General features: G+C 55.4%; 426 protein-coding genes, 13 tRNA genes, 2 pseudogenes and 1 riboswitch (1 of these 442 only partly in view). Of the genes and pseudogenes, 205 read left to right on the top strand and 236 right to left on the bottom strand.

Annotated elements, in window-relative coordinates; translation table 11 throughout:
• Nucleotides 1-82: 82 nt before the first annotated feature.
• The 10 genes from BJF97_RS10710 (at nt 83) to BJF97_RS10665 (ending at nt 9159) form a co-directional block, all read left to right on the top strand.
• Nucleotides 83-814, top strand: a complete 732-nt coding sequence (locus BJF97_RS10710) for a GntR family transcriptional regulator (RefSeq protein WP_032693367.1) — start codon at nt 83-85, stop codon at nt 812-814.
• Nucleotides 811-1248 carry a PTS sugar transporter subunit IIA gene (locus BJF97_RS10705; protein WP_014228688.1) on the top strand — a complete coding sequence of 146 codons (438 nt, stop codon included), beginning with the start codon at nt 811-813 and terminating at the stop codon, nt 1246-1248. Before BJF97_RS10710 ends, BJF97_RS10705 begins: the two co-directional genes overlap by 4 nt.
• A gap of 3 nt (nt 1249-1251) precedes the next feature.
• Nucleotides 1252-2034, top strand: a complete 783-nt coding sequence (locus BJF97_RS10700; RefSeq protein ID WP_032693366.1) for a PTS mannose/fructose/sorbose/N-acetylgalactosamine transporter subunit IIC — start codon at nt 1252-1254, stop codon at nt 2032-2034.
• The gene (locus BJF97_RS10695; RefSeq protein WP_014228686.1) at nt 2027-2806 is read left to right on the top strand and encodes a PTS system mannose/fructose/sorbose family transporter subunit IID; all 780 of its coding nucleotides are present in this window, start codon (nt 2027-2029) and stop codon (nt 2804-2806) included. The genes BJF97_RS10700 and BJF97_RS10695 overlap by 8 nt, the downstream gene beginning before the upstream one ends.
• A 27-nt stretch (nt 2807-2833) precedes the next feature.
• Nucleotides 2834-3325 (top strand): PTS sugar transporter subunit IIB, encoded by a 492-nt coding sequence (locus BJF97_RS10690; RefSeq protein ID WP_014837995.1) that lies wholly within the window; start codon nt 2834-2836, stop codon nt 3323-3325.
• A 3-nt stretch (nt 3326-3328) separates the two neighbouring features.
• Nucleotides 3329-4033 (top strand): sugar isomerase domain-containing protein, encoded by a 705-nt coding sequence (locus BJF97_RS10685; RefSeq protein WP_032693365.1) that lies wholly within the window; start codon nt 3329-3331, stop codon nt 4031-4033.
• A gap of 9 nt (nt 4034-4042) precedes the next feature.
• The gene (locus BJF97_RS10680) at nt 4043-5209 is read left to right on the top strand and encodes a glycoside hydrolase family 88 protein (RefSeq protein ID WP_014837993.1); all 1167 of its coding nucleotides are present in this window, start codon (nt 4043-4045) and stop codon (nt 5207-5209) included.
• Between the two features lie 2 nt (nt 5210-5211).
• Nucleotides 5212-5964, top strand: coding sequence for an SIS domain-containing protein (locus BJF97_RS10675; protein WP_223239353.1), 753 nt, complete (start codon nt 5212-5214; stop codon nt 5962-5964).
• Between the two features lie 50 nt (nt 5965-6014).
• Nucleotides 6015-7427, top strand: a complete 1413-nt coding sequence (locus BJF97_RS10670) for an OprD family outer membrane porin (protein ID WP_032693364.1) — start codon at nt 6015-6017, stop codon at nt 7425-7427.
• Nucleotides 7428-7866: 439 nt separating this feature from the next.
• Nucleotides 7867-9159: a haloacid dehalogenase-like hydrolase gene (locus tag BJF97_RS10665; protein WP_032693363.1), complete on the top strand. Its 1293-nt coding sequence runs from the start codon at nt 7867-7869 to the stop codon at nt 9157-9159.
• A gap of 179 nt (nt 9160-9338) precedes the next feature.
• Here BJF97_RS10665 and BJF97_RS10660 read toward each other — a convergent pair.
• Nucleotides 9339-9426, bottom strand: a tRNA-Ser gene (locus tag BJF97_RS10660).
• Nucleotides 9427-9567: 141 nt separating this feature from the next.
• Nucleotides 9568-11196 carry an ABC transporter substrate-binding protein gene (locus BJF97_RS10655; RefSeq protein ID WP_032693362.1) on the bottom strand — a complete coding sequence of 543 codons (1629 nt, stop codon included), beginning with the start codon at nt 11194-11196 and terminating at the stop codon, nt 9568-9570.
• Nucleotides 11197-11463: 267 nt separating this feature from the next.
• Between BJF97_RS10655 and yccA the strand changes: the two genes are divergently transcribed.
• Entirely contained in the window at nt 11464-12123 is a 660-nt protein-coding gene (gene yccA / locus BJF97_RS10650; RefSeq protein ID WP_004100829.1) for an FtsH protease modulator YccA, read from the top strand.
• Nucleotides 12124-12211: 88 nt separating this feature from the next.
• Nucleotides 12212-12541: a sulfurtransferase TusE gene (gene tusE, locus BJF97_RS10645; RefSeq protein WP_004849563.1), complete on the top strand. Its 330-nt coding sequence runs from the start codon at nt 12212-12214 to the stop codon at nt 12539-12541.
• On the opposite strand, the gene yccX is transcribed toward tusE, so the two are convergent.
• The 3 genes from yccX to BJF97_RS10630 are packed head-to-tail and all read right to left on the bottom strand — an operon-like array spanning nt 12538 to nt 14228.
• Nucleotides 12538-12819: an acylphosphatase gene (yccX, locus tag BJF97_RS10640; protein WP_004849561.1), complete on the bottom strand. Its 282-nt coding sequence runs from the start codon at nt 12817-12819 to the stop codon at nt 12538-12540. The two genes, tusE and yccX, sit on opposite strands and share 4 nt — an antisense overlap.
• Nucleotides 12820-12868: 49 nt before the next feature.
• On the bottom strand, nt 12869-13657 hold the full coding sequence (locus BJF97_RS10635; RefSeq protein WP_014837988.1) for a helix-turn-helix transcriptional regulator: 789 nt from the start codon (nt 13655-13657) through the stop codon (nt 12869-12871).
• A 16-nt stretch (nt 13658-13673) separates the two neighbouring features.
• On the bottom strand, nt 13674-14228 hold the full coding sequence (locus BJF97_RS10630; protein WP_032693360.1) for a YbhB/YbcL family Raf kinase inhibitor-like protein: 555 nt from the start codon (nt 14226-14228) through the stop codon (nt 13674-13676).
• A gap of 191 nt (nt 14229-14419) precedes the next feature.
• Between BJF97_RS10630 and rlmI the strand changes: the two genes are divergently transcribed.
• The 3 genes from rlmI to BJF97_RS10615 all read left to right on the top strand — a co-directional run bounded on the left by rlmI (nt 14420) and on the right by BJF97_RS10615 (nt 17160).
• Nucleotides 14420-15622, top strand: coding sequence for a 23S rRNA (cytosine(1962)-C(5))-methyltransferase RlmI (rlmI, locus tag BJF97_RS10625; protein ID WP_032693359.1), 1203 nt, complete (start codon nt 14420-14422; stop codon nt 15620-15622).
• 60 nt (nt 15623-15682) lie between these two features.
• Nucleotides 15683-16000: a heat shock protein HspQ gene (gene hspQ / locus BJF97_RS10620; RefSeq protein WP_009651933.1), complete on the top strand. Its 318-nt coding sequence runs from the start codon at nt 15683-15685 to the stop codon at nt 15998-16000.
• A 458-nt stretch (nt 16001-16458) separates the two neighbouring features.
• On the top strand, nt 16459-17160 hold the full coding sequence (locus BJF97_RS10615; protein ID WP_014228675.1) for a helix-turn-helix domain-containing protein: 702 nt from the start codon (nt 16459-16461) through the stop codon (nt 17158-17160).
• A gap of 13 nt (nt 17161-17173) precedes the next feature.
• Here BJF97_RS10615 and BJF97_RS10610 read toward each other — a convergent pair whose 3' ends face one another.
• The 9 genes from BJF97_RS10610 to BJF97_RS10565 form a co-directional block, all read right to left on the bottom strand.
• Nucleotides 17174-18112 (bottom strand): peptidase, encoded by a 939-nt coding sequence (locus BJF97_RS10610; protein ID WP_032693358.1) that lies wholly within the window; start codon nt 18110-18112, stop codon nt 17174-17176.
• A gap of 42 nt (nt 18113-18154) precedes the next feature.
• The gene (locus BJF97_RS10605; protein WP_032693357.1) at nt 18155-21298 is read right to left on the bottom strand and encodes a glycosyltransferase; all 3144 of its coding nucleotides are present in this window, start codon (nt 21296-21298) and stop codon (nt 18155-18157) included.
• A gap of 197 nt (nt 21299-21495) precedes the next feature.
• Entirely contained in the window at nt 21496-22701 is a 1206-nt protein-coding gene (locus tag BJF97_RS10600) for an HlyD family efflux transporter periplasmic adaptor subunit (RefSeq protein WP_014228672.1), read from the bottom strand.
• Complete coding sequence (locus BJF97_RS10595) at nt 22698-24845, bottom strand: type I secretion system permease/ATPase (RefSeq protein WP_004849540.1); 2148 nt, start codon at nt 24843-24845, stop codon at nt 22698-22700. The genes BJF97_RS10600 and BJF97_RS10595 overlap by 4 nt, the downstream gene beginning before the upstream one ends.
• Nucleotides 24842-26278, bottom strand: a complete 1437-nt coding sequence (locus BJF97_RS10590; protein ID WP_032693356.1) for a TolC family outer membrane protein — start codon at nt 26276-26278, stop codon at nt 24842-24844. The genes BJF97_RS10595 and BJF97_RS10590 overlap by 4 nt, the downstream gene beginning before the upstream one ends.
• Before the next feature lie 167 nt (nt 26279-26445).
• Nucleotides 26446-30306: a VCBS domain-containing protein gene (locus BJF97_RS10585; protein ID WP_442910101.1), complete on the bottom strand. Its 3861-nt coding sequence runs from the start codon at nt 30304-30306 to the stop codon at nt 26446-26448.
• An 11-nt stretch (nt 30307-30317) separates the two neighbouring features.
• A protein-coding gene (locus tag BJF97_RS10580; protein ID WP_096913407.1) for an IS3 family transposase occupies nt 30318-31519 on the bottom strand; the annotation gives its coding sequence in 2 pieces (ribosomal slippage) (nt 30318-31204 and nt 31204-31519; 1203 coding nt in all).
• Nucleotides 31520-31593: 74 nt separating this feature from the next.
• Nucleotides 31594-34131: an Ig-like domain-containing protein gene (locus BJF97_RS34070; protein ID WP_070082902.1), complete on the bottom strand. Its 2538-nt coding sequence runs from the start codon at nt 34129-34131 to the stop codon at nt 31594-31596.
• A gap of 602 nt (nt 34132-34733) precedes the next feature.
• Nucleotides 34734-35147: a CoA-binding protein gene (locus BJF97_RS10565; protein WP_014228669.1), complete on the bottom strand. Its 414-nt coding sequence runs from the start codon at nt 35145-35147 to the stop codon at nt 34734-34736.
• A 154-nt stretch (nt 35148-35301) separates the two neighbouring features.
• Here BJF97_RS10565 and mgsA point away from each other — a divergent pair, with 154 nt between their 5' ends.
• Nucleotides 35302-35760, top strand: coding sequence for a methylglyoxal synthase (gene mgsA / locus BJF97_RS10560; protein WP_014228668.1), 459 nt, complete (start codon nt 35302-35304; stop codon nt 35758-35760).
• 28 nt (nt 35761-35788) lie between these two features.
• Here mgsA and helD read toward each other — a convergent pair whose 3' ends face one another.
• Nucleotides 35789-37843 carry a DNA helicase IV gene (gene helD / locus BJF97_RS10555; RefSeq protein WP_032695058.1) on the bottom strand — a complete coding sequence of 685 codons (2055 nt, stop codon included), beginning with the start codon at nt 37841-37843 and terminating at the stop codon, nt 35789-35791.
• Nucleotides 37844-37965: 122 nt separating this feature from the next.
• Here helD and BJF97_RS10550 point away from each other — a divergent pair, with 122 nt between their 5' ends.
• Together BJF97_RS10550 and yccS are read left to right on the top strand one after the other, a co-directional pair.
• Nucleotides 37966-38412, top strand: a complete 447-nt coding sequence (locus BJF97_RS10550) for a YccF domain-containing protein (protein ID WP_004849527.1) — start codon at nt 37966-37968, stop codon at nt 38410-38412.
• Nucleotides 38413-38429: 17 nt separating this feature from the next.
• A complete protein-coding gene (gene yccS, locus BJF97_RS10545; protein WP_032695057.1) occupies nt 38430-40565 on the top strand; it encodes a YccS family putative transporter in 2136 nt (711 codons plus the stop codon).
• Here the strand turns inward: yccS and BJF97_RS10540 are convergent.
• Nucleotides 40553-41176 carry a TfoX/Sxy family DNA transformation protein gene (locus BJF97_RS10540; protein WP_014228665.1) on the bottom strand — a complete coding sequence of 208 codons (624 nt, stop codon included), beginning with the start codon at nt 41174-41176 and terminating at the stop codon, nt 40553-40555. The genes yccS and BJF97_RS10540 overlap by 13 nt on opposite strands.
• Before the next feature lie 462 nt (nt 41177-41638).
• Between BJF97_RS10540 and sulA the strand changes: the two genes are divergently transcribed.
• A complete protein-coding gene (gene sulA / locus BJF97_RS10535) occupies nt 41639-42148 on the top strand; it encodes an SOS-induced cell division inhibitor SulA (protein WP_014228664.1) in 510 nt (169 codons plus the stop codon).
• A gap of 353 nt (nt 42149-42501) precedes the next feature.
• Entirely contained in the window at nt 42502-43572 is a 1071-nt protein-coding gene (gene ompA / locus BJF97_RS10530; RefSeq protein ID WP_004849520.1) for a porin OmpA, read from the top strand.
• A 102-nt stretch (nt 43573-43674) separates the two neighbouring features.
• Here the strand turns inward: ompA and matP are convergent, their stop codons facing one another.
• Entirely contained in the window at nt 43675-44127 is a 453-nt protein-coding gene (gene matP / locus BJF97_RS10525; RefSeq protein ID WP_014228663.1) for a macrodomain Ter protein MatP, read from the bottom strand.
• 185 nt (nt 44128-44312) lie between these two features.
• On the opposite strand from matP, the gene BJF97_RS10520 reads away from it, so the two are divergent.
• The gene (locus BJF97_RS10520) at nt 44313-46070 is read left to right on the top strand and encodes an AAA family ATPase (RefSeq protein WP_032695056.1); all 1758 of its coding nucleotides are present in this window, start codon (nt 44313-44315) and stop codon (nt 46068-46070) included.
• 69 nt (nt 46071-46139) lie between these two features.
• The gene (gene fabA / locus BJF97_RS10515) at nt 46140-46658 is read left to right on the top strand and encodes a bifunctional 3-hydroxydecanoyl-ACP dehydratase/trans-2-decenoyl-ACP isomerase (protein WP_004849514.1); all 519 of its coding nucleotides are present in this window, start codon (nt 46140-46142) and stop codon (nt 46656-46658) included.
• Nucleotides 46659-46722: 64 nt separating this feature from the next.
• Here fabA and rmf read toward each other — a convergent pair whose 3' ends face one another.
• The 6 genes from rmf to rlmKL all read right to left on the bottom strand — a co-directional run bounded on the left by rmf (nt 46723) and on the right by rlmKL (nt 54644).
• Entirely contained in the window at nt 46723-46890 is a 168-nt protein-coding gene (gene rmf / locus BJF97_RS32395) for a ribosome modulation factor (protein ID WP_004100764.1), read from the bottom strand.
• A gap of 255 nt (nt 46891-47145) precedes the next feature.
• Nucleotides 47146-47709, bottom strand: coding sequence for a membrane integrity-associated transporter subunit PqiC (pqiC, locus tag BJF97_RS10510; RefSeq protein WP_014228661.1), 564 nt, complete (start codon nt 47707-47709; stop codon nt 47146-47148).
• Complete coding sequence (pqiB, locus tag BJF97_RS10505) at nt 47709-49346, bottom strand: intermembrane transport protein PqiB (RefSeq protein WP_070082901.1); 1638 nt, start codon at nt 49344-49346, stop codon at nt 47709-47711. Before pqiB ends, pqiC begins: the two co-directional genes overlap by 1 nt.
• Nucleotides 49336-50604: a membrane integrity-associated transporter subunit PqiA gene (gene pqiA, locus BJF97_RS10500; protein WP_014228659.1), complete on the bottom strand. Its 1269-nt coding sequence runs from the start codon at nt 50602-50604 to the stop codon at nt 49336-49338. Before pqiA ends, pqiB begins: the two co-directional genes overlap by 11 nt.
• Nucleotides 50605-50618: 14 nt before the next feature.
• A complete protein-coding gene (locus BJF97_RS10495) occupies nt 50619-52526 on the bottom strand; it encodes an ABC transporter ATP-binding protein (protein WP_004849507.1) in 1908 nt (635 codons plus the stop codon).
• A 12-nt stretch (nt 52527-52538) separates the two neighbouring features.
• On the bottom strand, nt 52539-54644 hold the full coding sequence (gene rlmKL, locus BJF97_RS10490; protein WP_014228658.1) for a bifunctional 23S rRNA (guanine(2069)-N(7))-methyltransferase RlmK/23S rRNA (guanine(2445)-N(2))-methyltransferase RlmL: 2106 nt from the start codon (nt 54642-54644) through the stop codon (nt 52539-52541).
• A 98-nt stretch (nt 54645-54742) separates the two neighbouring features.
• On the opposite strand from rlmKL, the gene BJF97_RS10485 reads away from it, so the two are divergent.
• Nucleotides 54743-55852, top strand: coding sequence for a YcbX family protein (locus tag BJF97_RS10485; protein ID WP_032695055.1), 1110 nt, complete (start codon nt 54743-54745; stop codon nt 55850-55852).
• Here BJF97_RS10485 and zapC read toward each other — a convergent pair.
• Nucleotides 55849-56391, bottom strand: a complete 543-nt coding sequence (gene zapC, locus BJF97_RS10480; protein WP_004849504.1) for a cell division protein ZapC — start codon at nt 56389-56391, stop codon at nt 55849-55851. The genes BJF97_RS10485 and zapC overlap by 4 nt on opposite strands.
• A gap of 168 nt (nt 56392-56559) precedes the next feature.
• Nucleotides 56560-57570 (bottom strand): quinone-dependent dihydroorotate dehydrogenase, encoded by a 1011-nt coding sequence (pyrD, locus tag BJF97_RS10475; protein WP_004130996.1) that lies wholly within the window; start codon nt 57568-57570, stop codon nt 56560-56562.
• Between the two features lie 248 nt (nt 57571-57818).
• Between pyrD and ssuE the strand changes: the two genes are divergently transcribed.
• The 3 genes from ssuE to ssuB are packed head-to-tail and all read left to right on the top strand — an operon-like array spanning nt 57819 to nt 60012.
• Nucleotides 57819-58394, top strand: coding sequence for an NADPH-dependent FMN reductase (ssuE, locus tag BJF97_RS10470; RefSeq protein WP_009653287.1), 576 nt, complete (start codon nt 57819-57821; stop codon nt 58392-58394).
• A 56-nt stretch (nt 58395-58450) separates the two neighbouring features.
• Entirely contained in the window at nt 58451-59242 is a 792-nt protein-coding gene (ssuC, locus tag BJF97_RS10465) for an aliphatic sulfonate ABC transporter permease SsuC (protein WP_004849501.1), read from the top strand.
• Nucleotides 59239-60012 (top strand): aliphatic sulfonates ABC transporter ATP-binding protein, encoded by a 774-nt coding sequence (ssuB, locus tag BJF97_RS10460; RefSeq protein WP_032695054.1) that lies wholly within the window; start codon nt 59239-59241, stop codon nt 60010-60012. The genes ssuC and ssuB overlap by 4 nt, the downstream gene beginning before the upstream one ends.
• Before the next feature lie 65 nt (nt 60013-60077).
• Here ssuB and pepN read toward each other — a convergent pair whose 3' ends face one another.
• Nucleotides 60078-62693, bottom strand: a complete 2616-nt coding sequence (pepN, locus tag BJF97_RS10455; RefSeq protein ID WP_014228655.1) for an aminopeptidase N — start codon at nt 62691-62693, stop codon at nt 60078-60080.
• 327 nt (nt 62694-63020) lie between these two features.
• Between pepN and pncB the strand changes: the two genes are divergently transcribed.
• The 4 genes from pncB (at nt 63021) to BJF97_RS10435 (ending at nt 68982) form a co-directional block, all read left to right on the top strand.
• On the top strand, nt 63021-64223 hold the full coding sequence (gene pncB, locus BJF97_RS10450; protein ID WP_025107499.1) for a nicotinate phosphoribosyltransferase: 1203 nt from the start codon (nt 63021-63023) through the stop codon (nt 64221-64223).
• A 303-nt stretch (nt 64224-64526) separates the two neighbouring features.
• The gene (gene asnS, locus BJF97_RS10445; protein ID WP_004849497.1) at nt 64527-65927 is read left to right on the top strand and encodes an asparagine--tRNA ligase; all 1401 of its coding nucleotides are present in this window, start codon (nt 64527-64529) and stop codon (nt 65925-65927) included.
• A 591-nt stretch (nt 65928-66518) separates the two neighbouring features.
• The gene (locus tag BJF97_RS10440; protein ID WP_014228653.1) at nt 66519-67604 is read left to right on the top strand and encodes a porin; all 1086 of its coding nucleotides are present in this window, start codon (nt 66519-66521) and stop codon (nt 67602-67604) included.
• A 187-nt stretch (nt 67605-67791) separates the two neighbouring features.
• Entirely contained in the window at nt 67792-68982 is a 1191-nt protein-coding gene (locus BJF97_RS10435; protein WP_009653304.1) for an amino acid aminotransferase, read from the top strand.
• Nucleotides 68983-69073: 91 nt separating this feature from the next.
• On the opposite strand, the gene tnpA is transcribed toward BJF97_RS10435, so the two are convergent.
• The 8 genes from tnpA to cmoM form a co-directional block, all read right to left on the bottom strand.
• Nucleotides 69074-69508 carry an IS200/IS605 family transposase gene (gene tnpA, locus BJF97_RS10430; protein ID WP_014228411.1) on the bottom strand — a complete coding sequence of 145 codons (435 nt, stop codon included), beginning with the start codon at nt 69506-69508 and terminating at the stop codon, nt 69074-69076.
• Nucleotides 69509-69671: 163 nt separating this feature from the next.
• Nucleotides 69672-70319, bottom strand: a complete 648-nt coding sequence (locus tag BJF97_RS10425; RefSeq protein ID WP_014837967.1) for an MBL fold metallo-hydrolase — start codon at nt 70317-70319, stop codon at nt 69672-69674.
• A gap of 13 nt (nt 70320-70332) precedes the next feature.
• On the bottom strand, nt 70333-70884 hold the full coding sequence (locus BJF97_RS10420; protein ID WP_004130967.1) for a YcbK family protein: 552 nt from the start codon (nt 70882-70884) through the stop codon (nt 70333-70335).
• Between the two features lie 300 nt (nt 70885-71184).
• Nucleotides 71185-72978, bottom strand: a complete 1794-nt coding sequence (gene ldtD / locus BJF97_RS10410; protein WP_032694241.1) for a L,D-transpeptidase — start codon at nt 72976-72978, stop codon at nt 71185-71187.
• Between the two features lie 183 nt (nt 72979-73161).
• Nucleotides 73162-77610, bottom strand: coding sequence for a chromosome partition protein MukB (gene mukB, locus BJF97_RS10405; protein ID WP_014228649.1), 4449 nt, complete (start codon nt 77608-77610; stop codon nt 73162-73164).
• Nucleotides 77610-78314, bottom strand: coding sequence for a chromosome partition protein MukE (mukE, locus tag BJF97_RS10400; RefSeq protein WP_004100725.1), 705 nt, complete (start codon nt 78312-78314; stop codon nt 77610-77612). The genes mukB and mukE overlap by 1 nt, the downstream gene beginning before the upstream one ends.
• Nucleotides 78295-79617, bottom strand: coding sequence for a chromosome partition protein MukF (mukF, locus tag BJF97_RS10395; RefSeq protein ID WP_004849491.1), 1323 nt, complete (start codon nt 79615-79617; stop codon nt 78295-78297). Before mukF ends, mukE begins: the two co-directional genes overlap by 20 nt.
• Nucleotides 79618-79620: 3 nt before the next feature.
• Nucleotides 79621-80400 (bottom strand): tRNA uridine 5-oxyacetic acid(34) methyltransferase CmoM, encoded by a 780-nt coding sequence (gene cmoM, locus BJF97_RS10390; RefSeq protein ID WP_004849490.1) that lies wholly within the window; start codon nt 80398-80400, stop codon nt 79621-79623.
• A 121-nt stretch (nt 80401-80521) separates the two neighbouring features.
• Here cmoM and elyC point away from each other — a divergent pair, with 121 nt between their 5' ends.
• A complete protein-coding gene (gene elyC / locus BJF97_RS10385; RefSeq protein ID WP_014228647.1) occupies nt 80522-81301 on the top strand; it encodes an envelope biogenesis factor ElyC in 780 nt (259 codons plus the stop codon).
• Here the strand turns inward: elyC and BJF97_RS10380 are convergent.
• From BJF97_RS10380 to BJF97_RS10320, 13 genes are all read right to left on the bottom strand, one after another.
• Nucleotides 81278-82171: a YcbJ family phosphotransferase gene (locus BJF97_RS10380; protein ID WP_032694242.1), complete on the bottom strand. Its 894-nt coding sequence runs from the start codon at nt 82169-82171 to the stop codon at nt 81278-81280. The genes elyC and BJF97_RS10380 overlap by 24 nt on opposite strands.
• A 141-nt stretch (nt 82172-82312) precedes the next feature.
• On the bottom strand, nt 82313-83059 hold the full coding sequence (gene kdsB / locus BJF97_RS10375) for a 3-deoxy-manno-octulosonate cytidylyltransferase (protein ID WP_014228645.1): 747 nt from the start codon (nt 83057-83059) through the stop codon (nt 82313-82315).
• A complete protein-coding gene (gene ycaR, locus BJF97_RS10370) occupies nt 83056-83238 on the bottom strand; it encodes a protein YcaR (RefSeq protein ID WP_004130952.1) in 183 nt (60 codons plus the stop codon). The genes kdsB and ycaR overlap by 4 nt, the downstream gene beginning before the upstream one ends.
• A 52-nt stretch (nt 83239-83290) precedes the next feature.
• The gene (locus BJF97_RS10365; RefSeq protein ID WP_014228644.1) at nt 83291-84520 is read right to left on the bottom strand and encodes a winged helix-turn-helix domain-containing protein; all 1230 of its coding nucleotides are present in this window, start codon (nt 84518-84520) and stop codon (nt 83291-83293) included.
• A gap of 45 nt (nt 84521-84565) precedes the next feature.
• Nucleotides 84566-85546: a tetraacyldisaccharide 4'-kinase gene (gene lpxK, locus BJF97_RS10360; protein WP_032694243.1), complete on the bottom strand. Its 981-nt coding sequence runs from the start codon at nt 85544-85546 to the stop codon at nt 84566-84568.
• Nucleotides 85543-87291 carry a lipid A ABC transporter ATP-binding protein/permease MsbA gene (msbA, locus tag BJF97_RS10355; protein ID WP_004849478.1) on the bottom strand — a complete coding sequence of 583 codons (1749 nt, stop codon included), beginning with the start codon at nt 87289-87291 and terminating at the stop codon, nt 85543-85545. The genes lpxK and msbA overlap by 4 nt, the downstream gene beginning before the upstream one ends.
• Before the next feature lie 45 nt (nt 87292-87336).
• Nucleotides 87337-89592, bottom strand: a complete 2256-nt coding sequence (locus BJF97_RS10350) for a ComEC family protein (protein WP_032694244.1) — start codon at nt 89590-89592, stop codon at nt 87337-87339.
• 215 nt (nt 89593-89807) lie between these two features.
• Complete coding sequence (gene ihfB, locus BJF97_RS10345) at nt 89808-90095, bottom strand: integration host factor subunit beta (protein ID WP_004100704.1); 288 nt, start codon at nt 90093-90095, stop codon at nt 89808-89810.
• Between the two features lie 150 nt (nt 90096-90245).
• The gene (gene rpsA / locus BJF97_RS10340; RefSeq protein WP_004100702.1) at nt 90246-91919 is read right to left on the bottom strand and encodes a 30S ribosomal protein S1; all 1674 of its coding nucleotides are present in this window, start codon (nt 91917-91919) and stop codon (nt 90246-90248) included.
• Nucleotides 91920-92056: 137 nt separating this feature from the next.
• Nucleotides 92057-92740 carry a (d)CMP kinase gene (gene cmk, locus BJF97_RS10335; protein ID WP_004849475.1) on the bottom strand — a complete coding sequence of 228 codons (684 nt, stop codon included), beginning with the start codon at nt 92738-92740 and terminating at the stop codon, nt 92057-92059.
• Nucleotides 92741-93032: 292 nt separating this feature from the next.
• Nucleotides 93033-94316: a 3-phosphoshikimate 1-carboxyvinyltransferase gene (gene aroA, locus BJF97_RS10330; protein ID WP_032694245.1), complete on the bottom strand. Its 1284-nt coding sequence runs from the start codon at nt 94314-94316 to the stop codon at nt 93033-93035.
• Nucleotides 94317-94388: 72 nt separating this feature from the next.
• On the bottom strand, nt 94389-95477 hold the full coding sequence (gene serC, locus BJF97_RS10325; protein ID WP_032694246.1) for a 3-phosphoserine/phosphohydroxythreonine transaminase: 1089 nt from the start codon (nt 95475-95477) through the stop codon (nt 94389-94391).
• Between the two features lie 186 nt (nt 95478-95663).
• Nucleotides 95664-96356 (bottom strand): DUF421 domain-containing protein, encoded by a 693-nt coding sequence (locus BJF97_RS10320; RefSeq protein ID WP_014228639.1) that lies wholly within the window; start codon nt 96354-96356, stop codon nt 95664-95666.
• A 114-nt stretch (nt 96357-96470) separates the two neighbouring features.
• Here BJF97_RS10320 and ycaO point away from each other — a divergent pair, with 114 nt between their 5' ends.
• From ycaO to pflA, 4 genes are all read left to right on the top strand, one after another.
• Nucleotides 96471-98231 carry a 30S ribosomal protein S12 methylthiotransferase accessory factor YcaO gene (gene ycaO, locus BJF97_RS10315; protein ID WP_014228638.1) on the top strand — a complete coding sequence of 587 codons (1761 nt, stop codon included), beginning with the start codon at nt 96471-96473 and terminating at the stop codon, nt 98229-98231.
• A gap of 385 nt (nt 98232-98616) precedes the next feature.
• Complete coding sequence (gene focA / locus BJF97_RS10310; protein WP_004849465.1) at nt 98617-99474, top strand: formate transporter FocA; 858 nt, start codon at nt 98617-98619, stop codon at nt 99472-99474.
• A gap of 51 nt (nt 99475-99525) precedes the next feature.
• Entirely contained in the window at nt 99526-101808 is a 2283-nt protein-coding gene (gene pflB / locus BJF97_RS10305; RefSeq protein ID WP_014228637.1) for a formate C-acetyltransferase, read from the top strand.
• A gap of 203 nt (nt 101809-102011) precedes the next feature.
• Nucleotides 102012-102752, top strand: a complete 741-nt coding sequence (pflA, locus tag BJF97_RS10300; protein ID WP_004871674.1) for a pyruvate formate lyase 1-activating protein — start codon at nt 102012-102014, stop codon at nt 102750-102752.
• 53 nt (nt 102753-102805) lie between these two features.
• Here the strand turns inward: pflA and BJF97_RS10295 are convergent, their stop codons facing one another.
• A complete protein-coding gene (locus tag BJF97_RS10295; RefSeq protein WP_032694247.1) occupies nt 102806-103663 on the bottom strand; it encodes a MurR/RpiR family transcriptional regulator in 858 nt (285 codons plus the stop codon).
• 122 nt (nt 103664-103785) lie between these two features.
• Here BJF97_RS10295 and BJF97_RS10290 point away from each other — a divergent pair, with 122 nt between their 5' ends.
• Genes BJF97_RS10290 through BJF97_RS10270 form a run of 5 tightly spaced genes read left to right on the top strand, consistent with a single transcriptional unit; the run spans nt 103786 to nt 107529 of the window.
• Complete coding sequence (locus BJF97_RS10290) at nt 103786-104061, top strand: PTS sugar transporter subunit IIB (RefSeq protein WP_014228635.1); 276 nt, start codon at nt 103786-103788, stop codon at nt 104059-104061.
• A gap of 17 nt (nt 104062-104078) precedes the next feature.
• Nucleotides 104079-105344 (top strand): PTS ascorbate transporter subunit IIC, encoded by a 1266-nt coding sequence (locus BJF97_RS10285; protein WP_014228634.1) that lies wholly within the window; start codon nt 104079-104081, stop codon nt 105342-105344.
• Nucleotides 105345-105356: 12 nt separating this feature from the next.
• Nucleotides 105357-106154: a transketolase gene (locus BJF97_RS10280; RefSeq protein ID WP_014228633.1), complete on the top strand. Its 798-nt coding sequence runs from the start codon at nt 105357-105359 to the stop codon at nt 106152-106154.
• A complete protein-coding gene (locus BJF97_RS10275; RefSeq protein ID WP_014837954.1) occupies nt 106154-107065 on the top strand; it encodes a transketolase family protein in 912 nt (303 codons plus the stop codon). The genes BJF97_RS10280 and BJF97_RS10275 overlap by 1 nt, the downstream gene beginning before the upstream one ends.
• 53 nt (nt 107066-107118) lie before the next feature.
• The gene (locus BJF97_RS10270) at nt 107119-107529 is read left to right on the top strand and encodes a PTS sugar transporter subunit IIA (RefSeq protein ID WP_070082900.1); all 411 of its coding nucleotides are present in this window, start codon (nt 107119-107121) and stop codon (nt 107527-107529) included.
• Between the two features lie 66 nt (nt 107530-107595).
• Here BJF97_RS10270 and BJF97_RS10265 read toward each other — a convergent pair whose 3' ends face one another.
• The 9 genes from BJF97_RS10265 to lrp all read right to left on the bottom strand — a co-directional run bounded on the left by BJF97_RS10265 (nt 107596) and on the right by lrp (nt 121368).
• A complete protein-coding gene (locus BJF97_RS10265; protein ID WP_009653261.1) occupies nt 107596-108744 on the bottom strand; it encodes an MFS transporter in 1149 nt (382 codons plus the stop codon).
• Between the two features lie 274 nt (nt 108745-109018).
• Nucleotides 109019-109882 carry a dimethyl sulfoxide reductase anchor subunit family protein gene (locus tag BJF97_RS10260; protein ID WP_025107512.1) on the bottom strand — a complete coding sequence of 288 codons (864 nt, stop codon included), beginning with the start codon at nt 109880-109882 and terminating at the stop codon, nt 109019-109021.
• Between the two features lies 1 nt (nt 109883).
• On the bottom strand, nt 109884-110501 hold the full coding sequence (locus BJF97_RS10255; RefSeq protein ID WP_032694248.1) for a DMSO/selenate family reductase complex B subunit: 618 nt from the start codon (nt 110499-110501) through the stop codon (nt 109884-109886).
• Between the two features lie 10 nt (nt 110502-110511).
• Nucleotides 110512-112950: a dimethylsulfoxide reductase subunit A gene (dmsA, locus tag BJF97_RS10250; RefSeq protein WP_032694249.1), complete on the bottom strand. Its 2439-nt coding sequence runs from the start codon at nt 112948-112950 to the stop codon at nt 110512-110514.
• 200 nt (nt 112951-113150) lie between these two features.
• Nucleotides 113151-114443 carry a serine--tRNA ligase gene (serS, locus tag BJF97_RS10245; RefSeq protein ID WP_009653254.1) on the bottom strand — a complete coding sequence of 431 codons (1293 nt, stop codon included), beginning with the start codon at nt 114441-114443 and terminating at the stop codon, nt 113151-113153.
• Between the two features lie 91 nt (nt 114444-114534).
• On the bottom strand, nt 114535-115878 hold the full coding sequence (rarA, locus tag BJF97_RS10240; RefSeq protein ID WP_004849446.1) for a replication-associated recombination protein RarA: 1344 nt from the start codon (nt 115876-115878) through the stop codon (nt 114535-114537).
• A gap of 8 nt (nt 115879-115886) precedes the next feature.
• Nucleotides 115887-116498: an outer membrane lipoprotein chaperone LolA gene (lolA, locus tag BJF97_RS10235; protein ID WP_004130911.1), complete on the bottom strand. Its 612-nt coding sequence runs from the start codon at nt 116496-116498 to the stop codon at nt 115887-115889.
• A gap of 121 nt (nt 116499-116619) precedes the next feature.
• Nucleotides 116620-120738, bottom strand: coding sequence for a DNA translocase FtsK (ftsK, locus tag BJF97_RS10230; protein WP_032694250.1), 4119 nt, complete (start codon nt 120736-120738; stop codon nt 116620-116622).
• Nucleotides 120739-120873: 135 nt separating this feature from the next.
• The gene (gene lrp / locus BJF97_RS10225) at nt 120874-121368 is read right to left on the bottom strand and encodes a leucine-responsive transcriptional regulator Lrp (RefSeq protein WP_002439523.1); all 495 of its coding nucleotides are present in this window, start codon (nt 121366-121368) and stop codon (nt 120874-120876) included.
• A 531-nt stretch (nt 121369-121899) separates the two neighbouring features.
• Here lrp and trxB point away from each other — a divergent pair.
• From trxB to infA, 5 genes are all read left to right on the top strand, one after another.
• Nucleotides 121900-122868: a thioredoxin-disulfide reductase gene (gene trxB / locus BJF97_RS10220; protein WP_004849433.1), complete on the top strand. Its 969-nt coding sequence runs from the start codon at nt 121900-121902 to the stop codon at nt 122866-122868.
• Nucleotides 122869-122982: 114 nt separating this feature from the next.
• Complete coding sequence (gene cydD / locus BJF97_RS10215; RefSeq protein WP_032694251.1) at nt 122983-124749, top strand: heme ABC transporter permease/ATP-binding protein CydD; 1767 nt, start codon at nt 122983-122985, stop codon at nt 124747-124749.
• Nucleotides 124750-126471: a heme ABC transporter ATP-binding protein/permease CydC gene (cydC, locus tag BJF97_RS10210; protein WP_070082899.1), complete on the top strand. Its 1722-nt coding sequence runs from the start codon at nt 124750-124752 to the stop codon at nt 126469-126471. It abuts the gene before it with no gap.
• A gap of 38 nt (nt 126472-126509) precedes the next feature.
• The gene (gene aat, locus BJF97_RS10205) at nt 126510-127214 is read left to right on the top strand and encodes a leucyl/phenylalanyl-tRNA--protein transferase (protein ID WP_032694253.1); all 705 of its coding nucleotides are present in this window, start codon (nt 126510-126512) and stop codon (nt 127212-127214) included.
• A 279-nt stretch (nt 127215-127493) separates the two neighbouring features.
• Nucleotides 127494-127712, top strand: a complete 219-nt coding sequence (gene infA, locus BJF97_RS10200) for a translation initiation factor IF-1 (protein ID WP_002211347.1) — start codon at nt 127494-127496, stop codon at nt 127710-127712.
• 137 nt (nt 127713-127849) lie between these two features.
• On the opposite strand, the gene clpA is transcribed toward infA, so the two are convergent.
• Both clpA and clpS read right to left on the bottom strand, forming a co-directional pair.
• Nucleotides 127850-130132 carry an ATP-dependent Clp protease ATP-binding subunit ClpA gene (gene clpA, locus BJF97_RS10195; RefSeq protein WP_032694254.1) on the bottom strand — a complete coding sequence of 761 codons (2283 nt, stop codon included), beginning with the start codon at nt 130130-130132 and terminating at the stop codon, nt 127850-127852.
• A gap of 30 nt (nt 130133-130162) precedes the next feature.
• A complete protein-coding gene (clpS, locus tag BJF97_RS10190; RefSeq protein WP_004100628.1) occupies nt 130163-130480 on the bottom strand; it encodes an ATP-dependent Clp protease adapter ClpS in 318 nt (105 codons plus the stop codon).
• A gap of 324 nt (nt 130481-130804) precedes the next feature.
• Between clpS and cspD the strand changes: the two genes are divergently transcribed.
• Nucleotides 130805-131035, top strand: coding sequence for a cold shock-like protein CspD (gene cspD / locus BJF97_RS10185; RefSeq protein WP_004100627.1), 231 nt, complete (start codon nt 130805-130807; stop codon nt 131033-131035).
• Between the two features lie 67 nt (nt 131036-131102).
• On the opposite strand, the gene macB is transcribed toward cspD, so the two are convergent.
• From macB to BJF97_RS10170, 3 genes are all read right to left on the bottom strand, one after another.
• Nucleotides 131103-133049: a macrolide ABC transporter ATP-binding protein/permease MacB gene (gene macB, locus BJF97_RS10180; RefSeq protein ID WP_025108294.1), complete on the bottom strand. Its 1947-nt coding sequence runs from the start codon at nt 133047-133049 to the stop codon at nt 131103-131105.
• Nucleotides 133046-134161 (bottom strand): macrolide transporter subunit MacA, encoded by a 1116-nt coding sequence (gene macA / locus BJF97_RS10175; protein WP_014228619.1) that lies wholly within the window; start codon nt 134159-134161, stop codon nt 133046-133048. Before macA ends, macB begins: the two co-directional genes overlap by 4 nt.
• Nucleotides 134162-134336: 175 nt before the next feature.
• Nucleotides 134337-135995, bottom strand: a complete 1659-nt coding sequence (locus tag BJF97_RS10170; RefSeq protein ID WP_014228618.1) for an ATP-dependent endonuclease — start codon at nt 135993-135995, stop codon at nt 134337-134339.
• 382 nt (nt 135996-136377) lie between these two features.
• On the opposite strand from BJF97_RS10170, the gene aqpZ reads away from it, so the two are divergent.
• The 4 genes from aqpZ (at nt 136378) to hcr (ending at nt 140874) form a co-directional block, all read left to right on the top strand.
• A complete protein-coding gene (aqpZ, locus tag BJF97_RS10165) occupies nt 136378-137073 on the top strand; it encodes an aquaporin Z (RefSeq protein ID WP_014228617.1) in 696 nt (231 codons plus the stop codon).
• Between the two features lie 125 nt (nt 137074-137198).
• Entirely contained in the window at nt 137199-138098 is a 900-nt protein-coding gene (locus tag BJF97_RS10160; RefSeq protein WP_014837946.1) for a lysine exporter LysO family protein, read from the top strand.
• 144 nt (nt 138099-138242) lie between these two features.
• Nucleotides 138243-139895: a hydroxylamine reductase gene (hcp, locus tag BJF97_RS10155; RefSeq protein ID WP_014228615.1), complete on the top strand. Its 1653-nt coding sequence runs from the start codon at nt 138243-138245 to the stop codon at nt 139893-139895.
• 10 nt (nt 139896-139905) lie between these two features.
• Entirely contained in the window at nt 139906-140874 is a 969-nt protein-coding gene (hcr, locus tag BJF97_RS10150; RefSeq protein ID WP_032694255.1) for an NADH oxidoreductase, read from the top strand.
• A 39-nt stretch (nt 140875-140913) separates the two neighbouring features.
• On the opposite strand, the gene BJF97_RS10145 is transcribed toward hcr, so the two are convergent.
• A complete protein-coding gene (locus tag BJF97_RS10145; RefSeq protein ID WP_014228613.1) occupies nt 140914-141348 on the bottom strand; it encodes a DoxX family protein in 435 nt (144 codons plus the stop codon).
• Nucleotides 141349-141500: 152 nt separating this feature from the next.
• Between BJF97_RS10145 and poxB the strand changes: the two genes are divergently transcribed.
• The 4 genes from poxB to BJF97_RS10125 all read left to right on the top strand — a co-directional run bounded on the left by poxB (nt 141501) and on the right by BJF97_RS10125 (nt 146929).
• On the top strand, nt 141501-143219 hold the full coding sequence (gene poxB, locus BJF97_RS10140; protein WP_014228612.1) for a ubiquinone-dependent pyruvate dehydrogenase: 1719 nt from the start codon (nt 141501-141503) through the stop codon (nt 143217-143219).
• A 154-nt stretch (nt 143220-143373) separates the two neighbouring features.
• A complete protein-coding gene (gene ltaE / locus BJF97_RS10135) occupies nt 143374-144375 on the top strand; it encodes a low-specificity L-threonine aldolase (RefSeq protein WP_032694256.1) in 1002 nt (333 codons plus the stop codon).
• A 10-nt stretch (nt 144376-144385) separates the two neighbouring features.
• A complete protein-coding gene (locus BJF97_RS10130) occupies nt 144386-145819 on the top strand; it encodes a DUF2867 domain-containing protein (protein WP_032694257.1) in 1434 nt (477 codons plus the stop codon).
• A gap of 96 nt (nt 145820-145915) precedes the next feature.
• The gene (locus BJF97_RS10125) at nt 145916-146929 is read left to right on the top strand and encodes an NAD-dependent epimerase/dehydratase family protein (RefSeq protein ID WP_009653274.1); all 1014 of its coding nucleotides are present in this window, start codon (nt 145916-145918) and stop codon (nt 146927-146929) included.
• Here BJF97_RS10125 and BJF97_RS10120 read toward each other — a convergent pair.
• Together BJF97_RS10120 and BJF97_RS10115 are read right to left on the bottom strand one after the other, a co-directional pair.
• Nucleotides 146926-147756, bottom strand: coding sequence for an N-acetylmuramoyl-L-alanine amidase (locus BJF97_RS10120; RefSeq protein WP_014228608.1), 831 nt, complete (start codon nt 147754-147756; stop codon nt 146926-146928). The two genes, BJF97_RS10125 and BJF97_RS10120, sit on opposite strands and share 4 nt — an antisense overlap.
• Entirely contained in the window at nt 147753-148076 is a 324-nt protein-coding gene (locus BJF97_RS10115; protein ID WP_004100606.1) for a heavy metal-binding domain-containing protein, read from the bottom strand. The genes BJF97_RS10120 and BJF97_RS10115 overlap by 4 nt, the downstream gene beginning before the upstream one ends.
• A gap of 117 nt (nt 148077-148193) precedes the next feature.
• On the opposite strand from BJF97_RS10115, the gene BJF97_RS10110 reads away from it, so the two are divergent.
• The 6 genes from BJF97_RS10110 (at nt 148194) to artJ (ending at nt 152712) form a co-directional block, all read left to right on the top strand.
• Nucleotides 148194-148709 (top strand): lipoprotein, encoded by a 516-nt coding sequence (locus BJF97_RS10110; protein WP_004849391.1) that lies wholly within the window; start codon nt 148194-148196, stop codon nt 148707-148709.
• A gap of 227 nt (nt 148710-148936) precedes the next feature.
• Entirely contained in the window at nt 148937-149665 is a 729-nt protein-coding gene (artP, locus tag BJF97_RS10105; RefSeq protein ID WP_004111834.1) for an arginine ABC transporter ATP-binding protein ArtP, read from the top strand.
• Between the two features lie 19 nt (nt 149666-149684).
• A complete protein-coding gene (artI, locus tag BJF97_RS10100) occupies nt 149685-150416 on the top strand; it encodes an arginine ABC transporter substrate-binding protein ArtI (RefSeq protein WP_004130868.1) in 732 nt (243 codons plus the stop codon).
• Between the two features lie 6 nt (nt 150417-150422).
• Entirely contained in the window at nt 150423-151139 is a 717-nt protein-coding gene (gene artQ, locus BJF97_RS10095; RefSeq protein WP_004100599.1) for an arginine ABC transporter permease ArtQ, read from the top strand.
• Complete coding sequence (gene artM / locus BJF97_RS10090; RefSeq protein WP_014228606.1) at nt 151139-151807, top strand: arginine ABC transporter permease ArtM; 669 nt, start codon at nt 151139-151141, stop codon at nt 151805-151807. The genes artQ and artM overlap by 1 nt, the downstream gene beginning before the upstream one ends.
• Nucleotides 151808-151980: 173 nt before the next feature.
• On the top strand, nt 151981-152712 hold the full coding sequence (gene artJ / locus BJF97_RS10085) for an arginine ABC transporter substrate-binding protein ArtJ (RefSeq protein WP_014228605.1): 732 nt from the start codon (nt 151981-151983) through the stop codon (nt 152710-152712).
• 582 nt (nt 152713-153294) lie between these two features.
• Here artJ and BJF97_RS10080 read toward each other — a convergent pair.
• From BJF97_RS10080 to BJF97_RS10025, 12 genes are all read right to left on the bottom strand, one after another.
• Entirely contained in the window at nt 153295-154767 is a 1473-nt protein-coding gene (locus BJF97_RS10080) for a sensor histidine kinase (protein WP_014228604.1), read from the bottom strand.
• Nucleotides 154764-155480 (bottom strand): response regulator transcription factor, encoded by a 717-nt coding sequence (locus BJF97_RS10075; RefSeq protein ID WP_004849381.1) that lies wholly within the window; start codon nt 155478-155480, stop codon nt 154764-154766. Before BJF97_RS10075 ends, BJF97_RS10080 begins: the two co-directional genes overlap by 4 nt.
• Before the next feature lie 78 nt (nt 155481-155558).
• Nucleotides 155559-156689, bottom strand: coding sequence for a 23S rRNA (uracil(747)-C(5))-methyltransferase RlmC (gene rlmC / locus BJF97_RS10070; RefSeq protein WP_032694258.1), 1131 nt, complete (start codon nt 156687-156689; stop codon nt 155559-155561).
• Between the two features lie 42 nt (nt 156690-156731).
• Nucleotides 156732-157220 carry a YbjO family protein gene (locus tag BJF97_RS10065; protein ID WP_004100588.1) on the bottom strand — a complete coding sequence of 163 codons (489 nt, stop codon included), beginning with the start codon at nt 157218-157220 and terminating at the stop codon, nt 156732-156734.
• 57 nt (nt 157221-157277) lie between these two features.
• Nucleotides 157278-158123, bottom strand: coding sequence for a putrescine ABC transporter permease PotI (gene potI / locus BJF97_RS10060; RefSeq protein WP_004130847.1), 846 nt, complete (start codon nt 158121-158123; stop codon nt 157278-157280).
• Nucleotides 158120-159073, bottom strand: a complete 954-nt coding sequence (gene potH, locus BJF97_RS10055) for a putrescine ABC transporter permease PotH (protein WP_014228601.1) — start codon at nt 159071-159073, stop codon at nt 158120-158122. The genes potI and potH overlap by 4 nt, the downstream gene beginning before the upstream one ends.
• A gap of 10 nt (nt 159074-159083) precedes the next feature.
• A complete protein-coding gene (gene potG, locus BJF97_RS10050; RefSeq protein ID WP_004134592.1) occupies nt 159084-160217 on the bottom strand; it encodes a putrescine ABC transporter ATP-binding subunit PotG in 1134 nt (377 codons plus the stop codon).
• A 102-nt stretch (nt 160218-160319) separates the two neighbouring features.
• The gene (potF, locus tag BJF97_RS10045) at nt 160320-161432 is read right to left on the bottom strand and encodes a spermidine/putrescine ABC transporter substrate-binding protein PotF (protein ID WP_014228600.1); all 1113 of its coding nucleotides are present in this window, start codon (nt 161430-161432) and stop codon (nt 160320-160322) included.
• 348 nt (nt 161433-161780) lie between these two features.
• The gene (locus BJF97_RS10040) at nt 161781-162260 is read right to left on the bottom strand and encodes a YbjN domain-containing protein (protein WP_004849367.1); all 480 of its coding nucleotides are present in this window, start codon (nt 162258-162260) and stop codon (nt 161781-161783) included.
• A gap of 89 nt (nt 162261-162349) precedes the next feature.
• Nucleotides 162350-163252: a 30S ribosomal protein S6--L-glutamate ligase gene (rimK, locus tag BJF97_RS10035; protein ID WP_009653278.1), complete on the bottom strand. Its 903-nt coding sequence runs from the start codon at nt 163250-163252 to the stop codon at nt 162350-162352.
• A 103-nt stretch (nt 163253-163355) separates the two neighbouring features.
• Complete coding sequence (gene nfsA, locus BJF97_RS10030; RefSeq protein WP_025108025.1) at nt 163356-164078, bottom strand: nitroreductase NfsA; 723 nt, start codon at nt 164076-164078, stop codon at nt 163356-163358.
• Nucleotides 164062-164352, bottom strand: a complete 291-nt coding sequence (locus BJF97_RS10025) for a YbjC family protein (RefSeq protein ID WP_009653259.1) — start codon at nt 164350-164352, stop codon at nt 164062-164064. Before BJF97_RS10025 ends, nfsA begins: the two co-directional genes overlap by 17 nt.
• A gap of 204 nt (nt 164353-164556) precedes the next feature.
• Between BJF97_RS10025 and BJF97_RS10020 the strand changes: the two genes are divergently transcribed.
• The gene (locus BJF97_RS10020) at nt 164557-164820 is read left to right on the top strand and encodes a GrxA family glutaredoxin (RefSeq protein ID WP_004100567.1); all 264 of its coding nucleotides are present in this window, start codon (nt 164557-164559) and stop codon (nt 164818-164820) included.
• A 6-nt stretch (nt 164821-164826) separates the two neighbouring features.
• Here the strand turns inward: BJF97_RS10020 and ybjM are convergent, their stop codons facing one another.
• Nucleotides 164827-165210, bottom strand: coding sequence for an inner membrane protein YbjM (gene ybjM, locus BJF97_RS10015; protein ID WP_004849358.1), 384 nt, complete (start codon nt 165208-165210; stop codon nt 164827-164829).
• A 267-nt stretch (nt 165211-165477) separates the two neighbouring features.
• Here ybjM and BJF97_RS10010 point away from each other — a divergent pair, with 267 nt between their 5' ends.
• Nucleotides 165478-167163, top strand: a complete 1686-nt coding sequence (locus tag BJF97_RS10010) for an aspartate:alanine antiporter (RefSeq protein WP_004849356.1) — start codon at nt 165478-165480, stop codon at nt 167161-167163.
• Between the two features lie 158 nt (nt 167164-167321).
• Here BJF97_RS10010 and BJF97_RS10005 read toward each other — a convergent pair whose 3' ends face one another.
• A complete protein-coding gene (locus BJF97_RS10005) occupies nt 167322-167864 on the bottom strand; it encodes a TetR/AcrR family transcriptional regulator (protein ID WP_014228592.1) in 543 nt (180 codons plus the stop codon).
• 182 nt (nt 167865-168046) lie between these two features.
• Here BJF97_RS10005 and BJF97_RS10000 point away from each other — a divergent pair, with 182 nt between their 5' ends.
• Together BJF97_RS10000 and BJF97_RS09995 are read left to right on the top strand one after the other, a co-directional pair.
• Nucleotides 168047-169249 carry an MFS transporter gene (locus BJF97_RS10000; protein ID WP_014228591.1) on the top strand — a complete coding sequence of 401 codons (1203 nt, stop codon included), beginning with the start codon at nt 168047-168049 and terminating at the stop codon, nt 169247-169249.
• A complete protein-coding gene (locus tag BJF97_RS09995; protein WP_032694259.1) occupies nt 169249-170064 on the top strand; it encodes a Cof-type HAD-IIB family hydrolase in 816 nt (271 codons plus the stop codon). Before BJF97_RS10000 ends, BJF97_RS09995 begins: the two co-directional genes overlap by 1 nt.
• A 47-nt stretch (nt 170065-170111) precedes the next feature.
• Here BJF97_RS09995 and BJF97_RS09990 read toward each other — a convergent pair whose 3' ends face one another.
• The gene (locus BJF97_RS09990) at nt 170112-171347 is read right to left on the bottom strand and encodes an MFS transporter (RefSeq protein ID WP_032694260.1); all 1236 of its coding nucleotides are present in this window, start codon (nt 171345-171347) and stop codon (nt 170112-170114) included.
• 318 nt (nt 171348-171665) lie between these two features.
• Here BJF97_RS09990 and ybjG point away from each other — a divergent pair, with 318 nt between their 5' ends.
• Both ybjG and deoR read left to right on the top strand, forming a co-directional pair.
• Nucleotides 171666-172259: an undecaprenyl-diphosphate phosphatase gene (ybjG, locus tag BJF97_RS09985; RefSeq protein WP_004849347.1), complete on the top strand. Its 594-nt coding sequence runs from the start codon at nt 171666-171668 to the stop codon at nt 172257-172259.
• Between the two features lie 125 nt (nt 172260-172384).
• Nucleotides 172385-173143, top strand: coding sequence for a DNA-binding transcriptional repressor DeoR (deoR, locus tag BJF97_RS09980; protein WP_004849345.1), 759 nt, complete (start codon nt 172385-172387; stop codon nt 173141-173143).
• A 28-nt stretch (nt 173144-173171) separates the two neighbouring features.
• Here deoR and dacC read toward each other — a convergent pair whose 3' ends face one another.
• Entirely contained in the window at nt 173172-174374 is a 1203-nt protein-coding gene (dacC, locus tag BJF97_RS09975; protein ID WP_029946969.1) for a serine-type D-Ala-D-Ala carboxypeptidase, read from the bottom strand.
• A 971-nt stretch (nt 174375-175345) separates the two neighbouring features.
• Nucleotides 175346-175663, bottom strand: a complete 318-nt coding sequence (locus tag BJF97_RS09970; protein ID WP_070083028.1) for a hypothetical protein — start codon at nt 175661-175663, stop codon at nt 175346-175348.
• Nucleotides 175664-175893: 230 nt separating this feature from the next.
• Between BJF97_RS09970 and BJF97_RS09965 the strand changes: the two genes are divergently transcribed.
• Entirely contained in the window at nt 175894-176958 is a 1065-nt protein-coding gene (locus tag BJF97_RS09965; protein WP_070082898.1) for an acyltransferase family protein, read from the top strand.
• A 47-nt stretch (nt 176959-177005) separates the two neighbouring features.
• On the opposite strand, the gene BJF97_RS35635 is transcribed toward BJF97_RS09965, so the two are convergent.
• The 24 genes from BJF97_RS35635 to BJF97_RS09845 all read right to left on the bottom strand — a co-directional run bounded on the left by BJF97_RS35635 (nt 177006) and on the right by BJF97_RS09845 (nt 200753).
• Nucleotides 177006-181121 (bottom strand): hypothetical protein, encoded by a 4116-nt coding sequence (locus BJF97_RS35635; protein WP_442910100.1) that lies wholly within the window; start codon nt 181119-181121, stop codon nt 177006-177008.
• Between the two features lie 207 nt (nt 181122-181328).
• Complete coding sequence (locus tag BJF97_RS34060) at nt 181329-182189, bottom strand: glycine-rich domain-containing protein (protein ID WP_148722755.1); 861 nt, start codon at nt 182187-182189, stop codon at nt 181329-181331.
• A gap of 15 nt (nt 182190-182204) precedes the next feature.
• Nucleotides 182205-182888, bottom strand: coding sequence for a YmfQ family protein (locus BJF97_RS09950; RefSeq protein ID WP_070082895.1), 684 nt, complete (start codon nt 182886-182888; stop codon nt 182205-182207).
• The gene (locus BJF97_RS09945) at nt 182885-184033 is read right to left on the bottom strand and encodes a baseplate J/gp47 family protein (RefSeq protein WP_070082894.1); all 1149 of its coding nucleotides are present in this window, start codon (nt 184031-184033) and stop codon (nt 182885-182887) included. Before BJF97_RS09945 ends, BJF97_RS09950 begins: the two co-directional genes overlap by 4 nt.
• The gene (locus tag BJF97_RS09940) at nt 184023-184472 is read right to left on the bottom strand and encodes a phage GP46 family protein (RefSeq protein WP_048294792.1); all 450 of its coding nucleotides are present in this window, start codon (nt 184470-184472) and stop codon (nt 184023-184025) included. The genes BJF97_RS09945 and BJF97_RS09940 overlap by 11 nt, the downstream gene beginning before the upstream one ends.
• Nucleotides 184465-185052 carry a phage baseplate assembly protein domain-containing protein gene (locus tag BJF97_RS09935; protein ID WP_070082893.1) on the bottom strand — a complete coding sequence of 196 codons (588 nt, stop codon included), beginning with the start codon at nt 185050-185052 and terminating at the stop codon, nt 184465-184467. Before BJF97_RS09935 ends, BJF97_RS09940 begins: the two co-directional genes overlap by 8 nt.
• Nucleotides 185049-186128: a phage baseplate assembly protein gene (locus BJF97_RS09930; protein WP_070082892.1), complete on the bottom strand. Its 1080-nt coding sequence runs from the start codon at nt 186126-186128 to the stop codon at nt 185049-185051. Before BJF97_RS09930 ends, BJF97_RS09935 begins: the two co-directional genes overlap by 4 nt.
• Nucleotides 186125-187525, bottom strand: coding sequence for a DNA circularization protein (locus BJF97_RS09925; RefSeq protein ID WP_070082891.1), 1401 nt, complete (start codon nt 187523-187525; stop codon nt 186125-186127). Before BJF97_RS09925 ends, BJF97_RS09930 begins: the two co-directional genes overlap by 4 nt.
• 44 nt (nt 187526-187569) lie before the next feature.
• Nucleotides 187570-189444, bottom strand: coding sequence for a hypothetical protein (locus tag BJF97_RS09920; protein ID WP_070082890.1), 1875 nt, complete (start codon nt 189442-189444; stop codon nt 187570-187572).
• A gap of 141 nt (nt 189445-189585) precedes the next feature.
• Complete coding sequence (locus tag BJF97_RS09915; protein ID WP_070082889.1) at nt 189586-189864, bottom strand: phage tail assembly protein; 279 nt, start codon at nt 189862-189864, stop codon at nt 189586-189588.
• Between the two features lies 1 nt (nt 189865).
• Nucleotides 189866-190234, bottom strand: a complete 369-nt coding sequence (locus BJF97_RS09910) for a phage tail tube protein (RefSeq protein WP_048294781.1) — start codon at nt 190232-190234, stop codon at nt 189866-189868.
• Between the two features lie 3 nt (nt 190235-190237).
• Complete coding sequence (locus BJF97_RS09905) at nt 190238-191749, bottom strand: phage tail sheath subtilisin-like domain-containing protein (RefSeq protein ID WP_070082888.1); 1512 nt, start codon at nt 191747-191749, stop codon at nt 190238-190240.
• The gene (locus BJF97_RS09900; RefSeq protein WP_070082887.1) at nt 191746-191931 is read right to left on the bottom strand and encodes a DUF2635 domain-containing protein; all 186 of its coding nucleotides are present in this window, start codon (nt 191929-191931) and stop codon (nt 191746-191748) included. The genes BJF97_RS09905 and BJF97_RS09900 overlap by 4 nt, the downstream gene beginning before the upstream one ends.
• A 3-nt stretch (nt 191932-191934) precedes the next feature.
• Complete coding sequence (locus tag BJF97_RS09895; RefSeq protein WP_070082886.1) at nt 191935-192480, bottom strand: ATP-binding protein; 546 nt, start codon at nt 192478-192480, stop codon at nt 191935-191937.
• On the bottom strand, nt 192477-192836 hold the full coding sequence (locus BJF97_RS09890; RefSeq protein WP_070082885.1) for a head-tail joining protein: 360 nt from the start codon (nt 192834-192836) through the stop codon (nt 192477-192479). The genes BJF97_RS09895 and BJF97_RS09890 overlap by 4 nt, the downstream gene beginning before the upstream one ends.
• A gap of 5 nt (nt 192837-192841) precedes the next feature.
• Nucleotides 192842-193210: a hypothetical protein gene (locus BJF97_RS09885; protein ID WP_070082884.1), complete on the bottom strand. Its 369-nt coding sequence runs from the start codon at nt 193208-193210 to the stop codon at nt 192842-192844.
• Nucleotide 193211: 1 nt separating this feature from the next.
• Nucleotides 193212-194261: a major capsid protein gene (locus tag BJF97_RS09880; protein WP_070082883.1), complete on the bottom strand. Its 1050-nt coding sequence runs from the start codon at nt 194259-194261 to the stop codon at nt 193212-193214.
• Nucleotides 194262-194358: 97 nt separating this feature from the next.
• A complete protein-coding gene (locus tag BJF97_RS09875; protein WP_047723969.1) occupies nt 194359-194763 on the bottom strand; it encodes a head decoration protein in 405 nt (134 codons plus the stop codon).
• Complete coding sequence (locus BJF97_RS09870; RefSeq protein WP_070082882.1) at nt 194763-195341, bottom strand: hypothetical protein; 579 nt, start codon at nt 195339-195341, stop codon at nt 194763-194765. The genes BJF97_RS09875 and BJF97_RS09870 overlap by 1 nt, the downstream gene beginning before the upstream one ends.
• A 1-nt stretch (nt 195342) precedes the next feature.
• Nucleotides 195343-196212 (bottom strand): S49 family peptidase, encoded by an 870-nt coding sequence (locus tag BJF97_RS09865; protein ID WP_070082881.1) that lies wholly within the window; start codon nt 196210-196212, stop codon nt 195343-195345.
• On the bottom strand, nt 196209-197861 hold the full coding sequence (locus tag BJF97_RS09860) for a phage portal protein (RefSeq protein WP_423202487.1): 1653 nt from the start codon (nt 197859-197861) through the stop codon (nt 196209-196211). Before BJF97_RS09860 ends, BJF97_RS09865 begins: the two co-directional genes overlap by 4 nt.
• Complete coding sequence (gene gpW / locus BJF97_RS09855; RefSeq protein ID WP_077270223.1) at nt 197861-198082, bottom strand: gpW family head-tail joining protein; 222 nt, start codon at nt 198080-198082, stop codon at nt 197861-197863. Before gpW ends, BJF97_RS09860 begins: the two co-directional genes overlap by 1 nt.
• 39 nt (nt 198083-198121) lie before the next feature.
• Nucleotides 198122-200248 (bottom strand): phage terminase large subunit family protein, encoded by a 2127-nt coding sequence (locus tag BJF97_RS09850; protein WP_070082879.1) that lies wholly within the window; start codon nt 200246-200248, stop codon nt 198122-198124.
• A complete protein-coding gene (locus BJF97_RS09845) occupies nt 200190-200753 on the bottom strand; it encodes a hypothetical protein (protein ID WP_070082878.1) in 564 nt (187 codons plus the stop codon). The genes BJF97_RS09850 and BJF97_RS09845 overlap by 59 nt, the downstream gene beginning before the upstream one ends.
• Before the next feature lie 314 nt (nt 200754-201067).
• Between BJF97_RS09845 and BJF97_RS09840 the strand changes: the two genes are divergently transcribed.
• Nucleotides 201068-201577: a hypothetical protein gene (locus BJF97_RS09840; protein WP_070082877.1), complete on the top strand. Its 510-nt coding sequence runs from the start codon at nt 201068-201070 to the stop codon at nt 201575-201577.
• Between the two features lie 31 nt (nt 201578-201608).
• Here BJF97_RS09840 and BJF97_RS09835 read toward each other — a convergent pair whose 3' ends face one another.
• From BJF97_RS09835 to BJF97_RS32360, 22 genes and pseudogenes are all read right to left on the bottom strand, one after another.
• Nucleotides 201609-202247, bottom strand: a complete 639-nt coding sequence (locus BJF97_RS09835; protein WP_070082876.1) for a hypothetical protein — start codon at nt 202245-202247, stop codon at nt 201609-201611.
• Nucleotides 202248-202321: 74 nt separating this feature from the next.
• On the bottom strand, nt 202322-202585 hold the full coding sequence (locus BJF97_RS09830) for a hypothetical protein (RefSeq protein ID WP_070082875.1): 264 nt from the start codon (nt 202583-202585) through the stop codon (nt 202322-202324).
• Between the two features lie 138 nt (nt 202586-202723).
• Nucleotides 202724-203044, bottom strand: a complete 321-nt coding sequence (locus tag BJF97_RS09825; RefSeq protein ID WP_070082874.1) for a GrlR family regulatory protein — start codon at nt 203042-203044, stop codon at nt 202724-202726.
• Nucleotides 203045-203134: 90 nt separating this feature from the next.
• Nucleotides 203135-203332: an Rz1-like lysis system protein LysC gene (gene lysC, locus BJF97_RS35060; protein WP_442910099.1), complete on the bottom strand. Its 198-nt coding sequence runs from the start codon at nt 203330-203332 to the stop codon at nt 203135-203137.
• A complete protein-coding gene (locus BJF97_RS09820; RefSeq protein WP_070082873.1) occupies nt 203280-203669 on the bottom strand; it encodes a DUF2570 domain-containing protein in 390 nt (129 codons plus the stop codon). The genes lysC and BJF97_RS09820 overlap by 53 nt, the downstream gene beginning before the upstream one ends.
• Before the next feature lie 88 nt (nt 203670-203757).
• Nucleotides 203758-204255, bottom strand: coding sequence for a lysozyme (locus tag BJF97_RS09815; protein WP_070082872.1), 498 nt, complete (start codon nt 204253-204255; stop codon nt 203758-203760).
• A complete protein-coding gene (locus BJF97_RS09810) occupies nt 204255-204470 on the bottom strand; it encodes a class II holin family protein (protein WP_024358952.1) in 216 nt (71 codons plus the stop codon). Before BJF97_RS09810 ends, BJF97_RS09815 begins: the two co-directional genes overlap by 1 nt.
• 699 nt (nt 204471-205169) lie before the next feature.
• Complete coding sequence (locus BJF97_RS09805) at nt 205170-205769, bottom strand: hypothetical protein (RefSeq protein ID WP_057173860.1); 600 nt, start codon at nt 205767-205769, stop codon at nt 205170-205172.
• A complete protein-coding gene (locus BJF97_RS34045; RefSeq protein WP_009653799.1) occupies nt 205766-205906 on the bottom strand; it encodes a YlcG family protein in 141 nt (46 codons plus the stop codon). The genes BJF97_RS09805 and BJF97_RS34045 overlap by 4 nt, the downstream gene beginning before the upstream one ends.
• Nucleotides 205906-206547, bottom strand: a pseudogene (locus BJF97_RS09800) (phage N-6-adenine-methyltransferase); the annotation flags it as partial. The pseudogene BJF97_RS09800 and the gene BJF97_RS34045, both read right to left, overlap by 1 nt.
• On the bottom strand, nt 206544-206849 hold the full coding sequence (locus tag BJF97_RS09795; protein ID WP_064362838.1) for a Ref family recombination enhancement nuclease: 306 nt from the start codon (nt 206847-206849) through the stop codon (nt 206544-206546). The pseudogene BJF97_RS09800 and the gene BJF97_RS09795, both read right to left, overlap by 4 nt.
• A gap of 145 nt (nt 206850-206994) precedes the next feature.
• A complete protein-coding gene (locus BJF97_RS34695; RefSeq protein ID WP_155774241.1) occupies nt 206995-207162 on the bottom strand; it encodes a hypothetical protein in 168 nt (55 codons plus the stop codon).
• A 738-nt stretch (nt 207163-207900) separates the two neighbouring features.
• Nucleotides 207901-208296 (bottom strand): hypothetical protein, encoded by a 396-nt coding sequence (locus BJF97_RS09785; protein ID WP_070082870.1) that lies wholly within the window; start codon nt 208294-208296, stop codon nt 207901-207903.
• Entirely contained in the window at nt 208286-208894 is a 609-nt protein-coding gene (locus BJF97_RS35055; RefSeq protein WP_227518186.1) for a hypothetical protein, read from the bottom strand. Before BJF97_RS35055 ends, BJF97_RS09785 begins: the two co-directional genes overlap by 11 nt.
• A complete protein-coding gene (locus tag BJF97_RS09775) occupies nt 208891-209433 on the bottom strand; it encodes a hypothetical protein (protein WP_187418272.1) in 543 nt (180 codons plus the stop codon). The genes BJF97_RS35055 and BJF97_RS09775 overlap by 4 nt, the downstream gene beginning before the upstream one ends.
• A complete protein-coding gene (locus BJF97_RS09770) occupies nt 209430-209846 on the bottom strand; it encodes a hypothetical protein (RefSeq protein WP_070082869.1) in 417 nt (138 codons plus the stop codon). Before BJF97_RS09770 ends, BJF97_RS09775 begins: the two co-directional genes overlap by 4 nt.
• Nucleotides 209843-210628 carry a ParB/RepB/Spo0J family partition protein gene (locus BJF97_RS09765; RefSeq protein ID WP_070082868.1) on the bottom strand — a complete coding sequence of 262 codons (786 nt, stop codon included), beginning with the start codon at nt 210626-210628 and terminating at the stop codon, nt 209843-209845. Before BJF97_RS09765 ends, BJF97_RS09770 begins: the two co-directional genes overlap by 4 nt.
• A complete protein-coding gene (locus BJF97_RS32365; protein ID WP_077270206.1) occupies nt 210621-210833 on the bottom strand; it encodes a hypothetical protein in 213 nt (70 codons plus the stop codon). Before BJF97_RS32365 ends, BJF97_RS09765 begins: the two co-directional genes overlap by 8 nt.
• A complete protein-coding gene (locus BJF97_RS09760; protein ID WP_049130028.1) occupies nt 210830-211123 on the bottom strand; it encodes a FaeA/PapI family transcriptional regulator in 294 nt (97 codons plus the stop codon). The genes BJF97_RS32365 and BJF97_RS09760 overlap by 4 nt, the downstream gene beginning before the upstream one ends.
• Nucleotides 211124-211135: 12 nt before the next feature.
• A complete protein-coding gene (locus tag BJF97_RS09755; protein ID WP_070082867.1) occupies nt 211136-212212 on the bottom strand; it encodes a hypothetical protein in 1077 nt (358 codons plus the stop codon).
• Between the two features lie 265 nt (nt 212213-212477).
• Nucleotides 212478-212891 (bottom strand): toxin YdaT family protein, encoded by a 414-nt coding sequence (locus tag BJF97_RS09745; protein ID WP_070082865.1) that lies wholly within the window; start codon nt 212889-212891, stop codon nt 212478-212480.
• A complete protein-coding gene (locus BJF97_RS32360) occupies nt 212891-213142 on the bottom strand; it encodes a transcriptional regulator (protein ID WP_032721337.1) in 252 nt (83 codons plus the stop codon). Before BJF97_RS32360 ends, BJF97_RS09745 begins: the two co-directional genes overlap by 1 nt.
• A 107-nt stretch (nt 213143-213249) precedes the next feature.
• Between BJF97_RS32360 and BJF97_RS09740 the strand changes: the two genes are divergently transcribed.
• From BJF97_RS09740 to BJF97_RS09700, 10 genes are all read left to right on the top strand, one after another.
• Nucleotides 213250-213651, top strand: a complete 402-nt coding sequence (locus BJF97_RS09740; RefSeq protein WP_032721334.1) for a helix-turn-helix domain-containing protein — start codon at nt 213250-213252, stop codon at nt 213649-213651.
• A gap of 456 nt (nt 213652-214107) precedes the next feature.
• A complete protein-coding gene (locus BJF97_RS35485; protein ID WP_032694892.1) occupies nt 214108-214218 on the top strand; it encodes a hypothetical protein in 111 nt (36 codons plus the stop codon).
• Nucleotides 214211-214504 carry a host cell division inhibitory peptide Kil gene (gene kil / locus BJF97_RS09730; protein ID WP_070082864.1) on the top strand — a complete coding sequence of 98 codons (294 nt, stop codon included), beginning with the start codon at nt 214211-214213 and terminating at the stop codon, nt 214502-214504. Before BJF97_RS35485 ends, kil begins: the two co-directional genes overlap by 8 nt.
• 65 nt (nt 214505-214569) lie before the next feature.
• Nucleotides 214570-214803, top strand: coding sequence for a hypothetical protein (locus tag BJF97_RS34040; RefSeq protein ID WP_148676387.1), 234 nt, complete (start codon nt 214570-214572; stop codon nt 214801-214803).
• Nucleotides 214804-214817: 14 nt separating this feature from the next.
• Nucleotides 214818-215123 (top strand): hypothetical protein, encoded by a 306-nt coding sequence (locus tag BJF97_RS09725; protein ID WP_049111948.1) that lies wholly within the window; start codon nt 214818-214820, stop codon nt 215121-215123.
• Nucleotides 215120-215476: a hypothetical protein gene (locus BJF97_RS09720; protein WP_070082863.1), complete on the top strand. Its 357-nt coding sequence runs from the start codon at nt 215120-215122 to the stop codon at nt 215474-215476. The genes BJF97_RS09725 and BJF97_RS09720 overlap by 4 nt, the downstream gene beginning before the upstream one ends.
• Nucleotides 215473-215817: a hypothetical protein gene (locus BJF97_RS09715; protein ID WP_049111946.1), complete on the top strand. Its 345-nt coding sequence runs from the start codon at nt 215473-215475 to the stop codon at nt 215815-215817. Before BJF97_RS09720 ends, BJF97_RS09715 begins: the two co-directional genes overlap by 4 nt.
• An 87-nt stretch (nt 215818-215904) precedes the next feature.
• Entirely contained in the window at nt 215905-216120 is a 216-nt protein-coding gene (gene xisR, locus BJF97_RS09710; RefSeq protein WP_070082862.1) for an excisionase family protein, read from the top strand.
• Nucleotides 216120-217406, top strand: a complete 1287-nt coding sequence (locus tag BJF97_RS09705) for a site-specific integrase (RefSeq protein WP_070082861.1) — start codon at nt 216120-216122, stop codon at nt 217404-217406. Before xisR ends, BJF97_RS09705 begins: the two co-directional genes overlap by 1 nt.
• 98 nt (nt 217407-217504) lie before the next feature.
• On the top strand, nt 217505-218131 hold the full coding sequence (locus tag BJF97_RS09700) for a glutathione S-transferase family protein (RefSeq protein WP_014837893.1): 627 nt from the start codon (nt 217505-217507) through the stop codon (nt 218129-218131).
• A 2-nt stretch (nt 218132-218133) separates the two neighbouring features.
• Here the strand turns inward: BJF97_RS09700 and BJF97_RS09695 are convergent, their stop codons facing one another.
• The gene (locus BJF97_RS09695; protein WP_014228535.1) at nt 218134-219249 is read right to left on the bottom strand and encodes a PQQ-dependent sugar dehydrogenase; all 1116 of its coding nucleotides are present in this window, start codon (nt 219247-219249) and stop codon (nt 218134-218136) included.
• A gap of 103 nt (nt 219250-219352) precedes the next feature.
• The gene (bssR, locus tag BJF97_RS09690) at nt 219353-219736 is read right to left on the bottom strand and encodes a biofilm formation regulator BssR (RefSeq protein ID WP_004849210.1); all 384 of its coding nucleotides are present in this window, start codon (nt 219734-219736) and stop codon (nt 219353-219355) included.
• 379 nt (nt 219737-220115) lie between these two features.
• On the opposite strand from bssR, the gene BJF97_RS09685 reads away from it, so the two are divergent.
• Complete coding sequence (locus BJF97_RS09685; protein ID WP_032694906.1) at nt 220116-221357, top strand: oligosaccharide MFS transporter; 1242 nt, start codon at nt 220116-220118, stop codon at nt 221355-221357.
• A gap of 33 nt (nt 221358-221390) precedes the next feature.
• On the opposite strand, the gene BJF97_RS09680 is transcribed toward BJF97_RS09685, so the two are convergent.
• Nucleotides 221391-221870: a hypothetical protein gene (locus BJF97_RS09680; protein ID WP_161506334.1), complete on the bottom strand. Its 480-nt coding sequence runs from the start codon at nt 221868-221870 to the stop codon at nt 221391-221393.
• Between the two features lie 296 nt (nt 221871-222166).
• On the opposite strand from BJF97_RS09680, the gene rimO reads away from it, so the two are divergent.
• Nucleotides 222167-223492, top strand: a complete 1326-nt coding sequence (gene rimO, locus BJF97_RS09675; RefSeq protein WP_009653812.1) for a 30S ribosomal protein S12 methylthiotransferase RimO — start codon at nt 222167-222169, stop codon at nt 223490-223492.
• A 126-nt stretch (nt 223493-223618) separates the two neighbouring features.
• On the opposite strand, the gene gsiD is transcribed toward rimO, so the two are convergent.
• The 5 genes from gsiD to iaaA are packed head-to-tail and all read right to left on the bottom strand — an operon-like array spanning nt 223619 to nt 229888.
• On the bottom strand, nt 223619-224530 hold the full coding sequence (gsiD, locus tag BJF97_RS09670) for a glutathione ABC transporter permease GsiD (RefSeq protein ID WP_009653837.1): 912 nt from the start codon (nt 224528-224530) through the stop codon (nt 223619-223621).
• Between the two features lies 1 nt (nt 224531).
• Nucleotides 224532-225452, bottom strand: a complete 921-nt coding sequence (gene gsiC / locus BJF97_RS09665) for a glutathione ABC transporter permease GsiC (protein WP_009653824.1) — start codon at nt 225450-225452, stop codon at nt 224532-224534.
• A 52-nt stretch (nt 225453-225504) separates the two neighbouring features.
• On the bottom strand, nt 225505-227043 hold the full coding sequence (gene gsiB, locus BJF97_RS09660) for a glutathione ABC transporter substrate-binding protein GsiB (RefSeq protein WP_004849160.1): 1539 nt from the start codon (nt 227041-227043) through the stop codon (nt 225505-225507).
• 37 nt (nt 227044-227080) lie between these two features.
• Nucleotides 227081-228934 carry a glutathione ABC transporter ATP-binding protein GsiA gene (gene gsiA / locus BJF97_RS09655; RefSeq protein ID WP_014228532.1) on the bottom strand — a complete coding sequence of 618 codons (1854 nt, stop codon included), beginning with the start codon at nt 228932-228934 and terminating at the stop codon, nt 227081-227083.
• 12 nt (nt 228935-228946) lie between these two features.
• Nucleotides 228947-229888: a beta-aspartyl-peptidase gene (iaaA, locus tag BJF97_RS09650; protein WP_032694895.1), complete on the bottom strand. Its 942-nt coding sequence runs from the start codon at nt 229886-229888 to the stop codon at nt 228947-228949.
• Nucleotides 229889-230065: 177 nt separating this feature from the next.
• Here iaaA and moeA point away from each other — a divergent pair, with 177 nt between their 5' ends.
• The 6 genes from moeA to BJF97_RS09620 all read left to right on the top strand — a co-directional run bounded on the left by moeA (nt 230066) and on the right by BJF97_RS09620 (nt 237973).
• Nucleotides 230066-231301: a molybdopterin molybdotransferase MoeA gene (moeA, locus tag BJF97_RS09645; RefSeq protein WP_032694896.1), complete on the top strand. Its 1236-nt coding sequence runs from the start codon at nt 230066-230068 to the stop codon at nt 231299-231301.
• Nucleotides 231301-232056: a molybdopterin-synthase adenylyltransferase MoeB gene (moeB, locus tag BJF97_RS09640; RefSeq protein ID WP_032694897.1), complete on the top strand. Its 756-nt coding sequence runs from the start codon at nt 231301-231303 to the stop codon at nt 232054-232056. Before moeA ends, moeB begins: the two co-directional genes overlap by 1 nt.
• A gap of 152 nt (nt 232057-232208) precedes the next feature.
• Nucleotides 232209-233108 carry a glycyl-radical enzyme activating protein gene (locus BJF97_RS09635; protein ID WP_032694898.1) on the top strand — a complete coding sequence of 300 codons (900 nt, stop codon included), beginning with the start codon at nt 232209-232211 and terminating at the stop codon, nt 233106-233108.
• A 4-nt stretch (nt 233109-233112) separates the two neighbouring features.
• On the top strand, nt 233113-235545 hold the full coding sequence (locus tag BJF97_RS09630) for a formate C-acetyltransferase/glycerol dehydratase family glycyl radical enzyme (protein WP_032694899.1): 2433 nt from the start codon (nt 233113-233115) through the stop codon (nt 235543-235545).
• A gap of 209 nt (nt 235546-235754) precedes the next feature.
• A complete protein-coding gene (locus BJF97_RS09625; RefSeq protein WP_032694900.1) occupies nt 235755-236570 on the top strand; it encodes a Cof-type HAD-IIB family hydrolase in 816 nt (271 codons plus the stop codon).
• A gap of 137 nt (nt 236571-236707) precedes the next feature.
• Nucleotides 236708-237973, top strand: coding sequence for a DUF1479 domain-containing protein (locus BJF97_RS09620; RefSeq protein ID WP_014228525.1), 1266 nt, complete (start codon nt 236708-236710; stop codon nt 237971-237973).
• On the opposite strand, the gene BJF97_RS09615 is transcribed toward BJF97_RS09620, so the two are convergent.
• Nucleotides 237970-239070, bottom strand: coding sequence for a LacI family DNA-binding transcriptional regulator (locus BJF97_RS09615; RefSeq protein WP_177341179.1), 1101 nt, complete (start codon nt 239068-239070; stop codon nt 237970-237972). The genes BJF97_RS09620 and BJF97_RS09615 overlap by 4 nt on opposite strands.
• 271 nt (nt 239071-239341) lie before the next feature.
• Here BJF97_RS09615 and BJF97_RS09610 point away from each other — a divergent pair, with 271 nt between their 5' ends.
• On the top strand, nt 239342-240643 hold the full coding sequence (locus BJF97_RS09610) for an MFS transporter (protein ID WP_032694901.1): 1302 nt from the start codon (nt 239342-239344) through the stop codon (nt 240641-240643).
• 14 nt (nt 240644-240657) lie between these two features.
• Nucleotides 240658-243021: a glycoside hydrolase family 31 protein gene (locus tag BJF97_RS09605; protein WP_032694902.1), complete on the top strand. Its 2364-nt coding sequence runs from the start codon at nt 240658-240660 to the stop codon at nt 243019-243021.
• Between the two features lie 243 nt (nt 243022-243264).
• On the opposite strand, the gene BJF97_RS09600 is transcribed toward BJF97_RS09605, so the two are convergent.
• Together BJF97_RS09600 and BJF97_RS09595 are read right to left on the bottom strand one after the other, a co-directional pair.
• Nucleotides 243265-244251: an IS110 family transposase gene (locus BJF97_RS09600; protein WP_032694515.1), complete on the bottom strand. Its 987-nt coding sequence runs from the start codon at nt 244249-244251 to the stop codon at nt 243265-243267.
• 740 nt (nt 244252-244991) lie between these two features.
• Nucleotides 244992-246584, bottom strand: a complete 1593-nt coding sequence (locus BJF97_RS09595; protein WP_004849135.1) for an ABC-F family ATPase — start codon at nt 246582-246584, stop codon at nt 244992-244994.
• Nucleotides 246585-246761: 177 nt separating this feature from the next.
• Here BJF97_RS09595 and BJF97_RS09590 point away from each other — a divergent pair, with 177 nt between their 5' ends.
• Together BJF97_RS09590 and ldtB are read left to right on the top strand one after the other, a co-directional pair.
• The gene (locus tag BJF97_RS09590; protein WP_032694516.1) at nt 246762-247544 is read left to right on the top strand and encodes a tyrosine-protein phosphatase; all 783 of its coding nucleotides are present in this window, start codon (nt 246762-246764) and stop codon (nt 247542-247544) included.
• A gap of 190 nt (nt 247545-247734) precedes the next feature.
• Nucleotides 247735-248649, top strand: a complete 915-nt coding sequence (gene ldtB, locus BJF97_RS09585) for a L,D-transpeptidase (RefSeq protein ID WP_004130773.1) — start codon at nt 247735-247737, stop codon at nt 248647-248649.
• 42 nt (nt 248650-248691) lie between these two features.
• Here ldtB and BJF97_RS09580 read toward each other — a convergent pair whose 3' ends face one another.
• The 5 genes from BJF97_RS09580 to mntR all read right to left on the bottom strand — a co-directional run bounded on the left by BJF97_RS09580 (nt 248692) and on the right by mntR (nt 253734).
• On the bottom strand, nt 248692-249408 hold the full coding sequence (locus BJF97_RS09580; protein ID WP_025108090.1) for a GntR family transcriptional regulator: 717 nt from the start codon (nt 249406-249408) through the stop codon (nt 248692-248694).
• 70 nt (nt 249409-249478) lie between these two features.
• Complete coding sequence (locus BJF97_RS09575) at nt 249479-250855, bottom strand: glycoside hydrolase family 1 protein (RefSeq protein ID WP_025108091.1); 1377 nt, start codon at nt 250853-250855, stop codon at nt 249479-249481.
• Nucleotides 250856-251006: 151 nt separating this feature from the next.
• Entirely contained in the window at nt 251007-252047 is a 1041-nt protein-coding gene (locus tag BJF97_RS09570; RefSeq protein WP_025108092.1) for an aldo/keto reductase, read from the bottom strand.
• Between the two features lie 110 nt (nt 252048-252157).
• Nucleotides 252158-253264 (bottom strand): anion transporter, encoded by a 1107-nt coding sequence (locus BJF97_RS09565; RefSeq protein WP_014837877.1) that lies wholly within the window; start codon nt 253262-253264, stop codon nt 252158-252160.
• Nucleotides 253261-253734 carry a manganese-binding transcriptional regulator MntR gene (mntR, locus tag BJF97_RS09560; RefSeq protein ID WP_014228517.1) on the bottom strand — a complete coding sequence of 158 codons (474 nt, stop codon included), beginning with the start codon at nt 253732-253734 and terminating at the stop codon, nt 253261-253263. The genes BJF97_RS09565 and mntR overlap by 4 nt, the downstream gene beginning before the upstream one ends.
• A 182-nt stretch (nt 253735-253916) precedes the next feature.
• Between mntR and mntS the strand changes: the two genes are divergently transcribed.
• Together mntS and BJF97_RS09550 are read left to right on the top strand one after the other, a co-directional pair.
• Nucleotides 253917-254042, top strand: a complete 126-nt coding sequence (mntS, locus tag BJF97_RS09555; RefSeq protein ID WP_004100500.1) for a manganase accumulation protein MntS — start codon at nt 253917-253919, stop codon at nt 254040-254042.
• Between the two features lie 267 nt (nt 254043-254309).
• Nucleotides 254310-255887 carry a phosphoethanolamine transferase gene (locus BJF97_RS09550; protein WP_032694517.1) on the top strand — a complete coding sequence of 526 codons (1578 nt, stop codon included), beginning with the start codon at nt 254310-254312 and terminating at the stop codon, nt 255885-255887.
• Nucleotides 255888-255956: 69 nt separating this feature from the next.
• Here BJF97_RS09550 and ompX read toward each other — a convergent pair whose 3' ends face one another.
• Complete coding sequence (gene ompX / locus BJF97_RS09545; protein WP_004130755.1) at nt 255957-256469, bottom strand: outer membrane protein OmpX; 513 nt, start codon at nt 256467-256469, stop codon at nt 255957-255959.
• 351 nt (nt 256470-256820) lie between these two features.
• Here ompX and rhtA point away from each other — a divergent pair, with 351 nt between their 5' ends.
• From rhtA to ybiO, 6 genes are all read left to right on the top strand, one after another.
• Nucleotides 256821-257708 (top strand): threonine/homoserine exporter RhtA, encoded by an 888-nt coding sequence (rhtA, locus tag BJF97_RS09540; RefSeq protein WP_004100495.1) that lies wholly within the window; start codon nt 256821-256823, stop codon nt 257706-257708.
• Nucleotides 257709-257926: 218 nt separating this feature from the next.
• Entirely contained in the window at nt 257927-258430 is a 504-nt protein-coding gene (dps, locus tag BJF97_RS09535; RefSeq protein ID WP_070082860.1) for a DNA starvation/stationary phase protection protein Dps, read from the top strand.
• A 371-nt stretch (nt 258431-258801) separates the two neighbouring features.
• Entirely contained in the window at nt 258802-259548 is a 747-nt protein-coding gene (glnH, locus tag BJF97_RS09530) for a glutamine ABC transporter substrate-binding protein GlnH (RefSeq protein ID WP_004849110.1), read from the top strand.
• Between the two features lie 133 nt (nt 259549-259681).
• On the top strand, nt 259682-260341 hold the full coding sequence (gene glnP, locus BJF97_RS09525; RefSeq protein WP_004100490.1) for a glutamine ABC transporter permease GlnP: 660 nt from the start codon (nt 259682-259684) through the stop codon (nt 260339-260341).
• On the top strand, nt 260338-261060 hold the full coding sequence (glnQ, locus tag BJF97_RS09520; RefSeq protein ID WP_004849106.1) for a glutamine ABC transporter ATP-binding protein GlnQ: 723 nt from the start codon (nt 260338-260340) through the stop codon (nt 261058-261060). Before glnP ends, glnQ begins: the two co-directional genes overlap by 4 nt.
• Nucleotides 261061-261170: 110 nt before the next feature.
• A complete protein-coding gene (gene ybiO / locus BJF97_RS09515; protein WP_032694518.1) occupies nt 261171-263381 on the top strand; it encodes a mechanosensitive channel protein in 2211 nt (736 codons plus the stop codon).
• Here ybiO and rlmF read toward each other — a convergent pair.
• A complete protein-coding gene (gene rlmF / locus BJF97_RS09510; RefSeq protein WP_032694519.1) occupies nt 263376-264290 on the bottom strand; it encodes a 23S rRNA (adenine(1618)-N(6))-methyltransferase RlmF in 915 nt (304 codons plus the stop codon). The genes ybiO and rlmF overlap by 6 nt on opposite strands.
• 95 nt (nt 264291-264385) lie before the next feature.
• Here rlmF and BJF97_RS09505 point away from each other — a divergent pair, with 95 nt between their 5' ends.
• From BJF97_RS09505 to ybiJ, 5 genes are all read left to right on the top strand, one after another.
• The gene (locus BJF97_RS09505) at nt 264386-265000 is read left to right on the top strand and encodes a flavin reductase family protein (RefSeq protein WP_025108097.1); all 615 of its coding nucleotides are present in this window, start codon (nt 264386-264388) and stop codon (nt 264998-265000) included.
• A 297-nt stretch (nt 265001-265297) separates the two neighbouring features.
• Nucleotides 265298-267586: a catecholate siderophore receptor Fiu gene (locus BJF97_RS09500; protein WP_032694520.1), complete on the top strand. Its 2289-nt coding sequence runs from the start codon at nt 265298-265300 to the stop codon at nt 267584-267586.
• Between the two features lie 45 nt (nt 267587-267631).
• On the top strand, nt 267632-268309 hold the full coding sequence (gene ybiX / locus BJF97_RS09495; protein WP_004849092.1) for a PKHD-type hydroxylase YbiX: 678 nt from the start codon (nt 267632-267634) through the stop codon (nt 268307-268309).
• A 68-nt stretch (nt 268310-268377) separates the two neighbouring features.
• Nucleotides 268378-268644 (top strand): DksA/TraR family C4-type zinc finger protein, encoded by a 267-nt coding sequence (locus BJF97_RS09490; RefSeq protein WP_004130731.1) that lies wholly within the window; start codon nt 268378-268380, stop codon nt 268642-268644.
• A 284-nt stretch (nt 268645-268928) separates the two neighbouring features.
• Nucleotides 268929-269189, top strand: coding sequence for a DUF1471 family protein YbiJ (gene ybiJ / locus BJF97_RS09485; protein ID WP_004130722.1), 261 nt, complete (start codon nt 268929-268931; stop codon nt 269187-269189).
• 135 nt (nt 269190-269324) lie between these two features.
• Here the strand turns inward: ybiJ and ybiB are convergent, their stop codons facing one another.
• The 9 genes from ybiB to BJF97_RS09445 form a co-directional block, all read right to left on the bottom strand.
• Nucleotides 269325-270293: a DNA-binding protein YbiB gene (ybiB, locus tag BJF97_RS09480; protein ID WP_014837874.1), complete on the bottom strand. Its 969-nt coding sequence runs from the start codon at nt 270291-270293 to the stop codon at nt 269325-269327.
• Between the two features lie 42 nt (nt 270294-270335).
• Nucleotides 270336-272480 carry an ATP-dependent DNA helicase DinG gene (gene dinG / locus BJF97_RS09475; RefSeq protein ID WP_014228509.1) on the bottom strand — a complete coding sequence of 715 codons (2145 nt, stop codon included), beginning with the start codon at nt 272478-272480 and terminating at the stop codon, nt 270336-270338.
• Between the two features lie 200 nt (nt 272481-272680).
• Nucleotides 272681-274030: an ATP-dependent RNA helicase RhlE gene (gene rhlE / locus BJF97_RS09470; RefSeq protein ID WP_032694521.1), complete on the bottom strand. Its 1350-nt coding sequence runs from the start codon at nt 274028-274030 to the stop codon at nt 272681-272683.
• Nucleotides 274031-274330: 300 nt separating this feature from the next.
• A complete protein-coding gene (locus BJF97_RS09465) occupies nt 274331-275323 on the bottom strand; it encodes a transketolase family protein (protein WP_032694522.1) in 993 nt (330 codons plus the stop codon).
• Nucleotides 275323-276168, bottom strand: a complete 846-nt coding sequence (locus BJF97_RS09460; protein ID WP_014228507.1) for a transketolase — start codon at nt 276166-276168, stop codon at nt 275323-275325. The genes BJF97_RS09465 and BJF97_RS09460 overlap by 1 nt, the downstream gene beginning before the upstream one ends.
• A gap of 13 nt (nt 276169-276181) precedes the next feature.
• The gene (locus BJF97_RS09455) at nt 276182-276931 is read right to left on the bottom strand and encodes an SDR family NAD(P)-dependent oxidoreductase (protein WP_014228506.1); all 750 of its coding nucleotides are present in this window, start codon (nt 276929-276931) and stop codon (nt 276182-276184) included.
• Between the two features lie 49 nt (nt 276932-276980).
• Entirely contained in the window at nt 276981-278312 is a 1332-nt protein-coding gene (locus BJF97_RS09450; RefSeq protein ID WP_014228505.1) for an MFS transporter, read from the bottom strand.
• Between the two features lie 164 nt (nt 278313-278476).
• Nucleotides 278477-278683: a hypothetical protein gene (locus BJF97_RS35480; RefSeq protein ID WP_335603708.1), complete on the bottom strand. Its 207-nt coding sequence runs from the start codon at nt 278681-278683 to the stop codon at nt 278477-278479.
• Nucleotides 278665-279645, bottom strand: a complete 981-nt coding sequence (locus BJF97_RS09445; protein ID WP_070082752.1) for an IS5-like element ISKpn26 family transposase — start codon at nt 279643-279645, stop codon at nt 278665-278667. Before BJF97_RS09445 ends, BJF97_RS35480 begins: the two co-directional genes overlap by 19 nt.
• A gap of 206 nt (nt 279646-279851) precedes the next feature.
• Between BJF97_RS09445 and BJF97_RS09440 the strand changes: the two genes are divergently transcribed.
• The 6 genes from BJF97_RS09440 to BJF97_RS09415 all read left to right on the top strand — a co-directional run bounded on the left by BJF97_RS09440 (nt 279852) and on the right by BJF97_RS09415 (nt 286570).
• On the top strand, nt 279852-280775 hold the full coding sequence (locus BJF97_RS09440) for a LysR substrate-binding domain-containing protein (RefSeq protein WP_014837871.1): 924 nt from the start codon (nt 279852-279854) through the stop codon (nt 280773-280775).
• 71 nt (nt 280776-280846) lie between these two features.
• The gene (gene cecR / locus BJF97_RS09435; protein WP_032694540.1) at nt 280847-281524 is read left to right on the top strand and encodes a transcriptional regulator CecR; all 678 of its coding nucleotides are present in this window, start codon (nt 280847-280849) and stop codon (nt 281522-281524) included.
• Nucleotides 281521-282513 carry a secretion protein HlyD gene (hlyD, locus tag BJF97_RS09430; protein ID WP_032694523.1) on the top strand — a complete coding sequence of 331 codons (993 nt, stop codon included), beginning with the start codon at nt 281521-281523 and terminating at the stop codon, nt 282511-282513. Before cecR ends, hlyD begins: the two co-directional genes overlap by 4 nt.
• On the top strand, nt 282510-284249 hold the full coding sequence (locus BJF97_RS09425) for an ATP-binding cassette domain-containing protein (RefSeq protein ID WP_032694524.1): 1740 nt from the start codon (nt 282510-282512) through the stop codon (nt 284247-284249). Before hlyD ends, BJF97_RS09425 begins: the two co-directional genes overlap by 4 nt.
• A complete protein-coding gene (locus BJF97_RS09420) occupies nt 284239-285372 on the top strand; it encodes an ABC transporter permease (RefSeq protein ID WP_032694525.1) in 1134 nt (377 codons plus the stop codon). Before BJF97_RS09425 ends, BJF97_RS09420 begins: the two co-directional genes overlap by 11 nt.
• 91 nt (nt 285373-285463) lie before the next feature.
• Nucleotides 285464-286570 carry an ABC transporter permease gene (locus tag BJF97_RS09415; RefSeq protein WP_032694526.1) on the top strand — a complete coding sequence of 369 codons (1107 nt, stop codon included), beginning with the start codon at nt 285464-285466 and terminating at the stop codon, nt 286568-286570.
• 60 nt (nt 286571-286630) lie between these two features.
• Here the strand turns inward: BJF97_RS09415 and BJF97_RS09410 are convergent, their stop codons facing one another.
• Entirely contained in the window at nt 286631-287068 is a 438-nt protein-coding gene (locus BJF97_RS09410) for a YbhQ family protein (protein WP_004130686.1), read from the bottom strand.
• Nucleotides 287069-287211: 143 nt separating this feature from the next.
• On the opposite strand from BJF97_RS09410, the gene BJF97_RS09405 reads away from it, so the two are divergent.
• Genes BJF97_RS09405 through BJF97_RS09395 form a run of 3 tightly spaced genes read left to right on the top strand, consistent with a single transcriptional unit; the run spans nt 287212 to nt 290167 of the window.
• Nucleotides 287212-287961 (top strand): endonuclease/exonuclease/phosphatase family protein, encoded by a 750-nt coding sequence (locus BJF97_RS09405; RefSeq protein ID WP_014228498.1) that lies wholly within the window; start codon nt 287212-287214, stop codon nt 287959-287961.
• Nucleotides 287958-289202: a cardiolipin synthase ClsB gene (gene clsB, locus BJF97_RS09400; RefSeq protein ID WP_014837867.1), complete on the top strand. Its 1245-nt coding sequence runs from the start codon at nt 287958-287960 to the stop codon at nt 289200-289202. The genes BJF97_RS09405 and clsB overlap by 4 nt, the downstream gene beginning before the upstream one ends.
• Nucleotides 289202-290167: a lysylphosphatidylglycerol synthase transmembrane domain-containing protein gene (locus BJF97_RS09395; protein WP_014228496.1), complete on the top strand. Its 966-nt coding sequence runs from the start codon at nt 289202-289204 to the stop codon at nt 290165-290167. The genes clsB and BJF97_RS09395 overlap by 1 nt, the downstream gene beginning before the upstream one ends.
• Nucleotides 290168-290237: 70 nt before the next feature.
• Here BJF97_RS09395 and BJF97_RS09390 read toward each other — a convergent pair whose 3' ends face one another.
• The 6 genes from BJF97_RS09390 to moaA all read right to left on the bottom strand — a co-directional run bounded on the left by BJF97_RS09390 (nt 290238) and on the right by moaA (nt 293697).
• Nucleotides 290238-290942: a Bax inhibitor-1/YccA family protein gene (locus BJF97_RS09390; protein WP_004849060.1), complete on the bottom strand. Its 705-nt coding sequence runs from the start codon at nt 290940-290942 to the stop codon at nt 290238-290240.
• Between the two features lie 44 nt (nt 290943-290986).
• Nucleotides 290987-291439: a molybdopterin synthase catalytic subunit MoaE gene (gene moaE / locus BJF97_RS09385; protein ID WP_004849058.1), complete on the bottom strand. Its 453-nt coding sequence runs from the start codon at nt 291437-291439 to the stop codon at nt 290987-290989.
• Between the two features lies 1 nt (nt 291440).
• Nucleotides 291441-291689, bottom strand: a complete 249-nt coding sequence (gene moaD / locus BJF97_RS09380; RefSeq protein ID WP_004849056.1) for a molybdopterin synthase sulfur carrier subunit — start codon at nt 291687-291689, stop codon at nt 291441-291443.
• On the bottom strand, nt 291682-292170 hold the full coding sequence (gene moaC, locus BJF97_RS09375) for a cyclic pyranopterin monophosphate synthase MoaC (RefSeq protein WP_014228494.1): 489 nt from the start codon (nt 292168-292170) through the stop codon (nt 291682-291684). Before moaC ends, moaD begins: the two co-directional genes overlap by 8 nt.
• Before the next feature lie 3 nt (nt 292171-292173).
• Complete coding sequence (gene moaB, locus BJF97_RS09370; protein ID WP_009653795.1) at nt 292174-292686, bottom strand: molybdenum cofactor biosynthesis protein B; 513 nt, start codon at nt 292684-292686, stop codon at nt 292174-292176.
• A gap of 21 nt (nt 292687-292707) precedes the next feature.
• Nucleotides 292708-293697 (bottom strand): GTP 3',8-cyclase MoaA, encoded by a 990-nt coding sequence (gene moaA, locus BJF97_RS09365; RefSeq protein ID WP_014837864.1) that lies wholly within the window; start codon nt 293695-293697, stop codon nt 292708-292710.
• Nucleotides 293685-293823, bottom strand: a riboswitch (molybdenum cofactor riboswitch). (Overlaps the previous gene by 13 nt.)
• 209 nt (nt 293824-294032) lie before the next feature.
• Here moaA and yvcK point away from each other — a divergent pair.
• The 4 genes from yvcK (at nt 294033) to pmrB (ending at nt 298462) form a co-directional block, all read left to right on the top strand.
• The gene (gene yvcK / locus BJF97_RS09360) at nt 294033-294938 is read left to right on the top strand and encodes a uridine diphosphate-N-acetylglucosamine-binding protein YvcK (RefSeq protein ID WP_014228492.1); all 906 of its coding nucleotides are present in this window, start codon (nt 294033-294035) and stop codon (nt 294936-294938) included.
• Between the two features lie 110 nt (nt 294939-295048).
• Nucleotides 295049-296692: a phosphoethanolamine transferase EptA gene (eptA, locus tag BJF97_RS09355; RefSeq protein ID WP_025108112.1), complete on the top strand. Its 1644-nt coding sequence runs from the start codon at nt 295049-295051 to the stop codon at nt 296690-296692.
• A complete protein-coding gene (gene pmrA / locus BJF97_RS09350; protein ID WP_004849045.1) occupies nt 296689-297360 on the top strand; it encodes a two-component system response regulator PmrA in 672 nt (223 codons plus the stop codon). The genes eptA and pmrA overlap by 4 nt, the downstream gene beginning before the upstream one ends.
• A 4-nt stretch (nt 297361-297364) precedes the next feature.
• Nucleotides 297365-298462 carry a two-component system sensor histidine kinase PmrB gene (pmrB, locus tag BJF97_RS09345; protein ID WP_014228490.1) on the top strand — a complete coding sequence of 366 codons (1098 nt, stop codon included), beginning with the start codon at nt 297365-297367 and terminating at the stop codon, nt 298460-298462.
• Nucleotides 298463-298776: 314 nt separating this feature from the next.
• On the opposite strand, the gene uvrB is transcribed toward pmrB, so the two are convergent.
• The gene (uvrB, locus tag BJF97_RS09340; RefSeq protein WP_014228489.1) at nt 298777-300792 is read right to left on the bottom strand and encodes an excinuclease ABC subunit UvrB; all 2016 of its coding nucleotides are present in this window, start codon (nt 300790-300792) and stop codon (nt 298777-298779) included.
• Nucleotides 300793-301503: 711 nt separating this feature from the next.
• Between uvrB and BJF97_RS09335 the strand changes: the two genes are divergently transcribed.
• Complete coding sequence (locus BJF97_RS09335) at nt 301504-302226, top strand: ABC transporter ATP-binding protein (protein WP_014228488.1); 723 nt, start codon at nt 301504-301506, stop codon at nt 302224-302226.
• On the opposite strand, the gene bioD is transcribed toward BJF97_RS09335, so the two are convergent.
• From bioD to bioB, 4 genes are read right to left on the bottom strand one after another with little or no spacing between them, the layout of a single operon-like run.
• The gene (gene bioD / locus BJF97_RS09330; protein ID WP_014837861.1) at nt 302168-302890 is read right to left on the bottom strand and encodes a dethiobiotin synthase; all 723 of its coding nucleotides are present in this window, start codon (nt 302888-302890) and stop codon (nt 302168-302170) included. The genes BJF97_RS09335 and bioD overlap by 59 nt on opposite strands.
• Nucleotides 302883-303638 carry a malonyl-ACP O-methyltransferase BioC gene (gene bioC / locus BJF97_RS09325; RefSeq protein WP_032694530.1) on the bottom strand — a complete coding sequence of 252 codons (756 nt, stop codon included), beginning with the start codon at nt 303636-303638 and terminating at the stop codon, nt 302883-302885. The genes bioD and bioC overlap by 8 nt, the downstream gene beginning before the upstream one ends.
• On the bottom strand, nt 303622-304779 hold the full coding sequence (gene bioF / locus BJF97_RS09320) for an 8-amino-7-oxononanoate synthase (protein WP_032694531.1): 1158 nt from the start codon (nt 304777-304779) through the stop codon (nt 303622-303624). The genes bioC and bioF overlap by 17 nt, the downstream gene beginning before the upstream one ends.
• The gene (gene bioB, locus BJF97_RS09315) at nt 304776-305816 is read right to left on the bottom strand and encodes a biotin synthase BioB (protein WP_014228484.1); all 1041 of its coding nucleotides are present in this window, start codon (nt 305814-305816) and stop codon (nt 304776-304778) included. The genes bioF and bioB overlap by 4 nt, the downstream gene beginning before the upstream one ends.
• An 85-nt stretch (nt 305817-305901) precedes the next feature.
• On the opposite strand from bioB, the gene bioA reads away from it, so the two are divergent.
• Together bioA and BJF97_RS09305 are read left to right on the top strand one after the other, a co-directional pair.
• Nucleotides 305902-307191, top strand: a complete 1290-nt coding sequence (gene bioA, locus BJF97_RS09310) for an adenosylmethionine--8-amino-7-oxononanoate transaminase (protein ID WP_032694541.1) — start codon at nt 305902-305904, stop codon at nt 307189-307191.
• 69 nt (nt 307192-307260) lie between these two features.
• On the top strand, nt 307261-307737 hold the full coding sequence (locus BJF97_RS09305; protein ID WP_032694532.1) for a kinase inhibitor: 477 nt from the start codon (nt 307261-307263) through the stop codon (nt 307735-307737).
• Between the two features lie 99 nt (nt 307738-307836).
• Here BJF97_RS09305 and BJF97_RS09300 read toward each other — a convergent pair whose 3' ends face one another.
• The 5 genes from BJF97_RS09300 to hutI form a co-directional block, all read right to left on the bottom strand.
• Nucleotides 307837-309219: an amino acid permease gene (locus BJF97_RS09300; protein ID WP_004849033.1), complete on the bottom strand. Its 1383-nt coding sequence runs from the start codon at nt 309217-309219 to the stop codon at nt 307837-307839.
• Nucleotides 309220-309331: 112 nt separating this feature from the next.
• A complete protein-coding gene (hutH, locus tag BJF97_RS09295) occupies nt 309332-310855 on the bottom strand; it encodes a histidine ammonia-lyase (protein ID WP_025108118.1) in 1524 nt (507 codons plus the stop codon).
• Nucleotides 310852-312540, bottom strand: coding sequence for a urocanate hydratase (gene hutU, locus BJF97_RS35050; RefSeq protein WP_032694533.1), 1689 nt, complete (start codon nt 312538-312540; stop codon nt 310852-310854). Before hutU ends, hutH begins: the two co-directional genes overlap by 4 nt.
• A 143-nt stretch (nt 312541-312683) precedes the next feature.
• On the bottom strand, nt 312684-313409 hold the full coding sequence (locus BJF97_RS09285; RefSeq protein ID WP_032694534.1) for a histidine utilization repressor: 726 nt from the start codon (nt 313407-313409) through the stop codon (nt 312684-312686).
• A 140-nt stretch (nt 313410-313549) separates the two neighbouring features.
• The gene (hutI, locus tag BJF97_RS09280) at nt 313550-314767 is read right to left on the bottom strand and encodes an imidazolonepropionase (RefSeq protein WP_014228479.1); all 1218 of its coding nucleotides are present in this window, start codon (nt 314765-314767) and stop codon (nt 313550-313552) included.
• A gap of 230 nt (nt 314768-314997) precedes the next feature.
• Between hutI and BJF97_RS09275 the strand changes: the two genes are divergently transcribed.
• The 3 genes from BJF97_RS09275 to BJF97_RS09265 all read left to right on the top strand — a co-directional run bounded on the left by BJF97_RS09275 (nt 314998) and on the right by BJF97_RS09265 (nt 317526).
• Entirely contained in the window at nt 314998-316281 is a 1284-nt protein-coding gene (locus tag BJF97_RS09275) for a putative acyl-CoA thioester hydrolase (protein ID WP_032694535.1), read from the top strand.
• A gap of 413 nt (nt 316282-316694) precedes the next feature.
• Nucleotides 316695-316913: a hypothetical protein gene (locus BJF97_RS09270; RefSeq protein WP_014228477.1), complete on the top strand. Its 219-nt coding sequence runs from the start codon at nt 316695-316697 to the stop codon at nt 316911-316913.
• Nucleotides 316914-316971: 58 nt separating this feature from the next.
• Nucleotides 316972-317526: a LuxR C-terminal-related transcriptional regulator gene (locus BJF97_RS09265; protein WP_004849021.1), complete on the top strand. Its 555-nt coding sequence runs from the start codon at nt 316972-316974 to the stop codon at nt 317524-317526.
• A 94-nt stretch (nt 317527-317620) separates the two neighbouring features.
• Here the strand turns inward: BJF97_RS09265 and BJF97_RS09260 are convergent, their stop codons facing one another.
• Both BJF97_RS09260 and BJF97_RS09255 read right to left on the bottom strand, forming a co-directional pair.
• Entirely contained in the window at nt 317621-318352 is a 732-nt protein-coding gene (locus tag BJF97_RS09260) for a MerR family transcriptional regulator (protein ID WP_014228475.1), read from the bottom strand.
• A gap of 188 nt (nt 318353-318540) precedes the next feature.
• A complete protein-coding gene (locus BJF97_RS09255; RefSeq protein WP_014228474.1) occupies nt 318541-319764 on the bottom strand; it encodes a diguanylate phosphodiesterase in 1224 nt (407 codons plus the stop codon).
• Between the two features lie 335 nt (nt 319765-320099).
• Between BJF97_RS09255 and ycgZ the strand changes: the two genes are divergently transcribed.
• The 3 genes from ycgZ (at nt 320100) to BJF97_RS09240 (ending at nt 321108) form a co-directional block, all read left to right on the top strand.
• Nucleotides 320100-320342 (top strand): regulatory protein YcgZ, encoded by a 243-nt coding sequence (gene ycgZ, locus BJF97_RS09250; protein WP_004849015.1) that lies wholly within the window; start codon nt 320100-320102, stop codon nt 320340-320342.
• A gap of 121 nt (nt 320343-320463) precedes the next feature.
• On the top strand, nt 320464-320787 hold the full coding sequence (locus BJF97_RS09245) for a hypothetical protein (protein WP_032694536.1): 324 nt from the start codon (nt 320464-320466) through the stop codon (nt 320785-320787).
• A gap of 54 nt (nt 320788-320841) precedes the next feature.
• Nucleotides 320842-321108, top strand: a complete 267-nt coding sequence (locus BJF97_RS09240; protein ID WP_004849010.1) for a biofilm development regulator YmgB/AriR family protein — start codon at nt 320842-320844, stop codon at nt 321106-321108.
• A gap of 243 nt (nt 321109-321351) precedes the next feature.
• Here BJF97_RS09240 and pdxR read toward each other — a convergent pair whose 3' ends face one another.
• On the bottom strand, nt 321352-322821 hold the full coding sequence (pdxR, locus tag BJF97_RS09235; protein WP_025108125.1) for a MocR-like pyridoxine biosynthesis transcription factor PdxR: 1470 nt from the start codon (nt 322819-322821) through the stop codon (nt 321352-321354).
• Between the two features lie 133 nt (nt 322822-322954).
• Between pdxR and BJF97_RS09230 the strand changes: the two genes are divergently transcribed.
• A complete protein-coding gene (locus BJF97_RS09230; RefSeq protein WP_014228471.1) occupies nt 322955-323431 on the top strand; it encodes a GNAT family N-acetyltransferase in 477 nt (158 codons plus the stop codon).
• 58 nt (nt 323432-323489) lie between these two features.
• Here BJF97_RS09230 and pgl read toward each other — a convergent pair whose 3' ends face one another.
• Nucleotides 323490-324485: a 6-phosphogluconolactonase gene (gene pgl / locus BJF97_RS09225; protein WP_014228470.1), complete on the bottom strand. Its 996-nt coding sequence runs from the start codon at nt 324483-324485 to the stop codon at nt 323490-323492.
• A 221-nt stretch (nt 324486-324706) separates the two neighbouring features.
• Between pgl and BJF97_RS09220 the strand changes: the two genes are divergently transcribed.
• Complete coding sequence (locus tag BJF97_RS09220; RefSeq protein WP_014228469.1) at nt 324707-325525, top strand: pyridoxal phosphatase; 819 nt, start codon at nt 324707-324709, stop codon at nt 325523-325525.
• Here BJF97_RS09220 and modC read toward each other — a convergent pair whose 3' ends face one another.
• The 4 genes from modC to BJF97_RS09200 all read right to left on the bottom strand — a co-directional run bounded on the left by modC (nt 325526) and on the right by BJF97_RS09200 (nt 328344).
• Complete coding sequence (gene modC, locus BJF97_RS09215; protein ID WP_014228468.1) at nt 325526-326584, bottom strand: molybdenum ABC transporter ATP-binding protein ModC; 1059 nt, start codon at nt 326582-326584, stop codon at nt 325526-325528. It lies immediately after the preceding gene.
• 2 nt (nt 326585-326586) lie between these two features.
• Nucleotides 326587-327276: a molybdate ABC transporter permease subunit gene (gene modB / locus BJF97_RS09210; protein WP_004848997.1), complete on the bottom strand. Its 690-nt coding sequence runs from the start codon at nt 327274-327276 to the stop codon at nt 326587-326589.
• On the bottom strand, nt 327276-328049 hold the full coding sequence (gene modA, locus BJF97_RS09205) for a molybdate ABC transporter substrate-binding protein (RefSeq protein ID WP_014228467.1): 774 nt from the start codon (nt 328047-328049) through the stop codon (nt 327276-327278). Before modA ends, modB begins: the two co-directional genes overlap by 1 nt.
• Nucleotides 328050-328194: 145 nt before the next feature.
• Nucleotides 328195-328344, bottom strand: a complete 150-nt coding sequence (locus BJF97_RS09200; protein WP_004848993.1) for an AcrZ family multidrug efflux pump-associated protein — start codon at nt 328342-328344, stop codon at nt 328195-328197.
• Nucleotides 328345-328497: 153 nt separating this feature from the next.
• Between BJF97_RS09200 and modE the strand changes: the two genes are divergently transcribed.
• The 7 genes from modE (at nt 328498) to gpmA (ending at nt 336304) form a co-directional block, all read left to right on the top strand.
• Nucleotides 328498-329286 (top strand): molybdenum-dependent transcriptional regulator, encoded by a 789-nt coding sequence (gene modE / locus BJF97_RS09195; RefSeq protein WP_004848991.1) that lies wholly within the window; start codon nt 328498-328500, stop codon nt 329284-329286.
• Between the two features lie 67 nt (nt 329287-329353).
• The gene (gene modF, locus BJF97_RS09190) at nt 329354-330823 is read left to right on the top strand and encodes a molybdate ABC transporter ATP-binding protein ModF (RefSeq protein ID WP_014228466.1); all 1470 of its coding nucleotides are present in this window, start codon (nt 329354-329356) and stop codon (nt 330821-330823) included.
• A 211-nt stretch (nt 330824-331034) separates the two neighbouring features.
• On the top strand, nt 331035-332051 hold the full coding sequence (gene galE, locus BJF97_RS09185) for a UDP-glucose 4-epimerase GalE (RefSeq protein WP_032694537.1): 1017 nt from the start codon (nt 331035-331037) through the stop codon (nt 332049-332051).
• A 9-nt stretch (nt 332052-332060) separates the two neighbouring features.
• Nucleotides 332061-333107, top strand: coding sequence for a galactose-1-phosphate uridylyltransferase (gene galT, locus BJF97_RS09180; RefSeq protein ID WP_014228465.1), 1047 nt, complete (start codon nt 332061-332063; stop codon nt 333105-333107).
• A 2-nt stretch (nt 333108-333109) separates the two neighbouring features.
• The gene (galK, locus tag BJF97_RS09175) at nt 333110-334258 is read left to right on the top strand and encodes a galactokinase (RefSeq protein WP_070082859.1); all 1149 of its coding nucleotides are present in this window, start codon (nt 333110-333112) and stop codon (nt 334256-334258) included.
• Complete coding sequence (gene galM, locus BJF97_RS09170) at nt 334252-335295, top strand: galactose-1-epimerase (protein ID WP_032694539.1); 1044 nt, start codon at nt 334252-334254, stop codon at nt 335293-335295. The genes galK and galM overlap by 7 nt, the downstream gene beginning before the upstream one ends.
• A gap of 256 nt (nt 335296-335551) precedes the next feature.
• Complete coding sequence (gene gpmA, locus BJF97_RS09165) at nt 335552-336304, top strand: 2,3-diphosphoglycerate-dependent phosphoglycerate mutase (RefSeq protein ID WP_004100351.1); 753 nt, start codon at nt 335552-335554, stop codon at nt 336302-336304.
• A 67-nt stretch (nt 336305-336371) separates the two neighbouring features.
• On the opposite strand, the gene aroG is transcribed toward gpmA, so the two are convergent.
• The gene (gene aroG / locus BJF97_RS09160) at nt 336372-337424 is read right to left on the bottom strand and encodes a 3-deoxy-7-phosphoheptulonate synthase AroG (RefSeq protein WP_014228462.1); all 1053 of its coding nucleotides are present in this window, start codon (nt 337422-337424) and stop codon (nt 336372-336374) included.
• A gap of 314 nt (nt 337425-337738) precedes the next feature.
• Here aroG and BJF97_RS09155 point away from each other — a divergent pair, with 314 nt between their 5' ends.
• Both BJF97_RS09155 and zitB read left to right on the top strand, forming a co-directional pair.
• Nucleotides 337739-338110 carry a YbgS-like family protein gene (locus tag BJF97_RS09155; RefSeq protein ID WP_014228461.1) on the top strand — a complete coding sequence of 124 codons (372 nt, stop codon included), beginning with the start codon at nt 337739-337741 and terminating at the stop codon, nt 338108-338110.
• A 117-nt stretch (nt 338111-338227) separates the two neighbouring features.
• On the top strand, nt 338228-339172 hold the full coding sequence (gene zitB, locus BJF97_RS09150; RefSeq protein ID WP_014228460.1) for a CDF family zinc transporter ZitB: 945 nt from the start codon (nt 338228-338230) through the stop codon (nt 339170-339172).
• Here the strand turns inward: zitB and pnuC are convergent.
• From pnuC to cydA, 18 genes are all read right to left on the bottom strand, one after another.
• Nucleotides 339169-339888, bottom strand: a complete 720-nt coding sequence (gene pnuC / locus BJF97_RS09145) for a nicotinamide riboside transporter PnuC (RefSeq protein ID WP_014228459.1) — start codon at nt 339886-339888, stop codon at nt 339169-339171. The two genes, zitB and pnuC, sit on opposite strands and share 4 nt — an antisense overlap.
• A gap of 35 nt (nt 339889-339923) precedes the next feature.
• The gene (nadA, locus tag BJF97_RS09140) at nt 339924-340967 is read right to left on the bottom strand and encodes a quinolinate synthase NadA (protein ID WP_004848967.1); all 1044 of its coding nucleotides are present in this window, start codon (nt 340965-340967) and stop codon (nt 339924-339926) included.
• 542 nt (nt 340968-341509) lie between these two features.
• Nucleotides 341510-341585, bottom strand: a tRNA-Lys gene (locus BJF97_RS09130).
• Between the two features lie 133 nt (nt 341586-341718).
• Nucleotides 341719-341794, bottom strand: a tRNA-Lys gene (locus tag BJF97_RS09120).
• Nucleotides 341795-341938: 144 nt separating this feature from the next.
• A tRNA-Lys gene (locus BJF97_RS09110) sits at nt 341939-342014 on the bottom strand.
• A 3-nt stretch (nt 342015-342017) separates the two neighbouring features.
• Nucleotides 342018-342093 (bottom strand) — tRNA-Val (locus BJF97_RS09105).
• A gap of 127 nt (nt 342094-342220) precedes the next feature.
• Nucleotides 342221-342296: transfer RNA gene (locus tag BJF97_RS09095), tRNA-Lys, on the bottom strand.
• Between the two features lie 162 nt (nt 342297-342458).
• Entirely contained in the window at nt 342459-343250 is a 792-nt protein-coding gene (gene cpoB / locus BJF97_RS09090) for a cell division protein CpoB (RefSeq protein ID WP_004848965.1), read from the bottom strand.
• A 9-nt stretch (nt 343251-343259) separates the two neighbouring features.
• Nucleotides 343260-343784, bottom strand: a complete 525-nt coding sequence (gene pal, locus BJF97_RS09085) for a peptidoglycan-associated lipoprotein Pal (RefSeq protein ID WP_004100337.1) — start codon at nt 343782-343784, stop codon at nt 343260-343262.
• Nucleotides 343785-343818: 34 nt separating this feature from the next.
• Nucleotides 343819-345111, bottom strand: coding sequence for a Tol-Pal system beta propeller repeat protein TolB (tolB, locus tag BJF97_RS09080; protein WP_004133400.1), 1293 nt, complete (start codon nt 345109-345111; stop codon nt 343819-343821).
• 128 nt (nt 345112-345239) lie between these two features.
• Entirely contained in the window at nt 345240-346562 is a 1323-nt protein-coding gene (gene tolA, locus BJF97_RS09075; protein ID WP_014837849.1) for a cell envelope integrity protein TolA, read from the bottom strand.
• Between the two features lie 105 nt (nt 346563-346667).
• Nucleotides 346668-347096: a colicin uptake protein TolR gene (gene tolR, locus BJF97_RS09070; RefSeq protein WP_032692895.1), complete on the bottom strand. Its 429-nt coding sequence runs from the start codon at nt 347094-347096 to the stop codon at nt 346668-346670.
• A 3-nt stretch (nt 347097-347099) separates the two neighbouring features.
• A complete protein-coding gene (tolQ, locus tag BJF97_RS09065) occupies nt 347100-347792 on the bottom strand; it encodes a Tol-Pal system protein TolQ (RefSeq protein ID WP_014228456.1) in 693 nt (230 codons plus the stop codon).
• Nucleotides 347789-348193, bottom strand: a complete 405-nt coding sequence (gene ybgC, locus BJF97_RS09060) for a tol-pal system-associated acyl-CoA thioesterase (protein ID WP_004100330.1) — start codon at nt 348191-348193, stop codon at nt 347789-347791. The genes tolQ and ybgC overlap by 4 nt, the downstream gene beginning before the upstream one ends.
• Nucleotides 348194-348342: 149 nt before the next feature.
• Nucleotides 348343-348627 carry a cyd operon protein YbgE gene (gene ybgE / locus BJF97_RS09055; protein WP_004130577.1) on the bottom strand — a complete coding sequence of 95 codons (285 nt, stop codon included), beginning with the start codon at nt 348625-348627 and terminating at the stop codon, nt 348343-348345.
• A 130-nt stretch (nt 348628-348757) separates the two neighbouring features.
• Complete coding sequence (gene cydX / locus BJF97_RS09050) at nt 348758-348871, bottom strand: cytochrome bd-I oxidase subunit CydX (RefSeq protein WP_004100325.1); 114 nt, start codon at nt 348869-348871, stop codon at nt 348758-348760.
• A gap of 15 nt (nt 348872-348886) precedes the next feature.
• Nucleotides 348887-350026, bottom strand: coding sequence for a cytochrome d ubiquinol oxidase subunit II (cydB, locus tag BJF97_RS09045; RefSeq protein WP_004848954.1), 1140 nt, complete (start codon nt 350024-350026; stop codon nt 348887-348889).
• Between the two features lie 15 nt (nt 350027-350041).
• Nucleotides 350042-351610, bottom strand: coding sequence for a cytochrome ubiquinol oxidase subunit I (gene cydA, locus BJF97_RS09040; RefSeq protein ID WP_004130574.1), 1569 nt, complete (start codon nt 351608-351610; stop codon nt 350042-350044).
• Between the two features lie 893 nt (nt 351611-352503).
• Here cydA and BJF97_RS09035 point away from each other — a divergent pair.
• The 13 genes and pseudogenes from BJF97_RS09035 (at nt 352504) to BJF97_RS34680 (ending at nt 366014) form a co-directional block, all read left to right on the top strand.
• On the top strand, nt 352504-353484 hold the full coding sequence (locus BJF97_RS09035; RefSeq protein WP_070082752.1) for an IS5-like element ISKpn26 family transposase: 981 nt from the start codon (nt 352504-352506) through the stop codon (nt 353482-353484).
• Nucleotides 353466-353672 carry a hypothetical protein gene (locus tag BJF97_RS35470; RefSeq protein ID WP_311104205.1) on the top strand — a complete coding sequence of 69 codons (207 nt, stop codon included), beginning with the start codon at nt 353466-353468 and terminating at the stop codon, nt 353670-353672. Before BJF97_RS09035 ends, BJF97_RS35470 begins: the two co-directional genes overlap by 19 nt.
• Before the next feature lie 353 nt (nt 353673-354025).
• Nucleotides 354026-354475 carry a methylaspartate mutase subunit S gene (gene glmS, locus BJF97_RS09025; protein ID WP_004848951.1) on the top strand — a complete coding sequence of 150 codons (450 nt, stop codon included), beginning with the start codon at nt 354026-354028 and terminating at the stop codon, nt 354473-354475.
• Complete coding sequence (glmL, locus tag BJF97_RS09020; RefSeq protein WP_014228454.1) at nt 354475-355863, top strand: methylaspartate mutase accessory protein GlmL; 1389 nt, start codon at nt 354475-354477, stop codon at nt 355861-355863. The genes glmS and glmL overlap by 1 nt, the downstream gene beginning before the upstream one ends.
• Nucleotides 355864-355879: 16 nt before the next feature.
• On the top strand, nt 355880-357325 hold the full coding sequence (locus tag BJF97_RS09015) for a methylaspartate mutase subunit E (RefSeq protein ID WP_032692894.1): 1446 nt from the start codon (nt 355880-355882) through the stop codon (nt 357323-357325).
• A complete protein-coding gene (locus BJF97_RS09010) occupies nt 357325-358566 on the top strand; it encodes a methylaspartate ammonia-lyase (protein ID WP_014228453.1) in 1242 nt (413 codons plus the stop codon). The genes BJF97_RS09015 and BJF97_RS09010 overlap by 1 nt, the downstream gene beginning before the upstream one ends.
• A 3-nt stretch (nt 358567-358569) precedes the next feature.
• Nucleotides 358570-359940, top strand: a complete 1371-nt coding sequence (locus BJF97_RS09005; protein WP_014228452.1) for an acyclic terpene utilization AtuA family protein — start codon at nt 358570-358572, stop codon at nt 359938-359940.
• A complete protein-coding gene (locus tag BJF97_RS09000; protein ID WP_004848939.1) occupies nt 359937-360254 on the top strand; it encodes a DUF4387 domain-containing protein in 318 nt (105 codons plus the stop codon). Before BJF97_RS09005 ends, BJF97_RS09000 begins: the two co-directional genes overlap by 4 nt.
• 363 nt (nt 360255-360617) lie before the next feature.
• Nucleotides 360618-361896, top strand: a pseudogene (locus BJF97_RS08995) (dicarboxylate/amino acid:cation symporter); the annotation flags it as partial.
• Nucleotides 361897-361999: 103 nt separating this feature from the next.
• Entirely contained in the window at nt 362000-363001 is a 1002-nt protein-coding gene (glsA, locus tag BJF97_RS08990) for a glutaminase A (protein ID WP_014228450.1), read from the top strand.
• Between the two features lie 11 nt (nt 363002-363012).
• The gene (locus BJF97_RS08985) at nt 363013-364665 is read left to right on the top strand and encodes a class I fumarate hydratase (RefSeq protein ID WP_070082858.1); all 1653 of its coding nucleotides are present in this window, start codon (nt 363013-363015) and stop codon (nt 364663-364665) included.
• A gap of 9 nt (nt 364666-364674) precedes the next feature.
• The gene (gene cobO / locus BJF97_RS08980) at nt 364675-365277 is read left to right on the top strand and encodes a cob(I)yrinic acid a,c-diamide adenosyltransferase (RefSeq protein ID WP_014228448.1); all 603 of its coding nucleotides are present in this window, start codon (nt 364675-364677) and stop codon (nt 365275-365277) included.
• A gap of 215 nt (nt 365278-365492) precedes the next feature.
• Nucleotides 365493-366014 (top strand): hypothetical protein, encoded by a 522-nt coding sequence (locus tag BJF97_RS34680; RefSeq protein WP_158657245.1) that lies wholly within the window; start codon nt 365493-365495, stop codon nt 366012-366014.
• Between the two features lie 10 nt (nt 366015-366024).
• Here the strand turns inward: BJF97_RS34680 and BJF97_RS08970 are convergent, their stop codons facing one another.
• On the bottom strand, nt 366025-366927 hold the full coding sequence (locus BJF97_RS08970; RefSeq protein WP_004848928.1) for a LysR family transcriptional regulator: 903 nt from the start codon (nt 366925-366927) through the stop codon (nt 366025-366027).
• Between the two features lie 395 nt (nt 366928-367322).
• Nucleotides 367323-368093: a helix-turn-helix transcriptional regulator gene (locus tag BJF97_RS08965; RefSeq protein ID WP_014228445.1), complete on the bottom strand. Its 771-nt coding sequence runs from the start codon at nt 368091-368093 to the stop codon at nt 367323-367325.
• A 14-nt stretch (nt 368094-368107) separates the two neighbouring features.
• Here BJF97_RS08965 and BJF97_RS34675 point away from each other — a divergent pair, with 14 nt between their 5' ends.
• Nucleotides 368108-368266 (top strand): hypothetical protein, encoded by a 159-nt coding sequence (locus BJF97_RS34675; RefSeq protein WP_014228444.1) that lies wholly within the window; start codon nt 368108-368110, stop codon nt 368264-368266.
• Here the strand turns inward: BJF97_RS34675 and sucD are convergent.
• The 8 genes from sucD to sdhC form a co-directional block, all read right to left on the bottom strand.
• Nucleotides 368259-369128, bottom strand: coding sequence for a succinate--CoA ligase subunit alpha (gene sucD / locus BJF97_RS08960; RefSeq protein WP_004100288.1), 870 nt, complete (start codon nt 369126-369128; stop codon nt 368259-368261). The two genes, BJF97_RS34675 and sucD, sit on opposite strands and share 8 nt — an antisense overlap.
• Nucleotides 369128-370294 carry an ADP-forming succinate--CoA ligase subunit beta gene (gene sucC, locus BJF97_RS08955; protein ID WP_004848923.1) on the bottom strand — a complete coding sequence of 389 codons (1167 nt, stop codon included), beginning with the start codon at nt 370292-370294 and terminating at the stop codon, nt 369128-369130. Before sucC ends, sucD begins: the two co-directional genes overlap by 1 nt.
• A 99-nt stretch (nt 370295-370393) precedes the next feature.
• Nucleotides 370394-371620 carry a 2-oxoglutarate dehydrogenase complex dihydrolipoyllysine-residue succinyltransferase gene (odhB, locus tag BJF97_RS08950; RefSeq protein ID WP_014228443.1) on the bottom strand — a complete coding sequence of 409 codons (1227 nt, stop codon included), beginning with the start codon at nt 371618-371620 and terminating at the stop codon, nt 370394-370396.
• Between the two features lie 14 nt (nt 371621-371634).
• Nucleotides 371635-374442, bottom strand: coding sequence for a 2-oxoglutarate dehydrogenase E1 component (sucA, locus tag BJF97_RS08945; protein WP_004130528.1), 2808 nt, complete (start codon nt 374440-374442; stop codon nt 371635-371637).
• Nucleotides 374443-375013: 571 nt separating this feature from the next.
• Nucleotides 375014-375730, bottom strand: a complete 717-nt coding sequence (gene sdhB / locus BJF97_RS08940; RefSeq protein ID WP_004130526.1) for a succinate dehydrogenase iron-sulfur subunit SdhB — start codon at nt 375728-375730, stop codon at nt 375014-375016.
• Nucleotides 375731-375745: 15 nt separating this feature from the next.
• Nucleotides 375746-377512, bottom strand: a complete 1767-nt coding sequence (gene sdhA, locus BJF97_RS08935; RefSeq protein ID WP_014228442.1) for a succinate dehydrogenase flavoprotein subunit — start codon at nt 377510-377512, stop codon at nt 375746-375748.
• Entirely contained in the window at nt 377512-377859 is a 348-nt protein-coding gene (sdhD, locus tag BJF97_RS08930) for a succinate dehydrogenase membrane anchor subunit (protein ID WP_004100278.1), read from the bottom strand. Before sdhD ends, sdhA begins: the two co-directional genes overlap by 1 nt.
• Nucleotides 377853-378257 carry a succinate dehydrogenase cytochrome b556 subunit gene (gene sdhC / locus BJF97_RS08925; RefSeq protein WP_014837839.1) on the bottom strand — a complete coding sequence of 135 codons (405 nt, stop codon included), beginning with the start codon at nt 378255-378257 and terminating at the stop codon, nt 377853-377855. The genes sdhD and sdhC overlap by 7 nt, the downstream gene beginning before the upstream one ends.
• 274 nt (nt 378258-378531) lie before the next feature.
• Here sdhC and BJF97_RS35630 point away from each other — a divergent pair, with 274 nt between their 5' ends.
• A complete protein-coding gene (locus BJF97_RS35630) occupies nt 378532-378684 on the top strand; it encodes a hypothetical protein (RefSeq protein WP_418268728.1) in 153 nt (50 codons plus the stop codon).
• A gap of 212 nt (nt 378685-378896) precedes the next feature.
• Nucleotides 378897-380180 (top strand): citrate synthase, encoded by a 1284-nt coding sequence (gltA, locus tag BJF97_RS08920; RefSeq protein WP_004100276.1) that lies wholly within the window; start codon nt 378897-378899, stop codon nt 380178-380180.
• A gap of 45 nt (nt 380181-380225) precedes the next feature.
• Here the strand turns inward: gltA and nei are convergent, their stop codons facing one another.
• The 8 genes from nei to BJF97_RS08880 all read right to left on the bottom strand — a co-directional run bounded on the left by nei (nt 380226) and on the right by BJF97_RS08880 (nt 386544).
• Nucleotides 380226-381017, bottom strand: coding sequence for an endonuclease VIII (nei, locus tag BJF97_RS08915; RefSeq protein ID WP_014837838.1), 792 nt, complete (start codon nt 381015-381017; stop codon nt 380226-380228).
• 15 nt (nt 381018-381032) lie between these two features.
• Nucleotides 381033-381677 (bottom strand): pyroglutamyl-peptidase I, encoded by a 645-nt coding sequence (gene pcp, locus BJF97_RS08910; protein WP_014228439.1) that lies wholly within the window; start codon nt 381675-381677, stop codon nt 381033-381035.
• 9 nt (nt 381678-381686) lie between these two features.
• Entirely contained in the window at nt 381687-382682 is a 996-nt protein-coding gene (locus BJF97_RS08905; RefSeq protein WP_014228438.1) for a DUF979 domain-containing protein, read from the bottom strand.
• Nucleotides 382679-383404: a DUF969 domain-containing protein gene (locus BJF97_RS08900; RefSeq protein ID WP_014228437.1), complete on the bottom strand. Its 726-nt coding sequence runs from the start codon at nt 383402-383404 to the stop codon at nt 382679-382681. The genes BJF97_RS08905 and BJF97_RS08900 overlap by 4 nt, the downstream gene beginning before the upstream one ends.
• A gap of 62 nt (nt 383405-383466) precedes the next feature.
• Nucleotides 383467-384213 (bottom strand): 5-oxoprolinase subunit PxpA, encoded by a 747-nt coding sequence (pxpA, locus tag BJF97_RS08895; RefSeq protein ID WP_032694305.1) that lies wholly within the window; start codon nt 384211-384213, stop codon nt 383467-383469.
• Nucleotides 384203-385135 carry a 5-oxoprolinase subunit PxpC gene (pxpC, locus tag BJF97_RS08890; protein WP_009651642.1) on the bottom strand — a complete coding sequence of 311 codons (933 nt, stop codon included), beginning with the start codon at nt 385133-385135 and terminating at the stop codon, nt 384203-384205. The genes pxpA and pxpC overlap by 11 nt, the downstream gene beginning before the upstream one ends.
• Nucleotides 385129-385785, bottom strand: coding sequence for a 5-oxoprolinase subunit PxpB (pxpB, locus tag BJF97_RS08885; protein WP_004848901.1), 657 nt, complete (start codon nt 385783-385785; stop codon nt 385129-385131). The genes pxpC and pxpB overlap by 7 nt, the downstream gene beginning before the upstream one ends.
• Nucleotides 385786-385800: 15 nt before the next feature.
• Complete coding sequence (locus BJF97_RS08880; protein ID WP_032694306.1) at nt 385801-386544, bottom strand: type 2 GTP cyclohydrolase I; 744 nt, start codon at nt 386542-386544, stop codon at nt 385801-385803.
• A 270-nt stretch (nt 386545-386814) separates the two neighbouring features.
• Between BJF97_RS08880 and dtpD the strand changes: the two genes are divergently transcribed.
• Nucleotides 386815-388296, top strand: coding sequence for a dipeptide permease DtpD (gene dtpD / locus BJF97_RS08875; protein ID WP_032694307.1), 1482 nt, complete (start codon nt 386815-386817; stop codon nt 388294-388296).
• Here the strand turns inward: dtpD and phrB are convergent.
• Both phrB and BJF97_RS08865 read right to left on the bottom strand, forming a co-directional pair.
• Nucleotides 388259-389707, bottom strand: a complete 1449-nt coding sequence (gene phrB / locus BJF97_RS08870) for a deoxyribodipyrimidine photo-lyase (RefSeq protein ID WP_032694308.1) — start codon at nt 389705-389707, stop codon at nt 388259-388261. The genes dtpD and phrB overlap by 38 nt on opposite strands.
• 244 nt (nt 389708-389951) lie before the next feature.
• Entirely contained in the window at nt 389952-390158 is a 207-nt protein-coding gene (locus tag BJF97_RS08865; RefSeq protein WP_004848892.1) for a DUF2517 family protein, read from the bottom strand.
• Between the two features lie 309 nt (nt 390159-390467).
• Here BJF97_RS08865 and kdpF point away from each other — a divergent pair, with 309 nt between their 5' ends.
• The 6 genes from kdpF to kdpE are packed head-to-tail and all read left to right on the top strand — an operon-like array spanning nt 390468 to nt 398256.
• On the top strand, nt 390468-390557 hold the full coding sequence (kdpF, locus tag BJF97_RS32325; protein WP_009651669.1) for a K(+)-transporting ATPase subunit F: 90 nt from the start codon (nt 390468-390470) through the stop codon (nt 390555-390557).
• Nucleotides 390557-392236, top strand: a complete 1680-nt coding sequence (kdpA, locus tag BJF97_RS08855; protein WP_032694310.1) for a potassium-transporting ATPase subunit KdpA — start codon at nt 390557-390559, stop codon at nt 392234-392236. The genes kdpF and kdpA overlap by 1 nt, the downstream gene beginning before the upstream one ends.
• 21 nt (nt 392237-392257) lie before the next feature.
• On the top strand, nt 392258-394306 hold the full coding sequence (gene kdpB, locus BJF97_RS08850) for a potassium-transporting ATPase subunit KdpB (protein WP_014837833.1): 2049 nt from the start codon (nt 392258-392260) through the stop codon (nt 394304-394306).
• Between the two features lie 10 nt (nt 394307-394316).
• A complete protein-coding gene (gene kdpC / locus BJF97_RS08845) occupies nt 394317-394892 on the top strand; it encodes a potassium-transporting ATPase subunit KdpC (protein WP_004848885.1) in 576 nt (191 codons plus the stop codon).
• Between the two features lie 2 nt (nt 394893-394894).
• Entirely contained in the window at nt 394895-397582 is a 2688-nt protein-coding gene (gene kdpD / locus BJF97_RS08840; protein WP_032694311.1) for a two-component system sensor histidine kinase KdpD, read from the top strand.
• Nucleotides 397579-398256: a two-component system response regulator KdpE gene (gene kdpE, locus BJF97_RS08835; RefSeq protein ID WP_025106379.1), complete on the top strand. Its 678-nt coding sequence runs from the start codon at nt 397579-397581 to the stop codon at nt 398254-398256. Before kdpD ends, kdpE begins: the two co-directional genes overlap by 4 nt.
• A gap of 233 nt (nt 398257-398489) precedes the next feature.
• Here kdpE and araD read toward each other — a convergent pair whose 3' ends face one another.
• From araD to seqA, 11 genes are all read right to left on the bottom strand, one after another.
• Nucleotides 398490-399185 (bottom strand): L-ribulose-5-phosphate 4-epimerase, encoded by a 696-nt coding sequence (araD, locus tag BJF97_RS08830; RefSeq protein ID WP_014228429.1) that lies wholly within the window; start codon nt 399183-399185, stop codon nt 398490-398492.
• Entirely contained in the window at nt 399175-400074 is a 900-nt protein-coding gene (locus tag BJF97_RS08825; RefSeq protein ID WP_032694312.1) for an L-ribulose-5-phosphate 3-epimerase, read from the bottom strand. The genes araD and BJF97_RS08825 overlap by 11 nt, the downstream gene beginning before the upstream one ends.
• Nucleotides 400071-401549: an FGGY-family carbohydrate kinase gene (locus tag BJF97_RS08820; RefSeq protein WP_004848873.1), complete on the bottom strand. Its 1479-nt coding sequence runs from the start codon at nt 401547-401549 to the stop codon at nt 400071-400073. Before BJF97_RS08820 ends, BJF97_RS08825 begins: the two co-directional genes overlap by 4 nt.
• 27 nt (nt 401550-401576) lie before the next feature.
• On the bottom strand, nt 401577-402506 hold the full coding sequence (locus tag BJF97_RS08815) for an ABC transporter permease (protein WP_046878552.1): 930 nt from the start codon (nt 402504-402506) through the stop codon (nt 401577-401579).
• A 67-nt stretch (nt 402507-402573) separates the two neighbouring features.
• Nucleotides 402574-404058, bottom strand: coding sequence for a sugar ABC transporter ATP-binding protein (locus tag BJF97_RS08810; protein ID WP_032694353.1), 1485 nt, complete (start codon nt 404056-404058; stop codon nt 402574-402576).
• Between the two features lie 105 nt (nt 404059-404163).
• Nucleotides 404164-405030: an ABC transporter substrate-binding protein gene (locus tag BJF97_RS08805; RefSeq protein ID WP_014228426.1), complete on the bottom strand. Its 867-nt coding sequence runs from the start codon at nt 405028-405030 to the stop codon at nt 404164-404166.
• Nucleotides 405031-405310: 280 nt separating this feature from the next.
• Nucleotides 405311-406384: an erythritol/L-threitol dehydrogenase gene (locus tag BJF97_RS08800; RefSeq protein ID WP_004848867.1), complete on the bottom strand. Its 1074-nt coding sequence runs from the start codon at nt 406382-406384 to the stop codon at nt 405311-405313.
• Nucleotides 406385-406500: 116 nt separating this feature from the next.
• A complete protein-coding gene (locus BJF97_RS08795) occupies nt 406501-407298 on the bottom strand; it encodes a DeoR/GlpR family DNA-binding transcription regulator (protein WP_004848865.1) in 798 nt (265 codons plus the stop codon).
• 322 nt (nt 407299-407620) lie between these two features.
• Complete coding sequence (locus BJF97_RS08790; RefSeq protein WP_014228423.1) at nt 407621-408040, bottom strand: hypothetical protein; 420 nt, start codon at nt 408038-408040, stop codon at nt 407621-407623.
• 57 nt (nt 408041-408097) lie between these two features.
• Nucleotides 408098-409738, bottom strand: a complete 1641-nt coding sequence (gene pgm / locus BJF97_RS08785) for a phosphoglucomutase (alpha-D-glucose-1,6-bisphosphate-dependent) (RefSeq protein ID WP_032694314.1) — start codon at nt 409736-409738, stop codon at nt 408098-408100.
• Nucleotides 409739-409769: 31 nt separating this feature from the next.
• On the bottom strand, nt 409770-410318 hold the full coding sequence (gene seqA, locus BJF97_RS08780; protein ID WP_014837822.1) for a replication initiation negative regulator SeqA: 549 nt from the start codon (nt 410316-410318) through the stop codon (nt 409770-409772).
• A 184-nt stretch (nt 410319-410502) separates the two neighbouring features.
• On the opposite strand from seqA, the gene ybfF reads away from it, so the two are divergent.
• The 8 genes from ybfF (at nt 410503) to BJF97_RS08740 (ending at nt 418160) form a co-directional block, all read left to right on the top strand.
• Entirely contained in the window at nt 410503-411276 is a 774-nt protein-coding gene (ybfF, locus tag BJF97_RS08775) for an esterase (protein WP_032694316.1), read from the top strand.
• Nucleotides 411277-411409: 133 nt separating this feature from the next.
• Nucleotides 411410-411703: a LexA regulated protein gene (gene ybfE, locus BJF97_RS08770; RefSeq protein WP_004848855.1), complete on the top strand. Its 294-nt coding sequence runs from the start codon at nt 411410-411412 to the stop codon at nt 411701-411703.
• Nucleotides 411704-411852: 149 nt separating this feature from the next.
• Nucleotides 411853-412383, top strand: a complete 531-nt coding sequence (fldA, locus tag BJF97_RS08765; RefSeq protein WP_004100234.1) for a flavodoxin FldA — start codon at nt 411853-411855, stop codon at nt 412381-412383.
• Nucleotides 412384-412674: 291 nt separating this feature from the next.
• Nucleotides 412675-413127, top strand: a complete 453-nt coding sequence (gene fur, locus BJF97_RS08760) for a ferric iron uptake transcriptional regulator (protein WP_004130476.1) — start codon at nt 412675-412677, stop codon at nt 413125-413127.
• 129 nt (nt 413128-413256) lie between these two features.
• On the top strand, nt 413257-414183 hold the full coding sequence (tcuR, locus tag BJF97_RS08755; protein WP_032694319.1) for a tricarballylate utilization LysR family transcriptional regulator TcuR: 927 nt from the start codon (nt 413257-413259) through the stop codon (nt 414181-414183).
• A 97-nt stretch (nt 414184-414280) separates the two neighbouring features.
• Entirely contained in the window at nt 414281-415684 is a 1404-nt protein-coding gene (gene tcuA / locus BJF97_RS08750; RefSeq protein ID WP_032694320.1) for an FAD-dependent tricarballylate dehydrogenase TcuA, read from the top strand.
• Nucleotides 415671-416810, top strand: coding sequence for a tricarballylate utilization 4Fe-4S protein TcuB (tcuB, locus tag BJF97_RS08745; RefSeq protein WP_014837817.1), 1140 nt, complete (start codon nt 415671-415673; stop codon nt 416808-416810). The genes tcuA and tcuB overlap by 14 nt, the downstream gene beginning before the upstream one ends.
• Nucleotides 416811-416864: 54 nt before the next feature.
• A complete protein-coding gene (locus BJF97_RS08740) occupies nt 416865-418160 on the top strand; it encodes an MFS transporter (RefSeq protein WP_032694321.1) in 1296 nt (431 codons plus the stop codon).
• Nucleotides 418161-418212: 52 nt separating this feature from the next.
• Here BJF97_RS08740 and chiQ read toward each other — a convergent pair whose 3' ends face one another.
• The 4 genes from chiQ to nagE form a co-directional block, all read right to left on the bottom strand.
• Nucleotides 418213-418545, bottom strand: coding sequence for a ChiQ/YbfN family lipoprotein (chiQ, locus tag BJF97_RS08735; RefSeq protein ID WP_004848843.1), 333 nt, complete (start codon nt 418543-418545; stop codon nt 418213-418215).
• A gap of 46 nt (nt 418546-418591) precedes the next feature.
• Nucleotides 418592-419995, bottom strand: a complete 1404-nt coding sequence (gene chiP, locus BJF97_RS08730; protein WP_004130464.1) for a chitoporin ChiP — start codon at nt 419993-419995, stop codon at nt 418592-418594.
• Nucleotides 419996-420433: 438 nt separating this feature from the next.
• Entirely contained in the window at nt 420434-422101 is a 1668-nt protein-coding gene (glnS, locus tag BJF97_RS08725; RefSeq protein ID WP_004848839.1) for a glutamine--tRNA ligase, read from the bottom strand.
• Between the two features lie 178 nt (nt 422102-422279).
• Nucleotides 422280-424232 carry a PTS N-acetyl glucosamine transporter subunit IIABC gene (gene nagE / locus BJF97_RS08720; protein ID WP_014228414.1) on the bottom strand — a complete coding sequence of 651 codons (1953 nt, stop codon included), beginning with the start codon at nt 424230-424232 and terminating at the stop codon, nt 422280-422282.
• A 312-nt stretch (nt 424233-424544) separates the two neighbouring features.
• Between nagE and nagB the strand changes: the two genes are divergently transcribed.
• The 13 genes from nagB to BJF97_RS08655 all read left to right on the top strand — a co-directional run bounded on the left by nagB (nt 424545) and on the right by BJF97_RS08655 (nt 432234).
• Complete coding sequence (nagB, locus tag BJF97_RS08715; RefSeq protein ID WP_004130458.1) at nt 424545-425345, top strand: glucosamine-6-phosphate deaminase; 801 nt, start codon at nt 424545-424547, stop codon at nt 425343-425345.
• Nucleotides 425346-425405: 60 nt separating this feature from the next.
• Nucleotides 425406-426554 (top strand): N-acetylglucosamine-6-phosphate deacetylase, encoded by a 1149-nt coding sequence (gene nagA / locus BJF97_RS08710; RefSeq protein WP_014228413.1) that lies wholly within the window; start codon nt 425406-425408, stop codon nt 426552-426554.
• A gap of 8 nt (nt 426555-426562) precedes the next feature.
• Nucleotides 426563-427783: a DNA-binding transcriptional regulator NagC gene (gene nagC, locus BJF97_RS08705; RefSeq protein WP_014228412.1), complete on the top strand. Its 1221-nt coding sequence runs from the start codon at nt 426563-426565 to the stop codon at nt 427781-427783.
• Nucleotides 427784-427828: 45 nt separating this feature from the next.
• Nucleotides 427829-428581: an HAD-IIA family hydrolase gene (locus BJF97_RS08700; protein ID WP_004100215.1), complete on the top strand. Its 753-nt coding sequence runs from the start codon at nt 427829-427831 to the stop codon at nt 428579-428581.
• A gap of 278 nt (nt 428582-428859) precedes the next feature.
• Nucleotides 428860-430521, top strand: coding sequence for an asparagine synthase B (gene asnB, locus BJF97_RS08695; protein ID WP_014228410.1), 1662 nt, complete (start codon nt 428860-428862; stop codon nt 430519-430521).
• A 229-nt stretch (nt 430522-430750) separates the two neighbouring features.
• A tRNA-Met gene (locus BJF97_RS08690) sits at nt 430751-430827 on the top strand.
• Nucleotides 430828-430835: 8 nt separating this feature from the next.
• Nucleotides 430836-430920: transfer RNA gene (locus tag BJF97_RS08685), tRNA-Leu, on the top strand.
• Between the two features lie 34 nt (nt 430921-430954).
• Nucleotides 430955-431029 (top strand) — tRNA-Gln (locus BJF97_RS08680).
• A gap of 34 nt (nt 431030-431063) precedes the next feature.
• Nucleotides 431064-431138 (top strand) — tRNA-Gln (locus BJF97_RS08675).
• A 21-nt stretch (nt 431139-431159) separates the two neighbouring features.
• Nucleotides 431160-431236, top strand: a tRNA-Met gene (locus BJF97_RS08670).
• Nucleotides 431237-431281: 45 nt separating this feature from the next.
• A tRNA-Gln gene (locus tag BJF97_RS08665) sits at nt 431282-431356 on the top strand.
• A gap of 97 nt (nt 431357-431453) precedes the next feature.
• Nucleotides 431454-431528 (top strand) — tRNA-Gln (locus tag BJF97_RS08660).
• Between the two features lie 124 nt (nt 431529-431652).
• Nucleotides 431653-432234 (top strand): hypothetical protein, encoded by a 582-nt coding sequence (locus BJF97_RS08655; protein WP_025106391.1) that lies wholly within the window; start codon nt 431653-431655, stop codon nt 432232-432234.
• A 7-nt stretch (nt 432235-432241) separates the two neighbouring features.
• Here the strand turns inward: BJF97_RS08655 and ubiF are convergent, their stop codons facing one another.
• Nucleotides 432242-433417, bottom strand: coding sequence for a 3-demethoxyubiquinol 3-hydroxylase (gene ubiF, locus BJF97_RS08650; protein ID WP_032694323.1), 1176 nt, complete (start codon nt 433415-433417; stop codon nt 432242-432244).
• A 208-nt stretch (nt 433418-433625) separates the two neighbouring features.
• Here ubiF and miaB point away from each other — a divergent pair, with 208 nt between their 5' ends.
• The 11 genes from miaB (at nt 433626) to BJF97_RS08595 (ending at nt 446697) form a co-directional block, all read left to right on the top strand.
• Entirely contained in the window at nt 433626-435050 is a 1425-nt protein-coding gene (gene miaB, locus BJF97_RS08645) for a tRNA (N6-isopentenyl adenosine(37)-C2)-methylthiotransferase MiaB (protein ID WP_004111391.1), read from the top strand.
• 144 nt (nt 435051-435194) lie between these two features.
• Entirely contained in the window at nt 435195-436241 is a 1047-nt protein-coding gene (locus BJF97_RS08640) for a PhoH family protein (RefSeq protein WP_004134159.1), read from the top strand.
• On the top strand, nt 436238-436705 hold the full coding sequence (gene ybeY, locus BJF97_RS08635; RefSeq protein ID WP_004130446.1) for an rRNA maturation RNase YbeY: 468 nt from the start codon (nt 436238-436240) through the stop codon (nt 436703-436705). The genes BJF97_RS08640 and ybeY overlap by 4 nt, the downstream gene beginning before the upstream one ends.
• A gap of 98 nt (nt 436706-436803) precedes the next feature.
• On the top strand, nt 436804-437682 hold the full coding sequence (gene corC, locus BJF97_RS08630; protein WP_004130445.1) for a CNNM family magnesium/cobalt transport protein CorC: 879 nt from the start codon (nt 436804-436806) through the stop codon (nt 437680-437682).
• 22 nt (nt 437683-437704) lie between these two features.
• Nucleotides 437705-439243 (top strand): apolipoprotein N-acyltransferase, encoded by a 1539-nt coding sequence (gene lnt / locus BJF97_RS08625; protein ID WP_014837813.1) that lies wholly within the window; start codon nt 437705-437707, stop codon nt 439241-439243.
• A gap of 357 nt (nt 439244-439600) precedes the next feature.
• On the top strand, nt 439601-440512 hold the full coding sequence (locus tag BJF97_RS08620; RefSeq protein ID WP_004848819.1) for an amino acid ABC transporter substrate-binding protein: 912 nt from the start codon (nt 439601-439603) through the stop codon (nt 440510-440512).
• A gap of 163 nt (nt 440513-440675) precedes the next feature.
• Nucleotides 440676-441416, top strand: coding sequence for an amino acid ABC transporter permease (locus BJF97_RS08615; protein ID WP_014837812.1), 741 nt, complete (start codon nt 440676-440678; stop codon nt 441414-441416).
• A complete protein-coding gene (gltK, locus tag BJF97_RS08610; protein WP_004848815.1) occupies nt 441416-442090 on the top strand; it encodes a glutamate/aspartate ABC transporter permease GltK in 675 nt (224 codons plus the stop codon). Before BJF97_RS08615 ends, gltK begins: the two co-directional genes overlap by 1 nt.
• Nucleotides 442090-442815 (top strand): amino acid ABC transporter ATP-binding protein, encoded by a 726-nt coding sequence (locus BJF97_RS08605; protein ID WP_004100186.1) that lies wholly within the window; start codon nt 442090-442092, stop codon nt 442813-442815. Before gltK ends, BJF97_RS08605 begins: the two co-directional genes overlap by 1 nt.
• Nucleotides 442816-443186: 371 nt before the next feature.
• On the top strand, nt 443187-444854 hold the full coding sequence (locus BJF97_RS08600; protein ID WP_032694324.1) for a ShlB/FhaC/HecB family hemolysin secretion/activation protein: 1668 nt from the start codon (nt 443187-443189) through the stop codon (nt 444852-444854).
• A gap of 55 nt (nt 444855-444909) precedes the next feature.
• The gene (locus BJF97_RS08595) at nt 444910-446697 is read left to right on the top strand and encodes a filamentous hemagglutinin N-terminal domain-containing protein (RefSeq protein WP_032694326.1); all 1788 of its coding nucleotides are present in this window, start codon (nt 444910-444912) and stop codon (nt 446695-446697) included.
• 199 nt (nt 446698-446896) lie between these two features.
• Here the strand turns inward: BJF97_RS08595 and BJF97_RS08590 are convergent, their stop codons facing one another.
• Nucleotides 446897-447379 carry a zinc ribbon-containing protein gene (locus tag BJF97_RS08590; RefSeq protein ID WP_014228404.1) on the bottom strand — a complete coding sequence of 161 codons (483 nt, stop codon included), beginning with the start codon at nt 447377-447379 and terminating at the stop codon, nt 446897-446899.
• Nucleotides 447380-447605: 226 nt separating this feature from the next.
• On the opposite strand from BJF97_RS08590, the gene leuS reads away from it, so the two are divergent.
• The 14 genes from leuS to BJF97_RS08520 all read left to right on the top strand — a co-directional run.
• Nucleotides 447606-450188 (top strand): leucine--tRNA ligase, encoded by a 2583-nt coding sequence (leuS, locus tag BJF97_RS08585; RefSeq protein ID WP_014228403.1) that lies wholly within the window; start codon nt 447606-447608, stop codon nt 450186-450188.
• A gap of 14 nt (nt 450189-450202) precedes the next feature.
• The gene (gene lptE, locus BJF97_RS08580) at nt 450203-450793 is read left to right on the top strand and encodes an LPS assembly lipoprotein LptE (protein ID WP_004130425.1); all 591 of its coding nucleotides are present in this window, start codon (nt 450203-450205) and stop codon (nt 450791-450793) included.
• On the top strand, nt 450793-451824 hold the full coding sequence (holA, locus tag BJF97_RS08575) for a DNA polymerase III subunit delta (RefSeq protein ID WP_032694328.1): 1032 nt from the start codon (nt 450793-450795) through the stop codon (nt 451822-451824). Before lptE ends, holA begins: the two co-directional genes overlap by 1 nt.
• Nucleotides 451817-452467 carry a nicotinate-nucleotide adenylyltransferase gene (gene nadD, locus BJF97_RS08570; RefSeq protein ID WP_032694329.1) on the top strand — a complete coding sequence of 217 codons (651 nt, stop codon included), beginning with the start codon at nt 451817-451819 and terminating at the stop codon, nt 452465-452467. The genes holA and nadD overlap by 8 nt, the downstream gene beginning before the upstream one ends.
• Before the next feature lie 46 nt (nt 452468-452513).
• Nucleotides 452514-453143 carry an adenosylcobalamin/alpha-ribazole phosphatase gene (locus BJF97_RS08565; protein WP_032694330.1) on the top strand — a complete coding sequence of 210 codons (630 nt, stop codon included), beginning with the start codon at nt 452514-452516 and terminating at the stop codon, nt 453141-453143.
• Nucleotides 453144-453364: 221 nt separating this feature from the next.
• Nucleotides 453365-453682: a ribosome silencing factor gene (gene rsfS / locus BJF97_RS08560; RefSeq protein ID WP_004100162.1), complete on the top strand. Its 318-nt coding sequence runs from the start codon at nt 453365-453367 to the stop codon at nt 453680-453682.
• A 3-nt stretch (nt 453683-453685) separates the two neighbouring features.
• Nucleotides 453686-454153: a 23S rRNA (pseudouridine(1915)-N(3))-methyltransferase RlmH gene (rlmH, locus tag BJF97_RS08555; protein WP_004100160.1), complete on the top strand. Its 468-nt coding sequence runs from the start codon at nt 453686-453688 to the stop codon at nt 454151-454153.
• 27 nt (nt 454154-454180) lie between these two features.
• Entirely contained in the window at nt 454181-456082 is a 1902-nt protein-coding gene (gene mrdA, locus BJF97_RS08550) for a peptidoglycan DD-transpeptidase MrdA (RefSeq protein ID WP_004130417.1), read from the top strand.
• Nucleotides 456082-457194 carry a peptidoglycan glycosyltransferase MrdB gene (mrdB, locus tag BJF97_RS08545; RefSeq protein WP_004100156.1) on the top strand — a complete coding sequence of 371 codons (1113 nt, stop codon included), beginning with the start codon at nt 456082-456084 and terminating at the stop codon, nt 457192-457194. The genes mrdA and mrdB overlap by 1 nt, the downstream gene beginning before the upstream one ends.
• Nucleotides 457195-457204: 10 nt before the next feature.
• Nucleotides 457205-458305 (top strand): endolytic peptidoglycan transglycosylase RlpA, encoded by a 1101-nt coding sequence (gene rlpA, locus BJF97_RS08540; protein WP_032694331.1) that lies wholly within the window; start codon nt 457205-457207, stop codon nt 458303-458305.
• Nucleotides 458306-458448: 143 nt separating this feature from the next.
• A complete protein-coding gene (dacA, locus tag BJF97_RS08535; protein ID WP_004848782.1) occupies nt 458449-459648 on the top strand; it encodes a D-alanyl-D-alanine carboxypeptidase DacA in 1200 nt (399 codons plus the stop codon).
• Between the two features lie 106 nt (nt 459649-459754).
• On the top strand, nt 459755-460018 hold the full coding sequence (gene ybeD, locus BJF97_RS08530) for a DUF493 family protein YbeD (protein WP_004100153.1): 264 nt from the start codon (nt 459755-459757) through the stop codon (nt 460016-460018).
• Nucleotides 460019-460118: 100 nt separating this feature from the next.
• Complete coding sequence (lipB, locus tag BJF97_RS08525) at nt 460119-460763, top strand: lipoyl(octanoyl) transferase LipB (protein WP_014228397.1); 645 nt, start codon at nt 460119-460121, stop codon at nt 460761-460763.
• A 137-nt stretch (nt 460764-460900) separates the two neighbouring features.
• Nucleotides 460901-461373: the beginning of a YbeF family transcriptional regulator gene (locus tag BJF97_RS08520; RefSeq protein ID WP_014837806.1), read on the top strand. 481 nt of this gene lie beyond the right edge of the window; the window shows 473 of its 954 coding nt (coding positions 1-473); the start codon lies at nt 460901-460903; its stop codon lies off the right edge, out of view.

Genomic DNA, 461373 nt, shown 5'->3' with positions numbered 1-461373 from the left:
GTTGAGAGGTTGATCGGACAATCGGGTACGGGTATCGTAAGCCTACGAAATAAAATAAATGTAAACAGAAACTGGCGAAACAATGAAAGCAACGGCACAGTCAACGAAATACCAGGTGATAAAGGCAGCACTGTTAGATGAAATAAGAAACGGCACTTTTAAACCCGGGGAAAAATTCTACAGTGAGTCGGAATTAAAAGAGCGCTACTCCGTCAGTTCCGCCACGGTTATTCGCGCTATTCACGAAATGGTGAATGAAGGCTACCTGATTCGCTATCAGGGTAAAGGCACTTTTGTTTCGAAAGCCAAACGAAATGAGAACATTATTTTCTCAGAATCAGATAACGATTTAAAAGGCATGCAGTCGGTTAAAGTTATCGCCTGTGAACAGGAAAACGATCCGTGTATTAAAGAAAAGCTCGGGTTAAATGATGATGAAAGATATTATCGTATTGCGCGCTTAAAGTTTGATAATAACAAACCTTATGCATTACAGATTTCGCATATTCCGGCCCGCTACTTCGCCAGTCAATTGACGATTAAGAATTCGGCACTCAGCTCTATTTATGAGGCTTTTAAGGTTAACAATGGTCTTGATATGTACACCATGCCCTATCGGCAGACCATCTGCGCCCTGACCGATGCTGCGCCAGAAGTCCTGCAGCACCTGGAGCTCACGGCTCACCAGCCCGTTATCATGATGAAACGCTATACCCACGACGAGCAAGGTCAGGTGATTGAATATATTGAGACCTGGAAACGGTTAGAATCATTTTATATTGAAATAAGAACGCCAGATAAGGGGGCAGGATGAACCAATTATTATTAATCTCTCATGGGGGTTTCGCCAGCGGTGCCAGACAGGCCACAGAATTAATACTCGGAGCGCAGCCAAACCTTCATGTAGTTGAACTGGATGGTGAGAAAGGGATAGCAGTATTTAAACAGGAACTTCTCGATAAAATCACCATCCTTAGCGCAGCAAAATCCAAAATTATTATCCTCTCTGATTTAAAAAGTGGTTCGCCGTATAACTCCGCAATGGAGATTATTGTCACTAACAACCTATGGAATAATATCACCCTGCTCTCTGGGATGAATTTAAATTTAATTCTGGAAATGGCCATGGCAATTGATGAAAGTCACTCGCCAGCCTCGCTGAATGAAATAATAACTACGGCGCGTGATGGTATTTACCATTTACAGCAGGCAGCGCTTGCCGCCCACACAGACGACGGAGACGAGTAAAAAATGGAGCACATTGCGGTCTGGCAGATAGCGTTACTGACGCTTTATTCAGGGCTGGCGATATACGACGGCAACAACACGACGCTTGGGTTAGTGAAACCGAGCATGGCGGGCTTCTTTGCCGGCCTCATTATGGGCGATATGACCACCGGGCTTATCGTCGGCGGCACCCTGAACCTGCTGGTACTGGGCGTGGGCAACTTCGGCGGCGCGTCGATCCCGGACTACATGACCGGTGCGGTGCTGGGTACCACTTTCGCGATCATCAGCGGCCAGGGCGCGGCGTTTGGCGCCACCATTGCGGTGCCGATTGGTCTCTTAATGGTACAGCTGGATATCCTCGCCCGCTTCAGCAACACCTTTATCCATCATAAGGCCGACAGGCTGATTGAACAGGGTCAGGTGAAGGCGGCGGCCAGGATGAACCTGCTGGGCCAGGTGCCTATTTCGCTCTCGCGTATGCTGCCGGTGCTGTTGGCGCTGATCCTCGGGGCAACCTTTGTTAATGACGTCGTGACCTGGATCCCCGCGTCCATCATGAACGGTCTTAAAGTCGCCGGTGGCCTACTGCCTGCGCTGGGTATCTCCATCCTGCTGCGCTATTTACCGATTAAGAAGAACATCTCGTTTCTGATTCTGGGCTTTTTCCTGGCGGCCTATCTGAAAGTGCCGGTGCTGGGCGCCGCGCTGCTGGGTCTGGCAATTGCGCTTTACGTCTTCAACTCAGAAAAACAGGTAACGCAAACTACCGAATCCCCGGCAAATGGAGCAATGGGCGATGAATAAAGTATTAAAACGCGTGTTCTGGCGCTGGTTCCTGTTCGGTCAGTCAGGCTGGAACTACGAAAAAATGCAGGGTCTGGGCTATCTGTACAGCATCTATCCGTTCCTTGAGAAAAAGTACGCAAAACCCGAAGAGCAGAAGGACGCGGCGAAGGTACACAGCCAGTTCTTTAACACCAACAACACCATGGCGCCGGGGATCCTCGGGGTGAACATCGCCCTGGAAGAGCAGACCGGGCTTGCGGGCAAAGATGCGGTTGCCGGGATCAAAACCGGTCTGATGGGGCCGCTGGCGGGCATCGGAGATACGCTGTTCTTTGTTATTCCGACCACCATTATCGGTTCTGTCGCTTCGTACCTCGCGCTGCAGGGCAACCCGGTGGGGCTTGTTCTCTGGCTACTGTTCGCCCTGGTTCGCATGCTGTTTATGCGCTTTAGCATCAGCAAAGGGTATCAGGAAGGGGTCAACCTGCTGGGGTCTTTGACCAATAGCCTCAACAAAATCACCCGCGCAGCCAATATTCTCGGGCTGACGGTTATCGGGGCGCTTATCCCCTCGGTGGTGAAGGCGAATCTTAATTTCGAATTCAGCTACGGCGAAGTGTCGCTCAAGCTGCAGAGCATTGCCGACCAGATTATGCCCGGGCTTATTCCGCTGCTGGTTGTGGGGTTCACCTGGTGGCTGCTGGGGCTCAAAAAGATGAACTCGACTCGGGTCATTTTTGTCCTGATTGCTTTAGGTATTATCGGCTACAACCTGAATATTCTCGGTTAAGTAACACATTGATTTAAGGAACTTATCATGAAAGGTATTGTGCATATTCGTGTCGATGACCGGCTGATCCACGGCCAGGTGGCCACCCGCTGGGTAAGCCACTTCAACGCCAACCGTATTATGGTGATTGACGACGCCGTAGCTGCAAACGACGTAGAGAAAATGCTGCTGCGCAGTGCAGCCCCGGAAGGCTGTAACACCTCTATTCTCTCTTTTGAGAAAGCCAGCGCCAATATCCTCGCCGGAAATTACGACGGTCAGCGCGTACTGATCCTGCTGAAGACCCCGGAGCTGGCGCTGAAGCTGATGAACGCCGGGATTGCCCTCCCCCAGCTCAATATCGGCAATATGTCCAACAAAGACGATCGCCGCCAGATCAAACGCTCGGTCAGCGTCAACGATGCTGAGATCGCGGCCATCAACGCGCTGCTGGAAAAAGGCGTGGCGGTGACGGCGCAGATGACGCCGGAAGAGCCGAACGCCTGTATCACCACGTTTTTAAAAGCCGATAAGGGATAAGGGATGTCACCACATCAGCAGCAGTATTATCAGCATGTTTTAGCGACGCTGAATCAGGTGTTTCTTACTCAGAGCGCTGAAGTTGAGCAGGCGGCGGCGCTGTTTGCCGAGTGCGTCAAAGCCAACGGCATTATTCACGGCTTTGGCTCCGGCCACTCGTTTGCCGCCGCGGTTGAGCTGGCCGGTCGTGCGGGCGGCCTGGTCAATACCAAAGCCATTGACCAGTTCTATGGGCCAACCGGCTGGTTTGATTCGCTGAAAGGGATTGGCGACATCTTCTCCGGGCTGCTCGATCTGCGCGAGTCAGACTGCTTTGTGATTATCTCCAACTCCGGCACTAAACCGCTGCACGTTGAGCTGGCACGCAAGGTCAAAGAGAGGGGGCTGAAGCTGGTGGTTATCACCCGCTACGCCGGTGAGTCGACGCCAACGAGCGAGAGCATTCGCGACTATGCCGATGTCATTCTCGATAACGGCTGCCCGTCCGGTGACTGCACGCTAAGTATGAATAACGGCAACATCATGACCGGTCCGGTGTCCTCGCTGTCTGCGGCCTTCATCATCAATAACGTGGTGATCCGCTGCATCGAGATGCTGCTGGAACAAGGTATCGCGCCGCCGGTGATGCGCAGCATCAATCTGCCCGGCGGTAAAGAATACAACGACATGCTGATGAGTCAGTACAAAGAGCGCGTATTCACGCTGTAGGGAAAAATCATGAAAGAGAGTCTGTCGAATCGCCTCACACCGCTGCCCTTTCCTGCCCTCACGCCCGACGCCTGTCGGGATGAGCTGACGGCGTGCGCGCGGCGTATCGCGCGTAACATGGGTCTGTACGGCGAGAAATTCCCCTCAGCCTGCACGATCCATAATCGCTACGTTCTGAAAGAGAATAACGACTGGACCAACGGATTCTGGACCGGGATGCAGGCAATGGCCTGGGAGTTCAGCGGCGATCGCGCCTACCTGGACGGCGTTGAACGCAACGTGGCGAGTTTTAAAGCCCGCCTGGCGGCGCACCACGTCCTCGATCACCACGATATCGGCTTCCTTTATAGCCTGTCGGCAGTCGCGTACTGGAAACTGACGGAGCGCGAAGCGCTAACCCCGCTTATTCTGGCGGCGGCCGATCTGCTCGTAAACCGTTTTCACCACAGCGCCGGTTTTATCCAGGCCTGGGGGACGCTTAACGACCCGCAGGAGTACCGGCTTATTATCGATTCATTGATTAACCTTCCCCTGCTCCACGTGGCGGCAAAGATCAGCGGTGAATCACGTTATCGGGAAGTGGCTGAACGCCACTATGCGGCGGTCATCAACAACATTTTTCGCGAAGACGGCTCCACTTTCCATACCTTCTATTTTGACCAGACAAGCGGTGCGCCTTCGCACGGGAAAACCTTTCAGGGCTACAGCGATAACTCCTGCTGGGCCCGCGGCCAGGCGTGGGCCATTCTCGGCATCCCGCTTCACTGGTCGGCCACCGGCGAAACCGACCACTACGAACGGTGGCAGCAGGCCTGCGAGTATTTCTTCCGCTACCTGCCGGAGGACGGCGTTCCCGCCTGGGATCTGCTGCTGGCTGCAGATCCGGACGCCCCGAAAGACAGCTCCGCGCTGGCGATTGCGATCTGCGGCCTGCTGGAAGCGCATAAGCACTTTCCGGATGCCGGTTACCAGAAACTGGCGCGTCAATGTCTGCTGGCATTAATGCGCGGCGCGTCTGCCCGCGATGATGATGTCTGCGAAGGCTTACTTAAACACGGTGTTTACGCCTATGCCCTCGGTAAAGGCATCGATGAATGTAATCTCTGGGGAGATTACTTCTATATGGAAGCGTTATACCGAGTCTACCAACCACAATGGTCAGGATACTGGTTATGACAATGATTCAGAGCTATTTAGATATCGTCCAGAAAAAACTTAACGACATTACTCAACAGCAAAGCCATAAAATCACTTCCACCGCCGTGGAACTGGCAAAAATCATTAACCAGGGAGGTGTAATTTATATTTTCGGCTGTGGCCACTCACATATTTTCGCTGAAGATGTATTTTATCGTGCCGGAGGTATCGCCCCGGTTCGGCCAATATTTATCGAACCATTAATGTTACATCAGGGGGCGGCGGCCTCATCATATTATGAAAAACAGAATGACTATATTGCTGAGCATCTGGCGAAATTCTCGATCACCAGTAAAGATGCGCTGATTGTTATCTCAACTTCCGGGATTAACCCCGCTCCGGTCGATGCAGCACTCTGGGCAAAACAGCACGGGGCATTTACCCTGGCGCTGACCAGCTTTCTGTATGCCAAGACCCAGCCGTCGAAGCACAAGGCCGGCCTTAAGCTGCGGGACTGCGTGGATGTCGCCATTGATAACCAGGTGCCAATCGGTGATGCGGTGCTTTCCCTTACGGAGCATGCAACGCCGTTCGCGCCGGTTTCCTCAATGACCGGGCTGTTTATTATGCACACCCTGTTCGCGGAAATCATAGCGAACCTGGGGAGTGAAAATAAATCTCTGCCGGTATTTTTGAGCGGTAACATTGCGAATTCCGCACAACATAATGAATATCTCCTCGAAAAATATGGTGCGCAAATCCCGGAGCTCATAAATAACACGAGTTTTAAATAAGCAGTACATCCCCTCGCCCTATAATACATGGTTTTATAAGGTATATAATAATGACAAGTCATAGACTCAGAGTTTCTCTGTGCACACCGCTGTTTCTTTTTATTGCCGCAGATGCCTTTGCGGAAGAAGAAACGGATTATGAAGCGCCTTCTCAGTTTGAGAAAGCGTTTTATGATGAAGGAAAATTAAATCTCAATACCTCACTATATATTCGTCATCGTGCTGTAAAAGACCCCGCGACCGGTAAATACGGACTGGGTCCAGCCGGGATCCAGAACCAGACCGGTAACGTGGCGATTAGCTATATTTCAGGCTATTACCAGGACGTTATTGGCTTTGATTTCTGGGGCAACGCCAACATTAAGCTCGGGCATACCGTCGGTCAGTCGGAAATCCTTTACTACGACTACGATTGCGGCGAGCCGGGCAAGTTCAGCCCGTGCGAGAAGTCCTACATGAGCGTGTCGGTTGCCGCACTCAAGCTCAACCTTGGCGATGCAGGCACCAACTTCAAGCTGGCCGCGGGCTATACCCCCATTAACTCCGGTACCGTAAAAAGCAGCTGGGGCCTCAACCCTCACGCTTTTCGCGGGTTTGACAGTGCCCTGACCCTCGACAAACTGAGGCTGACCTACGCCTGGGCCGACCGCTTCAAGAACGACTGGAGCCGTGATTTTAAACCGATGACCACGGCCTGGCACCAGAACAACGCCGCCGGACTCGATGACAACGGCAAAACCATTAAAGCCGGTGCAATCATCAATTACATTCACACGGTGGGCGCAGTCTATAACTTTGGCAGTACCGTGCTTGACGTGGGCTATGGCGAAGGTAAAGGTTACCGTCGCAACTGGCAGGCACAGGTAGAGCGTCACGATACGTTGACAAAGGATGTCTCCCTGCAGAGTAAGCTCTTCTACCAGGGTGCGCGCTACATTGAAGATCTGTCGAAAATTAAAGATCCTGCAACGGAATATTATGTGGGGGTTGGTTTTAACCTGAGCCACGACAACACCGTGTGGTCCCTTGGCTATAGTCAGAACTACGCCCCGAACACCGGAGATTACAACTTCCGCTTAACCCCGTGGGCGAACTCCGATAAGCGTGATTATCAGCCGACGCTGTCGCAGCTGGAAGACTTTAACGTTTCCGGCGCCCGCGCGGTTCGTTTTGGCGTGAGTTATAACTTCGCCGATCTTAATCTACCGGAGTTAACCCTGGGCGGTGCCGGAACCTACGGCTGGCACGTGGTTAGCGATGTCAGTAAAACCGGTTCGGCGAGAAAGTACGACGGGAACATGGTGTCGTTCGATCTTTCCGCTCGCTATCTGGTGGCGGACGGCATGGCGAAAGGCCTCTCCTTTACCCTGCTCCCGGCGCTCTTCCGGGCGACAGACAGCAACTATAAAACCGATCGTAACGACGTGAAGTTTATCGTCGGCTACAGCATCAATATCTTCTGAGCCCCCCCCTCAACTGCGCATGAGGGGGACTTTGCGAAGGGAACCGCACCTGTCAGCTTCAAACGGCCAGAGCGGGTTACTCAACCGAATGGCATACTGAATAGCGGCGCAAAAGAAAAAACCCCGAGCGATTAAATAGCTCGGGGTTTGTATGACAGGCTTGCACGATGCCGAAGAAAGCAAAAGAACCATCAGGACTAGCCGTAGATAGATAAGTGACATTAAAATAACACGTGGAGATAGTTCTAACTGTTTTGGGCCTGCTACCTTGGCATACTAAACATTTCTCTGTAGATAATTCTGGCTTACTCCCTCACCATTTTCATATATTCATAAAATATGATAACCATCACATTCATGATCGGGGTGCCAATTTTTGATATAGCTAGCTTTTACTTTTTGCTACAGATGGTAATGCACCCTAAAAAAGGAATTAATCATGAAAATGACAATAATATATGCACTACTATCCGTATTTTTTGGAGTATATGGAACAACGGCCAGTGCCAGTAACACAAATCAAGTGTCACAAAATTTAGAAGCTGCGATTCCCCAACAAAAGCAAATAGTTATCGGCAATTGGGACGAGTTCAACTCAAGAAAAATTGACAGACTCATTCAAGAAGCAAAGCAGAAGCCTGCGCATTCTTTATATGCTGTTTTTGATTTTGACAATACAACAGCTTTTCTGGATATCGAAGAGGCAACGCTTATCTATCAACTAGAAAACCTTAAATTTTCGATGAAACCTGAGATATTGAAAGAGATAATTTACAAAGATATACCGCCTTCAAACTTTAACTCGGATTATAATAATAAAAATCATCAACCGGTTAATATAAACCTCATTGGTCAAGACATTATTGATAGCTACACATGGCTATACAATAATTACAGCGGATTTGCGGGTAATAAAACGCTTGATGAAATTAAAAAAAATTCCAATTATATGAATTTTATAGTGAAAATGAGATATTTATATGATGCAATAGGTGGGTCATTCGACCATGAGGTATCTTATCCATGGGTGACGTATCTTTTTTCTGGCATGTCCAAAAAAGAAGTAGCTGATTTAGTGCACGATACTATTGAGTGGCAAAATAACCAGCCTATCGGAAAGGTGACATGGGTAAGCCCGGCTGATATGGCAGGCCGAGCTGGTATCGTATCAGTAACATGGAAAAACGGATTCAGGCTGATCCCAGAAATGCAGACATTATATAAAAACCTACAGCAGGCAGGTGTTGATGTTTATGTCATTTCCGCTTCAGCTTTAGATGTGATAAAAAGCATCGTTACTACAGGAAAATATGGTTTTTCTGTTCCTGAGTCTCATGTCTATGCAATGCATCCCTTATATGATAAAGAAGGTAGATTGACTCACAGCCTCGATCCATACTATCCCCAGACGCAAGGTAAAGGTAAAACCGAAACTATAAAGAAATTTATACAACAGCATTACAAAAATACAGGACCAATATTAGTTGCTGGCGATAGCGAAGGAGATCAAAACATGATGTCCGACTTTAATGACACAAACTGTGTTCTTATTATTAACCGGCTACGCTCATCTGACACCATTATCGGTGAGCTATCAGCTAAAGCCGTTCGTGACTATAATAAAGATGATGCAAAAATATTATTACAAGGAAGAGATGAAAATAAAGGGGAATTTTTACCATCACAAAGTAGCATACTGATGGGCACGAATAACAAAGTATCTTTGCCATAGGTATCGACTTACAGCAATGCCTCTTACCTGAAAAGGGGGCATTGCTAGTGAAAGGATATTTATTGAGCAAATGACGGACTTTAGATGTAAAAAAGCCCGTATAAACGGGCTTTTTTTACATCACTTTATGCACCATAAAATCAAAACCATTCTTCAAGCTATTGATTTTATTTAGAATTTGGCGGAAGCGTAGAGATTCGAACTCTAGAACCCTTTCGGGTCGCCGGTTTTCAAGACCGGTGCCTTCAACCGCTCGGCCACGCTTCCAATGAGGCGCACTATAAACACCTCTGTTCAGGCTGTAAAGCACCAATTTATTCAACTGCCTTAAAATTAAACAAAAACGCGTTATTCGTCTGAAATTCAGGCAGTTTGCGCAGATTTTCAGCGCAAGCCGCCCTCTTCGCGTTAATGTTTTTTGATGTACATATCTTTGGTGTAGTAATACCCCAGCTTATCCGACGTAAATCCCCCTACCCATGGCTTGACCAGATGGGTGCGCACGTAGTGATAGACCGGAATGGCCGGGACATCCTGACCTAACAGATCCTCCGCCTGCTGGTAGAACTTTCCCCGTGCCGTCGTGTCAGAGGCTTTTGCCGCATTGCGCAGCGCCTCATCGTAGGCCGGGTTGCTGTACTGGCTGGTATTTTCACTGTCGCCGGTGCGGAAGTTATTGAGAAACGTCGCGGCGTCGTCATAGTCGGCTATCCACGCGTAGCGCACGGCGTCAAAATTATGCGTATGCATGGCGTCGAGCATGGTCTTCCACTCCTGGTTTTGCAGCTTTGCCTCAACGCCAAGATTCTTTTTCCACATTGAGCTGGCGGCGATGGCAATTCGCTGGTGAGATTCGGACGTGTTATAGAGCAGATTAAAGACCAGCGGATGGGTCTCATTATACCCGGCTTCGCTCAATAGCTTTTTCGCCTCGGCGATACGCTTCTCGCGCGGCCAGCTGGCGTACTCGGGATTGTGCAGCTTCACCCCGCCGATGTCAGGCTGGCTGATAAGCCAGGCCGGACGCTGCCCCTGCCCCAGCACCTTCTCCGCGATAATGTCTTTATCGAGGGCCATATTCAGCGCCCGCCGTACGCGCGGGTCGTTAAACGGCGGCCGGGTGGTGTTGAATTCGTAATAATAGGTGGCCAACTGCGGCGAAACATCCAGCTGATCGCCCATGGTTTTTTTGAGCTGGGCAAACTGATTAATCGGTACCGTATACACAATATCGATCTCTCCCGCCTTATAGCGGTTGACGTCGGCGGTTTCAGAGCTTATCGGCAGGTACGTCACCTTATTGATGACCGTATGCGCGTTATCCCAGTAGCGAGGATTGCGCTCGGCCACAATGCGCTCATTCACCACCCACTGCGACAGCTTATAGGGCCCGCTGGTTACGATATGCTCCGGTTTGGTCCATTTGTCGCCGTAGCGCGATATCAGCACTTTATCGAGCGGAACCAAAGATGGGTGCGCCAGCATCGCCAAAAACGCCGCATTCGGCTGAGTTAAGGTGACCTCAAGGGTGACATCATCTATCGCTTTGACGCCCAGCGTCTCGGGCGCTTTTTGCCCCTGCGCGATCTCCGCCCCGTTGACGATATGCATATTGCCGGGATAGCTCGCGTAAGGCGACGCCGTTAGCGGCGACACCAGACGCTGCCAGCTCCAGACAATATCCTGCGCCGTGATCGCCGTACCGTCGGACCAGGTCACACCGGGACGCAGGTGGAACGTCCAGACGGTGTTGTCCTTATTCTCCCACTTCTCCGCCAGCCGGGGCTCAATCTCTCCTGCTGGCGATACGCTGACCAGCCCTTCAAAAAGATCGCTGATAATGTTGTTTTCAACGTCGCTTTCCACTTTATGCGGATCCAGCGACGACGGTTCGCTGCCGTTATTTCTGACCAGTTCTTGCTTTTCGGCCAACGCCGTTCCCGGCGGTACCTGAGCGGCCAGCGCCGGGATGACCATGGAGAACAGACCGACGGCCACCAGTACGCGTGTGATGTGATTATATTTTTGTGTTTTCATATCCCTTGCCTTTGTTACGCTTCGTGAGTACCCTCTCCAGAGTTAGTCGCAGAATGGCTATAACGCAATATTTTTCAGTGAGTTATCAGATTTCGATCTGACTCCGGAAGGCGAACAAATAAAAATGCCACTTATCCCGATTTTCCTGGAATAATGTGCTGCATTCAGCCCGCTGACTTTGAGTAAAGATGGGTAAAAGCATTAGGGCTTAGGCCCTGTTTTTTTTATGCTTCGTTATTAATTACATCTGTCATAAGAGAGTGACTCATGGATCGTATAATTACATCGTCGCGAGACCGTTCATCGCTACTTAGCACGCACAAAGTTCTGCGGAACACCTATTTCCTGCTTAGCCTGACGCTGGCATTTTCCGCTATTACGGCGACGGCCAGCACGGTGCTGATGCTGCCTTCTCCGGGTCTGATTCTGACGCTGGTCGGTATGTACGGCCTGATGTTCCTGACCTATAAAACCGCGAATAAGCCAACGGGTATCATTTCCGCGTTCGCCTTTACCGGTTTTCTGGGCTACATCCTGGGGCCAATGCTTAACGCCTACCTGTCTGCGGGTATGGGCGATCTGATTGGCCTGGCGCTGGGCGGTACCGCGCTGGTGTTCTTCTGCTGCTCGGCCTACGTGCTGACCACCCGTAAAGATATGTCCTTCCTCGGCGGAATGCTGATGGCGGGCGTGGTGGTCGTGCTTATCGGTATGGTTGCCAACATTTTCCTGCAGCTGCCGGCTCTGCATCTGGCGATTAGCGCGGTGTTTATCCTGATCTCTTCAGGCGCCATTCTGTTTGAGACCAGCAACATCATCCGCGGCGGTGAAACCAACTACATCCGCGCGACCGTTAGCCTGTACGTCTCGCTGTACAACATCTTCGTCAGCCTGCTGAGCATCCTTGGCTTCGCCAGCAGAGACTAATCCTCTCCCCGTCTGTACTCAGGCCCCGCTTATGCGGGGCCTTATTTTTTGCTACACTGCCGCCATTTTCAGCGGTATGTGAAGAATCATGTTTATCTTTGAAGGCAATGAAATAGAGACCGATAGCGAAGGCTATCTGAAGGACACAACCCTGTGGAACGAAGCGATGGCGGCCGTTATCGCTGAGCAGGAGGGCATCAGCCTGTCCGTTGAGCATTGGGAAGTGGTGCGCTTTGTGCGCGACTTTTATCTGGAATTTAACACCTCACCGGCGATTCGTATGCTGGTGAAGGCCATGGCGAACAAGTTTGGCGAAGAGAAAGGCAACAGCCGCTACCTCTACCGCCTGTTCCCGAAAGGCCCGGCTAAGCAGGCGACAAAAATCGCCGGACTGCCTAAACCGGTTAAATGCATCTAATACAAAATGGCGAATTTCTGCCACTCTCTGGTGGGCTGATGGGGCTCGGTCAGAACCCTGTCCACCCGCGCGCTGCGCGGCCCACCGGCCTTCAGCCAGGCAATAAGTTTCTCCACCTGGTCCGGTTCTCCGCAGGCCAGAACCTCCACGCCGCCGTCGTCGAGATTGCGCGCGTATCCCGTTAATCCCAGCTGCAGCGCCTCGCGCTGGGTCGAATAGCGAAACCCGACGCCCTGAACGGAGCCGTATACCCACGCCATCGTGCAAACCGTTGCCATGTTCCCCCCTTTTCGGCCAATGACTCAATACAGAGGATAGCAAATTCCGTCAGCGTACATGCTTAGGTAATAATCCATAGTGCTGACGAAAACGGGCGCTAAAGCGCGAGCCTGACAGGTAGCCGCTGCTTTGCGCGATGTCGCCAATGGGTCGCGACGTCGACTGTAATTGCCCCAGCGCGTAGGCCATACGGACCTCTTCCACGATCTGGCGGAAGCTCCGGGACTCCTGCTGCAAACGACGGCGCAGCGTCGATTCGCCAAGAAAGAGCATTTTAGCCACTTTCGCCACGCTCCACGCTTCAGCAGGCGACAGCATAATAATTTGCCTGACCTGACCGGTTATGTCCTCGCGCCGCTCGTTGAGCAGCGGCCCGGCGTAGCCAGCCTGATACAGCGCCAGCAGCAATCCCATCGCCTGATGGTGCTGCAGCTCGGCGCTGAGCCCCTCCCGTACCGCCCGCAGGACGCTTTGCCACATAAACGACATTTCCGGCGCCAGCGGCGCGCAAAGCGACGTCAGACGACCGGTCTGCGGCTCGCTCATATAGCGGTGCTTAAAATCCGCCAGCAGTTCCGGCGTGAGAGAGAGCAGGTCGGAGCAAAAAAGCCCGTTTTCCGGCTGATTAATCACCTCGAGCTCAACCTCGGCGGGCAAAATAATCAGCTGCTGCGGCGTTGCCAGCATCTCGCTGGCACCCTGCACAATGACCTTACTGCCGCGGTTTACCCGGCAGATCGCGGGCGAGAACAGCGTGACGCGGTGCAGTTTGCATAAACGACGGGTAGTGATTTCCGCCGCCGTTAACGCGTTATGGTGAAAATGGATGTTCCGCATCATGCCGCCCTTTTTATTATCTTCCGGCCAGCGCCGTTAACTGCGCGCTGGCGATAGCGTGGCTGTATAACATAAATCCGACTAACGCCCCGCTGGCCTCGCCATCAATGGGCAACGTCGGGGTATCAAGCGCCCATACCGTAAAGCGGTAGCGATGCGGTTTATCTCCGGCGGGCGGACACGCGCCGCCAAAACCCGCATAGCCAAAGTCATTGCGCCCCTGTATCGCCCCGGCGGGCAGTTTAGCGTTATTTTTGTCTCCGGCGCCAGCGGCTAAGCCAGTCACCTGTTGGGCAATATTCACCACCGTCCAGTGCCACCATCCGCTCCCGGTCGGCGCATCCGGATCGTAAGCGGTCACCGCGAAACTGCGGGTACCCGCCGGAGCATTTTTCCAGGCGATCTGCGGTGAAATATTGCCGCCGGTGCAGCCAAAACCGCCAAACCAGTGCGTCTGCGCCAGCGTCTGGCCGTCGCGCATATCCGCGCTGCTGACGCTAAACGGCGCGGCAATCACCGTCCCGCTCATTATAACCATCATCGCGGCTGCGACCTTCAATCCTGTTTTCATCGTATTTTCCTCCGTAAGGTGAGGAAATACTGTAAGATCCCGGCATGTTTTTTATTGTGCCAAAGCGCCTGCGTTTTGTGCCGAAACGCTCACTTGTCGATACCGGTGGAATGGTGCTTGCCTCAGCCACTTGTGCTAACCTACGCGCCATTTTTTCGGTGCCGACATTCCCGTTGCTTAAAGGTAGCCCCATGACAGACTCCATTTTCCCCCGCTTAGTGTTAACCAAAGGACGCGAGAAATCCCTGCTGCGTCGCCATCCTTGGATCTTCTCCGGCGCCGTCGCCCGGATGGAAGGTAAAGCCCGTTCAGGTGAGACCATCGATATCGTTGATTCTCAGGGAAAATGGCTGGCCCGCGGCGCCTATTCGCCGTCTTCACAGATCCGCGCCCGCGTCTGGAGCTTCGATCGCAATGAAGCCATTGATAACACCTTTTTCGAACGTCGCCTGCAGCAGGCGCAAACCTGGCGCGAGTGGCTGGCGGCCCGCGACGGGCTCGATAGCTATCGCCTGATAGCCGGTGAGTCCGACGGCCTGCCGGGCGTGACCATCGATCGTTTTGGCGACTTTTTTGTACTGCAGCTGCTGAGCGCCGGTGCCGAATACCAGCGGGCATCGATTGTCAGCGCGCTGCAAACCCTGTTTCCGAACTGCGCTATCTACGATCGTAGCGACGTCGCGGTGCGTAAAAAAGAGGGGCTGGAGCTGGCGCAGGGGCCGGTTGTCGGCGAACTGCCGCCTGCCCTGCTGCCGATTACCGAGCACGGTATGCAGCTGCTGGTAGACATTCAGGGCGGTCACAAAACCGGCTATTACCTTGACCAGCGCGACAGCCGCCTAGCGACCCGTCGATACGTCGCCGATAAGCGCGTGCTGAACTGCTTCTCCTATACCGGCGGTTTTGCCATCTCCGCGCTGATGGGCGGCTGCCGTCAGGTTGTCAGCGTTGACACCTCGCAGGAGGCGCTGGACGTCGCAAAGCAGAACGTTGAGCTGAACAAGCTGGATCTGTCTAAAGCGGAGTTCATCCGCGACGACGTCTTCAAGCTGCTGCGGAAATATCGCGACGCCGGCGAAAAGTTTGACGTGATTGTGATGGATCCACCGAAGTTTGTTGAAAACAAAAGCCAGCTGATGGGCGCCTGCCGCGGCTATAAGGACATCAACATGCTGGCGATTCAGCTCCTGAATCCCGGCGGCGTCCTGCTGACCTTCTCCTGCTCCGGCCTGATGACCACCGATTTATTTCAGAAAATCATTGCCGATGCCGCCCTGGATGCCGGACGTGATGTACAATTTATAGAACAGTTCCGCCAGGCTGCCGACCACCCGGTGATAGCAACCTACCCCGAAGGGCTGTATCTGAAAGGGTTTGCTTGCCGCATCATGTAACTTGAAAAGTGGAGAATCGGCCCGCATATAGCAGGTAATCATGTCTCCCAGGAGGTGCTTATGATAGCCAGCAAATTCGGTATCGGCCAACAAGTTCGCCACACGCTTTTGGGCTACCTGGGCGTGATCGTCGATGTCGATCCCGAGTACTCGCTCACGGAGCCGGAAGAGGATGAAATCGCCGCTAACGACGAACTGCGCCTTGCGCCCTGGTATCATGTGGTGATGGAAGACGATGATGGCCAGCCGATTCACACTTATCTCGCAGAAGCGCAGCTGAGCAGCGAGCCCAGCGACGAACATCCTGAACAGCCGTCGCTGGACGAACTGGCCAGAACCATTCGCCAGCAGCTGCAGGCCCCTCGATTGCGCAACTAGTCATTTGTGGGTTTTACGCCTGGATACCGCCAGGTTTAAAACCCCGTTGGCTATTTTCATCTCCTCCTTGCCGCCGCGCATGCGGCAAATAGGATAAAAAATAAACGCCGCGCTTTTTTATTTAATAAACACATATACCTACCTGACTCACTCCGCTTATCATCGCGTTAAAAAATCAAAAACGAAGCGAGAAATTCCTCAAGCGCAATAACGTGACTTTTTGCGCAAAAAGACCAGCCGCAAAAAAAGATCTACCTGGCTTAAAAAAACAATAAAAAAAATCAATTTATATTGACTAATATGAATTACAGGTTTTAGATTACAAATCGTAATTTATAGCAGGAAAATAATCCTGGCAATGTTCGATAAGTTGCCAACAGAAAGCATATTATTGATTATTAGACGCGTACAACATCCATTCAATAATATTTTCAACTCATTGTTTTAAAAGGGTAACAATGAAGAGGAATAATCACTCGCTGCTCCGCGATGAAATTTTAAGCAAAGTCGTGAAACCCACCGATCATATTGAAAAATTGATTGAGATAATCGCTAAAGAGCATACGCCCTGCACCATTAGCAAAAAACGCAACATCAGCCTGACGCGGAATGGTGAAAGACAGTGCCTCATTTTATTCGACGGGAGCGTGGCGTTAAACCGCATAAGCGATGGGATGATCCTTAATGCTGAAAGCGCACCGTTTATTTTTGGCGCCAGCTGCCAGCTGGCATATACCCGCCATCTGTATGTTAAAACGAAAGAAACATCGCGCTTACTTTTGATTCCACAACGTTTTTTTCATGAGCAGGTCGTCAAATATCATCTCTGGCAATCGCTGGCGATGCTGCAGGATTATAGTTCGGCCAAAGTCTATGCTCATTGCATGACGATATCACAACTCTCCGCATACGAAATTATACGTAGCCATCTTCTCGAACTTATTGATGAACCAAATGTAATTAAAAACAACATCACTGCCGTGAATTATATTATGGACCACTCTTTTTTGTCCCGCAGCGGCATCATGCGGGTATTATCGAAGCTGAAGAGTGACGGCTATATCCATTTATCGCGCGGCATCCTGACGGATATTATTGATCTGCCGGAAAAGATGAACAGGCTTTATTCAAAATCCGGGCCCGCGCAGCCAGCAGAATGAGTATGCATACCGCTTATTTTTTATTCTGCGCCGTCGCGGCTAACGCCTGGCAAATCAGGTGACTGTACCGCCCGTCGCGCTGCTGCTGTTCACTCCAGCGGATATTGGGCAGCTTCATTTCACCAGAAATGCGCCGGCTGCTGAGCGCAAGCTGCTGAAAAAAAGGCGCCAGCATCGCGCCGCCGGGCACCGTCCGGGTTTGAAACACCGGGCTGCCGTCGACATAGCGATACGCCAGCGCGTTATCCGGCACTAGCGTGGCGGCAAACGCCTGCTGCGCATAGCTGGCCCAAAAGGTGGCCGCGCTATAGCCGCGAGAAACGTTGCTCTCGCAGGTAACCTCCCCGGGTGAAGGCACGACTCTTTCCTGCGCGGGTCTGAAGGCATTTTCCATCCAGCGCGCCATACCTTCCAGGTACCATTTCTGTTTAAAAACCCCGTAGCCGTATTGATACAAATGGAATAATTCATGCGCTGGCGTAATGTTGCGCGCCGGCCGCAGCGCGGCGTTAAGGACAATTTTTAAGCCGCAGGGCAGCGCCGTTCCGTCACCCATGGTTTCTGCCGCCACCCGATCGAAGGCCAGGCCGTGACCTTTGGGGAGCGTCAGCAGGTAGATGTTGATCTGTCGGGCCTGGCGATAAATTTTCTGCTGCAGCGGCGAGCGCAGGCCCAGCAGCGAGGTGTAGAGATATTTCGCAGCCTGGAGCTGGCTCGCAATGTCTTTCACGACATCCGGCACGCCGTCGCCGGTACTATCCTGCGGATATTGCAGGGCGTCCCTACCCTGCAGGCTGTAGTAAATATGAAAGTCATCCACGACGTGCGCTTTTTCCAGGCGATGCGCATGAAGCAAAGAGCCGGGAACGCAGCGGGAAACCTGCACCACATCGCGCGCCAGCAGCGGCGAACAGCAGCAGGATGCCAGCAGGAGCGCGATGACTCGTCTCATCGCCACGCCTGAGGGCCGCGGGAATAAAAAAGGCGCTGACGGTTAGCCAACGTTAACCGCCCGAGGACGCTTTTTTTCCAGCCCGTTTCCGCGCTCCGCGCCGGCATCCAACTGACGCTCGCTTGTCTGCAGCCATGCCGCCCAGCGTCCGGCGATAGCGCTGCCGTAGTAGCGCTGGGCGTTGCGTTGCGCGGCCTGCTGCATACTTTGCTGCAGCGACTTGTCGGAGATAACGGCGATCAGCGCCGCCGCCAGGGCCTCCTCATCGCCGCAGGGCACCAGAATCCCCGCCTCCCTGTCCTGCAAGATGTCGCGCGGACCGTACTTAATGGCAAAGCTAATCAGCGGCGTACCGTAGGCCATCGCCTCCACGGCGGAGAGAGACTGCCCCTCCTGAGTCGAACAAAGTACCGTGCAGCAGGCCGTTTTATGCGCCTGCGCGATGTCGGAGGTGAAACCGTTGATATGGATCGCCTTCTCCAGCCCCCACTCCGCCACCCGCGCGCTTAAGCTGCGCCGCAGCGGCCCGACCCCGTAGGTGTGCAGCTGCGCATCGGGGATCGCCGTCAGCACTTTACGAAAGGCGTTCAGCAGCAAGGCATGCTGCTTCTCTTCCGAGTAGCGTGCCAGATAAATGACCGTCTGCGACGGCGCTTTCTGCGGGTTCGCCGGAATATTGCCGTTATCGAGATGATTGGGGATCACCGCCATCCGCGCGGCCGGGAAACCCTCCAGCTGCAGGTCCTGCCACTGCTCATCGGTGAGGACAATCAGCCGATCGACAAGCTCCGGCTGTTCGAGGATATGCCGGTAGGAGCTTTTCAGCGCGCCGTTAGACAGCTGATGATGGGAGTGAATAATCGCGCTCAGCGTACACGCCATGCGCTGTGCGGGCCGCGAGCAGACGAAGCTTTTCCACGTTTTATTTTTATCGACGATAAAATGCCAGCGCCCTTTTTCCGCCAGCCGGGTTTCCAGCATCCACGCATAAAACGCCTCTTCCTGAGCAAAGCGTTTGACTTCACCGCCCGCCAGGGCAATTTCAAGATGGCTTAGCTGCACGTTGCCCTTTTTCTCGTCAAAGCTTTTGCGCAGCAGAATATTGCCGGCGCTATCAATATAGTCTTCGATGATTCTCCCCTGCGGACGCAGCAGGAAGTTATGTTTACCCACCGCGACATCCGCGCCGGGATTGACGGCATGCCTGAGCTCGATATTGCCCACCAGCGGCGCCAGCGCAGCGATCGCGTTCATCTCAAAGCAATCGCTGAGCCACTCATAGAGGTTATAAACCGGCACCTCTTCGGGCAGCGCGCCGCGCGCTTTCAGCGCCCGCACCGCTCTGGACAATTCGGGATTCCACGTCGCGGTAACTATCCAGGGCACGGTGCGCAAATGTTCGGTAAAGAGCTTCGCCCGCCGCATGGCCGCCACCTCAATACCGTTGCCGACGTCGCGCAGCGTCTCCAGCAGAAAAACGGGGATCGCGTTATTCGACGGCGGCGCGTCGTCCTGCGGGAGCAGCGGCTTTTTTGCCGCTAAATGGTATTTCTGATAGGCGATAAAGCCGGAAAGGTAGTGCTCGACGTCATCGATACGCACGCGGTAGCTGTGGTGGCGAATAAAGAAGCTGTTGACGATCCGTGCGGGATTTTTAAAAAACATCGCCAGCTCAGGCCAGAAGAAGCCGTTCAGCAAATAGCGCGCCCGAACTTCCAGCGCCTGCCAGAACTTCTGCTGGTCAAAATCCGCCAGCAGATGGCGATGCTCGGGCGAGGCGTCCAGACGGGTCACCATCTCCGACGCCGCCATCATTAATTCCAGCAGCGTGGGATAGGTGGTGACGCGATGCAGCACAAAATCAAGATGATCGCGCACGTTGTTCAGGCCAAAGCGAAAGTACTTCTCTTCCGGGCGAAAGCGGGTTAACTCATTAACGCAGTAGCTCAGCCAGTGGTCATGGTGCTGCCAGTGCTTATTTTTAATGAAATAGGCGAAGGCTTTTTCCACCATCTCCAGCCACTGCGGCGCTTTGGTCAGGCTGTACAGGCGCATAAGAGCAAAAGCCGCTTCGCCATCGTAATAAATGATGCGGAATTTGGCTTTCAGCGACAGATCGTGGCTATTCAATACGTGAACAAACTGGCCGCTGAGCGGATCCTGCATAAAGGCGATGCCGGTCGCCAGCTGCGCCATCAGCGGCAGATATTGCCGGTCTCCGGTCGTTTCGGTGTATTTCACCAGCGCCAGGATACTTACCGCGTTACCGCCGAGCTTGATCTCATCGCCCACGTCGCAGAGAAACGCCGCCTCGCGTCCATCGTCCAGCGTCCGTACTTCAATCAGCGTGTTAACCAGGTACGCAATCGCGCGGTCTATCGCCTGACGAACCGACGGCTGACGGGTCGCTTCCCAGCCCTCAATCAGCGAATAGGTGGAGCTGGCGTGGCGCAGCGCGTTATAGGATCGGACCGGGCGGTCGAAACAGGGAAACCAGCCGTAATGGTAGAGGCCGTCTTGCTTTACCTGACGGGCCAGATAATCGGTGCCTTTTTTAATCACCTCGGCGAGGCACTCGTCCTGCCAGTTTTCCCCGATAACGCGATAGCCGGAACCTCGCCCGCTCTGTTCCATCACTTTTGTCCCAAAACGATCGCAGAAGATCCCCTGAGTTTTAAAGCGCCAGAGCGGCTGCTGCGGATCCTGCGGCCAGCTAAGCGTCTGTTTAAACCGCCGCCGGGCGTAGTTTTCCAGATTGACGCTATTCGGCGCCACGACGCCGTTATCGCCATCGTAGAGCAGCGCGTTGCCGGCAATTTCCTGCTCGAGCATTGCGCAATTAAACTGCGGGTCAAACGCGAGGCCAAAGCGAAAATAGTTACGCTTGGTGACCATGAATTTTTCATTGAGGGATTGCCAGCTGAGCTTTTCCACGCTGTCCACGACGTCAACCCGCAGCCACTGCGGTTCGCTGTCCTGTTTTTTACGCCACTCCTGCAGCGCCCTGGCCCCCGCCAGCCACGCGAGATCGAAGCTGGTACCGCGAGAAATATGCATATGCGCGCGTGATTGGCCATCGCTGACGCTAAAGAAGATTACCCATGCCGGATAGTCAGAGGGCAATACGGTGGATTTTAATTTTTTCGCCTGAAAGCAGGCTTGTTGCAGTAAATCACTTAGCGCCATCTTCCCCTCTCCGTTTATTCAAGAATGCGTTGAATGTTTAAAAATTATTATCAGAGACTGCAAACAAACCCATTTTAGATATTGCGCCGATGGCTCGGCCCGGCACACTCCCCGGAGGCGGCGCTCAACGCGCCTTATCCGGGCTAGCGGACCGCAAACGGCGATGACCCGTAGCCGATAAGAAGCTCGCCCGTTGATTAACGTTCCCTTAAGGCTTCTTTTGCCCGATTAAACGGTTTGACCAGATAATCCATGACCGTTTTTTCGCCGGTCTTAATATCAACGGTGGCAATCATTCCCGGGCCAATTAAAAAACGCTTGCCGCTTTTATTTTCCAGGTAATCATAGTCAGTGCGAATAAACACCCGATAGTAGTAAACATCCGGTTTAGCTTCATCCTGAGTGGTATCCGGCGATATGGTTTCCACCACGCCGTTCAGCGCGCCATAGATGGCATAATCATAGGCGGTAATTTTCACCAGCGCCTGCTGGTCAGGATGAATAAAAGCGATATCACGAGGTGAAATCCGCGCTTCGATTAATAACCGGCCATCGACCGGAACAATTTCCATCAGCTCGCCGTTGGGCGCAATAACCCCACCAATCGTATTGACCTTAATATTTTTAACGATCCCCTGCACCGGCGAACGAACGGTTAAGCGCGTGACCGAATCGGCGCGCCCCTTTATCACTTCCGCCAGACTGGCCACGTCAGCATTGGCTTTTGACAGCTGTTCACGCGCGTCAACAAAATAGCGGGTATTGAGATCGATTTTTTTAAAACTAATATCCGCGACCTGCTGGCGAAGACGCAGCACTTCGACATTGCTCGCCGCCCCGGTTTTCGCCAGCCTTTCGGTGATGGCCAGTTCGCTATTCACCAGTTTTAACGACTCGTCCAGCTGGCGCGTCGATTTGCTCAGCTGCTCTTTGCGGCTATGGTAAAGACGCGTCTCCTCCGCCAGCAGCGCGGGCCAGGCTTTCAGGGAGTCGGGAAACGCCAGCGGCTGATTGTTCACCTCGGCGGTTAAGCGAATGCTCGCCGCCAGCGAGGCGCGATATTTCGCCTGGCTTTCGCCGACGTTAGATTCGCTGCGGGTGGGATCGAGGCGCGCCACAACCTGTCCGGCTTGTACCTTGCTGCCTTCCCGTACGTTCAGCTCGGTTAAAATACCGCCGTCGAGGGTTTGTATCACCTGCTCCCGCGAACTGGGGATCACTTTTCCGGTACCGGTTGAGACTTCGTCCAGTACCGCGAACCATGCCCAGATGCCGCCCACCAGCAGCATAACGGCCAGCAGGAGAATCAGCCGCCGCGATTTAACAATTTTCGCCTCGTCTTCTTCGCTATCCGGCAGCAGCGCCACCGGGTCGTGATCGGCCATCAGGGGGATTTTACTCATATGTTCACCACCTGCCCGCGGGCTTTCTCTTGCTCAAAAACCGTTGCTTTGGGTTTATCCAGCGCCAGCTGCCCGTCCTGGATAACCAGGATCCGATCGACGATATTAAGCACCGCAGCTTTATGCGTGGCGATGATCATCGTTCGCTCGCCGGCCCACTGCGCCAGCTGTTCCACAAAGGCCTTTTCCGTTCGCTCGTCGAAAAACGAGGTCGGTTCATCGAGCAGGATAATGTTCGGATCGCGCAGCAGCGTCCTGGCCAGCAGCAGCGACTGCCGCTGGCCGCCTGAAAGCCCCAGCCCGCCTTCCATAATGACGTGTTCAAGACCGAGGGGCAGTTTGCGCACAAACTCCAGCGCGCCGCACAGGGTAAGCACCGAGAAGATTTCATCATCCGTCGCCGCCGGTCGCCCGAGGATCAGGTTCTCGCGCAGGGTGCCGTGGAACAGCCGCGCCTCCTGGGTCAGCAAGGTGGCGTTGCGGCGAATATCCGCGAGGTCGATCTGCGGCAGGCTTAAATCATCCAGCCGCAGCTCGCCCGAAACCAGCTCGACGTTGCCCATCATCGCCTGCAGCAGGGTCGATTTACCGGCGCCGATTCGCCCAAGGATGGCGATTCTCTCGCCGGCTTTTATGGATAACTGGTTGATACGCAGCGGGATCGCGGCATCGTTAAGGCCGTAGCGGAATTCCGCCTGCCGGAACTCGTAGTTGCCGTGCAGCACGGCGCGGTGAACCCGGGTTTCGTCCTGCCCCCCTTCGACCGGCAGCGCCATCAGGTTATCGAGGCTGGCCTTCGCCGTTTTCACCTGCTGCCAGCGAGCGAGTACGCCGCACAGCGCGGTCATCGGCGCCACCATGCGGGTCGAGAGCATTGATGCCGCCACCATCGCCCCGGTGGTGATGTCGCCATTAATCACCAGCGGCGCGCCGACCACCACCACCGTGGCATAGAGCAGGTTTTGCACCGACATTCCCCAGCTGACCAGGCCGTGGGTGAGCCTGCGCGTTTTGACCCCCGACTCGGCGGTAATGGCAATATAGCTATTCCACTGATGCAAAAAGCGGCTTTCCGCCTGCATCATTTTGATGTCCTGCAACCCCTGAATGCTTTCCACCAGAATGGCGTTACGCAAGGTATTTTCATGCTGGTTTTTATTGGCCAGCGCCGCGAGCTTGCGCTGCAGCAGCAGGCCGGGCAGGATCATCAGAATCGTCGCCACCGGCGCAATCCAGCTTAGCCACGGCGAGACGATAAACAGCACCACCTGAAACAGCAAAAAGAACGGTAAATCCGCTACGATGGTCATCATCGTTGAGGTCATCATTTCGCGCACCTGCTCCAGCTCGCGGATTTGCGAAATAAAGCTCCCCGTCGAGCGCGGTACCGCGCTGTTTTTCAGGCGCAGCGCGTGGCCGAAGACCCGGTCAGAAACGCGAATATCCCCGCGTTTGCCGAGCAGATCCGTGACGTGCCCGCGCATAATTTTCAGCACAAAAGCAAATACCGCCGCCAGCAATACGCCGCTGAACAGGACATACAGAGTGGGATAAGACTGCGCCGGGATCACCCGATCGTAAACCTGCATCGAAAACAGAATACCGCTCAGCGCAAGAACGTTTATGGCAAAAGACGCCAGCATCACGTGCAGGTAGGGGCGAATATCTTTCAGCACAATTTTACGCAGCCAGTCCGGCTGAAAGCGGGCCAGGTAGCTCTCGGTGCGAATATCCCTTTCCGGCGCTGACGGGCGAAACGCAATGGTCTTTTCAATTTCCGGCAGCAGGGTTTCCAGCGGGCAGTAGCTGAGCAGCGCGAGCTCCTTCACAAACCGCACCCCGACGGCGTTATTAACGTCAAAGCTTTCGAGCACGGCGACTTGCCCGTCGCGCAGCTGGACGACCAGCGGTAGCCGCCAGGCCGACATTTTCTCATCGCCCGGAGATAAAAACTGGCAGTTTAGCCCGGCGTGGCGCGCCAGGTGCCGGAGCGCCTCCGGCAGGGTTTTCTGCGTCGCCCACTCGGCGGCGGCATGCAGCGTGCCGGGAGAAAAGCTTTGTCGATAGTGGTTGGCAATAAAAGCAATCGCATTAGACCAATCGAGCAAATGCGGTATCCCGGCGCGTTCGTTTTGTGAGGTCATGGGCGGATCTCCACGCCCTGGATATTTTGTTTTTCCAGCGCGAACACCGAGCGCATCTTGCCGGTGCTGAACAGGCAGTCCAGCTCCAGCGAACGCAGTTGTGATTCCGTCAGGACCTGGCTAAATCTGGCCTGGTAAATTTCCTGATCGACGTTGAGCAGATCCAGCAGCGGCCGCGAGCCGAGCTGAAGATACTGATCCTGATACAGCGCCCGGGTTTGCTCACCCAGCTGCTGCTGACGTTTCTGAATCCCCAGCGACTGGGCAAGATTAACCGCTTCATCGCGAGAGGCGTTCAGCTTCTGGCTGGCGTCCAGCTGGGCGGTTTTTATCGCCGCATTCGCCGCCGCCAGACTTTGCTGGGCGGCGTCGCGTGAGGCGGTCATCGCACCGCCCTGATAGATGGGCATTTGCACTTTCACCCAGGCGGAGTATTGCGTTTTATTCAGTACCGCGCTGTTGGCATAGTTATCGTTGAGGTAATGGGTGACTTCCGGCTCAAGGGAAATCGTCGGCAGCATTTGCGCGTTGGCGTTATCCAGCTGAGCCTGAGCCTGGCCGGCCTGGGCCAGCGCCGCTAATACCGCCGGAACAGAGCGGTAATCGATTTTGGATACCGCGCAGGCGGCGTCCATCCCCTGCGGAAGGTCATCCGTCACCGTGGCAATGCCGCCGATGCCGATATAGGTCGCGAGCGTGGCTTTCCAGCGCTGAAGGGCCGCCTGATATTGCAGGAGCGTAGATTGCGCGCCCTCCACGCGGGTATCGGTCTGCACAACGTCCGATAACGATGACGCCCCCGCATCGTTGCGCTGGCGAATAAGATCGCCAATCTGTTTAAGCGAATCGACCTGCGCTTTAGCGATGTCGACCAGCTTTTGATAGCCCTGCACCTGCACTACCGCCGCGGCGGTGTCGTGAGCGACCTGGTCGATATTCAGCATGACGGTGGCCTGCTGCTGGGCCACGCCGGAGTCGGCGGCTCTGACCGAACTGGACACTTTGCCGAAGTCGTAAAGCATTTGCGATACCGAGACGACCAGCGATGGCGTATATCCGGCATCAGAATAAGTATTACTATAACCATTATTCATACCCGCACTAATTTGCGGGTAATATTTGGCTTTCGCCATGTCAACTTTCTGCGCCATTTCCTGGAGTTTGCTGACCTCCTGGGTAATCGCCGGATGCCAGTTGACCGCATTTTTTACCGCTTTTTTAATATCCAGCGGGCCGGATATTCGGGTCTGGCTATTAATAATCTCTTCATTGTACCCCGCGACCTGTTGGCTATCGGTTAAACGCTGGCTGCTAATATCATTCGGCATCAAGTATGAATTTTCCGCATGACCTGAAAACGGCGGATTCAAAGCAATAAAGAGAGCGGTATAGCCGCAGGTTATGACATTCCTTTTTTGTTTAAATAGACGCATCAAATTTACCCTTCAGAATTCACGCACTGAAAAAACGGATATAATAATTTCCGCATCATTATTTTTATTAAATAACGGTCTGCTATCTCCCGGATCGCTGCCCGATTCATTCCTCCGCAATAAATAATCTGGACGGCACTTCCGTGTGCCGTTCGCTATAACGCCGATTAGTTGGAGTTATTTGTATCAAGCAGCTCGTTGAGCGAATTGATATGCACCCCTTCCAGCGTAATTAAGGTTGTTGATTGATGGTCACCGGCCCCGCCGTCGCGGTCGATGGATACCACCGTGTTATTGCCAACGTAGCTCAGGGTCACATAGTTGCCCAGACTGCTGCTGTTCCCATCCCAGTCAACCAGCAGCGCCGACACATCGATATGATCCCCTTGCGCAACCGAGAAATCCTTCCAGGTATCGCTGCCGTTGCCGCCGGTATTGTCATCGGCCAGCAGGTTGTAAACCACCGTGTCGGCCCCGATACCCAGGGTGAAGGTATCGTCATAAGCGGTGCTGTGGATATCGTCGCCGTTCACGCTGCCGGTAATCTGCGGATGCAGATCGATGGTCAGCGTCGCCGCGGAAGAAACGCCATTGCTGTCGTTTACCGTGTAGGCGAAGACCTCCTTATGCGTGATTGTCGACACATCCATCCCTGCCTTCAGACTGTAGGTATAAGAACCATTATTCGCCATCGTCAGGGTGCCATAGTCACCGTAAATTGTGACGCTGCTTCCGGTTACTGCGCTACCGTTGCTGGTGGTGATACTGCCATTGCTGTTGAAGGTCCAGGATTCGGCAATGCCAGTGGAAGTATGTCCGGCGACGGTGTATGAGGCATACAGCACGCCATGGAAATCTTCCGTACCGCCCGAGTTGTTTCCGTTCTGGATATTCCCGCTGACGTTGGTTCCTGCCACCGTATAGTGCGTTGCGGTATCGAACGTCGTACCGGTGATAGAAGCTCCAACCGTATAATTCGGCGCTGGCGTTAAGAAAGAATCCAGAGTGGCGGTGGCTTTCGAAGCCAGGACCATCTCGTAATTTCCTTCGCTCAATGCCACACCCGTTAGCGTTAGCGTATCCGTAGCGCTGGCTGTTGCGCCGATAATCGTGGTCAGATTTTCTGTCGGTGCCCCCTGCCACACCAAAACCTTACTGCCGTCGCTGAGTACGTGATAAATGCTGACCGTGCTGTCAATCCTGACGGTATTGACCACCGAGCCACTTGCGGTGTAGTTCACATTCACCGAGAGGGTATCCATTTCGCGATCGGCCCCCACGCTAAAGCTAATCGACTTACTCGCTGATACTCCGCCCGTTGTCGACTTACCGCTTGTGTTCAGCCCCGCCGTGTCAATCGCCGGAACATTCACCGTTGCCAGCGCCGTTGCCACGTTCAGCGCAACGACATCATTCACCGCCAGCGAAGCCGGGCTGTCGATATCGATCGTCAGCGTCGTGCTCGCCGTGTGGCCCAGACTGTCGGTTATGGTGTAGGTAAAGACCTCCGATTGGCCGACGCTACTCACTCCGCCGTACGGCTGATAGGTATAGCTACCGTCGCTATGGATGGTCAGCGATCCCCAGGCACCGGCTATCGTCGTTCCGCTGCTAGTGACCGATACCGGATCGGCGTCGGTCACCGAGGTGGCGGTGACGCTCGTCACCTTAATATTTACCCCGGTGTCCGCCACATCGCCGTCGCCATCGCTTTGCAGGACGTTCCCCGTCAGGCTGTCGGTGTGATAGCCCTCAGAGTCGGTGACCGACACGTTGACAAAGGTGCCCAGGTTCAGGTCCAGCAGCGCGCCCAACAGACCGCCGGTATTCGGTGAAGAGACCACCGCCGTGTACGACCCTGAAGGTAACATTGAGGACCAGCCGCCGCCGCTATAGCCCAGGCTGAGACCCAGTCCATTAACATTAATGTTGACGGCGTTGGTCAGAACCTGCACCACTTCGCCGGTCGCCTTATCGACGATAGAGAGATCCGCCGTAAAGGACGATGCGCCACCCAGCAGGCTCAGCAATGTGCTCAGGGCCGCGCCCAGGCTCAGGCCGGTGGTCCCAGAGACAGCGAGCAGCACTTTTTCGTTTGCCCCCGCGGCGACGTCAAAGTCAAAACTATTGCCGTTGAGTAAGCCAACGTTGACGGAACCGAGTAACGAGACGCCGACAAGTTGGCCAACGGTACCGCTTTCACCGTTGAGGGTATCGAACGTCGCGGTCAGATCCGTTTCCTGAGCATCCGGATTGGCCTGCGCCGGTTCGATGTTGCCGCCGATATTAATCGTCAGGTTAGTCGTCGAGGTATTGCCCGCTTCATCGGTAATGGTATAGCTAAAGACATCCGATTGACCGATAGCGGCCCCGCCTTTGGTCAACTGGTAGCTATAGCTGCCATCAGAGTGAATCGTCAGTACCCCATAAGCCCCGGTGATATTGACGCCAGCGCTGGTCACGTTAACCGGGGTCGATCCGTCGACGGAGTCCGATACCGCGCTGGTGACCGAGATGCCCTGACCGCTATCCTGCATATCGCCGCTGGCGGTGGTATCCAGCACGTTACCTTCAATGGCGCCGACGCTGTAGCCAACCGAATCCGTCACGTCCACGTTGACGAAGCTTGCCACCTGGGCCGCCGCCAGCGCGTTGATCAACGATACCAGGGGGCCGTTACTTTCCGGCGCAGAGATAACCATGGTGTAGTCGCCCGCCGGCAGATTGGCGAAGGAGACCGTGCCGTTATAGGAGAGCCCGCCAAGCAGGCTCGCCGAGATAGAGACGCTGTTTTCCGCAATCGCCACGACTTCGCCGGTGACCGTATTCACCACCGACAGATCGGCCGTCAGGGTATTTCCTGCTCCCAGCAGGTTGACGATAGTGGTCAGCAATCCGCTCGCCGTCAGCAGCGAGTTGCCGTTCACCGATACCGTCATATCCTCAACGGTTCCGGAACCCACGCTAAAGCGCAGATTATTGCCCGACAGCAGCGAGACATCGACGGTGCTGAGTAACGTCAGGCCAACCAGTTGACCGCTGGTACCGCTGACGTTGTTCAGGTTACCTTCCAGCGCGACAACGTCCGGGCTGTTGCTATCGGGGATGGCCTCGATATCGCTGTCGGAATCCGAGTCGCTGTCGGAGTCCGAGTCGCTGTCAGAGTCCGAGTCGCTGTCGGAGTCCGAGTCGCTGTCGGAGTCCGAGTCGCTGTCAGAGTCCGAGTCGCTGTCGGAGTCCGAGTCGCTGTCGGAGTCTGAGTCGCTGTCCGAATCCGAGTCGCTGTCAGAGTCGGAGTCACTGTCGGAGTCCGAATCGCTGTCCGAATCCGAGTCACTATCCGAGTCCGAGTCCGAGTCGCTGTCGGAGTCCGAATCGCTATCCGAGTCCGAATCGCTATCCGAGTCCGAATCGCTGTCCGAATCCGAATCACTGTCGGAGTCAGAGTCGCTGTCAGAGTCCGAGTCGCTGTCAGAGTCCGAATCGCTGTCAGAGTCGGAATCACTATCAGAATCCGAGTCACTGTCAGAATCCGAGTCACTGTCAGAATCCGAGTCGCTGTCAGAATCCGAGTCGCTGTCAGAATCGGAGTCACTGTCAGAATCAGAATCGCTGTCGGAATCGGAGTCACTGTCAGAATCCGAATCGCTGTCAGAGTCGCTGTCAGAGTCCGAATCGCTGTCAGAATCCGAGTCGCTGTCTGAATCCGAGTCGCTGTCGGAATCCGAGTCGCTGTCAGAGTCGGAGTCACTGTCAGAGTCAGAGTCGCTGTCAGAGTCCGAATCGCTGTCTGAATCCGAGTCACTGTCAGAATCCGAGTCGCTGTCGGAGTCTGAGTCGCTGTCGGAGTCTGAGTCACTGTCAGAGTCCGAGTCACTGTCAGAGTCGGAGTCCGAATCGCTGTCGGAATCCGAATCGCTGTCAGAGTCGGAGTCGCTGTCAGAGTCCGAGTCGCTGTCCGAATCCGAGTCGCTGTCGGAGTCCGAGTCGCTGTCAGAATCTGGATTGGCCCCTATATTTCCAGACACTTTTTATCGCTTTACCCATTACTGGTTCGCCGCCGCAGATATTCCCGTGGCGAACGATATCCCAGTGCACTGTGCGGATGCCATTCGTTGTAATGTTCGAAGGCCTCCGCAAGGTTCTTTGCCGCTGTTAACCCGTCAGGTTTTGGCATGATGCTGATGTAGTCGCGCTTCATCGTTTTCACGAAGCTCTCCGCCATTCCGTTGCTTTCTGGACTACGTACCGCCGTATGTTTTGGCTCCAGTCCTACCATTCTGGCGAACTGACGCGTCTGATGAGAACGGTAGGCTGAACCGTTGTCTGTCAGCCACTCAACGGGGGATGTCGGCAGCCTGTTACCGAAGCGACGCTCTACTGCACCCAGCATGACGTCCTGCACGGTTTCACTGTCATATCCACCGGTACTTGCCGCCCAGTGAAGTGCCTCGCGATCGCAACAGTCCAGTGCGAACGTGACCCGCAGTTTTTCACCGTTATCACAGCTGAACTCGAAGCCGTCGGAGCACCACCGCTGGTTACTTTCTCCAACGGCCACTTTCCCTCTATGCGCCCGCTTCGAGGGCGGTATTGCCGGTTTACGCTCAAGCAGCAGCGCATTCTGACGCATGATGCGGTATACGCGTTTGGCATTGATCACCGCCATGTCGTCAGTTTCTGATTGTCTGCGCAGCAGTGCCCATACACGACGATAACCATAGGTGGGCAGATCGTCGATAACGGTATGGATACGAGCCAGCGCTTCAGTATCATCAGGCTTGCGCTTGCACCGACGATCCTGCCAGCCCTTCGACCGACGGGCCATGGCATGCAGTTGCGCACGTGAGACCCGGAGGCAACGACTGACAAGGCTTATTCGCCATCCTCCGGCAACAAGGGCACGTGCGCTATCCACTTTTTTTGTCGGCCATATTCAACGGCTTCTTTCAGCAGCTCGTTTTCCATGGTTTTTTTGCCCAGCAGGCGCTGTAACTCTTTAATTTGCTTCATTGCAGATGCCAGCTCCGACGCGGGTACAACCTGTTCACCCGCGGCAACCGCAGTGAGACTGCCTTCCTGATATTGCTTACGCCACAGGAACAGCTGACTGGCAGCAACGCCATGCTGACGGGCGACCAGCGACACGGTCATTCCGGGCTCAAAGCTCTGCTGAACAATGGCGATTTTTTCCTGAACGCTGCGCCGTCTGCGCTTCTCTGGACCTAGAACATCAATCATTCGGACTCCAACGACTAGTCTAAAACTAGTATTAAGACTATCACTAATTTAAGTGATACCAACTGTCTGGAGATTCATGGGGCCAGTCTACTGTCGGAGTCCGAGTCAGAATCACTGTCAGAGTCCGAGTCGCTGTCAGAATCCGAATCACTGTCTGAATCGGAGTCGCTGTCAGAATCGGAGTCGCTGTCGGAATCGGAGTCACTATCGGAATCCGAGTCGGAGTCACTATCGGAGTCCGAATCACTGTCAGAGTCGGAGTCACTGTCGGAGTCCGAATCGCTGTCCGAATCCGAGTCACTGTCAGCGTCAGAATCGCTGTCTGAATCCGAGTCGCTGTCAGAGTCGGAATCACTATCAGAATCCGAGTCACTGTCAGAATCCGAGTCGCTGTCAGAATCCGAGTCGCTGTCAGAGTCAGCATCGCTGTCCGAGTCGGAGTCACTGTCAGAGTCAGAATCGCTGTCTGAATCCGAATCGCTGTCAGAGTCCGAATCGCTGTCGGAGTCGGAATCACTGTCCGAGTCGGAGTCACTGTCGGAATCCGAGTCGCTGTCAGAATCCGAGTCGCTGTCAGAGTCAGCATCGCTGTCCGAGTCGGAGTCACTGTCAGAGTCAGAATCGCTGTCCGAATCCGAATCGCTGTCGGAGTCGGAATCACTGTCAGAATCCGAGTCACTGTCGGAGTCAGAGTCCGAGTCAGAGTCAGAGTCGCTGTCCGAATCCGAATCACTGTCAGAGTCCGAGTCGCTGTCGGAGTCCGAATCGCTGTCACTATCAGAATCGCTGTCCGAGTCGGAGTCGCTGTCAGAATCCGAGTCGCTGTCAGAGTCCGAATCGCTGTCACTATCAGAATCGCTGTCCGAGTCCGAATCGCTGTCAGAATCCGAGTCGGAGTCACTGTCCGAATCCGAATCACTGTCCGAATCCGAGTCGCTGTCAGAATCGGAATCACTGTCAGAGTCAGCATCGCTGTCCGAGTCGGAGTCACTGTCTGAATCCGAGTCGCTGTCGGAGTCGGTATCATCGCTAAGATCGACAGTTAATATAAATATCGGGGATCGTTCGCTGACGTTGCCGGCCAGATCGGTCACCGTGGTGCTCAGGCTATGGGATCCTTCAGCCAGTGCGTCAGTAGTAAAGCTCCAGCGTCCGTCCTCGTCCGCAATCGCGGTTCCCAGTACGGTATCACCGTCATAAATTGTGATCGTGGCACCTGCTTCCGCCGTACCGCTCAAGGTTGGTGTATCATCATCCGTCACGCTACCGCTGTTCAGTGTACCCGTGTCTTCTCCTGCATTATCAGTGACCTGCAGATCGCTAACCGGGTTCACTATAGTGTCTACCGTCAGTTCAAAGGCCGGCGAACGTTCGCTCACGTTCCCGGCTTTGTCCGTTACCGTAGTGCTCAGGCTGTGGGCGCCTTCCTCCAGACTAGCTGGCGTGAAGCTCCAGCGTCCATCCTCGCCGGCAACCACTGTGCCCAGCACGGTGTCGCCGTCATAGATCGTCACCGTGGATCCCGCTTCCGCCGTGCCGTTCAGGGTGGGCGTCGCATCGTTGGTCAGATCCCCGCTCTGCAGTTGGCCGGTGTGCTCTGCAACATTGTCGGTTACCTGCGGAATGCTGGCTGCCGGCGCAGTGGTATCGATGGTCAGTTCAAACGCCGGCGAACGCTCGCTGACGTTGCCGGCTTTGTCCGTCACCGTCGCGCTCAGGCTGTGGGAACCCTCGCTCAGCTCCGGTAACGTGAAGCTCCAGTTGCCATTTTCATCCGCGACGACAGAACCCAGTTTGGTATCGCCGTCATAAATCGTTATCGTGGCCCCAGCCTCTGCTGTCCCTTTAATCTCCGGGGTCGTATCGTCAGTGACATCTCCAGAATGGAGCACACCGGTGATGGGGCCCGCATTGTCAATGACCGCTATGTTCTGTGCCGCGGTAGGTAGCTCGGTATCAGTATCGGAGTCACTGTCAGCATCAGAATCACTATCCGCGTCGCTGTCAGCATCCGAATCACTATCTGAATCTGAATCCGAGTCGGAATCACTGTCAGAATCGGAATCACTATCTGAATCAGAATCACTGTCTGAATCAGAGTCGCTATCGCTGTCAGCATCCGTATCACTGTCGGAGTCTGAATCACTGTCAGCATCAGAATCGCTTTCAGAAACCGAAGAGTGGTGGTCTTTGTTTGAGGTGCCGGCGAACATTGCCGCAATACCCAGCAAAGCCGCGCCAGCCATGACCCAACCGGCAATACTTTGTCCCGCGCCACCGGTCGCGATGACTTCTGAAAGATCGCTAATCAGCGAATAGTGTGCCCCATCAGTACCCGCACCTTCTAGCCACCATAGCGCGCCGGTCTCATCATCCATAAGAACTAAATCACTGTGCTGTCCATGCTCATCCACAACGAAAAAGTTTTTAATTGTAACGGTGTCACCGTTTTGGAGTTTTAGAACAAGATCATTACCTTGTCGGGTATATGAACGAATATCCTCACGCTTGACGTGCAGGAGAACCACTGACTGCGTATTGAGATTAACTTGATTGCCATCGACGGTGTATTCAGCACCAGTTTCTTTCACTGTCACATTTATATTTTTCATCAGGTTGCACCCTTGAGATGAAGACGCAGTCAGAGGTATGAGATAATTCTTAATTATGCATCTTATTAGATATACCACTTAACGGAGTCCCGCAAGGTCAAAGCAAAATAATCCAATCACATTCTGTAATAAATTTAATTACTCAAATTACAATAACTTAAAATAATAAACTTACATTTTGAGATGTTAATAGAGACCATAAGAAAAATGATTGCTCACGGTTATTACAATGAAGATAAAATCATGGATAATACATTTCTTATATCACCAAACCTCCATTTTAACGCTACCCGAAAAATATCTGTGATATTAGTCATATAAATGACATGAGAAAAAACAATTATTTTTTTAAACTTTAAAATATTTTATAAGGATTCCCCATGTATTTTCTATGGTTTATTTATAAAAAATAAATTATCCTCGCGAGGAAATTTTAAGTAATAAGGGAGATAAAACCTGGACAATGTCTGTTAAATCCACAAAGACAATGGGTTTTATTTTAAAATAAAGAAACGTTTCGATGTAGTTTTAATTAAAATATTGACCATAAATAACTTAATCAATATTGATAATAAAAAACCCCGCCAGGCGGGGTTTTAGGTTTAACGGGCTAATCCTAACCGCGGGATCTCTATCGCCGGACAGCGATCCATCACCACGTTTAGACCGGCGTCTCGGGCGAGAACAGCCGCCTGTTCATTGATTACCCCCAACTGTAGCCATAGCGTTTTCGCACCGATAGCCACTGCCTCCTGGGCGACGCCCCAGGCCGCTTCTGAGTTACGGAAAACATCGACCATATCCACTTTTTCCGGCACGTCAGCAAGCGTGGCATACCCTTTTTGCCCCAGCAGCGTGGTACCCGCAACCTTAGGGGAAACGGGAATGACGTGATACCCCTGCTCCAGAAGATACTTCATCACCCGATAGCTTGGGCGGTCAGGTTTGTCACTTGCCCCCACGAGGGCGATAGTCCGTGTCGAGGTCAAAATACCTGCGATATCGTTTTCTTTCATCATCATCCTCCTGCTATTTAGCCCAAGTGTATGCTAATCCGGATGAACCCGCATGAGTCCTGACCTGCAGATGCGTCAAATTTTTTCATCCCGACGCTTGCAGCAACAGTCACTTCCAGTAATCTGTCTACAGGCCAAAATGTGGAATGAAATGATGGAACTAACAACACGTACCTTGCCAGCACGCAAGCATATTGCGCTGGTTGCTCACGATCACTGTAAAGATATGCTGATGAAGTGGGTCGAGCGCCACCAGCCATTGCTGGCGCAACACACGCTCTCGGCGACAGGAACGACCGGAAATCTGGTGTCACGCGCAACCGGGCTGGAGGTGCATGCGATGCTGAGTGGTCCCATGGGCGGCGACCAGCAGGTGGGTGCGCTGATTTCAGAAGGTAAAATCGATGTATTGATTTTTTTCTGGGATCCGCTAAATGCCGTGCCGCACGACCCGGATGTTAAAGCGTTATTACGTTTGGCGACGGTATGGAATATTCCCGTCGCCACCAATGTCTCAACCGCCGACTTTATTATCCAGTCCCCGCACTTCAGCGACCCCGTTGATATCCTGATCCCTGATTATCAGCGCTACCTTGCAGAGCGTCTGAAATAAGCCCCGCTGGCGGCCACGCCGCCAGCCATCATGGCTTTCTTGCTACCGGGACATCCAGCGCCTCTAGCATTTCAACAAACGGCGAAGGTTGCTCTTTATTAAACAACAGCCATACGCGCAGGCGGGCGCGGGTGATGGCGACATACAGCAAACGCCTCTCTTCGGCATCGGGAAAATCCTCCGGCTGCGGTAAGAGCGCCTGCTCCATAATCGACTCACGCGCCGGTGCAGGAAACGCATCATCCCCCTCCTGAAGGCCAAGAATTATGACGTAATCAGCTTGTTGTCCTTTGCTGGCATGAATAGTCATAAAATCGAGCTGCAGATGTGGCCAGCGCGTGGCGGCTTTCTCCAGCGCCGCCGGCTTCAAATGATGATAGCGCGCCAGCAATAAAATCCGCTGCTCTCGTTTGACATAGCCGCTCATTTTATCAAGCAGATCGTCGAGTTTGTCCTCCGCCAATAACGTCACCGCTTTTTTGTCCCCTGCGACCAGGCTATTTAGTGGTTTCGTTAACTGGTGCGGATTTTGCTGGATAAACCCGTTTGCGATCTCGCCTATCCGGCTATTAAATCGGTACGTCGTATCCAGCGCACAGCAATCCCCTTCGCCAAAATAGTGATTAAAGGCCGTTGTTAAAGAGAGCTGAGCACCGCTGAAACGGTAGATAGCCTGCCAGTCATCGCCAACGGCAAACAGCGTCGTCTGCGTGTTTTGCCGACGTAACGCGGCGAGTAGGGATGCCCGCTGCGGGGAGATATCCTGAAACTCATCCACCAGAATATGCTTCCACGGGCTGACGAACCGCCCTTTATCCAGAATATTGATCGCCTGATGAATCAGGCCGGAGAAATCGACGGCGTTTTCATCTTTTAACGCCGTTTTCCACGCTTTTAGCAGAGGGGCCATCAGCTTAACGCGCTTGCCAAAAAGGTCGCGTACCTCTTCAGGGGCCCCGGCAATCATCTCAGCCTGCGATCCGCCATGCATACGCATCAAGCTAACCCAGCGGTCAAGGCGGCTGGCAACACGACGCTGCAGCTTTTTGTCCTGCCAGAAATCCCCTTCAGGGATCTGCCAGCCCATTTCCTCCTCCAGCCACAATCGCCAGCCTTTCGCCTGCGCTTTTTTCTCCTGGCACTGCTGCTGCCAGCTCTGTACTAAAAGTTTTTGCCGTGCAGCGCTGTCGCTCTCCAGCTTGCTGATCGTCGGGGCTTTTTTACTGCCCTGCTGGATAATGTGCAGGGCAAGGGAGTGAAAAGTACGCGCCGAGATCTCTTCAGTGCCCAGGCGCTCGCGGATGCGCTCATCCATCTCCTGCGCGGCTTGCCGACCAAACGCCAGTAGCAGAATTTGCTCAGCCGCCGCTTCGCCACGGGTCAATAACCAGCCTGCGCGCGCCACTAACACGGAAGTTTTACCACTTCCGGCACCTGCCAGAACTAATAACGAACGCTCGCCGTTTACGACTGCGCGTGCCTGAGCCGGATTCAACGGCGATGATTCCACTGCGGCAAAAAATCCGCGGTATTGCTCCAGCATGGATTCCGTAAAAGTTTGGTTATGCTCGAGCCTGGCTTTTTCCGTATTACTCAACCAACTCTGGCATTGCCGCCATAGCTCGCGGCAGTTATCAAAAGCATCAAGACGGACTGTCGGCACTGGTAATCCGCTCAGCGCATGGCGTATTTTGCGCTGAATATCGCTTACCTGCTGACGCGTCAACCATTTACCTTCCGCGCTGGAACGCGCCACTTCCGCCAGCTGCTGGCGAAGTACATCAGCGGCAATATCGCTCATTTCCGCGCTCCACTGCTGCCAGAGCGTGTTCAGATGATGGTAAAAACGCTGGGTTTCACTCCATTCGGTACCGTGCAAACGCACAACTTTCTCGCCCGGTAGGGTAAACTCCAGCTCCCCCCAAACCAGCCCACGCTTGCAATGAATTGATAATAACTGATTGAAAGGTATAAGATATTCATGGCTATCACCGGAAACCTTTACTCCGGCATTAAGAAGTTGCACCCTGTCATAAGGATGCTGAGCCATACGCTTGCCCAATGTTGTCGCTCTAAGTTCCATATAATGTCGAATTTCAATCAGGTTGGATGTTTTTAAGTTTAACCGCCAGCGACCGGGTGCTCCAGCGTAAAAAACGCTACAATGGCCGTGCCTTATTATCCACCGTATTAAGCAGAGGGTTTATGCGTACCGTTCTGAATATTTTAAACTTTATCCTTGGCGGATTCGCCACCACGCTCGGCTGGCTTCTGGCGACGCTGGTCAGCATTGTGCTGATCTTTACCCTGCCTCTCACCCGCTCCTGCTGGGAGATAACAAAACTCTCTCTTTTTCCCTATGGGAATGAGGCCGTTCATGTCGACGAACTCGATCCTCAGGGAAAGAATAGCCTGCTAAACGCGGGTGGGACACTATTGAATATTTTATGGTTTATTTTCTTTGGCTGGTGGCTGTGTCTGATGCATATCTTTTGTGGTATCGCCCAATGCCTGACTATCATTGGCATCCCGGTTGGCATCGCCAATTTTAAAATCGCCGCTATTGCTTTATGGCCAGTAGGCCGACGAGTCGTCTCCGTCGAGACCGCTCGCGCCGCGCGTGAAGCCAATGCGCGTCGCCGCTTTCAGTAATTGAATGGAATAGAGAAATGCTCACCCCCCTGCTACGCCGCTATACATGGAACAGTGCCTGGTTATATAACATCAGGATATTTATCGCACTCTGCGGCACGACCGCATTTCCCTGGTGGCTTGGCGAAGTAAAACTCACGATTCCTCTAACACTCGGGGTGGTGGCAGCGGCGCTGACCGACCTTGATGACCGCCTGACAGGACGTCTGCGTAATCTGGCCATTACCCTCGTGTGCTTTTTTATTGCTTCAGCCTCAGTGGAACTCCTTTTTCCCTGGCCGTGGTTATTTGCGGCGGGATTAACCGTTTCAACTATCGGTTTTATTTTGCTCGGCGGCCTGGGCCAACGCTATGCCACCATCGCCTTTGGTGCTTTGTTAATCGCCATCTATACCATGCTGGGCGTTACGCTTTACAGCCACTGGTATCTCCAGCCGCTGTTTTTGCTGGCTGGCGCGGTGTGGTACAACTTACTTACCCTCTCCGGACATCTGATTTTCCCTATCCGCCCTCTTCAGGACAATCTGGCACGCAGCTACGAGCAGTTAGCTCGCTATCTGGAGCTTAAATCGCGCCTGTTCGATCCGGATATTGAAGATGAAAGCCAGGCTCCGCTGTATGACCTGGCGATAGCCAATGGCCAGCTTGTGGCCACGCTGAATCAGACCAAAGTTTCCCTGCTGACTCGCCTGCGCGGCGATCGCGGGCAGCGCGGAACGCGTCGCACTTTGCAGTATTACTTCGTGGCGCAGGACATCCACGAACGCGCAAGCTCATCGCATATTCAATACCAAACGCTGCGCGATCATTTTCGCTACAGTGACGTGATGTTCCGCTTCCAGCGTATGCTGTCAATGCAGGCGCAGGCCTGCCAGAAACTGTCTCGTTCTATCCTGCTACGCGAACCCTACCTTCATGATACTCACTTTGAGCGCGCTTTTATGCATCTTGACGCCGCGCTCGATCGCGTAAAAGCCAGCGGCGCGCCGGCAGAACAGATTAAGGCGTTGGGATTTTTGCTTAATAACTTACGCGCCATTGACGCCCAGCTGGCGACAATTGAATCCGTCCAGACGACTGTACAGTCCAGTCACAATACGGAAAATCTGTTAGCCGACGATCAACCTGGCAGTTTCAGCGATATCTGGCTGCGCCTGCGCAATAATATGACCCCAGAGTCAGCTCTGTTTCGCCATGCGGTCCGAATGTCATTAGTCCTGTGCGCAGGTTATGCATTTATCCAGTTAACCGGACTGAACCACGGTTACTGGATATTGCTGACCAGCCTGTTCGTATGCCAGCCAAACTATAACGCCACTCGTCACCGGCTGGCGCTAAGGATAATCGGTACGCTCATCGGCGTAGCGATTGGCCTGCCGGTACTGCTTCTCGTCCCTTCCGTCGAAGGCCAGCTGCTTTTAATTGTCCTGACCGGCGTGCTGTTCTTCGCATTCCGTAATGTGCAGTACGCCCATGCGACCATGTTCATTACCCTCCTGGTTTTGCTGTGCTTTAACCTCCTGGGGGAAGGTTTCGAAGTCGCCCTACCGCGTATATTTGATACGCTGATCGGCTGCGCTATCGCCTGGGCCGCAGTCAGCTTTATTTGGCCAGACTGGAAGTTCCGCAACCTGCCCCGAGTACTTGAACAAGCAATCAATGCCAACTGCCGATATTTAGATGCCATACTCGAGCAATATCATCAGGGGCGCGACAACCGTCTTGCCTATCGTATTGCGCGAAGAGCGGCGCACAGCAGGGACGGTGAGCTGGCATCCGTTGTATCAAACTTATCAACGGAACCCAGAGCGGGCTCGCAAATGCGGGAAACCGCTTTTCGGTTGTTATGCCTGAACCACACTTTTACCAGCTATATCTCCGCCCTGGGCGCGCACAGGGAAAAGCTGACAACGCCAGATATCCTGGCGCTGCTGGACGATGCCGTTTGTTATGTTGATGACGCGCTGCACCACTCACCGGCCGATGAACAGCGGGTACAGCAAGCGTTAACAAGCCTGCAAACCCGGATACAGCATCTTGACCCTCGTGCCGATAGCAAAGAGCCGTTAGTGCTTCAACAAATCGGGCTGCTACTGGCGCTGCTGCCAGAGATTTGCCGGCTACAGCGACAGGTTGAGATTCAACCTGAATAGCTCTCACTCTCCCGCATTTGTTCCGTTGCCCACGTCTCAAGCTCCTGACGCTGCTGCGTCGGGAGCGTGGCCGCATGGACGCCTTCAATAGCCCCCTGTAAGGAATAAAGAATATTCACCGTTAGCGCTTTATTTATTTTTCGTAACCTCAACCAGGCTTCTTTGGCCCCAATCTTACGCAGCATTAATTCATCCGTAATGCCTGAATTAATCAACTGTAGCTCCATATGAAAACTGATATTTGGCAAATTTTTTAATCTTCCGGAATGTCGCTGCCGATGTTTTTCATGACGCGCGCTCTGTAATGACAGCGCCGATAAATGAAAAAGCATTTTGCTATCGCGCCAAAGTTCCTCATCTATATGATAATACTTCAGCGCGACCAGACGACCATTCTTCTGCATCTTCAACAGCGGGTTTTTATGCGCCACGCGGTACTCCGCGCTCTGCTCGCAAACCCGAAGATAGATTTCCCCCTCAGCCATCATGGCAAACACGGTATTATCTATCGCCAGACTATAGCCACCAAATAAGGGCCGACAGCTTATTTTTCCTAATGGAGACAAACATGCCCGAAACTGATGGATCCTAAGACATATAACTTTCTTCATGATTATTCCTTTGTTAATCATGTAAATAAGACATAAATGTGCTAACGGATCCGTTAAAAGAGAAAATAAGTGACTTCCCTTCATGCGGCAACATGAATTATCTATTCATTTTAATCGGCGTGTTTTTTTGCGAGCAGCTTTCAGAAAATAGTCTTTTGATGAAGTTAAATCCGGGAAAGATAAAATGCTTAATTAATATTCATCACAGTAGCATACAGAGAGCAGGGCATCCCTGTTCGCTCATAGAGCGTTAATGCCATCATTTATGAGAAAAATTTACCCGGGAAGAAAGCGCGACAACCATGAATTCACATTGTGCGCGCGCGGACATCCGATGCGACCGGTTCGGGTTCACTCCCGGCGACGTACAAATTTCATCCAGCAACAGAGAAAATAGGGTTGATCTTTCACCCGGCCGCATATACTGTATATGCATACAGTAACCCACAGGCGGGATAGACTATGTTTACATCAGCTCACGCAAATCGTTCACCACTGACTTCTACTTCAGTACGTCGTCTCTCTCATGACGCTGCCGAACAGCCAGCTAATGGGCTGATCAGTGAAATAGTCTATCGAGAAGACCAGCCCATGATGACGCAGCTACTATTGCTTCCTTTATTACAACAGCTTGGCCAGCAATCGCGCTGGCAGCTCTGGCTGACGCCACAACAGAAGCTGAGCCGCGAATGGGTGCAGTCGTCCGGTTTGCCGCTGTCGAAGGTGATGCAGATCAGCCAGCTCTCCCCCGCTAACACCCTGGAATCCATGGTTCGCTCACTGCGCACCGGAAATTATAGCGTCGTTATTGGCTGGCTATCAGAAGAACTGAGCATTGAGGAACATGAACGCCTGGTTGCCGCTGCAGAAGAGGGTCACGCGATGGGCTTTATCATGCGTCCGGTAAGAAATACCGCTCAGCCAGGCAGACAACTTTCTGGGCTAAAAATTCACTCAAACCTGTATCATTAACCGAGTTTAGGATTAATCCTGGAATTTTTTTTGCCCTGGCGTGAGATGGGCTTTCTGGAACGGCATTTTTGTTAAAATGCTTGTCTGATGCGGCTTCGCGACTTTTTTTGCCTCGATTAAGTTCAACCGTATTTGTTAAACATAGCGTACACAACCCTTTTTTTTCATATGCCTGACGGAGTTCACACTTGTAAGTTTCGAACTAAGTTGTAGACTTTACATCGCCAGGGGTGATCGGCTTACGCTGCATGTATCAGCATAGTTAACAACAAGTCACGCCCCGGGTGAAGGATTTAACCGTGAGGTCTTCTGAACCTTCATGGCGAATTTTGGATGATAATGAGGCGCAAAAAATGAAAAAGACAGCTATCGCGATTGCAGTGGCACTGGCTGGCTTCGCTACCGTAGCGCAGGCCGCTCCGAAAGATAACACCTGGTACGCAGGTGCTAAACTGGGCTGGTCCCAGTATCACGACACCGGTTTCTACGGTAACGGTTTCCAGGGCAACAACGGCCCGACCCGTAACGATCAGCTGGGTGCTGGTGCGTTTGGTGGTTACCAGGTTAACCCGTACCTCGGTTTTGAAATGGGTTATGACTGGCTGGGCCGTATGGCTTACAAAGGCAGCGTTGACAACGGCGCTTTCAAAGCTCAGGGCGTTCAGCTGACTGCTAAACTGGGTTACCCGATCACTGACGATCTGGATATCTATACCCGTCTGGGTGGTATGGTTTGGCGCGCTGACTCCAAAGGTAACTACGCTTCTACTGGCGTTTCCCGTAGCGAACACGACACTGGCGTCTCCCCGGTATTCGCGGGCGGCTTAGAGTGGGCTGTTACTCGTGACATCGCAACCCGTCTGGAATACCAGTGGGTTAACAACATCGGCGACGCTGGCACCGTTGGTACCCGTCCTGATAACGGCATGCTGAGCTTGGGCGTATCCTACCGCTTCGGTCAGGACGACGTTGCTCCGGTTGTAGCTCCGGCGCCGGCTCCGGCTCCAGAAGTGACTACCAAGCACTTCACCCTGAAGTCTGACGTTCTGTTCAACTTCAACAAATCTACTCTGAAACCAGAAGGCCAGCAGGCTCTGGATCAGCTGTACACCCAGCTGAGCAACATGGATCCGAAAGACGGTTCCGCAGTTGTTCTGGGCTACACCGACCGTATCGGTTCTGATGCCTACAACCAGCAGCTGTCTGAGAAACGTGCTCAGTCCGTTGTTGATTACCTGGTATCCAAAGGTATCCCGGCTAGCAAAATCTCTGCTCGCGGTATGGGCGAATCCAACCCGGTTACTGGCAACACCTGTGACAACGTGAAAGCTCGCGCAGCTCTGATCGACTGCCTGGCGCCGGACCGTCGCGTAGAAATCGAAGTTAAAGGCTACAAAGACGTTGTAACTCAGCCGCAGGCTTAAGTTATCTCGTTAATAAAAAACCCCGCGATGCGGGGTTTTTTTTACCTTAAATTCCGCTATCAAAAAGCAGCAGCGCACCGATATATCCCGATGCTTGCATCGCTACTCTTTACCTAACAGTACCTGCAAATCATGCTTCAGGCTGGACATCTTGCTGGCATACTTCTCTTTATGCTCAGCATCCTCAATCAACTGCACAATGGTTTCAGACAGCGTTTTACCCCGTCTTTGCGCCAGACCTGCCAGACGCTGCCAGACCATGAACTCCAGGTCGATAGACTTTTTACGCGTATGCTGATGCTCCGCGTTAAAATGACGCTTACGTCGGGCGCGGATAGTCTGCTTCATGCGGTTCACCAGCGCCGGATTGATATGCTGCTCAATCCAGGTATTCACCAGCACGGGTTCATTTTCGAGCGTCAGTAATAAATCGACGGCGGCTTGCGCAGCGCTGGCTTCAATGTAGCGGGTAATAAGCTCACCTTCCCGGTGCTTTTTTACCAGATAAGTCCATTTCCAGCCGCTTTCAAGATTTTCCAGTTGTTGATATTTCATTGCGATCTCAATGTGACCGTGTAACTCATTTCAGGATATCAGTTTTTTCCTGATGTGCTGAGAATAAATGATCTTTCGTGATGTTGGTAGATTCGTTATCACCGCGACAACCGCAATCCCTCGTGTGCTCGGACGCCGCATAATGTATAATCGCGCGTTTTACATCTGACTAAAAAACAGCGACTTTGACCATTACGAAACTTACCCGAAACGACCTCGCTCCTGATACGGAAAGTTATCAGGCGCTGTTTGCACAAGCCGACTTAGCTCACGCAGAGGCATCCCTCTCAGGCGAACTGCAACCCCGACTCTTCTATGGCCTGGAGCAGCTCCTGGTCACTCCAGCCATTTCGCCGTTTATGCTGGTTAAAATTCCGGAAGAGCCGGAGTACCTGCAGTGGCTGGCTAACGAAACCCGTACTTTACACCAACCGGCACAAACGCTCTGTGGCGTTCGCTATCAGGTTGATGGCGGAAAAATCTCGCTCTCCCCTGCGCAAATGACTGAAGATAATTTCGCCAGCGTTGCGCCGGTTGAAGCCGCGGACTGGATCGAAGCAGAGCAGCTTTTTGGCTGCGTGCGCCAGTTTAATGGTGAAATCACGTTACAACCCGGTCTGGTCCATCGCGCTAACGGCGGGGTATTAATTCTCTCCCTCCGTGCATTACTGGCACAGCCCCTGCTGTGGATGCGGCTGAAAAATATGGTAACCCGCCAGCGTTTTGACTGGTTATCATTCGATGAGTCTCGCCCTCTTCCGGTCAGCATTCCCTCTATGCCCCTGAGTTTGAAAGTTATCCTGGTCGGCGAGCGGGAATCTCTTGCTGATTTTCAGGAGATGGAACCCGAGCTTTCTGCGCAGGCTATCTACAGCGAATATGAAGATAATCTGCAAATCGCTGATGCCGATACGCTGAAGCAGTGGTGCCAGTGGGTCTGGCAAAATGCTCAACTGCTCGAACTCCCGGGGCTGTCAGCTAACGCCTGGCCGCTGCTGATCCAGGAAGGTGCGCGTTATACAGGCGACCAGGAAACCTTGCCGCTGTGCGTGCTCTGGATTGCTCGCCAGCTTCGCGAAGCCGCCGCGTTCTGTGAAGGTGAAGAGATTAGCGCTGAAGAGATGCAAACCATGCTGGAGCGTCGTTTGTGGCGCGAAGGCTACCTTGCTGAACGCATCCAGGATGAAATACTGCAGGAGCAAATCCTGATCGAGACCGAAGGCGAATGCGTCGGACAAATCAACGCACTCTCCGTCATTGAGTTTCCGGGCCATCCGCGTGCGTTTGGCGAGCCTTCACGTATTAGCTGCGTCGTACATATCGGCGACGGCGAATTTATTGACGTTGAGCGTAAGGCCGAGCTCGGTGGCAACATTCATGCAAAAGGCATGATGATCATGCAGGCGTTTCTGATGTCCGAGCTGGAGCTCGAACAACAGCTCCCCTTCACCGCCTCTCTGACCTTCGAGCAGTCCTACAGCGAAGTGGATGGCGATAGCGCCTCCATGGCCGAGCTGTGCGCACTGATCAGCTCGCTGGCCAATGTGCCGATTAATCAGAGCATCGCCATTACCGGTTCTGTCGATCAGTTTGGTCGCGTACAGCCGGTTGGCGGGCTTAACGAGAAAATTGAGGGCTTCTTTGCTATTTGCCAGCAGCGTGGGCTGACCGGTAAACAGGGAGTCATCATTCCCTCCGCCAACGTTCGTCACCTGAGCCTGGCGCAGGAACTGCAACAGGCCGTTGCGGATGAGCAGTTCTTTATCTGGGCAGTCGATGACGTGACGGAAGCGCTGCCCATTCTGACCCAGCTACTCTGGGACGGAGAAGGACAAACGTTACGGCAAACTATTCAGGAACGAATTGCGCAGGCGACACAGCAAGAGAGTCGTCATCGCTTTCCGTGGCCGCTACGCTGGTTAGGCGGTTCAGGTTCGAACTGATCGGACTTGTTCAGCGTACACGTGTTAGCTATCCTGCGTCCCGAACTCAAAATAAGGCTTACTGAAAACATGGTAGATAAACGCGAATCCTATACAAAAGAAGACCTTCTTGCCTCTGGTCGTGGTGAACTCTTTGGTGCCAAAGGCCCACAGCTGCCGGCGCCAAGTATGCTGATGATGGACCGCGTCATCAAAATGACCGAAACCGGTGGTAACTATGACAAAGGTTATGTTGAGGCAGAACTCGATATTAACCCGGACCTGTGGTTCTTCGGTTGCCATTTCATTGGTGACCCGGTGATGCCGGGCTGTCTGGGCCTGGATGCCATGTGGCAGCTGGTTGGCTTCTACCTGGGCTGGTTAGGCGGCGAAGGTAAAGGACGTGCATTAGGCGTGGGCGAAGTGAAGCTCACCGGTCAGATACTGCCAACGGCGAAGAAAGTGACCTACCGTATTCATTTCAAACGCGTGATAAACCGTCGTTTGATTATGGGGCTGGCGGATGGAGAAGTGCTGGTTGACGGTCGTTTGATTTACACCGCAACCGATCTGAAAGTGGGCCTGTTCCAGGACACTTCCGCGTTCTGATAAACATCACGCGTTAGAAAAGGCGAAGCCCCCGCGCAGCGGAGGCTTCTTTTTAAAGAGACAGTCAGGCAATTTGTACCCTGTCCTCCATGGCCTCTCGCCAGCCTCCTAGCCAATAAGACCTTTGGTTTAAGGTCTGGTAAGGACACATTTCCTTCGACCTTCCGGTAATACCGGCCTGGTACCCACGCTGATGTGCCCGTTCCAGGCGATCTCGTTTTTGTCTCTTCATGCCTCGTTTCCCTCATACTTTGATCTGGTGGAAAAGAAAACAATGGTCACTAAATACGCAACCACGGTTAACGAATACCGCGAATCAGGGATAGCGTCAATGCGCAAAATTCACGCCATTGTCATATTTGTGAGCTACATGAAACTTCGTTTGTACAAAAACTGTGAACCAGCACAAGTAACAAACTGATGAGACAAATAAAAAAGCCGCTGCGATTTTCACTGTCGCAGCGGCTTTTATTCTTATTAATTTTACTTATGGCAAGCGGTTAATCTCGCTGGCAATCGCCGTCGCTTCCTGGGTCCAGGCCTGAGCGAGCGTTTTCACCATCGCGTCGTAGCCATCCTCTTGTTGCTTAAGCTCAATATGGAACGGCCGCTTAATCAACTGCCCCTGATGCTTCAGCAGCCACTCGCCGCTGACGATGACCCGGCCATCGTAACGGCCATGAAAACCGCTGACGGACACGTTCAGCGTATCCTGCTCGCTACCCAGCGGTTGAGAGGCAACCACCCAACCCGGAAGCTGGTTGCTAAGGTTCGCCACCAGCGTCGTTTTCAGCTGTTGATCGAGCGGGCTCGCCCACAGATTGTTATTCGCAATCACATACTGAACATCGGTGGTCTGATAGACCACCCCGTTACCGGCAAGATAATCCGGAATGCTCACCTGCTCGACCCAAAGCAAGTTTTTGCTTTGGTGGGTGGCGCTTTGCGCGCCACCCTGCGCCACGGGAAGCTGATAGTAAGTTTTACTCTCACCGCCGCTGCTGCATGCCGTCAGCGCGCATACCGCCGCCGCTATTAGCCATTTCTTCATTATTTCGCTCCCTTCGGCTGCGGATCTTTTTTATCCTTCGCCTCAAATACCAGCGCATTGCTCTTATCATTGAGCGTTTTCAGTACCGGCTGCAGTTCACGAAGAACCTGATCGAGACGCTGCATATCCGCAACCATCTTATTGTATGCCGCAGATCCCGGCTGGAAGCCCTGCATACTACGATTAAGCTCGCGCAACGTATTCTGCATATCGCCCGGTAGCTGCTGCATCGACTGACTTGACGTTATCTTGTTCAGACTGTCCAGCGTCGCCTGTACGTGCTGCATCGTTTTTTCACTTTGCGCCAGCGTACTGGTTGCCTGCTCCAGCAGCGGGTTAATTGGCAGATTGTTAATTTTATCCAGCGCGTCCATCAGGCGCTGCTGGATCTGCGCCAGACCACCGCTCACGGTTGGAATAATCGGATAACCGCCAAACTCCTGCATCTTGCCGCGCGGAGGGGCTTTCGGGTAGAAGTCGAGATCGATATACAGCGCACCGGTCACCAGGTTTCCGGTTTTAAGCGAACCGCGCAGCCCGCGATTCATTAGATCATCGATATGCTTACGAATGTCAGGATCGGCGCCTAACTGATTGATCAGACGTTCCGGCTCAATTCGCACTTCTACCGGGATACGGAAATCGTCGTTGATGTTCTGCTTCAGGCCTGGAATAAAGAACGGCACCTTGCCGACGGTCCCCAGACGGATACCGCGGAATTCAACCGGCGCGCCGGGCTGCAAACCGCGAATCGAATCTTTAAAGAACATCACGTAGTCAATATGCTGGGTAAACACCGAATCCTGGATGCTGCGTTGATCGTCAAACAGATGATATTCTGTTTTATTCGCCACCGGCTCACCTAACGGTAGCCCTTCGGGAATATCAAAGCTGACGCCGCCGCCAAACAGCGTCGACAGCGATCCCATCTCAACGCGCATACCCGCAGCAGTCAGATCCACCGCAATACCGCTATCTTTCCAGAAGCGCACGTTATTGGTGACCAGCCGATCGTTAGGCGCGCTAATAAACAGCTGATAGGTAATATTGCGTTTTTGCGCATCGAAGGTGCTGGTTTCAACTGAACCTACGCGGTAGCCGCGGAAAAGCACCGGATCGCCGGGTGAAAGCTGCCCCGCTTTGCTGCTTTCCAGCAGGATGCGAATACCTTTAGCATCAGGGGAGGCCAGCGGCGGTGAATCCAGCAGCGGATACTGCGCAGGAACAGAGCCTTTGCTACCCGGCTGCAGTTCGATATAGGCGCCGGATAACAGCGTTCCCAGACCGCTAATCCCTTCACGGCCGACCTGCGGTTTAACCACCCAAAAAACCGAATCCTGGTGCAGCAGTTTTTCCATACCTGAATTCAGCCGCGCTTTAATCTCCACGTGGGTCAGGTCGTCCGTGAGCGTCGCGCTTTCAATCACGCCGACGTCAACGCTGCGGCTTTTTATCCGGGTTTTGCCCCCTTCAATACCTTCTGCGTTAGTGGTTATCAGGGTCACTTCCGGCCCCTGGTGGCTATAGTGATAAAAGAGAATCCATGCGCCAATCAGCGCCGTGACTATCGGGAAGATCCACACCGGTGACCAGTTCTTCACCTTTTGCACTTTCGCTTCTCCGCTCTTATTTTCCATGCTGCAGTCTTTCCTCATGGCTTGAATCTGGCTCACGATCCCACAATAAACGCGGGTCAAAGGTCATGGCCGAAAACATTGTCATTACTACGACCAGCGCAAACATCACTGCTCCTATCGCCGGATAGATATTCATTAATCCACCGATGCGTACCAGAGCGGAGAGGACTGCGATAACAAACACATCAATCATTGACCAGCGGCCAACAAACTCGACGACTTCATAAATCAGATGCATGCGCTCCGAGTCGCGCGCTCCCTTGCCGCTGGCGTTCCAGCATAGCCAGCCAATGGCGATCATTTTTAACGTCGGCACCATAATACTGGCAATAAAGATCACCATCGCCACCGGATACGATCCTTCGCTCCATAGCAGGATCACCCCCGCCATAATCGTGGAAGGCATTTTATCGCCCAGCAGGTCGGTAATCATGATCGGCAGAATATTGGCGGGCATATAGAGGATCAGCGAAGTCACCAACAGCGCCAGCGTCCACTGCAGGCTGTTTTTACGCCGGGCGGTTCCCCTTGTCCGACAGCGCGGACAAACGGCCTCATCGACGGGCAAAACCGCCGTGCAGCATGAGCACGAGCGTAGCCCCTGACGCAGGCCGGAGACGCCGACTTTCAGCGGCTGTGTAATCGCCGGCATTGGCGCAATGTCATCCCATAACCAGCGGCGATCCACGCACTGGAACGTCCTCAGCTGTAACAGGCAGAACATACACCAGGGAACGAAGCTCAGGCCGATGCCGATATCGCCGTAGGCCATCAGCTTAACGAAGCTGACCAGCACCCCGGCGAGAAAGATTTCCGCCATCCCCCAGGTTTTAAGGTGAAACAGGATCCGCGCCAGAAACGCCTTTAGCCCGGAAGGCATGCTCACCCGATTGACCAGCAGCAGTATGGTGACCAGGCAGAAAGCCGGCACCAGCTGGACGAAAAGTAAAAAGAAGGTACCGAGGCTGGCGTAATCCTCGCTAAACAGCACGTTCGGAATTTCCAGCAGCTCGATTTCACTGCTGATCCCCCCAACCTTCATATAGATGAAGGGGAACAGATTGGCCAGCAGCAGCATGAACAACGCGACCAGCGCGTAGGCTGTGGGACGCTGCCGGGGCGCGTCCCATGACGTTGTCAATGTCGTTCCGCAACGCGGACACGTAGCTTTCTGGCGATGCTCCAGCTGCGGCAAAGCCACCAGCAGATCACATTGTCGACACAGGATATGCCGCGCAGCATGATGATGATCGCACATGAAAACTCCTCAGCTTATGCGCCGTTTTTTAAACCTTCGAGATATTCCCAGCGTTCGAAGGCGGTTTCCAGCGCCTGCTCCGCTTCACTCAGCTGTGCGAGCACCTGCTGCGTATGGTCATGCGACTGACCAAAGAAAGAAGGGTCGGCAACCTGCTCCTGCAAATTCTGCAGCTGGGCTTCCAGTTCTTCCAGTTTTTGCGGCAGCTGTTCCAGCTCGCGCTGCAGGTTATAGCTTAGTTTGCTGGCAGCGCGTTTGACACTTTCTGCTTTCGGTTGAGCAACTTCAACTGTCTTTTTAGAAACCGGCTGTTTTTTCGCCAGATACTGCGCCTGCTGACCGCGGGCGTCATGATAGCCGCCCACGTATTGGCCAATTTGCCCCGCGCCTTCGAAGATCCAACACTCCGTTACCGTGTTATCCACAAACTGACGGTCGTGGCTAACCAGCATCACGGTTCCCTGATAACCGTCGACAAGCTCTTCCAGCAGCTCCAGGGTTTCGACATCCAGATCGTTTGTCGGTTCATCGAGTATCAACAGGTTACTGGGCTTGAGGAACAGGCGCGCCAGCAGCAGGCGGTTACGCTCCCCGCCCGACAGTGCCCGCACCGGCGTCATCGCGCGTTTCGGATGGAACATAAAGTCCTGCAGATAGCCCAGGACGTGGCGCGGCTTGCCGTTCACCATCACTTCCTGTTTACCTTCCGCGAGGTTGTCCATCACCGTTTTATCCGGATCAAGTTCCGCGCGGTGCTGGTCGAAGTAAGCCACTTCCAGCTTGGTACCCACATGAATACGTCCACTATCCGCCTGCAGCTGACCGAGCATCAGCTTCAGCAGCGTAGTTTTGCCGCAGCCGTTCGGGCCAATCAGCGCAATTTTGTCGCCGCGCTGGATTTGAGCGGTGAAGTCTTTAACCAGCACCTTGCCATCAACCTGGTAGTTGACGTTCTCCATTTCGAACACAATCTTGCCCGAACGCGCGGCCTCTTCCACCTGCATCTTCGCGCTGCCCATCACTTCACGGCGCTCACCGCGCTCGCGGCGCATGGCTTTCAACGCCCGCACGCGCCCTTCGTTACGGGTGCGACGCGCTTTGATCCCCTGACGGATCCACACTTCTTCCTGCGCCAGCTTGCGATCGAACTCCGCGTTCTGTAACTCTTCCACGCGCAGCGCTTCTTCTTTATCCAGCAGATACTGATCGTAGTTCCCCGGATAGGTCACCAGCTTACCGCGATCGAGATCGACAATTCGCGTCGCCATGTTGCGAATAAAGGAACGGTCGTGCGAAATAAAAATAATGGTGCCTTTGAACATCTTCAGGAAACCTTCCAGCCAGTCGATAGTTTCAATATCGAGGTGGTTGGTCGGTTCATCGAGCAGCAGCACGCGCGGCCCGCTGACCAGCGCGCGGCCGAGGGCCGCTTTACGCAGCCAGCCGCCGGACAGCGAGGAAAGCTCGGCGTTAGGATCCAGATTCAGCTGTTCCAGCACTTCATTAATGCGGCTATCGAGCTGCCACAGCCCTAAATTATCCAGCTGTTCCTGAAGGCGTGCCAGTTCGTTCAGATTCTTGTCGCTCGGGTCGGTCATCACCAGCTGCGAAACATCGTGATAACCCTTAAGGTATGCCGCTTGTTCAGCAATACCTTCCGCCACAAAGTCATAGACGGTTCCGGTAACATTACGCGGCGGATCCTGCTGTAGACGCGCCACAACCAGATCCAGTTCATAGATAATGCGCCCGTCATCAAGACCCTGTTCACGATTGAGGATCTTCATCAGGGTCGATTTACCCGCACCGTTGCGCCCTACCAGGCAGACGCGTTCGTTATCTTCGATATGCAGTTCAGCATTATCCAGCAACGGCGCATCGCTGAAAGAGAGCCAGGCGCCGTGCATACTAATTAAAGACATTCTTTATTCCTTTCAGGCTGCGGTAATCAGCCAGCAGTTGTGAATCTGACGGTTGCGGGCAAAATCCTGAGACAGCGTTTTTTGCGTGATCTCCTGCGCCTTCAGGCCCAGCTGCGCCAGCCCGTCATGATCCATACGGAAACCGCGTTTGTTGTTCGAGAACATGATCGTGCCGCCTTTACGCAGCAGACGTTTTAAATCGGTCATCAGGCGCAAATGATCGCGCTGTACGTCAAACGCATCATCCATACGCTTGGAGTTGGAGAAGGTTGGCGGATCGATAAAGATCAGATCAAACTGTTCGGTGGTCTCCCGCAGCCAGCCCAGCACATCAGCCTGCATCAGGCGATGCGCGCGGCCGGTTAAGCCATTGAGGCGCAGGTTACGTTCAGCCCATTCGAGGTAGGTACGGGACATATCGACCGTCGTCGTGGAACGCGCGCCGCCAAGGCCGGCGTGGACGCTGGCGCTACCGGTGTAGGAGAAAAGATTGAGGAAATCTTTGCCTTTGCTCATCTGGCCCAGCATGCGGCGAGCAATACGGTGGTCGAGGAACAGCCCGGTATCCAGGTAGTCGGTCAGGTTTACCCACAGACGTGCGTTATACTCCTGCACCTCAATGAACTCACCTTTTTCACCCATTTTCTGATACTGGTTTTTCCCTTTCTGCCGTTCGCGGGTTTTCAGCACCAGCTTGTTCGGCGCAATCCCCAGTACGGCAATGGTGGCGGCGATAATATCAAACAGGCGCTGGCGGGCCTTGTGCGCGTCAACGGTTTTCGGCGGCGCATACTCCTGCACCACCACCCAGTCGGCGTAGCGGTCGATAGCGACGTTGTACTCCGGGAGGTCGGCATCATACAGGCGATAGCATTCAATGCCTTCCTGACGCGCCCACTTCTCATATTTTTTCAGGTTCTTACGCAGACGGTTGGCGAAATCTTCCGCCAGCATCGCGGTTTTGCCGCCTTCGTTTTCCGCAAGATGATAGTTCTTCTGGACGCAGTCGAGCGGTCCATTTTTCGCTTTGAACTGCTTATCAGCGCGCAGCTGCAGGCAGCTCAGCAGATCCGGCGAGGCGCTAAACAGCGACAGGTTCCAGCCGCCAAACTGATTTTTCATGATCCGCCCCAGCAGGCTATGCAGGGCAATCAGCGCCGGTTCACTCTCCAGACGCTCGCCGTACGGCGGGTTGCTTATCACCGTGCCGTAAGGGCCCTTCGGCAGTGGGTTGCTAAGCTGGGCAACGTCTTTCACTTCGAAGGTAATCAGTTCGCCAATACCGGCGCGGCGGGCGTTGCGCTGCGCGCGTTCGATGACGCGGGCGTCAACGTCGGAACCGTAAAAGCGCGACTCATACGCCGCCAGCCCCTGACGGGCGCGGGTTTGCGCTTCGGACTTCACCTCTTTCCAGATAGCATCGTCATGCTGCGCCCAGCCGCCGAAACCCCAATGGCCGCGGTGTAAACCCGGCGCACGATCGGTAGCGAGCATCGCCGCTTCAATCAGCAGCGTACCGGAACCGCACATGGGATCGAGCAGCGGCGTACCGGCAGCCCAGCCGGAACGCATCACTATCGCCGCAGCCAGGTTTTCTTTGATTGGCGCCATACCGGTACCGTCGCGGTAGCCGCGCAGGTGCAGCCCCTCGCCGCTGAGATCCAGGGAGATATGCGCGGTCTCTTTATTCAGCCAGACGTTAATACGCAGATCGGGATTTTCGCGATCGACGTTGGGACGCGGCAGATTCTTACGCGTAAAGCTGTCGACGATGGCGTCTTTCACCTTCAACGCCCCGTACTGGCTGTTGCGGATCTCTTCGTTCAGCCCGCTAAAGTGCACGGCAAAAGTGGCATCCTGAGTGAAAATCTCGGTCCATGGAATGGCCTGTACGCCAAGGTACAGATCCAGGTCGCTGTATACGCTGCACTGCCCCAGCGGCAGCATAATCCGCGAAGCCAGCCGGCTCCACATCAGGCTTTGATACAGCAGCCGCGTATCTCCCTGAAAATGGACCCCGCCCTGGACCAACTGGCAGTCCACCGCGCCCAGCCCTTCCAGTTCAGTTTTTAACAGCTCTTCCAGCCCACGAGCCGTACTGGCAAACAGAGAATTCATATCGTCACTTTTACTAAAAGAAAATTGGTGCGCATTATAGCCAATATGCGCCCCATGTCATAAAGTTAAAGGCTTATTTTTAAAGCCAGGGGCAGCGTATGGTAACCCTTTCGCGACTTTTTATTCATCCCGTCAAATCGATGCGGGGAATGGGGCTCAGCCACGCTTATGCAGACAGCAGCGGGCTGGCCTTCGATCGTATATTTATGGTGACGGAAACCGATGGCACCTTCATTACCGCCCGTCAGTTTCCGCAAATGGTCAAATTTATTCCCGCGCCGCTCCATGATGGTCTGCATCTGACCGCGCCGGACGGCAGCAGCGCGATGGTGCGCTTCAGCGATTTCTCCGTACAGCAGGAGCCGACCGAAGTCTGGGGCAACCATTTTACCGCCCTGATTGCCCCGGACCGGGTGAACCAGTGGCTAAGCGGGTTCTTCAACCGCAGCGTTCAGCTCCGCTGGCTGGGGCCAGCGCTTAGCCGCAGGGTAAAACGTCACGATGCCGTCCCCCTCTCTTTTGCCGACGGTTTTCCCTATCTGCTGGCCAATGAGGCCTCGCTGCGCGATCTGCAAAATCGCTGTCCGGCCAGCGTAAGCATAGAACAATTTCGCCCAAATCTGCTGGTGACCGGCGCAGCCGCCTGGGAAGAAGATACGTGGAAAGTGGTGCGCATTGGCGAGGTCATTTTTGATGTCGTCAAACCGTGCAGCCGCTGCGTATTGACCACCGTCAGCCCGGAGCGCGGGCAAAAGCATCCTTCCGGGGAGCCCTTAAGCACGCTGCAGCGTTTCCGCACGGCGCTGGACAACGGCGATGTCGATTTTGGCCAGAACCTGATCGCGCGAAATAGCGGCGTAATCCGCGTAGGCGATGCGTTAGAAGTGCTCGCCCGCGGCCCGGCGAAGGCCTACGGCGCAGGCGAGAGTGATACTACGCCGGCACCTGAAGCGCAGGAGAACGCGACGGTGGAAATAGCGTGGCAGGGTGTGAGTTTTACCGGTAATAATCAGCAAATCTTGCTGGAGCAGCTGGAACAACAGGGAATTCGTATTCCTTACTCCTGCCGGGCTGGGATTTGCGGCAGCTGCCGCATCCGGCTGGAAGAAGGAGAAGTCAGCGCGCTGAAGAAAAACGCGGTCGCCGCAGATGGCACCATTTTATGCTGTAGCTGCGTGCCGAAAACCGCGGTGAGGCTGGCGCCTTAAACCGCCTGACCCAGGCTGTAGCTGGCGACGCCTGGCGCCGGCTGCAGCCTGTCGTTCATAATTTTAATCACGTCGCCGAGCTGCATCACCCGCCCGGCAAGCGTCAGACCGGGCTGGGCTAACAGGCACAGCGCGGCGTTTTCTCCGGGCTCAACCACCAGCAGATTCACCTGCTGGCCGGTATCGCTGAGCCATGCGCTGGCGGCATCGCCAACGCCGGGCTGCCAGCTCTCTTCATGCGTGTTGAAATGCCAGCTTTTCGGCATTTGCGGCTTGAGAAAACGAATCGCAACCAGCGCATTGAGTACTAATTCAGCGCGCTGTTCTTTTGATAATTCGAGATCGCGGCACTTTTCTTCAAATGAAAAATAGAGCGCTGCGTCATCAACGCAAAATCCGGAAGGCGCGAAGGCGTCGGGCGTCAACATGCGGCGAGCAAAACGCGATCTGAATAACATACCATTAGCCAGATCGAGCATCATGCGGTCATGCTCTTCATCGTAATACCAGCGCCAGTTATCGTCAGGTTTGATCCGCATTTCTACCCCCGTCCTCTTCCACTTCCGTCTGTAATAAACAGGTAAACTGCTACAGAATATTTCAAAAATTAAGAAAAGACTAAAATGTCTAAATAAGCAACAATGAAGGAATATAAAACAACCAGGGCTATAAATAAAGCCCTGGAGGAGTATCAGAGGGGGAAAAGATTAGATATGGGTAACAATTTCTTTAATCAGCGGCGGGCCTTTAAAAATAAATCCGGAATAAATCTGCACCAGCGTCGCTCCGGCGGCTATCTTTTCCCGGGCGGCAATCACCGAGTCAATACCGCCGACTCCGATAATTGGCAGGCGGCCATTTAATTCCGCAGACAGCATGCGGATAATTTCCGTACTCTTCAGCTGCAATGGACGTCCGCTAAGGCCACCGGTTTCATCACAATGTTTCATCCCCTGCACCAGCGATCGATCCAGAGTGGTATTGGTGGCAATGACGCCATCTATATTATGCCGTACTAAACTGTCCGCTACCTGGATCAATTCTTCGACGGAAAGATCCGGAGCGATCTTTACGGCCACAGGAACATATTTTTGATGTTTCTCTTGTAGCTCGCGTTGCTTATTTTTAATACCAGAAAGCAAATCGTCCAGCGCATCTCCGTATTGTAAAGTACGCAAGCCTGGGGTATTCGGCGAGGAGATATTAATGGCGATATAGCCGGCATAAGCATAGATTTTTTCCATACAAATCAGATAATCATCTTTGCCTTGTTCTACCGGTGTATCTTTATTCTTGCCAATATTAATACCCAGAATGCCGTCAAAATGCGCCTTTTTTACGTTCTCCACGAGGTTATCAACACCGTGGTTATTAAAGCCCATGCGGTTGATCAAACCTTCGGCATCGACCAGGCGGAAGATCCTTGGCTTATCGTTGCCCGGCTGTGGACGTGGCGTCACGGTACCAATTTCAATGGAACCAAAACCCATCGCCCCGAGCGCATCAATGCACTCGCCGTTTTTATCCAGCCCGGCGGCCAGGCCCAGCGGGTTCTTAAATGTGAGCCCCATACAGGTTACCGGCTTTGTCGGCACCTTCTGGCGAACCAACATTTCCAGCGGGGTACCCGAAACACGGCGTAATTGTTGAAAAGTGACTTCATGAGCGCGCTCAGGATCGAGCTGAAAAAGGGCTTTACGAACGAAGGGGTAGTACATGAACTCTCCTGGATTCCCGGTGTGCAAACCGGGGGCGTATTATGTGCGATCCACCCCGGAAAGGGAATTGACCTACGACAAAAAATCTTACCTCCGACGCAAACGTTTACTTTTCTCCCGTTCGTTATGCACTTTCTGACAATCCAACGCCGGATAAATCATTTAGGGAAATAAAAGCGCTCTGTCACACTGCGGCTAAATGTTATCAATTATAGATAAATGCAAATATTTAGTTATAAGGAGAGAGTATGCGAGTCATCACACTTGCGGGCAGCCCGCGCTACCCTTCCCGCTCCAGCGCGCTTCTGGAATACGCCAGAGAGACGCTCTCGGCGGCGGATATCGAGGTCTGCCACTGGCATCTGCAGAATTTCGCTCCGGAAGACCTGCTCTACGCTCGCTTTGATAACCCAGCCCTCCATGCGTTAAATGAACAGCTTGCCGGCGCCGATGGGCTGATCATCGCGACGCCCGTGTATAAGGCCTCTTTTTCCGGCGCGTTAAAGACGCTTCTGGACCTGCTGCCGGAGCGCGCGCTGGAGGGCAAAATCGTTCTGCCGCTGGCTACCGGCGGAACCATCGCCCATATGCTGGCGGTGGATTACGCCTTAAAACCGGTACTCAACGCGCTGAAAGCCCAGGAGATCCTCCACGGCGTTTTCGCTGACGATAGCCAGGTCACGGATTATCAGCATAAACCGCAGTTTACCCCGAATCTGCAGGGCCGCCTCGACCAGGCGCTGGAAACCTTCTGGCAGGCGCTGCATCGCCCCAGCAGCCGCGCGCCGGCGCTGAAAACCTTACAGCGGGTTGAGCACGTTTAAAGTTCAGCGTTGATGCCCGTCACCAGGCAAAACGCTAAAGAATAAAGGAACACTGTATGGCGACGCTTTCGCAAAAACTCCTGATCCGCATAGCCCCCTGGCTTTTGCCGGTTGGCAGCGTGATTGTATGGCAATTCGCCTCTTCCGTTGGTTGGCTCTCTACCCGTATTTTGCCGTCACCGGAAGGGGTGCTCAAAGCCTTCTGGACGCTCTCCGCCAGCGGTGAGCTTTGGCAACATCTGGCCATCAGCTCATGGCGGGCGCTTATTGGTTTCAGCATCGGAGGTTCCATTGGCCTAGTTCTCGGGCTTATCAGCGGCCTGTCGCGCTGGGGCGAACGCCTGCTGGACACCTCCATTCAGATGCTGCGCAACGTACCGCACCTCGCGCTGATTCCGCTGGTGATTTTATGGTTCGGCATCGATGAAAGCGCCAAAATTTTCCTCGTGGCGCTGGGGACGATGTTCCCGATTTATATCAATACCTGGCACGGTATTCGAAACATTGACAGGGGTCTGGTGGAGATGGCCCGCAGCTATGGCTTATCGGGTTTTGCTCTGTTCCGTCACGTGATCCTGCCGGGCGCCCTGCCCTCCATTATGGTCGGCATCCGGTTTGCGCTCGGCCTGATGTGGTTAACGCTGATCGTGGCTGAAACCATCTCGGCTAACGCCGGTATCGGCTATCTGGCGATGAACGCCCGCGAATTTCTGCAGACCGATGTCGTGGTCGTCGCCATTATTCTTTACGCTATTCTCGGCAAACTGGCCGACTTCAGCGCACAGCTTCTTGAACGCGTCTGGCTGCGCTGGAATCCGGCTTACCACCTTCAGGAGGCCAACGCATGACAACCGCGCGTCTTAATCCGGGGATCCCGCTGCTGCTAAACGGCGTAAGCAAGCGTTACGGCAGCAAAACGATTCTGAATGAACTCGATCTGCATATTCCCACCGGGCAATTTGTCGCGGTGGTCGGACGCAGCGGCGGCGGTAAAAGCACCCTGCTGCGGCTGCTGGCCGGGCTGGAAAAACCCAACGCCGGGCAGCTGCTGGCGGGTTCGACGCCGCTGGCGCAAATCCAGGAGGATACCCGGATGATGTTCCAGGATTCCCGCCTGCTGCCGTGGAAAACGGTGATCGACAATGTCGGCCTCGGGCTGAAGGGGCAGTGGCGCGAGGCGGCGCTCAAGGCGCTGGCGAGCGTCGGCCTTGAAGACCGCGCCGGTGAGTGGCCCGCGGCGCTTTCCGGCGGGCAAAAGCAGCGCGTGGCGCTGGCTCGCGCGTTAATTCATCGCCCCGGATTATTACTGCTTGATGAGCCGCTGGGCGCGCTGGACGCCCTCACTCGCCTGGAGATGCAGGATCTGATTGTCTCGCTGTGGCAGGAGCACGGATTTACCGTTCTGCTGGTCACCCACGACGTCAGCGAGGCGGTGGCGATGGCCGATCGCGTTTTGCTGATTGAAGAGGGGAAGATAGGGCTGGATCTGCTGGTGGACATTCCCCGTCCGCGACGCACGGGTTCAGTGAAGCTGGCCGAACTGGAAGCGGAAGTACTGAATCGGGTGATGCAGCGCGGCAAGAACGAATCCTCGCCACGCTTAGTGAGCCACGGTTAACGACTGCGACGTTCCCCCGCTCGCGCTGCGCTTAGCGGGGCTACAGGTTTGGACTCGCGCTGGCGTTACGCCAGCGCTTTACTGATTTTCTCGAACAGATCCCCGGAAAGATTCTCCAGACCCTTCAGCTGCTCCAGCGCCCCGCGCATCAGCGCCTGACGTTTCTCGTCATAGCGTTTCAGACGAATCAGCGGCTCAATCAGACGCGAAGCCACCTGCGGGTTGCGGCTGTTCAGCTCAGTCAGCATCTCGACCAGGAACTGATAGCCGCTGCCGTCTTCTGCATGGAACGCCGCCGGGTTGCTGCCGGCAAAGGCGCCGATCAGAGAACGGACGCGGTTCGGGTTACCCATGCTAAACGAGCGATGATGCAACAGGCCGCGAACCGTCTCCAGGACGTTATCCGCCGGGCTGGTGGACTGCAGGATAAACCATTTATCCATGACCAGTCCGTCCTGGTGCCACTTGTCGTCATACTCCTGCATCAGCGCATCGCGGCACGGCAGCTGGGCCGCTACGGCCGCGGCCAGCGCCGCCAGCGCGTCGGTCATATTGTCCGCATGGTGATACTGCGCGCTAATCAGTTTATCCGCCAGCTCGGTATCGCCAAACGCCAGGTAGCGCAGGCAGGTATTACGCAGAGAACGCTTACCGATATCGGCATGCTCAACGCGGTAGCCGTCGAGCTTGTTGGCGTTGTAAACCGCCAGGAACTCGTCAGCCAGCTCTTTCGCCAGCGTGCGGGTCAGCGCTTCGCGCACCGCCGCGATGGCAAGCGGATCGATAATCGCAAACAGCTCCGCCATTTCATTCGCTGAAGGCAGCGTCAGGATCTCCGCCGCCAGCGCCGGATCGATCTTCTCATCCAGCAGAATCGCGCGGAACGCATCGGCGACGTGAATCGGCAGAGACAGCGGCTGCCCCTGCTGGTGACGGTTGACGTTGAGTTTGATATAGGTCGCCAGCAGGCTCTGCGCCGCGTCCCAGCGGGAGAAATCATTCCGCGCGTGGCGCATCAGGAAGGTCAGCTGCTGATCGCTCCATTTGTACTCCAACTTCACCGGCGCGGAAAACTCGCAAAGCAGCGCCGGGACCGGCTGGAAGTAAACGTTGTCGAAAACAAAAGTCTGCTCCGCCTGGGTGACGTTCAGCACGTGATGCACCGGGTGACCGCCCTTCTGCAGCGGGATTACCTTGCCTTCGTTATCGTACAGCTCGATGTCGAACGGAATATGCAGCGGCAGCTTCTCCGCCTGCTCAGCGGTCGGCGGCGTGCGCTGGCTGATGGTCAGCGTGTACTGCTCCGTTTCCGGGTTGTAGTCATCATGGACGGTGACAATTGGCGTACCGGACTGGCTATACCAGCGGCGGAAGTGGGACAGATCGACGTTGGAAGCGTCTTCCATCGCCTGGACAAAGTCGTCGCAGGTCGCGGCGCTGCCGTCGTGGCGCTCAAAATAGAGCTGCATGCCTTTCTGGAAATTTTCTTCGCCCAGCAGGGTATGCAGCATGCGGATCACTTCCGCTCCCTTCTCATACACCGTCAGGGTATAGAAGTTGTTCATCTCGATCACGCTATCCGGGCGAATCGGATGCGCCATCGGGCTGGCGTCTTCGGCAAACTGCAGGCCGCGCATGGTGCGTACGTTATTAATGCGGTTCACCGCGCGCGAGCCGAGGTCGGAGCTGAATTCCTGATCGCGGAAAACGGTCAGCCCCTCTTTCAGACTGAGCTGGAACCAGTCGCGGCAGGTCACGCGATTGCCGGTCCAGTTATGGAAATATTCATGACCAATCACGCGCTCGATATCCAGGTAATCTTTATCGGTCGCGGTATCGGTACGCGCCAGTACGTATTTGGAGTTAAAGACGTTAAGGCCTTTGTTCTCCATGGCGCCCATGTTGAAGAAGTCGACGGCGACAATCATATAGATGTCGAGGTCGTACTCGAGACCAAAGCGGGTTTCGTCCCACTTCATGGAATTTTGCAGCGAAGTCATCGCCCACGGCGCGCGGTCAAGGTTACCGCGGTCAACGTAGAGCTCCAGCGCCACTTCACGCCCCGAACGGGTTTTGAAGGTATCGCGCAGGACGTCAAAATCACCGGCCACCAGCGCAAACAGGTAGCACGGTTTTGGGAACGGGTCCTGCCACTGGATCCAGTGACGGCCATTTTCCAGCTCGCCCTGGGCCACGCGGTTACCGTTGGAGAGCAGAAACGGGTATTTTGCTTTATCGGCGATGATTTTGGTGGTGAAGCGCGCCAGAACGTCCGGGCGGTCCGGATACCAGGTAATGTGGCGGAAGCCTTCCGCCTCGCACTGGGTACACAGCGCTTCGCCGGACTGATATAGCCCTTCCAGCGCGGTATTCGCCGCCGGGCTGATTTCATTGACGATGGTCAGAGTGAAATGTTCCGGCAACCCGCTAATCACCAGCTGGTTATTTTCTTCCTTGTAGTCGCTCCACGGCTGACCATCAATCCGCAGAGAGACCAACGTCAGGTCTTCGCCATCCAGACGCAATGGCACATCAGACGTAGCCGCGTGGCGGGAGACCTTGCTCTCAGCCGTCACAACGGTTTTCGCGGCATCCAGGTCAAAGGTCAAATCGATATCGCTAATCAGATACTCCGGCTCACGGTAGTCGTGGCGGTATTTGGCTTGGGGCTGTTGTGTCATAAAAAACCTTTAGCGTGTCCTGTAAAGTGTCGACTCAGTCTATTCCTGTTGCGCAAATCTCGCTATGCAGAATCTTCATCTTTTCAATGCTAAACATGAAAATTGCTACATTTTGATAACACAAGAGGCACGAAATGCGCTCGACCAGGCGCAAAGCTTGTGGTGTGATGCGTGTTCAATATATTAAACTAGGCCTCGCAAATGACCGTCAGCGTCGCCATCAGCCGTCACCGCGGGACAGCGTCGGGTATTACAGGTATACTCCGCCTCCTTTTACCGCTTTGGTTTTGATGGAAACGCTCCAGTGAGAGGATGCTACTGCGCACCATGACCCAATTCACTTCTCCTGTACTGCACTCGTTGCTTGATACGGATGCCTACAAGCTGCACATGCAGCAGGCTGTCTTCCACCGCTACAATGATGTACAGGTTGCGGCGGAGTTCCGCTGCCGCGGGGACGATCTGCTCGGCATCTACGCCGATGCGATTCGCGAGCAGGTTGAGACGATGCGCGACCTGAGACTGCAGGACGATGAATATCACTGGTTGTCGAGCCTGCCCTTCTTTGCGCCAGACTATCTCGAGTGGCTACGCGGCTTCCGCTACGACCCGCGCCAGGTCACGGTCATCAATGACAACGGCAAGCTGAATATTCGCCTTTCCGGCCCCTGGCTTGAAGTTATTATGTGGGAAGTTCCGCTGCTGGCGGTGATAAGCGAGCTGGTACATCGCTATCGCTCGCCGGAAATCAGCGTCGATCTCGCGCTGGACACCCTTGAGCATAAGCTGACTGACTTTAACCGCCTCACTGCTGATATCGATATGTCGGGCTTCCGCCTGATGGATTTCGGTACCCGCCGCCGCTTCTCCCGCGAGGTGCAGCAGGCGATTGTTCAGCGTCTTCAGCAAGAATCCTGGTTCACCGGTACCAGCAATTACGATCTGGCGCGGCGTTTGAATTTGACCCCAATGGGGACCCAGGCTCACGAATGGTTCCAGGCGCATCAGCAGATCAGCCCGAACCTGGCGAGCAGCCAGCGCGCGGCTCTCGCGGCCTGGCTGGAAGAGTATCCCGATCGGCTGGGGATTGCGCTGACCGACTGCATTACGATGGACGCTTTTCTGCGCGATTTCGGGCCGGAGTTTGCGACCCGCTATCAGGGGCTGCGCCACGACTCCGGCGACCCGGTGGAATGGGGCGAGAAGGCTATCGCCCACTACAAAAAGCTGGGCATCGACCCGCTGAGCAAAGTGCTGGTATTTTCCGATAATCTCGACCTGACAAAAGCGGTTGATCTCTATCGCCACTTCTCATCGCGGGTGAATCTGAGCTTCGGTATCGGCACGCGTTTAACCTGCGATATTCCTCAGGTGAAGCCGCTCAATATTGTTATCAAGCTGGTGGAGTGCAACGGTAAACCGGTGGCGAAACTTTCGGATAGCCCGGGTAAAACGATTTGTCACGATAAAGCTTTCGTCCGCGCGCTGCGCAAAGCCTTCGATCTACCGCCGGTTAAAAAAGCCAGCTAGGTCATATAAAGACAAAATGCGTCCGCCAAAACGGGCGCATTTTTATTCGCCTCCGCTTATCACCCCGAGACGTTATCAGGCATTAAGAACCCCGTTCGCCCTGCATGGGATCATCGCGCTGAACGAATCTCTCTGAATATCAGGCTCTCACGCAGCAAAGTAGGCTATCTCCTTATTTATTTCCTAAAACCCCCCTTTCTTGTGCGAAATCTACTTGTCTGATGGAAGATGACAGGTAACATAGATATCCCCCTGTTGCAGGGGAATACAGATTTTTCTATTGGACTAACAAGAGAGACTATTATGAGCGTTGTGCCTGTAGCCGACGTACTCCAGGGCCGCGTTGCCGTTGACAGCGAAGTCACCGTGCGCGGATGGGTGCGTACCCGCCGAGATTCTAAAGCTGGCTTTTCTTTCCTCGCCGTCTATGACGGTTCCTGCTTTGATCCTGTACAGGCCGTTATTAGTAATTCTCTTCCCAATTACAATCAGGAAGTGCTGCGCCTGACCACCGGCTGCTCGGTCGTGGTGACCGGTAAAGTCGTGGCATCTCAGGGCCAGGGTCAGAGCTTTGAAATCCAGGCCAGCCACGTGGAAGTCAGCGGCTGGGTGGAAGATCCGGATACTTATCCGATGGCGGCTAAACGCCATAGCATCGAGTACCTGCGTGAAGTTGCCCACCTGCGCCCGCGCACCAACCTGATTGGCGCGGTGGCGCGCGTTCGCCATACCCTGGCGCAGGCGCTGCACCGTTTCTTCGACGAGCAGGGCTTCTTCTGGGTTTCGACTCCGCTGATTACCGCTTCCGACACTGAAGGCGCCGGCGAGATGTTCCGCGTGTCAACGCTGGATCTGGAAAACCTGCCGCGCAACGAACAGGGCAAAGTCGATTTCGATAAAGACTTCTTCGGCAAAGAGTCGTTCCTGACCGTTTCCGGCCAGCTGAACGGCGAAACCTACGCCTGCGCGCTGTCCAAAATCTACACCTTTGGCCCAACCTTCCGTGCGGAAAACTCCAACACCAGCCGCCACCTGGCAGAGTTCTGGATGCTGGAGCCGGAAGTCGCCTTTGCTAACCTGAACGATGTGGCAGGTCTGGCGGAAGCGATGCTGAAGTACGTCTTCAAAGCCGTTCTCGAAGAGCGCGCAGACGACATGCAGTTCTTTGCCGAACGCGTTGATAAAGACGCTATCGACCGCCTGCAGCGTTTCGTTTCCGCTGATTTTGCCCAGGTTGATTACACTGACGCGGTCACCATTCTGGAAAACTGCGGTAAGTCGTTCGAAAACCCGGTCTACTGGGGCGTGGATCTCTCCTCCGAGCACGAACGCTATCTGGCGGAAGAGCACTTTAAAGCCCCGGTGGTGGTGAAAAACTACCCGAAAGACATCAAGGCTTTCTATATGCGCCTTAACGAAGACGGTAAAACCGTCGCCGCAATGGACGTTCTGGCGCCGGGCATCGGTGAAATTATCGGTGGCTCCCAGCGTGAAGAGCGCCTGGACGTGCTTGACGCGCGTATGGCGGAAATGGGTCTTAATAAAGAAGACTACTGGTGGTATCGCGACCTGCGCCGTTACGGCACCGTACCGCACTCCGGTTTCGGTCTGGGCTTTGAGCGTCTTATCGCCTACGTGACCGGCGTGCAGAACGTTCGCGACGTCATTCCGTTCCCGCGGACCCCGCGTAACGCGACTTTCTGATTTTTTTCTGCAATTTTCATCCAGGGCCAGCGCAAGCTGGCCTTTTTTTATGTCAATTTACGTTAACGAATATCAGGAAACTTAAACATCAACCATCCTGATTCACAATTATGTTACGCACTATTTCATTAGCGACCGCTAATTAAAACCGCACCTTATGTTCATAAATTGGCAAACATGCTGATTATATTGCTCGTTTTTTAACCAGTCACAGCACAACTTGCAACGACAAGATTTGAATAAAAATAAAGCAAAATGCTGACGTAAAATGCACAAACCCTCTCTTATCTAAATTAATCATAATTAATTCATATAGATATATAAAGACAGGTGATTTAATCGGCGAACAGGTGCGGAATGTTGATTGAGTTCACAAAGTTCCCAAAAATACATATTTAGTTACATAGGATTTCCTTTTGTTACTCATATGCGATATTGGTAGCATTTTCAGGCTAGCGAAACGTTGTTCTGAATGGAAAGATGCCTCCAGACACCAAACTATCATCAATAGTTCTGTAAATTTTTATTGACGAAACTTATTGACGGCAGTGGCAAGTGTTCATAAAAAAATATAAATGAGGGTAATAAATAATGATGAAGCGCAAAATTCTGGCAGCGGTAATTCCTGCCCTGCTGGTAGCCGGTGCAGCTAACGCTGCAGAAATCTATAACAAAAACGGCAACAAACTGGACTTCTACGGAAAAATGGTTGGCGAGCACGTCTGGACCACCAACGGCGACACCAGCAGCGATGATACCACCTACGCCCGTATCGGCCTGAAAGGCGAAACCCAGATCAACGATCAGCTGGTCGGCTACGGTCAGTGGGAATACAACATGGATGCGTCCAATGTTGAAGGTAAACAGACCACCAAAACTCGTCTGGCTTTCGCAGGCTTAAAAGCCGGTGAATACGGTTCATTCGACTACGGTCGTAACTACGGCGCCATCTACGACGTTGAAGCGGCAACCGATATGCTGGTTGAATGGGGCGGCGACGGCTGGAGCTACACCGACAACTTCATGACCGCGCGTACCAACGGCGTAGCCACCTACCGTAACTCTGACTTCTTCGGTCTGGTTGACGGCCTGAGCTTCGCGCTGCAGTACCAGGGTAAAAACGACGCTTCCAGCCGTGATGTTAAGAAACAAAACGGCGACGGCTTCAGCACCGCGGCAACCTACGCGTTTGACAACGGCATTGCGCTGTCTGCAGGCTATGCGAACTCCAACCGTAGCGGCGATCAGAAAGCTGACCGTCAGGGCGAAAAAGCTGAAGCATGGGCAACCTCCGCTAAGTATGACGCGAACAACGTCTATGCTGCGGTCATGTACTCCCAGACTTACAACATGACGCCGGAAAACGAAGGCAACTACTTCGCTAACAAAACTCAGAACTTCGAAGCCGTTGTTCAGTATCAGTTCGACTTCGGCCTGCGTCCGTCCATCGGCTACGTACAGACTAAAGGTAAAGACCTGCGCTCCCGCGCTGGCTTCTCCGGCGGCGATGCTGACCTGGTTAAATACGTCGAAGTGGGTACCTGGTACTACTTCAACAAAAACATGAACGTCTACGCTGCGTATAAATTCAACCAGCTGAACGACAACGATTACACCAAAGCCGCTGGCGTTGCGACCGACGACCAGGCCGCAGTGGGTATCGTTTACCAGTTCTAATCTGCAGTACACCCCTTCGTGATATGCCTAAAAAGCAGGACTTCGGTCCTGCTTTTCTGCTTTCCTGAGAGGAAGATCGTAACTTTCAAAAACCTTCTCGCTTTTTGTCGCAAACGGTTGGCAATTAACATAACTCCCGTTAACCTGATAGCGGATTTCCCTTCAGTAATCACAATGGAACCTCGTCATGTTTGAGAACATTACCGCCGCCCCTGCCGACCCAATTCTGGGCCTGGCCGATCTGTTTCGTGCCGATGACCGCCCAACAAAAATTAATCTTGGAATTGGTGTTTATAAAGATGAAACGGGTAAAACACCGGTCCTGACTAGCGTGAAAAAAGCAGAGCAGTATCTGCTGGAAAATGAAACCACAAAAAATTATCTGGGTATCGATGGTATTCCGGAATTTGGCCGCTGCACCCAGGAGCTTCTGTTCGGGAAAGGAAGCGCAATTATCAATGATAAACGCGCCCGCACCGCGCAAACGCCCGGCGGTACAGGTGGCCTGCGCGTCGCCGCCGATTTTCTGGCGAAGAACACCGACGTTAAACGTATTTGGGTGAGCAACCCCAGCTGGCCGAACCATAAAAGCGTGTTCAATTCAGCCGGGTTGGAAGTGCGCGAATACACCTACTACGATGCCGCTAATCACAAACTCGACTTCGACGGGCTGCTGGCCAGCCTGAACGAAGCGCAGGCCGGCGACGTGGTTCTGTTCCACGGCTGCTGCCATAACCCAACCGGTATCGATCCGACGCTGGAACAGTGGCAACAGCTGGCGCAGCTCTCCGTAGAGAAAGGCTGGCTGCCGCTGTTTGACTTTGCCTACCAAGGCTTTGCCCGCGGCCTGGAAGAAGATGCTGAAGGCCTGCGCGCTTTCGCCGCTCTGCATAAAGAGCTGCTGGTTGCCAGCTCCTACTCGAAAAACTTCGGCCTGTACAACGAGCGCGTGGGCGCCTGTACGCTGGTCGCCGCTGACCAGGAAGCGGTAGACCGCGCTTTCAGCCAGATGAAGTCGGTTATCCGCGCGAACTACTCAAACCCGCCCGCTCACGGCGCCTCGGTAGTGGCGACCATTCTCAGCAATGACGCGCTGCGCGCCATCTGGGAGCAAGAGTTGACCGACATGCGTCAACGCATCCAGCGTATGCGTCTGCTGTTCGTTAATACCCTGCAGGAAAAAGGCGCCAGCCGCGATTTCTCTTTCATCATTCAGCAAAACGGGATGTTCTCGTTCAGCGGCCTGACCAAAGAGCAGGTACTGCGTCTGCGTGAAGAGTTCGGAATTTACGCGGTGGCGTCCGGACGTATAAACGTCGCCGGTATGACGCCCGACAACATGGCGCCGCTGTGCGAAGCGATTGTTGCCGTACTGTAATCTCAGCGCAGGGCAAGTAAAAGACCACCTTCTGAGAAGGTGGCTTTTGAGAATGCCCCCTGTAAGGGGGGCTATTGTCACCTTCCGCTGATTACTCTAGCAATTCCATCTGCTGTTCATACGTTTGTTCCGTTTTCTCCTGATGCCTCACATATCGTCTGATAATTTCTTCATTCACTCCCACCGTATCGACAAAGTAGCCTCGCGACCAAAAATGATTCCCCCATAGCTTCTTCCTGATATGTGGAAAACGGTTATAAAGCCTGATGGCACTGCGTCCTTTTAGATGGCCCATCAGAGTTGATATCGAGATCTTTGGTGGAATGATGACGACCAGATGTACATGATCGGGCTGAACATTTAGCTCCAGAACCTCACAATCCTTTATTCCACAGAGGATATAGATCGTCCTGTACAGCTCCTTACCCAGCTTATCTTTCAGGATCCTGAATCGGTACTTGGGTGTCCAGACTATGTGGTATTTGCAACGCCAATATACATGTGATGAACTCCTGTAAAGTCCCATGTCGGTTTGTCTCCTTTTACTTGTGGTGAGTAAGCAGAGATATTCCGACATGGGCATTCTTCAGGCTATAGCCTTACAGGAGCAATCACCACCTCCCTAGGAGGTGGTTTAGGGATGACAACAAAAGGCCGCATGTGCGGCCTTTTTTATATGCTGGCTTCGGTCACCAGACCGGCATTTCATCCTGCAGGAATGGGTTGTGCAGACGCTCATAGCCAAGGGTCGACATCGGTCCATGACCCGGAATAAACGACACGTCATCGCCCAGCGGCAACAGCTTGCGCTTAATCGCATCGATCAGTTGGCTATGGTCGCCGCGAGGGAAGTCGCTACGCCCTACTCCGCCTTTAAAAATCACATCGCCAGAAATCAACAGTCGGGAAGCAGGATCGAAGAAGACCACGTGCCCCGGCGTATGGCCTGGGCAGTGCAGCACCTGCAGGGAAATATTCCCCACGCTGACCGTATCGCCTTCGTTCAGCCAGCGATCTGGCTGCAGCGGCTGGCAATCTTCCAGACCGAACATCCGGCTCTGCGCCGGTAATCCTTCCAGCCAGAACTCATCTTCTTTTTCCGGCCCAATAATCGGCACGCCATAATGTTGTGCCAGCTCCGCCGCCGCACCAACGTGATCGAGATGACCGTGCGTGAGCAGAATCTGCATCAGGCTAACGCCTGCCGCCGCGACTTCCTGTTTGATTCGCTCAGCATCACCGCCGGGATCGACCAGCGCCGCCAGTTTGGTTTGTTCACACCAGATTAAAGAACAGTTCTGCGCGAACGCGGTAACCGGAATAATACGATAGTTCATGAGGCTCCTTTCGTTACCAGTGCCGTACTGGCCCGGTATCAATATGCACAAAGTTGCTACGTGGGTAGTATCCTACACCACCTGTGCGCATAGATAACGCGGCTTTGCGAACATTGCTTAACGAAATGCCTTCAATATGAAAATCCATGGCCTGGCCTTTAGTGTGGTAGCTGTGTTTTGCCACACCCCGGCTACGCGCGCGAAGCTCATTATTGGTATCAACAGAACGATAACCGGAAATAAGCTGGACAGGCTTGTTGGTACCAAGTAATCCCTGCAAACGATAGAGTTGATCGAACAAACCGGGATCGATGGACTTAATCTTATTCGCGCGATAATCACGGAAAAAATGATTAAGTCTTGCTAATTCATCCTGAATATAGCCTCTGCCATCGAAAAACTCCGCCTTGAGTGATTCACCGGTATGCAGGTTGTTCAGCGTCAAAATACGCGGTCGGGGGGTCGAGAGGGTGGCAAATGCCGGCGCAGGCAGAATGGCAGCAGCACCGAGCGCCGCTCCACCTAACGCCAGCAGTTTGCGGCGATTAGCGTCAAATTTGTCCATGATAATCAGGTCTACAGGTAAATGAATCGTAATATACTTTTCCCGCAACGCGCCCGTTAGCCGCCAGCACGCACTCGCTCCCCTACGGCTAATAAATATCAGCTATGGAGAACGGGCTGCTTACTGCCACAGCGCCTTTGCAGGATTATATGTATATGCACTTCTGGCGCACGAAAGGCACCTTACCGGGCATTATTGCCAACGTCAAGGTAGCCTAACCCCAGTAAACTCGGGCCTTGCAGCGTGCAAGGCCCGTTTTCACACAGTGGTAGGACAACCAAATCCGTTGAACTACTTCATTTATCTGATTAATTGTTCAGCTTTAGGTAGAATTTGTGCGCTGGATCGCGCGGTGAGATCGTAATTGTAAATATCTGTTCGATATTGTGTACGCCCATCAGCGCCAACGAACGCGGTCAAATAATAGAGATTAACCGGGATATTCTGGCGAATATTAACGTAGCGGGTATTCCCCTGTTTTAGCGCATCTGAAATACGCGCATCATTCCAGCCAGCATCCTGAAGCAGCATATTGGCCAGTTCTGAGGCTTTATTCACGCGCACGCACCCGGAGCTCAGCGCGCGTCCATCCCGCTGGAACAGATTGTGATTGGGCGTATCGTGCAAATATATCGCATCTGAACTTGGCATATTGAATTTATAGCGCCCCAGCGAATTGCGCGCGCCGGGAGCCTGCTGGAAGCGGAACGGCAGATTCGATGCGGTTATCGTTTCCCAGTCCACCTGATACGGGTCGATAGTCTCTTTGCTATTCCAGCCGCGCATCATCGTATAGCCGTGCTGCTCAAGATAGCCTGGGTTATTGCGCACCTTCGGCAGAATATCGTTGCGCGCCAGCGTCGGCGGAACGTTCCACGGCGGGTTGACCACAACGTTGTTCAGCGCACTGCTCATCATAGGGGTTTTGCGATCCGGACGGCCAACGATAACCCGCGATGCCAGCACCTGGCTACCGTCCTGGTAATAGACCAGCGAAAAGGCGGGAATATTCACCATAATTCCGGTCGCCAGATTACCCGGCAGCAGGCGCAAACGCTGGATATTCAATGCCAGCACGCCGGCGCGCTGCGCAGGAGAAACGTTGAGCCAGTCGCGGGTCGCCTGACCAATCACGCCGTCTGCGCCCAGTCCCTGCCACGCCTGGAAGCGCTTAACGCCCTCCACTAACTGGCGATCGTAAACGCCACGGCCGCTGCTTTTGGCCTTTTTCCCGGCGGACGGACTCACCACCTCATCACCGGGCAACGCAATTTTTGCCGCGTCATCCAGCATACCGGTGCGCTGTAAAATTTCGCGCAGCGCGCCGGCATCGTTGCTCCATTCCCCCGGGCGCAGCGACGTCTTACCGGTGAGCTGCGGCCAGGGACGGGAATCGGCAACCTGAGCTAATAGCGCCTGATGCATTGCGGCATACTGCGGATGCTGCGGAGCCAGACCCGCAATAAACTGCGGCAGCGAACCGTTATCCAGCGCCACCTGCCACTGGTTAATTACCGACAGAGGCGGCGTCGACATGGCATACGGTTTCGTGCCATACAGCCAGCGGTTGCCCTGAGTCGGAATACCGCTAATAAAATGCAGATAGCCCATCATGGCGTCAGACAGAACGACATCCCGCGCCAGACCGTTCACTGCCGGGTCGGTCAACAGCTCAACCCAGGTGGTGAACTGCGGCTGAAAACCGGCGATAGCAACCTCAGCCAGCTGCTGTTGAAACGCCTGCACCGCCTCGCGGTTATCCCACATCGGTTTCATATCCCTGGCCGCATACAGCGATACCAGCGGATTCATAAATACGGGTTGATAACCGGACGGCAGTACCGCCTGAATCCCGGCGCGGCTCTTCGCTGCCGCATCGGCAGAAAGCGCCTGCTCGCCGGCCATTTGGGCGACCGCCGCGGATTGGTTTGCGCTTTGGCTTAGCGCGGAAGAGAGCTCGCTGATGGTGGCAGAGCTATCCGATGGTACCACTTCAGGCTCTTCAGCCTGGACATTGAACAGTGGAGCAAATGCAAACGCCAGGCTCAGGCTGAGCGCAGACAATTGACGACCATACCGTTTCTTTAGCAACATCCCTTGCCCCCTGTTAACACATTGCTGCCCGCTAAAATGGGGCTTACTTTCAGTATATGAAGACGAAAACGCTTTTGCCTTCCCAAATGTAAAGAAGTTAAAAGATTATACAATCCTAAAGTACAGGAACGGATAACAAAAAGGGCGACATCGCGTCGCCCTTTGGCTGGTTATTGTACCATCCTATGAAGCATTTGCCGTTCCCGGCAGCGTTTCGGGCAGCTGCGGTGCGAAGCCACGCAGCCCGACGACGTGCACGTGCTCGTGATTATTCACGACCTTACGCACCAGCTTATAGGTGGTACCTTTTTCCGGGCTGATATTTTCCGGCGCCGCAATAATCAGCTGCATCTCCAGACGATCGCAGAGCTCGAACAGCGTCGCGATAGAGCGAGCATCCAGACGCGCCGCTTCATCAAGGAACAGCAGACGACACGGCGAAATGTCCTTACCGCGCAGGCGCATGGATTCATCTTCCCAGCTCTGTACTACCATCACCAGAATCGACATCCCGGTACCGATAGCCTCACCGGTCGATAGCGCACCGGATTCCGCGCGCAGCCAGCCGTCGGAACCACGGTTAACTTCCACTTCCATCTCCAGATAGTTGCGGTAGTCCAGCAGCTCTTCACCGATGGTCTGCGGCGTACGCTGCCCCATATCAATCTGCGGATTGAGGCGCTGATACAGCTTCGCCAGCGCTTCCGAGAAGGTCAGACGATTGCTGTTAAACAGGTCCTGATGCTGTTCATGCTGTTCTGACAGCACGTCCAGCAGCATCGAGTGGGTTTCCCGCACGTTGACGTTCAGACGCACGCTGTTGACCTGGCCGAAGGAGACGCTCTGCAGCCCCTGGTTGAGCATACGAATACGGTTTTGCTCGCGCTGGATAGTCTTGCGGATAATATTGGCCACGCTGCGGGAGCTGATGGCCAGCTTCTGCTCGCGGTTGGTCAGCTCTTCCGTCAGACGGCTGAGTTCGATCTCCATCTGCTCAATCGCTTCCACCGGATCGTCGGTGCGGATGATATCCTGGCGAATACGCTCGCGCAGATGCTGATAAACGGCGACAAAGAACTGGATTTTACGCTCCGGGCGTTTCGGATCTTCAGAAATACGCAGTACATCGCGCAGGTGTTCGTTATCCGAGACCGCCAGACGCAGCGCGCCGAGCGCCTTATCCGACATCGAGCGCAGTTCATCTGCCGAAAGGTAGGCCAGCTCGCGACGATGCAGGCGACGCTCCACGCCGTTGTCTTTCACCAGGCGCATGACCGCACACCAGCCGGCTTTAGCGCTGACCACCTGTTCGCGCATTTCGCAGTAATCGCGCTCCAGCTTGCGCAGCCTGCGGGTCAGGTTATCCATTTCCGCTTCGCAGAAGGTCAATGCTTTTTCGAGCTGGTTCCGCCGCGCGCGGTTGTTGCTGAGCTGAGCATGAAGCTCATCGCGGCGCAGACGAGCGCGCTCTTCGGCGCCGGCGTCGGCGCGCACGCCAATGTCCTGAAGCTCTTTATGCAGGTCGTTGAGCAGCTCTTTCTTGGTGTCGTAGGAACTTTTCAGCGATGCCAGCACCTGGTTGTACTGGTTGAGCTGCGCGGCGTGGGTACGCAGCGCTTCACGGGTACGGGCGCGCTCCGCCTCAGCCTGCTCCAGACGCTGGCGCAGCTTCTCGTTCAGATCGCTATTACCGCTCAGCATCTCTGCAGAATCGGAGTAGCTAAAGTGGGCGCGACGCTGCACCACTTCGGTCAGCGCAAATGCCTGCTGACGCGCGTCGCGCTGAGTCTGCTGCGAATATGCGTAATCTTCTTTCAGCTGTTCAAACTGCTCCGGGTCGCTTTGAAGCACGGAAACGATCGGCTCCAGTTTTGCCAGCTGATTCCCATGCTGCTGGACGAAGCGCGCGGCTTCCTGCGCTTCGTCCAGGCGTTCCTGGATCTCATCCACGCGATCGGCCAGCGAGTCATCGGCCAGCAAATTCAGACGCGGCAGCAGGCGGTTGAGTGCGGATACGCCCTCTTTTGCCTGCTCATACTGCACCCGGTTCTGCTGGTTATCGCTCTCATGGGCGGTCAGCGCCCGCTCCAGTTCGCCGCGACGCGTATTCAGTTTACGGATTTCTTCTTCCGGGTCGTCCTCAAAGGCTACCGCAAGATGGTTACCGATAAAGCGGCTGAACGCCTGATGGAGGCGCTGGGTTTTCTGCACATCAAACGACAGGGTCGCAAAGCGCTCGGACAGGCTTTCGCGCTCGGCGTGCAGCGTTTCAACGCGGCTTTCACGCGCGGCGCGGCCAAACAGCGGCAGCGTCGGGAAGCGTGAATAGCGCCACTGACGATCGGCAATCTTAACGACCACCGCCTTTTCCAGCTCATCGACGCTGAATACGCTGTCATCGAACGACTGCGGATCGCCCTCGATCAGGTAGAGATCTTCGGGACAATCTTCGAGACCTTCCAGCTGATCGGCAATCAGCGACAGATCCGGTACCACAATGGCGTGGCGGGAAGGACCGTAGAGCGCGGAGTAATACGGCGCATCATCGAGACTCACGTCATCGTAGATTTCCGACAGCAGTACGCCGCCAAAACGTTCCGCCAGCGCGTTCAGGCGCTGATCTTCCGAACCGCCCGGCTGGCTAAGACGCTCAATTTCATCGTCGATAGCGCGCTTGCGGGCTCCGACTTCATCGCGCTCCACGATAGCTTCGCGTTCACGCTCCAGCAGCTGCTGGAGATATTCGGTAACGTCCTGGCTTGACTCAAACTGCTCGCCGCTCTGCTCGCACAGCTGATTGAGGCTGTTCTGCGCCGCCAGCCAGATAGGCGCGCGGCGCATCAGCGTTTGCGTCCGCGACTGCAGCTGTTCCAGCTCCTGACGCAGGGTCATCCGCCGTTCGCTGGCGGTGGAAACGCTGTCGGCAAGGGATGCGATGCGGGCTTCCAGCTCCTGGTGCAGGGCTTCCAGCTCATCGATATCGTAGCGTTTGCCCTGGCGCTTACAAAACTCATTGAGCTGGCGTTCGGCATCCTGCTGTTCACGCAGACGCTGTTCAAGCTCCGTCAGACGACTGCGCAGCCCGTGCGCCTGTTCGGCCTGATGACGTTGATTAACGCCTTCGCGCAGCAGCTCGCGCGCCACGTTCCAGGCTTCATTACGTGCCAGCGGGCCGTTGATCTCCGCCACCAGCTGGTAAGCCTGTTCAAACTGGCTGTGCGCGGTTTGCGCCACGCTCATCTTCTGTTCCAGCGACAGCATTTTCTCCGTCGCTTCCTGCTCTTTCGCCTGGAAAGTTTCCAGCCACTCGTCGGCGCTCTCCGGCGTTAAATCCGGCAGATGGCAGAGGGCTTTTGCCCGCTCCAGCGCCTGCAGCGCCTGGGTGTACTGAATCGCGCGAGTCTGCTGCACGTCCAGCGCCTGCTGGTAGTCGGCAAGCTGGTTTTTCAGCTCATCCACTTCCAGCTCGGCGGCTTCGGCGCGGGCTTCGTTCTCTTCCTGCTGGTCAACCGCTTCCGCGACGACTTCATTTTGTTCTTCGAGGCGAATCTGCAGTTCATCAAGATCCGCTTCATAGCGCTCGATTTTTTCCTGCTGGCGCAGAGCGGTCTGCACCAGGTTCAGATGGTCGCTGGCGGCCTGATAATCGGCTTCCAGATCGCCTTCCGCGCCGTTATGTTCCTGCAGCTCGCGGGCCATATCGACGTGCTTATACTGTTCCGCCGCGAGCTGAGCGCGGGAGGTGAACAGATCGCGACGATACTCCAGCGCCTTGTCGAGATGAATGCGTCGCTCGTTAGCGTGACGCATATAGTCGGCGGCAACGTAGTTGGTGGCTTCGCTGATCAGATGCTTGAACAGGTCGCGGTCCGACTGCGTCACGCGGATAGCTTCCAGCGTCATGCGGTTTTCACGCAGCGCCGCTTCCATATCCTGGAACGCCTTACGCACGCCGCCGTTTTCCGGCAACAGGTAGTCGCGCAGCGAGCGGGTAATGGTGCTCGAAATACCGCCGTACAGCGAGGCTTCGATCAGGCGATAGTATTTGCTACGGTCCGAAGCCGAACGCAGGCGGCGAGCCACCACGCCCAGGTCGAACATCAGCGAGTGATACTCGGTAATAGAGTTAAACTGCTTGAACTGCACCCCTTCCATCGCTTCGAGCTTATCTTTCAGCTCGTTGAGCGTCACCACGCGCGCCTGGCGCTCGTTAAGGGTTTCGGTCAGCAGCTGAGTTGGCTGGATGGAGGTTGGCAGGCCCTGGATCGCAAAAGGCTTGATATCGACCTTACGATCGCGACCGGCGACCTGCTGTAGACGAACGCCGACCACCACGCGCTGGTGGCGGGAGTTGATCACGTCCAGCACGGAGTAGCAGACGCCAGCGCGCAGCTTACCGTGCAGGCCTTTATCGCGCGAGCCGCTGGTCGCCCCCGCTTCCGTGGTGTTACGAAAGTGCAGCAGCGTCAGGTCCGGGATCAGTGCGGTGACGAAGGCGGCCATGGTCGTGGATTTACCGGCACCGTTACCACCGGAAAGCGTGGTCACTAATTCATCGAGATCAAAAGTACGGGCAAAAAAACCGTTCCAGTTAACCAGCGTCAGCGAGCGAAACTTACCGCGTTCAATCATTACTCTTCCTCCCCGCTATCCGGCTGATTCTCTTCATTCTCATCATTAAGCTGCAGGCGATTTTCCAGCGCCATCGCTTCACCGTCGCGGATCATACGCAGCTGGGCTTCGCGCGGATCGTCACCGGCGCGCACGTCGGCGCCGAAGCGAAACACCGATTCGGTAATGCGGAATTTGCTGCTGTCATGGCCCATAAACCACACCATGCCGAGGCGGCGCAGGCGGTTGAGCGAAGCGCGCATTTTTTCCTGCAGCTTCTGGCGGTCTAGGTCGGACCCGGTAGAACGGTTATTGACCAGCTTGAGCAGCTTGGCTTCGTCTGCGAGGGTCAGCAGCTCGTCGTAAAGCTCCTGCTGAGTGAAGATGCCCTCGTTGGCCAGACGCTCCGGGCTGAGGTAGAGATAGCAGAGAATTTTACCCACCATCATATCCAGCTCGGAGAGCACCGAGCGCGGGATCAGCGTGGTCGACCGCGGGCGCAGATAGAAAAACCCCTCCGGCGCGCGAATCAGCTCGACGTTGTAGCGAGCATAAAACTCTTCCAGGTAATCCTGAAAATCCATTAAAAATGCGTGATTATCCAGCTCGTCAAGGCCGATATGACGGCCCGCGCGCAGGGCGCTATCCAGCGCCGGAAATAACGGATTAGCCAACGCTTGCGCCAGTTTAACCGGCATCACTTGTTCAATATTTGTCGATGACATGCGCCTGTACCTTGGCTCCGTAATCATTAATCGGCTGCCATTTTGCCGGCAGTCCGGTGAAATCTGCTTGCGCTACGCCCAAACGTACCGCCTGGTCGACCACAATACGCGCGACGTCAAAGTGGCGCGCGCGCGGATACTGCGACAGATATTCGCGTACCACCAGGCCAAGATCCAGCGGCAGTCCCTTCTCTTTATAGACCACCAGCTGTCCTTCAATCAGCGCCGCCAGCTGTTCGCGAATTTCGTTAAACTCTTCGTACTCCAGATCCGTTGGAAGTTCCCCGGTGACCTCTTCATCATGCAGCGCCATCTCTTCATCGCGCATATCAAGCAGACGATCGGCATTCGCATGGGTGAGCGCCCAGGGGGCGTCGAAGTAGGTTTGCACCGACTGACGCAAACGCTGTGCGAAGACGCGGTTTTTATCCATATCAATGGCGGTACGGATAAATTTATGCACGTGGCGATCGTAGCCGATCCACAGGTCAATCGCCTGCTGCCCCCAGCTGACGATACGGTCCAGCTTGCTTTGCAGATCGAACACCAGACGATCGATAAAATTCAGATCGTCGCGCGCCATGGTCGAATCCTGGATACGCAGCAGGTTTGCCTGCAGCTTATCGCCCGCCGCGTCCAGGGTATCCTGCAGTTCCCGCAGGGTGCCGGACGTTTCCGACAGCAGCAGCTCGCAGCTGGAGATCGCCGCCCGCCAGTCTTTGTTCAGCAGCTGGGCAATATCATCTTTCACCAGCTGCTGCTGCTCATCCATGATCCGCTGAGTCAGGTCAATGCTGTCAAAGATTTCCGCTACCGAGTACTTCAGCGGAGCGAAAACGTTACGATGCCAGTGGAACTCATCGCCGCCCTCTTCTGCCGAGTCGGCGGCGCGCTTGAGTTCGCCGGCAACGATGGAGAGCTGCATCGACAGTCGCAGGGTGGAGAACTCGCGCTGGCGAATATAGTAGTCGGTGATCCCAATGCCCAGCGGCGTCAGGCGATAAATAGCGTTACCCTCGGTGATTTCGCTGGTAAAGCGGTTCAGCAGACGCTGGCGCACCATATCGTTAATGGCATTATTGGCGCGCTGGCTGATGGTTTCGCTGGTCTGCTCAAACGCATCACTCACGTGGCGGAACGCATCCACCAGTTCTCCCTCGGTCATTTCCCCTTCCATCCGCTCGCCGTTCAGCGTGGCAATCGCCAGCAGAAAAGAGAGTCTGTCGACCGGCAGCGAAATAGAAAAATCATTTTTCCTGGCCCAGGCAACCAGTTCGGGGACTGTCTGGGAAAATTCACTCATAGTTTATCCTTGCATCTGCGGCTTAAGCGCGGTGACGTGAATATAACGGCCTAAGCTAATATACGGCTCCTGGCGACAGTAGCGCGTTTCCAGCTCCAGCAGCGCCGCAAATTTATCGTGCTGTTGGTGTTTTTCACGCAGATAATCATGAAACACCCGCACGCCGGTCTTGCCGGTAATCTGCCAGCCAATCTCTTCCAGCCAGCCGTAAACCTGCTGCGGATCGCGCGGATAGTCCGGCGACAGCGTGCGTTTTTTCTTTTTCGGCATGCCGATTTGCACATAGTCGAGATTTCCGGCGACCATATTGTGCATCAACAGACCGTTAGCATTGTAGAACATCAGCGACAACGCGCCGCCGGGGCGCAGCATCGACCACAGGGTACGCAACATCGCCTGTGGTTCGGCTATCCACTCCAGCACCGCATGAAACAGTATCAGATCGACCGGACTTTCCAAATGCTGCTCAATATCCTGAGCCGCGCATTGTACAAAATGCATGTTGTCGATCACACCTTTATCGGCAGCCGCCTGCCGGGCACGAGCCACCATTTCACCAGAGAGATCGCATAACGTGACGTGATGCCCCATTTCCGCCACTTTGATCGCCGTCTGCCCTTCGCCGCCGCCCGCGTCAAGAACTCGCAATGGCCCAGGCCCCAGCCGGTCCAGCAGCGGTTGCAGATCCTGCCAGAGGATCGCCTGCCGCAGCTGGCCTTTGGTGGTGCCGTATATATTGCGCGAAAACTTTTCAGCAATATCATCGAAATTACGATCCTGCACGGGTGACTCCACACGCCAACACAAAGCCGCTATTTTGTCATACCCGCGCGGAGAATGAAGCGATCTGTTGTAAGATCCGGGCATATCTTTGGTTATATGGTTAAAAAAGGAACCGTACGGCATGCTTTTTACGCTGAAAAAGGTTTTAGGCGGTATGATGCTGCCGCTTCCCCTGCTGCTGCTGCTCATTGCGCTCGGCATAGCCCTGCTGTGGTTTAGCCGTTTCCAGCGCACCGGCAAGCTCTGCGTCAGCCTCGGCTGGCTGCTGTTGCTGCTGTTGAGCCTGCAACCGGTCGCCGATAGCCTGCTCAAGCCAATTGAAGATAAGTACCCGACGTGGCGAGGTGAAAAGCGCGTGCAGTACGTGGTCGTGCTTGGCGGAGGCTACACCTGGAACCCGGACTGGGCGCCCAGTTCCAATCTCATCAATAATAGCCTGCCGCGGCTGACGGAGGGGATCCGCCTGTGGTATGAAAATCCGGGCTCGAAACTCATCTTTACCGGCGCAGCGGCAAAAACAAATCCGGTCAGTACGGCAGAAGCCGGGGCCAGAGTGGCAGAGAGCCTGGGCATACCGCGCAGCGAAATCCTTGTCCTGGATAAACCCAAAGATACCGAAGAGGAAGCCGCTGCGGTGAAGATGGCGATAGGCGATGCGCCCTTCCTGCTGGTCACCTCCGCGTCTCATCTGCCGCGGGCGATGATTTTCTTTCGCCGCGCCGGGCTAACTCCCCTGCCCGCGCCGGCCAACCAGCTGGCGATTGAGTCACCGCTTAACCCGTGGGAGCGGGCTATTCCTTCGCCCGTCTGGCTCATGCATAGCGATCGGGTGGGTTACGAAACGTTAGGCCGCATCTGGCAGTGGCTAAAAGGTTCTTCAGGCGAGCCAGGGCAGGATTGACTTTGCCGCCAGGTCAAACCGGACGCGGTCAAAGCGTCCGGTATTCACCAGATTATCCACTTCGTCCCACAGCAGATACAGCCAGCGTCGCCAGAGAAACGCTTCCGCCACCGGCGCCCGGCGCAGATAGTGCCACAGCAGCTCCTCTTCCTGAGCGCTCTCGGCCAGACGGAAAAGCTCGTATTCCCGCGGCGCCCAGAGCATCATGCCCGGCCCCACCATCGCCAGCAGCTGATCGCTGCGCGGATCTTTAAGCATGCTGCGCAGCGTGAAGCTACCGTGTACCAGCACGCAGTTATCATTGAAACCTTTAAACAAATCCATAAGGCATTCGCGCGTGCGGAACAGGATGCGTTTGTCCTGCATCGTCAGGCCGGTATCCTGATAAAGATTCAGCGTACTCCATAGCACCTCCACGCGCTGGCGGTACCAGTATGGCCAGAGGTTTTCCTGAGTGCTATCGACCATCCCTACGCAGCCGCCGCTATCCTGACGATGCCAGGCCAGCAGCGCTTCCACGATCTGCTCCTGCAGCTGCTCCCAGCGCTCCGGCGTGCGGGCGGGGGCTTCAACCGAGACGCCGCGCAGTCGTTCAATCAGCAGTACATCGGGACCCGGATGCTCGTCGTGCGTCATCACGCCGTAGACAACCGGCATACGGACGGTGCCGCTTCGCGCCAGGGTTGATATCTTCCACGCCAGCTGACGCGCCACGCCCGGCGTCGTAAAGCTGCGCGCCAGCAGCGGCATTGGGTTTCCCTGCGCATCATATAGCGACCACAGAGCCGACGACGGTTTCTCGCTGACGCACTCCACGCGGCTTAGTTTTTCACCCAGCAGGTGGCTCAGCTCGGTACGCAACTGTTCCATTTCTGATTACCCCTATGAATACTACCGGTTTCATAATGAGCGCCTGGGCCGGGGTTGTCATCGGGTGAGATCAAAATTGACGTAAAAAAGTATGGAATAACGGCCTGGGAATATCCCCTCCTGGCGGAGGGGATGGGGGGATTAACGCAGCTCCGCGCGAACGCGCTCCAGATCTTCCGGCGTATCGACACCTGTACCGGGAACCACTTCCGCCACCGCGACATGGATTTTCTCGCCATACCACAGCACGCGCAGCTGCTCGAGCATCTCTATTTGCTCCAGCGGGCTCGGCGCCCAGCTCACATAGCGACGAATAAAACCGGCGCGATAGCCATAAATACCGATATGACGCAGCAGCGAATCACCGATAGACTCGCGGGATTTAGCGAAACGATCGCGATCCCACGGAATGGTGGCGCGGGAAAAATAGAGCGCGTAGCCCTCAGCATCCATGACGACCTTCACCGCATTCGGATTAAACGCCTCTTCCGCATCGTGGATTGGCACCGCTAAGGTTGCCATACCACTGGTGCTGGCAGCCAGATTCTCGGCTACCTGGCGCACGATCGCGGGCGGGATCATCGGCTCATCGCCCTGAATATTCACAATGATGGTGTCATCGCTGAAGGCGCATTTTTCAACCACCTCGGCCAGGCGTTCGGTGCCTGACTGATGATCTTCACGGGTCATGCAGACTTCACCGCCGGCGGCTTCCACCGCGCGGGCCACGTCTGGATGGTCGGTAGCAACGATAATCCGCTCGGCCCCGGATTCGCGAGCACGTTCCAGAACATGGACAATCATCGGCTTGCCGTTGATATCCTGGAGCGGTTTCCCTGGCAGGCGGGTAGAAGCGAAGCGCGCGGGGATAATAACCACGAAACTCATGACTGGCTCTCTTCTACAGGAAGCGGGCGGGCTTCGGTTTCCAGTAGTACGGGAATGCCTTCACGCAGCGGAAAAGCCAGGCGATCAAGTTTGCAGATCAGTTCTTGCTTATCCTGGCTGTAATATAGCTTACCGTTACAAACCGGACAGGCGATAATTTCAAGTAAACGGTGATCCATGATTCCTCCAGATGGACCGAATAGATTCTTCAGCAGCATATCACACGTGGGCTCAGGCAGCGTCAATTTCCCAACCCTGTTGCCGCCCGGCAAAAAGTTCCGCCGGCAGCTTCCCGCAGCTCACCCGCGTGGCGTCCTGCCAGAGGGCAAAATCATCAATGGCGCGTTTTAGCCCGCTCTCCAGACCCGACGTCACCTTGACGCCCTCCTCCAGCCACAGGGCGATAATTTCCAGAACGCCGGTTTTGCGGTGCATTTTGCTATCCATTCTGCCAACCAGTCTCCCCTGGTGCAGCAGCGGTAATACGAAATAGCCATACTGCCGTTTCGGCGCGGGCGTGTAGCACTCCAGGCGATAGGTAAAGTTAAACAGCTGTTCCGCTCGTTTGCGATCCCAGACTACCGGATCGAAAGGCGAAAGCACCGCGCTGCGGCTGGCGGCGAGCCTACCGCCGGGTGAAGATTCCAGCAGCGCCAGTGCATCACGGTGGAGCCACATTTCGCCCAGCGCTTCAACGTTAACCGGCACCACCAGCCCCTCCTCCTGCCAGCTCGCCAGCAGTAGCGGCAGCGGGGGCTGACGCAGACGATAATAATCCGCCAGCCACTGCGCGCGAAAAATCCCCAGGCTGCGAGCACTATTACGTAACATCATGGCTTCAGCCTGCTCCTGAGAGAGCCCGTCGCGCTCATCGTCCCAGTCCGGCATGACCCGCTGCGTCAGATCGTAAACGCGCTGAAAATTACGCCGCTCGATAACCATCACTTCACCGGCTGTGAATAAGCCTTCAAGATGGCGCTTATGCGGTTTCCACTCCCACCATCCGCTGGCGCCTTTGCGCGGATGCTCGAAGTCGGCCGAGCGAACCGGGCCATTTTCGGCTATATGCGCCAACAGCGCCTGAATGCCCTCGGCGTGTTCGGTCATCCACGCTTTGTGATATTTCCAGCCCATTTTATCCGGCGTCAGCATGCGGTGACGCACCAGTGAAAAGTCGCTGCGCGGTAAAAAGCAGGCTTCGTGCGCCCAGTACTCCATCAGCTCGCCGGCGCGGAGCGCCTCGTCCAGCCAGCGCTGCGGATAGTGGCCGAGGCGGCTGAACAGCACCAGATAAGGACTGCGCGCAACAACATTGATGGTATCGATTTGCAGCAGGGACATCTGCTTAATGGTCTGCAGAATATCCCCAGGCTTTGCGCGGCGACGGGGCTTTTTTAGCAGCCCCTGAGCGGCAAGGTGAAGATGGCGGGCTTCTTTAAGCGAGAGGGACAATACCGGCATGCAGCTTCTCCGTTAAGGGTTCCGGCGCAAGCGGTGATACGACGATTAGCGTTGCGCCAGGGTAACTAAGTCCGTGAGCAACCGCTGCGCGCGTTGGTCAGTCATTATCGCGTCGACCGGAAGATACCACCAGTTTGCCTGAGCAAATTCGCGGCACTTCACCGCATCTTTTTCGGTCATCAGCAGGGTTTGCTGCGGCGTCGCCAGCGCGGCGACTGCGCTCTGCGCCAATGCCTGATGATCGGCTAAGGCGATGGTTTTTATCGGACTGACGCCGCAGCTTTCAAGGGTGGCGAAGAAGCGCGGCGGGTGGCCGATTCCGGCCATCGCCACCACGTTGTCCAACGCCGCCGCATCCCGGCGTTCACCGGTCAGCAGATTTACCGCCTGCCCGGGGCGAAGCTGCATCGGGATCTCTCCCGGACGGGCGAGACCGCCGTTAACGATAACCGCATCCACGCTGCGTAAACGCGAAGCGCGCTCGCGCATGGGGCCGGCAGGCAGCCACCAGCCGTTGCCAAAACGGCGCACGCCGTCAATCACCACAATTTCTTTGTCGCGCGCCAGCTTATAGTGCTGCAGGCCATCGTCTGTGACGATAAGCTGCAGATCGTGGGCGGCGAGCAGGGCCTGTACCGCATCGCTGCGTACCGGCGAGACGGCAACCGGCGCGCCGGTACGCTGGTAAATCAGCACCGGCTCATCGCCCGCTTCCGCTGTGGGGGTAGCCGTATTCAGCAGCAGCGGATAGCTCGCCGCTTTACCGCCGTAGCCGCGTGAAACGACGCCAACGCGAATACCGCGCTGCTGAAGCTGTTCCACCAGCCAGACGACAACCGGCGTTTTACCATTACCGCCCGCGGTCAGATTACCCACCACCACCACCGGCACCGGCGCTCGCCAGGCTTTTTGCCAACCGAGTTTATAGCTCAGCCGTATCAACCCGCTCACCAGGCCATAGAGCCAGGAGAGCGGAAGCAGCAGCCGCCATAAGGGCGACTCACCGGACCAGATGCGTGCAATCATGCGCCGAACTGCATCTTATGCAGCTGGGCGTAAACGCCCTTGTGCTCAAGCAGATCGGTATGGCTGCCGCGTTCAACGATCTGGCCATCTTCCACCACCACGATCTCGTCGGCCTGCTCAATCGTCGACAGACGGTGGGCAATCACCAGCGAGGTGCGGTTTTTCTGCAGTTCGTCCAGCGCCGCCTGAATAGCGCGTTCCGATTCGGTATCCAGCGCCGACGTGGCTTCGTCGAGGATCAGTATCGGGCTGTTACGCAGCAGGGCGCGAGCGATAGCGATACGCTGGCGCTGACCGCCGGAAAGCATAACGCCGTTTTCCCCGATAATCGTATCCAGGCCATTGTCCATTTTGTTGATAAAGTCCATGGCATAAGCCATACGAGCGGCTTCTTCTATCTGCTCGCGGCTGTACTCTTCGGTACGCGCGTAGGCGATGTTATTCGCTACGGTATCGTTGAAGAGATGAACGTTTTGCGACACCAGCGCAACCTGATCGCGCAGGGAGCTCAGGGTGTATTCACGCAGGTCGTGGCCGTCCAGTAAGATCTGCCCATCATCGACATCGTAGAAACGCGTAATCAGGCTGGCGATGGTCGATTTACCCGAACCCGAGCGCCCTACCAGCGCCACGGTTTTTCCTTCCGGAATATTCAGGTCTATATTGCGCAGCGCGGCGACTTCGCGTCCCGGGTATCTGAAGGTGACGTTTTTAAATTCGAGGTTGCCCTTCGCGCGTTCGATAACCCGCGTGCCTTCATCTTTCTCCTGCTCGGAGTCAAGGATAGCGAAAAGCGTCTGGCAAGCGGCCATCCCGCGCTGGAACTGCGCGTTGACGTTAGTCAGTGATTTCAGCGGACGCATCAGCGCGATCATTGAAGAGAAGACAACGGTGATGGTACCCGCCGTCAGCGTCTCCATTACGCTCGGGAAGCTGGCAGCATATAGCACGAAAGCCAGGGCCAGAGAGGCGATCAGCTGAATAATCGGGTCAGAAATTGACGACGCGGAGACCATTTTCATCCCCTGCAGGCGCATTTTATTGCTGACTTTATCAAAACGTTTGGTTTCGACGGCCTGACCGCCAAACATCAGCACTTCTTTATGCCCTTTCAGCATCTGCTCTGCGCTGGTCGTCACCTGGCCCATGGTGTTCTGCATATTCTTGCTGATATTACGAAAACGCTTCGAGACCACGCGAATCGCAATAGACACGATCGGCGCCAGCACGATCAGAATCAATGACAGCTGCCAGCTGTAATAAAACATCATCGCGAAGAGGCCAATAATCGACGCGCCTTCGCGCACGACGGTAATCAGCGCGCTGGAGGAAGAAGACGCGACCTGCTCGGAATCATAGGTAATACGCGATAGCAGCGTCCCGGTGGACTGTTTGTCAAAGAAGGCAACCGGCATCCCCATCATGTGGCTGAATAAACGACGGCGCATCGTCATCACGACCTTGCCGGAAACCCAGGAGATACAGTAGCTCGAAACGTAGCTGGTAATGCCGCGCAGAACCATCAACCCGATCACCACCAGCGGCATCCATATCAGCACCGAGCGATCCGTTTTACCAAAACCATCATCCAATAACGGTTTAAGAAGCGATAGCATGAAGGTATCACTAGCCGCGTTAAGCACTAACGCTACCGCTGCCACGATTAGCCCGGGTTTAAACGGCGCTATAATCGGCCAGAGTCGGCGGAAGGTCTGCCACGTGGAGAGATCTTTATCGTTCTGCATTCAATAAACCAGCTTGTGTTGAAATAGCCGCATATTCTACCCGTTCTACGCCTTCCCGCCAAACCACTGATGATACCATCGCGGTAAAACTTGATCCCGTAAGCCATGGATTTGCCAGCTATCCGGAGAAAAAACCACCGTAATTTGCCCCTGATGCGGCGTGTCGAACCACTGATAACTCTGTTTTCGGTAGCGCTGAATCACTTTGGTTGATGGCATGCGCCATGCGTTATAGCGCGAAGCGGAAGCCAGCGCAGCTTCTCCGCCAACGCTCTGCAGCAGGGCGATTCCCGACGAGGTATTACTGCCGTGGTGGGGGACCTGGATAAGTGTAGACGTAAGATGCTGCCAGTAGCGGCTAATCATCGCCCGTTCCGCAGGCGTTTCGATATCCCCGGTCAGCAGAATACTGTGTTTACCGTCATCAATACGCACCACGCACGAGCGATTATTCCCCTGCGCTGTCGCTCCAGGCAGCGGCCAGAGCGCGCGAAAGGTTAAACCCCGCCACTGCCAGGTTTCTCCGCGCTGGCAGGCTAAATGACCCTCCCAGCCTAAAGGGCTTCGCACCCATATCCGGGGCCACACCTTTAACACCGAATTTAGCCCGCCGCGGTGATCGAGATGCTCGTGGCTGAGAACGACGCCTTCAAGCTGCAAATGATGCCAGCGTAGCCAGGGAATAATGATCTGCTGACCGCTGTCTCCCTCGGGCCAGGCCAGGCCGGTATCATAGAGAAGCGCCGCGCCCTCGCGTTCAATCACCATTGCCAGCCCCTGCCCGACATCCAGCATGGTGACTCGCCATTCGTTAGCAGCCGTACTCCGCCAGAAGGGCCAGCTCAATAGCCCGAGAAATGCTAAACAAAACGCGGGCAACGTGCGCCACGCATGAAAACGCCAGACGATTAACGCCAGCCACGGCAGCAAGCTTATCCCAAGCCAGCGCGCATCCAGCGCCAGCCAGCCGGGCGGCAGCTGTCGTAAGAACCAGAATAGCGCGGCCAGAACACGGTCCGCCGATTGCCAGACTGCCATCTCAATGATAAACGGCGCGCAGAGGTGTAAAAACATCGCGGTCAGAATTAGCGGGACAACGACAAAGGTCACCAGCGGCACGGCAATCAAGTTGGCCAGCACGGACGTCAGGCTGATGCCGTGAAAAAGTGCGATCTGTAGAGGAGCAAGTAAAAACATTAAGCCGATCTGCAGATGACATAACGCGAGGCTTTGACGCAGTAGCCCGCTCCTTTTGCCGCCCGGCATCGGCGCCAGCTGATACCAGAAGATAAGCGCCGCAACGGCAAACGCGGAAAGCCAGAGGCTTTCGGACAACACCGCCAGCGGATCGGCAAACAGTATTGCGCCAATGCAGCAGACCCATAGCTGCCATGGCGACCAGCGTTTTCCGGATAGCCGCAGCGCGCAGCCGGCGGCCAGCGCGACGCAGGTGCGCAACGCGGGTGGCTGCATACCGGTCAGCCCGGCGTAAAAAATCGCGCTCGCCAGGCCAACGAGCAGCGGCGCCCGCCAGCCAAGCCAGCGGCACGGGAGAAAAAACTGCACACCTCTGAGCAGCAACCAGCCCAATGAAGCCCCTAGCGCGATATGTAAGCCAGAAATCGCCATCAGGTGCGATGTCCCGGTTTCCTGCATCAGGGTCTTTATCTCTCGCGGTATCGCCAGACGCTCCCCCATACCTAACCCTAGCATCACCGATTGCCACGGCAACGCGTTCAGCGTTTGATTCAGCGAAGCAAGATAACGCGCCCGCAAACTACAGGTCCGCACCCGAACGTCAGCGGTGATAAAGCGTCCGGTTAACGGACGATGCTGCGACAATGCATGACGCTGGCTATCAAACCCGCCATCGTTGAGCTGTCCGTGTACCGGACGCGCGCGCAGCGTCATCGCCCAAACCTGACCTGCGCAGGGCGTTTCTGGCAGGTAGCTGCCGTAGAGGCTAATCCCTGGCGCAGGAAACAGCCGTCGCCCATCCAGACGGATAATCTTCCCCTGATGCGTTGTCTGCCCGTCCGTTGCGGTTAGCTCAACGTCAACCTGGCGATTCCTGTCCGTTAACCTCTCCGTCGGCCACAGCACCTCGCCTGCGCTGAGGGCTCCCCAGACAAAAAACAGCGTTATCAATGCTGCGTATTGCGCAGGTCTGCGTCGACATTGCGCAATGAGTAGCGCCAGGGCCATGAGCCCCCAGATAACCCTCCGCCCGGGCAGTACTGGCAGCCAGAGCAGCGGCAGAATACCGATAATCACACAGCCGGCAAGTTGTGGTAAACGCATTAGCACCTCCCTGTCAGAGGGAGTGTTACGCTAAACGGGGAGTGTGTCGCCAGGCAAGGAAAGGAACTGCGCCGCGCCATCCGCAAAATCTACCGCGTTAACGCAACAGAACCCGCGTTTTGTGAGGTCACTTCAAAGAGAGATTTAAAGGCATAAAAAAAGCACCCGAAGGTGCTTTTTTAACGTTTAAGTATGTTGTCACCGATCGGCGAAACTTACTCTTCGTAAATATTGGCGCGGTCGCGTAATTCTTTGCCCGGCTTAAAGTGGGGAACGTATTTACCTTCCAGTTCAACTTTATCGCCAGTCTTTGGGTTACGCCCGGTGCGGGGTGCTCGATAATGCAGAGAGAAGCTGCCGAAACCGCGGATTTCAATGCGCTCGCCTTGAGCAAGCGTTGAGGCCATATGCTCCAGCATTTCTTTAACAGCATCTTCCACTGCTTTCGCAGGAATGTGAGATTGCTGGCTGGCAAGTCTTTCTATCAATTCTGACTTGGTCATTATTCCTCCGGTTTCCTTCAAGGCAAAATTAGCTAACAGCTTAAACAAGGGCGGCCGTAGCCGCCCTTTGTGCTTGATTACAGGACGAATCCTGCAATCTGTCAAGTAAACTCGTCGTAATTCAGGTTGTTGTAACCCGAAAGACTAAGATTACTCGCCTTTAGCTGCTTTGAAAGCTTCAGCCATTGCGTTGTTGGAGAAGTTTGCATCTTCCTGTTTGTTAACAGTTGCGATTGCATCTTTCTCGTCAGCTTCGTCTTTCGCACGAACAGACAGGCTGATTGCGCGGTTTTTACGATCAACGCCGGTGAATTTAGCTTCAACGTCGTCGCCAACGCTCAGAACCAGAGTTGCATCTTCAACGCGGTCACGGGAAGCTTCAGAAGCGCGCAGGTAACCTTCAACGCCGTCAGCCAGCTCTACGGTTGCGCCTTTAGCGTCAACTGCAGTGACTTTACCGTTTACGATTGCGCCTTTCTTGTTCAGTGCAACCCAGTTGTTGAACGGATCTTCTGCGAGCTGTTTAACGCCCAGAGAGATACGCTCGCGCTCTGCGTCAACCTGCAGAACAACTGCTGCGATTTCGTCGCCTTTTTTGTATTCACGAACTGCTTCTTCGCCTGCAACGTTCCAGGAGATGTCAGACAGGTGAACCAGGCCATCGATGCCGCCGTCCAGGCCGATGAAGATACCGAAGTCAGTGATAGACTTGATTTTACCTTCAACACGGTCGCCCTTGTTGTGGGTTTCCGCGAACTGCTGCCATGGGTTGTTTTTGCACTGCTTCAGGCCCAGGGAGATACGGCGACGTTCTTCGTCGATATCCAGAACCATAACTTCCACTACATCGCCAACGTTAACAACTTTGGACGGGTGGATGTTTTTGTTGGTCCAGTCCATTTCGGAAACGTGAACCAGGCCTTCAACGCCTTCTTCGATTTCAACGAAGCAGCCGTAGTCGGTCAGGTTGGTCACGCGACCGGTCAGTTTGGTACCTTCCGGATAACGCTTAGCGATAGCTACCCACGGATCTTCGCCCAGCTGTTTCAGGCCAAGAGATACACGAGTACGTTCGCGGTCGAACTTCAGCACTTTAACAGTGATTTCGTCGCCAACGTTTACGATTTCGCTCGGATGCTTAACGCGTTTCCATGCCATATCGGTAATGTGCAGCAGGCCGTCAACGCCGCCCAGATCAACGAATGCACCGTAGTCAGTGAGGTTCTTAACGATACCTTTAACTTCCATGCCTTCCTGCAGGTTTTCCAGCAGCTGATCGCGCTCTGCGCTGTTTTCGGATTCGATAACGGCACGACGAGAAACAACAACGTTGTTACGTTTCTGGTCCAGCTTGATGACTTTGAATTCAAGCTCTTTGCCTTCCAGGTGCAGCGTATCGCGCACCGGACGAACGTCTACCAGGGAGCCCGGCAGGAACGCACGAATACCATTCAGCTCAACAGTGAAGCCACCTTTAACTTTGCCGTTGATAATACCGACTACAGTTTCAGCGTCTTCGTAAGCTTTTTCCAGCGTGATCCAAGCTTCGTGACGTTTAGCTTTCTCACGGGACAGCAGGGTTTCACCGAAGCCGTCTTCTACTGCATCCAGAGCAACGTCAACTTCGTCACCAACCTGGATTTCCAGCTCGCCCTGGGCGTTTTTGAACTGCTCTGCCGGAATGGCAGACTCAGATTTCAGACCGGCGTCAACCAGTACTACGTCTTTGTCGATAGCAACAACAACACCACGAACGATGGAACCCGGACGGGTTTCGATTGTTTTTAAGGATTCTTCAAATAGTTGAGCAAAAGATTCAGTCATGTTTAATCTTCAGGTTTCATATTTAACGTCCACCTGGCTCCATGCCGGATGGGGTTGTTTAACATACCCGCTAACACTCCATTGCTGCGGGGGTACTGCTATAATTCGGAGGCTGTTGTGCTTTATCGATAAGACGATTAAGCGGAAGCCAGTTTTTCGCGCGCATAGTGTAGCGCTTTTTCAATCACTTGCTCAATGTTTAGTTCTGTTGAATCAAGAACTAAAGCATCGGCAGCCGGGATCAGCGGCGCGACTGTACGATTGCGATCGCGATCGTCGCGCTCTTTTATCTCGGATAAAAGGCGATCAAAGTTAACACTAAAGCCCTTCTCCTGCAACTGAAGCATGCGGCGATGAGCACGTTCCTCCGCGGAGGCGTCAAGGAAAATTTTCACCTGCGCATCAGGGAATACGACGGTGCCCATATCGCGTCCGTCGGCGATCAGGCCTGGCAATTCGCGAAAGGCCCGCTGGCGGCGCAGCAACGCTTCACGCACGCGGGGAAAAGCCGCCACTTTAGAGGCCGTGTTGGCAACATCCTGAGTGCGAATCTCAGCGCTAACGTCCTCCCCCTCCAGCACCACTTCCAGGCTACCGTTAGTGGAGACAAAACGAACATCCAGGTGCGCAGCCAGCGGCACCAGCGCCTCTTCGGATTCAACATCCACATGATGATGTAGCGCAGCGAGAGCAAGCACGCGATAAATCGCCCCAGAGTCGAGCAGATGCCAGCCCAGCGTTTCTGCCATTGCCTTGCATAAGGTGCCTTTGCCCGCACCGCCAGGCCCATCAATGGTGATTACCGGAACTGTTGCCGTCATCTTTTTCTCCTTCAGCAAGGCGCATCAATATATAAACGCCGCGCATTATACGCATCTCTTCAACGGAAAGTGAGCATTGCTTGTAAATTACGGATAACAGGAAATCTCCTGTGGAAGAATTGTGCAATTATAGCGGGCTGACAGAGCAACAGCCCGGAAGATGATGCCGTTTTACCGTTAATCTGCGGCGATGCCAGCGCGAATGTACTGCGCCAGGGCTTGCCGATTTAACTCGCGGGCATAAAAAAACGCCGACACGATGGCCGGCGTTTTTACCTTAAACGCGCGTTATTCAGGCCAGCGTACTGATTCGCGCCAGCTGCTCAAAGTAGTCCGGGAACGTTTTCGCCGTACACTTCGGGTCAAGGATGGTGACCGGCGTATCGGAAAGCGCCACCAGCGAGAAGCACATTGCCATACGGTGGTCATTATAGGTGCCGATCTCAGCAAACTGGAGCTTCGCGGGCGGAGTAATGCGGATGTAATCCTCCCCCTCTTCCACCTCTGCCCCCACTTTACGCAGCTCCGTGGCCATCGCAAACAGACGATCGGTCTCTTTGACACGCCAGTTATAGATGTTGCGCAGCGTCGTGGTGCCCTTCGCGAACAGGGCCGCCGTGGCGATGGTCATCGCCGCATCCGGAATATGATTCATATCCATATCGATGGCGTTCAGTTCACCATGGGTGCAGGCAATGAAGTCATCGCCCCAGGTGATGGTTGCGCCCATTTTTTCCAGCACATCGGCAAAACGGATATCGCCCTGGACGCTGTTGCGGCCGATACCGGTGACTTTCACCGTTCCGCCCTTAATCGCGCCGGCGGCGAGGAAGTAGGATGCCGAGGAGGCATCGCCTTCAACCAGGTAGTCGCCCGGCGAGCGGTAGTGTTGATTGCCGCGTACGATAAAACGCTGGTAAGACTGATTTTCAACCTCAACGCCAAAGGTTTTCATCAGGTGCAGCGTAATATCAATATAAGGTTTGGAAACCAGATCGCCTTTAATCGCGATGACGGTATCCTGAGGCGCCAGCGGGGCGGTCATCAGGAGCGCGGTCAGAAACTGGCTGGAAACGCTGCCGTCCACTTCAACCTGGCCGCCGCTGAAACCGCCGCGCAGGCGCAGCGGCGGGTAGTTTTCCTGCTCCAGGTAATCAATCTGCGCCCCGCCCTGACGCAGCGCGTCAACCAGGTGGCCAATCGGCCGCTCTTTCATTCGCGGCTCGCCGGTCAGCACAATATCGTTACGGCCTAAACATAACGCCGCCGCCAGCGGACGCATCGCCGTTCCGGCATTACCGAGGAACAGTTCTAATGCTTCAGCCGCCTCCAGAGGGCCGCCGTTGCCGGTGACTTCACAGCGGGTACGATCGGAAGACAGGGTGTAATGAACTCCCAGCGCGCTCAGGGCATTCAGCATGTGGCGTACATCGTCGCTATCCAGCAGGTTGGTCAGCACCGTCGTGCCGCGGGCCAAAGCCGCCAGCAGCAAGGCACGGTTAGAGACACTCTTGGACCCGGGCAGGTTAATCGTGCCATCTACGCGTGCGATGGGTTGTAACGTCAGGGATTCCATTAAACTCAACTCTCAAACAAACAGAATAAAAACCCCGCAGACCGGCTGCGGGGATGAAAAAACGCGGCGCGATTAACCGTGACGGCGTTCGAAGTCCTGCATAAAGTCGGTCAGCGCCTTCACGCCCGCCAGCGGCATGGCGTTATAAATGGAAGCACGCATGCCGCCCACGACGCGGTGGCCCTTCAGCGCATGCAAACCTGCGGCAAAGGACTCTTCGAGGAACAGTTTATCAAGCGCGCTGTCCGCCAGCTGGAACGGCACGTTCATGCGCGAGCGGTTCGCCGCAGCGACATCGTTGCGATAGAAACCGCTGTTATCGATGGTGCTATAAAGCAGGTCGGCTTTCTGCTGGTTGATTTTATCCATAGCGGCAACGCCGCCCTGCTCTTTCAGCCATTTAAACACCAGACCTGACAGGTACCAGGCAAACGTCGGCGGCGTGTTAAACATGGAGTCATTGGCGGACAGGATGGAGTAATCAAGAATCGACGGGCAGGCTACGCTGGCTTTACCCAGCAGATCTTCGCGCACAATAATCAGCGTCAGACCTGCGGGACCGATGTTTTTCTGCGCGCCCGCGTAGATCACGCCATAGCGGCTGACGTCAATTTCACGGGATAAAATCGTCGATGACAAATCCGCCGTGACGACCACATCGTCGCCAAAGTTTGGCGCTTCTTCAATGGCAATACCGTCAATGGTTTCGTTCGGGCAGTAGTGCAGATAGGCCGCGCCAGGGGTCAGCTGCCATTCGCTCATCGGCTTAACCGCGCGCAGGCCGTCAACGGTGATTTTGGCGTCGATCACGTTCGGCGTGCAGTATTTATGCGCTTCTTTTACCGCGCTGGCCGCCCAGTAGCCGGCATCGACGTAGTCGGCAACGGTTTTATCGCCAAGCAGGTTCAGCGGGATACCGGCAAACTGTCCGCGACCGCCGCCGTGGCAGAATAAAACTTTATAGTTGAAAGGAATATTGAGCAGGGAGCGAAAATCCTGTTCCGCTTCTTCAGCCACCTTAATGAACTCTTTACCACGGTGGCTGATTTCCATCACCGACGTCCCCAAACCGTTCCAGTCGCACAGTTCCTTTTGTGCCAGTTTGAGTACTTCCGCCGGCAGCATTGCCGGGCCTGAACTGAAGTTATAGACCTGAGCCATTTCCCCTCACCACTTGCTATGTTATTTACCCGCGAACCGTCGCGGGCATAAGTTATTCCTGTGGCTATCGGTTTTATCATTCAGTGACACGCACCGCAATGGCTAAAACTGAGCGTCGGGGAAATGCGGCCTCGCTCACACAAAAGAATCTGCCAGCTTGACGTCATAAAACCGACATAATTGCTGTCAGGTGACTCTTTTTGCCCGGCTGACCTTCGACCATTCTGCATTTGCGCAGCGAGGGCATAATTGTTTATCCCCGGCTCGTAGCGTAAGGATTGCGCTACAGCGAACGCAGGCATACTCGTCGTCCCGGGGTATCGTGGTAAAACGATCGGTAAAGCGGGAAGGAAGAATGGAGAGTCCGGCTTTAACATCGTCATCCTCATAGAAATAGAGGCTGATCTGCCCGTTGGTTTCCAGAATAGCCAGCCGCACCTGCCCCAGTTGCTCAACCCCGCTGATTCGCAGCTCCATAAAAAACTCAAATTCGGTCATGTTTTCCGCCTGCAGTTTCTCCCAGGCCAGCTCGCCGTTTTCCACAACAATAATCGGCTTACCCTCCAGCAGATCCTCCAGTTTTTCGCTATGCCCCATCAGCCACATAATCAATCGGTACAGCAGGGCCAGAGTGATAAAAACCGCCAGTACCGGCAGCATCGGAACGTCATCATAGAATGCGACGTCGCCCGCGGCCGAACCGAGGGTCAAAATGATGAGCACTTCGAACAGTGACATCTGACGAACGCCCCGCCGCCCGGTTATCTTGAGAAAAATAAATACCAGTACGAAGGTGTAGAGGCTCCGTAATGCCACCTCGGCCAGAAATTCCACGGGCACTTTATCCAGTGCCATACGATGCCAGTCAAATGTCTTCATGATTAACGCCTGAACAGTTATTGAGTGACATAAGCATAGCCAGACGATGGAGATAGCACCCGTCATCTAAAACCCGTATCATTGCGCGCTTTACGTACGATAAAAGTGACTGCCATGACTCAAACATTTATTCCCGGCAAAGATGCCGCCCTGGAAGATTCCATCGCTCGCTTCCAGCAGAAGTTGCACGACCTCGGATTCGATATTGAAGAGGCCTCATGGCTCAACCCGGTTCCGCACGTCTGGTCAGTGCATATCCGCGATAAAGAGTGCGCCCTGTGCTTCACCAACGGCAAAGGCGCCACCAAAAAAGCCGCGCTGGCCTCCGCGCTCGGAGAGTACTTTGAGCGTCTCTCGACCAACTATTTCTTTGCCGACTTCTGGCTGGGCGAGACTATCGCCAACGGTCCCTTCGTTCACTATCCGAATGAAAAATGGTTCCCGTTAACCGACGATGACGAAGTACCGGAAGGCCTGCTGGATACCCGCCTGCGCGCGTTCTACGATCCTGACGATCAGTTAACCGCCAGCATGCTGGTCGATCTGCAGTCAGGGAATGACGATCGCGGCGTCTGCGGTCTGCCGTTCACCCGCCAGTCTGATGGTGAAACGGTCTATATTCCGATGAATATTGTCGGCAACCTGTACGTTTCTAACGGGATGTCCGCGGGCAACACCCGCAACGAAGCCCGCGTTCAGGGCCTCTCAGAAGTGTTCGAACGGCATATTAAAAACCGCATTATCGCCGAAAGCATCAGCCTGCCGGAGATCCCGGCGGAGGTAATGGCACGCTATCCGGGCGTAGTAGAATCGATCAATAAGCTGGAGGCCGAAGGTTTCCCGATTTTCGCTTATGACGGTTCGCTCGGCGGCAAATATCCGGTTATCTGCGTCGTGCTGTTTAACCCGGCTAACGGCACCTGTTTCGCCTCTTTCGGCGCGCATCCCGATTTCGGCGTGGCGCTGGAACGTACCGTTACCGAACTGCTCCAGGGTCGCAGCCTGAAAGATCTCGACGTCTTCACGCCGCCAACCTTCGATGATGAAGAAGTCGCTGAACATGCGAACCTTGAAACGCACTTTATCGATTCCAGCGGCCTGATCTCCTGGGATATGTTTAAGCAGGATGCCGACTACCCGTTCGTGGACTGGAGTTTCTCCGGAACCACGGAGGAAGAGTTCGCCACCCTGATGGCTATCTTTAAACAAGAAGATAAAGAAGTTTACATCGCCGATTACGAACACCTGAGCGTCTACGCCTGCCGAATCATTGTCCCGGGCATGTCTGATATTTATCCGGCGGAAGACCTCTGGCTGGCGAATAACAGCATGGGCGCGCCTCTGCGGGAAACGATTCTTTCCCTGCCGGAAAGCGAGTGGGAAAAAGAAGATTATCTGGCGCTTATCGAACAAATGGATGATGAAGGCCTTGATGACTTCACCCGCGTGCGCGAACTGCTGGGTCTGGCGACCGGCAAAGACAACGGCTGGTATACGCTGCGCATTGGCGAGCTGAAAGCTATGCTCGCGCTGGCGGGCGGCGATCTCGAGCAGGCGCTAATCTGGACCGAGTGGACCATGGAGTTCAACGCCTCCATCTTTAGCGCCGAGCGCGCTAATTACTACCGCTGCCTGCAAACCCTGCTGCTGCTGAGCCAGGAAGAGGAGCGCCAGCCGCTGCAGTATCTGAACGCTTTTGTACGCATGTATGGCGCCGATGCCGTAGAAGCCGCCAGCGCCGCGCTGAGCGGAGAAGCGCCTTTCTACGGCCTGCAGGCAGTAGACAGCGACCTGCTCGCGTTCCCGGCTCATCAGTCGCTGCTGAAAGCCTACGAAAAGCTGCAGCGCGCAAAAGCAGCATTCTGGGGTAAATAAGCGCGCTTTACTGCCTGAATAACCCTATTATGGGGGCCGGCGAAGGCCCCCATTTTTATGTTTTCCGCAACCCCAAAGCCCGATTGTAGCCATAAAGTTAATTAGTGGTGAGAAATAATAAAATCCCACCGCAAATATTGTTAATTTTAATAAAAATACCCCATTTTAATTAACCGAAAAACGGGGGTAAAATGAAAATAATCAACATTATTTGTAAATTTTAAAATTTATTTTTTCATTAAAAAACAACAAATTAAGTCAACATTAAGGCAAATCCACACACTCAAAAGGCCTATAGTTCCGGTAGGATATGATCTACATCAAATTCCCTTCTATAATGCTTTGTTAGTATCTCACCGCCAACTTACATAAAGAGAGAGTTAGTGTGAAAGCTGACAACCCTTTTGATCTTTTACTCCCTGCTGCCATGGCGAAAGTCGCCGAAGAAGCGGGTGTCTATAAAGCGACAAAACATCCGATAAAGACGTTTTATCTGGCGATCACCGCAGGTGTCTTCATCTCTATCGCTTTTGTTTTCTATATTACCGCGACAACCGGCACGGCCGGGATGCCATTCGGGGTTGCCAAACTGATTGGAGGCATCTGCTTCTCACTAGGTTTGATTCTCTGCGTTATTTGCGGTGCCGACCTGTTTACCTCAACCGTTCTTATCGTTGTCGCGAAAGCCAGCGGAAGAATCACATGGGGTCAACTGGCGAAAAACTGGCTCAACGTCTATGTTGGTAACCTGATTGGTTGCTTACTCTTTGTATTGCTGATGTGGCTTTCAGGCGAATATATGACTGCCAACGGTCAATGGGGACTTAACGTTCTGCAAACCGCCGACCACAAAATGCACCATACTTTTGTTGAAGCCGTGTGCCTGGGTATCCTGGCAAACCTGATGGTCTGCCTTGCGGTATGGATGAGCTACTCCGGCCGCAGCCTGATGGATAAAGCCATGATTATGGTTTTACCGGTGGCAATGTTTGTTGCCAGCGGGTTTGAGCATAGTATCGCGAACATGTTTATGATCCCGCTGGGTATCGTTATCCGCGACTTTGCAAGCCCGGAATTCTGGACCGCTGTCGGTTCAACTCCGGAAAGTTTCTCTCACCTGACCGTCATGAACTTCATCACTGATAACCTGATTCCGGTAACTATCGGGAACATCATCGGCGGTGGTCTGCTGGTTGGGTTGACATACTGGGTCATTTACCTGCGTGGCGACGACCATCACTAAGGGTTGTTTCAGGCAGTAAATAAAAAATCCACTTAAGAAGGTAGGTGTTACATGTCCGAGCTTAATGAAAAGTTAGCCACAGCCTGGGAAGGTTTTGCGAAAGGTGACTGGCAGAACGAAGTCAACGTCCGCGACTTCATCCAGAAAAACTATACCCCGTACGAAGGTGACGAGTCCTTCCTGGCTGGCGCAACTGACGCGACCACCAAGCTGTGGGACACCGTAATGGAAGGCGTTAAACAGGAAAACCGCACTCACGCGCCTGTTGATTTTGATACTTCCCTTGCATCCACCATCACTTCTCATGACGCTGGCTACATCGAGAAAGGTCTCGAGAAAATCGTTGGTCTGCAGACTGAAGCTCCGCTGAAACGCGCGATTATCCCGTTCGGCGGCATCAAAATGGTAGAGGGTTCCTGCAAAGCGTACAATCGCGAGCTGGACCCGATGTTGAAGAAAATCTTCACTGAATACCGCAAAACTCACAACCAGGGCGTGTTTGACGTTTACACCAAAGACATCCTGAACTGCCGTAAATCTGGCGTTCTGACCGGTCTGCCGGATGCCTATGGCCGTGGTCGTATCATCGGTGACTACCGTCGCGTTGCGCTGTACGGTATCGACTTCCTGATGAAAGACAAATACGCTCAGTTCGTCTCTCTGCAAGAGAAACTGGAAAACGGCGAAGATCTGGAAGGAACTATTCGTCTGCGCGAAGAAATCTCTGAACAGCACCGTGCGCTGGGTCAGATCAAAGAAATGGCGGCAAAATACGGCTGCGATATCTCTGGTCCGGCAACCACCGCTCAGGAAGCTATCCAGTGGACCTACTTCGGCTACCTGGCTGCCGTTAAATCTCAGAACGGCGCGGCAATGTCCTTCGGTCGTACCTCCAGCTTCCTGGATATCTTCATCGAACGTGACCTGAAAGCCGGTAAAATCACCGAGCAAGACGCACAGGAAATGATTGACCACTTGGTCATGAAACTGCGTATGGTTCGTTTCCTGCGTACCCCTGAATATGATGAACTGTTCTCTGGCGACCCGATTTGGGCAACCGAATCTATCGGCGGTATGGGCGTTGACGGCCGTACTCTGGTCACCAAAAACAGCTTCCGTTTCCTGAACACCCTGTACACCATGGGGCCGTCTCCGGAGCCGAACATCACCATTCTGTGGTCTGAAAAACTGCCGCTGAGCTTCAAAAAATACGCCGCGAAAGTGTCCATCGATACCTCTTCTCTGCAGTACGAGAACGATGACCTGATGCGTCCTGACTTCAACAACGATGACTACGCTATCGCTTGCTGCGTAAGCCCGATGGTTGTTGGTAAGCAAATGCAGTTCTTCGGCGCGCGTGCTAACCTGGCGAAAACCATGCTGTACGCAATCAACGGCGGCGTTGATGAAAAACTGAAAATGCAGGTTGGTCCTAAATCTGAACCGATCAAAGGCGACGTTCTGAACTTCGACGAAGTGATGGACCGCATGGATCACTTCATGGACTGGCTGGCTAAACAGTACGTCACTGCGCTGAACATCATCCACTACATGCACGACAAGTACAGCTACGAAGCTTCCCTGATGGCGCTGCACGACCGTGATGTTATCCGCACCATGGCATGTGGTATCGCAGGTCTGTCCGTTGCGGCTGACTCCCTGTCTGCAATCAAATATGCGAAAGTTAAACCGATTCGTGACGAAAACGGTCTGGCTGTCGACTTCGAAATCGAAGGCGAATACCCGCAGTTTGGTAACAACGACTCTCGCGTCGATGATATGGCCGTTGACCTGGTTGAACGTTTCATGAAGAAAATTCAGAAACTGCACACCTACCGCAACGCTATCCCGACTCAGTCCGTTCTGACCATCACCTCTAACGTTGTGTATGGTAAGAAAACCGGTAACACCCCTGACGGTCGTCGCGCTGGCGCTCCGTTCGGACCAGGTGCTAACCCGATGCACGGCCGTGACCAGAAAGGTGCTGTTGCCTCTCTGACCTCCGTTGCAAAACTGCCGTTTGCTTACGCGAAAGATGGTATTTCTTACACCTTCTCTATCGTGCCGAACGCGCTGGGTAAAGACGACGAAGTTCGTAAAACTAACCTCGCCGGCCTGATGGATGGTTACTTCCACCACGAAGCGTCCATCGAAGGCGGTCAGCATCTGAACGTCAACGTTATGAACCGCGAAATGCTGCTCGACGCGATGGAAAACCCGGAAAAATATCCGCAGCTGACTATCCGCGTATCCGGCTACGCAGTACGTTTTAACTCCCTGACGAAAGAACAGCAGCAGGACGTTATTACTCGTACCTTCACTCAGACCATGTAATGGTATTGACTGAAATCGTACTGTAAAAAGCGTACTATAAAGGCTCCACGCAAGTGGGGCCTTTTTAGCAATATCATCCTGCCCCAGTCTCTTTTGTCTGCTGTCTATACTTTATGGATAACAGCCAAAACAGACTCGACATAGCCTTTGAGCTGTGCATCTACATAGGCCCCGGATGGGCCAAATTCGGAGATATCACCGCAATGTCAACAATTGGTCGCATTCACTCCTTTGAATCCTGTGGCACCGTCGATGGCCCGGGGATCCGCTTTATCACCTTCTTCCAGGGCTGCCTGATGCGCTGCCTCTATTGCCACAACCGCGATACCTGGGATACCCACGGCGGCAAAGAGATTACCGTTGAAGAGCTGATGAAAGAGGTGGTGACCTATCGCCACTTTATGAACGCTTCCGGCGGCGGCGTGACGGCATCCGGCGGCGAGGCTATCCTGCAGGCCGAATTTGTTCGCGACTGGTTCCGCGCCTGTAAGAAAGAAGGTATTCATACCTGTCTCGATACCAACGGCTTTGTGCGCCGCTACGACCCGGTTATTGATGAACTGCTGGAAGTCACCGATCTGGTGATGCTCGATCTCAAGCAAATGAATGATGAAATTCACCAGAATCTGGTAGGCGTCTCTAACCATCGGACGCTGGAGTTTGCCCGTTACCTGTCAAACAAAAACATCAACGTCTGGATCCGCTACGTTGTGGTTCCGGGCTGGTCCGACGATGATGATTCCGCGCATCGCCTGGGTGAGTTTACTCGTGACATGGGCAACGTCGAGAAAATCGAACTGCTGCCGTACCACGAGCTGGGCAAGCACAAATGGGTAGCCATGGGCGAAGAGTACAAGCTGGACGGCGTCCATCCGCCAAAGAAAGAGACCATGGAACGCGTGAAGGGCATTCTGGAACAGTACGGTCATAAAGTGATGTACTAAAATCCCCACCCGGTAGAGATTGCGCTACCGGGTGTTTCCCCAAAAAATCAGCGTCAGGACATAAAATATTCCGACAGCTTATTCGCCACGCTCTCAATCGAGAAAATGCGCTTCTGATGCGCTTTTCGGTATTCCGCATAGCGTTCATCCTGCTCTTCCAGGGCGCTGAGGATCCGGTCGGCCACCATCATTGCGCCGGCGATTTCCGCAAACCCCGACTCCCCTTCCCCCTGTAAAGCCACCGCCGCCTGAAGATTCCAGTCAGATAAACGGGCCAGCGGCGCAAACGTCCCGCGGGTCAGCGATAAAATTTTAACGCCCTGCTGCTTTGCCAGCGACAGGGCCTGCATCATATCCGCCGATGCCTGTTCGCTGTGAACGACGATGATGCCGGTTTTTTGACTGTCAGCCAGCAGCGGCATCGCCGCCGGATAGGAGCGATCGATAAAGCTGGCCGCCTTACCCATATTGATTAAATTCATCTGCAGGAACAACGCCACCGGCACCGCCGTGCCCACGGCATAAATAGCAATGCTGTTCAGGGTGTTAAGCCAGTCGGCCGCGGCTTTCAGCTCCTGGTTATCGACAATGGCATTACTGTCGCGAATGCTCGCCAGCACCGGCGCAATCTCTTCGCTCTCGTTGATACCGTGGTCTTCCGAGCGCGCGGCGCCCTGCTCCATCGCCAGCGCGGTTCTGAAATCCGAGAAACCTTTAAAACCAAAGGCCCGACAAAAACGGGTGATACTCCCCTCACTGGTATCAATGGAGTCGGCCAGTTCTGAAATCGTGTGATGCATCACAAAGTCAGGATTTTCCGTAATAAAACGGCCAACTTTCTCCAGTATCGGGCTTAGCCCTGAAGCTCCGTTTCTTATGCTTATCAACAAGTTATTGTCTATCTGGCTCATGTTTTGCCTTATTTGCTCAAAATGCAAACACAGTCACATCTTTCGTCCTGCCGCAAAGATAATAATTATTATCTCATACAAATAAATAAAAATAATTATTTTTACAAACAGGAGAACATCGCATGAAAGGTCTCATAGTCTGTCGTACCGGTATGGGCAGCTCCTTAATGCTCAAAATCAAAGCACAAAAAATCATCGACAAGCACGGCTGGAATATCGAGCTGGAGCACGACGTCCTCTCAGGGTTACGCACCTGGCGAGATATTGATTTTGTCATCACTATGCGCGATCTCACCGACGAAGTCGAAGCCGCCGGATTCAGAGCGGTCGGCATCACCGACCTGATGAACAGTGAAGAGATGGAGTCTGCACTCACCGACATCGTTCAAAGCAACTAACCTCTCCCGGAGGCAATATGGATTTCCTCAGATTTATTGTATTCGACATTCTGGGCGTAACCCCACTTTTAGTTGGCTTTATTGCATTAATCGGCCTGTTAATCCAACGCAAGCCGATTGAAAAAGTCCTTTCCGGCACCTTCAAAACCATCGTCGGCTTTCTGGTTTTTGCCGGCGGCGCCGGTCTGGCAGTCACTTCCCTGGGTAACTTTCAGACCTTATTCAGCGATGGCTTTGGCCTGAAGGGCGTCATGCCGCTGGCAGAAGCGCTAACCGGACTGGCGCAAACCAAATTCGCCATGTGCGTGTCGCTAATCATGGTGATTGGTTTTGGCTGGAACCTGTTTTTTGCCCGCGTGACGCCGTTTAAATATATCTTTCTTACCGGGCAACATAATCTTTATCTCTCCGCGCTGCTTACCGTAACGCTGAAGGCGCTGGGCTACAGCGACATGACGACCATCATTGTCGGCTCCGTGCTGCTGGGTCTCGCCGCCTGCCTCTATCCGGCCATTGCGCAGCCGTGGATGCGAAAGATAACCGGTAATGATGAGATCGCGATGGGGCACTACGTCACGCTGGCCTACGCCGCCTCCGGCTGGATTGGCGCAAAGGTCGGCGATCCGAAACAATCCACCGAAAAGCTGAACCTTCCCGGCTGGCTGGGGATCTTTAAAGATTACATCGTCTCGGTGTCGATCTCGGTGAGCATCTTCTACTACATCGCCGCGCTCGCTGCCGGAAAAGCCGCGGTCACCGCAGCGGCAGGCGGGATGCACTGGCTGGTTTACCCGCTCTTTCAGTCTCTGACCTTTACCGCTTCGCTGTACATCATCATTACCGGCGTACGCCTGCTGCTGTCAGAAATTGTTCCGGCCTTCCTCGGCATCTCGGAGAAGTTTATTCCTAACGCCAAACCCGCGCTCGACTGCCCGGTGGTCTTCCCCTACGCCCCGACCGCCACCGTGCTGGGGTTTATCTCTTCGTTTGTCGGCGGGCTGGTGGTGATGGGCTTTCTGGCGATCCTTGGCCAAACCGTGATTATCCCGGTAGCCATTCCCTACTTCTTCATTGGCGCGACCGCAGCGGTATTTGGTAATGCCTCCGGCGGCTGGAAAGGCGCGATTGCCGGAAGCTTTATCACCGGGATCCTGATCGGCATCGGCCCGGCGCTGATTTACCCGATTATGGAATCCGTCGGTCTTTCAGGCACCAGCTTCCCGGAAACCGACTTCGTCGCTCTGGGTCTGGTCGTGTACTACATCGGTAAAATGCTGCCCTAAGAAGGAATGAACATGAACATTGATGAACTGAAATCCCACGCGCTTGCCGCCCGCCGCGAGATCGTCACCATGATTTACGAGTCCGGAATTGGCCATCCGGGCGGGGCGCTGTCAATAATCGACGTGCTTACCTGGCTCTATTACCAGGAAGTCGATCTGGCCGCCTCCCCCCGCTCGCGCGTGGTGATGAGTAAAGGCCACGCCGTCGCCGCGCAGTACGCCATGCTGTATCAACAAGGCAAGATCGAGCGCAGCGAGTTCAATACGTTCCGACAGATCAACTCGCGCCTGCAGGGGCACCCGAGCATTAAGTCGCTGCCGGAAGTCGATGCGACAACCGGACTGCTGGGTCAGGGGCTGTCGATTGCTTTTGGTATGGCGGCCGCCAAAAAGCGGCGCAACGATCCGCACCGGGTATTTGCCATCGTTGGCGATGGCGAAATGCATGAAGGCCAAATCTGGGAAACCTTACAGCAGGCCGGGCATATGAAAATGGATAATCTGGTCGCCATCATCGATTACAACGGCTTCTCTTCCCACGATCCGGTCAATGACGTCGTTAATCTCGAGCCGCTGGCGGACAAAATCCGCAGCTTTGGCTGGCATGTACTGGAACTGCACAACGGCAATGATATGCATCAGGTTGCCGATACCCTGATGCTATCCCGTCACCTGAAAGGTAAACCTGTCGCCATCGTGGCGCGCACCACCAAAGGTTCCGGCGTCAGCTATATGGAAAACAACGGCGACTGGCACTCAAAAACCCCGAGCAAAGAACAATTTCAGCAGGCGATGGAGGAGTTACAGTGATGAAAGCACCCCGTGATGAGATCGGGCATGCCCTGATTGCGCTAAAAGAAAAGGGCTATCCCGTTGTTGTTATCGACAGCGATTTAGCCAGCTCTACCCGTACCGACCAGTTTCAGGCCGTCTATCCTGAGGCCTTTTTCGAAATGGGCATTGCGGAAGGTTCCGCCATGAGCTTCGCGGCCGGCCAGGCGCTGGAAGGCTTTATGCCCTTCTATGTTAACTTTGCGATGTTCGTCACCGGCACCGCCTGGACCCAGCTGCGGCAGGCGTGCTATGCCAAAGCCAACATCAAACTCGTCGGTAGCCACCCCGGTATGGATGATGGCCCGGACGGCGCTTCACACCATGCGCTGGAGGATTTAGCGCTGACCCGCGTCCTTCCGGGGTTAACCGTCCTGACCCCGGCAGATGCGGAAGAAATCGCCGAGGCCTTCGAGCAGGCGGCAAAAATAAAGGGACCCGTTTATATTCGCGTGGCGCGCGAGCCGATGCCGGTTCGCGACAAAAGCGTCGTTCCGCGGGTCAGCGATATCGCCGCCATCGCCGACAGCGGCACGGATTTTGCGATTCTGTTTGAAGGAACGGTACTGGAACAGGCTACCGACGGCTATGAAAAGCTGCTCGCCAGCGGCAAAAAGGGCAAGCTTATTCACGTTGCAACCGTCAAACCCTTCAACCAGCAGGCATTTTATCGGCTGGTCGAAGGCTGCCCGCTTATCGCTACGCTTGAAAATCACACCGTCAACGGCGGCCTCGGCGGCCTGATCGCGGAAACCCTGGCGCAAAAGGCACATCCGGCGCGCCTTACGCGTCTGGGAACGCAGGACACATTTACCGAATCGGGTAATAGCAGGCAGCTAAAAGCGAAATATGGCATCTCGGGAGACGCGCTGTTTAACGCGCTACGTTAACCACCAGCCGAGCCGGTCAGTTGGCGGTCGGCTCGCGCGTAAAGGGAACGTTTATGGAAGAGAGGCTATTTTCCGCCTGTCAGTTCACCAGCGACTGCCTGAGCTGGCGCAGCGCCGTTCATCTCGCCTGCCGCCCGCTTGAGGAGCAGGGAAAAATCACCGGGGGCTATGCCAGGGCTATTATCAGCGCCACGGAGCAGGATGGTCCCTGGTATATATTGAGCCCGGCGTTTGCGCTACCGCACGCGCGTCCGGAAGCCGGCGTGCTGAGCAGAAACAGCGCGCTTTCGCTGCTTTGCTGTAGCGAGGCCGTTGATTTTCCGGAGCATCCCGGCATTCGGCTGATAGTCGTACTGGCGGCGGCCGATAGTGAACAGCATATCCAGACCATCCAGCGGTTAGTCTGCTGGCTGGATGAGGGGGAGAGACTTCAGCGATACAGCACGGTGCAAAACCGCGCATAGTTTATTGCGCTTCTTGCGTCGCATTAATCCATAGCCAGGGTCGTGCCCTGGCTATGTTCTGAAAAATCAGGCGTGCGCCACCGGCGTAGGATGGTGCCCCGCTTTGCGCAGCAGCGTCAGCAGGTAGATGAATGACACGCTGGCAATCATGATAAACAACAGATTGTCAGAGAAGTTCTGCATCAGCATGGCGGTCAGCGTCGGCCCAAGTAGGCTGCCCACGGTATAGCTCATTAACAGCGCCTGGTTCATCGCCACCAGCTGATGACGCTCAACTTTTTCGCAGGCCCAGGCCATAGCCACCGGATAGAGCGTGAAGCCGGAAGCGCCCAGCACGAACAGCGCGGGCGCCATTGCGGCCTGGCTTAACATCGCCAGACAGCCGAGAATCACCACAAACACCTGAACGCGCAGGACCAGCAGACGGCCGTAGCGATCGGCGAGCCGGCCAATCGGCCACTGCCCCACGATACCTGCGCTCACCATCACCGCCATCCAGAAGCCGATGCCGGAATCGCTAACGCCCTGGTGGTTGAGCCACAGCGGCATCAGGCCATACAGCGAACCGAGCACAATGCCGGAAATAATGCAGCCGTTGACGCCATGGCGGGCCTGACGCAGCCTTAACATTGGCCAGATACGCGCCGGTTCGTGCGGCTCATCGGCCTGAGTCGCCACGCGAGCAAACAGCAGCGGCAGAATGGCCGCCAGCGCCAGCGCCGTCACCCACGGCAGAACGCTCATCAGATCCGTCGGCAGCTTGCTGACCATTAACTGGCCCAGCACCGTGCCGACGTAATAAATCATCATATACGCCGCCAGCAGGCGACCCCGGCTCCGCGAAGTGCCGCTACAGACCAGCGCGCTCTCCACCACCACCCAAATCATCGCGCAGCCGACGCCGGCGATAAAGCGCCAGCTGAACCAGCTCCAGAAGCCCAGCGTAATACCAAGACCCACGCAGCCCACGGCAAAAATAACCGATGCCAGGTAATAGCTGCGGTTAAAGCCCAGACGCTTAATTACCCATCCGGCAAGCAATGTTCCCACCAGATTACCGGTAAAATAGGACGAGCCCACCATCCCGACCTGCCAGGTCGGCATATTTTCATGGGCGAGCCAAAGCGGGACGAGCGTATTTAAAACCGCTATCGCCAGGGTCAACAAAAGCAGGCCACAGAGCAGCATTTGCACTGGCCGGGTGTAGATGGTCATGGATATAAACCGTGATGGAGTTCAGATTTCGTGCGCATCATGCCACTGCTGCAAACATTGTCAATCCGCCTGAAATCAGGCGTGACGCGGTTTGCGGGGGAACGATAGAAGTTTTTTATCCAGCGGATCGACAACAGAATAGCTATTTATATTATTCCATTGTTTTTATTAATTTATTGGAAAATAGCGGTGGGAATATCGGTAGAAATATTTCATGAATCGACCGCACTTTTTATCGCGCCAGAATAAGGGTTTCTGGCGCGATAAAGGGCGATTAGCTGGCGATTGCCATTCCAACGGTCATATGCAGGCCGTAGAAGACGCCGCGGCCGATCGTCTCACCGATCAGCACCAGCACAAAAGCCAGCCCCAGCATCGGCAGCGCAGGCTGGTAGCCTTTGAGCTGGGGAGCAATCCAGCAGACCAGCGCCAACGCCAGCGCAACCAGGCGCCACGCCATCAGCGAGCCGTAGGCCGGCACCAGCGCCGAGGCCTGCTGAATAGAGCTATGGATTGTCGCCAGCTCGCTGCCTTGCATCAGCACCACGATGGCGCTAATCACCAGCGCCAGCAGGGTCACCGCCGGCAGCAGGCGCATCGCCCAGCCGTTGACATCGGCAACGCGCAGCAGCAGATATCCCAGCAGCGGACCGCCGATAAACATCGTCAGGAAGAAGCTAAGCGGCGTCCAGACCGTATACCAGGTGGGTACCGTATCAATAGTGTTATAGACGCGGACCATCATCCAGACGAAGATAATCCCCAGCACCATGGTAATGACCAGCCAGAGATGACGCAGCCCCGCCGGTAGCTTATTGACCACCGCCAGCAGCCAGCCAATGCCGCCGACGGCGAAGAAAAGCGCCCCGCTGGCGATTTCGTTACTGAGCGACGAGGCGCCTACGCGATTGAGCGAGTTAAACGCGCGCATGGGCGACCCAAGATGCAGGGTTGAGGCAATAAAGCCCACGCCCATCAGCACCCACAGGCCAAACATGCTCCACACGACGCGCTGCTGCTGTTCACGCGATAAGTCGCCTTTCATTAGCGCCAGAGCCAGCACAATAAAGCCGCCCACCACGCACTGACCAAAGACCGTGAAAACAATCAGCGGCCATTCATGCCATCCACTCCCCATCTCACACCTCCTTCGGGTTGGCCAGGTAGCCGGTGGTATCTCCACACGGTCGGCTGTTGGCGTTAGGTTTAATCACGATACTCGGTTTAGTGAAGTGGGCCGAAGGCAGCGGCGCAACGGCGGCCAGCTGGTCGTGTTTTTGGCGCAGCTCTTCAATCGGGCCGAAATCTAACGCGCGCAGCGGGCAAGATTCCACGCAAATCGGCTTTTTGCCGTCGGCGACGCGCTCGTGGCAGCCGTCGCATTTGGTCATATGACCTTTTGTCGCATTGTACTGCGGCGCGCCGTACGGGCAGGCCATATGGCAATAACGACAGCCGATACAGACATCTTCATCGACAACGACAAAGCCATCTTCACGTTTATGCATCGCCCCGCTCGGGCAAACTTTGGTGCAGGCCGGATCCTCGCAATGGTTGCAGGCAATAGAGAGGTAATAGGCAAAGACGTTTTGCTGCCAGACGCCGTTATCCTCCTGCCAGTCGCCGCCGGCGTATTCGTAGATACGACGGAAGCTCACTTCCGGCGTGAGGTTTTTATAGTCTTTACAAGCCAGTTCGCAGGTTTTGCAACCGGTGCAACGGGCGGAATCAATAAAAAATCCATATTGAGTTGTCATCGGTTACTCCTTACAGCTTTTCAACCTGGACGAGGTTGCTATGCGATGGATTGCCTTTCGCCAGCGGCGACGGGCGTTGGGTGGTCAGCACGTTAATGCAGCCAGCCTGATCCACGCGGCCTGCGTCCGGGTTATACCAGGCCCCCTCACCCAGCGCGACCGCGCCCGGTATCATGCGCGGGGTCACTTTGGCCTCGATATGCACTTCACCGCGATCGTTAAAAATGCGGATCCGATCGCCATTGGCGATACCGCGCTTCTGTGCATCAAGCGGGTTGATCCACATCTCCTGACGGCAGGCGGCTTTCAGTACGTCAACGTTGCCGTAGGTGGAGTGTGTGCGGGCTTTATAGTGAAAACCGGTCAGCTGCAGCGGATACTTTTTCGCCAGCGGATCGTCATAGTTTTCAAACCCAGGGCTGTATATCGGCAGCGGGTCGATAACATCCTCTTCTTTCAGCTCCCAGGTCGCGGCAATTTCCGCCAGCTGCGCAGAGTAGATTTCAATTTTCCCTGACGGCGTCGTGAGCGGATTGGCGGCGGGATCTTCGCGGAAAGCTTTATAGGCAACGTGGTGGCCTTCCGGATCGCGCTGTTTGAAGATTCCCTGCTTGCGGAATTCATCAAACGGCAGCAGCGCCGGGATCGCTTTACGGGATTGCTCATAAAGGTGACGCAGCCACTCTTCCTGAGTGCGGCCTTCGGTGAAACGTTGCTCAACGCCCATGCGCTTCGCCAGCTCCGTGGTCATCTCATAGATGGTTTTGCATTCAAAACGCGGCTTGATGGCCCGATCGGCAAAAATCACGTATGACATGTTGCCGCAGGAGGCATCGAGGGCAAAATCCATCTGCTCCGAAGCCGTACAGTCCGGCAGCAGAATATCGGCATATTTCGCCGAGGAGGTCATATGGCAATCAATGACCACAATCATCTCGCACTTCTTGTCATCCTGAAGGATGTCATGGGTACGGTTAATCTCTGAATGCTGGTTGACCAGGCAGTTACCGGCATAGTTCCAGACCATTTTAATAGGCACGTCGAGCTTATCTTTGCCGCGCACGCCGTCGCGCAGCGCGGTCATTTCCGTCCCGCGCTCAATCGCATCGGTCCACATAAACATGGAAATACTGGTTTCCACCGGATTATCCAGCGTCGGCATACGTTCAAAAGGCAGGGAGTAAGAACCTTCACGCGCGCCGGTATTGCCGCCGTTAATCCCGACGTTGCCGGTTAAGATTACCAGCATGGAAATCGCGCGGGAGACCAGCTCACCGTTGGCATGGCGCTGTGGGCCCCAGCCCTGAGAAATATAGGCAGGTTTAGCGCCGGCGATTTCGCGCGCCAGCTGCACGATACGCGCCTGGGGAATGCCGGTAATCGTCGACGCCCACTCAGGGGTCTTCGCGATACCGTCTTTGCCCTGACCGAGAATATAGGCCTTATAGTGGCCATTGGCCGGCGCCCCTTCCGGCAGCGTTTTCTCGTCATAGCCTACGCAGTACTTGTCGAGGAAAGGCTGGTCAACGAGGTTCTCGTTAATCATCACCCACGCCAGCGCGGAGACCAGCGCAGCATCGGTTCCCGGGCGGATAGGGATCCACTCGTCTTCGCGTCCGGCGCCGGTATCGGTATAGCGTGGATCGATAATAATCAGCCTGGCGTTAGATTTCTCCCGCGCCTGTTCCAGGTAGTAGGTCACCCCGCCGCCGCTCATGCGGGTTTCCCCGGGGTTATTGCCAAACAGCACCACCAGCTTGCTGTTTTCGATATCCGACGGGCTATTGCCATCGGCCCAGCCGCCGTAGGTGTAGTTCAGTCCCGCGGCAATTTGCGCGGTGGAGTAGTCGCCATAATGGTTGAGATAGCCGCCGCAGCAGTTCATCAGGCGGGCAATCAGGGTTTTCCCCGGTGGCCATGAGCGAGTCAAGGTTCCGCCGAGGGTTCCCGTTCCGTAGTTCAGATAGATGGACTCATTACCGTACTCTTTTATCAGGCGCTGCATATTGCTGGCGATAGTATCGAACGCTTCTTCCCAGCTGATTTGCTCGAATTTGCCCTCGCCGCGTTTGCCCACGCGCTTCATCGGATATTTCAGGCGGTCCGGGTTGTAGACGCGTCGACGCATCGAGCGGCCGCGCAGACAGGCGCGAACCTGATGCAGACCGTCGTAGCTATCGTCGCCGGTATTGTCCGTTTCAACATATTTTATCTCACCACCCACCACATGCATCCGCAGCGGGCAGCGGCTGCCGCAGTTCACCGTACAGGCGCTCCAGGTGACCGTTTCGCTGGCGGGGTTGAGGTTGTCTGCGGCTTGGGCAATGCGCGTGAAGGGTAAGGTAAAAGCGCTGCTGGCCATCGCCAGCCCGCCAATCGCCGTGGTTTTCATTAAACCACGCCGGCTCACCTCAGCAGCCAGTAAAGCATCGGAGGTTTTGGTTTTCATAGATACTCGCTTTGGTTGCTCACAATTAACTTAATGCCGTTATATGGTTATATATACAACGAAATTAACCTTTATTAGTTTTTTATCCTGTTTAATCCAAAGGGAGTATCTTCGTAATCGCGAAGGCGATTATTGCCCGGTATCAAGAAGGGGGTAAAAAAAAAGCGCCCGCAGGCGCTTTTGAGAAGAGCGTTGAAAAATCAGCCGATAAATTCAAGGCCGCGCATATACGGACGCAGAACTTCCGGGATCTCGATGCGACCATCCGCCTGCTGATAGTTTTCCATCACCGCGACCAGCGTACGTCCGACCGCCAGGCCAGAACCGTTCAGCGTGTGTACGAGGCGAGTTTTCTTGTCAGATTTGCTGCGGCAGCGTGCCTGCATGCGACGCGCCTGGAAATCCCAGACGTTGGAGCAGGAAGAGATCTCACGATAGGTATTCTGCGCCGGCACCCACACTTCCAGATCGTAGGTTTTGCATGCGCTGAAGCCCATATCGCCCGTGCACAGAGCCACTTTACGATACGGCAGACCCAGCAGCTGCAGCACTTTCTCGGCGTGGCCGGTCATCTCCTCCAGCGCCGCCATGGAATCTTCCGGACGTACAATCTGCACCATCTCGACTTTGTCGAACTGGTGCATACGGATCAGACCGCGGGTATCGCGGCCGTAAGATCCGGCTTCAGAGCGGAAGCACGGCGTATGCGCGGTCATTTTGATCGGCAGATCGTCTTCATCAATGATTTCATCGCGAACCAGGTTGGTCAGCGGAACTTCCGCCGTCGGGATCAGCGCGTAGTTGCTGCTGTCGGCTTCTTCTTCCAGCGGACGAGTATGGAACAGGTCGCCGGCGAATTTCGGCAGCTGACCGGTACCGTACAGCGTGTCCTGGTTAACCAGATACGGGACGTAGTTTTCGCTGTAGCCGTGCTGTTCGGTATGCAGATCCAGCATAAACTGCGCCAGCGCGCGATGCAGGCGTGCCAGCTGGCCCTTCATGACCACAAAGCGAGAACCGGTCAGCTTCACGGCGGCGGCAAAATCCAGCCCTCCATGCATTTCGCCCAGCGTGACGTGATCGCGAACGTCAAAATCGAACTCACGCGGGGTTCCCCAGCGGCTGACTTCAACGTTGTCGTTTTCGTCGCGACCGGCCGGAACGTCGTCGTGCGGGATATTAGGGATAGCCAGCGCGATATCGCGGATCTCCGCCAGCAGCGCGTCCAGCTCGGTCTTAGCGGCATCAAGCTGCTCGCCGAGTTTGTTCACTTCCAGGCGTAATGGCTCAATATCTTCCCCGCGCGCTTTCGCCTGGCCAATGGATTTCGATCGGGAGTTGCGCTCCGCCTGCAGGTTTTCAGTTTGAACCTGCAGAACTTTACGACGCTCTTCCAGAGCGCGAAGTTTATCTACATCCAGCTTAAAGCCCCGGCGTGCCAGTTTTTCTGCGACTGCGTCTGGCTCGGTACGCAGCAGATTGGGATCGAGCATGCTTATCCTGTGCTTATCGAATTAATAAAAGAAAAATGGCCGCAGAGCGCGACCACGGAAATAGTGTGACAACCTTACCGCAACGCCTCAATTATCGGTAGCGTTTTATCGGGCTATTTTGATCCTGTTCGGTTAACCAGGCGAGCTTTTCGCCTATTTTGCCCTCCAGCCCCCGGTTTGTCGGCTTATAATAGCGCGTTTGCGCCATTTCCTGCGGGAAGTACTGCTCCCCGGCGGCATAAGCATTCGGTTCATCGTGAGCATAGCGATACTCTTGCCCGTAGCCCATCTCTTTCATCAGCTTCGTTGGGGCATTGCGCAAATGAACCGGGACGTCGTAATCGGGACGTTCGCGGGCGTCGGCCATTGCCGCTTTAAACGCGGTGTAAACCGCGTTGCTTTTGGGCGCACAGGCAAGATAAACAATGGCCTGTGCAATCGCCCGTTCGCCTTCCGCCGGTCCGACACGGGTAAAGCAGTCCCATGCGGAGATCGCAACCTGCATCGCGCGCGGATCGGCGTTGCCGACATCTTCCGAGGCAATCGCCAGGCAGCGGCGGGCAACGTAGAGCGGATCGCCGCCGGCGGTAATAATCCGCGCGTACCAGTAGAGGGCGGCGTCCGGGGCGCTGCCGCGAACCGATTTGTGCAGCGCGGAGATTAAATCGTAAAAGCGATCGCCTTTGTTGTCGAAACGCGCGCTGCGCTCACCGGCAATTTCAGTCAGCAGCTCAACTTTCAGCACGCGATTGCCGGAGGCGTCGGCTTCGGCCATATCGGCCATCATTTCCAGCGTATTCAGCGCCCGGCGCGCATCGCCGTTGACAAGGTCAGCGATGGCCTTGCGCGTCTCGTCCGGCAGGACGATATTTTGCCCGCCGTAGCCGCGCGTTTTGTCGCTCATCGCCTGGTTGAGCACCTGCTCGATGTCGTCGCTGGTCAGCGACTTGAGCAGATAAACGCGCGCGCGGGATAACAGCGCGGAATTGAGTTCAAAGGAGGGATTTTCCGTCGTCGCGCCGATAAAGGTGATGGTCCCGTCTTCAATATGCGGCAGAAAGGCGTCCTGCTGGCTTTTATTGAAACGGTGCACTTCGTCGACAAACAGGATCGTGCGGCGACCCGCGTTGCGGTTTTGGCGCGCGCGTTCAATGGCCTCGCGGATCTCTTTCACCCCGGAGGTCACCGCTGAGATACGTTCAACGTCGGCGCTGGCGTAGCGCGCAATCACTTCGGCCAGGGTGGTTTTTCCTGTCCCGGGCGGCCCCCAGAGGATCATCGAGTGTAGATGCCCGGCCTCAATCGCCCTCGGTAAGGGTTTACCCGGCGCCAGCAGGTGCTGCTGGCCAATGTACTGCGCTAAATTTTCTGGCCGCATACGGGCGGCCAGAGGTTGAAACGCGTTATCGGAAAAATCGAGCGACAGGTTGCTCACGTTCGCCTCTATTTACGTTGATCGTCCACCGTAACCCCTTGCGGCGGCGTAAAGGTGAACTTAGATGCATCCACGGCACCATTTTGTTGCGATTTCAGCTGATAGCTGCTGCGTTGATCGTCCTGTTCCACGGCGCTGAACTGATGAATCGTACCGTCGCGACCCACGTTGATGGTGAACTGCTTCAGATTACCGCTGCCGTTTTTCGGCGTCAGAACAAAATCATCACCGTTCTGCTTAATGTTGTAGTTCTGCCAGTCGCTGGCCTGATTGCGGGCAATCAGCATAAACGGCGTGTTGCTGGTCGCATCTTTCAGCCAGGTAGCGGTAGCCTGCTCAACAAACGGGTTGTAAAACCACAGCGTTTTGCCGTCGGAAACCAGCACGCTTTCATCCGGCTGGGTCATATGCCAGTTGAACAGATTAGGCCGCTTGACCCACAGGTCCCCCTGCCCGTCCTGCACGGCATTACCGCTGCCGTCGGTGACCTTCTGGGTAAAGCTGGAGTGGAAGCTGCTCACTTTATCAAGGCGGCTTTTTAAATCGCTGGCGGCATCCGCCCATACCTGACTGACGACAAAACTGGACAGTAATGCACAGGTGATTGCGAGTTTTTTCATTGTTATTCCTTAATGTGCGTCACTCCCGACGCGGGAGCCTGGTCTGCTGCTAATGTAGAACGGCCAATGACCGTAAAACAGCAGAACAGGCTGATTTTCACTTATTTACCCAACTTTGCGGTTACTCAAAAGGCGGCGGCGCCAGCACTTCACGGTTACCGTTATGCCCCTGCTCGCTCACGATCCCCTGAGCTTCCATTTGCTCAATGATACGCGCGGCGCGGTTATAGCCAATGCGGAACTGACGCTGTACCCCAGATATGGAGGCTTTGCGTTTTTCCGTCACAAAGTTGACGGCCTGATCGAACAGCGGATCGAGCTCTTCACCGCCCTCATAGCCACCGCCGCCGCCTTCGCTTTCGCTATCGGAGGTAATGCCATCGACATACTGCGGACGCCCGCGCGCCTTCCAGTCCTGAACGACGGCGTGAACTTCCTCGTCGCGTACAAAAGCGCCGTGGACGCGCACAGGGATCGTCGAGTTAGGCGCGGAGTAGAGCATATCGCCCATTCCCAGCAGTGATTCCGCACCGCCCTGGTCAAGGATAGTACGCGAGTCAATTTTACTCGATACGGTAAAGGCGATACGCGTCGGGATGTTAGCTTTAATCAGGCCGGTGATAACGTCAACCGACGGTCGCTGGGTCGCCAGCACCAGGTGGATCCCAGCGGCGCGCGCTTTCTGCGCCAGGCGCGCAATCAGCTCTTCCACTTTCTTGCCGACGGTCATCATCAGGTCGGCAAACTCGTCGACCAGCACCACGATGTAAGGCTCTTTTTTCAGTACCGGATGCGTCGCATCCATACTGTCGCCAGGCTTCCAGTAAGGATCCGGAATGGGCCGTCCCATACGTGCGGCTTCAGCAATCTTCTCGTTATAACCCGCGAGATTACGTACGCCCAGCGCAGACATCAGTTTATACCGGCGCTCCATCTCGTTGACGCTCCAGCGCAAAGCATTGGCCGCGTCTTTCATGTCCGTCACGACTTCCGTTAACAGATGCGGTATTCCCTCATAGACCGACAGCTCGAGCATTTTCGGGTCAATCATGATGAATTTCACATCTTCCGGCTGCGCTTTATAGAGCATGCTGAGGATCATGGCGTTGACCCCAACGGATTTACCGGAACCGGTGGTACCCGCCACCAGCAGGTGCGGCATCTTCGCCAGATCGGCAGTGACAGGTTCGCCCGCAATGTCTTTCCCGAGGACCACCGTGAGCGGTGAAGGATTATCGCGGAATTTCGCATTATCCAGCACTTCACGCAGGTAAACGGTCTGGCGCTTTTTGTTAGGCAGCTCCAGGCCAACGTAGGGTTTACCCGGGATCACTTCCACCACGCGAACCGCCGCAGTGGACAGAGAACGGGCCAGATCGCGCGACAGGTTGGAAATGCGCGCCGCTTTCACGCCCGGCGCCAGGTTAAGCTCAAAGCGGGTAATAACCGGGCCAGGTGAGTAGTTCACCACATCGGCTTTAATGCGGAAATCGGCCAGACGAGCTTCAACCAGACGCGCCATTTGCTCTAGAGCAAAGGTATCGATCGGCTCAACTTCAGCCGGTGGCGGCGTGAGCAGGTCAAGCGAGGGCAGCAGCGTCGTCGGCTTCTGTAACGGGCGACTGTCGCCATTGCGCATCAACAGCGGGTGAATGAGACTTTCCTGCGGCTGCGGGATCGGCTGCTGCGGAGCCTGCTGCTGCGGATAGCTGCCAGGAGCCTGCTGCGGCATCGGCTGATGGTGAACCGGCTGCTGCTGCGCGGGTTGATAAGCCTGCTGCTGCGCATGTTGCGGCGGCTGAGGCATCTGCTGGTACGGCATCGGCTGCTGTACGGGCTGCGAATGCTGGGCCGGCTGCTGATACTGCGGGGCAGGCTGCTGTACTTCCGGCAACGGCGTGAAGACAGGCTCGCTCGGCGTATCATCAACTAACGTTTTCATTGGTGAGAATTCATAATCCGCCGCAGAGAACGGATGCGATCCCGGCGGCTGCTCGCTGGCGTAGCGCTGCTGCTGGGAAGCGGCAAACTGACGGGCAAGTTCGGCTTCAGCGGCTGAATCCTCGTCTACATCATCCTCTTCCGCAGCGTAGCTATCGCCATAGCGCTGATTTTGCGCAGCCGCGAACTGACGCGCCAGCTCACCCTGCTCAAGCTCTGCTACTTCCTCGTCCGTCAGCGCATCGTCATCATAGTGCTGATGCTCTGCCTGACGCGCACGTTCTTCAGCCAACCGCTGCGAAGGCAGCTTAATGCCATAGGAAGCCAGCTCACGGCGCGTGGGCACGCGAACGCGGTTTGGACGCGGCAATTTCGGCCCTATGCCCTCTTTTACCTGCGCTCGCGGGCCGCCCGACGCCGGGCTAAACAGCGGCGCGGCGCTGGATGCGGTAGATGCGACGGAGGCCGCCGCGGCGCTAGCAGAGGCCGCCCCGGTGGCCTGATGGACGCCAGCCGCCAGCGCGCTCACCGCGGCAACATCAGCCGCCGGAGCAGGCGGAGGCGCGATCGGTTTTGTCGCAACCGGACTGACCGGCTCCGGAATCGGCTGATACCATGCGGCAAGCTGCTCGCGTTCACGCGCGCGTTTCTCTTCCACTTCTTCGAAGTAGTACATCGGCGGACGCTGAGGCTTCACCTCCTCTTGCGGAGGCTCAGGCTCAACGGAGGCGGCGTAGGGCTCAGGCTGCTGTACCGGGGCCTGTTCCGGCTGGTACGCGTGCTGCGGCTGGTAAGCCGGTTCCGGCTGATATGCTGGCTGCTGTACCGGGGCCTGTTCCGGCTGGTACGCATGCTGCGGCTGGTAAGCCGGTTCTGGCTGATATGCTGGCTGCTGTACCGGGGCCTGTTCCGGCTGGTACGCATGCTGCGGCTGATAAGCCGGTGCTGGCTGATATGCTGGCTGCTGTACCGGTGCCTGTTCTGGCTGGTACGCATGCTGCGGCTGGTAAGCCGGTTCGGGCTGATACGCTGGCTGCTGTACCGGGGCCTGTTCCGGCTGGTACGCATGCTGCGGCTGATAAGTCGGTGCTGGCTGATACGCTGGCTGCTGTACCGGTGCCTGTTCCGGCTGGTACGCATGCTGCGGCTGATAAGCCGGTTCAGACTGATATGCTGGCTGCTGTACCGGTGCCTGTTCCGGATGATAGACCGGCTGAGCCTCATACCCTGGCAGCGGTTCAGACCATGCCTGCGGCGCAGCGGTATCCTGCGCGGCCAAAGCCACCGGATCGGCAATGCTATGACCGTTTAACAGAGGATCGTAGGGGTCAAAATCGCCGGGACGTGCCGCACTGACGCCGGAGAACAGAACATCATCAGCATTTGCCGGACGCGCTGCGCTGGAGCCAGAAAAAAGGACATCGTCAGCGGCAACAGGCGCACCGCCGGCGCTGTACTGCACCTCGTCTTCGGCGTCATCCATCCGTTTACCCGAGAACAGCGCCGCATCGGTCTTACGTCCCATCGGGTTAGAGAACTTCTCAGCCAGACGCTGGCGGCGAGCTAAGGCGCTGCGTAAAATTCGCGCGCGTCGAGAACCCTGCTGCTTCGCGGGTTCATCATCTTCATATTCTTCTTCATCATCTTCATATTCCCCTTCATCAACCCAGGTATCGTCACGACGGGTACGGTTGCTGGCAAACGTGAGAATAGAAAGAATCGCACCGCCGAGTTTTTCAGCAATGCTAACCCAGGACCAGCCGGTAAATAGCGTCAGTCCTGCCGCCCAGATGCAGAGCAGCGCGATTGTGCCGCCGCTGCTGTGCAGCAGCGGTTGCAGGGTGGTGCTCAGCAGGCTGCCGATCACGCCGCCGGAGGCGAAATACCAGATATCATCAGCGTTGATTGCCGCCAGACCGCAGGAAGTGAGGATCAGCGCCAGCGCGCCAATTAAACGCAGCGAGACGGCGAAATAGTCGATGTACTCGTCGTTTTCTTGATGACGCCAGGCAAACCAGCAGCCGCCGATAATGATGACCGGAATGGTATAGGCCATTACGCCAAAAATAAAAAATAGCGTATCGGCAAGCCAGGCTCCCGGCGTCCCGCCTATGTTGTGAATAGGCTCATGCCACGCCGTTTGCGACCAGCTAGGATCCGAGGGATTAAAGCTGAGTAAGGCCGCCATCAACCAGATGGCAAAAAGGGAGCAAAGAATGAGTAACGCCTCAAGGAGCCGGCGTCCGCTACTCAGCTTTGTGAATTTGACTTCTTTGTCTTCAGTGTATTCCTGGCTCAAGAAAGGCTCTCCAGGTATCAGGCTGTTTCCTGCCTTCGGCTAAAACGGACAACAGTGCCGGGTCTCCCCGGCACTGTTGCTGTATGGATTAACAGGAGTGTAATCAAACTACATCGATTTTGCACCTGTTCCGTGTTAGCGCGTCTTGATTACCAGACGATTACTCTGCTTGACTTCTTCCATTACCACATAGGTACGGGTGTCATTTACGCCCGGCAGGCGCAGCAAGGTCTCGCCCAGTAATTTACGATACGCTGACATATCCGGTACGCGGGTTTTCAACAGGTAGTCAAAATCCCCGGAAACCAGATGACACTCTTGAATTTCTTCAAGTTTTTGCACAGCGGAGTTAAATTGCTCAAACACATCCGGCGCGCCACGATTCAGAGTAATCTCAACAAATACCAGAAGTGATGCATCCAGATAGTGCGGGTTGAGCAGCGCTGTATAGCCCTGAATAAAACCCTGTCTTTCCAGTCGACGCACGCGCTCAAGGCAAGGCGTCGGAGAAAGTCCCACCCGTTTAGAAAGCTCGACGTTGGAAATACGCCCGTCTTTTTGCAATTCATTCAATATATTACGATCAATGCGGTCGAGATCTTTGCCAGGGCGCTTCTTGCTATCTACCATTATTATTGTCTCTCTGTATTCCTTCCCTACTCCTGTTCCGACTCTGAGCCTTCACTGCCAGAGTCCATCCTGTTATCACCCGTACGACGTTGGGTAACCCAGGGGTACGTGAGAAGCCCGTTGCCTGACGGCAGCCACCGACATCACGCATGGCGTCTGTCCACACCATGCGTAGATTTCGCTAACCCGGATAAAAATGGCATTTGCGTGCATGAAAATTCGCCACACGCGAAACACTGCTTTTCTTCTTCCATGAATGTTTTCGCAAAAGCACAGGGGATTGTCAAAGCAAAACATCGATTTTTAGTACAAGATGCCAGATATTCATAATCCTCCCCGGTTGATTCTCATGTTTTCCTCTTATAATTGTCTCGCTAACAGTAGAATTAGTTATATTCTTCGTTCGTTAAATCGCCGATTAATCGGCAGCTTCTATTGCACATATCGTTAACAAAACCGCCGCGCTCTTTTTTTACGTCCACAAATTCCCTACAATCCAGCTCATGTATGCCAATAAATTATGAGGATCTCATGGGCACGGCCAAACACAGTAAACTGCTTATTCTTGGTTCTGGACCTGCGGGATACACCGCTGCGGTCTACGCAGCGCGCGCAAATCTGCAGCCGGTACTGATTACCGGAATGGAAAAAGGCGGTCAGCTGACCACCACCACGGAAGTGGAAAACTGGCCAGGCGATCCTAACGATCTGACCGGACCGCTGCTGATGGAGCGCATGCATGAACATGCCACCAAATTTGAAACCGAAATTATTTTCGATCATATCAACAGCGTCGACCTGCAAAACCGTCCGTTCCGTCTGGTCGGCGACAGCGGCGAATACACCTGCGATGCCCTGATTATTGCCACCGGCGCTTCAGCACGCTATCTGGGTCTTCCCTCGGAAGAAGCGTTTAAGGGCCGCGGCGTGTCTGCCTGTGCGACCTGCGACGGTTTCTTCTATCGTAACCAGAAGGTTGCCGTCATCGGCGGCGGCAATACGGCCGTCGAAGAGGCGCTGTACCTGTCTAACATCGCTTCCGAAGTGCATTTGATCCACCGTCGTGACGGCTTCCGCGCGGAAAAAATCCTTATCAAACGCCTGATGGACAAAGTGGAGAGCGGCAATATCGTGCTGCACACCCACCGTACGCTGGAAGAAGTGACCGGCGACCAGATGGGCGTAAGCGGCTTGCGTCTGCGCGATACCCAGAATGCGGATAACGTTGAATCCCTGGAGGTTGCGGGGCTGTTCGTGGCTATCGGCCACAGCCCGAACACGGCAATTTTCGCCGGTCAGCTGGAGCTGGAAAACGGCTACATTAAAGTCCAGTCCGGCATCCACGGCAACGCCACCCAGACCAGCATCCCGGGCGTCTTCGCCGCCGGCGACGTGATGGATCATATCTACCGTCAGGCGATTACTTCTGCGGGTACCGGCTGCATGGCAGCGCTGGACGCGGAGCGCTATCTGGATGGTTTAGCCGACGCTTGCAAATAATCTTTACAAGTCAGTAACAAAGGTAAAGAAGGCGACGAAAAGTCGCCTTTATTTTTGCCTCGTTGTAACATTGCCGTGCCCAAAAAACTCATAACTACACCTGCTAAGCGCGCAATGAATAAAACCCGTCAACAAGAGTTAACCCGTTGGTTAAAAGATCAAAGCATTATCTCCCGTCGCTGGTTGATGATTTCCCGCGTATTGGGCGTCGTTAGCGGCCTGTTGATCGTCGCCCAGGCCTGGTTCCTGGCGAGGATCCTCCATCGCATGATTATGGAAAATATCCCCGCGACGGCGCTGCTGCTGCCCTTTACGCTACTGGTGCTGGTCTTTGTGCTGCGCGCCTGGGTGGTCTGGCTGCGTGAAAGAGTGGGTTTTCAGGCCGGTCAACATATCCGCCTTGAGATCCGCCGTCAGGTTCTGGATCGCTTACAGCAGGCGGGACCGGCGTGGATACAGGGCAAACCTGCGGGTAGCTGGGCCACGCTGATCCTTGAGCAGATCGACGATATGCATGACTACTATGCTCGCTATTTGCCGCAGATGACGCTGGCCGCCTCTGTACCGTTGCTGATTGTTATTACGATTTTCCCCATCAACTGGGCCGCGGCGCTAATTCTGCTGGGTACCGCACCGCTTATTCCGCTGTTTATGGCGCTGGTGGGAATGGGCGCGGCTGATGCCAACCGGCGCAACTTTCTCGCTCTGGCGCGTTTAAGCGGCCATTTTCTCGATCGCCTGCGCGGTATGGAAACGCTGCGTATTTTTCATCGCGGCGAAGCGGAGACGGACAACATACGCGAGGCCTCGCAGGATTTCCGCCAGCGAACAATGGAAGTGCTGCGCCTGGCGTTTCTCTCCTCCGGTGTCCTGGAGTTTTTCACCTCGCTGTCGATTGCGCTGGTCGCCGTTTACTTTGGTTTTTCCTATCTGGGAGAGCTCAACTTTGGCCATTACGGCGCCGGGGTGACGTTGATGTCCGGTTTCCTCGCCCTGATTCTGGCTCCTGAGTTTTTCCAGCCACTGCGCGATTTAGGCACCTTTTATCATGCGAAAGCGCAGGCGATTGGCGCCGCCGATAGCCTGAAGACCTTTATGGAAGCGCCGCTGGCGCAGGCAGAGCGTGGGGAAAAGGCATTAAAAGATGATGAAACGGTAAGCCTTGAAGCTCGCGACCTGCTGATTAAGTCTCCCGAAGGGAAAGTGCTGGCCGGGCCGCTGAATTTTTCCCTGCGCGCCGGTGAACGCGTGGTGCTGGTTGGGCAAAGCGGCTCGGGCAAAAGCTCGCTACTGAATACGTTAACGGGTTTTCTTCCCTATGACGGCTCGCTCAAGGTCAATGGCGTCGAGTTAAAGAGTCTGGATGCCGACCGCTGGCGTCGTCTCCTGAGCTGGGTCGGGCAAAATCCGCAGCTGCCCGCGGCGACGCTGCGCGAAAACGTCCTGCTCTCCCGCCCTGAAGCCACCGAAGCGCAGCTGCAGCTTGCGCTGGATAAAGCCTGGGTTAGCGAGTTCGTCTCTCTTCTGCCGCAGGGTATTAATACGCCTGTTGGCGATCAGGCCGGCCGGCTGTCGGTCGGGCAGGCTCAGCGCGTCGCCGTCGCACGAGCGCTGCTGGTGCCCTGTCGTCTGCTGCTGCTTGATGAGCCTGCCGCCAGCCTTGACGCGCATAGCGAACAGCGCGTGATGCAGGCGCTGACCAATGCATCAACGCAGCAAACCACGCTAATGGTTACCCATCAGCTGGAAGGACTGGCGAGCTGGGATGCGATCTGGGTTATGCAGGATGGTCGAATTGTTGAGCAAGGCAGCTATTCGCAGCTGGCGGCCGCTGGCGGCCCCTTCGCGACCCTACTCGCTCATCGTCAGGAGGAGATTTAAATGCGCGCATTATGGCCTTACCTGGCGCTGTACAAACGACACAAATGGCTGTTGCTGCTCGGTATCGTGCTGGCGATCGTGACGCTGCTGGCCAGCATTGGCTTATTAACGCTATCCGGCTGGTTCCTGTCGGCATCAGCCGTCGTTGGCGTGGCGGGCATCTACAGCTTTAACTATATGCTGCCAGCCGCAGGCGTGCGCGGCGCGGCGATTATTCGCACCGCTGGCCGCTACTTTGAGCGTCTGGTCAGCCATGACGCCACCTTCCGCGTTCTGCAGCACCTGCGGGTCTTTACCTTCAGTAAGCTGCTGCCGCTCTCCCCCGCCGGGCTGGCGCGTTTTCGTCAGGGCGAGCTGCTTAACCGGGTGGTTGCAGATGTCGATACCCTGGATCATCTCTATTTGCGCGTCATATCACCGCTGGTAGGCGCGCTGGTGGTGATCCTGGTCGTCACCGTAGGGTTGAGCGTGCTGGACGTCACTCTGGCCCTGACCCTCGGTGGTATTATGCTGCTCACCCTGCTGGTGATGCCGCCGCTGTTCTATCGCGCAGGTAAACCCGCAGGTGAAAGCATAACCCGGCTTCGCGGGCAATATCGCCAGCATCTGACCTCATGGCTCCAGGGACAGGCGGAACTCATGCTATTCAACGCCAGCGACCGCTACCGGCAGCAAATGGAAAAAACGGAAGCGCGCTGGCTGGATGCGCAGCGTCGCCAGGCTGAGCTGACCGCGCTCTCTCAGGCGCTGATGCTGCTGATTGGCGGAATTGCGGTTATCGCTATGCTGTGGCTCGCCTCCGCGGGCGTTGGCGGCGATACTCAGCCAGGGGCGCTGATTGCGCTGTTTGTCTTCTGCGCGCTGGCGGCGTTTGAAGCGCTGGCGCCGGTAACCGGCGCATTTCAGCATCTGGGGCAGGTGATCGCCTCCGCAAAGCGCATCACGCAAATTACCGAGCAAGAGCCGGAAGTGACTTTCACTCATGGCGAAGGCCAGACGCTGGAGAACGTCTCGTTACGCTTACATCAGGTCACCTTCAGCTATCCGCAGCAGCCCTCCCCCGCGCTGGAGAAAGTGTCATTGCAGATCGAGGCCGGAGAGCATATCGCCATCCTCGGACGAACAGGCTGCGGTAAATCGACCCTGCTGCAGCTGCTGACCCGTGCATGGGATCCGGCTGAAGGGGAAATCTTACTCAACAATCAGCCGCTGGGGCAGTTTAATGAGGCGACGCTGCGCCGGGCGATGAGCGTCGTGCCGCAGCGCGTACATCTGTTCAGCGCTACGCTGCGCGACAACCTGCTGCTGGCTTCTCCCGGAGCCAGCGATGCCCGACTTGCCCAAACGCTTGAACGCGTCGGCTTAGCGAAATTACTGGAAGATAGCGGTCTGAACAGCTGGCTGGGTGAAGGCGGTCGTCAGCTTTCCGGCGGCGAGCTGCGCAGGCTGGCTATCGCCCGCGCCCTGCTTCACGATGCGCCGGTCATGCTGCTTGATGAACCCACTGAAGGCCTCGATGCGACGACCGAAAGTCAAATCCTTGATTTACTGGCGGAAGTGATGCGTGAAAAAACCGTGTTAATGGTAACCCATCGTCTGCGCGGACTGGCGCGTTTTAATCAGATAATAGTCATGGACAACGGGAAGATTATTGAGCAAGGTAGTCACGCAGAACTGCTGGCTGAACAGGGGCGTTACTACCAGTTTAAGCAGCGCATGTAGGCTACTATTGAATCATTGCCTGATGCGTTGAGGTAAAAATGCGGCTGGTTCAGCTCTCTCATCATTCCATCGCCTTCCCCTCCCCGGAAGGCGCTTTACGCGAACCTAATGGCCTGTTAGCGCTGGGCGGCGATCTTAGCCCGGCGCGTTTACTGATGGCCTATCAGCGCGGTATTTTTCCGTGGTTTTCGCCCGGCGACCCTATTTTGTGGTGGTCCCCCGATCCGCGAGCGGTACTGTGGCCAGAGAAATTTCATCTCAGCCGCAGTATGAAGCGTTTCCATCAGCGCTCGCCTTATCGCGTCACGCTGAATCACGCCTTTGGTCAGGTTATCGAGGGCTGCGCCGACCACCGCGATGAGGGAACATGGATAACGCCGGGGATCGTTCAGGCGTACCACCAGCTGCATGAGCTGGGACATGCTCATTCTGTTGAAGTATGGCAGGGAAAGAAATTAGTCGGCGGGATGTACGGCGTCGCGCAGGGCGCGCTGTTTTGCGGAGAGTCGATGTTCAGCCGTGCCGAAAACGCCTCTAAAACCGCGCTGCTGGTCTTTAGCCAGAGATTTTCGCAGGATGGCGGAAAATTAATCGATTGTCAGGTGCTGAATAAGCATACGGCGTCGCTGGGCGCAGTGGAAATTCCCCGCCGCGATTACCTCGACTATCTTTCCGTGCTGCGGACGTATCGTCTGCCGGAGCGATTCTGGGTACCAAGGATGCTATTTGCAGGAGAAGCATAAATGTTTTCAGCACATTTTTTGTTGGGATGTTATAATTGCGCGGTAGAGTAGCTTCTGCCCGTTGCCCCGCCGCCGTTTGGGAATAATAAGAGTCAGATAACACCCATTGTTCTGTCACTCCCCCTTTACGTTTGCGCCTGTCACCCGGTTTATCCGCGTGAATTACGGGTAATGCGCCAAAACTACTTCGGCGATTTGACGTAAAACTTTACATACTTGCTGAACTTCGGCATTATCTTGCCGGTTCAAAACTACGGTAGTGATACCCCAGAGGACTAGATGGCCAAAGAAGACAATATTGAAATGCAGGGCACCGTACTTGATACGCTGCCTAACACTATGTTCCGCGTAGAACTGGAAAACGGTCACGTGGTAACTGCGCATATTTCCGGTAAAATGCGTAAAAACTACATCCGCATTCTGACGGGCGACAAAGTGACTGTTGAGCTGACCCCGTACGACCTGAGCAAAGGCCGCATTGTCTTCCGTAGTCGCTGATCGTTTTCGCGCTTAGCGCGCCAGATGCTGAAGGCCGGGATAATTCCCGGTCTTTTCATTTCTGCGTCATTTACAACTTAAAGCGCGCAGATAAAAAAACCGGCCCTGAGGCCGGTTTTGTCACTGAGTACCGAAACTTAATGCGCCGCTTCCGGTTTGTGCTTCTGCGCACTCTGGAAGTCGTAGGTCAGCACATTTTTCTCTTTATCCAGTTCAACGGTCACCTGACCGCCGTCAACCAGTGAGCCAAAGAGCAGCTCGTTGGCCAGCGGCTTTTTCAGGTTGTCCTGAATCACCCGCGCCATTGGACGCGCGCCCATGGCCCGGTCGTAGCCTTTCTCGGCCAGCCAATCGCGGGCTTCCTGGCTGACTTCCAAAGAGACGCCTTTCTGATCCAGCTGAACCTGCAGCTCGACGATAAATTTATCCACCACCTGATGGATAACCGTCGTAGACAGATGATCGAACCAGATAATGTTGTCGAGACGGTTACGGAACTCCGGCGTAAAGATCTTTTTGATCTCATCCATCGCATCCGGACTGTTGTCCTGATGGATGAGGCCAATGGATTTACGCTCGGTTTCGCGCACCCCGGCGTTGGTGGTCATCACCAGCACCACGTTGCGGAAATCGGCTTTGCGGCCGTTGTTGTCGGTCAGCGTCCCGTTATCCATCACCTGCAGCAGCAGGTTAAAGACGTCCGGATGCGCTTTTTCAATTTCATCCAGCAGCAGCACCGCGTGCGGATGCTTAATAACCGCATCGGTCAGCAGCCCGCCCTGATCGAAACCGACGTAGCCCGGAGGCGCACCGATTAAGCGGCTGACGGTATGACGTTCCATATATTCGGACATATCAAAACGCAGCAGCTCAATGCCCAGCGACTTCGCCAGCTGTACGGTAACCTCGGTTTTACCGACCCCGGTAGGCCCGGCGAACAGGAAAGAGCCGACGGGTTTGTGCTCATGGCCAAGCCCGGCGCGCGCCATCTTGATCGCTTCGGTTAAGGCCTCAATCGCCTTATCCTGGCCGAAGACCAGCATTTTCAGGCGATCGCCGAGGTTTTTCAGCGTATCGCGATCGCTGCGGGAAACGCTCTTCTCAGGTATACGCGCAATCCGCGCCACCACGGACTCAATATCCGCCACGTTAACCGTTTTCTTACGTTTGCTCACCGGCATCAAGCGCGCACGCGCTCCGGCTTCATCAATCACGTCAATCGCCTTATCCGGCAGATGACGATCGTTAATGTACTTCACCGCCAGCTCTACCGCCGCACGTACCGCTTTCGCGGTGTAACGAACGTCGTGGTGCGCTTCATACTTCGGCTTCAGGCCGTTAATAATCTGCACCGTCTCTTCCACGGAAGGTTCGGTGATATCAATTTTCTGGAAACGCCGCGCCAGGGCACGATCTTTTTCAAAGATGTTGCTGAACTCCTGATAGGTCGTCGAGCCAATGACCCGAATCTTACCGCTGGAAAGCAGCGGTTTAATCAGGTTAGCGGCATCGACCTGCCCGCCGGAAGCCGCCCCCGCACCGATAATGGTGTGGATCTCATCGATGAACAGAATACTGTTGGTGTCCTGCTCCAGCTGCTTAAGCAGCGCTTTAAAGCGTTTTTCAAAGTCGCCGCGGTATTTAGTACCTGCCAGCAGCGAGCCAATATCCAGTGAATAGATAGTGCAATCAGCCATCACTTCCGGCACGTCGCCCTGCACGATACGCCAGGCAAGACCTTCAGCAATAGCGGTTTTACCAACGCCGGATTCCCCCACCAGCAGCGGGTTGTTCTTGCGGCGGCGGCACAGAACCTGAATAGCACGTTCCAGCTCTTTCTCGCGGCCGATCAGCGGATCGATACCGCCTACGCGGGCAAGCTGGTTGAGGTTGGTGGTGAAGTTTTCCATACGATCCTCCCCGCCTGCTTGCTCTTCGCTGCTGCCAGGCTGACTTCCGCTGTTATCGGAAGACTGGCTCGGCTCGTCTTTACGCGTACCGTGAGAGATGAAATTCACCACATCAAGTCGGCTGACTTCATGTTTACGCAGCAGGTATGCCGCCTGAGATTCCTGTTCGCTAAAAATCGCGACCAGAACGTTGGCGCCGGTCACTTCGCTGCGGCCGGAAGACTGGACGTGGAAAACAGCACGTTGCAGCACGCGCTGGAAGCTCAGCGTCGGCTGAGTGTCGCGCTCTTCTTCCGTTGCAGGCAGTACGGGTGTGGTCTGTTCGATGAAGGCTTCAAGCTCCTGACGCAGCGCGACCAAGTCCACTGAACACGCTTCAAGCGCTTCGCGGGCCGAAGGGTTGCTAAGCAGCGCCAGCAACAAGTGCTCGACGGTCATGAACTCATGACGGTGCTCGCGCGCTCTGGCGAAAGCCATGTTTAAACTGAGTTCCAGTTCTTGATTGAGCATAGGCACCTCCCCCAAGTTTATTGCCTGCATTCAGGCTTTTTCTAGCGTACACAACAACGGATGTTCGTTCTCCCTCGCATACTGGTTCACCATCGATACTTTGGTTTCTGCGACTTCAGCGGTAAACACCCCGCAAATCGCTTTACCTTGATAGTGAACCGTCAGCATCAGTTGCGTTGCACGTTCAACATCATAAGAAAAGAATTTTTGTAACACGTCAATAACAAACTCCATTGGAGTGTAGTCATCATTGACTAATATCACTTTATACATAGATGGCGGTTTAAGCGCATCTTTAACTTCGTCCTCAATTAGCTGATCGAAGTCCAACCAGTCTCTCTTACTCATCGTCAGTGTTCATCATCGGTTGCTGTTGCCAACAGGCGGTGGCCTGTCGATGACCAGAGGCTATGCACATCACAAATCTACAATAGATCATAGATAATTATCATCTATTACTTCCATCCGCGACGTCTGTCACATTCCCCGGCAATAGCGTTAACTGCTTCAAATTTTGACGCATTTTTCACCGTCCCCTGGCGTCAATCGCTTGACGCATTTCCTGATTTCTCTAAATTGTAGTGGCGAGAGTTGGCGAGCAAATGAACAACTCGTCACTCCACTACCGGTTCATTCCATCTTACTTATAAGATTTACGAAGGATGTCGAAGTATGGAAATGGGTACTGTTAAGTGGTTCAACAATGCCAAAGGGTTCGGTTTTATCTGCCCTGAGGGCGGCGGCGAAGACATTTTCGCCCATTACTCGACCATCCAGATGGATGGTTACAGAACGCTAAAAGCCGGACAAGCGGTTCGGTTTGATGTTCACCAGGGGCCAAAAGGTAACCACGCCAGCGTGATTGTCCCTGTTGAAGCTGAAGAAACAGAAACAGCCGCATAACTCTTTGCTTCATTGTGTACATCCCGCCAGCAAAATGCCAGTCCTTCTGACTGGCATTTTTTTATCGCTACTCGCGCGCCAGGGCGTCGACGGGGTCCAGACGAGCCGCATTGCGCGCCGGTAGCCAGCCAAACAGCACCCCGGTCAGCGTGGAGCATAAAAACGCGGTCAATAGCGCCAACGGTGAAAAACCGATCTCCCAGCCGGGTAAAAACAGCTGTAATACAAAGGCAATCAGCAGCGAAAGCGTGACGCCCAGCGCCCCGCCGACCAGGCAAACCAGCACCGCCTCGATCAAAAACTGCTGTAAGACATCGCTGGCCCGCGCCCCGACCGCCATACGGATACCGATCTCCCGCGTGCGTTCGGTGACTGAGACCAGCATAATATTCATCACGCCAATCCCGCCGACCACCAGCGCAATCACCGCCACCAGCGTCAGAAACAGCTGTAATGTATGTGTGGTCCGTTCTGCCGTTTTCAAGATGCTGTCCATATTCCAGGTGAAAACATCTTTCTTACCGTGACGCAGTTCCAGTAGACGCAACAGCTGCTGCTCGGCAACCGCGCTGTCGTAGCCTTCATTGACGCGCACGGTGATGGAATTCAGCCACGATTGCCCCATCACCCGGCCAGCCATCGTGGTATAGGGCAACCAGACGCGCAGAATTTTGCTGCTGCCGAACATTGACTGTTTTTCATCCGCCACGCCGATCACCGTCGCGGGCATATTGCCGACCAGAATCACTTCGCCGACGACCCGCGCTTTGTGCGGAAATAGCTGTCGGCGCGCGTTGCTGTCGAGCACCACCACCTGCGCGCGGCTATTTAGCTGAAGCTCGTTAAAGGTATTGCCTTCGCTAAAGGTCATGCCGTAGACGTTAAAGTACTGCGCCCCCACGCCCTCGGCGCTGGCGGCAACGTCGATGTTATCCGCCCGCAGGCGCAGGCTTTTTGATACCGCCGGGGTCGCCGAGCTCACCCACGGCTGTTTCTGAATAGCTAACAGGTCATCGTACTTGAGCGATTGCTGATAGCGGGGATCGTCATCGCCGAAATCCTTGCCGGGATATACATCAATGGTATTGGTGCCGATGGCGCGGATATCGGCCAGCACCATCTGCTTCGCGGCATCGCCCACCACCACAATCGACACCACAGATGCGATGCCGATAATAATCCCGAGCATCGTCAGCAGCGTACGCATTTTATTCGCCGCCATCGCGCGCCAGGCCATGATCAGCGCTTCGCGAAAGCCGCTGCTGAACTGACGCCACGCCGACGGTTCGGCCGCCGTGCGCTGGCGCAGTACGCCGCCTTGCGCCGGACTCAGAGCGGGCGGATTACGCACGATTTCACCGTCGTGTATCTCAATCACCCGCTCCGCCTGGGCCGCCACCTGCGGATCATGGGTGACGATAATCACCGTATGCCCCTGCGCTTTTAGCTGGTGAAGTATCCCCATGACCTCTTCGCCGGAGCGGCTGTCCAGCGCACCGGTTGGCTCATCCGCCAGAATCACTTCCCCGCCGTTCATCAGCGCGCGGGCGATACTCACCCGCTGCTGCTGGCCGCCGGAGAGCTGCGAAGGCTGATATTCAGCTCTGTCGCCCAGCCCCAGCCGAACCAGCAGCTCATGGGCCCGGGCCAGGCGCGCTTTGCGCTCGGCGCCGGCATAAACCGCAGGGACTTCCACGTTCTGCGCCGCGGTGAGATGCGATAACAGGTGATAGCGCTGGAAAATAAAACCGAAATGTTCCCGCCGCAGGCGCGCCAGCTCGTCGCCGTTGAGGCGAGCCACGTCCGTTCCCGCGACCCGGTAGGTACCGCCGGTCGGTTTGTCCAGACAGCCGAGAATATTCATCAACGTGGATTTCCCGGAGCCGGACGCGCCGACGATTGCCACCATCTCACCGGCGGCAATGTTCAACGTAATGCCTTTCAGCACCTCAACGTTGCCATCGCCGGAGGGGTAGCTGCGGCGAATATCACGCAGTTCCAGTAACGCCGTCATTTCGCCGCTCCGGCCGCACCTTCGCCGATAATGACTTCATCCCCCTCGTCCAGCCCTTTCACCACCGCCACATCGGTGTCGTTACGCGCGCCGATAACGATTTCACGCTCTTTAACTTCACCGGTACGCAGCAGACGCACGTGATAGCGGTTATCGCCGATGGCCTCACCCAGCGCGCTCAGCGGGATGGTGATAACATTTTTCACTTCTGAGAGCTGAATATGCACCTGGGCGGTCATCTCCAGGCGCAGGATGCCCTGCGGGTTCGGCACTTCAAAACGGGCGTAGTAGAAAATAGCGTCATTGACCTTTTCGGGCGTCGGGAGAATATCCTTCAGCGTTCCTTCATAGCGCGTCAGCGGATCGCCCAGTACGGTAAACCAGGCCTTTTGCCCCGGCTTAAGATGAATGACGTCCGCTTCCGAGACCTGCGCCTTCACCAGCATGGTGCTGAGATCGGCCAGGGTCAAAATATTCGGCGCCTGCTGGGCAGCAATCACCGTCTGCCCCTGCAGGGTGGTGATTTGCGTCACTTCTCCGGACATCGGCGCCAGAATTTTGGTGTAGTCGAGGTTGGTTTTGGCCGTATCCAGGGTCGCCTGATTGCGTTTGACCTGGGCTTCAATCGTGCCGATTTGCGCCTCTTTGACCGCTAAGTCGGTCGCGGCGGTATCGAGGTCCTGGCGAGAGACCAGCTGCCGTTGCGCCAGCTGCTGCTGACGAGCCAGCGTCGCCGCAGACAGTTTACGTTCCGCGCGCGCCTGGTTCAGCTGCGCCCGTAGCTCCATCAACGTCGCTTCGACTTCCTTTATCTGGTTTTCCGCCTGCTCCGGGTCGATAACCCCCAGCAGCTGGTCTTTTTTCACTTTGTCGCCAATCTCGACGCGCAGCGTTTTTAGCTGCCCGCTCACCTGCGCCCCGACGTCCACTTTTTTCAACGCATCGAGCTTACCGGTCGCCAGCACGCTCTGTTGAAGGTCGCCTTTACGCACCACCAGCGTCTGATACTGCGGCAGCGGCGCATTCAGAATTCGCCATCCCCAGACGGCGAGGGCCAGCACGACAATCGCCAGCAGCCACCAAACTTTCCTGCGCTTTCCATTTAATTTCATAACAATTCCTGATGTTTTAACCCGCAGAACCCGCGACAATTCTATCTAAATGCGGCAATAGAATAACGCGCATTTTTAGATGCGCTTCATTTTTGTTTAACTGAAGTTGAGGGTGTGCAGATGAAGACCTGCCGGGATGGATCGCCCGGCAGAAAGAGAGAAACAGCGGTCTGCGCTAATCTGCGCGTCCGCGCGCCAGCCATAGTACGCGAGAGAACATTTTTTTCAACAGCGCAGGAATGGCGTCAACCCCGCGCCGTCCGGCCTCCATCGCCACTTCAATCGCCAGGTCCGGTTTTGACGAACGATGAATCGCTTTGGTGATCACCCGCCGCATATTCATGGGTATATTCATCGGCAGCTGCGCGACCCGGTGATAAACATCGTCGAAGCCCTGACGGTACATAAAATGCTCCATATCCATCGCCGGTAGCGCGGTGAGATGGTCTCGCTCCAGCATTTTATCGTCATTCAACAAACTGCGAACGGTGGCGGCGTATTTCTTCCCGGCTTCATCGCCATCCACCAGCACATGCCACTCAATACCCATTCGCCGGGCGAATTTAATCAGCGGCTTCAAACCCGACTGGGCAAACTCAATGACCTTCACCCCTTCCGCGTCAAAGTGATGGCCGCACTGGCGGGCCAGCTCGTTGATAACCCAGGTTTCCGTCTCCCCCTCCACCAGCAGCCAGCAGCGGGCAAACAGCGATGAAGCGCGGTTAAAGCGAATATGAAACGCGATGCGCCGGCTGTCTTCCGCATTCATCCCGCCGGGCCCCAGCCGCCAGGCCGACACTCGTGAAGATTCACGCACCAGCCGACAGACGTGCTCGACGGGCGTTAATGACAGCAGTTCGCCGGAGTTCGTTGTCGTCACCCGCTGCAGCGGCAGTAAATTGAGCAAATGCCAGGCCACCGACAGCATAATAGGATGCAGCCGGGTTTCCGGGTCCTCAATCAACAAGAGCGGCCGCGCATCGCGATCGAGTCTTACCGTGCCTTTCGCCTGCAGCAGAGTCGAAAACAGCCCCAATAAAATCACCCGATGGCTGCGCCCGCCGGGCTTGTCGATCATCCTGTTGATAATATCCAGGTAGCGCCAGCTGCGCTGTTCATCATGTGAATGACGGCGCATCAGACGATGGCGCGACTGCGCGCTGCTCTGCTCGGCAAAATAGTGCTCCAGCAATTGCACCATAGCCGACAGTCCCTGGCGGATCTGCCCATCGGTTAAATTTTGCGGATGATGTACCAGTTCGCGAGAGAGGAAATCAAGCTGGCGAGCGGTAATTTCGATCTGCGGCGAGTGCGGAACGGTGCCGTTGTGGATCCGCCGCATAAAGCGGGCGTCGCGTAGCCGCAGAACCGGCATCAGCCGAACCAGGTGACGGGCGAGCTCATCAATATCGTCAAGCTCCAGCGCTTTCCCTTCACCATCAATAAAGCTGCGCAGGGTCATCACGCTGTCGTCATCGGCAAGCTCCCCCTCCAGGCGATAGAAAACGCGCTGATAGCCATCGTCGCAGGGAACCCAGCAGCTGCTGAGAGGACGATAGCGTCGAACCCGATGGCGCCCGGGTTCATTTTCACGGAAGGTCAGGATGATATGCAGATGATGCTCGCGCCCCTGAATATCGCCGGGCGGAAACCAAAAATCTTCCCGAACAAAATGATAGAGGTCGAACTCCGGCGACAGGAGCAGCGTCAGGGCATCCAGCAGGCTGGATTTACCCCAGGCATTTTCGCCAATCAGCACGTTATTTTGTTCCAGCATCAACGATAATCGGTTAATGCCGCGAAAACCGACTATTTCTACGCGCTCAAGATGCATATGCCCTCCGCTCAGTGGCGACTATCTCCTTCAGTTATCAGCAGTATAGCGAGGTGAGCATCAACATGACACTCCGGGCGTCTGCGAATCGCTCATGGCCGCAGGGGGGAATGTGATGAGCCGTACATCACTTAATTGAGAAACGCCTTCATCATTGAAAGTCGTTTTTTTAACCGTTTTTGTTCTACACTTTTAAAAAAACCGACATGAAAAGGAATCCCCGCGCATTGTTCTAAATCAAATTACATCAATTTATTTAACTGGTCCCAAGGTGGCGATCGTCCATAGAATAGCGTCGCTTTATTCTGGTCGTCATTCTTTGTGGCGAAAATAAAGGCCGGCACGAAAACTCGTGCGCGTTTACGTTTTTATTGAGGTGGTTATGTTTAGAAAATTAGCAGCAGAATGCTTTGGTACATTCTGGCTGGTATTTGGTGGTTGCGGCAGCGCCGTTCTGGCTGCGGCATTCCCTGAGCTGGGAATTGGTTTTGCCGGCGTCGCGCTGGCTTTCGGTTTAACCGTATTAACCATGGCGTATGCCGTCGGTCATATTTCCGGCGGGCACTTTAACCCGGCGGTAACTTTAGGTTTATGGGCCGGCGGTCGTTTCCCGGCCAGGGACGTGATTGGTTATATTATCGCCCAGGTTGTCGGCGGTATTATCGCCGCCGCTATTCTGTACGTTGTCGCCAGCGGTAAAGCGGGCTTTGACGCCGCCGCTAGCGGATTCGCATCGAACGGCTATGGCGAACATTCTCCCGGCGGTTTCTCCATGCTCTCCGCTATTGTGATTGAGATCGTCCTGACCTGCGGCTTCCTGCTGGTCATTCACGGCGCCACGGATAAAAACGCACCGGCCGGCTTCGCTCCTGTCGCTATTGGCCTGGCGCTAACGCTTATCCACCTGATCAGCATTCCGGTCACCAACACGTCGGTAAACCCGGCGCGCAGTACCGCGGTAGCGATATTCCAGGGCGGCTGGGCGCTGCAGCAGCTGTGGCTATTCTGGGTGATGCCGATTATCGGCGGCATTCTCGGCGGCGTGCTCTACCGCACCCTGCTGGAAAAACGCAGCTAAACTTCCTCCACTTTTCTTGAGGCCCGGTGCTGCCGGGCCTTTCTTTTTTTCCACCACTTTACTCAGTCCGGCGATTTGGGTAGTGTCAGGGGCGCTGTTTTCATTCTGCAAGGACCAGGTCGTTCATGTTTTCGGGACTTTTAATCATTCTGCTGCCGTTGGTTATAGGCTATCTTATTCCTCTTCATCGGCCATCAGCCCTTAAACTCATCGCGCGACTTCTGAGCTGGATTGTCTACGTTATTCTCTTTTTTATGGGCATTAGCCTGGCCTTCCTGGATAATCTGGCCAGCAACCTCCTGGCGATCCTTCATTATGCGGCGGTCAGCGTCGTTATTATTCTGCTATGCAATATTGCCGCCCTGATGTGGCTCGAGCAAAAAATGCCCTGGCAAAATCATCATCGTCAGGAAAAATTACCCTCCCGTCTGGCAATGGCTCTGGAATCCCTTCAGCTATGCGGCGTGGTATTTATTGGTTTTATGATTGGTCTGAGCGGTATATCCTTTTTACAACACGCCACCGAGGCCAGCGAATATACCCTGATCTTCCTTTTGTTCCTCATCGGTATTCAACTGCGCAATAATGGCATGACGCTGCGGCAGATCGTACTGAATCGCCGCGGAATGATTGTCGCGGTAGTGGTCATGGTCAGTTCACTGCTGGGCGGTATCATCAACGCCTTTATTCTCGACCTGCCGCTAAAAACCGGGCTGGCCATGGCTTCCGGGTTTGGCTGGTATTCGCTCTCCGGGATTCTGCTGACCGAATCCTATGGCCCGGTAATTGGCAGCGCGGCCTTCTTTAACGATCTTGCCCGCGAGCTGCTGGCGATAATGCTTATCCCCGGACTGGTGCGCCGCAGCCGTTCCACCGCGCTGGGCCTTTGCGGCGCGACATCAATGGACTTTACGCTGCCGGTACTGCAACGCTCTGGCGGGGTGGAGATTGTGCCGGCGGCCATCGTTCATGGCTTCATTCTCAGTCTGCTGGTGCCCATATTGATGGCTTTCTTCTCCGCTTAATACCTCTCTGGCGGTAGTCTTCTGCCGCCAATTTTGCGCTAAATCAATCTCCCCGTAAGTTGTATCAGAAATACCTTTTATCTTCTCGCGCTCGGGCATAACCTTAAACATGTATATTAAATATAACTTTAAAAAGGTGTGACCATGTTTTGTGTGCAATGTGAACAAACCATCCGTACCCCGGCAGGGAACGGCTGCTCTTACGCGCAGGGTATGTGCGGAAAAACGGCCGAAACGTCCGATCTGCAGGATCTGCTGATTGCCTCTCTGCAGGGGCTCTCCGCCTGGGCGCTTAAAGCCCGTGAATACGGCATCATCGACCACGACATCGACAGCTTTACGCCGCGCGCTTTTTTCTCCACGCTGACCAACGTTAACTTCGATTCCCCGCGTATCGTTGGCTATGCGCGCGAGGCCATCACCCTGCGTGAAGCGCTGAAAGCCCAGTGCCTGAACATTGATGCCCACGCGACGGTTAACAACCCGATGGCCGATCTGCAGCTGGCGAGCGACGATCTGGGCGACCTGCAGCGCCAGGCGGCGGAATTCACCCCGAACAAAGACAAAGCGGCCATCGGCGAGAACATTCTCGGCCTGCGCCTGCTGTGCCTGTACGGCCTGAAAGGCGCTGCGGCTTATATGGAGCACGCGCACGTTCTGGGTCAGTACGACAACAACATCTACGCCCAGTACCATAAAATCATGGCGTGGCTCGGTACCTGGCCTGCCGATATGAACGCGCTGCTGGAGTGCTCGATGGAAATCGGCCAGATGAACTTCAAAGTGATGAGCATTCTGGACGCTGGCGAGACCACCAAATATGGTCACCCCACCCCGACTCAGGTCAACGTCAAAGCGACCGAAGGCAAATGCATTCTGATTTCCGGCCATGACCTGAAAGATCTGTACAACCTGCTGGAGCAAACCGAAGGTACCGGGGTTAACGTCTACACCCACGGTGAAATGCTGCCAGCGCACGGTTACCCGGAACTGCGTAAATTCAAGCATCTGATTGGTAACTACGGCAGCGGCTGGCAAAACCAGCAGGTTGAGTTTGCCCGCTTCCCTGGCCCGATTGTGATGACCTCTAACTGCATCATCGACCCAACCGTCGGCGCCTATGACGACCGTATCTGGACCCGCAGCATCGTCGGCTGGCCAGGCGTCAATCATCTGGAAGGCGAAGATTTCGCCCCGGTTATCGCCCAGGCGCAGCAGATGGCGGGCTTCCCGTACAGCGAGATCCCGCACCTGATCACCGTTGGCTTCGGTCGTCAGACCCTGCTGGGCGCGGCTGATACGCTAATCGACCTGGTGAGCCGTGAAAAACTGCGCCATATCTTCCTGGTGGGCGGCTGCGACGGGGCGCGCGGCGAACGTAACTACTTCACCGATTTCGCCACCAGCGTACCGGACGACTGCCTGATCCTGACCCTGGCCTGCGGTAAATACCGTTTCAACAAACTCGAATTCGGCGATATCGAAGGTCTGCCGCGTCTGGTCGATGCCGGTCAGTGTAACGACGCTTACTCTGCCATCATCCTGGCGGTCACCCTGGCTGAGAAACTGAGCTGTGGCGTGAACGACCTGCCGCTGTCTCTGGTGCTCTCCTGGTTTGAACAGAAAGCGATTGTTATTCTGCTGACCCTGCTGTCGCTGGGCGTGAAAAATATCGTCACCGGCCCGACGGCGCCGGGCTTCTTCACGCCGGACCTGCTGGCCGTTCTCAACGAGAAATTCGGTCTGCGTTCCGTGACCACCGTTGAAGAAGACATGAAGCAGCTGCTGAGCGCGTAAGGAGTAAAGAATGACAATGCCAACTCATCAGTGCCCATGGCGGATGCAGGTTCATCACATCCATCAGGAAACGCCGGATGTATGGACAATTTCGTTGCTGTGCCACGACTATTATCCGTACCGTGCCGGGCAGTATGCACTGGTCAGCGTACGTAATTCAGCGGAGACGCTGCGTGCTTACACCATTTCATCGACGCCGGGAGTAAGCGAGTACATCACGCTGACCATCCGTCGGATTGACGATGGCGCAGGCTCACAGTGGCTGACCCGCGACGTGAAGCGCGGCGACTATATCTGGCTGTCCGATGCCATGGGTGAATTTACCTGTGAAGATAAGGCTGAAGATAAGTTCCTGATGCTGGCTGCTGGCTGCGGCGTTACGCCAATCATGTCAATGCGTCGCTGGTTGGCAAAGTACCGCCCGCAGGCCGATGTGCAGGTGATCTTTAACGTTCGTTCACCGCAAGATGTTATTTTTGCCGACGAATGGCGCGAATATCCGGTGACCTTAGTCGCTGAAAACAATGCCACCCACGGTTTTGTTTCTGGCCGACTGACGATCGATCTGCTGAAAAGTGTACCGGATCTGACCTCCCGTACCGTGATGACCTGCGGCCCGGCGCCGTATATGGATTGGGTTGAGCAGGAGGTGAAAGCGCTGGGCGCGACGCGTTTCTTTAAAGAGCAGTTCTTTACGCTGGTAGCGGAAGCCGCTACCAGCGGCCTGAAGTTCACCAAACTGCAGCCGGCGAAAGCGTTCTACGCGCCGGTCGGCACCACGCTGCTCGAAGCGCTGGAAAGCAATAAGGTGCCGGTTACCGTCGCCTGTCGCGCAGGCGTCTGCGGCTGCTGCAAAACCAAAGTGGTTTCCGGAGAATATACCGTCAGCAGTACCATGACGTTAACCGATGCGGAAATCGCTGAAGGCTACGTGCTGGCCTGCTCCTGCCACCCGCAGGGTGATTTGGTACTGGCTTAACCCTCAGCTGCCGGATGGCGCAACGCCGTCCGGCAATGTTTACCGCCAGGCCGAATTGCCGCCGATGGCATAGCGCCCTGCCCCGAGGAAGGCAATCGCCAGCGCGCCAACAAAGAAATAGACCAGGCTCTCAATCGCCCACGCGCCTACCGCATCCAGCGCAAAGGTTTTGCCCGTCCCGACCATCAGCCAGGCCACGACCATCGTAAACGCCAGCACCAGCGCCGCCGGACGCGTAAGCACTCCCAGAATCAGCAGGCAAGGCGCTACCACCTCGCCCACTAAAACCCCATAAGCGATAAACCCCGGCAATCCTTTTGCTACCAGCATATTGCTGATTCCCCCTACGCCATCAAATAGCTTATGCAACCCGTGAAACAGCATCAGCCCGCCAACGGCAAGTCGTAACAAGAGTTTGCCGAAATCGTCATGGGATAGCAGTTTATTAACAGCATTTAACAGCGATTTAACCATTTGAAATGATTCCTGTTTACCACTTTATGTGAGCTCAGATTATGCGGAGTTTTCACTGAAAAAAACCAGCGGAAAATGAGAGGTTAAAGCGAGCGTAACTGGCAGTTTCATCTAAGCTTGTAAGCGTTATCACAAAAAGGAGATGGAGAACCATGAAACAGACCGTGGCGGCATACATTGCCAAAACTCTTGAACAGGCTGGCGTTAAACGTATTTGGGGCGTAACCGGGGATTCGCTCAACGGCTTAAGCGACAGCCTGAACCGTATGGGGACCATCGACTGGATGCCCACGCGCCATGAAGAAGTGGCCGCCTTCGCCGCCGGGGCGGAAGCGCAGCTTACCGGCGAACTGGCGGTCTGCGCAGGCTCCTGCGGGCCGGGCAACCTGCATCTGATTAACGGCCTTTTCGACTGCCACCGCAATCACGTTCCGGTTCTGGCCATCGCCGCCCATATTCCTTCCAGCGAAATCGGCAGCGGCTATTTTCAGGAAACGCATCCACAGGAGCTATTCCGGGAATGCAGTCACTACTGTGAACTGGTCTCAACCCCGGAACAGATCCCGCAGGTGCTGGCCATCGCCATGCGCAAAGCGGTGATTAACCGCGGCGTCTCGGTAGTGGTGCTTCCCGGCGACGTTGCGCTGAAAGCCGCGCCGGAAAGCGCCAGCAGCCACTGGTACCACGCGCCGCTGCCGCAGGTGACGCCGGCGGAAGAAGAGCTGAAAAAGCTGGCCCAGCTGCTGCGCTATTCAAGCAACATCGCCCTGATGTGCGGCAGCGGCTGCGCCGGGGCGCATAAAGAGCTGGTAGACTTCGCCGCGAAGCTCAAAGCGCCTATCGTTCACGCGCTGCGCGGCAAAGAGCACGTAGAATACGACAACCCTTATGATGTGGGGATGACCGGACTGATTGGCTTCTCCTCCGGCTTCCACACCATGATGAACGCCGACACCCTGGTGCTACTCGGCACCCAGTTCCCCTATCGCGCCTTCTACCCGACGGACGCGAAAATCATTCAGATTGATATCAATCCCGGCAGTATTGGCGCCCACAGTAAAGTGGATATGGCGCTGGTCGGCGATATTAAATCGACCCTCAGCGCGCTGATGCCGCATCTTGAGGAGAAAACCGACCGTAAGTTCCTCGATAAAGCGCTGGAACACTATCGCGACGCGCGCAAGGGGCTTGATGACCTGGCGAAGCCCAGCGAAAAAACAATTCATCCGCAGTATCTGGCGCAGCGCATCAGCCACTATGCCGACGACGATGCCATCTTTACCTGTGACGTGGGTACGCCGACCGTCTGGGCCGCGCGCTATTTGCAGATGAACGGTAAGCGCCGCCTGCTCGGATCGTTCAACCATGGGTCAATGGCTAACGCCATGCCGCAGGCCATCGGTGCGAAGGCCACCGCCCCTGACCGTCAGGTTGTGGCAATGTGTGGCGACGGCGGCTTCAGCATGCTGATGGGGGATTTTCTCTCGCTGGCGCAGATGAAGCTGCCGGTGAAGATCGTTATCTTCAATAACAGCGTCCTGGGCTTCGTGGCGATGGAGATGAAGGCCGGGGGCTATCTGACAGACGGCACTGAACTTCACGCCACCAACTTTGCCCGCATCGCCGAAGCCTGCGGCATTAAGGGCATACGTGTTGAAAGCGCGTCAGAGGTTGATGAAGCGCTGCAAACCGCTTTCGCTACCGATGGCCCGGTCCTGGTAGATGTGGTCGTCGCCAGTGAAGAGCTGGCGATGCCGCCGCAAATTAAACTGGAGCAGGCCAAAGGTTTCAGCCTTTATATGCTGCGCGCGATTATCAGCGGCCGCGGCGACGAAGTTATCGAACTGGCGAAAACTAACTGGCTAAGGTAAAAATATCCTTTTCAATTCATACGCAAAATTATTCGTGTTGCCTCAAGGCGGCAAGGCCGAAAACCCCCGGGCGCAGAGATAACTCTGTGACCGGGGTTTGAGGGAGCAGCCAACGCCGGGGCAGAGCGAAGGATGAAGTGTATAAGGATATGACATGATAGATTTACGCAGCGATACCGTTACCCGTCCGGGCCGCGCCATGCTGGAAGCCATGATGGCCGCCCCGGTCGGGGATGACGTATATGGCGATGACCCGACCGTTAACGAACTCCAGCGCTTTGCCGCCGACCTGGCGGGCAAAGAGGCCGCTATCTTCCTGCCTAGCGGCACCCAGGCCAACCTGGTCGCCCTGCTCAGCCACTGCCAGCGCGGTGAAGAGTATATCGTCGGCCAGGGCGCGCATAACTATCTCTACGAAGCCGGCGGCGCGGCGGTGCTTGGCAGCATCCAGCCGCAGCCAATCGATGCCGCAGCGGACGGTTCCCTGCCGCTGGATAAAGTCGCGGCCAAAATCAAACCGGACGATATCCATTTCGCCCCTACCCGGCTGCTATCGCTGGAAAACACCCATAACGGCAAAGTGCTGCCGCGTGAATATCTCAAAGATGCCTGGGAGTTTACGCGCCAGCGCGGCCTGGGGCTGCACGTTGACGGGGCGCGTATTTTTAACGCCGTCGTGGAATACGGCTGCGCGCTGCGCGAGATCGCCCGCTACTGCGACTCCTTCACCATCTGCCTGTCTAAAGGACTCGGCGCGCCGGTAGGCTCACTGCTGGTGGGGAGCGAAGAGTACATTCACCGCGCTATCCGCTGGCGGAAAATGGTCGGTGGCGGGATGCGTCAGGCCGGGATTCTGGCGGCCGCGGGCCTGTATGCCCTGCAGAACAACGTCGCGCGCTTAAAAGAGGATCACGACAACGCCGCGTGGATGGCGGAGCAGCTGCGCGCCGCCGGCGCCGAGGTGACGCGTCATGATACCAATATGCTGTTTGTTCGCGTCGGTGAAGCGCGCGCCGCCGCGCTGGGCGAGTATCTGCGCGAACGCGGGGTGCTGATCAACGCCTCGCCCATCGTGCGCCTGGTGACGCATATTGACGTTAACCGCCAGCAGCTCACCGAGGTGGTTAGCCACTGGCAGGCATTTTTAAACCGTTAAGGAGTCCGGCGTGTCGCAGCGAATTCTGGTGCTTGGCGCCAGCGGTTATATCGGCCAGCATCTGGTGAAAAGGCTCAGCGAGCAGGGCTTCACCGTGCTGGCGGCGGCACGCCAGATCGACAGGCTTAAAAAACAGCAGATCCCCGGCGTCGAGTGCTATTCGCTCGATTTAAACCAGCCGGACGCGCTACCCGCCCTGCTGGCGCAGGCTGATACCGTTTACTATCTGGTGCACGGGATGGGCGAAGGCGGCGACTTTATCCGCCACGAACGGCGGGTCGCCCTCAACGTTCGCGACGCGCTGCGCAAGTCGCCGGTGAACGAAGTCATCTTTCTCAGTTCCTTACAGGTGGCGAAGCAGGAGCAATCCGATCATCTGCGCGCCCGCCAGATCACCGGCGATCTGCTGCGCGAATCAGGCGTTCCGGTAGCGGAAGTTCGCGCCGGCATTATCGTCGGCGCCGGTTCCGCCGCCTTCGAAGTGATGCGCGATATGGTCTACAACCTGCCGGTGCTGACGCCGCCGCGCTGGGTGCGCTCGCGCACCACGCCGATTGCGCTGGAAAATTTACTCTACTATCTGCTGCAGCTGCTTAATCATCCGGCCCGGGAGCATCGGGTGTTTGAAGCCGCTGGACCGGAAATTTTGAGCTATCAGCAGCAGTTCATCCGCTTTATGGCGGTCAGCGGCAAACGCCGCCCGCTGATCCCCATCCCTTTCCCGACCCGCTGGATTTCGGTGTGGTTTCTCAACGTCATTACCTCAGTGCCGCCAACCACGGCCAAAGCGCTGATCCAGGGGCTAAAGCACGATCTGATCGCCGACGATCGGACCCTGCGGGCCTTAATTCCTCAACCGCTTATCGCGTTTGATGAAGCGGTGCGCCTTACGCTTAAAGAAGAGGAGCAACTGGTGAACTCCAGCGACTGGGGCTACGATGCGCAGGCCTTCGCCCGCTGGCGGCCCGAGTACGGCTACTATCCGAAACAGGCAGGCTGTACCGTTAACACTTCCGCCAGCCTTGCTGCGCTGTGGAAGGTAGTCAACCAAATTGGCGGCAAAGAGGGCTATTTCTTCGGCAACGCTCTGTGGAAAACGCGCGGGGCGATGGATCTGCTGGTCGGTCACCGGCTGGCAAAAGGTCGCCCGGAAAATGAATATCTGCAGACCGGCGATGCGGTGGACAGCTGGAAGGTGATTATCGTCGAGCCGGAAAAGCAGCTGACGCTGTTATTCGGCATGAAAGCGCCCGGCCTTGGCCGCCTGAGCTTTACCCTGCGCGATAAAGGCAATCATCGCGAACTGGACGTGCGCGCCTGGTGGCACCCGCACGGTATGCCGGGGCTTTTCTACTGGCTGTTGATGATCCCGGCGCATCTGTTTATTTTTCGCGGTATGGCGCGACGCATCGCCCACCTGGCGGAGCAAATCACCATCAAATAGAGTATAGGTGCAGAATTCTTTCATGATTCTCATTGCATCGTAGTCAGAATCACGGAAAAATGCGCACGAAATTCTTTTGTTAAACAGTGGATCGATATGAAGGTACTGGTTACCGGTGCGACCAGCGGATTGGGCCGCAACGCGGTGGAATATCTGCGTAACAGGGGCATTAGCGTCAGAGCGACCGGGCGCAACGAAGCGATGGGCAAGCTTCTGAGCAAAATGGGCGCAGAGTTCGTCCCTGCGGACTTAACCGAGCTGGTCTCTTCGCAGGCCAAAGTGATGCTCGCCGGTATCGATACCCTGTGGCACTGTTCCAGCTTTACCTCGCCGTGGGGCACCCAGCAGGCCTTCGATTTAGCTAACGTGCGCGCGACCCGGCGTCTCGGCGAGTGGGCGGTTGCCTGGGGCGTGCGCAACTTCGTGCATATCTCTTCGCCGTCGCTCTATTTTGATTATCACCATCATCGCGATGTTGCGGAGGATTTCCGCCCGCAGCGTTTCGCCAACGAATTCGCCCGCAGCAAGGCGGCAAGCGAAGATGTGATCAATCTGCTGGCGCAGGCCAACCCAAATACCCGTTTTACAATCCTGCGCCCGCAAAGCCTGTTTGGCCCGCATGATAAAGTGTTTATCCCGCGCCTGGCGCAGATGATGCAGCACTACGGCAGCGTCCTGTTGCCGCGCGGCGGCAGCGCGCTGGTGGATATGACCTACTATGAAAACGCGGTACACGCGATGTGGCTCGCCAGCCAGCCGCAGAGTGACCTTCTGCCCTCGGCCCGCGCGTACAACATTACTAACGGCGAACCGCAAACCCTGCACAGCATTGTGCAGAAACTCATAGACGAGCTGGGGATTAAGTGCCGCATCCGTTCGGTTCCCTATCCCATGCTGGATATCATCGCCCGCAGCATGGAGCGCTTTGGCAATAAGTCAGCGAAAGAGCCCGCATTTACCCACTACGGCGTCTCTAAGCTGAACTTTGATTTTACTCTTGATATCTCCCGCGCCCAGCAGGAGCTAGGCTATCAGCCGGTCATCACGATGGATGAAGGGATACTCCGCACCGCCGCGTGGTTGAAGGACCACGGCAAGCTGCACTATTAACCACGCCCGTACTTTTCCAGCAGCGCTTCGGCTATCGCCAGGGTTTGCGCATCGGCAACCCCGTCCCAGCGCGCGGGACGGAAGTGCATCTGGAAAGCCATAATGACCCGCTTCTGCTGCGCTGGCGTCATTTCCGGCGTCACCTGATAGCCGTAGCGCGCCAGGACGTCCAGCAGCGCTGCGGCGTCTACCGGCTCGTATGACGGACGGCCCTGCAGATAAAATGCCACGCGCCGGGCATCAGGCCATGCGCCAATCCCCTGCTCGGCCAGCCTGCGCCACGGGAACAGCGGCCCCGGATCGTCTTTGCGCTGCGGCGCGATATCCGCATGGGCGACCACGTTCTGCGGCGCGATGTGGTAGCGGGCGATAATATCTTTCGCCAGCGGGATCAGGGCGTCAATCTGCGCCGGATTAAACGGCGTAAAGCTTTTCACCCCCGCCGTTTTTTGCCAGCCGCGGTTCTCCAGCTCGATGCCAATCGAAGTGTCGTTAATGCGCGTGCTGCCGCGCCAGAAGCTGACGCCCGCATGCCAGGCCAGTTCCTCTTCCGGCACCAGCTGCCAGATCCGCGGTTTACCTCCGTGCAGCGGCGGTTTCTCCGGGATCAGGTAGTGAGAGCTCACCTGGTTATCCGTCAGCGTCGCCAGCGAAACGTCGAAATCGTCGGCGGTGTAGTGAATCACCAGCACTTTGATGCGCGGATATGCCGCCTGCGCCGGATGGCGCGTATCCAGCTGATAGCCATCGCGATCGATAATACCTTTTTCGCTGGCGCAGCCCGCCAGCAGCAGCGCCAGCAGTACGCCTGCCCGGCAAGTTCTCATCGGCGGGTCTTCACCGCGGTGCCGCTAACGCTGACCATCAGCATGCTGCTATCTTTACCGACGGTTTCGTAGTCAATATCAATCCCGACCACCGCATTGGCGCCCAGCGCCTTCGCCTGCTCGCTCAGCTCTTCAAACGCAATTTCACGGGCCTTACGCAGCTCCTTTTCATAGGCGCCGGAACGACCGCCGACGATATCGCGGATGCTGGCGAAAAAATCGCGGAATACGTTGGCGCCCAGAATCGCTTCCCCCGTGACGACGCCGCAGTATTCAATGATGGGCTGACCTTCGAGGGTCGGAGTGGTGGAAAATTGCATGATGAAACTCCTTCTTTAGCGTTCAATGCGTTAGCTCTAAGGGTCAAGCACAATCCCTATCTGATACACTATGCTTGAAAAGATATTCTAACGTAGTGAGCTCATAAGGAAATCATCATGCGCTACAAAGTTCTTGCATTAGTCCTCCCCTGCGCGCTGGCGCTCAGCGCCTGTACTACCGTCACGCCTGCGTACAAAGATAACGGCACCCGCAGCGGCCCCTGCATCGAAGGCGGCCCGGATGACGTAGCGCAGAAGTTTTATGACTACCAGGTACAGCACCGCAACAGCGATTTAACCGCGCTGCGCCCATACCTGAGCGACGGTCTGGCAAAACTGCTGAACGACGCGCGTCAGGACCCGTCTAACAACGCCCTGCTGCAGTCAAATCTTTTCTCCAGTAGCACAACGCCAGCCGACAGCGCCGATGTCGCCAGCGCCTCCACCATCCCTAATCGCGACGCGCGCAATATTCCCCTGCGCGTGGAGCTGAAACAGGGCACCCAAAGCTGGAAAGACGAAGTGCTGATGATTCAGGAAGGCCAGTGCTGGGCCGTGGATGACGTGCGCTACCTCGGCAACAACGCCCATGCGCCGGCGGGCACCCTGCGTCAGAGTCTGGAAAAACGCTAATCCAGGCGTTGGGCCGCTCGGGCCGAATGAAATAACCCCGGTAAAATGTCGGCATTTCCGCTGGTAATGCCGACATTGACTTATCCCACCTTCACGAAGCCATATTTTGTGCTAACTTTAAATGTAAACATGGTTTACATTTAACTTTTAACGCATAAATATTGCATAACTATTCTGCCAAAGGTACTATTTGCGGCCTCAATTGCTATATGTATCAGACTGCCCAGATGAGCATAAAATTAAACGGCATTAATTGCTTCTACGGCGCACACCAGGCGCTGTTCGACATCACGCTGGATTGCCCGCAGGGGGAAACGCTGGTGCTGCTCGGCCCAAGCGGTGCCGGTAAAAGCTCGCTGCTGCGCGTCCTCAATCTGCTGGAGATGCCGCGTTCCGGTACGCTGCATATCGCCGGAAATCATTTCGACTTTACCAAAGCGCCTTCTGACAAAGCCATTCGCGAGCTGCGCCAGAACGTGGGTATGGTGTTCCAACAGTACAATCTGTGGCCGCATCTGACCGTGCAGCAAAATCTGATTGAAGCTCCCTGCCGCGTGCTCGGTTTGAGCAAAGATCAGGCTTTAGCCCGCGCTGAAAAGCTGCTCGAACGTCTGCGCCTGAAACCCTATAGCGATCGCTACCCGCTGCATCTTTCCGGCGGCCAGCAGCAGCGCGTCGCTATTGCCCGCGCCCTGATGATGGAACCGCAGGTTCTGCTGTTCGATGAACCCACGGCGGCGCTCGATCCAGAAATCACTGCCCAGATCGTCAGTATTATCCGCGAACTGGCTGAAACCGGTATTACGCAGGTTATCGTCACCCACGAAGTGGAAGTGGCGCGCAAAACAGCCAGCCGCGTGGTCTATATGGAAAATGGCCATATCGTTGAACAAGGTGATGCCGGCTGCTTCGCGCATCCGCAGACCGACGCGTTTAAAAACTATCTTTCACATTGATGTTTTCGGGGAAATGACGATGAAAAAAGTACTGATTGCCGCTCTTCTTGCGGGCATGAGCCTCTCCGCTACCGCAGCCCAGACCATTCGTTTCGCCACCGAGGCCTCCTACCCTCCGTTTGAATCGATCGACGCCAATAACAAAATTGTCGGCTTTGATGTCGATCTGGCGAACGCGCTGTGTAAAGAGATTGATGCCACCTGCACCTTTACCAACCAGGCTTTCGACAGCCTGATCCCCAGCCTGAAGTTCCGCCGTTTCGACGCGGTCATGGCCGGGATGGACATCACCCCTGAGCGTGAAAAACAGGTGCTGTTCACCACCCCGTACTATGAAAACTCCGCGCTGTTCGTCGGCCAGCAGGGTAAATTCACCAGCATTGACGCCCTGAAAGGCAAGAAAGTTGGCGTGCAGAACGGCACCACTCACCAGAAATTCATCACCGACAAACACCCGGAAATCACGACCGTTCCTTACGACAGCTACCAGAATGCGAAGCTGGACCTGCAGAACGGCCGTATTGATGCCGTATTCGGCGATACCGCCGTGGTGACCGAATGGCTGAAGAGCAATCCGAAGCTGGCCGCGGTGGGCGACAAGGTGACCGATAAAGACTACTTCGGCACCGGTCTCGGCATTGCGCTGCGCCAGGGCAATACCGAACTGCAGCAGAAATTTAACGCTGCGCTGGAAAAAGTGAAAAGCGATGGGACTTACCAGTCTATCTATAACAAATGGTTCCAGAAGTAACGCTGAATGAACGAATTTTTTCCATTAGCAAGCGCCGCCGGGATGACCGTCGGCCTTGCCGTTTGCGCCCTGATCATCGGCCTGGTGCTGGCGATGCTCTTTGCCGTCCTCGAGTCGGTAAAGCTGCGTCCGGTCGCCTGGCTCGCAACCGGCATTGTCACCCTTTTGCGCGGACTACCGGAAATTCTGGTGGTTCTGTTTATCTATTTTGGTTCCTCACAGCTGCTGCTGACCCTTTCTGATGGTTTTACGATCAATCTCGGCATTGTGCAGATCCCGGTACAGATGCAGATTGAAAACTTCGACGTCAGTCCGTTCCTCTGCGGGGCTATCGCGCTTTCTCTGCTGTATGCCGCTTACGCATCGCAGACCCTGCGCGGAGCGCTTAAAGCCGTTCCGCAGGGGCAATGGGAATCCGGTCAGGCGCTGGGATTATCGAAAGCCGCTATTTTCTTTCGCTTAGTGATGCCGCAAATGTGGCGCCACGCGCTGCCGGGACTCGGCAACCAGTGGCTGGTGCTGCTGAAGGATACCGCGCTGGTGAGCCTGATCAGCGTCAACGATCTGATGCTGCAAACTAAAAGCATCGCCACCCGAACCCAGGAGCCGTTTAACTGGTATATCATCGCGGCGGCAATCTATCTGGTCATCACCCTGTTGAGTCAGTACATTCTGAAACGTATTGACCAGCGTGCGACGCGCTTCGAACGGAGACCAGGCTGATGCTTGATTACTTACCCGAACTGCTAAAAGGGCTGCATACCAGCCTGACGCTGACCGCAGCCTCTATCGTCGTGGCGCTGATTCTGTCGCTGATCTTCACCATCATTCTGACGCTAAAAACGCCGGGGCTGGTGTGGATCGTGCGCGGCTATATCACGCTGTTTACCGGCACGCCGCTGCTGGTGCAGATCTTCCTGATTTACTACGGCCCGGGACAGTTCCCGTCGCTGCAGGAGTATCCGGTACTCTGGCATCTGATTTCCGAGCCCTGGCTCTGCGCGCTGATCGCCCTTTCTCTCAACAGCGCCGCTTATACCACGCAGCTGTTTTATGGCGCCATTCGCGCCATCCCGGATGGCCAGTGGCAATCCTGCGGCGCGCTGGGAATGAGTAAGAAAGATACGCTGGCGATCCTGCTGCCGTACGCCTTTAAACGCGCCCTCTCCTCCTACTCCAACGAAGTGGTGCTGGTGTTCAAGAGTACGTCTCTGGCCTACACCATTACCCTGATGGAAGTGATGGGCCACAGCCAGCTGCTCTATGGACGTACCTATGATGTGATGGTGTTCGGCGCCGCCGGCATTGTCTATCTGGTGGTCAATGGCCTGCTGACGCTGCTGATGCGCCTGGTGGAACATAAAGCGCTGGCCTTTGAGCGACGTAATTAAAAACGCATAAAAAGCCAAATAAAGACGGATAAGCTCACTGAATTATCCGTCTTTTTTTATTTCAATTAAAATAATTATCCATGATTATTGAATACAAATTCATTTAGTGGCATTGTTACTCCCAGCCGCAGACACGGCACAACATCATAAGATTGACCGACGGGAGTTCCACAATGAAAAAGTTAGTTCTGGCCGCACTGCTTAGCACTTTCGCCTTTGGCGCCGCTGCCGCAGAAAAAATCAGCTTTGGCGTTTCTGCAACTTACCCACCGTTTGAATCGATGGACGCCAATAACCAGATCGCTGGTTTCGACATCGATCTGGCAAACGCGCTGTGTAAGCAGATGCAGGCTGAGTGTACGTTCACCAACCATGCCTTCGACAGCCTGATCCCGGCGCTCAAATTCAAGAAATATGATGCGGTCATCTCCGGCATGGACATTACCCCGGAGCGCAGCAAGCAGGTGGCGTTTACCGACCCGTACTACGCTAACTCCGCGCTGGTTATCTCGAAGAAAGATGCCTTCCACTCTTTCGCCGATCTGAAAGGCAAACGTATCGGGATGGAAAACGGCACCACGCACCAGAAATACCTGCAGGATAAACATCCGGAAGTGAAAACCGTGGCTTACGATAGCTACCAGAATGCGTTTATCGACCTGAAAAATGGCCGTATTGATGGGGTGTTTGGCGATACCGCCGTGGTCAACGAGTGGCTAAAAACCAACCCGCAGCTGGGCGCGGCAACGCCGAAAGTCACCGACGCGCAGTACTTCGGTACCGGCCTCGGCATTGCGGTACGCCCGGATAACAAAGCGCTGCTGGAAAAACTGAACGCCGCGCTGAAGGCGATTAAAGCCGACGGCACCTACGAGAAAATCAGCAAGCAGTGGTTCCCGGAGTAAGCATTCCCGGAGGCGGCGCTTGATGCGCCTGTCCGGGCTACCGGCCCGCAGACAGCCGTGGCCCCGTAGCCCGGGCAAGCGCAGCGCGGCCCGGGACGAAGCCACACCAAAGCTTCAACCCCGGCGCATTCCCCGGGTTGCGGCGTAAACGCCTTACCCGGGCTACCGGCCCGCAGACAGCCGTGGCCCCGTAGCCCGGGCAAGCGCAGCGCGGCCCGGGACGAAGCCACACCAAAGCCTCAACCCCGGCGCATTCCCCGGGTTGCGGCGTAAACGCCTTACCCGGGCTACCGGCCCGCAGACAGCCGTGGCCCCGTAGCCCGGGCAAGCGCAGCGCGGCCCGGGACGAAGCCGCACCAAAGCCTCAATCCCGGCGCATTTCCCGGGTTGCGGCGTAAACGCCTTACCCGGGCTACCGGTCCGCAGACAGTCGCCGTAGCCGGGGCAAGCGCAGCGCGGCCCGGGACGAAGCCGCACTAAAGCCTCAATCCCGGCGCATTTCCCGGGTTGCGGCGTAAACGCCTTACCCGGGCTACCGTTTAGCAGGCGGCGATAGACCGCCCGATCGGCCAATCCGCCACCTTACACCGGCAGGGTAAACTGGAAACAGGCCCCTGCCGGCGCTTCAAGCAGGCGAATATCGCCGCCGTGAAGCTGCAGCATCCGTCGCACAATCATCAACCCCAGTCCCCCTCGTGATGCGCTTTGCGCGCCAGGTTCAAGCACCGAAGGCCGTTCGAACAAGGTAGCCCGCAGCTCACCGGCAACGCCCGGTCCGCTATCGGCCACCTCGACGATAAACTCCGGCCCTGAGCGACGCGCCGTCAGGCGGATAAGCCCACCTTCCGGCGTATGGCGAATGGCGTTATCGAGCAGATTAGTCAGCACCCGTTCAATCATCGAGAGATCCGCCGTTATCGGCGGTAGCCCGGCGGCCAGATCCAGCCGTAGACCGATATTGCGCGTCGCGATTGCCAGGTCGAATTTTTGCGCGACATCCTGCACCAGCTCAGCCAGCACGAAGGTTTCCGGCTGCGGCTTAATCCCTCCGTGCTCCAGGCGAGCCAGCTCAAACAGCTGCTGAGAAAGATGGCGGACCTTGTTCCCCTGGCGCAGGGCGATATTCAGATACTGCTTGTTCTCCTCCATCGTCAGGCGATCGGCCTTCAGGCTTAACGTTTCCAGATATCCCAGCAAAGAGGTGAGCGGCGTGCGTAAATCGTGGGAGATATTGGCGACAAATTCTCGCCGCTGGCGATCGCTGTCGGCCAGACGGTCCCACTGCCCGGCAATCTGACGAGCCAGTTCAATAAAGCGATTATGCAGCACGGCCACTTCATTCCCCGGGTTCGCCTCCGGAGTTTGCGCCGCCAGCGCCTTTATCGCATGAATACTGTCCTGGCTGTCGGTTGCCACCAGCGCGGTGAGCTGACGCACCGGGCGCGTTACCCAGAACCAGGCAAGCCAGCCCGCCAGCCCGCCGAGACCGGCCACCAGCAGCAGAGTCCACAGCAGCAGGCTCCACAAGGTTTTCTGCCAGGCGCTCGCCGCCAGTTCATTAAAGGTTTCACCCTGCAGGATAATGTAGAGATAGCCGCGCAGCTGGCCGTCCTGGCGCAGCGGCGCCACGCTAAACACCTTTTGCTTATCAAGGCTGCGCGGATCGTCGCCGTACACCGGCCAGGCGCCGCCGGACAGGAACGTTTGCACCGGCGCCAGATCGATGCGCTGGCGCTTAATATGCCCCGGCGGCGCGGCGTCGGCCAGCAGCTCGCCGTCGGGCGAAAGCAGATACAGCTCTACGCTGGGATTGAAGGTCATCAGCCGATCAAAAAGCGGCTTCAGCATCCGGCGATCAACCTGCCCCTGAGCGTCCAGCAGCGGCTCGCGGGCGGCGATCTGCTGCGCCAGCCCGGCGGAGAGACGCTGGACCATGACATTGCCGTACTGCGCGCTGCTGTACAGCTGGATCAGACAAACGGCTATGGCACAGAGCAGCAGCAGTGAGGTAAACACCAGCGCCAGGCGCTGGCTGAGGCTGAGACGGCGGATCATGGCTGCGCCTCTTTGCGCTCCACGGCAAATTTATAGCCTTTTCCCCAGACGGTCAGAATGATGTCCGGCTCCGCCGGGTCGCGCTCAATTTTGGTGCGCAGGCGGTTGATATGGGTATTGACCGTATGCTCATAGCCGTCGTGCTGATAGCCCCACACCCGATCAAGCAGCTCAAGGCGGGAAAAGACCTCCCCCGGATGGCGGGCAAAGTAGTAGAGCAGGTCAAACTCGCGCGGCGTCAGATCCACCGTCTCGCCGCGCAGCTTAACGTCGCGCGACAAGGGGTCAATGCTTAAACCATGGCTGGCGATACGGCCGGCATCCATCAGCAGATTCTGCCCCATCGCCTCCTGACGACGGAACACCGCTTTGACCCTGGCGGTCAGTTCGAGAATCGAAAACGGTTTGGCCAGATAATCATCCGCTCCCATCTCCAGCCCCTGTACCCGCTGGGTTTCGCTGGCGCGAGCGCTGATAATAATCACCGGCAGATAGCGGGTTTGCTGACGAATGCGCCGACAAATTTCCAGACCGTCTACGCCCGGCAGCATCAGGTCGAGGATCACCGCATCCCAAAGCTCTTTTTCCAGCAGGCGCAGGGCCTGGGCTCCGTCCGCCACGTGGACAATCTGATAACCTTCATCCAGCAGATTCAGGCGCAGCAGCGCGGCGATATCTTCATCATCTTCAACCAACAGGATTTTTTTTGCCACCGGCAGCACTCCGCTATTCTTACGTTCTGATTAGCCAAGCTTACCCGATCTTCACCGCCTGAAGAGTTCACATTTTGTTTATACTTCGCGAACCAGCAGGCTCAGTACCTCATAGTGGGCGGTATGGGGGAACATATCGAACAGCTGGACCCGCTCAATGCGATAACCGGCCAGGCGAGCGATATCTTTCGCCATCGTCCGGGCGTTGCAGCTGGAGTAGATAATAAAGCCTGGCGCCATACGGTTTAAATAGTCGCACAGGCCGTCGCCGATACCGCGACGCGGCGGATTCACCAGAACCAGATCGGGAATGTCGCCTTCGCCGGTCGCAAACTGCGTGGAATCGAGCGCCTGAAAATGCAGATTATTCAGCCCGAGCTGCGCCGCGGACTGCTTCGCGCAGGCGATCGCCTCCGGGGCAATTTCAATCCCGGTCAGGCGCATCTCAGGCGTTGCGCTGTGCAGACCAAAGCCGCCCACCCCGCAGAAGAGATCCCACATATGGTTGACCGGCAGCTGGCGCACCCAGTCGCGAGCGGTGGCATACAGACGGCTGGCCACCGCCGGGTTGGTCTGAAAGAAGCTTTGCGGGCGGATCCACAGCGGCACGCCGTTGAAATTTTCCGCCAGCGCCTGCTGGTCGGTGAGGAAAATTTCCCGCTCTCCTTCCATGATGGCCATATGCACCGGCTGAATATTGGCGGTAATCACCTGCAGCTGCGGCAGCAGCGCCTGAAGCTCCGGCAGCGCGGCGCGCAGCTGGGCAAGCTTGCTCTCCGAGCGCAGGACAAAGCGCAGCATCATACCGCCGTCGAGCCGGCTTTCGGTCAGCAGAATGTACTTCAGCTCTCCGCGCCTGCGGGCAACGTTATAGGGCGTGAGCCCGGCGCGGGCGATAAACGGCTTGAGCGCAGCGAAGACGGGCGCGAAGCTTTGCGGATAAAGCGGACAGTCGGTCAGGTCTTCCGGGGCGCCATCACGGTGCAGCATCCCGAGCAATGGGCGCTCCACGCTACCGCTGACCACCATTTTCGCTTTGTTGCGAAACCCGCTTTCCGGCCCGCAAACCGGTGCGCACCAGTCAGCGACGGGCGCATCGGCGAGAAGCGCGCGCAGATCGGCCATTTTATCGGCGAGCTGTTGGGATACCGGCAGTTCCAGCCACTGGCAGGAGCGGCAGCGGCCCGCGTCATAAAGTGCGCAATGCATAACAAGACCTTCAAAAAAACAGGGGCGGGGATTGTATCACCGTTACTGTAAACGGAAAAAGCGTCGGCACGGGGCCGGCACAAACAGCATCGCCAGCACCAGCAGATCCGGTAGTTTTTGCAGCACCAGGGAGCGAAAGATTTCGCGCTTCGATTCCCCGGCAATACTAAACAGCTCGGGATAACCGTAGCCCAATGAAGCGGCCCACAGGTAGCCAATCACGATAATCTGCGTCAACAGGAACAGCCAACGCGCCCAGTTGCGCCCTTTTACCAGCGAAAACGCGCACCAGATTTCAATAAATACCAGCACCAGACTTGAGAGAAACACCAGGGTGAGCGCCCAGGTCTGCACGCTGCGATGGACAAAATCCGCGATTCCCTGAACGCCAAGCTGGTTGAGGATCATCAGCAAATCCAGGCCGCGGATTAAAATAATGGCGAAGGCCGCCACCTGCACCAGCGCAGGAACGTTAAGACGAGCATGAGAGGAACGCGTTTTAGTAAACAATCCCAACGTAAAGTCTTCCATGAAAACGGCGCCACAAATGCGGCGCCGATGTTAACTCTATTGCAGATTTTAGGTGGTTCAGCCGCTTCTTGCACGCTGGATATCGCGCACCCGCTGCTTTTCCGCGCGGGCCATCAAATACCAGGCGATAAAACCAACAATCCCGACCACGCCGAGGATTAACGTCGCCAGGGCGTTAATCTCCGGGTTGACCCCCATGCGCACGCTGGAGAAGACCAGCATCGGCAGCGTCGTCGCCCCCGGCCCGGAAACAAAGCTGGCAATAACCAGGTCGTCGAGCGACAACGTAAAGGCCAGCAGCCAACCGGAGACCACCGCCGGCATAATCATCGGCAGCGTAATGACGAAAAAGACCTTCAGCGGCGCGGCGCCCAGATCCATCGCCGCCTCTTCAATAGAGTGGTCCAGCTCACGCAGGCGCGATGAAATGACCACCGCGACGTACGCGGTACAGAAGGTGACGTGCGCCAGCCAGATGGTCAGCATGCCGCGATCCGACGGCCAGCCAATTGAATGCCCCAGCGCGACAAACAGCAGCAGCAGCGACAGGCCGGTAATCACATCGGGCATCACCAGCGGCGCGGTGATCATAAAAGCAAAGCCGTTTGAACCGCGGAAGCGGCCAAAACGCACCATCACCACTGCGGCAATGGTACCGAGGATCACCGCCGCCGTCGCGGCGCAGGCGGCAATGGTCAGACTTAAGCCTACCGCGCTCATCATCGCATCGTCATGAAACAGCTCGCGATACCAGCGCGTCGACCACCCCGCCCATACCGTCACCAGCTTTGAGCTGTTGAATGAGTAAATCACCAGCATCAGCATCGGGGCATACAGAAAGGTAAAGCCGAGCAGCAGAATCAAAATTCGCCACGGCGAACGGACTACCGGTAAATTATTCATCCGTGTTCCCCCACCTGTTTTTGCTGATGCTTGTGGAACCACATGATCGGTACGATCAGCAGCAACAGCATCACGATCGCCACCGCAGACGCCACCGGCCAGTCGCGGTTATTGAAAAACTCCTGCCACAGCACGCGGCCAATCATAATGCTGTCTGGCCCGCCCAGCAGTTCCGGGATAACGAACTCCCCGACGGCCGGAATAAACACCAGCATCGACCCGGCAATAATCCCGCCTTTGGTGAGGGGAACGATCACCTGGAAGAAGGTCTTCAGCGGCCGGGCCCCCAGATCCAGCGACGCCTCCACCAGCGAGTAATCGATACGCGTGAGGGCGGTATAGATCGGCAGCACCATAAACGGTAGATAGGCGTAAACAATACCGATATAGACCGCCAGGTTGGTGTGCAGGATCTCCAGCGGCTGGTCGATGACCCCCAGCCACAGCAGGAAGTTGTTCAGCACGCCGTTGCTTTTCAGCAGCCCCATCCAGGCATAAACGCGGATCAGGAAGGAGGTCCATGAGGGTAGGATCACCAGCAGCAGCAGGATATTTCGCGTCGATGGCTTACTGTGCGCCACCGCCCACGCCAGCGGATACCCCAACAGCAGGCAGCAGAACGTCGAGATCGCCGCCACCTGAAGCGATTGCAGATACGCTTCAAAATAGAGCGGATCGTCGGTGAGCTGCAGGAAATTCCCGAGATTCAGCGTTAAAGTAAGCTGACCGTCGGCCCACTCCAGCAGGTCGGTATAGGGTGGGATCGCCCGCGCCATCTCCGCAAGGCTGATTTTAAAGACGATCAGGAACGGCAGCAGAAACAGCAGGATCAGCCACACGTAGGGCAGCGCAATGACCAGCTTGCGCCCGTGGGCCATCTGCAGCCGCGCCAGCCACAGCGCAAAACCGCCAGGTTTTTTTACGCCTGACGGGGGTTCTAATGTACTCATCGCCCTCTCCTTACACCGTCAACACGACGCAGCTATCAGCATCCCAGCACAAACGCACCTCATCACCCCAGGTGGGAGCCCCTTTACGGTAACGGTGTTCGTTTTGCAGCTGAGCGCTCAGCATCTGCCCGCTTTTCAGGCGCACATGGTAGATAGACAGGTCGCCGAGATAGGCAATATAGATAACCTCGCCCACCGCGAAGTTATAGCCATCCGCGGGCGGGTCTTCGCAGAGCATGATTTTTTCCGGGCGCAGGGCCACCCACACCGGCACGTTATCGACGACAGAGGCATCGGGATCGACCTTCAGCGGATGGGTCAGGCCCGGAGAGTCCAGCACCAGGCCATCTTCCTGCCGCTCTTTCACCAACCCTTCAAAGACGTTGACCGAGCCGATAAACTCCGCGCTGTAGCGGGTGGTCGGGTGCTCGTAGATTTCCTCCGGCTCGCCGATTTGCACGAACTTACCGCGGTTCATAATGGCGATACGCCCCGCCATGGTCATCGCCTCTTCCTGATCGTGGGTCACCATCACGCAGGTAACGCCGACGCGCTCAAGGATATCGACCACTTCCAGCTGCATCCTGTCGCGCAGCTTCTTATCCAGCGCCCCCATTGGCTCATCAAGCAGCAGCAGTTTCGGTCTTTTCGCCAGGCTGCGGGCCAGGGCCACGCGCTGACGCTGGCCGCCGGAGAGCTGATGCGGTTTACGCTTTGCGAACTCCTGCATATGCACCAGCGCCAGCATCTCCTGCACCCGGCTGGTGATTTCGGCCTTGGGCAATTTGTCCTGCTTGAGGCCAAAGGCGATATTCTGCTCCACCGTCATATGGGGAAACAGCGCGTAGGACTGGAACATCATATTAATCGGCCGCTGATACGGCGGCACCCGCGCCAGATCGACGCCATCCAGGACAATCTGTCCGGCGGTAGGCTGTTCAAATCCCGCCAGCATGCGCAGCAGGGTTGACTTGCCGCAGCCGGATGCGCCCAGCAGGGCAAAAATTTCGCCTTTATAAATGGTGAGATTGACGTCATCGACGGCGTGCTGGCCATCGAAGGACTTGGTTAAATTACGGATTTCCAGCAGCGGGGTCAGCGCTTTGGGGGTTTTCGCCTGCGGGCGAGGAATCACATCATTCACGGGGTGTTCTCCGGCAGAAATCAAATCATGGTGCAGGCGCACCATCGCGGTGCGCCTGTTGCCGGCAGCGCGACGCTTATCCGGCCTACAACTCACGGAGAATTACTTACCGCTTTTCACCTTCGTCCACGCGCGAGTACGCACGCGGTCGATTTTCGGATCCTGGACTTTCAGGGTGAACAGCTTGGCGAAGACGTCAGCCGGCGGGTAAATGGCCGGGTTATTGCGGATCGCTTCGCTGACCAGCGGAACAGAGGCTTTGTTGCCGTTAGCGTAATAGACATGATCGCTGATGTGGGCGATAACCTCCGGACGCATCAGATAGTTCAGGAACTGATAAGCCTCATCTTTGTTTTTCGCATCCGCCGGCATGGCGAAGACGTCGAAGAACGCCAGCGCGCCCTCTTTCGGAATATAGTAGGAAACATTCACCCCGTTTTTCGCTTCTTTCGCCCGGTTAGCCGCCTGCCATACGTCGCCCGCCCAGCCGATAGCGACGCAGATATCACCGTTCGCCAGGTCGTTGATGTACTGAGAGGAGTGGAAATAGCGAATATTCGGACGCAGCTTCAGCAGCAGATCGGTCGCCGGGCCGGTGTAGTCATCGGCTTTAGTACTGTTAGGATCTTTGCCGAGATAGTTCAGCACGGTGGCGAAAATCTCTTCCGGAGCATCCAGGAAGGAGACGCCGCAGCTTTTCAGCTTTTCCAGGTTTTCCGGCTTCATCACCAGATCCCAGCTGTCCAGCGGCGCATCTTTGCCCAGCACGGCTTTCACTTTATCGATGTTATAGCCTATGCCGGTTGTCGCCCACAGGTACGGGATCGCGTATTTATTGTCGGGGTCGTGCTTCGCGACCAGCTTCAATACTTCCGGGTCGAGATTTTTCCAGTTGGGAAGCTTACTTTTATCCAGCGGCTGGAATACCCCGGCCGCCAGCTGGCGCTCAAGGAAGCTCGCCGACGGCACCACCAGGTCAAAACCGGTGCTGCCCGCCATGAGCTTACCCTCCAGCACTTCGTTGGAGTCAAAGACGTCATACACCACTTTAATACCGGTCTCTTTTTCAAAATTCGCCACCGTATCCGGCGCAATATAATCAGACCAGTTATAAACATGCAGGGTTTTTTGTTCGGCTGCGAGCGAACCGGCAGAAACGGCCATCAGCGCACCCGTAACCAGACCTGTTAACCATTTTTTACCAAAGGCGGTCATATCTCTTATTCCTTCTCAATGCCCGTTAACAAGCGGGCTGAATATACGCACTTGTTCGCATGCAATAATCATGCATATTTTTTCATTGCCTAAGAAAAGGAGAGAGGACCTCTCCCGGAATGGTTGCCCGCAACTGGAAGCAGCGTCAGAATAACTGTAGCCAGAATAAGAGGCTATAGCCCAGGTAAAAAAACGGCTTTTATCAATTTTTTATGCAATAAGGGTCTATGTGATAAGCCGAAAGCGGCGGAATGGCGGTGAAAAATTCTTTTCCGGAAGGTTAATAGCAGAATAAAAGCATGTAATACGCAGCCGCTATGGCAGTGGCTGCGCTATTTTTCGACAGGCTTAGTGAAGAAAATGGTACTGAATATTCTCAGCCACCGGCTCTTCTTCCTCAGACTTATACAGCACCTGATTGGCGCTGGCTTCGAGGATGACCATCGATATCTGTTCTTCGCTCTGGCGGAAAAACCACGCGAACTGATCGATCGTCACGCCGACGCCTACGGTCAAGGCCTGGCACACCACCAGCTTCGGCAGATTATCATCCTGAATATCGAGGAAAGCTTTCACCGTCAACGAACTGGCGTTAATCGCAGAAAGATCGGCGGAGAGCGGCAGCAGCGCGGAGGGTTTCACCTCTGCCAGCGCGGAGAAAAGCACCACGTTATCCACCAGGTCAAGTTTGGCATCAAAAATGCCTTCGAAATTTTGCATATGCGGCAGGTGCAGTGCCTGGCAGGAATCACACTCAAAAAAGCTGATGCCCAATTCGTCGAGCCATTGACGTAACGTATCAAGACCCGGAACGACCAGTGAATCCATATGACCTGTGACCTCTTACTGTGAAAAATGCGACGCCATAGCTTACGCAAAAAAAGCGTCCTGTACCATGACGGTGTCGTGAAAGGGAATTATCCGCCCATTTTCAGACAAAATCCGGGCGTGGCTTGTCGTTCGATCCAGGCGATCATTTTGCCGGCAATATCGACGCCGGTGGTGGTTTCAATTCCTTCCAGCCCAGGAGAAGCATTGACCTCCATCACCAGAGGACCGCGCGCGGCGCGCAGGATATCAACGCCGGCCACGTCCAGCCCGAGCGTTTGCGCGGCCTTGATGGCCATTTCACGCTCCTGCTCGCTGATATACGCCACCGACGCCACGCCGCCGCGATGCAGGTTAGAGCGAAAATCCCCCTCCTTCGCTCGCCGTTCAATTGCCGCCACCACTTCATTACCCACCACGAGGCAGCGCACGTCCCGCCCCTTCGCCTCGGCGATATACTCCTGCACCAGAATATGCGCATTCAGGCCGCGAAAAGCGTCGATGACGCTCTCTGCCGCCTGGCGCGTTTCGGCCAGCACGACGCCGATGCCCTGGGTACCCTCCACCAGCTTTACCACCAGCGGCGCGCCGCCAACCATGGCAATCAGGTCGCTGGTATCGTCTGGCGAATGGGCAATACCGGTGAGCGGCAGATCGATCCCCTGACGGGCCAGCAGCTGGAGCGAGCGCAGCTTGTCGCGGGCGCGGGTGATCGCCACCGATTCATTCAGCGGATAGCTGCCCAGCAGCTCAAACTGACGCAGCGCCGCGGTACCATAGTAGGTGATCGCCGTGCCAATGCGCGGGATCACGGCGTCAAAATGCGGGAGCTGGCGACCTTTATAGTGAATCGACGAGGCCACCGGGCTGACGTTCATATAACAGGAAAGCGGATCGAGGATTTCCACCTGGTGTCCGCGTTTTTGCGCGGCTTCGCGCAGGCGTCGACATGAATAAAGCGTTCCATCCCGGGATAATATGGCAATTTTCACCCTGCACCTCTGCGAAAAGACCCGCTCTGGCGGGCCTCTGGTAGTCAATTAGCGCTGACCTGCGGAATTTCCTTGCGTCAGACCGAGGGCAGTTTACACGCAATCAGCGCGTAGCCCATCCCTGCTTATGCAGATATTGCAGAATAAACGGACGGCTCTCTTTAACAATAGTCCGACGGATATGGTCGCTCCAGGTATCGCGACGCGTATTGCTGCCGCGAGAGAGATAATACTGCGCTATCTGCTCGTCATATTCCGCAAGCACCGCGTCGTCCACCGGCTGATAGTGATTTTCATGCACCAGCATCGCCGACGGCATGCGCGGTTTCACCTCCGGGTTATCGTCCGGCCAGCCAAGGCACAGGCCAAACAGCGGCAGTACGTGCTGCGGGAGCTTCAGCAGCTCGGTCACCGCATCGATATTGTTGCGCAGGCCGCCAATATAGACGCCGCCGAGGCCAAGGGATTCCGCCGCCACCAGCGCATTCTGCGCCAGAATCGCGGTATCGACGCAGCCCAGCAGCAGCTGTTCGGCGAGGCCCAGCTGAGCGTCCGGGCAGATTTGCAGATTGCGATTGAAATCAGCGCAGAATACCCAAAATTCAGCGGCCTGCGCTACGTGCTGCTGGCCGCCGCTCAGCGGGACCAGCTGTTGGCGTATTTCCGGGTCGGTAACGCGAATAATTGAGGAGCATTGTAAAAAACTGGAGCTGGAAGCGCCCTGCGCGCTGGCAATAATCGCGGCGCGCTGTTCGTCGCTTATCGGCGCGTCGGTAAAATGGCGAATAGAACGGTGGCTACGCAGCAGCTCAATGGTCGGCGTCATCTCGTTTTTCTCTGTCAGGCAATGAAGAAGGTGGGGTTTTCGTTTGCGTCAACTGCGGGGCAATCACTTTCGCCACTCGCCACATTAACGCCACGGCGGCCGGAAGCATCAGCAGGATCCCCGCGAAGATCATCAGCAGCGCCGCCGTTGGGCTGGAAAACGGCGCGGGCAGGCTGACGTACTGGTTGAGCGAGAGCCAGGCCAGGGTCAACAGCACCATGCCGATAATCTCGACTACCAGAATGCTTTTTGGTAATGCAGCGGGCGATCGCATAACGCTCCTTCGGTCAAAATCATGCACGCTCCCGGGCAAAAACCGGTCGCGTATCAGGGGAGTATAGCGGTTTCATCAGCAGAATATTTACCAAACATAGCCTTAAGCCATCGAAGCAAAAGGCAGAACCTTCTTTCCCTCCTCGACATAACGCGGCATGATACGCGGCATTCGCCATCCGGCTGAGGTTTAAGGAGAAGGACTATGTTTACGGTAATTTTTGGTCGTCCAGGCTGCCCCTATTGCGTTCGCGCCAAAGAGCTGGCGGAAAAACTGAGCAACGAGCGTGATGATTTTAACTATCGCTATATTGATATTCACGCAGAAGGCATCAGCAAAGCCGACCTGGAAAAAACCGTGGGTAAACCGGTTGAAACCGTACCGCAGATTTTTGTCGATCAGAAGCACATTGGCGGCTGCACTGACTTTGAAGCCTGGGCGAAAGAGAATCTCGGCCTGTTCGCCTGAGACGGCTCACTCCTCTGACGAGTGCCTGCGTCTGGTATCAAGCCAGGCGCAAATAAACAAAAAGCACAGCGCGCCCAGCGCGCACCAGAACACCGCGCTAAACAGCCACGCCAGTTCCTGCCAGAAAGAACGCTCGGTCACAAAGAAAAGCCGCATAACCACCAGACAGACAGGTGCAGCCAGCATCGCGCCAATAAGCGGACGCAGTACCCGCTGCCCGGGAGAGAGGCAGCTTGCCGCCGCACCGGGGAGCAAAAAGAACAGCAGCCCGAGCTCAGGGTGACCGGTAGCCCGAAAGGCGCCTTTCATATGTAACAGTAGTGATAAACAAACCACGATAAATAGAAAGAACCCACAGATAATACCGGCCCAAGCACGCTCAGATTTCACGACATCCTCCTGATTTTGCCTCTAACCAACTTCCACTTCGCCCAGTCAGATAAAGATTCTGGCAATCCATGCCAATAAAAGATCCCGTCAATGTAAACACGATTGTTACTAGCCGCAGCCTCCAGGAAAGATTAAACTGTCGACTATATTTTGCTGGTTATAACGGGATGCCAGAATAGCGTTCGGGACAACGCGAACACTGGACCAACCTTAGACCAAATAACCATTTCCTTCAACAACTTACTAGTAAATGAGAAGTTGGCTTTCGTGAATATAAACGTCGCAGATTTGTTAAACGGGAATTACATCCTGTTATTGTTCGTTGTGCTTGCATTAGGACTCTGCCTCGGGAAACTGCGTCTCGGGTCGGTACAACTTGGTAATTCCATTGGCGTTTTAGTGGTTTCCCTATTATTAGGGCAACAGCATTTCAGTATTAACACTGATGCCCTCAATCTCGGCTTTATGCTGTTTATTTTCTGCGTCGGCGTGGAAGCGGGGCCCAACTTTTTTTCTATTTTTTTTCGCGACGGCAAAAATTACCTGATGCTCGCGCTGGTGATGGTCGGCAGCGCGATGCTGATCGCCATGGGGCTGGGTAAGCTCTTCGGCTGGGATATCGGCCTGACGGCCGGGATGCTCGCCGGCGCCATGACCTCCACGCCCGTGCTGGTGGGCGCCGGGGATACGCTACGGCACTTCGGCATGCCCAGCGACCAGCTCGCCCTCTCGCTCGATCATCTGAGCCTCGGCTATGCGCTGACCTACCTGATTGGCCTGGTCAGCCTGATCGTCGGCGCCCGCTATATGCCGAAGCTGCAGCATCAGGATTTGCAGACCAGCGCCCAGCAAATCGCCCGCGAGCGCGGCCTCGATACCGACTCCCGGCGTAAGGTCTATCTGCCGGTGATCCGCGCCTACCGCGTCGGCCCGGAGCTGGTGGCGTGGGCTGATGGTAAAAACCTGCGCGAGCTGGGCATTTACCGCCAGACCGGCTGCTACATTGAGCGCATCCGCCGCAACGGCATTCTCGCAAACCCGGACGGCGATGCGGTGCTGCAGATGGGCGATGATATCGCCCTGGTGGGTTACCCGGATGCCCATGCCCGCCTCGACCCAAGCTTCCGTAACGGCAAAGAGGTCTTCGACCGCGATCTGCTCGATATGCGCATCGTCACCGAAGAGATCGTGGTCAAAAACCACAATGCCGTCGGCCGTCGCCTGGCGCAGCTGAAGCTGACCGATCACGGCTGCTTCTTAAACCGCGTTATCCGCAGCCAGATCGAAATGCCTATCGACGATAACGTGGTGCTCAACAAGGGCGATGTGCTGCAGGTCAGCGGCGACGCGCGTCGCGTTAAAACCGTCGCGGATCGTATCGGCTTTATCTCCATCCACAGCCAGGTGACCGACCTGCTCGCCTTCTGCGCCTTCTTTATCGTTGGCCTGATGATCGGCATGATCACCTTCCAGTTCAGCTCGTTCAGCTTCGGCATCGGTAACGCCGCCGGTCTGCTGTTTGCCGGCATTATGCTCGGTTTCCTGCGCGCCAACCATCCGACGTTTGGCTACATTCCGCAGGGGGCGCTGAATATGGTGAAGGAGTTCGGCCTGATGGTGTTTATGGCAGGCGTGGGGCTCAGCGCGGGCGCCGGCATAAATAACGGCCTCGGCGCCGTCGGCGGTCAGATGCTGGCGGCGGGCCTTATCGTCAGCCTGGTGCCGGTGGTTATCTGTTTCCTGTTCGGCGCGTACGTGCTGCGCATGAACCGGGCGATGCTCTTCGGCGCCATGATGGGGGCCCGTACCTGCGCGCCGGCGATGGAAATCATCAGCGATACCGCGCGCAGCAATATTCCTGCGCTGGGATACGCGGGGACCTACGCCATCGCTAACGTGTTGTTAACCCTGGCAGGTACGCTGATTGTCATCATCTGGCCGGGGCTACAGTGAATTTTTTAAGAAAAAAAACGCGCATACGCAGAACTTTTTTTGCTGGCATCAGTCATAAGTAGTGCCACTGCTTTTCTTTGATGTCCCCATTTTGTGGAGCCCATCAACCCCGCCACTTAGGTTCAAGGTTGATGGGTTTTTTGTTTTCTGCGCCCCGCTCACGCTCCCGCCAGCCGGTCTACCATCAGTCGAATCGCTTCTCTCGATAGCGGCGCTCTGTCGGTCACGAAGTGCAGCGTCATCCCCTCGATAAAGGCGTCAAGCCCGCGGGCCGTTGCCGGTTCAAACCACTGCTCAAGGGTCCGCTGGCTGCGCAGCATCCAGTTCTGCATGACCGCTTTTAAATTCGGCTGGCTGCTGCAAAAAGCATATAGCTGATACATCAGCTCCATATTGCGCGCGGTGGTCACCTGGGCGCTAAAAATCAGCTCCGCAATGGCGTCACAGGCCTCTTCGCGGCTATGCACATCGGCAAAAAACTGCTGATACTGCGCCGACATCTGGCCGGTAAACAGGCTGAACGCCTCTTCGACCAGCGCCTCAATGCCGCTGAAATAGTAGGTCAGCGAGCCCAGCGGCACGCCCGCGCAGGTGGCGATTTTCCGGTGCGTGACCGCGTGGATACCGTGTATCGCGATCGTGTCCAGCGTCGCCTGCAAAATCCGCTCCCGCCGCTGCGGGTCGTTTGGTCGACGGGCCATCCCCTTTTCCTCTTTCATTTAAACAGATGCTGAATCCCACGGCGTACGCGTCAAATATGCCTCAGGCTGAATCGAATCATAGAGGTCAATAAAAAAGCATTCCGCGGCAGCCTGCCTGGATGTACAAATGTACACAACCTTGCTACTGTTGTCTGCATCTCTTCACTCTCGGGCATTTACGGATGACAGCGCAAACCTCCCGCAGAGCCCTCCAGCTAAGGCTGTGGGCGCTCTTCATGTTCTTTTTTATCCCCGGATTACTCATGGCCTCATGGGCGACCCGCACGCCGGCGATTCGCGATCTGCTCGCGCTATCGACGGCGGAAATGGGGATTGTATTATTTGGACTATCAATAGGTTCGATGAGCGGCATCCTCTGCTCAGCGTGGCTGGTCAATCGATTCGGCACCCGTAAAGTGATTCGCGCCACCATGTCCTGCGCGGTGGTCGGCATGCTGGTGCTCAGCGCCGCGCTATGGTTTACCTCGGCGGTGCTGTTTGCTATCGGCTTAGCCATCTTCGGCGCCAGCTTTGGCTCCGCGGAAGTGGCCATTAACGTCGAAGGCGCCGCCGTTGAACGTGAGATGAATAAAACCGTCCTGCCGATGATGCATGGTTTCTACAGCTTCGGTACGCTCGTCGGCGCCGGGATTGGTATGGCGGTAACCGGCTTCGGCCTGCCCGCCGCGCCGCACATCCTGCTGGCGGCGCTGGTGGCCGTCGCCCCCATTGCTATCGCCATTCGCGCGATCCCTGAAGGCACCGGCAAAAATGCGGCGGAAGCGGCGCGCCATGAAGGCAAAGGCCTGCCGATATGGCGCGATGCCCAGCTGCTGCTGATTGGCGCGATCGTCCTGGCTATGGCCTTTGCTGAAGGCTCCGCCAACGACTGGCTGCCGCTGCTGATGGTTGACGGCCACGGCTTCAGCCCAACCTCCGGCTCGCTGATTTACGCAGGCTTCACCCTCGGCATGACCCTTGGCCGCTTTACCGGCGGCTGGTTTATTGACCGCTACAGCCGGGTGACGGTGGTTCGCGCCAGCGCGGTAATGGGCGCCCTGGGCATTGGCCTGATTATTTTCGTCGATAACCCGTGGGTCGCCGGTCTCTCCGTACTATTATGGGGTCTCGGCGCGTCGCTGGGCTTCCCGCTGACCATTTCTGCCGCCAGCGACACCGGCCCCGATGCGCCGAAGCGCGTCAGCGTGGTGGCGATTACCGGCTACCTCGCCTTCCTCGTCGGGCCGCCGCTGCTGGGCTTTCTCGGCGAACACTTCGGCCTGCGCAGCGCCATGATGGTGGTGCTGGCACTCGTGCTGGTCGCGGCCATCGTCGCTCGCGCGGTAGCGAAGCCACAATCTGAACCCGTGATGGAGAACAGTTAATGAGCATCAAAATGATTGCGGTAGACATGGACGGCACTTTTCTGAGCGATGCCAAAACCTATAACCGTCAGCGCTTCCTCGCCCAGTATCAACGGATGCGCGAGCAGGGCATCCGCTTCGTCGTCGCCAGCGGCAACCAGTATTACCAGCTTATCTCCTTCTTCCCGGAGGTAGCGCACGAGATCGCCTTTGTCGCCGAAAACGGCGGCTGGGTGGTCAGCGCCGGAGAAGATGTATTTAACTGCCGGATGCCGCAGGAGCATTTCAATACCGTCATCGATCATCTCCAGACGCTGACCAACATTGAAATTATCGCCTGCGGTAAGCGCAGCGCTTATACCCTCAACCAGTATAATGATGCGCTGAAAGCGGTCGCGGCAAAGTACTATCATCGCCTCGAACTGGTCGACGATTTTAATCATATTGCTGATGATGAGATTCTGAAGTTCGGTCTCAACGTCCCGGACCAGCTGATCCCGCAGATACAGCCGAAGCTGCACGCTGCGCTTGGCGATATGGTGACCGCGGTCGCTACCGGCTACGGCAGCATTGACCTGATTATTCCCGGCGTGCATAAAGCCAACGGACTGCGCATCCTGCAGGAACGCTGGGGGATCGAGAACCATGAAGTGGTGGCGTTTGGCGATAGCGGCAACGATATCGAAATGCTGCAGCATGCCGGCTTCGGTTTCGCCATGGCCAACGCCGCCGCGCCGGTGAAGGCCGTTGCTGGCTATCGTGCGCCGCACAATAACGAAGAAGGCGTACTGCATATTATTGATAAAGTGCTTAATCGCGAAGCGCCGTTCGCCTGAGGGCGCGCCTGCTGCGGCGCGTAACGTCGCAGCAGGGCATCTGAATATTACTGCGGTTCGAGGGAGCTGCCTACGCGTTTATCCTTCAGGAAGTAGACCGTCATCGCCAGCCAGAGCACCCCGCTCAGCAGGTTGAGCAAGCTGAAGAGCCCGCTACCGCCAGCCTCATAGGCGTGCTTGCTCACTTCGATACCCACGGTAAAGATCAGCATTTGCAGCATCCCCATCGCCGCCGACACCGTCCCCTTGCTCATCTCGCTGGCAAACAGCGTCAGGCGTACCAGCCCGGCGTTGGCGAGCCCAATCCCGAAGGCGTAAACGCTCAGCCCGGCGGTCATCCACAGATACGCGTGGGTTGACGCCACCGTCGCGATGGCGGAGATCAGCAGGCCGATCATAATCGGCCAGCCGCCGAGAATAATCAGCGAACGCACCGTCTTGCGGGAAGTGTGGCGCGCCAGCACCAGGTTACCGGCAATCAGCGCGCCAAATATCGGCACCTGCAGCAGACCATACTCGTAGCTGGTCGCCTGCTCGCCGCTAATGATGATCACCGGCGATTGGGCAATCCACGCCAGCAGCGGCAGGCTGACAAAACCGGTGGCCAGCGCGCCGGCGACAAAGCGCAGGTTTTTCAGCACTTCACGATAATCACGCCCCAGCTCTTTAACCGATAGCTTCTCGCCCATGCGGGTGGCGGTTTCCGGCATCGCCTTCTGTAGCCCAAAAAAGGCGATAGCGGCCAGCACGGCAAACAGGACAAACATCATCTCCCACGGCAGGAGATGAACCCAGGCCGCGCCCACCAGCGGCCCAAGCAGCGGCGCAATCAGCGCGACGTTGGCCATCAGCGCCGTGATCTTGATGCACACCGCCTCTTCAAAAGACTCCTGTATCGCCGCATAGCCAACCGCGCCGATAAAGCACAGGCTGATGCCCTGCAAAAAGCGCAGCAGCGTGAACTGCTCAATCGTCTGCGCCAGCAGCGTCGCCAGGCAGGTCACGATAAACCACACCACCCCGGTCAGCATGACCGGACGGCGGCCGATGCGATCCGAAAGCGGCCCCAGCAGCCACTGCAAAAACATACCGCCGGCCAGATAGGCGGTCATTGAGGTCGGAACCCACTCATTGCCCACGCCAAACTCTTCCACCACCGAGAGCATTCCCGGCTGGATCATGTCATTGCCGATATAGGTGGCGAATTCGTATAACACCAGGCACAGCGGAAAGAGCAGCGCCTGACGTCCGAGGCGTTTGCCTGAAAGCGAAGAATTGTGCATGAAATCTCTTATTTAAATAAAACCGCGCAAAGTTTAATGAAAGTCGTGCCGGGGAGATAGTGAATTGTGAGCGATGAAGAGAAATATCGCCACGCAGAGACCGCGTCGCCATCACCGAATGAAAATCCCATCGTATATATTTCGTTTATGTTTCAATTAGATTACAGGCTATATACTCCTTTACTCAGTCTGTTAACGAAGCCACATACGCACTTTCATTCATAACAAACTGATAATTAAGACAATACTGCTTTACCTTATCGCCACCGTTTTTTAAGGTGGGCGGCTTGTTGCTAACGGACCCAAGAGCCTGGATGTATGCTGGAAAATATTAACTACTCGCTGTTTGCATTCCTCAATGCCACCCCCGCGTCGCCGTGGTGGGCAATTGAAATCGCGACGTTTATCGCCAAAGACCTGATTATTATTGTGCCATTATTGGTGTTCGCCTTATGGCTTTGGGGGCCAAACCAGCGTCAGCTAGTATTTAAGGTGATGATGGCGCTAGCGATTAGCCTCACGCTTTCATGGATATTCGGCGTGTTTTTTCCGCATGAACGTCCGTTTGCCGCCGGTGTGGGCTATAACTTCCTGCATCATTCACCCAATAACTCCTTCCCAAGCAATCACGGTACTATCTGCTTTACCTTTGCGCTGGCCTTTATGTTCTGGCACCGCCTGTGGTCGGGCGCGCTGCTTATCGCCGTTGCCTGCGCGATTGCCTGGTCCCGGGTCTATCTCGGCGTTCACTGGCCGATGGACATGCTGGGCGGGCTGCTCACCGCGATGATCGCCTGCCTTAGCGCCCAACTGCTGTGGCAAAGCGGCGGAAAAACCCTCTATCAGCATCTGCAGCGGCTGTACCGCCTGTTCTTTTCGCTGCCGATTCGCAAAGGCTGGGTGCGCGAATAGACGTTCCTGACCAGCCGGTAAAGTTGCGGCAGCGCCCGATTCCTGCGCGTGACTAAGCCTCTTCCGGCAGGTAAAATCGCCGCTGACGCCCTGTCAATGCAGGGCGCTTTCAGCTTAGAGGGAATATGGAAACTCGTCGTGACGAACGCATCAGCCAGCTTATTCAGGCACTCAAGCGCAGTGATAAACTCCATCTAAAAGAAGCGGCCACCCTGCTTGGCGTGTCAGAGATGACCATTCGTCGCGACCTCAACGGCCACAGCGGTCCGGTCGTGTTGCTGGGCGGCTATATCGTTCTGGAGCCGCGCAGCGCAACGCACTATCTGCTGAGCGATCAGAAAACGCGCCTTGTGGATGAAAAACGCCGCGCAGCCCGCCATGCGGCAAAGCTGCTTGAGCCCCACCAGATGGCCTTTTTTGACTGCGGGACCACCACGCCGTGGATCATCGACGCCATCGATAGCGCCCTGCCCTTTACCGGCGTCTGCTATTCGCTCAATACCTTTCTTTCCTTACAGGAAAAGCCCCAGTGCCGCGCAATTTTGTGCGGCGGCGAGTTCCACGCCAGCAACGCCATTTTTAAACCGCTAAGCCTGCAGGATACGCTGAGCCACCTGTGCCCGGACATCGCGTTTTATTCCGCTGCGGGCGTCGATTGCGAGCAGGGCGCGACCTGTTTTAACCTGGAAGAGCTGCCGGTCAAACACTGGGCGATGAAAAGCGCTCGCTACCACGTGCTGGTTGTCGATCACAGTAAATTCGGCAAAGTCCGGCCGGCGCGGATGGGGGATTTATCGCAGTTTGACGTAATAGCCAGCGACGTCTGTCCGGATGACGATCTGCTCGCGCTGGCGAAGGAAAAACAAATTTCACTGCTTTACTAACCGCGCCCCGCAGGGCGCGGCCTGCATTTTAAGAGAACCAACCGCCGAACCAGCCGTGCAGTTTCATCAGCACGAAATCGATCATCCGGCTAAAGAAACCGCCTTCATTCACCGCTTCCATCACAATCAGCGGCCGCTGCTCAATGGTTTTATCATTCAGTTTAAAGTCGATGGTGCCGACAACCTGCCCTTTGGTCAGCGGCGCGGTCAGCTGCGTCTCGTTCAGGGTGTAGCTGGCCTTGAGGTTTTTCAGCTGGCCTTTCGGCAGCGTGATGGAACCCGCCTCGCCCGCCCCCAGCTTCGCTTCACTGCTATCGCCAAACCAGACGCGCTGGGTAATGAAGGTGGCATCGGGTTTAATCGGCGTCACGGTTTCATAGAAGCGGAAGCCCCAGGTCAACAGTTTTTCTGATTCGTTAAAACGGATACGGTCAGTTTTGGTGCCGAGCACGACGGCAATCAGGCGCATATCGTTTTGCGTCGCGGAAGAAACCAGATTGTAGCCCGCTCCGGCGGTGGTCCCGGTTTTCACCCCGTCAGCGTTGAGGTTCGTGCTCCACAGCAGGCGGTTGCGGTTCGGCTGGCGGATTTTGTTGAAGGTGAACTCTTTTTCTTTATGGATCGCATACTCTTCCGGCACGTCATGGATCATCGCTTTGGTGAGCAGCGCCATATCGCGGGCGGTACTGAACTGGCCCGGCGCGTCCAGACCGTGCACGGTCATAAAGGTGGTGTTGGTCAGGCCCATTTTCTGCGCATAGCCGTTCATCAGGCTGACAAACGCGTCCTGGCTGCCCGCCACGTAGTCGGCTATCGCGATGCTGGCGTCGTTGCCGGACTGAATGATGACGCCCTTGTTAAGATCTTCTACCGACACCTGCATCCCCGGCTTGAGGAACATCACCGAAGAGCCGCGCAGCGCCGGGTTACCGGTGGCCCACGCATCGCGTCCGATGGTCACCATATCAGTAGACTTAATCTTACCCGCCTTTAACGCCTGGCCGACAACGTAGCTGGTCATGATTTTGGTCAGGCTCGCCGGGTCGAGTTTTTCGTCGGCATTGCCTTCGCTGAGCACTTTGCCGCTGGCATAGTCCATCAGGATCCAGGCTCGCGCGTCAATGGATGGCGCATCGGGGAGTTGTTCCGCAGCCTGCACCGCAGGCGCAACGAGAAGTAAAAGCGCGCAGCCTGCCGCGAGGCCGCGAAGGGAAAAAGCATCATGCGTCATAAGAGCCACCCAAGTATCCTTTCCAAACAAAAATATGCCGCCACACTCGTTCCGCGCCGCAGCAGCCGGTGAGTAAAGCGTACAAATGACCTTAAAGAAACAGCGAGTTGGTAAAGTTTTTAAAGTTTACGCAATAACCTCGTCCGGTGCTGCAAACAGCGCAATTTTTTTGATCGCGGTTGCCTAAATATTAACTTTATTATGGCATGCAAAAAAATAGTTTAGCAAATTCAACGTTCTGCAATTTTTTCAATAACTTAACTTTATTGACTTCTGGTCAAATGTGGACAAATGCGGACATTTGATTGCCCCAAATCGTGCCCCAAACGTTATTCTGCCCCAAAATTTGCCCCAATTTTACCCCCTAAGGGTCTGAGGCAATAACCATTCCCATAGCTTACAAATAACCCACTAAGGGGTTGCAAGTTGACTACTTTGCCAGCAGGTGCTTATGGGCGATTAATGAGATACGTTTCTTGCGCTACTACTGCTCACGGTGACTCCCGGTAAGGATTTTGCAGCCCGGCCTAAGGCAGTGTTGAAAGCAATTAAAGTGACTGGCCGGCATTCATACTTTACCCGGTTCGAATGACTCTGAAACACAAAAACATCCTCTGGATACCTTTCCCGTCGCCGAGTTATCATCGCCATCGCCCTAGGTGGAATTTCAACGCGCAGCGCTTCCAGTCTCCCCCGCTCTCGTATCAGTATTGAATCATTATCTATGTCATCGTACCGAAGCGCCAACAGCCTACCCGCACTAAGGCTTGTATGGAAAATCAATACCCACAAATCAGCCCAAGTATCTGAGATGCCGGCGAGTTGACTATTTATTATCAAAAATTGCATGAACGTTAACTTTTTCTTACTGCTCACATTTAAACGCGCTTTGCTCTATTATTCGTGAGGTTATTATCTCAGATGTTAATTTCAGGCAACAGTAGTTAACGTGCGGTTAATCACACTCCCCTTCAAACAAGGCTAGTAGCCAGCCTCAAGCTGTTGATCGTGTGCATCGCAACTCCGAGCACTTCGACTTCATCCATGGCATCGCCTTCAATCGATTCTCCTTCTACAGTAATGAACGATCTACTCATTAGCTTTGCAAACTGAAGTTCGCCAGCAGAACGTATGAGCAGAATACTCCCCTGCTTTACCTTCAGCGATAAGCCCAGAACAACATACCCACGGTCAGTTGCGATAACTCGCGAGTTTGCTGTGATGTTGCACAGAGAAATTACTGTTAACGTGCTTTCAATGTAATCCGTAGCCGGTGACGGGAATCCCATAATCTGCCCTCCAATAAATACTGTTTTCATATACAGTGGTTTTATTGAAGGGGAAGATCAAGCGAGACTACTCAGCACATCTTGTATGTCGTGTCGGTTTAGGATTGGTTATTCGCCGAACGAACCACAGAACACCATTAATGTCAATTGGATTTGTGTTATTTATTGAATTTACATTCTTATCAATTTGTAATATATAATGCACAATTTACACACATTATAGAGAAATCATGGAAAGCAATCTCTCAGCTCCTCCGAAACACAGCTCTAATTGTTTCGATATCATACGCCATGTTGCTGCATACCTGGTTATGGTTAGTCACCACTATGCTTTGAATGGACTACCTGAGCCAAAGCTATTTGGCACAACAAAACTAGGAACAATTGCCGTAATTATTTTCTTTTCTATATCTGGTTATTTAATAACGAATAGCTATTTGAATTCATCGAATACATATTCGTATATAAAGAAAAGAGCCTTGCGTATTTTCCCAGGACTAATAGCCTGTGCAATAATAATGACTTTTTTAGTTTTTCCTTTTTTTGGCACAAGTAACCATGCTTTGGACTGGTTGTTATCTATCAACCCGATAAAATCCTTACTGTACTTTAGTTTCTTTGGCTCTCCTGGCGCTGGGGAAATAGTTAATGGTTTCACAAGTGATTACGTATTCAATGATTCAGCTAATGGTAGCTTATGGTCACTGAAGTTTGAATTTTTAGATTACATTGCAATCCTGCTAATCTTTTCAATTATCAAAAAACCAATCTTAGGGTCAATCATATTTATAGCTCTCTCAGTTTTGGGTGTTCTTATAAATAATAAATACCACATATCAGACTATTATTTTTATCGGGCCGCTGCATATTCAATTCCCTTCGCGATGGGCTCTCTTCTTTTTGCCACCAGACATATATGGCAAAAGCATCATGTAGTAAAATACATCTTGATGGCCTTGGGATTCATCGGGTTGCTGGTTCTACCTCATAGCAACGAACTTAGTTTGCCACTTCTCTTTTTGGCTCCTGTAATTGTCATAATGTTCGGATTCTCTTTTAGGGATGTTCTCATAAAAGGGAAGTTTGATATTTCTTATGGCGTCTACATATACGCATTCCCTTTACAGCAAATTTTCAGCAATTATTTACCTGACGAGTTTGGACAATCATTCATTATGTCTTTAATTGCAACAACAATCATAGCTCTTGCGTCGTGGTTTATGGTAGAGAAAAAATTCCTCGCAAGAAAATACAATCGAGTAAACCTGCCCACGGGTGCAGTTCCTATAAAGTAAAAAATACCCACTAAGCCCAACAATAAAAGGGCGAAGTGGGTAGGTAATTACTTACTGGCTTTCCAGCAGTACAGACCGCCGTGATCGTATGTCGATGCACCGTTACCCAGACCTTCATACAAATCAGAACGGTCAAAGGAAAGCATGAAAAGCTCCGTTTCATCTCCATTAGTGAACGGGACCAGCGTGCACCATGGCCCGGTTGTGTTCGGAGCCAGATACACATCCTGCACAAATTCACCCAGGAAAGTCAGACCTGCCTCATACTTGCGCAGATGCATCCGGTTGGCCGTTCCCCCGCTGGTCAGATAGACCGTTTCACCGAAATGCACAAACTGGTTGCCTGTATCGCGCACGCCAGCAGGGACTTCAGCTGTCGTATATTCCTGAACAATGCCGCCGTACAGCGTCGGGCTCCGGAAAGTTTTGCATCCGCTGGAAATGGTGTTTCCCGTCATCACCCACTGGCTGCTTGAAGCTTCATAGTAGAAATCAATATCCTCCACGTAGCTTGCCCCGATCCCGAAAAAACTGCCGTTCGCGTTCTTCATCTGCACAGAGTTTCTGACAATAATCACGCCGCCCTGCAGCAAGTCCTGTTTCGTCTCAAAGTACAGTTTTGGTCGATTGTTATCGGCCAGCCCTTTCCCCTGATAGTCCATACCGCAAGAGATGCCCTTCCAGCTCTGACTGTTCCGGTCATACACCGCCTTGATACTGTCATCACCCAGTACGACATCCTCATCGGTTCCGTCAGTCCGCACCTGGAAAATCGCGCCAATCATCTGGACTTCACCGCTGTTGAAGTTGATACGGACTATCTGGGTGTACAGGTCGGAGATAGTGGTCCCTGTTCCCTCAACGAGAAAATAAAGCCAGTTACCGCGCTGAATAAACGTACCGTCTTCATAAGTCAGGAAGCGAATGGAGACGGAATTCGCCCCGCTGGCAATTCGGTTTGAAAAACCACTAAAGACAGCAACATCACTGGCCGAATATGCATCCGTTTGTGCAAACACGTAGGTTTTCCACGTGTCCAGGTATTCCAGCCTGCGGGCATCAAAGATGGCATAGTGCTCATAGCGGCCAATCCATTTCCACGTCCCGTCAGCGTTCACTTTTTTCAGCAGCAGTGACACCCCGGTATTTTGCACCTGAAGCACTGCGCCGGTCATATCCGAACCGGTGAACGTGGTGGTATCAAGCAGACTCCCTGCGGCGTAGATTTCACAGATAACCTGGCTGTTCGAGACGCGGACCGAAACACTGTTCTGCTGGTCAACATCCGCGAACATTATCCCCATCGTGGCATTGCCTGCCAGCCTGTCGATCGCGATCTCACTGATTGCAAAGGGCATATAGCGATCCGCGAACATCACCACCCGGCCATTTGCTATCGGGTTACGGAAAGAGACCTTTCCTGCTGACCAGGAATAAGCAAACACATTCCCGGCGGTGATATCGTAAGTATTGCTCTGCAGATTCCAGGGATTGTTTTCCAGGTCCATGAAAGAGAGCATGAACGAGTCAGCGGCATTGTAAAAATCGCGACGCGCCCACTGCTTAGTGAAAGTGTATTCCAGAGGGTTGTTGAAACTGTCGAAGTCAGGCGTCTTTTCAGGCAGCCCGGATAGATCGACATGGAAAGGCGCGTTAAAAACTTTTGCTTTTGCCTGACTGCTCCGTGTGGACTGCTCAATCATGGCGGACACGTCATTGACTCTGGCGACCTGATTGGGATAAATCTTCCTGACGGCGTATACGGGGTCGGTTGTTTTTCTGACGCGCACCGCAACGTAACCGTCCTGTGTGGCCACTCCGCGATACGTTGCCGTCACATATCCGCCGCCCGATTTGAAGGTGAAGAGGTCCGATATCCACCCCTTATCCGCGTCACATTGCATGATATAGGCGATAAGTTCCCCGACGGTGGCGGAGCCGTACTGCCCGTACATCTCGACAGAGTCGCCTTTTCGCACCGGGATGTAATACATCCGCCAGGCACTGTAAGCAGAGCCGGAGACGATATTACCGCCGCTGTACATTACTGAGTTATCAGCAATGACTGATGCCACGCTGGTATAATCGACAGTTTTTACCGGCCCTCTCAGGTCTGATGCAAAAGCTTTATCCTGAGACGTCCGTGTTATGGTTGCCGCGGGTGTGGTGACGCGTACGCGCACGTAAACGAAACCATCCTGGGTTGCCACACCGGACATTACGCCGTTACTGGTGACACCCGGTGACGTGTAAGTGGCAAGATTAGCCACAACCGCCATTGCAGCATCCAGCTGAATGATATAAGCAATAACTTCGCCTGCCGTGCCGGAGCCGATTTGCCCGAAATAGCGCACGATATCCCCCGCGCGAACAGGAACATACGCTGCTCTCCAGTTCTCACCTGCGGTGTCAGAAATCAGTCCGCCGGAGTATATAACCCGCCCCGTGATAGTGTATGTATCCGGTGCACTGGTCACGTCAAGGGTTGTTCTGTTAGCCGCAACAATATCGGCCGGGTTCATTACAGCGTATACGCTGGCGGGCAGGGAAAACAGTTGAGTGGTCTTTGTAATGGTTGCTGCCGGATCAGTCACACGCACCCGGACATAAACAAAACCATCCTGCGTGGCGACACCAGTCATAACACCAGCGCTGGACGAGCCGGGCGAAGTATAGGTGGCGAGTGGCGCCACAAATTTCAGCGCACTGTCGAGCTGGATGATATAAGCCAGTACCTGGCCCGAAGTGCCGGTGCCGATTTGGCCGTGATACTGAATAACCTCTCCTGCCTTCACGGGCAGATAAGCTGCTTTCCAGCTAACTCCTGCGTTGTCCACCACCGAACCATCCGCTGACATGACACGCCCGATAATATATGTGGTGGTTGAAGCATTCGTGACATCCGTAGTCACGCGGTTGGCCGCATTCACAGACGTTACAGTTTTGACGCCGAATACATCTGCGCCGGGTGTGAACCGCTCTCTGCTCTGATAAATCGCCGCTTCCGGCGTGGTCACCCGCACACGGAAGTAAGCGAAACCGTCCTGGGTTGCCACGCCCGATAAAACACCTGTTTTTTGGACTCCTTCCGACGAATAAGTCGCCAGATTCCCCACCACATTAAGGCTGGCGTCGAGCTGAATTATGTACGCCATCAGCTCGCCGGGTGTGGCGCTGCCAATCTCACCGTGATATTCGAGAACATCCCCTTTTTTTACCGGAACGTAAGCGGCACGCCATGACTCTCCGGCCGCATCAGTGCGGGTACCATCGGCATAAATCACCCGCCCGGCCACCCATGCAGTACTCTGAGATGAGGTAATATCAACAAGCGGTTTATTCGCCAGCACATTCTGATAACTGGCATAGCTTGCTACCCCTCCGGCGGCATCAATATCTGCCTCCACTAGAATTGTTTTTTTGCGCTGCGTCAGGGTGAATTCTGCCGTATCCCTCACCCGGACGTAAATATACCCGTCCTGAGTCGCAACTGCTGACAGCGTGGCTTTATCCGTTACGTTCCCGGTTGATATCCACTCAGCCAGAGATGCCACGAATGCTTTGTTGGCGTCCAGCTGGATAAGATACGCCATCTGTTCGCCAGCGGTGTTAGAGCCTACCGTCCCGCTATAGGTGACTGTCTCGCCCGCCCTGACTTTCAGATACCAGGCATTCCATGCAGGGCTCGATGCAGTAGAGCCATCAGCATATATCACCAGCCCGGCAACAATTTCCGCATCGCTTTTAGCATCCCCTGTAATGTATCCCGTTTTCAGAGCGCTCATCGACGGCATAGCTCTGCCCGTAGCCGCCAGCGTGCCACCGTTATTAATGTACTCATCCGCCAGTGTGCCGCCATCAGGGCTGCGTACATAGGTTGTTGAGCCATCCGGGATGTTTGCAATATCAGCCTGAGCATCGGCCAGCGTCATATACTGGCGGCTGAGAGGGATCAGGTTCTGTCGTGTTGCCTCTACAGCAACACCTGCGGCTGCTGTTATTTTTATTGCAGTCCCTGAAAGTGAGTCTTTCGCATTCCCAAAGCGATCAATGTATATATCGCTTTCAGTATTCATATAGTCATCAAAGGCTAACGCATTATCGTTAAGATCTTTCATGCTGTTAGACGGACGTGAATTTCCTGTGTTGTATCTTTGAGGCATATGATTTCCATGCAGGAGCTAAGCTGCTGTGTAGTTAATAATAACCCAACAATTATTTAATTGATGACGATTCGGAATTGGTAAAAGCCCAGATGCCGATACATATTAAAAATAAACCCGCGCATTTATTTAGAAGTTGGAAAGCTATTTTATTTATATATTAATCATTCGCGTCATTGCTCCCCCTAAAAAAGTACGACATTTATATCACGTATACTCTTCAATAATAACTATTCCGTCACGACCTGCTGCCCCCGGGTTAACTGGTCGTAATGGCCCATTTGAGCAGCCAGATGCACCAGAGCCATATCCGCCACCTGTTACGCCGGGATTGTTTATGGCCTGCACGGCTGCTCCAACTCCAAGCTGACTATTGGCTCCCCTTGAACCGATTGTGTATTCGGTTGATACAGCAACCCCTGACTCTGCTCCTGGCCCAGAAACACCAACGATATTCCATCCGGTAGGGCCGTTTGAGTTAGAGTTTGCCACTGGTTGAAATGGAGGGTTAGCCGGGCCTGCTGGCAATCCGGCTTTTCCTCCGGGTGCAATAATAAGATCTCCGACCGAGCTAGTCCCTCCATCCTCCCCATAAAGCGATGATGCAGTACCACCTTTTCCGCCCTGACCAATAGTGATCATTACTGACGTCAATGCGGATACATCATACATTCCCTCTGCGTATGCACCGGCACCACCACCATTACTCATAGATGTTTGTCCTGCTGCCGTTGCTGCTGCCGCAGAACTCCCCCCTCCACCGCCAAGAATTCTTATTTTCCACTTTTTAGCGCCAGATGATTTTGTAAACATGCCACTATTGGTAATAACTCTTGGCACGCCCAATATACGGCCAGTAATAACACCATTAATTGCTTTTAATATTTGCGAGTCGTCGTCAGGATTTAGTGTATATCCCAACCCTTCAACTAAGTTAACCATTTCCCTTTGAAATGTATTAAGCATTTCTGCATTAATAATTGTCGGCGATACACCATTAGCAACGTTACCGTTAGTATATTCGCCATTAGCATCAGCGGTATCTGTTGTACTTCCAACTTTTCTCATATTTACCTTCAGGATTTAATTTAAAGAGATATGTCCCGATGCAATATCAAATATCGTTGCAAATTCAGGAGTGACTTCATAGACCCCCTCATCATTGAAACCGAAATAGATATAGCCAAACTTGACCAGTGTATAAGACGGTGCCAGCGCGTTTATACGACACTCAAGCTGGCGATTCCCCCATGAGCGAAGTGGATCTCCGCAATAACTGAGTCCTACCCGCGCGTAGGATATCGTTGTGTCCTCTGCTTCTACCAACCAAACAAATGGCCAGTCATCACCGTTAATCCCATCACCACATACGGATAATCCCGTTCTCGCTTGCCGATATTCTTTGATGGATATGGTATAGCCCATCGCAGCGGCAATACCGATGAAATAACTTTTTGACTGACCGCCGGTACTTATTAATTTTGAGACGATTGCATTTTGTCGCTTGGCGATTGTGTCGACCTCGCCAATGGAGCAATCATCAGGTAATCCGAGTGTATTTTCCCAGTCAGTAAGCATGATGGTTGCCGTCTTCGGGAAAGCACCACTGAGTAGAGACTGAGAGTCGTTATCACTACGTTGATAGCTCCTTGCCAGTGCTCGAAGCACCGCCGTCTGCACTGCATTTCTATCTTTTGTCCAGGCTCTTCCTGACGGGATTAGTGCCTGTAGGGCTTTAAGATAGTCGTCAGTTGAGAAGAGGCTCATGTATAGTTCACCTCTCCACGAACGGCCATCTCACCTATTCCCGGCTCAATATTTGCAGATGGGGAAACCAGAATAAAACCAGCTGTCCCAGAAACATCCCCTATCGCACGGTTAAGGTCTGAAAGATAGATTTTTCCTGTTCCGAGAGGATCAGCAGATTCAAACAAAACGCTGTCAATAGCGTCAGCTATAGCAGCAGTTGTAGTGCTACTCGCATCAGAGATACCACTTATTTCAAAATCAATAACCCGCTCAGTAGGCGAACAGATGTAATTCAGGGAGGTGACAGGGGTAAGTGGGTACATATAATCGGCTACCCTTCCCTGATCGCCTGAAGCCTTCACTGCGCCCCATTCTTCCAGCTGCGATATACCATCCGTACCAACCGGGAACCCATGGTTTGTCTTGTCGTTGCCATCACACATGATGTAAATCACAACGGTTCCTGGGCCCATTCCTCTACGGCGGACCCATGCACGTGTAACACCGGATACTGCCAGAGCCCATGTACGATAATCAGTATCGCTGCCCCCCTGAGGCGGATTTTGAAACAACAGAAGACCGCGCTGGCGAAAATCCTCTTCATCCTCAATATCAGCACCGCCGGTGGCTGGCTGAATGAGCATGACCGTACTTTCAATGCCAGACACATTCGCATCAAGGGTCAGGATAGTACCGGCATCAGCATTTCCCAGGCTGCCACCTCCAGTGACATCATCGGCGATGTCAGGTAATACGGCGGTAACAGCAACTGTTGCTGTGCCAGAGCTGCCGATCGTTACACCAGCATCAGTAGTGTACTGATAACCATCCGATCGATTAATTACTGCTCCCGCATCTAACGTCCTCCCTGACGTCCCTTTGATTTGCGCTTCAGGTGATCGAGCAGCGGTGGCTGCTTTACGGTAGGCCTGTTTAAGCGCCATCCATCCAGCGAGCCATTCATCTGTCGATGTAAAAGGAGTGCATTGTCGGGCAATATAATCCAGATAGGCGTAATGCAAGTGCGCCATGCCAGCGTCCATATCCGCTAGCACCTTCAAATTTCCGAACCGGAGCAGCGCGCCGACCTTCTCCAGCTCCGCCTGCATGAACTGTTGATTTTCTGTTCTCAGCTCACTAAGCGTTTTTCTTTTAAATGGCATTGTTCAGTTGCTCCCATAACCAGAAGAATTTGAATTCTTGCCAGTCGCCGTCCGGGGGAAGATAACGGATGATAAGATTCAGCCTGTTTGGAAAAACGATTTCTGAGGTCGCCTGTATTTCCCTGGCGATTCCGTCACTTTTTATCCATGCCAGCGCTTCTTCAGCATACTGCTCCGCTCGCATAGCTACGTCGCGGGTCAGTTTTTCTCTCCGCAATAACCACAGACGTGAACCGATTGTCTTTTCATTTCCCAGATCACCCCACCATCCTCGGCGATCTGTCCCCTCATATGGGTCATCTGCGCGTGCAAGGCCATCGGTAAAAAGGCTGATCAGCACGGCGGTATGCATATCATTGTCAGAGGTGAGAATGCCGAAATTTTCCTGCCAGTCGGCCTGCATCTCATCAATATTCCAGAAGGATGAAATATCACTCATCAGATACCTTCTCTGTGGTTTTTTCACTGGTGACAGTGCTTTCTCCTGACTGAACCCCTTTCACTTCATGGTCGTGAATGTTGTAGGCGTCACGCAGTTGTTTTACGGTTTTGGTGTTTGAATTGCAGTTGTCTACAATGTCGCCGGTGCACTTAAACATCGGCGTGTTGGCAAGAATGGAATCAGAGGCATTAATAGTGACGGTAGTGGCATTATTAACCTCTACGTTTTTACCCTTAGCATCAACGAAGACTCCATTTTCTGTCAGAAGGATGTTCAGGCCCCACTGGTTGTACATTACTGTCTCGCCTGAATTAAGATCCGAATGACGATACCCCTGATGGTTGGTTGCTATGACCACTGGGTTTGAGCGATCGCCACCCAGGAACGCCAACACAACGTCTGTTCCGACAGGTAACCCAGAGGAAAACCCAAACTCCGCCAGTCTGTGGGCGTTAGCGACCTCCAGCGGAGTTTGATACTGCACGGTCTGAGTGCTGCCAGTATCTGTCATCGCAGTAATTCGCCCTACCCCTAACATGCTGGCAATACGGGTTGCAAACTTACGAATCTGGCTCATTGGTTGAATCCTGCGAGTTGTTGATAGAAGGCGTAGGGCTGAACGGCAAACGCTTCTGGAGGCATTAGCGTTAGCCTGGCATGGGTGCCATCGCTGTCGCGCATAAATGTTACGTCGGCAATCAGCAACTCGGTTTTAGGCAGCTTTAGCGTGGGAATATTTACGGGTATCAGCGTATTTGGCTCCCATAGCTTCCCAGCTTTATCCCGCCAGCTATCTATCGTGACGCTTAGTTGCTTTGAGCGGCCATAACGCCTGTTCATCTCCCAATCAATCGCGCGCTGTGCCTGCTGAGATGCCATCAGGGTGCTTTCAACGATAACGATACGCTTCCGGTAGCGCATCTTTGCTGCTTCCGGATCGCGCGCTGTGGCTAGAGTGACTGAGTCATAGGCAGTATCAGGTGAAAACCCAGCAATTGGTGAAACGCTCATCGAGATGCCAACATAGTCAGAAAACCTTTCCGACATATCAGCGCGGTAGTACGCCTGCTCTATATTTTCCCCTTCAGCCACACCACTGGCCGCCCGCCGTGTTCCCACCCGCGTCAGCAGAAGACTGCCATCCGGCAGGTCGTAATAAAGCAGCGCCGACCAGCGTGTGACCCGCTCGATGATTTCCTGCGGTGATTCTCCCCAGTTGATAGTGAACTGAGGCACATCAACCAGATCGTCAACATCGCATGAAACTTTGATGCCGTACCATGAGGAAAGCCGGGTAGTGATACTTAGCGCATCACTTTGGTTGATGACATTGTTTGGCCACTCTGCAGAGCAGTCCACCAGATCCTGACACTTGCTGCGCCCATTAGCCTGCACTTCATGTCTGGATCGTGTAATTGACGGCTCCCAGCTGTCAACATAGCCCGTCAGGACCAGATCATTCCCGATGCGCACTTCACAGGACTGCCCCTCCTGCACCAGCTGCTTATCATTAGTCCCTGGGTAATAGTCCATTAGCCCAAGACTAAAATCAGACGGGAAGCGCTCTATGCTTCTGGTAACACGAACTGAATCCCATCCCTCTATTATTTTATTACCTACCGTTAACCTAACCGTATCCAGATCTTCGCTCATTGCCGTAATACCTTCATCGAAACAGGCATAAATGCCGGATGGGGAACGCTGGACTCCTGAATCAGCTCATCCGCTCTGGAAGCATCCTGATACAGCCGACTGGCGAGAGTAAGCGCGGGAAGAGGCTGGGTTGAATTAAATTGCATTAGCTCGCTCAAACCGCCAGAAATTGCTGACATAGCCTCAAGAAATGAAGATCTGACCAGCAACAACTCACCGTATAAATCATCATCGGCTCTGTCACCAGCAACCAGAAGCGCCGCATCAAGCTGGTTAGCTACACGCCGGGTTATTTGCTCCGCTTCATCGCGGCTGGTAGGGTTGGAATCTGATGCCGCTGAAGCCATAGCGGCACTGCATAAGACGATAATCAGAGTATTAACGGTTTGCGCAATGTCAGCGCTTGAAGTCGAATTCTGATATTCGGTACTGGTTGCATTCGCCAGCTTTTCCAGTGCCGTAATACGCTCGTTAACACCACCGGTACAGTTGAGGATATAATTAATTAAGTCGGCTGCGCGCTGGATAAAATCATCAATAGTTGTTGAATTATTGAGCGTAGTAGCTGAGTCAGTAATTCCCTTCCTGTCCATAATGGCTTGAGCAGAAACCTGATCAGATAATAATTGGAAATCTTCCGTATCATCCGCAGATGTTCCACCCATCAATCCAGATGATGAGCCGCCTACAGTGCCTTTGCTATATCGACCATATCGCTCATTACCAAATGTTGATTTCAGCACATTACTGATATTTGTCACTTCATTAATGGTGCTGTTAACCATATTTGACCAAAAGCTTATCGTACTTTTTATTGTTTTTATTGCCTGGCTAACCCCACGCATTTCAGCTTTAACACGTGCGATGGTACTAAGAACCGTAGTACTTACCAGTTTCAGGTAGTTTGTTTTAACCGTTTTTGATGATGCACTACTGCCGGTTATAGCAAATACTTTAATGCCGGACTCAATGAGTGTCAGGGTGAACTCAAATACTCTCCCACTCTTCATATCTCCGGAAAGGCTTAGGCCATTTTCAGGTACAGAAACTGTCATCTCACCAAGAGTGGGATGAATTAGCGTCCCGCTGCCCTTGGTTTCACAAGCGGCGATCAATGCTATCCGCTGGGATATGACATCTCCACCACCGTATATGAGGCTATCCTGAACGAGGAACCCTTTGAGGACAAAACGACGGGTGCCTCGCCCCATATCCTCTATCCAGGCGGTATCCCTGTAAGGGTATTCATGCACTGCCTGACGGCGTCCGTGACTCCCCTCTTCACTGATGATGGCAAAGGGGACGCCACGGAAGGAGCATGGTCGAAGCTGACTTTGCCAGTCTTCAACCGTATCTCCCCCCATCAGGGATGTGATCGCATCCTGAATGATTGCCATCAATCCTCCGGAAATAAAAAACCGCCGGCACAGGCGGTGATATGTTAATAATTCATGGGAGTGATAATTTTTCCGTTATTTTCTACGTTATAGGTTTTTCTCTCTCCTTTATCGTTAATCATGGTTATTTCAAGCTTTAATGGATGTTCAGAAAGAGCATCCGTCAGAGAGCGAGTAATATTATCGGCCATGACATTAGTATCACCGACTCCATCAGTTGGAGCCAGTATGGAGGGCGTCCGTACATTACCTCCAGCACCAGAGATGATATCTCTTCGCTGTTGCGTAAGATTATCGCGGCTTCGCAAGCCTGACCACCGGTCATCCATAATGGCTGACTGTATCGCATTTTTCAGCTGCTCTTCCGTGTACGGTTGTGATCCCTGTTCATGCTGAATCATTGCAGCCATCAGATTTTTAAGTACTTCAGGGTTATGCAGATCAAGGCGTTGACGGGAGTCATAGCCAGTCCTGGCTGATACATCGTTAATATATTGCTGCGTTTTATTTTCAGTTCGCGGGGCATACGTATGAAGAATACCACCCGGAGTATTATTACCCCGATCACCATACAGCATTAGTTGACGAGCCATCGCCGCCAAACCATCCTCATCACTGGAGAACGTAGAAAAACCCTTATTTCTTCCTGTTGCGTTTGAGGCATCCCTCAAATTTCCAGGATTGTGATTTCTAAACCCAAGGGTGTTTTTACCATTAGGGTTATAGACGATGGGGCCACGTGAGGTTTCTGGTCTAATAATGGCGTTTACATCATCACGTAATTGCTGTGAGCGATCCTGATTATAAAAATACTGGCGATATTTCTTCCTGGACTCATCAGTCATTACGCCAGCAGTAAGCTGATTTTTCTCATTTCCGTTGAGGCTCTTCTGAAATTCAGGATCTGCCAGCGCTCTGCGCATCAGCTCGGAGTCGTCGCCTTTGTTTTGTCCAGCAAACCGCCCCATGGAAATGTTGTCGAAATTATTCGCCAGCATATCAGTAAAGCCATTCACCATATCGGTAAGGCCATTGGTATCAAGAGCGGCATAAACCTTACGTTCAAGCTTTGATTTGAATCCGTCCCAGGAAGCGCTCGCTTCCTTCACTGCAACATCGAAGCTTGTAAGTTGCTGGTTAAGTGCGGGATCCACCGTCAATCCTACCTTATCCGCTTTTGCCAGAAGACCAGCATATTTTGCTCCTTCACGCATAAGCGTGAGCATCTCAGGAGTTAAACCCATCGCATCAGCAAACGATTTTTGTTGATCTGGCCGAAGTTTGGGGAAAATCCTTGCGATGGACTCAAGCGTTCTTAGCGTGTTGACAGAACCATCATTATTTCTTTCAATCTGGGCGCCAATCTGAGCCATGGCGGCCATGACACCAGCATTTTTACCACTATTCGCCTCGTTGAGAGATTTGAAGATTCCCTCGATCGAGGATGCAGCACTATCACTGTCTGCCCCTACCAACTGAAGAGCCCCGGAAAGTCGGGAAAAGTCCTGAACACTCATAGCAGTATTTTGTGCATGTGTGTTCAGGTCATAAGCCCCTCTGGCTGCTTCCCGGTAGCTTTCCGCGAGCTTTCCTGTGGCATATGCCGCCCCACCAATGGAGCCAATAACTCCACCGACTAATCCCAGACCGGCAAACTTTCCCGCTAGCTCTCCCACTATTTTCATCGGAGGTATCATGTCACCGATAAACTGAACGTTATCGCGTGCAGTCCGGGCCATAATATCCAGCCTGGAATTATATCCATTCAGCCCATCAATCGTCTCCTGGCCGCCTAATTGAAGACCTTCACGGGTCTTATCAAGTTGTGGCTCAAGATTACGGACAGCCTCATCTATCCGAGCTATTGCTTCGCTGACATGATCCCCAGCCACCAGTTCAAAATCAAAAGAGTTACTCATCGCGTGAAGGTTTCCTGAGTTTGTTAATCCTGGAGGCCTGAGATATCCACCACTTCAGACGGGAGTAGGTCATGCCCCACGCCCTGTCCTCAGTCCAGCGGAAATAAAATGTCACTTCAGCAGCAAGTTCCTGCCATGCTGTCAGGGCTGCCAGGTCAAAAAACTGAGCAGATAAACCTCGCACTTGCGGAAGTCGATAAAATCCATCGGCTGTAAAACGCTTTCGCGGGTGTCAGATACCAGAGAAATGAGTAAGCGCATTGCCGCAAGAGAGGTTGAAGAAGACTGCTTTTCGTAAAACTGCTCAGCCTGGCTAAGTGTCGGCGCTTTAAGCTCAAGTTGCTCATAGCGCGTTTTCTGTGCCGTATCCTCAAGAGGCGTTGTAAGAACAATGATTTTCGTACGTTCTAATTCAGCCATCTTAGTTCTCCGTGACCTCAAACCCTTCCCAGCGAACATCGAACACTGCATCTTCGCTTTCAACTTCCTGGACGTTTACCGTCCAGAGCCCTCGACCAATGATTGTTTTGCCATTTGCCAGTTCCGCGATGACGTTGACATTGGTCTGTTTGTTAAAGCCCTGCACATTTGTGCCGCCACTATCGCGCAGGCGGGCAGAAATATACGGCGCAACAGGCTTTTCTTTGTAACCGTGTACGCCATCCATTCCGGTCAGCGTGGTACGGTTTACCGTTGAGGGCTGGTATTTGAACGAGCCTTCAACCATGACCGACACACCGTTAACGGTGACATAGGCAGTACCGGCAATGCGGTTAGAAGTATCAGCCATGACTTATGCTCCTGTTGATTCAGCCTGCAGGCGGAACTGGTTAAGCAGCGCAAAAATACGCAGTTGATTGATCAGGGTTCCCGGCCACAACACATCGACGCGGTTGGGATTTGATGCGTTTTGTTCAACGATAATATTTTTCGCGAACGCTTCGGCATCCTGTGCATAGCCGTTAAACACCAACGTCTGGTATTCAGCGATCTGATCGGCCTTGATGATATTAGGCGTGACAATCGGCTGCCCAGGTGCAAAACGGGTTCCATCTGCGGCCAGTTTCATTCGCCCGAATTTACTGGTCACGGCGGTACGAAGATAACGCGTGACGAACATCAGGCTGAACAATGTTTCTACCTGAAGATAGCTATCGTCTTCGTCGCCGTAGCTGTTTTTCTGATAGGTGGTGATGACGTTTTCAACGTTGACAGTCCCATCATCAGCGACGGTGTACGTTGAAATGCCGCTGTACAGCAGGTTGTTACGCTCAGTGAGTTCGAAACGGTCCTGCAGATCTGGTGCCAGTACGCCATAAACCGGCAGGCTCTGCAGCGGGCGGCCCGGATCATTGCGCAGACTCGGGGCAATAGCCCCAACCAGCGCCGCTGACCAGATGTAACGTGGCGTTGGAGAACGATAGACGCCCAGCAATGTTTCGTGCTGGTTATTACGCGCCTCACCCTTCGTTCCCAGCTCGGCATAAGTTCCAGACGTAGTACCGAAGGCGTGACCATAAAGTTGTTTATCCCACGCCCAGCGGCCAGAAGCATCGTTAAGAAACGCCTTCATCGCATCAAGAGACACGGTGTCGTCGTAGGGGTTAACGATAAAGTCGAAGGTTTTATCCTGAAGATTGCCGACCGCATCGACAAAATCAGGGGCACCTGCGCCACCAGACATTGTCGTGATCGTGAGAGTCAGTCCAGTCGGTGTGGCCTCACTCCCCTGCGTACCGAGATAGTTAAGGCGAATATCAATGCCATTGCCCAAAAGCCCAGCATTTTTTGCGGTAAGCTCGACGGTATCAGTGGCGTCAGATTTTACGGCAGCAGTGACAGGCAGATCGGTTTTCTTGGAAATGGCTGCTACCATCGCTGCGGCAATCTGTACTGGCGTATCAGTTGCCAGGACTGTCATTTGCACGCGGATCCCGGCGATATAGAGCGAGATAACCCCAGTCTCAGAAGCCTGCGAGGTGACTTTGATAGTCCCTTTAGCAACTGTCATAGATTCAGAGTCATCTGCCAGAGGCAGGATCCAGACTTCTGCAGCGGTATCATTCTTTTGATACGCCGTCATCATTCCATGCAACTGAGAACCTTTGCCACTCAGGTCCCCTACTCCATTCGGGGAGGAAACTTTAACAGGGATATTGGGCACCGCTGATCCACTGGACTGCATCTGCCCAATCAGCAGAGTGCGCTGGGTTGCCGTAGCGGTATTGGCCATGGAGTTGTCAAACTCCACGTAAAACAACGGCGTCCGGAGGTTACTGGGGACGCGTGAAAACGGAACGGTCATTTACTGTCGCCCTCTTTTTGAACGGTGCTCTTTACACCTTTTTCCTGAACCGGGATTACGTCGCCATCCTTCAGTCGGCGGCGCCAGAATGTATTATCCGGCACGTCAGCGCCTTCTTTGGGCAATGCTTCGCCCCGGACAGGACAGCGCACGCTGAGCCCATCTTTAGGTTTTACAAACATGGATTACTCCTGCAGGTTAATACTGGTTCCCGGTCGCGGCGTACCGTCAGGCATTTCGACTGTGATATCGATCCCCTCCAGCAACGGCGGGGCGATGGGATAAAAGTCCTCCGGCCCCTGATAATGTTCGATATCGATTTCGAACAGCAGTTGGCCCAGATGCGCCTCACCGTCAGCGTCAACATTAATGGTCGACCGGACTTCCGCGTACTTCTGAATTTTACGGGTGAGCTCGTAGCTGTTGATGACTGCCCTTTCCACCTGCTCGCGCAGGTCCTCCAGCGCGGTCTCGGCTCGCATTGCGCCGTCATCATCGGTTTCCCCGTCATACTCCTGGACGCGGCCAGTAATGCGGACAGTGGTCACCGTAGTGAACGCTGGCGTATTCCGTCCCTGCGCCTTTTTATGATCGAACGGGGTTTGTACCAGCAGCGCCGGATAAAGCGCCGCCGAGGTTGGCCAGTCCCGCGGAGAATAAACATGGTCGCCGGCATCGGTGTTCCCGACCAGCGCCGTCACCACCATTTTGCGAATAGCTGATGCATTCATCGTGATTTCACCACATTGAGAACAAGGCGGGATCCGCCATGACTGTCAGGCTCGACATTGGACACCACGAATAACTGATTAATGACGTTGCCGCCGACGGTTTTAATAAACACCCGATCCGATACTTCAGGCTGAGGTTTCCCCAGCTTGCGGAACTCGGCATCACGTACGCCGAGCATCGGACTGGAGGTATTGATCACTGAATCCCCGTCGAGGTTTTCAGCAGCCTGGGCATACCCACGGTCAAAAATGCCGTTAATTGTGAAAGGAGCACCGTCTTTGGGACGGTACTCGTGTTCATCGCCGAAGACGCCATGTAGCGGACTCAACAGGTGTAAATCCCAGTCCACTCCCATCGCGCTTACTCCGTAGTAATTTTCACGCCACGCGCAGCAGATATCGCGCGCTGCCGAAGAACTTGAACATCGGCGATCACACCTGCAGCCAGCAGACGTTCTGCGTCCTTACCGGAGACCGGAATACGCAGATTTTCGCGGTAAATCTCGCCGTCATGGCGAATGCAGTTCCCCTTCAGAACGACGTATTCAGGGGCGTCGGTTTCATCTTCAGCGCCGTCCACATCATCTGCTGAATCACCGTCTGTTTCGTCATGCTGTTGGTTATCCTGAACGATTCCGCCTGCATTCAGATCGTCAACATTCAGGCCTTCTTCGGCGGTACCTTCCGCATTCAGATCATCCACCGACCCGGTTTTGGTTGCTTTAGCCATATCAGACCACCGTTGCACAGAGGGATGCGTTGACCCGGCTCGGAATAACAAGCGGGGAGGATTGCATCAGGATAAGGCGTTGTGCCGGATCTTCTTTTACCCAGGACTTGGGCGCATAGGCCAGCGGGCCGTAGTTGAATGCCGGGTCCAGAATGACGCCAAAGGCGCGGGTACCCATCAGGTCCGCACCGCTCATGATGACTGCACCATCAGGGATCATCGGCTTCTCGACATTATCGAGCGGGTCAATAAACCAGTCGTTATACAACCAGAGGTCAAAGTTACCCCAGCGGCCTTTATAGATAGCCCCCTTCATCACCTGTGGGCCCGCATTAATCTGGTTACCAAACGGGCTCAGCGCCGGGAATGTGATGGCGTTATCCTTAATGGTGGTATCGAGTCGGAATGCACGCCACGACTTATTCGTGAAGACCAGGTCAGTGGCGACAGAACCGGACTCTTTCAGGAAAGTGGTCTGCCAGGCTTCGATATCATCAGAAGGCTGGGTATTGGTCGCGCCTGCGGCAACGGTCAGCGGCCATTTGTCCGAACCGCTCAGGGTGATGGTCAGGTCGGAAGCACGACCAAAATCCACCACTTTAGTTTCGTAACCTTCCCCGGTGACCGTGACGGTCCCGGACACCAGCGCGCTGGCCGCCATCCACTCCAGACGACGGTTGATCATGTCGATCTGGTCAGCCATTTCAAACTGCAGATTTAACATTTCACGTTCGGCAGCAGTGTATTCGCCACCAATTCGCTCGCCAATCTGACGACGAATCGGTTTACGCAGATCAGGGGCGCGCTTGTCTTTGATGTACGCAGGTTTGAAGGTATTGGTCTGGTATTTACGGGACTCGACCAGCTTGCCCTCCACCAGCGGAGAGACAAACGGCGCCATACGACGCAGGCCGACATCGACATCAATCGCCACCTCTTCAGTCTCGTAGGTCACGACATTCGGGAAGAAGCGATCCAGTAACCAGTTCTGACTTGTTTTCAGGTTAGGAACGACCTGTGCCAGCACGCTGGTATCAAAAATATTTTCCATATTCAGTCTCTTAATAATGCCAGCTGCACGCTGGCAAAAATTGGAATGAGTCAGCCCCTGCCGGTTAAAGCATTAGATCAGGAGTGAGAGGGGTAAATCAGGAAGTGGCTACAGGGGCCTGAGTGCTGTCTTTCAGGAAAATAGCCAGCGGTCGAAGGGCTGTTTTCAGTGCCGGAATGGCCCAGGAGTTATCAAAGATAATGTGGTTCTGGTTGAACTCGCCCATCAGATACAGGCCGCCATTCTGATCTGCAGTTGACGCATCAACATTATCAACCAGAATCGCCACCGGGGTTTCGCTACCATCGGTTGCCGTCTTCACACTCAGTTTATACTTCCCACTGGCGGTGACCATCCCCAGTACGGTTCCACGTTTATAGGTACCACCGGTAATAATGCCGGTGTCCGTAACAAGCTGAAGCGTCCCGGCGATGAGCTGGTCGGGTAAAAACAACGAACTTTCCATACCCGGGGCGAACTGATTCTGACCAAACTGATCCATTATTTTTCCCCTTTCGTGGAGTTGTAGAGACTGGTCATTTTGCTCACCAGTGCCGATTTACCGCTGGCTGGTTTCCCTCCATCCAGCCCAATCCGGACATTCTCACTTTCCTGCATGCGCTGATCGAGAGAACGCTTGCCCGTTGCCTGGGGTTGAGTAGTTGGCACGGTAGATGCCAGAATGTTGATAGCAGCCGCAGCGCTCATCCCGGTATTGAATGCGAGCGAGGCGGCCAGCGATGGGTTCGCAGCAGCGTGCTTACTGCTGAAGATGCGGGCGCAACGTTTACGCTCAGCAATGCGGGCACTTTTAGCCACTTTGCCTTCTTTGCGGTCGTCGTCATCGTCGGATTCATCCTCTTCGGAAGCATCTGGATCGTCATCGTCATCTTCCGCATCGTCGTCGCGTTCATCTTCTTCGGCGTCGTCGTCACGCTCATCGTCTTCCGCGTCATCATCGCGCTCGTCTTCTTCCGCGCGACGGGCTTTCGCCTTTTTGGATTTTTTATCGTCTTCCTCTTCGGAAGCTGATACACCAAGTCCAATAAGGTGGGCGAAACTAAACGGTTTCTTTGCCATTTCAGGCTCCTGTTTTTTCAAGTAAATGTCTGAACGCAGCATCCGGAGGGCATACCTCATCAGCCAGTCCAAGCTCCACACCATCAGCAGCCATAAAACAGGCGGCCTGAGTACTTTTAATCACCTTCGCGCTTATGCCGCGATTTCTGGCGACGGTATTTACGAACAATTCCCCCATGGCATTAATATCCTGCTGGATGGCATTAAACGCTTCTTCAGAAAGTTCCCGTAATGGCGAGCCTTCTGCTTTACGGCTTCCGAAGGTAATGATCGTCACTTTCAGGCCGTCGTCTTTAATTCGCTGCGTCCAGTCCAGGTGCATGGTGATAACACCGACGGAACCAACACCGCCGGTCCGGGGAACAGAAATACGGTCAGCAGCGCTGGCAATCGCATACGCCGCGGAATACGCATTTTCGGTCAGAATGGCATGGATAGGTTTCATGCCCCGGGCGTTGTAGATTTCATCAACGAGATCAAAACAGCCAGCGACCTCCCCACCCGGAGAGTCAATATCCAGGCAAATGCCGTTGACCTCCGGGTCCGCCAGCGCGGTCAGAAATGACTGGCGGATGCCGTCATAACCGGTCATGCCGCTGTACGGCCTCAGGCATCCCAGCTTTTGAACCAGCGTGCCGCAAACTGGGATAACGGCAATCCCGCCTACGTTGTCGTATCCAGGATCGCGCTTTGACTCCCGACTGCGATTGCCGTCGTAGCCGTACCAGTCATCATCTTCCATAGCCAGGGAGGATTCGATTCTGCTGATACCAAACCGATCCATGACCGCAGCCATAATGACCTCGGCTTTATTTGGGTGAAGGGCGAGCGGCGTATTAAACAGCCGCTGCGCCAGATGAGGTAGATTCACTTTTCCTCCGGGTCTTTAATTGTCTCGCTGGCGAATTGATCCGCCTGCGCCCAACTGGGTAATGGAAGACCACGCTCCAGACAGGCATCGATTTCGCGTTTGCGCTGATCCATCACCTCTTCCCAATCTTCGCCGGCGTTTTCAGCCACTTCCATTTCCAGAGTGGACAGACCGGCATCAAGCCCGAGGATCGCGCCTTTCTTCTCAGCAACCGGGTCCACCCATCCACGTCCCGGCCCCATCCATCGCGCACGGCAATATGCCGCTTTGGCCTCAAGAAAATCTGGCGCTCCGGAAGGCAAAGGCAACGATTCAATACTATGAATTTCTTCTACAAATGCAGAAGCGACTGGTTGAGCGGTTCCGGTTGCAAAATCGTCACGGCGACGAGTTAGCGTTTTCCAGGCTTCCAGCATGGCTGCACGCGCAGATGAATAGTTAACATCCGACCAGTCCTGAGTAACCTGCTGGGTGGATAATCCTGTAGCTGCGGCGATATTCCGTAATACCGCGCTTTCGAACCCGTCAAAGTTACTGGTTGGACGAGCCGCGTCCAGAGTAACTATTTTTTCATTAGGGAAGAGATGAGGGATTCGGGCGCCATTCTGAAGATTAAGGCGCTTATCCTGGTAATACTCAGTTCGCTGAGTCTGATATGCACTCAGTTCATCACCATCACCAAAGCCTGTATCACCAAGGGCTGAAGACACCATCTGGGCATCATATGGTGATTCAACGTAGGCACCGAAGATGGCATTCAGAATTGCCGCCTCAAGCTCAGACTCATCATATTTAATCAGCATTTTCAGGCGCTGCACTATAGGTGCTAGTATTCCTACCCCCCTGTGTTGCGACCCCCGTTCCATATCAAAATCATGGATCACTATCGGACGTCCCCATGATGTTTCACGAGGAATGCGCTGCCATGTCATGGTTTTCGCTCCACTCCACCAGTCGCCGATATGCGCTTCACGGATGTAGTAAGCGACAGGTGCTCCATCGGCATCAATCTCCACGCCGCCACGAATATTCGGCATGTCGAAATTCTGCTGTGGGTTACTGAGTCTGTCAGGATCGACGACCTGTACCGTCGTGGCATACTGTCCGCGTCCGGGGCCTAAACGGTCGCGTCGATACTGAAGAATCAATAACGAATCGCCATCGAGCAACTTGTGACGAAATCCTAGCCGTAGCATCTGAGAAACTGTTTGTTTTCGCTCAACATCACAATATCGTCCGGGATCATTTGCCCATGATCGCCAGTGCGCTTCAATCACCTTTCCGTACTCATCCGCCCAGGTAGCATCAAACGCCTTATTGCCCGTAATAAGACGCAACATCCGATAATCGGGTTTAAAGATTGGTCGATAATTCGCACCAACCGCATTATCCAGAACGCGTGTTATTGTCCCTGACGCCCATCCGTCATTACGTGCCAGGTCCCGCATTCGAGACACAATGCGATCACGATAGATATTAATTTCATTATCTGGTGACCACAGAGCAGGCTGCCAGTTGGCCATTTGATCGCTAAAGGAGTCCGCCGCGTCATATGGAACTCTGCCGCTGCCTGACAACGCCCCGTACTTCATTTTCTGAGTAGATGGCGGCAAAGGACGTCCGTCAGCCCCTAAGATTTGCACACTCATCAGTACCTCACCCGTATTGGACGTCTTCTGGAAATCCCAAGCATTGCCTGTATCGTTTGAATCAGCGCCAGCAAATCACCGAGACTTGTCTGCTGATAGGTTACTGTTCGAGTGCCGTCGCCTTGTGTGTACGAAAAAGAGACACCTTTCGCACCCGTTGACAGGTCGATATATGCCTGCTGCGCCTGACTAAGCGCCGCCTGTAATTGTTCAGTACTCATTCCGGTCAGTAACGTTGTGATTTGTGGCACGGGGCCTCCTTATGGCAAGAGTTGCGAGATCCGCTTTCGTCTTGGTTTTTCATCTGGCTGCTCAACAATGACGGCGCCCGGTAACTCGTAACTAATTTTTTCTTCGGGTACAGGAGGAGCTGGCAGGAATTTATCGGGGTCAGCGGCAAGGTTGGCTGCCCGAACGTTGAGTTTTAACCCCATATGTTTTAGCCCACATAGAGCCGCATAACTGTAAACAAGACAGTCGAGCGCTTCGTTTGCCCTCCCCGGTATCTGTTCCCAGACGCTATAACGCTGACCCGCAGTGACTTTGTAAACCAGTCGCTCTGCCAGTAGCTGGTTAAAATATCCGAGGTCACGATCATCCGGGAAGTGCATATAGCCCGCACCTGCAGTACCTAAAGCCGGCGGTTCAAGATGCAGGCGACCACGGACAACATCTTTCGCAGAGTTCACGCCAAGAATAATTGGCCTGAAGCTGGCTTTACTTTTCGATGTCGGTCGCTTGGTTGGCCAGACGGGGTTGCGTTTGCCCCCCTGCGCAGACTCCCCCTTGATAGCCCAGATACGACGCCCAAGGCGCTCTTTACAGAACTCATAAACCTTTTGGGTATGGTGACCACCGGAGTCCATACATGCAGCCAGAATATTCAGCCCTCGCCCGTCACCACGTCGCCATATCTGTTTCAGGTACGCATCGAGGCGCTTCCACGGCTCCTCAGTTTCCAGATCGCCATAAATGACGTCATGCGCAACTGACCACGATTCTTCGTCCCGACCCCAGCCAGTGATCGTGATTTCGAATCGGTCATCCTGGGTATCGACGCCGGCAGTTAATAATGCCACGCCATCAGGAACGACGGCCGGAAAGACTTCACGGCGCGCCAGCAGAACATCAACCGGGAGCTGTTTCCCATGGTTGGGCCGGTGCGGCAACCCCATCTGGGTGTTCCACCAGGCCTGTTCTTTATCCGGATCGCCTTTTGCATCGAGGTATTTTTTCGCAATATCCGATGGCTTGTCTTTTTGCCAGGGACTGAAGAGTTTTGACGCCTGGTACCCGGCGTGTTGATTATCCAGCGCCTCGGCCCCGCAGTCCGGGCAAATCGCCCGGTATACGGCATGCCGTTCCGACTCCGACCAGCGCCAGACAGTATCAACACTCCCCTCATCGCCTTCATGCCATTTCTGATCATATTCCATTAATGGAGAATGGCGGGAACCACAGCATTCAAACGGTTTAGTCTGGTGCCAGCGAATTGTCTGTAATGCCCGCAGACGCTCGCCTTCCGACCAGCCAGCGCCACAACATTCACAATGGATCATGGCCGCTTTGGTCAGATGCTTATCACCTTCTTTCGGCCACTGGACATGTTTGAAGAAATCAAGGAACTGTCGGTGCCCGCAGTGGGGGCAAACTACAGAGGCCCGCCGCTGATCTGAATCTTCGTAACTGGCAGCAATCCGGCTTTCATCTTCGACCGTCGGCGAACAAGCCCGCACAGACAGCCAGTTAAGGCCAAATGTCGCGGTTCGCTCTTCCGCCAGGGCAATGGGATCACCCTCACGAGTAATCGGGTATTTATCCACCTCATCCGCCAGCAAAACACGGATAGGACGGCGCGCAAGGTTATCAGGGCTACCGGCGCCAGCCAGCGCCAGGAATCCACCGGTGAAGGCTTTATACAAAATGGTTTCTTTCGAACTCTTCTGTTTTGAGTCACCGATGATATTACGCAGCACAGGTGTCACGCGTACTAGCGGACTAATACGCTCTTTCGAAAACTGCTCTGCTGCTTCCTCTTTCGGCTGCAGGAGCAAAATCGGGCATGGATCGAGGTGTGCGAAATAACCGAACAGATTTTCCAGCAGCGCGGTTTTCATCAACTGAGTACAGCACATCACGGTAATAACGTGGACGCCCGATTCAGTCGCGGCCAGCATAGGACCGCGGGCGATCTCTACCGTTGATGTTTCCCAGTTACCAGAGGTGCTGCCAGCTTCTTTAGCCAGCTTCCGGTAGTCATCGGCCCATTGCGGGACGCTGATGCGCGGCGGCGGTGTCCACCCTTTTCGGACACTCAGTTGAAGACGCTCAATCTTCCGCTGGGTTAAACTCTGGTTCTCCGAGGACTGAGATCTGTTTGTGGACATGTTCAATCAGCACCTCTGTCATCCTGTCCGCCGGCACATTCAGATCGGCGGCTATCAGCGGTGCCACGCGTGAAGGCCAGTTCAGCCATGCATCACGCTGCTGGCGAAAGGCGTTAAACAGGACCTCCTCGGCGATGGCCAATTCAATTGTCTGGCCGCTGTCTTTTTCATACTGAAGCTTTGCCTGCAGGGCCATGTAATTTTCACGGATCCGCGCGGCCTCTTCCCTGGAAAGGTCGGCACCTTCTGTAAGCATTATCTGGCGAACGGTTTCATCAATTTCATCGTCGCCATCATTCCGGGGTGCTACGGTTTTTTTCTTCTTCGCGTTTGAAGCCCGCGGATCTTTTCCATCGCGGTTTTTCTTCAGCGCGGAATCGCTCGCTTCAACATCAATCAGGTCGCCATCCATGACGATAAACCGACCAGCCTTGATCCATCGGCCAATGGTCTTGCGATCGACGCCTGAATGTTGTGCGTACTGACTCTGGTTCATAGTGGTCATGGGGCATCACCTGGGACATTTTTGGGGTGGGACATTTACCTTGGACATTTTTGCAATGTCCCACACGAATGTCCCACTGGAATAAATGGAATAATCCGTGCTGGCTCTGGCGCGGCTGGCGATCCCTTGGGGTGGGACATGGGACACAAAATAAAAAGTTGTAGCTACAAAAACACCGCGGCGCGCAATGCCCGTGCCTTACAAAAGCCTCAGGAAGGACCCATTTTTTTGTATGACGGAATTTGAAAACATTTTTTTACATAGCATCACATTGAATCACACCCTATCATTGTCACGATTAATGCAAGGGGATAATGATGAAAAAAGTTAGTTTTATTAATGCGGCCCTGGCTGCCGTTTTGCTCACATCTTTTTCTGCAAGCGCTCAATGGCTTACTAAAGTAGATGATGACCTGTTCACAGGCGGGAAAAAGGCTGTGATGCTAGGCAGCTTGTCATCCTCAAACTCTGGGCTGATTTTCGATTGCACCAAGAATAAATTAACAGTTGCGTACGTAGAAACTGACAAAACAAGTGACTCCATTCCCACGGTAGAAATGGATTTAATCATCAAGATTGATGACAATCCAATCAATAAGCTTGAGGCGTCTCTGTCACGTAGAAACGCCCAGTCAATCGAGGTTGAAGCTGTTGATGCAGAGAAAATAACCGTAGTGCTTAAGCAATTACAAAGCGCTAAATCTAAAGTTCTTGTTGGTGTGCAAACACCAGATGGCGGTAACCAATCCTCGTTCTCAGGTAATGCATCTGGTTCGACCACTGCAACTAATAGCTTTATAAAAGCATGTGAGATATCTCTGTAACTCACATCCCAGTAAGGGACATCATTGTCCCTTACTTAGCCGTCCTGATAGCCTCAGCAATCGCTTTACTCAGCGCAGCAGGCATCAATGCCTCTGCCATAGCCTTCGAGCGGTCCATATATCCCAACACAGGCGTTACAGGAAGCGCATCGCCAAACCTCACCAGCAGCTTAGGGGGTCTCTGTTTTGGTCTAGGCCTGCGTGTACCATTAGGAGAGCGCTTAGCCCTCTTCTTCTTCGCCGGTTTTGGTTTACGACGCTGCCAGACCGCATTGACATTATTCACATCACCAATGAACACGTTCGACTTTGCTTTCAACTGCGAAAGTTTATTTCGCGGCATATTACCGTATTTGTTCAGCTTGATGTTTTTGGGGTTAAGCAACGCTGAGCTGTTCAGCTTATGATCGCCGCCAAATTCGAAAGGCTCCAGGTAACCTGCAGCGATATCTCGCACATAAACTTTCGCGCGGAGGTTATTCTTTCTGGCCCCCGATGAGCCCACAGCATTAACCGTGAACGGCGTCGGCGATTCCAGCTTTCGACCCAATGCGACTTTTTGCGCTGCGGCAATTTCCCGCACGACGGCCGTCATGGCCTGAGCAGCGGCGAATGGAATCTGCTTCTGCAACTGCCTAAGCTGCAGGGATAAGTCCTTAAGCGTTGCCATGCTGCCCCACTATTGTTAATAGTCATTAGAAAATCCACCCGTAGGTGGTCTTTGTGATGATTATTGCTCTAATTTTATCTTATTTCAGCTAATCGACATTCTCGGTCTGGGCGAATCAATAAATCGCCAGTAAGCACGGTACCACCATGAATAACAATCATTCTTTCTGACACATCTTGAAGAGATTCAACCCTAGCGGTATTGATCACTGAGCATTTCTCTCCTTTGCTAGTAACACCAGTAAAGGATAATCCGGTATTTATTATGTAAACTTTACCAGTGTCAGGATCCTCACCAACCAACCCCTTTCCTTTGATTAGCTTAATTTTTAGGTACATACAATTTCCTCTGAGTTAATGGAGGAAATAGAATAATTCTATTTCCTTTTTTTGAAAGCATTATCGAAGCCACTCAGGTAGTGGCTCCTGTAATGCCAATGAAAAAAACCGCCGCAGCGAGTCAGGCAAAAACACACTTTAAACCAACTCACCAATGAATTTTGCACTTACTCTAAGCCGAGCCTGAGGGACTCCTTTAACGGCCCCTGATAAAAGGTAACCCCCTTGCACTTCTACAATGCTCATTTCCATCGTGTAGTCATTTACACCTTGAATGACATTGACCGCCTGAGGATTATGCTGAGAAACATGCAAATCTAATGTATCGCCCTGAATATGCCCTTGGTAGGTAAATCCGAAATCCCCACCGTTGATGGCGTTTTCTTTTACTACTACAGTGCCCTGTCCAACGTCATGGTCATTGCTGCTGAAAGTAACGAAGTAAATACCGTTTTTCATGTCTCACCTTATGTGTGAAGCCAATTGGCAAAGACATTATAGGCATGCAAATTAAGGGGAGAAAAGTGGCATTTTAGTAATTGCCGCATATCACCCATTCTTCCCTCTAAATATTTCAGCCCGACGTATATCAGCCTTATCCCGGTTGCACTGGCCCAGCGCCGATAGCAGGCTGACGTTTAAATCCAGGCTTTGGCCCCACGTCAGGTTGTCAGGGATTTCCGGTTGCGGGGTGTCAGCTGTCAGGCTGGCCGGCAGCGGTATCACTGGCACTTTGACGTAAACCATTCGCGTATTGCTGCAGCCGCTTAACTGCGCCAGCAGGCACATGGCGATTAGTGCAATCATCATTCGCAACAGCAACCCTGATATCAGCCGTGGCTCCCGATGTGTCCAGTGCGATCTGCTCTTTTGCATTTTTGTTAGCCTCGGCGATGGAGTTGAATATCGTCATGGTGGTCAGTACGTTGGAGGTGATGGCCTGAGCGGTATTTACCTGCTGCTCAGCAGTTTCGGCTCTGGCTTCCTGCTGACTGGCGGCGTTGTGGTAATACATAACCAGCCAGCCAAGGCAGGCGACCAGACAGATAACCACGGCGATGATAATGGCGGTTAATCGGCTCATGACATGATTACCCCGATTGCCAGAAGATATGGCCACGCATCGTTGCCGTTAAAGGCAAGCAGCGCAGCCATGATGAAGCAAATCATGTTCATTTCTGCCCCCACAGACAAACTTCACGCTCAATCTCGCGGCGGGTTATCAGGCCTTTCCACTGTTTGCCCTTGGCGTAGGTCCAGCGGCGCAACTGGTCACATGCGCCTTTCTGGTCGCCCTGGTTGATTTTGCGTAGCAGCGTGGAGGTCTGAAAGTTTCCGGCACCGACGTTATAGGCGAACGAGTACAGAGCCCCGCGCATTGTTACCGGAATCGGCTTCTGGATGTACGGGTCAATCTGGCGGGCGACGGTGGTAAGGTCCCTGTTGAGCAGGGACCGGCATTCAGACTCGGTATAGGTCTTTCCGAGCACAATATCTTTGCCGGTGTGGCCATAGCAGACTGTCCAGACACCCACAACATCCTGATACGGCTTATACCTCACCCCTTCCAGACCATCATTACCGGTTGGCCCGGTTATTAGAGCGGAAGCGATCGCAATAGCGCCGCCCGTGACCGCTGCAATAACAGTTTTTTGCAGTGCTGGAGACATTATTCCCCCCTGGCAGCTTTGCGCCGGTCTTCTTTAATTTTGAAATACAAATTTGTCAGGTAAGTAAGGAAGCCAAATACCAGACTCCCAAGAACGCCAATGGCAGCCCACTGGGATGGGGATACTTTGTCGAGTAGCTGCAGTATCCAGAACCCCGCGCTACCTGCGGAAGAACCGTAGGCAATGCCCGTTGTGAGTTTGTCCATTCTGTACATACTCCACCCCCGTTAGTTACGGATGGCGCTGTGTTTTAAAGGGGTCAGGCCCGTCAGGCTGGATTTAACAACGAAGCATGTCGATGATGATTCCTGCGGGACCTGATAATAAAAAAGCCATGCAAATGCATGGCCTTGTGATTTGAATCCGTTATTTACAAAAAGTAGTCAAGACAGTATCTTTCGACTTCCGGACAAAAAAACATATACCGGGACAAAATCTAAATGTAACTGCCTTGCCTGCATGAAACCATGCGGGCTTTTTTTTGCCCAAAGAAAAGGCCCACCGGAATGGCAGGCCTTTAGATAGGGTTATGCAGTATGTGTGTGGTGCCGGGTGCCTCCCGGTGAGTCGCTGCCAGGTCAGGAACGACTCGCAATAAGCGCAAAAAAATAACTCGACCTGGCATTGCCCCTCCGCACAGGGGGATTCACCACCCCAGAAATTTAACATCTGCCAATTTCATTTTCAATGCTATACGACGATGTGACAGGGGTACTGATGCAATGCATCTCGCGAATACCCCTGTCGTATCGCCGGAAAGCAAAAACCCCGCATTGGCGGGGTTCTCGTTATATTCAAATTGTCGCTTCTCATCGCTGCCATCGTGGCGCAGCTCTGCCAAGCATGAATGGATTATCTAAACTTTTGGGTGAAAATCAATTATAAAATGAACCTTGAGCACAAAAAGCTAAAACCTAACTCCTCAGGTTTTTGCGTGCAGATAGAAATGCCCTTCCCTGAAATATCTTAAGGCACCATTTCACGCGCTCTCTTGCCTGGTCTGCCGTCAGCCATGGGGCTATCTTCTGAAGCTCCCTGGTAATATCAGATATTTTTTTTCTCGTCGTGTAATAGCTCAGCCCAACAATATAAACAGGGTCGTTAACATCAAAGGCATCGAGCACGCATTTCTCCACAAAATCAGCATCATCATCACTGATAGCGCTGTCTATGACGCTAGTCTCTGGCTTTGGCCATAAAATTATCTGAGCCCTCTTCAGGGCATTAGGCCCGCGAAATCCCTCCCTCCTTGCCTGTTCAAGCGCAGCAGTGAAACGCTCCAGAGCTTTGTCTGACCATCTGACCCCTTTGATGGCCCACCAGCATGAATGCGTTGTAGGCTTGCGGGGAAAAGTAGCACCTCGTAGACTCTCCCCCCAGACAGTGAGCAGGGATTTAATCCAGGCAGACTGAATACCGGTAAGCAATTCTGGGCGTCCGAGGTATCGTTTATGCGTGGCAACCGCGACTTCTGACATAGCGGCATTTTGTCTACGGCGTTGCATTGGAGTCATGCTGTCTCTCCCCGGATCTGGCAGGTGCGTATAAAGTTTTTGAGGATGCGGTAGTCAACTAATACAGTGCCGCGATGACGGCAAAGACGAAGCTTTTTCCAGCGGTAGCGGATCCGCTCGATTGCGTCACGGCTCATGCGGTCACCTTCTTATCAATGGCAAACTGCGCCAGCGCCATAAACGCGTGGCCTTTCGCTTCCAGTTCGGTGCGGTTGATGTAGCTGAATTTCTCGCCTCGCCAGGTCTTATCAAATACAGCTATGGCACCAGCAAAAAACGCGCTGGTCGGCCTTTGTTTGTCGTTGGCGGGTTTAAACCAGACAGGCAGATCGAAACCAATTCGCCCGCGGATAAAGCAAACATGATCCGCATCTTCTGGCCACCATGTTTCGCTCGTTGCGGATTTGACCAGGAACACATAGCGGCCGCCCTTCTCTCGTTGCGCTGCTGCGTAGTTCATGATGTGAGTCATGCCAGTGATAGCTTGCTTTTCGTGGTATTGAGAACGGCTGTAAGGGGGGTTGCCAAATGCAGCGCCACCAATTGAGTCCAGCATTTCCGACCAGTCCTGTGTCAGCGCGTTATCTTCTACGGTGTACCAGACAGGGCATTTTGCATTGCTGTCATCAGCAAACAGGTCCAGCATCAACGGACCAAACATTGCGTTGATACCCCAGAAAAGCGGATCCGGCGTTCGCCACTGGTCGCCAACCTCTTTTAAATAATGTGATGGTGCGTTGCGAAGGGCTGCTAGAGATTCGCCGTAAGGATTAGTCATGCTGTGGTCTCCCCTAACTCCTGGAGAACCTGGCTCAGTAACTCAGCTTCAGTACCGAATTTTTCCTCCCATGACTTACGCCCAGCGTGAATAGCAACACCGTGGCCGCCGGTGCGGTGATGTGCGTGGCAAAGAGGGATTACGTGGAAATTATCAGCGCGGACAGACAAGCCAGTACCAGAACTGCAGTGATGGATTTCAGCGGGTGATTCACCGTATTCAAGGTTGCGGCAAACTATGCAGCCCAGAGCGGCTACGCGGCTGATATGCAGCTTTTCAGCTTTGGTTTTTGATTTGCTCATACCGCACCACCTGGATGCGACAGACAAACGGAAACACCGCGCACTGAGGCACGGCGTAAAATGGCGTTGATGCGTTTTTGCGTCATCACTTTACTCCGGTGATGGCGCGATAGGTTCGGTGTTCAGCCGAGGTGATTAGTATAAATCACTTTTTCTTCTTCCGGAAGAATACTTTACACTCCTCGTGAGATTCCTTTGTGATTACAATCTCTCCTTCATTAAGCGGAGTTACAACATAAACTCCACCAGAAAGGTGGTTGACAACATACGTACCCAAAACGTCCATTGCTTCATTCATTTCTTTCTTATTCATCAGTCCGCACCTTGTGAATATTTCATAAATCGTAGATTTTTCTTTTCCTGTACAGGGATGGCTAAAAATGAACTCGCGACGCTCTGGAATACAATGACATATTTAGATCGTCCATCAAGACCCTATTTTTACAGACAAAATAGAATGACAATTAAAATATAAAGAGCAATAAATTCAATGCATTATGGAAAACCACTAAATATAAAAAAGTCATTCACATTTTTTCTCTGGTGCAACCCCCTATTTCACTCAGATAGAAGAATTAAGCCAATTTCAGAATTTAATTAACTGCATGTAAAATGAAGTAGCAGAAAACACTAGCGCGACAAAGAATGCACATTTTGTGTAGTGTGCAACCCACTATTTTCCAGGCAAGAAAAAGAAAACCCGCAAAAGCGGGCTTAAGGTGATGGACTAATAATCACTGAAGTAACTTTGGCTCGACCTTGCAGTGAACCTCCCACAAACTGATTCCGCAGCTCCCGCAGAAGTTAGCCAGGTAATTCAACCCTGACCACTCCCGGACGCCACCGCGAGCGGCTTCAACGTATACGCCGATTTGCTTATCTCTCCACAGCCCAAACAGTCGCCAGCCTCCGCTATCTGCGTTTCTGACTGCAACAATGCGGGTCAGAACTCCAGTCTGATAGAGCTCGGTAAAAGCTGGCTTTTTTCTGGTTATCATTTGCATAAATAACAAACCTTAGATTTGTTGATAACAAATATGGTGTTTGTGTTTTATTGCTTTATCCCCTGCTCAGTATTTTTCAGGTCGTTTTCCGCGAATAGGATCGACGTTCTGGCAGCGCGTAGCCTTGCCTTTGCATTTTTCTCTTCTCGCTCGAGGTTGGCGACAGATTCGCGCAGCTCATCACGGCGGTTATGAAGCTGCTGAATCTCTCTCACCACAGCCTCGCCATCAGTCGCGCACTGAAGAACGTACTGGAAAGGGTCTACAGCGCAGCCACATTGCAGGCACAGAATGATCCTCCCCTTCTCATCGACCTCGACGGCTTTATGCTTGCAGTGCTGCTCCCTGTAGTCCTTTTTGTCAATTACGGTGATGTTCAACAGCTTTTCTTCGTCACGCTTTGGCTGCACCAGAGTGATGACGTTGTCGCCTTCATTTTCCATCTGGTACCTCCTGTGGGGCGGCTGCGAAATGCTCAACGCCTTTTGCCCAGATCTCTTTAATAGTCGTCCAGGTAACCGGTACTGTGATTTCAATTCTCCCGCTGCCGTCGCAGGTTTCGCATTCATCATCACCAAAACACTCAGGGCAGTTTACGAATTTAGTTTCTGAAAACTCACCGGACAACGCGCCCTTTGCGCCGTTCTCAGCGGTTAACGTCATCGGCACCATCACGTAACCATCCGGAATTACCGGAAAGTTGCCAGCCTGGAGCATGGCGGCGCGGCAGTGATTCCACCAAGCGGCACGGATAATCGCATCTCCAATGCTCATGTCCGGATGCTCACGGCACAATTCCTCCCAGTGCTGCATTGGTGGCACTACCGGCTGCTGCGCCTTCTCCAGCGCCTCTACCAGCTCAGCGCCAGCCGCTTTCCAGCAATTCCACATGCGGTTGTAATCTGTTCCAGATAGCGTGGTGTTTCGGTATCCGTCAGCAGTGCGCAAGCCTTCCAGCGTCGACTTTGAAATGCAGATTTGAGTCATAACCCACGCTTCGAATTTCTCTCTCTGCAACAGTTCGGTGATATCAGTTGTCATGCTGTACGCTCCATTTCTACCAGGCCGACACGAACGGCATTCAGGATGCGATCGAGATATTGATATTTCGGATTGGGTACAGACGGCCATCCGGCATACCAGGGGTCATCGCCAAAAAGCTCTAAAAGTTCGTTGCCAATACCGTAGTCACAGCAACATGCCTTAACGTCATCAGCATTTTCGGCCTCATTCCACATTTCACGGGATTTCTCAGCGTCAAGTTCCCGTTCGCGGCGCAACTTGATGATTTGAGATTTAACGAATGCAAGGTTGGCGTCGTTATCATCGTCAACCGAGCTTTCAAGCCGGGGAGATAAACACCCGATCAGGTAGTCATTGCTGACACGCTTAATGAACTCCTGAACAGTGTCACCGCCCATTGCAAACCATGCGCCAGTCCATGCCTGCCCGTAGCAGGTGACTGTGATTCTTCCCTTCCCTGGCTCATAGTTTTCAATCATCACCCGCACAGGGTCTAAGCGTTCAGCGCCGGTAATGGTGAAAGACAGAACATCCATTTTTTCGATCATGATGCTCATTTGGCCCCCTCGCGCAGCTCAGAGGAGTGGACGCGCAACACGTTGATTGCATCACTGACGCCCGGAGCCTGGTGATTCAGCATCGTCATGATGGTTTTAATTCCTGACTCCACCCCATCAGCCTTAATCCCGGCTACGATGCGATCGGTTGCGTGGGTTTCGTTCAGCACCCCAATGATTAGCTTCTCCCATTTGTTGAAATACACCCCACCAGGGCGAGCAACGATTAACTGGTGCAGAACATCATGCATCTGCCAGTTTTCCGGGATTAAAGCCTTCAGCCCCACATTTTCCGCAGCCAGCTGCTGGTAAGCTTTCGCCAGCGCCAGAACCTTTGTCTCTTTGATCGACAGCTCGCCCGCAGACTCAAGCGACTGAATGAGCTCGTTTACTGCCTGTAGTGTGATTGTCATACAGCCTCCCCGAGCACCCAGCGTAGAGCATCAGCATATTCACCCTCTGCAGATTCCAGGGCTTTTGTGATTTCTTTTCTGGTTTTCAGGCGCGGCTTTGCATCACCGAGTATCTGACGCTGACGCCGGGCTTTTTCATGGCCGGTTGTGCCAGCAGTTGCCGCTTCGATTTCAGAGACCTTCTCCCGCTGCTCTTCGGGTTTAAGAGAAGCCAACTGACGTGCCTGGGTAACGGTCACCGTGCCAGCCTCCACCGCTTCCCGGACGGCCTGGGTGGCATCGAGAAGTGACAGCGTTGCACGAACGGTCTGAGAGCTGCAGCCAAACAACACTGCAATGTCGTCCTCATCGAGTCCGCGGTCGAGAGCGTCTGACATTTTTTTAGCACGGCCAAGCGGTGTATCAGGTCGGCGAATTTCGTTTTCGCTGACCATGTATTTAGCCATCTGATTTGCTGATCCGCGCTTAACGACCCCAGGAACAAGCAGTGGGTCTTTGCCCTCTTTCAAAAGAAGCTTGTTTGCCTCCAGGGTATGTTTTACGCGCTGACGACCTACAACTACGCAGGTGAGCCCCGTTTCAGGGTCTTTCCAGACGATGATCGGCTCCAGTACACCCAGCTCCTTGATGTTCAGTACCATCCCTTCGTCGATCGGCAGGTGAACACGTTCATCGTAGAGAGGGTGGGTCATATCGGTTACCAGGTGAAGGTTTTCAGGCTCGAACGTTAAAACGTTTGTCTTGCCACTGGCGCCGTATACCACTTTCGAATCTTTAGCCATTTTTAACCTCGTTTTTATTCACCGCTTCCGCCCATTTTTGTTCCAGAGCATGCCTGGCTTTGTTCTTTCCACCAGCCCAGTAGCTGTACTGGGCGCGATAATGTTCATTCGGGCACTTCAGGGATCCGGAGCAAGAACCGAATGTGTAATTCTTCCAGTGAAACTCCGGGGGAAGCCCGCAATCAGGGCATACAGGTAATTTCACTGAGCCACTCCGCGACATTCCCTCAAGAGGTTTTCAAACATCATCCGCAAGCGGTTTGCGCAGCCAAACGGCATATCGTTAAACCGCCATAAAGCTGCACCGTTGCGTAGGCCACTCTGGACAATCTGACCTGCTCCATGCAGCTGGCGAAGCTGGCCATTCACTGACGACATACCGCGCCCCAGCGCATTGGCGATTTCACGCGTAGTCAAATCAGAATTAGCTTTGAGAAATTCGATCAGCGTGATTTCACCGTTGTATTGTGTTTTCTTGGATTTGGTTGTTTTCATTAAAAAAACTCCTTAGCCCCTGAAACCTTTAGGAATATCTGTCTGAATCTTGCCGCTAAAACCGAGGTTGCCGCCGTTTGCGAGATTTGCCGGGCACAGCTTCAGTGCCAGCTCTGGCCATTTGTTGCGCAATGTCTTCATAGTTTGAACTTTTGGGCACCAGAACTGATCTCGCTGAATGCGCTCAATCATGGTGCGGATTTGGTCGTGGTTACAGCCGTGCTCCTGGCGAAGGATGCGAACCTCTTGAGCCCATGCGACAAAGTTTGGCTCTCTCGGTTTGGCCAGAGTTCCGTCGAATTCGGCGGCGCGTTCGTACAGCTCGATGATGGTCGACCAGAACCACATCGCGAGATCGAAATCGTCATCGGTAGCTAGGATTCCGTCTTCGGTAGCATCAGGAATGTTTGCTTCCGGCGTGACTGTTTTCTGAGTCGATTCAGAAAAGTTATCCACAGGAGAAATCTCTCCCGCGTGGTTTTTATGATCTGTAGGTAGTGATCTGTTTTTAAGATCTGTATAGAGATAGGATTCGGCTTGAGAGCCGTTTCCAGGATTCGGCTCTTGGGCCGTTTCCATTCGGCTCTTGGGACGAATGCATTCGGCTTGAGAGCCGTTTCCATTACTTTCAATAACTTGCTTCGATTCGGCTCTTAAGCCGTTTCCATTCGGCTCTTGAGCCGAATCCATATCTTTCAATGGTTTATTTGAATTTCCCCCTTGCGGGAAAATCTTGGCTATTAACGCTTCCTGATCGACGCGGTAATGCTTCTTCGGCGTGCCGCTTACCTGCCGAAGTTCTTCCTCAATAACTCCCGCCAGGTACTGCTCTGTAATCTTGAACATTGCTTTTCTGACCACATCGCCGTCTTTAGCGCGGATCTCTTTCGCAAGCGCTGCGTGCTCTTTGTAAAACCAGCCATTTTCCAGACTCGACTTGCCCGACCAGAACACCAGCTGATTGAGAATGGCCGCCAGCAAATGCTGCTGCCTGTCTCCTGCAAAGAAATCCAGATACGGTCCGGGGATCGTTATGCAGTTGCCCTGCCCCGACATGGCCTGAACAATTTCAAAAACCTGATTGTTCATTCCGAAACCTCATTGTGTAGCCGTAAAAACTCTCTCAATCCCACCCAGCCAATAGCCCCGCAGGGTTTGCGGTAGGAAACATCTTTCTCTGTCGCTGTGAGTACCGTCACCATGTGGCCTTTGTGTCTGTGCTGGAAGCGAGAACCGGCCTTAGGGATGCCAGTGCCTGCACAATCTCCTTCAGACGGCTCATACGCCGGATACGCTCGTTTCAGGCGAGCAATCAATTCAGCAGCAGACTGGTTACACATAGTCACCTCCAGAATCAGTGGTATTTCGTTACTTCAACAGCGAGAGGCTGATACGCCTTGCTGTATATGGCTTCAATAGCATCGTCGTGGGCATCAATAGCCGTTCCGATGGCATGCTGGGCCGCCAGCAATGCCCGACGCTCGATCGTGTCGTAGATACTCAGACGATGACGGATTTCACGCGGCAAAACGCGCAGGATTGACGGAAGCAGCAGGCGGATTTTCTCGCGCTGCTGTTCGGTCTCACCCTTCAGCCAGCGATGAAAGATATTTTGCTGATTGGCCCACGCTTTACCCGGAACCAGGCGAAGCTCAGCCCCACCGGAACGCACGTACTCTTCAGTAATGGCATTAGCTGCATATGCCTGACCGACTTCAGCAGCCCAGGCCAGCAGAACTATTTCAACGTGCTCGTGTTTGATTTCCATTAATCAGACTCCTTCTGTGCTGTAGCCGTATTATTCTCAGGAAGGCCACTGGTTGGGTTTGGGTGAAGATCAGGACGCAACTCATGCGGAGTAATTCCAGTTACCTCGTAAACCTGAATTACGCGCTTTGGTGGAACCTGCCCCTGGTACTTATGAATCCATCGACTCAGCGACGACGGTTTAATGTTCAAGGCAAGCGCAAGCCGACGTTTGCCACCTACAGCTGTAATTGCCTTATCAAGACCTGACATGTGAACCTCTCGTTTTAGCCATTGCGCAATTATATTGAGCTAATGGCTAAAAAAAATCAACAACAAGAAATTATTATTGTTTTAGCCAGTGGCTTACAATTGTTGCTATGAAGACAGAAACCCAGCATGAATCAGGCGTAAAGCCACAAAGCACGCTTGCCGCAAGACTTGATGAGTTGATGAAACTGAATCATTGGTCTCGCACAGAAATGGCGAGGATTGCGGGAGTTAGTCCTACCTCTGTAACCAACTGGTTTAAGAGGGAAACCATTAGCAAGGAGTCAGCAGCCAAACTAGCTAAGGCCGCTAAAACCTCGCTCTCATGGATACTTACAGGAGCAGAGGAACTCGGCGGGACATACACCGAAGACGAAATTGCACTTATTGAAGTTTTCCGCGAATTGCCTCCTATCGAGAGGCGCAATATGCTGGCTGCATTCCAGATGCGGCTACAAAAACTCAAAGATTTTTACTCTGACAACGTAGATCCGACTACCAGAGAAAAATAAATTCACTTCAATTTCAAAAGAATGCCGCCGATTGGCGGTATTTTTTTAGCCTTTGACTTATCTTTTGGTTGATTTTATTTAGCCTGTAGCTCACCATAAGTACATCGACACAACGGTGCGATAGGTTAAACGTTCGGTTGGCCGCCTGAAGGCTAAAAATCAACAGGCTTTGCAATGCAGTGAATGCGGCTATGCGCACGCGGCACAGTTAAGCGGTATCACTCGTTTCTAAAAAGAGTGGGGTGGAAAAGAAGCTGTCGGTACCAGTTCTTAACTGGCTGGTATCACCGGGAGGCACCCGGCACTGCATTGCAAGGTCTGTTAGGTACTCAATACGCATGAGGGAAAGGAGATGATTCGAGACGAAGACAAGCCAGCATGGCGCCGGTTCTGGTTGAAGGTTGTTCCGTTTTTGGTTGTGGTCGCATCGGTAAGCGTTCAGTGCTGGGGTGGAGTATGAGCAGAAATGGCATTCGTTCACTGGTTATTGTTCTGACCATCTGCCTTGTTGCCTGGTCAGCGACCATTATCAAAATTCTGCATGTTACGGGGGTGTTTAATGGCTAATTTTCTGCAAAGCAACCCGATGGTTAAAGCAGCTCAAAGCAAACTCGCTATTGCGCAATTTATTGGTAACAGTGGTATGTGGTCTGATGCCATGGCGTCAATAAAAGATATTCATGAAGCAGCAAAGCACGAAGAAGACCATATGTTTTGTGGTCGCACGGATTCACTTTCCGGACTTCAATTTCGTGATGTTGTTTTAAATTATGACCTGTACGGAGATTTAATTTCCGTCGATGCTGACTTGCTTACAGGTCAATATAAAGTAAATACCGAAGTTTCATTTTAATTATCGAATAAATGAATTAATGCCTTAAATGGCAGGTATCCACACACCTTAATACAGGAATAAATATGGAAACCGAAAAACTCAACTGCTACAGCTGCGGCGGCTCCTTTGCACGCGAAGAGTTGCAGTTTCGCCCCTCTGGCCGAGGCGCTTATCGCAAAGTGGCATATTACTGTCCTACCTGTAACGAAAGGGAAAAAAAGAAAGACCAAATAAAGGCTACACAGTCTTTAGTTCGCAAAACACTACCTTCAAGACCAGCAAGCTTTCAATTACGACCAGCAGCGTGGAATAAATAACCGGAGGACTAAATATGAAAGAACTTAAATTTTACGGTGCCAGTGATGACCTTTTCGAATGCGAAGGCGCTATCAGGGAAGAAATCTGCATATACAGTAATCCAGGCGTTTATCACCTCAAATCCGCTGAAGGTGAGATGCTGGTTATTGCCTGCTATACCGACGAAGGTTGCTGGGCTATTGGCGTGGGCCAGGTTAAAGAAGAAACGCCACTTCCAGCATGGCCCACATCTTTCACCCAGCACGAACGCGGCTATAGCGTTGAGCTCACGATTCAGGTTCCTGACGACACAGAACTGGTACTGGAGGATGACAAATGAGCTGCGGATATCAAGGTTATGAATTTGGTGCGCATTACCCGGATAGCCTTTGCTGCGATGGTTATCTGTGGGATTGCGACGCATACGAAGATGGCATGCTGACGAATGGTGGTGACATTCCTTGCCCTGTCTGTAATCGCAAGCAGTGGCTGGCTTTCTACCGCGATCACATCATTGAGTGCGGAATGATGCAATCAGAGCGCAAGCGTGGACCTAAAACAGTGAAATACGGTGGTTTCCCTGAGTCCGTACGTGGTGATGCAAAGGCTATGCGCACCATCCGTCGCTGGCTGCGTCGCGGTTGGTATCAGGGACGTAAGTTCGATGCGGAAGCGCACAAGGTGGTGGTATGAGCAAATCACTAAACGCACGCTGCATCAGACGGTGGGAAGTAGAATTTAAACCTATCTGCGATTCTAAGGTGAATCCGTTCTGGCGTAAGAGTGACCTCCATAGGTATATCCGCGAAGCGGCGCTCACTACCGCTTACAGCATGGTCGAGAGCATGGCTGAACGTAACGCTAAGTTTGACTATGACGGTGAGCCGAACGGCTGGTCACCAGAATTTTCTGCCTGGTATCGGGAACGCCGGGAAAAGTACCTCAAAGAGGCGCGTGACTACCTAGACGAAGAAGCTACCAATGACGAAATCGACGAGGAGATCGAAAACGAACTGGAAGCATGGAACGACTGAATTACACAAAAACACAACTGAACTGATTTCCAATAATCAACATTAAACTGGGGAACTGATTATAGTTTCCCAGCCATGAGGTTATTTATGGCCGATATTACTCAAGAAGATGAATGGGTGATGGAAAAGGGAATTGTAGCGAAGATGTATATGACTCCTCGGCAAATTAAATCTTACCGGGATGGGAGATGGATCGAGGGCATTCATTATAAGAAACACCCACCAGATCCAAAAGCTTCAGAAGGAAGAGTAACGCTTCTCTACAACTACACCAGGATTAATAGGCTTGTCGGGGAAACTTAATGAATATGCCTGCTGGCGTAGAGCTGCATGGGAAAGGAATAAGAATTAGCTTTCTATATCGCGGCATACGTTGCCGCGAAGTTTTGCGGGGCTGGACCGTATCAAATAGCAATATAAAAAAAGCTGGCAATCTCCGTGCTTTAATTATGAGTGAGATTCAGCAAGGTAAATTTGACTATGCAGAGCACTTTCCTGAATCAAAGGCGCTTAAAAAATTCACCACAACACAAAAAATTAAAACCTTCGGTGAATTGTGCAAAGTTTATCTTAATGCCAAAAAGCTTGAGGTCTCAGCTGCGTCATACAGAGGCGCAGAATCACGTATAGCAACGCTTTGCGCTATTGTTGGAAGTAATACGTATATTGCTGATATTCAGCATACCGACCTGTTGAATTACAGGAACGCGCTATTAACTGGTAACACCTTTAGCGATCACGCGCCCTGGCTTAAAAGAAAAGGTCGCGCTGTATCCACGGTCAACGGCCTGATGAACAACCTGACTGCGTTGCTCAAGCTAGCGAACCTGAGCGGCTTTATCGAGCATACCCCTCACGAAGGTATAAAGATGCTTAAGCGCTCCAAGAGAGACCCGGATCCGCTTCTCCAGAGTGAGTACGAGGGTTTTATAAAAGCGCTATCTCCTCGGTATGCTTTGCTCTGGACTACGGCCATTTTTACCGGCCTTCGGCATGGAGAGCTTACAGCTTTAGCCTGGGAGGATGTGGATCTTGATAAGGGTGAGCTTCACGTCAGGCGTAACCAGACGAATGAAGGGCTGTTTGTGCCACCCAAAACCGAAGCGGGCATCAGAACAGTAACCCTACTTGAACCTGCGCTGAATGCTCTACGTGAACAATTCAAGCTAACCGGCGCATTAAGCAAAACCGAAATCACTTTTCATCATCGTGAGCATGGGTTAACTGAACAACAAAAATTGCGGTTCGTATTTATCCCCCCCAAAAACTGGCGCGGGGAAACGAAGTATTATGGCTCTCAGTCTCTGGGGTATAGTTGGGAGGCTGGATTAAAGAAGGCGGGAATCAGGAGCAGACGCCCTTACCAGTCGCGCCACACGTTCGCATGCTGGCTTTTAACTGCCGGAGCTAACCCGTCTTTCATCGCCGGACAGATGGGCCACGAGAATGCGAAGATGGTTTATGAAATCTACTCGAAGTGGATCGGAGAGATGGACCGCAACCAGGTGGAAATGCTGAACAGTAGTTTTTCTGACGTAGTGTCCCAAGGGTGCCCCAAACGCAAGGTAGTAGGCATAAAAAACGTTTAATTTCAGTGAAATAAAATAACTTGCCGGAATATTAACTTTATTCCAACATGAATGCTCACTACGCCGCAACGGCGGCGAAATAAAAAGCAGGAGCGGATATGATTACGCTGTGGGGCAGAAATAACTCGACCAATGTGAAGAAAGTGCGCTGGGTGCTGGAAGAACTCGACCTCCCGTATCAGCAAATTCTGGCAGGCCTGGAGTTCGGTCTGAATCACGATCCGGCCTACCTGGCCATGAATCCCAATGGGCTGGTACCGCTATTGAAAGATGAGACGACCGATATCGTGCTCTGGGAATCCAACACCATTATCCGCTATCTGGCCGCGCAGTATGGTCAGGATCGCCTGTGGGTGGAGTCGCCCGCCGAACGCGCTCAGGGAGAGAAATGGATGGACTGGGCCAACGGTTCTCTCTCGCCTGCCCATCGGCCGATTTTAATGGGGCTGGTGAGAACCCCGCCGGAAAAACGCGACCCCGCCGCGATTGAAGCCGGTATTGCCACCTGCGAGACCCTGTTCGCCATTCTCGATGACGAACTGTCGCGCCGTCAGTGGCTATCAGGCGACGCCTTCGGCCTCGGCGACATCGCCGTCGCGCCGTTCATTTATAACCTGCTGGAGACCGTGAAAACCTGGCAACCGCGCCCGCACCTGCAGCGCTGGTATCAGCAGATTAACCAGCGCCAGGCCTGGCGCAACGTGGTGATGATCCCGGTCACCTGATATTAGCCCGCCGGGCTCACCCTCAGCAGCTCGCCGTTGGATTCGTCGGTTAAGACATACAGATAGCCATCGGGTCCAACGCGCACATCGCGGATACGTTTACCGCGATCGCCCAGAATCCGCTCCTGTTCCGTCACCTTATTGCCGTCAACCTTGAGGACAATCAGCGACGTATCCTTCAGCGCGCCGATAAAGAGCCTGTGCTGCCACTGCGGGAAGGTCGGCGCGTTGTAAAACGCCATACCGCTCACCGCTGGCGACTTCGCCCAGACAAACAGCGGCGCTTCGGTTCCCTCCAGCGTTTTGCCTTTGGCCTCCGGGATCGGCAGGCCGCTATAGTTAATGCCGTGCGTCGCCAGCGGCCAGCCGTAGTTTTTCCCTTTTTGCACCAGGTTGATCTCATCCCCGCCGCGCGGGCCGTGTTCATTTAACCACAGCGTATCGCTCCACGGGTTCATCGCCATCCCCTGGGGGTTGCGAATACCGTAAGACCAGATTTCCGGCCTGACGCCAGCCTGGCCGACAAAAGGATTATCCTCCGGGACCTTGCCATCAGCCGTTAGCCGCACCACTTTTCCCTGCAGCTTATCGAGATCCTGAGCGGTCGAACGCTGGTTATTCTCCCCGAGACCGATAAACAAATAACCGCGGCCGTCGAACACCAGCCGCCCGCCAAAATGGTTGCCGGTTGAGAGCTTCGGCTGCTGGCGGAAAACCACCTGGAAGTTTTCCAGGCGCTGGAGATCCTCGCTCAGTCGGCCGTAGCCTACGGCGGTCCCGGCCTTGTCGTCACTCCCGCCTTCGGCGTAGCTTAGCCAGACCCGGCGCGACTGGGCGAAATCCGGGGCCAGCGCCACGTCAAGCAGCCCCCCCTGCCCGTTGGCCCAGACCTGCGGTACGCCCGAGATCGCAGGCGCGAGGCCTTTTCCCCGCTGCCACAGCCGGAGCTCACCGCCGCGCAAGGTCATCAGAATGCCCCGATCGTCCGGAAGAAAGGCCAGCGCCCACGGGTGTTCAAGCTGGTTCTGCAGCACCTCTACGCGCTCCCGGGCGGCAAGGGCAGCCGCAGGCAGCAACAGTGCGGTAAGGGCTATCATCAGGGTAATGGTCTGGCGCATGGCATACTCCTTTTGTCAGCAATGCGATAAGGGTAGCCAGCGTGGGAAAACGGGAAGGGATTTTTACATAACATTAATCGGGGGGAGCAGGCTCCCCCCGATCTCAGGCATGAGTAATGGGCTTAGAATCATTCAATTTATGAATATTTAGCCGCAATACCGCCAGGCAGCTTTCCAGCTTATCTACGTCGACAGCGATGTAGGACGGGCAGTCATGATGTCCGCTCAGCAGGCACACCGCCGCGGAAGCGACGGCTTCGCCCGCCAGCCGCAGGGCATCCTTTTCCTCCGGCGCAACGACGTGCTGCAGGCGCGGCGCGTGTTGACGCATTTCATGGCACAGTTCAAACAAGTTATCACGTAGATGGTCGTTTTCGCTGACTGACATATAGCCTTTTGCTTTACGCAGCTGTAAATAAGCATCGAGATCAATGTTGGCATTAATCAGCTTATTCATCAGGTTACGATATAGTCTGTCAACGCTCATCGCGGTTCCTCCTCTGTCGTCCTTTACCACAATCATAATATGGTCATTTTTTGTACAAAACGATGAGGCAGATCAATAATTCTCAGGGCATTAACATCCTTTACAATGTTACAACGAAGCTTAAAATCCCCACCTGCGACATCATCTCCTGAAAGCCAAAAATGTTATACGTTCTCATAAAAGTAAAAATTCCAACCCTGGGATATAAAATCATTTATTGCAGTAATGATCACAAATTAGCGCAATTCACGTTGCCAGAAAATGCCGCCGGGTGTCATATCATCAAATAAAATGTATTACGTATAACATTCAATAAGAACGGCAGGCATATCGATCCTGTTTGTAACCTTTATCTCTATCGCTTGAAGGAACTGAAATGATGACGCCCGGCAAAAGAAACTATATCTTGTTGAGTCTTTTCGATTTCCTCTATCTCTTCGCCTGGTCCTCGACCATGGCGTTCTTTGTGATCTGGACGACTCAGCACCTCGGCATTAGCGCAACGAAAACCGGCCTGCTCTACTCGGTCAACGCCTTTATTGCCCTGCTGATGCAGCCCTTCTTCGGCTTTATTTCCGATAAGTTCGGCCTGAAAAAGCGGCTGATCTGGATCCTGGTCGCCATGCTGCTACCGGTAGGCCCGTTCTTTATTTATTTGTACGCGCCGCTGCTGGTGCACAGCTTCTGGCTGGGTGCGCTGCTTGGCGGGGTATACCTGGGGATGATTTTTAACTCCGGCTGCGGGGTGATTGATTCGTATATTGATAAAATTTCGCGGCGCTACCAGTTCGAATATGGCCGGGTAAGAATGTGGGGATCGTTAGGCTGGGCCGCCGCCGCGTGGATCGTCGGCAAGTATATCGACAGCAATCCGAACCTCGCCTTCTGGCTGGCGAGTATCGCCATTGTGATTGCCGCGCTCTGTTTTATGCTGACCAAAATCGAGCTGACCGAAGCGGAAATGCAGAAAACCAGCGCGCTGAAAGTTTCGCATGCCCTGGAGCTGGCGAAGAACGGCCAGTTCTGGATGTTGCTGATCTTTACCCTGTTCGTCACGCAAATCTACGACACCTACGATCAGCAGTTTGCCCAGTACTTTTCTCTGCAGTTCCCGACGCCGGAAGAAGGCAATCGCTGGTACGGCATTTTGGCCTCCATTCAGGTATGCGGCGAGACGCTGTTTTTATGCCTGATGCCGTGGTTCGTGAACCGCACCGGCGCGAAATGGGCGCTGATCATCGCCGGACTGATCATGTCGGTGCGTATCGTCGGCTCCGCGATTCCGCTGGGCCCGGTGTGGATCGGCGCGGTCAAAATGATGCATGCGCTGGAAAAACCGCTGATTCTGGTGTCGGTATTTAAATTTATCGCCGCCAACTTCGACAACAAGCTCTCCTCGACGGTCTACCTGCTGGTGCTGTTCGTCGCCTCCATCGCCACCGCGATTTACTCGCCGCTGGCCGGGTATTTGTACGACACCATCGGCTTCGCGCATACCTATTATATTCTGGGCGGCATCGCCGGGCTGTTTACGCTGATCTCAGTATTTACGCTGCGCGATAATAGAGAACCGACCGCGCCGGGGGCTGCGCCAGGCGCTGGCGTTGCGCAAAGCCATTAATCAAAATTCGCCCGGAAGCCTCTTTCGGGCGAATTAGCGGAAGCTCCACTGTACGCTCATCACAAATATGGCCGGGACGATAATGCCCGTTTCCACGCCGAAATAATCGGTAAAATTGTACTGCAGGCCATGATAAATATAGGGAGAGAAACCGACGCCGGTGATTTTCTTCGCCGTTCGATAGGTGCCTGAATCCCCGCAATCGCGAAAGGCTTTAAAGAAAAACTCGCCGGTATAGGCATAGACGCCCTTGAACGTCCAGCCGCTTGCCCCCGCGTACCAGTCTCTCCTCGCTCCTAACGAGAGGCAGCGGTCGGCAAAGCTATTCTTCATGGTGCCGGCCAACAGGCTGTACTTTGAATCCGCTGACAGCTTGCGCTCAACGGAAAAAAATTGGTTATTGAATTTTTCGTTATATTGACCGTGATTGCCGGTCATGTGATAAACAAAGGAACCGGTATTGACCGAATATAACGCCATCTCGTTGGCATAAACGGGCGTCGCGCCAATCATGGCCAGCGCGCAGACGAAACCACCCAACTTTTTAAACATGGGAAACCTGATAAAAATAAAGACTGAAAGCAGCGGCTATTTTACCGCTTCAGGTTAAACCAGATCTAAACCGACTTCCCCGGGTTGCAAGATAAAAGGTGAATAACTCCCTTATTTTGATTAACAATCTGGATAATCATCCCGATAAAAAGAAACACGGACATCGCCAGGCTAACAAGAAAAGGAGTATAAACTTTCCGCCGATCTCTGTAGAATCCCTGCCCTGACCATCCCAATAATTGAACACTTTTTAAGCTATGAGCAATGTCACCCCTCAGCCGAAGATCGGCTTTGTCTCTCTGGGCTGCCCGAAAAACCTCGTGGACTCAGAACGTATCCTGACTGAACTGCGTACCGAAGGATATGACGTGGTTCCCTCCTACGATAACGCTGATATGGTTATCGTTAACACCTGCGGCTTTATCGATAGCGCCGTGCAGGAGTCGCTGGAAGCGATTGGCGAAGCGTTGAAAGAAAACGGCAAAGTGATCGTCACCGGCTGCCTGGGCGCAAAAGAAGATCAGATCCGCGAAGTGCATCCGAAGGTGCTGGAAATTACCGGCCCGCACAGCTATGAACAGGTGCTGGAACACGTCCACCACTACGCGCCGAAGCCTAAACACAACCCGTTCCTCAGCCTGGTGCCGGAACAGGGCGTGAAGCTGACGCCGCGTCATTACGCTTACTTAAAAATTTCCGAAGGCTGCAACCATCGCTGCACCTTCTGCATCATCCCGTCAATGCGCGGCGATCTGGTCAGCCGTCCGATTGGCGAAGTGCTGGCGGAAGCCAAACGCCTGGCCGACGCCGGCGTCAAAGAGCTGCTGGTGATCTCTCAGGACACCTCCGCCTACGGCGTTGACGTCAAACATCGCAGCGGTTTCCACAACGGTATGCCGGTCAAAACCAGTATGGTTAGCCTGTGCGAAGAACTGGCGAAGCTCGGTATCTGGGTGCGCCTGCACTACGTCTATCCGTACCCGCACGTCGATGATGTGATCCCGCTGATGGCGGAAGGCAAAATTCTGCCCTACCTCGATATTCCGCTGCAGCACGCCAGCCCGCGTATTCTCAAGATGATGAAGCGTCCGGGCTCCGCCGACCGCCAGCTGGCGCGCATCAAGCAGTGGCGCGAAGTCTGCCCGGAACTCACCCTGCGCTCGACCTTTATCGTCGGCTTCCCGGGTGAAACGGAAGACGATTTCCAGATGCTGCTCGACTTCCTGAAAGAAGCCCGCCTCGACCGCGTCGGCTGCTTCAAGTACAGCCCGGTTGAAGGCGCGACCGCCAACGAACTGGCGGATCAGGTGCCGGAAGAGGTGAAAGAAGAGCGCTGGAACCGCTTTATGCAGCTGCAGCAGCAGATCTCCGCCGAGCGCCTGCAGGAGAAAGTCGGTCGTGAAATTATGGTGCTGATCGACGAAGTGGATGAAGAAGGGGCAATTGGCCGCAGCATGGCCGATGCGCCGGAAATCGACGGCGCGGTCTACCTGAACGGTGAGAGTAAAGTCAAACCGGGCGACGTTGTGCGGGTGAAAGTCGAACACGCCGACGAATACGATCTGTGGGGCAGCCGGGTTTAATTCCGCCCGCTTAACCTATCCCGGATGAAGGCGCTCGCGCGCCTTATCCGGGCGACAAAACCGCACAGGATTAACGTGCGGAGTGCTTTCCCGGACACCTGTCCGGGCTGCACAATCCTCGAACGCCTACCCTTTTATCCTCGGATCCAGCGCATCGCGCAGGCCGTCACCCAGCAGGTTAAACGCCAGCACCGTCAGAAAAATCGCGATTGCCGGGAACAGCGCCACGTGCGGCGCCATCACCATATCCGCCCGCGCCTCGTTCAGCATCGCCCCCCACTCCGGCGTCGGCGGCTGCGCGCCAAGCCCCAGAAATGACAGGCTGGCAGCGGAGATAATCGACACCCCGATACGCATCGTAAAGTAGACCACTATCGATGATACCGTTCCGGGCAATATATGATTAAACAGGATGGTAGCATCGCTGGCGCCGATGCTGCGCGCCGACTCAATAAAGGTCTGCTGCTTAAGCACCAGGGTATTGCCGCGCACCAGACGCGCAAAGGCCGGGATCGAAAAGATCGCCACCGCGATGATGACGTTCGACATCCCGCTCCCCATTACCGCCACGACCGCAATTGCCAGCAAAATCCCCGGGAAAGCGAACAGCACGTCGCAGATACGCATAATGATGCGATCCCACCAGCCTTCGTAATACCCGGCCAGTAGCCCAAGTACGGTGCCGATGGCCGCGCCGATGAATACCGCCAGTACCCCGGCGGCCAGCGAGATCTGCGCGCCGACCAGCACCCGACTAAAGATATCCCGCCCCAGCGAATCAACGCCGAACCAGTGCATCATTGACGGGCCGTCGTTGAGCCGGTCGTAATCAAAATAGTTTTCCGCGTCGAACGGCGCAATCCACGGCGCCACGATCGCCACCGCAATCAGCAGCAGAACAAATACCCCCGCCCCCATCGCCACCGGCTGACCGCGAAACCGCCGCCAGAACTCGTGCCACGGGGTACGTATCTGCCCGGGTTTAATCCCCGGCATCGCGTTGATAGCCGCTTGTCTTCTCCAGTTGAGCAATCGCACCTTACTTGTACCTGATAGCCGGATTAATGGCGGCATACAGCACGTCCACCACTAAATTAATAAGAATAAACTCCAGAGAAAACAGGAGGACTTCCGCCTGAATCACCGGATAGTCGCGCATCTCCACCGAGTCCACCAGCAGACGCCCGAGGCCTGGCCAGTTAAAGACCTTCTCCACCACGATTGAACCGCCGAGCAAAAAACCGAACTGCAGGCCCATCATGGTGACGACAGGAATCATCGCATTGCGCAGGCCGTGCTTGAGCACCACCAGCGTTTCGCTGACGCCTTTCGCCCGCGCGGTACGCATGTAATCTTCATGCAGGACATCGACGAACGAGGCGCGGGTAAAGCGCGCCATCACCGCCGCCACCGCCGCGCCCAGGGTCAGCGAAGGCAGAATATAGTGGCGCCAGCTGTCGGCGCCCACCGTCGGCAGCCAGCCCAGCTCAACGGAAAAGACCTGCATCAGCAGCATGCCGAGCGCGAACGCCGGGAACGAGATGCCGGTGACCGCCAGCGCCATTCCCAGGCGATCCGGCCAGCGGTTGCGCCAGACTGCCGCCACGATCCCCGCCGCCATACCGAAGATCACCGCCCAGCTCATGCTGGCGAGCGTTAACCAGAACGTGGGCATGAAACGGCTGGCGATTTCGCTGCTTACCGGGCGACGCGAGGCCATCGAGGTACCGAAATCCCCTTGCACAATATTGCTGATATAGTGCCAGAACTGCACGTGCAGCGGCCGATCGAGCCCCAGCTGCTGGCGCACCATTCCCACCACCTGAGCATCGGCTTCCGGTCCGGCAATCAGCCGCGCCGGGTCCCCGGGCAGCATATGCACGAACAGAAACACCAGCACCGCCACAATCAGCAGCGTGGGGATCAGCCCCAGCAGGCGTTTAATCACATAATTGAGCATGCTTCTCCTTGCGCGAAGTCCCCGCAGCCTGCGCCCGGGGACCCGCAGCTATCTACTTAAGATCCGCCTGTTCAAAGCTAAATCCGGTATCCGGCTGGATATAGAATCCGGTCAGATTTTTACTGTGCGCCGAGACCAGTTTCTCTACCACCAGCGGCACCCACGGCGACTCTTTCCAGATAGTATCCTGCGCGTCTTTATACAGCCGCGTTTTTTCCTGCGCATCGGTGGTTTTCAGCGCGTCGTTGAGGTCTTTATCCACCTGGGGATTGCTATAGAAAGCCGTATTGAACAGGGTCGGCGGCCAGTTCTGCGACGCGAACAGCGGCGACAGCGCCCAGTCCGCTTCTCCGGTCGACGCCGACCAGCCGGTATAGAACATGCGTACGCCGCTCTCTTTCTGCCCTTTACCTTCCACTTCCGCCGCGCGCTGGCCCGCATCCATCGCCGTCAGCTGCGCCTTAATGCCCACCTGCGCCAGCTGCTGCTGGGTAAACTGCAGCACTTTCTGCGCCGTACTGTGGTTGTGCGACGACCACAGCGTGGTGCTAAATCCATTCGGATAGCCCGCCTCTTTCAGCAGCTCGCGGGCCTTCGCCGGATCGTACGGCCAGGCGCTGTAGCTTTCAGCGTAGGCAATTGACGGCGGCACCACGCCGGTCGCCGGGGTGGCATAGCCCGCAAAGGCGACTTTTACCAGCGCCTGACGGTTAATGGCGTAGTTAATCGCCTCGCGCACTTTGGGGTTATCAAACGGCTTCTGCGTCACATTCATGCTGATATAGCGCTGCATGATCGACGGGCTGGCCACCAGCTCCAGCTTGCTGTTTTTCGCCAGCAGCGGCGCCTGCTCGTAAGGGATCGGGAACGCAAACTGCGCTTCGCCGGTCTGCAGCATCGCCGCGCGGGTATTGTTATCCACGACCGGGCGCCAGGTGATGGAGTCCAGCTTCGGCAGCCCCGGCTGCCAGTAACCGGCGAACTTCTTCACTTTAACGAAGTCGGTCTGATTCCAGGTGTCGAGCTGGTACGGGCCGGTGCCAACCGGATGGAAACCAATCTCTTTACCATATTTCTTCAGCGCCGCCGGAGAAATCATCGCCGTCGCCGGGTGGGCCAGAATATTGATAAACGCAGAGAAAGGTTGTTTGAGGGTGATTTTCACCGTTGTCGGGTCAACAGCCTCGGTGCTGGCGATATTTTTATACAGGTTATAGCGCTTGAGATGATTTTCCGGATTGCTGGCGCGATCGAGGTTCGCCTTAACCGCTTCGGCATTGAACTCGGTTCCGTCCTGGAACTTCACCCCCGGATGCAGCTTAATGGTATACACCAGGCCGTCCGGGGAAACGGTATAGCTTTCCGCCAGCACGTTTTGCAATTTCATCTCTTTATCAAGGCCGAACAGCCCCTGATAGAACGACTTCGCGACGGCCTGCGACAGCGTGTCGTTAGCATCATACGGGTCGAGGGTCGTAAAGTTAGAGCCGACCGCCACCACCACATCTTTTGCGGCAAAGGCCGGAGCCGCTGTCAGCGCCGAAGCGACGCCCAGCGCCAACAGCCATTTTCCTGAAACGCGTTGAGTCATGTTGTTCTCCTGAAATGCTGCATTATTGGTGTCGTTGTTAGCGCGCCAGCACGTCGGCGGCGGGCTCTCTGGCAACAAAGTGCCCCGGTCCCACCTGCTGTAATGGCGTACTGATCCCCTCTTCGCCCCGCTTGAAGATGTTGCCCGGCAGCTCGTCTGAGAGCAGCACGCGCTGCGGACGACGATGCGCAGGATCGGCCACCGGAACGGCGGCCATCAGTTTACGGGTATAGGGGTGCTGCGGGTTTTCAAACACGGCGCGGCGCGGGCCGATCTCGACAATGCGCCCGCGATACATCACCGCCACGCGGTGGCTGATGCGCTCAACCACCGCCATGTCATGGGAGATAAACAGAAATGCGATACCCATCTCACGCTGTAGATCGAGCATCAGATTGATAATTTGCGCGCGAATCGACACATCAAGCGCCGATACCGACTCATCGGCAATCACTACTTTCGGATTGAGCGCCAGCGCGCGGGCAATACAGATGCGCTGCCGCTGGCCGCCGGAAAACTCGTGCGGATAGCGCCACGCATGCTCCGGCTCCAGCCCGACGCGTTCCAGCAGCCAGCTGACCCGCTCACGAGCGGCATCGCCCTCCAGCAGCCGATGCACGCGCAGCGGTTCCATAATCGAATAGCCCACCGTTTGCCGTGGGTCGAGGGAGGCGTAGGGGTCCTGAAAGATAAACTGGATATCGCGGCGCAGCGCCTGAAGCTTACTGCCCGTCAGCGTATCAATCCGCTGGCCGTTGAAGGTGATGCTGCCGCCCTGAGTTTCCACCAGCCGCAGCAGCGCCCGGCCGGTCGTTGATTTACCGCAGCCGGACTCCCCCACCAGGCTCAGGGTTTCGCCGGGCCATAAATCAAAGCTGACCTTTTCGACCGCATGCACCTCGCGGGTAATGCGGTTGAGAATACCGCTACGCAGCGGGAAGCGCGCCACCAGATCGCGAACTTTCAGGATCGGTTCCCCGGGCACAACGGTGTTCTGCCCCTCCGGCGACGGGCTCTGGTTTAACAGCGGGAAGCGGCGCGGCAGTGAAGTGCCGCGCATTGCCCCCAGCCGCGGCACCGCGGCCAGCAGCGCCTGAGTATACGGGTGCTTCGGGGCGCGGAAAATCTCCTCCACGCTGCCGGTTTCCACCGCTTCGCCGCGATACATCACCAGCACGCGGTCGGCGATATCGGCGACCACGCCCATATCGTGGGTAATAAAGATAACGCCCATCGCCATCTCTTTTTGCAGGACGGCAATCAGCTGTAAAATCTGCGCCTGGATAGTCACGTCCAGCGCGGTGGTCGGTTCATCGGCAATCAGCACAGCCGGTCGGCAGGAGAGCGCCATGGCGATCATCACCCGCTGACGCATCCCGCCGGAAAGCTGATGCGGATAGCGCGAGAGCATGGCTTCCGCTTCCGGAATGCGCACCTGATCGAGCATTTTCTTCGCTTCGCGCAGGGCCTCATCATGCTTCAGCCCCTGGTGTAAGCGGATAGATTCGGCAATCTGTTCACCGATGGTGAAGACCGGATTCAGTGACGTCATCGGCTCCTGGAAGATCATCGCCATATCCGCGCCGCGCACGCCGCGCATCTCGGTTTCAGACTGTTCGCTCAGCTCAATCACCTGCCGGCTGCGACGACGCAGCAGCAGCGCATCGCTGCGCACTTCGCTGACCGCCTGGTCGAGCAGGCGCATCAGCGCCAGGGACGTCACCGACTTCCCGGAGCCGGACTCGCCGACAATCGCCAGCGTCTCGCCGCGCCGCAGGGTAAACGACAGGTCGCGGACGGCGGAAAAAGCCTGCTGCTGCTGATTGAACACGACGTTCAGGCCGCGCACCTGCAGAACATCATCGGCATCGATTTCTTGACTATGCGGCAACGCCCTTTCCTCTTATTCGCGATAAATACCAATCGTGGGCGTATCGCCCGCATAACACCAGGCCCGGTACATGCCTTCGCTATTAAACGGCAGCGCCACGTTGCTTTCTCTGTCGATGGCGATCAGGCCGCCGCTGCCGCCCAGCGCCGGAAGTTTCTCCATCACCACCCTTTCGCAGGCCTCCTGCAGGCTGAGCTGGCTATACTCCATCAGCGCCGAAATATCGTAGGCCGCGAGCGTACGTATAAACACTTCGCCGGTACCGGTACAGGAAACGGCGACGCTGGCGTTATTGGCATAGCAGCCCGCACCGGGCAGCGGGCTGTCGCCGACGCGTCCCGGTAGCTTATTGGTCATGCCGCCGGTGGAGGTCGCCGCCGCGAGGTTGCCCGCCAGATCCATCGCGACCGCGCCGACGGTGCCCATTTTGTGCCGTTCATCCAGCGGCGCGGCGTGGTGATCGAGCACGATATCGTCGCCCTCCTGCGCCTGACGCAGCTGCAGCAAACGCTCGGAAGTCGAAAACAGGCTGTTATCGACCCGCGCCATACCGCGGGAAGCAGCAAACGCTTCCGCCCCCTCGCCAATCAACAGCACGTGCGGGCTTTGCTCCAGCACCAGACGCGCCGCCAGCACCGGATTGCGTAAATGCTGAACCCCGGCCACGGCCCCCGCCTGTAAGCTGTAACCATCCATCACGCAGGCATCGAGCTCATGGCGGGTATCGCGGGTAAATACGGAGCCAATACCGGCGTTAAATAACGGGCACTCCTCCAGCAGCCGGACCGCTTCGGTTACCGTATCCAGCGCGCTGGCCCCGGCAGCCAGCATTTTTTGTCCACTATCGACAATCGCCGACAGCGCCGCCACGTACTCCCGCTCGCGCGCCGGCGTCATCTGCGCGCGGCTAATCGCCCCGGCCCCGCCGTGAATTGCTATAACCGCCTTACCCATTGCGCCATTCCTTAACGATAAAGTGTATAAATATCATTATCGTGCTGACTGTCCTATACAATTTTTGAATATAGAAAGAGCGGACGGTGATGTAAAGCTTGTCGCCAGATGGGTTATAGCCCGTCTCTCTTTTCTGCCATAATAGGCGTTTTCGATGTTTGCCCGCAGGAGAAACCCATGGATTTTACCGCCGGACTGATGCCGCTCGACACAGCCCTGACCCAGATGCTCACTCGTATTACGCCGCTGAATGCGACGGATACCGTACCGCTGTTGCAGGCCTTTTCGCGCGTGACCGCCCATGACCTCGTTTCGCCGCTTAACGTTCCCGGTTTTGATAACTCGGCGATGGACGGCTACGCCGTGCGCCTGGCGGATCTCACCGACGGCGCAGCGCTGCCGGTGGCCGGCAAGGCCTTCGCCGGTCAACCCTTTGACGGCGTCTGGCCCGCGGGCACCTGTATCCGCATTATGACCGGCGCGCCGGTGCCGGAAGGCTGCGACGCGGTGGTGATGCAGGAGCAGGCCGAACAAACCGATGAGGGTATCCGCTTCCTCGCCCCGGTGAAAAACGGGCAGAATATTCGTCGTCTTGGCGAAGACATCGCCCACGGCGCGGTCGTCTTCCCCGCAGGTACCCGCCTGACCGCCGCCGAGCTGCCGGTCATCGCCTCGCTGGGGATTGCCGAGGTTGACGTGGTGCGTAAAGTGCGGGTGGCGGTCTTCTCCACCGGCGATGAGCTCCAGCTGCCGGGCCAGCCGCTGGCCGACGGGCAAATTTACGATACCAATCGCCTGGCGGTGCACCTGATGCTGCAGGAGCTGGGCTGCGAGGTCATTAACCTCGGCATTATTCCCGACGACCCGGCTAAACTGCGCGAAGCCTTTATTCAGGCTGACCAGCAGGCCGACGTGGTGATTAGCTCCGGCGGCGTTTCCGTCGGCGAGGCGGACTACACCAAAGCGATCCTCGAAGAGCTGGGGGAAATCGGCTTCTGGAAGCTGGCGATTAAGCCGGGTAAACCTTTCGCTTTCGGCAAGCTCAACCACAGCTGGTTCTGCGGCCTGCCCGGCAACCCGGTTTCCGCAACGCTGACCTTCTACCAATTGGTTCAGCCGCTGCTGGCGAAGCTGTCCGGCAACGTCGGGCAAGCTCAGCCGATGCGCCTGCGCGTTCGCGCCGCCTCCGGCCTGAAGAAATCGCCGGGCCGCCTCGATTTTCAGCGCGGCGTGCTGCAGCGCGGTCCGGACGGCGAGCTGGTGGTTAGCAGCACCGGTCACCAGGGCTCGCATATCTTCAGCTCATTCAGCCTCGGCAACTGCTTTATCGTTCTCGAACGCGAGCGCGGCAACGTGGAAGCGGGCGAATGGGTGGAAGTCGAGCCGTTTAATCATCTGTTCGGAGGGCTGTAATGGGCGTGGAGCTGAGCGATGAGGAGATGCTGCGCTATAACCGGCAGATTATTCTCCGCGATTTCGATTTTGACGGTCAGGAGCAGCTGAAAGCCTCCCGCGTGCTGGTCGTCGGCCTCGGCGGGCTGGGCTGCGCCGCCGCGCAGTATCTGGCGGCGGCAGGCGTCGGCCAGCTAACCCTGCTCGATTTCGACACCGTCTCGCTCTCCAACCTTCAGCGCCAGACGCTGCACAGCGACGACACCATCGGCCAGCCGAAGGTCGACTCCGCCCGCGCCGCGCTGGCGCGGATTAATCCCCACGTTCAGCTCACGGCGCTCAACGCGCGGCTGGAAGACGAGGCGCTGGCGGCGCAAATCGCCGCCCACGATCTGGTGCTCGACTGTACCGACAACGTCGCGATCCGTAACCAGCTCAACGCCGGATGTTTCCGCCATAAAACGCCGCTGGTCTCCGGCGCGGCGATTCGCATGGAAGGGCAAATCAGCGTCTTTACGTATCAGGAAGATGAACCCTGCTACCGCTGCCTGAGCCGCCTGTTTGGCGAAAACGCCCTCACCTGCGTCGAAGCCGGCGTCATGGCGCCGCTGGTCGGCACCATCGGTTCGCTGCAGGCGATGGAAGCGATAAAGCTGCTGACCCGCTACGGCAGCCCGGCGACGGGAAAAATCGTCATGTACGACGCTATGCGCTGCCAGTTCCGCGAAATGAGGCTGCCGCGTAACCCTCACTGCGAGGTGTGCGGTACGCCCTGACCCTTTTCCGGCGGCGCTGTCGCCGGATGTTTTGTGACCCGCAGCGGCATTTTAACCTTCATTCTCCTTCCTCTTTCTGCTTGTTGATTTACATCAATACAACTTTCATTCGAAAGTAATTTAATCTTCATATGCAAATAAGAGGGTGAATCATGATCTTCAACATTCAGCGTTATTCAACCCATGACGGCCCGGGGATCCGCACTGTCGTCTTCCTCAAAGGGTGTTCGCTGGGCTGCCGCTGGTGCCAGAACCCGGAAAGCCGCGCCCGCACGGCGGATTTGCTGTATGACGCCCGCCTTTGCCTGGACGGCTGCGACCTCTGCCAGCTGGCTGCGCCGGAGGTGATTACCCGCAAGCTGGACGGTCTGATTATCCACCGCGAAAAGCTCACCGATGCGCATATCGGCAAATTGCGCGACTGCTGCCCGACCACGGCATTAACCGTGTGCGGCGAAGAGAAAAGCGTCGAAGAGATTATGGCTACGGTGCTGCGCGACAAACCGTTTTACGACCGCAGCGGCGGCGGCGTCACGCTTTCCGGCGGCGAGCCGTTTATGAATCCCGAACTGGCCCGACAGCTGTTTGAGGCCAGCCACCGCGCGGGGATCCACACCGCGGTCGAAACCTGCCTGCACGTGCCGTGGAAATACGTCGAGCCCGCTTTGCCGTTTATCGACCTGTTTCTCGCCGACCTCAAGCACGTCAACGAAGCGATTTTCCAGCAGTGGACGGACGGCAGCGCCCGCCGGGTGCTGGATAACCTGCAGCGCGTCGCGCAGGCCGGAAAGAAAATCATCATTCGCGTGCCGCTGATCCAGGGCTTTAACGCCAACGAAAGCGATATTGCCGCCATTACCGATTTTGCCGCTGACCGTTTACAGGTTGGCGAGATCCACTTCCTGCCTTACCACACCTTAGGCATGAATAAATACCAATTACTCAGTCAGCCCTATACCGCTCCGGATAAACCGCTTGCTGCACCCGAGCTGCTCGCCTTCGCGCAGCGCTATGCTCAGAGCAAAGGTTTAACGGCGACTCTACGAGGATAACCTTATGACAACGTTGAAACTGGATACTCTGAGCCCGCGCATTCAGGCGCATAAAATGGCACTGGTGCATATCGTTAAGCCGCCGGTTTGTACCGAGCGCGCCCTGCACTATACCGAAGCCTATCAGCAGCATCTGGATAAGCCGATCCCGGTACGCCGCGCGCTGGCGCTGGCTCATCACCTGGCGGAACGCACGATCTGGATTAAGCACGATGAACTGATCGTCGGCAACCAGGCCAGCGAAGTTCGCGCGGCGCCTATCTTCCCGGAATACACCGTTAGCTGGATCGAAAAAGAGATCGACGACCTCGCCGATCGCCCCGGCGCCGGGTTTGCCGTTAGCGAAGAGAACAAACGCGTGCTCCACGAAGTGTGCCCGTGGTGGCGCGGTCAAACCGTACAGGATCGCTGCTACGGCATGTTTACCGACGAGCAAAAAGCGCTGCTGGCGACCGGCATTATCAAAGCCGAAGGCAATATGACCTCTGGCGACGCTCACCTTGCGGTTAACTATCCGCTGCTGCTGGAAAAAGGCCTCGACGGCATGCGGGCGAAAGTCGCCGAGCGCCGTTCGCGCATTAACCTGACCGTGCTGGAAGATCTGCACGGCGAGCAGTTCCTTAAAGCCATTGATATCGTGCTGGAAGCGGTCAGCGACCACTGTAAGCGCTATGCCGGGCTGGCGCGCAGCATGGCCGCGACGGAGAGCCGCGAATCCCGCCGCGACGAGCTGCTGGCGATAGCCGAAAACTGCGATATTATCGCCCACGAGCCGCCGAAAACCTTCTGGCAGGCGCTGCAGCTGTGCTATTTCATCCAGCTGATTCTGCAGATCGAATCCAACGGTCACTCGGTCTCTTTCGGCCGCATGGACCAGTATCTCTACCCTTACTATCGCCGCGACGTTGAGCTGGCACAATCATTGGATCGCGAACACGCCATCGAACTGCTGCACTGCTGCTGGCTGAAGCTGCTGGAAGTGAACAAAATTCGCTCCGGCTCGCACTCTAAGGCTTCCGCCGGTAGCCCGCTGTACCAGAACGTCACCATCGGCGGCCAGAATCTGGTGGACGGCAACGCGCAGGACGCGGTGAACCCGCTCTCCTACGCCATCCTGGAATCCTGCGGTCGGCTGCGTTCGACTCAACCTAACCTCAGCGTGCGCTATCACGCGGGCATGAGCAACGACTTCCTCGACGCCTGCGTGCAGGTGATCCGCTGCGGCTTCGGCATGCCGGCGTTCAACAACGATGAAATCGTCATCCCGGAATTTATCAAGCTGGGGATTGAGCCGCAGGACGCGTACGACTATGCCGCTATCGGCTGCATCGAAACCGCCGTCGGCGGTAAATGGGGCTATCGCTGCACCGGGATGAGCTTTATCAACTTTGCCCGCGTCATGCTGACAACCCTGGAAGGCGGCCGCGACGCCACCAGCGGCCAGGTTTTCCTGCCGCAGGAACATGCGCTGTCAAAAGGCAACTTCGACAACTTTGAACAGGTTCTGGCCGACTGGGATACGCAGATCCGCTACTACACGCGCAAATCTATCGAGATTGAGTACGTGGTCGACACCATGCTGGAAGAGAACGTGCACGATATTCTCTGCTCGGCGCTGGTCGATGACTGCATCGAGCGCGCGAAGAGCATCAAGCAGGGCGGCGCGAAGTATGACTGGGTATCCGGTCTGCAGGTCGGCATCGCTAACCTCGGCAACAGCCTGGCGGCGGTGAAGAAGCTGGTGTTCGATCAGGGCGTTATTGGTCAGCAGGAGCTGGCAAAGGCGCTGGCTGAAGACTTCGAAGGCCTGACCCACGAGCAGCTGCGCCAGCGCTTAATCAACGGCGCGCCGAAATACGGCAACGATGAAGACAGCGTGGATATGCTGCTGGCTCGCGCCTACCAGACCTATATCGACGAGCTGAAGCTGTATCATAACCCGCGCTACGGTCGCGGCCCGATCGGCGGCAACTACTACGCCGGCACCTCGTCCATTTCCGCCAACGTGCCGTTTGGCGCGCAGACCATGGCGACGCCGGATGGCCGTAAAGCGCACTCGCCGCTGGCGGAAGGGGCCAGCCCGGCCTCCGGTACCGACCATCTCGGGCCGACCGCGGTAATCAGCTCGGTGGGCAAACTGCCGACCGGCTCAATCCTCGGCGGCGTACTGCTTAACCAGAAGCTGAACCCGGCCACGCTGGAGAACGAATCCGATAAGCAAAAACTGATGGTGCTGCTGCGCACTTTCTTCGAGGTGCATAAAGGCTGGCATATTCAGTACAACATCGTGTCGCGCGAGACGCTGCTGGAAGCGAAGAAACACCCAGACCAGTATCGTGATTTAGTGGTCCGCGTGGCCGGTTACTCGGCGTTCTTTACCGCCCTGTCGCCGGATGCACAGGACGATATTATCGCCCGTACCGAGCATACGCTGTAAGCCACATCCCCCGGCTTGCGCTACGCTTAGCCGGGCTACAGGTTCGAAGCCGTTTACGGGCCGGTAGTTCGGGTAAGGCGTTTACGCCGCAATCCGGGGTTTTATGCTGCACAGAGGTGAACGCAAACTTTCATTCGAAATAAATTTGTGCTCCCCATCACATTGTAATTAGAATGTTACTGGTCGAAGTTAAGCCAGGAGCATGTGTTATGACCGTTAAAGTTATCGTCACCGATATGGACGGAACTTTTCTCAATGACGCCAAGCAGTATGACCGCTCGCGTTTTCTCGCGCAGTTCGCGCAACTCCAGCAGCAGGGTATTGAGTTCGTGGTCGCCAGCGGCAACCAGTACTACCAGCTGATCTCTTTTTTCCCGGAAATCCGTGACCAAATCTCCTTTGTTGCCGAGAACGGCGCGCTGGTTTACGAACGCGGTCAACAGCTGTTCCACGGCGAACTCACCCGTCATGAATCCCAGGTCGTCATTAGTGAACTGCTGAAAGACCCGCAGCTCAACTTCGTCGCCTGCGGCCTCGAGAGCGCTTACGTCAGCGAGCGCGCGCCCGAGGCGTTCGTCACCCTGATGTCAAAGCACTACCATCGCCTGCAGCGCATTAGCCGCTATCATGACATCGACGACACGCTGTTTAAGTTTTCCCTTAACCTGCCGGATAGCGAAATCCCGCAGCTTATCGACAAACTGCACGTCTCGCTGGACGGCATCATGAAGCCGGTCACCAGCGGCTTTGGCTTCGTCGATTTGATTATCCCCGGCCTGCATAAAGCCAACGGTATAAGCCGCTTGCTTAAGCGCTGGAACATCTCGCCGCAGGCCTGCGTAGCCATTGGCGACAGCGCTAACGATACGGAAATGCTCAAGCTGGTGAAATACTCTTTCGCGATGGCCAACGCCGCCGAAAGCATCAAGGCGGTGTCGCGTTTTGCCACCGATGATAACAACCACGACGGCGCGCTGAACGTCATTCAGGCCGTCCTCGACCACACCGCCCCGTTCAACGAGTAACGCCACACCCGGGGTTTACCGCCCCGGCTTCCCGTTTTGTGCACCTCCGCATAATTTTAAACTTGCATTAACTTAATTTTAACTTAAATTATCATATGTAAGATAAATTACTTTCGAATGAAAGATGAGAGGTCATTATGGCTGTTACCCATACCTGTGAAACTTTACCCGCCGACCCCAAAGCGGCCATCCGCCGGATTAAACAGGAGCTGCGGGCGCAAATTGGCGACGTGCAGGCGGTGTTCGATCGGCTGACGGCGCGTATCGCCGCGCGTCTGGAAGAGATTGACTCCCTTAAGGCCAGCGGTCAGGACGTCTGGCCGACGATCCCGTTCGCCGATATTGCCCGGGGCCAGGTCACGGAAGCCCAGCGCGAGCTCATCAAGCGTCGCGGCTGCGCCGTTATCAAGGGCCATTTTTCTCGCGAACAGGCGCTGGCGTGGGACAACGCAATGCTCGAGTATCTCGACCGCAACCATTTCGATGACGTTTATAAAGGTCCCGGCGATACCTTTTTCGGATCGCTGGAAGCTTCGCGCCCGGAAATCTATCCGATTTACTGGTCCCAGGCGCAGATGCAGGCGCGACAGAGCGATGAAATGGCCGCCGTGCAGTCGTTCCTCAACCGTCTGTGGACCTTTAACCGCGACGGCAAGCAATGGTTCGACCCGGACGTCAGCGTCATCTACCCGGACCGCATTCGCCGCCGCCCGCCGGGAACCACCTCGAAAGGTCTGGGGGCGCATACCGATTCCGGCGCCCTGGAGCGCTGGCTGCTGCCGGCCTATCAGAAAGTGTTTGCCGACGTGTTTAACGGCAACATTGATGCTTACGACCCGTGGGACGCGGCGCACCGCACCGAAGTCGAAGAGTATACGGTCGACAACACCACCAAATGCTCGGTGTTCCGCACCTTCCAGGGATGGACCGCGCTCTCCGATATGATCCCCGATCAGGGTCTGCTGCACGTGGTGCCGATCCCGGAAGCGATGGCTTACGTGCTGCTGCGTCCGCTGCTCGACGATGTCCCGGAAGATGAGCTGTGCGGCGTCGCGCCGGGCAAGGTGCTGCCGATTTCGGAAAAATGGCACCCGCTGCTGATCAAAGCCTTAAGCTCTATTCCGGCGCTGAATGCGGGCGATTCGGTATGGTGGCACTGCGACGTGATCCACTCGGTCGCGCCGGTGGAAAATCAGCAGGGCTGGGGCAACGTGATGTATATTCCCGCCGCGCCAATGTGCGAGAAAAACCTCGCCTACGCGCAGAAGGTCAAAGCGGCGCTGGCGCGCGGCGCTTCGCCGGGGGATTTCCCCCGCGAGGATTATGAAAGCGACTGGGAAGGCCGCTTTACGCTGGATGACTTAAATATCCACGGTAAGCGCGCGTTGGGGATGGCGAATTAATCATCATATAGCCCCTTCGCTTCAACGGCAGTACGGCGGTTACCGGCGCGTATCCGCCGTACCGAATCGCGTACTGCCAGCGTCCCATGCAGGAGTAACGCGCCGTGCGGCGCATCGGGACGGATCAGTCTCTGCTGTAATAGATGTACCGCTTCGACCCCTAATTCATCGCGTGGGACGTGGACGGCGGTTAGCGGTACATCCTGGATCGCCGCCAGGTTAAAGCCGTCGATGCTCATGACGGAAACATCCTGCGGGACGCGCAAACCGCGTTTTTGTAATGCGGCGATCGTGCCTGCCGCCATAAAATCACCGCCCACCAGAAATGCCGTCGGCAGCGGGCCATCGCCGCGCTGATCCAGCCACTCCCCGACTTTTTCCTCGGTATCCCTGGCGCTGAAGTTGGCCACAGCGAGTAAATCCCTGCCGTCAACGAAACGGAGATTCCGCGCCCGCCACGCCTGCTTAATGCCCAGCAGACGCAGCTCCATGGTATAGCGGCGCAGGCACATCACGTTCATGATCGCCTGATGCCCCATCTCAAATAGATACCGGGCGGCGAACTGGCCGATCAGCCGATGATCCGGCGCCACGGAAGGGAGGCGCATTCCGGCGTCGTGGCAGTTAATCATCACGCAGGGTTTGGCCAGGTCCGCCGCCAGATCGTGAATATGCGGATCGTCGATTCCCAGTAAGATGGCGGCCTGGGTCGATGTTTCATGCATTCGCTGCAAAAACAAATTGGCATCGCTGTCATTCTCCTCCAGCGCGCAGTAGCGCAGATGCACCTCATGGGGCACCAGCGCCGAATTGATGCTCTGAATAACGCGATAATAGTAAATATCTGTACGCTCATCGAACGCCCGCTGAGGGGCAAAGACCACCAGATTATTGAGCAGCATTCTCCCGGCGGCGATACCGTCCATGACGCCCAGCTCGCGGGCGCAATCCAGTACCCTCTGGCGAGCCCTGGCGCTGGTATTTGCTTTTCCCGCCAGCACCCGCGATACCGTGCTCACCGACAGCCCGGTACGCGCCGCGATTTCGCTCACTTTCAGCTTTTTGTCCATTTTGTGATCGCGCTCTACTTTGCTCATGAAAAAATTTTCATATTGAGAATGTGAATATTTTTAAGCGATTTGGCGATGTCATACTGCGATCTGGATCGTCCCATGAAAATATTTGCAGAATTGTCGCTATTGCCCGCTCGCATTCTCCCTTAGCCTGAATTGGTCCAACACCTTTGAGATTAGTCAACCAATAGTGTCGAGACATCAACCTTAACAAACAACGAAATAGAAAATTTTAGCGACAACTCAGCAAGCGGGTTGGTCAATTTTCCCTACTACATGTCTCGTGGAGAGTTCTATGAGCCAAGGCCTCAATAATGATATGGCGGTCAGTAAATCGCGCCGCATAGTGAAGAACCTGCGCTGGTGGATGCTGGTGCTGTTTTTACTCGGCGTCACCGTTAACTACATCACGCGTAATTCGTTGGGGATTATCGCCCCGGAACTAAAAACCTCCCTGGGTATTACCACTGAACAGTACTCATGGATAGTCGGCGCTTTTCAGCTGGCGTACACCATTTTCCAGCCGCTCTGCGGCTGGCTTATCGACGTTATTGGCCTCAAGCTCGGCTTTATGATCTGCGCCACCCTGTGGGCCATCGCCTGCATCGCCCATGCCGGGGCGGGGAGCTGGCTGCACCTGGCGATTCTGCGCTTTTTCATGGGCGGCGCTGAGGCGGCGGCGACGCCAGCCAACGCCAAAACGCTGGGTGAGTGGTTTCCAAAATCCGAGCGGCCGATCGCGGCAGGCTGGGCGGGCGTCGGCTTCTCCGTGGGCGCCATGCTGGCGCCGCCGATTATCTACTTCGCACACGCTTCGTTCGGCTGGCAGGGGGCATTCATGTTCACCGGCGCGCTGGCGCTGCTGTGGGTCGTGCTGTGGTGGGCGTTCTATCATAACCCGGAAAAACACCCTAACCTCGGTAAAGCTGAGCTGGCGCTGATCCAGCAGGACAATGAAGCGCCACCGGTCAAACTGCCCTTCTTTACCGCGCTAAAAACCGTATCGAAAAACAAGCGCTTCTACGGTATCGCCATTCCGGCCTTTATGGCTGAGCCCGCCTGGGCGGTGCTGAGCTTCTGGGTACCGCTCTACCTGGCGAAAGAGCACGGCATGGATTTAAAACAAATCGCCATGTTTGCCTGGCTGCCGTTTCTGGCGGCCGACCTCGGCAGCGTCGCCAGCGGCTATCTGACCAAACTGTATACCCGCTGGTTCGGCTGTTCGCGAGTGAACTCGGTGGTCGCCAGCTCCGTCACCGGCGCCTTCCTGATGATTTCGCTCGCCACCGTGGCGATCACCCACGATCCCTATATCACCATCGTGCTGATTTCAATTGGCGGCTTCGGCCACCAGATCATCTCCTGCATGCTCAGCGCGCTGGTGGTGGAGTCGTTCGATAAAGGACAGATGGCGACCGTGAACGGGATGCGCGGCTCCGCTGCCTGGATCGCCAGCTTTCTGTTCTCGCTGTTGATTGGCGTCACCGCCGACAAAATCGGCTTCAACCCGCTATTTATCGCCATGGGGTTCTTTGACCTGATTGGCGCGGTATTCCTGGTGGCATTTATTGCTGAACGTCGCGCAAAACGCGCCTGAGAGTGGATGTAAAAATGAAGACTTTGAAAAACTGGACTTTGCACCAACGGCTGGACCACCACGTTGAGCTGATCGTAGACGGCCAGCACACCCTGTGTCTGTACGTGCTGGAAGAGAATATGTTCCGCGTGCTGCTAAAGCGGCACGGCCAGCTGGCGCTGGATCGCACCTGGAGTATCGCTCCCCAGCAGGACGTGCCGTGGGAAGGACGCCCGCGCGAAGATTTGAGCGGCTTTAGCCTCCCCGCCTGGCAGCTCACGGAGCATAGCGATACCCTGAGCATCGCCACCGACCAGCTGCGCGTCACCGTCCACCAGCCGCTGTGGCTGGAATGGAGCTATCGCGATGAGGGCGGCGAGTGGCAGCCGCTGGTTAACGACCGCCCCACCAGCGCCTACCTGGCGAATGCGCACGGCGACGGCGTTGCCCACTACCTGAGCCGACGCAAAGACGAACGCTTCTACGGTCTGGGCGAAAAAGCCGGCGATCTGCAGCGTAACGGGAAGCGCTATGAGATGCGTAACCTCGACGCCATGGGCTATAACGCGGCGAGCACCGACCCGCTGTACAAACATATTCCGTTTACCATCGCGCAGCGTAGCGATGTCAGCTACGGTCTGTTTTACGACAACCTGAGCAGCTGCTGGCTGGATCTCGGCAACGAAATCGATAATTACCATACCGCCTATCGCCGCTGGCAGGCGGAAGCCGGCGACATCGATTACTATCTTTTTTCCGGCAAACGGGTACTGGATATCACCAAAGCGTTCGTACGCCTGACCGGCAAAACGCTCTTCGGACCGAAATGGAGTCTCGGCTACAGCGGTTCAACGATGCACTACACCGACGCGCCGGATGCGCAAAACCAGCTGATGAACTTCATCCGCCTGTGTGATGAACACGCCATTCCGTGCGATTCGTTCCAGCTCTCTTCCGGCTATACCTCGATTGACGGCAAGCGCTACGTCTTTAACTGGAACAACGACAAGGTGCCGCAGCCGAAGGTGATGAGCCAGGCCTTCCACGATGCCGGACTGAAGCTCGCCGCCAATATTAAGCCCTGCCTGCTGCAGGACCATCCGCGTTATAACGAGGTCGCGGAGCGCGGGCTTTTTATCCGCGATTCACAGGCGGATGCTCCCGAGCGCTCCAGCTTCTGGGATGACGAAGGGTCGCACCTTGACTTTACCAACCCGCAGACCGTCGCCTGGTGGCAGGAAGGCGTGACAACCCAGCTGCTGGAGATGGGTATCGACTCCACGTGGAACGATAATAACGAGTATGAAGTCTGGGACGGCGAAGCCCGCTGTTACGGGTTTGGCGAGGAAATTGCCATTAAACATATTCGCCCGGTCATGCCGCTGCTGATGATGCGCGCGTCGCTGGAGGCTCAGCAGCGCTTTGCGCCGCACAAACGACCGTACCTGATCTCTCGCTCCGGCTGCGCCGGGATGCAGCGCTACGTCCAGACCTGGAGCGGCGATAACCGTACCAACTGGGATACGCTGCGCTATAACACCCGCATGGGGCTGGGAATGAGCCTCTCCGGGCTGTTCAATGTCGGCCACGATGTTGGCGGCTTCTCTGGCGATAAACCGGACCCGGAGCTGTTCGTACGCTGGGTACAAAACGGCGTTATGCATCCGCGCTTTACCATTCACTCGTGGAATGACGACCAGACGGTCAACGAAGCCTGGATGTACCCGGAAGTCACGCCGGCTATCCGTTCAGCCATTGAGCTGCGCTATCGTCTGCTGCCGTATCTGTATACGCTGCTGTGGCAGGCTCACGCCGACGATGAACCGATGCTGCGTCCGACCTTCCTCGATCACGAACACGATCCGCAGACGTTTGCCGAATGCGACGACTTCCTGCTGGGTCGCGATCTGCTGGTCGCCAGCGTCGTCGAACCCGGCGCGCGTCAGCGCCGCGTCTGGCTGCCGGCCAATCAGGACGGCTGGTACGACTTTGATAGCCACCAGTGGTTCGCGGGAGGCCAGTGGATCGTCCTTGATGCGCCGCTGGAAAAACTGCCGCTGCTGGTTCGCGCCGGAGCAGGCCTGCCGCTGAGCGAGCGTATCCGCCACGTCGATGCGCAAAAAGACGATTGCCGCGAGCTGAAACTCTTCCCGCTGAAGGGCGTGGGGACCCGTCGCGGCCTGCTGTTTGAAGATGATGGCGAAAGCTGGGGCTATCAGAATGGCCATGCGCTGTGGGTAGAATGGGAAATGGTTTGCGATAGCGCCAGCATCAACCTGAAGGTGAACGCGCGCGGCGATTATCGTCCGGCGTGGAAAGCGCTGAAGGTGTCGTTGCCGGCGGGGGAAAAACGCAGGCTGCTGGTGAACGGTGAAGAAAGGAGCGAGTGGCGGGTGTAGCCCTCACCTTTTTCGCGTTGCCACCGGGGAATTCAGCCACGCTGCGCTCTGCTCCCGGGGGCGGCGCTTGACGCGCCTTGCCCGGGCTACAGGTTCACCGCCGTCTGTGGGCCAGTAGCCCGGACAGATGCGCAGCATCGCCTCCGGGGAGTTCAGTCACGTTGCGCTCTGCTCCCGGGAGCGGCGCTGACGCGCCTTACCCGGGCTACAGGTTCACCGCCGTCTGCGGGCCGGTAGATACTGTTATGCCATGCAAGCATTTTTCGAATGCAGTGTGGCATCGAACGGGCGTCCTGATTTCAGGACGCCGTATGCGACCTGCGCCAGCTTCCTCATCATCGCCCCGATTATCAGCTTTGCATTTTTTCCGTTCTTCTCCAGCCGTTCCCTGAACTCCCTGCCCCATTCTGTTTTATACAGCGTCACCATCGCCGGCATATACAACGCCCGACGCAGCGATACATGGCCCATTTTACTCATCCTGCTTACCCGCCTGATACTGCTGCCTGATTCATGTTGCCGGGGCGTCAGACCCGCATACGCCGCGAACTGCCTCGCCTCCCTGAACCTCTCTTTCAGCCCCACATAAGCCAGCAGCACCGCTGAAGTTTTCGGGCCAATGCCCGGGATACTGTCCAGCAGTTTGCGCCGGTGTTTCATATCCGGGTCATCATCCGTCAGGTCTTTTATCTGCTTTTCAAGACGTTTCAGTTCCGTATCCAGCCACAGCAGATGCATGTCTATGCTCGGCAACTGAACATCACGCGCGCTTTCACGCCGGTTCTGCTCCTGAACATGCATCTCTGTCAGCGCCTGATGCCGCAGAACCAGCGCCCGCAGGGCACGTTCAACCGGATGTGGCGCTTCCCATATCGCCGGGCGTTTCTCCCGGCAAAAATACGCCAGCTGGCGGGCATCCACCGTATCAGTTTTGCTGCGTATTCCCTGACTCTGGACGAACGCTTTGCTGAGCATCGGATTGATAACAGAGACCTGATACCCTGCGTCAGAGAGATGAGCGGCGACATCTTCCATATACGTCCCGGTCGCTTCCATGCAGATATGGGCATGGATGACCTGATGTCCCCGCAACCAGTTGACGAGCTCGTCATGACCTCCGGGGGTGTTGGCAAATTTCTTGCTGCGGTGACGGCCATCAGGCCGCAACATATTGACATCGAGTTTAGCTTTGGCAACATCAATGCCAATAAAGTGAATTTCGTTTTCCATGGTGTAACCATCCTTGCAAATACGGGGTACCGGGTGAACCGGTCCATGATACTGTTCGGTTTATCACTTGTGGATAACGGTGGTCTGGTGCGGGATCTACCAAACAGACTAAAAGTCTGAGCCCGGACACGGCATCCGGACCACCACCAGAGGGAACTGGCCGGTTCTCTCTGGATTTTTTAATAATACAAGCCCGGACAGATGCGCAGCATCGCCTCCGGGAAATTCAGCCACGCAGCCTCTGCTCCCGGGGGCGGCGCTTAACGCGCCTTGCCCGGGCTACAGATTCATCGCCGTCTGCGGGCCGGTAGCCCGGACAGATGCGCAGCATCGCCTCCGGGAAATTCAGCCGCTCTGTTCTCTACAAAGGGCTATGCTGCGCTCTGCTCCCGGGGGCGGCGCTGACGCGCCTTGCCCGGGCTACAGGTTCACCGCCGTCTGTGGGCCGGTAGCCCGGACAGATGCGCAGCATCGCCTCCGGGGAATTCAGCCACGCTGCGCACCGCTCCCGGGGGCGGCGCTTAACGCGCCTTGCCCGGGCTACAGGTTCACCGCCGTCTGCGGGCCGGTAGCCCGGACAGATGCGCAGCATCGCCTCCGGGGAGTTCAGTCACTCTGCGAACTGCTCCCGGGGGCGGCACTAACGCGCCTTGCCCGGGCTACAGGTTCACCGCCGTCTGTGGGCCGGTAGCCCGGATAAGGCGCTGCAGCGCCGCAATCCGGGACAGACAACAGGAATATTATTCGATACCCTTGCTGCGCAGATAATCTTCGTAGTTACCGGTGAAGTCCACAACGCGCTCCGGCGTAATTTCAATCACTCGGGTCGCCAGCGAGCTCACAAACTCACGGTCGTGGGAAACAAAGATCAGGGTGCCCTGATACATCTCCAGCGCCATGTTCAGCGATTCGATCGATTCCATATCCAGGTGGTTGGTTGGTTCATCCATCACCAGGATATTCGGTTTTTGCATCATCAGCTTACCGAAAAGCATGCGGCCTTTTTCGCCACCGGAGAGCACTTTCGCCGGCTTCTTGATATCGTCCTGACTGAACAGCAGACGACCCAGGATGCTGCGCACCGCCTGCTCATCATCGCTTTCCTGCTTCCACTGGCTCATCCACTCGAATACCGTCAGATCGTTTTCAAACTCATATTCATGATCCTGCGCGTAGTAGCCAATCTGCGCGTTCTCAGACCATTTAACGGTACCGTTATCGGGCGTCAGATCGCCGACCAGGGTTTTCAGCATCGTGGATTTACCCACGCCGTTGGCGCCCAGAATGGCAAGCTTCTCCCCCACTTCCAGCAGCAGATTGACGTTTTTAAACAGCGGGCCGTTATCGAAGCCTTTCGCCAGCGCTTCCACTTCCAGGGCGTTACGGAACAGCTTCTTATCCTGCTCAAAGCGAATGAACGGGTTCTGACGGCTGGACGCTTTCACTTCGTCCAGCTTAATTTTGTCAATCTGACGGGCGCGCGAGGTCGCCTGGCGAGATTTAGAGGCGTTGGCGCTAAAGCGGCTGACGAATGATTGCAGATCGGCAATCTGCGCTTTTTTCTTGGCGTTGTCCGCCAGCAGACGTTCGCGCGCCTGGGTCGCCGCGGTCATGTACTCATCGTAGTTGCCCGGGTAAACGCGCAGCTCGCCGTAATCCAGATCCGCCATGTGGGTACAGACCATATTCAGGAAGTGACGGTCGTGCGAAATGATGATCATGGTGCTGTCGCGATCGTTGAGGGTCTGCTCCAGCCAGCGGATGGTGTCGATGTCCAGGTTGTTCGTCGGTTCATCAAGCAGCAGAATGTCCGGGTTAGAGAACAGCGCCTGCGCCAGCAGCACGCGCAGCTTCCAGCCGGGAGCGACTTCGCTCATCGGGCCGTAATGCTGTTCAACCGGGATGCCGACGCCGAGCAGCAGTTCGCCGGCGCGCGCTTCAGCGGAGTAACCGTCCATCTCGCCGTACAGCACTTCCAGGTCAGCCACTTTGTAGCCATCTTCTTCGCTCATCTCCGCCAGGGAGTAGATACGATCGCGCTCCTGCTTCACTTCCCACAGCTCGCCGTGGCCCATAATGACCGTATCCAGCACGCTGAACTCTTCAAACGCAAACTGATCCTGACGCAGCTTACCGATACGCTCGTTCGGATCGAGGGAGACGTTGCCCAGCGTCGGCTCAAGATCGCCGCCGAGGATCTTCATAAAGGTGGATTTGCCGCTACCGTTGGCGCCAATCAGGCCGTAACGGTTGCCGCCGCCAAATTTGACGGAAATATTTTCGAACAGCGGCTTACTGCCGAACTGCATGGTGACGTTGCTGGATACTAGCACGGGGTTATCCTGAAAATAGAGAATGAGAAGTGTGATGAACCAGACATTATGCCAGCAAATGCTTCACTTTTCACGGGGCGTTATAAAATCATCAATGACGCCTGTGTTAGGGTCATGTCATATTGCGCGGTTACACTGCTTAATGCGTAATTTTTTACCTTAATCTGGAAGGAACCTATGACCACACTCTCCCGCCATCCGGCTTTCTTATCGCTGCAGGGCGGTATCAACTTTCGTGACCTGGGCGGCCAGCGTACCGCCGACGGCCGTCGCGTGCGTACCGGGAAATTATTCCGCTCCGGCTCGCTGCATATGATGACGGCAGATGACCTCACCCATCTGGACGCGATCCCGCTTAGCCGAGTGATTGATTATCGCGATCCGGGCGAAGTGAATCGCAGCCCCGATAAGCTGAACGAAGCGGCTCACTACCTCAACGCCCCGGCGAATCCGCACGTTCGCGACGTCAACGCCAAAGTCACCGAGCTCAACGCCGCCACCCTGAACGTCCTTAACGGCGAGCAGTTTATGCTGGCGCTCTACCGCCAGCTGCCGTTCAATAACGCCGCTTATCGCCAGCTGGCCGGTTGGCTGATGGAGCCTTTCGACGGCGCGCTGCTGCAGCACTGCGCGGTGGGAAAAGACCGCACCGGCGTTGGCTGCGCGTTGACGCTGTTCGCCCTCGGCTGCGATCGTCATACGGTCATGGAGGAATATCTGCTCACCCAGGGCATGCTGACGCAGGTCGAAGATTACATGCTCCAGTCCCTCGGTAATGCGCTGACCCCCCGCGGCCGGCAGAACCTGGCGGAAATGATGACGGTGCATGAGTCCTACCTTGCCGCCGCACTTTCGCAAATCGACGAACGCTACGCCAGCGTCGATGCCTGGCTGGAGAAAGAGTATCAGCTCACGCCGCAGGCGCGAGAAGCGCTCCAGTCGCGGCTTCTGGAGGGGTAATCCCCTCCCGTTTTCAGGCTGCAGAGCCCGCGTTGACGGGCTACACTCAGGGTCACAGGAAAAAAATGTGATTTCGTACACATCTCATTTACCTGTTTGCCGGAAAGCACATATAATGCGCTCCCATCGACTTCCTGTTTAAACTGACAAAGGCCTGTGCGGCATTAACATCGCCCACGACATAAAGATTATGAAATTATCAACACTCTTCGCGGCAGCCTTCGCCATCGTGGGCTTTTGCAACACAGCTTCTGCTGTAACCTACCCTCTGCCCACCGACGGCAGCCGTCTGATTGGCCAGAACCAGGTGATCACCATTCCGGAAGGCAACAAGCAGCCGCTGGAATATTTCGCCGCTGAATACCAGATGGGTTTATCCAACATGCTGGAAGCCAACCCGGGCGTGGACACCTTCCTGCCGAAAGGCGGCACCGTGCTGAATATCCCGCAGCAGCTGATCCTGCCGGACACCGTGCATGAAGGTATCGTCATCAACAGCGCGGAAATGCGCCTCTACTACTATCCGAAAGGCACCAACACCGTCATCGTGCTGCCGATCGGCATCGGCCAGTTAGGCAAAGACACGCCGATCAACTGGGTGACGAAAGTTGAGCGTAAAAAAGCCGGTCCGACCTGGACGCCTACCGCCAAAATGCACGCTGAATATGCCGCAGCCGGTGAACCGCTGCCGGCCGTTGTTCCTGCCGGCCCTGATAACCCGATGGGCCTGTACGCGCTGTATATCGGCCGCCTGTACGCTATTCACGGTACCAACGCTAACTTCGGCATCGGCCTGCGCGTCAGCCACGGCTGCGTGCGTCTGCGTAACGACGATATCAAATTCCTGTTTGAAAACGTGCCGGTCGGCACCCGCGTAGAGTTTATCGATGAGCCGGTAAAAGCCACTACCGAGCCTGACGGCAGCCGCTTCATTGAAGTTCACAACCCGCTGTCCACTACGGAAGAGCAGTTCCAGGGCGGCGAAATCGTGCCGATTAACCTGACCAAATCAGTACAGGCGATTACCAGCCAGACTGACGTAGACCAGAGCGTGGTCGATCAGGCGATCCAGAACCGTTCCGGTATGCCGGTGCGTCTGAACTAAAACGCATCGCGCAGAGTGGCGGGCCCGGTGCCCGCCATTTTTTTATCCGTTATTGACCAGAATAATTCCGCCGTGGTCGTAGCGATAGTGGCAATGGGCATACTCCAGCGGCGTACCGTCCTCCAGATAGATCACCTGCTCCACCTCCAGCACCGGGTCGCTCGCTTCGCAGTTGAGATGTTCTCTGTCCAGCGCCTGCGGTTTCACCGCCCGCACCACCCGATACGAGCCCATCATTTTAAGCCCCAGCGTCTCCTGCACGTAGCGAAATACCGAGCTTTCGAGATGCGTTTTATTCAGGCCGGGCACCAGCGCAACGGGCATCACGGTGAGGTCCAGCGACACGGGTTCCTCGTTGAGCAGCCGCAGGCGGACGAAATCATAGACCGGGGCATCGGCGTCAATCAGCAACGAGCTTTGCTCTTTTTCCGACGGAAAACGCAGCTCGAAGCGAATCACCCGGCTGGTCACTTCCCCTACATGCTCCCAGGTTTTGGTGGCGCCAAAATAGTCGCTGCCGGGCAGCTCCCACTGCGAAAGCTGGAGGAAGTTTTTGCGCACGAAGGTTCCCTGCCCCTTACGGGTGTAGATAAGGCCTTCGACAATCAGCTGGCGCATCGCCTGCTGGATGGTCATCCTGCTGGTGCTGAACTCCGCCGCTAAGGCGAACTGGTCGGGTAACGGCGCGCTGGCGGGATACTGCCGGCTGATAATACGTTTTTTGATTTCCCGCGCGATACTCAGATATTTGGCCGTCATTCCCGGATCCTTTTACGTGTCTGATAGTGGCTGGCGGGCAGAATATACCATCTGCCCGCGCGAGGCGCCGCTACATCTCTTCGCCGTGACTGCGGATGGCCCGCTTCAGCCAGGCATAGCTTTTCTTCGGGACGCGCTTAAGGTCCTTAAGGTCGTGGTTTTCACGATTCACGTAGACAACCCCGTAGCGCTTGCGCATATCGCCCTGCGAACTGAGAATGTCGATTAACCCCCAGCCCAGATAGCCAATCACCCGCGCGCCGTCCTCAAACATCGCCTCTTTCATGGCGTTGATATGGTCGCGATGATAGGCGATGCGGTAATCGTCAGCGACCGGATTTTCGCCGTCCCAGGACTCAATCACCCCGATGCCGTTTTCAATCGGGAATACCGGCAGACGCCAGTCGTTGTAGTAGCGGGTAATGATGGTGCGAAAGCCCAGCGGGTCAATCTGCCAGCCCCACTCGGTGGCCTGCAGAAAGTCATTCTTTTTATCGCCAAACTGCATGTAGTGGTTCACCGGCGTGCCCGGCGGGATCGGGTCGCTATCCAGCGCCTTGCTGGCGTAGTAGCTAAAGGCCAGATAGTCGATTTTAACCTGCGCCATCAGCGCCAGATCCTCTGCGCGGTAGATATCCGCAAAGCCTTCACGGGCGACAACGTGCATGACCTCCGGGCTGTAGCCCTCTCCGGCGAAGGCGCGCAGCAGGTTCTGGTTTAAAAACTCATCGAGCTGCTGGGCGCAAAGGATATCGCGCGGTTTGCAGGTCGCCGGATAGACCAGCGCGTGGGCCAGCATGCCGCCCATCAGGCACTGCGGCTTCGCCTGGTGCAGATACTGCGTCAGGTGTACGTGGGCCATCATCACGTGGTGCTGGATCTGATACAGCTCCCGCAGGGTCTTCTCGCCGCGCATATAGCCTGAAATCAGAAACGCGTCCGGCATGTGGTAGAGATTCTGTTCATTAAAGGTCAGCCACCACTTCACCTTGTCGCCAAAGCAGTCGATCATCTTCTGCCCGTAACGAATAAAGGCTTCCATCACCCGACGGTCGGTAAAACCGTTGTAGCGTTCAGCCAGCGACAGCGGCATATCGAAGTGATAGAGGCAGATCATCGGCTCAATGCCGCGGGCAAGCAGTTCATCGATAAACTGGTGATAAAAGGCGATACCTTCTTCATTGAACTCACCGTCGCCTTCCGGGCAAACGCGGCTCCAGGCAATCTGGAAGCGGTAGCAGTTCATGCCCAAATCCTGCATCAGGTCGAAGTCTTCCCGGTAGCGGTGGTACGAGTCGGTTGCCACCTTCCAGTCGGACGCAAATTCCGCCGGCTGGCGGATATCGTAAACCGACATCCCCTTCCCGCCCTCATTCCACGCCCCTTCGGTTTGCATACTGGAAACCGAGTTACCCCATAAAAAATCTGCCGGTAGTGTTCTGTTCATCGCTCGCACCTATGACTAGTCATATTAATTTCATGACTAGTCATATAAACGAAATTCTCCCGTCAGGCAAAGTCCAGGATCGCGTTTTGTGAGCGCAACGGATAAAAAAACCGGATCGCGAAACAGACGATCCGGCGTGCAAGAGAGGAAGTTACTGCTGGGCGAGCTGGTCGCGGCGGTATTCGCCCTGGCGCTCCAGCATCCAGCCCGGATACTCTCGCGGCAGCGCGCTGACCGCGTCAAGCCGCGCCAGTTCATCATCATTCAGGGCAATGCTGGTCGCCGCGAGGTTATCGGCGAGCTGCTCAGCGCGCTTCGCGCCAATAATCACGCTGCTTACCGCCGGCTGATGCAGCAGCCAGGCCAGCGCGATTTGCGCCACCGAAACACCCTTCGCATCGGCAATCTCGCGCATCACATCAATGCAGTCAAAAGCCCGCGCTTTATTCACCGGCGGGAAATCAAACTCCTGACGGCGGCCGCCGCTCGCCGAGTGCCCATCGCGATCGTACTTACCGCTGAGCAGCCCTCCCGCCAGCGGGCTCCAGACCATCAGGCCCAGGCCTTCGCTCTGCATCATCGGCACCAGCTCGCGCTCCAGATCCCGGCCGGCAAGAGTGTAGTAAGCCTGCAACGAGGCAAAACGCGCCAGCCCCAGACGTTCGGAAATGCCCAGCGCTTTGACTATCTGCCATGCCGCCCAGTTCGACACGCCGATATAGCGGACGTGGCCGTGCTGCACCAGGTTATCCAGCGCATACAGCGTCTCTTCGATCGGGGTCGCCGGATCGAAGCCATGGAGTTGATAGAGATCGATATGATCGAGCTGCAGGCGACGCAGGCTCTCCTTCACGCTGCCGATGATGTGATAGCGCGAACTGCCGCGCGAGTTCACGCCTGCGGTGCCGGTTTCGCCAAACACTTTGGTCGCCACGACGACGTTTTCACGCGGCACTTTCAGATTCTTCAGCGCCTGGCCGGTAATCTCTTCCGAGCGCCCTTCTGAATAGACGTCAGCGGTGTCGATGAAGTTGATGCCCGCATCCAGCGCGCTGCCCACCAGCTGCTCTGCCTCCGCCTGGCGCAGCTGCCCCACTTTCCCCCACAGGCCGCCTTCGCCGCCGAAGGTCATGGTGCCGAGGCACAGCTCAGAGACAAAAAGGCCGGTATGGCCCAGTTTTTGATAACGCATAGGACTCTCCTTCAATCAGGGTGATTCACCATCGTGAATAAAGTTATACCCCGGAAAAGGAGAGCGCGAATGTGGCGTTTCTGTCCGTTTCTTGCCCAATTCTCTGAAAATCAGAGCTGCAGCAATCCGTACCCTACCAGCGCGGCCCACAGCAGCATGGGCAGAGAGTAGATATGGAAACGCCACCAGATACGGCGATCGCCAGCCATGCGCAGCGCAATCAGGTTTGCCAGAGAGCCCGGCAGCAGGCCGAACCCGCCGACGTTTACCGCCCAGGCCAGCAGCACCGATGGTGGAACGTAATTGAGCAGCAAAATGGTCGCCGGGACGTTGCTGATAAACTGCGACAGGCCAATCGACGTCAGCCACAATCCGCCTGCCGAGAGCTGGCCGACGCCGTTAAGCGCATGCTGGAGAGCCGGTAGCTGGGTCAACAGGTGAACGTCAATAAACATCGCCATGAAGACCAGCAGCAGCGTCCAGTCGACGTGGATAATGACCGCCCGCGCCAGCAGCAAAAAACCCAGCGCGATCAGCGCCAGTCCCCACAGCTCCTGCTTCAGCTCTAAGGCGGTCAAAAAGACCCCATAGAACGCCAGGCAGCTCCAGACCAGCTTTGGCCGCCAGGAGGGCGCCCTGTCGCTACTCTGATAGTCGAGACGCTTCGCGGGGAAACAGAACCAGCACAGCGCCAGCAGGGTGAGCATCATCGCTGCCGCCAGCGGCAGCATCTGGCCGATAAAGGCCGGAAAGGAGAGGCCCGAGCGCCCCCAGAGAAGAATATTTTGCGGGTTACCGATGGGCGTTAACAACGACCCGGCGTTCACCGCCAGCGCTTCAAAAATGATGAGACGGCTTGTCGGGATGGCGCACCATTTTTTCAGAGTCAGCGTGAGCGGCACGACGATGAACAGCGCCACGTCGTTGGTTAAGAAGGTGGATAGCAGCGCGGCCGCCAGCACCATAAAGATGGCCAGCTGGCGCTCGGTCACAAAGCGGCGCGCCATTTTGCGACCTATTACGTCAAAATAGCCGCTCAGTTCAATACCTTTGGTCAGTAGCATCAGCCCGCTAAGGGTGATAATCGTATGCCAGTCAATGGCGTGTAACCAGCCTGCAGGGGCAAACGGAACAAAAAAGCTTAAAACAACGCCGACGATCAGCAGCAGATGCAAAAAACGGTCGCGGATTAGCGACTGAACAAAGACGAGGTTCATTCTCCCGGTGACCCCTGCTTGAGGGTAAACTGTTTAAACATCGCCAGCGTCTCTTCGCTGACGTGGTGCTCCATGCCTTCGGCGTCGCGACGCGCAATTTCCGGGCTAACGCCGATCACCAGTAAAAAGTTTTCGACGATCTGGTGGCGTTCGCGGCTTTCATGCGCCAGCTTCTCACCTTCCGGGGTTAAAAAGATCCCCCGCCATGGGATCTGTTCGATCAGCCCGACGCTGGCCAGTCGTTTTAACATTTTCGCAACCGTTGGCTGCGACACCCCAAGACGCGCGGCCATGTCCACCTGACGGGCTTCCCCCACCTCCATAATCAGATCGGAGATCAGCTCCACGTAGTCATCAATCAGCTCCCGACGATGCGCCTCGCGCACCTGACGAAACCCCTCAACGTGTTCTTCGACATTCACTAGCTGCGTCACTTTTTTTGTTATTGGCTTACCTGCGCGACGGTTCATTGTGCTTCCTCATTCCTGTGACGCATCAAGCATCATATAAAAGGATCCCTATTGTAATGGATCGCGCACAGAGAACAAAAAATTAACGTTTTAGCCATAGCTATAAAATATAGCCTGTGCTATATCTGTATGTAATACACACATCCTTCAAGGAGTGAAGGACGAAGTTACAGGAGGTCGAGATGAATGAATTCAAGAGGTGTTTAAACGTGTTTACCCATTCTCCTTTTAAAGTACGGTTAATGCTTGTCGGTATGCTGTGCGATCTGATCAACGGCAAGCCCCAGCAGGATAAACCCAACAACTAATGCGGCGTCGCGGTACGCCGCTTCATTTTTCTGTCATAATTTCCCGTCAAACTGGCTGATTACTCAGCGCTACGGCAACTTTTTTCAAGTTTTGTAAGCTTCCTCCCAAAACAATCCGTTATGGATGGTTGACCTTAACATTTGCAAGCCCTATCTTTTGTCAGCCCTGCCACTACTGCGGCTCGCAGAGACCCTCTTCACGCACTGTCCAGCAGGTTTTACCCCTTGATGCCAGGGGACGCACATGGCTCTTTTTGATTGTTTACTATGAATGTCACGCTGAAAGAAACGCTGGTCGCCCGCGGACTGGTACTGAACCCATGGACAGGATTCTACTTTTTACAATCGCTGTTTATTAACCTGGCGCTGGGCTACGACTTTAGCCTGCTCTATACCGTTGCTTTTACCTGCGTGCTGCATCTGCTGTGGCGCAGCTTTCCGCGCGCGCAAAAAGTGACGATCGGCGCCTATTCGCTGCTGGCGGCCATGTACTATCCTTTCGGCCAGGCCTACGGCGCGCCCAATTTCAACACGCTGCTGGCGCTGCATGCCACAAACATCGAAGAGTCCACCGAGATCCTGACCATTTTCCCGTGGTACAACTATCTGCTGGCCGTGTTTATCTTTGCGCTCGGCGTGATTGCCGTACGGCGCAAGCCGGATGCATCGGCGCGATGGGGGAAAATGGAGACGCTGGGGCTGCTGTTCTGCACCGCTATTTTCTTTCTCCAGCCGGTGCAAAACCTCGCCTGGGGCGGCGTCTTTAAGGTTATCGACACCGGCTACCCCGCCGTACGCTTCGTTAAAGACGTGGTTGTGAATAATAATGAAGTGCTGGATGAGCAGGCGCGAATGGCGCAGCTGGCGAATATGAAAGACAGCTGGCACGTGCTGGCGGTAAAGCCCAAATATCATCTGTATGTGGTGGTGATCGGCGAGAGCGCGCGTCGCGATGCGCTCGGCGCCTTTGGCGGCCACTGGGACAACACCCCGTTCGCCAGCTCGGTAAAAGGCTATCTGTTCAATGACTACGTTGCCGCCAGCGGTTCAACGCAGAAATCGCTCGGTTTAACCCTCAACCGGGTGGTCGATGATAAACCGCAGTTTCAGGATAACTTTGTCACCCTCGCCAACCGCGCCGGTTTTCAGACCTGGTGGTTCTCGAATCAGGGGCAAATTGGCGAATACGATACGGCAATTGCCAGCATCGCCAAACGCGCGGACGAAGTTCAGTTCCTCAAGAACGGCGATTTCGAGGCCAATAAAAACACTCAGGATGAGCAGCTATTAAAGCTGACCGCGCAGGTGCTTGCCACCCGCCGCACCCAGCCGCAGCTGATTGTCCTGCATTTGATGGGTTCGCATCCGCAGGCCTGCGACCGCACCAAAGGGAAATACGCGGTTTTTGTTCAGTCGAAAGAGACCTCCTGCTATCTCTACACCATGACGCAAACCGATACGCTGCTGAGCGATCTTTATACTCAGCTACAAAACTCGGGCGAAACCTTCTCGATGACCTATTTTTCCGATCACGGTCTGGCTTTTAAAGAGCGCGGGAAAGAGGTGCAGTATCTGGCGCACGACGATAAGTACCAGCAGAATTTCCAGGTCCCCTTTATGGTGATCTCCAGCGATGATAAAGCGCATAAGGTCATTAAAGCGCGGCGGTCCGCCAACGACTTCCTCAGCTTCTTTTCGCAGTGGACCGGCATCAGCGCTCAGGAGATTGCCCCGCGCTATCGTTTTATCTCGGAACAGAAGGCCGGCCCCATCTACATCACTAACTTCCAGCTGAAGAAAGTGGACTATACCCATCTGGGTACCGACGCGTTTACCGTCAATTAACACGGTTGCGTAAACCGCAGGCAAAAAAAATCCGCCCCTTGAGGCGGATTTTTTATATCACCGGAGTGATTAGAAGCGGTAACCTACGCCAGCAATCCAGGTGCCAACGTCAACGTTACGAATGCGAGACTGCTCGTAGGAGAAGTCCAGAGCAACGTTTTCGATCGGGTTGAACTGCAGACCAGCACCGTAAGAGAAACCGTAGTCGCTCATGTCAGATTTGTTCGGGTAGCTGTTGTCCTGGAATTTACCGTAACCAACACCCACTACGCCGTAGATGCTCGCCCAGTCATTCAGACGGTAAGCCGGACCTGCGGTGATGCCGTAGTACTGGCCTTTTTTGTAAACGCCAGACTCAGAACGATCTTTTTCGGTGTAGGTGAAAGAACCGATAACACCCAGCGGGTTGTTGTCTTGCTCGTAGCGGTACTTCAGGTTGAAACCGCCTGCTTTGTTCGCTTCACCCTGCATGTCGCTCTGCGCGTAGCCACCGGTAACGGTAGAAGTCGCGGCGAAAGCAGTGGTACCTACGGATGCAGCCAGAACAACGGCCAGTGCTGAAAAACGTGCAATTTTATTCATAACCACCTCAAATGTGTTTCTAATAAGTCCTAAGCCTTAAATATAACAAAAACTTTTGGGAAACTCTTTTCACTTTACATTGTCTAACGTACTTTTTCATGTAACTAAAGGTTTCTACGTTTCTATAACAAACTGGAAAACAAACCTTTTTTACAAATATACTCCTATTAAGGCTCATAAAGCGCCAGACGTGTATCCAGATTATTCCTAATCTTCTGGTGAAATTATCTTCAACCCCGCGCTATTGTACTGCTTTTACACCCCTTTTTTTCAACATTAGCTCAACCGGCGCGGGGTAATTCATTTACACTGGAACCTTTACCGCATTTGACAAAATTGACAGGAGAAAGGATGCCCGGCTCTTCCCGCAAAGTACCGGCATGGTTGCCGATACTGGTTATTTTAATTGCCATGATTTCGATCCAGAGTGGCGCCTCGCTGGCCAAGTCACTCTTCCCGCTGGTGGGTGCGCCAGGCGTTACCGCCCTGCGCCTCGCGCTCGGCACCTTCATCCTGGTGGTTATCTTCAAACCCTGGCGCCTGCGCTTTGCCCCGGAGCAGCGCCTGCCGCTGCTTTTCTACGGCCTGTCGCTCGGTGCGATGAACTACCTGTTCTATTTATCGATTCAGCGCATTCCGCTAGGCGTCGCCGTCGCGCTGGAATTTACCGGCCCCCTGGCGGTGGCGCTCTTTGGCTCCCGTCGCCCTCTCGATTTCGTCTGGGTGGCGCTGGCGGTGCTCGGGCTCTGGTTTCTGCTGCCGCTGGGGCAAAGCGTGGCGCAGATCGATCCCATTGGCGCGCTGCTGGCCCTCGGCGCTGGCGCCTGCTGGGCGGTCTACATTCTGACCGGCCAGCGCGCCGGCGAAGAGCATGGCCCCGCAACGGTCGCTATGGGGTCGCTGATCGCTGCGGTGGTCTTCGTCCCGATGGGGATGATCCAGGCCAGCGATACGCTCTTTCAGTGGGGGCTGCTGCTGCCGGGACTGGGGATCGCCATTTTATCGACCGCGCTGCCCTACTCTCTGGAAATGGTTGCCTTGACCCGCATGCCCAGCAAGACCTTTGGCACCCTGATGAGCATGGAGCCGGCTCTCGCCGCGCTTTCCGGAATGGTGTTTCTTGGGGAAACGCTAACCGCGACCCAAACGCTGGCGCTGGGGGCGATTATTCTTGCCTCGATGGGCTCCACGCTGACAATGCGTCGGGAAACGAAGATACAGAAGGTCGACATCAGCTAGCGAAAAGGAGCTGATTGACGAGAAACTCAATCATCTCCTTAATTTATAAACTATTTTTCCTGACTAACAGCCCTGCGCTATCAGACCGATAGAGACTACCGCCGCTGCAAAGCTCAAATCCGTTGCTATACTTAATTCCGCAAGTTATTGGGATGAGACGCTCCGAATAATTCGAATTTGAAGTATGACGAGTACAAATATCAAGAGGATATGACACTATGAGTACCGCAAAACTGGTTAAAACTAAAGCAACGAATCTGCTCTATACCCGTAACGACGTCGCTGATAGCGCGAAGAAAGCGACCGTTGAGCTGCTGAATCGCCAGGTGATCCAGTTCATTGACCTGTCTTTGATTACCAAACAGGCTCACTGGAATATGCGCGGTGCAAACTTTATTGCCGTTCATGAGATGCTGGACGGCTTCCGCACTGCGCTCGTCGACCACCTTGATACGATGGCAGAACGTGCCGTACAGCTTGGTGGCGTAGCGCTGGGTACGACTCAGGTCATTAACAGCAAAAGCCCGCTGAAAAGCTACCCGCAGGATATCCATAGCGTCCAGGACCATCTGAAAGAGCTGGCCGACCGCTATGCGATCGTCGCCAACGATGTGCGTAAAGCCATCGATGAAGCCAAAGATGAAGATACCGCTGATATCTTCACCGCTGCTTCACGCGACCTGGATAAATTCCTGTGGTTCATCGAAGCCAATATCGAGTAAGGCCAACTGCCGTCAGCCACGCTGGCGGCTTTTTTTCTTTCCACTTCCCCGCCGCGCACCACTTCAGTGCATGAGAATGTACAAAATACGCGCAAAAGTAAATCAATTGTAATAATCACCTCACACAATCGTTACGCCGAGATTGTTTTAACATCAGGGTTTGCGTTAAAAATGCTCTTGTTATGCGATGCCTTTATGACGCACCAAAACGGCGCCCCATATCGGTGCATTTAACGTTATCCGTTATCAAAATTGTGCAACAGGCGCCTTCCTGCTTGTTATAAAACAACAGGTTGTAAAAGTGGCATGATTTTTTCATAAGGCAACTCGTTCTCGCAGGGGATCGTCCCGTGGATATAAAAGGAAATGCTATGAAGTCTGTATTTAAAGTTTCACTGGCTGCACTGACCCTGGCTTTTGCGGTTTCTTCTCACGCCGCTGATAAAACACTGGTTGTCGCGACCGACACGGCGTTTGTACCGTTCGAATTTAAACAGGGCGATAAGTATGTCGGTTTCGACGTTGACCTGTGGGCTGCCATTGCGAAAGAGCTGAAGCTTGACTACACCCTGAAGCCAATGGACTTCAGCGGTATCATTCCGGCACTGCAGACCAAAAACATCGATCTCGCGCTGGCGGGGATCACCATCACCGACGAACGTAAAAAAGCGATCGACTTCTCTGACGGCTACTACAAAAGCGGCCTGCTGGTCATGGTTAACGCGAATAATAACGATATTAAAGATGTCAAAGATCTGAACGGTAAAGTGGTTGCCGTGAAGGGAGGCACCGGCTCCGTTGATTACGCGAAAGCCAATATCAAAACCAAAGATCTGCGCCAGTTCCCGAACATCGATAACGCCTATATGGAACTGGGTACCGGTCGCGCTGATGCGGTTCTGCACGATACGCCAAACATCCTTTACTTCATCAAAACTGCGGGTAACGGCAAGTTCAAAGCGGTAGGCGACTCGCTGGAAGCGCAAAACTACGGTATCGCCTTCCCGAAAGGCAGCGACGAGCTGCGTGAAAAAGTGAACGGCGCGCTGAAAACGCTGCGTGAGAACGGCACTTACAACGAAATTTATAAAAAATGGTTCGGTACTGAACCCAAATAATAATTAGCGATACTCTCTTCCAGGCCTGCTGTGGTCTGGTAGACCTGGAGCTCTCCGGGCTACCCGTCAGCAGGCCTGAATAGTTTTCTCAGGGGGTTTTCCTCTGTTTTCGACACGGTAACAGGAACACATTATGCAGTTTGACTGGAGTGCCATCTGGCCCGCCATCCCAATTTTACTGGAAGGCGCCAAAATGACGCTGTGGATTTCGGTCCTCGGCCTGGTCGGCGGTCTGATAATCGGTCTGGTGGCCGGTTTCGCCCGCTGTTTCGGCGGCTGGATTGCCAACCACATCGCGCTGGTCTTTATCGAAATCATCCGCGGCACCCCAATTGTGGTGCAGGTCATGTTCATCTACTTCGCCCTGCCGATGGCGTTTAGCGATTTACGCATCGACCCGTTCTCGGCGGCGGTGGTAACCATTATGATCAACTCCGGCGCCTATATTGCGGAAATCACCCGCGGCGCGGTGCTGTCGATCCATAAAGGCTTCCGGGAAGCCGGCCTCGCGCTGGGCCTTTCTCGTCGGGAAACTATCCGCTACGTGATCCTGCCGCTGGCGCTGCGCCGTATGCTGCCGCCGCTGGGCAACCAGTGGATTATCAGCATCAAAGATACCTCGCTGTTTATCGTCATCGGCGTGGCCGAACTGACCCGTCAGGGCCAGGAAATTATTGCCGGTAACTTCCGCGCGCTGGAGATCTGGAGCGCCGTTGCGGTTATCTACCTGATCATCACCCTGGTGCTGAGCTTTGTTCTGCGTCGTCTTGAAAGAAGGATGAAAATCCTGTGATTGAATTTAAAAACGTTTCCAAGCATTTTGGCCCAACCAAGGTGCTGCATGATATCGATCTGAAGATCAACCAGGGCGAAGTCGTGGTGATTATCGGGCCGTCCGGTTCCGGTAAATCGACCCTGCTGCGCTGTATTAACAAACTTGAAGAGATTACCAGCGGCGATTTGATCGTCGACGGTCTGAAGGTCAACGACCCGAAGGTTGACGAGCGGCTGATTCGCCAGGAAGCCGGGATGGTATTCCAGCAGTTTTATCTGTTCCCGCACCTGACGGCGCTGGAAAACGTGATGTTCGGCCCGCTGCGCGTTCGCGGCGCCAATAAAGCGGCGGCGGAAAAACTGGCGAAAGACCTGCTGGAGAAAGTGGGCCTCGCGGAACGTGCGCACCACTACCCTTCTGAGCTTTCAGGCGGACAGCAGCAGCGCGTGGCCATTGCCCGGGCGCTGGCGGTTAAACCCAAAATGATGCTGTTTGATGAGCCAACTTCCGCGCTTGACCCTGAACTGCGTCATGAAGTGCTGAAAGTGATGCAGGATCTGGCCGAAGAAGGCATGACCATGGTTATCGTTACCCACGAAATCGGCTTCGCCGAAAAAGTGGCGTCGCGCCTGATCTTTATCGATAAAGGGCGCATTGCGGAAGATGGCGATCCGCAGATGCTGGTGAATAACCCGCCCAGCCCGCGCCTGCGCGAGTTTTTGCAGCACGTAGCCTGATGCCCCCCGGCTCTCCCTTCGCGGGAGAGCCGCTTTCCAGAATCATCCCAACCTCGCTCTGCGGATCTCATCTTCTATACTTATTGGTTTGAGATGCAATGGAGGTGCCTGTGCCGCGGATTTTGTTACTGCTTGCCCTACTCTTCACCGCTCCGCTATGGGCCGCGACGCTGCCCGGCGTTCCGGCAACCACAGCGGACCCGTCCAGCAGCAGTGAACCCGATGTGGCGCAGAAGAAAGCGGCCTACGGCGCGCTGGCCGACGTGCTTGAAAACGCCGACGCCCGTCAGGAGCTTATCGAGCAGCTGCGGAAAGCCGCCGCCACGCCGCCGCCGGACAGTACGCCGAAGCTGACGCCGCCGGAAATAAAAGACGAGACCACGGTGCTGGAGAACGTCACCCACATCAGCCGCGAATACGGAGAGCAGCTCTCTTCGCGCTTCTCCCAGCTGTGGCGCAACATCACCGGTTCTCCGCACAAAGCGTTTAATTCTCAGACTTTCACCAACGCCGCCTGGCATTTCCTGCTGCTGGCGGGCCTGGTCTTTGCGTTCTGGTGGCTGGTACGCCTGGCGGCCCTGCCGCTGTATCGCAAAATGGGCCACTGGGGACGGCATAAAAACCGCGACCGCAGCAACTGGCTTCAGCTACCTGCAACGATCGCCGGCGCGTTTATTTTTGACCTGCTTCTGCTGGCGCTCACGCTCTTCGTGGGCCAGCTTTTAAGCGACCGCCTGAACGGTAACAATCCCACCATCGCCTTTCAACAAAGCCTGTTTCTCAACGCCTTCGCGCTGATTGAATTTTTCAAGGCCATTCTGCGGCTTATTTTTTGCCCCCGCATCCCGGAGCTACGCCCGTTCAACCTCAGCGATGAAGCGGCGAAATACTGGAACCTGCGTCTCAGCGCGCTGAGCAGCCTGATTGGCTACGGGCTCATCGTCGCGGTGCCGATTATCTCCAACCAGGTCAACGTACAGTTCGGAGCGCTGGCCAACGTGGTGATTATGCTGTGCATTACGCTCTGGGCGCTGTACCTGATATTTCACAATAAGAAATTGATTACCCAAGGGCTTATCCATCTCGCCGACCGCTCGCTGGCCTTCTTTAGCCTGTTTATCCGCGCCTTTGCGCTGATCTGGCACTGGCTGGCCTGCGCCTATTTTATCGTGCTGTTTTTCTTCTCCCTGTTCGATCCCGGCAACAGCCTGAAATTTATGATGGGCGCGACGCTGCGCAGCCTGGCCATCATCGGCGCCGCCGCGCTGGTCTCCGGTATTCTGTCGCGCTGGATTGCGAAAACCATCACCCTGTCGCCGGAAACCCAGCGCAACTACCCCGAACTGCAAAAACGGCTGAACGGCTGGATCTCCGCGTCGCTGAAAGCCGCGCGTATCCTGACGGTCTGCGTGGCGATCATGCTGCTGCTCAGCGCGTGGGGGCTGTTCGATTTTTGGCAGTGGATGCATAACGGCAGCGGGCAAAAAGCGGTGGATGTGCTGATTCGTATCGCACTGATCCTCTTCTTCTCGGCAATTGGCTGGACGCTGCTCGCCAGCCTGATTGAGAACCGGCTGGCATCGGATATTCACGGCCGCCCGCTGCCCAGCGCCCGCGCCCGAACGCTGCTGACGCTGTTTCGCAACGCGCTGGCGGTGGTCATTAGCACCATTACTATCATGATCCTGCTTTCGGAAGTGGGCGTGAATATCGCCCCGCTGCTGGCCGGCGCAGGCGCGCTGGGCCTGGCGATTTCGTTCGGCGCGCAAACCCTGGTCAAAGACATTATTACCGGGATTTTTATCCAGTTTGAGAACGGCATGAACACCGGCGACCTCGTGACGATTGGGCCGTTAACCGGAACGGTGGAGCGCATGTCGATTCGCTCCGTCGGCGTACGCCAGGATACCGGCGCCTATCATATTATTCCGTGGTCTTCGATAACCACCTTCGCCAACTTCGTGCGCGGTATCGGCTCGGTGGTGGCCAACTATGATGTTGACCGGCAAGAAGATCTGGATAAGGCCAACCAGGCGCTGAAAGACGCGGTCGCGGAAGTGATGGCGCAGGAAGAGATTCGCGGGCTGATCATTGGCGAGCCCTCTTTCGCAGGATTGGTGGGCTTAAGCAATACCGCCTTCACCCTGCGCGTCACCTTTACCACCCTGCCGTTGAAGCAGTGGACGGTAAGGTTCGCCCTCGACACTCAGGTGAAAAGGCATTTTGACCTCGCGGGCGTGCGGGCGCCGGTACAAACTTACCAGGTTCTGCCGATGCCGGCACCGGCGGGACCGCCGGCACCCGCCGAGCCCACGTTATAAAGCGCGGCGACGTTTGGCTTCGTCCATAAAGGTCCAGGCGATAAAGCGGCTCTGCTTATTTCCCTGGGCCATCTCTTTTTTCACTACTTTCACCGCGCCGACGTCGGTCAGCGCACGGTAGAGCGGCGGCAAATTGTCGCCGCGAGAAACCAGGGAGGTAAACCACTTCACCTGACGGCCAAACTGCTGGCTCTCCGCAATCATCTGCGTAATAAACGCAACCTCGCCCCCTTCGCACCACAGCTCCTGCTGCTGGCCGCCAAAGTTCAGCACGCTCTCCTCGCCCAGTCCCAGGTTGCGACGTTTACGTTCACCGCCCGCCTGCGCGCTGGCGGCGGAATCATGGAAAGGCGGGTTACACAGGGTCGCGTCGTAGGTCTCATTTTTATGAATAATGCCGGTCAGAATCGCTTTAGCGTCTTTTTGACGACGCAGGCGGATCTGGCGAGTCAGGCCGGGATTGCCGTTGACGATAGCCTGGGCGCTGGCGAACGCGTCGGCGTTCACTTCGCTGCCGGTAAAACGCCAGCCGTACTCGTGCACGCCAATGAGCGGATAGATGCAGTTTGCGCCAACGCCAATATCGAGAATGCTGGCGTTGGCCGGGATCGTCCCGCTATCCAGCGCCAGCAGATCGGCGAGATGATGGATGTAGTCAGCCCTGCCCGGCACCGGCGGGCAGAGAAAGCCGTCGGGAATATCCCAGTATTTCACCGCGTAGAAGTGCGCCAGCAGCGCTTTATTCAGCGCCTTCACCGCCAGCGGATTGGCAAAGTCGATGGTCTGCCCACCCACCGGGTTAAGGGTGATAAAGCCCTGGAGCTCAGGGTGGGCCTGGCACAGCGCGGGCAGGTCGTAGCGTTGTTGGTGACGGTTACGCGGGTGTAACCCCGGTTTCTGGGCTTTCATGGCAATCTCCTTTGAACAGCCGCGTAAGATACCCGTTGACGGCGGCGCGGTAAATAAGTGAGTCTGGTTATCTCTTTTTTTGTCACGGGTGTCGTATGTATTTCTACCAACCTTCGCACGGACACGGGCTGCCGCACGACCCGCTTAACGCCATTATCGGGCCGCGCCCCATCGGCTGGATAGCCTCCCTTGATAACAGCGGCCAGCGTAACCTCGCGCCGTACAGTTTTTTCAACTGCTTTAACTATCGGCCGCCGATTATTGGTTTTGCCAGCAGCGGCTGGAAAGATAGCGTACAGAATATCGCCGAGACTAAAGAGTTCGTCTGGAATCTGGCCACCCGGCCTCTGGCGGTCGCGATGAACGAAACCTCCGCCACCCTTCCCCATAATGAAGATGAATTCATCCGCGCCGGGCTGACTGCCGCTCCCAGCCGCATCGTCAGCGCGCCGCGGGTCGCCGAAAGCCCGGTAAACTTCGAGTGTCGCCTTTCACAATGCATCCAGTTAACGACCGCAGAAGGGCGAGCGGTTGACACCTGGCTGGTGCTGGGCGAAGTGGTGGCGGTGCATATCGATGAATCGCTGCTGGAAGACGGAATTTACCAGACCGCCAGGGCCCAGCCGATTCTGCGCGCCGGAGGCCCCAGCGCCTATTATGGCATTGATGAAAGCCTGCGCTTTGACCTCGTTCGTCCGGACGCCCGCTAACCCTCCCACCCGGCCTGTACTAGCGCCGTTTTCCAGGCCGGGTAGCTGAATGCCATTTCCCGCGACAACCTCGCCTGCCCGGCGCGCCTTTATGTAGAAAAAATGCAGCCAATGTAAATAAATGTATTTATTTTTTTATAAATGAGTGATAGAAATTCGCCTGTTGTTTGATAATGATTATCACAATCATTATCAAACTCATTGCTTTTGTAAAAAATCACCTGCAGTGGTCGGGGCGAAGCAACGCTTCGTCTGCGGTCGTTATGGCCTAATTAAAATTATAAGTCACTTATTGATATGGAAAAAAATAACAATTTGCCGTTCAGCAGTTTTCACTCGCTCACTCTCTTCACCGGCTTATGCCTGAGTCTTTCTCCGACCGGCCAGCTGCTTGCCGCGGATAGCACTGAAAAAAATAGCGGCGAAACGCTGGTGGTCGAAGCGCAGACGCCATCGCTGTACGCGCCGACCCGCTCCGCCGATCCTAAATTTTCACGCCCGATCGCCGACACAACGCGGACGGTTAGCGTGGTCTCTGAGCAGGTGATGAAGGACCAGGGCGTCACTAACCTCACCGACGCGCTGAAAAACGTTCCCGGCGTCGGCGCTTTCTTTGCCGGCGAAAACGGCAACTCGACGACCGGCGACGCGATTTACATGCGCGGGGCGGACACTTCCAACAGCATTTACGTCGACGGCATCCGCGATATCGGCAGCGTCAGCCGCGATACTTTTAATACCGAGCAGATCGAAGTCATCAAGGGACCTTCAGGCTCCGACTACGGACGCAGCGCGCCGACCGGCTCGATCAATATGATCAGCAAACAGCCGCGCCTCGATTCCGGCATCGACGCCTCCGCCAGCGCGGGCAGCGCCTGGTTCCGACGCGGCACCCTGGATATTAACGAGGCCATTGGCGAAACCAGCGCGGTGCGTCTGAATCTGATGGGCGAGAAAACCCACGATGCGGGCCGGGACAAGGTGAAAAACGAGCGTTACGGCGTCGCGCCATCGGCCGCATTTGGCCTCGGCACCGAAAACCGCCTGTATCTTAACTATCTGCACGTAACCCAGCACAACACGCCCGACGGCGGCATTCCCACCATCGGTCTGCCGGGCTATTCCGCTCCCAACGCCGGCACCTCGGCGCTGAATCACTCCGGCAAGGTCGCCACCAGCAACTTCTACGGCACCGACTCCGACTACGATGATTCCACAACCGATACCGTGACGATGCGCTTCGAGCACGACCTGAGCGACACGACGACGATTCGCAACACCACCCGCTGGTCTCGCGTGAAGCAGGATTACCTGATGACTGCGGTGATGGGCGGCGCGTCAAACATCACTCAGCCAAACCCCAACGATGTCGGCACCTGGACCTGGTCGCGCCTGGCGAACACGAAAGATACCAGCAACAAGATCCTGACCAACCAGACTAACCTGACGTCAACGTTCTATACCGGGGCCATCGGTCATGACGTCAGCACCGGTGTGGAATTTACCCGCGAAACCCAGACCAACTACGGGGTATATCCGCTCACGCCTCCGGCGGTGAATATTTATCATCCGAACAGCGATATCTCCATCGGCGGCCTGAACCGCAGCGGCGCCAACGCTAACGGACAGACGGATACCGTCGGCGTCTATGCTTTCGATACGCTGCAGATAACCCAGGACGTCGAACTTAACGGCGGGATCCGTCTGGATAACTACCAGACCAAATACGATAGCGCCAGCCTGTGCGGCGGTACCGGCCGCGGCGCCATCGCCTGCCCGACCGGGGTGGCGAAAAATACCCCCGTCACCACCGTCGATACCTCAACCAGCGGTAACCTGGTTAACTGGAAGGCCGGCGCGCTGTACCACCTGACCGATAACGGCAACCTCTACGTCAACTACGCCGTCTCCCAGCAGCCGCCGGGAGGGAGCAACTTCACCCTCGCGCAAAGCGGCACCGGCAGCAGCGCCAACCGAACCGACTTTAAACCGCAGAAGGCCAAAACCAGCGAAGTCGGCACCAAGTGGGAGCTGATGGATAAGCGCCTGCTGCTGACCGCCGCCCTCTTCCGCACCGATATTGAAAACGAAGTCGAGCAGAACGACGACGGCAGCTATTCGCAGTACGGTAAGAAGCGCGTTGAAGGCTATGAGATCTCTCTGGCCGGTAATATCACGCCCGACTGGCAGGTTATTGGCGGCTATACCCAACAGCACGCCAGCGTTCGTGAAGGCGCGAATACCGCCCAGGATGGCACCAGCGCGCTGCCGTATACGCCAGAGCATGCGTTTACTCTCTGGAGCCAGTATCAGGCCACCGATGCGATCGCCGTCGGCGCCGGCGCGCGATACGTCGGCAGCATGCATCGCGGCAGCGACGGTGCGGTCGGCACGCCTTCCTATACCGAAGGCTACTGGGTGGCTGATGCCAAAGTCGGCTATCGCATTAACCGTAATCTCGACCTGCAGCTGAACGTCTACAACCTGTTTGATACCGACTATGTCGCCTCGATTAACAAGAGCGGCTACCGTTATCACCCGGGCGAACCGCGAACCTTCGTGCTCACCGCCAATATGCACTTCTGATCCACCCCGGGGCGGCTACGCCCCGTTTTCTCCGGAGATAAAACGATGATGTATCATATTCCCGCCGTTCTCAGCTCTCAGGAAGTGGACGATTTTATCGCTCAGCTGCAGCAGGCGGAATGGGTCGACGGGCGCGTGACGACCGGCGATCTGGGCGCCCAGGTCAAAAATAACCAGCAGGTTGATACCCACAGCAATCTTTACGGCGAACTTCAGGGTAACGTACTGGCGGCGCTGAATCGCAGCTCGCTGTTTTTTGCCGCCGCGCTGCCGAAAGCGATTTCCAGCCCGCTGTTTAATCGTTATCAGCAGAGCGAAACTTATGGTTTCCACGTCGACGGCGCGGTACGCAGCCAGGCGCAGGGAGGCTGGATGCGCACCGATCTTTCCGCCACGCTCTTTTTAAGCCCCCCGGAGAGCTACGAAGGCGGTGAGCTGGTCGTGAACGATACCTACGGACAGCATTCGGTTAAGCTCCCTGCCGGGGACCTGGTGCTCTATCCTTCAAGCAGCCTGCACTGCGTCACTCCGGTGACCTCAGGCGTTCGCGTCGCCTCGTTCTTGTGGGTTCAGTCAATGATCCGCGACGATAAACGCCGCAGTATGCTGTTTGAACTGGATGGCAATATTCAGAAATTAAAAAGCCGCCACGGCGAAAGTGACGAAGTCCTGTCTCTGCTTAATCTGTACCATAACCTGCTGCGCGAATGGTCAGAGATCTGAGCCTTGTCTGGTCATTTTTTATCCCCATATTCTCTATACTAAAGAGAGGCGAGATAGCGAGGTGAACTATGGCATCAGGCTGGGCGAATGATGACGCGGTGCAGGAACAGATCGACAGCACCATCAACGACGCGATAGCTCGGGCGCGAAACGAACTGTCATCGGGGGAAAGCAACAAATTTTGTGAAGAATGCGGGGAGCCGATTCCTGAGGCGCGCCGACGGGCGGTGGCGGGGGTGAAATACTGCGTAAAATGCCAACAGGAGAAAGATTTACATAACAATACATTTTCAGGATATAATCGCAGAGGCTCCAAGGATAGCCAGCTTCGCTGACCAATATTTACCGTTCATTACGCACATCGCGTTATCTTTTCGCGCACGTTTTTTGGCAAACGGCGTGGCAAAATGTGCCCTTCCAGCCCCCCGTTCGCCGCCCCGACCTGTTTCGCCGCCGCCGGCTAAAATAATTTATTAATATTCAATAAATTAATAGTCGTTCAAAAAATTAGATGAAGACTGTTAATTTCCTTCGATTTTATCTCCCGCTAAAAACCGTGATACTTATCACATCGACGGAACATCGTCCCCTATACAGAACAACCTGCGAGAGATTAACTATGAAAAACATCAAATATGCTGCCGCCGCTATCGCCCTTTCCGCTCTGTCTTTCGGCGCGTTCGCCGCTCAGCCGGTGACATCGGCTCAGGCAGAGAGCATGAACAAAATTGGTGTGGTTTCCGCTGAAGGCGCGACGACGCTGGATGGACTGGAAGCTAAACTGGCTGAAAAAGCCGAGGCCGCTGGTGCAACCGGCTATAGCATTACCTCCGCTAACAGCAACAACAAACTGAGCGGTACTGCGGTTATCTATAAATAATCGTCAGTTATCCCTGTAGCAACAGCAACACCCTGTAATGCCACTGTTTTAACCCTGTAAGATCCTTTAATACCCTTGCCTTGCCCGTCCATGCCACTGGACGGGCTTTTTTTTGCCTGCGATCCTGCGATAGGGTTACCAGCTCTCAGCCACCTTCGCCAGCCCCTGCTCCAGAGACAAGACCACGCCGGTGGCCAAAAGACAGCAGGCCAGCTGAATTTTCAACGATGACGGCAGCGGTTCGCTCCCGACCATACAGCGCTCGATCCAGCGCGCGGTCACTTCGGGATCTTTTGACTCCGGCAGGGCGACTGCCTGCGCAGCGGCGCCATCCTGACGCTCGTTAACCACCCGCGTACCGGTCTCATCAATCAGGCTAATCTGCGGGCAGCGCTGCGGGTTAGCGTAAACCTCGCCTTCGGTACCGTGCATCAGCAGCGCCCGGCCGCCGATCCCGGCAAAAAATTTCGCGACCCGACCGACGTACTCAGGATGCGAAACGCTCGACAGGCGCAGCGCCGCATCTTCGGCAAACGGCGTCGCCAGCTTGGCCAGGGTGTGTGCGCTGTTACGCACGCCCATGCGCCAGCGCATCGCCAGCTGTTTTTCCAGCGGCGGACAAAATACGCCGACCGGAACGTAAACCGGCTGGTGACTATCTAACCGCGCCTGTGCCTGGCCCGCGTGAAGCGTTGCCGGGATCCCCATCAGGTCAAAAATGGTTTCCGTCAGCACGCGGGTGGGATCGTGGCTCACGCCGTGAACGATAACCGGGAAGCCGAGCTTATGCAGCAGGACGGCCAGCAGCGGCGTCAGGTTAGCCTGTTTACGCGCGCCGTTATAGCTGGGGATCACAATCGGCATCGGCTTGCCGACCGGCGGCGTCAGCTTAATGGTGTGCTCCTGCATCGCTTCATAGAAGCCCTTCATCTCCGCTTCACCTTCGCCCTTGATGCGCAGGGCAATAAGAATGCCGCCGAGCTCAAGGTCAGGCACCTCGCCGTTAAGCATCCGCGAGTAGAGCGCGCGGGCCGTTTCCACGTCCAGGTCGCGAGCGTGGTTTTTTCCGCGCCCGACTTCTTTAACGATCTTGCTGTACTCCATTGCAGGCTCCTCTGAGCGTCTCACCGCGTCGACATTGCACCGCTAACGCCGTTTGCGACGCGTCTGTTTTGTTTTAGTTTTTACTATAACCTCAGGGACGGCTGGCTGCTCTATCGGAAATATGGGTAATGCATTCAATAAACGCTTACCGTAGTTTTTGGTCAACAGGCGTTTATCATAAATTACCACCTCTCCCCAGCAGCTATGGCTACGGATCAGGCGGCCAACCTGTTGAATCAGGTTGAATGACGCGCTGGGCAGGCTCTGAACTTCGAACGGATAGCGGTTGAGGCTTTTGAGCCATTCGCCTTCGGTGATCACCACCGGGCTGTCAATCGGCGGGAAAGCGATCTTGTGGATATGCACCTGGCTTAACAGTTCGCCTTTTAAATCCAGGCCTTCCGCGAAGGATTGCAGCCCAACCAGTACGCTGCGCTCGCCGCCTTCAACGCGTTTACGATGCAGCTCGACCAGCCGGTAGCGAGGCTTATCCCCCTGAACCAGCAGCAGCAGGCGCAGATCGGTAACCTGTTCGAGAAACCGCTGCATCGCTCTTCCGCTGGCGAAGAGTACCAGCATGCCGAGATGCTTTTTGCTCTCAACCTGTTCCCGGAAATAGGCGGCCATCTCGGCAATATGCTGCTCTTCGTTATCGATAAGCGGTTCATAATGCATCTGCGGAATGACGATTTTACCCTGTTCGACGTGATTAAAGGGCGAATCCAGCGCCACAAAGCGGTCTCCCGCTTTCTCTTTCAGCCCGCTCATCTCCTGCAGACGCGAAAAGCTATTAAGCGAGCGTAGCGTCGCAGAGGTAACGACGATATGCGGGACGCTGCGCCACAGCAGCCTCTCCAGCTGATCGCTGACGCGGATCCCCACGCAGTGGAACCAGATATGCATCTGGCCATCCCGCAGGTCGCGGGTGACCCATTTGGTCACCGGCGCGCCGGAGGACTGCGCCAGCGATGCCAACCGCCACAGTTTACTTTGGCTTTCAAACATCCCCAGCGCTCGGTTCATCTGCAGCAGAACCCGGTGCAAACGCACCACGTCGTGACTGCCGGTTTTTTCGCCCAGATCGTTAAGGAACAGCTCCGCCAGACCGCGCAGCGTTTCGGTGAGCTTCGCCAGCCGCTGGCAAATCTCCATCACTTCCTGCGGCAGCTCCCCCATCGGGAAGCGGTGCTCCGCCTCCTGCCCGGCCGGCATGTACAGATTGAGGATATTATTCAGGGAGGAGATAAGCTCATAGAGCTCCTCGCAATGCCCATTCAGACGCTCGGGATTCGCCAGCGGCGGCGTGGTTTTAGGGCGAAACTGCTCCATGCAGGTCGCGACCAGCTTCGTAAAAAGATCCAGCTGCAGGCGGTACCAGGGGGCGGTGATTTCCGCGCTCATTTCCAGCGCATCGCGGGCCACCTCCGGAAGATGGTGGCCTTCATCCAGCACCAGCAGCAGATGCTTCGGTTCCGGCAGCACCGCTTCGCTTTCCATCGCCGCCATCACCAGCGCATGGTTCGCCACCACCACTTCTGCTTCCTGGATTTCCCGGCGGGCGACAAAAAACGGACATTCGCGATAATAGTGGCAGTTGCGGTTCAGGCAGCTGGCTTTATCGGTGCTCAGGCGGCTCCATAATGAATCATCCACATTTTTATCGGTATGATCGCGCAGGCCGTCCCATTTGTAGCTATCAAGGTCCGCTTTCAGCGTCGCGCACAGCTTCTGTTCCGCCTGGTTGTTAGGCGTGAGTTCGTCATCAAGAAAGGCCAGTAAATCCTGCTGCGTTGGCTCGGTGCTGGCAAGCGCGGCCAGGTTACGCGGGCAGACGTAGCGCCCGCGGCCAAAGGCGGCGGTAAATCGCAGGTCGGGAATGATTTTGCGCAGCAGCGGCAGGTCTTTACTGTAGATTTGGTCCTGCAGAGCAACGTTGGCGGTACTGACCACCAGCGTTTTTTGTTCTTCACGGGCAATGGCGATGCCGGGAATCAGGTATGACAAGGTTTTGCCGACGCCGGTCGGGGCTTCTATCGCCAGATGTCGCCCCTCTTCCCCGGCGAGCGTCTTCGCCACATCGGCAATCATCTGCCGCTGCGGAGGACGGGGAATAAAGTCAGGGATTTGTTCCTGAAGCGCCTTATACCAGGCGGCGATTTGCGCTTTCAGCGCTGCGGTCAAAGCCATGAGAAAACCTGAATACTGTATAAACAGCCACTATTGTGCCATTTTTTAGCCGTCGGAAGGAACGTCTTTCTGAGCAAACTGGAATCACGCTCGAGGTTATGCTGAGCGAAGCGCGTCCGGGTAAGGAGTCTTACCCGGACAACCCATCAGTGGCTTAGCCGCGCGATTGCGACACTCGCCACAGGAGTGACGGGATAGCGTTACTCCGCCGCGGCGGGTTTACGCGGGCGACGACGGCGAGGAGGCTTACCGTCCTGAGTTCGCGCTTTCGACGCTTCGCCATCGGTACGACGCGGAGCGGACTGCTGACCGCGACCTTGCCCCTGGCCACCGCGGCCCTGACTCTGGCCACCGCGACCGCCGCCGCGCTGCTGCTGACGACCGTTCTGAATCGGCTCGGCTTTAATCGATGGATCCGGCTCGTAGCCCGCCAGGGCAATACGCGGGATCTCTTTTTTCAGCAAGCGTTCGATATCATGCAGCAGTTTATGTTCATCAACGCAAACCAGCGACAGCGCTTCACCCGTTGCCGCGGCGCGCCCGGTACGACCGATACGGTGCACATAGTCTTCCGGTACGTTTGGCAGCTCGTAGTTCACCACGTGCGGCAGCTCTTCAATATCCAGACCGCGCGCGGCGATATCGGTGGCCACCAGTACGCGAATGCCGCCGGATTTAAAGTCAGCCAATGCGCGGGTACGCGCGCCCTGGCTCTTGTTGCCGTGAATAGCGGCGCTGCGGATGCCGTCTTTATTGAGCTGTTCCGCCAGATGGTTTGCGCCGTGCTTGGTGCGGGTAAAGACCAGCACCTGCTGCCAGTTACCTTCACCGATCATCTGCGACAGCAGCTCGCGTTTGCGCTTTTTATCGACAAAATGCACCAGCTGGCTCACCTGCTCAGAGGCGGTGTTGCGGCGGGCGACTTCGATCTCCAGCGGGTTATGCAGCAGCTTTTCCGCCAGCGATTTAATGTCATCGGAGAAGGTTGCGGAGAACAGCAGGTTCTGACGTCTGGCCGGCAGCTTCGCCAGCACCCGGCGAATATCGTGAATAAAGCCCATATCCAGCATACGGTCGGCTTCGTCCAGCACCAGCACTTCGACTTTGTCGAGGCTCACGGCGTTCTGATGTTCAAGATCCAGCAGACGACCCGGCGTTGCCACCAGGATATCGACGCCGCTGCGCAGCTTCATCATCTGCGGATTAATGCTCACGCCGCCGAACACCACCAGCGAGCGAACGTTGAGGTATTTGCTGTAATCACGGACGTTCTCGCCAATTTGCGCCGCCAGCTCGCGCGTTGGGGTCAGGATCAGCGCACGCACCGGGCGACGCCCTTTAGCATGCGGCTCCTTTTGGATCAGATGCTGAAGCAGCGGCAGCGTAAATCCCGCCGTTTTGCCGGTACCGGTCTGAGCGCTGGCCATCAGATCGCGACCCTGTAATACTGCCGGGATAGCCTGCTGCTGAATTGGGGTTGGCTCAACGTAGCCCTGCTCAGCGACGGCGCGCAGGATTTCAGGATTCAGGCCAAGGGAATCAAAAGACATAACAACTCCGAACCGCCCCGGCCCGTCACAGGCGTAGTTTTCAGGGAGATTATTGCGAAAGAGATGGCAAAAACCACAATGCCATGAAGCTGCGCAGTCTAGCAGATTTTGTGACGAACCGCATAAAATCTGCCGAAAAGAATCCTCCGGCTAACAAACCACTGCTCCCCGTCCTGTCGATGAGAAGCGGCGATGGCGCTTCGCGCCAGGCGTTCCCGAAATAGCCCGTTTAATGCCTCGACGGGGAAACCGCGAACAAAAGCAGAGAAACGCCGCCGCAGAACGCGGCGGCGAAGGCGATTAACGCAGGCGATACTTAATTTTTTCGACCATCTTCGCGGTGGAGATGCCGTAGCGGTCGTGCAGCGTCGGAAGCGCGCCGGCCAGCAGGAATTCGTCAGGCAAACCGACGGTATCCAGCTCGCAGCGTACGCCTTTACGCATCAGCAGCGCGGCAACCGCCTCCCCCAGCCCGCCGACCGACGTGTGGTTTTCCGCGGTCACCACCAGACGGCCGGGCTTCGAAGCCTGCACAACGATCGTTTTTTCATCAAGCGGTTTGATGGTAGGGACATGCAGCACCGCCGCGCTGATATTATCGGCCCGCAGTTTTTCAACCGCCTCGAGGGCGCGCATGGTCATCAGCCCGGAAGAGATAATCAGTACATCGTTACCGTCCTCCAGCAGCTTCGCCTTGCCCAGCTCAAACTGATAATCATATTTATCGAGCACCAGCGGCACCTTACCGCGCAATAGACGCATATACACCGGACCGTCGTGGTCGGCAATCGCCGGTACCGCCTGCTCTATCTCCAGCGCATCGCAGGGATCGACGATGACCATGCCGGGAATGCCGCGCATAATCGCCAGATCTTCCGTTGCCTGATGGCTCGGCCCGTAGCCGGTGGTCAGGCCCGGCAGCGCCGCGCAGATCTTCACGTTCAGATGCTCTTCGGCGATGACCTGATGGATAAAATCATAGGCGCGACGGGTGGCAAAAGCGGCGTAGGTGGTGGCGAAGGGAATAAATCCCTCCTTCGCCATTCCCCCGGCGGCTCCCATCAGCAGCTGCTCCGCCATTCCCATCTGGAAGAAGCGATCCGGAAAGGCCTGGGCGAAAATATGCAGATCGGTATACTTTGACAGGTCCGCGGTCATACCGACGATTTCCGGGCGCTGGGCCGCCAGCTTCGAGAGCGCGACGCCAAACGGCGCGGAAACGGTCGCCTGACCTTCATCAGCAATGGAGGCGATCATCGCCGACGTTTTTAAGCGTGGTTTACTCTGGCTCATTACAGCACTCCTTCCGGTTTGTTGGCGTCCAGCACCGCAATCGCTTTTTGCCATTCGTCGGCATCGACGCGGATAAAATGGTTCTTATCGCGGGTTTCAAGGAACGGCACCCCTTTGCCCATCAGCGTGTCGCATAAAATGACCCGCGGCTGGTTGCCCGCATGATTTTTCGCGTTATCAAAGGCGGCCACCACCGCCGCCAGATCGTTACCGTCCACGCGCTGCACGTACCAGCCGAAGGCGGCCCATTTTTCATGCAGCGGCTCAAAGCCGAGAATTTTGCGCGAATCGCCGTCCGCCTGCTGTTTGTTAACGTCAACGAGGTTAATCAGGTTAGTCAGGCCGTAGTGGGCCGCCGACATCGCCGCTTCCCAGGTTGAACCTTCGTCCAGCTCCCCATCCGACATAGAGTTAAAAACCCAGGATGCGCTGCCCTTCTTCTTCAGACCGAGCGCCATCCCGACGGCGATGGAGAGCCCCTGCCCCAGCGAGCCGCCGGACATCTCCATTCCAGGCGTATAGGTCGCCATGCCCGACATCGGCAGGCGGCTGTCGTCGGAACCGTAGGTCTCCAGCTCCTCTTCCGGGATAATTCCCGCTTCCAGCAGCGCCGCATAATAGGCGATGGCGTAATGGCCGTGAGAGAGCAGAAAACGGTCACGCCCTTCCCACTGCGGATCTTCCGGACGGTAGCGCATCGCGTGGCTGAAGGCGGTGGCCAGCACATCCGCATAGCCTAATGCCTGGCCGATATAGCCCTGTCCCTGGACTTCGCCCATTTGCAGGGCATAGCGACGGATACGCCACGCCGCCGCGGCAACTTGTTGTGTTTCTGTCATCTTCATCTGATTGCCTCGCTTAGTGGATTAACATGCCGCCGTTCACGTCCAGGGTGATACCGGTCGAGTAGGAAGAGAGATCGCTGCCGAGGAACAGGGCGGCACGCGCGATATCCACCGCATCGCCCAGACGGTTCATCGGGATCCCGGCGAGGATATTGGCCGTCATGTCGTCGGTCAGCTTGCCGGCGGTAATATCGGTCTGAATCAGCCCCGGCGTGATGCAGTTTACGCGGACGTTATCCGGGCCAAGCTCGCGCGCCATCGCCCGCGCCAGGCCGAGCACACCGGCTTTTGCCGCGCTGTAGTGCGGGCCGCCGAAGATACCGCCGCCGCGCTGGGCGGAAACCGATGAGATACAGACAATGCTGCCCGATTTTTGCGCCCGCATTGCCGGAATAACCGCCTGCGACATCAGCAGCGTGCCGCGCAGGCTGACGTCCAGCACCGCGTCATAGTTGGCACGCTTAATTTCCATCAGCTTCAGCGGCTGGGTAATGCCGGCGTTATTCACCAGCACATCAACCCGGCCATATTTCGCCAGAATCTGTTCGATTGCCGCCTGCACCTGAACTTCATCGGCGACGTTCGCTGCCAGACCAAGATGGCCTTCGCCCAGGGCCGCCGCAGCGGCTTTGCTGGCTTCACCATTGAGGTCGATAATGACCACGCTGGCGCCGTTCTCGGCAAATAATTTGGCGGTGGCAAAACCCAAACCGCGTGCGGAGGCCGCGCCAGTAATAATGGCGACTTTATCTTTTAATAACATATTTTCACTCCATGACATGACGTCATATTAATTAACAGAAATATTGCCGTTACTGTGGCTCATCGAGGAAAAGAATCACCACCAGACCTATTGCGGCGCAGATACCAAAATAGGTGAATACAGAATTAAAGCTGCCGGTCTGATCAAGTAAAAAACCGGCGGCCATCGGGGCAACAAAGCCGCCAAGGTTGCCGCCGCTATTAATAATAGAAGAGGCAATTGGATAGGTTTTACTGTCCGAAACGGCCATTCCGTAGGCGGTAAAAGCCGGCCAGCCAATATTCAAACAAAAACCGACAAAGAATAATCCAATACATACCGCCCAGGTGCTTGCTGGAATGTTCAGCATAATGAGCATCATGACCACGGTTGAAATCGCGGTGAACATCATGGTGGGTTTACGCCGGCGGCCTAACACTTTATCCGAGATCCAGCCTCCGCCAATCGCGCCAATAAAGCCGCCGATGCACGGCATACTCGCCACGAAGCCCATACTCATCACGTCAAAACCGCGCTCTTTCACTAAATACAGCGGGATCCACGTTAATAACCCGTACAGCACGCTGACCATCATAAAATAGGCCAGACAGTCACCAAGAATATTTTTCGAGGTAAATAATCCTTTCGCCGTATCGACAGGCGCCATCTTTTTCACCCGAATAATTTTATCCAGCCAGGTGAAGCGGTCGGCAATTAATATATTTTCGCGGACGGCGTTTTTATCAGTTTCACGCCCGGCATTAATCTCTTCCAGTTCGCGTTGCGAAACAAATCCGCTTTCCGCGGGCGTTGACTTAACCAACAGGTACCACGCGACCGCCGCCACAATCCCCGGTATCGCAAAGGAGAAAAAGACCCATCGCCAGCCCCAGGTAACCGCGATCCACACCGCCAGCGGCGGTACGATTATCGGCGCAAACATGGTGGCGGCGATGTAGACGCCCGTTGCCGTGGCTTTCTCTTTCGGCGGGAACCAGTTATTAATGGTTGAAGCCAGCCCCACCGGGCACGGCCCTTCGCTAAGCCCCAGCCCCAGTCGCACCATCTTCAGGCCAAATACCGAGCTTACGGTGCCCATCAGCCAGGTAAAAGCGGAAAAGCCGAAAATAGACAGCGAAACCAGTCCCCGGGTACCGCGTCTGGCAATAAAAAAACCGGCCGGGATCTGGCTTACCGCATAGCCGAGGAAAAACATGCTGGCGATGGCCCCGGCCTCAAAGTTGTTGATATGAAACTCGTCAATGATAAACGGCAGTACCGCGCCGATATTCGTTCTGTCGGCGTAATTTATGGCATACACCAGGAAAATCATCGTCAATACCACGAAACGATATTTTGTTTTTCTGGCGTCAGTACAGACAACAGTATCTATACGTGACATAGGGTATCCTCTTTATTTTTTATGTTTTTGTCGCGACCCTTACCGCATCGCGCCCTGTTATCAGGCCTGTAGTTGCAATATAACAATCCCAAAAAGAAAGGGTATTCAAAAAAGCTCAATTGCGCGTGAGAAAAATTTGCTTCGTGACTGCACTCAAATTCCTGTCAATTATTTTTTTCGAGAGTTGTGCATTTAAAACTGTTAAGGAAGGTGCGAATAAGCAGGTCATTTCTTCCCAAGCTGACTCGCTGATTAAAATTTCGCGGATCTGGGCCGATTTTTTTCCCGCAAACACATCGAATCAGCCTATTTAGGCTATTTTTTCCACCATTTCTGGCGTTATTTCCGGTTTTTACTGAGATCTCTCCCACTGACGTATCATTTGGTCCACCCGAAACAGGTTGGCCAGGGTGAATAACATCGCCAGTTGGTTATCGTTTTTCAGCAGCCCCTTGTATCTGGCTTTCACGAAGCCGAACTGCCGCTTGATGATGCGAAACGGGTGCTCCACCTTGGCACGGATGCTGGCTTTCATGTATTCGATGTTGATGGCCGTTTTGTTCTTGCGCGGATGCTGCTTCAAGGTTTTTACCCTGCCGGGACGCCCGGCGATCAGCCAGTCCACATCCACCTCGGCCAGCTCCTCGCGCTGTGGCGCTCCTTGGTAGCCGGCATCGGCTGAGACAAATTGCTCCTCTCCATGAAGCAGATTACCCAGCTGATTGAGGTCATGCTCGTTGGCCGCGGTGGTGACCAGGCTGTGGGTCAGGCCACTCTTGGCATCGACACCAATGTGGGCCTTCATGCCAAAGTGCCACTGATTGCCTTTCTTGGTCTGATGCATCTCCGGATCGCGTTGCTGCTCTTTGTTCTTGGTCGAGCTGGGTGCCTCAATGATGGTGGCATCGACCAAGGTGCCTTGAGTCATCATGACGCCTGCTTCGGCCAGCCAGCGATTGATGGTCTTGAACAATTGGCGGGCCAGTTGATGCTGCTCCAGCAGGTGGCGGAAATTCATGATGGTGGTGCGGTCCGGCAGGGCGCTATCCAGGGATAATCGGGCAAACAGGCGCATGGAGGCGATTTCGTACAGGGCATCTTCCATGGCACCGTCGCTCAGGTTGTACCAATGCTGCATGCAGTGAATACGCAGCATGGTCTCCAGCGGATAGGGCCGTCGGCCATTGCCCGCCTTGGGATAAAACGGCTCGATGACAGCGGTCATATTCTGCCATGGCAGAATCTGCTCCATGCGGGAGAGGAAAATCTCTTTTCGGGTCTGACGGCGCTTAGTGCTGAATTCACTATCGGCGAAGGTGAGTTGATGGCTCATGATGTCCCTCTGGGATGCGCTCCGGATGAATATGATGATCTCATATCAGGAACTTGTTCGCACCTTCCTTAACTTCATCACGGATTGCGCCATCACTTATTTTCCGGCTGTGCTATGCTGACCATCATTTTCTGGGATAACGGCTGGACGTCCTTCTTTCTGAGTAAAAAAAGCGCCTTGCGTTATTCCCCCCGCCGGAGGAAATCATGAACCAGCCGCTGCAGAATAAAAGCTTGCCGATGCCATCCTTACGTAACATTCAGGCCTTTATTGAAGTGGCCGATACCGGCAGCCTGAACCTGGCGGCAGAGAACCTTAATATTACGGCCTCCGCGGTAAGTCATCAGATAGCCAGCCTGGAACAGTATCTGGGAAAAAAGATATTTTCCCGTAGCAGTAAAGGGATGGTATTAACCACAATTGGCGAAAAATACCTTAAAGAGGTTTCCGGGGCGTTAAATATTATTGGTCAGGCCACTAACCAGGTGATTAATGATATCCACCAGGATTATTTACGGATTCATTCCGCGCCGAGCTTTGGATTATTGTGGCTGATGCCCCGTCTGAATAAATTTCGCCAGGCCTGGCCGGAGCTTAAAATTAGCCTGACCTGCTCTTATGAAAGCATCCAGTTCTCCCGCGATAATATTGATATCGATATTCGCCACGGGCTCTCACAGTGGCCAACCCTGGTGGTCAAGACCATAAAAAATGAACGCGTGCTCCCCTTTAGCTCATCGACTTATTTAGCCGGCCGCGACGTTCAGTCCATTGAAGACCTGCTGGCCTGCGACCTTATTCATTCCGATAGCACGCTGATCGGCTGGAGCAACTGGCTGTCGTGGCATAAGGTTCGCGGCTGGAATAAAAACTTTATTTTTAATTTTGACCGCTCCTATATGAGTATTGAGGCTGCCCGGATGGGAATGGGGATTATTCTTGAGAGTAATTTGCTGGCCGGGCAGAGCGTGAGCCAACGCCACCTGGAACCCGTCTTTACCCGCGACGTCAGCATGCCGGTTAACGCGCATCACTTCGTTTTACCGCACCCGAATGAACAAAAAGAGAAAGTGAAGATCTTCTTTGCCTGGGTTGCCGAAGAGCTGAGTCGCGAAGGATTTCATATCTAGCAGCAAACGGTGGACAAACCGCCAACCTGCGCCTAGAGTTAATCAATCGATTGATTAACTTTTCTCGCGCGATGACAACCACTCCCACGACCAGTAAGGGCGAGCAGGCGAAAAGCCAGCTTATCGCCGCCGCAATCGCCCAGTTTGGCGAATACGGCCTGCACGTCACAACCCGCGATATTGCCGCCCAGGCCGGGCAGAATATCGCTGCCATTACCTACTATTTTGGTTCCAAGGACGATCTCTATCTCGCCTGCGCCCAGTGGATTGCCGATTTTATCGAGCACAATTTCCGCCCCCACGCGCAGGCGGCGGAAGCGCTGTGCGCTGAGCCTGTTCCGGATAAAGCCGCCATGCGCACCCTGATACTGGGCGCCTGCCAGAATATGATTTTGCTGCTGACCCAGGACGACACCGTCAATTTGAGCAAATTTATCTCCCGCGAGCAGCTGTCGCCAACGCCGGCCTACCGGCTCATCCACGATCAGGTGATTGCTCCGCTACACTGCTACCTGACCCGCTTAATCGCCGCCTATACCGGCCTTAACGCTGACAGCACGGAAATGGTCCTCCACACCCACGCGCTGCTGGGCGAAGTTCTCGCTTTTCGCCTTGGTAGGGAAACGGTGTTGCGCCGCGCGGGCTGGGCTGAGTTCGATCGGGACAAAACCGCGCAAATTATTGAGGTTATCACCTGCCATATTGATTTCGTTCTGGAAGGATTATCGCAAAGGAGTCTGGAGTCATGAAAAAACCGCTCATCGTCGTTGTGCTGCTTCTCCTGCTGGCCGCTGTCATTGGCGGAGGCTGGTGGTGGTACCAGAGCAGCCAGCAGAAAGCGCTCACGCTGTATGGCAACGTGGATATTCGTACCGTCAACCTCAGCTTCCGCGTGGGCGGGCGGCTGGCGTCGCTCAGCGTCGACGAGGGCGATGCGATTAAAGCCGGGCAGCCCCTGGGCGAGCTGGACCGAGCGCCCTACGAGAATGCCCTGCAGCAGGCTCAGGCCAACGTTTCTACCGCCCAGGCGCAGTACGACCTGATGATGGCGGGGTATCGCTCGGAAGAGATCGCTCAGGCCGCCGCCGCGGTCAACCAGGCGCAGGCCGCTTACGACTATGCGCAGAATTTTTACCAGCGCCAGCTGGGGCTGCGCAAAAGCAGCGCCATCTCCGCTAACGACCTGGAAAACGCCCGCTCATCGCGCGATCAGGCCCAGGCGACGCTGAAGTCCGCGCAGGATAAGCTGCGCCAGTACCGCGCCGGTAATCGTCCGCAGGAAATCGCCCAGGCCAAAGCCAGCCTTGAACAGGCGCAGGCCGCGCTGGCACAGGCGAAGCTGGATCTGCACGATACCACGCTGGCCTCGCCGTCCGACGGGACGCTGATGACCCGCGCCGTCGAGCCGGGCAGCATGCTCAGCGCTGGCGGCACGGTGATGACGTTATCGTTAACCCATCCGGTGTGGGTACGCGCCTATATCGATGAAAAAAACCTCGGTCAGGCCCAGCCGGGTCGCGAAGTGCTGCTTTACACCGATAGTCGCCCGGATAAACCCTACCGCGGCAAAATCGGCTTCGTCTCCCCAACCGCTGAATTCACGCCGAAAACTGTGGAAACGCCGGACCTGCGCACCGATCTGGTTTATCGCCTGCGTATTGTGGTCACCGATGCCGACGACGCGCTGCGCCAGGGAATGCCGGTCACCGTCACCTTCAGTCACGGAAACGGCCAATGAGCGAGGACGTGATTACGCTGAGCGGCCTGACCCGGCGCTTTGCCGGCATGGATCGCCCGGCCGTCGCGCCGCTGGACTGCACCATTCACTCCGGCTATGTGACCGGTCTGGTGGGCCCGGATGGCGCCGGAAAAACCACCCTGATGCGCATGCTCGCCGGGCTGCTGAAGCCCGACGCAGGCAGCGCAAAAGTGATCGGCTTCGACCCAATTGCCGACGACAGCGCCCTGCATGCGGTGCTCGGCTATATGCCGCAGAAATTCGGCCTGTATGAAGATCTGACGGTGATGGAAAACCTGACGCTCTACGCCGATCTGCGCAGCGTGACCGGCGAGGCGCGGGAAAAAACCTTCGCCAGGCTGCTGGAATTTACCTCCCTCGGCCCCTTTACCGGCCGGCTGGCGGGCAAGCTTTCCGGCGGCATGAAGCAGAAACTGGGCCTGGCCTGCACCCTCGTCGGCGAACCGAGAGTCCTGCTGCTGGACGAACCCGGCGTCGGCGTCGACCCTATCTCGCGCCGCGAACTGTGGCAGATGGTGCACGAACTGGCGGGCGACGGAATGCTGATCCTCTGGAGCACCTCTTATCTTGATGAGGCCGAGCAGTGCCGGGACGTTCTGTTGATGAACGAGGGCCAGCTGCTCTACCAGGGGGCGCCAAAAGAGCTGACGCAGACCATGGCCGGACGCAGCTTTTTGGTTTCCAGCGCCCGGGAGAATAACCGCCGCCTCCTCCAGCGTACGCTGAAGCTGCCGCAGGTCAGCGATGGCGTGATTCAGGGTAAATCGGTACGCCTGATCCTTAAAAAAGAGGCCAGGATCAGCGATGTACAGAAGGCTGGCGATATGCCGCCGCTGGAGGTCGCCGAAACCGCGCCGCGCTTCGAGGATGCCTTTATCGACCTGCTGGGCGGCGCCGGGACTGCCGAATCGCCGCTGGGCAACATTATCCACACCGTGGGAGGCTCCCGTGAGGACACGGTGATTGAAGCGCAGACCCTGACCAAGAAATTCGGCGATTTTGCCGCCACCGACCACGTCGATTTTCAGGTCAAACGCGGGGAGATTTTCGGCCTCCTCGGGCCTAACGGCGCGGGAAAGTCCACGACGTTTAAGATGATGTGCGGCCTGCTGGTCCCCACCTCCGGGAAAGCGCTGGTGCTGGGCATGGACCTGAAAGTCAGCTCCGGCAAGGCGCGTCAGCATCTGGGCTATATGGCGCAGAAGTTCTCGCTCTACGGCAACCTTTCCGTTGAGCAGAACCTGCGCTTCTTCTCCGGCGTCTACGGCCTGCGCGGACGGGCGCAGAACGACAAAATCGCCAGCATGAGCGAGGCGTTTGGCCTGAAAAGCATCGCCCGGCAGGCCGCCGACGATCTGCCGCTCGGCTATAAACAGCGCCTGGCGCTGGCCTGCTCGCTGATGCACGAGCCGGATATCCTGTTTCTTGATGAACCCACTTCCGGAGTCGATCCCCTCACCCGCCGCGAATTCTGGCTGCATATCAATAGCATGGTGGATAAAGGCGTGACGGTGATGGTCACTACCCACTTTATGGATGAAGCGGAGTATTGCGATCGTATCGGCCTGGTCTATCGCGGCAAACTGATCGCCAGCGGCACGCCGGACGATCTGAAGGCGCTGGCGGCGGATGATGAACAGCCTGATCCAACGATGGAGCAGGCGTTTATCACCCTCATTCACGACTGGGATAAGGAGAACGCCGGTGAGCGGTAAACTGCTATCGTGGCGGCGCGTACGCGCCCTGTGCGTGAAAGAGACGCGGCAGATTGTCCGCGACCCCAGCAGCTGGCTGATTGCGGTGGTCATCCCCCTGCTGCTGCTGTTTATCTTTGGCTACGGGATTAACCTCGACTCCAGCAAACTGCGGGTGGGCGTGCTGCTGGAGCAGCAGAGCGAAGAGGCGCTGGATTTTGTCCATACCATGACCGGCTCCCCTTATATCGACGCCACCATCAGCGATAACCGCCAGGAACTGGTGCAGATGATGCAGGCGGGACGCATTCGCGCCCTGGTAACCCTGCCGGTGGGCTTCGACCAGAAGATGGCCCGCCCCGGCGACGATGCGCCGATCCAGCTCATCACCGACGGCAGCGAACCCAATACCGCTAACTTCGCCCAGGGCTACGTCGAAGGCATCTGGCAAATCTGGCAGCAGCAGCGGGCGGAAGATCGCGGCGAAAACTTCGAGCCGCTAATCGACGTGCAGACGCGCTACTGGTTTAACCCGGCCGCCATCAGCCAGCATTTTATTATCCCAGGCGCGATTACCATCATTATGACGGTAGTCGGCGCGATCCTGACCTCGCTGGTGGTGGCCCGCGAGTGGGAGCGCGGCACCATGGAGGCGCTGCTGTCGACCGAGATTACCCGCGCCGAGCTGCTGCTGTGCAAGCTGATCCCCTACTATTTCCTCGGCATGCTGGCGATGCTGCTGTGTATGCTGGTGGCGGTGTTTATTCTCGGCGTGCCCTTTCGCGGTTCGCTGGTGATTCTGTTTTTTATCACCAGCCTGTTTTTGCTGAGCACCCTGGGAATGGGGCTGCTGATTTCCACCATTACCCGCAACCAGTTTAACGCCGCGCAGGTGGCGCTGAATGCCGCATTCCTGCCTTCAATTATGCTGTCCGGGTTTATTTTTCAGATAGACAGCATGCCGGCGATAATCCGCGCGGTGACCTATGTGATCCCGGCGCGCTATTTTGTCAGCACCCTGCAAAGCCTGTTTCTGGCGGGCAACATCCCGGTGGTGCTGCTGGTGAACGTGATGTTTTTAATCGCCTCGGCGGTGATGTTTATCGGCCTGACGTGGCTGAAAACCAAACGGCGTCTGGATTAATTTGCCTGCGCGCCCCCCGGTACAAGGGCTGGCAAACGGGTAGCCCGGATAAGCGCAGCGCAATCCGGGGCTCACAAAGAGAGAATATGAGATGTTTCATCGCTTATGGACGTTAATCCGCAAAGAGCTGCAGTCGCTGTTGCGTGAACCGCAGACGCGGGCGATTTTGATTATGCCGGTGCTCATTCAGGTGCTGCTGTTCCCCTTTGCCGCCACGCTGGAGGTAACGAACGCCACCATCGCCATCTATAACGAAGACAACGGCAAGCACGCCGTGGAGCTGACCCAGCGCTTTGCCCGCGCCAAAGCCTTCACCCACGTGCTGTTACTGAAAAGCCCTCAGGAAATAAGACCGACCATCGATGAACAAAAAGCGCTATTGGTCGTGCGTTTCCCGGCGGATTTTTCGCGCAACCTCGACACCAACCAGACCGCCCCGCTCCAGCTGCTGCTGGACGGGCGCAACTCCAACAGCGCGCAAATTGCCGCCAACTACCTCCAGCAGATCGTCAAAAGCTATCAGCAGGACCTGCAGGAAGGCAAAGCCAAACCGAACAATAGCGAGCTGGTGGTACGCAACTGGTATAACCCGAATCTCGATTACAAATGGTTCGTGGTGCCCTCGCTGATCGCCATGATCACCACCATCGGCGTAATGATCGTCACCTCGCTCTCCGTTGCCCGCGAGCGCGAACAGGGAACGCTCGACCAGCTGCTGGTCTCGCCGCTGGCAACCTGGCAGATCTTTATCGGTAAAGCGGTCCCGGCGCTGATTGTCGCCACCCTGCAGGCGACCATCGTGCTGGGGATCGGTATCTGGGCCTATCAGATTCCCTTCGCTGGCTCACTGCTGCTGTTTTACTTCACGATGATCGTTTACGGTCTTTCACTGGTAGGATTCGGACTGCTGATTTCGTCGCTGTGCTCCACGCAGCAGCAGGCGTTTATCGGCGTATTCGTCTTTATGATGCCGGCGATTTTACTCTCCGGCTACGTTTCGCCGGTGGAAAATATGCCGGTATGGCTACAAAACCTGACGTGGGTGAACCCGATTCGTCATTTCACCGATATCACCAAGCAGATCTATTTGAAGGATGCGAGTCTGGAAATCGTGTGGGGAAGTTTGTGGCCGCTACTGGTCATAGCGGCCACCACCGGCTCGGCGGCGTATGCGATGTTCCGAAGAAAGATCGCGTAATACTCGTCATCGTTCAAGCCACAACTGCGTTGGCTCGCCTTGCTCCCCCCAGTCACATAGTTATCTATGCTTCTGGGGATTCGCTGCGTTGCCGCCTTGTTGTAGCCCGAACGATTTAGCGTATCTGTTTTTATCTTTCGCCAGCAGTGAAACCACCGCCGGACCGGCCAGTATTGCCAGCCCGGCGAGGGCCAGCAGCAGGTTATTGTGCAGCACGCGCGACAGCAACCACAGCACGATCACCGCGGTACCGAAGTACCAGGTGGTGGTGAGTTCCTCAAGGAAATCACCGACGTCGCGCCAGCGCTCATCGTGATGGCGCTGCAAAAACAGCATCGACACTAACGTGACGCCGTACAGCACGCACAAACCTAATCCGACGCGCACCAGCGCGCCGCTCATCCAACCCATCACCAGTACTGCCACGACCAGTAGATGCAACATAATCTGCCAGCAACTAAGACCCGTTGCGACGCGTACACGTTGTTGCCACTTCATGGCTTCTCTCCTGAAGGATTTTTCTCTGCTACTCAGAGTACCGCACTTTACGGAAAATTCCGTATCACCGCATCTTTTTGTGACCTCTACTACACTATTTCCTACAGGAAAGTGACATTGCCCAGAGAAATAAGGACAAACAAATGCCGCGATTTTCGTTAAACGTGCTGACAATTAACACCCATAAAGGGTTTACTGCGTTCAACCGCCGCTTTATTTTGCCCGAATTACGCGAAGCGGTGCGCAGCGTCAGCGCCGACATTGTTTGCCTGCAGGAGGTGATGGGGGCGCACGAAATTCATCCGCTGCATATCGAAAACTGGCCGGATACCACCCACTATGAGTTTCTGGCCGATACCATGTGGAGCGATTACGCCTACGGCCGCAACGCCGTTTACCCGGAAGGGCATCACGGCAACGCGGTCCTCTCCCGCTTTCCCATTGAACATTATCAAAATCTCGATGTTTCGGTCGGCAACAGCGAAAAGCGCGGCCTGCTCTACTGCCGCATCGTCCCGCCGGAAAGCGGCATCGCTATCCATTTATTCTGCGTACACCTGGGACTGCGCGCTCATCAACGCCAGGCCCAGCTGACGATGCTGGCGGACTGGGTGAACGGTTTACCCGCGGGCGAACCGGTGGTGGTAGCCGGTGATTTTAACGACTGGCGGCAGCAGGCGAACCGCCAGCTTAAAGCCCAGGCCGGGCTGGAGGAGATTTTTACCCGCGCCAGAGGGCGCCCGGCGCGCACTTTCCCGGTCAGCTTTCCGCTGCTGCGACTTGACCGCATCTACGTAAAAAACGCCCACGCCAGCCAGCCCAGAGCGCTGGCGTTAAAACAGTGGCGTCATCTGTCCGATCATGCACCGCTTAGCGTGGAGATACATCTGTGAAATGCAGCTGGCAGGAAGGAAACCGCATTCGGCTATTAGAAAATGGCGATAACTATTATCCGGCGCTGTTTGCCGCCATCGGCCGAGCGCAGCAGCGGGTGATCCTTGAGTCTTTTATCTGGTTTGAAGATGACGTCGGCAAACAGCTCCATGCCGTTCTGTTAAAAGCGGCCCAGCGCGGCGTGCGCGTCGAGGTCTTACTGGACGGCTACGGCTCGCCGGATTTAAGCGAAAGCTTTGTGGGCGAGCTGACGTCGGCTGGCGTGATTTTTCGCTATTACGATCCGCGCCCGCGCCTGCTCGGCATGCGCACTAATTTATTTCGCCGTATGCATCGCAAAATCGTGGTGATCGACGACGTTACCGCCTTTGTCGGCGGCATTAACTACTCCGCCGAGCACATGACCGATTACGGTCCGGAGGCCAAACAGGATTACGCCGTACAGGTCGAAGGGCCGGTGGTGCTCGATATTCTGCAATTTGAACTCGAAAACCTCCCCACCAGCGAAGCGACCCGACGCTGGTGGCAGCGGCGTCGGCATAAGCCTGAAATCAACCGCAACCCCGGCGAGGCGCAGGCGCTGTTTATCTGGCGGGATAATCAGGATCATCGCGATGATATTGAGCGTCACTATCTGAAGATGCTGACCAGCGCCCGCCGGGAAGTGATTATCGCTAACGCCTACTTTTTCCCAGGCTATCGGCTGCTGCACGCTATGCGCAACGCTGCCCGCCGCGGCGTGCGCGTTAAGCTCATCGTTCAGGGTGAGCCGGATATTCCGATTGTCAAATTCGGCGCGCGCCTGCTCTACCACTATCTGGTAAAAGGCGGCGTGCAGATTTTCGAATATCGCCGCCGTCCGCTGCACGGCAAAGTGGCGCTGGCGGACGATCACTGGGCCACGGTGGGCTCCAGCAACCTCGACCCCCTGAGCCTGTCGCTGAATCTGGAAGCCAACCTGGTGATTCACGACCGCGAGTTTAACCAGACGCTGCGCGATAATCTCAATGGCTTAATCCTTAACGACTGCCGCGAGGTCGATAAGCGCATTTTGTCGAAACGAACATGGTGGCGGCTCGGCATTAGCGTGCTGGCGTTCCACTTCCTGCGCCACTTCCCTGCCTGGGTCGGATGGCTACCGGCCCATACGCCGCTGCTGTCGCGGGTTCAGCCCCCGGTACAGCCAGAAATAGAAACCCAGGACCGCGTGGACCCGGAAAACCAGGAGGTGAAATCCTGATGGCGAAATCTCACCCTCGCTGGCAGATGGCGAAAAAAATCCTGACGGTGCTCTTTTTTATCGCCGTCGTCGTTCTGCTGGTGGTCTACGCGCAAAAAATCGACTGGCAGGACGTGTGGAAGGTCATTCGCGATTACAACCGTACGGCGCTGCTCAGCGCCATCGGGTTGGTTATCGCCAGCTACCTGATCTATGGCTGCTACGACCTGCTGGGGCGCGCTTACTGCGGCCACAAGCTGGCGAAACGCCAGGTGATGCTGGTGTCGTTTATCTGCTACGCCTTTAACCTGACGCTCAGCACCTGGGTGGGTGGGATTGGTATGCGCTATCGGCTCTACTCGCGCCTCGGCCTGAGCGGCGCAACCATTACCCGTATCTTCTCTCTGAGCATTACCACCAACTGGCTGGGCTATATTCTGCTCGGCGGCATTATTTTTAGCTCCGGCATGGTGAAGGTGCCCGAGCGCTGGTATATCAGCCAGTCGTCGCTGCAAATTCTGGGCGTCGTTTTACTGCTGATTTCCGCGTTTTACCTGTGGGCCTGTGCCTTTGCTAAAAAGCGCCATCTGACGATAAAAGGCCAGCGGCTGGTGCTGCCGTCCTGGCGCTTCGCGATATTGCAGATGGCGGTTTCCAGCCTGAACTGGATGGCGATGGGGGCGATTATCTGGCTGCTGCTGGGCCCGCAGGTGGACTATTTTCTCGTGCTCGGCGTGCTGCTGGTCAGCAGCATTGCGGGGGTTATCGTGCATATTCCGGCAGGCATTGGCGTGCTTGAGGCGGTATTTATCGCCATGCTTTCCGGGGAAGAGATTTCGCGCGGCGCGATTATTGCCGCCCTGCTTGCCTATCGCGCCCTGTACTACTTCCTGCCGCTGCTGCTGGCGACCATCGGCTACCTGATTCTGGAGAGCCGGGCGAAGCATCTGCGGGAGAAAAACCAGCGCAAGCTGGCGGGCGAGTAGTCAAAAAAGCCCCGGTCGCTGATGCTGACCGGGGCTACAGGTTTACCACCGTCTGAGATCCGGGAACGAGTTAACGACGGTTGCCGAAAATGCGCAGCAGCATCAGGAACAGGTTGATAAAGTCCAGATACAGCGTCAGCGCCCCAAGAATCGAGTATTTGCGCAGCGTTGACGCATCGCGAACGTCAATCTGCTCGCCGATGTTTTTCAGCTTCTGGGTGTCATAGGCGGTCAGGCCGACGAAGACGATCACCCCGATGTAGGTCACCGCCCACATCAGCGCTTCGCTCTTCAGCCAGAAGTTAACCAGCGACGCCAGCAGGATACCGATAAGCGCCATAAACAGCATATTGCCGAAGCCGCTCAGGTCGCGTTTAGTGGTATAGCCGTAAAGGCTCATCACGCCAAACATCCCGCCTGCCACCACGAAGGTACTGGCGATCGATGAGTAGGTATAGACGAGGAATATACTGGATAAGGTGAGCCCGGTTAGCGCCGAATAGAGCATAAACAGGGTGGTCGCCATTCCCGCGCTCAGCCGCTGCACCATGCCGGAGAGCACGAATACCAGCCCCAGCTGGGCGATGATCAGGCCGAAAAAGGTTATTTTGCTGGAAAAGACAAACATCATCACCGCAGGGGTGTTGGCCGCAAACCACGCGATAAACGCCGTGAGCAGCAGCCCGACCGTCATCCAGCCGTACACCTGCGCCATATAAGTTTGAAGTCCGCTGCGACCCTGTACGATCGCCCCGGAACGAGGATATCTATCCATGACTGTCTCCTGATTAACGAAATTTATCTTCTAAGCGTACCACACTACCAGCGTTCTGCCGCTTCACGGTCGCTATCTCGCGCATCGACCCAGCGCTCGCCTTCCGGCGTCGCCTCCCGCTTCCAGAACGGCGCGCGGGTCTTCAGGTAATCCATAATAAACTCCCCCGCCGCAAACGCGCTACCGCGGTGGGCGCTGGTGACGCCGACAAAGACAATCTCCTCCCCGGGCCACATCTCGCCGATACGGTGAATCACCGTCACCCGGCCCAGCGGCCAGCGCTCGCGCGCCTGTTCCACAATCTCCGCCAGCGACTTTTCCGTCATCCCCGGATAATGTTCGAGGGTCAGCGCTTTGACGCTGTCGCCAAGGTTGTGGTTGCGGACCTTGCCGGTAAACGTCACTACCGCGCCGTCTTCATCGCGCTCGGCCAGCCAGGGGTATTCGTCGCCGACCTTAAAGCGGTCATGGCTGACGATAATACGCGTCTGCGTCATGTTATCCCCCGGTAACCGGCGGGAAAAACGCCACTTCATCACCGGCCGCCAGCGGGTGATCAAACGTCGTCAGCGTCTGGTTTACCGCCGCCAGCAGCTTGCCCTCCTCCAGCGCCAGCGCCCAGCGGTCGCCGCGGGCGATCAGCTGCTGGCGAACGGCTTCAACCGTGGTCAGGCCTTGCGGATCGAGCGTCAGGGAGTCGGTGCCGAGCAGTTCGCGCACCTGGGCAAAAAAAAGAACCTTAATCATGGCTATCTTCCACTCTGAAATCGCCGGACTTGCCGCCGCTTTTCGCCAGCAGGCGCACCGGACCTATCACCATATCTTTCTGCACCGCTTTGCACATATCGTAAATCGTCAGCGCGGCGACGGAAGCGGCGGTCAGGGCTTCCATCTCAACGCCGGTTTTCCCGGTCAGACGGCACAGGGATTCGATACGCACCCGGTTATGCTCGGGCTGCGCCTGCAGATTGACTTCGACTTTGCTCAGCATCAGCGGATGGCAAAGCGGAATCAGCTCCCAGGTGCGTTTTGCCGCCTGGATCCCGGCAATGCGCGCGGTGGCAAAGACATCGCCTTTGTGATGGCTACCGTCGATAATCATCGCCAGCGTCGTGGCCTGCATTTCAACATAGGCCTCGGCGCGCGCTTCGCGAACCGTCTCCGCTTTCCCTGAGACATCGACCATGTGCGCTTCGCCGGCGGCGTTAATATGGGTCAACTGCGTCATAAATTACTTCTTAAGATGAGAGATAAAGTTGCACGGGCGCGTGCGCGCATCGAGCTGCGGCGCAATAATATTGTCCCATGCGGTACGACAGGCTTTGGTTGAGCCGGGCATCGCAAAAATCAGCGTGCGGTTCGCCACCCCGGCAACGGCGCGGGACTGCAGGGTCGAGGTACCGATCTCTTCGAAGGAGAGCATGCGGAACACCTCGCCGAAACCTTCCACTTCGCGGTCAAACAGCGGCAGCAGCGCTTCCGGCGCCTGGTCGCCGTCGGTAAAACCGGTGCCGCCGGTAATCAGCACCACCTGCACCTCATCGCCGGCAATCCACGCCGACACCTGGGCGCGAATGGCGTAGCGGTTCTCTTTCACAATCGCCTTATCGACGATGACGTGCCCCGCCTCCTCAGCCGCGTCGCGCAGCCAGTGTCCGGAGGTGTCGTCTTCTTCGCCACGTCGGCTGGAGACGGTGAGAATAGCAATACGGGTCGGGATAAACTCAGCGCTGGCCTGGCTCATCTGATCGCTCCTTAAAATGAATTATCCGCCAATATAGGACAGGTTCTGGGTAATACCGGTGTTGCCCTGATGCAGGAAGTGGGTCTGTTTTTTGTGCGTTAACGCCTCGGATATGCGCGCCTCCAGCGCCGGCTGCTGCTGCTCATCGGCGAGCAGATCGCGCAGATCGACGCCGCCTTCGCCAAACAGGCACAGGTGCAATTTACCCACGGAAGAGACGCGCAGACGGTTACAGGTGGCGCAGAAGTCTTTTTCATAAGGCATAATCAGACCGATTTCCCCGGCATAATCCGGATGGCAAAACACCTGCGCCGGGCCGTCGCTACGCTGGCGGATCTGATGGATCCAGCCGCGACGCAGCAGCTCATCGCGCAGCACCATGCCCGAGATATGATGGCGGCGGAACAGATCGCTGCCTTCGCCGGTTTCCATCAATTCAATAAAACGCAGCTGAATGCGGCGCGGCTGGATCCACGCCAGAAAAGTGTCGAGCTGGTGATGGTTAACGTCGCGCATCAGCACGGTATTGACCTTCACTTTTTCGAAGCCAGCGGCAAATGCGGCATCGATGCCGTCCATCACCTGATGAAACTTGTCCTGGCCGGTGATGGCGTGAAACTGACGCGCATCGAGGCTGTCCACGCTGACGTTAATCGCCGTCAGCCCGGCATCGCGCCAGCTTTCAACGTCGCGCGCCAGCCGGTAGCCGTTGGTGGTGACCGCAATCTGGCGAATAGAAGGGTTTTCCCGCACCGCGGCGATGATGTCGGTAAAATCGCGACGCAGCGAGGGTTCGCCGCCGGTCAGGCGCACCTTTTCCGTCCCCAGGGCGGAGAACGCGCGCGTCACGCGGCGAACTTCATCAACGCTGAGAAAGCCTTTATTGGTGACGGCGCCGGGCTTATAGCCATCGGGGAGACAGTAGGTACAACGAAAGTTGCATACGTCGGTAATTGATAAACGCAGATAGTAAAACTTCCGCGCAAATGCATCGGTAAGCTGTGAAGCCATAGACACCTTTCCAAATACGGGAGACGCGGTCATTTCTTTTCGCGCCCTGGTGGCAACCGAAGTTGTCACGGCCAAAGCACCATATCTTTCGACACAGGCACAGAGGCTAGAGTGTTAGTGGGTTACGCCGAATAGTAGCGCTTTAATAACGGTTATGCCATTTCCAGTTTCGTTATATAATCATGTACATATCGATACGATCGCGTATTTTCGCTACAGAATAGCTAAAAACCACGCTTTTGCATTGATGTCGGTCAGTTTGTCAGATTCAGCCCATCGTCTTTTAGGGGTAGATCGGTTACTGTGAGCCCGATAAATGGTTATAAGGGATTTTTATGCGCAATCGCACTTTCGCCGATCTGGATCGCGTGGTGGCACTCGGCGGCGGGCACGGGCTGGGCCGGGTAATGTCATCCCTCTCTTCGCTCGGTTCACGCCTCACCGGCATCGTCACCACGACCGATAACGGCGGCTCTACGGGGCGCATTCGTCGCGCGGAAGGCGGCATCGCCTGGGGCGATATGCGCAATTGTATTAATCAGCTCATCGCCGAACCCAGCGTGGCCTCGGCGATGTTTGAGTACCGTTTTAGCGGCAACGGCGAGCTTTCCGGGCATAACCTCGGCAATTTGATGCTTAAGGCGCTGGATCACCTGAGCGTGCGCCCGCTTGAAGCGATCAATTTGATCAGGAATCTTCTTAAGGTCGACGCGTTTCTGATCCCGATGTCGGAACAACCGGTCGATCTTATGGCCATCGACCATGAAGGGCACGAAGTTTACGGTGAAGTGAATATCGATCAGCTTGCCAGCGTGCCGCGCGAGCTTATGCTCTCCCCGCCGGTGCCCACCACCCGTGAAGCGATAGAAGCCATCGCCGAAGCCGATTTAATCCTGATTGGCCCCGGCAGCTTCTATACCAGCCTGATGCCGATTCTGCTGCTTGATGAGATGGCGAAGGCGCTGCGCCGCACGCCCGCGCCAATGGTGTTTATCGATAACCTCGGCAAAGAGCATAGCCCGGCAGCCAGCCTGACGCTGGCGGACAGGGTCGCCATTATGGAGCAGCAGATTGGTAAACGGGTGATTGACGCGCTGGTTGTCGGCCCGAAAGCCGATATCGCAGGGGTTAAGGATCGGGTCGTCATTCAGACGCCTCTGGACGCCAGCGATGTGCCCTATCGTCACGATCGCCAGCTGTTGCGCCGCGCGCTGGATAAAGCGATTCAGGCCTTAGGCTAATCCTCAACGCGGCCTTATCCTCGCGACAAAAACAGGCAGGCTTAAAATCTTAAGGTTGTCTTAAAAAAAAACGGGCAGCATAGCGAACATCTCTTTATGTGGACTTCGCTATGTCGTTATTTTCTTTACGTCGGCCAATGCTTAACCGTACGGTCTATTTGATTCTGTTCGCCTGCTATATTGGCCTGGCGCTGAACATCGCTTTCTATCGCCAGGCGTTTACCCTGCTGCCGGTCAACGGCCTGCATAACTGGCTGGTGTTCCTCAGTATGCCGATAGTGGCTATCAGCGTGATGAATATCATCACCACGCTAGCGTCATTTCTTAAGCTTGACCGCCTCGTTATCAGCCTGTTTATTCTGCTTAGCGCCTCGGCCCAGTATTTTATCTGGACCTTTGGCGTGGTTATCGATCGGGCGATGATCACCAATATTCTCGATACCACTCCCGCCGAAAGCTTTGCGCTACTCTCCGGAAAAATGGTCCTGATCCTGGGACTCTCCGGCATTCTGGCGGTGGTCGTGGCCTGGTGGGTTAAAATCCGCAAACCGGCAACCCTGTGGCGCAGCGTGGCGGTAAGGCTGTTGAGCATCGTGGTTTCAGCGCTGCTGATTATTCTGGTCGCGGCATTTTTCTATAAAGATTACGCCTCGCTGTTTCGCAATAACAAAGAGCTGGTTAAGTCCCTGAGCCCGTCAAACAGCATTGTGGCCGTGAACTCCTGGTATGCGCATAACAGGATGGATAATCTTCCGCTGGTCAAAATTGGCGAAGACGCGGTTCAGAAGCCGGAGATGCGCAGCGGACCGCGGAAAAACCTGACTATCGTGGTGTTAGGCGAAACCTCAAGAGCGGCAAACTTTTCCCTGAACGGCTACGCCCGCGAGACCAACCCGCGCCTGAAACAGGATAATGTCATCTATTTCCCCGACACCACGTCCTGCGGCACCGCGACCGCGGTTTCTGTACCGTGCATGTTCTCTAATATGCCGCGGGCCCACTATGATGAAGAGCTGGCGCACCATCAGGAAGGCGTGCTGGATATCCTGCAGCGCGCGGGAATTCAGGTTCAGTGGAATGATAACGACGGCGGCTGTAAAGGAGCCTGCGACCGGGTACCGCACCAGAACGTCACCGATCTCAAGCTTAGCGGCCAGTGCATCGACGGCGAATGCTACGATGAGGTGCTGTTCCATAACCTGGAGAACTATATCGACAATCTGCAGCAGGACGGGATTATCGTGCTGCACACTATCGGCAGCCACGGCCCAACCTACTACAATCGTTATCCGGCGCAGTTTAAACAGTTTACGCCCACCTGCGACACCAACGAGATTCAGAGCTGCACCCAGCAGCAGCTCACCAATACCTACGATAATACGATTTTGTATGTCGATTATGTGGTCGACAAAGCGATAAAATTACTGCAGTCAAAGCAGGATAAATTTACCACCAGCCTGGTGTATCTCTCGGATCACGGCGAGTCGCTTGGCGAGGATGGGGTGTATTTACACGGGCTACCGTGGTCCATCGCCCCGGAGACGCAAAAACACGTCCCGATGCTGCTGTGGCTGTCAGCGGATTATCAACAGCGCTATGGCGTGTCCAGCCAGTGTTTGCAGCAAAAAGCGAAAACGCAAGCGTATTCGCAGGATAATCTTTTCTCCACCCTGCTCGGTCTGCTCGGGGTCAGCACCCGCGAGTACCAGGCAACAGACGATATTTTAACGCCATGTAGAGAGGCAGGCCGATGAAAATTTTAGTCATTGAAGACGATGCGCTCCTGTTACAAGGGTTAATTCTGGCGATGCAAAGCGAAGGCTACGTTTGCGACGGCGTATCAACCGCCCACGAAGCCGCCCTCTCTCTGGCCAGCAACCACTACAGCCTGGTGGTTCTCGACCTCGGCCTGCCGGATGAAGACGGTCTGCACTTCCTGGCGCGCATGCGACGGGAGAAGTTCAGCCAGCCGGTGCTGATCCTCACCGCCCGCGATACCGTTGATGACCGCATCAGCGGCCTGGATACCGGCGCGGATGACTACCTGGTTAAGCCGTTTGCGCTGGAAGAGCTGAACGCGCGCATTCGCGCCCTGCTGCGTCGTCACAATAATCAGGGCGATAACGAACTGTCCGTCGGCAATCTGCGCCTGAACGTCACCCGGCGGCTGGTCTGGCTCGGCGAGCAGTCCCTGGATTTAACGCCCAAAGAGTACGCTCTGCTTTCACGCCTGATGATGAAAGCGGGCAGCCCGGTGCATCGCGAAATTCTCTACAATGACATTTACAGCTGGGACAACGAACCGGCCACCAATACGCTGGAGGTGCATATCCATAATCTGCGCGATAAAGTCGGCAAATCACGCATCCGCACCGTCCGGGGCTTTGGCTATATGCTGGTTGATAACGCGGAGACCGAATAACGCTATGGCTTTTTTTGTCAGTGAAAACTGGACTATGCGTCATCGGCTGCTGCTGACAATTGGCGCTATTCTGGCCGTTTGTCAGCTCATCAGCGTGTTCTGGCTGTGGCATGAAAGTCAGGAGCAGATTCAGCTGCTGGTCGCCAGCGCCATTGAAGGGCATAACAATCAGAAGCATATTGAGCATGAGGTTCGCGAAGCGGTAGCCAGCCTGCTGATCCCAAGCCTGCTGATTATCGGCCTGGCGCTGTATATCTCCCTGCTGGCGGTGAAAAAAATCACAAAGCCGCTTTCCAGACTGCAGCTCGAGCTGGAAAGCCGCACCCCGGACAATCTGCAGCCTATCACGCTGAAGGAATCGGTTCCTGAAGTCACCGCGGTGACCACCGCGATTAATCAGCTGGTGTCCCGCCTGAATTTAACCCTCGATCGCGAGCGTCTGTTTACCGCCGATGTCGCCCATGAGCTGCGCACGCCGCTGGCCGGGCTGCGTCTGCACCTGGAGCTTCTGGCGAAAGTGCATGGCGTTAGCGTGGACCCGCTAATTCAGCGTCTCGATCAAATGACCAATAGCATTACCCAGCTGCTTCAGCTGGCGCGCGTTGGCCAGTCATTCTCCGCCGGAAGCTATCAGCAGGTTGCGCTGAAAGAGGATGTAATCGAACCGCTGCAGAGCGAGCTTGAGACAATGCTGCAGCAGCGCCAGCAGACGCTGGCGATCAACGTCAAGGATGGAGAGGCAATCGTGTCGGGCGACGCCACGCTGGTGCAGGTTATTTTACGTAACCTGGTCGAAAACGCGCATCGTTATAGCCCGACGGGGTCGACGATTAAAGTGTCGATAGCGCCTGGCCCAACGCCCATTCTGGCCGTTGAGGATGAAGGACCGGGAATTGATGAGGCTAAAAGCGGTGAGTTAAGCAAAGCGTTCGTCCGCATGGACAGCCGCTATGGCGGTATTGGTCTCGGGTTAAGCATCGTCACCCGCATCGCCCAGCTGCACGACGCGCAGTTCTTTTTACATAACCGACAGCCCGGGCCCGGCGTTCGCGCCTGGGTACTCTTCCCTAAAGCTTCGCGTCAGAACGTCAGCACCCACTGATGGAAAAAGGCAACGACGATAACAAACGCGCAGGTGACTGCCAGGTATTCGCGGAAGGTTAATTTTTGCATGGCGCTATCCTCAGTAAAGTGAGGATAGTTTCGCCAAACAAGATTAAGCCAACATTAAGCATCACGGAAAATCGCGACAGAGGGGCAACAAATAACCAAAGCGTTTCGGCCACCTCATTTTGGCTCATGTGCCCGCTTTTCTGTCGGGTGGCGGCTGGCGTCTTACCCGGCCTACGAAAAACACATTCCGTCCATCGCCCGAAGACCCGGTAAGGCCCGGGCGATATTTAGCTGGCAACGCCGCTACGAAGCGGCGATAAACAGCTCGCGCAGCTGGTGAAGCTGGTCGCGAATTTGCGCCGCCTCTTCGAACTCCAGGTTCTGCGCGTGCTGCATCATCTGCCCTTCCAGTTCGTGAATCTTCTGCTGGAGCGCCTTCGGCGTTAGCGCGACGACATCCGCCTCAACCGGTGAGCGAGACTTGCCGCGCCCCTTGGTTTTGGTTTTCGCGATATTCTGACCGAGCGCCAGAATGTCGACCACTTTCTTATTCAGACCCTGCGGAACGATACCGTGCTCTTCGTTGTACGCCTGCTGCTTCTCGCGGCGGCGCTCGGTTTCCCCGATCGCTTTCGCCATCGATGGAGTGATTTTATCGCCGTAGAGAATCGCTTTGCCGTTGATATTTCGCGCCGCGCGGCCAATGGTCTGAATCAGCGAGCGTTCAGAGCGCAGGAAGCCTTCTTTATCGGCATCCAGGATCGCCACCAGCGAAACTTCCGGCATATCCAAACCTTCACGCAGCAGGTTGATCCCCACCAGCACGTCAAACTCGCCGAGGCGCAGGTCGCGGATAATCTCCATGCGCTCCACGGTGTCGATGTCCGAGTGCAGGTAGCGCACCCGCTCGCCGTGCTCTTCCAGATATTCGGTTAAATCTTCCGCCATGCGTTTGGTCAGCGTCGTGACCAGCACGCGCTCGTTGATCGCGGTGCGGATGCGAATTTCCGAGAGCAGATCGTCGACCTGGGTGCCTACCGGACGCACTTCGATGACCGGATCCAGCAGCCCCGTAGGACGGACGACCTGGTCCACCACCTCGTCGCCGGATTTATCCAGCTCATAGGCTCCCGGCGTCGCCGAAACATAGATGGTTTGCGGCGCCAGGGCCTCAAACTCTTCAAACTTGAGCGGACGGTTATCGAGCGCCGACGGCAGGCGGAAACCGTACTCCACCAGCGTCTCTTTGCGCGCCCGGTCCCCGCGGTACATACCGCCGATCTGCGGGATCGTGACGTGGGACTCATCGATGACCAGCAGACCATCGGCCGGCAGGTAGTCAAACAGCGTCGGCGGCGGTTCGCCCGGCCCGCGGCCCGACAGATAGCGCGAGTAGTTTTCAATCCCCGAGCAGTAGCCCAGCTCGTTCATCATTTCGAGGTCGAACTGCGTACGCTGGCTCAGACGCTGCTCTTCCAGCAGCTTGTTGTTCTCCAGCAATCGCTTACGCCGCTCCGACAGTTCAACTTTAATCTCTTCCATCGCCTGGACGATACGCTCGCGCGGGGTGACGTAGTGGGTTTTGGGATAAACGGTGAAGCGCGGGATCGTCGACTCAATATGACCGGTCAGCGGATCGAACAGCGACAGGCGCTCAACTTCCTCATCGAACAGCTCAACGCGCAGCGCGATATCGTCAGACTCCGCCGGGAAGATATCAATCACCTCGCCGCGCACGCGGAAGGTACCGCGCTGGAAGGCCTGATCGTTGCGGGTGTACTGCAGCTCGGCCAGGCGGCGCAAAATAGCGCGCTGGTCGATAATCATGCCGACCGTCAGATGCAGCATCATTTTCAGATACAGATCCGGATCGCCCAGACCGTAGATAGCGGAGACCGAGGCCACCACCACCACGTCGCGACGCTCCAGCAGCGCTTTGGTCGCCGACAGACGCATCTGTTCAATATGTTCGTTCACCGACGCATCTTTCTCGATGAAGGTGTCCGAGCTTGGCACGTAGGCTTCCGGCTGGTAGTAGTCGTAGTACGAGACGAAATACTCCACCGCGTTCTCCGGGAAGAACTCTTTCATTTCGCCGTATAGCTGCGCCGCCAGGGTTTTGTTTGGCGCCAGCACCATCGTCGGACGCTGCAGGTCAGCAATGACGTTGGCGATGGTAAACGTTTTACCTGAGCCGGTGACCCCGAGCAGGGTTTGATGCGCCAGGCCATCTTCCAGCCCCTCTTCCAGGCGACGAATGGCTTCCGGCTGATCGCCGGAGGGACGGAAAGCAGAATGCAGCTTGAACGGTTTACTCATCAATCAGAACCTGAAGAAGGGTTGAACGGCAGGTGTTTAATTCTACTCGCCGGCTCAGCTTTTGCCAATAAAAAATACTGGATATAAAAACAGTGTCGTATTATCGTAGTCGGACTAATTAGCGCTTTTTACCGCCAACATGGACGAATAAAAACCGCTTTACGGGATAATCGACCACGCTTCAGGGTTATCCCCAAAAAGTATGGCCATTTAACATTTGTCAAGCGAGGGGATGAATGTTTTATGGCAGTCGGTGACACTTTTCTTACAGGCATTGATTTTATTTAAATAATTGATATTTAATAGAATTTAATAAAAGACGGGTTTCGCGCCAATTCGGCCGCAGGCCGCGTACTCTCTAGCTTACCGCAAGTTTTCTAACTCTAATACACAAGGTTATCCACAGGAATAGTGGATAACTGTCTGCAGCCCATGACCCGAGCCACCCGAACAAAACCCGTCGCCCCGGCCAAACCCGCCGCGAAAAAAATTAATTGAATTTTTTTTGCTGTTTATTGGCGAAGAGTGGCTAGATTTTTTGTTATTTTTTGCACCACATTTCAGCGCGCGGGCACCGGGAAAGTGCAAGGTCGGTCCGCTTGTGCCCGGTCGCACCTGTATTGACCAGCAAATACCGAGAGTTCTTTTTCCTGGCAAGAGATTTGCAGAATCTTCTCGTCGCCTGCTATCCCAGGAAAGGAGAAAACGTCTATGTTGAGTCTACGCGCCGTGAACCACTATTACGGAAGCCAGCACACGCTGTGGAATGTTGACCTTGAGCTCAAACCCGGTAAATGCACTTGCGTCATGGGGCGCCAGGGAATGGGGAAAACCACGCTCGTCAACTGTATTACCGGTCATCTACCGGTGGCCAGCGGCACTATCACCTGGCAGGACGGAGGATCGGCGCCCTATGACCTGATGCCGCTCTCCGCGCAGTCGCGCAGCGCCATCGGCATTGGCTATGTACCGCAGGATAAACGGATTTTTTCGCAGCTGAGCGTGGAGGAAAATTTGCACATTGCCCTTGCGGCGGGCGGCGAACCGGCGTCAGCGGTCGCCGGAGAGATTTACGATCTGTTCCCCGAGCTGTACGCTCTGCGCCAAAGTAAAGGGATTACCCTGAGCGCCGACGATCAGTACCAGCTGGCGCTGGCCAGGGCGCTGATAACCCGTCCGCGCCTGCTGATCCTCGACGAACCTTCGCGCGGCGGCGGCCAGCGCTTCCTGCACAAGCTCGGGGATTTACTGATGCGCCTGAACCGCGATATTGGCCTGACGGTGCTGATCGCCGAACAGCACCTGCCGTTTATTCGTCGGGTGGCGGATCGTTTCTGTCTGCTGCACTGTGGACGCAGCGTAGCTCAGGGCGACGTTATCCAGCTGGATGCCCCGCTGCTGGCGAAGTGGATGACGCCCGATCCAGCGCGCTGAGGTCGAGATACTGACCGAGATCCTCGCGCTGAGCCGCCTCCGCCAGCCACGGGATCTCGCCAAGAAACGGCGCGGGCAGCACGCGTTTCAGCGTTGCCAGATATTCAGGGTGGCGCCTGGCGGGCGGCTGGATATCGTTGGCTATCCAGCCCGCCAGCTGCAGCCCGGCCTGCAGCACCGCCTGAGCGGTCAGCATGGCATGGTTGATGCACCCCAGCTTAACGCCGACCACTAAAATCACCGGCAGCCGCTCTTCCTCTACCCAATCGGCAAAGGTCAGCGTTTCTGACAGCGGCGTAAACCAGCCCCCCGCCCCTTCCACCAGTAGCCAGTCGGACAGCGCTTCCAGCTCGCGCAGGCCAGCAGAAATCGCGGCGGCGTCAATCGGTCTCCCTTCATCGGCGCTGATAATATGCGGTGACGTCGGTTCAGCAAAGGTGAACGGATTGACCTGCTCGTAGCGCAGCGCCACGCGGCTATTGCGCTGTAAAGCCAGCGCATCCTCATTACGTAATCCCTGGGCCGTATAGTCGCTGCCGGAAGCCACCGGTTTGTAGCCAGCGCTCTTAAATCCCTCGCGATTGGCCGCCTGCAGCAGCGCGCAGCTGGCGACGGTTTTCCCCACCTCGGTGTCGGTGCCGGTAACGAAGAAACGTTTAGTCACGTTCGATAACTCCTGTAAAAAGATGATACGTCAGCGGGCACTGGCCCTGCTGCTGCGGCCAGGCGAGCTGGAGCTGCCGCAGCTTGCCGCGGCTGAGCGGCGCAGGGCTGCGTCCGTGGTGCAGATGGGTCGCGCCAATGCCTTTAAGCGAGCGCATCGCGCTGAGCGCGTCGGGAAACGGCAGCGTGATGGCGTGGACGTGGCCGCTGGCGCGGCGTTCGGCCAGCGCCTGACGCACCGCCTGCTCGCTGAGAAAACGGTTGGCGTGCGGCCGCTCATCGATGGCTCGCCAGGCCTGATTGAGCTCAGGTAACGAACCTGACAGCAGCGTACTAAACGCCACGCGGCCGCCGGGCCGCACGACCCGGGACAGCTCATCAATGGCGGTCGCGAGATTGTCGCACCACTGAACCGCAAGGTTGCTCCACGCCAGATCAACGCAGCCGTCCGCCAGCGGCAGCGCTTCAATGTCGCCCTCGACGTAGCGGTGCGCGCAGTTTCCGCGGCGGGCCTCCGCCAGCATGTCGACGGAAAGATCCAGCGCCGTCACCCGGCTCCCTGCATCGCGCCAGAAGCGGCTTATGCTGCCGGGGCCGCAGCCCGCGTCCAGCACCTCAGGAAAGGTCTTGATATCGAGCTGTTCCAGCAGCAGCGAGGCGCTAAGACGCTGTAATTCGTCGTGCTGAGCGTAATGTCCCGCCGCGCGGCCAAACGCCGCCGCGACGGCGCGCTTATTCACCGCCGTCATGCAGCACCTCCAGCAGGCGGGCGATATCGGCAGACTCGTGCGCGGCGGTCAGCGTCAGGCGCAGCCGCGCGCTGCCGACGGGAACCGTCGGCGGGCGAATGGCCGTCGCCCAGCAGCCTTCCTCACGCAGACGCGCCGCCAGCCGCAGCGCGCGGGCGTTGTCGCCGACGATCAGCGGTTGGATCGCGCTGCCGGAATCAGTGAGCTCGCCGGGATAGTGGGACATTCCCCGGCGAAAGTCGGCGATATGGCCGGCCAGCGTTTCCCGCCGCTGCTGACCCTCGTCGCTGCGAATCACGGCCAGCGCGGCGCTCAGCGCCACCGCCTGCGCCGGCGGCATGGCGGTGCTGTAAATCAGATGGCGGGCAAACTGCAGCAGATAATCCGCCAGCGCCTCGCTGCACAGCACCGCCGCGCCGCTGACGCCAAACGCTTTACCGAAGGTGACGATAAGCAGATCCGGGCGTACCTGCTGCGCGCAGCAGCTGCCGCGCCCCTCTTCGCCGAGCGCGCCGATACCGTGCGCGTCGTCAACCAGCAGAAGCGCACCGGCCGCCCGCGCCGCCTGATAAACCTCAGCCAGCGGCGCGCTATCGCCGTCCATGCTAAAAATGCCTTCGGTCACCACCAGCTGCTGGCCGGATAGCGGTTTCGCCAGCAAATCGTCAAGATGGCGGCTGTCGTTGTGCTGAAAACGCCGCAGCTGCGCCGGGCTTAGGCTGGCGGCTTCCAGCAGCGAAGCGTGGCTGAGACGGTCGGCGACAATCCGATCCTCTTTGCCCGCCAGCGCGGCAATCACCGCCTGATTCGCGGCAAAGCCGGAAATAAACAGCAGCGCGCGCGGATAGCCCAGCCAGCCGGCCAGCTGCTCCTCCAGCGCGCGGTGCGCCTCGCTATAGCCGCTGACGTGGCCGGAGCCGCCGCTGCCGACGCCGTAACGATCCGCCCCCTGCTGCCAGGCCTTGACGATAGCCGGATGCTGGCTGAGGCCAAGATAATCGTTGCTGGAAAAATTGAGCCAGCGCCGCCCTTCGCGGCTGAGCCAGCGTCCTGCGCCCAGCGTCACCGGCAGGCGACTGCGCAAGGCATCCGCCGCCTGCCGTTCCGCCAGCGCCAGCTCGATGCGGTGCTGCCAGCTCATAGCGCCGCCGCGTTGTAATATTCCTCGGTATCCGGGTTCATCAACGCCTGCTCCAGGCGCTGCTGCTGGGCGTTATCGCCTTCCAGTACCTCGGTCTGCTGCGGATTAATCCCCAGCTTGCGGAACAGCTGCAGGTCTTTGTCCTCTTCCGGGTTTGGCGTGGTCAGCAGCTTGCAGCCGTAGAAAATCGAGTTCGCCCCGGCCATAAAGCACATCGCCTGGGTCTGTTCGTTCATCTGTTCACGACCGGCGGAGAGGCGCACGTGCGAGGTCGGCATCATGATGCGCGCGATGGCGATAGTACGAATAAAATCAAAGGCGTCCACGTCGTCGTTATCCGCCAGCGGCGTGCCTTTGACCTTCACCAGCATGTTGATCGGCACGCTTTCCGGCGGCGTCGGCAGATTGGCCAGCTGTAGCAGCAGCCCGGCGCGGTCTTTGACCGTTTCCCCCAGCCCGACGATACCGCCGGAGCACACTTTAATTCCGGCATCGCGCACTTTATCGAGGGTATCGAGGCGCTCCTGGTAGGTGCGGGTGGTGATGATATTGCCGTAGAATTCCGGCGAGGTATCGAGATTGTGGTTGTAGTAATCCAGACCGGCGCCGGCCAGACGCTGGGCCTGGCTATCGTTGAGCGTGCCAAGGGTCATGCACGCTTCCAGCCCCAGCGCTTTTACCCCTTTCACCATCTGCTCAAGATACGGCATATCGCGATCGTTCGGATTCTTCCACGCCGCCCCCATACAGAAGCGGGTTGAACCGGCTTGTTTCGCCTGTCGCGCCGACTCAAGCACCTGTTCAACCTCCATCAGGCGTTCGGATTCCAGACCGGTTTTATAGCGCGCGCTTTGCGGGCAGTATTTGCAGTCTTCCGGGCAGGCGCCGGTCTTAATCGACAGCAGCGTGCTGACCTGAACCTGGCGCGGGTCGAAGTGCTGGCGATGGATCTGTTGCGCTTCAAACAGCAGATCCAGAAAGGGTTTATTAAATAACTCAGTAACTTGCGACATTGTCCAGCGGGGGTGGTGAGCCATTAGCCTCTCCAAAGGGTTTTGTTAATTGTTGGTTCGGTTTATACTAGTAAACCTAAATGTTTTCAAAATGGTTTACAAGTCGATTATGACAACGGACGACCTCGCTTTCGATCGGCGCCACATCTGGCACCCTTACACTTCAATGACTTCGCCGCTGCCGGTCTATCCGGTCGTGGCCGCCCACGGCTGTGAGCTGACCCTCGCCGACGGCGGGCAGCTGGTTGACGGCATGTCGTCCTGGTGGGCGGCCATTCATGGCTACAATCACCCGCGCCTGAACGCGGCGATGAAAGCGCAGATTGACCAGATGTCGCACGTCATGTTCGGTGGGATTACCCACCCTTCCGCGGTCGCCCTGTGCCGCCAGCTGGTGGCGATGACCCCGGAAAGCCTCGAATGCGTGTTCCTCGCCGATTCCGGCTCCGTCGCCGTCGAAGTGGCGATGAAAATGGCGCTGCAGTACTGGCAGGCGAAGGGAGACCCGCGCCAGCGCTTTCTCACCTTCCGCAACGGCTATCACGGCGATACCTTCGGCGCGATGTCGGTCTGCGATCCGACGAACTCAATGCACAGCCTGTGGCAGGGCTATCTGCCGGATAACCTCTTCGCCCCGGCGCCGCAGAGCCGCTTCGATGGCGACTGGGATGAGCGGGATATGGTGCCGTTCGCCCGCCTGATGGCCGCCCACCGCCATGAAATCGCCGCGGTGATCCTCGAGCCGATTGTTCAGGGCGCGGGCGGAATGCGGATGTACCACCCCGAGTGGCTCAGGCGGATCCGCAGGATGTGCGATCGCGAGGGCATCCTGCTGATCGCCGATGAGATCGCCACCGGCTTTGGTCGAACCGGTAAGCTGTTCGCCTGCGAGCACGCGGGGATTGCGGCGGATATTCTGTGCCTCGGCAAAGCGCTGACCGGCGGCACCATGACCCTCTCCGCCACCCTCACCACCCGTCAGGTGGCAGAAACTATCAGCGACGGGCAAGCCGGCTGCTTTATGCACGGCCCGACCTTTATGGGCAACCCGCTGGCCTGCGCGGCGGCGACCGAGAGCCTGCGCCTGCTGGAAAGCGGCGAATGGCAGCAGCAGGTGGCAGCCATTGAAGCGCAGCTCAGCGCCGAGCTGGCGCCGGCGCGCGAATCCACGCAGGTTGCCGATGTGCGGGTGCTGGGAGCGATTGGCGTGATCGAGACGCATCGGCCGGTGAATATGGCCGCCCTGCAGCGCTTTTTCGTCGAACAAGGCGTGTGGATCCGCCCGTTCGGTCGCCTGATTTACCTGATGCCGCCGTACATCATTACGCCGGATCAGCTGAGCCGCCTGACGCGGGCGGTAAACGCTGCGGTTCAGGAAGAAACATTTTTTAGCGAATAAGCGACGGTAATGGCGCCTCTCTCGCGCTACACTTTCTGGCTAATCAGCGGATGACTACGAGGAGAGACGATGAAATTAATCAGTCATGATTTACAGGATGGTGAGAAGCTGCCCAATCGTCATGTCTTTAACGGCATGGGCTACGATGGCGATAATATCTCGCCGCATCTGGCGTGGGACGATGTGCCGGCCGGAACCAAAAGCTTTGTGGTGACCTGCTTCGATCCCGATGCGCCAACCGGCTCCGGCTGGTGGCACTGGCTGGTGGCCAATCTTCCGGCCGATACCCGCGTGTTACCGCAGGGAGCCGGCTCCGGACAGGCGGAACTGCCCGAAGAAGCGATTCAGACCCGTACCGATTTTGGCCAGGCCGGATACGGCGGCGCGGCGCCGCCAAAAGGCGAGACCCATCGCTATATCTTTACCGTCCACGCGCTGGACGTCGAAAAAATTTCGGTCGATGAGGGCGCGAGCGGCGCGATGGTCGGCTTTAACGTCCATTTCCACAGCCTCGGCAGCGCGTCGATTACCGCCCTGTTTAGCTAATCCCCGGATGGCGGCGTTAACGCCTTATCCGGGCTACAGGTGAGTGCGATTGGGTAGCCCGGGTAAGGCGTCAGCCGCAACCCGGGTAAACCAAAACAATCACGACTCCGTCACCGCCTGCACGGCGTTTTTGCGCACCCGCGCAAACCACACCGCCGTCAGCAGCCCGAGCCATACCAGACCGGCGATAAGCGCAATCCGCGTCTCCTCCACCATCCCCAGCACCGCGATGACCAGTCCCATAAACAGCAGCGTCAGCAGCGGCGCCACCGGCCAGAACGGCACCGGGAACGCGATATTGCCGCGCTCTTCAGCGGACAGGCCGCGACGCATCGCAAAGTGGGCCAGCAGGATCATCAGCCAGACCCACACCGTCGCGAAGGCCGCCAGCGAGGCAATCAGCACAAACACCTGCTCCGGCATCAGGTAGTTCAGCACCACCGCCGCCAGCAGCGCTACGCCCATCACCACCACCGTCATCCACGGCACCCCATTGCTGGCGATGCGCTGGAAGCTCTTCGGCGCCAGCCCCTCTTTCGCCATGCCGTACATCATGCGCCCCGCGCCAAAAATATCGCTGTTAATCGCCGAAATACTGGCGCTGATCACGATGATATTCAGGATGGTGGCCGCCGCCGGAATCCCCAGACCATCAAAAATCAGCACGAACGGACTGCCCCGCTCGCCGAAGCTGTTCCACGGGAAAATCGCCATCAGAATCGCCAGGGTGCAGACATAGAACAGCACGATTCGCAGCGGGATAGTATTGATCGCCTGCGGGATCACCTTCTGCGGATTCTTCGCTTCCGCCGCGGTCACGCCGATAATCTCGACGCCGCCAAAGGCAAACATCACGATACCGAGCGAGGCTATAATCCCCTCCCAGCCGTTAGGGGCAAAGCCGCCGTGGCTCCACAAATTCTCCAGCCCGGTTGCCGGAAAGGCGTTACCGAATCCAAAGAAAATGATGCTGCCGCCCGCCACAATCATGGCAATAATCGCCACCACTTTGATCAGCGACAGCCAGAACTCCATCTCGCCGAAAACGCGCACGCTGCACAGGTTCATGGCGCCGATAAAAAAGATAATGCTCAGCACCCAGATCCAGCGGGGAACATCGGGATACCACAGCCCCATATAGATGCCGAACGCGGTAACGTCCGCGAGGGCGACGATCACCATCTCAAAGGTGTAGGTCCAGCCGGTAATAAAACCCGCCAGCGGGCCAAGATACTGGCGCGCGTAGCTGCTGAAGGAGCCGGAAACGGGGTTGCGTACCGCCATTTCCCCCAGCGCCCGCATCACGATAAACACCGCCGCGCCGCCGATCAGATAGGCCAGCAGTACCGCCGGGCCCGCGGCCTTGATCGCCGATGCCGAGCCGTAGAACAGCCCGGTACCGATGGCGGAGCCGAGGGCGATAAAACGAATGTGCCGGGCATTCAGCCCGCGCAGCAGGTGTGGCTTGTTTTGTTGTTGCATATGCAAGTGTCCTGATAGTTTTTATACGACGACAAATATGCGTGTAGGGTGGCCGGGAGGAAGAGATCCTCCCGGCGCAGGTACAGAGAACAGCGATGGTTTAGCGTTGGTCTCAGAGCACGGCAGGCAGCAGCCGCGTCAGATGACGCGCCGCCAGGAGCGCAATGGCGTTTTCGATGTCCGGGGCGAAGAAGCGGTCCTCGGTGTAATGGGTCACCCGTTCGCGCAGCAGGTGGCGCGCCTCTTCCAGCAGCGGGCTGCTGCTCAGACCTTCGCGCATATCCAGACCCTGCACGGCTGCCAGCCACTCCACGGCCAGTACGCCGCGGGTATTTTCCGCCATCGCCCACAGGCGGCGGCCGGCGGCCGGGGCCATCGAGACGTGGTCTTCCTGGTTAGCGGAGGTTGGCAGACTGTCCACGCTGTGCGGGTGCGACAGCGCTTTGTTCTCGCTGGCCAGCGCCGCCGCCGTCACCTGGGCAATCATAAACCCGGAGTTGACGCCGCCGTTTTTGACCAGGAAAGGGGGCAGCTGCGACATATGGCTGTCCATCATCAGCGCGATACGGCGCTCCGACAGCGATCCGATTTCGGCAATCGCCAGCGCGATATTATCCGCCGCCATCGCCACCGGTTCGGCGTGGAAGTTACCGCCGGAAATCACGTCGTTCTCGCTGGCGAACACCAGCGGGTTATCGGATACCGCGTTGGCTTCAACCAGCAGCACTTCCGCCGCCTGGCGAAGCTGGGTCAGGCAGGCACCCATCACCTGCGGCTGGCAGCGCAGAGAGTACGGATCCTGCACCTTGGTGCAGTTATGGTGCGACTGGGAAATCGCGCTGTCGTCGGTCAGCAGATGGCGATAGAGCGCCGCGGCGTCAATCTGCCCGCGCTGACCGCGCGCTTCGTGAATGCGCGGATCAAACGGACGACGCGAACCGAGCGCCGCTTCGGTGGTTAACGACCCGCAAACCACCGCGGAAGCGAACAGGTCTTCGGCTTCGAACAGGCCGCGCAGGGCAAACGCCGTCGACGCCTGCGTGCCGTTGAGCAGCGCCAGCCCCTCTTTCGCCGCCAGAGTAATCGGCTCAAGCCCCGCCTGACGCAGCGCTTCCGTCGCCGGCAGCCACTCCCCGCCGCGCACGCGCGCTTTCCCTTCGCCAAGCAGGGTCAAAGACATATGCGCCAGCGGCGCGAGGTCGCCGGAGGCGCCGACCGATCCCTTCGCCGGGATCCACGGCGTCACGCCCGCGTTGACCAGGCCAATCAGCGCCTGAATCACGCTCAGGCGAATGCCGGAAAAGCCGCGCGACAGGCTGTTAATTTTCAGCACCATAATCAGACGCGCGAGGTCATCATCCAGCGGTTCGCCAATCCCCGCCGCGTGCGACAGCACCAGCGATCGCTGAAGGTTTTCCAGATCTTCGGTTGAGATGCGCGTCTGCGCCAGCAGGCCAAAACCGGTGTTGATACCGTAGGCGGTGCGGCCTTCCGCCAGAATCGCGTTGACGCAGGCAACGCTGTCATCAATCGCCGCGAACGCGCTTTCGTCTAGCGTAATGTTCAGCGGCTGGCTGTAGACGTCGCGCAGCTGCGACAGGCTGAGTTGACCCGGAATCAGTGTTAAAGCGTTCATTTAGCGTGCCCCTGCGTTGCTGCCACCATCGGAAGATTCAAACCTTGTTCTGTCGCGCACTCAATCGCGATATCGTAGCCCGCGTCGGCATGACGCATCACGCCGGTCGCCGGGTCGTTGTGCAGGACGCGGGCAATGCGCACCGCCGCTTCATCGGTACCGTCGCAGACGATAACCATGCCGGAGTGCTGCGAAAAGCCCATCCCGACGCCGCCGCCGTGATGCAGCGACACCCAGGTCGCCCCGCTGGCGGTATTCAGTAAGGCGTTGAGCAGCGGCCAGTCGGAGACGGCGTCGGAACCATCGCGCATCGCTTCCGTCTCGCGGTTCGGGCTGGCGACGGAGCCGGAGTCCAGATGGTCGCGGCCAATGACGATCGGTGCGGAGACTTCGCCGCTGCGCACCATTTCGTTAAACGCCAGCCCCAGCTTCTGCCGCCATTCGAGGCCTACCCAGCAGATACGCGCCGGTAGCCCCTGGAAACTGATACGCTCGCGGGCCATATCCAGCCAGTGATGCAGGTGCTTATCGTCTTTAACGATCTCTTTCACTTTCGCGTCGGTTTTATAGATGTCCTGCGGGTCGCCGGACAGGGCAACCCAGCGGAACGGGCCGATGCCGCGGCAGAATAGCGGGCGGATATAGGCGGGAACGAAGCCAGGGAAAGCAAACGCGTTGCCAACGCCCATCTCCTGGGCCATCTGGCGAATGTTGTTGCCGTAGTCAAACGTCGGCACGCCCATTTCGTGGAATGCCAGCATCGCCTGCACGTGGTCGGCCATTGCGCGTTTCGCCGCCAGGATAGTGCCCTGCGGGTCCGACTCGGCCTTAGCCTGGTACTCTTCCCAGCTCCAGCCTTTCGGCAGATAGCCGTGCAGCGGATCGTGGGCGCTGGTCTGATCGGTCACCATATCCGGGCGCACGCCGCGTTTGACCATTTCCGGTACGATCTCTGCCGCATTGCCGCACAGTGCGATAGAGATTGCCCGGCCCTCGGCGGTGTATTTTTTGATGCGCGCCAGCGCGTCATCCAGCGACGTCGCCTGTTCATCAACGTAGCGGGTACGCAGGCGGAAATCGATGCGGCTCTGCTGGCATTCGATATTCAACGAGCAGGCGCCCGCTAAGGTCGCGGCCAGCGGCTGCGCGCCGCCCATGCCGCCCAGACCGGCGGTCAACACCCAGCGCCCCTTCAGGCTGCCCTGGTAGTGCTGGCGGCCTGCCTCAACGAAGGTTTCATAGGTACCCTGCACGATGCCCTGGCTGCCAATGTAGATCCAGCTGCCGGCGGTCATCTGGCCGTACATCGCCAGCCCTTTGGCATCCAGCTCGTTAAAGTGTTCCCAGGTTGCCCAGTGCGGCACCAGGTTGGAGTTGGCGATCAGCACCCGCGGCGAGTTTTCATGGGTTTTGAATACGCCCACCGGCTTACCGGACTGCACCAGCAGCGTTTCGTCGCTCTCGAGGTTTTTCAGCGCCTTCACGATAGCGTCATAGCATTCCCAGTTGCGCGCCGCGCGTCCGATGCCGCCATACACCACCAGCTCATGCGGGTTTTCGGCGACATCCGGGTCGAGGTTATTCATGAGCATACGCAGCGGAGCTTCGGTCAGCCAGCTCTTCGCATTTAACGTTGTGCCACGCGGTGCACGTACGTCCTGCTGGCGGTATTTGCTTTGCGACATCGGGGGTTTCTCCTGACAATTAACGTTGTGTACATAGATACATATACTTGTCTATACAAGCATACGCAAGCCAGGATTTAACACAAAAGATACATTTTTGTTATATTGCGTCAGCAATCACGTTTTGCCGACGCGCAGGAAGATCAGGAACCAAAATGGCCCTGCAGACGGTAGCGGCTGCCGGGGAAAATCAGGCGCGCGTGGGAAACGATATGGGTGGTGGACCAGGTGCGGCGGCGGATCAGCAGACACGGGTCGTGCGCGTGAATATGCAGCAGCGCGCACTCCTCCGCCGTTGCCTGCACCGCCTCAACAATGTGCTCCCCTTCGGTCAGAGGGGCGATCAGCGACAGATAGTCGTGGGGCGTGGTCGCGGTATAGTCCTGACGCAGATAGTCCGGCACCACGGCGGCGTTGACGCAGCGGTCCTCAATCTGTACCGGTACCTCATTTTCAAAATGCACCATCAGCGAATGGAAAATCCGCGTACCGGCGGCCACGTTGAGCGCCGCGGCCTGAATCAGATCCGCCTGCGTTTCCTCCAGCAGCACCACCTCGCAGCGGTGCTGATGATGACGAGAGGTAATTTCCTCCGCGATGCTGCGCACTTCAAACAGCGCCGACTGCCCTTTCGGCTCCGCGACAAACGTCCCCACCCCCTGTAATCGCACCAGCCGGCCTTCATCGGTCAGCTCGCACAGCGCCCGATTGATGGTCATCCGGCTAAAGCCAAACTGCGCCACCAGCTCCGCCTCTGAAGGAATGCGATCGTGCGGACGCCAGACGCCGCTGTGGATCTTTTCGCTAATAGCCTGTTTCACCTTTTCATAGAAAGGCGCAGGCGCGGAACGAGGTTGCGATGAGAACATGGCCGGGCTTCCTTGTGCGAATGGGCGGCGAAACGTCCAGAATATACTGAATCGCTACTGCCACCAATGGGCGATTTGCCGCGCCTCCGCGCTGTCGTCGCGCCCCTGACAAATCCCGGCGGTCGTCGGTTGTCATAGCTTCATGCGATTTCTCCTCGCACCACGCGCTGCCAGAGCGGGCTGCGCCCCGGCTCGTAAACCATCTCAACCGGATGCTCCGCGTCCCAGATAGCAAAATCAGCAACGAAGCCCGGCGCCAGCTGACCGTGGCTCGCCTGGCGGCCCAGCGCCTGAGCCGCATGACGGGTTACGCCTGCCCACGCCTCCTCCGGCGTTAAGCCAAATTTCACGCAGGCCATATTCATCGCCAGATGCAGGCTGGCGAAGGGGCTGGTGCCGGGGTTGTAGTCCGTCGCCACCGCCATCGGAACCTGATATTCGCGCAGCAGTTCAACCGGCGGCCTGCGGGTTTCGTTAAGGAAATAGAACGCGCCGGGCAGGAGCACCGCCACGGTGCCGCTGCGGCTCATCGCCGCCACGCCCTCTGGGGTCAGGTATTCAATATGGTCGGCGGACAGGCCTTTATAGCGGCTCACTAATTCGGCGCCGCCCAGCGAAGAGAGCTGCTCAACGTGACCTTTTACCGGGATACCTAATGCCTGGGCCGTGCTGTAAACCCGTTCAGTCTGCGCGGGGGTAAAGCCGACGTTTTCGCAGAAGGCATCGACGCTTTCAAATAGCCCCTCTTCCCACAGCGTGGGCAGAATGGTTTCGCATACCAGATTGATATAGCCGTCCGGGTCGCCTTTATATTCCGGCGGCGTGGCGTGGGCGGAGAGTAGCGTGGGGGAAATCTCAACGGTATGCGTTGCGGCAAGCTGTTGTACAACCCGCAGCATTTTACGTTCGTTTGCGAGATCCAGCCCGTAGCCGGACTTGATCTCCAGGGTGGTGACCCCTTCGCGCAGCAGACGAGCCAGCCGCTGCCGGGCCAGCGCCAGCAGCTCCGTTTCGCTGCTTTCCCGGGTGGCGCGCACGGTCGCGTTAATGCCGCCGCCGTTGGCGCTAATGGTCTGGTAGGAGACGCCGTTGAGGCGCTGCTCCCACTCCTGCGCCCGGCTGCCGCCGAAGACCAGGTGCGTGTGGCAATCAATCAGCCCCGGCGTGAGCAGCCTGCCGCCGAGGTCAATACTCTGCCCTGCGGGCGCCTCGCTTTCGGGCACAATGGCTTCAATGCGTCCATCGCGCACCAGCAGCGCATGATGCTCCACGAGTCCATACGGCTGAGAGAAACGCGGATCGAGCGTGGCCAGACGGACGTTTCGCCAGATTAGGCGTTCGGAAGGTGTGTGTGTCATAGCGGTCAACTTGTCATGGGTTGTATAGACATTTATTTTGATTCCGCGAGAAATGTCAACTCAGCCCCCGGCAAATGTTATCTATTTGTGATCAAAAGCGGCTCGTTTCCGGCTCTTATTATGTAAAGAAGCAACTTTTTTGCGCTACGTCTTCCCGTTTCGCTTAAGTTGGTATAAAACAGCAGGCTTTAAAGGACCTATACCCTTAATTTATTCTTGCCCGGAGCAACATGAACACATATTCCGTTTCCCGCCTGGCGCTGGCGCTGGCCTTTGGCGTGACGTTGTCCGCCTGTAGTTCGACGCCTGCCGACCAACAGCCCTCAACGCAAACAGCGCCGGGCACGGCCTCTCGTCCAGTTTTAACCGCCGATGAGGCGAAAAACTTCTTACCGGCGAGCTATTTCCAGTCTCTCGATCCTAACGCCGCGGCGTGGAGCCCGTCCGCCATCAGCCTCCCGGCGCAGCCGGATTTTGTTGTGGGTCCTGCGGGTACCCAGGGGGTAACCCACACCACGATTCAGGCCGCGGTGGATGCAGCGATTACCCGCCACTCCAATCGTCGTCAGTTTATCGCCATCATGCCGGGTGAATATGCGGGCACCGTATACGTTCCGGCGGCGCCTGGCGCGCTGACCCTGTACGGCACCGGTGAGAAGCCGATTGATGTAAAAATCAGCGCAGCGATTGATTCAGAAATGGATCCGGTCTCCTGGCGTCACCAGGTTAATCCGGGCGGCAAATATATGCCGGGCAAACCGGCCTGGTATATGTACGACAGCTGCCAGAGCAGACGTGCCGCCACCGTTGGCGTGATGTGCTCAGCGGTATTCTGGTCGCAGAATAACGATCTCCAGCTACAGAACCTGGCTATCGCCAACAACCTCGGCGACAGCGTAGACGCGGGCACCCATCAGGCCGTGGCGCTGCGTAGCGATGGCGATCGGGTACAGATTAACAAGGTGAATATCCTCGGTCGCCAGAACACCTTTTTCGTGACCAACAGCGGCGTACAAAACCGCCTGCAGGATAACCGTCAGACCCGAACCCTGGTCAGCAACAGCTATATTGAAGGCGACGTCGATATCGTTTCCGGTCGTGGGGCGGTCGTGTTCGACAATACCGACTTCCGCGTAGTCAACTCGCGCACCCAGAAAGAGGGCTACGTCTTTGCGCCAGCGACCCTGAAGAGCGTGACCTACGGCTTCCTGGCGATCAACAGCCGCTTTACCGCTTCCGGCGATAACGTCGCGCAACTGGGCCGCTCTCTGGACGTTGACGGCAACACCAATGGCCAGGTCGTTATTCGCGATAGCGTCATTAATGAAGGCTTTAATATTGCCAAACCGTGGGCTGATGCCGTCGGTTCAAACCGTCCGTTTAGCGGCAACACCGGTACTGCGGATGCCAAAGGCAACCCGCAGCGTAACCTGAATGACGCTAACTTCAACCGCATGTGGGAATACAACAACCGCGGCGTGGGAAGCTTTGTCGTCGCTGAACCGAAGCAGTAACGCTTACGCCAAAAGGGGGAAGCTATTCCCCCTTTGTCTCTTTCTCTTCCCGCTGTGCCCTTCCCGCTTCTTCACCGCTATCCCCTCATCCTGTAGGTTATCCCTGTACAGACGCCGTCCTGTACAACTTTTTCACATTATCTTTACAAAAAATAACTATACAAAACAATATGTTATAAGTAAATGTTAAAAAAACCAACTAAATGTACAAAATTAATTCGGAAAAATTGTACATCCTGAAGATCGTGACTATAGTTATTACGTAAGTTTTAAATTCTGCATTACAGCATTCTTATGATTTAAAAAAATGCACACCATTTCCTTTGAAATGGTGAAGAACCGTAGAGCAAAGATGATTTTTATCCCGCATCTTTGTTTGTTGATTTATTGTCTAACATAACCCGAGATATACCATGCAGATTAAAAATACTATTCCTGCAGAGTTTATTTCTAACTCTGCTTTGCTGAAAAATATCGAACACATGGTGCAGACCCAGACGGAGAGCGAAGCCGTTAGCCATGAGCGTTTAATCGTTGAGGTTCAGCGGCGCCTGAATCTCGAGAAAAATGAAATACTCGCCGATTTATATATCCAAACGCTGCATGTGCTACGTGGTAAAAACCATCACTAAGCATGATATGTGATTTGTTAAATTAAGCCATTATTAACACTTCTACCTCGGAGGACAAATGAATAACGACAAGCAAGGTCACTTTTTTAATCATTACGATCTTTGGATTAACAATAACCTTCTTCGTCAAGGATTACAGCTTGTACTCGATTCATTATCACCAGGCTGTTTTCATGGAAAATATGTCTTTTTCACCAGCGATAACTATTATGCGGTGCTTAATCATCATTACGATCGCAAAAGAGTTCGTTTTGTCCTGCTCACCGACGGTAATGATTTGAACTTCCTGAGCGAAATACCAATGTACAGAATCCCGGCGCGCTCAACGCCCGCTGAGATAAAATCGTTTATTCTCCGCCCCACCTTGTTCGGTAAGAAGCCGGACCGGGAATCTGAAAGTATCGTTTTTACCAATCGCGAAAAAGAAGTGATTCGCCTGATGAACGATGGTGAAGCGATGGCAAATATAGGGAAGTCGCTGAATTTACATATTAAAACAATTTATCAAATTCGCCTGACCTTAATCAAAAAGCTCGGCTGCTCGGGTCGGACAGATTTTTTTAATATTAGCCGCAGCGAAACGTTTAAAGCCTGGACCCAGCTCAATTTCTGATAATTTACCTGCCAGCGCATGTTGCCATGCTTCAGGAAGACAAGCGGCGGAATAACATCTCTAAAAATGTTCCGCTGCTAACCCTCTAAGACGCTTACTCTCCGTGAAACTCAATGGTGAAGCCCTGGCTTTGCCAGTGGCTAAGTAATTCTGCCTGCAAGGGGGTCAGCGCGCGGCCGGTCCAGACAAAAATATGCTGACCAGGAAACAGTTCCGGGCGAGGAGAATCTAGCGGCTCCGCCAGCACGTTGACGTGCCAGGCGCGCTGCGATAAACGCCACGCTTCCAGCCACAGACGGGTACGGTCTTCATTACCCCACCCCACCAACAGCGTCTCTTTCCCCACCTTTTTGCGCGATTCCGCAAGAATGGACGCTACGCAATCAATCAGGATACCGTCCAGCATACTGATAATCGCCATGGAGGTATTCGGATCGAGATTGAGCTTACTGCGGACGGGGACAAAGAGCCGGTCAATCAGTTTATCTACGGGATATTCATGGCTGAGGGACATGATGCGGGTGCGTAATTTTGAGGGCTGGACACCTCGCAGAAGCGTCATCATCTCTTCCTGGAGCAGGACGGCAGCGTCTTGCGTTTCAGGTTGATGGCCTTCCAGAAGCGCCTTAACCTTGCCCACGGAGACTCCGCGATCGATCCAGCGTTTGATTTCCTCAATGCGCTGAACGTCCTCCTCGTCAAACTGGCGGTGGCCTCCCTCGCTTCTCTGCGGCTTTAGCAAACCATATCTTCGCTGCCATGCACGCAAAGTCACGGGGTTGATTCCGCAACGTTCGGCAACCTCACCGATGCTGTAATATGCCATTAGCGCCCTCTAACCTGATAATACTTTACCGACTAAATTAACGAATTTAGCCTGGTTGTACAATTAACTTTTCTTGTACAGCTAAAATAAACAGGTCGGGCGCCGATATACCGGGCAAAAAACAGGGCTTATTTTACCGTTATACACCGCTTTTTAACCGACACGCTGCGCTGAGCCGGGGTCAAAATTTAAAGAAGCTCACACGCTACTTTTTTCTCTGGCCATGCTACCGGCGGAATGCCTCCCAGACACGGACTGGCAAATAAATTTCCCTGGAAATGCGTAATCCCCGCTGACTCCAGCCACATCCACTCCTCCGCCTGCTCGATACCTACCGCAGAAATGGCGATTTCCAGGGAGTGACAGCATTTAATAATCGCCTGAACGATTGCCTGTTTTGGGCCGTGCTTATGGATATCTTTGACCAGCTGGCGATTAATCTTGATGCGGTCCGGCTGAAACTGAGCCAGCAGCAATAGCCCGGCAAACCCGGCGCCAAAATGATCGATAGCCACGCGAATTCCCGCAGACTTGAGCTTACGCACGGAATCGGTGAATTCATCAAGACGGGAAATGGCTTCGCTTTCGGTAAATTCCACAATAATTTGCTCAGGGATCAAACCGCTGGCTTCAATTTCCGCTAACAGAAATTCGACAGCGTTGGGAACATTCACCAGCGTCATGGGCAGCAGATTAATCGACAACGTGCGTCCACGGAGGTGCAAAAGTCCCGCCATGGCGAAGGCAATGCGCTTGCTGTGGAGATCCGTCCAGTAGATTTCCTCTCGCGAAAGTCCGTCAAAATAGACCGCTGGCGAATCACCGGAAGTCGTGCGCAGCAGCGCTTCGTAGGAGACGACCTCTTTGGCAAACGGATCGATGACCGGCTGAAAAGCAAAGCTGCATTCGGCCTCTTGCAGCGGAGTTTCAGGGTAGCAGGCAGCGTCTTCTATCACAAACTCCCAGCTTTCAGCCGCAGGAATTTCGTAATAGTTTTCCTTTTCCGTGGCTTCGACGAAGGTACGGAAAAAATGGAGCGCTCTGTCGTCATAGGTGAGCTGATATTTTGTGGTCCCTTTATCCAGCACAGCCTGCAGCACTTCATCGCGGTCAAACTCTCGTAAATCAAAGAGTTCCATGCCAATTTTACCAAAGCGCCGCATCGGTCCATGATCCCTGAGCAGCTCCACGAGGTTATGGTGCCGCGGGTCTGCGCAGATACGGCGGTAAATTTCCTCGACCTTCTCTTCAGGTCCTTCTAATAGCTGAAAAAAGTGGGTGCCGTTAAAAAGCAGAATACCCGACACGTTTTCCTGACTATTCTTGACATTTGCTTCAGCAACCATGCTTTCGAGCGATTTAATTGACACGTTGTCGCAGATATGGCTGCGATAAATGATGGTAGTGAGCATGAAGTTTCCGACAGAAGAGATGAAAGCCAATAAGATATTACAGTAGCAGGTCTACCCGCATAAGTCCTGTAAAAGAGCCCGAGTCATTAACAAATAAATCACATTAACACCCTCTTTTCGCTGGCGTTCTTGCCTTCCTGCATACCTGTACAACTCGTACATCTCCACTCGATGTTTACCTTAAGATTTGTACAATTGTAAAACCATACAAATCAATATGTTACGAAAAACATTAAGAAAATTAACATATTTTTTCCATTTTCTATGTACAAGTTGATAAACATTGTATAACTTTAATCGCAACTTCACTGATAATTGAACTGACAGGAGCACATATGCAGCAGAACGGTTACATTCCTGACACGGCTAACGCTATTGCCCACTACTTCAATAAAGCGTCGTTACCTTCGCAGCAGGAGACGTTAGGGCAGATTGTAATGGATATCCTTAATGAAGGACGCAACCTGAATCGCAAATCCCTGTGTACGAAACTGCTGGGTCGCCTTGAAGTGGCTTCAGAACCTGAAGAAGAAAACCATTATCAAACGTTGATTGGTCTCTTGTTTGAGCATCAGTGATAAAAGTGGCTTCAGCTATCTGGTGATTTAAGTCGTTACTGAATGAGGAAATATAAGGGATGGGCCAGTATCTGACACGGATTACCGGCTTGCTACTAAATTCCCAGTCAAGGAGATGACAATGATCAGAGATACCGTTATGAATCGCAATGATTATGATCCACTAACCGATTTATTGATTGGAGAGGCTGTCCTCTCTCTACTCAAAAATAAGGGGCCTATTAGTAAACAAGCACTGATCGGGAAACTCCAGGCCATGCAGGCTGGGGAACAGGATAAAAAGCGGCGGAATGCAATTGGGCGTATTATCGATGAAATCAGTAATATGGTAGCTCGCCGTGGGAAAAACAATACCGTGGGTACTTCAGGCGCTAAGCATAATTGGGATGAGCCGAATTCGTTATTAGGTTCCCCTCAGCAGCCAGGTACGAATAAAATACACTGACCACTACTGGTCTAATGTTTAACTTACAAAGTAGAGAATATGATGAGACAGACTATGCATCAGCAACCGGATATTTACGCAGGCCTGAACGATACCGCACTCTCTGAATATTTCCGCAACGCAGGCGACAGACTGATCGATGAATCAGCGGTGATGTCGCTGGCTATCAGCAGCATCCTTGAGTCTGAGGGTCACCTCAGCAACAAGGCGATTATTTTGTGGTTAATTACGGCGCTGGAAACCACCAGCGATGTCGTAACTGCAGACGTTATCCGCAAAACCCTGGAAATCGTCGTCAGCTACACCATGGATGATATCTGATTTATTAACCGGCTGTAATTAAACAGGGAAGTCACATATCGCTAAGCGAATGGTTGTATTATTACAGAAGCCGTGGATATACGTTAAATCCAGGCGCGGTATCTCTCTTTTTAAAACTCTGCCCCTGTTGTCAGATGAATAATCAGGACGGGGCAGGTTTTCCAAAAAGATAATCTTTGTCTGCAATATAACCCGGCAATGAATGCCATTAATCCCCTGCAAAATATTTCCCGTATTGCTGAGCTAAAACATCGCAGCCAGGCGGCGAATTCCCTCGGTCAAAACCGCTGGGGGATGGTTTGCAAAACCGAATAAAACTCCTTCGCGCGACATCGGCCGCTGACAATAGCGCTCAAACGTCTGCACGCCGAAACCTGGCTGGCGCGCCTTAGCGACGACCTCTTCAGCCTTTAAACCCGCTGATAGCCAGCAGACTATGTGAATACCCGAATCCGTTGGATGTACGACCATGCGCCCGGCAAAGTAGCGTGCAATCGCCGCCTCCAGCGCGCTTTTACGCTCAAAACAGGCTTTGCGAATACGCCGGACGTGGCTGGCATAGTGCCCCTCGCTGATGAAACGAGCCAGGACGGCCTGTTCGAGATATCCACTACAGAGATCGGTGTAATATTTCGTCATGGCAAACTGTTCACGCAAATGCTCGGGGACCACTAAAAAGCCCAGCCGGAACTCCGGATACATCATCTTAGAAAATGTGCCCGCGTAGATGACGCGCTGATGATTATCTAACCCCTGCAACGCCTGCAGAGAGCGGGCGGCATAGCGGAATTCGCTATTGTAATCGTCTTCAAATATCCACGCCCGATGGGCTTCCGCCCATTCCAGTAAGGCGAGCCTTCTGGGCAGGCTAAGCGTTCCACTGAGCGGGAACTGGTGCGACGGCGCGGTATAGACCAGCTTAGCTTGCGGGTAATGGCGAATGCCATCCTGAATATCCATGCCCTCCTCGTCAACCCGAACGGGCCGGACCACCGCTCCCCTGGCGGCGAATGCGCCGCGGGCGCCGTTGTATCCGGGATCGTCGAGCCAGACCTCATCGCCCTTTTCCAGTAAAGCCTGAGCGGTGATGGAAAGCGCTTGCTGAATACCGTTGACAATGATCACCCGATCTTCGTGGCAATTGACGCCGCGCGTCGCCTGAATATAGCGACTAATCGCCTGGCGTAGAGGTTGATATCCATAGGGCGTGGCGTGCGCTCCCAGCTCACGACGCGATTGCCGCCAGACGCGCCCCAGCAGCCGCCCCCATAAAGCATGAGGGAAGAGATCGGTACAGCCGATACCGACGGCAAAAACCTGACGCATTTCGCCGCTGTCCTCTCTTTCTGACCATGATGACACCAGTGCGGCGACATCAGGATTAAGCGGCCCTGCGGCGGCTATTGCCGTTTCGGGCGGCGTCGACGCGTCATACTCGCTAATGAGGTTATCCGGGATATGCTCGCAGACAAAGGTGCCCGCCCCCTTGCGCGTGACCAGGTACCCCTCATCCATCAGGCGGTCAAAACCGGCAATAACCGAGTTTCGCGAGATCGCCATCATCTCAGCCAACGCCCGGCTGGAGGGGATTTTTGAACCCGCCGACAATCGGCCATCCAGAATCGCCTGACGCAGGGCGTGGTAGACCTGATCTTTAATCACGCCGCGGGCTAATAACAGTTCCTGAAACAGAGGGGCAATGGGTTTTGGCATGAGCGGCAGCGGGCATCGACGGCATAAAAGTGGATCCTATAAATATACAGAAAGTGTCACTTTTTAGGAACCAGAACAGCACCTACCATAGCGCCAGGTCAAACCATCCGGTTGATAAAAATAAGGAACAGCCATGAATAGCAACAAAACCGACGTTAACCTCGCGCAGGTAACCCTCCACCCCGCGGCTGAAAGCGACTTTGCCCAGTGGCTGCCGCTGTGGAAAAGCTACCAGACGTTTTATCGCGTCGACATCCCGGAAACCATCACGCAGCTCACCTGGAAGCGCTTTTTCCATCCCGCCGAACCGATGTTCTGCGCAGTGGCAAAACAGGAAGGCAGGATAGTGGGTTTCGTACATTATCTCTTCCACCGCTCCACCTGGGCCGAAAGCGACTACTGCTATCTGGAGGACCTCTTCGTTGACCCGGCCGTTCGCGGTCAGCATATCGGCAAACAGCTGATTGAGTATGTTCAGCTGCAGGCGCGCAAACGTCACGCAGCCAGCCTGTACTGGCACACGCATGAGACCAACCTTCGGGGCCAGCGTCTGTATAACTGGGTCGCGGAGAAAAGCGGCATGATTGAGTATCGTATGCGGGTGAAGTAGCCCCTGCGCAGGCGTAAAAAAACCTCGCCGCGGCGAGGTTTCGTCACTGACAGAGAACTTAGCGAGCGTTGACCACGACCCACATCGGGCCCTGGCCTACGGCATAGCGCCCTTTTTCCTGGAGCAGTCCCTGCTCGCCTTTGATTTCATACACCGCGATATGATGCGATTTCTGACCGGCGGCGATCAGATATTTGCCGCTATGATCGAGGTTAAAGCCGCGCGGCTGGGTCTCGGTATTCTGATAGCCTTCGATGGACAGCACGCTGCCGTCTTCCGAGACGCTGAAGATAGTGATAATGCTGGCGGTACGATCGCAGGCGTAGAGATGACGGCCATCCGGGGTCAGATGGATATCCGCCGCCCAGCGCACGCCGGCAAAATCAGGCGGCATCATGTCCAGCGTCTGCACGCATTCGATTTTTCCGTACGGATCTTTCAGCTCCCAGACGTCAACGGAGCTGTTCAGTTCGTTGACGCAGTAGCCGTATTGCTGATTCGGATGGAACACCATGTGACGCGGGCCCGCGCCTTCAACGGTGGTCACTTCAGCCGGCTCCTGCTCTGCGAGGAAACCGTCGTCGCTCAGGGTAAACAGGCAGATACGATCCTGCTTCAGCGCCGGTACCCACAGGGTGCGATTATCGGGAGAGATATTTGCCGAGTGGCAGCCTTCCAGACCTTCAACCACCGCCACCGCTTCTCGCGGCAGGCCGTCCACCAGCGGCGTAACGCTCACGCAGCCCGCGTTATAGGAAGCGCTGAACACAAAGCGCCCCTGACGATCGGTAGAAATATGCGTTGGGCTACCCGGCAGCGCGGCTTCACCGGCGAAAGTCAGGGCGCCATTATCGGGCGCAATGCGGTAGGCCAGTACGCGAAACTCCGGACGCACGCCGACGTAGAGAAACTCTTTGTTCGGGCTCACCACCATCGGCTGCACCTGGCCCGGGGCATCAACAACCTGCACCAGGGTCAGTTTCCCCTCAAGATCCAGATCCCAGACGTGAATCTGCTGGCTTTCCGGGCTGGCGGTATAAACGGTTTGTTTCATGAATACTCCTTCCTCACTGCACGTGGAAATTTCATTTTTCAGACTAACGACACCCTGAAAAACACAATATGCATACACAACGCTCTTCAGGTTGCCTCCTGGCAGCCTGAAAGATCAAGTGTATCGGCTCTTTAGCGGTAGATGCTGAAAAGTTTGCCGGAATGGCACAGCGGTGTACCATCATAGCCTGCTAACTTTTCATCATTAACCGGAAACAACCCATGACCTCACGCGTGATTGCCCTCGATTTAGACGGCACGCTCTTAACCGGCAAAAAGACCATCCTCCCCGCCTCGCTCGATGCGCTGGCTCGCGCCAAAGACGCGGGATATCAGATCATCGTCGTCACCGGCCGACATCACGTCGCTATCCATCCTTTTTATCAGGCGCTGGCGCTGGATACACCTGCAATTTGCTGCAATGGCACTTATTTGTATGATTATCATGCAAAAAAGGTGCTTGAATCCGACCCGATGCCGGTAGATAAAGCCCTGAGCCTGACGGAAATGCTGAACGAGCATGATATTCACGGCCTGATGTACGTCGATGACGCCATGCTGTACGAGCAGCCGACCGGGCACGTTATCCGCACTGCCAGCTGGGCGCAGTCGCTGCCCGTCGAGCAGCGTCCGGTATTCACTCAGGTCGATTCTCTGGCGCAGGCGGCCCGCGAAGTTAACGCCGTGTGGAAATTCGCCCTGACCGATGAAGATACCGCCAAACTGCAGCGCTTTGCCCAACACGTTGGCCAGACGCTGGGTCTGGAGTGCGAATGGTCGTGGCACGATCAGGTGGACATTGCCCGGGAAGGCAACAGCAAAGGTAAACGCCTGGCGCAGTGGGTCGCGTCGCAGGGCCTGTCGATGCAGGATGTTATCGCCTTCGGCGACAACTATAACGACCTCAGCATGCTGGAAGCCGCCGGTACCGGCGTGGCGATGGGCAACGCGGTGGAGGAGGTCAAAGCGCGCGCCAACGTGGTGATCGGTGAAAACGAAACCACCAGCATCGCCGACTACATCTATCGCCACCTGCTGTAATCAGGCGGCTATCGACACGCTTTTTATCTGCGCATACAGCCGCTGGCCCGGGGTCACCCCCAGCTCATCGCGCGCCCAGGGGCTGATGCGCGCCCACAGGGTACGGCCGCTTATCTCCAGCCTGACCTCAACCTGCCCATGACTTTCAATACACTGCATGACCTGCGCGGGTAAAATATTGCGGATACTGGTTTGCTGAGCGGGCTGCAGTACCAGAGAAACGTCCGAGGCCTGAATGCGGATCCGCGCGCTTTCGCCCTGCGGCCTGTCAAGACGGTTAACCCATATCTGCCGATCCCCCAGCGCCAGCGCGGTCATGGCATACTGCGGATGCTGAGCGGCAACGGTCACGTTCAGGATCGTGCTTTGCTGCTCCTGGGGAAGCCAGGGGTGCATCACGCTGCTGCTCCACACCTCTTCCAGACAGCCAAAGGCTTTCACTTTCCCCTCTTCCAGCACCAGCACGTTATCCGCCAGATGCTGGATTTCATCCAGAGAGTGGCTGACGTACAGCATCGGGATCTTGATTTCACGCGCCAGACGCTGCAGATAGGGCAACAGCTCGCGCTTGCGCGGAATATCCAGCGATGCCAGCGGCTCGTCCAGCAGCAGCAGCTCCGGCGCGGTAAGCAGCGCCCGGCCAATCGCCACCCGCTGCTTCTCCCCACCGGAGAGGCCGCCCGGCAGGCGGTCAAGCAGCGGCGCAATGCCGAGCAGCGCCACCAGCTTGTCAAACTGCGCCGCCATAGACTTCGCCATGCCATATTGCAGATTGCCGCGCACTTTATAGTGCGGAAACAGGCGCGCGTCCTGAAAAACGTAGCCAATGCGGCGCTTTTCCGGCGCCAGGCAGATACCTTTATCAACGTCGTTCAGCACTCTGCCGTTGAGGACGATGCGCCCCTGCTGCGGGCGCGTCAGGCCGCTAATGGCGTTAATCAGCGAGGTTTTACCCGCGCCGGAGACGCCGAACACTGCCGTAATGCCGCTGGCGGGAAGCGTCTCGCAAATTTGCAGACAGTGGGTACCCAGCGTCTGGGTAAAATCGAGCTCAAGCATGTTTATTTCCCCATCCGCTGACGGCTGAGGCGGGCCAGCCATTCGGAAATCAGCAGCGATACCAGCGCCAGCGCAATCGAAATCAAGCATAAACGCGCGGCCGCGCCTTCTCCCCCGGGGGTCTGGATCAGGGTATACATGGCCGAAGGGATGGTGCGCGTTTCGCCGGGAATATTGGAAACAAACGTGATGGTGGCGCCGAACTCGCCCAGCGAGCGGGCGAAAGCCAGCACGGTGCCAACGATAATGCCGGGTAGCGTCAACGGTAACGTAATAGTGAAAAACACCCGCCAGCGGCCAGCGCCGAGGGTACGCGCCGCCTGCTCGAGCTTAATGTCCACCCCTTCCAGCGCGAGGCGAATGGCCCGCACCATCAGCGGAAAGGACATCACCGCCGCCGCCAGTACCGCGCCGCGCCAGCTAAACGCGAAGCTCAGACCAAACCAGTCATACAGCCAGCTGCCGATAAAACCGCGTCGCCCCATCGCGATCAGCAAGAGATACCCTACCACCACCGGTGGCAGTACCAGCGGCAGGTGGAGAATGCTATCGAGCAGCGCTTTACCGGGAAAATCTCGTCGCACCAGCAGCCAGGAGAAAAAGATGCCAAAAGGCAAGCTCAGTACCACCGCCAGGGAGGAGACTTTCAGGCTCAGCAGTACCGCCTGCCATTCAGGATCGCTTAAGAACATTAGTGGGTAGTAAATCCGTAACGTTTAAAGATAGCGGACGCTTCCGGCCCTTTTAAATAGTCATAAAACGCGCTGACCGTGGCATTTTTATGGCCGTCGACGATTGCCAGCGGATATTCCACTTTCTTATGCGAATCTTCCGGGAAGGTACCGACAACTTTTACTCCCTTGCTGGCGACCGCATCGGAGCCGTAAACGATCCCCAGCGGCGCTTCGCTGCGTTCAACCAGGGCCAGAGCGCCGCGCACGTCTTCTGCCGGCGCCAGCTTCGGCGACAGGGTTTCCCAGGCTCCCAGCTTTTGCAGCGCCTCTTTCGCATAGATGCCAGCAGGCACGTGTTCCGGGTCACCTACGGCCAGGCGGCCGCCCTTCAGCAGGCTGGTCCAGTCGGTTTTATCACTGATGTTTATCTCGCCCTGCGCGCTGGCTTTTGGCGCTACGACAACCAGGCTGTTACCGAGAAGGGTCGCGCGCGAGGCGGTATCAATGCTCTTTTTCTCGACCGCGTAATCCATCCATTTTTGATCGGCGGAGATAAACAGGTCCGCCGGCGCCCCCGCTTCAATCTGCCGTGCCAGGGTCGATGAAGAGGCAAATGAAGAAACCACCTCCACGCCCTTCTCTTTTTTATACTCTTTGGCGATATCCTGCATGGCGTTGGTGAGCGATGCCGCGGCAAAAACCGTCACTTTGCCCTCTTCCGCCAGCGCGTGGCCCGCAATGGAGAGCGTTAACGTTGCTCCGGCAAAAAAGCGTAACCATTGACCTGTCATCTGAATCTCCCGTCAGTTCGTTATGTAGTAGACAATATAACGATAGCGCCAGGTTTTTCCCAGCGAAAATTAGGGGTAATCAGCGTTCGAAAAATGGAGGGGGGGAAGAAATAAGAACGCCCGGCAGAACCGGGCGCGGGGGAAATCAGTGATTTTGCGGTCTGCTGTCTTTATGACCGGCTCCGGAGAAGAGGTTAAACACTTCGCCCAGCCCGTAAATCAGGCCCAGAATGACCGCCATCACCACAGGGACCATGACTACGGCAAAAACCAGACTTTTCAATAGCTCTAACATGGTTGGCTCCAGAAAGTACGAATAGTTTATTGTAACCAATTCAGCCGGAAAAACACGCCCCATTTGTGCGGTGCCCCGCTGGCCACCGTGAGAGATTCATCTTGCAAGATGACCGCTATCGGTCACAATACCCTTTTTCATCAGGATATGATTATGCAGGCTGAAATTCTTCTTACCCTCAAATTACAGCAGCGCCTGTTCGCCGATCCTCGCCGTATCGCCCTGCTGAAACAGATTGAACAGACCGGCTCGATTAGCCAGGGGGCAAAAAACGCGGGCATTAGCTATAAAAGCGCCTGGGATGCGATTAATGAAATGAATCAGCTCAGCGAGCAGACCCTGGTTGACCGGGCGACCGGCGGCAAAGGCGGCGGCGGCGCGGTCCTCACCCGCTACGGGCAGCGGCTGATTCAGCTCTACGACCTGCTGGCGCAGATTCAGCAGAAAGCGTTCGATGTCCTGAGCGATGATGACGCCCTTCCCCTCGACAGCCTGCTGGCTGCCATTTCGCGATTCTCTCTGCAGACCAGCGCGCGCAACCAGTGGTTCGGCACCATTACCGGCCGCGACCATCAGCAGGTCCAGCAGCACGTTGACGTTCTGCTGGCCGACGGCCAAACCCGCTTTAAGGTCGCGATTACCGCCCAAAGCGCCGATCGTCTGGGCCTTGAGGAAGGCCAGGAAGTACTAGTGCTGCTGAAAGCGCCGTGGGTTGGCATTACTCAGGATGCCGCACAGGCGGAACGGGCCGACAACCAGCTGGCCGGACGTATCAACCACATCGAACGCGGGCCGGAACAGTGTGAAGTGCTGATGGCGCTCCCGGATGGGCAGAGCCTTTGCGCCACCCTGCCGGTGGAACAGACGCGCGATCTGGCGGAAGGGGCGGAGGTGATAGCATATTTTAATGCCGATCGCATCATTCTTGCCACGTTGTGCTAACGGCATTGACATTGCGCTCGCGAAGACGTATCCCTGAAGCAAATCGCTGCAAAAAGTGGGATACACAATGTCATTGTTGCAAATTTCGCAAGGCACGTTTCGTCTTAGCGATACAAAAACGTTAAATATTGAACACCTCCGCGTGCAGGCTGGCGAGAGCTGGGCTTTCGTCGGCAGCAACGGCAGCGGGAAATCGGCGCTTGCGCGGGCGCTCTCCGGCGAGCTGACCCTGCTAAGCGGGCAGCGTGAGTGCACCTTCTCGCGCATCACCCGTCTCTCTTTTGAGCAGTTGCAAAAGCTGGTCAGCGATGAGTGGCAGCGCAATAACACCGATTTGCTCAGCCCGGGAGAAGAAGACACCGGCCGCACGACGGCGGAAATTATCCAGGATGAGTTTAAAGACCCCTCCCGCTGCGCTCGCCTTGCTGAACAGTTTGCAATTAGCCACCTGCTCGAACGCCGTTTTAAATATCTCTCAACCGGCGAAACGCGCAAGACCCTGCTGTGCCAGGCGCTAATGGGCGATCCCGACCTGCTTATTCTTGATGAGCCGTTCGACGGTCTTGATGTCGCCTCGCGCCAGCAGCTCGCCGGGATGTTGGCCGCGCTGAACGGCGAAGGTATCACCCTGGTGCTGGTCCTCAATCGTTTTGACGAGATCCCGGCGTTCGTTCAGTATGCCGGGGTACTGGCGGACTGCGTGCTGAGCGAAACCGGCGAAAAGCAGGCCCTGCTGCAGCAGGCGCTTATTGCCCAGCTCGCGCATAGCGAAAAGCTTGACGGCATGACGCTGCCGGAGCCCGACGCACCGGCAGCGCGTCTTGCGCTGGACGCCGAAGCGCCGCTCATCGTGCTGAACGACGGCATAGTTTCGTACAACGATCGTCCGATTATTAACCGCCTGAGCTGGACGGTGAACCCTGGCGAACACTGGCAGATAGTCGGCCCCAACGGCGCCGGTAAATCCACGCTGCTCAGCCTGATCGCCGGCGACCATCCTCAGGGATACAGCAACGACCTGACCCTGTTTGGCCGCCGCCGCGGCAGCGGTGAAACCATCTGGGATATCAAAAAACATATTGGCTACGTCAGCAGCAGCCTGCACCTTGAATACCGCGTCAGCACCAACGTGCGTAACGTGATTCTCTCCGGCTACTTCGACTCAATCGGCATCTATCAGGCCGTTTCCGACAAGCAGCATAAGCTGGTGCAGAACTGGCTGGATATTCTGGGTATCGACAAACGCACCGCCGATGCGCCGTTCCATAGCCTCTCCTGGGGGCAGCAGCGGCTGGCGCTGATCGTCCGCGCCCTGGTCAAACACCCCACTCTGCTGATCCTTGACGAACCGCTGCAGGGGCTGGACCCGCTCAACCGCCAGCTGGTGCGCCGCTTCGTTGATGTGCTGATTGGCGAAGGGGCGACACAGCTGCTGTTTGTCTCTCATCACGCCGAAGACGCCCCGGACTGTATCACCCACCGACTGGCCTTTGTGAGTAGTGGAGACGGTTACACTTACCAGCTGGATCCGCTGTAAAATTAAGCCTGTACAGGGGTCTGCTGATCCCTGTTTTTTTCAGAATAATAGCTACCAGACATAACATCACCCTGTTTTTAAAACAAAAAAACTCAAATGGGCTGTTTAAAAATTTTAGTGTAAACGATTCCACCAATTTGGCCTGTGTCACACTTTTGGCTTCTTTGGTATGCTATCTTCTTCTCACACGATAAGCCTATTGGAGCGAATCATGAAAGTACTGGTTACAGGTGGTAGCGGTTACATTGGAAGTCACACCTGCGTTCAACTGCTACTGCAGGGACACGAAGTGATTATTCTCGACAATCTCTGCAACAGTAAGCGCAGCGTATTGCCAATCATTGAACGTCTCGGCGGGAAAAGCGCCACCTTTGTCGAAGGCGACATTCGTAACGAAGCGCTGATGACGGAAATTCTCCACGATCACGCCATTGAAGCGGTGATCCATTTCGCCGGCCTGAAAGCCGTCGGGGAATCCGTCGCTAAGCCGCTGGAGTACTACGACAACAACGTAACCGGCACACTGAAACTCGTTTCCGCCATGCGCGCCGCGGGCGTGAAAAACTTTATTTTCAGCTCCTCCGCGACCGTCTACGGCGACCAGCCCAAAATCCCTTACGTCGAAAGCTTCCCGACCGGTACGCCTCAGAGCCCTTACGGTAAAAGCAAGCTGATGGTTGAGCAGATCCTGACCGACCTGCAAAAAGCGCAGCCGGACTGGAGCATCGCGCTGCTGCGCTACTTCAATCCGGTCGGCGCGCATCCGTCGGGCGATATGGGGGAAGATCCGCAGGGTATTCCGAACAACCTGATGCCGTATATCGCGCAGGTCGCGGTTGGCCGCCGTGAATCGCTGGCGATATTCGGCAACGACTACCCAACCGAAGATGGCACCGGCGTACGCGACTACATTCACGTGATGGACCTGGCAGACGGCCACGTCGCGGCGATGGAAAAACTGGCCGATAAAGCCGGCGTGCATATCTATAACCTTGGCGCAGGCGTCGGCAGCAGCGTGCTCGACGTGGTCAACGCATTTAGCAAAGCCTGCGGCAAACCGATTAACTACCACTTCGCACCGCGCCGCGAAGGCGACCTCCCGGCCTACTGGGCGGACGCTGAAAAGGCCGATCGCGAGCTGAACTGGCGCGTGACGCGCAACCTTGACGAAATGGCGCAGGACACCTGGCACTGGCAGTCCCGTCATCCGCAGGGTTATCCCGACTAAGGAACCTTCATGAGCGTATTTAACCCCGTCGACCATCCACATCGTCGTTATAACCCGTTAATCGGGCAGTGGATTCTGGTTTCTCCGCATCGCGCCAAGCGCCCCTGGCAGGGGGCGCAGGAAACGCCGGCAAAACAGACCTTGCCCGCGCACGACCCGGACTGTTTCCTGTGCCCGGGTAATACCCGCGTCACCGGCGACAAAAACCCGAACTACACCGGTACGTTTGTTTTTACCAATGACTTTGCGGCTTTGATGACCGATACCCCTGACGCCCCGGAAAGCGACGACCCGCTTATGCGCTGTCAGAGCGCCCGCGGTACCAGCCGGGTCATCTGCTTCTCGCCAGACCACAGCAAAACGCTGCCGGAACTGAGCGTGGAGGCGCTGGAAGGCGTGGTTAAAACGTGGCAGGAGCAGACCGCCGACCTCGGAAAAACCTACCCGTGGGTGCAGGTCTTTGAAAATAAAGGCGCGGCAATGGGCTGCTCCAACCCACATCCGCATGGTCAGGTGTGGGCAAACAGCTTTCTGCCTAACGAGGCGGAACGCGAAGATCGTCTGCAAAAAGCGTACTTCACCGAGCACGGCGCGCCGATGCTGGTGGATTACGCGCAGCGCGAATTAGCCGACGGTAGCCGCACCGTCGTCGAGACCGAACACTGGCTCGCGGTGGTCCCTTACTGGGCAGCGTGGCCCTTCGAGACGCTGCTGTTGCCGAAAGCGCACGTACAGCGCCTGACTGATTTAACCGATGACCAGCGCAGCGACCTCGCGCTGGCGCTGAAAAAGCTGACCAGCCGTTACGACAATCTGTTTCAGTGCTCATTCCCCTACTCTATGGGCTGGCACGGCGCGCCGTTTAACGATGAAGAGAATGATCACTGGCAGCTGCACGCGCATTTTTATCCGCCGCTGCTGCGCTCCGCGACGGTGCGTAAATTTATGGTCGGCTATGAAATGCTGGCTGAAACCCAGCGTGACCTGACGGCCGAGCAGGCCGCCGAACGTCTGCGCGCTGTGAGCGACGTCCATTTTCGCGAATCCGGAGTATAACCATGAGTCTGAAAGAGAAAACCCAAGCCCTGTTTGCTGAGAAATTTGGCTATCCGGCCAGCCATGTTATCCAGGCCCCTGGCCGCGTTAACCTGATCGGCGAGCATACCGACTATAACGATGGGTTCGTGCTGCCCTGCGCCATTGATTACCAGACGGTCATCGCCTGTGCGCCGCGCGACGATCGTACCGTGCGGGTGATTGCCGCCGATTACGACAATCAGACCGATGAATTCTCTCTCGACTCGCCGATTACCAGCCACGATGCCCAGCAGTGGTCAAACTATGTCCGCGGCGTGGTGAAGCATCTCCAGCAGCGGAATAACGCTTTCGGCGGCGCGGATCTGGTCATCAGCGGCAACGTGCCGCAGGGCGCAGGGTTAAGCTCCTCGGCTTCGCTGGAAGTCGCCGTCGGCACCGTGTTCCAGCAGCTGTACCATCTGCCGCTCGACGGCGCGCAAATCGCGCTGAACGGCCAGGAAGCGGAAAACCAGTTCGTCGGCTGCAACTGCGGCATTATGGACCAGCTGATCTCCGCGCTCGGTAAAAAAGATCACGCGCTGCTGATCGACTGCCGCTCCTTGGGGACCAAAGCGGTCTCGATGCCGAAAGGCATCGCGGTGGTGATTATTAACAGTAACTTTAAGCGCACTCTGGTCGGCAGCGAATACAACACTCGCCGCGAACAGTGTGAAACCGGCGCGCGTTTCTTCCAGCAGCCGGCCCTGCGCGACGTCACGTTGCAAGAGTTCAACGCCGTCGCCCATGAGCTTGACCCGGTGGTCGCCAAACGCGTTCGCCACGTGCTGACTGAAAACGCCCGCACCGTAGAAGCCGCCGCGGCGCTGGAAAAAGGCGACCTGCTGCGGATGGGCGAGCTGATGGCGGAATCCCACGCCTCCATGCGCGATGATTTTGAAATCACCGTCCCGCAGATTGATACCCTGGTGGACATCGTCAAGGCGACCATCGGCGATAAAGGCGGCGTTCGCATGACCGGCGGCGGTTTCGGCGGCTGTATCGTCGCCCTGGTGCCGGAAGATCTGGTCGAGACCGTACAGCAGGCCGTTGCCAAAGAGTATGAAGCGAAAACCGGTTTCAAAGAGACCTTTTACGTCTGCAAACCGTCGCAGGGAGCTGGACAATGCTAAACCCAACAACGGAGCTGGCGCCGGACGGCCAGCCGTGGAATCTCCTCACCCTGCGTAACGACGCAGGCATGACGGTCACCGTAATGGACTGGGGCGCGACGCTGCTCTCCGCGCGCGTGACGCTGGCCGACGGCAGCGTACGCGAAGCGCTGCTCGGCTGCGCGACCCCTGGCGACTATACGCGCCAGGCCGCCTATCTCGGCGCTTCCGTAGGCCGTTACGCGAACCGTATCGCCAACAGCCGCTTTTCCCTTGATGGCCATAGCGTTAATCTGACGCCCTCCAACGAGGCCGGCCATCAGCTGCACGGCGGTCCTGAAGGATTTGATAAGCGCCGCTGGCAGATTGTCAGCGCCGACGATCGTCACGCGCTGTTTTCACTCTCCTCCCACGATGGCGATCAGGGGTTCCCCGGCAATCTGACGGCTACGGCGCACTACCGCCTGACCGACGATAATCGTATCGCCATCGAGTATCGCGCCACCGTTGATCAGCCCTGCCCGGTAAACCTGACCAACCACGTCTATTTCAATCTTGATGGCGTGCAGAGCGACGTGCGTAGCCATAAGCTGCAAATCTTTGCCGATGCGTATCTGCCCGTTGAGAGCGATGGTATTCCGGGAGGCGATTTGCAAAACGTCACCCTGACCAGCTTCGATTTCCGCACGCCGAAGATGCTGGCGGACGATTTCCTGCGCGATGAAGACCAGCAAAAGGTCAAAGGTTACGACCACGCCTTTCTGCTCCAGGCGCTGGGCGATGCCAAAAGCCCGGCGGCTCACGTCTGGTCGCAGGACGAAAAGCTGCAGATGACGGTCTATACCTCCGCTCCGGCGCTGCAGTTCTACTCCGGCAACTATTTGGCCGGCACGCCGTCGCGCACGGCGCAGCCTTACGCTGACTGGCAAGGTCTGGCTCTGGAGAGCGAGTTCCTGCCGGATTCACCGAACCATCCGGAATGGCCGCAGCCGGATTGCGTACTGCGCCCCGGCGAAGAGTACGTCAGCCTGACGGAATATCAGTTTATTGCGAAATAATATCCAGCCCTCCTGATGGAGGGCTTTTTTTATCCTTTCGCTGAAAAATACGCCACTTACAGACAAAAACATAACCTCTGTTTTACAAGCACCTTACACTGAGCGACTATTTTCGCTATGGTTAGGGATAAGCATTGCCGTGAGGTAAGTCGCGGCAATATAATGAGAATAGTTATCAATCAATAAATATACACACTACAGATTTCGGGTCGCATCAAGGCGGCGAGAAAGATGACGTGTATTGAGGAGTAAGTGTATGGCTGTAACTAAGCTGGTACTCGTTCGTCACGGCGAAAGCCAATGGAACAACGAAAACCGTTTCACCGGTTGGTATGACGTTGACCTGTCTGAAAAAGGCGTGGGTGAAGCAAAAGCGGCCGGTAAGCTGCTGAAAGAAGAAGGCTTCAGCTTCGACTTTGCTTATACCTCTGTGCTGAAACGTGCCATCCACACCCTGTGGAACGTGCTGGACGAACTGGATCAGGCCTGGCTGCCGGTAGAAAAGTCATGGAAACTGAACGAGCGTCACTACGGTGCGCTGCAGGGCCTCAACAAAGCGGAAACCGCTGAAAAATACGGTGACGAGCAGGTTAAGCAGTGGCGTCGCGGCTTTGCGGTAACGCCGCCGGAGCTGACCAAAGACGACGAGCGCTACCCGGGTCACGATCCGCGCTATGCAAAACTGACCGACGCTGAGCTGCCTACCACCGAGAGCCTGGCGCTGACCATCGACCGCGTCGTACCGTACTGGAATGAAACCATTCTGCCGCGTCTGAAAAGCGGTGAGCGCGTGATTATCGCCGCTCACGGTAACTCCCTGCGCGCGCTGGTGAAATACCTCGACAACATGGGCGAAGCAGAGATCCTCGAACTGAACATCCCGACCGGCGTACCGCTGGTGTATGAGTTCGACGAGAACTTCAAGCCTATTAAACATTACTATCTGGGTAACGCCGACGAGATCGCCGCGAAAGCCGCTGCCGTAGCGAACCAGGGTAAAGCGAAGTAATTTTCGCGGGATGTAAAAAAAGCGTGGAGCCCTCCACGCTTTTTTATTTTGAGACTCGTCGTAAAACCTAACCGCGGCGCGCTTTTACCGCATTCGCCAGCTGGCGAAGCAGCGTATCGGTATCTTCCCACCCGATACAGGCATCAGTAATGCTTTTACCGTAGGCCAGCGGCTCACCGCTGTCGAGGCTCTGATTGCCTTCCACCAGATGGCTTTCGATCATCACGCCCATAATCGCCCGCTCGCCGCCGGCAACCTGCTGGCATACGTCTGTGCCGACATCCATCTGCTTTTTAAACTGTTTGCTGGAGTTGGCATGGCTGAAATCGATCATGATCTGAGCGGGCAGGCCTGCTTTCGCCAGACCCACCTTCACTTCTGCCACGTGCTGCGCGCTGTAGTTCGGCTCTTTACCGCCACGCAGGATAATATGGCAATCGCTATTGCCGCTGGTGTTCACAATCGCCGAATGTCCCCATTTGGTCACCGACAGGAAACAGTGCGGCGCGCCGGCGGCATTGATGGCGTCGATAGCGACTTTAATGGTGCCATCTGTGCCGTTTTTAAAGCCTACCGGGCAGGAGAGGCCGGAAGAGAGTTCGCGGTGCACCTGTGACTCGGTGGTACGCGCGCCAATCGCGCCCCAGCTCATCAGGTCGGCAAGATACTGCGGGGTGATCATATCGAGGAACTCCCCGGCCGCTGGCAGTCCGCTGTCGTTAATATCAAGCAGCAGCTTGCGCGCGATCCGCAGACCATCGTTGATGCGGAAGCTGTTATCCATATGCGGATCGTTGATCAGCCCTTTCCAGCCCACGGTGGTGCGCGGTTTTTCAAAATACACGCGCATCACGATTTCCAGCTCGCCTTTAAGCTCTTCGCGAAGCGCGAGCAGACGCTCGGCATACTCTTTTGCCGCCGCCGGATCGTGAATGGAGCATGGACCGATCACGACCAGCAGCCGATCGTCATGACCTTTCAGGATCTGGTGGATCGCTTTGCGCGCATGCGCAACGGTGTTGGCGGCGTTTTCGGTAGCGGGGAATTTTTCCAGGAGCGCAACGGGAGGTAATAATTCGTTGATCTCTTTAATGCGTAAATCGTCGTTCTGATAATTCATCTTATTTCCAGCGTTGCCATACTTATCTAGTTAAATGCAATCCCTCCAATCTATCTCTTCGCTCAAAAAGTGTAAACGTGATTTTACAGTAGCGGCAGAATATTCCTGGAAATAGGCTAAAAAACGCCATAAAGTCGCGGAATAGTGGCCACAAGCTATAATTTTTAACTGTTAGAACTTAATTTTCTTTAGCATTCAGCATTATATATTAATGCCGATCGCTAACAGCGAAGCTTTAACCACAACGAGTAGAACCTCCGGCAATGCACTGTTGGAAGAGGTAATTCGGTAAATCGATATAACAGGAGCATCCAATGAAAATGAACAAGCTAACCAGTCTTCTCCTCGCAGCAACTCTGGGCCTGGCCAGCGGCGCGGCGCTGGCCGCCGATACCGGCGCGCAGTCGAACAACGGGCAGGCCAATTCGGCAGCCGACGCGGGTCAGGTCGCCCCCGACGCGCGTGAAAACGTGGCGCCAAACAACGTGGACAACGGTAACATTAACGCCGGTTCCACCGATACCGGCGGCACCATGCTCCACCCCAACGGCTCGACCATGAACCACGACGGGATGTCGAGCGATGAAGTCCACAAAAACTCAATGTGCAAAGATGGCCGCTGCCCGGATACCGATAAAAAGGTCGGCCAGGACGAGGCGACGAAAACCGACGGTACCACCCAATAATCTGCGCGGTATCCGCCCGGAAGGAGAGCTAAGGCTCTCCTTTTTTCATTTTATTCACCCCAAGAGGTGAATCATGTCATAAAGTAATCATCAAAATAATAATGTAGGGATGGCACCATGGGGCAATCACACTCGCATAATTCTCCGCAATCCACCGAAGATAATAATGCCCGTCGGCTGCTGCTGGCGTTCTGCGTCACGGCCGGATTCATGTTGGTTGAGGTTGCAGGCGGACTCATTTCAGGTTCGCTGGCGCTGCTGGCCGATGCCGGGCATATGCTGACGGACGCCGCAGCGCTGCTGTTCGCCTTTCTGGCCGTGCGTTTCGCCAGTCGCCCGCCTAATGCTCAACACACCTTTGGCTGGCTGCGGCTGACCACGCTGGCGGCCTTTCTCAATGCTATCGCCCTGGTGGTCATTACGATATTAATCGTCTGGGAGGCCATTCAGCGTTTTCATCATCCGCAACCGGTAGCCGGTAAAACCATGATGATCATCGCCGTTGCCGGCCTGCTGGCCAATATTCTGGCCTTCTGGATCCTCCATCGCGGCAGTGAAGAGCGTAACCTCAACGTGCGGGCCGCCGCTCTGCATGTGCTGGGGGATCTACTCGGTTCGGTTGGGGCCATTATTGCCGCAATCGTGATCATCACCACCGGCTGGACGCCTATCGATCCTATTCTGTCCGTGCTGGTATCGTGCCTGGTTCTGCGCAGCGCATGGCGTTTGCTGCAGGAGAGCGTTAATGAGCTGCTGGAGGGCGCGCCGCGTTCGCTTGACGTCGACGCCTTAAAGCGCGATTTGCGCCGCTCGATACCGGAAGTTCGCGACGTACACCACGTTCATGCGTGGCTGGTTGGAGAAAAAACGGTGATGACGCTGCACGTGCAGGTGGTACCGCCGCACGATCACGACGGCCTGCTTGAACGAATCCAGGGCTTCTTACAGCATAAGTATGAAATTGAACACATTACGGTTCAGATGGAGTATCAGCCCTGCAGCGGCCCGGAGTGCCGTCTGAACATGACGCACGCCGGGCATGGACATCATCATCACCATTAACGGGAAAACGCGTGAGAGCCGCGCTCACGCGCGCTGTTAATCCACATACGGCTGCCGTTGAGGGCGATGAAGGTCAGCAGCAGATATTCGAGCGACATCGCATAAACGCCCTGCAGGGCGAAAATAACCACGCTGATGACGTTGATAATCACCCACAGCAGCCAGTTTTCGACGTATTTGCGCGTCATCAGGATCATCGCCGCAACCGAGAGAACCATCATGCAGGAGTCCCAGAACGGGAACGCGTCTGGCTGCAGCGCCGGCATAGCAACCTGCAGGCCCAGGGTGTGCATCAGCGCGACGGCAATCCTGGTGAGAAACGCAAAAACCGGATCGATAAATACCGTCATCAGGCCAATCGCCACCACGCAGGCCGCCAGCCAGCCTAACGCTTTCGGCAGCGGCAGCCAGCGGATTTGCAGTTCCGCCTGGTTATCGCTGGTTTGTCGTGACCAGGCGTACCAGCCGTAGACGTTGGCCGCGAAGAAAAAGATCTGCAGCAGAAGGCTGGCGTAGAGCTGGATCTGAAAGAAGATAATGGCAAACAGCGTGACGTTGATCAGCCCAAAGGCATAGTTGGCAATCTTCTCCAGGCTCGCCAGCCAGATGCACAGCAATCCTGCGACGGTGCCGACCGCTTCAATCCACGACAGGTCATATCCCCCGGCGCCAATGGGTATATGCACTAATATGTTCTGCGTACTAAAAAAATCCATCTTATCCCCAGAGCGTTCTGTAACGCAGTAATGAGCTATCCCCGAAGTGTAGCCGCAAAATCGAGCATTCTGTTTAGCGGAACCAGCGCCCCGGTTCGCAGCTGTTCATCAACGTGAATTTCATGTTCAACGCCTCCCTTTTCCAGCCCTTCCGCAATCGCCTGCAGGCCGTTCATCGCCATCCACGGACAGTGGGCGCAGCTGCGACAGGTTGCCCCTTCGCCTGCCGTAGGCGCTTCCAGCAGCTCTTTTTCCGGTACCGCCTGCTGCATTTTGTAGAAAATGCCGCGGTCGGTGGCGACGATGAGCTGCTTGTGCGGCAGCGTTTTAGCGGCATTGATCAACTGGCTGGTTGACCCCACCGCGTCAGCCATATCGACAATCGCCTGCGGTGATTCCGGGTGAACCAGAACCGCGGCCTGCGGATAAAGCGCCCGCATTCTCGCCAGCGCTTGAGTTTTGAATTCATCATGAACGATGCAGGCGCCCTGCCAGCACAGTACGTCGGCGCCGGTCTGTTTCTGCACATAGCTGCCTAAATGGCGGTCCGGCGCCCAGATGATTTTTTCACCCATGCTATCAAGATGCTCAATGAGTTCCACGGCGATGCTCGACGTCACAACCCAGTCGGCGCGCGCCTTTACCGCCGCTGAAGTATTGGCGTAGACCACGACCGTACGATCCGGATGCGCATCGCAGAAAGCGCTAAACTCCTCGATCGGGCAGCCCAGATCGAGCGAGCACTCCGCGTGGAGCGTGGGCATCAGGATGGTTTTTTCCGGGCTGAGAATTTTCGCCGTTTCTCCCATAAAGCGCACGCCGGCGACCAACAGCGTCGAGGCAGAATGTCGGGCGCCGAAGCGCGCCATCTCCAGAGAATCGGAGATACAGCCGCCGGTCTCTTCGGCCAGCTGCTGAATTTCGGGGTCGGTATAGTAATGGGCCACCATCACCGCATCGCGCTCGCGCAGCAGGCGTTTAATTTTTTCGCGATAAAAGTGCTTCTCATCGCGGTTTAACGGCATGGGCTTCGGAGGAAAAGGATAAATCGCCGCTTCCGGGTCAAACATTACGCTCATCTTGCAGTCTCGTTTCACTGGCTTAACTTTCAGACCGTAATAATGCCTGAAGAAAGGTATTAACCGGTCATGGTGTTTTATATGCTAAACAAGATAGCCGATTGTGCAGAAAATGTCGTGAGGAATTTTTCCCACAGGGAGCATTTCCCGGAGGCGATGCTGCGCATCTGTCCAGGCTGCCAAACCTGCAGAACGCACGAATCTGTAGCCCGGGCAAGGCGCGTCAAGCGCCGCACCCGGGACGAAGCCACGCAAAGGCATCAGGCCGTCACATTTCCCGGAGGCGATGCTGCGCATCTGTCCGGGCTACTGGCCTGTGCCAATTGTAGCCACGGTAAACGCAGCGCGACGGTAGAATAACGCAGCATTAAGGTATTGCGGATTGTTGTGATTTTCGAGGAAATGGCAGATAGCAAAAAAGCGCCTTTAGGGCGCTTTTTTACATTGGTGGGTCGTGCAGGATGACTCGCTTCGCTCGCCCTACGGGCCGTTGCTGACGTAACGTTATCCTTCACGCTTAACATCTGAGTTTGATGTTAAATTGGTGGGTCGTGCAGGATTCGAACCTGCGACCAATTGATTAAAAGTCAACTGCTCTACCAACTGAGCTAACGACCCCTTGCGGGTTTACTGCTAACTGGAACGATTCAGGATGATGGGTCGTGCAGGATGACTCGCTTTCGCTCGCCCTACGGGCCGTTGCTGACGCAACGTTATCCTTCACGCTTAACATCTGACTGCGATGTTAAATTGGTGGGTCGTGCAGGATTCGAACCTGCGACCAATTGATTAAAAGTCAACTGCTCTACCAACTGAGCTAACGACCCGCTCGGGTACTGCCTGAATATTCTTCACTCGTCACCAATTCGAAATTGGTGGGTCGTGCAGGATGACTCGCTTTCGCTCGCCCTACGGGCCGTGGCTGACGCAACGTTATCCTTCACGCTTAACATCTGAGTTTGATGTTAAATTGGTGGGTCGTGCAGGATTCGAACCTGCGACCAATTGATTAAAAGTCAACTGCTCTACCAACTGAGCTAACGACCCGAGTGGTGGGTGATGACGGGATCGAACCGCCGACCCCCTCCTTGTAAGGGAGGTGCTCTCCCAGCTGAGCTAATCACCCGATACTGCGCTGGATACATCTTTTAACGGTGGGTCGTGCAGGATGACTCGGCTTCGCCTCGCCCTACGGGCCGTTGCTGACGCAACGTTATCCTTCACGTTTTACTATCGCGTTCCACCAGAACGATTGGTGGGTCGTGCAGGATTCGAACCTGCGACCAATTGATTAAAAGTCAACTGCTCTACCAACTGAGCTAACGACCCACTATTTTCGCCGCTTTGGGCTTGTTCGATATCCCTTGGCAACGGCGGCATATATTACTGATTTCAGAATTCAGCGCAACAACAATTTAGATAAAGATTGCTTAACTGCTTAGGATTCATGCGACAAGACCAGAAATGATGCGATTTCTGGTCATGCCATAATCATCCGAGTGCGTTAAGGCGTTTTTGCGCTTGTTTGGCCCCGTCGGTGCCAGGAAATTTACTGACCACCTGCTGGTAAACCGCCTTCGCTTTTGCGGTATCGCCTTTGTCCTGCATGATCACGCCGACTTTAAACATCGCATCGGGCGCCTTCGGGGATTTAGGGTAGTTTTTCACCACGGAAGCGAAATAGTACGCCGCATCGTCCTTTTTACCCTTGTTGTAATTCAGCTGACCGAGCCAGTAGTTGGCGTTCGGCTGATACGTTGAATCGGGGTACTTTTTGACGAAGTTCTGGAAAGCCGCCATCGCATCGTCCTGGCGAGAGGGATCCTTCACCAGCGCGATAGCCGCGTTGTAATCGGTATTGGCATCACCGGTCTGCGCCGGGGCGCCTGACGAGGCCGCTGGCGCCGTCCCGCTAGCCGCAGCGCCCTGATCGCCCGCTGACGTCTGGGTTTGCGCTCCCGCTGCGCCGCCACCGCTGCTCAGACCGTCGATCTGCAGCAGGATCTGCTTCTGGCGCTCAACAACCTGATTCAGCTGATACTGGCTTTCCTGAATTTGACCGCGCAGGGAATCAATATCGGACTGATTATCGGAGAGTTGTTGCTGGAGTTGGGTTAAAAGCTGGCTGTGCGCATTGGAAATACGCTCGAGTTGAGTGACGCGGTCTTCGACCGAGCCTGAGCCGACACTACTGATTGGCGCCTGAGCAAAAGCGGCCCAGGGGGCCGCTATGCCAACCAGTAACGACAGACTCAATAGATGATGTCTGAAGTTACTGCTCATGCAATTCTCTTAGTAAACCAGTACGGCGCGACGGTTTTTGGCGTAAGCCGCTTCGTCATGGCCCAGTACTGCAGGTTTTTCTTTACCGTAAGAAACGATGGAGATCTGGTCAGCAGAAACACCTTTGCCCTGCAGATACATCTTAACGGCGTTAGCACGACGCTCACCCAGAGCGATGTTGTATTCCGGCGTACCACGCTCATCCGCATGACCTTCTACGGTCACTTTGTAGGACGGATTGCTGCGCAGGAAGTTTGCGTGCGCGTCCAGCATTGCAGCGAAGTCAGAACGGATATCGTATTTGTCCAGATCGAAGTAAACGATATTGTTCTGCTGCAGCTGTTGCATCTGCAGACGAGCCTGCTCTTCGGAAGACATGTTGCCGCCGTTAGCGTTACCGTCCATACCAGTGCCGGCACCCAGCATGCCTTCACCGCTCTGGTCGTTGCTGGCGTTCTTGTTAGAAGAACACGCCGCGATTGCCATAACCGGCAGAGCGATCAACAGCCCTTTCAGCACTTTGTTCAGTTGCATTTCTTTGATTCCTTTAATAATCAATTATTTATTATCACAGATACGGCGACCAGGCAGGTGATTTTACCTGTCCATCAGTTGCCGGAAGACGCGCTTTGAAACGCCCATCTGTAGAAACCAGATTCAGCACGGATCCCATCCCCTGAGAAGAGCTGTAGATTACCATAGTGCCGTTAGGTGCCAGACTTGGCGTTTCATCTAAAAACGTTGATGACAGAACCTGCACACCACCCGCTTCCAGATCTTGTTTGGCAATGTGCTGCTGACCACCGGCCGAGCTTACCATTACCATAGTTTTACCATCAGCGCTCACGTCAGCGTCCTGGTTTTGTGAACCTTCCCAGGTAATACGCTGCGGCGTGCCGCCATTAATATTGACTTTATACACCTGCGGACGACCGGCCTGGTCGGAAGTAAAGGCCAGGTTCTGGCTATCCGGGAACCAGCTTGGTTCGGTGTTATTGCTGCGACCGTTGGTCACCTGACGAATCTGGCCAGATCCCAGGTCCATCACGTACAGGTTCAGGCTACCGGTTTTCGACAGAGCGAAAGCCAGTTTGCTGCCGTCCGGCGAGAACGCCGGCGCGCCGTTATGCTGCGGGAACGAAGCAATCTGACGAACGGAGCCGTTAGCCAGCGTCTGCACAACCAGCGCAGAGCGTCCGCTTTCAAAGGTCACGTAGGCCAGCTTCGCGCCGTCCGGAGACCATGCCGGAGACATCAGCGGCTGGGTTGAACGGTGAACGAGGAACTGATTGTAGCCATCGTAGTCGGACACGCGCAGCTCGTACGGGAACTGGCCGCCGTTAGTCTGTACCACGTAGGCGATACGGGTACGGAAGGCGCCCTTAATACCGGTCAGCTTCTCAAATACGGCGTCGCTGGCAGCATGTGCGGCATAGCGCAGATACTGTTTCGTGACTTTAAAGGAGTTCTGCGCAAGTACGGTACCCGGCGCGCCACCGGTATCAACCAGCTGGTACGCCACGTTGTAGGAACCGTCAGGGTTTTGCGTCACCTGACCAACCACGACGGCGTCAACGCCCAGCGCAGACCATGCCGCCGGCTGCACTTCCTGAGCGCTACCCGGCTGCTGAGGCAGGCGAGAGCGATCGAGCGGGTTAAACTTGCCGCTGTTGCGCAGGTCAGCCGCCACGATACCGCCCACATCTTCCGGCGCAGCACCCTGCCCCGCCCACTGGAACGGCACAACGCCGATTGGGCGTGCCGAGTCGACCCCTTGGGTAATCTCGATGCGTACTTCTGCGTGCAGCACTGCCGCCCACAGCATTAAAAAACCAAATGCTACTCGTAATGCCTGCTTCATCATATCTCCCTTATCCAGGCGAAAAGCCCACGATAATTTAGCAGAATGTTAACAAACTCAAATACACAAAACTACCAAAACCCTGGGCCTACCGACGTTTGTTTTCCCCGCATAAACGGGGAAGATCGCTACAGTTTAAAGTCCAGTGTCGCATTTTTTATTCTTTCATAAACTGCCTGACTCGGCGGTTTAGGAATAGTCGCAGTTTTCGCAGCCGTCAATGCCGCCTGGCAAAGTGCCGGATCGCCCCCCTCAGATGTGATGCCTTTTAAAGTACCATCAGGGGCGAGATTAATATGCAACACGCACCGCTTGCCCTGATAAAGGCTCGCATCATACAGACGGCGCTGGATAGCTATCTGAATTTGCTTAGCATAAGCGCTTATTTCTGCGCCGTTATCACCGCCGTTAGCACCAGATGTTCCTGTGTCCTTCGAAGGCTGATTATTCCCTTTCGCTCCACCACCCGTTTTCGGCGCATTCTTACCGGAGCTCAGATCGCCGAGCAGGTCGTCAACGCCGCTTGCCTCTTTGGCCGCAGCGGCTTTCTTGGCGGCTGCTGCCTTAGCGGCGGCGGCTTTCGCCGCTTTGTCTGCGGCGGCCTTCTCTGCTGCTGCAGCTTTGGCTGCCGCGGCTTTCTCGGCGGCGGCTTTTTCCGCTGCGGCGGCTTTCTCGGCTGCCGCTTTCTCAGCAGCAGCTTTCTGCGCGGCGGCTTTTTCTGCCGCTTTTTCGGCGGCAGCTTTTTCAGCAGCGGCCTGTTTCGCCGCTTCCTGCTGCGCTTTTTTCTCTGCCTGCTGCTGCGCTTTCTTCTCGGCGTCCTGCTGAGCTTTCTTCGCCGCATCGGCTTCGGCTTTCTTCTGCGCGTCCGCGGCCGCTTTCGCGGCTTCTGCTTCCGCCTGTTTCTTCGCATCCGCCGCCGCTTTCGCCGCAGCGGCTTCGGCTGCTTTCGCCTGCGCATCGGCCTTCGCTTTTGCATCAGCGGCGGCTTTGGCGGCAGCTTCCTGCGCCTCTTTCGCCTGTGCGTCCGCTTTGGCTTTTGCCGCTGCGGCGGCTTTCGCCGCGGCTTCTTCCGCCTGCTTCTGCTGTTCTTTCGCCTCTTTAGCCGCTTCCTGCGCCTGCAGACGATCCTGTTCCAGCTGTTTCAGCCGTTCCTGCTCGGCGGCCTGTTTTTCACGTAGCTCTTCCGCCTGCTGCTGAGCCTGCTTTTCACGCTGCTCGGCGGCGCGGCGGGCGCTGGCCTGCTGCTGCTGTTGACGGTCATAATTCTTCACAACCGCCCCCGGATCGACCATTACCGCATCGATAGAGGAACCTCCGCCACCCCCGGCAGAAGCATCCAGATGCTCGTCAAACGAACTCCAGATCAGCAGCGCTATCAATACGATGTGCAGCGCGACTGATACTATGATCGCTCGTTTAAGCTTGTCGTTTTGTTCGGTTGCCTTTGACACTATCGGTTCCCAAAAACTGTTCGCCTGTTCCCGTTATATGACGTCGGCCACGAGACGCTGTTGTCCCAAAGCCGACGTGCTGGCGGGCGTGCATATTGCGAGCGATTAGATCGGCTTGGTCATCAAGCCAACCGATTTAACCCCTGCGCTGTGCAACAGGTTAAGCGCTTTAATAATCTCATCGTATGGCACCTCTTTAGCACCGCCGATCAGGAACACCGTTTTCTCATTCGCCTCAAGTCGACGCCTGGCTTCCGCAATAACCTGTTCCGGCGGCAGCTGCGATAACGTTTCCGGGCCAACCTTCACGCTGTACTGCCCGACGCCGGAGACTTCAACGATCACCGGCGGCTCATCGTTGCTTTTCACCGCCTGCGACTCCGTTGCGTCCGGTAGGTCGACCTCTACGCTCTGCGTAATGATCGGCGCTGTCGCCATAAAGATCAGCAACAGCACCAACAGGACATCCAGCAGCGGAACGATGTTGATCTCGGACTTCAGTTCGCGACGTCCGCGTCCACGTGCTCTGACCATGGCTTACCCCTTATTGCTTTCGCTGCTGGTAAACGCCTGACGGTGCAAAATGGCGGTGAACTCTTCCATAAAGTTGTCGTAGTTCAGCTCAAGTTTGTTCACGCGCTGGTTCAGACGGTTATAGGCCATAACCGCCGGGATAGCGGCAAAAAGACCAATTGCCGTCGCGATGAGCGCTTCTGCGATACCCGGCGCGACCATTTGCAGCGTCGCCTGTTTTACCGCGCCCAGCGCGATAAAGGCATGCATGATCCCCCATACGGTACCAAACAGACCGATATATGGGCTGATAGAACCCACCGTACCGAGGAACGGGATGTGGGTTTCCAGGGTTTCCAGCTCGCGGTTCATCGAAATACGCATGGCGCGCGACGCCCCTTCGACAATCGCTTCCGGCGCATGGCTGTTCGCACGATGCAGACGCGCAAACTCTTTGAAGCCGCTGTAGAAGATTTGTTCCGAACCGGTCAGATTATCGCGACGACCCTGGCTTTCCTGGTACAAACGAGAAAGCTCGATACCGGACCAGAACTTATCTTCAAACGCTTCGGCCTCACGTGACGCCGAATTGAGGATACGCGTTCTCTGAATAATGATGGCCCAGGAGGCGATGGAAAAACAAACTAAAATCAACATGATAAGTTTAACCAGAAGGCTCGCCTTCAGGAACAAATCAAGGATATTCATCTCAGTCACTGCTTAAACTCCGCGACAATAGACTTGGGAAGCGCACGAGGCTTCATTAAGAGTGGATCAACGCACACGATAAGAACCTCAGCTTCATTCAAAACGACGTTCTCGGCGTTGACGATTCGCTGCGTGAAAACCAGGGTAGCTCCTCGCATTGAGGTTATCTCCGTCTGGATTTCGAGCATGTCGTCGAGTCTGGCGGGCGCAAAATACTCCAGCGTCATTTTGCGAACCACAAAGGCAACTCGTTCAGCCAGCAAAACCTGTTGGCTGAAGTGATGATGGCGCAGCATCTCTGTGCGTGCTCTTTCATAGAAAGCGACGTAGCTGGCGTGGTAAACCACACCACCGGCGTCGGTGTCTTCGTAATAGACCCGAACCGGCCATCGAAACAGCGTTGTATTCACTTTACATCCCGGTAATGCAACAAAAGGTTAGTGCTTTCAAACTTCGCTACTATACGCGCGGGAATCGTGGTTTGGAATGGGGGAAAGTAAACGAGGAGTAAATTTTTATGGGCTTATGCAAGCCCATATGGTTAACAGAGATTTCTTATTCAAAAGAAGAAAAAGAACAGGCCCAAAACGAGCACAATATCAGCGATAAGCGGACAAAAAATTCCCTGCCAGTGAATGGCGCGCGGGCGGAAGCCCACGCCGTGGATAACGCCGGTACAAACCGCCCACATCAGCAGGAAGCCGTGCCAGATTTCCAGCTCGCTGGTTTTGGCCGCAAAGCGCGACGGATCCCAGAAGATGCAGCCCGCTAGCGCCAGCGCCATCAATAAGGAAAGCGCCCTTAACGGGCGCTTGTCCATTATCGCATACATATACTTTATCATTCACTTCGCCTCTTTGTTGGCTACGTCTGCTGACCCCAGTCACTTACTTGTGTAAGCGCCTGGGGATTCACAGACTTGCCGCCTCGATGCAACCCGAATGATTTCGTATATCGCATCACGATAATACTCATCAGTGTTCTTCTTTACCTGCTTTGGTGGCTTCCACGTGCTCAAGCGCCAGCGCGGTAATCACCCCAAAAGCACAGGCAAGAAGCGTTCCCAAAATCCATGCGAAATACCACATATATAGCTCCTTACCTTAGTACAGCGAGTGGGTGTTCTTTTCGATGTCTTCGCGAGTGATGCGACCGAACATTTTCCAGTAACACCAGGCGGTGTAGGCCAGAATAATCGGTACGAAGACAATCGCCACGTAAGTCATCAGGTTCAGCGTCAGCTGGCTGGAGGTCGCATCCCACATGGTCAGGCTCGCGTTCATCGCCGTGCTTGATGGCATAATGAACGGGAACATGGCGATACCGGCAGTCAGAATGATGCACGCCAGCGTCAGCGAGGAGAACAGAAACGCCCATGCGCCTTTATCCGCTTTTGTCGAGATGACGGTCAGCAGCGGCAGCGCCACGCCCAGAGCAGGAATCGCCCACAGCGCCGGCATGTTATTAAAGTTCACCATCCACGCGCCGGCTTCACGCGCGACTTCTTTGGTCAGCGGGTTAGACGGGCCGGTATGATCCATCACCGATTTCACCACATAACCGTCGATACCGTAGTAGACCCAAACGCCCGCCAGCGCGAAGCAGACCAGCGTCACCAGCGCCGCCACCGTAGACACGGAGCGGGTGCGCAGGTGCAGTTCACCCACGGTACGCATCTGCAGGTAGGTCGCGCCCTGCGTCAGGATCATCGCCACGCTAACAATACCGGCCAGCAGGCCAAACGGATTCAGCAGTTGGAAGAAGTTACCGGTGTAGTACAGGCGCAGATATTCATCAACGTGGAACGGAACGCCCTGCAGCAGGTTGCCGAACGCCACGCCAATCACCAGCGGCGGCACGAAGCTGCCAACGAAGATGCCCCAGTCCCACATGTTACGCCAGCGGTTGTCCTCAATCTTCGAGCGGTAGTCGAAACCCACCGGACGGAAGAATAAAGACGCCAGCACCAGGATCATGGCCACATAGAAGCCGGAAAACGCAGCGGCGTAAACCATCGGCCAGGCGGCAAACAGCGCGCCGCCGGCGGTGATCAGCCACACCTGGTTTCCGTCCCAGTGCGGGGCAATGGCGTTAATCATAATTCGACGCTCGGTGTCGTTACGACCGAGGAAACGGGTGAGCATCCCCACCCCCATGTCGAAGCCATCGGCGACGGCAAAACCAATAAGCAAAATGCCGATCAGCAGCCACCAGATAAAACGCAATACTTCATAATCGATCATTTGACGACTCCTGTCTTAGCGTGCCGACTGAATAGCCGCAGAGGACTGTTCAAAGTGGTAGCGACCGGTTTTCAGGCTGCTTGGTCCTTTACGGGCAAACTTGAACATGAGGAACAGTTCAGCCACCAGGAACAGCGTGTACAGGCCACAAATCAGCACCATAGAGAAGATCAGGTCGCCCGCGGTCAGCGACGAGTTCGCGACGGCCGTCGGCAGCACCTCACCAATAGCCCACGGCTGACGGCCATATTCGGCGACAAACCAGCCCGATTCAACGGCAATCCACGGCAGCGGCAGGCCATAGAACGCGGCGCGCAGCAGCCATTTTTTCTCACCGATGCGGTTGCGAATCACGCTCCAGAAGGAGGCGCCGATAATCAACAGCATCAGCACGCCGCACGCTACCATAATACGGAAGGCGAAGTAGAGCGGCGCCACGGCAGGAATAGAGTCCTTGGTCGCCAGAGCAATCTGCTCTTCCGTCGCGTCAGAGACGTTGTCGGTATAGCGTTTCAGCAGCAGACCGTAGCCCAGATCTTTCTTCACGTCGTTAAAGCGATCGCGCACGGCCTGGTCGGTTGAACCGGCACGCAGCTGTTCCAGCAGCGCGTAAGCTTTCATCCCGTTACGGATACGCTCTTCGTGCTGAACCATGAGGTCTTTCAGGCCGGTAACCTGTTTATCCACGGAGCGAGTCGCAATGATGCCCAGCGCGTAAGGAATTTGAATCGCGAAGCGGTTCTCCTGCGCCTTCTGATCGGGAATACCAAACAGGGTAAAGGCCGCCGGAGCAGGCTGAGTTTCCCATTCAGCTTCGATAGCCGCCAGTTTGGTTTTCTGCACGTCGCCCATTTCGTAGCCGGATTCATCACCGAGAACGATAACGGAGAGAATCGCCGCCATACCGAAGCTGGCTGCGATAGCGAAGGAGCGCTTGGCAAAAGCGAAGTCGCGGCCTTTGAGCATATACCAGGAGCTGATGGCAAGAATGAACATCGCGCCGGTCACGTAGCCTGACGCCACGGTATGAACGAACTTAACCTGAGCAACCGGGTTCAGGACCAGCTCAGAGAAGCTGACCATCTCCATACGCATGGTTTCAAAGTTGAAGTCCGACGCAATCGGGTTCTGCATCCAGCCGTTAGCGACGAGGATCCACAGCGCCGACAGGTTGGAGCCCAGCGCCACCAGCCAGGTCACGGCCATGTGCTGAACTTTGCCCAGACGATCCCAACCGAAGAAGAACAGACCGACAAAGGTAGATTCGAGGAAGAAGGCCATCAAACCTTCAATGGCCAGCGGCGCACCGAAGATATCGCCCACATAGTGAGAGTAGTAAGACCAGTTAGTCCCGAACTGGAACTCCATGGTCAGACCGGTTGCCACACCCAGCGCGAAGTTGATACCAAACAACTTGCCCCAGAACTTGGTCATATCTTTATAAATCTGTTTGCCGGAAAGGACGTAGACCGTTTCCATGATGGCCAGCAGGAACGCCATACCTAGCGTCAGCGGCACAAACAGGAAGTGGTACATCGCGGTCAAGGCAAACTGTAAGCGCGACAGTTCGACTATATCTAACATCATGACTCCTTGCTCATCGCATGAAGACTCCGAGAGTGAACCCCGTTAGAAAGGGTCACACGCATGCCCCAATACAAATTTATTTGCTTCTTCTCGTCACGCCCGTTTTCTCATGCAAGAAAACGATAGTAATGAGAAGTTACAAACATGTTAACAAAACACCCAAATTGATCCCGTGATTATATTACGCTGCAAAACCCTTACAATAAATAGGTTTTTATTGTGATAAATTTGCAGTTTTCGACAGCGATCAATTTATAGCGAAAATACCAGATTTCGGTCAATTTGATCCGCGACAATTTAACTCCATTTCGCGACCTTTTCCAAGTTTTAAACATTGATTTAAATCAATTTTCATTTTAAATGTTAATTATGTATACCGTGTACCGTACAGGTAAACACTAGGTTAACAATATGTTTTTCAAGAGTATCAACGGTTACTGAAAATGATAGTCCATTTATTTCGCCGCGGAGGGGAATTTAATGGGATGAGCGCTGGGCGCATTAATCCGGGCATCAGCTGACAATGTCGTGTAGCTCACAGATTTTTTTTATCAAGTTAATGCCCTAAATTTTTTGCTTATTACATTTATCATTGCGTTTACTTTCAATTAACACAGATGCGTAACTATCTCATTATCAAGTAAATGCGGCGTACATTCTCTTTCTTGTCGTTTTGTGACGCAACGCACCCTGCTCTTTATGCAGCAGACTTTCCCCCTACGCTTTTATCCACCCCGGAAAGCAGCTCTCCTGCCCCACTCCGCCATTCAACAAAAATGAAATATTAAATAAACAAATCATCATTTTATATCTTTAATCTAAGGAAGGTGCGAACAAGTTCCTGATATGAGATCATCATATTCATCCGGAGCGCATCCCAGAGGGACATCATGAGCCATCAACTCACCTTCGCCGATAGTGAATTCAGCACTAAGCGCCGTCAGACCCGAAAAGAGATTTTCCTCTCCCGCATGGAGCAGATTCTGCCATGGCAGAATATGACCGCTGTCATCGAGCCGTTTTATCCCAAGGCGGGCAATGGCCGACGGCCCTATCCGCTGGAGACCATGCTGCGTATTCACTGCATGCAGCATTGGTACAACCTGAGCGACGGTGCCATGGAAGATGCCCTGTACGAAATCGCCTCCATGCGCCTGTTTGCCCGATTATCCCTGGATAGCGCCCTGCCGGACCGCACCACCATCATGAATTTCCGCCACCTGCTGGAGCAGCATCAACTGGCCCGCCAATTGTTCAAGACCATCAATCGCTGGCTGGCCGAAGCAGGCGTCATGATGACTCAAGGCACCTTGGTCGATGCCACCATCATTGAGGCACCCAGCTCGACCAAGAACAAAGAGCAGCAACGCGATCCGGAGATGCATCAGACCAAGAAAGGCAATCAGTGGCACTTTGGCATGAAGGCCCACATTGGTGTCGATGCCAAGAGTGGCCTGACCCACAGCCTGGTCACCACCGCGGCCAACGAGCATGACCTCAATCAGCTGGGTAATCTGCTTCATGGAGAGGAGCAATTTGTCTCAGCCGATGCCGGCTACCAAGGAGCGCCACAGCGCGAGGAGCTGGCCGAGGTGGATGTGGACTGGCTGATCGCCGGGCGTCCCGGCAGGGTAAAAACCTTGAAGCAGCATCCGCGCAAGAACAAAACGGCCATCAACATCGAATACATGAAAGCCAGCATCCGTGCCAAGGTGGAGCACCCGTTTCGCATCATCAAGCGGCAGTTCGGCTTCGTGAAAGCCAGATACAAGGGGCTGCTGAAAAACGATAACCAACTGGCGATGTTATTCACCCTGGCCAACCTGTTTCGGGTGGACCAAATGATACGTCAGTGGGAGAGATCTCAGTAAAAACCGGAAATAACGCCAGAAATGGTGGAAAAAATAGCCTAAATAGGCTGATTCGATGTGTTTGCGGGAAAAAAATCGGCCCAGATCCGCGAAATTTTAATCAGCGAGTCAGCTTGGGAAGAAATGACCTGCTTATTCGCACCTTCCCTAACAAATTTGCCGTGACGCATATAAAAAACCGCACATAAATTCCGTTACTATGTTCACAGAAAAATTTAAAGAATTGTATTTACCGCTTATTATCAAAGGCAAAATATAAAATAAGACCTTGCTCACAAACATCGCAATCTATTTATTAAAAAGATCTAAACAGAAATACCCCCCAGACAATAAAAAATCAACAACTATATGATAAAAAAGGATTTTTTAAAGAAAAATCAAAAACAAGACTTTTTTGAAAGATATTCTGAAAATAGATCAATTGCTTCCCCCCTTCGAACCACAGACACTCCAGCCCTATTAACAGGCGGCCATCATCAACGCTGCAAATATTAGAAAGTCGTTTTTATTTTTATACCATCAGCCTTACAGAGGATTACCCATGAAGAAATCAACACTTGTTATTGGCGTCATTGGTGCTGACTGCCATGCAGTAGGCAACAAAGTCCTGGACCGCGTTTTTACTGCCCATGATTTTCGCGTAATCAATCTGGGGGTGATGGTCAGTCAGGATGAATATATCGATGCCGCTATCGAAACCGGCGCGGACGCCATCGTTGTGTCGTCTATTTACGGCCACGGCGATATCGACTGCCTGGGACTGCGCGAACGCTGCATCGAACGCGGTATCGGCGATATTCTTCTTTACGTTGGCGGTAACCTGGTGGTCGGTAAGCATGATTTTGCCGACGTCGAGGCCAAATTCAAAGAGATGGGCTTCAATCGCGTCTTTGCCCCAAGCCACGATCTGGAAGACGTCTGCAGGCTGATGGCGAACGATATCAACCAGCGCCACGGCGTTGAACAGCAGTGTCTGGAAGAGGCTATCTGATGCAAACCGTCTCTGTCGATATCGGCTCGACGTGGACCAAAGCGGCCCTCTTCGCACAGGAGGGGGATGAGCTGACGCTGGTAAATCACGTTCTGACCCCGACCACTACCCATCACCTGGCGGAAGGCTTTTTTGCCAGCCTGAACCGGGTGCTTAACGTTGCCGATGCGCGCCCGTTGCTGCACCGCGGTGACGTCACGCTGAAATACTCTTCATCGGCAAAAGGCGGTCTTGCCGTTGCCGCGATGGGTCTGGTGCCGTCCATCACCCTGGAATCAGCAAAAGTCACCGCCCACTCGGCGGGGGCCAAAATCGCCCAATACTACGCCTACAAACTCAACCGCCACGATATCCAGGCGCTGGAAGCCACGCCGCCGGATATCCTGCTATTTACCGGCGGAACCGACGGCGGCGAGGAGAGCTACGGCCTGGCCAACGCCCATGCGCTGGCGGAGTCAACGCTCGACTGCGCCATTATCTATGCCGGAAACCGGGATATTCAGGACGAGGTTCAGGCCATCCTTGGCCACAAAGATTTGACCACGGTAGACAACATTCTGCCCGATCTCGATCACCCTAATCCCTACGCTGCCCGCAAGGCGATTTGCGATGTCTTCTTATCCCGAATCGTCAAAGGTAAAGGGCTGGACGTGATTGTCGCGGAAACCGGCGAAGAGCCGATGCCAACGCCGTGGACCGTCTACGAGCTGGTAAAAACCATCAGCCATTACGACAGCGCGTGGAAAGAGTTCATGCTGATCGATATGGGCGGCGCCACCACCGACGTCTACTCCGCCAGCGCCAACACGCTCTCTCCGGATACCGTTCTGCACGGGGTTCCGGAACCGTTTGTTAAACGTACGGTAGAAGGCGATCTCGGCATGCGCGTTTCAGCTGTCGTGGTCGGTGAAAGTACTCAGGAGCTGGTGAACGTGGTGTTTGCCCATCAGCCGCAGCGTCAGGAGGCCTTTTACCGCTACCTGCGACATCTGGTCGCTCAGCCGGATTATCTGCCGCTCAACGAGGAAGAAAAATATTTCGACACCGTGCTGGCCGGGCTGTGCGTCGGCTACGCCAGCGAACGCCACGCGGGCACCAAAAAGCAGGTCTGCACCTGCGTGGGCAACGTCGATTTACAGATGGGCCGCGATCTGACCCCCGTGCGTAAAGTCGTCGGTTCCGGTGGATGGCTCTCCCGCGCCAGCGGCTTCGACATCCACCGCTGGCTGAAATACCGCGAACTGGATGACGACGGCAGACGCATTCTCCTGCCAACCCGGTTTGATTATTACCGCGATGCAAAAGGCCTGCTTCCGCTGCTGGCAAACGTTGCCAGGCTCTACCCCGAGCTCGCCGCTCGCACCAGCATTCACTGTTTAACCCTATAAATGAAGGCAGCTACGAATGGAACTTCGAAATAAAAAATTAACCCACGACGAATTCATGACCGAGCGGCATCAGGTATTGCAGACCTGGCATACCGGCAAGGACGTTGAGCACTTCGAAGATGGCGTGAAGTACCAGCAAACCATTCCTGAGAAAAAACGCTTTTCTCACGCTCTGCTTAAGGCCGACCAGGAGGGTAAAACCCTGAGCCAGCCGCGCGCGGGCGTGGCGCTGATGGATGAACATATTGCGCTGCTCAAAACCCTGCAGGAAGAGTGCGATCTGCTGCCCAGCACCATCGATGCCTATACCCGCCTCAACCGTTACGAAGAAGCGGCGGTCGGCATACAGAAATCCATCGAGGCGGGAACCTCCAAACTGAATGGTTTGCCGGTGGTTAACCACGGCGTCGCCGCCTGCCGCCGGATGACCGAAGCGCTGGAAAAACCGGTCCAGGTACGTCACGGTACGCCAGACGCGCGCCTGCTGGCGGAAATCTCCATGGCCAGCGGCTTTACCAGCTACGAAGGCGGCGGTATCTCCTACAACATTCCCTACGCCAAGCGCGTCACCCTGGAGAAGTCGATTCGCGACTGGCAGTACTGCGACCGCCTGATGGGCCTGTATGAAGAACACGGCATTCGTATTAACCGCGAACCGTTCGGCCCGCTGACCGGCACCCTGATCCCACCGTTTATGTCCCACGCGGTGGCCATTATCGAAGGTCTGCTGGCGCTGGAACAGGGCGTCAAGTCAATCACCGTCGGCTACGGCCAGGTCGGCAGCCTCACCCAGGACATCGCGGCGATTAAATCTCTTCGCGAACTCTCCCACGAATACTTTGGCAATTATGGATTCGACGATTACGAGCTGAGTACCGTCTTCCACCAGTGGATGGGCGGCTTTCCGGAAGATGAATCAAAAGCCTTTGCCATTATCTCCTGGGGCGCGGCGGTAGCCGGGATGTCCGGCGCCACCAAAGTGATCACCAAGAGCCCGCATGAAGCGTTCGGTATTCCCACCGCGGCGGCCAACGCGCAGGGGCTGAGGGCATCCCGCCAGATGCTCAATATGGTCAGCGATCAGAAGTTCCCGCCCTGCGCCGCGGTTGAGCAGGAAGTGGAGCTGATAAAAAGCGAGGTTCGCGCGGTGCTGAAGAAAGTGTTCGAGCTGGGCAACGGCGACATCGCCCGCGGTACGGTGCTGGCCTTTGAAGCGGGCGTCCTGGACGTGCCTTTTGCCCCCGCATCCTGCAACGCGGGCAAAATTTTGCCGGTTCGCGACAATGCCGGCGCCATTCGCGTGCTTGAAGCCGGCGCGGTTCCGCTGCCGAAGGACATCCTCGCCCTGCACCACGATTACGTCGCTGAACGTACGCATTTTGAAGGACGCAAACCCTCATTCCAGATGGTTGTTGATGACATCAACGCGGTATCCCACAGTAAATTAATAGGAAGACCATAATGAAAATTAAACAGGCCCTTTTCACCGCTGGCTACTCTTCATTCTATTTTGACGATCAGCAGGCGATTAAAAACGGCGCGGGTCATGATGGGTTCATTTATACCGGTGCTCCGGTAACGCCAGGCTTCACCTCGGTACGCCAGGCGGGTGAATGCGTATCCGTCCAGCTGATTCTGGAAAACGGCGCGGTGGCGGTCGGTGACTGTGCCGCCGTACAGTACTCCGGCGCGGGCGGCCGCGACCCGCTGTTCCTGGCGGAGAACTTTATCCCGTTCCTCAACGATCATATCAAACCGCTGCTGGAGGGCCGCGATGTCGATACCTTCCTGCCGAACGCCCGCTTCTTCGACAAGCTGCGCATCGACGGTCATCTGCTGCATACCGCCGTCCGCTACGGTCTTTCCCAGGCGCTGCTCGACGCCACCGCGCTGGCCAGCGGCCGCCTGAAGGCGGAGGTGGTTTGCGACGAATGGCAGCTGCCCTGCATACCGGAAGCGATTCCGTTATTTGGTCAGAGCGGCGACGACCGCTACATCGCCGTGGACAAAATGATCCTCAAAGGCGTTGACGTCCTGCCGCATGCGCTCATTAACAACGTCGAAGAGAAGCTGGGTCTCAAAGGGGAAAAACTGCGTGAGTATGTCCGCTGGCTATCCGACCGCATCTTAAGCCTGCGCACCAGCCCCCGCTATCGCCCCACGCTGCATATCGACGTGTACGGCACCATCGGCCTGATTTTCAATATGGATCCGGTTCGCTGCGCCGACTATATCGCCAGCCTGGAGCAAGAGGCGCAGGGCCTGCCGCTCTACATAGAAGGCCCGGTGGATGCGGGTAATAAACCGGACCAGATCCGTATGCTCACGGCCATCACCAAAGAGCTGACCCGCCTCGGTTCCGGCGTAAAAATTGTCGCCGACGAGTGGTGTAACACCTATCAGGACATCGTTGACTTTACCGATGCCGGCAGCTGCCACATGGTGCAGATCAAAACCCCGGATCTCGGCGGCATTCATAACATCGTGGACGCGGTGCTGTACTGCAACAAACACGCGATGGAAGCCTATCAGGGCGGTACCTGTAACGAAACCGAGATCAGCGCCCGCACCTGCGTTCACGTCGCGCTGGCCGCGCGTCCGATGCGCATGCTGATCAAGCCGGGCATGGGCTTCGACGAAGGTCTTAATATCGTGTTTAACGAAATGAACCGCACCATCGCGCTGTTGCAGACTAAGGATTAAGAGATGGCTCGTACCTTTAAGATCTTATCGCCGACGGCAATCCTCGGCTATGGCTTCCCGGAAGAGAGCTTTCGTAAAGCTATGGAGGCATCGCCGGATCTGATTGCCGTTGACGCCGGTTCATCCGATCCCGGCCCCCACTATCTGGGGGCAGGCAAACCTTTTACCGACCGGGCCGGGGTGAAACGCGATCTGCGCTATATGATCGTCGCCGGCGTGAAGAACAACATACCGGTGGTAATCGGCACCGCTGGAGGATCCGGCGCCGCGCCGCATCTGGAGTGGTGTCGGCAGATTATCCATGAGATTGCGCAGGAAGAAAAACTGTCGTTCTCCATGGCGCTGATCCCGTCTGATGTCGATAAAGCCATCGTTCATCAGGCGCTGGATAACGGCAAAATCACCGCCCTGGACTTTGTGCCTGAACTGACCCACGAGGCCATTGAAGAGAGTACCTATATCGTCGCCCAGATGGGGATCGAACCCTTTCAGCGGGCGCTGGCCGCCGGCGCCCAGGTGGTGCTTGGCGGCCGGGCATACGATCCGGCCTGCTTCGCGGCGCTGCCGATTATGCAGGGCTTTGACGAGGGGCTCGCCCTGCACTGCGGCAAGATCCTCGAATGCGCGGCCATTGCCGCCACGCCGGGCTCCGGTTCCGACTGCGCCATGGGGATTATCGACGACAGCGGCTTTACGCTGAAAGCGTTTAATCCAAAGCGTAAGTTTACCGAAACCTCTGCGGCGGCGCATACGCTGTACGAGAAGTCCGATCCGTATTTCCTGCCCGGTCCGGGCGGCGTGCTGAACCTGAAAGGATGCACCTTCAAAGCCGTCAACGAAGGCGAGGTTTACGTCAGCGGTTCTCGTCATGAAGCGACGCCGTACGCGCTGAAGCTGGAAGGCGCGCGGCGGGTCGGTTTCCGCTGCCTGACCATTGCCGGAACGCGCGATCCGATCATGATTGCCGGAATCGATAATATTCTTGAAGAGGTACAGACCAGCGTCGCACGCAACCTCTCCCTGAACGATGACAGCATCCGCATGACCTTCCATCTGTATGGAAAGAACGGCGTGATGGGCAATCACGAACCGATGAAAACCGCCGGGCACGAACTGGGCATCCTGCTTGATGTCGTTGCGCCAACCCAGGATATCGCCAACAGCGTCTGTTCGCTGGTGCGCTCTACCCTGCTGCACTACGGCTATGAAAACCGCATTGCCACCGCGGGCAACCTCGCCTTCCCGTTCTCGCCTTCCGATATTCAGAGCGGTCCGGTGTATGAGTTCTCAATCTATCACCTGATCGAAGCCAGCGACGCGCTGCGCTTTGACTTCCATATCGAACAGGTGACGCCAGAAGGAGTTCAGGCATGAAACAATCCCTATGCTCACTGGCGCAGGTGATCCGCTCCAAAAACGCCGGACCGTATGAACTGGTTTTAGATATTTTATTTAAAACCCGGGAAGATTATCAGCGGGTCAAACGTTCTGAGCAATTAACCCCGCAGCTTATTGCCGGCTTATATAACGTAAAGCCTGATTTTATTCATCGCATTATCTGGTTCGATCCGGCCAACGCGGTAAAAATCGTCATGCCGCGGGATATTATTTCCGGCAACGTCGGGGACAATGATGTTTATGGTGCTCAGCAGCATGCGCCGCTATTAAGTATTGAGTTCGATTTCTAATTCTATATCCAATGGATTTCGAGTTGCATTGAGGCGGCAACTGAGAGACAAATTCGTCAGGAACGAATTTGAACAGCCGGAGGCTGCCTTCGGTGAGGGACATGGATGTCCCTCATTCATCCCCAGGAGCTTACATCCGTACGTGACAGGGGTGAGCAAAGGCAGCCAACAAAAATGCAGATTGAAAGACGACGGATATAAAAATACAACAACATCCATTGGTATACAGGATTTCGCTGTATCACTGTATTCCAGACAATTTATGCGGTTAGTCACCACAGGCGTACGTCTGCGCTGCTGCCTGGCGCAGGCGTACGCCGCCCTACACCACTTCACGACTAACCCTGTTCCGATGGAGTAAATATGAAAAAAATAAGTTTAACCAAAATGATCATATTAGGCCTGATACTCGGCATGATTGCCGGGGTGATCATTAATAATATGGCATCAGCAGATACAGCAAAATCCTATGCGCAGGATATCTCCATTTTTACCACTATATTTTTACGCCTGGTAAAAATGATTATCGCCCCGCTGGTAATATCAACGCTGGTGGTCGGCATCGCCAAAATGGGCGATGCGAAAACGCTCGGGCGCATATTCTCTAAAACCTTTTTCCTGTTTATTTGCGCCTCGCTGCTGTCGATTGCGCTGGGTCTGGTGATCGTCAATCTGTTCCAGCCAGGCGCGGGCATCAACTTTGTCCCCCACGATGCCGGAGCCGTGGCCGCCGTTCAGTCCGAGCCCTTCACCCTGAAAGTGTTTATCTCGCACGCGGTACCCACCAGCATCGTTGATGCGATGGCGCGCAACGAAATTCTGCAAATCGTGGTGTTCTCTATTTTCCTCGGCTGCAGCCTGGCGGCGATCGGCGAAAAAGCCGAGCCCATTGTGAAGGTGCTCGATTCGCTGGTCCACGTGATGCTGAAGCTCACAGGGTACGTCATGCTGTTCGCGCCGCTGACCGTTTTCGCCGCCATCTCCGGGCTGATTGCCGAGCGCGGTCTTGGCGTGATGGTCAGCGCCGGGATCTTTATGGGTGAGTTCTACCTGACGCTGGGCATGCTGTGGGCAATCCTGATTGGCCTGTCGACGGTGATTGTCGGCCCATGTATCAGCCGTCTGACCAAAGCGATCTTCGAGCCCGCGCTGCTGGCCTTCACCACATCCAGCTCAGAAGCCGCCTTCCCAGGAACCCTCGATAAGCTGGAAAAATTCGGCGTCTCTTCCAAAATCGCCAGCTTCGTCCTGCCCATCGGTTACTCCTTTAACCTGGTCGGCTCCATGGCCTACTGCTCGTTCGCCACGGTGTTTATCGCCCAGGCCTGTAACGTCCACCTCAGCATGGGCGAGCAGATCACCATGCTGCTGATCCTGATGCTGACCTCCAAAGGGATGGCGGGCGTGCCGCGCGCCTCAATGGTGGTTATCGCCGCGACGCTGAACCAGTTCAACATTCCGGAAGCGGGCCTGATCCTGCTGATGGGCGTCGACCCGTTCCTCGATATGGGTCGCTCCGCCACCAACGTGATGAGTAACGCCATGGGCGCCGCCATCGTTGGCCGTTGGGAAGGCGAGCATTACGGAGAAGGCTGCCGCGGCACCGCCCCGGTCAAAAAACCGGAGCAGGAGCGCCCTGCCAGCGAAACGTCCGAAGTGGCGATGTCCTGACAGCAAAATGGCTATGAGCCCCAGGCCGGATACGTCCGGCCCGGTTCCCTCCAATCATCCCAACGGGACACACCATGAACGTGAAATTTCTTGGCACCTGCATCTTAACCGCCAGCTTACTGTTTAGCGCCGCCGCGCAGGCGCAAAGCGCGCCGGACTACGCCAGCATCATCGAGCAGGCACATCAGAAATATAAGAGTAATCACGACGGTAAAGTCGCCGACTATATCCCTGCCCTGGCGAGCTATAGCCCGAATAATTTCGCCATTACGCTCGCGACGGTCGAAGGCAAAATTTACCAGACCGGCGACGTGACAAAAGCCTTTCCGATGGAATCATTAAGTAAAGTTTTCACCCTGGCGCTGGCGATGGAGCAGCGCGGGCCGCAGGAGGTGCTGGATAAACTCGGCGCGAACGCGACCGGCCTGCCCTTCAATTCCGGCTTAGCCGTGGAGCTCACGCAAGGCGCGCCGGAGAACCCGTTAGTCAACGCCGGCGCCATGAGCACCGTGAGCCTGATTGCGGCGAAAGACAAAACCGACCGCTGGAACAACATTCTCAACAACCTCAACGCCTGGGCCGACAGCTCCCTGAGCGTTAACGAGCCAGTATTTCAATCCGAAATGGAGACCAATCAGCATAACCAGGCGCTGGCGATGCTGATGAATTCATACCGCAGCTTCTATGGCGACCCTCAGGAAGCCGTCGAAATCTACACCCGTCAGTGTTCGGTGGATATCACCGTTGAGCAGCTCGCCAAAATGGGGGCCGTACTCGCCAACAATGGCAAATCACCGTTCAACGGCAAGCAGCTGCTCACCGCCAGCTACGTCCCGCAGGTGCTGGCGGAAATGGCGATCGCCGGGCTGTACGACGGCAGCGGCAAATGGCTGTACACCGTCGGTATCCCGGCAAAATCCGGCGTTGGCGGCGGAATGGTCGCCGTCGTTCCCGGGCAATACGCTATCGCCGTCTACTCCCCTCCGCTGGATGCAGCCGGCAACAGCGTCCGCGCCCAGCAGACCATCGAGTACGTCGCGAATGCGACGCGGGCCAATCTCTTTTTAGCGAAATAGTGAGAAGTAAAATGTCGAAACCCTTTGTCTGGCAGGAACTTTTTGTTCAGAGCAACGATAATACCGAATATGAACTGCTAACGAATCAACATGTTAAGGTGACAGAGTTAGATGGAGAAGAGGTCATCAAGGTTGCGCCGGAAGCGTTAACATTGCTGGCTCAGCAGGCATTTTATGAGGCGTCGTTTTTCCTGCGCGCCGGGCACTTAAAGCAGATCGCCAGCATCCTGCACGACCCGCAGGCCAGCGGCAACGATAAATACGTTGCGCTACAGCTGCTGCGCAACGCCGAAGTCTCGGCAAAAGGCGTGCTGCCAAACTGCCAGGATACCGGGACCGCCACCATCGTCGCGAGCAAAGGCCAGAACGTCTGGACCGGAGGCAACGACGCGGAAGCTCTGAGTCAGGGCATCTACACCACCTTTCAGGAAAACAATTTACGCTATTCGCAAAATGCCCCCCTTGATATGTATACCGAGGTCAACACCGAGACCAACCTGCCCGCGCAGATTGATATCAGCGCGGTGCCGGGCAGTGAATACCGCTTCCTCTTCGTCAATAAAGGCGGCGGTTCGGCGAACAAAGCCGCACTATTTCAGGAAACAAAATCTATTCTGCAGCCGGAAAAACTCACCGCCTTCCTGATTGAAAAAATGAAGGCGCTGGGCACCGCCGCCTGCCCGCCGTACCACATCGCCTTTGTGGTGGGGGGCCTGTCGGCGGACCAGGCGTTGAAGGTGGCGAAGCTGGCTTCGACAAAATATTACGACAATCTGCCCACCAGCGGAAACGAACTGGGCCAGGCGTTTCGCGATACGTCGCTGGAAGCGGCGCTGCTCAAAGCCAGCCGCGAGTTCGGCATCGGCGCACAGTTTGGCGGCAAATACTTCGCCCACGACATTCGCGTGATTCGCCTGCCGCGGCACGGCGGCTCCTGCCCTATCGCAATGGCGCTTTCCAGCTCCGCCGACCGAAACATCAAAGCCAAAATAAACAAACACGGCATCTGGCTGGAGAAGCTGGAACATAACCCGGGCAAGTTTATCCCTGATTCTCAGCGCATAGAAAACGGGGCGCAGACCGTCCAGCTCGATCTGAACCGGCCGCTGCGCGACATCCTCCACGACCTGTCAGCCCTGCCCGTGGGCACCCGGCTGTCGCTGAGCGGTCCGATTGTCGTCGCCCGCGACATCGCCCATGCCCAAATCAAAGCGCGTCTGGATAACGGCGAACCGATGCCGGAGTATATGCGCAAGCATATTGTCTACTACGCCGGCCCGGCGAAAACGCCGAATAATCTGGCCTGCGGCTCGCTGGGCCCCACCACCGGCGGACGCATGGATGGGTATGTTGACGCTTTCCAGGCGGCGGGCGGCAGTCTGATCATGCTTTCCAAAGGCAACCGCAGCCAGCAGGTGACCGAGGCCTGCCATAAACACGGCGGCTTTAATCTCGGCAGCATCGGCGGCGCGGCGGCCCTGCTGGCGCAGCAGTATGTGAAAAGTTTGCGCTGCCTGGAGTATCCGGAGCTGGGCATGGAAGCGGTATGGATGATGGAAGTCGAAAATCTGCCCGCGTTTGTGCTGGTTGACGACAAAGGCAACAACTTCTTTAGCCAGTTCGAGCAGCAGCACCGCTGCGCCACCTGTCCGGCAGGACACTAAGGAGCATTTATGCACGCGCGAGGCAATCCCGACCGCCATCGTCAGCGCCAGCAGAAGCTGAAAACGCAGGTTGCTACCCGCGTGGCGGCGGCAACGGAGCAAAAAGGCATTCTGATCGTCTTCACCGGCAACGGCAAAGGTAAATCCACCGCCGCCTTCGGTACGGCAACGCGCGCCGTCGGCCACGGTAAGCGCGTCGGTGTTGCCCAGTTCATTAAAGGTCAGTGGGATAATGGAGAGTACAACACGCTGCATCCTCTGGGCGTTGAGTTTCACATTATGGGCACCGGCTTTACCTGGGAAACGCAAAACCGGGAGGCAGATATCGAGGCGGCGTCGGCCGTATGGCAGGAGAGCAAGCGCATGCTGGCCGACCCGAGCTACGATCTGGTGGTGCTGGATGAACTCACCTATATGCTGGCGTATCACTATCTGGATACTCAGGAAGTGATCGCGGCGATAGAGAATCGTCCGCCACGGCAGAACGTGATTGTCACCGGCCGCGGCTGCCACGCCCGGCTGCTGGAGCTTGCCGATACGGTTAGTGAGCTGCGTCCGGTGAAGCACGCCTTTGACAGCGGTATTCAGGCGCAGGTGGGAATCGACTGGTAGTTTTACCCGGCTCGCGCTGCGCTTAGCCGGGCTACGAGTTCACAGCGTTCTGCGGGCCGGTAGCCCGGACAGATGCGCAGCATCGCCTCCGGGAAACTCAGCCACTCTGCGCTATGCTCCCGGGGGCGGCGCTCGACGCGCCTTGCCCGGGCTACGGGTTCACCGCCGTCTGCGGGCCGGTAGCCAGGACAGATGCGCAGCATCGCCTCCGGGAAATGATGCCACTCTGCGCTATGCTCCCGGGGGCGGCGCTTGATGCGCCTTGCCCGGGCTACGGGTTCACCGCCGTCTGCGGGCCGGTAGCCAGGACAGATGCGCAGCATCGCCTCCGGGAAATGATGCCACTCTGCGCTATGCTCCCGGGGGCGGCGCTTGATGCGCCTTGCCCGGGCTACGGGTTCACCGCCGTCTGCGGGCCGGTAGCCAGGACAGATGCGCAGCATCGCCTCCGGGAAATGATGCCACTCTGCGCTATGCTCCCGGGGGCGGCGCTCGACGCGCCTTGCCCGGGCTACGGGTTCACCGCCGTCTGCGGGCCGGTAGCCCGGACAGATGCGCAGCATCGCCTCCGGGAAATTCAGCCACTCTGCGCTATGCTCCCGGGGGCGGCGCTCGACGCGCCTTGCCCGGGCTACGGGTTCACCGCCGTCTGCGGGCCGGTAGCCCGGATAGATGCGCAGCATCGCCTCCGGGAGATGATGCCGCTTTGCGCCCGGCACCGCCGTCTGCGGCGCTGACAACGCGCCGTCAGGCTGCCGAGACCACCGATTTTTGCAGCAGCCACTCGCGGAATACCTGTAAATGTCGGGATTCCGCTTTATCCTCCTGCCACGTCATAATGAAGCGGTTGCCGGTGCGAATCGGCACATCGCAGGGGATCACCATCTCACCGCTATCCAGGTCATGCTGAATGGCAAAACGCGGCAGCAGCGCCACCCCCAGGTTCGAACGCACCGCCGCAATCAGCATTGAGAGCAGGTCAAAACGCGGACCGATGTTGATCTGCGGGCTGGTGATATTCGACAGCGCAAACCACTCCTGCCAGCCGTGAATTCGCGTGCTTTGATGCAGCAGCGGAAACTCGCCCAGCAGTTCCTCGACCGCCAGCTTCTGCCCGGGTTCGGACAGCAGCCCGCAGCCGCACACCGGCAGAATTTCCTCTTCGAACAGATACTCAACCTCCGCCCACGGCGAGCAAAAGTCCTCGCGCATAATGGCGGCATCGTACTCGCGGCTAAGAAAATCGCCAATATTAGCCAGCGAATGAATATTAACGATAATGCCCGGATGTAATTTATTAAACTCGCGCAGGTTGGGGATCAGCCAGTGGGTGCTAAAGGTAGGATTGACGGCCAGCTCAAGTACCTGCACCGTCGGTTGCCATGTCATAATGGAGTTGGTATCACGTTCCAGTTTGTTAAGCGTTTCCTTAACGATAGTCAAATAATGCTTGCCAGCCGCATTTAAAAAAATCCTTTTTTTAGCATGATTAAATAATGACGTATGGAGGAAATCCTCCAGCGCCGTGACCTGTCGGAACACGGCGCTTTGTGTTAAAGCCAACTCTTCCGCTGCTCGAGTATAACTTTCGTGGCGAGCCACAACCTCAAAGGTCACCAGTAATTCAGTTTTGGGGATTTTTCCTCTCATAACGTCTTCCATTTACGGCGTGCAAAAAATTGTTTAATAGATAAAAAAAGCGCGCAAGGACATCAGATTAGCCCCGGGTGTTATATTTTATTTTACCTTCAGATGTCATTGATCTATTCCATGATTAATGCACACTGTTATTGATCAAATAATAACCAATAATACCCAGGCACTACAATAAACACAATTTAAACAATGTGATTGCCATGCAAATAACGGCAATAAGTTGTCAATATTTTTTCACATTAACTTGTTTATTTGCGAAGTCAGTCGATGAGAAGATGAAATTTAATTGCCCGCTGGTGAGCATAAATGAAAATTTTTCCGCGATCGGCCACACATTATGAGCGCTCCAGGAAAAATCTGTATTAACGATAAAACGGCGGCTAATCGACTTACCGTGAAGCGGCTGCGAGATGCCGATCGCGGAACGACTGCGGGCTGGTGCGATGAGCGGCGCGAAACACCCGACAAAAGTAGCTGGTTTGCGCAAACTGAAGCTTACGCGCTACGCTGTCTACCGAATATGACGGATCGCCAAGCAGTTCTCCGGCACGCTGCATTTTGCGCTGATTAACCCAGACTTTAAAATTCACCCCCTGGCGTTTTTTAAAAAAACGACTAAAATAATTTGCGCTTAAACAAACGTGAGCGGCGACGGTCTCTAAAGACAGCTCACCATATAAATTTTCATCAATATAGCGTAATGCCGACAGCAGTTTTATTTCATGCGACGATTTTTGCGAATAATAAAACTCTCTCTTATGCCGCAACGGTTTCTCGTCCACTTGCCTGTTTTCTGCAATCGCAGACATATTATTAACGATAAAATGCAGTAATCTTATCGCCGCCGCCCGATGCTGGTTGTCGGTCGCGTTATGATGGTCGCAAATAATATAACCGGATAATGTATTGTCCTGAATCAGCGGTAAGGCAAAGAAATTTAACCCACCATAGCCAGCAGGTAGTCGATTGTCATTCGCCTCAATCACCGTGGTCTCCAGCCCGGTAGCCCGCGAAAAAAGCGCTGCCAGCGAGCTAAAGCCCTCCCATTGTTCATGCCTTTTCTTTCGCACCACATTATTCCCCACCGCCTTTTGCAAGCACTTAATATGCAAAATAGTGCGGATAAAAAGGATGATGCCGGACGCAAAAAATAATCTCATTTGCGCAGATGAATATGATTAAACGGCATGAAATCGCGGGCGAAAACGGCGTAACGCCTGATGGCGCAGCGGCAGGCAAAAAAAAGGCCATCATCAGATGGCCAACCATGTCGAAATTGGACCAGCCCTTAACCATGCAGAACGTCAGGGCTGTTTTTTTACTTATTACTTAATTACGGTTTTCAGCGCTTCGCCGATATCGGCCAGGCTGCGAACGGTCTTCACGCCAGCGGCTTCCAGCGCGGCGAATTTCTCATCCGCCGTCCCTTTACCACCGGCAATGATGGCGCCCGCGTGACCCATACGTTTGCCTTTCGGCGCGGTCACGCCGGCGATGTAGCCGACAACCGGTTTGGTCACGTGATCTTTGATGTAAGCGGCCGCTTCTTCTTCCGCGCTACCGCCGATCTCACCGATCATGACGATCGCTTCGGTCTGCGGATCTTCCTGGAACAGCTTCAGGATATCGATGAAGTTAGAGCCCGGGATCGGGTCGCCGCCGATGCCCACGCAGGTGGACTGGCCGAAGCCGTAATCAGTGGTCTGCTTAACCGCTTCATAGGTCAGGGTACCGGAACGGGAAACGATGCCCACTTTACCCGGCTGGTGAATGTGGCCCGGCATGATGCCGATTTTGCATTCGCCTGGGGTGATCACGCCCGGGCAGTTCGGCCCGATCATGCGCACGCCCGCTTCATCCAGCTTCACCTTCACGGTCAGCATATCCAGCGTCGGGATGCCTTCGGTGATAGTGATAATCAGTTTAATGCCTGCATCGATAGCTTCCAGGATGGAGTCTTTGCAGAACGGCGCCGGAACGTAGATAACGGATGCGGTTGCGCCGGTCGCTTCTACCGCTTCGCGCACGGTGTTGAACACCGGCAGGCCCAGATGGGTGGTGCCGCCTTTGCCCGGCGTTACGCCGCCAACCATTTGCGTACCGTAAGCGATGGCTTGTTCAGAGTGGAATGTACCCTGGCTACCGGTGAAGCCCTGGCAGATAACCTTGGTATCTTTATTAATTAAAACGGACATTATTTCCCCTCCACTGCGGCAACAACCTGCTGAGCTGCATCCGTCAGACTTTTCGCTGCAATAATATTCAGGCCGCTGTCAGCCAGTTTCTTCGCGCCCAGTTCGGCGTTGTTACCTTCCAGACGAACCACTACCGGGACGTTAACGCCCACTTCGGCTACCGCGCCGATGATGCCGTCGGCAATCAGGTCGCAGCGTACGATACCGCCGAAGATGTTAACCAGAACCGCTTTTACGTTGTCGTCAGAGAGGATGATTTTAAACGCTTCGGTGACGCGCTCTTTGGTTGCGCCGCCGCCAACGTCGAGGAAGTTAGCCGGTTCGCCGCCGTGCAGCTTAACGATGTCCATGGTGCCCATGGCCAGGCCCGCGCCGTTCACCATGCAGCCGATGTTGCCGTCCAGCGCGACATAGTTCAGCTCCCACTGCGCCGCCTGAGCCTCGCGCGGGTCTTCCTGCGACTGGTCGCGCATTTCGCGCAGGTCCGGCTGGCGGAACAGCGCGTTGCCGTCAGCGCCCAGTTTACCGTCGAGACAAATCAGGTCGCCCTGCTTAGTGATCACCAGCGGGTTGATTTCGATCAGCGCCAGATCGCGCTCAAGGAAAATGGTCGCCAGGCCCATAAAGATTTTGGTGAACTGCTGAACCTGTTTACCTTCCAGACCCAGTTTGAACGCCAGTTCGCGGCCCTGGTAAGGCATCGGACCCGCCAGCGGATCGATGGCGATTTTGTGGATCAGGTGCGGGGTCTCTTCCGCCACTTTTTCGATTTCCACGCCGCCTTCGGTAGAGGCCATAAAGACCACGCGACGGGAGCTACGGTCAACAACCGCGCCCAGGTACAGCTCTTTATCAATATCGGTCGCCGCTTCAACCAGAATCTGGTTAACCGGCTGGCCGTTCGCATCTGTTTGATAGGTGACGAGGCGTTTGCCCAGCCAGTGTTCAGCAAATGCGCGAATGTCTTCTTTGCTCTTTACTACTTTCACACCGCCCGCTTTGCCGCGGCCACCAGCGTGAACCTGACATTTCACTACCCACGGACCCGCGCCGATTTTTGAAGCGGCTTCTTCTGCTTCACGCGGAGTAGTACAGGCATAACCCACCGGCGCCGGTAAGCCATAGCGGGCAAAGAGTTGTTTTGCCTGATATTCATGTAAGTTCATGTGTTCAGTCCATCCTTCAGGGAATAATTATAAACCTGTAGGCCTGATAACGGCGCTCGCGCGCTTTACCCGGCCTACGGTAGGTCATACTCTTGCTGACTACACGTCCAGCAGCAGACGAGTCGGGTCTTCCAGCAGCTCTTTAATCGCAACCAGGTAGCCAACCGACTCACGTCCGTCGATCAGACGATGGTCGTAGGAGAGCGCCAGGTACATCATCGGCAGAATTTCCACCTTACCATTCACCGCCATCGGACGATCTTTAATGGCATGCATACCCAGAATCGCGCTCTGCGGCGGGTTGATGATCGGCGTGGACATCAGAGAACCGAATACGCCGCCGTTGGTAATGGTGAAGTTACCGCCGGTCAGGTCGTCTACGGTCAGCTTGCCGTCGCGGCCTTTTACTGCCAGCTCTTTAATTTTCTTCTCGATATCCGCCATGCCCAGCAGATCGACGTCGCGCAGAACCGGGGTGACCAGGCCGCGAGGCGTGGAGACCGCCATGCTGACGTCGAAATAGTTGTGGTACACCACGTCGTCGCCATCGATAGAGGCGTTCACTTCCGGATAGCGTTTCAGCGCTTCCACGACCGCCTTCACGTAGAAGGACATGAAGCCCAGGCGGATACCGTGACGTTTTTCAAACGCGTCACCGTACTGCTTACGCAGATCCATAATCGGCTTCATGTTGACTTCGTTGAAGGTCGTCAGCATGGCAGTGGAGTTTTTCGCTTCCAGCAGACGCTCGGCAACGCGTTTGCGCAGACGGGTCATCGGCACGCGTTTTTCCGAGCGGTTGCCCAGCTGCGCCGCCGGAGCAGCAGCAGCAGCGGGAGCAGCCGCCGGCGCTTCAGCTTTAGCCGGCGCGCTCGCCAGATGCTTCTCCACGTCTTCACGGGTCAGGCGGCCGCCAACGCCGGTGCCTTTAATGGCCGCCGCGTCGAGGCTGTGTTCCGCCAGCAGACGGCGAATCGCCGGGCTCAGCGCATCGTTGTTTTGTTCTTCCAGAGAAGCCTGCTGGCGCTGGGCCGGCGTCGACTCTTTGGCATCGGCTTTCGCACCGGACTCTTTGCCCGCGCTGTTGCCTTCACGCAGGCGGCCCAGGATCTGACGAGAGAGCACGGTAGCGCCTTCGTCTTCAATCACCGCGTCCAGAATGCCATCCGCTGAAGCCGGTACTTCCAGTACCACTTTGTCAGTTTCGATTTCTACCAGCACTTCGTCACGAACAACCGCATCGCCCGGTTTTTTATGCCAGGTGGCAACCGTTGCGTCAGCTACGGACTCAGGCAGGTCGGGAACCAGAATATCTACGCTACTCATTATGTATCCTTTAATTAATCGACGTTCAGCGCGTCATTGACCAGATCTTGTTGCTGTTTCTGGTGAACGGACAGGTATCCTACCGCCGGAGAGGCGGAGGCCGGGCGGCCTGCATAACGCAGAGAGGCCCCAAACGGAATCACTTCACGGAAGTGATGCTGGCTGCAGTACCACGCGCCCTGGTTGAGCGGTTCTTCCTGACACCAGACAAAATCATGCACGTGCGCATACGGTTTCAGCGCTTCCTGTACCGCCTGGTGCGGGAACGGGTAGAGCTGCTCTATGCGAACGATAGCGACATCTTTTTGCTCTTTCTTGCGGCGCTGTTCCAGCAGGTCGTAATAAACCTTACCAGAGCACAGCACAACACGCTTCACGGCTTTCGGGTCGAGATCGTCGATTTCACCGATTGCCGGCTGGAAGGTGCCGTTAGCCAGTTCGTCCATACTCGATACCGCCAGCGGGTGACGCAGCAGCGATTTCGGCGACATCACGATCAGCGGGCGACGCATACCGCGCAGCGCCTGACGACGCAGCATATGGTAAACCTGCGCCGGCGTGGACGGTACGCAAACCTGCATGTTCTGCTCGGCGCAGAGCTGCAGATAGCGTTCCAGACGCGCGGAGGAGTGCTCCGGCCCCTGGCCTTCGTAGCCGTGCGGCAGTAGCATCACCAGACCGCACATACGGCCCCACTTCTGCTCGCCGGAGCTGATGAACTGGTCGATAACCACCTGCGCGCCGTTGGCGAAGTCGCCGAACTGCGCTTCCCAGATGGTCAGAGTACGCGGCTCTGCGGTGGCATAGCCGTATTCAAACGCCAGGACCGCTTCTTCCGACAGCACGGAGTCCCAGACTTTAAAATGGCCCTGACCGTTGTGGACGTGCTGCAGCGGCGTATAGGTTGAACCATTTTTCTGGTTATGGATCACCGCGTGGCGGTGGAAGAAGGTCCCGCGCCCGGAGTCTTCGCCGGACAGACGCACCGAAATACCTTCATCGACCAGCGTGGCGTAGGCGAGGTTTTCCGCGCCGCCCCAGTCGAACAGCTTCTCACCGGCGGCCATTGCCTGACGATCGCCATAGATTTTCGCGACGCGCGACTGCATCTCAACGGCTTCCGGCACCGTACTGATGCGTTTCGCCAGCTCCTGCAGACGCTTAGGTTCAACTTTGTCCGGATAGCTCTCATCCCACTCGTGGTTGAGGTACGGGGACCAGGTAAAGGAGTGCATGTTCATCGGACGCCACTCCTGCACCACGCATTCGCCGGCATCCAGCGCGTCGCGGTAGAGGTTAACCTGCTCGGTAGCGTCTTCCAGCGTCGCGACCTTATCGGCTTCCAGCTTGTCAGCGTAGATTTTGCGCGGGGTCGGATGCTTTTTGATTTTCTGATACATCAGCGGCTGGGTTGCGCTCGGCTCGTCGGCTTCGTTATGGCCGTGACGGCGGTAGCACACCAGGTCAATGAAGACATCGCGTTTGAAGGTATTACGGAAATCCAGCGCCAGGCGGGTCACGAAAGCGACCGCTTCCGGGTCATCGGCGTTGACGTGGAAAATCGGCGACTGCACCATCTTACCGATGTCGGTGCAGTACGGGGTAGAACGCGCATCCAGCGGGTTAGACGTGGTGAATCCCACCTGGTTGTTAATCACGATGCGTACGGTACCGCCCACTTCGTAACCGCGCGCTTTGGACATGTTCAGGGTTTCCTGAACCACGCCCTGGCCGGTGACCGCGGCGTCGCCGTGAATGGTGATCGGCAGAACTTTGTTGCTGCTCGGTTCGTCGAGACGATCGAGGCGAGCGCGTACGGAGCCGATAACCACCGGGCTGACGATTTCCAGGTGCGACGGGTTAAACGCCAGCGCCAGGTGCACCAGGCCGCCTTCGGTTTCCATGTCGGACGAGAAGCCCATGTGGTACTTCACGTCACCGGTACCGAGGTGTTCTTTATGTTTACCGGCAAATTCGTCGAACAGGTCCTGCGGTTTTTTACCCAGCACGTTGACCAGTACGTTCAGACGACCGCGGTGCGCCATGCCCAGCACCACTTCGCGGGTGCCGCTCTTACCCGCGTGGCGGATAATCTCTTTGAGCATCGGGATCAGCGCATCGCCGCCTTCCAGCGAGAAGCGTTTCGCGCCCGGGAATTTCGCCCCGAGGTAGCGTTCGAGGCCTTCCGCCGCGGTCAGCTCGCTCAGGAAGCGTTTTTTCTCTTCGGCGCTAAAGCTCGCTTTGCCTGCTACCGACTCGATACGCTGCTGGATCCAGCGTTTTTCTTCGGTAGAAGTAATGTGCATATATTCCGCGCCGATGGAGCCGCAATAGGTTTGCTTCAGGGCAGAGATCAGATCGCCCAGCTTCATCGTGTCTTTACCGATGGCAAAAGAACCTACGTTATAGATCTCCTGGAAATCGGCCTCGGTCAGATCGTGGTAAGCCGGATCGAGATCCGCCACTCTCTCTTGCTGCCACAGTCCCAGCGGATCGAGATTCGCATGCTGGTGACCACGGAAGCGGTATGCGTTGATGAGCTGCAGGACTTTAACCTGCTTCACATTGGTGTCAGGGTCGGAAATCGAAGAAGTGTAACGCGAGGCATCCTTCGCCAGGCGGCGGAAATAATCACGCGTTTTGGAATGAAATTGATCCGGTTTGACTCCGGTGCCAGGTAACTGCTGGAACATAGAACGCCAGTTGGCGTCAACAGAGTCAGGATCGGTTAAGAAGTCTTCATAGAGCTGTTCTATCCAGCTCTGGTTCGAACCAGAGAGGTAAGAAGAGTCCAGCCAGGCTTTCATTGCGCCGTTCTGCATCGTGATCCCTTAAGCATTTATATGCTTATTTCGCCGTAGAAACTACCACGCACAGAAGTTGTACGTGCCGGGGTTCACTTGTTGCGGATGAGTTGTGGTTTCGTCCGCTAAGGAACCTTTAAAAACTGCCATTAATCTTCGGCGTTCAGGCTGCGGTTGCGTTAGCTGCCTTCACTTACCCCGGTCACATAGTTCACTATGCTCCCGGGGATGCGTTCAGTTGCCGCCTTACCTCGCTCTGAACGCCTTGATTACTGGTACATATTTGGCGGTTTTTAAAGATTTCCTGCTATCCCCTTCATACTTCAAGTTACATGTGCGTTGGCTTTCCTCACTCACCCCAGTCACTTACTTGAGTAAGCTCCTGGGGATTCGCTGCGTCGCCGCGTGACTCGGCCTTCGGCCTCGCCCCTACGGGGCCAGCGCAAGCGCTGTTCAAAACGGCTAGCCGTTTTGTCCTGTAACTCGAATTATTTAGGGTATTCATTTCCCGGCGGCGCGAACGCTGCCGGGGCTACTGCTTTTGGTTGCCCGGATAAGCGCTAGCGCCATCCGGGGCAGACCGGGTTACTTACGCACTGCGCTGCAGCAGCATCGACTTAATATGGCCGATGGCGCGCGTCGGGTTCAGCCCCTTAGGACACACACTGACGCAGTTCATAATGCTGTGACAGCGGAATACGCTGAAAGCATCGCTCAGCCCTTCGAGGCGCTCGCTGGTTTCGGTATCGCGGCTGTCGATCAGGAAGCGATACGCGGCCAGCAGGCCGGCCGGGCCGATAAACTTGTCCGGGTTCCACCAGAACGACGGGCAAGACGTTGAACAACATGCGCAGAGAATACACTCGTACAAACCATCGAGTTTCTCACGCTGCTCTGGCGACTGCAGATGCTCGCGAGCCGGAGGATTTTGCCCATTATTCAACAAGTAAGGCTTAATCTTCTCATATTGTGCATAGAATTGCCCCATGTCTACCACCAAATCACGGATAACCGGTAATCCTGGCAGCGGACGGATAACAATTTTCTTACCCGGCTGATTCAGCGCGGAGATCGGCGTGATGCACGCCAGACCATTTTTCCCGTTCATGTTCAGACCGTCGGAGCCACAAACCCCTTCACGGCAGGAGCGGCGGAACGACAGCGACGGGTCTTTCTCTTTCAGCTGGATTAACGCGTCCAGCAGCATCATGTCGCGACCCTCTTCCGCTTCCAGGGTGTAATCCTGCATGCGCGGAGCATCGTCTACGTCCGGGTTATAACGATAAACTGAAAACTCGAGTTTCATATTCCTGTCTCCGCATTAATAAGTACGAATCTTCGGCGGGAATGCCGGACGCAGCTTCGGTTCCATATTGACGCTACGACGCGTCATGGATTCCGACTCTGGCAGATACAGGGAATGGCACAGCCAGTTTTCATCATCACGATCCGGGAAGTCGAAGCGGCTATGCGCGCCGCGGCTTTCGGTACGGTAGTTCGCAGACATCGCGGTGGCGTAAGCGGTTTCCATCAGGTTATCCAGCTCCAGACACTCAACGCGCTGGGTGTTGAACTCGCTGGAAGTATCATCCAGGCGGGCGTTTTTCAGACGCTCGCGGATGGCTTTCAGCTGCTCAAGGCCCTTCGCCATTGCATCCCCTTCGCGGAAGACCGAGAAGTTATGCTGCATACACTCTTGCAGCGCTTTGCGGATTTCGACCGGGTCTTCACCATTCCGGTTGCCGTTCCAGCGGTTCAAACGTTCCAGAGAAGCGTCGATCTCTTCATCCGTCGCGTCGCGCAGTACGCCCTGCTCGGCGATAGACTCTTGCAGGTGCAGACCCACCGCGCGGCCAAAGACCACCAGGTCAAGCAGCGAGTTGCCGCCCAGACGGTTCGCGCCGTGTACCGATACGCAGGCGATTTCGCCTACCGCGAACAGTCCCGGAATAACCACATCTTCGCCCTGCTCGTTGACGGTCAGCGCCTGTCCGCTCACTTTGGTCGGAATACCGCCCATCATATAGTGGCAGGTTGGGATAACCGGAATCGGCTCTTTTACCGGGTCGACGTGGGCAAAGGTGCGGGAGAGCTCCAGGATACCCGGCAGGCGGGATTCCAGCACTTCTTTACCGAGGTGATCGAGCTTCAGCTTGGCGTGCGGGCCCCACGGACCATCGCAGCCGCGACCTTCACGGATTTCGATCATGATAGAACGCGCCACCACGTCGCGACCCGCCAGGTCTTTCGCATTCGGGGCATAACGTTCCATGAAACGTTCGCCGTGTTTGTTCAGCAGGTAGCCGCCTTCACCGCGGCAGCCTTCTGTCACCAGAACGCCCGCCCCGGCGATACCGGTCGGGTGGAACTGCCACATTTCCATATCCTGCACCGGCACGCCGGCGCGGATCGCCATACCAACGCCGTCGCCGGTATTGATATGGGCATTGGTGGTGGACTGGTAGATACGACCGGCGCCGCCGGTAGCCAGCACGGTGGCGCGAGCCTTGAAGTAAACCACTTCACCGGTTTCGATACACAGGGCGGTACAACCGACCACCGCGCCATCGGCGTTTTTCACCAGATCCAGCGCGTACCACTCGGAGAAAATAGTGGTGTGATTCTTCAGGTTCTGCTGATAGAGGGTGTGCAGCAGGGCGTGACCGGTACGGTCAGCCGCCGCAGCGGTACGTGCCGCCTGCTCGCCGCCGAAGTTTTTCGACTGGCCGCCGAACGGACGCTGATAAATCGTGCCATTTTCGAGACGCGAGAACGGCAGACCCATATGATCCAGCTCCAGAATCGCTTCCGGGCCGGTTTTACACATGTATTCGATGGCGTCCTGATCGCCAATGTAGTCCGACCCCTTAACGGTGTCGTACATATGCCATTCCCAGTTATCTTCATGGGTATTACCGAGCGCGACGGTGATACCACCCTGCGCGGAAACGGTATGGGAACGGGTCGGAAAAACTTTAGAGAGCAGCGCACAGCTCTGGCCGCTCTGGGAAATCTGCAGCGCCGCGCGCATACCTGCGCCGCCGGCACCAATGACAACAGCATCAAATTCTCTGACAGGCAATTTCATTACACACCCCACACCACAACAAATCCATAAAGAACGTAAGCCACCAGCGCAACAACGATCAGCAGTTGCAGAATTAAGCGCACGGCCAGTGGTTTAACGTAGTCCGTTAATACCTGCCACATCCCGATCCAGGCGTGGATCAGAATGGAAACGAGAGCCAGCAGGGTGAAGACTTTAGTGAACGCGGAGGAGAAAAAGCCCGTCCAGACTTCCCATGAAATTTCACCGGTGGTGGCAAAGAAGCCAACCATATAGATGATGTAGAGGGTCAGAACGATAGCGGTAGCACGGACCAGAATAAAGTCATGTACGCCGTTGCGTCCTAGTGCTGAGGCGTTGCTTACCATACGAGGACTCCTGCGAGAAGTGAAAGCACGACAGTAATAACAAAAGAAATTTTGGCGGAGCGTGTCCCTACTTCGAGGGTTTCTTCAAGGTAGCCAAAATCCATCAGCAGGTGGCGAATACCGACCACCGCGTGATACGCCAGCGCGGTCAGGATGCCCCACATGATGAACTTCACAAAGAAGCTATCCATAATGGATGCCGCAGTGAGAAAACCTTCGGGAGAGGAAAGGCTGGTGCCCAGCAGCCAAAGCAGAATCCCGATCGCCACGAAGGTGATCACTCCGGATACGCGATGGAGAATGGACGCTATCGCCGTGATTGGGAACCGGATCGTTTGCAGATCCAGATTGACAGGTCTTTGTTTTTTCACATTTCTTACCATGAATAACGCCCACATGCTGTTCTTATTGTTTCCTTCCTCCGGTCTGCTTGCGGGTCAGACAGCGTCCTTATCTATAACTAAAAGTCATGTTAAAACGCCTTTCCAGGAGTTAAAGCGTGACAAAATAACGCTGGGTGGCTCGGGATTGCAGGGTGTTCCGGAGACCTGGCGGCAGTATAGGCCGTTCACAAAATCATTACAATTAACCTACATATAGTTTGTCGGGTTTTCTCCCGAACAGTGATCCATGTCACGATAACAACATATTTTTAATTTTTAATCATCTGATTTGACAAATATTAAACATTATTGTTACAACCATTACCAGATAAATGCAATAATACGCAAAAGTTATGGGGTCACTCTTTTACCTGAGAATAAGTTATGCAACAGTGAGAGAGTATTGACCGATGTAATCAGGACAGTTATTAGTGGTATATAGTTTTATAATATTCGGGCTGCTAAAACGCTGATTTGCTGTTGTTTCGTCGTAGGCTGAAGACGTACCATCAAGCGCCCTTGCTCTGTACCCTGCCCTTTTCGCGACGCAGAGCGATGTGCAACATAACAAACTGGTAATGTCATCTGCTACGGGCTGAATGCAAATCCACCACCCGGCAGCCTTAAGCAATAAAGGCGCTAAGGAGACCATAAATGTCTGATGCTAAAGCAAAAATCACCCTGGGTGGTGATACTGCTATCGAACTGGATGTGCTAAAGGGCACGCTCGGTCAGGATGTTATTGATATTCGTAGTCTTGGTTCAAAAGGCGTGTTTACTTTTGACCCTGGTTTTACCTCCACCGCATCCTGCGAATCTAAAATCACCTTTATCGACGGTGATGAAGGTATCCTGCTGCACCGCGGTTTCCCGATCGATCAGTTAGCAACCGACTCCAACTATCTGGAAGTATGCTACATCCTGCTGAACGGTGAGAAGCCGACCCAGGCCCAGTACGACGAATTCAAAACCATCGTTACCCGCCACACCATGATTCACGAACAGATTACCCGTCTGTTCCACGCGTTCCGCCGCGATTCTCACCCGATGGCCGTCATGTGCGGTATCACCGGTGCGCTGGCCGCGTTCTATCACGATTCGCTGGATGTGAATAACCCACGCCACCGCGATATCGCCGCATTCCGCCTGCTCTCCAAAATGCCGACGATGGCGGCAATGTGTTACAAGTACTCTATCGGCCAGCCTTTCGTTTATCCGCGCAACGACCTCTCCTACGCGGGTAACTTCCTGAATATGATGTTCTCCACGCCGTGTGAAAAATATGAAGTGAATCCGATTCTGGAACGCGCCATGGACCGTATCCTGATCCTGCACGCCGACCACGAACAGAACGCTTCAACGTCCACCGTACGTACCGCCGGCTCTTCCGGCGCGAACCCGTTTGCCTGCATCGCTGCGGGTATTGCCTCCCTGTGGGGACCGGCACACGGCGGCGCCAACGAAGCGGCGCTGAAGATGCTCGAAGAGATCAGCTCCGTTGAACACATTCCGGAATTCGTCCGTCGCGCGAAAGACAAAAATGACTCTTTCCGCCTGATGGGCTTTGGCCACCGCGTGTACAAAAATTACGACCCGCGCGCCACCGTTATGCGTGAGACCTGCCACGAAGTGCTGAAAGAGCTCGGTACCAAAGACGATCTGCTGGAAGTGGCCATGGAGCTTGAGCACATCGCGCTCAACGACCCGTACTTCATCGAGAAGAAACTCTACCCGAACGTCGATTTCTACTCCGGTATCATCCTCAAAGCGATGGGCATTCCGTCTTCTATGTTTACCGTTATCTTCGCGATGGCGCGTACCGTGGGCTGGATTGCGCACTGGAACGAAATGCACAGCGACGGCATGAAAATCGCCCGTCCGCGCCAGCTGTATACCGGCTACGAAAAGCGCGATTTCAAAAACGATATCGCCCGTTAAGAGGGCTATCGCAGCGACAAAAAACGCGCCTGAAGGCGCGTTTTTTTATTGCTGACATCCCGGGCACCAGTAAAACGGCCGCGACGACAGCATCGTTCTCTCGATTATTCCGCCGCAGCGCTCGCAGGCCTCCCCTTCGCGATGAAAAACCTTAAAGCGAAACAGCGCGCCGTGGTGCTTATTCTCGTCCACCAGACCGCGGGTGTTGTAGGACAATCGCGGGATCTCCAGCAGCGCATGCGCCAGCGCATCGAGCTGTTTTTCATCCAGTTCAGAGGCTTTATGCCGCCCGGTCAGCCCCACCTGCCAGAGGATCTCCACGCGCAGATAGTTGCCTAATCCGGCAAGAAACGCCTGATCCAGCAGCAGACCGGAGAACTGGCGGTTGCGGAATTTCGCCGACAGCAGCCGCGCTTTGACCTGTTCAACGCTAAGGCGCATATCGAGCACATCCGGCCCGACCCGCAGCAAAAACGGATGGCGGGCGAGCTGCTCGGGCGTCAGCATCTCAATATCAGAGGCGCTGTAGAGCAAAATCGCCCTGCGCGCGGTCTGCAGCCGAACGCGCAGAACGCGCGTCGTTTCAGGCTGCGCCCCCGCGTCCACCACTCGCCAGACGCCGTACAGCTGATTGTGGCTATACAGCGTTAGCCCGCCGGAGAAGTGGGTCAGCAGCGCCTTACCGCGAGTTTCAATGTGCGTCACTCGCTGGCCGACCAGCTGAGATTGGTAATGTTGTAACTGCGGGAAGGCGAACCACGCCCCGGTCAGGGGTTCGCCTTTAATCGCCGCTTCCAGGCTATCCGCCGCGCGGCGAATTTCCGGACCTTCCGGCATAATCTTGTCCTTGTGTTAATGCGTTGCCCCACCGCCGACTTTCACATCGCCATCCTGCTGCAGGGCAACGGCGATGGCCGTTTCCAGCGCGGCCTGAACCGTCTCTACCGCCATACTGGCTTCGCCGGGGTGAGCCGCGGCCTGCTCCGGCAAATACGGAATATGGATAAACCCGCCCTTCGCGCCGCTGCGATGACGCAGGCTGTGCAGCAGGCCGTACATCACGTGATTACAGACAAACGTCCCCGCCGTCTGCGACACCGACGCCGGGATCCCCCGGCTGCGCAGGGCGGTTACGATCGCTTTGATCGGCAGCGTGCTGAAGTACGCCGCCGGCCCGCCGGCAGCGATCGGTACGTCGATCGGCTGCAGGCCTTTATTGTCCGGGATCCGCGCATCATCGACGTTGATCGCCACCCGTTCAACGGTGATGTCGACGCGACCGCCCGCCTGGCCAATCGCCAGGGTCAGGACGGGATCCAGCTCATCCAGCGCGGCGTTAAGCGCCGTCAGGGCGTCGCCAAAGACGCACGGCAGCTGCCGCGCCGCCACCGGCTGTCCGCCGATAATAGCGCCGTCCAGCCGCTTTACCACTTCCCACGAAGGGTTAACCGCTTCGCCGCCGAACGGCTCAAAACCGGTAATTAACACGCCAGCCATGATCCCTCCTTACAGGAACATCAGGAAATAGAGTAAAAATACGTTCACGATAAGCAGCATAACGCCGGTCGGCACCTGGGCTTTGATGACCGCGTTTTTATCCGGCAGCTCCAGCAGCGCGGCAGGCACGATATTGAAGTTCGCCGCCATGGGCGTCATCAGGGTACCGCAGTAGCCGGAGAACATGCCAATGGCCGCCATCACCGCCGGGTTCCCCCCGTGCTGCAGCACCAGAATCGGGATCCCGACCCCCGCCGTCACGATAGGAAACGCGGCGAAAGCGTTGCCCATCACCATCGTCAGCAGCGCCATTCCCAGGGTATAGACGGCAACGGCGATAAACCGGCTGTCTACCGCCAGGTAGTGCTGCGTCAGCCAGGAGATGCTGTTGCCAACGCCGGCGGCGGTAAACAGCAGCCCGAGCACCGCGAGGATCTGCGGCAAAATAAACGCCCAGCCCACCGAATCCAGCAGGCGGCGGGCTTCCTGTAACGGCTGCGCGGCCGTTTCATGGGTCATGCGGATAGCCATCACCAGACCGAGCAGCGTGCCCGCGGTCATCGAAAACAGCGTGATCAGCGTGGCGTGATTGCCCGGGCCAAAGATAGCGACCTGCAGCGAGGGGAGATTATTAAACAGCAGCACGCCGATCACCGTCACCACCGGGATCGCCAGCGCCGGGAAAAACAGCCGATTGCCAAGACGCGCGGCGCTGGCGGTACGTTCTTCCTGCGAGCGCTGATGATAGCGACCGAGGCGCACGCCGCCAAAACCGGCGATCAGCGCCAGCACCACCACCACCACGCCAACGCCGATATTAACGGCCCGCTTGTCGCCGACCAGCTCATAGGTCCAGTCGCCAAACAGAAACACCAGGCCATACAGCCCCCAGAACAGGCCGGTTGTCAGCCTGCGCGGGTTGGCCTTATCGCGCCATGACATCACCGCCACCGCCAGCAGAACCGCGCCCGCCAGCCAGTACAGCCAGGTTTGCTGAAAATTCATGCGGCACCGCCTTTCGCCTGCCCGGCGTTAACCTTGTCCAGCTCGCGCTGGAGATGGCGGTCGAGGCGCCACAGGCGGGCGGAGTGGATCAGGAAGGCGCAGACCGCCGTTGGGATCCCCCATAGGGCGATATGCAGCGGCTCGGTCTGAATGCCGCCCGACTCCAGCATAAAGTTATGCATAAAGATAATCGCCCCGAAGGCGACGAAAATATCTTCCCCGAAGAACAGGCCCACGTTGTCGGTCGCCGCCGACATCGCGCGCAGACGATAGCGCACCTCGCCAGGCAAGGCGCCGAAGTTTTTCTCCGCCGCCCCTTCTGCCATCGGCGCCAGCAGCGGGCGCACCATCTGCGGATGACCACCCAGGCTGGTGAGGCCCATCGCCGCGGTCACTTCACGCACGAAAAGATAGACGATAAGCAGACGACCGGCGGTGGCGCTGCGGATCTTCGCGATCCACGTCTGCGCGCGCTCTTTCAGACCGTGCCGCTCCAGCAGGCCAATCACCGCCAGCGGCAGCAGCAGAATAAACGGCAGGTTGCGGGTATTAAGAAATCCTTCTCCCAGCTTTTCCAGAATGGTCGCGATCGGCATATGCGCCGCCAGACCCGTGATGATCCCGGACACAATAACCACCAGTACCGGGTTAAAACGCAGAACAAATCCGACCACGATCGCCGCAATGCCGATCAGTGGCCAGAGAGATAATGACTCTCCCATAGTTACATCCTGTATGTTGTTGTGAATTGTTGTCTAATGTTAATTACTTGATACTATTATTTTTATTCTTCTACTTCCGCACTGACCTGTATATTGCGCCCGGCAAACGCCGCGCGCAAGCGGCGCGCAAAATCCAGCGCGTGCTCGCCGTCGCCGTGCAGGCAGACGGTTTCCGCCACCACGTGCGCCCATTCGCCGGTGATGCTGCGCACCCGGCTGTGCTGCACCATTTCCAGGGTTTGCGCCAGCGACTGCTCTTCGCTCTCGATCAGCGCGCCGGGCTGGGTGCGCGGCACCAGGCTGCCGTCCGCCAGATAGCCGCGGTCGGCGAAGACCTCCTGGCGGGTGGTCAGCTGATAACGCTGCCCGGCGCGAATCAGCTCGCTGCCCGCCAGGCCTACCAGCACCAGACCCGCGTCAACGTCATATACCGCTTTGGCGATAGCGTCGGCAAGCTGCGGATCTTTTGCCGCCTGGTTATAGAGCATGCCGTGCGGCTTGACGTGCTGCAGCTCGCCGCCCTGCGCGCGCACCAGCGCCGCCAGCGCGCCGATCTGATACAGCGTTTGCGCATAAACCGTTTCCGGCGGCAGCTGCATCGCCGTACGGCCAAAATTTTCCCGGTCAGGAAAGCTGGGGTGCGCGCCCACCGCGACGCCATATTTCAGCGCTTCGCGGACGCACTGCAGCATCATCACCGCATCGCCCGCATGGAAACCGCAGGCGATATTGGCTGAAGAGACCAGCTGCAGCAGCGCGCTATCGTTGGCGCAGCCTTCGCCCAGGTCGGCGTTTAAATCAATCTTCATCGTTCAGTCTCCATGCCAGCTGTTCAAAATAACGTTGTCTGTCGGCGCGCGCCTTCAGCGCCTCCTCCAGGGAGCAGGGAACAAAGTGGATCGGCTGTCCCAGCGGGATCTGCGCCAGCTGGTACATATCGGCCTCGATAATGGTCGCAATCCGCGGATAGCCGCCGGTGGTCTGCGCGTCGTTCATCAGTACGATGGGCTGGCCATTATGCGGAACCTGTACTACGCCTGGCAGCAGGCCGTGCGAAAGCATCTCGCGGTCGGTCGTCCGCTTCAGCGGTTGCCCCTGCAGACGATAGCCCATACGATTGCTCTGCGGGCTAAGCTGCCACGGCGAGCGCCAGAACGTGTCCTGCGACACGCTATCAAACTCCTGGTACTCGGGCCCGGGCAGCGCGCGGATGCGGTTGCCGATGGGGAGCTGCTTCACGCCGCGCGGCCCGCGGAACTGCTTATCCGATTTCCCCAGCTTCAGCCGGTCTCCGTCCTGCAAACGTCGACCTTCCAGGCCGCCAATCCCCACTTTCAGATCGGTGCTGCGCGAACCCAGCACCTTCGGCACCGCAATCCCCCCCGCCACCGCCAGGTAGCTGCGCACGCCGTGCTGCGGGTTCTTGAGCACCAGATGCTGCCCGGCCTTGACCGCGGTTCGCCAGCCCACCCATACCGGCTCGCCATCGAGCTTCGCCTCGCAGGCGGCGCCGGTCAGCGCAAACCAGCCGCTGCGTTCAAACTGAATATCCACCTGGCCCAGCGTTATCTCCAGCGCCGCGGCGTTAGCGCCGTTACCCACCAGCAGATTAGCGGTGACCAGCGCCGGCTTATCCATAGCGCCACAGCGGCTGATGCCCAGCTGACGCAGCCCTTCACGCCCGCCGTCCTGCACCGAGGTATACATCCCGGCACGGATGATTTTTAACATACGCCCTCCTTTTGCGGCACGAAACGCACTCTGTCGCCGGAACGCAGCAGCACCGGCTCCTTGCGCTTCGGATCAAACAGCGCCAGCGGCGTACGCCCCAGCAGCTGCCACCCTCCGGGCGTCGCCAGCGGATAGATCCCGGTTTGCGCCCCGCCAATACCGACGGACCCGGCGGGAACCAGCAGGCGCGGCTCCGCCCGTCGCGGCATCGCCAGCTGCTCCGGCAGGCCGCCGAAGTACGGGAACCCCGGCTGGAAGCCGAGGAACCACACCACGTACTCCACCGACGAATGCAGTTCAACCACCTGCTTTTCGCTCAGGCCGCTGTGGCGGGCAATTTCTCCCAGATCCGGTCCGTATTCGCCGCCATAAACTACCGGGACCGAGACCTCCCGCGATTCCGGTTCGAGCGTATCGCACTCCTCCCACCAGAGCTGCAGGCGCTCAATCGCGTCCCACGCCGTCTGCTGCGGGTTGCGCAATATCACAGTAATGTTGTTCATGCCCGGGATGGCTTCCACCACCTCGGTATGGCCTACCAGCCGCTGGGCTAACCGCCAGATCCGCTTCTGGCTTTCCAGCGTCACCGGAGGCTCAAGCTCCAGTACGACTGCCGTTTCACCTAATAAATAACAACGCGCTCGCTGCACTTTTGCCTCCGTTCATCAGGCCGGGTTCGGGATATCAATAAACGTGACGTCCAGTTCGGTATTTTCCGTCAGCCATTCGCTTAACGCGCGAATGCCGCCGCGCTCGGTGGCATGGTGCCCGGCGGCGTAGAAATGCAGCCCCTGCTCGCGCGCCGAGTGTATGGTTTGCTCTGAAACTTCACCGGTAATAAACGCATCGACGCCAAAGCGGGCCGCGCTGTCGATAAAGCTTTGCCCACCGCCGGTGCACCAGGCCACGCGGGCGACTTTATCCGCCCCGGTGTCGCCGCACCACAGCGGTTTGCGACCCAGCCGCGCTTCAATCCATGAAGCCAGCTCCAGGCCCGATACCGCCATCGACAGTTCGCCCCACGGTACCAGCGGTTCAATTTCCCCCATCACATTGATGCCGAGCAGCGATGCCAGCTGAGCGTTATTGCCCAGTTCCGGGTGAGCGTCGAGCGGCAGGTGCCAGCCATAGAGGTTAATGTCGTTAGCCAGCAGCGTTTTGAGGCGATTGCGCTTCATGCCGCGAATGACCGGCGATTCGCCTTTCCAGAAGTAGCCGTGATGGACGATCACCGCATCGGCCTCCAGGCGGACGGCTTCATCCAGCAGCGCCTGGCTGGCGGTCACGCCGGTGACGACTTTTTGTATCGTTTCGCGCCCTTCCACCTGGAGCCCGTTGGGGGCGTAATCACTGATGGCCGCGCTATTGAGTTTTTCATTAATCAGTTGTTCCAGTTCACTATTTTTCATTGCCGTTCCACCAGGTTTTCGTTCTGTACAGAGGAATAACATAACGGTATCCGTCCGGTCAGTCGATAGTTCTGCCGCTTCGCCGTCCATTTTGACTTTTCGCGAAATCCCGCAATTTGTCTACTCCCTCGCTCGCGCATTCGTGTATATTTATGCACTATTACAGCATATTAAATAACCAGAAAGCCCATAAGGCCATGAATATCGCTAGTTAATGGCTATTCATGCAGAAAGATCGACTTTCTTTTTTACGGCAGGACAAGGCATTACATGAACACACAATCCTCACAGCCGCGGGCGATTTATTACGTCGTCGCGCTGCAAATCTGGGAATATTTCAGTTTTTACGGCATGCGCGCGCTGCTGATTCTTTATCTCACCAACCAGCTCAAGTATGACGATAATCATGCTTATGCGCTGTTCAGCGCCTACTGTTCTTTAGTCTACGTCACGCCGATTCTCGGCGGCTTCCTGGCCGATAAGCTGCTGGGCAACCGCATGGCGGTGATGCTCGGCGCGCTGCTGATGGCCATCGGCCATCTGGTGCTCGGTGCCAGCGAAATCGCCCCCACCTTCCTCTATCTGTCGCTGGCGATTATTGTCTGCGGCTACGGGCTGTTTAAATCCAACGTCAGCTGCCTGCTCGGCGAGCTGTATGAACCCACCGACCCGCGCCGCGACGGCGGTTTTTCGCTGATGTACGCGGCGGGCAACGTCGGGTCTATCGTTGCGCCAATCGCCTGCGGCTACGTGCAGGAAGAGTACAGCTGGGCGATGGGCTTCGCGCTGGCGGCCGTCGGCATGATCGCCGGGCTGGTGATTTTCCTCAGCGGCAATCACCATTTCCGCCACACCCGGGGCGTCAATCGCGAAGCGCTGCGGGCGCGGAGTTTCGTCTTACCAAACTGGGGCTGGCTGCTGGTGCTGCTGATCGCCGCGCCGCTGCTGATCACCGTGCTGTTCTGGCAGGAGTGGTCGGTTTACGCGCTGATTGTGGCGACGGTTATCGGCCTGGCGGTACTGACGCGGATCTACCTGCGGGCGGAGACCGCCAGGCAGCGTAAAGAGCTGCGTCTGATTATGGTGCTCACCTGCTTCAGCCTGCTGTTCTGGGCTTTTGCGCAGCAGGGCGGCAGCTCCATCAGCCTCTATATCGACCGTTTTGTTAATCGTCATTTTATGGGCTATGAGATACCGACCGCGATGTTCCAGTCGGTGAACGCCTTTGCGGTGATGCTCTGCGGGGTGGTGCTGGCGTGGCTGGTGAAAGAAAACATCAACGGCAACCGTACCGTGCGCATCTGGGGCAAATTCGCGCTGGGCCTCGGCCTGATGAGCGCCGGTTTCTGTATCCTGACCCTCAGCGCACGCTGGTCGGCGGCTTACGGACAATCTTCAATGCCGCTGATGGTGCTGGGCCTGGCGGTGATGGGCTTCGCCGAGCTGTTTATCGACCCGGTGGCGATGTCGCAGATTACCCGTATTGAGATCCCCGGCGTGACCGGGGTGCTGACCGGTATTTATATGCTGCTCTCCGGCGCTATCGCTAACTATCTGGCAGGCGTGATTGCCGATCAAACCTCGCAGGGGTCGTTCGACGCCGCCGGGGCCGTCAACTATTCAATTAATGCCTACATTGAGGTGTTCAGCCAGATAACCTGGGGCGCGCTGGCCTGCGTCGGCCTGGTGCTGGCTATCTGGCTGTATCACGCCGTTAAGATCCGGACTCGTCGCCTGGCGATGGAGTCTTAAGCTCTCTGGCGGCTTCCCAGGCCGCCAGCGTCGCCAGCCGCGCCTGCTTGTGGTCAACAATCGGGCGCGGATAATCCAGCGTTACGCCCTGTTTCTCCGCCCACAGCCACGGTTGATGCACCGCTTTTTCAGGTACCCCGGCCAGCTCCGGCAGCCATTGACGAATAAACTGCCCCGCTTTGTCGAAGCGCTCTCCCTGGGTCGTCGGGTTAAAAATACGAAAATAGGGCGCGGCATCGGTACCGGTTGAAGCCGCCCACTGCCAGCCGCCGTTATTCGCCGCCAGATCGCCATCAATAAGTTGTTCGATAAAGTAGCGCTCGCCCAGCCGCCAGTCGATGCGCAGGTCTTTCACCAGAAAACTGGCGACAATCATCCGCAGGCGGTTATGCATCCAGCCGGTCGCATTAAGCTGACGCATCGCGGCGTCGACAATCGGGAAGCCGGTTTGCCCGCGCTGCCAGGCCTGAAGCGCGGATTTATCGTCCAGCCACGCCACGTTATCGGTCCAGTCGATAAAAGGCCGCCCCTTACACAAGTTTGGGTAGTAAACCATCAGGTGACGATAAAACTCGCGCCAGATAAGCTCGTTGAGCCATACCGATCCGGCTTCGCCATCCAGCGCCCGCGGCTGCTCAACCCGCAAACGGTGCAGGCACTGGCGCGGTGAGAGCGCGCCCACCGCCAGGCACGGCGACAGTCGGCTGGTCCCCTCGATGGCGGGAAGATCGCGCTGCTGCTCATAGTCGGCGGCCTTTTGCTGGCAGAAGCCGCGAAGCCGGGCGATGGCACTTTTTTCATCCGCGGCGAAAAGCTCGCTATCAAATGGCGTCTGCGGATAATCTATTTTCACTTCAGACGCCGCAGCGATGGGCCCGCCCGCGCGGACTTTCGGCGCGGCGACGCACTCCGGCAGCGCTTCCTGCAAACGGCGAATAAAGGCATTTTTAAACGGCGTAAAGACCTTATACATTTCACGACTGCCGGTCAGCACGCTGCCCGGCGGCAGCAGAACGCTATCATCAAAGCCCTGACAGGTCACCTCCGCTAAGGTTTTCTCCACCGCCGCATCGCGCTGGCGTTCATTGATTTCGTACTGGTAGTTGTAAAACAGATGGGTCACCTGCCGCTGCCGGCAAATTCTGGCGAGCAGCGCCACGCTGGCGGTGAAATCTGCGGCATGTTCAATCTGCAGCGGGATCCCCTTTTCGGCCAGCGCCGCTTGCAGGCTGTGAAGGTGGCTGATCATAAACGCCGCCTGGCGCGGCGCCATACCGTGCTGGCGCCATTGCCCTGGCGTGGCGATAAATAATCCCAGCACCTCGGCATGGGGATCGCGGCAGGCGGCGGCGAGCGCCAGGTTATCGTGGATGCGCAAATCCGCGCGAAACCAGACCAGATGGGTGGCCATAGCATTCCTTTCATCATGAAAATTGATAAGTTCGACTTATATTTAACCCTCCCGCCGGCTTAACCTTCGGGGAGTGAATAAGTGTAAGCCACTCATGGCAAAAAAAAACCGCCGGGTAAACCGGCGGCATGATGATAAGGCAATCTGTTGGCACGCTGTGCCGGGTAAGACAGGGTAAATAAGCCAGGATATCAAGCCATTAGCCCGTTTCCGCAGCGCGCGCCCGCTGAGCCATAAACCGTTATTAATAAAAATCTGCGGAGACTTTTTCGGCCTGCGCCAGCCATACCGGCTGTTCGCTGGTTTTCGCCCACACGCGGTGCAGCCAGCTATAAAAACGGGCGCGATCTTTCCAGAACAGCATTACCGGCAGCGCCAGCACGCCAGCAGCCACGGCGAAAGCGCGACGCGCAAAGATGATATGAGCAGGATAAGTTTTGTACAACGCCATAATTTCTCTCCCCTTTGTCAGGCCGGCAAGCAAAGCCGGTAAAGTTAATCTGTTTCTCTGCTTAAAATAGTACCGCTTTGGCTGTAATTTTACTACTCATCCGACCACTAAAAAGCACGTATTTAGCCTTTATTTACATTCACCCGGTAACTTAGTTACAAAAAAGTTAAATTAATACTAACCATTAGTTAAATTGTGGTCTTGGCGATTTTTATATTTTTTTTACACCCCCGCCGCAGATTTTTGCGAAATCTTTGCGCCCGACTGCCTATTCTCCTCGTAAATCAAAAAGACACCCGGAGGTGGATTGTGAGTGCAGGCGTAATCGCTGGCGTAGCGCTGGTGTTCCTGTTGCTGGTTTATCTGGTTTATGCCCTGATACACGCGGAGGCATTCTGATGGCCGCTCAAGGATTTTTACTCATCGCGAGCTTTATTCTGCTGCTGATGATCCTGGCTCGTCCGCTGGGCACGGCGCTGGCGACGATGATCAATGATTCCCCGCTACCGGGCCTGGCCGGCATCGAACGCGGTTTATGGCGGGCGGCGGGCATTCGTTCTCAGGAGATGAACTGGTATCAATATTTATTCGCTATTCTGCTGTTTAATGCGCTGGGTCTGCTGGTCCTGTTCACGCTGCTGATGTTCCAGGGCTCGCTGCCGCTCAATCCGCAGCACCTGCCCGGCCTGTCGTGGGACCTGGCGCTGAATACGGCGGTGAGCTTTGCCAGCAACACCAACTGGCAGGCCTATGCCGGTGAAACCACCATGAGTAGCCTTAGCCAGATGGCCGGGCTGGCGGTGCAAAACTTCCTCTCCGCCGCCACCGGCATCGCGGTGATCTTTGCCCTTACCCGCGCCTATGCCCGGCAGAAAGTCAGCACCCTTGGCAACGCCTGGGTCGATCTGACCCGCATCACCCTCTGGCTGCTGCTGCCCATTTCGCTGCTCATCGCGCTGTTCTTTATTCAGCAGGGCGTGCCGCAGAGTTTTTCCCCGAATCAGGGCTTTACCTCGCTTGAAGGGGTGCGCCAGATGCTGCCGATGGGGCCGGTGGCTTCACAGGAAGCGATCAAAATGCTGGGTACTAACGGCGGCGGCTTCTTTAACGCCAACTCAGCGCATCCGTTTGAAAACCCAACCGCGCTGACCAACCTGGTGCAGATGCTGGCGATCTTTCTCATCCCGGCGGCGCTGTGCTTCGCTTTCGGCGAGGTGGTGGGCGATCGCCGTCAGGGACGGGCCATTCTATGGGCGATGACGCTCATCTTCATCGTCTGCGTGGCGGTAGTGATGTGGGCGGAAACCCGCGGTAACCCGCATCTGCTGAGCCTTGGCGCCGACAGCAGTATCAATATGGAAGGCAAAGAGAGCCGGTTCGGTATTCTCGCCAGCAGCCTGTTTGCCGTGGTCACCACCGCCGCGTCCTGCGGGGCGGTCAACGCCATGCACGACTCCTTTACCGCGCTGGGCGGAATGGTTCCCATGTGGCTGATGCAGATAGGCGAAGTGGTCTTCGGCGGCGTCGGCTCGGGTCTGTACGGCATGCTGCTGTTCGTGATGCTGGCGGTATTTATCGCCGGGCTGATGATTGGCCGCACCCCGGAGTACCTCGGGAAGAAAATTGACGTCCGCGAAATGAAAATGATTGCGCTGGCGATCCTCGTGACCCCGACGCTGGTGCTCCTCGGCACGGCGCTGGCGATGATGACCGAAGCCGGTCGCGCGGGCATGTTCAACCCCGGGCCACACGGCTTCAGCGAAGTGCTGTACGCCGTCACCTCGGCGGCCAACAACAACGGCAGCGCCTTTGGCGGCCTCAGCGCGGCGACGCCGTTCTGGAACCTGCTGCTGGCGTTCTGCATGCTGGTTGGCCGCTTCGCAGTCATTATCCCGGTGATGGCGATTGCCGGTTCGCTGGTAACGAAGAAAATTCAGCCCGCCGGCAGCGGCACGCTCGCCACCCATGACGCGCTGTTTATCGGCCTGCTGATCGGCACCGTGCTGTTGGTTGGCGCCCTGACCTTTATTCCCGCGCTGGCGCTCGGCCCGCTGGCGGAACACTTTTCCTTACTTTAAGCGATTGCGGAGCAACCTGTTATGAGTCGCAAATCATTAGCCCTGCTGGAGCCGACGCTGGTGCGTCAGGCCCTGCTGGACGCCGTGAAAAAACTGAGCCCTGCCGTACAGTGGCGTAACCCGGTGATGTTTATCGTCTGGATTGGCAGTCTGCTCACCACCCTGCTGGCTCTTGCCATGGCAAGCGGGCAGATCGCCGGCAGCGCCGGATTTACCGCCGCCGTTAGTCTCTGGCTGTGGTTCACCGTCCTGTTCGCCAACTTCGCCGAAGCGATGGCGGAAGGCCGCAGTAAAGCGCAGGCTAACAGCCTCAAAGGGGTCAAAAAGACCGCCTTTGCCCGTAAGCTGCGCGCGCCGCAGCACGATGCGCAAATTGACCACGTCCCCGCCGAAGAGCTGCGTAAAGGCGACGTGGTGCTGGTCGAGGCGGGGGATATTATTCCCTGCGATGGCGAAGTTATCGAAGGCGGCGCGTCGGTGGATGAGAGCGCCATTACGGGTGAATCCGCGCCGGTTATCCGCGAGTCCGGCGGCGACTTCGCCTCGGTGACCGGCGGGACGCGTATTCTCTCCGACTGGCTGGTGATCCGCTGCAGCGTCAACCCCGGCGAAACCTTCCTTGACCGGATGATCGCCATGGTTGAAGGCGCCCAGCGCCGCAAGACGCCGAACGAAATCGCGCTGACTATCCTGCTTATCGCCCTGACCCTGGTATTCCTGCTGGCCACCGCCACCATCTGGCCCTTCTCCGCCTGGAGCGGTAACGCGGTCAGCGTCACGGTGCTGGTGGCGCTGCTGGTGTGCCTGATCCCCACCACCATCGGCGGCCTGCTGTCGGCCATCGGCGTCGCCGGGATGAGCCGCATGCTCGGCGCGAACGTGATCGCCACCAGCGGCCGCGCGGTTGAAGCGGCGGGCGACGTCGACGTCCTGCTGCTGGACAAAACCGGCACCATTACCCTTGGCAACCGCCAGGCTTCGGCATTCCTGCCTGCGCAGGGCGTGGAAGAGAAAACCCTTGCCGATGCCGCCCAGCTGTCGTCGCTGGCCGACGAAACGCCGGAAGGCCGCAGCATCGTGGTGCTGGCAAAACAGCGCTTTAATCTGCGCGAGCGCGATCTGCAATCGCTGCATGCCACCTTCGTGCCGTTTACCGCCCAGACCCGGATGAGCGGCATCAACATCGACCAGCGGATGATCCGCAAAGGTTCCGTGGATGCCATTCGCCGCCACGTTGAGGCCAACGGCGGCCACTTCCCGGCCGACGTCGATAAACAGGTTGAAGAGGTGGCGCGTCTTGGCGCCACGCCGCTGGTGGTCGCCGAAGGCGAACGCGTGTTGGGGATTATCTCGCTGAAAGATATCGTCAAAGGCGGCATCAAAGAGCGTTTTGCCCAGCTGCGTAAAATGGGGATTAAGACGGTGATGATCACCGGCGATAACCGCCTGACCGCCGCCGCTATCGCCGCGGAAGCGGGCGTGGACGACTTTCTCGCCGAAGCGACGCCGGAGGCCAAGCTGGCGTTGATCCGCCAGTATCAAGCGGAAGGACGGCTGGTGGCGATGACCGGCGACGGTACCAACGACGCCCCGGCGCTGGCGCAGGCCGACGTGGCGGTCGCGATGAACTCCGGTACCCAGGCGGCGAAAGAGGCGGGCAATATGGTGGATCTCGACTCTAACCCCACCAAACTGATCGAGGTCGTACATATCGGTAAACAGATGCTGATGACCCGCGGTTCGTTAACCACTTTCAGTATTGCCAACGACGTGGCGAAGTACTTTGCCATCATTCCGGCCGCCTTTGCCGCCGTCTATCCGCCGCTGGCGATGCTTAACGTGATGCATCTGCACTCGCCTTCTTCAGCGATCCTGAGCGCGGTGATTTTTAATGCGCTGATTATCATCTTCCTGATCCCGCTGGCGCTGAAGGGCGTGAGCTATAAGCCGCTGACGGCCTCGGCGATGCTGCGCCGCAACCTGTGGGTCTACGGCCTGGGCGGACTGCTGGTGCCCTTTATCGGTATCAAAGCGATCGACCTGTTATTGACCCTGACCGGGCTGCTGTGAGGAAAAAATCATGTCATTCATTCGTCCTGCTGTTGTGCTGTTTATTCTGTTAACGCTGCTCACCGGCGGCGTCTATCCGCTGTTAACCACCGCGCTGGGACAGTGGTGGTTCCCGCAGCAGGCCAACGGCTCGCTGGTGCGAATTGACGGGGAAGTGCGCGGTTCCCGCCTTATCGGGCAGAACTTTACCGCGCCGGGCTATTTCCAGGGCCGCCCTTCCGCGACGGCGGAGATGCCGGATAACCCGCTGGCGTCCGGCGGCAGCAACCTCGCCGCCAGCAATCCGGCGCTGGACAAAGCCATCAGCGAACGGGTGCAGGCCCTGCGCGCCGCCAATCCGGACGCCAGCGCAACGGTTCCGGTGGAGCTGGTGACCGCCTCGGCGAGCGGACTGGATTACAGTCTGACGCCTGCCGCCGCTCTGTGGCAGGCGCCGCGCGTCGCCAAAGCGCGCCAGCTTAGCGTGGAGCAGGTCACGCAGCTTGTGAACGAGGCAACGCAAAAACCGTTGCTCAGTTTTCTCGGCCAACCTGTGGTAAATATACTGCAGCTGAATATGTCGCTGGATGCCCTGAAGGATAAGTAAAAATGAGTGACGAGCCGCTGCGTCCGGACCCTGACCGCCTGCTGCAACACGCCGCCGCCCCGCATCGCGGTAGGCTAAAGATATTTTTTGGCGCCTGCGCCGGGGTCGGTAAAACCTGGGCGATGCTGGCGGAAGCGCAGCGGCTGCGCGCCCAGGGGCTGGATATTCTGATTGGCGTGGCGGAAACCCACGGACGCAAAGAGACGGCGGCAATGCTTGAGGGGCTCAGTACCCTGCCCCAGCGCCGCCTTTCCCACCGCGGGCGCTACGTAAAGGAGTTTGACCTTGACGGCGCGCTGGCCCGTCGCCCGGCGCTGATTCTGGTCGATGAGCTGGCGCACAGCAACGCGCCCGGCTCGCGTCATCCTAAACGCTGGCAGGACGTCGAAGAGCTGCTGGAAGCCGGCATTGACGTATTTACCACCGTTAACGTCCAGCACCTCGAGAGCCTGAACGATGTCGTCAGCGGCATCACCGGCGTGCAGGTTCGCGAAACCGTCCCGGATCCGTTTTTCGACGCCGCCGACGATGTGGTACTGGTGGACCTGCCCCCCGACGATCTGCGTCAGCGGCTCAATGAGGGAAAAGTCTATATCGGCGGCCAGGCCGAGCGGGCCATCGAGAACTTCTTTCGCAAGGGCAACCTCATCGCCCTGCGCGAGCTGGCGCTGCGCCGTACCGCCGATCGGGTCGATGAGCAGATGCGCGCCTGGCGCGACCGTCAGGGCCAGGAAAAAGTCTGGCATACCCGCGACGCCATTTTGCTGTGCATCGGCCATAACACCGGCAGCGAAAAGCTGGTCCGCGCCGCCGCCCGGCTGGCGGCCCGGCTGGGGAGCGTCTGGCATGCGGTGTATGTTGAAACCCCCTCTCTGCACCGCCTGCCGGAGGCGAAACGGCGGGCGATTCTCGCCGCGCTCAGGCTGGCGCAGGAGCTGGGCGCGGAAACCGCCACCCTCGCCGATCCTTCGGAAGAGAAGGCCGTCCTCCACTACGCCCGCGAACATAATCTCGGCAAGATAGTGATTGGCCGCCAGCAGAAAAGGCGCTGGTGGGATCGCAGCGGCTTCGCCGATCGCCTGGCCCGTCACGCGCCGGATCTCGACCTGGTGGTGATCGCGCTGGATGAAAAGGCCGCCTCCCTGCCGGCGCGCGCCAGCGATAGCCGGACGGCGATGGAAAAATGGCGTTTACAGCTCCAGGGGTGCGTCGTCGCCATCGCCCTGTGCGCGGTTATTACCGTCGTCGCCATGCAGTGGCTGATGGCCTTTGAGGCCGCCAACCTGGTGATGCTGTACCTGCTCGGCGTGGTGATTATCGCCCTTCTGTACGGCCGCTGGCCGTCGGTACTGGCGACGGTGATTAACGTGGTCAGCTTCGACCTGTTTTTTGTCGCGCCGCGCGGCACGCTGGCGGTTTCTGACGTGCAGTATCTGCTGACCTTTGGCGTGATGTTGACCGTCGGGCTGCTTATCGGCAACCTCACCGCCGGCGTACGCTACCAGGCGCGGGTGGCGCGCTATCGTGAACAGCGCACCCGGCATCTGTACGAAATGTCAAAAGCGCTGGCGGTGGGCCGCAGTCGTGAAGATATCGCCGCCACCAGCGAGCGGTTTATCGCCTCAACGTTTCAGGCGCGCAGCCAGCTGCTGCTGCCCGATGAAACATTAAGACTCACGCCGCTGACAAAGCCCGCGGCGGCAATCACCTGGGATGACGCGATTGCCCGCTGGAGCTTTGATAAAGGACAACCCGCCGGTGCGGGCACCGATACGCTTCCCGGAGTGCCCTACCAGATCCTGCCGCTGAAAAGCGCCACCCGCACCTGGGGACTGCTGGTCGTGGAGCCGGCCAACCTGCGCCAGCTGATGATCCCCGAACAGCAGCGCCTGCTGGAAACCTTCACCCTGCTGGTCGCCAGCGCTCTGGAACGGCTGGCGCTCACCGCCAGCGAAGAGCAGGCCCGGCTGAACAGCGAACGGGAAAGCCTGCGCAACTCGCTGCTGGCGGCGCTGTCCCACGATCTACGGACTCCGCTTACGGTGCTATTTGGCCAGGCGGAGATCCTGACGCTCGATCTCGCCAGCGAAGGTTCGAAGCACGCGCCGCAGGCCAACGAGATACGCCAGCACGTGCTCAATACCACCCGCCTGGTGAATAATCTGCTGGATATGGCGCGTATCCAGTCCGGCGGCTTTAATTTGCATAAAGAGTGGCTAACCCTGGAAGAGGTCGTCGGCAGCGCGCTGCGTATGCTGGAGCCGGGGCTCGGCGGGCGGCATATTCAGCTTGCGCTGCCGGACCCGCTACTGCTGGTTCACGTCGACGGTCCGCTTTTTGAGCGGGTACTGATTAATCTTCTGGAAAATGCGGTGAAATACGCGGGAGCACAGGCGCAAATCGGCATTACCGCGGACGTCGATCCGCACACTTTAGTGCTTGAGGTATGGGATAACGGACCGGGTATTCCCGCCGGGCAAGAACAGGCTATCTTTGATAAATTCGCTCGCGGCAATAAAGAGTCGGCGATCCCCGGCGTCGGGCTGGGGCTGGCCATTTGCCAGGCGATCGTTGAGGTGCACGGCGGGACCATTAGCGCCGCGACGCGCCCGCAGGGCGGCGCCTGCTTCCGTGTTACACTGCCGAGGGAAACGCCCCCTGAACTGGAAGAGTTAGCCGAGGAAATGTGATTAACGTTCTGATCGTTGAAGACGAAAATGCTATCCGCCGCTTTCTGCGCACCGCGCTGGAAGCCGACGGCATGCGCGTATTTGAAGCGGAGACTCTGCAGCGCGGGCTGATCGAAGCCGCGACCCGCAAGCCGGATTTAACCATTCTCGATCTTGGACTACCCGATGGTGACGGCAACGCGTTTATTCGCGAGGTTCGCCAGTGGAGCCAGATGCCGATTATCGTGCTGTCGGCGCGCACCGAGGAACAGGACAAAATCGCCGCGCTTGACGCTGGTGCCGATGACTATCTCAGTAAACCCTTTGGTATTGGCGAGCTGCAGGCGCGGCTGAGGGTGGCGATGCGCCGCCATGCCGGCGCCCAGGCCGACGAACCGCGGGTGCGTTTTGCAGATATTGACGTTGATATCCCCGCCCGCCGCATCGTACGCGGCGATCAGGAGATCCACCTGACGCCGATTGAATTTCGCCTGCTGGCGGTACTGCTCAATAATCCCGGCAAGGTGCTGACCCAGCGGCAGCTGCTCAATCAGGTCTGGGGGCCGAATGCGGTGGAGCACAGCCACTATTTGCGCATTTATATGGGGCACCTGCGGCAAAAGCTGGAGGCCGATCCGGCGCGTCCGCAGCATTTGCTGACCGAAACGGGGATCGGCTATCGGTTTATGCCCTAGCCGTTGTCCCCGGCTCGCGCTTCGCTTAGCCGGGCTACGGGTCCGCCATCGTCTGCCAGGCGGTAGCCCGGACAGGCGCGTCAAGCGCCGCCTCCGGGAAATGTGCCAGGCCTCATAAATCAACGCTGTTTCATCCCGGTGGCGCTGCGCTGACCGGGCTACGGGTTCACCGTCGGCTGCGGGCCGGTAGCCCGGATAAGGCGTTTACGCCGCAATCCGGGGAAGGCAGGCGATTATTGTCCGTAGTAGGCCCCTGCCCCGTGTTTACGCAAATAGTGTTTATCCAGCAGCGTCGCAGAGACCGGCTGTTCGTCAATGCTCAGCTGACGGGTCCACATATTCATATAGGCAATCTCCTCCAGCACCACCGCATTATGCACTGCGTTCGCCGGATCTTTTCCCCATGCAAACGGGCCGTGGCCGTGGACCAGCGCGGCGGGTACGCTGAGCGGATCGGTATGCTGCGCGCCCAGCGTTTCAATAATCACGTGACCGGTATTGGTTTCATAATCACCGCGGATTTCATCATCGCTGAGCGGGCGGGTACAGGGGATCGGCCCATAAAAATAGTCGGCGTGGGTGGTGCCCATCGCCAGCAGCGGCCTGCCCGACTGCGCCCAAATCGTCGCGTGGCGCGAATGGGTGTGCACAATTCCGCCCACGCCGCTAAACGCCTTATACAGCTCCAGATGGGTCGGCGTATCCGACGAGGGCTTATAGCGCCCCTCCACCACCCTGCCGGTCGCCAGCTCCACCACCACCATATCCTCGGCCGTCATCACGGCGTATTCCACGCCGGAGGGTTTGATCACCACCAGTCCGGCGTCGCGATCGATGCCGCTGACGTTGCCCCAGGTAAAGGTCACAAGATGAAATTTCGGCAGCGCCAGATTGGCGTCAAGAACCGCCTGCTTGAGGTTATCCAACATACTTCACTCCTGAATTCACAATGCCTTCATACTGAGGCGGGCGAAACGCCTGCTGGTATTTATCCGTTAGCCACGCTTTAGCGTCGGCGATTCTCTCGCTGTCCAGCCCGTCATTTTTGGCCCACATCTCAATCAGCCAGGCGCCGCGATAGTTCAGCGCCGAGAGCGTACGAAATATCTCGGTAAAATCGACGCAGCCGGTCCCGAATGGCACATCGCGGAACTGCCCCAGCGAAGCGTGCGAAACGGGCTGGGTATCCTTCAAATGAATGGCGGTGATTTTATGAATGCCCTTCCTCAACTCTTCAGGAACGTCGTTTTGCCAGGCGCTTAAGTTGCCAACGTCCGGGTAGACGCAAAACCACGGGCTGCAAACCTTCCGTTCGAGATCCAGCCAGCGGGAGATATTGCTCATAAAGGCGGTATCCATAATCTCCATCGACAGCATCACCTGCGCTTTCGCCGCTTCGGCCACCGCCCAGTTGATGCCCTCGATAAAGTATTCCCGGGTCTGCGCCGAAGAGGATTCGTAATAGACGTCATAGCCTGCCAGCTGGATGTTGCGAATGCCGACGTGGCTGGCAAAATCCAGCGCATCAAGCATCAGTTCCCGCGCCTTGAGCCGGGTATCGCGATTGACGCTACCAAAGGGATGGCTGCGGTGCGCGGAGAGGCACATGCTCGGCACATCAATGCCGCTGTTAATTTTGTCGGCCACGAACGCCAGCCGCTGCCCCCGGTTCCAGCGCAGCCTGGCCTGGCGCTCGGGGCTTTCGTCAACGGAGATTTCAATAAAATCAAACGCCAGGCCCGCCGCCATTTCAAAGCGTTTCGGCCAGTCCAGCGCCGCGGGGAGCGCTTTTTCGTAGATGCCAAGTCTGGGTTTCATTGCGCCGCTCCCGTCGCCCTGGAGAGGCTTTGCGCGACCGCTAAGTAACGGGCGTAGCCTTCACGCAGCTGCTGATGCCGATTGCTGTCGGGTTGATAGCAGACCACCTCGGGCTGCGTGGCGGCAATCGCTTCGCTGAAGTTAGCGTAGGCGCCGCTGCCGGCCGCGGCGCACAGCGCGGCGGCTCGACAGCCGGCCTGTTCGATATCCACCACTTCCAGCGGAAGATTGGCCGCATCGGCGTACATCTGCGTCCAGCCTCTCGACTGGCTCGGTCCGCCGGTAAAGCGAATTTTTTGAATATCCCGATTGAGTTCAATAATGCGGTCCTGATGCACCAGGTGAGAAAAAACGATGCCGCGATAGATGGCCGCAATAATATCCTTTTTCGTATGATGCCCCGCGAGGCCCACCAGCGCGCCGGGCAGATCCATCGCCAGATTGGAACCGAACAAATAGGGTAAAAAAATGAGGTTGCTGTCGGTATCTTGCGCAATCCAGCTTTCGAAATGGTCGTAGCAGCGGTCATCGTCAGGGAAAAACTGCTTCACAAACCAGGAGAGATTGCTCGCCGAAGTGGGGCTGCCCTCGTGAACGAAGTATTTACCCGGAATGCAGTATTTCCCCCAGATGTAGGGAAAGTCGCTGGCAATAATGCTATCCGTCACCGAGGTGGCGATACTCCAGGTGCCGGCCACCGCGCTCAGGGTATCCGCCCGGTCAATCCCCGAGGAGACGGCGGAGGCCACCACGTCGAAAAAGCCGCCGAAAACCGGCGTCCCCGGGCACAAACCGCAATCCAGCGAGGCCTGCAGGGTAATGTGGCCCACGCAGTCCGTCGAGTTCACCACCGGCGCGGTTTTATCCGCCACTTCCTCAATGCCAAACAGCGCCATCATGTCGCGGTCATAGCGGGAGGTAAACTGGTTATAAAAATTGCTGCCGGAAATATTAGTGATCTCCGCCGTCGCCTCGCCGGTCAGGCGGAAACGTACGTAGTCGTGCACCATTAAAACGGCGTCGATCCTGTCGTAATTGGCCGGTTCATGCGCTTTCAGCCACGCCAGTAGCGACACCGGATGTCCGGTCCACAGCTGCTGCAATCCTTTTGGGTATGCCAGCTTGTCTATACCTTCGCGATACCATTTTTTGACAAACGCCAGCGCCCGGGTATCGGATGAGATAATCCCGTTGCGCACCGGCTCGCCTTTTTTGTCAATCGCGTAGAGCCCTTTGCCGTGCGAGGAGAAACCGATCCCGCCGATGCTTAACGGCGGCACCTGGCTTTCATACAGCGCTTTTTTTATCACGCTGCAAACGGTATCCCATAGCTCATGCATGTTCCGCTCGGTAAAGCCCGGCTGTTCGGATAATACCTGCGCATATTGCGACGCCACGTGAATCTCTTGCCCTAACTCATTATATATACCGGCTTTGGTGACCGTACCACCGATATCAACTCCGATAAAATTCATATCCCTTCGCCTCATATTTAAAATAAGTTAACGTCTGGCTGAGCTAATAAAGGTGGCGCCCCAAATAATAAGCCCTTTCACCACGTACTGAACGTAAGGAGAGATCCCCAGAAGGTTTAAACCATTATTCAGTACGCCGAGCATCATGGCGCCAATCAGGGTGCCGATAATCATTCCGCGGCCGCCGGCAATGGATGCCCCGCCGAGCACCACGGCGGCAATGGCATCCAGTTCAAATCCGACGCCGGCATTCGGCTGGCCGCTCATCACCCGCGAGGTGAAAATAAGACCGGCAAAACTGGCGGTAAAACCGCTGATCACGTAAACCAGCAATTTATAATATTTCACCCGCAGGCCGCTCAGGCGCGCCGCTTCTTCATTACCGCCGAGGGAATAAACATAGCGACCAAACGGCATATGATTCAGGACGATATAAAAGATGAGATATAAAACCACCATCAGAATAATAGGCACCTGAATACCGAACAGATATTCACGGCCCCAAAAAGCGAATGAATCCGGTAAGCCGGAGATGGGGTAGCCGCCGGTATAGATCAGCGCCAGCCCCTTCGCAATAATCATTGCCCCGAGGGTCACGATAATCGGCGGCATTTTACCGTAGGCGGTTAAAAAGCCGTTCAGCGCGCCAAAGGCGACGCCGGAGCACAGACCGATAAGAATGGCTAACCACGGATCTAAACCATAGTACTTCATTAATCCCGCCATCAGGGTACCGGCCAGGGCCATGACCGCGCCGACGGAGAGGTCGATTCCGCCGGTCAGAATGGCAAAGGTCATCCCGATGGCAATGATGGCATTAATCGAGACCTGACGAGCGACGGTCGATAAGTTATCGACCGTTAAAAAGTAGTCATTAAAAATAGCCATACAGGAGAACAGGAGTACCAGACCAACAAACGGCAGGAACGCGGGCATTTTTAATAAACCATGGAGCATCTTTTTATTTTTATCAGGAGATGCGGCGGGCGCTAATGACACGTTTTCATTACTCATTTAATACTCCCTAAATAATATTACCGGCAGCGTGCAGCATAATCACAGTGGAATTGATTTGGTCGTTCTCGAGTTCGGCAACGATATTACCGTCGCGAAAAACCATTACCCGGTCGCTAACGCCAATCACCTCTGGTAGCTCAGATGAAATCATAATTATTGAAATACCCTGGGCGGTGAGGTCGCGCATAATCTGATAGATTTCTGATTTCGCTCCGACATCAATACCGCGAGTCGGTTCGTCAAAAATAAGAATATTGACATCATGATTTAACCAACGGGAAATAACGACTTTCTGCTGGTTACCGCCGCTCAACGTGCCCACCGCGGTCCCGGCATCCGGCGTTTTCACGCCAACGTGATTAATTAAACGCTCGGCGGTCAGGCGCTCTTCGTTATCGCGGATAAGCGAGAACTGGCAGGCGTGCTTGTTAAGCCAGATATTATCTTTGACCGAAAAAGGCAGCACCAGCCCCTGCGTTTTGCGGCTTTCCGGCAACAGACCAATGCCCAGACGCAGAGCCCGGTCGGTGGATTTTATCGTCACCTCTTTTCCGGCCAGGCGGACGCGCTTTTTGAAGCATTTATCCGCGCCGGTCAGGGCCAGGATCGCTTCGGAACGCCCCGATCCCACCAGCCCGGCGAGGCCCAGGATCTCCCCTTTGCGCAGCGTCAGCCGATTGAGCTGGCTATTCTCGGTAAGCTGAATTTCGGCCTCCAGCAGTATCTCATCATGCGCCAGCGTCCGCCGCTCGGGATAGATATTCTCCACCTCACGGCCGACCATCATCTGGATCATCTCGGCGATGTCGATATTGTCGACCTTTGCCGACCCGATATATTTGCCGTCGCGGAGAATGCTCAGGCTGTCGCAGATCTCATATATCTCCTCAAGGTGGTGTGAGATAAAGAACATCCCGACGCCTTTGGCCTTTAAATCGCGCATCACGCGGAAAAGATGCTCCGCCTCGCTCGGGGTTAAGGTCGCGGTGGGCTCATCCAGAATGAGAATTCGCGCATCCAGCGACAGCGCTTTGGCAATTTCCACGAACTGCTGTTCGGCGACGCTGAGATGGCAAATTTGCTCATCGGGATCGAGGGTCACGCCAAGATCTTTAAAAATGCGTAACGCCTCGCGGCGCATCGCTTTACGATCTAGCAGGCCAAAACGATTTACCTTTTCGCGATTAAGGAAAATATTCTCATAAGCGTTCAGATAGGGAATAAGAGAAAACTCCTGAAAGATAATCCCTACGCCGCAGGCAATCGCGTCACGATAGTTATGAAAATGCTGCTGCTTACCGTCAATAAAAATATTACCGGCGTCAGGTTGATATATTCCGCACAGGATTTTCATTAACGTCGATTTACCCGCGCCGTTTTCACCTAATAAAGCATGCACCTCCCCTCGGCCAAGGGTGATATTGACATTATCCAGCGCCTTGACCCCGGGGAAGCTTTTACTGACGTTTTTGACTTCCAGTAAGCTGGGCATAAACATCGCTCCATAATGGCTCGATAAAATAGCGAGCCATACTTTAAGAAGAATCCGGCACGGCTCACCTGAATAAGCGAGAGCCGCTGTGGCGTAATAATGCGATTACCAGTGGAAATCTTTGGCGTTGGTTTTATCGATAAGCTTCACATCTACAGGGATCTCTTTAGGAATATTCGCCCCCCAATGTTTGGCCAGGGCAATACCTAAACCAATACGCAGCTGATCGCGCGGGAACTGAGCGGCGGTGGCAATAAACGGCGTATTACCTTTAGCAATTTCAGCGACCGCTTCCGGAGAACCATCAACGCTCACCAGCTTCACATCGCGCCCTGATGCCTGAATCGCCGCCAGAGCGCCGAGTGAGCCAACATCATTCACGCTAAAAATACCGTTGAGCGTCGGGTTGGACTGCAGCATATTTTCCGTCACGCTCATGGAGGTATCGCGCTCTTGTTTACCATTCAGTTTGGTAATCACTTTAATATTGGGATGCTTTTTCATCGCATCTTCAAAGCCGCGCACGCGCTCCAGAATAGGTACCACCGGAATCCCGTCGAGAATCGCTACGTTGCCTTTATCACCCAGCGCTTTGGCTAAGTGTTCCCCGGCAATAAAGCCCGCATCATAGTTTTTTGAGCCGACAAAAGAATCTATCGGGCCATTAGCCTGAGCATCTATCGCCACCACCACCACGCCGGCTTTTTTAGCGGCCAGCACGGCGGTTTCCGCACCGACGCTATCAGCCGGGTTAATCAGCAAAATATCTATTTTCTTTTGCAGCATATCCTCAACGTCGCTAATCTGCTTGGAGACATCATGCGCCGCATCCGCGGTATAGACGGTGGCGTTAATATCTTTTGCCGACTGCTCAAGCGACTCTTTCATGGTGACGAAATATTCGTTATTCAATTCCTGGAACGACATACCGATAGTCAAAGGTTTGGCATTAACGCAGGCAACCATGCTCATCGCAAGAAGTCCTGAGAGTATTGCTTTAGTCTTAAATTTTACAGGCATTCACTATCTCCTTATTGAGTAATGCGCTGAGAAATAAAATTTATTTATCAGCGTTTTCATGGTACGGATGCTGCCTGATATACTGAGCAATAAATACGCCGCTGGCAGATAGCCAGAAGCCACTGATATTGATCTCAGTTATCCCCATGATTGAAATCCAGTATTTAATGAACAGCCATCAGCGGTCATTTGCGTAATAATTAAAAATGGCGAACTTAACTAGTTAAAAAATTTATGGCTTAATGACGACCTTAATCGAATCGAGCGATTTAGCCATCTCAAAAGCGGCTTTCCACTCATCAATAGAATAGAAATGCGTCACCACGCCTTTGGCGGTCAGCAGACCGCGCGCAAAGAGATCGATGGCGATTTCATAGCTGTAAGGCCCCAGATGCGCGCCGCGGATATCCAGCTCTTTACGGTCGCCAATAATCGACCAGTCGGCGGTCGTTTCTTTACCAAACACGCTGAACTCAACGAAGCGTCCCAGCTTACGAATCATCTCCAGACCCTGGGTCACGCCGATAGGGGCGCCCGTCGCTTCGATATACACATCGCAGCCGTAGCCATCGGTCATGGATTTTACGATAGCGATGGCGTCCTCTTGCGCCGCATTGATGACCACGTCGGCGCCAAACGCTTTCGCCAGCGCCAGGCGGTCGTCCATCGTGTCGATGACCACCAGTTTCTTCGGCGTTTTCAGATGAGCGACCTGCACCATACACAGCCCCAGCGGCCCGGCGCCGGCGATAACAACCACATCATCCAGTTCGATATCACCGCGGCGTACCGTGTGGATTGCGCAGGCCATAGGTTCGATCAGCGCGGCATCTTCTTCACTTAATGATTCAGGAATTTTGTGAATAATTGCCCGTTCGGAAAAACGCATATATTCAGCCATACCGCCATCGGCGACATCCTTCTGGAAACCGTAAATATCATGGGTTTCGCACATCCAGTATTTGCCGGTTTTACAGAAACGGCACTCATGGCAGGGGACAATCTGTTCAGCCAGGATGCGATCGCCAATTTTTAATTGATATTTTTCAGCGGAGCCCGGGCCTAATTCGGCAACCCGACCGTAAAACTCATGGCCGGGCACCACCGGCGTTTTCACCCACGGATTATCGCCCCAGAACATCGGCGCGCCGTCCTGGGCCTTGCAGTCGCCGGCGCAGATTCCACACCCGTCAACCTTAATGACCACTTCCTTTTCTTTGGCGACCGGGCGGGGAATTTTCTCAAAGCGATAATCCTGGGGACCATGGCAGACAACCGCTTTCATATCTTCAGGTAATTGTTCCATCGTAAACCTCTTTTTCGGATAAATAATGAAGAGGGATGGTATTGCTGGCGCAATACCCCTCCATCGGGCACAAGGGCTATTCAATAATAATGCCGGTAGAATATCTGGCAGAGCGGCTATTTAGTCTCGACAATATGTACCTGGTGCTGGCGATAAGTATCAGCTGGTAATTCGTTAGTGATCAACACATCAATATCCGCCAGATCGCATATTTTATAGAGTGAATAACGTTCAAACTTACTGCTATCGACCATCAGGATTTTTTGATCGGCAACTTTCAGCATCTCCTGCTTCAGCCGGACGTTGACTTCATTGCTGTCTTTTATTTCCAGCCCGGCGTCGAGACCCTGGCAAGAAAAAAACAGCTTATTGACCTTAAAGTTGTTGATAATGAACTCGGCGACCGGACCGTGAAAATCACCGTGGCGCTCAGAATATTCACCCCCAACGCTGACTATTCTTATTTTCTTACGACAGGCTAAGGTTTGAATAATATTCAAAGAATTGGTAATCACGGTCAGCTCGATGTCAGGCAGCTGGCGCGCTAAAAACCAGCAGGAGCTGCTATTATCCATGATAATGCACTCATGCTCATGAATAAACTGCAGCGCGCCTTTAGCAATACGCATCTTACGTTCCGGCTGCTCTTTGGTGCGCTTAATAAAGGCCTCGGCTTTATCGACAAAGTTCCCGTGATTTGTCGGCGTATCGGCAGCTAAAAATGATGCATTATTTTCAGAAATCATTGCACCGCCAAAGCTACGAACTATTTTTTTATTTCTCGCCAGCGCGGTTAAATCCCGGCGAATGGTTTCTGGAGATACACCGAATATCTGTGAGAGCTCATTAACTCTGGCGCATCCTTTTTCTACGACATATTCCACAATTAATGAATGACGTTTAACTTGTAACATAGACGTTCTCAAGAAAGCATTCAGGATTTAATGACATAAATATAACAAAATCGTCCATATCAGTAAGTGACATAAATCATACAAAATCAAAACAAGTTTTTAGCTTTTTTTAGTTTGAAGTTGATCATATATATCAGGCAACTTTCATTTTGGATGGAATAAATTTGTGATTAAAATCGCAGAATTAGCCGTGATTGTTCGTTTGCTTTAGCCGTATATTCGCTAAAACGGGCAAACCCGGTCAAAGCAATAATACCCGTTTATGCCCGATTCAGTCAGCGTAATACCCGCCAGGCCTGTGCCGTCTGGATAACACATAACGTTAAACCTTGCAGCATCGCCATAATGTCACGACTTTTGCCGCCTCTGAGACCAGCAGCAGAGCAATAAAGAAGGCCGCGCTTTTCAACGCCACCGCCTGCGCCAGCCAGGCCACCAGCGAAAGCGACGGGAGCATAAAGGCCAGACGCAGCGGCGTCTGCGCATAGGCCAGCCACGGCGCATAGCGGCTCTGGCGCCAGAAGAGAACCATCGACGCGGGAATGCTGATAGTCAGAATAAAATGAAGGGTAAACAGCCAGGCGGCCGCGGAGCCCCAGGTTTGCAGCAGCGGTAAAAATGAGAGGATATCGTCGTAAAGCGGTACTCGCCGGTGGTAGATGTTCCAGCCAATAAACTGCAAGAGATAAAAGAGATCCATCCCACCCCAAAACCAAAAAACGTTTTTTCGTTCCAGATTCATCGCTATCCCTGCGAAAAAAAACAGGCCCTGAAAAGGGCCTGTTTATCGTGCGGTCAATTAGGCGTTTTTCAACACTTCGCTGACAATCTCTACCGCTTCTTTCTCAATCTGCTGACGATGTTCAGCGCCGAGGAAGCTTTCGCAGTAGATTTTATAGGCATCTTCGGTACCTGACGGACGCGCGGCGAACCAGCCGTTGTCGGTCATCACCTTCAGACCGCCAATCGCCGCCCCGTTGCCCGGCGCCGCGGTCAGACGCGCGGTAATCGGATCGCCTGCCAGGGTGCTGGCGCTCACCATTTCCGGAGAGAGCTTAGACAGCGCCGCTTTCTCGGCAGACGTCGCGGAAGCCTGCAGACGGTTGTAGCTTGGCGCACCGAAGCGCTCTGCCAGCTCGTCGTAGTGCTGCTGCGGGTTTTTGCCAGTGACTGCGGTGATTTCCGCCGCCAGCAGGCACATGATGATGCCGTCTTTATCGGTAGACCACGGCGTGCCGTCAAAGCGCAGGAACGACGCCCCCGCGCTCTCTTCGCCGCCGAAGCCGAAGCTGCCGTCGAACAGGCCGTCAACGAACCACTTAAAGCCAACCGGCACTTCCACCAGTTTGCGCCCCAGATCGTTGACTACGCGGTCAATCATCGCCGAGGAGACCAGGGTTTTACCGACAGCCACATCTTTGCCCCACTGCGGGCGATGCTGGAACAGGTAGTTAATCGCCACCGCCAGGTAGTGGTTCGGGTTCATTAACCCGGCCGGCGTGACGATACCGTGACGATCGTAATCCGGGTCATTGGCGAAGGCCAGGTCAAACTTGTCGCGCAGCGCCAGCAGGCCCGCCATCGCGCACTCGGAGGAGCAGTCCATGCGGATTGCGCCGTCTTTATCGAGGTGCATAAAGCGGAAGGTCTGATCGACGTGGTCGTTAACGATGGTCAGGTTGAGATTGTAATGCTCAGCGATACGCTTCCAGTATTCGATACCGGAACCGCCCAGCGGATCGACGCCCAGCGTCAGTCCGGCTTTCTGGATCGCCGCCATATCGACGATATCCGCCAGCCCTTCAATAAACGGCTGCACCAGATCCTGCTCTGTGACGTGGCCGGAGGCCAGCGCCGCATCAAGAGAAATACGCTTCACCCCCTGCAGACCGGCAGCCAGCAGTTCGTTGGCGCGATTCTCTACCACCTTAGTCACGTTGGTATCCGCCGGGCCGCCGTTAGGCGGGTTGTACTTGATACCACCGTCTTCCGGCGGGTTGTGGGACGGCGTGATAACAATACCGTCAGCCAGCGGGCCGCCCTTCTTGTTGTGCACCAGAATCGCATTGGAAATCGCCGGCGTCGGGGTGAAGCCGTTGTTTTCCTGAACGATGACGTCAACGCCGTTCGCCGCCAGCACTTCCAGTACGGAAATGAAAGCCGGTTCGGAGAGTGCGTGAGTGTCCTTACCGACATAGCATGGGCCGGTGATCCCGTTCTTCGCGCGATCTTCAGCAATTGCCTGAGCAATCGCCAGAATATGCTGCTCGTTGAAGTTGTGGCGCGCCGCGCTGCCGCGGTGACCGGAGGTGCCAAACTTCACTGCATGTTCCGCGTTGCCAACTTCCGGCTTCAGCACATAGTACTGGGCAGTCAGTTGGGCGACGTTAATCAAATCACTCTGTTGCGCAGGTTGACCCGCGCGCTTATCGATTGCCATTGCCTGATCCTTCTGGTGCAAAGTTAACTAACTAGATCGTACCGCAAACCTTTTCGATCAATTCCGCAGGGAACTGCATTGACTGCATGATATGTTCGATCATGCTGCATTTGCGACCGGTATTGGTATTTGTAATGACCCACCACGGCGTTCCCGGTACCTGCTTAGGTTTCGTCTGATTACCGTTTTTCTGCAGCGTGCGTTCATCCTCAGCGAAATAAACGCGGGTGCGCCCGTGCAGGGACTCGGTCGCCTCGGCAAACGCTTTGCTGTCTATGGCGTAGAGGGTCGTCAGAACCAGCATGAAACGGTTTACCGCGCGCTTTTGTTCGGCGTACTCATCAGATAACAGCAGCTCACGCATAGCGCGAACTTTATCTTTCAGAGGATTGGCGGGTTTCACTTCAACGACAGGCGTTGGCGCAGGGGCCGGAGCGGCTTTCGCTACCGGTGCGACAGGCTGGGAAACGGCGGAAAACTTCAACATGCGCCGTAAAATGTCGGATGCGCTCTCGCCAATATGCTTGGTGTGGCTGGCAATATAGCTATAGAGTTCATCATCAACTTCAATTGTTTTCATCTTAATCCAGTGCGATATCTTTTTCTGAATACAAGTTGTCGGGATTATAGGGACAAATCCCAACCGCGGATAGCGTCAAACCAGGATGGCGGTAAAACTCGGATATCTTCCGGGTCTTGCAGCCGGATGGCAGAATGTCCAACATAATACCCTAACCCGACGGAGCGAAAAAAAGAACTTTGCCATGAAATTAAATAGCCGAGCGCAATCTGCACAGAATCCGCACAATAATCCCCCTATCGTCCTGGTCCACGGCCTTTTTGGCAGCCTGGATAATCTTGGGATCCTCGCCCGCGATCTGGTTCTCGATCGCGATATTATCCAGGTCGACATGCGAAACCACGGCCTTTCGCCGCGCTCGCCTGACATGACCTATCCCGCGATGGCCCAGGATCTGCTTAATATTCTCAATGAATCACAGATTGAGAAAGCCACCTTTATTGGTCACTCAATGGGCGGTAAAGCGGTGATGGCGCTGAGCGCGCTGGCCCCGGAGCGTATCGCGGGCCTGGTCGCCATTGATATCGCCCCGGTGGATTATCACGTCCGCCGCCATGATGAAATCTTCGCCGCCATCAATGCCGTCACCGACGCGGGGGCCGCTACGCGTCAGCAGGCGGCGACGGTCATGCGCCAGCACCTTAACGAAGAGGGCGTGATTCAGTTTCTGTTAAAATCTTTCGTGGACGGCCAGTGGCGGTTTAACGTACCGGTGCTGTGGGAGCAGTACGATAATATCGTCGGCTGGCAAACCGTTCCGCCCTGGCCGCATCCGGCGCTGTTTATTCCGGGCGGCAACTCCCCCTACGTCACCGATGCCTACCGCGAGACTTTATTAGCTCAGTTTCCCCAGGCGCGCGCGCACGTTATCGCCGGCGCCGGGCACTGGGTGCATGCAGAAAAACCGGAGGCCGTTATCCGCGCGATCCGTCGTTATTTGACCTCTATCGCCGCGTAACTGCCTAAAATATACTCGACCGCGCGGCTTAATGCCCGCGGCCGTTGGCGCAGCCCGTCGCCTGATGTATTATGGCGCGCTGTCTGCGTCGGCTATGCCCGATAGCTTGTTTCCCCCGAAGTCACTCTGAATCATGGCAAAAGAACAAACGGACCGTACGACATTAGATTTGTTCGCAACTGAGCGTCGGCCGGGTAGACCGAAAACGAATCCGCTTTCGCGCGATGAACAGCTGCGCATCAACAAACGCAATCAGCTTAAACGCGATAAGAGTCGCGGTCTGAAGCGCGTGGAGCTAAAGCTCAATGCCGATGCTGTCGATGCGCTTAATGAGCTGGCCGAAGCCCGTAACATGAACCGCAGCGATCTCATCGAAGAGATGCTGATGAACCAGCTGGCAGCCCTGCGCGGCCAGGATAAAGCCTAAAACCCTCAAAAAATAAGCTTTCGTGTAGCAGAGTGTGCAGTTGGGCGTGATTGCTGTTTCCGCGCCCTTCTCAGTTCTGCTATCATTGCCCCTATCTGCGGGCATTACGCCACTACCACATCATTAAGTTTCAAGAGGTTATTTTACTCATGGCAATCATCGGCATCTTTTTTGGCAGCGACACCGGCAACACCGAAAATATTGCAAAAATGATCCAAAAGCAGCTTGGTAAAGACGTTGCTGATGTTCACGACATTGCCAAAAGCAGCAAAGAGGATCTGGAAGCTCACGATATCCTGCTGCTCGGCATTCCCACCTGGTACTACGGCGAAGCCCAGTGCGACTGGGACGATTTCTTCCCGACGCTGGAAGAGATCGATTTCAATGGCAAACTGGTGGCTCTGTTTGGCTGTGGCGATCAGGAAGACTATGCTGAATACTTCTGTGATGCGCTGGGGACCATTCGCGATATCATCGAACCGCGCGGCGCAACTATCGTTGGCCATTGGCCGACCGCCGGCTACCATTTTGAAGCCTCTAAAGGCCTGGCCGATGACGATCACTTTGTTGGCCTGGCCATTGACGAAGACCGTCAGCCTGAGCTGACTAACGAACGCGTGGAAAAATGGGTAAAACAGATTTCTGAAGAGCTGCACCTCGAAGAAATCAAGAATGCCTGAGTCTGAACGGCGTAATCATCAGGTTTCGCCGAATTAATAGATAAAAGCAATCAAAGTTATAGCTACAAGTTTTTAACTTTTAATCACATATCTGTACAATGTCCTCTGATTTAACGGGGTCGCGTGAAGCACTTTGTAGCGAGTGCCTCGTTTTTGACAGCATACAAGGCCCGATGCTTGCAGTTTTCATTTCACCATGGCAGTTCTATAATGAGACGCATTACATCGGGTGATTCTCTGTATTACTTCCGCTGAAGGAAGTAGATCGTTTAGCAACAGGACAGATTCCGCATGACTGACAACAATACCGCATTAAAGAAAGCTGGCCTGAAAGTGACGCTTCCGAGATTAAAAATCCTGGAAGTGCTGCAAGGACCGGATAACCATCATGTCAGTGCGGAAGACTTATACAAACGCCTGATTGATATGGGTGAAGAGATTGGCCTGGCCACCGTCTACCGCGTACTGAACCAGTTCGACGACGCCGGCATCGTCACCCGTCATAATTTCGAAGGCGGTAAATCCGTTTTTGAACTGACGCAGCAGCATCATCACGATCACCTGATTTGCCTCGACTGCGGCAAAGTGATCGAATTTAGCGATGATTCCATTGAAGCGCGCCAGCGTGAAATTGCCGCAAGGCACGGTATTCGCCTGACTAACCACAGCCTGTACCTGTACGGCCACTGCGCAGAAGGCGACTGCCGCGAAGATGAACATGCCCACGACGCGGCAGAGAAATAATCACCGCATCGTGTACCGCCAAAAGCCAGCCTGAAGGTTGGCTTTTTTTTGCCCGGAATCTGCCGCCTCTTTCTCTCGCGCTGCAATACGTTTACTGTCAGTGCATCCTGACGTGTACGGAGAGTCGACATGGAGCTTCGCCAGCTACGCTATTTTGTGCGCATTATTGAAACCGGCAGTATGGGCCGCGCCGCGCTTGACCTGGATATCGGCGTCTCCGCGCTTAGCCAACAGATGGCGCGCCTGGAGAACGAACTCGCCATCCGTCTGCTGCAGCGGACGTCTCGCGGCGTCATGCCGACCAGCGCCGGCCTCGCCTTCTACTCCCAGGCGCAGCTCGCGCTGCGTCACGCCGATGATGCGGTTCTCGCCGCGCGCGAGGCGCGCCTTTCCGGCCACGTCAGCGTCGGTATGGCCCCCAGCACCGCCTCCGTTCTCGGGGTGCCTTTTATTCACGCGATGCGCGAAAACTATGCCGACGTCCGCCTGCATTTGGTCGAGAGCCTCTCCGGTAACCTGGAACGCATGATCAACACCCGCCAGCTTGACTTAGCTATCGTGTTCCAGAAGGAGAAGCTTGTGCGCTGGAGCGCCAGGCCCATCCTTGAAGAGCGTCTGTTTCTGATTGGCACCCATGACGTCCTGTCCCCCCTTCCCGAAGCGAGTATCTCGCCTGGCCAGCTGGCCGCTATCCCGCTGATTATGCCAAGCCTGGGGCATGGACTGCGCGGCAGGCTGGAAGCGATCTGCCAGGAGCATGCCCTGAGCGTCGATGTGGTGGCTGAAATCGACGGCCTGGCCCTGCTGATGCGCGCCGTCCGCGACGGGCTCGGCGCCACTTTGCAGCCGGGGGCGGCAATTTCCCATCTCGACAGCGAGTCCCTGAGAGTGATCGGCGTCGACAATCCGATACTTAGTCGACCTAATTTTCTCGTCAGCCTTTCCGATGATGAACTGACTCCGGCAGGCCTTGCGGCCCGCGTAATACTGGCGAAAGTCATGCGTCAGCTGGTTGAGTCAGGTCGCTGGCCCGGCGCCAGCCTTTACGCAAACTAAACCCCCCTTTAGCAATACGCCATAGCGTCCAGCCAACCGTAACGCATACATTTCCATTACAAATTTAACAATCAAGCAAAGCGTAATGGAGCCATAAATGGTGGATGTACTGGTCATTGGCGGCGGCAATGCCGCGCTATGCGCCGCCTTAACCGCCCGGGAAACTGGCGCGTCCGTGCTGCTGCTGGAGGCCGCGCCGCGGGAATGGCGAGGCGGCAACTCTCAGCACACGCGGAATCTTCGCTGTATGCACGATGCTCCGCAGGATGTTTTGGTCGACAGCTATCCGGAAGAAGAGTACTGGCAGGACCTGCTGCGCGTCACCGAGGGCAACACCAACGAAGCGCTGGCGCGCCTGGTGATCCGCACCTCATCGCAGTGCCGGGACTGGATGCGCCAGCACGGGGTTAACTTTCAGCCGCCGCTCTCCGGAGCCCTGCACGTGGCCCGCACCAACGCCTTTTTTATGGGCGGCGGCAAAGCTCTTATAAATGCCTATTACCGTAGCGCGGAGCAGATGGGCGTAAAGATCCGCTACAACACGCCGGTACAGGCGCTCGAATTAGATAACGGCGAATTCGTCGCCGCGCTGGCGGGCGAAGAGAGGATCGTCGCCAAAACCTGCGTCCTCGCCGCCGGCGGATTTGAATCTAACCGCGAGTGGCTGCGTGAAGCATGGGGACAGAACGAGCGCGGTGAATGGCCAGCCGATAATTTTCTCATTCGCGGCACTCGTTTCAATCAGGGCGTGCTGCTCAAGTTTATGATTGACGCCGGGGCTGACATCATCGGCGATCCTTCGCAATCCCACTGCGTCGCCATTGACGCCCGGGCGCCGCTCTACGATGGCGGCATCTGCACGCGCGTGGACTGCGTATCGCTGGGGGTGGTCGTCAACCGCAACGCCGGGCGCTTTTATGATGAAGGGGAAGATTTCTGGCCCAAACGCTATGCCATCTGGGGCAGGCTGGTCGCCCACCAGCCGGGGCAAATCGGCTACTCGATCATCGACAGCAAAGCGATCGGCCACTTTATGCCGCCCGTTTTCCCCGGCGCCCAGGCCAATACCATTGAAGAGCTGGCTCGCCAGCTGGGGCTGGACGCGGAACGCCTGGCGCAAACCATCGCCCGCTACAATGCCGCCTGTACGCCGGGCCAGTTCGATCATACCCGGCTTGATAACTGCGCGACATCCGGCCTGACGCCGCCGAAAACCCACTGGGCGCGGCCCATCGATACCCCGCCCTACTACGGCTATGCCCTACGGCCGGGGATCACCTTTACCTACCTTGGGCTGTACGTTAATGAACGCGCCGCCGTCCATTTTGCGGACAAGCCGAGCCGCAACCTGTTCGTCGCCGGCGAAATGATGGCCGGCAACGTGCTGGGCAAGGGGTATACCGCCGGCGTGGGCATGTCCATCGGTACGACGTTCGGCCGCATTGCCGGCCAGCAGGCCGCCCGCGCGTCACAGCAGGAGACACACCATGAAATCGCTTGAAAAGCTGATCATTGACGCGCAAATCATCACCGAGTCGGAAGCGGAAGTTGAACGGGTGATGCAGGTCTGTAATGCCTGTCGCTATTGCGAAGGGTTTTGCGCCGTGTTTCCGGCCATGACCCAGCGCCTGGCTTTTGGCAAAGCGGATATAAACTACCTGGCCAACCTGTGCCATAACTGCGGCGCCTGCCTGCATGCCTGCCAGTACGCGCCTCCGCACGAGTTTGCCATTAATGTCCCGAAGGCGATGGCGGAAGTGCGCCTGGAGACCTATCAACACTATGCTCAGCCCGCGGCTTTCGGCAGCCTGTATCGTCGGGCCGGCGTAACCACGGTACTGGCGCTGGTCGGCGGGCTGATCCTCTTTCTGCTGCTGGCGATGGGGCTCAAAGGCTCCCTGCTTCATCCACCGCTGGCCGGCGATTTCTACCAGATTTTTCCCCATAACCTGCTGGCGTGGATGTTTGGCACGGTCTTCATACTGGCCATGGGGTTACTGATGGCCGGGGTGATCCGCTTCTGGCGCGAGATCTCGCCGGGTCAGCCTCAGGCCATCGACATCGCTAAAGCCTCGCATAATGCGCTCACGCTGAAGTATCTCGACGGCGGGCACGGTAAGGGCTGCAACGAGGCCGATGACGCGTTTACCCTGCTGCGCCGCCGTTTCCATCACTTTACCTTCTACGGGTTTCTGCTCTGTTTCGCCGCCACAGTGGTAGCCACGGGTTATCACTATATCGCCGGCTGGGAGGCCCCCTACCCGTTCTTCAGCGTACCGGTTGTGCTGGGCACGCTCGGCGGCATCGGCCTGCTAGTGGGCCCGGCGGGTTTGCTATGGCTGAACCTGCGCCGCTCGCCGCTGCACGGCGACCCGCGGCAAAAACCCATGGATCGCGGCTTTATTCTGCTGCTGCTGCTGACCAGCTTCACCGGCCTCGCCCTGCTGGCGGGACGAGACACCTCGTGGATGGGCATTCTGCTTGCCATTCACCTCGGCGTGGTCATGGCGCTGTTTTTGACCCTGCCATACGGAAAATTCGCCCACGGATTTTATCGCTGTGCGGCGTTACTCAAGTGGGCGATTGAGAAACGGCGCGGAAAACAGGCGGCAGTCGCAGGCGACTAGTCCGCTCATCTTACCTCTATAAAAACAAGATAAAGACAATGGAGAGCAACCCCTATGACGCAACCCTCATCGCGCGCCGGTACCTTTGGCGCCATTCTCCGCGTGACCAGCGGTAATTTTCTCGAACAATTCGACTTTTTTCTGTTTGGCTTTTACGCCACCTATATCGCCAGAACGTTCTTTCCGGCGGAGAGCGAGTTTGCGGCGTTAATGCTGACCTTCGCCGTGTTTGGTTCGGGCTTTCTGATGCGCCCCATCGGCGCGATAGTGCTGGGGGCCTATATTGACAGGATCGGACGGCGTAAAGGGCTGATGGTGACGCTGGCGATTATGGGCTGCGGGACGCTGCTGATAGCGCTGGTTCCCGGCTATCAAACCATCGGCATTCTCGCCCCCGTTCTGGTATTAGTGGGTCGCCTGCTGCAGGGATTCTCGGCGGGCGTCGAGCTCGGCGGCGTATCGGTCTATCTGTCGGAAATCGCCACGCCGGGGAAAAAAGGGTTCTATACCAGCTGGCAATCCGCCAGCCAGCAGGTGGCTATCGTCGTCGCGGCGCTGATTGGCTACGCGCTGAATGAAACGCTCGGCCACGATGAGATTGCCGAATGGGGCTGGCGTATTCCCTTCTTTATTGGCTGTATGATTATTCCGCTGATTTTTGTGCTGCGGCGTTCGTTGCAGGAAACCGAAGCCTTTCTGCAGCGCAAGCATCGCCCTGACACGCGGGAGATCCTGAGCACGATTGCCAAAAACTGGCGCATCATCACGGCGGGGACCTTGCTGGTGGCGATGACTACCACCACCTTTTATTTTATTACCGTCTATACGCCGACCTACGGTAGAGCCGTTCTGCATCTGAGCGCCCGCGACAGTCTGCTGGTGACCATGCTGGTCGGCATCTCTAACTTTATCTGGTTACCGATTGGTGGCGCAATTTCTGACAGAATAGGCCGTCGGCCGGTGCTGATGGGCATAACCCTGCTGGCGCTGCTCACTACCTGGCCGGTCATGCACTGGCTCACCGCCGCGCCGGATTTCACCCGCATGACGCTGGTCCTGCTCTGGTTCTCGTTCTTCTTTGGTATGTATAACGGCGCGATGGTGGCCGCCCTGACGGAAGTGATGCCGGTCTACGTCCGCACCGTGGGTTTTTCACTGGCCTTTAGCCTCGCCACCGCGATCTTCGGCGGCCTGACGCCGGCCATTTCCACCGCGCTGGTCGAGATAACGGGCGATAAAAGCTCGCCGGGCTGGTGGCTGATGTGCGCCGCGCTATGCGGCCTGGCCGCTACCGCGATGCTCTTCGTACGCCTGGGCCGCGGCTACCAGCCGGCAGAAATACCCCGCTAAAATAGCAACGGGCGGAGTTGACGCTCCGCCCGTTTGCTTGCCGCCGTCTGGCTTAACGCGGCGTATTGTTGCTGTGGATCTCTTTCCAGATCTGGTCGCAGCGCGCCTCTACAGCCTGATCGTTCCCGGTTTTGCGCGCCTGGATGCACTGCTGATAATCCAGCACCCGCACGCTTTCCTGGGTCGCGAACTGCTGATGCTGTTTCTCCTGCTTCAGCACGTTCAGTACGCTCTGACAGGCTTCAACTTTATCCGGATTGCCCTCTGCGGTATTAATGCAGGCGCTGTAGGCATCTTTTAACTTTGAGTCTTCCTTAGGCGCTGGCGACTGGGTACAGGCAACCAGACCTGCTGCCATAATGGCGACAAGTATTAACTTTTTCATCATGAACCTCGGGAAATTGCGGCGGGTTTCCCCCGCCGCAGTGGCATCAGAAAATGGTGAACGGAGCGATAACCATGAACTTCACGTCGCGCTCATCCTGGAAGATGTTGCCGTAACCGCCGCTCCAGCTTGGGATATCGGAGTGGTTGTCGTATTGCGTAAAGTGGAGTTTGAACAGCGTGCCCTTAGCGCGTCCTTCCTGAACGGTGTACATGGCATCCAGGCTATAGGCGGACTCTTCCAGGCGTTTATCCGGGTTGTAGTACGCATCAGGCGAGGACATTCTCCCCGGCTTCGCATCCCAGGCATAAACGTAGGAGGCGCCGAAGGCCCAGCCCGGCATGTTCCAGTTCTTCATGTCATACATCGCGCCGAAGAACACCGCTTTTTCACCGTTGGCGTTGAAGTCCGAACGGTTATCCCACCAGATATCCAGTCGCCCGTTAGACGATGCGTAAGTTGGCGTCATACGCTGCAGGAAGTAGCCCTGCTGACCATCAGCTTTAACCCAGGTTCCTTCCAGACGCAGGTCCAGAACGTCGGCAACCTTATAACCAAAGGTCAATGCCTGCAGCCACGCGGTGCCGTCATAGATATCGTTAACCCCGCCGTTGCTGACCTTATCGCGGGTGCCGTAGAACTGATAGCTGGTGGTTAACGGCGTGCCTGCAACATCAAACTTATAGCTGGCCTTGGCAAAATACTGGTCGATGTAACCCTGTGCCTGACCAAACGCCGCTTCCAGCACAAGGTCGTTTTTAAAATCATATTTGGCGCCAAGAGAGTGAAGGTAATCCACCTTGGTTTTCTTGTCGTTCTGGTAGAACTCATCCATCTCAATGTGCCACGGCGCTTTATATTCGTTCGTCCACATATAGGAGAAACTCAGCGCGCCCGCATCGCCGTAGTCAAAGTTCGCACCGGCTTCAGCTCCCTGATAGGTACCCGGCATAAAGCTCCAGTGCGGCGCCAGCAGCGTCTGGCCGGTTGGTTGAATATAGCCCGCGCGCGCCCAGGTCGGGCCAAATTTAAATTTTGCGGCTGCTTTATACAGGCTGATCCCGCTCTTATCGCCGGAATAGTCTTCATCGTAGGTTTTATTACGCGAGGAGAAAGCGATTTCGTTCGGGTGACCGCTCTCGCTGCTTTCGCCCATTTCGATGGCGGTAAAGGCAGCAACGTCAATACCGAACATGTCGGCGGCATAGCCGGACTGGAAGTCGAGGTTGGCGTTCCAGGTGGAGTGCGACAGGTTAGTTTTATATTTATCGCCGTCGGTCACATCTTTACGGTCGCGCTCACGCTGCCAGTAATAGATGCCGCCGGTTAACGTTGAATCATCAATGAACCCTTCTGCTTTTGCATCCGGCACCATTGCAAATCCTGACAGGGCTGTGACACCAGCAATAGCCAGCGCCAGCGTACTACGTTTGCCACTAAACGTACGCATATGCATATCCTCTTTGACGTTTTAAAAGTGCGGTTACCAAAGGCAACACGCAAAAAAATAAAATAAGACTGCTTAAAAAGTGGTGCGGTAAAAATTCGCATAACCACTGGGTATAGACTATTTTTCGTGACGCGAATTATCAATCTCTTTCGCCGACCAAAGATGAAGATTATGACAAAGCGCACATAATTTATGTCTTTTTGTTTCAGTCGTAGATGTCACACGTTTGGCGGGTGAAGTGCTTGCAAAAAAAGAGAAAATTAGGGGAAATGAAAGCGATTACATATTTATATGCAATGGATGGAAAGAGTTAATAAAAGCGGTTATTACAATCTGTAAACAAGATTAATTCGCATTGCGAAAATATGAGGATTTAATTCTCTGATTCTGAATAAAAAAAACGCCGCAGTAAGCGGCGTTCTCAATAACGGCGGGTAGCTACGCGCCGACTTTCGCCCATGTGTCGCGCAGACCGACGGTGCGGTTAAACACCAGCTGGGTTGCGGTTGCATAGCGGCTATCCAGGCAGAAATAACCTTCGCGCTCGAACTGATACGCTTTTTCCGGCTGCGCCTGCGCCAGGCTCGGCTCGGCAAAACCCTGCTTGATCACCAGCGACTCCGGATTCATCACCGAGAGGAAGTCCTCCGCCGCGCCCGGGTTCGGTACGCTGAACAGGCGATCGTACAGGCGGATTTCTACCGGCAGCGCGTGCGCCGCGCTCACCCAGTGAATCACGCCCTTCACCTTGCGGCCGTCGGCCGGATCTTTGCTCAGGGTATCGGCATCGTAGGTGCAGAAGATAGTGGTGATGTTGCCTTCCGCATCTTTCTCCACGCGCTCCGCTTTGATCACGTAAGCGTTACGCAGGCGAACTTCTTTACCCAGCACCAGACGCTTGTACTGCTTGTTCGCTTCCTCGCGGAAGTCGGCGCGATCGATCCAGATTTCGCCGCTGAACGGCACCTCGCGGCTGCCCATCTCCGGTTTATTCGGATGATTCGGCATGGTCACGATTTCGCTGCCGCCCTGCGGATAGTTTTCGATAACCAGCTTAACCGGGTCGATAACGGCCATCGCGCGCGGGGCGTTTTCGTTCAGATCTTCACGGATGCAGGATTCCAGCGAAGCGATTTCGATGGTGTTGTCCTGCTTGGTCACGCCGATGCGTTTGCAGAACTCGCGGATGGATTCAGCGGTATAGCCGCGACGGCGCAGACCGGAAATGGTCGGCATACGCGGGTCATCCCAGCCCTCAACGTGCTTCTCGGTCACCAGCTGATTCAGCTTACGCTTGGACATCACGGTGTATTCGAGGTTGAGGCGCGAGAATTCATACTGGCGCGGATGCACGGGGATGCTGATGTTATCCAGCACCCAATCGTACAGGCGGCGGTTATCCTGGAACTCGAGAGTACACAGCGAGTGGGTGATCCCTTCCAGCGCATCGCTGATGCAGTGGGTAAAGTCGTACATCGGGTAGATGCACCACTTGCTTCCGGTCTGGTGATGGTCGGCAAACTTAATGCGGTACAGCACCGGATCGCGCATCACGATAAACGGAGAGGCCATGTCGATTTTCGCGCGCAGGCAGGCTTTACCTTCGGCAAATCCACCGCTGCGCATTTTTTCAAACAGCGCCAGGTTCTCTTCCACGCTGCGATCGCGGTACGGGCTATTTTTACCCGGCTCTTTCAGCGTGCCGCGGTACTCACGGATCTCTTCCGCTGACAGCTCGTCAACGTAGGCCAGACCTTTATTGATCAGTTCAACCGCATACTGGTGCAGCTGATCGAAATAATCAGACGAGTAGCAAACATCCCCGGACCAGTGGAAACCTAACCACTGCACGTCGTTTTTAATCGACTCAACGTATTCGATATCTTCCTTCACCGGGTTGGTGTCATCGAAACGCAGGTTGCATTGGCCCTGGTAATCCTGAGCGATACCAAAGTTCAGGCAAATAGACTTCGCGTGGCCAATGTGCAGATAGCCGTTCGGTTCCGGTGGAAAACGGGTATGAACGGTGGTGTGCTTACCAGTAGCCAGATCTTCATCAATGATCTGACGAATAAAGTTAGTCGGGCGGGCTTCTGCCTCACTCATCGTGGGTTCCTCAAAGCGTAAACAACGTATAACGGCACATGATCTTACAAGCAGGGCGTAGAGACAACTATTAGTTACGCAAAATAGCGATCGGAAGGAGATTATGGGGGTGTTTGCGGTAAAAAAAAGCGGCGCAGGTTTCGCTGCGCCGCTGAGGCATAAACGCCACTCAGGAGTCTTATTTGCCTTTAATTTCGTACAGCGGCGTCTGGCCAGCAACCACTTTACCGGTTGCCTGGATAACCAGCGCGCTGTAGTCGTCGCTATTGCTGCATACGACCGGGCTAATCATCGAGCGCGCGTTAGCGTTCAGGAACGCAAGATCCAGTTCCAGAATCGGCTGACCCGCTTTCACTTCCGCGCCCTCTTCCACCAGACGTTTAAAGCCCTGGCCGTTAAGCGCGACGGTATCGATACCCATATGGACAACGATTTCCGCACCGTTTTCAGTTTCCAGACAGAAAGCATGGTTGGTGTTGAAAATCTTCACCACGGTGCCAGCCGCCGGCGCAACAACAATCTTATCGGTCGGTTTCACCGCCACGCCGTCGCCGACGGCTTTGCTGGCGAACGCTTCATCCGGGACCTGCTCCAGCGCTACAATGTCGCCGGTAATCGGCGAAACCAGCGCTTCGACGGTTTTCGCGTTAGCGACAGCCTGCGGTTTAGCGGCCTGAGCGGCTACGGGGGCGCTGTGAGGCGCTCCAGCCGCCGCGGCAACCGGGCCACGGGCAACCACTTTCTTCATTTCATCGCCGACGGATTCGGCTTTCGCACCCACGATAACCTGGATGGTCTGCTTGTTCAGTTTAACCACACCGGAAGCGCCGAGGCGCTTACAGGCCGCGTCGTTAACCAGCGCAGAGTCCGCCACGGTCAGACGCAGACGGGTAATACAGGCATCAATCGCTTTCAGGTTATCCGTACCGCCGACCGCCGCGATGTAGTTGGTCGCCAGCTGGGTTAAACCTTCTTCGGTATTGCTGTTGGCCTCTTCAGTGACCACGTCATCCGCTTTATCTTCACGACCCGGCGTTTTCAGATTGAACATGCGGATTACCGCGCTGAACAACAGGAAGTAGATAACAAAGAACACAACGCCCATCACAATCAGCATCCAGACGTTTTTACTGGCTGCCGGCAGGCTGTACATCAGCACATAGTCGATGGCGCCTGCGGAGAAAGAGAAGCCCGCGTGGATACCCAGCGCCGTCGCAACGAACAGGCTGATACCGGTCAGGATGGCGTGCAGGAGATACAGCAGCGGCGCCAGGAACATGAACAGGAATTCCAGCGGCTCAGTCACACCGGTCAGGAACGCAGTGATAGCAACCGACAGCAGCATACCGCCGACCATCGGACGACGCGCTTTCGGGGCCGCGAAATACATCGCCAGCGCCGCACCCGGCAGACCGAACATCATGATCGGGAAGAAGCCGGACATGAACATCCCCGCGGTGCCGTCACCCGCATAGAAGCGGTTGATATCACCGTGGAACACGGCGCCAGCGGCGTTGGTGAATTCACCAATCTGGAACCAGGCGATGGTGTTCAGCACCTGATGCAGACCCGTCGGGATCAGCAGACGGTTGATGAAACCAAAGATACCGGAGCCGAGCGCGCCCGCGCCCACAATCCATTCACCACCTGCATGGATGGCGTTCTGCACCGGCGGCCAGACGTAGCCGAAGATGGCTGCCAGCACCAGGCAGAAGAAGCCGGTTGCGATAGGTACAAAGCGTTTGCCGCCGAAGAAGCTCAGGAAGTCAGGCAGTTTGATACCCGACCAGCGGTTATAGACGGCACCGCCAACCAGACCGGTAATGATACCCGCCAGGACGCCCATATTGATGGCCGGGTTGATGGTGACCATCGCTTTCGTCAACACGAAGTAACCTACCGCCCCCGCCAGCGCTGCGGCACCGGCGCTGTCTTTCGACCAGCTGGATGCGACGCCGATAGCGAAAATCAGCGCCAGGTTGTCAAAGATTGCCCCGCCCGCCTGGGCGATAAACGAAATGTTAAGCAGATCCGGTTGACCGAATCGCAGCAGCAGCGCCGCGACCGGCAGCACTGCGATAGGGAGCTGTAACGCCCTACCGAGTCGCTGAAAAAAACCTAAAATATTCATCTTATTCCCCCTATGAGACCCCGATAAGGCTCATTAAAGCCACTTTATTATTGTGTAACCTGGTTAAATTTTTAACTTACCTGCAAAGTGTCTGAAAAATTAATTCGTCTCGCAAATTAAATGGGTATTTTTTGTGACAATAGTCACCAAATATCGTATTCACCTCCGCCTTTGACTGGCTAACAACGAAAACTTATTTTATCATTCAAAAAATCAACACGGATTGACCCCGCTCGGCGCAGTTGCTGCGATACTCTTAATAGTATGCTGGCGCCAATCCGCCAGGTTCTAATTTAACTATAGAGGTGAACAATGAGACTGATCCCCCTGGTAACAGCTGAACAAGTCGGTAAATGGGCTGCCCGGCATATCGTTAACCGCATCAATGCGTTCAAACCGACTGCGGACCGTCCGTTTGTCCTGGGCCTGCCTACCGGCGGTACGCCTCTGACCGCTTATAAAGCCCTGGTTGAGATGCACAAAGCAGGCCAGGTTAGCTTTAAGCATGTTGTCACCTTCAACATGGATGAGTACGTTGGGCTGCCGAAAGAGCATCCGGAAAGCTATCATAGCTTTATGCATCGCAACTTCTTTGATCACGTTGATATCCCGGCGGAAAATATTAACCTGCTGAATGGTAACGCGCCGGATATTGATGCAGAATGCCGTCGCTATGAAGAAAAAATTCGTTCTTACGGTAAAATCCACCTGTTTATGGGCGGCGTGGGTAACGATGGCCACATCGCTTTTAACGAACCAGCCTCTTCTTTGGCTTCACGCACACGCATCAAAACCCTGACCCATGATACTCGCGTAGCGAATTCCCGTTTCTTCGACGGTGACGTTGACCAGGTGCCTAAGTACGCGCTGACCGTTGGCGTGGGCACGCTGCTGGACGCGGAGGAAGTGATGATTCTGGTGCTGGGTCATCAGAAAGCGCTGGCGCTGCAGGCGGCGGTGGAAGGCAACGTAAACCATATGTGGACCATTACCTGTCTGCAGCTGCACCCGAAAGCGGTGGTGGTCTGCGATGAGCCGTCCACCATGGAACTGAAAGTTAAGACACTGAAATATTTCAACGAGTTAGAAGCCGAAAATATCAAAGGTCTGTAATGTAGTCTCGTCCCGCGGCTGCCCCCGCGGGACAACCATTTTTGACAACCGGGGGTCGTAATGTATGCATTAACCCAAGGCCGGATTTATACCGGTCACGAAATTCTGGATGACCATGCGATTGTTATCGCCAATGGCCTTATCGAACGTATCTGTCCTCAGACTGAACTGCCCACCGGGATCGAACAGCGCTCGGTTGATGGCGCGATCCTTGCCCCCGGTTTTATCGACGTCCAGCTTAACGGCTGCGGCGGCGTGCAGTTCAACGACACGGCGGACGCGGTCACCGTTGAAACGCTGGAGATTATGCAGAAGGCCAATGAACGCTCCGGCTGCACCAGCTATCTGCCCACGCTGATCACCTCCAGCGACGACCTGATGAAACAGGGCGTACGCGTGATGCGCGAATACCTGCAAAAACATCCTAACCAGGCGCTGGGGCTGCATCTTGAAGGCCCGTGGCTGAATATCGTTAAAAAAGGTACCCACAACCCGGACTACGTACGCAAACCGGATGCCGCGCTGGTGGATTTCCTGTGCGAAAACGCGGACGTGATAACCAAAATCACGCTTGCGCCGGAACGGGTGGAACCGGAGGTTATCCGCAAACTGGTGGCCGCCGGTATCATCGTCTCCGCCGGTCACTCCAACGCGACGCTTAAAGAAGCGAAAATCGGTTTCCGCGCCGGGATTACCTTTGCTACCCATCTGTTTAACGCCATGCCGTATATTACCGGCCGTGAGCCGGGCCTGGCTGGCGCGATTTTCGACGAGCCGGATGTCTACTGCGGCATCATCGTCGACGGTATGCACGTCGATTTCGCTAACGTGCGCCTCGCTAAACGCTTGAAAGGCGACAAGCTGTGTCTGGTTACCGACGCGACGGCGCCGGCGGGTGCCAATATTGAGCAGTTCATTTTTGCCGGTAAAACAATATACTACCGGAACGGCCTGTGCGTAGATGAGAACGGTACCCTCAGCGGCTCTTCATTGACCATGATTGAAGGGGTGCGTAACCTCGTTGAGCATTGCGGCATCGCGCTGGATGAAGTGTTGCGTATGGCGACGCTCTACCCTTCCCGCGCCATTGGCGTAGACAAACAGTTAGGCAGCATTGCCCCGGGGATGGTCGCTAACCTGACCGCATTCACCCGTGATTATAAAATCACCAAGACCATCGTTAATGGTAACGAGGTCGTCACTGAGTAAGTAAAAGTATGACAGCAGGCGGACAGGCTCAAATTGGTAACGTCGATCTCGTAAAACAGCTGAACAGCGCGGCCGTCTATCGGCTCATCGATCAGCACGGCCCCATCTCGCGTATCCAGATTGCGGAACAAAGCCAGCTTGCCCCTGCCAGCGTAACCAAAATTACGCGTCAGCTTATTGAACGCGGACTGATCAAAGAAGTCGATCAGCAGGCCTCCACCGGGGGCCGCCGCGCCATCTCCATTGTTGCCGAAACCCGCGGCTTCCACGCCATCGGCGTACGCCTTGGCCGCTACGACGCCACCCTGACCCTCTATGATTTAAGCAGCAAGACTCTTGAAGAAGAGCACTACCCGCTGCCGGAAAGAACTCAGGAAACGCTGGAACACGCCCTGCTTAACATCATCGCCGCCTTTATGGAGAGCTGTCAGCGTAAAATCCGCGAGCTGATCGCCATTTCGGTGATCCTGCCGGGGCTGGTCGATCCGGAAAGCGGCGTCATTCGCTATATGCCGCACATTCAGGTGGAAAACTGGGGGCTGGTTGAAGCGCTGGAAAAACGCTTTAAAGTTACCTGCTACGTCGGCCACGATATTCGTAGCCTCGCGCTGGCGGAGCACTACTTTGGTGCGAGCCACGACTGTGAAGACTCCATTCTGGTGCGCGTACACCGCGGGACCGGCGCAGGGATCATCTCCAACGGGCGGATTTTTATTGGCCGTAACGGTAACGTCGGGGAAATCGGCCATATCCAGGTCGACCCGTTAGGCGAGCGCTGCCACTGCGGTAACTTCGGCTGTCTGGAAACCGTCGCCGCCAATGCCGCTATTGAACATCGCGTTCGTCATCTGCTGGAACAGGGTTATCAGAGCAAAATCTCCCTCGATGACTGTTCGATCAAAACGATCTGCAAAGCCGCGAATAAAGGCGATGCGCTGGCCTGTGAGGTGATCGAGCACGTTGGCCGCCATCTGGGTAAAACCATCGCTATCGCCATTAACCTGTTTAATCCGCAAAAAGTGGTGATTGCCGGGGAGATCGTGGAAGCGGAAAAAGTCCTTCTACCGGCAATCGAAGGCTGTATTAATACCCAGGCGCTGAAGGCGTTTCGCAAAAACCTGCCGGTAGTGCGATCCACGCTCGATCATCGCTCAGCCATTGGCGCTTTTGCCCTGGTAAAGCGTGCGATGCTCAATGGGACTCTGCTCCAGCGTTTGCTGGAAAGCTAAAGCCGCTTTATAGTTTCGCCTTTCTCCAACGATGTCGGACAGTTCATGACCATTCAAAACGTAATTTGTGATATTGACGGCGTGCTGATGCACGACAATGTGGCCGTGCCGGGCGCCGCTGAATTCATCAAACGCATACTCGAGAAAGAGATGCCGCTAGTGATGCTGACCAACTACCCTTCTCAAACCGGTCAGGATCTGGCAAACCGCTTTGCGACGGCGGGAATCGATGTTCCTGATACCGCCTTTTATACCTCAGCAATGGCCACGGCGGATTTTCTGCGTCGCCAGGAAGGCAAAAAAGCCTATGTGGTCGGGGAAGGCGCGCTGATTCACGAACTGTACAAAGCCGGCTTTACCATCACCGACGTCAATCCGGATTTTGTTATCGTCGGTGAGACGCGCTCCTTTAACTGGGAGATGATGCATAAGGCCGCTTTTTTTGTCGCCAACGGCGCGCGCTTTATCGCCACTAACCCGGATACCCACGGTCGCGGCTACTACCCGGCCTGCGGGGCGCTGTGCGCTGGTATAGAAAAAATCTCCGGTCGTAAGCCGTTCTACGTGGGGAAACCGAGCCCGTGGATTATCCGCTCCGCGCTCAATAAAATGCAGGCGCATTCGGAACAGACGGTGATCGTCGGCGATAACCTGCGAACGGATATTCTGGCGGGCTTCCAGGCCGGTCTGGAAACCATTCTGGTACTTTCCGGGGTTGCCACGCTCGATGATATCGACAGCATGCCGTTCCGCCCTTCCTGGATTTATCCCTCCGTTGCGGAAATCGATATCTTCTAAATAAAACCACGTCCTGCGACGTGGTTTCTTATTTCTAAGCCTCTCCTGAATGCTTTTATCTAAAAAAAAGGCGCCATCACTAAATATTCAGCAACAAAAGTGCTCAAAACGTACTCTTTTTTCACTATTCGACAATCACAATTGCATTATTTCCTTTTCCTGCCGTAAACCCCTTGCGCCCTCCGCGCCTTTGCGGCATTTTCTAAAGCATGCACTGAGGCTTCGCAATAAGACGAAGTCTGCACAACATCAAACAAGACAGGGTAACGGAGAAGGCTATGTGTTCGATTTTTGGCGTACTGGATATTAAAACTGACGCGGGTGAGCTGCGTAAAAAGGCACTGGAGCTTTCCCGACTGATGCGCCACCGTGGTCCGGACTGGTCCGGCGTCTATGCCTGTGATAAAGCCATCCTGGCGCATGAACGCCTGTCGATCGTCGACGTCAACGCCGGCGCGCAGCCGCTGTATAACGCCGCTAAAACTCACGCTCTCGCCGTCAACGGTGAAATCTACAACCACCAGGCGCTGCGCGCGGAATACGGCGACCGCTATGCGTTCCAGACCGGTTCCGACTGCGAAGTTATCCTCGCGCTGTATCAGGAAAAAGGCCCGGACTTCCTCGACGATCTGCAGGGGATGTTTGCTTTCGCTCTCTACGACAGCGAAAAAGACGCGTATCTGATTGGTCGCGACCACATCGGCATCATCCCGCTGTATATGGGTCACGACGAACACGGTAACTTCTACGTTGCCTCTGAAATGAAAGCGCTGGTTCCGGTTTGCCGCACGATTAAAGAGTTCCCGGCAGGCAGCTACCTGTGGAGCAAAGATGGCGAAATCCGCGAGTACTACCAGCGCGACTGGTTCGACTACGACGCGGTGAAAGACAACGTCACGGACAAAAACGAACTGCGTCAGGCGCTGGAAGAGTCGGTAAAAAGCCACCTGATGTCCGATGTTCCGTACGGCGTACTGCTCTCCGGCGGCCTGGATTCATCGGTGATTTCCGCCATCACCAAAAAATATGCCGCGCGCCGCGTCGAAGATCAGGAAAAATCAGAAGCCTGGTGGCCGCAGCTGCACTCCTTCGCCGTCGGCCTGGAGGGCGCCCCCGATCTGAAAGCCGCGCAGGAAGTGGCTAACCATCTGGGTACCGTGCACCACGAGATCCACTTTACGGTGCAGGAAGGCCTGGACGCGATTCGCGATGTTATCTATCACATTGAAACCTACGACGTGACGACGATTCGCGCGTCAACGCCAATGTATCTGATGTCGCGTAAAATCAAAGCCATGGGCATCAAAATGGTACTGTCCGGCGAAGGTTCTGACGAAGTATTTGGCGGCTACCTCTATTTCCATAAAGCGCCCAACGCCAAAGAGCTGCACGAAGAGACCGTGCGCAAACTGCAGGCGCTGCATATGTTTGACTGCGCTCGCGCCAACAAAGCGATGTCCGCCTGGGGCGTTGAAGCGCGCGTCCCGTTCCTGGATAAGAAATTCCTCGACGTGGCAATGCGTATTAACCCGCAGGATAAAATGTGCGGCAACGGTAAAATGGAAAAACATGTCCTGCGTGAATGTTTTGAATCTTACCTGCCGGCGAGCGTCGCCTGGCGCCAGAAAGAACAGTTCTCTGATGGCGTTGGTTACAGCTGGATCGATACCTTAAAAGAAGTGGCCGCTGAACAGATTTCCGATCGGCAGCTGGAAACCGCCGGCTTCCGTTTCCCGTACAACACGCCTTCCTCGAAAGAAGCGTATCTGTACCGTGAGATTTTCGAAGAGCTGTTCCCGGTACCGAGCGCGGCCGAATGCGTTCCTGGCGGCCCTTCCGTCGCATGCTCTTCAGCAAAAGCGATTGAGTGGGACGAATCTTTCAAAAAAATGAACGATCCGTCGGGACGCGCGGTTGGCGTACACCAGTCGGCCTACTAACCGACGCTGTTTTCAAAACGGACTCTTCGGGGTCCGTTTTTGTTTTGTGCCTTATTTAAGCCGTTAAAAACGATAAATAACCAATAATTGCCGATTATTGCACCACGCTGTTCGCAACCTAACCAAACAGTTACGTTCAGTCCATTTTCGATGAAAAAGGGGTTGACGCTTCAAGGCTCAATACGCATAATGCGCCCCGCAACGCCGATAAGGTAACGCGCAAAAAGATGGCTACGTAGCTCAGCTGGTTAGAGCACATCACTCATAATGATGGGGTCACAGGTTCAAATCCCGTCGTAGCCACCATCTTTTTTGCGGGAGTGGCGAAATTGGTAGACGCACCAGATTTAGGTTCTGGCGCCGCAAGGTGTGCGAGTTCAAGTCTCGCCTCCCGCACCATTTACTCGTTCGCGTTGCGGTAAAAGATTTTTGTTGGGGTATCGCCAAGCGGTAAGGCACCGGTTTTTGATACCGGCATTCCCTGGTTCGAATCCAGGTACCCCAGCCATATTTTCGATGTTTGCGGTTCACCGCGACGGTATTGGGGTATCGCCAAGCGGTAAGGCACCGGTTTTTGATACCGGCATTCCCTGGTTCGAATCCAGGTACCCCAGCCATCGAAAATAGAGTAAGATTTTGGCTACGTAGCTCAGCTGGTTAGAGCACATCACTCATAATGATGGGGTCACAGGTTCGAATCCCGTCGTAGCCACCATACAAAGGAATTATTGATTCAGTTCGATAAATCCAAAAGAATTGTTGGGGTATCGCCAAGCGGTAAGGCTCTGGTTTCTGATACCAGCATTCCGAGGTTCGAATCCTCGTACCCCAGCCAATTTTAAAAGTCGCCCACGCTGTGCGCGCACCCGTTGGAGTATCTCCAGGCGCTAAGCCACCGGTTTGCCCCCGGTACGAAATGGTCAACGTAAAATTGGGGTATCGCCAAGCGGTAAGGCACCGGATTCTGATTCCGGCATTCCGAGGTTCGAATCCTCGTACCCCAGCCAACAAAAAGCAAAAAGCTCGCTTCGGCGGGCTTTTTGCTTTATGAATTCCGAAAAAAGCTGACCTGAAGTGTACCTCGTTCTCAGCTCTGATAAATTACAGAGTCAATGAGTAAAAGGATTTACGATGAACTATCAGGTTTTCCCTCTCTTTACCCGCACCATAACCTTGCTCTTTTTTCTGATCGGCTTCGCTTTCTGCCTGTTCGGGATTTCAGCCTTACTAACCTACAGCATCGTGGTTGGTTTGTTTTTTCCCGTCGGCATATCCATGCGCCTGCATCGGCTCAACGAAACGGGCCTCGCGCTAACGCTCACCGAGGATACCCGCTGGATAACCTACATTCATGGCTTCCCGGCTAAGGAGCAGAGAGACGTCATTAAGAATCCCTGTTTTTGGTCAACAGAAAGAACGCGGCAATTTTTTCTTCGCTGCTTTGCGAGCAAGATGATTCTTCAGGCAGCATGTATCGCCATCCTTGCCTGTGACGTTCTGTCTTCCGAAGGCGACGCGGTAACTGCCATCCTTGCGCTGCTGGCGCTGCTGTTCCTGCTCTATATGTCAGGTAAAAGCGCCTATTCCTTCTATTTGCTCGCCACGAATCAGTGGCAGTGCGAATCCCTGACAACCTCTGGCGGCAGTATCTGGTATCAGGGATTCTTGCCCAAAAAAGAGGGTAAAGACACGCTGTTTGCGCGATTATTTTGAATGCGGATTATAGCCCCAACGCGTATTTCAACGCCTGACGCTTCAGTCCGCCGGCGCGCTCGGCCGCCATCAGCCCAATGTTTCTCAGCATACGCACCGGGGGGAGATCGTTGCTAAACCCGGCGTAAAACAGATCCATCCCAGACTGCATAATAAAGTTGTCAGCCTGACGGCGCGTCTGGTAGCGCTTAAGTACCGGCAGGCTGGCCCACTCTTCGCCGTGGGCTTTTGCTCTGCCAAGAATATCGAGCAGCGCATCGACATCGCGATAGCCGAGGTTAACCCCCTGCCCCGCCAGCGGATGAATGGTGTGCGCAGCATCGCCCACCAGCGCCAGCCCCGGCTTAACATACTGCAATGCGTGACGGCGGGTGAGCGGGAAGGCGCCCGCGCTCAGCGGCGTAATCTCTCCCAGCCGCGACGGGAAGTGGCGAGTAATTTCCTGCTGTAGCTGAGCCATACTCATGCCCTGCAGCTGGCGGATCCGCGCCGGCGCGTCGTACCACACCAGCGAGGCCCAATGATCGAACAGCGGTAAAAACGCGCGCGGCCCCGCCGGAGTGAACTGCTGCCAGGTACTGTCGCCGGGATCGTCCGCACACTGTACGCTGATCAACATACAGGATTGCTGGTACTGCCACGCGTGGATGCCGATTCCGGCCAGCTGACGCACCTGCGAACTGGCGCCGTCCGCGCCCACCACCAGCCGCGCATCAAGCTGGCTGCCGTCGGTCAGCGTTAAGGAGGCGTACGTTTCTTCCAGACGCATCTCCTGGAGCGATGTTCCCACCTGCAGCGATATGCGCTCATGGGCTTCCAGCGCCTGCCACAGGGCTCGCTGCAGGACGTTATTCTCCACCATATAGCCCAGTTCCGGCAGCTTCAGCTCCGCGGCGTTGAAGACAACATGCGCGCTTTCCCACTCCCAGGTTTCTAGCTGGCGGTACGCATGGGCGCGCATGGACCGCACGCTGTCCCAGACGCCGAGGCCTCTCAGCAGCCCTACCGATGACGCGCTGATTGCCGAAATACGCACGTCAGGCGGTGAAGACGCATCAAAAACCGGTGGCGCGTTTTTTTCAATGACCGTCACCGTAAAGCCCTGCTGCGCCAGGCCAAGCGCGAGGGCGCCGCCAACCATCCCGCCGCCGACGATAACGACATCTGTTGCATGAATTGTCATGACTATTATCCTTAAACCCGAATCCCCTCAGTTTACCGGATTTTTATTCGGCTTGTGGTGATTACGGTCGTACTGGTCAGGGCGCGGTCAAAGCATTACAATACGCGCCCTGCAATCCTGGCTTTATATCCGTCACCCTTCACATTGCAGAGCAACATCCGGTGAAGACGCTGACTTTGGGTATACCTAATTAAGCATGAGCAAGTCGATGACAAAAAAACTCCATATTAAAACCTGGGGCTGTCAGATGAACGAATACGATTCATCAAAGATGGCCGATCTGCTGGATGCCACCCACGGGTATCAACTCACTGAAGTGGCGGAAGAAGCGGATGTGCTGCTGCTCAATACCTGCTCAATCCGTGAGAAGGCTCAGGAAAAAGTATTCCATCAGCTAGGACGCTGGAAGCTGCTGAAAGAGAAGAATCCCAACCTGATCATCGGCGTTGGCGGCTGCGTAGCCTCTCAGGAAGGCGACCATATTCGCCAGCGCGCCCACTACGTCGATATTATTTTTGGGCCGCAGACCCTGCACCGTCTGCCGGAAATGATCAACTCGGTACGAGGCAACCGCAGCCCGGTCGTCGATATCAGCTTCCCGGAAATCGAAAAATTCGACCGCCTGCCGGAACCGCGCGCCGAAGGCCCAAGCGCCTTTGTTTCCATCATGGAAGGCTGCAACAAGTACTGCACCTACTGCGTGGTGCCTTACACCCGCGGTGAGGAAGTGAGCCGCCCAAGCGACGATATCCTGTTTGAAATCGCCCAGCTTGCGGCTCAGGGCGTCCGTGAAGTCAACCTGCTCGGGCAGAACGTAAACGCCTGGCGCGGGGAAAACTATGACGGCACCACCGGTAGCTTTGCCGATCTCCTGCGTCTGGTTGCGGCGATCGACGGTATCGACCGGATCCGCTTTACCACCAGCCATCCCATCGAGTTCACCGACGATATCATCGAGGTTTACCGCGATACGCCGGAGCTGGTCAGCTTCCTGCACCTGCCGGTGCAGAGCGGTTCCGACCGCGTGCTGAACCTGATGGGCCGAACCCACACGGCGCTGGAATATAAAGCGATTATCCGCAAACTGCGCGCGGCGCGTCCGGATATTCAGATCAGCTCCGACTTCATCGTCGGCTTCCCTGGCGAAACCACCCAGGATTTCGAGCAGACCATGAAGCTGATTGCCGATGTGAATTTCGATATGAGCTACAGCTTCATCTTCTCCGCGCGTCCGGGAACGCCGGCGGCCGATATGGTTGACGACGTACCGGAAGAGGACAAGAAGCAGCGTTTGTATATTCTGCAGGAGCGCATCAACCAGCAGGCGATGGCCTGGAGCCGCCGTATGCTCGGCACCGTGCAGCGCATTCTGGTGGAAGGCACCTCACGTAAGAGCATCATGGAGCTGTCTGGCCGCACCGAAAATAACCGCGTGGTGAACTTCGAAGGCTCTCCTGAGATGATCGGCAAGTTTGTCGATGTCGAGATCACCGACGTCTGGACAAACTCCCTGCGCGGTAAAGTGGTGCGCACCGAGGACGAAATGGGTCTGCGCATCGCGGAAACCCCGGAGTCGGTAATTGCCCGCACCCGTAAAGAAAACGATCTTGGCGTCGGTATCTACCAGCCATAATCCGTTCAGGCCTGCCGGCTCCGGCAGGCCTTGTATTTCCTCTCCTGAACCCAATATCTATAGCGATGCTTGCGCCATATTCCGATGACGTGAATAATTTCCTGACCGGCTACCTTCCGGCTATCTATGTATAAGAGGAACAGCTTGAATACAGACACTCGCGAAATCACCCTTGAGCCCGCGGACAACGCCCGTCTGCTGAGCCTGTGCGGCCCGTTTGATGACAACATTAAACAGCTGGAACGCCGCCTCGGCATCGAGATTAACCGTCGTGACAACCACTTTAAACTGACCGGTCGGCCGATTTGCGTCACCGCTGCGGCGGATATCCTGCGCAGTCTGTACGTCGATACCGCGCCGATGCGCGGCGAAATTCAGGATATTGAACCGGAACAAATTCATCTGGCGATCAAAGAAGCCCGCGTGCTGGAGCAGAGCGCCGAAAGCGTGCCGGACTACGGTAAGGCCATCAATATCAAAACCAAGCGCGGCGTGATTAAACCGCGTACGCCGAATCAGGCGCAGTACATCGCCAATATTCTTGACCACGACATTACCTTCGGCGTCGGTCCTGCCGGGACCGGGAAAACCTACCTGGCGGTCGCCGCCGCGGTAGACGCGCTGGAGCGCCAGGAGATCCGCCGTATTCTTCTGACCCGTCCGGCGGTTGAGGCCGGCGAAAAACTGGGCTTCCTGCCCGGCGATTTGAGCCAGAAAGTCGATCCGTACCTGCGGCCCCTTTACGACGCGCTGTTCGAGATGCTCGGCTTCGAGAAAGTCGAAAAGTTGATTGAGCGCAACGTGATTGAAGTCGCGCCGCTGGCCTATATGCGCGGCCGTACGCTGAACGATGCGTTTATCATTCTCGACGAAAGCCAGAACACGACCATTGAACAGATGAAAATGTTCCTGACCCGTATCGGCTTTAACTCTAAGGCGGTCATTACCGGCGACGTCACGCAGATTGACCTGCCGCGCAGCACCAAATCGGGCCTGCGCCATGCGATTGAAGTGCTGGCGGAAGTCGATGAGATCAGCTTCAACTTCTTCCATAGCGAAGACGTCGTGCGCCACCCGGTGGTCGCCCGCATCGTTAACGCCTATGAAGCCTGGGAAGAAGCAGACCAGAAACGTAAAGCAGAACTGGCCGCCGAGCGCAAACGCGAAGCCCAGGAACAGGAGCATAAATGAGTCAGGTCATTCTCGATTTACAGCTGGCTTGCGAAGATAACAGCGGAATGCCGGATGAAGCCCTGTTTCAGCGCTGGGTCGATAGCGTTATCCCGCAGTTTCAGGAAGAGTCGGAGCTGACGATTCGCCTGGTTGATGAAGCGGAAAGCCACGAGCTGAACCTGACCTATCGCGGGAAGGACAAACCGACTAACGTGCTCTCTTTCCCGTTCGAAGCCCCGCCGGGTATCGAAATGCCGCTGCTTGGCGACCTGGTCATCTGCCGTCAGGTGGTTGAACAGGAAGCGAAAGAGCAAGGTAAACCGCTGGAAGCGCACTGGGCGCATATGGTGGTCCACGGTAGCCTGCATCTTTTGGGCTATGACCACATCATTGATGAAGAAGCGGAAGAGATGGAATCCCTCGAAACAGAGATAATGCTTGCTCTGGGCTATGAGGATCCGTACATTGCCGAGAAGGAATAACCCGTTGCCGGCTTTGCCGGCGACTGGCCGCTATGCCGGGCGCTGAGTATACGCGTGACGAGCGACTATTTAACTAACATGAGAACCCATACGACGCCATGAGCGACGACAATTCACACAGTAGCGACACAGTAAACAGCAAAAAGGGATTCTTCTCCCTGTTACTCAGCCAGCTCTTTCACGGTGAACCCAAAAATCGTGACGAACTGCTGGCGCTGATCCGTGATTCCGGGCAAAACGACCTTATCGACGAAGATACGCGCGATATGCTCGAAGGGGTAATGGATATTGCCGACCAGCGCGTCCGCGACATCATGATCCCCCGCTCGCAGATGATTACCCTGAAACGCAACCAGACGCTGGACGAGTGCCTCGATGTCATCATCGAATCGGCCCACTCGCGTTTCCCGGTGATCAGCGAAGATAAAGATCACATCGAAGGGATTCTGATGGCCAAAGATCTGCTGCCGTTTATGCGCAGCGATGCCGAAGCCTTCAGCATGGAAAAAGTGTTGCGTCCGGCGGTTGTCGTGCCCGAGAGCAAGCGGGTTGACCGCATGCTGAAGGAGTTTCGCTCCCAACGTTACCATATGGCTATCGTTATCGATGAGTTTGGCGGCGTCTCAGGTCTGGTGACCATTGAAGATATCCTTGAGCTCATCGTCGGTGAAATAGAAGACGAATACGACGAAGAAGAAGATATCGATTTCCGTCAGCTGAGCCGCCACACGTGGACGGTGCGCGCGCTGGCCTCAATCGAAGATTTCAACGAAGCGTACGGCACCCACTTCAGCGATGAAGAGGTCGACACCATCGGCGGTCTGGTCATGCAGGCGTTTGGTCATCTGCCTGCCCGCGGCGAGTCTATCGACATTGATGGTTACCAATTCAAGGTCGCAATGGCTGACAGTCGACGTATTATTCAGGTACATGTAAAGCTTCCTGATGATGCCCCGCAGCCGAAGCTGGAAGACTAATCCAACGGGACGATTAACCTAAATGGTATTTGCCTCTCTTATTGAACGCCAGCGCGTACGTTTGCTGCTGGCGCTGTTATTCGGAGCCAGCGGAACGCTGGCTTTTTCACCTTATGACTTCTGGCCAGCAGCCCTTATTTCGTTAATTGGCCTGCAAGGTTTAACCCTCAATCGACGTCCCCTGCAAAGCGCCGCGATTGGCTATTTCTGGGGGTTAGGGCTGTTCGGCTCCGGTATTAACTGGGTCTACGTGAGCATCGCGCAGTTCGGCGGCATGCCCGGTCCGGTCAACGTTTTCCTGGTGGTGCTGCTGGCGGCCTATCTGTCGCTCTATACCGGATTATTTGCCGGCATTCTTTCGCGCCTGTGGCCAAAAACCAGCTGGATACGCGTGGCTATCGCCGCGCCGGTGGTGTGGCAAATCAGCGAATTTCTGCGCGGCTGGGTGCTCACCGGCTTCCCGTGGCTACAGTTCGGCTACAGTCAGATTGACGGCCCGCTCAAAGGCCTGGCTCCCGTGATGGGCGTTGAGGCGATTAACTTCCTGCTGATGCTTGTCAGCGGCCTGCTGGTATTGGCCATCGCGCAGCGTAACTGGAAGCCGCTGATCGCCGCCGTCGTGCTGTTCGCCCTGCCCTTCCCGCTTCGCTATATTCAGTGGTATCAACCGCTGCCGGCGCGCGCGACCACGGTTTCGCTGGTACAGGGCGATATCCCCCAGGCGATGAAATGGGACCAGAATCAGCTGCTCAACACCCTGAAAACCTATCTGGATCTCACCCAGCCGCATATGGGTAAATCGCAGCTGATCGTCTGGCCGGAGTCCGCGATTCCGGATCTGGAAATTAACCAGCAGCGCTTCCTCAGCATGATGGACGACCTGATGCGGTCGAAAAATAGCTCGCTGATCACCGGCATCGTCGATGCGCGTCTGAACGCGCGCAATCGCTACGATACGTACAACACCATTATTACGCTGGGCAAAGATAACCCGTACAGCTACGACTCAAAGAATCGCTACAACAAGAATCATCTGGTGCCGTTTGGTGAGTTTGTGCCGCTGGAATCGATTCTGCGTCCGCTGGCGCCGTTCTTCGACCTGCCAATGTCCTCTTTCAGCCGCGGGCCGTACGTGCAGCCGCAGCTGGTGGCGCATAATATGCGTCTGACGGCGGCTATCTGCTACGAGATCATTCTTGGCGAGCAGGTGCGGGATAACTTCCGCCCGGATACGGATTTTCTGTTAACTATTTCGAATGACGCATGGTTCGGCAAATCTATCGGCCCGTGGCAGCACTTCCAGATGGCGCGGATGCGCGCGCTGGAGCTGGCCCGTCCGCTGCTGCGCAGCACCAATAACGGCATTACCGCGGTCATCGGCCCGCGCGGTGAAATACAGGAGATGATCCCACAGTTCACCCGCGCCGTATTAACCACCAAAGTGACCCCAACGGCAGGACTGACGCCGTACGCGCGTACGGGGAACTGGCCGCTGTGGGCGTTAACCGCCTTGTTTGGCTTTGCTGCGCTGCTGATGAGCCTGCGCCAGCGCCGTCAATAATTGCTTCTCCCGCGGCGGCATTCGTCGCCGCGGTCATCCCCCCTTCTTATCCATTCTGGCACGACCATTGCTTAATAAATTCATGTCGCAACGCGATCCTCGGGGGTACAACCCGGTTGCACCACCATCGATCGTCAGGCGGCGCTATTTTGGTGCAATGGGGGATTTTTGCCTTTAAATGGTGCGGTGCGCTTCGCAAAAATCAACAATATAAGAGCAAAATCTTTACATTAAGCCAAACTAAATGCTAACAAACACATACAAATGCTGCACGCAAAGACGGCAGCGATAAAAAAGCACACACATTCACAATGGGTATCAATAGCGTCTGACGGCGCTGAGGATAAGGAGTCGGATATGCAATTACGTAAACTGGCCGCAGCAATGCTGGTCATGGGCCTCACCGCTGGGGTGGCGCATGCAGAAGATGCGGCATCCACCGCTGGCCAGAGCACTCTGGATAAAATTGCCAAAAACGGCGTTATCGTCGTTGGTCACCGTGAATCATCCGTTCCGTTCTCTTACTATGACAACAAGCAGCAGGTCGTTGGCTACTCCCAGGACTACTCGAATGCGATCGTTGATGCCATCAAGAAGAAGCTGAACAAACCGGATCTGCAGGTCAAACTGATCCCGGTTACCTCACAAAACCGTATTCCGCTGCTGCAAAACGGCACGTATGATTTCGAATGCGGCTCCACCACCAACAACCTTGAGCGCCAGAAACAGGCGGCCTTCTCCGATACGATTTTCGTCGTCGGTACCCGTCTGCTGGTGAAAAAAGGCGGCGCGATTAAAGATTTCCCGGATCTGAAGGATAAAGCCGTCGTCGTCACCTCCGGCACCACCTCCGAAATTCTGCTGCACAAGCTGAACGACGAGAAAAAAATGAATATGCGTATTATCAGCGCAAAAGATCACGGTGACTCTTTCCGTACTCTGGAAAGCGGTCGCGCGGTGGCCTTTATGATGGATGACGCGCTGCTGGCGGGCGAACGTGCGAAAGCGAAGAAACCGGATAACTGGGAGATTGTCGGTACCGCTCAGTCTCAGGAAGCCTACGGCTGCATGCTGCGCAAAGATGACCCGCAGTTCAAAACGCTGGTCGATGAGACGGTCGCCCAGGTTCAGACCTCCGGTGAAGCCGAAAAATGGTTCGATAAGTGGTTTAAAAATCCTATTCCGCCAAAGAACCTGAATATGAACTTTGAACTCTCTGACGAGATGAAAGCGCTGTTCAAATCACCTAACGATAAAGCTCTTAACTAATTAAAAAAACAAAGGGCGGGGAATCCTGCCCTCCCGATTGTTGCTACGGCGCGGACAGACTATACGGCGGCTGGTCGTTCCCCAGCGGCCGCGAATACCGAAACAGGCTGAGCAACAATCTTCGAGGGTAGCGCTGCTACCCTTTTTTTTCCAGGAGTCATTTATGTCAATAGACTGGAACTGGGGGATATTCCTGCAACAGGCCCCGTTCGGCAACACCACCTATTTAGGCTGGCTGTGGAGTGGTTTTCAGATCACCGTCACCCTGTCGGTAACGGCCTGGATTATCGCGTTCTTTGTAGGTTCGCTCTTCGGTATTCTCCGTACGGTCCCGAACCGTCTGCTGTCGACTATCGGCACCTGCTACGTTGAACTTTTTCGTAACGTTCCGCTTATCGTTCAATTTTTCACCTGGTATCTGGTGGTGCCTGAACTGCTGCCGGAAAACATCGGCATGTGGTTTAAGTCCGAGCTGGATCCGAATATTCAGTTTTTCGTTTCTTCGATGCTGTGTCTGGGATTGTTTACCGCCGCGCGCGTCTGCGAGCAGGTTCGTTCCGGTATTCAATCCCTGCCGCGCGGCCAGAAAAACGCCGGGCTGGCGATGGGGCTAACGCTCCCGCAAACCTACCGTTACGTTCTGCTGCCCAACGCCTATCGCGTTATCGTGCCGCCAATGACCTCTGAAATGATGAACCTGGTGAAAAACTCGGCCATCGCCTCCACCATTGGTCTTGCCGATATGGCCGCGCAGGCGGGTAAGCTGCTGGACTACTCGGCCCATGCCTGGGAATCGTTTACCGCTATCACCCTCGCCTACGTGTTTATCAACGCCGTTATTATGCTGATCATGTACGTGGTCGAACGTAAAGTCCGCCTGCCGGGCAATATGGGGGGTAAATAATGTACGATTTTGACTGGAGCTCCATTATTCCTTCCATGCCATACCTGCTGGCAGGGCTGGTGATTACCTTAAAAATTACCGTGACCGCGATTGTTGTCGGGATTGTGTGGGGGACGATCCTGGCCGTTATGCGCCTGTCGAGCTTCCTGCCGCTGGCGTGGTTCGCCAAAACCTACGTTAACGTTTTCCGCTCCATTCCGCTGGTGATGGTACTGCTGTGGTTTTATCTGATTGTTCCCGGGTTCCTGCAGAACGTGCTTGGCCTGTCGCCGAAAACCGATATCCGCCTGATTTCAGCGATGATCGCCTTCTCCATGTTTGAAGCGGCCTATTACTCGGAAATTATCCGTGCCGGCATTCAGAGCATCTCGCGCGGCCAGTCCAGCGCCGCGCTGGCGCTGGGCATGACCCACTGGCAATCCATGAAGCTGGTGATTCTGCCGCAGGCCTTCCGCGCCATGGTACCGCTGCTGCTGACTCAGGGCATCGTACTATTTCAGGATACCTCGCTGGTCTATGTCCTGAGCCTGGCCGACTTTTTCCGCACCGCCTCGACTATCGGCGAGCGTGATGGAACCCAGGTAGAGATGATCCTGTTCGCAGGCGCCGTATATTTTGTGTTTAGTCTCAGCGCATCGCTGTTGGTCAGCTGGTTGAAGAAAAGGACTGTGTAATGATTACCCTGAAAAATGTTTCAAAATGGTATGGTCACTTTCAGGTGCTGACCGATTGCTCCACGGAAGTGAAAAAAGGCGAAGTGGTGGTGGTCTGCGGGCCTTCGGGCTCGGGTAAATCAACGCTGATTAAAACCGTAAACGGCCTTGAGCCCATTCAGCAAGGTCAAATCATCGTCGACGGCACCACCGTCAACGATAAAAAGACCAACCTGGCCAAACTGCGCTCGCGCGTCGGGATGGTATTCCAGCACTTTGAGCTGTTCCCTCACTTATCGATTATCGATAACCTCACCCTGGCGCAGGTCAAGGTACTCAATCGCGATAAAGCCGCCTCCCGGGCAAAAGGGCTTAAGCTGCTGGAACGCGTGGGGCTTTCCGCTCATGCCGAAAAATTCCCCGCCCAGCTCTCGGGTGGCCAACAGCAGCGCGTGGCCATCGCCCGCGCGCTGTGTATGGATCCTATCGCCATGCTGTTTGATGAACCCACCTCCGCGCTGGATCCGGAGATGATTAACGAAGTGCTGGACGTCATGGTTGAACTGGCGAACGAAGGGATGACTATGATGGTGGTCACCCATGAAATGGGCTTTGCGCGTAAGGTAGCCAACCGGGTTATCTTTATGGATGAAGGAAAAATTGTCGAAGACGCCGATAAAGAAGCGTTTTTTGCTAACCCGCAATCTGAACGCGCCAAAGACTTCCTCGCCAAAATTCTGCACTAACCTTCCGGCGTGTACGGTACCGTACACGCCTTTTATCTCTTCCCGCTCCTGTCTCTCTCCATAGTTATGGCAATAGTTTCGTTGCTCTCAAATACGCGTCATAAATATATCCAGCCTCACGCCAAATAATTCACGACCTGAAACGCTCAATTCAACAAAAATTCACGCTTTACATCGTGGATTACCTAATCTGCCGTAGATAACATGGCGCAGATTTGACAACAACGCTGAGCACCGGCAGCGTTTTTTTTTGATTTTAGAAAAGTAAGATTCTTAAGATTGAGTACCCGGCTTCGTTAACCATACTCAGTGAACGCTAAACATTCTTGACAAGGCTATAACGGACGAATGAAACAAATGGATATTGCTTCGTGAATAATAAAAGTCTCATAACCGCCCTTTCTCTTTATATTCTGCTAACCGCGTCGACATTGGCGAATGTATCGATTAGTAATACCAATCAGGTGGAACAGGATAAGGCACGTCAAAGCGCATTGGCACCAGCACAGCAGGAATATTCGACATCAGGTAGAGGATCGCAAAAATATAAACTTGCCTTTCCACTGGAAGCAACCTGTCGATATATCAACCATGTTGAAATTATTTCCGCTGACCACAAGCTGACCCTCGGTCTGTTAGGTAATATCGCTCGCCAGGCTGAAAAAAAGTGTCTGGGTATTGAAGGCATACGTCTACTCACCACAACCTTGCAAAATGAACTTATTGCCCGGGGATATATCACGTCGCTTATTGATGTACCTTCACAGTCCCTGAATGATGGCATTCTGAGCATCACGTTGAGCTATGGCTATATCGGTAATATTAGCTGGGCTTCCGACAATAGCGCGACAACCAGCCTGTGGAATGCCATACCGGCTAAAACAGGAGATATCCTGAAGCTAACCGAACTGGAACAGGGAATGGCTAACTTACAGCGTTTACCCGGCTCATCGGCGCAGATGAAAATCATGCCGGGTAAGAACAATGCGGAAAGCGACATCCAAATATCCCGGTATCTGGCACGAAACTGGCAAGTAGGCGCATGGCTGGATGATGCCGGAAGCCGTAGCAGCGGGCGTTACCAGGCCGGTGGCGCGCTTTATCTTTACGACCTGACGACGCTAAATGACATACTCTATTTATCCATGGGGGGCGATGTCGAGTTTAATCAACATAACGATGGTAATCAGAATAAAAGCCTCTATTATTCTATTCCCTTTGGATTTTGGTCGCTCAATCTTTACGGTTCACAAAGTGAATATCGTCAGCAGTTCAATGGTAGATACTCTACCATTGAATATAAAAGCAAAAATGATTATGCCAGCGCAACCTTAACGCGTTTACTTTCGCATACCCGTCAGCAAAAAACGACTGTTGATGCGCGAATATCTAAAAGCACCTCACATTACTATTTTGGCGGTAGTGAATTGAGCGTTATGCGCAAACAGAATCCTGCCTGGGATATTACTGTACATCAACAACGATATTTTACTCATACAATCATAGATGCCAGCCTGGGCGTACAGCGTAGCCTTCCGTGGCTCAGTTCAGTACCAACCCCTGAGGAAAAAGCCGGTCTGTACAGTAAGCTTTCGCGCATTATTCATGCCGACCTTCAAGCCCTAATGAAGTTTGAATTGACGGGAGATAAATTCAGCTATGCCCCACATGTCAATATACAAATCAGTCCCGACATCTTATCCGTAGATAATCAATTTAATATAGGTAATCGCTGGACGGTACGAGGCTTTGACGGTGAAAGAACCCTTTCAGGAAATCAAGGCTGGTACTGGCGCAATGATTTCATCTGGGATATGCCCGCCCCGGAACAACAGCTGTACTTAGGCATAGATGTTGGGCGCATTACAGGAACAGAACAGTACGGAAATGGCAAAGTCATATCTGGCGCCAGTATGGGAGTGCGCGGGAGCGTTATTGCTACTCAATATGATTTTTTCCTGGGAACACCGCTGGTAAAGCCAAACGGTTTTCATACAGACCCTGTGAACCTGGGGTTTTCATTACAATGGAGGTATTAAAGTCAGTTTTTCAACGTATCGGTTAACTTCATTTATTTTTAAAGGACTATATTAAATGTTTAAATTCAAATTATCCTATGTTGTGCTAGCAGCAGCCTTGAGCTCAACCTTCGTTTATGCCGACCCGACAACCTATACTCATTTATCAGGCGTCAAGGTCATCGATATTGAAAAACCCAATGCCGCCGGCGTCTCACATAATATGTATCGTGAGTTTAACGTTGATAGTAAAGGTGTCGTTCTTAACAATAGCACCAGCGATCTCACACACGGGACCTTAGGAAATATTGCTAAAAATAACAATCTGACCAATGGTAGTGCTTCTGTTATTCTTAACGAAGTCACCTCAAATCGTGCCAGCTCACTGAATGGATTTATTGAAGTCGCGGGTCAACGCGCTGATGTTGTTATTGCTAACCCCAATGGCATTTCCTGCTCAGGATGTAGTTTCATTAACACCAATAAGGCGATTTTAACGACCGGAAAGGTGACTTTTTCTGATACTGGCGCGATCGCCAGCTATGACGTAACCGGTGGCAAGTTGTCCATCGACAAAAAAGGAATGGATGCGAGCAATAGCTATGCTGTACTGCTCGCCGATGCGATAGCCATTAACGGTGCGGTTAATGCAAAGAACGCAATAGTGGGTGCAGGAAACTTCACGTTTGATAACGGCTCAGGCGCGATAACCTCAGCGGGTAAATCAGCAACGGCGCTGCAGTATCTTTACCCTGAATATAGTATCGACATTAGTAATCTTGGTGGCATCAAAGCCAATAGTATTACTATGGTTGGCAATAATTTAGGTTTTGGCGTTCGAAATAAAGGCGCTATTGTTGCTAACACCAGCCTCTCTTTGACCAGCTTTGGCTCACTCACCAACGAAGGCTCTATCGCCAGCAATGGTATGATGACTCAGGTAGTCTCTGCAGGCAATTTTAAAAATACGGGAAATATATCCTCGAATAATATCACCCTACTGAACAGCCTCAGTTCGATAAGCAATAGTGGAACCATTTCCAGCACAGGAAATTTATTAGTCAACGCATCCGGAAATATCGAAAATACGGGTAAATTCAAAGCGTCCACCACATTAAACGTAATGACTAACAGTAACCTGAAAACAACGTATGGTTCCAGTTTACTTTCAGATAATCAGCTGATAGTCACCGCTGCCGGTAATATTGACAACGGAGGTTCAACCAGAAGTAAAAACACAACGGTGACCTTTGGGGGGGATTCGCTTAAAGTCACTGGCAATATTTTTGGCTACGATACTCTGCTGGTTCAGGCGCAAAAAAATGAACAGATGACGTCCGGGGAGATTAGCAACTTTGGTACTACCTCCGGCGGCAACGTGACCATAAAAACCAATGGTACTCTGGCATTAAAAAAAGGGAGTTTTATGGAAGCTGCTGATACGCTGACAACAAAAAGCTACCTGCTTAATAATGAAGGCTACATCGGGGCGAATACAATAGCTATTGATAACTATGTCACCCACAACTATGGGGCTATTGTTGGTCAGTATAATGTTGGCGTTAAAACCTATCACGAGCTTTATAATGAAGGTGAAATTTCAAGCTCATCAAATATGACGCTGGATACCCAAAATTACGGTGATATCACAAACCGTTCTCTTATCAGGGCTGACGGCACTTTAACCATGACGGCTAAAAAAGTGGTTAACGGAGGGTATCGCTGCGGTTTCCTTAATCTGGCAACCTGTGGCAAAGGCACGATTTCCACTAATAATCTGGTTTTAAATTCATCACATAAATACGCCAGTGAAATGGGGGGCACTCAGCAGTTTAAGAGCGCGACCATTAACACTATCAATTAACATGACGTTATCATCGAAGATGCGCTTCTCTTTTTAATAAAGATCTTATGCTGGTGCTTCGGCACCAGCATTTTTATGCATACTGATGAAGGGTTAGCCTGCCCTTTAAAAGGAAGGCCAATATATCAACGCGCTTTATATTGGCTCTCGGGCTGGCTTAACGCCTGTGTAAAAGGCTCCGCAGATATCTACCGCGTATTTACGGCTCGAATGGCCGGCGCTGGAACTGATCGTGCCCGCATTTTGGACAACGCGGTAGCACATCCGGCGTATAAACCGGCAGATGGTAATGGCACTTCTCACACACCAGATTGCCGAGCCCCACGACTTCGCCGCTGTGATAGACGCCGTGGTGGCTGAGATCCTGGAACACCTCGCGCCACTCAAGCTGAGTTTTATCGGTGATATCCGCCAGCTCCTGCCACAGGCTCTCTTTGATCACCCGCATAAAGACGCTATCAGTCAGCTCATCCTGACTCTCTTCATAACTGAGCGCGAACTCTTCCAGGTCGCGTCTGACTGCGCGGATCACATTCTCGATTTCGCTCTGCGTTAACTCGCCGGACTGGCTAATCTTGACCCTGGCCTGCTCCACCAGCGCATCAATATCGCGTTCTCCATTGCGTAACCGCTCGCTGAGCGTCGACACCAGCTCTCGGTAGAATTGAGCAACCTTGTTCATCTTTTCGCCTCCGGTGTGGTTAACTTCTTCTTATGATAGACGTTATCTGCGGATTGCTCTGCCAGCCAACCCACAGAGTCACGAAATATTCTCCACCGCTTTCATCTCTGTAAGTGTGTGAAAGGCTGTTTTGACGTTGGCGTTTGGGCTATGCTATGCCGATCTGAAATAACACATCCATTGGCTACATTTTGTAGCTGTATTGAAAACAGGACCACTGGCTGCCATGCAAGAGCAATACCGCCCGGAAGAGATAGAATCAAAAGTCCAGCAACACTGGGACGAGAAGCGTACCTTTGAAGTTACCGAAGACGAGAGCAAAGAGAAGTATTACTGCCTGTCGATGCTTCCCTATCCTTCTGGTCGACTACACATGGGCCACGTGCGCAACTATACCATCGGCGACGTGATTTCCCGTTACCAGCGTATGTTGGGCAAAAATGTCCTGCAGCCTATCGGCTGGGATGCGTTTGGTCTGCCTGCGGAAGGCGCCGCGGTGAAAAACAACACCGCTCCGGCCCCGTGGACCTACGACAATATCGCCTACATGAAAAACCAGCTGAAAAAGCTGGGCTTCGGCTATGACTGGAGCCGTGAAGTGGCAACCTGCACCCCGGAATACTACCGCTGGGAGCAGAAGTTCTTCACCGAGCTGTATAAAAAGGGGCTGGTCTATAAAAAAACCTCCGCGGTAAACTGGTGCCCGAACGATCAGACCGTTCTGGCGAATGAACAGGTTATCGACGGCTGCTGCTGGCGCTGCGACACGAAAGTTGAGCGTAAAGAGATCCCGCAGTGGTTTATCAAAATCACCGCCTACGCTGACGAGCTGCTGAACGATCTGGATAACCTGGATCACTGGCCAGATACCGTTAAAACCATGCAGCGCAACTGGATTGGCCGCTCCGAAGGCGTCGAAATCTCCTTCGACGTTAACGACTACGCCGACAAGCTGACCGTTTATACTACCCGCCCGGACACCTTTATGGGCTGTACCTACCTGGCCGTCGCTGCGGGTCACCCGCTGGCGCAGCAGGCAGCAGCCAATAACCCCGCGCTGGCGACGTTTATCGACGAATGCCGTAACACCAAAGTTGCCGAAGCCGAAATGGCAACCATGGAGAAAAAAGGCGTCGATACCGGCTATAAAGCGATTCACCCGCTGACCGGCGAAGCGATCCCGGTATGGGCGGCAAACTTTGTGCTGATGGAGTACGGCACCGGCGCGGTGATGGCCGTTCCGGGTCACGATCAGCGCGACTACGAGTTTGCCAGCAAGTACGGTCTCAACATCAAGCCGGTCATCCTGGCCGCTGATGGCTCCGAACCCGATCTCTCCGAACAGGCGCTGACCGAAAAAGGCGTGCTGTTCAACTCCGGCGAATTCGACGGTCTGGATCACGAAGCTGGCTTTAATGCCATCGCGGATAAGCTCGCGTCTCTTGGCGTCGGCGAACGTAAAGTGAACTACCGTCTGCGCGACTGGGGCGTTTCCCGTCAGCGCTACTGGGGTGCGCCGATCCCAATGGTGACCCTTGAAGACGGTACCGTGATGCCGACGCCAGAAGATCAGCTGCCGGTTATTCTGCCGGAAGACGTCGTGATGGACGGCATCACCAGCCCAATCAAAGCCGATCCTGAGTGGGCGAAAACCACCGTTAACGGCCAGCCGGCGCTGCGCGAAACCGATACGTTTGACACCTTTATGGAGTCCTCCTGGTACTACGCGCGCTACACCTGCCCGCAGTACGACCAGGGTATGCTCGACCCGGAAGCGGCCAACTACTGGCTGCCGGTCGATATCTATATCGGCGGTATCGAACACGCCATTATGCACCTGCTCTATTTCCGCTTCTTCCACAAGCTGATGCGCGACGCGGGCATGGTGAACTCTGACGAACCGGCTAAACAGCTGCTTTGCCAGGGCATGGTGCTGGCAGATGCCTTCTACTATGTTGGCGAAAACGGCGAGCGTAACTGGGTCTCTCCGAAAGAGGCGACCACCGAGCGCGACGAGAAAGGGCGTATCGTTAAAGCCTTCGATCCGCAGGGTCGCGAGCTGGTCTATACCGGCATGAGCAAGATGTCCAAGTCGAAAAACAACGGCATCGACCCGCAGGAGATGGTGGAACGCTACGGCGCGGACACCGTGCGCCTGTTTATGATGTTCGCTTCTCCGGCCGACATGACGCTGGAGTGGCAGGAATCCGGCGTGGAAGGTGCGAACCGCTTCCTGAAACGCGTCTGGAAACTGGTTTACGAACACACTACCCTGGGTGAAGCCCCTGCGCTGGACGTTGCCAGCCTCAGCGAAGATCAAAAAGCGCTGCGTCGCGACGTGCACAAAACCATCGCGAAAGTGACCGATGACATCGGCCGTCGTCAGACCTTCAACACCGCGATTGCGGCGATTATGGAGCTGATGAACAAGCTGGCGAAAGCGCCGCAGGAAAACGATCAGGATCGCGCGCTGATGCGTGAGGCCCTGCTGGCCGTGGTTCGCATGCTCAACCCGTTCACCCCGCACGCCAGCTTTACCCTGTGGCAGGAGCTGGGCGGCGAAGGCGATATTGACAACACGCCGTGGCCGGTCGCTGATGAAAGCGCAATGGTTGAAGACACGACTCTGGTCGTGGTCCAGGTAAATGGTAAAGTTCGTGGTAAAATTACCGTTGCGGTGGATGCAACTGAAGAGCAGGTTCGTGAGCGCGCGGGTCAGGAGCATCTGGTCGCGAAATATCTCGACGGTGTGACCGTACGTAAAGTGATCTACGTTCCGGGTAAACTGCTCAATCTGGTCGTTGGCTAAGCGCAGGAGGAAGCGTGCGATATCTGGCAACATTGTTGTTATCTTTGGCGGTGTTAATCACCGCCGGTTGCGGCTGGCACCTGCGTAGCACTACGCAGGTTCCGACCGCAATGAAAACCATGATCTTCCAGTCGGGCGATCCCAATGGACCATTAAGTCGTGCTGTCCGTAATCAGCTGCGTCTGAACGGCGTTGAACTGGTCGATAGCAGTACCCTGCGCAAGGATATTCCTTCCCTGCGTCTGGAGACATCGTCCATTCAGAAAGATACAGCATCTATTTTCCAGGACGGCCGTACTGCGGAATATCAGATGGTGATGACGGTAAATGCCAGCGTCCTGATCCCAGGCCATGATATCTATCCCATCACGACCAAAGTCTACCGCTCGTTCTTCGATAACCCGCAGGCGGCGTTAGCGAAAGATGCCGAGCAGGACATGATCGTTCAGGAAATGTACGACAAAGCCGCGGAGCAGCTGATCCGTAAGCTGCCGAGCGTACACGTTGCGGATGTCGAAGCCACCAAAGAGGATGAGAAGCCGGTCACGACGACCCCAGCCGCTTCAACCTCCGGCAATCGCGTCTCCACCACGCTGGGTAACTGATGATTCGGTTGTACCCGGAACAGCTCCGCGCGCAGCTCACTGAAGGGCTGCGCGCGGCCTATCTGCTGCTTGGCAACGATCCGCTGCTGTTGCAGGAAAGCCAGGACGCCATCCGCGAAGCCGCGGCCGCCCAGGGCTTTATCGAACATCACACCGCCACCGTTGATGCCAGTACCGACTGGCCTGCCCTGTTCTCGTTAAGTCAGGCCATGAGCCTGTTTTCCAGCCGCCAGACGCTGCTGCTCATCCTGCCCGATAATGGCCCTAATGCGGCAATTAACGAACAGCTCGCGACGCTTGTCGGCATGCTGCATGACGATTTATTGCTCATCGTTCGCGGTAATAAGCTGACGAAAGCGCAGGAGAACGCCGCGTGGATGACGGCGCTGACCAGCCGGGCGGTGCAGGTAAGCTGCCAGACGCCGGAATATGCCCAGCTGCCGCGCTGGCTCGCCGCGCGCGCGAAGCAGAATAATCTGCAGCTTGATGACGCGGCCAGTCAGCTGCTGTGCTACTGCTATGAAGGTAATCTGCTGGCGCTGGCGCAGGCTCTGGAGCGTCTGTCGCTGCTGTGGCCGGACGGTAAACTGACGCTGCCGCGGGTTGAGCAGGCGGTGAATGATGCCGCGCATTTCACCCCCTATCACTGGGTTGATGCGCTGCTGGCCGGGAAAAGTAAGCGCGTACTCCACGTTCTGCAACAGCTGCGTCTGGAAGGCAGCGAGCCCGCTATCCTGCTGCGCACCCTACAGCGCGAGCTGCTGCTGCTGGTCAACCTGAAGCGGCAGTCGGCCCATACGCCGCTGCGTTCGCTGTTTGACAGACATCGCGTGTGGCAGAACCGCCGCCAGCTGGTGAGCGATGCGCTGGCCCGCCTCAGCGCCGACCAGCTGCGCCAGGCCGTCACGTTGCTGACCCGTGCCGAACTCACCTTCAAGCAGGATTACGGGCACTCCGTATGGCCCGAGCTGGAAAGTCTCTCTTTATTGCTCTGCCATAAAGCGCTGGCAGACGTTTTTATTGATGGTTGATATGACTCAGTTACTGGCAATGTACGGCGGCACCTTCGATCCGGTGCATTATGGTCACCTTAAACCGGTGGAAATTCTGGCCAACCAGATTGGCCTTAATCAAGTCACCATCGTGCCCAACAACGTGCCGCCGCACCGCCCGCAGCCCGAAGCCACCAGCGACCAACGCAGGCATATGCTGGAGCTGGCCATCGCGGATAAGCCGCTGTTTATTCTCGACGATCGCGAACTCAAGCGCGACACGCCGTCATACTCCGCGCAAACCCTGCGCGAGTGGCGCCAGGAGCAAGGGCCAAAACGTTCGCTGGCGTTTATTATTGGCCAGGATTCGCTGCTCACCTTTACCACCTGGCACGACTATGAAAGCATTCTTGATAACGTGCATCTGATCGTTTGCCGACGCCCGGGCTATCCGCTGACCATGGCGTGCGAGCAGGATCAGCAGTGGCTGGACAAACATCTCACTCATGACGTCGAGCGGATGCATAGCAGCCCGGCGGGGGTTATCTACCTGGCCGAAACGCCGTGGTTTGATATCTCAGCCACCCTGATTCGCCAGCGTCTTGAATCCGGCGAATCCTGCGCGGACATGCTGCCGGAAAGCGTACTCGACTATATCCATGAGCAGAAGCTCTACTGCTAGCCTTGCCACAAGGAGAGTCTCATAGACTCCTTTCGAGAGGGTCATCATGAAGTTATGGTTAGTTCGTCATGGCGAAACCGAGGCCAACGTCGCGGGCCTCTATAGCGGGCACGCGCCCACTGCGTTAACCGAGCGCGGAATCAAACAAGCGCAAACGCTGGGAAAGCGGCTGCGGGCCGTCCCGTTTCAGCGCGCGTTTTGCAGTGAGCTTGAGCGCACCCAGAGCACGGCCAGCCTCCTGCTGGGCGACCGTAACGTCCCCCGCCAGTCCTTCGCCGCGCTCAATGAAATGTTCTTCGGCGACTGGGAAATGCGCCACCACCGCGATTTACAGCAGGAAGATGCCGAAAACTACGCCGCATGGTGCGCCGACTGGCAGCACGCGGCACCCACCAACGGGGAGGGCTTCCAGGCGTTTGCCGAACGCGTCCGCGGCTTTACCGTCACCCTCTCTCAGTTTCGGGAACTTGACCATCTGCTTATCGTCGGCCATCAGGGCGTGCTTAGTCTCTTAGTCGCGCAACTTCTGAACATGCCGGATTCGGCGATGTGGCACTTCCCCATCGAGCATGGCGCGTGGAGCCTTGTCGATCTCCAGCCTGATTTCACCACGCTGCGCGTACTAAATAGCCGGGCCGTTTGGCTGGCGGAAGAAGAATTGCGCGCAGACCATTGACAGTGCAAAGCAGGCTGTTATTCTCCGCAGCCAGGCTGCATCCGCCATTTGAACTTTGCAGAAATTGTTTTACAAAAATGGCGATGCAATCATCGGCGATGGATGGGATGATAGCCGCCTTCACCGCCCGTTTATCGACATTTATCCCGACTTTGCCAACAGTTCGGGTATACTGTCAGGCTGTTTATTGTTATCACTCTTCACACACCCAGGGGGAACTCTTGCAGGGTAAAGCACTCCAGGATTTTGTTATCGACAAAATTGATGACCTGAAAGGTCAGGACATCGTAGCCATTGACGTTCATGGCAAATCCAGCATTACAGATTGCATGGTTATCTGCACAGGCACTTCCACGCGCCATGTTATGTCCATTGCCGACCACGTTGTGCAGGAGTCTCGCGCCGCCGGGATGCTGCCGCTGGGCGTTGAAGGCGAAGCCGCCGCGGACTGGATCGTGGTCGATCTCGGCGACGTTATGGTTCACGTTATGCAGGAAGAGAGCCGTCGTCTGTACGAGCTGGAAAAACTCTGGAGTTAGCGCGTGAAGCTGCACCTGGTAGCCGTTGGCACCAAAATGCCGGACTGGGTTCAGACCGGCTTTAGCGAATATCTGCGCCGTTTTCCAAAGGATATGCCGTTCGAACTGGTGGAAATTCCCGCCGGTAAACGCGGTAAAAACGCCGACATCAAGCGCATTCTCGAAAAAGAAGGTGAAATGATGCTGGCGGCTGCAGGCAAAAACCGCATCGTCACCCTGGATATTCCGGGGAAACCTTGGGATACGCCGCAGCTGGCGCGCGAACTGGAACGCTGGAAACAGGATGGCCGCGACGTTAGCCTGCTTATCGGCGGCCCGGAAGGCCTTTCACCCGCCTGCAAAGCGGCGGCGGAACAAAGTTGGTCGCTCTCAACGCTCACCCTACCTCACCCGCTGGTTCGCGTACTGGTGGCCGAGAGTCTGTATCGGGCGTGGAGCATTACCACCAACCACCCTTACCACCGTGAGTAATGATGACCAGGGTAGACTAAGCAGCGAATGAAATTACAGAATTCTTTCCGCGACTATACGGCTGAATCCTCGCTGTTCGTGCGCCGGGCGCTGGTCGCTTTTTTGGGGATTTTGCTGCTTACCGGCGTACTGATCGCCAACCTTTATAACGTGCAAATTGTGCGTTACACCGACTATCAAACGCGTTCAAACGAAAACCGCATCAAGCTGGTCCCGATTCCGCCGAGCCGCGGCATTATCTACGATCGCAACGGCACGCCGCTGGCGCTCAACCGTACGATTTACCAGCTGGAGATGATGCCGGAGAAGGTCGACAACGTTCAGCAAACGCTGGATGCGCTGCGCGATGTTATCGACCTCACCGATGACGATGTGGCGAACTTTAAAAAAGAGCGCGCCCGCTCGCACCGCTTTACCTCTATTCCGGTGAAAGTTAACCTCAGCGAAGTGCAGGTCGCCCGTTTCGCGGTGAACCAGTACCGTTTTCCCGGCGTGGAAGTCAAAGGCTATAAGCGCCGCTACTATCCCTATAACTCCGCCCTGACCCACGTTATCGGCTACGTCTCTAAAATTAACGATAAAGACGTCGATCGCCTGGATAAAGAGGGGAAGCTGGCTAACTACGCCTCCACGCACGATATCGGCAAGCTGGGCATCGAGCGCTATTACGAAGATGTCCTGCACGGGCAAACCGGCTATGAAGAGGTTGAAGTGAACAACCGCGGCCGCGTGATTCGCCAGCTGAAAGAGGTCCCGCCGCAGGCCGGGCGCGATATCTATTTAACGCTCGACCTGAAGCTACAGCAGTACATTGAAACGCTGCTGGCCGGCAGCCGTGCGGCGGTCGTGGTCACCGACCCGCGCACCGGCGCAATCCTCGCGCTGGTCTCGACGCCAAGCTACGATCCCAACCTGTTCGTTGACGGTATTTCCAGCAAAGACTACTCCGGACTCCTCAACGATCCCAATACGCCGCTGGTTAACCGCGCGACTCAGGGCGTTTACCCACCGGCGTCGACGGTTAAGCCATACGTGGCCGTCTCGGCGCTCAGCGCCGGGGTTATTACCCGCAACACCAGCCTGTTTGACCCCGGCTGGTGGCAGCTTCCCGGCTCGGATAAACGCTACCGCGACTGGAAAAAGTGGGGCCACGGCCATCTGAACGTCACCAAAGCGCTGGAGGAGTCGGCCGACACCTACTTCTACCAGGTCGCCTACGACATGGGCATCGATCGCCTGTCGGAGTGGATGGGCAAATTTGGCTATGGCCACTATACCGGCGTTGACCTGGCGGAAGAGCGCTCCGGCAATATGCCGACCCGCGAATGGAAGCTCAAGCGCTTCAAGAAACCGTGGTACCAGGGCGATACTATCCCGGTCGGCATCGGACAGGGCTACTGGACGGCGACGCCTATCCAGATGAACAAGGCGCTGATGATCCTGATTAACGACGGCGTGGTTAAAGTACCGCACCTGCTGCAGAGCACGGTGGAGGACGGCAAACCGGTGCCGTGGGTTCAGCCGCATGAACCGCCGGTCGGCGATATTCACTCCGGTTTTTGGGAAATCGCCAAAGACGGGATGTTTGGCGTAGCCAACCGCGGCAACGGTACCGCGCATAAATACTTCGCCAGCGCGCCGTATAAAATTGCGGCCAAGTCGGGTACCGCACAGGTCTTCGGCCTGAAAGCCAATGAAACCTATAACGCGCACAGAATCGCTGAACGCCTGCGTGACCATAAACTGATGACGGCGTTTGCCCCTTACAACAACCCCCAGGTTGCCGTGGCGATTATTCTTGAGAACGGCGGCGCAGGTCCGGCAGTCGGTACCATTATGCGTCAGATTCTCGATCATATAATGCTGGGTGATAACAACACCAATCTGCCGAGTGAAAACCCGGCGGTAACGGCTGGGGAGGATCAATAATGACTGATAATCCAAATAAAAAATCGCTATGGGATAAAATCCACCTCGACCCCACCATGCTGCTTATCCTGCTGGCGCTGCTGACCTACAGCGCGCTGGTGATCTGGAGCGCCAGCGGTCAGGACATGGGCATGATGGAGCGCAAAATCGGCCAGATCGCCATGGGGATTGTTATCATGATCGTCATGGCGCAAATCCCGCCGCGGGTCTATGAAGGCTGGGCGCCCTATCTCTATATCTTCTGTATTATCCTGCTGGTGGCGGTTGACGCCTTCGGCGCCATCTCCAAAGGGGCGCAGCGCTGGCTGGATCTCGGCATCGTCCGTTTCCAGCCGTCGGAAATCGCCAAAATAGCCGTACCGCTGATGGTGGCGCGCTTTATCAACCGCGACGTTTGCCCGCCATCGCTGAAAAATACCGCTATCGCGCTGGTGCTGATTTTCCTGCCTACGCTGCTGGTCGCCGCGCAGCCTGACCTCGGGACCTCGATTCTGGTCGCCCTGTCCGGTCTGTTTGTCCTCTTTCTGTCTGGCCTGAGCTGGCGTCTGATTGGTATTGCCGTGGTGCTGGTCGCCGCCTTTATTCCCATCCTCTGGTTCTTCCTGATGCATGATTATCAGCGCCAGCGCGTAATGATGCTGCTCGACCCGGAAACCGATCCGCTCGGCGCGGGTTACCACATTATTCAGTCAAAAATCGCCATCGGCTCCGGCGGACTGCGCGGAAAAGGCTGGCTACACGGAACCCAGTCGCAGCTGGAGTTTCTGCCTGAGCGCCATACCGACTTTATCTTTGCCGTCCTGGCGGAAGAGCTGGGGCTGATCGGCGTACTGATTCTGCTGGCGCTCTATATTCTGCTGATTATGCGCGGGTTGTGGATTGCCGCCCAGGCGCAAACCACCTTTGGCCGGGTGATGGCCGGTGGTTTAATGTTGATTTTATTCGTTTATGTCTTCGTAAATATTGGTATGGTAAGTGGTATTTTACCGGTGGTGGGGGTACCTTTGCCGCTGGTCAGCTACGGGGGCTCTGCCCTAATCGTATTGATGGCCGGGTTTGGTATCGTCATGTCGATCCATACTCACAGAAAAATGTTGTCGAAAAGCGTGTAAGGGGTTCGCGATGCGTAAGCAATGGCTGGGGATCTGCATAGCAGCAGGGCTGCTGGCGGCATGTTCGAGTGAAGACGTTCAAAAGAAAACGGTCAGCACTCCACAGCCGGCCGTTTGCAATGGCCCAACGGTGGAGATTAGCGGCGCCGATCCGCAGTACGAAACGCCTAATGCCACGGCGAATCAGGATTATGAACGCGACGGCAAAAGCTACAAAATCGTCCAGGATCCGTCTAACTTTACCCAGGCAGGCTTCGCAGCCATCTACGATGCCGAGCCTAACAGCAATCTGACCGCATCGGGAGAAGCGTTCGATCCCACGCAGCTTACCGCGGCCCATCCTACGCTGCCGATCCCAAGCTACGCGCGGATCACCAACCTGGCGAACGGCCGCATGATCGTCGTGCGCATTAACGATCGCGGGCCTTACGGTAACGATCGCGTGATTTCACTGTCCCGCGCCTCAGCCGATCGTCTGAATACCTCGAACAATACCAAAGTGCGCATCGACCCGATCGTCGTCGCACCGGACGGCTCGCTTTCCGGTCCGGGTATGGCCTGTACCACCGTGGCCAAACAGACCTACGCGCTGCCCGCCCGCCCGAATCTTGACGGCGACAGCGGCGCGGCAATGAGTCAACCCGCGCAAACTGACGTGCACGCCATCAGTAATTCAACGCTGAAGCCGGAAGACACCACCGGCGCGCCGGTCAACAGCGGCGGTTTCCTCGGCGCCCCGACGCCGCTGAATAACGGCGTGCTGGAAGGCAGCGAGCCTGTCGTTCAAAGCGCGCCGGTTACCGCTCCGGGTTCAGTACAAGGCAGCGTTGCGCCCGCCGTGGCCGCCACCGCTGCCGTAGCGCCTGCCGCAGCGGCTAGCGCCAGCGGCGATTTCGTCGTACAGGTCGGCGCCGTCAGCGACCAGGCCCGCGCGCAGCAGTACCAGCAGCGTCTGAGTAAGCAATTTTCCGTCCCGGGCCGCGTCACGCAAAACGGCGCGGTATGGCGTATTCAGCTCGGCCCATTCAGCAGCAAAGCGCAGGCCAGCACGATTCAACAGCGTCTGCAAAGCGAAGCTCAGCTGCAGTCATTTATTACTCGCGCCAACTAAAGGCATCGCACCCGCCTCCCCTGCTTGTTGCGCATGACAAAGTCATTAACAAAGTCGTGCGCAATGTCGGATGCTGGTTCGTAGTGCGTTTGTTATAGTAAGGCACTTTTTTTAACTCCATCACGGATGCCGTTGTTCAGACCATGAAGACCTCTTTTACCACTCGCTTACTCGTTACGGCGCTCTCCGTGGCAGCGCTGTCCTCCGCTGCCCGCGCCGATGACCTGAATATCAAAACGATGATCCCAGGCGCCCCGCAGATTGACGCCGAATCCTGGATTCTTATCGATTACAACTCAGGCAAAGTCCTGGCAGAAAACAACGCCGACTCCCGCCGCGATCCGGCGAGCCTGACCAAAATGATGACCAGCTACGTGATTGGTCAGGCCATGAAAGCGGGCAAGTTTAAAGAGTCCGATCTGGTCACCGTGGGTAACGACGCGTGGGCGACCGGCAACCCGGTCTTTAAAGGCTCCTCGCTGATGTTCCTTAAACCGGGTATGCAAGTGCCGGTTTCGCAGCTGATCCGCGGCATCAACCTGCAGTCCGGCAACGACGCCTGCGTGGCGATGGCCGACTACGTCGCCGGCAGCCAGGATGCCTTCGTCAGCCTGATGAACAACTACGTTAACGCCCTCGGCCTGAAAAACACCCACTTCCAGACCGTACACGGCCTGGATGCCGATGGTCAGTTCAGCTCCGCGCGCGACATGGCGCTTATCGGCCAGGCGCTGATCCGCGATGTCCCGAATGAATACACCATCTATAAAGAAAAAGAGTTTACCTTCAACGGTATTCGTCAGCTCAACCGCAACGGGCTGCTGTGGGATAACAGCCTGAACGTCGACGGGATTAAAACCGGCCATACTGACAAAGCGGGCTATAACCTCGTGGCCTCGGCAACCGAAGGCCAGATGCGCCTGATCTCCGCCGTGATGGGCGGCCGCACCTACAAAGGCCGCGAGTCTGAAAGCAAAAAGCTGCTGACCTGGGGCTTCCGCTTCTTTGAAACCGTTAATCCGATTAAAGCCGGTAAAGAGTTCGCTTCTGAGCCTGCCTGGTTTGGCGATACCGATCGCGCCTCGCTCGGCGTGGATAAAGACGTTTACCTGACTATCCCGCGCGGTCGCATGAAAGATCTGAAGGCCAGCTACGTGCTGAATAACGCGGAGCTGCACGCGCCGCTGCAGAAAAATCAGGTGGTAGGCACCATTAACTTCCAGCTGGATGGCAAAACGATCGATCAGCGCCCGCTGGTCGTACTGCAGGAAATCCCGGAAGGCAATTTCTTCGGTAAAATCATTGATTACATTAAATTAATGTTCCATCACTGGTTTGGTTAAAAATCGACCACTTGAAAGTGTGATTTAGATCCCCATATACTAGTTATCCTGATAACTCCCACACGTCGTGGGAGTTATTATTTTTTGTTGTAACACCGGAGCTGACATGAAAACCAAACTTAACGAACTGCTTGAATTCCCTACTCCATTTACTTACAAAGTAATGGGACAGGCGTTGCCGGAGCTGGTTGACCAGGTGGTTGAAGTGGTACAGCGCCATGCACCAGGTGATTACTCTCCGACGGTAAAACCCAGCAGCAAAGGCAACTACCACTCTGTCTCTATCACCATCAATGCAACCCATATTGAGCAGGTAGAAACCCTCTACGAAGAGCTGGGCAATATTGAAATCGTACGAATGGTGCTGTAAATCTCTTCCCCTGACCCGGCCTCCACGCCGGGTCATTCTCGCTTTCTCGCTGTGATATACTTCCCCACTCAAATCATTCTCTCTCTGCGGAGACGTTGTTTTGCAGCACAATAAAATCCTCATCCGCCAGCTCGGCCTGCAACCTTACGAACCTGTCTCGCAGGCAATGCATGAATTTACCGACACCCGCGACGATGCCACGCTGGATGAAATCTGGCTGGTAGAGCATTACCCGGTGTTCACACAGGGTCAGGCCGGAAAGGCCGAACATGTTCTGGTTCCCGGCGAGATCCCCGTTATTCAGAGCGATCGCGGCGGACAGGTCACCTATCATGGTCCCGGACAGCAGGTGATGTACGTTCTGCTGAACCTGAAACGGCGCAAGCTGGGCGTACGCGAGCTGGTCACGCTGTTAGAGCAAACCGTCGTGAACACCCTGGCGGAGTACGGTATTGAATCGCACCCGCGAGCAGACGCCCCCGGCGTCTACGTGGGCGATCGAAAAATCTGCTCCCTGGGTTTGCGCATCCGCAAAGGTTGCTCATTCCACGGCCTGGCGCTGAATATCAACATGGATCTGTCACCATTCCTGAGGATTAACCCCTGCGGTTATGCCGGAATGGAGATGACCCAGATGCGCCAGTGGCTGCCCGATGCCCGTACGGAGACCGTGTCTCCACGCCTGGCCGCCAATCTGCTGGCGTTGCTCAACGATCCACCTGCGGAATATCTTCAAGGCCGCTAGTCATCGCGTCCCGCTACCGCGGGACGTCACATTTATCCCTCAGGCGCGATTAAGCCTTTATTTTTGCAATCAATTATCACTAATAAAATAATTGTGACCGCTATAATGGTGCTAATCATCACTAGCGGAAATACAGAGTGGAAGAAAATAACGCTCAGAGCGTACCAACCGAACGAGTTGACGATCGCTACGATCGACAGATGTTTCGCATTTTGCGCAACATAGACCTCAATTTACTCACTATTTTTGAAGCGGTTTACGTCCATAAAGGCATCGTCAACGCGGCAAAAATACTGAATATCACGCCGTCGGCGATTAGTCAGTCCCTGAACAAACTGCGCGCCCTCTTCCCTGACCCGCTCTTTATTCGCAAGGGCCAGGGCGTGACGCCAACGGCCTACGCCACGCATCTGCATAAGCATATCAGTGAGGGGATGGAGGCGTTTCTCAACGCCCTGGATTTAACCGGCAATACGCAGCGGGAACGGGTGATAACCGTGGCCACCTCTCCGGCTATCGGCGCGTTGATCATGCCGGTTATCACCAAAAAGCTGCGGAGCGTCTTTCCCCAGATTTTGCTGCACAACGTCGCCATTACCGACGCGGCCAG

Origin of the sequence: Klebsiella sp. LTGPAF-6F, assembly GCF_001753185.1 — a bacterium.
Lineage (GTDB): Bacteria > Pseudomonadota > Gammaproteobacteria > Enterobacterales > Enterobacteriaceae > Klebsiella > Klebsiella michiganensis.
Note: the sequence above shows the minus strand (reverse complement) of the source record. Positions and strands in the feature narration are given on the sequence as shown.

Excerpts from the sequence above, each read along its gene's own strand:
- BJF97_RS10710 (WP_032693367.1), top strand. The coding sequence starts at position 83 with ATGAAAGCAACGGCACAGTCAACGAAATACCAGGTGATAAAGGCAGCA.
- BJF97_RS10705 (WP_014228688.1), top strand. The coding sequence starts at position 811 with ATGAACCAATTATTATTAATCTCTCATGGGGGTTTCGCCAGCGGTGCC.
- BJF97_RS10700 (WP_032693366.1), top strand. The coding sequence starts at position 1,252 with ATGGAGCACATTGCGGTCTGGCAGATAGCGTTACTGACGCTTTATTCA.
- BJF97_RS10695 (WP_014228686.1), top strand. The coding sequence starts at position 2,027 with ATGAATAAAGTATTAAAACGCGTGTTCTGGCGCTGGTTCCTGTTCGGT.
- BJF97_RS10690 (WP_014837995.1), top strand. The coding sequence starts at position 2,834 with ATGAAAGGTATTGTGCATATTCGTGTCGATGACCGGCTGATCCACGGC.
- BJF97_RS10685 (WP_032693365.1), top strand. The coding sequence starts at position 3,329 with ATGTCACCACATCAGCAGCAGTATTATCAGCATGTTTTAGCGACGCTG.
- BJF97_RS10680 (WP_014837993.1), top strand. The coding sequence starts at position 4,043 with ATGAAAGAGAGTCTGTCGAATCGCCTCACACCGCTGCCCTTTCCTGCC.
- BJF97_RS10675 (WP_223239353.1), top strand. The coding sequence starts at position 5,212 with ATGATTCAGAGCTATTTAGATATCGTCCAGAAAAAACTTAACGACATT.
- BJF97_RS10670 (WP_032693364.1), top strand. The coding sequence starts at position 6,015 with ATGACAAGTCATAGACTCAGAGTTTCTCTGTGCACACCGCTGTTTCTT.
- BJF97_RS10665 (WP_032693363.1), top strand. The coding sequence starts at position 7,867 with ATGAAAATGACAATAATATATGCACTACTATCCGTATTTTTTGGAGTA.
- BJF97_RS10655 (WP_032693362.1), bottom strand. The coding sequence starts at position 11,196 with ATGAAAACACAAAAATATAATCACATCACACGCGTACTGGTGGCCGTC.
- yccA (WP_004100829.1), top strand. The coding sequence starts at position 11,464 with ATGGATCGTATAATTACATCGTCGCGAGACCGTTCATCGCTACTTAGC.
- tusE (WP_004849563.1), top strand. The coding sequence starts at position 12,212 with ATGTTTATCTTTGAAGGCAATGAAATAGAGACCGATAGCGAAGGCTAT.
- yccX (WP_004849561.1), bottom strand. The coding sequence starts at position 12,819 with ATGGCAACGGTTTGCACGATGGCGTGGGTATACGGCTCCGTTCAGGGC.
- BJF97_RS10635 (WP_014837988.1), bottom strand. The coding sequence starts at position 13,657 with ATGCGGAACATCCATTTTCACCATAACGCGTTAACGGCGGCGGAAATC.
- BJF97_RS10630 (WP_032693360.1), bottom strand. The coding sequence starts at position 14,228 with ATGAAAACAGGATTGAAGGTCGCAGCCGCGATGATGGTTATAATGAGC.
- rlmI (WP_032693359.1), top strand. The coding sequence starts at position 14,420 with ATGACAGACTCCATTTTCCCCCGCTTAGTGTTAACCAAAGGACGCGAG.
- hspQ (WP_009651933.1), top strand. The coding sequence starts at position 15,683 with ATGATAGCCAGCAAATTCGGTATCGGCCAACAAGTTCGCCACACGCTT.
- BJF97_RS10615 (WP_014228675.1), top strand. The coding sequence starts at position 16,459 with ATGAAGAGGAATAATCACTCGCTGCTCCGCGATGAAATTTTAAGCAAA.
- BJF97_RS10610 (WP_032693358.1), bottom strand. The coding sequence starts at position 18,112 with ATGAGACGAGTCATCGCGCTCCTGCTGGCATCCTGCTGCTGTTCGCCG.
- BJF97_RS10605 (WP_032693357.1), bottom strand. The coding sequence starts at position 21,298 with ATGGCGCTAAGTGATTTACTGCAACAAGCCTGCTTTCAGGCGAAAAAA.
- BJF97_RS10600 (WP_014228672.1), bottom strand. The coding sequence starts at position 22,701 with ATGAGTAAAATCCCCCTGATGGCCGATCACGACCCGGTGGCGCTGCTG.
- BJF97_RS10595 (WP_004849540.1), bottom strand. The coding sequence starts at position 24,845 with ATGACCTCACAAAACGAACGCGCCGGGATACCGCATTTGCTCGATTGG.
- BJF97_RS10590 (WP_032693356.1), bottom strand. The coding sequence starts at position 26,278 with ATGCGTCTATTTAAACAAAAAAGGAATGTCATAACCTGCGGCTATACC.
- BJF97_RS34070 (WP_070082902.1), bottom strand. The coding sequence starts at position 34,131 with ATGAAAAATATAAATGTGACAGTGAAAGAAACTGGTGCTGAATACACC.
- BJF97_RS10565 (WP_014228669.1), bottom strand. The coding sequence starts at position 35,147 with ATGAAAGAAAACGATATCGCAGGTATTTTGACCTCGACACGGACTATC.
- mgsA (WP_014228668.1), top strand. The coding sequence starts at position 35,302 with ATGGAACTAACAACACGTACCTTGCCAGCACGCAAGCATATTGCGCTG.
- helD (WP_032695058.1), bottom strand. The coding sequence starts at position 37,843 with ATGGAACTTAGAGCGACAACATTGGGCAAGCGTATGGCTCAGCATCCT.
- BJF97_RS10550 (WP_004849527.1), top strand. The coding sequence starts at position 37,966 with ATGCGTACCGTTCTGAATATTTTAAACTTTATCCTTGGCGGATTCGCC.
- yccS (WP_032695057.1), top strand. The coding sequence starts at position 38,430 with ATGCTCACCCCCCTGCTACGCCGCTATACATGGAACAGTGCCTGGTTA.
- BJF97_RS10540 (WP_014228665.1), bottom strand. The coding sequence starts at position 41,176 with ATGAAGAAAGTTATATGTCTTAGGATCCATCAGTTTCGGGCATGTTTG.
- sulA (WP_014228664.1), top strand. The coding sequence starts at position 41,639 with ATGTTTACATCAGCTCACGCAAATCGTTCACCACTGACTTCTACTTCA.
- ompA (WP_004849520.1), top strand. The coding sequence starts at position 42,502 with ATGAAAAAGACAGCTATCGCGATTGCAGTGGCACTGGCTGGCTTCGCT.
- matP (WP_014228663.1), bottom strand. The coding sequence starts at position 44,127 with ATGAAATATCAACAACTGGAAAATCTTGAAAGCGGCTGGAAATGGACT.
- fabA (WP_004849514.1), top strand. The coding sequence starts at position 46,140 with ATGGTAGATAAACGCGAATCCTATACAAAAGAAGACCTTCTTGCCTCT.
- rmf (WP_004100764.1), bottom strand. The coding sequence starts at position 46,890 with ATGAAGAGACAAAAACGAGATCGCCTGGAACGGGCACATCAGCGTGGG.
- pqiC (WP_014228661.1), bottom strand. The coding sequence starts at position 47,709 with ATGAAGAAATGGCTAATAGCGGCGGCGGTATGCGCGCTGACGGCATGC.
- pqiB (WP_070082901.1), bottom strand. The coding sequence starts at position 49,346 with ATGGAAAATAAGAGCGGAGAAGCGAAAGTGCAAAAGGTGAAGAACTGG.
- pqiA (WP_014228659.1), bottom strand. The coding sequence starts at position 50,604 with ATGTGCGATCATCATCATGCTGCGCGGCATATCCTGTGTCGACAATGT.
- BJF97_RS10495 (WP_004849507.1), bottom strand. The coding sequence starts at position 52,526 with ATGTCTTTAATTAGTATGCACGGCGCCTGGCTCTCTTTCAGCGATGCG.
- rlmKL (WP_014228658.1), bottom strand. The coding sequence starts at position 54,644 with ATGAATTCTCTGTTTGCCAGTACGGCTCGTGGGCTGGAAGAGCTGTTA.
- BJF97_RS10485 (WP_032695055.1), top strand. The coding sequence starts at position 54,743 with ATGGTAACCCTTTCGCGACTTTTTATTCATCCCGTCAAATCGATGCGG.
- zapC (WP_004849504.1), bottom strand. The coding sequence starts at position 56,391 with ATGCGGATCAAACCTGACGATAACTGGCGCTGGTATTACGATGAAGAG.
- pyrD (WP_004130996.1), bottom strand. The coding sequence starts at position 57,570 with ATGTACTACCCCTTCGTTCGTAAAGCCCTTTTTCAGCTCGATCCTGAG.
- ssuE (WP_009653287.1), top strand. The coding sequence starts at position 57,819 with ATGCGAGTCATCACACTTGCGGGCAGCCCGCGCTACCCTTCCCGCTCC.
- ssuC (WP_004849501.1), top strand. The coding sequence starts at position 58,451 with ATGGCGACGCTTTCGCAAAAACTCCTGATCCGCATAGCCCCCTGGCTT.
- ssuB (WP_032695054.1), top strand. The coding sequence starts at position 59,239 with ATGACAACCGCGCGTCTTAATCCGGGGATCCCGCTGCTGCTAAACGGC.
- pepN (WP_014228655.1), bottom strand. The coding sequence starts at position 62,693 with ATGACACAACAGCCCCAAGCCAAATACCGCCACGACTACCGTGAGCCG.
- pncB (WP_025107499.1), top strand. The coding sequence starts at position 63,021 with ATGACCCAATTCACTTCTCCTGTACTGCACTCGTTGCTTGATACGGAT.
- asnS (WP_004849497.1), top strand. The coding sequence starts at position 64,527 with ATGAGCGTTGTGCCTGTAGCCGACGTACTCCAGGGCCGCGTTGCCGTT.
- BJF97_RS10440 (WP_014228653.1), top strand. The coding sequence starts at position 66,519 with ATGATGAAGCGCAAAATTCTGGCAGCGGTAATTCCTGCCCTGCTGGTA.
- BJF97_RS10435 (WP_009653304.1), top strand. The coding sequence starts at position 67,792 with ATGTTTGAGAACATTACCGCCGCCCCTGCCGACCCAATTCTGGGCCTG.
- tnpA (WP_014228411.1), bottom strand. The coding sequence starts at position 69,508 with ATGGGACTTTACAGGAGTTCATCACATGTATATTGGCGTTGCAAATAC.
- BJF97_RS10425 (WP_014837967.1), bottom strand. The coding sequence starts at position 70,319 with ATGAACTATCGTATTATTCCGGTTACCGCGTTCGCGCAGAACTGTTCT.
- BJF97_RS10420 (WP_004130967.1), bottom strand. The coding sequence starts at position 70,884 with ATGGACAAATTTGACGCTAATCGCCGCAAACTGCTGGCGTTAGGTGGA.
- ldtD (WP_032694241.1), bottom strand. The coding sequence starts at position 72,978 with ATGTTGCTAAAGAAACGGTATGGTCGTCAATTGTCTGCGCTCAGCCTG.
- mukB (WP_014228649.1), bottom strand. The coding sequence starts at position 77,610 with ATGATTGAACGCGGTAAGTTTCGCTCGCTGACGCTGGTTAACTGGAAC.
- mukE (WP_004100725.1), bottom strand. The coding sequence starts at position 78,314 with ATGTCATCGACAAATATTGAACAAGTGATGCCGGTTAAACTGGCGCAA.
- mukF (WP_004849491.1), bottom strand. The coding sequence starts at position 79,617 with ATGAGTGAATTTTCCCAGACAGTCCCCGAACTGGTTGCCTGGGCCAGG.
- elyC (WP_014228647.1), top strand. The coding sequence starts at position 80,522 with ATGCTTTTTACGCTGAAAAAGGTTTTAGGCGGTATGATGCTGCCGCTT.
- BJF97_RS10380 (WP_032694242.1), bottom strand. The coding sequence starts at position 82,171 with ATGGAACAGTTGCGTACCGAGCTGAGCCACCTGCTGGGTGAAAAACTA.
- kdsB (WP_014228645.1), bottom strand. The coding sequence starts at position 83,059 with ATGAGTTTCGTGGTTATTATCCCCGCGCGCTTCGCTTCTACCCGCCTG.
- ycaR (WP_004130952.1), bottom strand. The coding sequence starts at position 83,238 with ATGGATCACCGTTTACTTGAAATTATCGCCTGTCCGGTTTGTAACGGT.
- BJF97_RS10365 (WP_014228644.1), bottom strand. The coding sequence starts at position 84,520 with ATGCCGGTATTGTCCCTCTCGCTTAAAGAAGCCCGCCATCTTCACCTT.
- lpxK (WP_032694243.1), bottom strand. The coding sequence starts at position 85,546 with ATGATTGCACGCATCTGGTCCGGTGAGTCGCCCTTATGGCGGCTGCTG.
- msbA (WP_004849478.1), bottom strand. The coding sequence starts at position 87,291 with ATGCAGAACGATAAAGATCTCTCCACGTGGCAGACCTTCCGCCGACTC.
- BJF97_RS10350 (WP_032694244.1), bottom strand. The coding sequence starts at position 89,592 with ATGCGTTTACCACAACTTGCCGGCTGTGTGATTATCGGTATTCTGCCG.
- ihfB (WP_004100704.1), bottom strand. The coding sequence starts at position 90,095 with ATGACCAAGTCAGAATTGATAGAAAGACTTGCCAGCCAGCAATCTCAC.
- rpsA (WP_004100702.1), bottom strand. The coding sequence starts at position 91,919 with ATGACTGAATCTTTTGCTCAACTATTTGAAGAATCCTTAAAAACAATC.
- cmk (WP_004849475.1), bottom strand. The coding sequence starts at position 92,740 with ATGACGGCAACAGTTCCGGTAATCACCATTGATGGGCCTGGCGGTGCG.
- aroA (WP_032694245.1), bottom strand. The coding sequence starts at position 94,316 with ATGGAATCCCTGACGTTACAACCCATCGCACGCGTAGATGGCACGATT.
- serC (WP_032694246.1), bottom strand. The coding sequence starts at position 95,477 with ATGGCTCAGGTCTATAACTTCAGTTCAGGCCCGGCAATGCTGCCGGCG.
- BJF97_RS10320 (WP_014228639.1), bottom strand. The coding sequence starts at position 96,356 with ATGAAGACATTTGACTGGCATCGTATGGCACTGGATAAAGTGCCCGTG.
- ycaO (WP_014228638.1), top strand. The coding sequence starts at position 96,471 with ATGACTCAAACATTTATTCCCGGCAAAGATGCCGCCCTGGAAGATTCC.
- pflB (WP_014228637.1), top strand. The coding sequence starts at position 99,526 with ATGTCCGAGCTTAATGAAAAGTTAGCCACAGCCTGGGAAGGTTTTGCG.
- pflA (WP_004871674.1), top strand. The coding sequence starts at position 102,012 with ATGTCAACAATTGGTCGCATTCACTCCTTTGAATCCTGTGGCACCGTC.
- BJF97_RS10295 (WP_032694247.1), bottom strand. The coding sequence starts at position 103,663 with ATGAGCCAGATAGACAATAACTTGTTGATAAGCATAAGAAACGGAGCT.
- BJF97_RS10290 (WP_014228635.1), top strand. The coding sequence starts at position 103,786 with ATGAAAGGTCTCATAGTCTGTCGTACCGGTATGGGCAGCTCCTTAATG.
- BJF97_RS10285 (WP_014228634.1), top strand. The coding sequence starts at position 104,079 with ATGGATTTCCTCAGATTTATTGTATTCGACATTCTGGGCGTAACCCCA.
- BJF97_RS10280 (WP_014228633.1), top strand. The coding sequence starts at position 105,357 with ATGAACATTGATGAACTGAAATCCCACGCGCTTGCCGCCCGCCGCGAG.
- BJF97_RS10275 (WP_014837954.1), top strand. The coding sequence starts at position 106,154 with ATGAAAGCACCCCGTGATGAGATCGGGCATGCCCTGATTGCGCTAAAA.
- BJF97_RS10270 (WP_070082900.1), top strand. The coding sequence starts at position 107,119 with ATGGAAGAGAGGCTATTTTCCGCCTGTCAGTTCACCAGCGACTGCCTG.
- BJF97_RS10265 (WP_009653261.1), bottom strand. The coding sequence starts at position 108,744 with ATGACCATCTACACCCGGCCAGTGCAAATGCTGCTCTGTGGCCTGCTT.
- BJF97_RS10260 (WP_025107512.1), bottom strand. The coding sequence starts at position 109,882 with ATGGGGAGTGGATGGCATGAATGGCCGCTGATTGTTTTCACGGTCTTT.
- BJF97_RS10255 (WP_032694248.1), bottom strand. The coding sequence starts at position 110,501 with ATGACAACTCAATATGGATTTTTTATTGATTCCGCCCGTTGCACCGGT.
- dmsA (WP_032694249.1), bottom strand. The coding sequence starts at position 112,950 with ATGAAAACCAAAACCTCCGATGCTTTACTGGCTGCTGAGGTGAGCCGG.
- serS (WP_009653254.1), bottom strand. The coding sequence starts at position 114,443 with ATGCTCGATCCCAATCTGCTGCGTACCGAGCCAGACGCAGTCGCAGAA.
- lolA (WP_004130911.1), bottom strand. The coding sequence starts at position 116,498 with ATGAAAAAACTCGCAATCACCTGTGCATTACTGTCCAGTTTTGTCGTC.
- lrp (WP_002439523.1), bottom strand. The coding sequence starts at position 121,368 with ATGGTAGATAGCAAGAAGCGCCCTGGCAAAGATCTCGACCGCATTGAT.
- trxB (WP_004849433.1), top strand. The coding sequence starts at position 121,900 with ATGGGCACGGCCAAACACAGTAAACTGCTTATTCTTGGTTCTGGACCT.
- cydD (WP_032694251.1), top strand. The coding sequence starts at position 122,983 with ATGAATAAAACCCGTCAACAAGAGTTAACCCGTTGGTTAAAAGATCAA.
- cydC (WP_070082899.1), top strand. The coding sequence starts at position 124,750 with ATGCGCGCATTATGGCCTTACCTGGCGCTGTACAAACGACACAAATGG.
- aat (WP_032694253.1), top strand. The coding sequence starts at position 126,510 with ATGCGGCTGGTTCAGCTCTCTCATCATTCCATCGCCTTCCCCTCCCCG.
- infA (WP_002211347.1), top strand. The coding sequence starts at position 127,494 with ATGGCCAAAGAAGACAATATTGAAATGCAGGGCACCGTACTTGATACG.
- clpA (WP_032694254.1), bottom strand. The coding sequence starts at position 130,132 with ATGCTCAATCAAGAACTGGAACTCAGTTTAAACATGGCTTTCGCCAGA.
- clpS (WP_004100628.1), bottom strand. The coding sequence starts at position 130,480 with ATGAGTAAGAGAGACTGGTTGGACTTCGATCAGCTAATTGAGGACGAA.
- cspD (WP_004100627.1), top strand. The coding sequence starts at position 130,805 with ATGGAAATGGGTACTGTTAAGTGGTTCAACAATGCCAAAGGGTTCGGT.
- macB (WP_025108294.1), bottom strand. The coding sequence starts at position 133,049 with ATGACGGCGTTACTGGAACTGCGTGATATTCGCCGCAGCTACCCCTCC.
- macA (WP_014228619.1), bottom strand. The coding sequence starts at position 134,161 with ATGAAATTAAATGGAAAGCGCAGGAAAGTTTGGTGGCTGCTGGCGATT.
- BJF97_RS10170 (WP_014228618.1), bottom strand. The coding sequence starts at position 135,995 with ATGCATCTTGAGCGCGTAGAAATAGTCGGTTTTCGCGGCATTAACCGA.
- aqpZ (WP_014228617.1), top strand. The coding sequence starts at position 136,378 with ATGTTTAGAAAATTAGCAGCAGAATGCTTTGGTACATTCTGGCTGGTA.
- BJF97_RS10160 (WP_014837946.1), top strand. The coding sequence starts at position 137,199 with ATGTTTTCGGGACTTTTAATCATTCTGCTGCCGTTGGTTATAGGCTAT.
- hcp (WP_014228615.1), top strand. The coding sequence starts at position 138,243 with ATGTTTTGTGTGCAATGTGAACAAACCATCCGTACCCCGGCAGGGAAC.
- hcr (WP_032694255.1), top strand. The coding sequence starts at position 139,906 with ATGACAATGCCAACTCATCAGTGCCCATGGCGGATGCAGGTTCATCAC.
- BJF97_RS10145 (WP_014228613.1), bottom strand. The coding sequence starts at position 141,348 with ATGGTTAAATCGCTGTTAAATGCTGTTAATAAACTGCTATCCCATGAC.
- poxB (WP_014228612.1), top strand. The coding sequence starts at position 141,501 with ATGAAACAGACCGTGGCGGCATACATTGCCAAAACTCTTGAACAGGCT.
- ltaE (WP_032694256.1), top strand. The coding sequence starts at position 143,374 with ATGATAGATTTACGCAGCGATACCGTTACCCGTCCGGGCCGCGCCATG.
- BJF97_RS10125 (WP_009653274.1), top strand. The coding sequence starts at position 145,916 with ATGAAGGTACTGGTTACCGGTGCGACCAGCGGATTGGGCCGCAACGCG.
- BJF97_RS10120 (WP_014228608.1), bottom strand. The coding sequence starts at position 147,756 with ATGAGAACTTGCCGGGCAGGCGTACTGCTGGCGCTGCTGCTGGCGGGC.
- BJF97_RS10115 (WP_004100606.1), bottom strand. The coding sequence starts at position 148,076 with ATGCAATTTTCCACCACTCCGACCCTCGAAGGTCAGCCCATCATTGAA.
- BJF97_RS10110 (WP_004849391.1), top strand. The coding sequence starts at position 148,194 with ATGCGCTACAAAGTTCTTGCATTAGTCCTCCCCTGCGCGCTGGCGCTC.
- artP (WP_004111834.1), top strand. The coding sequence starts at position 148,937 with ATGAGCATAAAATTAAACGGCATTAATTGCTTCTACGGCGCACACCAG.
- artI (WP_004130868.1), top strand. The coding sequence starts at position 149,685 with ATGAAAAAAGTACTGATTGCCGCTCTTCTTGCGGGCATGAGCCTCTCC.
- artQ (WP_004100599.1), top strand. The coding sequence starts at position 150,423 with ATGAACGAATTTTTTCCATTAGCAAGCGCCGCCGGGATGACCGTCGGC.
- artM (WP_014228606.1), top strand. The coding sequence starts at position 151,139 with ATGCTTGATTACTTACCCGAACTGCTAAAAGGGCTGCATACCAGCCTG.
- artJ (WP_014228605.1), top strand. The coding sequence starts at position 151,981 with ATGAAAAAGTTAGTTCTGGCCGCACTGCTTAGCACTTTCGCCTTTGGC.
- BJF97_RS10080 (WP_014228604.1), bottom strand. The coding sequence starts at position 154,767 with ATGATCCGCCGTCTCAGCCTCAGCCAGCGCCTGGCGCTGGTGTTTACC.
- rlmC (WP_032694258.1), bottom strand. The coding sequence starts at position 156,689 with ATGCATTGCGCACTTTATGACGCGGGCCGCTGCCGCTCCTGCCAGTGG.
- BJF97_RS10065 (WP_004100588.1), bottom strand. The coding sequence starts at position 157,220 with ATGGAAGACTTTACGTTGGGATTGTTTACTAAAACGCGTTCCTCTCAT.
- potI (WP_004130847.1), bottom strand. The coding sequence starts at position 158,123 with ATGAATAATTTACCGGTAGTCCGTTCGCCGTGGCGAATTTTGATTCTG.
- potH (WP_014228601.1), bottom strand. The coding sequence starts at position 159,073 with ATGAGTACATTAGAACCCCCGTCAGGCGTAAAAAAACCTGGCGGTTTT.
- potF (WP_014228600.1), bottom strand. The coding sequence starts at position 161,432 with ATGACCGCCTTTGGTAAAAAATGGTTAACAGGTCTGGTTACGGGTGCG.
- BJF97_RS10040 (WP_004849367.1), bottom strand. The coding sequence starts at position 162,260 with ATGGATTCACTGGTCGTTCCGGGTCTTGATACGTTACGTCAATGGCTC.
- nfsA (WP_025108025.1), bottom strand. The coding sequence starts at position 164,078 with ATGACGCCGACCATTGAGCTGCTGCGTAGCCACCGTTCTATTCGCCAT.
- BJF97_RS10025 (WP_009653259.1), bottom strand. The coding sequence starts at position 164,352 with ATGCGATCGCCCGCTGCATTACCAAAAAGCATTCTGGTAGTCGAGATT.
- BJF97_RS10020 (WP_004100567.1), top strand. The coding sequence starts at position 164,557 with ATGTTTACGGTAATTTTTGGTCGTCCAGGCTGCCCCTATTGCGTTCGC.
- BJF97_RS10005 (WP_014228592.1), bottom strand. The coding sequence starts at position 167,864 with ATGGCCCGTCGACCAAACGACCCGCAGCGGCGGGAGCGGATTTTGCAG.
- BJF97_RS10000 (WP_014228591.1), top strand. The coding sequence starts at position 168,047 with ATGACAGCGCAAACCTCCCGCAGAGCCCTCCAGCTAAGGCTGTGGGCG.
- BJF97_RS09995 (WP_032694259.1), top strand. The coding sequence starts at position 169,249 with ATGAGCATCAAAATGATTGCGGTAGACATGGACGGCACTTTTCTGAGC.
- BJF97_RS09990 (WP_032694260.1), bottom strand. The coding sequence starts at position 171,347 with ATGCACAATTCTTCGCTTTCAGGCAAACGCCTCGGACGTCAGGCGCTG.
- ybjG (WP_004849347.1), top strand. The coding sequence starts at position 171,666 with ATGCTGGAAAATATTAACTACTCGCTGTTTGCATTCCTCAATGCCACC.
- deoR (WP_004849345.1), top strand. The coding sequence starts at position 172,385 with ATGGAAACTCGTCGTGACGAACGCATCAGCCAGCTTATTCAGGCACTC.
- dacC (WP_029946969.1), bottom strand. The coding sequence starts at position 174,374 with ATGACGCATGATGCTTTTTCCCTTCGCGGCCTCGCGGCAGGCTGCGCG.
- BJF97_RS09970 (WP_070083028.1), bottom strand. The coding sequence starts at position 175,663 with ATGGGATTCCCGTCACCGGCTACGGATTACATTGAAAGCACGTTAACA.
- BJF97_RS09965 (WP_070082898.1), top strand. The coding sequence starts at position 175,894 with ATGGAAAGCAATCTCTCAGCTCCTCCGAAACACAGCTCTAATTGTTTC.
- BJF97_RS35635 (WP_442910100.1), bottom strand. The coding sequence starts at position 181,121 with ATGCCTCAAAGATACAACACAGGAAATTCACGTCCGTCTAACAGCATG.
- BJF97_RS34060 (WP_148722755.1), bottom strand. The coding sequence starts at position 182,189 with ATGAGAAAAGTTGGAAGTACAACAGATACCGCTGATGCTAATGGCGAA.
- BJF97_RS09950 (WP_070082895.1), bottom strand. The coding sequence starts at position 182,888 with ATGAGCCTCTTCTCAACTGACGACTATCTTAAAGCCCTACAGGCACTA.
- BJF97_RS09945 (WP_070082894.1), bottom strand. The coding sequence starts at position 184,033 with ATGCCATTTAAAAGAAAAACGCTTAGTGAGCTGAGAACAGAAAATCAA.
- BJF97_RS09940 (WP_048294792.1), bottom strand. The coding sequence starts at position 184,472 with ATGAGTGATATTTCATCCTTCTGGAATATTGATGAGATGCAGGCCGAC.
- BJF97_RS09935 (WP_070082893.1), bottom strand. The coding sequence starts at position 185,052 with ATGAGCCAGATTCGTAAGTTTGCAACCCGTATTGCCAGCATGTTAGGG.
- BJF97_RS09930 (WP_070082892.1), bottom strand. The coding sequence starts at position 186,128 with ATGAGCGAAGATCTGGATACGGTTAGGTTAACGGTAGGTAATAAAATA.
- BJF97_RS09925 (WP_070082891.1), bottom strand. The coding sequence starts at position 187,525 with ATGGCAATCATTCAGGATGCGATCACATCCCTGATGGGGGGAGATACG.
- BJF97_RS09920 (WP_070082890.1), bottom strand. The coding sequence starts at position 189,444 with ATGAGTAACTCTTTTGATTTTGAACTGGTGGCTGGGGATCATGTCAGC.
- BJF97_RS09915 (WP_070082889.1), bottom strand. The coding sequence starts at position 189,864 with ATGGCTGAATTAGAACGTACGAAAATCATTGTTCTTACAACGCCTCTT.
- BJF97_RS09910 (WP_048294781.1), bottom strand. The coding sequence starts at position 190,234 with ATGGCTGATACTTCTAACCGCATTGCCGGTACTGCCTATGTCACCGTT.
- BJF97_RS09905 (WP_070082888.1), bottom strand. The coding sequence starts at position 191,749 with ATGACCGTTCCGTTTTCACGCGTCCCCAGTAACCTCCGGACGCCGTTG.
- BJF97_RS09900 (WP_070082887.1), bottom strand. The coding sequence starts at position 191,931 with ATGTTTGTAAAACCTAAAGATGGGCTCAGCGTGCGCTGTCCTGTCCGG.
- BJF97_RS09895 (WP_070082886.1), bottom strand. The coding sequence starts at position 192,480 with ATGAATGCATCAGCTATTCGCAAAATGGTGGTGACGGCGCTGGTCGGG.
- BJF97_RS09890 (WP_070082885.1), bottom strand. The coding sequence starts at position 192,836 with ATGGGAGTGGACTGGGATTTACACCTGTTGAGTCCGCTACATGGCGTC.
- BJF97_RS09885 (WP_070082884.1), bottom strand. The coding sequence starts at position 193,210 with ATGGCTAAAGCAACCAAAACCGGGTCGGTGGATGATCTGAATGCGGAA.
- BJF97_RS09880 (WP_070082883.1), bottom strand. The coding sequence starts at position 194,261 with ATGGAAAATATTTTTGATACCAGCGTGCTGGCACAGGTCGTTCCTAAC.
- BJF97_RS09875 (WP_047723969.1), bottom strand. The coding sequence starts at position 194,763 with ATGGATCAGTTTGGTCAGAATCAGTTCGCCCCGGGTATGGAAAGTTCG.
- BJF97_RS09870 (WP_070082882.1), bottom strand. The coding sequence starts at position 195,341 with ATGGCAAAGAAACCGTTTAGTTTCGCCCACCTTATTGGACTTGGTGTA.
- BJF97_RS09860 (WP_423202487.1), bottom strand. The coding sequence starts at position 197,861 with ATGAGTGTGCAAATCTTAGGGGCTGACGGACGTCCTTTGCCGCCATCT.
- gpW (WP_077270223.1), bottom strand. The coding sequence starts at position 198,082 with ATGAGTACTGAACAATTACAGGCGGCGCTTAGTCAGGCGCAGCAGGCA.
- BJF97_RS09850 (WP_070082879.1), bottom strand. The coding sequence starts at position 200,248 with ATGTCCACAAACAGATCTCAGTCCTCGGAGAACCAGAGTTTAACCCAG.
- BJF97_RS09845 (WP_070082878.1), bottom strand. The coding sequence starts at position 200,753 with ATGACCACTATGAACCAGAGTCAGTACGCACAACATTCAGGCGTCGAT.
- BJF97_RS09840 (WP_070082877.1), top strand. The coding sequence starts at position 201,068 with ATGATGAAAAAAGTTAGTTTTATTAATGCGGCCCTGGCTGCCGTTTTG.
- BJF97_RS09835 (WP_070082876.1), bottom strand. The coding sequence starts at position 202,247 with ATGGCAACGCTTAAGGACTTATCCCTGCAGCTTAGGCAGTTGCAGAAG.
- BJF97_RS09830 (WP_070082875.1), bottom strand. The coding sequence starts at position 202,585 with ATGTACCTAAAAATTAAGCTAATCAAAGGAAAGGGGTTGGTTGGTGAG.
- BJF97_RS09825 (WP_070082874.1), bottom strand. The coding sequence starts at position 203,044 with ATGAAAAACGGTATTTACTTCGTTACTTTCAGCAGCAATGACCATGAC.
- lysC (WP_442910099.1), bottom strand. The coding sequence starts at position 203,332 with ATGGTTTACGTCAAAGTGCCAGTGATACCGCTGCCGGCCAGCCTGACA.
- BJF97_RS09820 (WP_070082873.1), bottom strand. The coding sequence starts at position 203,669 with ATGAGCCGATTAACCGCCATTATCATCGCCGTGGTTATCTGTCTGGTC.
- BJF97_RS09815 (WP_070082872.1), bottom strand. The coding sequence starts at position 204,255 with ATGTCTCCAGCACTGCAAAAAACTGTTATTGCAGCGGTCACGGGCGGC.
- BJF97_RS09810 (WP_024358952.1), bottom strand. The coding sequence starts at position 204,470 with ATGTACAGAATGGACAAACTCACAACGGGCATTGCCTACGGTTCTTCC.
- BJF97_RS09805 (WP_057173860.1), bottom strand. The coding sequence starts at position 205,769 with ATGACTCCAATGCAACGCCGTAGACAAAATGCCGCTATGTCAGAAGTC.
- BJF97_RS34045 (WP_009653799.1), bottom strand. The coding sequence starts at position 205,906 with ATGAGCCGTGACGCAATCGAGCGGATCCGCTACCGCTGGAAAAAGCTT.
- BJF97_RS09795 (WP_064362838.1), bottom strand. The coding sequence starts at position 206,849 with ATGAGCAAATCAAAAACCAAAGCTGAAAAGCTGCATATCAGCCGCGTA.
- BJF97_RS34695 (WP_155774241.1), bottom strand. The coding sequence starts at position 207,162 with ATGAATAAGAAAGAAATGAATGAAGCAATGGACGTTTTGGGTACGTAT.
- BJF97_RS09785 (WP_070082870.1), bottom strand. The coding sequence starts at position 208,296 with ATGGAAAATGAAGGCGACAACGTCATCACTCTGGTGCAGCCAAAGCGT.
- BJF97_RS35055 (WP_227518186.1), bottom strand. The coding sequence starts at position 208,894 with ATGACAACTGATATCACCGAACTGTTGCAGAGAGAGAAATTCGAAGCG.
- BJF97_RS09775 (WP_187418272.1), bottom strand. The coding sequence starts at position 209,433 with ATGAGCATCATGATCGAAAAAATGGATGTTCTGTCTTTCACCATTACC.
- BJF97_RS09770 (WP_070082869.1), bottom strand. The coding sequence starts at position 209,846 with ATGACAATCACACTACAGGCAGTAAACGAGCTCATTCAGTCGCTTGAG.
- BJF97_RS09765 (WP_070082868.1), bottom strand. The coding sequence starts at position 210,628 with ATGGCTAAAGATTCGAAAGTGGTATACGGCGCCAGTGGCAAGACAAAC.
- BJF97_RS09760 (WP_049130028.1), bottom strand. The coding sequence starts at position 211,123 with ATGAAAACAACCAAATCCAAGAAAACACAATACAACGGTGAAATCACG.
- BJF97_RS09755 (WP_070082867.1), bottom strand. The coding sequence starts at position 212,212 with ATGAACAATCAGGTTTTTGAAATTGTTCAGGCCATGTCGGGGCAGGGC.
- BJF97_RS09745 (WP_070082865.1), bottom strand. The coding sequence starts at position 212,891 with ATGGAAATCAAACACGAGCACGTTGAAATAGTTCTGCTGGCCTGGGCT.
- BJF97_RS32360 (WP_032721337.1), bottom strand. The coding sequence starts at position 213,142 with ATGTCAGGTCTTGATAAGGCAATTACAGCTGTAGGTGGCAAACGTCGG.
- BJF97_RS09740 (WP_032721334.1), top strand. The coding sequence starts at position 213,250 with ATGAAGACAGAAACCCAGCATGAATCAGGCGTAAAGCCACAAAGCACG.
- BJF97_RS35485 (WP_032694892.1), top strand. The coding sequence starts at position 214,108 with ATGAGCAGAAATGGCATTCGTTCACTGGTTATTGTTCTGACCATCTGC.
- kil (WP_070082864.1), top strand. The coding sequence starts at position 214,211 with ATGGCTAATTTTCTGCAAAGCAACCCGATGGTTAAAGCAGCTCAAAGC.
- BJF97_RS34040 (WP_148676387.1), top strand. The coding sequence starts at position 214,570 with ATGGAAACCGAAAAACTCAACTGCTACAGCTGCGGCGGCTCCTTTGCA.
- BJF97_RS09725 (WP_049111948.1), top strand. The coding sequence starts at position 214,818 with ATGAAAGAACTTAAATTTTACGGTGCCAGTGATGACCTTTTCGAATGC.
- BJF97_RS09720 (WP_070082863.1), top strand. The coding sequence starts at position 215,120 with ATGAGCTGCGGATATCAAGGTTATGAATTTGGTGCGCATTACCCGGAT.
- BJF97_RS09715 (WP_049111946.1), top strand. The coding sequence starts at position 215,473 with ATGAGCAAATCACTAAACGCACGCTGCATCAGACGGTGGGAAGTAGAA.
- xisR (WP_070082862.1), top strand. The coding sequence starts at position 215,905 with ATGGCCGATATTACTCAAGAAGATGAATGGGTGATGGAAAAGGGAATT.
- BJF97_RS09705 (WP_070082861.1), top strand. The coding sequence starts at position 216,120 with ATGAATATGCCTGCTGGCGTAGAGCTGCATGGGAAAGGAATAAGAATT.
- BJF97_RS09700 (WP_014837893.1), top strand. The coding sequence starts at position 217,505 with ATGATTACGCTGTGGGGCAGAAATAACTCGACCAATGTGAAGAAAGTG.
- BJF97_RS09695 (WP_014228535.1), bottom strand. The coding sequence starts at position 219,249 with ATGCGCCAGACCATTACCCTGATGATAGCCCTTACCGCACTGTTGCTG.
- bssR (WP_004849210.1), bottom strand. The coding sequence starts at position 219,736 with ATGAGCGTTGACAGACTATATCGTAACCTGATGAATAAGCTGATTAAT.
- BJF97_RS09685 (WP_032694906.1), top strand. The coding sequence starts at position 220,116 with ATGACGCCCGGCAAAAGAAACTATATCTTGTTGAGTCTTTTCGATTTC.
- BJF97_RS09680 (WP_161506334.1), bottom strand. The coding sequence starts at position 221,870 with ATGATTGGCGCGACGCCCGTTTATGCCAACGAGATGGCGTTATATTCG.
- rimO (WP_009653812.1), top strand. The coding sequence starts at position 222,167 with ATGAGCAATGTCACCCCTCAGCCGAAGATCGGCTTTGTCTCTCTGGGC.
- gsiC (WP_009653824.1), bottom strand. The coding sequence starts at position 225,452 with ATGCTCAATTATGTGATTAAACGCCTGCTGGGGCTGATCCCCACGCTG.
- gsiB (WP_004849160.1), bottom strand. The coding sequence starts at position 227,043 with ATGACTCAACGCGTTTCAGGAAAATGGCTGTTGGCGCTGGGCGTCGCT.
- iaaA (WP_032694895.1), bottom strand. The coding sequence starts at position 229,888 with ATGGGTAAGGCGGTTATAGCAATTCACGGCGGGGCCGGGGCGATTAGC.
- moeA (WP_032694896.1), top strand. The coding sequence starts at position 230,066 with ATGGATTTTACCGCCGGACTGATGCCGCTCGACACAGCCCTGACCCAG.
- moeB (WP_032694897.1), top strand. The coding sequence starts at position 231,301 with ATGGGCGTGGAGCTGAGCGATGAGGAGATGCTGCGCTATAACCGGCAG.
- BJF97_RS09635 (WP_032694898.1), top strand. The coding sequence starts at position 232,209 with ATGATCTTCAACATTCAGCGTTATTCAACCCATGACGGCCCGGGGATC.
- BJF97_RS09630 (WP_032694899.1), top strand. The coding sequence starts at position 233,113 with ATGACAACGTTGAAACTGGATACTCTGAGCCCGCGCATTCAGGCGCAT.
- BJF97_RS09625 (WP_032694900.1), top strand. The coding sequence starts at position 235,755 with ATGACCGTTAAAGTTATCGTCACCGATATGGACGGAACTTTTCTCAAT.
- BJF97_RS09620 (WP_014228525.1), top strand. The coding sequence starts at position 236,708 with ATGGCTGTTACCCATACCTGTGAAACTTTACCCGCCGACCCCAAAGCG.
- BJF97_RS09615 (WP_177341179.1), bottom strand. The coding sequence starts at position 239,070 with ATGAGCAAAGTAGAGCGCGATCACAAAATGGACAAAAAGCTGAAAGTG.
- BJF97_RS09610 (WP_032694901.1), top strand. The coding sequence starts at position 239,342 with ATGAGCCAAGGCCTCAATAATGATATGGCGGTCAGTAAATCGCGCCGC.
- BJF97_RS09605 (WP_032694902.1), top strand. The coding sequence starts at position 240,658 with ATGAAGACTTTGAAAAACTGGACTTTGCACCAACGGCTGGACCACCAC.
- BJF97_RS09600 (WP_032694515.1), bottom strand. The coding sequence starts at position 244,251 with ATGGAAAACGAAATTCACTTTATTGGCATTGATGTTGCCAAAGCTAAA.
- BJF97_RS09590 (WP_032694516.1), top strand. The coding sequence starts at position 246,762 with ATGACCACACTCTCCCGCCATCCGGCTTTCTTATCGCTGCAGGGCGGT.
- ldtB (WP_004130773.1), top strand. The coding sequence starts at position 247,735 with ATGAAATTATCAACACTCTTCGCGGCAGCCTTCGCCATCGTGGGCTTT.
- BJF97_RS09580 (WP_025108090.1), bottom strand. The coding sequence starts at position 249,408 with ATGACGGCCAAATATCTGAGTATCGCGCGGGAAATCAAAAAACGTATT.
- BJF97_RS09575 (WP_025108091.1), bottom strand. The coding sequence starts at position 250,855 with ATGAACAGAACACTACCGGCAGATTTTTTATGGGGTAACTCGGTTTCC.
- BJF97_RS09570 (WP_025108092.1), bottom strand. The coding sequence starts at position 252,047 with ATGCGTTATCAAAAACTGGGCCATACCGGCCTTTTTGTCTCTGAGCTG.
- BJF97_RS09565 (WP_014837877.1), bottom strand. The coding sequence starts at position 253,264 with ATGAACCTCGTCTTTGTTCAGTCGCTAATCCGCGACCGTTTTTTGCAT.
- mntR (WP_014228517.1), bottom strand. The coding sequence starts at position 253,734 with ATGAACCGTCGCGCAGGTAAGCCAATAACAAAAAAAGTGACGCAGCTA.
- mntS (WP_004100500.1), top strand. The coding sequence starts at position 253,917 with ATGAATGAATTCAAGAGGTGTTTAAACGTGTTTACCCATTCTCCTTTT.
- BJF97_RS09550 (WP_032694517.1), top strand. The coding sequence starts at position 254,310 with ATGAATGTCACGCTGAAAGAAACGCTGGTCGCCCGCGGACTGGTACTG.
- ompX (WP_004130755.1), bottom strand. The coding sequence starts at position 256,469 with ATGAATAAAATTGCACGTTTTTCAGCACTGGCCGTTGTTCTGGCTGCA.
- rhtA (WP_004100495.1), top strand. The coding sequence starts at position 256,821 with ATGCCCGGCTCTTCCCGCAAAGTACCGGCATGGTTGCCGATACTGGTT.
- dps (WP_070082860.1), top strand. The coding sequence starts at position 257,927 with ATGAGTACCGCAAAACTGGTTAAAACTAAAGCAACGAATCTGCTCTAT.
- glnH (WP_004849110.1), top strand. The coding sequence starts at position 258,802 with ATGAAGTCTGTATTTAAAGTTTCACTGGCTGCACTGACCCTGGCTTTT.
- glnP (WP_004100490.1), top strand. The coding sequence starts at position 259,682 with ATGCAGTTTGACTGGAGTGCCATCTGGCCCGCCATCCCAATTTTACTG.
- rlmF (WP_032694519.1), bottom strand. The coding sequence starts at position 264,290 with ATGAAAGCCCAGAAACCGGGGTTACACCCGCGTAACCGTCACCAACAA.
- BJF97_RS09505 (WP_025108097.1), top strand. The coding sequence starts at position 264,386 with ATGTATTTCTACCAACCTTCGCACGGACACGGGCTGCCGCACGACCCG.
- BJF97_RS09500 (WP_032694520.1), top strand. The coding sequence starts at position 265,298 with ATGGAAAAAAATAACAATTTGCCGTTCAGCAGTTTTCACTCGCTCACT.
- ybiX (WP_004849092.1), top strand. The coding sequence starts at position 267,632 with ATGATGTATCATATTCCCGCCGTTCTCAGCTCTCAGGAAGTGGACGAT.
- BJF97_RS09490 (WP_004130731.1), top strand. The coding sequence starts at position 268,378 with ATGGCATCAGGCTGGGCGAATGATGACGCGGTGCAGGAACAGATCGAC.
- ybiJ (WP_004130722.1), top strand. The coding sequence starts at position 268,929 with ATGAAAAACATCAAATATGCTGCCGCCGCTATCGCCCTTTCCGCTCTG.
- ybiB (WP_014837874.1), bottom strand. The coding sequence starts at position 270,293 with ATGGAGTACAGCAAGATCGTTAAAGAAGTCGGGCGCGGAAAAAACCAC.
- dinG (WP_014228509.1), bottom strand. The coding sequence starts at position 272,480 with ATGGCTTTGACCGCAGCGCTGAAAGCGCAAATCGCCGCCTGGTATAAG.
- rhlE (WP_032694521.1), bottom strand. The coding sequence starts at position 274,030 with ATGTCTTTTGATTCCCTTGGCCTGAATCCTGAAATCCTGCGCGCCGTC.
- BJF97_RS09465 (WP_032694522.1), bottom strand. The coding sequence starts at position 275,323 with ATGAGCCAGAGTAAACCACGCTTAAAAACGTCGGCGATGATCGCCTCC.
- BJF97_RS09460 (WP_014228507.1), bottom strand. The coding sequence starts at position 276,168 with ATGAAGATGACAGAAACACAACAAGTTGCCGCGGCGGCGTGGCGTATC.
- BJF97_RS09455 (WP_014228506.1), bottom strand. The coding sequence starts at position 276,931 with ATGTTATTAAAAGATAAAGTCGCCATTATTACTGGCGCGGCCTCCGCA.
- BJF97_RS09450 (WP_014228505.1), bottom strand. The coding sequence starts at position 278,312 with ATGTCACGTATAGATACTGTTGTCTGTACTGACGCCAGAAAAACAAAA.
- BJF97_RS09445 (WP_070082752.1), bottom strand. The coding sequence starts at position 279,645 with ATGAGCCATCAACTCACCTTCGCCGATAGTGAATTCAGCACTAAGCGC.
- BJF97_RS09440 (WP_014837871.1), top strand. The coding sequence starts at position 279,852 with ATGAACCAGCCGCTGCAGAATAAAAGCTTGCCGATGCCATCCTTACGT.
- cecR (WP_032694540.1), top strand. The coding sequence starts at position 280,847 with ATGACAACCACTCCCACGACCAGTAAGGGCGAGCAGGCGAAAAGCCAG.
- hlyD (WP_032694523.1), top strand. The coding sequence starts at position 281,521 with ATGAAAAAACCGCTCATCGTCGTTGTGCTGCTTCTCCTGCTGGCCGCT.
- BJF97_RS09425 (WP_032694524.1), top strand. The coding sequence starts at position 282,510 with ATGAGCGAGGACGTGATTACGCTGAGCGGCCTGACCCGGCGCTTTGCC.
- BJF97_RS09415 (WP_032694526.1), top strand. The coding sequence starts at position 285,464 with ATGTTTCATCGCTTATGGACGTTAATCCGCAAAGAGCTGCAGTCGCTG.
- BJF97_RS09410 (WP_004130686.1), bottom strand. The coding sequence starts at position 287,068 with ATGAAGTGGCAACAACGTGTACGCGTCGCAACGGGTCTTAGTTGCTGG.
- BJF97_RS09405 (WP_014228498.1), top strand. The coding sequence starts at position 287,212 with ATGCCGCGATTTTCGTTAAACGTGCTGACAATTAACACCCATAAAGGG.
- BJF97_RS09395 (WP_014228496.1), top strand. The coding sequence starts at position 289,202 with ATGGCGAAATCTCACCCTCGCTGGCAGATGGCGAAAAAAATCCTGACG.
- BJF97_RS09390 (WP_004849060.1), bottom strand. The coding sequence starts at position 290,942 with ATGGATAGATATCCTCGTTCCGGGGCGATCGTACAGGGTCGCAGCGGA.
- moaE (WP_004849058.1), bottom strand. The coding sequence starts at position 291,439 with ATGACGCAGACGCGTATTATCGTCAGCCATGACCGCTTTAAGGTCGGC.
- moaD (WP_004849056.1), bottom strand. The coding sequence starts at position 291,689 with ATGATTAAGGTTCTTTTTTTTGCCCAGGTGCGCGAACTGCTCGGCACC.
- moaC (WP_014228494.1), bottom strand. The coding sequence starts at position 292,170 with ATGACGCAGTTGACCCATATTAACGCCGCCGGCGAAGCGCACATGGTC.
- moaB (WP_009653795.1), bottom strand. The coding sequence starts at position 292,686 with ATGAGCCAGGCCAGCGCTGAGTTTATCCCGACCCGTATTGCTATTCTC.
- moaA (WP_014837864.1), bottom strand. The coding sequence starts at position 293,697 with ATGGCTTCACAGCTTACCGATGCATTTGCGCGGAAGTTTTACTATCTG.
- yvcK (WP_014228492.1), top strand. The coding sequence starts at position 294,033 with ATGCGCAATCGCACTTTCGCCGATCTGGATCGCGTGGTGGCACTCGGC.
- eptA (WP_025108112.1), top strand. The coding sequence starts at position 295,049 with ATGTCGTTATTTTCTTTACGTCGGCCAATGCTTAACCGTACGGTCTAT.
- pmrA (WP_004849045.1), top strand. The coding sequence starts at position 296,689 with ATGAAAATTTTAGTCATTGAAGACGATGCGCTCCTGTTACAAGGGTTA.
- pmrB (WP_014228490.1), top strand. The coding sequence starts at position 297,365 with ATGGCTTTTTTTGTCAGTGAAAACTGGACTATGCGTCATCGGCTGCTG.
- uvrB (WP_014228489.1), bottom strand. The coding sequence starts at position 300,792 with ATGAGTAAACCGTTCAAGCTGCATTCTGCTTTCCGTCCCTCCGGCGAT.
- BJF97_RS09335 (WP_014228488.1), top strand. The coding sequence starts at position 301,504 with ATGTTGAGTCTACGCGCCGTGAACCACTATTACGGAAGCCAGCACACG.
- bioC (WP_032694530.1), bottom strand. The coding sequence starts at position 303,638 with ATGACGGCGGTGAATAAGCGCGCCGTCGCGGCGGCGTTTGGCCGCGCG.
- bioF (WP_032694531.1), bottom strand. The coding sequence starts at position 304,779 with ATGAGCTGGCAGCACCGCATCGAGCTGGCGCTGGCGGAACGGCAGGCG.
- bioB (WP_014228484.1), bottom strand. The coding sequence starts at position 305,816 with ATGGCTCACCACCCCCGCTGGACAATGTCGCAAGTTACTGAGTTATTT.
- bioA (WP_032694541.1), top strand. The coding sequence starts at position 305,902 with ATGACAACGGACGACCTCGCTTTCGATCGGCGCCACATCTGGCACCCT.
- BJF97_RS09305 (WP_032694532.1), top strand. The coding sequence starts at position 307,261 with ATGAAATTAATCAGTCATGATTTACAGGATGGTGAGAAGCTGCCCAAT.
- BJF97_RS09300 (WP_004849033.1), bottom strand. The coding sequence starts at position 309,219 with ATGCAACAACAAAACAAGCCACACCTGCTGCGCGGGCTGAATGCCCGG.
- hutH (WP_025108118.1), bottom strand. The coding sequence starts at position 310,855 with ATGAACGCTTTAACACTGATTCCGGGTCAACTCAGCCTGTCGCAGCTG.
- hutU (WP_032694533.1), bottom strand. The coding sequence starts at position 312,540 with ATGTCGCAAAGCAAATACCGCCAGCAGGACGTACGTGCACCGCGTGGC.
- BJF97_RS09285 (WP_032694534.1), bottom strand. The coding sequence starts at position 313,409 with ATGTTCTCATCGCAACCTCGTTCCGCGCCTGCGCCTTTCTATGAAAAG.
- hutI (WP_014228479.1), bottom strand. The coding sequence starts at position 314,767 with ATGACACACACACCTTCCGAACGCCTAATCTGGCGAAACGTCCGTCTG.
- BJF97_RS09275 (WP_032694535.1), top strand. The coding sequence starts at position 314,998 with ATGAACACATATTCCGTTTCCCGCCTGGCGCTGGCGCTGGCCTTTGGC.
- BJF97_RS09270 (WP_014228477.1), top strand. The coding sequence starts at position 316,695 with ATGCAGATTAAAAATACTATTCCTGCAGAGTTTATTTCTAACTCTGCT.
- BJF97_RS09265 (WP_004849021.1), top strand. The coding sequence starts at position 316,972 with ATGAATAACGACAAGCAAGGTCACTTTTTTAATCATTACGATCTTTGG.
- BJF97_RS09260 (WP_014228475.1), bottom strand. The coding sequence starts at position 318,352 with ATGGCATATTACAGCATCGGTGAGGTTGCCGAACGTTGCGGAATCAAC.
- BJF97_RS09255 (WP_014228474.1), bottom strand. The coding sequence starts at position 319,764 with ATGCTCACTACCATCATTTATCGCAGCCATATCTGCGACAACGTGTCA.
- ycgZ (WP_004849015.1), top strand. The coding sequence starts at position 320,100 with ATGCAGCAGAACGGTTACATTCCTGACACGGCTAACGCTATTGCCCAC.
- BJF97_RS09245 (WP_032694536.1), top strand. The coding sequence starts at position 320,464 with ATGATCAGAGATACCGTTATGAATCGCAATGATTATGATCCACTAACC.
- BJF97_RS09240 (WP_004849010.1), top strand. The coding sequence starts at position 320,842 with ATGCATCAGCAACCGGATATTTACGCAGGCCTGAACGATACCGCACTC.
- pdxR (WP_025108125.1), bottom strand. The coding sequence starts at position 322,821 with ATGCCAAAACCCATTGCCCCTCTGTTTCAGGAACTGTTATTAGCCCGC.
- BJF97_RS09230 (WP_014228471.1), top strand. The coding sequence starts at position 322,955 with ATGAATAGCAACAAAACCGACGTTAACCTCGCGCAGGTAACCCTCCAC.
- pgl (WP_014228470.1), bottom strand. The coding sequence starts at position 324,485 with ATGAAACAAACCGTTTATACCGCCAGCCCGGAAAGCCAGCAGATTCAC.
- BJF97_RS09220 (WP_014228469.1), top strand. The coding sequence starts at position 324,707 with ATGACCTCACGCGTGATTGCCCTCGATTTAGACGGCACGCTCTTAACC.
- modC (WP_014228468.1), bottom strand. The coding sequence starts at position 326,584 with ATGCTTGAGCTCGATTTTACCCAGACGCTGGGTACCCACTGTCTGCAA.
- modB (WP_004848997.1), bottom strand. The coding sequence starts at position 327,276 with ATGTTCTTAAGCGATCCTGAATGGCAGGCGGTACTGCTGAGCCTGAAA.
- modA (WP_014228467.1), bottom strand. The coding sequence starts at position 328,049 with ATGACAGGTCAATGGTTACGCTTTTTTGCCGGAGCAACGTTAACGCTC.
- BJF97_RS09200 (WP_004848993.1), bottom strand. The coding sequence starts at position 328,344 with ATGTTAGAGCTATTGAAAAGTCTGGTTTTTGCCGTAGTCATGGTCCCT.
- modE (WP_004848991.1), top strand. The coding sequence starts at position 328,498 with ATGCAGGCTGAAATTCTTCTTACCCTCAAATTACAGCAGCGCCTGTTC.
- modF (WP_014228466.1), top strand. The coding sequence starts at position 329,354 with ATGTCATTGTTGCAAATTTCGCAAGGCACGTTTCGTCTTAGCGATACA.
- galE (WP_032694537.1), top strand. The coding sequence starts at position 331,035 with ATGAAAGTACTGGTTACAGGTGGTAGCGGTTACATTGGAAGTCACACC.
- galT (WP_014228465.1), top strand. The coding sequence starts at position 332,061 with ATGAGCGTATTTAACCCCGTCGACCATCCACATCGTCGTTATAACCCG.
- galK (WP_070082859.1), top strand. The coding sequence starts at position 333,110 with ATGAGTCTGAAAGAGAAAACCCAAGCCCTGTTTGCTGAGAAATTTGGC.
- galM (WP_032694539.1), top strand. The coding sequence starts at position 334,252 with ATGCTAAACCCAACAACGGAGCTGGCGCCGGACGGCCAGCCGTGGAAT.
- gpmA (WP_004100351.1), top strand. The coding sequence starts at position 335,552 with ATGGCTGTAACTAAGCTGGTACTCGTTCGTCACGGCGAAAGCCAATGG.
- aroG (WP_014228462.1), bottom strand. The coding sequence starts at position 337,424 with ATGAATTATCAGAACGACGATTTACGCATTAAAGAGATCAACGAATTA.
- BJF97_RS09155 (WP_014228461.1), top strand. The coding sequence starts at position 337,739 with ATGAAAATGAACAAGCTAACCAGTCTTCTCCTCGCAGCAACTCTGGGC.
- zitB (WP_014228460.1), top strand. The coding sequence starts at position 338,228 with ATGGGGCAATCACACTCGCATAATTCTCCGCAATCCACCGAAGATAAT.
- pnuC (WP_014228459.1), bottom strand. The coding sequence starts at position 339,888 with ATGGATTTTTTTAGTACGCAGAACATATTAGTGCATATACCCATTGGC.
- nadA (WP_004848967.1), bottom strand. The coding sequence starts at position 340,967 with ATGAGCGTAATGTTTGACCCGGAAGCGGCGATTTATCCTTTTCCTCCG.
- cpoB (WP_004848965.1), bottom strand. The coding sequence starts at position 343,250 with ATGAGCAGTAACTTCAGACATCATCTATTGAGTCTGTCGTTACTGGTT.
- pal (WP_004100337.1), bottom strand. The coding sequence starts at position 343,784 with ATGCAACTGAACAAAGTGCTGAAAGGGCTGTTGATCGCTCTGCCGGTT.
- tolB (WP_004133400.1), bottom strand. The coding sequence starts at position 345,111 with ATGAAGCAGGCATTACGAGTAGCATTTGGTTTTTTAATGCTGTGGGCG.
- tolR (WP_032692895.1), bottom strand. The coding sequence starts at position 347,096 with ATGGTCAGAGCACGTGGACGCGGACGTCGCGAACTGAAGTCCGAGATC.
- ybgE (WP_004130577.1), bottom strand. The coding sequence starts at position 348,627 with ATGATAAAGTATATGTATGCGATAATGGACAAGCGCCCGTTAAGGGCG.
- cydX (WP_004100325.1), bottom strand. The coding sequence starts at position 348,871 with ATGTGGTATTTCGCATGGATTTTGGGAACGCTTCTTGCCTGTGCTTTT.
- cydB (WP_004848954.1), bottom strand. The coding sequence starts at position 350,026 with ATGATCGATTATGAAGTATTGCGTTTTATCTGGTGGCTGCTGATCGGC.
- cydA (WP_004130574.1), bottom strand. The coding sequence starts at position 351,610 with ATGTTAGATATAGTCGAACTGTCGCGCTTACAGTTTGCCTTGACCGCG.
- BJF97_RS09035 (WP_070082752.1), top strand. The coding sequence starts at position 352,504 with ATGAGCCATCAACTCACCTTCGCCGATAGTGAATTCAGCACTAAGCGC.
- glmS (WP_004848951.1), top strand. The coding sequence starts at position 354,026 with ATGAAGAAATCAACACTTGTTATTGGCGTCATTGGTGCTGACTGCCAT.
- glmL (WP_014228454.1), top strand. The coding sequence starts at position 354,475 with ATGCAAACCGTCTCTGTCGATATCGGCTCGACGTGGACCAAAGCGGCC.
- BJF97_RS09015 (WP_032692894.1), top strand. The coding sequence starts at position 355,880 with ATGGAACTTCGAAATAAAAAATTAACCCACGACGAATTCATGACCGAG.
- BJF97_RS09010 (WP_014228453.1), top strand. The coding sequence starts at position 357,325 with ATGAAAATTAAACAGGCCCTTTTCACCGCTGGCTACTCTTCATTCTAT.
- BJF97_RS09005 (WP_014228452.1), top strand. The coding sequence starts at position 358,570 with ATGGCTCGTACCTTTAAGATCTTATCGCCGACGGCAATCCTCGGCTAT.
- BJF97_RS09000 (WP_004848939.1), top strand. The coding sequence starts at position 359,937 with ATGAAACAATCCCTATGCTCACTGGCGCAGGTGATCCGCTCCAAAAAC.
- glsA (WP_014228450.1), top strand. The coding sequence starts at position 362,000 with ATGAACGTGAAATTTCTTGGCACCTGCATCTTAACCGCCAGCTTACTG.
- BJF97_RS08985 (WP_070082858.1), top strand. The coding sequence starts at position 363,013 with ATGTCGAAACCCTTTGTCTGGCAGGAACTTTTTGTTCAGAGCAACGAT.
- cobO (WP_014228448.1), top strand. The coding sequence starts at position 364,675 with ATGCACGCGCGAGGCAATCCCGACCGCCATCGTCAGCGCCAGCAGAAG.
- BJF97_RS34680 (WP_158657245.1), top strand. The coding sequence starts at position 365,493 with ATGATGCCACTCTGCGCTATGCTCCCGGGGGCGGCGCTTGATGCGCCT.
- BJF97_RS08970 (WP_004848928.1), bottom strand. The coding sequence starts at position 366,927 with ATGAGAGGAAAAATCCCCAAAACTGAATTACTGGTGACCTTTGAGGTT.
- BJF97_RS08965 (WP_014228445.1), bottom strand. The coding sequence starts at position 368,093 with ATGAGATTATTTTTTGCGTCCGGCATCATCCTTTTTATCCGCACTATT.
- BJF97_RS34675 (WP_014228444.1), top strand. The coding sequence starts at position 368,108 with ATGATTAAACGGCATGAAATCGCGGGCGAAAACGGCGTAACGCCTGAT.
- sucD (WP_004100288.1), bottom strand. The coding sequence starts at position 369,128 with ATGTCCGTTTTAATTAATAAAGATACCAAGGTTATCTGCCAGGGCTTC.
- sucC (WP_004848923.1), bottom strand. The coding sequence starts at position 370,294 with ATGAACTTACATGAATATCAGGCAAAACAACTCTTTGCCCGCTATGGC.
- odhB (WP_014228443.1), bottom strand. The coding sequence starts at position 371,620 with ATGAGTAGCGTAGATATTCTGGTTCCCGACCTGCCTGAGTCCGTAGCT.
- sucA (WP_004130528.1), bottom strand. The coding sequence starts at position 374,442 with ATGCAGAACGGCGCAATGAAAGCCTGGCTGGACTCTTCTTACCTCTCT.
- sdhB (WP_004130526.1), bottom strand. The coding sequence starts at position 375,730 with ATGAAACTCGAGTTTTCAGTTTATCGTTATAACCCGGACGTAGACGAT.
- sdhA (WP_014228442.1), bottom strand. The coding sequence starts at position 377,512 with ATGAAATTGCCTGTCAGAGAATTTGATGCTGTTGTCATTGGTGCCGGC.
- sdhD (WP_004100278.1), bottom strand. The coding sequence starts at position 377,859 with ATGGTAAGCAACGCCTCAGCACTAGGACGCAACGGCGTACATGACTTT.
- sdhC (WP_014837839.1), bottom strand. The coding sequence starts at position 378,257 with ATGTGGGCGTTATTCATGGTAAGAAATGTGAAAAAACAAAGACCTGTC.
- gltA (WP_004100276.1), top strand. The coding sequence starts at position 378,897 with ATGTCTGATGCTAAAGCAAAAATCACCCTGGGTGGTGATACTGCTATC.
- nei (WP_014837838.1), bottom strand. The coding sequence starts at position 381,017 with ATGCCGGAAGGTCCGGAAATTCGCCGCGCGGCGGATAGCCTGGAAGCG.
- pcp (WP_014228439.1), bottom strand. The coding sequence starts at position 381,677 with ATGGCTGGCGTGTTAATTACCGGTTTTGAGCCGTTCGGCGGCGAAGCG.
- BJF97_RS08905 (WP_014228438.1), bottom strand. The coding sequence starts at position 382,682 with ATGAATTTTCAGCAAACCTGGCTGTACTGGCTGGCGGGCGCGGTTCTG.
- BJF97_RS08900 (WP_014228437.1), bottom strand. The coding sequence starts at position 383,404 with ATGGGAGAGTCATTATCTCTCTGGCCACTGATCGGCATTGCGGCGATC.
- pxpA (WP_032694305.1), bottom strand. The coding sequence starts at position 384,213 with ATGAAGATTGATTTAAACGCCGACCTGGGCGAAGGCTGCGCCAACGAT.
- pxpC (WP_009651642.1), bottom strand. The coding sequence starts at position 385,135 with ATGTTAAAAATCATCCGTGCCGGGATGTATACCTCGGTGCAGGACGGC.
- BJF97_RS08880 (WP_032694306.1), bottom strand. The coding sequence starts at position 386,544 with ATGAAAAATAGTGAACTGGAACAACTGATTAATGAAAAACTCAATAGC.
- dtpD (WP_032694307.1), top strand. The coding sequence starts at position 386,815 with ATGAACACACAATCCTCACAGCCGCGGGCGATTTATTACGTCGTCGCG.
- phrB (WP_032694308.1), bottom strand. The coding sequence starts at position 389,707 with ATGGCCACCCATCTGGTCTGGTTTCGCGCGGATTTGCGCATCCACGAT.
- BJF97_RS08865 (WP_004848892.1), bottom strand. The coding sequence starts at position 390,158 with ATGGCGTTGTACAAAACTTATCCTGCTCATATCATCTTTGCGCGTCGC.
- kdpA (WP_032694310.1), top strand. The coding sequence starts at position 390,557 with ATGGCCGCTCAAGGATTTTTACTCATCGCGAGCTTTATTCTGCTGCTG.
- kdpB (WP_014837833.1), top strand. The coding sequence starts at position 392,258 with ATGAGTCGCAAATCATTAGCCCTGCTGGAGCCGACGCTGGTGCGTCAG.
- kdpC (WP_004848885.1), top strand. The coding sequence starts at position 394,317 with ATGTCATTCATTCGTCCTGCTGTTGTGCTGTTTATTCTGTTAACGCTG.
- kdpD (WP_032694311.1), top strand. The coding sequence starts at position 394,895 with ATGAGTGACGAGCCGCTGCGTCCGGACCCTGACCGCCTGCTGCAACAC.
- araD (WP_014228429.1), bottom strand. The coding sequence starts at position 399,185 with ATGTTGGATAACCTCAAGCAGGCGGTTCTTGACGCCAATCTGGCGCTG.
- BJF97_RS08825 (WP_032694312.1), bottom strand. The coding sequence starts at position 400,074 with ATGAAACCCAGACTTGGCATCTACGAAAAAGCGCTCCCCGCGGCGCTG.
- BJF97_RS08820 (WP_004848873.1), bottom strand. The coding sequence starts at position 401,549 with ATGAATTTTATCGGAGTTGATATCGGTGGTACGGTCACCAAAGCCGGT.
- BJF97_RS08815 (WP_046878552.1), bottom strand. The coding sequence starts at position 402,506 with ATGCTCCATGGTTTATTAAAAATGCCCGCGTTCCTGCCGTTTGTTGGT.
- BJF97_RS08810 (WP_032694353.1), bottom strand. The coding sequence starts at position 404,058 with ATGCCCAGCTTACTGGAAGTCAAAAACGTCAGTAAAAGCTTCCCCGGG.
- BJF97_RS08805 (WP_014228426.1), bottom strand. The coding sequence starts at position 405,030 with ATGAGCATGGTTGCCTGCGTTAATGCCAAACCTTTGACTATCGGTATG.
- BJF97_RS08800 (WP_004848867.1), bottom strand. The coding sequence starts at position 406,384 with ATGGAACAATTACCTGAAGATATGAAAGCGGTTGTCTGCCATGGTCCC.
- BJF97_RS08795 (WP_004848865.1), bottom strand. The coding sequence starts at position 407,298 with ATGTTACAAGTTAAACGTCATTCATTAATTGTGGAATATGTCGTAGAA.
- BJF97_RS08790 (WP_014228423.1), bottom strand. The coding sequence starts at position 408,040 with ATGAATCTGGAACGAAAAAACGTTTTTTGGTTTTGGGGTGGGATGGAT.
- pgm (WP_032694314.1), bottom strand. The coding sequence starts at position 409,738 with ATGGCAATCGATAAGCGCGCGGGTCAACCTGCGCAACAGAGTGATTTG.
- seqA (WP_014837822.1), bottom strand. The coding sequence starts at position 410,318 with ATGAAAACAATTGAAGTTGATGATGAACTCTATAGCTATATTGCCAGC.
- ybfF (WP_032694316.1), top strand. The coding sequence starts at position 410,503 with ATGAAATTAAATAGCCGAGCGCAATCTGCACAGAATCCGCACAATAAT.
- ybfE (WP_004848855.1), top strand. The coding sequence starts at position 411,410 with ATGGCAAAAGAACAAACGGACCGTACGACATTAGATTTGTTCGCAACT.
- fldA (WP_004100234.1), top strand. The coding sequence starts at position 411,853 with ATGGCAATCATCGGCATCTTTTTTGGCAGCGACACCGGCAACACCGAA.
- fur (WP_004130476.1), top strand. The coding sequence starts at position 412,675 with ATGACTGACAACAATACCGCATTAAAGAAAGCTGGCCTGAAAGTGACG.
- tcuR (WP_032694319.1), top strand. The coding sequence starts at position 413,257 with ATGGAGCTTCGCCAGCTACGCTATTTTGTGCGCATTATTGAAACCGGC.
- tcuA (WP_032694320.1), top strand. The coding sequence starts at position 414,281 with ATGGTGGATGTACTGGTCATTGGCGGCGGCAATGCCGCGCTATGCGCC.
- tcuB (WP_014837817.1), top strand. The coding sequence starts at position 415,671 with ATGAAATCGCTTGAAAAGCTGATCATTGACGCGCAAATCATCACCGAG.
- BJF97_RS08740 (WP_032694321.1), top strand. The coding sequence starts at position 416,865 with ATGACGCAACCCTCATCGCGCGCCGGTACCTTTGGCGCCATTCTCCGC.
- chiQ (WP_004848843.1), bottom strand. The coding sequence starts at position 418,545 with ATGAAAAAGTTAATACTTGTCGCCATTATGGCAGCAGGTCTGGTTGCC.
- chiP (WP_004130464.1), bottom strand. The coding sequence starts at position 419,995 with ATGCGTACGTTTAGTGGCAAACGTAGTACGCTGGCGCTGGCTATTGCT.
- glnS (WP_004848839.1), bottom strand. The coding sequence starts at position 422,101 with ATGAGTGAGGCAGAAGCCCGCCCGACTAACTTTATTCGTCAGATCATT.
- nagE (WP_014228414.1), bottom strand. The coding sequence starts at position 424,232 with ATGAATATTTTAGGTTTTTTTCAGCGACTCGGTAGGGCGTTACAGCTC.
- nagB (WP_004130458.1), top strand. The coding sequence starts at position 424,545 with ATGAGACTGATCCCCCTGGTAACAGCTGAACAAGTCGGTAAATGGGCT.
- nagA (WP_014228413.1), top strand. The coding sequence starts at position 425,406 with ATGTATGCATTAACCCAAGGCCGGATTTATACCGGTCACGAAATTCTG.
- nagC (WP_014228412.1), top strand. The coding sequence starts at position 426,563 with ATGACAGCAGGCGGACAGGCTCAAATTGGTAACGTCGATCTCGTAAAA.
- BJF97_RS08700 (WP_004100215.1), top strand. The coding sequence starts at position 427,829 with ATGACCATTCAAAACGTAATTTGTGATATTGACGGCGTGCTGATGCAC.
- asnB (WP_014228410.1), top strand. The coding sequence starts at position 428,860 with ATGTGTTCGATTTTTGGCGTACTGGATATTAAAACTGACGCGGGTGAG.
- BJF97_RS08655 (WP_025106391.1), top strand. The coding sequence starts at position 431,653 with ATGAACTATCAGGTTTTCCCTCTCTTTACCCGCACCATAACCTTGCTC.
- ubiF (WP_032694323.1), bottom strand. The coding sequence starts at position 433,417 with ATGACAATTCATGCAACAGATGTCGTTATCGTCGGCGGCGGGATGGTT.
- miaB (WP_004111391.1), top strand. The coding sequence starts at position 433,626 with ATGACAAAAAAACTCCATATTAAAACCTGGGGCTGTCAGATGAACGAA.
- ybeY (WP_004130446.1), top strand. The coding sequence starts at position 436,238 with ATGAGTCAGGTCATTCTCGATTTACAGCTGGCTTGCGAAGATAACAGC.
- corC (WP_004130445.1), top strand. The coding sequence starts at position 436,804 with ATGAGCGACGACAATTCACACAGTAGCGACACAGTAAACAGCAAAAAG.
- lnt (WP_014837813.1), top strand. The coding sequence starts at position 437,705 with ATGGTATTTGCCTCTCTTATTGAACGCCAGCGCGTACGTTTGCTGCTG.
- BJF97_RS08620 (WP_004848819.1), top strand. The coding sequence starts at position 439,601 with ATGCAATTACGTAAACTGGCCGCAGCAATGCTGGTCATGGGCCTCACC.
- BJF97_RS08615 (WP_014837812.1), top strand. The coding sequence starts at position 440,676 with ATGTCAATAGACTGGAACTGGGGGATATTCCTGCAACAGGCCCCGTTC.
- gltK (WP_004848815.1), top strand. The coding sequence starts at position 441,416 with ATGTACGATTTTGACTGGAGCTCCATTATTCCTTCCATGCCATACCTG.
- BJF97_RS08605 (WP_004100186.1), top strand. The coding sequence starts at position 442,090 with ATGATTACCCTGAAAAATGTTTCAAAATGGTATGGTCACTTTCAGGTG.
- BJF97_RS08595 (WP_032694326.1), top strand. The coding sequence starts at position 444,910 with ATGTTTAAATTCAAATTATCCTATGTTGTGCTAGCAGCAGCCTTGAGC.
- BJF97_RS08590 (WP_014228404.1), bottom strand. The coding sequence starts at position 447,379 with ATGAACAAGGTTGCTCAATTCTACCGAGAGCTGGTGTCGACGCTCAGC.
- leuS (WP_014228403.1), top strand. The coding sequence starts at position 447,606 with ATGCAAGAGCAATACCGCCCGGAAGAGATAGAATCAAAAGTCCAGCAA.
- holA (WP_032694328.1), top strand. The coding sequence starts at position 450,793 with ATGATTCGGTTGTACCCGGAACAGCTCCGCGCGCAGCTCACTGAAGGG.
- nadD (WP_032694329.1), top strand. The coding sequence starts at position 451,817 with ATGGTTGATATGACTCAGTTACTGGCAATGTACGGCGGCACCTTCGAT.
- BJF97_RS08565 (WP_032694330.1), top strand. The coding sequence starts at position 452,514 with ATGAAGTTATGGTTAGTTCGTCATGGCGAAACCGAGGCCAACGTCGCG.
- mrdA (WP_004130417.1), top strand. The coding sequence starts at position 454,181 with ATGAAATTACAGAATTCTTTCCGCGACTATACGGCTGAATCCTCGCTG.
- mrdB (WP_004100156.1), top strand. The coding sequence starts at position 456,082 with ATGACTGATAATCCAAATAAAAAATCGCTATGGGATAAAATCCACCTC.
- rlpA (WP_032694331.1), top strand. The coding sequence starts at position 457,205 with ATGCGTAAGCAATGGCTGGGGATCTGCATAGCAGCAGGGCTGCTGGCG.
- dacA (WP_004848782.1), top strand. The coding sequence starts at position 458,449 with ATGAAGACCTCTTTTACCACTCGCTTACTCGTTACGGCGCTCTCCGTG.
- ybeD (WP_004100153.1), top strand. The coding sequence starts at position 459,755 with ATGAAAACCAAACTTAACGAACTGCTTGAATTCCCTACTCCATTTACT.